Raw genomic sequence first — 384,794 nt, forward strand, 5'->3', positions numbered from 1 at the left:
CGATGTCGTGCACGTCCCCGCGCACCGTCGCCAGCACGATGGTGCCCTTGCCGGCCTCGTCGGTCTTCTCCATGTGCGGCTCCAGATAGGCCACCGCGTTCTTCATCACCTCGGCCGACTGCAGCACAAACGGCAACTGCATCTGCCCCGAACCGAACAACTCACCCACGGTCTTCATACCGTCCAGCAACGTCTCGTTCACGATGTCCAGAGCAGGCTTGAGCTGCAACGCCTCATCCAGATCCGCCTGAAGACCGTTCTTCTCGCCGTCGATGATGCGGGCCTTGAGCCGGTCGTCGAGAGGGAGCGCCGCCAATTCCTCGGCCTTTGAGGCGCGCAGGGATTTGGCGGTGGCGCCCTCGAAGAGTTCGAGGAGCTTTTGCAGGGGGTCGTAGCCCTCGCGGCGGCGGTCGTAGATCAGGTCGAGGGCGGTGGTGACCTGCTCCTCGTCCAGCCGGGCGATCGGGAGGATCTTCGCCGCGTGCACGATCGCCGAGTCCAGGCCCGCCTTCACGCACTCGTCGAGGAACACCGAGTTCAGCACGATGCGGGCGGCCGGGTTCAGGCCGAAGGAGATGTTCGACAGGCCCAGGGTCGTCTGCACGTCGGGATGGCGGCGCTTGAGTTCACGGATCGCCTCGATCGTGGCGATACCGTCCTTGCGCGACTCCTCCTGCCCCGTACAAATGGTGAAGGTCAGACAGTCGATCAGGATGTCGGACTCCTTCACCCCCCAGTTCCCCGTCAGATCCTCGATCAGCCGCTCGGCGATGGCCACCTTGTGCTCGGGCGTACGCGCCTGGCCCTGCTCGTCGATCGTCAGCGCGATCAGCGCCGCCCCGTGCTCGACCGCCAGCCCCGTGATCTTCTGGAACCGCGACTCCGGCCCGTCACCGTCCTCGTAGTTCACCGAGTTCAGGACGGCCCGGCCACCGAGCTTCTCCAACCCCGCCCGCAGGACCGCCGGCTCCGTGGAGTCCAGCACGATCGGCAGCGTCGAGGCGGTAGCGAAACGACCGGCCAGCTCCTCCATGTCCGCGACACCGTCACGGCCCACGTAATCCACACACAGGTCGAGCATGTGCGCGCCCTCACGGATCTGCTCCCGCGCCAGCTCCACACAGTCGTCCCAGCGCGCCTCCAGCATCGCCTCACGGAACTTCTTCGACCCGTTCGCATTCGTCCGCTCACCGATCGCCAGATACGACACATCCTGCCGGAACGGCACATGCTGATACAGCGAAGCCGCACCCGCCTCCGGACGAGGTTCGCGCTCCGTGGGTGTCAGGTTGCGGACCCGCTCGACGACCTTGCGGAGATGGGCGGGCGTAGTTCCGCAGCAGCCACCGACCAGGTTCACGCCGTAGTCGCGGACGAACGCCTCCTGCGCGTCGGCGAACTCCTGCGGACCGAGGGGGAAGTGCGCGCCGTCCTTCGTCAGCACCGGCAGGCCGGCGTTCGGCATGCACGTCAGCGAAGTGGCCGAGTGGCGGGCCAGATACCGCAGGTGCTCGCTCATCTCCGCCGGGCCGGTGGAACAGTTCAGCCCGATCAGATCGATGCCCAGCGGCTCGAGGGCGGTCAGCGCGGCCCCGATCTCCGAACCCAGCAGCATCGTGCCGGTCGTCTCGAACGCCAGCGAGCAGATCAGCGGCACGTCCGAACCCAGCGCCTCCATCGCACGACGCGCGCCCAGAAGCGCCGACTTCGTCTGCAGCAGGTCCTGCGTCGTCTCGACGATCAGCGCGTCCGCGCCGCCCTCCAACAGACCCTCCGCGTTCTGCTGGAAACCGTCGCGGATCACCCCGTACGAGATGTGGCCGAGCGTCGGCAGCTTCGTCCCGGGCCCCATCGACCCGAGCACCCACCGCTGCCGCCCGTCACCAGCCGTCCACGCATCCGCCGCCTCCCGCGCGATCCGGGCACCGGCCGCCGACAGCTCGTGGATGCGGTCGGCGATCTCGTACTCGCCCATCGCGGAGAAGTTCGCCCCAAAGGTGTTCGTCTCCACGCAGTCGACACCCGCGGCGAAGTACTCGTCGTGCACCGAGCGCACGATGTCCGGCCGCGTCACGTTCAGGACCTCGTTGCAGCCCTCGAGCTGCTCGAAGTCCTCCAGCGTCGGGTCCTGCGCCTGAAGCATGGTGCCCATCGCACCGTCCGCGACCACCACCCGGGTGGCCAGGGCGTCCCGCAGGCCGCCCGGGCCGGTCCCGGTCACGGCAGGACCGCCAGGTACGGGGCCAGCGTGTCCGCGGTGTCGTCGCCGTACGCCGTGCGGATGCGGGCCAGCAGGGGCTCGCGCTGCAGGGTGTACGTCTGGGTGCCGGTGGACTCCAGCACCGTCGCGGCCAGGGCGCAGCCCAGCGGTGCGGCGGCCGCGTCGGGCAGGCCCCAGGCCCGGCCGGCGAGGTATCCGGCGCGGAAGGCGTCGCCGGCGCCGGTCGGCTCGAGGGTGCCCGACACCTCGATCGCGGGGAGGTCCAGGTCGGTGCGGCCGGCCTGCCGGATCCGTACGCCGTCCGCGCCGCGGGTGGTGATCCAGGTGCCGACCCGGCCGAGGAGCTGCTGTTCGGTCCAGCCGGAGCGTTCCTGGATGAGCACGGACTCGTACTCGTTGGTGAAGAGCAGCCGCGGTCCGTTCAGCAGGGCGCGCAGGGCGGCGCGGTCCAGGGTGGCCAGCTGCTGGGAGGGGTCGGCGGCGACGTCGATGCCGAGCCGGCGGCATTCGTGGGTGTGCCGCACCATGGCCTCGGGGTCGTTGGGCGAGACCACGACGAGGTCCAGGCCGCCGGTGCGGTCGGCGACCTCGCGGATGCTGATGTCGCGGGCCTCGCTCATCGCGCCGGGGTAGAAGGAGCCGATCTGGTTCTGCTCCGCGTCGGTGACGCACACGAACCGGGCGGTGTGCCGGGTGGCTGAGATGCGTACCGAGTCGGTGTCGACGCCGTGCTCCTTCAGCCAGATCTGGTAGTCGGCGAAGTCGGCGCCGGCGGCGCCGACGAGCACCGGTGCCAGACCCAGCCGGCCCAGTCCGAAGGCGATGTTGGCGGCCACCCCGCCGTTACGCACTTCCAGGTCGTCGACGAGGAAGGAGAGGGAGACCTTGTCGAGGCGGTCGGCGATGAGCTGCTCGCCGAACAGACCGGGGAAGGTCATCAGGTGGTCGGTCGCGATGGAGCCGGTTACGGAGATACGCACGGCATGAGCTCCTTGGTTCGGCGGGGTCGGTCGCCTCAGCGGGACTGCGCGGCCTGGCGCAGCTTCTCCGCCCGGTCGGTCGTCTCCCAGGTGAGGCCGGGCAGTTCGCGGCCGAAGTGGCCGTACGCGGCGGTCTGGGCGTAGATGGGCCGCAGCAGGTCCAGATCGCGGATGATGGCGGCGGGGCGCAGGTCGAAGACCTCGGTCACGGCGTCCTGGATGGCCTGGACGGGCACCGTCTCGGTGCCGAAGGCCTCGACGAAGAGCCCGACGGGCTCCGCCTTGCCGATGGCGTACGCGACCTGCACCTCGCACCGGCGGGCCAGGCCCGCGGCGACGACGTTCTTGGCGACCCAGCGCATCGCGTACGCGGCGGAACGGTCCACCTTGGAGGGGTCCTTGCCGGAGAAGGCGCCGCCGCCGTGGCGGGCCATGCCGCCGTAGGTGTCGATGATGATCTTGCGGCCGGTGAGTCCGGCGTCGCCCATCGGGCCGCCGACCTCGAAGCGGCCGGTGGGGTTCACCAGCAGCCGGTAGCCGTCGGTGTCCAGGCCGCTGCCGCGCGCGGCGAGCTCCTGGAGCACCGGGTCGATGACGCAGTCGCGGATGTCCGGGACGAGCAGGGAGTTCAGGTCGATGTCGGGGGCGTGCTGGCTGGAGAGGACCACGGTGTCCAGCCGTACCGGGCGGTCCCCGTCGTACTCGACGGTGACCTGGGTCTTGCCGTCGGGGCGCAGGTACGGGACGGTGCCGTCCTTGCGTACGGCGGCGAGGCGTTCGGCGAGGCGGTGGGCGAGGCTGATCGGCAGCGGCATCAGCTCGGGGGTCTCGTCGCAGGCGTAGCCGAACATCAGGCCCTGGTCGCCGGCGCCCTGGCGTTCCAGGCTGTCCTCGTCGCCGTCGACGCGGGCCTCGTAGGCGAGGTCGACGCCCTGGGCGATGTCGGGCGACTGGGAGCCGATGGACACCGAGACGCCGCAGGAGGCGCCGTCGAAGCCCTTGGCGGAGGAGTCGTAGCCGATGCGCAGCACCGTTTCGCGGACGATGTCGGGGATCTCGGCGTAGGCGTTGGTGGTGACCTCGCCGGCCACATGGACCTGGCCGGTGGTGATGAGGGTCTCCACGGCGACCCGGGACTTGGGGTCCTGGGCGAGCAGGGTGTCGAGTACGGCGTCGCTGATCTGGTCGGCGATCTTGTCGGGGTGGCCCTCGGTCACGGATTCCGAGGTGAAGAGGCGGGCAGACACAGGTCCTCCAGCGGGGAAGCGGGGTGCGGTCAGATCCGGCTGCGGGCGCCGAACCACTCGATCCAGTTCATGGCGAAGACGACGTCGCCGGAGATCTTCAGCCGGCCGCCGAGGAAGGCGTCGGTGCCCTTGAGGCCGCCGACGGACAGGGCGACGAGGTCCGCGAGGTCGACGGCGATGACGGCGTTGGGCGCGGGGGCGACGTCGGAGGCGGTGCAGTGGCCGTCGGCCACGGACACGCAGCGGTAGCGCACACCGGCGGGGGTGTCGATCTCGAACTGGAAGACGCCGCTGCGGCCGTGGGTGCGGTCGGCCCTGAACGAGGCGCGGAACAGGGAGAAGACCAGGTCGAGACGTTCGTCGACGTCGTCCGAGGAGAGCAGTTCGGCGCGTACCGCGGCGATCGGGCCCGCGACGTCGGCGCGATCGTGGGTCGTCATGAACGGGCTCCGTTCCCGCCGGTCGCCCCGGCTATGTGTTCGATCAGCACCGCGGCGTCCCGGTCCCCGTCGCCGGCGGCGTTCACCGCGGCGAACGCCCGGCGCACCTGGTCCAGTACGGGCATCTCCACGCGGGCGTCCGCGGCGGCCTCCAGGGCCAGGCGCAGGTCCTTCTCCATCAGCGTGGAGCGGAAGAAGGCGGGTACGTAGGTGCGGGTGCGCATGAGCTCGGCGCGGAAGCGCATCACCAGGGAGCTGAAGCCGCTCTTCGCCACGGCGGTGAGCAGTCCGTCGCGGTCCAGACCGGCCGCGGTGCCGTACGCCACGGCTTCGGCGAGGGAGGCGACCTGGGCGCCCAGCAGCAGGTTGAACAGCAGCTTGATGGTGGCGGCGGTGCCGGGTCCGCCGAGGTGCACGACCTCGGAGCCGATGGTCTCCAGGACGTCGCGGACCTCCTCGACGTCCGCCGCCTCGCCGGCCGCGTACACCCGCAGCTCGCCTCGGCGCGCCTGGAGGGGGTTGCCGATGACGCAGGCCTCGACGCGGCGCAGGCCCTTCTCGGCGAGGCGCGCCGCGGCACGCGCCGCGTAGGCCGGGGAGACGGTGGAGGTGTCGACGACGACGGTGCCGGGGGCCAGTACGGGGACCACGCGGCGGAAGAGGGTGTCCTCCACGGCGGCTTCGTCGGCCAGGCTCAGCATCACCACGCGCGCGCCCGCGGCGGCCTCCTCGGGGGAGGCGGCGGCGGTGGCGCCGGCCGCGACGAGCGGTTCGGCCTTGGCGGCGGTGCGGTTGTGGACGGTGAGGCGGCGGCCGGAGCCGATCAGGCGGGCGGCCATGCCGCCGCCCATGTTGCCCAGGCCCAGGAAGGCGATGTCGTCCGTGGGGTGGGCCTGGACCGGCGGTGGCGCCGGGGGTTCGGCGGGGACTTCCCGTACGACCTGCGTCACCCACATGTCGCCGGCGCCGCGGAAGGGCGCGAGCCGGCGACGGTTCTCCACGTGGGCGTCGCTGACCTCGAAGGCGCGGAAGGACGCCTCGTCGGCCCAGTCGGTGAACACGAAGTGGATCCGCGGGTCCTCCACGGACCGCACCAGGGTCTGGCCCAGATTGGCGGGTTGACGCGCGATGCCCGCGGCCACCTCCCGCCACGTCTTCTCGAAGTCCCCTTCCGTGCCGGGAAGGATCTCCATCCGCAGAATCACGCGGAAGGGAGGGGTGTCTGCCGTCACGGCCGCCTCCTCGGGCTCGTCGTCGCTCGGACGCCGCCGTCACGTTGGGCGCGGGCGCTCGACAACCGATCGAGGCTCGGTCTCGTCCGCCGGGCCCCCGTCCCGTACGGCCGTCTCAAGCCGGGCGCGATTCCTGCACTAGGGCCCTGGGAGACCTTCGCTGCATGACGGACCCGGCTTTTTGTGCCGGGAACGCCCAGTTGTCACCGGACGAAGGAGCAGGAAGCCATGCGCGTGCTGTTCACCACCTGGGCATGGCCGTCCCATCTGTACGCCCTGGTGCCGCTGGCCTGGGCGATGCGCTCGGCCGGGCACGAGGTGCTCGTCACGAGCCAGCCCGAGCTGACCGGGGAGATGCGCCGCACCGGCCTGCCGTTCCGGGCGGCCGGCCGTGACGTCGATGCCGCGGAGCTGGTACGCGGCTACGTACTGCCGTCGTCGGACGGTCCCGACCTCGGCGAGCGCGCCCCGGCCGGTGCCACGCCGAACGGGCGCGGGCCGCGCGCGCTGCAGATGTTCCACGCGCACGCGGACGCGATGACCGACGACCTGGTGGACCTGGCCCGCGAGTGGCGCCCCGACCTGATCGTGTACGAACCCACCACCCTGGCCGGCCCGCTGGCCGCCGCCGCGGTGGGCGTCCCGGCGGTGCGGGTGCTGTTCGGCACCGACCTGATGGTGCGCGCGGCGCCCATGCTGCCGCAGGTCCTGGCGCCCGTCGCCCGGCGGCACGGCATCGCGGACTTCGACCCCCTGGGCGCCGTCACCGTCGACCCCTGTCCGCCCGGCTTCCAGGTCCCGGACGACCACCCGCGCCGCACCGTGCGCTACGTCCCGTACAACGGGGCGGGCGCCGCACACGCCGCGCCTGCGGCGCCGGCCGGGACCCGGCGCGTCGTCGTGACCTGGGGTCACACCATGGCGAAGCTGCACCCCGGGCTGTTCCTGGCCGGACGGGCGGCCGCCGCGGTGCACGACGCGGACACCGAGGTCGTGCTGGCCGTGTCCGCCGCCCAGCTGCCGCTGCTCGACGGCCTGCCCGCCGGCGTACGGGTCGTCACCGACACCCCGCTGCATCAGCTGGTGCCCGGCGCGGACCTGGTCGTCGCGCACGGCGGCGCCGGCACCGTGCTCACCGCGCTGGACGCGGGGGTGCCCCTGCTGCTCGTACCGCAGCTGCCCGACCACTCGCGGCACACCGGGCGCGTCGTCGCCACCGGGGCCGGTGAGTCCCTCAAGCGCGACGAGGCGAGCCCGCACCGGCTGCGGGAACTCGCGCACACGCTGCTCGCGCCGGGCGCCCCGCAGCGGGCCGCCGCCCGGCGGCTGCGGGAGCTGATCCACGCCCAGCCCACGCCGTCCGACATCGTCCGCGACCTCGAGAAGGTCCCGGTGTAGCGAGCCGATGTCCACCCGCCCGCACAGTCCGAGGATGGAGATGTCCATGCGCACGTCGACTCAGATCCTGGTCATTGGCGGCGGCCCCGCGGGCTCCACCGCGGCCGGCCTGCTCGCCAAGGAGGGCTTCCAGGTCACCCTGTTCGAACGCGAGCACTTCCCCCGCTATCACATCGGCGAGTCGATCCTGCCGTCCTGCCGGCCGATCCTCCAGCTGCTCGGCGTGTGGGACAAGGTGAACGCGTTCGGCTTCCAGCCCAAGGGCGGCGCCTTCTTCTTCTGGGGCGACGAGGAGTGGGAGGTCAACTTCCAGGGCATGGGCGACGGCACCAACGCCTGGCAGGTCACCCGCGCCGACTTCGACGAGCTGCTGCTGAACCACGCGCGGCAGCTGGGCGTCGAGGTCCACGAGGGCATCACCGTACGGGAGCTGGAGTTCGAGGGTGACCGCCCGGTGGCGGCCCTGTGGAGCGAGGGCAAGGGCGGCGGGAGCGGCCGCGTCACCTTCGACTACGTCATCGACGCCTCCGGCCGCGGCGGCGTGCTGGCCGCCAAGCAGCTGAAGAACCGCCAGTTCCACGACGTGTTCAAGAACGTCGCCGCCTGGACGTACTGGAAGGGCGCCAAGGCGATGCCCAAGGGCCCCGACGGCGCGATCGGCGTGGCCTCCATGCCGGACGGCTGGTTCTGGATCATCCCGCTCGCCGACGGCACGACCAGCGTCGGCCTGGTCACCGGGCGCGACAACTTCAACAACAAGCGCGCCGAACTGGGCGGTGTGAAGGAGCTGTACGAGCAGGCCGTGGCGAGCTGCGCGGTGGTCAAGGAGCTGGTGGACGGGGCCGAGCAGGTCGCCGACTTCAAGGTCGAGCAGGACTACTCGTACGCCGCCGACTCCTTCACCGGCCCCGGCTATCTGCTCAGCGGCGACGCCGCCTGCTTCCTCGACCCGCTGCTGTCCACGGGCGTGCACCTGGCCACGTACAGCGCGATGCTCGCCGCCGCGTCGATCGGCAGCGTGCTGCGCGGCGAGGCCACCGAGGACGAGGCGTGGGAGTTCTACCAGACGGTGTACCGGCACGCGTACGAACGGCTGCTGGTGCTGGTCTCGGTGTTCTACGAGAGCTACCGGGGCAAGGACTACCACTTCTACAACGCCCAGAAGCTCACCCAGCAGCACCGCGACTCCCTCTCCCTGCAGGACGCCTTCGACCGGATCATCACCGGCATCGCGGACCTCGAGGACGCGCAGGACATCTACGCCGCGGTGCACGGGCACCTCAACGGCGCCGAGAGCGGTGACCCCAACCCGCTGAACAACCTCAACAAGGTGCACGAGGCCAAGCAGGCCCCGATGAGCGCGGCGAACGCGGTGGGCGGGCTGTACCTGGCCTTCGCGCCGAAGCTCGGACTGCGCCGCGCCGGCGAGTGAGGAGACAGCCGTGGAGATCGGGGTGGGGCTGCCCACGACCGTACCGGGCCTCACCGGGCCCAAGCTGCTCACCTGGGCGCGTCAGGCCGAGGAGCACGGCTTCGCCAGCCTCGGGGTGCTGGACCGGCTGGTGTACGACAACTACGAGTCCCTGGTCGCGCTGGCCGCGGCCGGGGCGGTGACCTCGCGCATCCGGCTGGCGGCGACGATCCTCATCGCCCCGTACCGGGACAGCGCCGCGCTGCTCGCCAAGCAGGCGGCCACGGTGGACGCGGTCAGCGGCGGGCGCCTGGTCCTGGGGCTCGCGGCCGGCGGGCGGCCCGACGACTACGAGACGTCGGGCGCCGACTACGCGGGCCGGGGCCGGCGGCTGGACGCGATCGTCGGCGAGCTGCGGTCCGTATGGGCCGAGGGCTCGCCCGTCGGACCGCGCCCGGTCTCGCCCGGCGGCCCGCGGCTGCTGTTCGGCGGCCACTCCCCCGTGGCGATGCGGCGTGCCGCGCGGTACGGGGAGGGGTGGATCGCGGGCGGCAGCTCCGTCGCCGGCTTCGCGGCGCTGGGCGCGCAGGCCCGGGAGATCTGGGCGGCCCAGGGGCGGGAGGGCAGGCCGCGGCTGCTGTCGCTGGCGTACGTGTCCCTCGGGCCGGAGGGGCGGGAGCAGGCGGAGCGGTATCTGCGCTCGTACTACGCGTTCATCGGCCCGAAGGCCGAGCGCGCGGCGGCCGGTGTGCTCACCACGCCCGAGGCCGTGCGGGCGACGATCCGCGACTACGCGGCGGCCGGCTGCGACGAGCTGATCCTGCTGCCGTGCTCGCCGGACGACAAGCAGCTTCGGCTGATCGCCGAGGCCGCGCTCTGAGACCGTCACCGCCCGCTCCCGGCACACCGGGGGCGGGCGGTTTCGGGCGCTCCGGTACGGTCCGGGGCCGCTCACCGGCAGGGGCCCGGCCCCCGTACGGGGCCGGGCCTCGGTCGTGCGGGAGCTCACGCGGTGGTGAACTCCCCCTTGTTACGGGCGAGCCAGGCGTCGAAGGTGCAGGCGGGGCGGACGATGAGCCGCTCGAGGTCCGGCAGCACCGTGCCGCCGCGCAGCGGCTCCGGGTCGCCGTTCGCGGCCAGCAGGCCCGCCGCGTACGGCTCCGGCAGGCCGGCGCCCACCATCGCCTTCAGCGCGAACTCCGCGGGGGCCTCGACGTACTTCAGGGGCCGGCCCAGCAGCGCGGCGACCGCGGCCACCTGCTGCGGGGTGGTGAGGGCCTGCGGTCCGGTCAGCTGGAACACCTCGCCGCCCAGGTCGTCCCGGAGCAGGCACGCGACCGCGGCGTCCGAGACGTCGCCCGGGGCGACCAGGGCGCGCGGCAGCTCGCCGAACGGCTGGTACACGGTGTCCTCGGCGGCGATGGAGCGGCGCCACTGCAGGACGTTCGACATGAACCCCGCGCCGCGCAGCGCCGTCCAGTCGGCGCCCGACCCGGCGAACGCCTGCTCGGCCGCCGCGTGGTCGTCGCCGTAGCCGGGTGTGACCGGGGGGACGGCGGCGACGGAGGACAGCTTGACCACCCGCCGCACACCGAGGCGGCGTACGGCGTCGGCGACGGCCAGTTCGTGGCGCAGGGCGTCGGGGCCGGCGGACAGCACGAACACGCCGTCCACCCCGTCGAGCGCCTTCCGTACGGTGTCGGGCCGGCCGAGGTCGCCCACGGCCACCTCGACACCCGGACCGAAGTCCGCGCGGGCGGGGTCGCGGGTGAAGGCCCGGACCCGCCGGCCCGCGGCGCTCAGCCCGGCCACGACCCGCCGCCCCACCGTGCCGGTGGAGCCGATCACCAGGATCATCGTTCGACACCTCTCGTCTGCGTCTGCGTGGAGTGCCTCAGCGGGCGACGGTCACCCGCTCCGGGATCGCCGGCGGGGTCCAGTCCCCGATGCCCACGACGCCCTCGCGGGCCGGCCGGGACGAGGCCAGCCGCAGCCGGACGTCGCGCCGCAGCCGCTCCCAGCGCCGCTCGGTGAGCTTGAACTCGCCCATCCGGTGCGAGGCCGCGGCGATCAGCTGCGACCGCTCGCGGCGCTGTTCGTCGTAGCGGGTCAGGGCCCGGTCCACGTCGTCGCCCGCCAGCTCCGCGCAGAGCACCGCGGCGTCCTCGAGCGCCTGGCAGGCGCCCTGGCCGAGGTCGGAGGTCATCAGATGGGCGGCGTCGCCCAGCAGGACGACGCGCCCGGCCGTGTAGCAGGGCAGCGGCTTGGGCAGCTCGAAGACGTCGTGCCGCAGCACCTTCGCCGGCGGGGTGGCGGCGATCAGGGCCGGGATCGGGTCGTGCCAGGTCCCGAAGCGGCGGGTCACCTCCGCGTACTCGTCGGAGTAACGCGTGCCCTCGGGTGTGTTGGCGACGGCGAACCAGTAGATCCGCCCGCCGGTCAGCGGCATCCGCCCGAACTCGGCGCCCGGGCCCCAGGTGCTGCCGCCGGGCTCGGCGTCGCCGTCGACGCCCTCGGCGATGCCCCGCCAGACGCTGTGTCCGCTGTACACGGGGCCGGGCAGCCTCGGCCACAGGGCCGCACGGATCCGGCTGTACGCGCCGTCGGCGGCCACCACCACGTCGCCGCTCAGCGTCCGCTCGCCGCAGGCGGTGCGGTACGTCACCGTGGCGCCGTCGCGGGTGGATTCGGCCCCCAGCACCTCGCAGCCGGTGCGCACCGAGCGGCGGGGCAGGGCGAAGCGCAGCGCGCCGTGCAGGTCGGGGCGGGTCAGCACGGCGATGTCCAGGCCGTGTTCACGCCAGAACGCCGGGTCCGGCGGCGCCTGCAGCCGCCGCCCGGAGCGGGTGCGCAGCCCGTCGCCGCCGGGCGCCATGCTCGCGGCGCAGGCCCGTACCGTGTCGCCGACGCCCAGCCGGTCCAGCGCGCGCTGGGCGTTGGTGAGGAGCGAGAGCCCGGCGCCCGCCTCCCGTGCGGCGGGCGCCTGTTCGAGTACGGTCACCTGCCAGCCGGCCCGGTCGAGCCCGACCGCGGCGGCCAGCCCGCCGATGCCGGCGCCGACGACCACCGCGTGCCGCCGGTCCGGGTCGAAGCCGTCGCGTGCCCCCGCTCCGTCAGACACCGGAGACCTCGGCGGGCGTCTGCTCCTCGGCCAGGTCGATCTGAATGGACCATTTGGCGATCTTCAGCGACATCTGGATGGCCGCGGTCGAGTACGCCACCATCCGCTCCTGGTAGCCGGCGACCGCCTGGGCCAGGGACACCTCGCCGCGGTCCACCCGGACCAGCGCGGCCGTCAGTCCCGCCGCGTCGCGCAGGGCGGTGTTGGCGCCCACGCCGCCGGTGGGCGGCATCGTGTGCACGGCGTCGCCGAGCGGCACCACCGGGCCGGTGTCCCAGGCGGTCACGGGCAGCGTGGCGCGCAGGGAGACGGGATGCGTCTCCTCCGGTTCGGCGTGCGCGAAGACACCCTTCAGGTCGGGGTGCCAGGCGGCGGTGCGCTCGAGCGCGAAGTCGCGCAGCTCCTCGCCGGTCATGGCGAAGAAGATGTCGTCGGGCAGGCCGAGGTTCTCGCGGTGCACGCTGAAGACGGACATGTAGTAGTCGCCGGGGTCGTGGAGCTCCAGTCCGGGCGACAGCTGGGCGGCGGCCTCGGAGGGCTGCTCGCGGAACACCATGGGCATCAGGCCCAGGTGGCAGCCGTCGCCGCCGATGACGTAGACGAACCGGTCGCGCATGAACTCCGGCAGCCCGGCGGCGATCGCCTTGTCCCGCGGGGTGCGGGAGAGGATGCCGCGCACGCCGAGGTCCGTGGCCGCGTCGTCGGGGCGCACCTGGGCGCGCACCGTGGAGTTGACGCCGTCGGCGGCGACCAGGACGTCGCCGGTGTCGGTCGTGCCGTCCGTGAAGTACGCGGTGACCCGGCCGTCGTCGTGCCGCTCCAGCCGGGTGAAGGTCCTGCCGAAGCGCACCACGCCGCCGAGCCCGGCGAGGAGGATGCCGCGCAGCGTGCCCCGGTCGACGGCGTCGACCTTGTCCGCGCGGCCGTCGCGCGGGTCGGTGAACGACGGCGCCCACAGCTGCTCGAGCTGATCGTCGTAGGCGTCGAGACCGCCTTCGGTGCGGTCGTCGGAGGTCGCGGTCAGCAGGTCCTGGAGGTGCTGGGGCAGTACGTCGCGCAGAGCCTGTTCGCCCTCGGGGCTGACGCGGAGCCGGTAGCCCTGCATCCGGCCGCCCTCGGCGCCGGACCGTTCGTACACGGCGATGTCGGTGAGGCCGGCCTGCCTGAGGCCCTGGGCGAGGGCCAGACCGCCGATGCCGCCGCCGATGACGATGACGCGCATCAGAACACCACATCCGCGATCAGGTCGAGGTGGTCGGGGTCGGCCGTCACCGAGAGCAGGAACAGCTCGTCGCAGCCGTTCTCGGCGTACGTGTCGACGACCTTGCGCAGGAAGCCGGGGTCGGTCACGGCGCCCTTGGCGAGGTGTTCGGCCATCTTGCCCATGTAGGCGTAGTACTCGGTCATGTGGCGGACGGCGAGCTCGGCGCCGTCCGGGCCGAGGGAGACGTAGCAGTTGGCGCCCATCCGGGGGGTGCCGGTGCGGCCCTCCTCGTCCCACAGGGCGCGGAAGTTCGCGACGGTCTCGGCGAACTTGTGCGGCGGTCCGCCGGGCGAGATCCAGCCGATGGCGCTGCGGGCGGCGCGGCGCAGTCCGGCGGGCGAGTGGCCGCCGCCCCAGACGGGGATGTCGCCGTTGACGGGACGCGGGCCGACGCCGGGCACGGGGCCCTTGCCGGCCCAGATCTCCTTGAGCTCGTCGAGCAGCGCGTCCAGCCGGCGGCCCCGGGTGTGGAAGTCGGTGCCGGTGGCCCGGTAGTCGTCCTCCCGCATCCCGGAGGAGACGCCGAGCACCAGCCGGCCGTTCGAGATCCGGTCGACGGACGCGAGCTGCTTGGCGAGCTCGACGGCGCTCGGCCGGGCCGAGGCCAGCAGGATCGCCGTCACCAGCTTGATCCGCTCGGTGACCCCGGCGGCGGCCGCCAGGGCGACGATGCTGTCGTAGTTGTCGTACACCACCCGGTCGGTCACCGTCAGGCTGTGGAACCCGAGGCGTTCGGCGCGGCGTGCGAACTCGGTCAACTGGTCGCCCTCTGCACCGTGTACGCCGGTCGGCAGGCAAACCCCGATATCCATTGCGTTCCTCCTGAAAGGATCCGGTAAGGATCAGTGCTCCCAGCTCACCGGGAGCTCGTGCACGCCGTAGAACACCTTGTCGGTTCCGGTGGCCACCCGGTCCGCGGGAACGGCCAGGCGCAGCTTCGGCAGCCGGCGCAGCAGCGCACCGAAGGCGATCTTCATCTCGATACGGGCCAGCTGGGCGCCCAGACACTGGTGCACCCCGTGGCCGAAGGCCATGTGCGGCGCCGTGGACTGGTCCCGGGCCAGGTCCAGATGGTTCGGGTCGTCGTAGACGGCCGGGTCGCGGTTGGCGGCGGCCAGCGAGGCGACGATGATCTCGCCCTCGGTGATCCGCCGGCCCGCGACCTCGCAGTCCTCGCGGGCGGTGCGGGTCAGACCGAACTGCACGATGGTCAGATACCGCAGCAGCTCCTCGATCGCGCTGTCGAAGAGGCTCTCGTCGGCGCGCAGCCGCGCCAGCTGCCCGGGGTGCTCGAGCAGGGCGAAGGCGCCCAGGCCCAGCATGTTGGCGGTGGTCTCCAGGCCGGCGATCAGCAGCAGGATGCTGATGTTGACGACCTCGGCGTGGGTCAGCGGACTCTCGCCGACGGAGCCGTGCAGGAGTTCGCTGACGATGTCGTCGCCCGGGTGGCTCTTCTTGTGCCGGACCAGCTCGCCGAGGCCCTCGTACAGGCCGTCCTTGGCCTCGCGCAGGGCGTCGAGCGAGGTGTCCAGGGAGAGCGAGGCCAGCACCCAGCGCTGGTAGTCGGGCTGGTCCGCGGCCGGGATGCCGAGCATGCCGGTGACCACCCGGGCGGGGATGGGCTGGGCGAACCAGGCGTTCAGATCACCCGGCTGCCCGGCCTCGATCATCCCGGTGAGCTGCTCGTCGGTGATCCGCTCGATCAGCGGCTGCAGCTCGCGGGTCCGCTTGCGGGTGAAGTACCGGCTCACCAGCCGCCGGTAGCGGCTCTGCTCGGGCGGGTCGAGGGCCGAGAACAGCCCGTCGGGCACCGGCAGTTCCTCCTCCGGCAGCGGGAGCTCGGCGTTGGGCGTCACCTGGACCATCGGCGGGGTGAAGCGCCGGTCGGCCAGCAGCGCGCGTACGTCGTCGTACCGGGTGATGAGCCAGCCCGTCCGGCCGCCCGGCAGCCGCAGCCGGCTCCACGGCCGCTCGGTCTGCAGCACGGTGTACTCCGCGGGCGGCGAGAAGGGGCAGCCGCGCTCGGTGGGCAGCCGCATCGGATCGGGCAACACGGTCGTCACTGCTACGCCTCTCTCAGACGGGCCGGTACTCCAGCAGCGCGATGTCACCGGGGACGGGGTCGCCGGCCAGGGTGAAGCCGGCGTCGCCGGCGACGCGGTTCCACTCCCCGAGGCTGCGCTCGCGACCGCCGAGCACGGCGAGGGACTCGATGTCGATCAGCTTGCCGATGTCCCACTCGCCGGGACCGCGCAGCAGGTTCTCGACGATCAGCAGCCGGGCGTCCGGGTTGTCGCCGATCGCCTTGCGGATGGTGCGCAGGATGCGGGTGGCGTGCGCGTTGTCCCAGTTGTGCAGCGTGTGCTTGATGAAGTACGCGTCGCAGCCGGCCGGCACCTCGACGAAGAAGTCGCAGCCCACGACGGTGACCCGGTCCTCGAGGCCCTCGAAGACCTCCTTGGACTCCGCCACGGTGTGCGGCTGGTCGGCCAGCACGCCGGTGACCCGGGGGTTGTCGCGCAGCACCTCGGCGAGGAAGTGGCCGCGGCCGCCGCCGACGTCGGCGATGGTGGCGAAGCGGCCGAAGTCGAAGCCCGCGAAGACGCGCTCCACGCCGGGGTACTTGTTCTGCAGCATCGCCTTGTCGAGTACGGCCGCCTTCTCCGGGTGGGCCTTGGTGTACTCGTAGAAGGGCGCGCCGAAGCTGGCGACGAACGCCGGCTCGCCCGTGCGCACGGTGTGCGCGAGATTCTCGTACGGGCGCCACAGCATCGGGTCCGAGGCGAAGAGGAACATCTCGCGGATGCCCCCCTCGGCCCCCGAGACCAGGCCGGCGCCGAGCGGGGCCACGGAGAAGCGGCCCTCGTCGTCCTCGTGCAGGACACCGGCGGCGGCGACCGCGCGCAGCACCCGGTACAGGTTGTCGGCGTCCGCGCCGGTGGCTGCGGCGAGTTCGGCCACCGTCCGGGCGCGCTGGGCCAGCAGGTCGGGCACCCTCAGTTCGACCACCGCGCGCAGGGCGCCGATGGCCCACTTGGCGTAGAGGAAGCCGAGCACCTGCTGCTGCTCGGGCAGGCCGGGGTCGAACCACCCGGTCACACCCTGCGGTGCGGCGCCGGTGTCGGGCGCGGTGGTGGGCTGCGGGTTCATCGTGTCCGCCTCTCGTCCGGGCTCCTTCCCGCGCAGGTTCCCGGGCCCGGCTAGAGAGGCGATGGGGGTGCGGTCGAGCAGGCGGCGGCGCCGGTCGAGCGGTCTTCCAGGCCGCTTCGAAGGCGTCGCCGGATGCTGTCGCCCCGGCGGCCCCGGGGCCGCCCGGGGCGCAGCCGCGTCCTGCGGGGCCCCCGCCGGGCCGCGGTATCCGGAACCGACCGAGGAGACAGCGATGTGCGGAATCGCCGGCTGGGTGGACTTCCGGTCCGACCTCTCTGGGGAGGAGCGGACGATGCGGACGATGACCGCCGCGCTCGCCCCCCGGGGGGTGGACGACCAGGGCCTGTGGCTGAGCCCGCACGCTGCGCTCGGTCACACCAGGACCGCGATCATCGACGTCGTCGACGGTGTGCAGCCGTTCGTCGCCGAGGAGGACGGCCGGGCCGTCGCGGTCATCGTCTACAACGGCGAGGTCTACAACTTCAAGCAGCTGCGCACCGAACTCACCGGCCGCGGCCACCGCTTCCGTACCCGCAGCGACACCGAGGTGGTCCTGCACGCGTATCTGGAGTGGGGCGCGGACTGCGCCGAGCGGCTCGAGGGCATCTTCGCCTTCGGCGTGTGGGACCTGCGCCGCCGGGAGCTGGTGCTGGTCCGCGACCGCCTCGGCGTCAAGCCGCTGTTCTACCACCGCACCCCGCACGGCGTGGTGTTCGCCTCCGAGCCCAAGGCGCTGCTGGCCGGCGGCCTGGTGCGGCCCGTGGTGGACACCGACGGGCTGCGCGAGATGTTCGCGGTGGCCAAGAAGCCGGGCCAGGCCGTCTTCCGTGACATGCGGGAGCTGCTGCCCGGCCACACGCTGACGATCGGCGACTCCGGCGCCGCCGACCGTACGTACTGGCGGCTCGAGGCCCGCCCGCACGAGGACGACCTGCCGCAGACGATCCGGCACACCCGGGGGCTGCTGGAGGACATCGTGCTGCGCGAGCTGGAGGCGGACGTGCCGCTGTGCACGGCGCTGTCCGGCGGGGTGGACTCCAGCTCCGTCACCGCGATCGCCGCCATGTGGCGGTGGAAGCTCGCGGGCGAGCGGGTACGGACGTTCGTCACCACGTTCGACGAGTACGCGGAGAACTTCCGCCCGGACGACGTGCGCTTCTCCCCCGACGAGCCGTACGCCGTGGAGGTCGCGGAGCATCTGCGCTCCGACCACGTCAACATCCGGCTCAGCCCGCAGGACCTGATGGACCCGGTGACCCGCCGCGCGGTGCTGGCGGCGCAGGACGCGCCCACCACCCTCGGCGACATGGACACCTCCAACTATCTGACGGCGCGGGAGATCAAGACCCACTCCACGGTGGCGCTGGTCGGCGAGGTCGCCGACGAGATCTTCGGCGGCTACAACTGGATGTTCAACCCGGACACCGTGCGCGCCGAGGCCTTCCCGTGGGTCGCCCACGAGGCGCTGCAGCCGAGCTCGCTGCGCGGGCAGGGCCGCGGTCTGTTCGACCAGGGTCTGCTCGACAAGATCGACATGCACGGCTACTACCACGACGCCTACCACGAGGCCGCCGCGCTGGCCCCCCACCAGGAGGGCGAGGACGACACCGAGCGGCGGATGCGCACCATCGGCTATCTGACCCTCACGCACTGGCTGCCCATGCTGCTCGACCGCGGCGACCGGCTGTCGATGGCGCACGGCCTGGAGCTGCGCGTCCCGTACAGCGACCACCGGCTGGTGGAGTACCTGTACAACACCCCGTGGAGCTTCAAGACGTTCGACGGCCGGGAGAAGGCCGTCCTGCGCCACGCCGTCGACGACCTGGTCCCGCGCTCGGTGCTGGAGCGCAAGAAGAGCCCGTGGCCGGTGACCCAGGACCCGGCGTACCTGCGGATGCTGCACCGGGAGCTGGCGGCCCTGGCGGCCGACCCGCAGGCGCCGATCCGTCCGTACCTCGACCCGAAGGCCTGCGAGGAGATGCTCGCCGACCCCGGGGCGGCCAACGACTGGCCGCGGCGCATGCACATCGAGACGGCCCTGCAGTTCAACTCCTGGCTGTCGCTGTACGGCATCGAACTGGCCGTCTGAGACCCGGCGCGTCGAGCACCGCTCGACCGGGTCACGAGCACGGACGGATCAACTGGAATGTCGGCCCGCCGGCGGCCGGCCCTTGTGATCCCACGAACATCCCGATCGAGGTGGAATCGGTGACGCTGACGATTGAATCCCGGGGTCTGGTCAAACGCTTCGGCGCGAAGACCGCTCTCGACGGCCTCGATCTGCAGGTGGAGCCCGGCCAGGTGGTCGCGGTGCTCGGCCCCAACGGGGCCGGGAAGACGACCTTCGTCCGCTCGGTGGCCACCCTGCTGCTGCCCGACGAGGGCACCCTGCGGGTGAACGGCCACGACACACGCGACGAGGCGGCGCAGGTCCGGCGCACCATCGGGCTCGCCGGCCAGTTCGCGGCCGTCGAACAGGCCCTGACGGGCCGGGAGAACCTGGAGATGGTGGCCCGTCTGCACGGCCGCTCCAAGCGGCAGGCCCGGGCGGACACCGCGGAGATCCTGGAGCTCTTCGACCTGACAGCGGACGGCGACCGGCTGGTGCGCGGCTACTCCGGCGGTATGAAGCGCAAGCTCGACCTGGGCGCGTCCCTGGTGAGCGCGCCGCGGCTGCTGCTCCTGGACGAGCCGACCACGGGTCTGGACCCGCGCAGCCGGCTCGATCTGTGGGACGCCATCGACGCGCTCGTGGAACGCGGTACGGACGTGCTGCTGACCACCCAGTACCTCGACGAGGCCGACCGGCTGGCGCACCGGATCGTGATCATCGACCAGGGCGTGGCGGTCGCCTCCGGCACCCCCGACGAGCTCAAGCGCCGGGTCGGCGGCAAGGTCCTCGAGGTGCATGTGCGCGAGCGCGCCGACGTGCACACCATCGCCGCCCTGCTGGGCCGGGCCGGCGGGGTGGAGCCGCATGTCGACGAGGCGACCCGGTGCGTGAGCGTCGGCGCCGCCGGCGACGAGGACGCCGTGCACTGGCTGATCGCCGGGATGCGGGCGATCGAGGGCTCCGGCGTGGAGCTCGCCGACATCGGGCTGCGCGAACCCAGCCTGGACGAGGTGTTCCTGGCCCTGACCGCCCGGCGCGGCACGGAGCCCGGGGTCACCGCCGCGCCGGAACTCGCCGAGACCGGCGCCGAGACGGCCTGAGCCCAGGGAGGAACCGACCCATGACCGCCACCGCCACCACTCCCGTGACCACCGCGTCCGTACCCGCCCCGACGGGGACCGGTCTGCTCGCCGGCACCGGTCTGCTCGCCGTGCGGGCCGTGAAGATCTTCCTGCGCCGGCCCGAGCTGGTCGTGCTGAGCGTCGTCCAGATGTCCGCGATCATGCTGACGTTCCGCTACATCTTCGGCGGCGCGATCGGCACCAGCCAGGGTCTGCACTACGTCGACTACTCGGTGCCCGGGTTCATCACCGCCGGAGTGCTCTTCCAGACCCTGGGCACCGCCATGGGCATCGCCGAGGACCTGGAGGGCGGCTTCATCGACCGGCTGCGCTCCATGCCCTTCCCGTCCGCCGCGGTCCTCACCGGCCGGGTGCTCGCGGACACCGGGATCCTGGCCTTCATCCTCGCGATCACCACCGGTGTGGGCTTCGCGGTCGGCTTCCGGCTGCACGCCTCGGTGCTCGGCGGGCTGGCCGCGTTCGGGCTCTGTCTGGTCTTCGGGCTGGCGTTCAGCTGGGTGTTCATCACCGTGGGGCTGTACGCGCAGAACGTGAAGGTCGTGCAGAGCGTGTCGATGATCGTGTTCGTCGTCACCTTCGCCTCCAGCGCCTACGTCCCGGCCGAGTCCATGCCCGGCTGGCTGCGCGCCTTCGCCGAGCACCAGCCGGTCACGGCCATGGCGGACTCCGTGCGGGCGCTGACCCTGGGCGACCGGTCGCGGGCGCTGCTCGGCCACGACCCCTCGTACTTCGTCGGCCGGTCGCTCATCTGGACCGCGGCCATCCTCCTCGTCTTCGCCGCCCTGGGCACGGCCCGCTTCCGGCGGCGGAGCTGAATCGCGGGGCCGTGCCGCCCCCTCGAGAACGGAGCGCCACATGGCGAGCATCCCTTCGCAGCCCGAACTCACCGAGCCCCTCGACCCCCGGATCGTCCACTCCCAGGCCGTGTACACGCGGAGCAAGCTGGCGATCTACGACAAGTGGGTGCTGGGCGTCTTCTGCCCGCTGGTGTGGCGCTGCCCGCCGCGGGTGATGCGCCGGCTGTACGACGAGCACGCCGGGAAGGTCCATCTGGACATCGGACCCGGCACCGGCTACTTCGTCGACCGCTGCCGCTTCCCCACGGCGACGCCGCGGATCACGCTGCTCGACCTCAGCCGTGAGTGCCTGGACATGTCCGCGGCCGTGCTGGCGCGGTACGCGCCGGAGACCTGCCAGGCCAATCTGATGCACCCGCTGCCGCTGCCGGCGAAGCACTTCGACTCCGCGGCCATGAACCTGGTGTTCCACACCATCCCGGGCGGCTGGGACGGCAAGGGGATCATCCTCAAGCATGTGGCCGAGACGCTGAAGCCGGGCGGGACGCTGTTTGGTACGACGGTCCTCGCGGAGGGCGTGCCGATGAACCGGCTGACCCGCAAGATGGTGCTGGAGCAGCACCGCCGGGGCAACTTCCAGAACCAGGGCGACGACCCGCAGGGCCTCGAGCGGCAGCTGGCCCGGTACTTCGACGACTTCGAGGTCCGCGTCCACGGCGCGGTGGCGGTGTTCCGGGCCACCGCCCGCTGACGTCGGCATACGTGAGGGGGGCGCCGGGATCCGGCGCCCCCCTCACGTATGCCGTCCGCGGACCCCTCCGGCCGGGCGGGGCAGAGGGTCCGCGGACGGGGCTCTGCGGCCCTCAGTCCTCGCGGTCGTGGCCGCGGTAGCGGCGGTGGTTGTCCGCCATCCTCCGCTTTACCGGCGGCAGATGGTTCACCAGCCGCATCCCCGTCCGCATGGCGCCCAGCAGGGCCCGGCCGACGACCGGCTGGTCGGGGCCCGTGCCGCCGCCGGACTGCAGGGACTTGCGGACCGCGTCGAAGCCGTAGTCGATCATCCGGGTCTCGTACGCGCGCACCGCCTCCAGCAGCGGCAGCTCGCCGTCGCGTACGGCCGTCAGCTTCCGGCACAGCAGCCGCGCGTCGCGCAGCGCGGTGTTCGCGCCGACGCCCCGTCCGGGGGTCATGGTGTGGATGGCGTCCCCGAGCAGGGTCACCGAGGTGGTCTCCCACTGCGGAATCGGCACGGAGGTGCGGATGTTGATCGGGAAGCAGCTGTTGCGGTCGGCCAGGGCGAAGAGCTCGCGCAGGTCCGGGTGCCAGTTCGTGGTCCGCTCCCCCACCAGCCGGTACAGGTCGGGGCTCTTCCAGTCCATGATGTCCGGCGGCAGCCGGCGCGAGCCGACGACCAGGCCCCAGTCGATGTAGTCGCGCGAGTTGTCGAAGGTCAGCCCGGGCCAGCGGGACAGCAGTTCCGAGTCGGCGGAGCCGATGCCCTCCTTGGGCGCGCCCGCGGCGTCCCAGGGGAACTCCATCACGTGGTAGATGCAGAAGTGCCCCTTGGGGGCGAAGATCATCGAAATGCCCTGCCGCATCTTCGGCGTCAGCAGCGCCCCGGTCTGCGCGGTGAGCGCCACCTTGCCGGTAATGCCGATGGGACCGGCCGGCTCCATCCGGGCGTGCGGCAGATACTGCCTGCGCACCCGGGAGTTGCTGCCGTCCGCGGCGACCAGCAGGGTGCCGGTGGCCGAGGTGCCGTCCTCAAAGTACGCCGTGACGGTGCCGTCCGCCCCCGTCTCGTACCGCTCGAAGGTCTTGCCGAAGTGCACCACGTCCTCGACGCCCGTCAGCAGCACCTGGCGCAGCGTCATCCGGGACACGGACTTCTCGCTGTTGACCGGGTCCGGGTCGGCGGTGGTGAAGCCGTCGAGGGAGAGGAGCTCCTTGCGCTTCTCGGTCAGGAAGTTGACGTACTCGGGCGCCTGGGCGCAGGTCGCCACGAAGGTGTCGTACAGCTCGGGCGGCAGGCAGTCGCGCAGGGCCCGGCTGCCGTCGGGGTCGATGCCGACCCGGTAGCCGTGCAGTCCGTCGGCGCGGGTGTGGTCGCGTTCGTAGACGGAGACGCGGATGCCCGCGCGCTTGAGGCCGTGTGCCAGGCACAGGCCGCCCGTTCCGGCACCGATGACGAGGACGTGCAGATCCGATGGGGACACCGGCATGGTCTTCGCTCCTGGTCGTGTGGCGGGGACGGCACGGCCCCCGGGCGGGCTACGTCAGCTCCTCCAGCGCCGTGTGCACCATCCGCGCGGCCTGTCGGGAGCCCTCGTCCGTGAGGTGCAGGTGGTCGTTGAAGGCGAATCCGCGGAAGCGGTCGGCGGAGATGTCGGTGAACGGCACGCCGAGCTTGCGGCAGCCCGCTTCGACGAGCCGCCCGTACGCGCCCCAGTGGGTCTCGAAGACGCTGTTCTCGGGGCGGCCGAAGACCGGCTCGCGGAAGTCGAAGTTGGCCTGCTCCTCGGGGGTGATGTCCCGGGTGCTGGGCGCCGCGAACGGCTGCAGGCAGAACAGCAGCCGGATCCGGTCGTCGGTGAGCGCGGACAGATGCTCCAGATTCGCCAGCTGCCGGTTCGCGGCCGCCTCGATCCGCTCCGTCGCGTCGGCGAAGTCGGGCGGCGGGGGCACCTCGCCCTCCACCACGGGCGGCAGCGGCGGCGTGTCACCGGCGACGGTGGCGGCCAGGTCGAACATGGGGGTGCGGATCAGCGAGGCCATGGTGCCCTCGAAGAACACCGGTCCGAAGACGCTGTCGGGGGTGCGCGAGGCGAGCATCGACCAGTAGTCGTTCGCCCCGCTGAAGACCACGATGGTCCGCGCGGCCCGGACGAACGGCAGCGCGGCCACCAGCTCCTGCAGCGAGTTGCCCCCGACGACGGCCGCGTTCAGTTCCCGCCGCCCGCTGATCCGGGCCAGCTGGGAGGGCAGCGTCGCGTCGTCGCTGCCGGAGGCCATGCCGAACGCCGTGGAGTTGCCGACCACCAGTCCGCCGCCGCCGGCGTCGAGCCAGGACCTGCTGTCCACGGTGCCGAACCGCGACGTGGAGTGCCTGAAGCCCTCAGCATCCGTGTTGATCATGTCCGAACGGTGGTTGCGGGCCAGGGAGAACCCCACATAGGGGTGCAGGTGGAGGTCGATGCCGTAGCGCTCGAGCAGCACGCCGCCCCGGTGCCGCAGCGCGAGGGACTCGTGGTCGGACTGGGCGATGGCCGTCATACTGCCGCTCCTGTCGGTGCTCCGGGCCAGTGGCCGGCGCCGCGGCGAATCCCCTGCGTACGGCGGGGTTCCGACGGCGGGCGCGCGGTCAGCACAGGGTCCCACCGGGACGTCGGCGGCGGCTCGAGAACCACTCGAGGATCGCTCGGGCACCGCTCGGACAAGGGCCGTCCGATGTCGAGTTCCGCCCCAGAGGGGCTCGAGACGGCGCCGTTACGGTCACCGGACCGGGCCCGCCGCGCACCGCGGGCCCCGCCGCGCAGGGAGGGACCGACCGATGCTGCACGACGAACTCGCCGAGCTGAGCGAGCCCGTACGGCGCAAGGTGCTGGCACACCCCTTCTGGGAGGGGCTGCGCGCCGGCACGCTCGATCCCGCGGCGCTGGGCCGCTTCGTCGAGCAGGACACCGGCCATCTGCTGCCGTCGTACGCCCGGGCGCTGGCCCGCTGCGCCGCCGCCGCGCCGGACCTCCCCGAGGTGCACCTGTACGGGCAGTCGGTGGTCGGCACCCTGGAGGCCCGCGACGGGCTGCGCGCCGCCTACACCGCGCTCGCCGCGGACCTGGGGCTGCCCCCGCTGCGGGAGGGGACACCGGCACATCCGTCGGTGCTGGCCCACGCCTCGTTCTTCACGGCGGCGACCGCCGCCTCCTTCCACGCCGGGGTGGGCGCGCTGCTGCCCATGGTCTGGTTCAACGCCACGGTCAGTGACCATCTGCGCGACCACGTGGAGCCGGGCTCGCACTACGCGCGCTGGATCGAGGCGTACCACCCGGGCGACGACTACCACTACGCCGTACAGGCCTTCCTCGACACCGCCGACCGGGCCGCGGAAGGCGCATCGGCGGCCGAACACCGGCGGCTCGTCGACCAGTTCACGCTCGGGGTCCGCCACGAATGGGAGTTCGCCGAGAGCTGCCTCACGGCCGGCTGACCCCGCACCGCACCGCCCGGAGTACCGCAGCCGAGGAGAGGACGCACGACGATGGCCACCCGGGAACTCGACCTGATGGACCCCACGGTGTTCCGCCGGGGGGTACCGCACTCCTACTTCCGTGAGCTGCGGCAGTCCCCCGGACTCACCCCGGGGCACGACACCGACGGCGAGAAGTTCTGGCACGTGGTGCGCCACCGGGAGGTGAGCGGGATCTCCCGGGACACGAAGCTGTGGTCGTCCAGCCCCACCACCATGACCTCCGTACGCAAGATCGACCCGAGCCCGCCGATCATCACCTTCCTCGACAGCCCCGACCACACGCGGCTGCGCAAGCTGACCTTCAAGGCGTTCACCCCGGCGCGGCTGGCCGCCCTGGAGGCGCGGCTGCGGCAGATCATCGCCGAACTGCTGGCCGGGGCCCGGGAGCAGGGCGAGTTCGACCTGGCCGACGAGGTCGCGCTGCGGCTGCCCTTCGAGGCCCTGTTCGCGCTGCTGGACATCCCGGAGTCCGACCGCCCGATGCTGCTGCGCTGGGGCAAGCAGACGGTGAACCTGGGCGACCCCGAGTACGACGAGAGCGCCGCGCCCGCCCAGCCGGCCGACAACGAGAACTACTTCGAGAAGATCTACGAGTATCTGCTGGACTTCGCCCGCCACCGGGCCGCACACCCCGCCGACGACTGCTTCTCGCTGCTGCTGGAGGCGCGGCTGACGGGCTCCCGGCTGAACCTCCCCGACCGGCTGACCGCCGACGAGGTGGGGCTGTTCGCCTCCACCCTGGTCACCGCCGGCAGCGAGACCACGTACGCGGCCATCACCGGCGGCGTGCCCGCCTTCCTCGAGTTCCCCGACCAGGCGCGCGCGCTGCGGGCGGACCGGAGCCTGGTGCCGATGGCGGCCGACGAGGTGCTGCGCTGGGTCACCCCGGTCACGCACTTCACCCGCCGGGCCGTCGCCGGCACCGAGGTCGCGGGGCAGCCGGTCGCCGCCGGGGAACGGGTGGTGCTCTGGTACAGCTCCGCCAACCGCGACGAGGACGTGTTCGCCGACCCCGCTGCCTTCGACATCACCCGCCGCCCCAACCCGCACGTCAGCTTCGGCGGCGGCGGCCCGCACGTGTGCATCGGCAACAACCTGGCGACGATGGAGCTGCGGCTCTTCCTCGAGGGCGTGATCGATGTGCTGCCCGAGCTGGAACCGGCCGGGACGCCGCTGCGCCCGACGACGAACTTCATGAACGGCTACAAGTACCTGCCGCTGCGCTTTCGCTGACTTCCGCTTCGACCCCCGGGCAGGATCCCATGACGGAGCACGACGCCCCCCGTACCGCGCTGGTCACCGGAGCCAACCGGGGCATCGGCCTCGCCGTCGCCGCGGAACTCGCCGCCCACGGGCTGACGGTGGTGGTCACCGCCCGGCGGGCGGCGGACGCCCGCGCGGCGGCGGCGGAGATCGGCCCGGGGGCGCGCGCCCTGGAGCTGGACGTCACCGACGACGCCGGCGTCCGGCGGGCGGCAGAGCGGGCCGGGGACGTCGACGTGCTGGTGTGCAACGCGGGCGTGCTGCTGGACGGCGGCACCGATCCGCTGTCGGCGCCCCCGGACGCGGTCGAGGAGACGCTGCGGGTGAACGTCGTGGGCACCTGGCGGGTGCTCGAGGCGTTCGTCCCGCCGATGGTGCGCCGGGGCCGGGGCAGCGTCGTGATCGTCTCGAGCGGTACGACCCCCGAGTTCGGCGGCCGGCTGTTCGCCGGGGCCCCCGGCTACTCGCTCTCCAAGAGCGCCCTCAACAACCTCACCACGCTGGTCGCGGACCACACCCGGGGCTCGGGCGTCACGGTCAACGCCGTGAACCCCGGCCGGGTACGCACCCGGATGATGCCGCACATGCAGCGGTCCCCGAAGGACGCCGCCCGGTTCGTCGCCGAGACGGCCCTGCGGCCGCCGGACGGGGTGACCGGCGGATTCCTCACCGAGAACCGCGGACCGGGCTGAGCGGCCCGGCCGGGACAGGAGCTTGCGATGCGATTCGACTTGTCCGGAAAGAAGGCCGTGGTCAGCGGGGCCGGCAGCGGCATCGGCCTGGCCTGCGTCCGGGCCCTCGCCGAGGCCGGCGCGGACGTCCTCGGCGGGTCCCGTACGGTCTCCGCCGACCTCAAGGAGGCGACCGCGCACGTCCTGGAGGTCGATCTGCTGACCCCCGGCGGCCCGCGGGAGCTGATCGGTCACGCACGGGAGACCCTGGGCGGGGTGGACGTGCTCGTCAACACCGTGGGCGGCGGCGTGAAGCTCGCGAAGGGCTTCGCCGACATCGGGGACGAGGTGTGGCGCGAGGCCTTCGAGCTGAACGTCCTCACCACCGTACGCACCACTCGGGCGGCCCTGGACAGCCTGGTCGAGCGGCGGGGCGCGGTGATCAACATCAGCTCGATGAACGCCCATTACGCCGACCCCACCCTCGCCCACTACGCGGCCGCGAAGTCCGCCCTCGCCAGCGTGACGGAGTCCCTCGCGCTCGAGTTCACCTCCCGCGGGGTGCGGGTCAACAGCATCTCCCCCGGCCCGGTGAAGACCCGGGTGTGGACGAACCCGGTGATCGCCGAGCACCTGGGCATCACCCCGGAGGAGTTCCTGGCGCGGATCCCGGCGATGACGGGCCTGGCCACGGGCGCCATGATCGAGCCCGAGGAGATCGCGGCGCTGGTCGTGCTGCTGGCCTCCGGCCGGGTCCGCAGCATCACCGGGACGGACATCGCGATCGACGCGGGGATGGCCCCGCCCAAGGCGTTCTGAGCGTACGGGAACGGGCCCGCCCCTCGGCAGGGGCGGGCCCGTCCGCTGTGACCGTCAGACTCCGTGCGCCTTGACCTCCGGCAGCACCTTGGCCAGCGGCGCGGGCAGCCACCAGGCCGAACGCCCCATCAGCTGCATCACGGCCGGCACCATCAGACAGCGGATCACCAGCGCGTCCAGCAGGATGGCCACCGCCAGTCCGAGGCCGAACTGCTGCATCATCCGGGCGGGGCTGAGCACGAATCCGCCGAAGACCACGATCATCACGGCGGCCGCCGCGGTGATCACCCGGCCGGTCCGGGCGAGTCCCTCGCGCACCGCGACCGCGGCGTCGTGGGTCCGCTCCCACTCCTCGCGGATCCGGGTGACGAGGAAGACCTCGTAGTCCATGGAGAGCCCGAAGACGATCGCGAAGATCATCACGGGGTTGAACGCCTCCACGGGGCCGGGCTCCACGCCCAGCCAGCCCTTCTGGAAGACCAGGGTGACGACGCCGAGCGCCGCGGAGATGGACAGCAGGTTCAGCACGGCCGCCTTCAGCGGTACGAGGACCGAGCGGAACACCGCCACCAGCAGCAGCGTGGACAGGCCGACCACGATCAGCACGAACAGCGGCAGCCGTCCGGAGACCGTGTCGGAGAAGTCCTGCGCGGCCGCGGTGGAGCCGCCGACCAGGAACCGGGCCCCCGTCTCGCGTTCCACGGGCGGCAGTACGTCGTCGCGCAGCCGGTGCACCAGCGCGGTGGTGTCCTCGTCCTGCGGCGAGGAGTCGGGGTAGGCGATGACCGTGGCCAGCTTGCCGTCCTCGGAGGGAAGCGGGGGTGTGGCCGCGGCCACGCCCTCGGCGCCGTCCAGGGTGGAGCTCAGGGCCTGACCGGCGTTGTTCCCGCCGTCGGCGACGATCACCAGCGGCCCGTTGAAGCCGGGGCCGAAGCCGTCGGCCAGCAGGTCGTAGGCCTTGCGGCTGGTCGACCCGGCGGGGTCGGAGGCGGCGTCGGCGAAGCCCAGGCGCATGTCCAGCGCCGGGAGCGAGAGCGCCAGCATCGCCACCAGGGCCGCGGCCAGCGCCGCCAGCGGACGCCGCTGGACACCGGAGGCGAGCCTGCGCCAGCCGGCGCCCTCGGTGCGGCCCTTGCTCCGGGCCTTCGCGGACCGCTTCTCCACGGTGCGCTGCAGCCGCCGGCCGAACAGCGCCAGCAGCGCAGGCAGCAGCACCAGCGCCGCCGCCATGGTGGCCAGTACGGTCAGTGCCACCGCCAGGGCCACGCCCTGCAGGGAGCCGATGCCGAGCGTGACCAGGCCAAGCAGCCCGATGATCACCGTGCAGCCGGCGAAGAACACCGTGCGGCCCGCCGCGTCCAGGGCGACCCGTCCGGCCGTGGCCGGATCGGCGCCGTCGATCAGCTCGGTGCGGAACCGGTAGAACACGAGCAGCGCGTAGTCGACGCCGACGCCGAGTCCCACCAGCGTCATCATCGGCGGGGTGAAGTCGGCGACCGTGGCGACGTGCGAGGCCAGCGCGATCAGTCCGGTCGCGCCACCGACCGCGAAGATGGTGGTGATCAGCGGCAGCGCGGCCGCGACGAGGGAGCCGAAGAGCAGCACCAGCAGGACGAGCGCCACGAACATGCCGACGAACTCGGCCCCGCCGCCCGCCTCTTCCTGCGCGGCCCGGATCGCCTCACCCCCGAGCTCGACCCGGAGGCCCTGACCGGCCCCGGCCCGCGCGGTGTCGATGATCCTCTCGATGTCCTCCGGCGGAATCGCCTCCGCCTTGTCCTTCAGAGTCACCGTGGCGTACCCGACGGTGCCGTCCTCGGAGACGGCGACGGTGTCCTCGTACGGACTGCGCACCTGGGCGACGGACGGGAGCTTCCCGACCTTCTCCAAAAGCCCCTCGACGCGCTGCCGTTCGCCGGCCAGTCCGGCGGAGTCGGAGAGCACGATCTGGACGGTGTCGCCGGCCTCGAGCGAACCGTGTTCCTTCAGTACGTCGGTGGCGGCCTGGGTCTCGGTTCCGGGGAGGGAGAAATCGTTGCGGTAGGCGTCGCCTGCGCCCTGGGCGGCCGCCGAGATGACGACGAGCGCCACGATCCACAGCACGAGCGCGCCCCAACGGTGCCGCTGCGCCCATCCCGCCAGCCGGGAGAACGCTCCGCCCGGGGCGCCGGGGTCCGCCGTGGACGTCCGGGTTCGGGTGTCGGTACTCATGATCAACTTTCCTTCGGTGGGGGTGAGAGGTGTCTTGCGGTGGGGGTTCGTGGTGTGCCGGTGGTGCGGGGACGGGGCGCGGCGCTCAGGCCGCGTGCTCCGTCCACTCCGCGAGCCGCAGGGCCGACTCGGCGAAGGCCAGTTCGTACGCGGCGCCGAGCCGGAAGCTGTCGGTCAGCGCCTCGGCCTCCCGGTCGGAGCAGCGCGCGAGGAACACGTCGACGAGGGCGAGATAGGCGGCCACGTAGTCGTGGTAGCCGTCCTCGGGTATGTAGCGGCGCACCCATCTCTCGTACCGGGAACCCGGCTTGGTGCGTTGGCGCAGGTCGAGGGAGACCTGCTGGTGGAACCACGTCATGGGGAGCAGCCCGCCGAGGCCGGCCGCGAACGACGCCGTGGCGGCCGCCGTCATGAAGGAGGTGTGGGCGTGGGTGACCGGGCCGACCGGCACCGGTTCCACCGTGCGGCCCAGCTCCCCCGCCAGCTCGCCGAGTTCGCCGTCCATCCGCAGCGTCGCCTCGAACGTGGCGGCCGAGGCCCCGGCCAGCAGCGCGCCGTCCTCGTCGCGCTCCGCGGCCGCGGCGACGCGGGCCAGCGCCCGGGCGTAGGCCGGGACGGCGTAACGGGCGTCCTGGCAGGCGAAGTACCACAGCGCCCCGGCGGGCAGCGAGCCGTCACGCACGCCCCGCCAGAAGGGATGCTCACGGACCTCCTCGGCCAGCGGCTTCGCGATCCGCCTCAGCTCCGCCCGCATCACAGCCCGCCGGCCGTGTGGATGACCTGCCCGTTGATGTTCCCGTTCGCCTCCGAGGCGAGGAAGACGATCAGCCGCGCGACCTCCTCGGCGGTCGTCAGCCGGCCGCTGGGAGTCTTGCGCACGGCCGCGGCCAGCACGTCCGGGTCCACGGCCTCCAGCTGCTCGGACACGGTGCCGCCGGGCGCCACCACATTGGCCAGCACACCGTCGCCGGTCCACATCAGACCGCGGACGAAGCCGTGCAGGGCTCCCTTGGCGGCGCTGTACAGCTCCGAGCCGGGGTTGCCGTGGGTCGCGGTGATGGAGGACAGCAGCACGATCCGGCCCCAGCGGCGCTCGCGCATCCCGGCCAGCGCCTGGCGGACCGTCCACAGATGGCCCTCGACGTTCTCCCGGTAGCGCGCGAGCCAGTGGCCCATCGGCATGTCGTGGTACGGCGGCAGCTCGTCGGGGTTGACCCACACCCAGGTCTGGGCGTTGCCGACCACGACGTCCACCCCGCCCCAGAAGTCCTCGACGGAGCGGACCGCCTGGGCGATGGACACCGGGTCGGCCAGGTCGCACTGCAGCGCGCGGGCGCGGGTGGGGCCGCCGAACTCCTCCACCAGCTCCTCGGCCGCGTCCTTCGAGCTGTGGTAGGTGATCGCGACGCGCGCCCGCTCCTCGGCGAACACGCGCGCCGTCGCCCGGCCGATGCCCCGGGTGGCGCCGGTGACCAGTACCCGCTTGTCCTTCAGACCCAGATCCATGTCGCGTCCCTACGCCGCAGCTGCACGGTCCTCGATGTGAACGGGCTCCACATTGTCCGTCCCGGGCCTCGAGCCGGAGTCGAGCCGCGAGGCCCGGGACGGGGCGTCAGGCCTTCGCGGGCCGGGGGTCGCGGGCGGGGTCGTCGATCGTGGGGTAACGGCCCTCCCGGCGGGCCTGCTTCAGGTCCCGCAGATACTCGCGCGTCAGCATCGCGGACAGGGCCGCGACGCCGCCGCGGTTGATCCGGACCTCGCTGCGTGCGGCCGTCCCGGTGATCGTGATCCGGAGACCGGGCTCACCGGTCGGGCCGGCGGCGTCCTTCACCCGGCCGCTGCCCTCCCAGGCCAGGTCCCAGTGGTCGATCTCGGCGCCCTCGGGGACCAGCAGCTTGACCGTGCTGCGGTAGACGCCGAGCTCGACGCTCACCTCGGCCGGCAGGCCGGCGGAGCGCAGGTCCAGCACGACGTTCCCGCGGCGGGCGCGGACCTCGAAGCGGCCGGCGGTGGTCCAGTTGCCCAGGTGCCGCACGACGGCGCCGTCGGCCTGGACCCGCTCGGTGGTGATGTCGGTGTTCGTCATGTCCCGGTCCTCCCGGTGCGGCGGGCCGGACCTCGTGTCCCGCCCTCACACTCATATAGTTGCACTGAAACTAGTCTCACGTCAACTAGTATCGGTGAGGGTATTATTCGGTGCATGAGCACACCCACGCGCAGCTCCCCCCTCGCCCTGACCGTGCTGGCCCTGCTGCACTTCAAGCCGCTGCATCCGTACGGGATCCAGCGGCTGATCAAGCAGTGGGGGAAGGACCAGGTCGTCAACGTCGGGCAGCGGGCGAGCCTGTACCGCACCATCGACCGGCTGCTCGCGGCCGGGCTGATCGCGGTCCGCGAGACGGGCCGGGACCAGCAGTACCCGGAGCGCACGGTGTACGAGGTCACGGACGCGGGGCGGGCCACGGCGCGCGAGTGGCTGGCGCAGATGCTGGCCGAACCCAAGCAGGAGTTCCCGGAGTTCCCGGCCGCCCTGTCACATCTGCTGATGCTCACGCCCGAGGAGCTGCTGGGCGTCCTGGGGCAGCGGGTCAAGGCGCTGGAGGAGACCGTCGCGGAGCTCGGGGCGAGCCTCGCCGAGGAGGAGCGGCACGGGCTGCCGCGGGTGACCATGCTCGAGACGGAGTATCTGAAGGTCGTCACCACGGCCGAGCTGAACTGGCTGCGCTCGGTGACGGAGGACCTGCGGGCCGGACGGCTGGAGTGGACGTACGACTCGCTGGTGTCGTTCGTCCGGGAGTGAACGCGCACGGCACACGGCCGCCCGCGAACCCCGGTTCGCGGGCGGCGTCGTACCTGCGTCACCGGCCGGACCCCGGTGCGGTCCGTGGGTCAGGGCGAGAGGTCGGCCCCGATGTTGCGCGGCAGCGGCATGGGCTGCCCCCAGTAGTCGTACGGGCCCTCGCCGGTCACCTCGACGCCGGCGCCGATCGCGGGCGAGCCGTCGGCCAGCTTGATGCCGTCGGCCGAGTCGAGCGCCGGGTTCACGAACCGGGGGTCGGCCAGTACGGCGTTCGTCCCCGTCGGCGCGCCGGCGGCCACATGGTGGAAGAGGTTGTACCGGTAGGTGCTGTACGGGTCGTCCACCAGCGAACCGCTGCTGCTCCCGGAGAAGATGTTGTTGGTGTACCGCAGCGCGGTGGTGCCGGACGCGTAGGTGAAGGCGCGGGCGTTCGGCGAGTAGACGGAGTTGTTGTAGATCTCGATGCCCGACATGTTGACGCAGGTGGTCACGACGACGGCGAAGCCCTCGCCGCCGTCGTTGCGGCTGACGTTGTAGCTGATCGTCGCCCCCGAGGTGGTGCTGCCCTCCTCGGCCGAGTTGGCGCCGCAGATGTAGAGCATCCCGAACGGGTTGTCGTGGGTGTAGTTGAAACGGACGTAGGCGTCGGTGGATCCGCCTTCGACGCCGAGCGCCAGGGACGGCAGCCGGCCGTGGGCGATCTCGTTGCGCTCGATGTGGGTGCGGTCGGAGTTCCAGCCGTGGATGCCCAGCGTGTAGTCCGCCGTCCGCATGCCGAAGCCGTCGATCAGGTTCTCGTAGACCCAGGCGTCCTGGCCGTTGAAGACCACGATGCCGTCGCCGCCGATGTCACGCAGCTGGTTCTGCCCGATCATCAGGCCGGTGATCGGGACGTAGGTGCCGGTGCCCCCGGGGACCTGGGCACGCCGCTGCCAGGAGGAGAAGGCGGCGATCCCGGTACGGTCGACCGACTGCAGGACGTTTCCGGTGATGCTGACCTGGGAGAACCCGGTCGCCTTGGTCGTCCCGGCCGCTTCGAACACGATGCCGCCGTTGGGGTTCGGGAACCGGACGTCCTCTCCGTCGACGTCGTGGATGTTCAGGCCGCTCACCTGGTAGCCGTGGCCGGTGCCGTAGTCGGTCAGCTTGGCGTAGAGCCCAAAGCGCTGGCCGGGGGTGGCCGCGGTGTTGGTGAGTTCCAGGTCGTGGACCCGGTAGTACTGGACGTTGGCCAGATAGACCGCGGCCAGCGCTCCGTTCGCGTCGATACGCCCCTTTCCGTTGCCGTACGAGCCGATGGTGATCGGGTAGTTGGAGGTGCCGCTGCCCCTCGGCTGCAGCATGCCGGTACAGGCCGTGCCCCCCTTGATCAGCAGGGACTCGCCGTACCCCAGGGTCTGCGTGTTGGCCTTCGCCAGGGTCTTCCACGCGGTGGCGGCGCTGGTGCCGGCCGCCGAGTCGTTCCCCTGGGCGCAGTCGACGTAGTACGTCACGGCGTCCAGGGGTTTGGGCTTGGTCTCGACGGCTGTCGCCGGACCCGTGCTCAGCAGGGCCGCGACCGCGGCAAGAGACGCGGCAGCCGTCCATCGGCCGCCGCGTCTTCCTCTGCTCCGGTGCTCGAACATCGTGCTCCTCCGGTCTCGCGTACTTCGCGGTGGCCGGATGTTTGTCCTGGTTCCTCGGCGGTGGCTGGAGTCCGCGTCGAGCGGGCCTCGCGGGGCTGGTCGGGGCCGTGGGCGCCGGCGGTCAGCGCGGGCCGGGGCCGCGGCCGACCGGGACGCTCCGCTTCACGTCGGCCGCGGCCGTCCCGACCTGCGGCGCCGGTTCGCCGAACGCGCCGAGGGCCGCGAGGCCGCCGCCGCGCCGGCGCAGTACGTACAGCAGCGGGCCGGCCATGGCGGTGGTCACCAGCGCCATGATCACCATCAGCGAGTACATCCCGGTGTCGATGACGGCCAGTTGCAGCCCCACCGTGAGGATGACGATTTCGGTCAGCCCGCGGGTGTTCATCAGCACCGCGAGCACCCCGCTCTGCGTCCGGGGCACCCGGTTGGCCCGCGCGCCCGCGTAGGCGCCCGCGAACTTGCCCGTGACGGCGACCAGCAGGATGAGCGACAGCTCGCCCAGCCCCCGCAGACCGGTGCCGGACAGGTCCACCTTCATCCCCGCGACGATGAAGAAGGCGGGGAGGAGGAGAAGCCGGCTCAGGTACTCCACCCGCTCGGTGATCTGGCGGTGGGCACGCTCGGAGATCTGACGCGGCATCACCACGCCGAACAGGAAGGCGCCGAAAATAAAGTGCAGGCCGAGCCATTCGGTCGCCCAGCAGGAGAGCATCAGCCCGCCGAGCACCACGATCAGCTGGTCGGCGCCAATACCGCGGCCGTCGCCCCGGTCACGCAGCAGCCGGGCCAGCAGCGGGCGGACAGCCGCGTACATGACAGCCAAATAGACGGGGGCCAGCAGCATCCGCCACTGTCCGCCGCCGCCCGCCACCCCGGCCACCACCGCCAGCAGCGACCAGGCGACGATGTCGTCCACGGCCGCGCTGGCCAGCGCCACCCCGCCCACCCGGGTGGGCCGCAGCCCGCTGTCGGCCAGGATCCGGGCGAGCACGGGGAAGGCCGTCACGGACATGGCGGAGCCCAGGAAGAGCACGAACCCCAGCTCGCTGCCGGGCGCGTGCCGGCCGGCCAGCCACAGCCCGAGCAGCGCGCCGAGGCCGAAGGGCAGCACCACCGAGCAGAGCGAGATGCTCGCGGCGACCTTCTCGTGGCCGCGCAGCAGCTTCAGGTCCAGCTCGTGGCCGATGACGAACATGAAGAACACCAGCCCGAGATTCGCCAGTGCCCCCAGCATCGGCCGGATGTCCCCGGGAAAGAGGTGGTCGGCGATCACCCCGTCCAGGAGTGTCGGGCCCACCAGGATGCCCGCCGTGATCTCGCCCACCACCGGCGGCTGGCCGATCCACCGGGCGGCCGTGCCCAGCACCCGGGCGAGGACGAGGACGGCCGCGAGGGCGAGGAAGAGGGACTGGAGTTGTTCGGCTGTCATGGCGGTGACCTTTCGCGTCGAGAGCAGACGCCGCCCGGGAGGGGGATCGCCTCGGGGGTTGGAAGGCGGGGGGCGGCGTCTGCCGCGACGAGGCTAGGTACGCCCCCTCAAGCCGCCGCATGGTCCGTCTCGGGAACCGCTCGCGGGCATCGGCGCAGGTCGAAGGCCCGTACAACGCGATGTGCCGCACCCGGGGACCCGGGCACGGCACAGGGACGAAGATCGCGTCAGACGGCCGGGGCACTCTCCCCGGTGGTCAGGCCGGACGCGCGGGCGATCACGTCGCCGAGCACCGCCTTCGGGTCGTCGACGGGACCGACGGCACGCCAGGACACGAACGCGTCCGGCCGCACCAGGACCGCGCCGCCGGGCCCGACCCCGTAGACCTCGGCCCAGTCGCGGTCGACCGGCGACAACTCCTCGCCGGGGCCCACGGCATAGGTGCGCAGCGGAACGCCGAGCCGGTCCGCGGCCTCCTTCGCCGCCTCGGCCCACGGGCCCCCGTCCGGGCCGGTGAGCAGTACGAAGTCGTCCCAGAACAGGTCGATCGACGAGATCGTCCCGTCCCCGCGGCTCAGCCACACGTGCGGGGCACGGGTGCCCGCCTCGCCGTTCAGCACCAGGTCGGGCGTGAGCACCCGGGTGTCCTCGGGGTTCACGATCGAGCTGGACCGGTAGCGGTAGCCGAGGGTGATGATGACGTCGTCGACGAAGTCCTTCTTGTCCTGGTCGGTGGCGTAGCCGTGACGGATCCGGTTGCGCACCAGCGCCTGCTCCGACATCGCCGTACCGACCCGGCGCCGCTCCGCGTCGTAGGTGTCCAGCAGGGCGTCGGTGCCCCAGCCGTCCTGCACGGCGGCCAGCTTCCACGCCAGGTTGTGCGCGTCGTGGATACCGGTGTTGGCGCCGAAGCCGCCGGCCGGCGGGTGCACGTGCGCGGCGTCGCCCGCCAGGAATACCCGGCCGGCCCGGAAGGTCTCGGAGACCAGCTGGGCGCCCTGCCACGGCACCTTGGCGAAGATCTCGACGTCGATGTCCTTGCCGGCGGCGCGGCGCACGATGTCCACGCACCGCTCGTCGGTGTAGTCCTCGGGCTTCTCGCCCTTCTCCGGGTAGTAGATGGGCGCGGCCAGCCACGGGTCGCGGCCGTGCAGCCGGGACAGGCCCATCAGCGAACCGCCGGCGGAGGCGTAGCAGAGGATGAACTTCTTGTCCTTCAGCAGCCCCTCCAGCTCGGGCGCGCGGAAGTAGATGCTCAGGGCGTTGAACACCGTGCCGCGGCCGGTGCGTTCCACGCCGAGCGCGGTGCGGACGCCGCTGCCGGCGCCGTCCGCCCCGACCAGGTAGTCGGCGCGGATGGTGAAGCGCTCGCCGGTACGGGTCTCCTCCGCGATCGCGGTGACTCCCTCGTCGTCCTGCTCGAAGGAGATCAGCCTGGTGGTGAAGCGGACCGTGGCCCCGAACTCCTCGGCCTTGGCCACCAGCACCTTCTCGTAGCGGTCCTGCCCGCAGCCCATGACCCGCTCGGGGCTGACGGTCTCGCCGTCCAGGGTCGGCGACTCGAGCAGCTCCGCATTGTCGATGTCCGCGAAGGTGTCGACCTTGATGATGCCGCCCTCGAAGTACTCGTGGGAGTTGCCCTGTTCGAGCGCCCGGATCTCCTTGCCGATGCCGGCGGCGCGGAACAGCTCCATCGTCCGGGCCTGCAGGCCCGGGGCGCGGGGAAGCATCGAGGTGGCGTCCCGCTTCTCCAGCACCATGGTCCGTACTCCTCGCCTACCACAGAAGAGCGCGGTGGCCAGACCTACGGGGCCTCCCCCGATGATCAGTATCGGGATCCTCACGTCAGTCATGCACATCCCCTTCGGATGACGGTTCTGCGGCCGGGCGTCCACGGCGCCCCCCTTTGCTAACCAGTCGGGCTAGAGGCGCGGTGGAGCACCGCTGTCCGCCGGCTCTCCCCAGCCCGCTTCGAGGCGGCTTCCAGCGGTGGCGGGGACTCTCGGGCAAACGGCCCGGCGCCCGGCACGGGCCGTATCCGGAAGGAGTTCCGCGCATGTCGCACACCGGCCTGGATGTCAGCACGTCCGCCGGGATCATCCGGCTGAGCAACGCGTTCTGCGACGCGAAGGCCCTGATGACCGCCGTCGAACTCGGGCTCTTCACCAAGCTGCGCGAGACCGGACCCGCCACCGAGGAGGAGATCCGCCAGGCCCACGGGCTGCACGGACGCGGGCTGTCCGACTGGCTGAACCTGCTCACGGCGCTCGGTCTGCTGGAGCGCAGGGGCGGCAGGTACGGCAACGCCAAGGGCGCCGACTCCTTCCTCGTCCAGGGGGAGAAGGAGTACGTCGGCGGGTTCGTCGAGCGCTCCAACCGCAACCTCTACCCCGCCTGGGGCAAGCTCACCGACGCGCTGCGCACCGGCGAGCAGCAGTCCGGCAGCCACTTCGACGTCGTCATCCAGAACCCGCAGATCCTGCGGCAGTTCACCGGGATGATGGACGCCCTCACCAACGTCGTCGGCCCCGAGCTGGTGGAGGCCTTCGACTGGGGCCCGTACGGCTCGGTGCTGGACATCGGCGGCTGCCGCGGCAACCTGTGCTCCATCATCGTCGGCTCCCGGCCCCATCTGACAGGTCACGTCTTCGACCTCCCGCAGATGGAGCCGCTGTTCGACGAGAAGATCGCCGAGCGCGGTCTCACGGGCAAGATGAACTTCCACGGCGGCAGCTTCTTCACCGACGACATCCCCGTCACCGCCGACGTGGTCACCCTGGGCCACGTCCTGCACGACTGGGACGCGGAGCAGCGCGAGAAGATCGTCGCCAAGGCCTTCGGGGCCGTGAACCCCGGCGGCGCGCTGCTGGTGTACGACCGGATGCTCGAGGACGGTCCGGCGTACGTCGAGAACCTGGTGATCAGCCTCGACATGCTGCTGGTCACCGACGGCGGCTCGGAATACCCGGCCGCCGAGGTCGTCTCGCACGCGCACAAGGCCGGCTTCGCATCGGTCGAGGCCTCCCCGCTCAGCGACTACGACACGCTGCTGGTGTGCCGCAAGGCCGGCTGACCCGCGTACGGCGAGCACGGTTGCGGCTGCCCGTCCGGGACCTCCCGGGCGGGCAGCCGCACGAGGGGCGCACGACGAAGGGGGCGGGCCCGCGGCCCGCCCCCTTCCTGTCGTCCTACCGCGGCCTCACAGGCCCGAGGCCGCCAGGAACGAGGTGTCGTGCTTGCCCTCGCGGAAGACCTCGTGGGCCACCACCTTGCGCAGCAGCGGGATCGTGGTGCGCACCCCCGGGCCGGCGATCCGGAACTCCGCCAGCGCCCGGTCCATCCGGTCCAGCGCCGTCAGCCGGTCCGGGCCCCAGGCGATGACCTTCGCCAGCAGCGAGTCGTACTGCGGCGGGATCCGCCAGCCGGGATAGCCGTGGGTGTCGACGCGGACGAAGGGGCCGCCCGGCGGCACGTACTCCTCCAGCAGCCCCGGGCTGGGCGCGAAGTCCCGGTCGGGGTCCTCGGCGTTGACCCGGCACTCCACGGCCGTACCGCGCGGCACCAGGTCCTCCTGGCTGTGCCGCAGCCGCTCCCCCGCGGCGACCAGGATCTGCTCGCGCACCAGGTCGACGCCGTACACGGCCTCGGTGACGGGGTGTTCGACCTGGATCCGGCAGTTCATCTCCATGAAGGAGAAGCCCTCGTCGTGCACCAGGAACTCGAAGGTGCCGACGCCGGTGTAGTCCACCGAGCGGGCCCCGCGCACCGCGGCGCGGGCCATGGCCCGGGTCAGCTCGCGGTGCAGCCCGGGGCCCGGGCTCTCCTCGATGAGCTTCTGGTGCCGGCGCTGCACGGAGCAGTCGCGCTCGCCCAGATGCAGCACCTGGCCGTGGTTGTCGGCGAGGACCTGCACCTCGACATGGCGGGCGCTGTCGCAGTAGCGCTCCAGATAAACCCGGTTGTCCCCGAAGACGGCCTGCGCGGTCGCCCGGGTCTGCCGGTACGCCGGCAGCAGGTCGCCGGGCCGGCGCACCACGGTCATGCCGCGGCCGCCGCCGCCCGCCGCCGCCTTGATGATCAGCGGGAAGCCGATCCGCGCGGCCAGGTCGGAGACCTCCGCCGCGCTGTCGACCGTGCCGGGGCTGCCGGGCAGCACCGGCAGCCCGGCCTCCGTCATCAGGGCCCGGGCCACGGCCTTGTCGCCGAGCCTGGACAGCACATCGGGGCGGGGGCCGATGAAGGCCAGGCCGTTCTCCGCGCAGATCTCGGCGAAGTCCGGGTCCTCGGAGAGGAATCCGTACCCGGGATGGACGGCGTCGGCGCCGGTGCGCAGCGCCGCCTCGATGACGGCGGGGGCGCACAGATAGCTCTTGCGGGGCGCGCCGGGACCGATCTGCACCGCGGTGTCCGCCGCGCGGACGTGGGCGCAGTCGCGGTCGGCGGTGGAGTACACGGCCACCGTGCGGATGCCCAGTTCGCGGCAGCTGCGGATGACGCGCAGGGCGATCTCGCCGCGGTTCGCGATCAGGATGGTGTCGAATGCCATGGGCCGCGGTCCTCCTCAGCCGTGCTCGTCGGTGGCGAGCAGCACCAGGGGCTGGCCGTACTCGACCGGCTCCCCGTCGGCGACGAGCACCTCCACCACCCGCCCGGAGCGGGTGGCCTCCACCGGGTTCATCAGCTTCATCGCCTCGATGATGCCGAGCTGCTGTCCCTTCTCCACCTGGTCGCCGACCTGGACGAAGGGCGGGGCGGTGGGCGCGGGCGCCACGTAGAAGGTGCCGACCAGCGGGGCGCACTCGCGGTGGCCCTGCGGGATGTCCTCGTCGGCCGGCAGTGACGATCCGCCGTCGGCGCCGTCCGGGTTCTCGTCCCATTCCACCTCGACGCTGGCCGCGCCGAGCGCGACGCGCACCCGGCGGGGGTGGCTGGGTCCGACCCGGACCACCTCCGCGATGCTCCGGCAGATGTCGGTGAGGGCCAGACCACTGTTGTCGTACTCCAGACCGACGGTGTCCGTTGTCCGGGACCGCGGGCTGTCCTTGGTGAGCTCGCTCATGAATACATCTCCGTCATACCTGCCGTAGCGGTTGTTTTGATTCATGTACGAAGTTCCTGGCCCGTCGTCAGGCCGAACCGCCGGAAACGGGCCCGCCGGGTGACCGGGCCGCCGTCGGCGGCCCGTACCTCCCGCAGGGCCGCCACGACGGCGCGCCGGACGGAGTCGCTCAGCGCGGCGGTGTCGGTGTGACCGCCCCCGGGCGGTTCGGGGACGACCCCGTCGACGATGCCCAGCCGCAGCAGCGACGCGGCGTCCAGGCCGAGTTCGTCGGCGGCCACGGCGGCCTCCGCCGCGTTCTTCCACAGGATCGCCGCACAGCCCTCCGGACTGATCACCGAATAGGTGGCGTTGGCGCACATCAGCACCCGGTCGGCGACGCCCAGGGCCAGCGCCCCGCCGCTGCCGCCCTCGCCGGTCACCACCGCCACCACCGGGACCGGCAGCGACCCCATCAGCTTGAGGTTCTCCGCGATGGCCACGGACTGCCCGCGCTCCTCCGCGGTGAGCCCCGGATAGGCGCCCGGGGTATCGATCAGCGTCACGACCGGCAGCCCCAGCTTCGCGGCCAGCCGCATCAGCCGGGCGGACTTGCGGTAGCCGGCGGGCGAGGGCATCCCGAAGTTGCGGTCGACGAGTTCGGCGGTGGTGTGACCCTTCTGGTGGCCGATCACCATCACCGCCAGCCCGTCGAGCATCCCCACGCCCCCGACGACGGACCGGCACTCCTCGCCGGCCCGGTCGCCGTGCAGCTCCACGAAGCCGTCCAGCCAGGAGCCGATGTGCTCCAGCGCGGTGGGCCGGCCGGCCTCGCGGGCCAGCTGGACGCAGTCCCAGGCGGGCAGCTGGTCCAGCAGCTGGCTGTCGGTGACCGTGGGGTCGTCCTCGCCCTCGCCCCAGGACGCGGGCGGCTCGCCGGCGACGGCCAGCAGCCGGCTGAGCCGGGCGCGCAGTTCGGTGCGCGGCCACACGTCGTCGACCAGCCCGTGCTCGAGCAGGAACTCGGCGGTCTGGAAGCCGTCGGGCACCTTCTGGCGGATGGTCTGCTCGATCACCCGCGGGCCCGCGAAGCCCATCCGGGCCCGGGGCTCGGCGACCACCACGTCGGTGAGGGTGGCGAAGGACGCGGCCACTCCGCCGTACGTGGGGTCCGTGACCAGGGTGACGGTGAGCAGCCCCGCCTCGTCGAGCTCGGCCAGCGCGTTCGAGGTCTTGGCCATCTGCATCAGGGACAGGGCGCCCTCCTGCATCCGCGCCCCGCCCGACGCGGTCACGATGAGCAGCGGCAGCCGCTCGGCCAGCGCGGTCTCGGCGGCGGTGGTGACCGCCTCGCCGGCGGCGACGCCGAGGCTGCCGCCGAAGAAGCGGAAGTCCATCACCGCGGCGATCAGGGCCGTACCCCCGATCCGGCCGTGCACCACCAGCACGGAGTCCTGCTGCCCGGTCTTCTGCCGGGCCTGCTGCAGGCGTTCGGTGTACGGGCGCTGGTCGACGAAGTCCAGCGGGTTGAACTGGGTGGCCGGGACCGGCACCGGCCGGACGCTGCCGGGGTCGAAGAGCTGGGCGATCCGGCTGGGTGCGTCCAGCCGGTCGTGCGCGCCGCACTCCGGGCAGACCCGCAGCAGCCGGGCGTAGCGTCTGCCGTAGACCAGCGAGCGGCAGCCCGGGCAGGAGATCCACGACGCCTGCTCGCTCTCGGTCCCACGCCCCGTCCGTACGGTGGTGGTCATCCCCACGCTCCTCGTTCGTCTCTCCTGCGGCACGGCCGGGGCCGGCGTCTAGTACGCCGCCTCCACCTCGTAGATCCCGAAGGGGACCGGGTGCCGGGTGTCCCGGTACGGGCGCAGCGGCGCCGTGTCGTTGCGGTGTCCGTCGCCCTGCTCCCAGCGCAGGAAGGCATCCAGGTCGCGCCAGCGGCTGACCACGACCAGGGCGGTGGGATCGGCCGGGGAGCGCAGGAGTTCGTTCCCGAGCATCCCCGCCACCCCGGCCAGCCGTTTGCTGACCAGGTGGTACGCGGCGCGCACCGCCTCCAGCTGTTCCTCGTCGTGGGCCGCCTGGTAGACCAGGACCCGGACCTCAGACCCCGGCATCCGCGTGCGCCTTGCCCTCGATCCGGGCCTTGACGTGCATGGTGTTGTACGAGCCCTGCGAGCGGTACGGGTGCAGCCGCTCGCGGTGCGCCAGATGGGCGTCGCTGGACTCGAAGGCGCGGAAGCCCGGCTCGTCCACCCAGTCGCTGACGATGTAGTAGATGTGGTCCTCGTCGGTGGACTTCGACAGGCTCTGGCCCAGACAGGCCGGGTGGCCGGTGACGGCCTCGGTGCTGCCGGTCCACGCCTTCTCGAAATCCTCCTCGAGACCCGCGTTGATCACCATGCGGAGGATGACCCGGTACGGTCCCTCGGGCTTCGCCGTGCTCATCAGGAGATGCCTCCGTCCACGCAGATGGTCGCCCCGGTGACGTACCGGGACAGGTCGCTCGACAGCCACAGCACGGCGCCGGCGACCTCGTCGGGGGTGCCGAGCCGGTGCAGCGCGGTCTTGGCGCTGTACCGCTCGACGAGCTGGGCCTTCATCTCGTCGGGCATCTTGTGCAGGTTCTCCGTCTCGATCACGCCGAGCGCGACGATGTTGAACCGGATGCCCCGGTCGCCGAACTCCTTGGCCAGCGAGCGGTTGAAGCCCACCAGCGCCGCCTTGGTGGCGGTGTAGTGCGACCGCAGCGGGATGCCCGCCTCCACGGCCTTGGAGCCGATGCTGATCACCGAGGAGCCGGCGCCGAGCAGCGGCAGGGCGCCCTGGATCACCAGATGCACGCCGGTGAGGTTGGTGTCCACGACCCGCCGCCACTCCTCGAGCGGCAGCTCGGCGTACGGGATGTGGCTGATGGCACCGGCGTTGTTGACGACCACGTCGAGATGCCCGTAGCGCTCGCCGGCCTCGGCCAGCAGATCGGTCACGTTGCCGGGGTCGGAGACGTCCGCGCGCACGACGTGGTGGTCGCCGTCGGTCTCCTTCAGCTCGTTGCGCAGCGAGACGACGGCCTCGCTCTCCTGCTGGTAGCAGGTGAGCACGTCGGCGCCGGCCTGGGCCAGCGCCCGGACGATGCCCCGGCCGACGCCCCGACTGCCGCCGGTGACCAGGGCCTTCTTTCCTTTCAGCCCGAGATCCATGGTTGTTCCTCCGGGAGTTGGTGTGGTCAGAGCAGGAGCGCGACGCCCGCGCAGTTCAGCAGCAGCGTGAGTACGGTGATCGCGCCGCGCCGCTGGTTCCACGCGCCCCAGCGCCAACGGGGGTCGACGGCGGCGAAGTTCTCGGGCAGGTTGTCCGGGTCCAGGGTCTGCACCCACTTGTTGACCGGGACGTTCTGGGTGAGCGAGATGGTGACGGTGACCGCCGCCAGCACCGCTCCGGCCCAGAACAGGGTCCGGGCCGCCGGGTCGTCCGCGAGCAGGCCGAGCCAGACGTCGCCGGCCAGGGTGGCGAGCAGACACAGCGGCATGGCCGGGTCGTAGCGGGTGGCGAAGAACGCGTGGGCGTGGACGTAGCGGTCGTCGGGCAGCGAGGCGAGCAGCGGGAAGCCGCCGAGCAGGGTGCCCAGCAGCACCCCGGCCGCCAGCCCGTTGACCAGCAGTACGACGGGGGCGACGACCTCGATCACGGCCGGCTCCGCCGGGCCGCGGCCGCTTCGACCTTCTCCTTGATGAGCTTCATCTGGACGGCCGTGTTGCGGTTGAGGTGCTCGGTCATCCCGGCGTCGTCGACGGGGGCGGCGGGCTTCATGTGGAAGTCCTGGACCCAGCGCATCGTGACGCCGCCGGACGCGGCGTCGGTGTACTCCCAGTGGATGTTCATGAACTCGAACGGCCCGGTCTCCACCCGGTGGGCGTCGACGGTGCGGGTCACCGGGTCGGGGACGCGCTTGGAGACCCAGCTCCACACGGTGCCGTCCTCGTCGGGGTGCATGGTCAGCCGGAAGGTGATCTCCCGGCCGTCCTCCTCGATGACGTCGACCGAGGCGTACTCGCTGAAGAGCTGGGGCCAGGACTTGAGGTCGTTGGTCAGCTCCCAGACCAGGTCCATCGGTGCGTCGATCACGATGCTGTTGTCGGTGTGGCCCGCCATGGCGTTCCTCCGGGTCCTCTCTTGATCCAGGGTGTGGTCGGTCAGGCGCGGCCGAGGACGACCGCCGCGTTGAAGCCGCCGTGGCCGCGGGCCACGACGAGGGCGGTGTCCAGCCGCTGGTGCCGGGGCTCGCCGAGCACCAGGTCGATCGCGTAGCCGGGGGCGGGCTCCGTGGGGCCCACGGTGTGCGGGATCACCTGGTCGCGCAGGGCGAGCAGGGCGGTGGCCGTGTCCAGGGCGGCGCCGCCGCCGTAGAGCCGGCCGGTCAGGGTCTTGGGCGCGGTGACCGGCACGCCGCCGGGGCCGAAGATCTCCGCCAGCGCCCCGGCCTCCGCCCGGTCGGCCTCGGGTACGCCCGCCGCGTCGGCGAACACCACGTCCACGGCGGCGGGTTCGAGCTCCGCGTCGGTGAGGGCGGCGGTGATCGTACGGGCCAGGGCGGGGCCGCGGTCGGAGCCGGGCGGGGGGTCAAAGCCGGCCGCGTAGCCGAGGATCCGGCCGTAGATCCGCTCGGCGCCCCGGGCCCGCGCCGCCGCCTCGTCCTCGAGGACCAGCAGCGCGCCGCCCTCGCCGGGGAGGTAACCGCGGGCCTCGGCGTCGAAGGGGACGTAGGCGCGGGCCGCGTCCTTGCCGGTGGCGAGGTTGCCGTTGGTGAGCTGGGCGGTCAGCCCGTACGGGCACAGGGACGCGTCGGTGCCGCCGGACATCACCAGCCGCGATCCGCTGCGGATCAGCCGCCGGGCCTGGCCCACGGCGTCCAGCCCGCCGGCCTGTTCGCAGCAGATGACGCCGCAGGGGCCGCGCATGCCGTGCCGGATGGAGATCTGGCCCGTCGTCGCGGCGTAGAACCAGGCGATCGACTGGTACGCGCCGACCCACTCGGGGTCGTGCTGGTACAGGTTCTCCATCTCGTGCTGGCCGAACTCGGTGCCGCCCGAGGAGGCGGCGGTCACCACCGCCATCTCGTACTCGGGGAGTTCCGCCGGCGTCACCCCGGCGTCCGCCAGCGCGGCGTCGGCGGCGGCCAGGCCCAGATGGGTCCAGCGGTCGGTCTGCGCGACCAGCCGGCTGGGCACCCGCGCCTTCGTGTCGAAGTCCCGTACCTCGCCGGCGAGGCGCACCGGGTAGCCGGAGGCGTCGAAGCGGCTGATCGGACGGATCGCCGAGGCGCCCTCCAGGACCGCGTTCCAGTGGCTCTCGATGCCGATGCCGGTGGGGGCGACGATCCCCAGTCCGGTGACCACGGCGGTACCGCTCACGATCCGCTCCCCTCGTACTCGACGGCTCCCGGCCGGGCCAGCAGCACGGCGCTCTGGAACCCGCCGAAGCCGCTGCCGACGCTCAGCGCCACGTCCATCCGGTGCTCGCGGGCGGTCAGCGGCACGTAGTCCAGATCGCACTCGGGGTCGGGGTGGTGCAGATTCGCCGTGGGCGGCACCACCTGGCGTTCGAGGGCCAGCGCGCACGCGGCGACCTCGATGGAGCCGATGGCCCCCAGGGAGTGGCCGACCATGGACTTGATGGAGCTGACCGGGACCCGGTACGCGTGTTCGCCCAGGCTGCGCTTGAACGCGGCCGTCTCGTGGCGGTCGTTCTGCTTGGTGCCCGAGCCGTGGGCGTTGATGTAGTCGACGGCGGTGGGGTCCAGCTTCGCCCGGTCCAGCGCGACCTTGATCGCCTCGGCCATCTCCCGGCCGTTGGCCTTCAGCCCGGTCATGTGGAAGGCGTTGCTGCGGCCGGCGAAGCCGACGACCTCGCCGTAGATCCGGGCGCCGCGCGCCTCGGCCGCCGCCTTCTCCTCCAGCACCAGGACGGCCGAGCCTTCCCCGAGGACGAACCCGTCGCGCTCGGCGTCGAAGGGGCGCGAGGCGTGCTCGGGGTCGTCGTTGTTGGGCGAGGTGGCCTTGATGGCGTCGAAGCAGGCCGCGGTGATGGGTGACAGCGGGGCGTCGGTGGCCCCGGCCAGGACGACGTCGGCGGAGCCCTCCTCGATCAGCTGGATGCCGTGGCCCACGGCGTCCAGGCCGGAGGTGCAGCCGGTGGAGATCAGCGCCACCGGCCCCTCCGCCCGGGCCTCCCAGGCGACCTCGACGGCCAGGGTGCTGGGCACCATGTAGCCGTACAGGTGCGGCACTCCGTAGGTGTGGTCGACGAGCCAGTGCTTGCCGGCGTCGCTGAGCAGGACGTACTCCTCCTCCAGGCCCATGGTGCAGCCCACGGCGCTGCCGATGCTGACGCCGATCCGCTCGGGGGCCAGGCCCGCGCGGTCCAGTCCGCTGTCCTCGAGCGCCTCGCGGGCGCTGACGACGGCGAACTGCGCGGCCCGGTCCATCCGGCGGATCTGCCGGGGGGCGAGGCCCGCGGCCACCGGGTCGAAGTCCGCCTCGGCGGCGGTCTGCGAGCGGAAGGGCGCGGGGTCGAAGAGCGTGATGCGGCGGGTGGCGGTGCGGCCGTCGGCCAGCAGCTTCCAGAAGGCCTCCCGTCCGACTCCGCCGGGGGCCACGACGCCCACTCCGGTGATGACCGCTCGTCGGCTCACTTCAGGCCACCCACCTGCGGGTGCGGCTGCTGGGGCTGCAGCGGCTCCTCGGTGTCGACGTGGCCGAGCTCCGGGCGCGGGGCGAGCGGCGACAGATGGAACGCCGCCCGGGCCTCCTCGGTGCCGGTGTTGACCAGCCGGTGCACCACACCGATCGGCACCAGCAGGGAGTCCCCGGGACCGAGCGGCACGGCGGTGCCGTCCATCGTCATCTCCAGCTCGCCGGCGAAGACGTGCAGGAACTCCTCGGAGTACGGGTGGTAGTGCGCGGTGACGAAGTCGCCCGGCGCCAGGGTGAGCACCCCGCCGAACCCGGAGGTGCAGCCGGTGGTGCGGGGGCTGAGGGTGGTCCTGATGTCGCCTCCGCGGCGGGTGTTGGGCTGAACATCGTCCGCGTTGATCCGGACGGTTCGGGTGATCTGGTTGGTCACTGGGCCCGCCTCCTTGTGCGGCCTGGACTTACAGCGGCGCGGGAACCGTCGCAGCGGACGCTAGGGGCGGGCTCGAATCGGCGTGGACACCCCGGGCGGCGGGCCGGGGCGGGCTGTGGCGGCCCTCGAGCGGGAGGCGACCGGGCTTTGGCGCCATGGCAGACAGGACCCGTGTGTCCGCCGCCCGTTCGTACCCGTCCGCGAGGATGCGAGGAGCTGCCATGCCGTTCGCCGCGATCACCTACGACATCAAGCCCGGTTTCGAGAAGGAGATCACCGAGATCTTCACCGGCTTCCGCCGCGTGGGCTCCCCCGTGGTCAGGGACGCGACCGGCGCGCAGTCGGCGCGGATCCTGTCGACCGCCGTGTTCATCCGGGACGCCACGATGGTCCGGGTCATCGAGTACGAGGGCGAGCTGGCGGACATCGCCCGCCACATGGCGGTCCAGCCGGGCGTGCGGGAGGTCGAGGAGAAGCTGGCCCCGTATCTGTCGCGGCCTCGCGCCACGGACACCGTCGAGGGGTTCGTGGCCACGTTCGAGCGGAGCCTGCTGACCTGCATGGCGCAGATGTCGGTACGGGACCACGCGCCGGCCTGAGACGGCGCGGGAAGCCGCCGGCGGGCGGGGGACCGGCCGGTCCCCCGCCCGCCGGCGGTCCGTCAGAGTGCGGTGACCCCGGCCGCGTTCACGACGAGCGCCGCGATCGCCAGCCCGGTGCGGAGCAGATGCCAGCGGCGCCACAGCGGCCGCGGGTCGCTCCAGTCGGCCGGCAGCGTGTCGGGGTCGGTGACCGCCTTCACCCGCCGGTTGATGGGCACGTTGCACAGATGGGACACCGCGGAGACGCCCAGCAGCAGCGCCGCGGCGGCGGCGAACAGCGCGCGCGCGGCGCCGCCGGCGACCACGGCGAGCGCGGTGCTCAGGGCGCAGGACCCGAGCACCACCGCCGGCATCGTCGGGTCCCAGTTGCGGCCGAGCAGCTTGTGCGCGTACACGTAGGTGCCGGCGGGCATGGCGAACAGAGCCGGCAGCACGCTCAGCGCCACCGCGAACAGCACCCCGGCGGTCACTCCGCTCCCCAGGAGCGCCGCCACCCCCAGCGCGTCGGTCATGGTCACGTCCCGCCTACGCGCCGGCGGGGTGGGTGTCCACCGTCAGCTGGGCGACGGAGCGCATCGTGGCGTCGCGGAAGTACGCGGCGAAGCCCTCCGGCGTGGTGGTGTCGCGCTCCTCGGCCAGATACCGCTGCAGCTTGCCCTCGAGGATGTGCACGCCCTTCTGCCGGGCCATGTGCCGGCCCACCGCGGCGAAGTCGCCCTCGTAGTGGATGACCCGCACCATCACGTCGTCCTTGATGAACACGCCGGTGCCCAGCAGCCGGCCCGCCGCGTCCCCGTCCTCGTCGGTGAAGTCGGGGGTGTCGACGCGCTTGAACGCGGCGAAAATCTCGGCGATCTCGTCCTCGTGGCCGGGCTTGACCCGGTAGGTGATCGCTGCGTACGGCATGGTCAGATTCCTCCATCGACGGTGAGCGTGTGGCCGGTGACGTACCGGGAGGTGTCGCCGGCGAGGTAGAGCACGGCGCCCGCGACGTCCTCGGGGCGGCCGAGCCGGCCCAGCGCCGTCATCGCCGTCAGCCGGGTCACCAGCTGCGGCGGCAGCCCGGCGCCCGGTTCGGTCTCGGTGACGCCGGGGGCCACGGTGTTCACCCGGATCCCGCGCGGGCCGAGTTCCCTGGCCAGGGCGCGGCCGAAGCCGACGAGCGCCGCCTTCGAGGCCGAGTAGTGGGTGCCGAAGGCCCGGCCGCGCAGCGCGACCGAGGCACCCACGTTGACGACCGACGCGCTGTCGGTCAGCAGGTCCAGCACCGCCTGCGTGACCAGATACGCGGACGTCACGTTGTGGCTGAAGAGCCGCTGCCACTCCGGCTGTTCGAGCTCGGCGAACGCGCGGTGTCCGTCCACGCCGACGTTGTTGACCAGCACGTCGAGCGCGCCCAGCTGGGACCGGCAGGCCTCGGCGACCGACGCGGCGCCCTCTGCGGTGGTGACGTCGGCGGTGACCGTCAGATGCGCCGGGTCCAGCTTCGCCAGCTCCCGGCGCAGCGCCTCGGCGGCCTCGCCGTCCGTCCGGTGCACCGCGATCACCTGGGCCCCGGCCGCGGCGAAGGCCCGGACGACCGCGAGGCCGATGCCGCGCGTCCCGCCGGTGACGAGAACGCGCTTGCCCGCCAGTCCCATGTCCATACGCGTCACGCCTGTCCGGGAAGGTTCGAGTTGATCAGCTTCAGCAGGATGCGGGGCGTCTCGGCCTCCACGACGGCGTCGTCGGAGAGCCGGATCCCGTGCTCGCGCTTGAGCACCCCCGTCACCTGGAGCAGGGCCAGCGAGTCGTAGCCGAGCTCGAGGAACGGCACGTCGAGGGAGCGCTCGTCCTCGAGCGGGATGCCCTCCGACTCACCGGCGCAGATCCGCAGCTGCTCGGCCAGCTCCTGCAGCGAGAACTCCGTCACAGCAGTCGGCCCCCGTCCTTGGTCCAGACGTAGAAGGGGTTGGCCATCGCGTCCTTCGGCTCCTTCCAGTTCGGGTCGTACGGCGAGACGCACTCGGCGAGCCGGGTGTTGATGTCGTCGTACAGCGGGTGGCTGCGGGCCTGGTACAGGTTCGGGGTGATGTCCTCGTCCGCCTCGACCAGATGGAAGTACAGGTCGTGGAAGGTGAAGAGAGTCCGCCGGGACACACCCACCAGGTGGGGCAGCTCGGAGGAGTCCGACTCCTCGAAGATCTTCGCGATGGGGCCGGCCATTCCCGGCTCCATCCGGGCCACTATCAGCGTTCGGTGTGCCACCGTCAGCCTCCTTGCGGGGAAGTACCGCGCGCCGCGACGGGCGGCGGGCGCCCCCGGCAGATCCGTCAGCAGGGGGCCTCACCCTGACGCACGGCTCTACAGCCCTGCTCAAACCGCCCTGCACCGCCGATCGTTCAGCGCAGTGGGCCGGTGATCACCGAGCGGCGCAGCGCGGCCTCCGCCGAGAGGAGCAGCGGCCGGCCGATGAGCCGCCCGTCGCGCCGGACACCGGAGGCGTGCACGCCGTAGCCGCCCATCGGCTGGTTCCCGTCGTCGAGGTCGAGGGCGGTGGAGTTGCGCACGAGCACCGCGGTGCCCAGGGTCTCGCCGGTCAGCCGGGGCTCGCCCAGCACCGACACGTACATGCCCCGGGCCAGCTCCACGGGGTCGCGCGCCCACTCCCGCAGGCTCTGCGGATCGTGGTACGGCACCACGCAGAACAGCGGCGCCAGCAGCTCCGGCGGGTGGAAGCCGGCGTCCTCGGGCAGGACGAGCAACGCGGCCTCGACGGTGCGGCGCTGACGGTCGGCGGCTCCTCCGATCACCAGATGGTCCGCGTACTCCTCGACGAACCCGGCGGCGCGCTCCACCCCGTCGGCCGTGGTCAGCGGCGCCAGCACGGTGTCCGGCCAGCTGCGGGCGCCGACGGTGAGCACGGAGAGCTCGGCGCGCAGCCGGTCCACGACGGCGTCCAGCCGCAGCCGGTGGACGAAGATCACGTCCGGGCAGAGCCCGTCCTGGCCGGAATTGTGCAGCCGGGTGCGCAGCGCGGTGCGGCAGGCCGCCGCCGGGTCCGTCCTGGGGCCGATCACCAGGGGGTTGGGCCCGGTCCCGCGGAGCAGGAAGAGCGTACGCGTGTCCAGCTCGGCCATCAGCTGCCGCCCGGCGTCCGGATCGCCGGACCAGAACACGGCGTTGGCGTTCGCGCACTCGCGCCGGAAGGTCTCCGCCCGGCCGTCGGTCAGCCGCAGCCGGCCGGCCAGGGCGGGCGGGAGCAGCCGGGAGACCACCCGGTGCAGCAGGGCGGTGGACTCCTCGAACCCCTCCGGCGCGTGCACCACCACCTCGTCGGTGTACAGCGCCGGGACGACCGCGCTCAGCGTGTACGCCCACAGCGTGCCGTACGCGGGCAGCCGGACGCACAGCTTGCCCAGCCGCGGCGGGCAGGTGCGGGCCAGCTCGCGCGGGGCGCCGCAGAGCACGCCGGCGGACCGCATCAGCTCGTCGCGGGCGCTGCTGCAGGTGGCCGTGCGCGTCAGCACGGCGAGCACCTGGTCGCAGCCGCGCAGCAGCGCGGTCGCCGCCGACAGGGCCGTGGTGTGGGCGGCCTCGAGGTCGAGCCAGGTACGGGTGAAGGACTCCAGGACTGGCATGGATCGCCGGCTCATCACGCTCTCCAGTGATTCTTGAGACGGCCCGGTTACCGTCTCCCGCACCTCTGGTTCGCCTCTCCGGAGCGGCTCGCCGGCCCCGCCAGGCCACCGCCAACTCGCACAATAAGGCGGTAACTCATATGTGTCCAGACATCACACGAAATCTCCAGCAGACTGGACAGCTCTCCCGGGCCTGGTTCCACGCAGCGGACCGGCCCGCCCCCGCGGACCTGCGCACGCTGGACCAGCACGGCATCACGGCCGCGCTGCACCGCGCGCTGCGCGGGCCGGGCATCTCGCTGCGCAGTCCGCTGCCCGCCGGCCCCCTGGTCCTCCCCCGCTCCTCGTACGACGAACTCTTCGATCTCACCAGGGCGATGCTCGGCCTGTGCCGGCGCGCCGTGCTGGCGCTCGCCCCCACCTGGCCCGCGCGGCTGGAGGCCCTGGGGGCGCAGCCGGAGGACCATCCGCTGCTGTCCGCCCTGGACACCACGGAGACCGAGTACTGCACGCTGATGGCCTCCGCCGACTTCACCGTCGGCCCGCAGGGGGCGCCCCAGCTGCTCCGGATGCATGCCGCCGGGGACATCCGGGGGGTGGCCGAGACGGCCGCCTTCACCGGGGTCTGGCAGCGGGCCCACCGGCCCGGCGCCTTCTTCGGCCACGACCCCGTCGGCCGCCGGGCCCGGTCCGTCGGCGAGGTGTGCGCCGCCCGGGGGCTGGCCCGTTCGGCCGCCTTCCTGGGCGGTCCGCGCTCCGGCGCCCGGCCCGACGCGCCGTACGGCGAGGCCGACGCCGAGCGGATGCGCGGCTGCGGCTTCACCACGGACTTCGTCGAACCGGCGGAGCTGCCGGACGCCCTGGGCCCGCCCGGTGCACCGCGGTACTCCGTCGTCCTCGACAACGGCGCGGCGACCCCCGCCGCCCTGCGGCGCGGGCTGCTGCTGCCCCCGGCCGGCAGCGCGCTGCTCGCGGATCCGCGCACCCTGGCGCTCGTCTCCGCGGGGCTGCCCTGGCTGACCCGCCGGGAGGAGCGCCTCGTCCGGCGGCATCTGCCGTGGACCCGGATGACGCTGCCGGGGCGTACCCGGTGGCGCGACGAGGAGTGCGAGCTGCCGGACGTACTGCTGCGCCACCAGCAGCAGTTCGTGCTGCGGCCCGGTCATCCGGCCGGCAGCCGGACCCTGGTCGGGTGCCACACCGCCGCCGGCGTGTGGGCCCGCGCGGTCGACGAGGCCTTCACCCACGGCTCGGGGGTCGTCCAGGAGTACGTGGAGCCCGCGGCCGTCACCGTGGAACTGACCGACGGGGAGGTCTTGTACCCCGCGTCCGTCGCCCCGGTGCTGACGGCGATGCTCTTCGCCGGCCGGCCCGGCGGCTGCTGGGCGCGGTTCACCGTGGCGGACCGGGGTCGGGCCGAGAACGCGGTTCTGGCCTGGGAATGACGTCCCGCGGCGGGCCGGCCCGCGGTTACCCGGCCGCGGGCACGTGCCGGGAAACGCCGGGACCCGGGGCTTCCCGCCCCGGGCCCCTCCCCGCGCACCCGGCTCGGCCGGGTGGCTCAGGCGCCCGTGACCCGGCTTCCCGTGGGGCCGCCGACGGTCACCGGCACGTCCAGTTCGGGCGCGGAGTCCAGCACCGCCCGCTGCAGCCGGTGCAGATGGGGCGAGGGGTCCAGGCCCAGCTCGACCGCCAGCACACTGCGCAGCCGCTGGTAGACCTCGAGCGCCTTCATCCTGCGTCCGGAGCGGTACAGCGCGAGCATCAGCTTGGCGTGGATGCCCTCGTCCATCGGATGCTGCGCCGCCAGTCCCGCCAGCTCGCCCACGAGTTCGTGGTGCCGGCCCAGGTTGAGGTCGGCCTGGATCCGCTGGTTGAGGATGCTGAGGCGGGACTCCTCCAGCCGCGTCGCCTCGATCTCCAGCAGGCTGCCGCACTGCACGTCGACCAGCGCCGGTCCGCGCCACATCTCCAGCGCGGTGCGGAACCGCTCCGACGCGGCGGCGAAGTCCCCCGCCTCCAGCGCCCGGTGCCCGGTCGCCGCGGCCCGTTCGAACTCCGTCATGTCGACGAGGCCGCCCTGCGCGTCCAGCAGATAGCCGCCGGACTCCGTCACCAGCACACTCTTCGCGCCGTTCGGCAGATCGGCGTGCTGGCCGTCGCCCAGCGCGAGGGCGATCAGATTGCGCAGCTGCAGCACATAGGTCTGCAGGGTCGTCTGGACACTGCGCGGCGGCGACTGGCCCCACAGCTCCTCCACCAGGGCGCCCACCGAGACCACATGGTCGCTGTTGAGCGCCAGCAGCGCGAGCACCTTGCGCGGTTTCACCGCGGTCGGCACGATCGAGACCCCCGACTGGACCACCCTGCACGGTCCGAGAACACTGATGTCCATCGCTCGTCACCCCCCGTGTCCGGCCGCAGTGGTATGCGGACGTCTGTCGAGCAGCCCCGCGAGCATGCGGGGCAGCGTCTCGTCCCGTACGAAATAGTGGCCGCCCGCGACCTCGCGGGCCTCGAAGGATCCCGTGGTGTAGCGCCGCCATTCGGCCACCGCGGCGGCCGTGGCAACGGTGTCATCGACGCCGGAGAACGCCACCACGGGACAGGACAGGGGCCGGCCGGCCCCGGTCCGCAGATCCCTGGCGAGGGCCAGATCGTCCCTGGTGAGCGAGAGCACGCTGCTCAGCCACCGGGGTCTGTCGTAGAGGTAGGACGGCAGCGTGCCGTACCGCGAGAGGACGGCGAGCAGCCGTTCGTCGGAGACCGTGGGGGGTTCCTCGAGCGCGGGGGTCGGCAGATGCGGTGCGGCGCAGGCGCCCAGCGCCACCAGTTCGGGGCCGGGCGCGCCGCGCTGTTGGCGGTGCTCGGCCAGCCGGTAGGCGACCAGCGCCCCGAGGCTGTGCCCGTAGAACGCGTACGGCGCCTCGAGCAGCGGGCCGAGCTCCCGGTCGAGTTCGCCGATCAGCCGGCGGGCGTCGGTGATGCGGGGTTCACGGATCCGGGTCTCGCGGCCCGGCAGGCGTACGGGCAGGACGGATACCCCGTCGGGAAACCTCGTCGGCCAGCGCGCGAACGACAGTGCGCCGGAGCCCGCGTGGTGGAAGCAGAACAGATTGAGCGCGGTGTCGGGCCGGCCGCCGGCCGCCAAATAGTCGCTCACGCCTCCCCCTCGGTGGCTGTGGAGGCCCCGATACTCACGATCGGCGCTGGAATCACACTCGACACGGAGTGGAAGAGTGCACGGGGGCTCCGGTTAACCTTGGAATCCTGTCAACTCGCAGGGTGTCATCCGGCACGGGAATCGCCCAGTGCGCGGATCACCGGCCTGCCGTGAAGATCCCCCTCCACCACCCGTGAATTATTCATATGCCAAAAGGTGCGGGGCTCACTGTACGATCCGGCTGTTATCGCTCAGAGTCTTCTCGCATACGGCTCAATCCTGAACCGTCCGCCGTTCCAAACGAATTGACGAGGAGCGTCAGATCCGTGTGTGATACCGCATTGTCACAGGGCACTGAAGACCTCCGGAACACGGCAGCCATCGAGGACGACTGGCGATTCGCCGAACTCGTCGTCCGCAGCATCCTCGACCCGGAGCTCGCCGGCCGCTACTCGGCCGACCCGCGGTCGGTCCTGGCCGAGTTCGGCCTGCGCACCGACCACCGCACCCAGACTCCGGCCATACCGACGGGCCTGTCCGCCGGCATCCGGATCGTCCCGCTGGACCGTTCGCCCGTCACCCTGGCCGGTACCGGCTGCGGCGTGTGCCGGTCCGACGACGACGATGACGCGCCGGACACCGTCCGGACCCCCGAGAGCTCGCTGGCACCGGCCCGCGGGTGACCCGTCGTGACCGTCACGCACCCCCGGCTGGGCCTGGGCAGACATCTGACCCAGGCCGTCGTCCCGGGCGACGCAGCGTACTTCGTCTCCGAACGAGGTGTGACCGGGATCGACGGCAGGGCCGTTGAGGCGCTGCTGCCACTGCTCGACGGCACGCGGAGCCTGTCGGCCCTGGTCCGGGAGACCCAGGGGGTGCTCAGCCCCGCCGAGGTGGGCCTGGTGATCGCACGGCTCACCGAGGCGGGGCTGCTCCGCGAGTTCTCCGGTCCGCCGGAGAGCCCGCAGAGCGCGGGGGAGCCGGCGCGGGCCTTCTGGGAGGCCGCGGAGCTGGAGGCGGAGCCCGCCCAGCGCGCGGTCGCCGCGGCCCGGGTCCGGCTCACCGCCCTGGACGGCTGCCCGCAGGCGGGCGTCCTGGCGGCCTTCGCCGCGGCGGGGCTCGAGGTCACCGCGGACCGCGACGCGGATCTGCACGTCGTGGTCTGCACCCACTATCTGGACCCCGCGCTCGGGGACGTCGACAAGCAGCGGCGGTCCGACGGCGTGCCCTGGCTCATCGCCAAGCCCACCGGCGTACTGCCGTGGGTCGGGCCGGTGTTCCGGCCCGGCGGCGACGGTCCCTGCTGGCACTGTCTGGCGCACCGGGTGCGGCTGCACCGGCTGACCGAGCAGTACATCGGACGGGCCCTGGACCTCGCGTCCCCGGTCGGCCCGCCGCCGACCGCGACCCGCGCGAGCCGTTCCCTGGCGCTGCAGATGATCGCCTCGGAGTCCGCGAAGTGGCTCGCCGGCTACCGCAGCGACAGCCAGGACGCCATCTGGACGCTGGACCTGCTGGGGCTCGAGTCCGACCAGCACCCCGTGCGCCGCCGTCCGCAGTGCGCGCACTGCGGTGACCCGCGGCTGGTGACCGGCCTCGTCGAACGCCCGGTACGGCTGACGGCCCGGCCCAAGAGCAGCCTGACCGGCGGCGGTCACCGCTCCCTGACGCCCGGTCAGATGATGGAGCGGTACGGCCATCTGGTGGGCAAGGTGACGGGCGTCGTCACCGACATCCAGCCGATGCCCGGCTGTTCCCCTCCGCTGTACTCCTACCGTTCGGGCCCGAACCTCGCACTGTCCCGCCGGGGGCTGTCCGGCATGGTCTCGGGGCTGCGGCAGCAGAGCATGGGCAAGGGCGTCACCGAGCTCGAGGCGAGGGTCGGCGCCCTGTGCGAGGCCCTGGAGCGCTACTCGGGCGCCCGGCACGGGGACGAGCCCCGGGTCCGCGGCAGCCTGCGCCGGCTCGGCGACGAGGCGATCCACCCCAACGCCGTCCAGCTGTACGACGAGCGGCAGTACCGGCACCGGCTGGAGTGGAACGCCGCGCACCCGCCCTTCCAGTACATCAGCGAGCCCTTCGACCCGGACGCCGTGACCGACTGGACCCCGGTCTGGTCACTCACCGGCGGGCGACGCCGGCTGCTGCCGACGTCCCTGCTCTACTACGGGGCCGCCGCCGCGTCCGGCAGCGGCTTCGCCCGGGCCGACTCCAACGGCTGCGCCGCGGGCAGCAGCCTCGAGGACGCCGTCCTGCAGGGGTTCTACGAGCTGGTGGAGCGCGACGCGGTCGCCCTGTGGTGGTACAACCGCACCCGGCAGCCGGCCGTCGACCTGTCCGCCTTCGACAGCGGCTTCCTGACCGCGATGCGCCGGCGCTACGCGGAGCTGGAGCGCGAACTGTGGGTCCTGGACATCACGTCCGACCTGGGCGTCCCGGCCATGGCCGCGGTCTCCCGGAGCACCGCCGGCGCGGCCGAGCGCCTGATGTTCGGGCTGGGCTGCCACAGCGATCCGCACGTCGCCCTGCGGCGCGCCCTGACGGAGATGAACCAGCTGCTCCCGATGGCCCTCGACGCGCCGGCGACCCAGGCCGCCGTGGCGACGGACCCGCAGCTGCACGACTGGCTCAACCACCGCACGCTCGCCGACCAGCCGTACCTCGCGCCCGACCCCGCCGCGACGCCGCGCGACGCCGCGTCCTACGGGTACACGCCGCGGGACGATCTGCGCGACGACGTCCTGGCGGCGGTGGAGCTGACGCGCCGGCACGGTCTGGAGTTCCTGGTCCTCGACCAGACCCGGCCCGACATCGGCCTGCCGGTGGTCCGGGTGCTCGTCCCGGGGCTCAGGCACTTCTGGGCGCGCTTCGCGCCGGGCAGACTGTACGACGTCCCCGTCCGGCTCGGCCGGCGCCCCGCGCCGGCCCGGTACGAGGACCTGAACCCCATCCCGTTCTTCCTCTGAGGGCTGGGAGGCCGGCCATGACAGTCGAATCCGCGCAGCGGACGGCAACGCTCCTGCTCACCGTCCTGCTGTCCAGCGTGATGTTCACCGCGATCCTGCACCTCGTGTACGAGAGCGAGCAGGTGTGGCAGATCGGGTTCGGCTGTCTGGCCATGGCCGGCATCTACGTGTGCCAGCTGTACACCACGCGCAATCTCGCGCGGATCCGGCTGAACGGCCGGACCAGGGCCTGGCTGATCGCCGGCCAGGCCGTGCTCACGTACGTGCCCATCTACTACCTCTCCGACCACTGGGTGGGCCTGTCCGGCATGCTGGCCGCGACGGTCCTGCTCACGATGCGCGGGTCGTGGGCGTGGCTGCTGGCGTTCGTCTCGTGGAGCAGCGTCATGGTGTCGGGGCGGCTGGCCGGCTACGGCTGGAACGACGTCGCGTGGACGGGGTCCGCCACGCTCACCATCGCCTGCATGGTCTATGCGGTGTCGCTGCTCGCCGACCTGGTGGTGCGGCTGCGCGCCGCCCAGGACGAGCTCGCCCATATGGCCGTCGAGCAGGAGCGGCTGCGGTTCTCCCGGGATCTGCACGATCTGCTGGGCATCAGCCTGTCGGCCATCACGCTGCGCAGCGAGCTGAGCAAGCGGCTCGTGGACGTGTCGCCGGGCCGGGCCAAGGAGGAGCTCACCGCCGTGCTGGAGACGTCCCGGCAGGCGCTGGCCGATCTGCGGGCCGTCTCGCGCAAGTACCGGGAGCTGTCGTTCGCGGCGGAGCTCAAGTCGGTGGTCGCGCTGCTGGACACCGCGGGAGTCAGGGTCACCTGCGACACGCGGCTGGACGATCTGGAGACCGACACCGAGACGGTGCTCGCCACCGTGCTGCGCGAGGCCGTGTCCAACGTGCTGCGCCACTCCAGCGTCCGCGTCTGCCGGATCGAGGCCGGGCAGTCGGACGGCACGGTCCGGCTGTCCGTCGTCAACGACGGTCTGGACCCGGCCGGTCCGACGCCGCAGCACGACAGCAGCGGGCTGCAGAACCTCTCCCAGCGCGTCCACGCCATCGGCGGCACCCTCGAGGCCGAGGTGCGGCCCGACGGCTGCTTCGGGCTGACGGCCCGGGTCCCGGTCTCGGTGGCCGCCGGTTCCGGCGGCCCTCAAGCGCCGCTCCACCAGGACTGCTGAATCTCGGGTCTCCCCCGGCCTCGACGGTGGCCGGGCCCAGACCCGGGAGGACGCATGACGTCGTCGGTCAGCACACCCGCACACGACGCCGCGGGCGGCGCGAGGCCGGAGGAGCCCACGTTCCTGGGCCGGCCACGCTGGTTCGTGGCGCTGTTCGGCACGGACATGTGGGAGCGGTTCAGCTTCTACGGGATGACGGCGATCCTCTTCCTGTACGCCTCGGAGGAGAAGAGCGGCGGCGGCCTGGGGCTCAGCGACGCGGAGTCCGCGCGCCTCTTCGGCCTCTACATGGCCGCCATCTTCATCGCCAGCGTGCCGGGCGGCTGGCTCGGCGACCGGGTGCTGGGTCCGTACCGCAGCATCCTGTACGGCGGTGTGCTCATCCTGTGCGGCCATGTCTCGCTGGCCGTGCCGAGCAACGCGACCTTCGCCCTGGGGCTGCTGCTGGTCGCGGCCGGTACCGGGCTCATCAAGCCCAACCAGGCGAGCATGCTGGCGGCGTTCTACCGCAGCGAACAGCGTGCCGAGCGGGACGCCGGGTTCGCGATCTTCTATATGAGCGTGCAGGTGAGCGCGCTGATCGCGCCGATCGTCGTGGGCGGGCTCGGGGAATCGGTGGGCTGGCACTACGGGTTCGGCGCGGCGGCCGTGGGCATGGCGCTGGGGCTCGTCCAGTACGTGCGCGGCTCGGTGTACTTCGGTCCGGTCGGCCGGGAGCCGGAGCGCCGGGCACAGCGCGCGCAGTTGCTGCGGGTGCGGCGCGGGGCGGTGGCCGTCGTGGCGGTGCTCACCGTGGGGTACGGCGCCGACGTGCTGGCCGGGACCTTCCGGGTCGAGCACGCGCTGGGGCTGGTGGGGCTGCTCTCGCTGGGGCTGCCGGTGTACTTCTTCCGCAGGCTGCTGCGCGATCCGGCGGTCGGTGAGCGCGACCGGGGGCGGGTGCGCGCGTACATCTGGTTCTTCCTGGCCGGCGCGCTGTTCTGGGCGCTGTTCATCCAGGCGGGGGCCGTCTTCTCGCAGTTCGCCAAGAAGTCCACGGACCGGACGTTCGGCGATCTGACCGTTCCGGCCAGCTGGTTCCAGTCGGGGATCCCGCTGTTCGTGCTGCTGGCCGCGCCGCTCTTCGCGTGGATCTGGGTGCGGGCGGGCGACGCGCTGCCGACCGCCGCGAAGTTCGCGATCGGGATGGGGATGATGAGCGGCGCCTATCTGCTGGCGGCGATCGCGGCCTCGTTCGCCTCGGACGGGCAGCGGGTGTCGCCGCTGTGGCTGATCGCCGTGTTCGCGATGATGGCGTGCAGCGAACTGTCCTTCGCCCCGGTCGGGATGAGTGCCACCACGGAGATCGCACCGCCCACGTTCGTCAGCCAGATGGTCGGGCTGTTCTGGCTCGCGGGCGCGCTCGGCGGCGGTATCGGCGGGGCACTGCTCTCGCCTCCGGCGGATCAGGTGCCCGGCTCCGGGTGGTTCCTGGGCGTCGGGTCGGCCGCGCTGGCCGCCGGGATCGCGCTGGCGCTGTTCCGGCGGTCGCTCACCCGCCGGCTGGGGGTCTGAGGTCCGCGGCTCTACAGCCAGCCCTGTTCCTGGGCCAGGCGGATGGCGTCGACGCGGTTGCGGGCGCCGAGTTTGGAGACGATCGCGGTCAGGTAGTTGCGTACCGTACCGACCGACAGATAGAGCTTCGGCGCGATCTCCCGGGAGTCCGCCCCCTGCGCGGCGAGGCGTAACACCTCCACCTCGCGGGGGGTGAGCGGGTTGGTCCGGGCCGACCAGGCGTCCATCGCCAGCTGGGGGTCGATGACCACCTCGCCGCGGGCGACGGCCCGGATCGCGTCGGCGAGTTCGCTGGGCGGGGAGTGCTTCATCAGAAAGCCCGAGACGCGGCTCTCCAGCGCCCGGCGGAGATTTCCCGGCTGGCCGAAGGTCGTCACGATGAGGGTGCCGCAGCTCGGGAACTGCTCGTGGATCCCGGCCGCGGCGGTCAGCCCGTCGATGCCGGGCATGTCGATGTCGATCACAGCCACGTCCGGCCGGTGTTCGGCCACCGCGGGGATGATGTCCTCGCCCCGGTCCACGTCGGCGACCACATGGATGTCGCCTTCGAGGGTGAGCAGGGCGATCAGCGCACCGCGAACCATATGCATGTCCTCGGCCAGCACAATCCTGATCATGGCGTCCCCTTCAGCTGTGGACCAGCCGGCGCCTTGTGCGGGATCGGGGCCGAGACCGAGCGCCCCATGGGCAGATTACCTGATTGATAAGAATCGTAGGTGCATTCGAGCTTGGTGCGACCCATGGAAACGATGGTTCGTGCATGGAGTCTGCCACGGGCCCTCTTCATTATCCGCCGTCACGCCGCGATGCGGTACAACTACCGGATATTTATGCGAAGTTACGGGTCGATGCTCCCGTAACCGATGTCGTGATGCCCAGCGGTGATCACGCCTATCTGGTGAGCCGCTACGAGGACGTGCGCGCCGTACTCGGCGACGCCCGGTGCAGCCGCGCCGCGACCGTGCTGCCCGAGGCGCCGAAGCTGACGGCAGTGCCCTTCGACGCGGGCGGGCTGTTCACCATGGACCCGCCGGAGCACACCCGGCTGCGCTCCCTCGTCTCGCGGGCGTTCACGCCGCGCCGGGTGGCGGAGCTGCGACCGCGGGTCGAGGAGCTGTGCGACGGGCTGCTGGACCGGCTGCCCGCGGACGGCGGGGTGGTCGACCTGATGAGCGCCTTCGCGTTCCCGCTGCCGGTCACGGTCATCTGCGAGCTGCTCGGGGTGCCCTTCGCGGACCGGGAGCGGTTCCGTGCCTGGTCCGACGCGATCGTGTCGCTGACGGCGCACACGCCGGCCGAGATGCGGGCCAACAGGCTGGAGCTGGTGGGTTATCTGCGCGAGCTGCTCGCCGAGAAGCGCCGGGCGCCGCGGGAGGATCTGCTGAGCGCCCTGGTGCAGGTGCACGACGGCTCCGACGCGCTGAGCGAGCACGAGCTCGTGACGATGGCGCTGACCCTGCTGGTCGCCGGGTACGAGACGACCGGATCGGTGCTCGGCAACGCCGTCTTCACCCTGCTGCGGCATCCCGGCGGCCTGGGGCTCGTACCGGACGACGACGGGGCACTGGGCGCGCTGGTGGAGGAGCTGCTGCGGATCAACCCCATCGGTGACGGGGGGCCGCTGCGGGTGACGACCGCGCCCGTGGAGGTGGCGGGGACGCGGATCCCGGCCGGCAGCGCGGTGATCGGGGCGATCTGTTCGGCGAACCGGGACGAGACCGTCTTCCCCGACCCCGCCGTCTTTAGGCCGGACCGCTCGGACGCGGCGCATCTGGCGTTCGGGCACGGGCCGCACTTCTGTCTGGGCGCCCCGCTGGCCCGCGCCGAGCTGCGGATCGCGCTGTCCGCCCTGGCCCGGCGGTTCCCGTCGCTGCGGCTGGCCGTGCCGGCCGGGGAGATCCGCATGCACGCGGGGCTGCTGGTGAACCGGCTCGAGGAGCTGCCCGTCGTGTGCGGCTGACGCTCGCCGCCCGCTACCGCCGTGTTCCGTCGGCGTTGCGCGGGCCGTAGCCGAAGGCGCGGTCCACCGCGATGTGGGCCAGCCAGCCCAGCCCCGCCACCGTCACCCGGCGGCTGCCGGTCGCGCCGGCCAGGGTGAGCAGCGCCGCCGGTACGGCCGGGGAGTGCAGCACGTTGTACGGGCGGACCGCGTACACCGGCAGCGTCTCGAACGTGGGGGCGCCCGCGATCCCGTACAGCAGCGCCACGTCCGGCAGCACCGCCGTCGTCCACAGCACCCGGCTCCGCCGCCCGCCGACCGCCACCCCCGCCGCCAGCGCCGCCGCGCCCACGAGCCCGCTCAGCGCCCGCCCCGCCGGCGCCCGGTACGTCCAGCCGCTCACCGCGTCACCCCGTCCCGTACCCGCCGCACCCGGGGCCGGGCCAGCCCCGCGAGGGCACCGGCCACCACCCGCGGCGCGCCGCCGACGCCCAGCGCCCGCAGCGCCGAGCGCAGCAGCACGGCGCGGGTGTACCCGAGATGGGCGGGCGCCCCGTGCTCGTCGTCCACGGTGATCACCTCGGCCCCGGGCCCCAGCACCCGGGCCTCGTCCGGCGGCACGATGTCGTCGCGGGCCGCCGCCACATACGTCACGGGGACGCGCGGCGCGTCCTCCAGCGCCCAGCCGCGCAGCGCCCCCAGCACCTCACCGGGCGGATGCCCCGTGAGCCGGGCGAGCGTGAGCACCGTGGTGGCCGGCACCCGCGACTGCCACTCCCCGTCGAGGAAGAATCCCCGCAGCGGCGCCCCCACCGTGGCCACCCCGCAAATCCGCGGGTCGTCCGCGGCGGCCCGCAGCGCCAGATGACCGCCGAAGCTCAGGCACAGCGCATGGGCACGCGTCACGTCCGCCCGCCCGGCGAGACCGTCGAGCAGCGCGGGAAGCATCCGGTGGGACCCCTCGTCGTACCGCAGGGTGTTCTCCCCCACGCCCGGCATCTCGGTGACCGCCATCGCCACGCCCAGCGCCCCGGCCCGGGCCAGCACCGGCGCCCACTGCTCCTTCGGGCTGACGATGCCGCCCATCACCACGACCAGCGGTCGCCGCCCGCCGGGGGACAGTCCGGCGGTCCAGGCCGTGAACGTGCCCCGGCCCGGCAGTTCGGCCTCGTGCCGTCCGATACCGGCCCGCCGGCCGGGGCCCGTGGTGCGCCAGGCGTCGAAGGAGCGCACCGACAGCTCGTGCGCCCGGCGGCCGAACTCCCCCGCCGGGTACGGGAAGCGGGCGAGCCCGTACCGGCGGCCGGCGGCCAGCTGCCGGCCGCGCCGGGCCAGCTCGTCCCCGGCGCGGGTCCACTGCGCGGCCCAGCCGTCGGGCGCGTCGCCGTCGGCGGTGCGCACCCGGCCCAGGACCCGTGCGCACTCGGCCGCCGGCACCCGCTGGGCCCGGGCGTGGAGCAGCGCCAGGCGGCGCAGCTCCGTCAGGTCGGGGAGGTCGGTCACGACGCGCTCCGTACGAGGTCACGCGGGGCGTCCGCCGGCACGGGCCGCTCCCCGGGGAAGTACACGGGGGCGAACACCCGCCGCCGCAGGGCCGGCAGGGCGTTCAGCGTCCGGTAGACCGTGCGCCGCAGCGTGGGGCCCGGGGGCACGGCGAGGGTGAACAGGCGTTCCTGGCGCAGCTGCAGGGCGCGGGAGCGGGTGACCGGTGCGCGGCGGGAGCACTCGAAGGCCCGCGGCGCCGCGTCCGAGGCCGGGTCGGGCGCCAGCAGTCCGGCCAGCGCGACGGCGTCGGCGAGCGCGTGGTTGATGCCCTGGCCGAGGACGGGGGTGAGGGTATGCGCGGCGTCGCCCAGCAGGACGGCGCCGGGGACGGACCAGCGGGCGACCTCGGTGGTGAAGATGTCCAGCAGCACGGTGTCCGACCAGGACCGGATGTGTTCCTCGGCGGCCGGGTGCAGTTCGGGGGCGAGGGCGGCGAGCTGGGCGCGCAGCCGGCCCACCCCGTCCGCCCGCAGCTGCCGCAGGCCGCCCTTGGGGATGTTGAGGCCGACGCGGACCCGCCCGTCGGTGCCGGGCAGGAACAGGGCGTGCGAGGCGCCGGCGATGCGGATCCGGTACGCGCGCCGGTCCCAGCCAGCCGGGAAGGGCAGCTTGAGCCAGATGACGTCCCGCTCCAGCGGGGTGCGCCGGGCGCCGTCCTCCAGCCCGGCCATCCGCCGCACCTGGCTGAAGCGCCCGTCGGCGCCGACGGTGACGGCGGCCCGGATCTCGAGCTCCCCCTCGGGGGTCCGCGCCCGCACGCCGGCCACCCGCCCGCGCTCCTCGATCAGGCCCACGGCGGCGGCCGGTTCGAGCACCCGGCAGGCGCCGAGCGCGGCGGCCGAGAGCTCCGCCAGCAGGGCGGGCTGGGCGAGTTCGACGGGATGCCGCCAGGTGTACGGGAAGTCCGCGAACCGTACGTCCAGCACCCGGCGGCCGCCGTCGGCGATCTCGAGCCGGTCCACCCGGTGGGCCCGGCCGGCGAGTTCGTCCCACACCCCGAGGGAGTCGAGGATCCGTACGCCCTGGGGCGACACGGACTCGCCGTAGAAGGAGCGGGCCGCGCCGTGGCGCTGCTCCAGCAGCACGCTCTCGCGGCCCAGCCGGGCCAGCGCCAGGGCCAGCGCCCGCCCGCCGGGCCCGCCGCCGACCACGCACACGTCCGTACGGATCACGGTCATCGCACTCCTCCCGCACTGTCGGCGAACTCCCCGTCCACCAGCGCGTCGATCAGCCCGAGGTCGAGCATCGTCGCGGCGGCGGTGTCGCTGGTGTCCCCGAAGCCCGCGTCGAACAGGGCGGCGCTCACGGTGTACTTGCCGTCCACCCGGAAGGTGTGGAAGGTCCACTCGTCGCCGGTGCCCGGCGAGCCGTCGGGCCGCAGCACCTGCACCGGCCGGTCCTGGGGTCCGAAGCCGAACTCGGTGAACCGGAAGCGCATGCCCTGCCCGATCGCCTTGCTGTACGCCTCCTTGAGCGTCCACAGCCGCACCAGCGCGCTGTTGCGGCGCTCCTCGGGCACCTCGGCCAGCAGCCGGTGCTCGTGCGGGGTGCACACCTGGTTCTCGGTGCCGAGCCCCAGCATGGGCCGGTCGGTGAGCTCGGCGTCGACGCCGATCCAGCCGCGCCGGGTCAGCCCGACGAGCAGCAGGGTGTCGGTGTGGCTGAGGGAGATGTCGATCTGGTCCAGCCCCCGGGCGTACGGCCGGCCGCCCGGCTTGTACGCCAGCTCCACGGTCTCCGGCGCCGCCTCGACGATCGCGCACGCCACATGCTTCAGCAGCAGCCGGGAGGCCACGAACCGGGCCCGGACCGCGTGGTGGGCCATCTTCTCGAACCGGGCGTAGTCGTGCCCCAGCAGCGGCCGCAGCCGCGGCGAGTCGAGGTCCGCGGGCAGCCAGTCGTCCAGCTGTCCGTGGACGACGACGCTGCCGCTGTGGGCCACCGCGTCACGCACCCGGTGCCACGGCCCCTCGGGTCCGGTCACCCGCACGGGCCGGGGCAGCGCCCCCGCCGCCGTCCGCGGACCCGGGGGTCCCAGGGGAAAGCTCATGCCAGTCCTCCAGCCGCGTCACCACTGAGTCGAGTACGTCCGCCGCCGCGGCCCCGTCGAGCACGCGGTGGTCGAAGGTCAGGCCGAGCCGCATCACCGGTGCCACCGTGATCCGTCCGTCGCGGACCAGGGGCCGGTCGGCGACCCGTGTGACGCAGAACGTGACGGCGGTGCCGCCGTAGCCGTGGAAGTCGTCCACCGCCCGGTGTCCGAGCGAGCTCACCGCGAAGCTGCCGAGCAGCCGCAGCCGGTCGGCCGGACGCCGGACGCCCAGCCGGAACGCCAGCCGGCCCAGCAGCGGCGGCAGCGCGTCCAGCCGCCGCAGGCCGCGGGCGCCGGGCAGCTCGTCCGGGGCGGCGGTGCGGCACCGGTCGACGAAGTCCTGGACGTCGTCCAGCTCCAGCCGGTCGATGTCCGGCAGCACGGCGGTGAGCACCACGCGTTCGCCGCCGGCGGTGGTGCGGTCCAGGGCCAGCTTGGCCGCGGTCCCCGGCAGCGCGGCGGTCCGCGGGCGCAGCCGCCCGCCTTGCGCGACGGCGCCGGCCCGCGGGTGGGCGGGCAGGACGCGCCCGGCCGCGTACAGCAGGTAGCTGACGTACGAGTAGCGCCGCCCGGCCTGTTCGCGGTGCCGGCGGATCCGGGTGACGTCGACGTCCGCCGCCAGGTACACGGGGGACGCGGCGCGCGCCCACTCCAGGAAGTAGCGGGTGTGCCGGCGGGCGCGGTCGCCGGCGCTCATGATTCCATCGCCGCCGCCCAGATGGCGCGCAGACTGCGGGCGCCGATGATGTCGTGGACGGGCAGCACCCGGTCGAGCTCGTGCTCGAGGAGGGCCACCAGGCGCAGCAGGTGGACGGAGTCCCATTCGGCCAGGTCCGCGAGGTCCACGTCCGCGTCCGCGGGCTGCAGGCCGATGCCGAACTCCTCGTTGACCCGGGCGATCAGCACGTCGACGCTGAGCATCCGGTCCCCCCTTCCGGGTCCAGGGTGAGGCGCAGGTCCACGTGTGCGGGCACCTCGGGGAGGTCGTGCAGCGGATGCCGGTAGCGGTCGCGGCCGGCGGCGGCGAAGCCGAGGCCCGCCAGCCAGCCGGGCAGTGCCGCGTTGTACCGGGTGGGACGCCAGTGCACGGTCACCGCGGGGTGGCCGGCGTCGCGGGCGGCGTGAAGCAGACCGGCGAGTACGGCCTCCTCGATGCCGCGGCCCAGGACCCGGCAGCTCATCAGGACGTTGTCCAGCCGCAGACCGTCGCCGCCGGCCCGGCCGAACACGGCGCCGATCAGGCCGTCGTCGCCGAACCGGTCGGCGGCGCGGACGGCGAGCGCCAGCGCCCCGGGCGCGGCGGCGTGCTTCAGCACCTGGCCGGTGGTGAGACGTGCGCCGGTGAGGTTGAAGCGGTTGGTGCGCTGGCTGAGCTGGGCGAGGCGGGCCGCCTCCGGCTCCCGTACGGGGCGGACCTCGGCGCGCACCCCGAGGCCCCGCAGGAAGGCCGCGTAGTCGGCGGTCCGGGCGCGGGAGGACTCGCGCTCGCCGCGTTCGCGGTAACGGGCGGGGCGGGCCGCGTCCTCCTCGGTGACCGAGGGCAGGTCGAACCAGCCTCCGGCCAGCAGTCGTTCCGGGTGCAGGGCGGGGTCGGCGTCCAGGGGGATCACCGCGGCACCCGGCACCCCGGCCCGTACGACCTCGCGCTCGAAGGGCGTGTCGTCGGCGAAGACGACGGACGACGGGGAGATCCCGAGGTCCGCGGCGATCTTCTGGATGCCCTCGGCCTTGGAGCCCCAGCCGGCGGACACGGCGACGAAGTCGTCCGCTCCCAGGGGGAATTCGGGGTGGGCGGTCAGCGCGGCCTCGACCTCGCCGGGGTCGTTCTTGGAGCAGACGGCCAGCAGCACGCCCTGCGACGCGAGCTGCTTCACCGTGCGCTGGAAGGCGCCGAACGCCTCCGCGCGGGCGGAGCCGGATGCGCTGACGCCGGTGGGGCCGTCCTCCGCGAGGGTGCCGTCCCAGAGGGTGCCGTCGAGGTCGAGGACCAGGCACTTGCGGACGCCGCCGCGCAGGGAGGCGATGAGCCGCGCGGCCTCGCGGGCGTACGCGGCCAGGAACGCGGGGCTGGCGTGGGCCTGGGCGTACGCGCCGAGGCGGGGGTCGTCGGCGCGGATGCCGGAGGCGAGGACCGGCTCGAGGTCCAGCACGGCCAGGCCGGCGGCCGGGTCGGCGAGGTAGAGCAGCTGGGCGCCGGCCTCGCGCCAGATGCCGCCCAGTTCGGCGCGCCGGTCCAGGCCGGTGAGCTGGTGGGCGAACCGGCGCAGCAGCGGCACCGTGTTGAACACCAGCGTCGAGCCGTCGGGGGCGCGCCGGGCGTGGGTGGCGGCGGCCTCGGTGAGGCGCTGGCGTTCGCGCTCGAGGGCCAGCGCCACGTCGTACGGCTGCCAGGGCGGGGTGATCTGGTCCCAGACCGTCACCGGGTCCAGTACGCACAGGGTGACGTCGGGGCGGTGGGCGTAGAGCACGGAGCCGGGGTCGGTCAGGTCGCGGTAGTGGCCGGCGCCGGAGACGAACGGCTCCAGCAGCAGGCCGTGCCGGGCGAGGTGGGCGGTGAGCGGGGGCAGCAGTTCGGCCAGGGTGCAGCGGCCGGTGATCGCCACGCGTACGGTCTCGATCCCCGGATGAGCGGCCCGTACCTCGGCGGGCGAGAGCCGGGCCAGCAGCCGGCCGGCCAGCACCAGGGCGTCGTCGTCGAGCCGCTCGAGGAGGGGGCGTACCCGCGGATACCGCTCGGCGAGGGTGCCGGCGCGGGCGCAGGCCCGCAGTTCGCCGAGGCCGCTCAGCGCGCCAGCGTCCGTTCCGGTGCCCGCAAAGGTGTCAACGGCCACGCTCGTCACTCCCCACCAGCGCGAATCCCGAGGTGATCCACTTGCTCGACTCGACGGCGACGCCGACTGCCCGCTCCCCCGCGCCCAGCCGGTCCAGCAATTGCTCGAGCTGCAGCAGGACCAGGGCGTTCCCGTTGTTCCCGGTGTCCGCCACGCAGTTGACCGCGGCGCAGCCGAGGCCCTGGGTGAGCTCCTCGGTGATCCGCGCGGTCATCCGGCCGCCGAGCTGGGGCGGCAGCAGGTAGTCCAGGTCCCCGCGGTCCCAGCCCAGGGTGGTGAGGGTCTCCTCCAGTGCCGCGCGGGCCAGCTCCGGGACCCGTTCCTGGACCGCCTTGTAGTCCTCGGCGACGGCCGGTGTGCCGTCGTCGCGGTCGGCGGCGCCGAACCACTCCAGCCGCTGCCCGGGCTCCCGGGCGAGGCCCTCGAAGCGGTGCCAGGCCGCGGTGAGCACCGCGCGTCCCGGTCCGCCGCGGCCCAGCACGGCGGCGCCCGCGCCGTCGCCGAAGAGCACGTAGTTGACCAGCTCGCCCGGCGGCAGCGCGGTGAAGTCCCGGTCCACGTCGAGGTGTTTGGTGCACACGTCGCCGCCCACCACCAGCCCCAGCGGCCGCCGCCCGGCCGCCGGGGCGGCGGCGAGCAGCGCCGTGGCCAGGGTGAGGGCCTGGACGGCCCCGGAGCAGCCGGACTGGATCTGGTACGCGGGGATGCGGTCGGCGCCGAGCCGGTCGGCGACCTCCGCGGCGGTGGTCGGCATCAGGGCGTCCGGGGTGGCCGTCGCCAGGACCAGGAACGTCAGTTCGTCGGCGGTGACGCCGGCGTCGGCGAGCGCGCGTTCCGCGGCCCGCGCGCACAGGTCGGCGAGCCGCATCCGGATCCGGCCGCCGTCCAGGTCGCGGCAGAAGTGGCGGGTGCGGGTGCCGATGAAGTGGTCGATCCATGCCGCGCTCACCCCGAGCCGCGCGGACAGGGCCGCGTTGTCCACCGGCGGGCCGGGCAGGGCGGTGCCGATCCCGGCCAGGTGCGCGGTGAGGGCGCCCGGGGCCCGCATCAGGCCCGCACCGCCGTCAGCAGTCCGCCGATGTAGTCCACGAGGGTGCCGACGCTGACCAGGCTGGCCAGCATCTCCGGCATCTCGAGCCCGCCGGGGACCGGGAAGCGGGCCTCGAGGCGGTACTTGAGCTCCATCAGCATGACCGAGTCGAAGCCCAGGTCGTCGTAGAACCGCAGCTCGTCGCGCAGGTCCTGGGGCTCTCCGCCCAGCACGGCCGCGACCACGCCGACCACACCGGCCCTGGGGTCCGTGCCGTCCGCCGGGTCGTCGTCCGGGTCGTCGCACGGCACCGGGTCGGGGAGGCGGGGGGCCGGTTCCTGGGGCACGGACAGCCACGAGCGCCACGCGCCGGCGAACTGGTGCGGCACCGGCGGCGCCACCCGGCGGTCGGCGGGCCGGTACAGGGCGTCCCAGCTGGGGTCGAGCCCGTCCTCGTACAGCCGGGCCAGCAGCCCCGCCACCTCGGGCAGCGCGGACGAGGGGCCGCGGACCGCGCCCAGCGCGGGGATGCCGTTCGCGGCGGGGATCCGGCGCAGCAGGTTGGCCAGGACGGGCTTGGGGCCGATCTCCACCACGTGGGTGGGCGGGTCGGCGCACAGGGACGCGGCCGCGTCGGCGAAGCGGACGGTGGCCGCGATGTGCCGGGTCCAGTAGGCCCCGTCCAGCGCCTCGCCGGGGCGCAGTTCGCGGCCCAGGACCGTCGAGTGGAAGAGCAGCTCCGGGGTGCCGGCGGGCACCCGGCGGGCGACCCGCTCGAAGCGGCCGAGCATCGGCTCCATCAGCGGGGAGTGGAAGGCGTGGCTGACCTCGAGGGGGGTGGCGGCGACGCCGCGGGCGACGAGCTCGCTGCGGATCTCGAAGAGGTCGTCCTGCCCGCCGGACAGCACACAGGCCTCGGGCCCGTTGACGGCGGCCACGCCGACGCCGGGCCGGTGGCGGACCAGGGAGTCGGCCTCGGCGGCCGGGCAGCGTACGGCGAGCATCCCGCCGCCGGTGGGCAGCCGCTGCATGAACGCGCCGCGCACGGCGACCAGTTTGGCGGCGTCCGGCAGGGTCAGGGCCCCGGAGATCACGGCGGCGGCGAACTCGCCGATGCTGTGCCCGAGCACGGCGACGGGTGTGACGCCCAGCTCGGTCAGGGTGCGGGCCAGCGCGTACTCGACGGCGAACAGCGCGGGCTGGGTGGTGCCGGTGCGGTGCACGGCGGTGTCGCCGCGCAGCAGGATGTCCCGGACGGCCTCCACCGTGTACGGCTGCAGGGCGTCGGAGGCGTCGTCCAGATGCCGCCGGTAGACCTCGAGGTCCCGGTACAGCCCGGCGGTCATCGCGGGGTACTGCGAGCCCTGGCCGGTGAACGCGAACGCCACGCGCGGCTCCCGGACGGGTCCCGGCGGGCCGTCGCGTTCCGCCGCCTCCCGCAGCGCCGCGGTCAGTTCGTCCGGGTCGGACGCGACGGCCGCGAAGCGTACGGGCAGTGCCGAGCGGGAGCGGTTGCTGGTCCAGCAGCGGCTCACCAGCGCCCCGCCGGCCGGGCGGTCGGCCTGGACGCGCAGATTGCGGCGCAGGGCCTGCGGTGTGTCGGCGGACAGCGTGAACACCCCGGCCGCGCCGTCGTCCGTGTCGGGTACGGGGACGGCCGGGGCCGAGGCGAGGACCGCGTGGACGTTGGTGCCGCCCATCCCGAAGCTCGACACCCCGCACACCACGTCCCGTCCGGGCAGCTCCACCGGCTCGGTGACGACGCGCATCCCGCGCCGGGCGAGGCCCAGCCGCTCGTTCTCGCCGCCGGGCAGGGCCTGGCCGGGCAGCACCCCGTGGTGCAGGGCGAGGGCCGCCTTGATCAGCGCGGCGATGCCGGCCGCGCCCTCGGTGTGCCCGACGACTCCCTTGACGGAGCCCAGCTCCAGCGGCTCCGGCCGCTCCCCGCCGCCGAACACGTCGCCCAGCGCCAGCACCTCGATGAGGTCGCCCAGCGGCGTGCCGGTGCCGTGCGCCTCGACGAACCGCACCTGGCCGGGCCGCACCCCGGCGCGCCGGTGCGCGGCGCCCACCACGTCCCGCTGGGCGGCCCGGTGCGGGGCGGTGATCCCGTTGCTGCGCCCGTCCTGGCCCACGGCGCTGCCCAGCAGCACCGCGTACACCCGGTCGCCGTCGCGCAGGGCGTCCTCGAGCCGGCGCAGGACGACCACGCCGGCGCCCTCGCCGCGGCCGATGCCGTCGGCGGTGGCGGCGAAGGGCTTGCAGCGGCCGTCCGGGGCGGCGAGCGAGGCCTGCGCGTAGACCTGGTCCAGGGCCGGGTCCAGCACCAGGTTCACCCCGCCGGCCACCGCGAGGTCGCATTCGCCGCCGAGCAGGGCGGTGGCGGCCAGATGCACCGCCACCAGGGAGGACGAGCAGGCGGTGTCGACGGTGAGGCTGGGGCCGCGCAGGTCCAGCTGGTACGAGAGCCGGTTGGCGAGCATGGAGCGGCCCGCCCCGACCGCCGTGCGGGGGGTGATCTCGTGCGGGGAGGCGAGGGAGAGCCGGGTGAAGTCGTCGGACATGGAGCCGACGTAGACGCCGGTGGCGCTGCCCGCCCGGGCGCGCGGGGAGCGGCCGCTGTCCTCCAGGGCCCGCCACGCGCACTGCAGCAGCAGCCGCTGCTGGGGGTCCATCGCGGCGGCGTCGGCCCCGGAGATGCCGAAGAAGTCCGGGTCGAAGACGTCGGCGTCGGCGAGGAAGCCGCCGTCCGGTCCGGCCGGTCCCCGCGACGGCGGCCGGGTGCCGACGGCGTCGGCCCCGCCCAGCAGCAGGTCCCAGTACGCGGCCGGGTCGGCGGCGCCGGGGAACCGGCAGTCCAGTCCCACGATCGCGACGCCCCGGGCCCGCTCGGCTTCCTCTCTCATGCCCCCGCTCCTTCGCCCGTGCCGAGTTCCCTGGCCGCCTCCTGCGCGAGGTAGTGCGCGAGGGCGCGGACCGTGGGGTGGTCCCAGGCGACGGTCGGTTCGAGGAAGAGCTCGTACTCCTCCTCGATGTCGCCGAAGAGACTCAGCGCCGCGACCGAGTCCATGCCGTACTCCGCGAACGGCACGTCCGCCTCGATGGTGTGCGCGGGCCGCTGTAGGAACTCGGCCAGCCGCCGGGTGATCCAGTCCCGGAACTCCCGCTCGCTCGGTACGGTGACGGTCCTGCCCGTCTGCGACTCCATCCCGCTCCTCCTTGGTCGCCGCTGCCGTGTCAGCCCGCGATGGGTGTGTCGTAGAGGTCGTAGCTGCGCGGACCGTGGTAGCGGTCCAGCACCTCGTCCAGCAGCCGGTCCTCCCAGCCGTCCGGCAGCGCGGGCAGCGGCCTGCCCAGCCGGCGCACCAGGCGGGCGGCGGCGGCCGCGACCCAGCCGGGTTCGGTGAGGAAGCCGCCCTCGTCGCCGCGGTGGCTGCGCCAGACGCCCAGGCACGCGGCGCCGGCCAGCAGCAGCGCGTACCGGTCGGCCAGCGCGTAGCTGCGGGGGCTGGCCAGCACCGTGCGGTCCTTGGGCGCCATCGCCAGGCATTCCGCGCGCAGCGTGGCCAGTTCCGCCTCGAGCTGCCCGGCCAGCGCGCCGAGCGCGTCGGCGTACTCGGGCGCCCGCTCGCGCGCCAGTTCCCGTACCGTCTCGCCGGCCCCGACCAGGGAGTCGGCCAGCGCGTCGCCGTCGGAGGCCAGCACGAGGAGTTCGGGCCGCAGCGCCGGCAGCGGGTCGCGGGTGCGGAACAGCGCGTACGGGGCGCCGGCGCCGCCCGACCAGGCGCGCCGGGCCAGCCGCGGCAGCTGCGGGATGATCGTCGCCTGGCAGGCCGCGGTGCCGGCGTGGCCGAGGCTGATCATGGGCAGGTCGCGGACGTGCTTCTGGAAGGCGCCGTAGTCGCCGCCGCGTACGTAGAAGTTGGCGCCGAGCACGATCGACAGGTCGTAGGTGGCCTCCGTCAGCAGCTTCGGCAGCAGGTACTTCACCGCCGCCGCGTAGACGCTGGTCTGCCCGGGCAGCAGATGCACCGCCCGGGTCGCGGCGAGCGCCAGGCAGTCGCTGATCAGCAGGTCGGTGAACGCGCCCACCAGGGTGGCGCGGACATGCGGGATCTCCAGCACCGCGCGGTTGTACAGCCGCCGGTCCAGGGCGAAGCCCACCGCCGTGCGCAGCGCCGTGTCGCCGCCGCCCAGGACCATGGAGGGCACCACGCTGCGGGTGATCTGGAACGAGCGCAGCGCCAGCTCCACCCCGCCCCCGACCTCGCCTACCAGCGCACTCTGCGGCACCGGGCAGTCGGTGAACTCCACACCGCCCAGCCGGCAGCCGCGCACGCCGACGCTGGCGTAGCGGGGCAGATAGCCGATGCTGTCGGGCGGCAGCGCGGACTTGTCGACCAGGAGCACCGAGTGGCTGCGGCTGCCGGCCTCCTGGCCGGTGCGGCTGAAGAGCACCAGCGCCTCGGCCCGTTCCACATTGTTGATCACCTGTTTCGTGCCGGAGAGGACGAACCCGCTGCCCGCGGGCCGGGCCCGGAATTCGTTGCGCACGAAGTCGTTGCCGTGCGCGAGTTCGTGGTACGCGACGGCCAGCCGCCCGCCGTCCAGCAGCAGGTCCGCCGTCCAGCGCCGCTGCGCCGCGGTCCCGGCGGCCCAGACGGTGACGGCGGCCAGGAACGAGGTGGCGCCGTAGCCCAGGCCCAGGCTCGCGTCGCGGCGGAACACGCCGCGCAGCACCCGGCCGAGGGTGTCGACGCGGTCGAGCCGGCCACCGAGGTCACGGGGGACGAACTCGGCGTTGAGGCCGAACTCGTCCAGCAGCCGTTCCGCCTCGGGCAGCAGCTCGCCGCGTTCGTCGGCCGCGAGCAGGGCGCGGGCGCCGGCGGGGTTCGCGGGATCCGCGGGGTCGCCCAGCAGCTGCTCGAGGCGGGCGATCCGCTCCTGGACGCCGAGCTCTTCCTGGACGGCGGTGGTCAGCATGGGGGTCCTTCGGCTACGGGGCAGTCCAGCAGGGAGAACAGGCGCCCCGCGGTGTACTGCCCGAAGAGGTGGTCGGCCAGCCGCTCGCGCGCCCCGTCGCAGGTGCCCGCGGCGAGGCCGCGGTGCGGCAGCGGCCCGGTGAGGCCCGGCAGTACGTGCTCCAGCCGGGTCACGAGCCGGGCCAGGGTGTTCTCCAGCCACAGCCCGCCTTCCCACAGCGCGGCCGAGCCGTCCGGCCGCGGGAGTTCCTCGTTGTGCAGCCACAGCCCGGCGCAGCAGGCGGCGGCGAAGCAGATGCTGTACGCCCGGGCCTGGTCGAACCCGGCGACGGGCGCGCCGGCCGGCGCCAGACGTATCCGGCTCATCCGGGTGTGCAGGTCCCGCGCGGCGTCGGCCAGCACCCGGGCCAGGAAGGCGGCGCGAGTCAGCTCGGGCCGGGTGCGGGCCGCGGCGGCGAGCGCGTGCGCCGAGGCGGGCAGCGAGCCGGTCACCGACGAGCCCCAGCGGGACATGAGGCTGAGCCGGTCGAGTTCGGCGTCGGGCAGCGGGCGGTGCAGCGCGAAGGTGTCGGCGGCGCCGCGGTCGGTGGGCCACTGGGTGGGGTGGTTACGGGCCAGGGTGCGGAACTGGCTGGTCAGCCCGTACAGATTGACCATGGTGTTGCCGTCGAAGATCCCCACGATGCGGTGGTCGCGCTCCAGTTTCTGGAACCGGCCGTGCTCGTGGACGTCGAGGAGGAAGGAGCGCGCGCCCAGTACCCCGCGCAGCGCGTTGATCACGTCGTCCGTCACGGTCGGCACCAGATACTTGGCGACCGAGGAGGTGACGCTGAGCTCGCCGGGCAGGGTGTGCACGGAGCGGGCCGCGACGAGGGAGAGGGCCTCCGTCGCCAGGTTGTCCGCGTAGGCGTCGGACAGTGTCCGGCGGACCATCGGCAGCTCGGCCATCCGCCGCCCGTACAGCTCCCGTTCGCGGGCGAAGGACACCGCGAGGCGCAGCGCGTGGTCGGCGGCGCCCAGCGACAGCGCGGTGCACAGACAGCGGGTGACCTGGAGCGCCTTGAGGACCGTCTCGGGGCCCTCGCCCTCGCCGCCGACCAGGCTGTCGCGGCCGACGGGCGCGCCGTCCAGGGCGATGCCGCTGATGTCGGCGCCGCGGATGCCGAGGGTGCTGACCTTCGGCAGGGTGCGCAGGGTGCGGGCGGGGAGGTCGTTCTTGTCGATCATCAGCAGGCTGAACCCTCGCGGTCCGCCCTGGGCTCCGGTGCGGCCCAGCAGACAGATGAAGCGGCCCCGGGTGGCGTTGTTGATCAGCCATTTCTCGCCGGTGACGAGATAGCCGCCGGGCATCGGTTCGGCGACGACCTCGCCGGCCATCAGATCGCTGCCGTGGGTGCGTTCGGTCAGCCCCAGGGAGACGGGCTCGCCGGCCCGGATCAGCTTGGCCAGCCGCAGCGCCTCGGGGGTCTCGCCGGCCAGCCACACGCACACGGCGCCGAGGAAGGTCTTGCCGTGGGCGACGGCCGTGGTCAGATCGCGGCGCGCGACGGTCCGTACGATCTCCAGCAGTTGCGGATAGGCCGCGAGGGAGCCGCCGAACGCGGTCGGTACGTAGAAGTCCTGGACCCCGATGCCGTCCAGTACGAGGCACGCCTCCTCGGGGAACGCCTCGGCGGCGTCCTCGGCGGCGACGGTGGCGTAGGACAGGGCGCCGTCGGCGGTGGGGTCGCCCAGCGACTTCTCCAGCCAGTCCGCGAGGGGCCAGTGGGTGCCGTCGGGGCGGGCACCGGGCTGCCCGGTCCGCCGCAGTTCCTCGGTCACCTCCCACATCAGCTCTGCACCGCCCGCCGCACCCCGCCGACCAGCTCCCGCAGTTCGGGGGACATCACCTCGTGCAGGGGCTGCAGTTCGCCGCGCAGGAACAGCTCGCGCATGGTGACGCGCCGGAGTTTTCCGCTGGTGGTACGGCGTACGGTGCCGGGGCGCACCAGCAGGACGTTCTCCACCGCGACCTCGAACTCGCGGGCTATGCACTGCTGGACGCCGGCCGACAGGGAGGCGAACTCGGCGGGATGTTCGCGGCTGGCCCGAACCTCCTGGACCACCACGACGTGGTCGCGGTCGCCCTCCACGGCGAAGGCGGCGCTGGTGCCGAGCAGGGCGCTGACGCGCTGGAGGCTGCGCTCGATGTCCTGCGGGTACAGATTGCGGCCGGCGACGAACATGATGTCCTTGAGCCGTCCGGTGATGAACAGTTCGCCGTCGGACATCGATCCGAGGTCGCCGGTGCGCAGATAGCCGCCGTCGCCGTCGGTGGTCTCGGCGCGGAAGGCGTGGGCGTTCTCCAGCGGCCGGTTCCAGTAGCCGCCGGAGACGCTCTCACCCCGCACCCACACCTCCCCGACCTCGCCGTCGGACAGCGGGCCGCGGGTGTCCGGATCGACGATCCGCACGGTGCAGCCCAGCGGCCGGCCGGAGCTGGTCAGGGTGCGTGGCCGGTGACCGGCCGCCGCGGGCCGGATCCGGTGCTGTTCGAGGGCGGCGGCGTCGACCACGCGCTGTTCGGCGCGCCGGTCCGGGGTGCCGCCGGAGACCAGCAGCGTGGCCTCGGCCAGCCCGTAGCACGGGTAAAACGATTCGGCGCGGAAACCGGCGGGCGCGAACCGGCGGGAGAACGCCTCCATGGTCTCGGCCCGCACCGGCTCCGCCCCGTTGACGGCGACGCGCCAGCGGGACAGGTCCAGGGCCCCGATCTCCTCGTCCTTCACCCGGCGCACGCACAGGTCGTACGCGAGGTTGGGGCCGCCGCCGATCGTGATCCCGTACCGGTCGATCATCTGCAGCCAGCGCAGCGGACGCTTGACGAACGTCATCGGCGGCATCAGCACGCCCGTGCCGCCGAGCCACAGGGGCTGCAGCAGATGGCCGACCAGCCCCATGTCGTGGTGGAACGGCAGCCAGCCGCCCACCCGGGAGTCGGGGGTACTGTCCGTGGCCCGGTGGATGGTGAGTTCGTTGGCGAGCAGTCCGCGGTGGCTGACCATCACGCCCTTGGGCTCGCTCACCGAGCCGGAGGTGTACTGGAGGAAGGCGATGTCGTCGGGCCCGGCGGCCGGCGGCACCCAGTCGGCGTCGCTGTCCAGCCGCATCCGGTCGGTCGCCAGGCAGTCGACCTCGATGTGGCCGATGTTGGCGAGCAGATGGGAGACGGCGGACGCGGACGCGGCGTCGGTGAGGACACAGCACACGGCGGCGTCCCGGACGATGTTGGCGACGCGCTCCACACTGTGCCGCGAGCCGATCGGCGGCGGGGCGGGGACGGGCACGGCGCCGGCGAAGAGGCAGGCGAGGAAGCTGGTGATGAACAGGCGGCCGTTGCCCTGGAGGATCAGGACGCGTCCGCCGGAGGCTCCGCGCTGCTGCAGCCGGGAGGCCAGTCTCCGTGCCGTCAGGCCGAGTTCGGCGTAACTGACGGAGTCGTGGACCAGGCGGCCGTCACGGTCCGCCGTCACGAAGAGATAGGCCTCCCGGCCGCCGAGCTCGAAGGTCCTGCGCAGGGCCAGTTCGGTGAAGGTCCGCGGCGGTTCCATCTCTCCCCCTAGCCGAGTGGAGAAGGTCCGCCGATCCGGCGGGCCAGCCTCGCGGGATGCAGGGCATCCATGGTCAGAGGGTGTTCCGATGGGCTCGAAGGCAGCTACACCGAAGCTCGATTTGCCCGGACTCGTGAATTAATCACGTGTGGACGCGCTCACGGACCTCCGGGTGCTCGCGGACACCCCCCGGCGGGGGTGCCTGCGCCTGCAGGGTCTGCGGAACGACCCACAGGTTCCCGTACGCCACGAGCGACCGCCAGGCGGGCTTCAGCAGCCAGCGTGTCAGGAACCGTCGTACCTGGGGCATCTGATCAACTCCTCTGCGATATGCCGGAACAGCGGCCACAGAGTGAGTGGGGGAACTCGACGATCGCTCCAGCGGGACGACGCCGGCGCCCGAGGCGCGCGGCGGCCGCTCAGGACAGGCGCAGCGCCGTGTCGATCAGCGGTACGTGGCTGAAGGCCTGCGGGAAGTTGCCGACCTGGCGGGCGTTGACCGGATCCCATTCCTCGGCCAGCAGCCCCAGGTCGTTGCGCAGCGACAGCAGCCGCTCGAACAGCTCCTTGGCCTCCCCGGTCCGCCCGATCAGCGCCAGGTCGTGCGCCAGCCAGAACGAGCAGGCGAGGAACGCCCCCTCGGACCCGGGCAGCCCGTCGCCGCCGACGGTGCCCTCGTCCGCCGGTACGGGGTAGCGGCGGACGAGGCCGTCCTCGCACAGCTCGCGGCGGACCGCCTCGACGGTGCCGGCCACCCGCGGGTCGTCCGGGGGCAGGAAGCCCACCTGCGGGATGAGCAGCAGCGAGGCATCCAGGTCCCGGGAGCCGTAGGACTGGGTGAAGGTGTTGCGTACGGGGTCGTAGCCCTTGGCGCACACCTCCCGGTGGATCTCGTCGCGCAGCGCGATCCAGCGCCGTACCGGGCCGTCGGCGCCCAGGTCCCGCAGCCGGCGCACCGTGCGGTCCGCCGCCACCCACGACATCACCTTGGAGTGGGTGAAGTGGCGGCGCGGGCCGCGTACCTCCCAGATGCCCTCGTCGGGCTCGCGCCAGGCGGTCTCCAGATAGTTCATCAGCTTCATCTGCAGCAGATGGCTGCCGTCGTCCTGCTCCAGACCCGAACGCTGCGCCAGGCACAGGGCGTCTACGACCTCGCCGTACACGTCCAGCTGCAGCTGCTCGGCCGCCGCGTTGCCGATGCGCACGGGCGTGGAGCGGGCGTAGCCGGGCAGCCAGGGCAGTTCGGCCTCGGGCAGTTCGCGTTCGCCGGCCACGCCGTACATGATCTGCAGGTTCTGCGCGTCGCCGGCGGCGGCGCGCAGCAGCCAGTCGCGCCAGCGGCGGGCCTCCTGTCGGTAGCCGGTGCGCAGCAGCGCGGTGAGCGTCATGGACGCGTCGCGCAGCCAGGTGTAGCGGTAGTCCCAGTTGCGTACGCCGCCCAGCACCTCCGGCAGCGACGTCGTGGGCGCGGCGACGATACCGCCGGTGGGCGCGTACGTCAGCGCCTTGAGCACCAGCAGCGAGCGGATCACGGCCTCCCGCCAGGGGCCCTGATAGGTGCAGGCGGCGGACCAGGCGGACCAGAACCGCTCCGCCCGCTCCAGCAGCCGCGCGGCGTCGGGGCGCGGCGGGGCGGGCAGATGCGAGGGCTGCCAGCTGAGGGTGAACGCCACCTGCTCGCCGGCCTCCACGGTGAAGTCGGCCCGGGTGCTGAGATCCCCGCCGTACGTGGCGGCGTCGCCGTCCAGCCACAGGGCGTCGGGTCCGGCGACGGCCGCCACCCGCCCGTGCGTCCCGCCGGCGTGGCGCTGCACCCACGGCACGACCCGCCCGTAGCTGAACCGGGCCCGCAGCACGGACGTCATGGGCACCCGGCCGCTCAGCCCCCGCACGATGCGCACCAGACAGGGCGCGGTGTCCTCGGACCGGTCGGTGACCGAGTCCCGGGGCACCATGAAGTCGACGACCCGGACACTGCCCTCGGGCAGGTCCCACTCGCTCTCCAGGACCAGCGTGTCGCCCCGGTAGCGCCGCCGGGTCGCCGGCCGGCCCGGGGCGCCGGCCGGTCCCATGGTCCACGAGCCGTGCTCGTCGGTGCCGAGGAGGGCCGCGAACGCGGCGGGCGAGTCGAAGCGGGGCAGGCAGAGCCAGTCCACCGCGCCGTCGCGGCCGACCAGTGCGGCCGTCCGCATATCACCGATCAGCCCGTAGTCCTCGATGAGCACGCTCACACGTCTCCCCCGCTGGCACCTGCCGGGTCCTGGCGGGAGCCTACGGGCCCCGACTCGAGGGTCGCTGGTGACGGGCCCGGGGGCGGTGAGCCGCCGTCACGTGTCCAGGAACGCCACCGGCGCCTCGTTGACCTCGGCGGCGTGGGTCCGGGCCGGGCCGTGGGGCGCGCCCTCGCCGGCCGGGGGCGTGACCTTCGCCGCCGCAGGGCCGATACTGCCGTCAGCGGGCCCCGATCACCCGCCCGCGGTGACCGACGTTTCGCCGATCAGCCAGGAGGTAGCCCGTGCGGATGCTCATCAACGTCCCCGAGAGCGTGGTCTCCGACGCCCTGCGCGGTGTCGCCGCCGCGCATCCGGATCTCACGGTCGACGTGGAGAACCGGGTGGTGGTGCGGCGGGACGCGCCAGTGGCGGACAAGGTGGGGCTGGTGTCCGGCGGCGGGTCGGGGCACGAGCCGCTGCACGGGGGGTTCGTGGGGCTCGGCATGCTCGACGCCGCGTGTCCGGGCGAGGTGTTCACCTCGCCGGTGCCCGACCAGATGGCGCGGGCCGCGGCGGCGGTGGACAGCGGCAACGGGGTGCTGTTCGTGGTGAAGAACTACACCGGGGACGTACTGAACTTCGACATGGCCGCCGAGCTCGCCGAGGACGAGGGCATCCGGATCGCGAAGGTCCTGGTCAACGACGACGTGGCCGTCACCGACAGCCTCTACACCGCGGGCCGGCGCGGCACCGGCGCCACCCTCTTCGTCGAGAAGCTCGCCGGGGCGGTGGCGCAGGAGGGCGCGCCGCTGGAGCGGGTCGAGGCCGTGGCCCGGCAGGTCAACGAGTCCTCGCGGAGCTTCGGCGTCGCCCTGTCCGCGTGCACGACCCCGGCCAAGGGCGGCCCGACGTTCGATCTCCCGCCCGGCGAGCTGGAGCTGGGCATCGGCATCCACGGCGAGCCGGGACGCGAGCGCCGGCCGATGATGACGTCCGCCGAGATCGCGGACTTCGCGGTGCACGCCGTACTGGACGACCTGAATCCGACCGCACCGGTGCTGGCGCTGGTCAACGGCATGGGCGCGACACCGCTGCTGGAGCTGTACGGTTTCGCCGCCGAGGTGCACCGGGTGCTGCGCGAGCGGCGGGTGCCGGTGGCCCGTACGCTGGTCGGCAACTATGTGACGTCGCTGGACATGGCCGGCTGCTCGGTGACCCTGTGTCAGGCGGACGAGGATCTGCTGCGGCTGTGGGACGCGCCGGTGCGCACCCCGGCGCTGCGGTGGGGGATCTGACGAGAGGAACGTGCTGTGCGCGACGCGGACTTCTTCTGCCGCTGGCTGCTGGCCGCCGCCGCCTCCATCGAACGTGAGGCCGACCGGCTGACGGAGCTCGACTCGGCGATCGGGGACGCCGACCACGGCGTCAACATGCGGCGTGGTTTCGCCGCCGTCGCCGAGGCACTCCGGTCCGGGCCGCCGGACACCCCCGGCGCGGTGCTCGTGCTGGCCGGGCGGCAGCTGATCTCCAGGGTCGGCGGGGCGTCGGGGCCGCTGTACGGGACGCTGCTGCGCGCCGCCGGCAAGGCGCTGGGCGAGGCGGCGGAGGTGAGCGACGAGGCGGTGCGCGAGGCCCTCGCCGCCGGGGTGGCGGCCGTGGGCAGGCTCGGCGGCGCGGTCCCGGGGGACAAGACGATGCTCGACGCGCTGACGCCTGCGGTGGCGGCGCTGGGCGAGGGGTACGGGGCGGCCCGCGCGGCGGCCCAGGAGGGTGCGCTGGCCACGGTGCCGCTGCGGGCACGCAAGGGGCGCGCGAGCTACCTCGGCGCCCGCAGCGTGGGGCACCGGGACCCGGGGGCCACGTCCTCGGCGCTGCTGGTGGCGGCGCTGGCGGAGGTGGCCGGTGCCTGCGTTTCCCCGGGGGATGACCCCCGGACCCCCAGCCCGGACAAACAGGTCGCCCGGGGTGACCGTACCGACATCGCGGAGTGAACGTGAGTGACACGGTCGGGGTGGTGCTGGTGTCGCACAGCGCCGAGGTCGCCGAGTCGGTGGCGCGGATGGCGGTGTCCCTGGCGGGCGGCGGCTTCACCCGGATCGCCGCCGCCGGGGGTACGGCGGACGGGGGCTTCGGGACGGACGCGGACCGGATCGCCGCCGCCGCGCGGGCGGTCGACGGCGGGGCGGGGGTGGCGGTGCTGGCGGATCTGGGCAGCGCCGTGCTGACCGTACGGGCCCTGCTGGCGGACGGGGACGAACTCCCCCCGCACACCCGGCTGCTGGACGCGCCCCTGGTCGAGGGCGCGGTGGCGGCGGTCGTGACGGCGTCGGCGGGCGGCGGCCTGGCGGCCGTGGAGGCGGCGGCCGCCGACGCGTACACGTACCGGAAGACCTAACCCAGGGCCGGCACCCGCTCACCCTCGGGTACGGGGCCGGGCGCGGTGCCGTCGCCGAACGGGCGGCCGCCGAGGGCCTCGCGTCCGTGCGGGGTGAGCCAGCCGCGGGGGTCGGGGCCGCTGGGGACGATCCCGGTCGGGTTGATCATGCGGTGCACGCCGTAGTAGTGCGTCTTGGTCTGCTCGAAGTCGATGGTGTCGCCGAAGCCGGGGGTCTGGAACAGGTCCCGCGCGTACGCCCACAGCGCCGGCATCTCGGCGAGTTTCTGCCGGTTGCACTTGAAGTGGCCGTGGTAGACCGCGTCGAAGCGGACCAGCGTCGGCCACAGCCGGACGTCGGCCTCGGTGATCGTGTCGCCGACCAGATAGCGCTGGGTGCGCAGCCGCTCCTCCAGCCAGTCCAGCCGCTCCCACAGCGCCCGGTACGCGCCCTCGTAGGCGTCCTGCGAGCGGGCGAAACCGCATTTGTAGACGCCGTTGTTGACGTCGTGGAAGACCTTCAGGGCGACGTCGTCGATCTCGTCGCGCAGCTTGTCGGGGTAGAGGTCGGGGGCGCCGTCGCGCTGGTGGGCGGCCCATTCCCGGCCGAGGTCGAGCGTCATCCGCGGGAAGTCGTTGGTGACGACCTGCCCGGTGGGGATGTCGACGATCGCCGGCACGGTGATACCCCGCGGGTACTCGGGGTCGCGCCGGAAGAACGCCTCCTGCAGCCGCTCGATGCCCAGGACGGGGTCGCGGCCGTCGGGGTCCAGGTCGAACGACCAGCTCCGCTCGTCGTGCAGCGGACCGGCGACGCCCATCGACAGCACGTCCTCCAGGCCCATCAGGCGGCGGACGATCGCCGCCCGGTTCGCCCACGGGCACGCGCGGGCGATCACCAGCCGGTAGCGCCCGGGCTCCACCGGCCAGCCGTCCCGGCCGTCGGCGGTGATCCGCGTCGTGATGTACCTGAGGTCCCTCTTGAACTCCCCGTCAGCAGCCATGCACCGAGCCTAACGGGTGCCCGCAACCGCGCCCGGGGGATCACGCCACGGGATCAGGCCGTCAGCCGCCGGGAACCGTCCGCCCCGCGGGCCGCGGCGTCCAGCGTCTCGAGGGACAGCCCGAGCGCGGCGGCCAGCGCCGTCACGGTGAAGAACGCCGGGGTCGGCGCCCGGCCCGTCTCGATCTTCCGCAGGGTCTCGGCCGACACGCCGGCCGCGGCGGCGACCTCCACCATGCTGCGCTCGCCGCGGGCGGCACGCAGCAGCGCGCCCAGCCGCTCGCCGCGGGCGCGTTCCTCGGGGGTCAGCGGGGTCCTCACCATGCCGCGATTCTAATACCGGTATAAGAATCGGTCCAGGAGATGTCCCCCGATGACCGCCGGGCTCCCGGCTCTGGCGGAGGTCCGGCTTCCGGCGTAAGACGAAAGGGTGCGGGAGGGGGAGCCTCGGACTGACTCCCCCTCCCCGGCGGCCGCCCGGCTCCCAAGTATTTCGGGCGGCCGCCCGCTTTCAGGGGCGGCGCGGGCGGAAGGTCATCCCGCAGCGCAGCCGCCGGTCGTGCCCCACCACGCGCTCCTCGCCGGTGAGCGTGACCCGCACCCGGTGACGGGTCTCCAGACTGGAGGACGACAGCCGCAGCTCCAGCTCCCCGGGCTCGACGATCCGGCGTCCGTCGGGACCGGTGTACGCGGCGAGGTCCGCCGGGAAGGTGACCCGGACGTCCGCGGAGGCGCCGGGGTCCAGGGGGACGCGCAGATAGCCGACCAGCCGGGCCTCGGGCAGGGCGACCCTCCCGACCGGGTCGTGCAGATACACCTGGACGACCTCGGTGCCGGGCCGCGCCCCGGTGTTGCGCACGGTGACGTCGAGCGACACCTCCCCGTCGACCGTCGTCTCGGCCGCGGCGGCCGACGGCGCGTCCCAGGCGAACTCCGTGTACGCCAGGCCGTGTCCGAAGGGGAACAGCGGCCGCGGGTCGAGGCTGCTGGCGTCGTTGTGCCAGCCCAGCGGGGGCGCCAGATAGTTCCACGGCTGGCCCCCGGGCTCGCGGGGCACGCTCACCGGCAGCCGGCCGGAGGGTTCGACCCGCCCGGCGAGCACCCCGGCGACCGCCGGGCCGCCCTCCTGGCCGGGGAAGAAGGCCTGCACGATCGCCGCCGCCCGGTCCGCCCAGGCCCCCAGCGCGTACGGCCGGCCGCTGAGCAGCACCAGCACCACCGGCGTACCGGAGTCCAGCGCCGCCTCGACCACCTCGCCCTGGCCGAACGGCAGCAGCAGGTCCGGGGCGTCGCAGCCCTCGCCGGAGGTGCCCCGGCCGAAGAGGCCCGAGCGGTCGCCGACGGCGACCACGCACACGTCGGCCCGCGCCGGGTCGTCGACGAAGCCGGCGCCGGGAAGTTCGGCGCGCAGGGCCTCCGCGAGGGTGGGGACCTTGATGCCCATGGGCAGTTCGGGGTGTTCGACGCCGACGTGGCGGGGGAAGCTGTAGCAGCCGAGCATGGCGGCCGGTTCGTCGGCCAGCGGCCCCAGCACGGCGATCCGTGCCTCGGCCGGCAGCGGCAGGGCGCCGCCGTCGTTGGCGACGAGGACCACGGACTCCTCCGCGAGCCGGGCCGCGAGATCGCGCAGCCGCGGGGGGTTGAGGTCGGCGGTCTCCGGGACGGCGGGCTCCCAGCCGGGGTCGAGCATGCCGAGGGCGCACTTCTGCGTGAGGACACGCAGCGCCGCCCGGTCCAGCAGCTCGCGCGGCGGGCTCGCCGCGGGGAAGCAGCGGCCGGCGGGCAGCTCCACGTCCACGCCGGCGGCCAGGGCCAGCTCCGCGGCCTCGGCGTCGGTCGCGGCGACCCGGTGCGCGGAGCGCAGGAAGGTCACGGCGAAGTAGTCGGAGACGACGGTCCCGGTGAAGCCCCACGCCTCGCGCAGCAGCCGGGTGAGCAGCTCCGGGTCCGCGTGCGCGGGCAGCCCGTCGATGTCGTTGTACGCGGGCATCACCGACCGGGCGCCCCCGTCCCGCAGCGCCATCTCGAAGGGAGGCAGGATGACGTCGGCCAGCTCGCGCGGGCCGAGCGGGGCGGGGGCGTGATTGCGGCCGGCCCTGGAGGCGGAGTAGGCGGCGAAGTGCTTGAGGGTGGCGACGATCCCGGCGGACTCCAGGCCCCGGACGTACGCGGTGCCGATGGTCGCCACCAGGTACGGGTCCTCGCCGATGGCCTCCTCCGTACGCCCCCAGCGCGGGTCGCGGACGACGTCCAGCACGGGTGAGAGGCCCTGGTGGACGCCGACGGACGCCATCGTCGCGCCGATGGCCGCGGCGGCCTCGCCGACCAGGCCGGGGTCGAAGGAGGCGCCCCAGGCCAGGGGGGTGGGGAAGGCGGTGGCCTGCCAGGTGGTGAATCCCGTCAGGCATTCCTCGTGGGCGATGGCCGGGATGCCGAAGCGGTTGCCGGCGCGGATCCGGCGCTGCAGCGCGGCGAGTTCGGCGGCGCCCTCCACGGGGGCCACGGGGGCGGTGCCGAACGGGCGGGTGAGGTGGCCCAGTCCGTACGGCAGCAGTTCCTCCAGCCCGACCGGCTCGCCGAGCGCGTGCTGCAGCGGCGCCACGTCCGCGCCGTCGTCGTCATCGTCCGCACCGAGCCAGACGCTCACCAGCTGGGCGGCCTTCTCCTCGTCCGTCATCCGGGCGAGCAGATCGGCCGCCCGCCGTTCGTCGGGCAGTTCGGTGTCCTGCCAGGGCTGGACCATGGGACTCCTCGGATACGTGGGCGGGTCGGAGCGCGGGGGTCAGCCCTTGGTGGCGCCGAGCGTGATGCCGCCGATGAGCTGGCGCTCGGCGACGGCGTAGAAGGCGAGCGCGGGCGCCATGGCCAGGACCAGATAGGCGAAGATGCGGGCGGTGTCGGCGGAGCGTTCGCCCTGGTACTGCTGGATGCCCAGCGGGATGGTCCACCAGGTCTGGTCGCTGAACACCAGCAGCGGCAGCAGGAAGTTGTTCCAGCTGCCCACCACCGCCAGCACGGACACGGTGCCCAGCACCGGGCGCGCCATCGGCAGCAGGATCCGCCAGAAGAAGCCGAGCGGCCCGCAGCCGTCGAGGGTGGCCGCCTCCTCGAGGTCACCGGGGATGGCGCGGAAGAACCCGCGCAGGATGACGATCGTCACCGGCAGCCCGAACGCGGCCTGCGGCAGGATCACCCCCCACGGGTTGTCCAGCAGCCCCATGGTGCGCAGCATCACGAACAGCGGCACGATCGCCGCCGCGAAGGGGAACATCAGCCCCACCGCGAACAGCGTGAAGAGCACCTCGCGGCCCCGGAAGGCGAACCGGGCCAGCGCGAACGCCGCCAGCGCCGCCGCTCCGACGGTCAGCACGGTCGTACCCAGGGCGATGACGACCGAGGAGCCGAAGGACCGCCAGAAGCCGGACGAGCCGAGGATGTCGCCGTAGTTCTCCCACACCCAGGGCGAGGGCAGCCCGAAGGTGTTGGTGGAGAGCTGGTCGGTGGACTTGAACCCGGAGATCAGCGCGTACAGCAGCGGTGTGACCATGAGCGCGCCGACGACCAGCACGATCACGTACAGCGGTACGGAACGGATCCGGCGCCGGCGCACGGCGCGGGCCCGGGCCAGGTCCTGCGCCGCCGTCGCCCCGCCCGCGGCCGTCATCGGTTGGCTCGCATGTTGGTGAGGGCTCCTTCGGTGTCGCGGCGCATCACGAACCGCTGGTAGGCCAGCGCGAAGACCAGGCTGATCAGGAACAGCGCGATGCTCAGCGCGCTGGCGTAGCCGACCTCGAAACGCTTGAAGCCGTACTGGAAGAGGGTGACCGCCATGGTCTCGGAGGCGTGGTCGGGGCCGCCGGCGGTCGTCACCCAGACCAGGTCGAAGAGCTGGATGGCGCCGATGACGGAGAGGAAGACGCTGATCCGGACGGTCGGGCCGAGCAGCGGCAGCGTGATGTGGCGGAAACGCTGCCAGGAGCCGGCGCCGTCGATCCGGGCGGCCTCGTGGAGTTCGGCGGGGATGTTCTGCAGTCCGGCCAGGTAGAGCATCATGTGGAAGCCGAAGTACTTCCAGGTCATGACGAGGAACAGGGTGGCCAGCACGCTGTCCTGGTCGGCGAGCCACAGCCCGCCGAGCCCGTCCAGTCCCACGGCGCCGAAGCTCTTGTCGGCGAGGCCGACATCGGGGGCGAAGATCATGCCGAAGAGCACGCCGGTGATCACTTCGGAGAGCACGTACGGCGCGAAGAACAGCATCCGGTAGATCGCCCGCCCGCGCAGCTTCTGCGTCAGCAGCACCGCCATGGCCAGGGCGAACGGCAGCTGCAGGGCGACGGAGAAGAGGACCAGCAGCAGCCCGCGCCACAGGTCGCCGAGGAAGACCGGGTCGTCCAGCAGCCGGCTGTAGTTGCCGGTGCCGGTGAAGTCCTCGGGCGAGCCGAAGCCGCCCCAGTCGAAGAAGCTGACGTACGCGGCGTACATGATCGGCGCCAGGACGAGCAGGCCGAACAGTACGAGCGCGGGCACCGTGAAGGCGACCGCGGTGAACCACTCACGGATACGCCGGGACGCCGGGCGCCCGCCGGCCCGGCCCCGGGAGGAGACCGGGGCCGGGGACGGCGGGGCGGGGGGCGTACCGTCGGCGACGGTCGATGTCCCCTTCATCTACTGGCTCTTGAAGACCTGGGTGATGGACTTGGCCACGTCGGCGGGTGACTTGGAGCCGGCGATGAGCGCGCCGGTGCTGTCGTTGATCTCCTGGCCGACCGCCGGCGGGTAGTCCTGGTCGAGGTAGAGCTGGAAGCCGGTGGAGCCGTTCAGCGCGTCCGACACCTGCTTGAGGTTGGGGTCGCTGAGGGCGTCCGCGGCGGCGGTGACCACGGGGATGAGGCCGGTCTCCTTGACGAGCTTGCGGTCGAACTCCGCGGCGGCGAAGAACTTCACGAACTCCAGGGCCTCCTTCGGGGCTCCCTTGCGCAGCGCGTGGCCGCCGCCCCCGCCGAACACCTCGGTGAGCGCGCCCTTGCCGCCGTCGACCGCGGGGAACTGGAAGAACCCGAGGTCCTCGCCGATGCCCTTGCCCTGGTCGCTCTCCACGGTGGGCGCCCACTGGCCCATGAGCTCCATGGCGGCCTTGGCGTTGCCGACGGTGGCCGCCTGGCCGGTCGGGGTGGAGTACGCGGCGCCGAGGAAGCCCTTCTGGAAGGGCTTGAGGTCCACGAGCTCCTTCAGGTGCTCACCGGCCTTGACGAAGTCGTCGCCGGTGAAGTCCTTGGACTCGGCGGCCTGGCGCATCTGGTCCAGTCCGGCGATCCGCATCGCCAGATAGGACCAGTAGTACATCCCCGTCCACTTCTCCTTGCCGGCCAGGGCGATGGGGGTGATGTCCGCGTCCTTCAGCGCCCGGACGGCGTCCAGATACGCGGCCCAGGTGGTCGGCGGGGCGTCGATACCGGCCTGCGCGAAGAGCTTCTTGTTGTACCAGAAGCCGACGGCGCCGATGTCGAACGGGACGGCGTAGGTCCTGCCGTCGAGCTCGTAGGGCTTTTTGGCCGCCGCCATCATGCCGCCGGTCACGTCGGCGGCGGACTCGGTGAGGTCCTCCACGAGGCCGGCCTCGACCTGCTGGCCGAGGACGCCGCCGCCCCAGGTGTGGAAGATGTCCGGAAGTTTTCCGGAGCTGATCAGGGCGGTCATCTTCGTCTTGTACGCGTCGTTCTCCAGCACCACCGGCTTGATCCGCACATGGGGGTTCTGCTTCTCGAACTCCTTGGCGCGGGCCGCCCAGATGCTTTTGCCGGGATCGCCGGTGGTGATGTTCCACCATTCGACGACGGTTCTGCCGGAACTGTCCTTGCCACCGGAGTCGTCACTGCCGCAGGCGGTGAGCGCGGCCGCGCCCAGACCGGCCGCGGAGGTGGCTGCCAGGAACCCCCGGCGGGAGAGCCCGTGGCGGGCGGTGGAAGCGGATCGGGGCGTCGGCTCTAAGGATCGCATCGCACACCTTCCGGAAAGGTTCCGAAAACTCTCGGTCGATGCGCACGGAAATTACGGGCGTGACACGCCGGTGTCAACGCCCGTAACGGAAAACGCTGTTGGGTTGTGACCCGGGACAGCTCAGCCGCGGGGGCCCGTACTCGAACGGACGACCAGTTCGGTGGCCAGTTCCACGCGCGCGGAGGCCGGTTCGATCCCCTGGGCCAGGCCCAGCACGGTGCGCGCCGCCAGCTTGCCCATGTCGGACAGGGGCTGGCGGACGGTGGTCAGCGGGGGCGCCGACCAGCGCACTTCGGGCAGGTCGTCGAAGCCGACGACGCTCATGTCCTCCGGTACGCGCAGCCCGCGGCGGCGCAGCGCCTCGATGGCGCCGAGGGCCATCTGGTCACTGGAGGCGAACAGGGCGGTGGGCGGCCGCTCGAGGGCGAGCAGGTCGTTGCAGCCGGCGAAGCCGGACTCGGGGTAGAAGTCGCCCTGCACGATCAGGGTGTCGTCGACGGGCACCCCGGCGCCGTCCAGCGCCGCCCGGTAGCCGTCGAGCCGGGCGCGCGAGCACAGCAGCCGGGCGGGGCCGGCGACGAATCCGATCCGGGTGTGCCCGAGCCCCAGCAGATGCTCGGTGGCGGCCATGCCGCCGGCCCAGTTCGTGGCGCCCACGGTGGGCGCGTCCAGGGCGAACGCGCCGGCCGGGTCGACGACCACGAGCGGCACGCCGAGCCGCCGGAGCTCCTCGTGCATGAGGGGCTCGAGCGCCGACGTCACCAGGATCACGCCGTCCGTGGCGCGGGCGCGCAGATTGGTCATCCACTGCCTCGCGGAGCCGGCGCGGTCGTGGATCGCGGAGACGACGGTGCCGACGCCGGCGGCGTGGGCGACGTCCTCGACGCCGCGGATGATCTCGACGGACCAGGGGCTGTCCAGATCGTTGAAGACCAGGTCGAGCAGCGCGGCGCGGTCGCCGGGGGCCGAGCGGCGCTGATACCCGTGCCGGCGGAGGAGGTCCTCCACCCGGGCCCGGGTGGCCGGCGAGACGTCGGAGCGGCCGTTGACGACGCGCGAGACCGTGGGCACCGAGACACCGGCCTCCCGGGCGATGTCCGTGATCGTCACCTTGGGCGCATCGCCCGCGGCCTCCCTGCCCTTGACGCCGTCCCTCGACACCATCCCACCTTCCGTCGACGAGCGGGGCTCCGGCTCCGCGAACGCTCCGGATCCCAAGGCCCGTACCCCGAGGCGGTCTTGACCGTCCGGGGCGATCAGTCCCCGAGGAGCGTCAACACTACCGGAAGCCTCCCGGAAACTATCGAGCGATCTTGCCCGGGGAAGAAATTTTCTTCACGACGCCGTTATAAGGCTCACACAAATAGCGCGCGTGTGCAATCATTAATCCGTACCGGCAACGCGTTCACCAGGAGCCCGCGATGACGTCCCTCTTCACCCCGTACACCCTGCGGTCGCTGACCGTCCCCAACCGGATCTGGATGGCACCGATGTGCCAGTACAGCGCCGTCCCCGAGGGCGCGGCGGCCGGGGTGCCGACGGACTGGCATCTGGCGCATCTCGGCGCGCGGGCGGCGGGCGGGACCGGACTGATCCTCACCGAGGCGACCGCGATCAGCCCCGAGGGCCGGATCAGCCCGTACGACCTGGGCATCTGGAACAACACCCAGACCGAGGCGTTCCGCCGGATCACCGCGCTGCTGAAGTCCCAGCACACCGTGCCCGGCATCCAGCTCGCGCACGCCGGACGCAAGGCGTCGACCGAGCGCACCTGGGCCGGCGGCGGCCCCCTCGCGCCGGACGAGCCGTACGGCTGGACGCCGCTGGGCCCGAGCCCGCTGGCGTTCGGCGAAGCGCACACGGCGCCCGAGGAGCTCACCGTGGCGCAGATCGACGCGATCGTACGGGAGTTCGCCGACGCGGCGCGGCGCGCGCTCGCGGCCGGCTTCGAGGTGGCCGAGGTGCACGGCGCCCACGGCTATCTGATCCACCAGTTCCTCTCCCCCGCCAGCAACCACCGCACCGACGGCTACGGGGGCACGTTCGAGGGCCGCACCCGGTTCGCGCTCGAGGTGACCGACGCCGTCCGCGCCGTCTGGCCCGACGAACTCCCGCTGTTCTTCCGGGTGTCCGCCACCGACTGGATCGGGGCGGACGACGACCGCGAGGGCTGGACGGCGGACGACACCGTCCGGCTGGCCAAGGAGCTCCAGGCCCGCGGCGTCGACCTGCTGGACGTCTCCACCGGCGGGAACGTCACGGGCGTACGGATCGAGTCGGGCCCCGGCTACCAGGTCCCCTTCGCCGCCCGGGTCCGCGCCGAGTCGGGCCTGCCCACCGCCGCCGTCGGCCTGATCACCGAGCCCGCCCAGGCCCAGGAGATCCTCGCCGCCGGCCGGGCGGACGCCGTCCTCCTGGGCCGTGAGCTGCTGCGCGACCCGTACTGGGCGCAGCGCGCCGCCCGCGAGCTCGGCGCCGAGGCGCACCGCCCGCACCAGTACCACCGGGCGGCCTGACACCCCGCCGGAGGTCCGCCCCGCTCAGGGGCGGGCCGACGGCGCGGGGCCGAGAGTCGTGGTGCCGGGCGAGGCGCGGTGGCCCAGGCCCGTACGGTACGTCTCCAGCGCGGCCTCGGTCCGGCCCGCACGCCGCAGCAGGTCCCCCAGCAGCCGGCACAGGTCCGCCAGGTCACCGGCCGCGCCCGCCGTCTCCAGCAGGGCCAGCGCGTTGACGTAGTGCTCCTCCGCGCGGTCGTCGTCCCCGGCGGCCTCGGCGATCAGCCCCAGCAGCCGGTGGGCGCCGGCGGCGTGCACCGTACCGAACCCGGGGCGGGCGGGGTCGAGGAGAAGCTGCAGCAGCTGGGCCGCCTCGGACGTGCTGCCCCGCCGGCGCAGCACGTCCGCCAGCTCCACCTCCACCTGCGCGGTGAACAGCACGGCCCGCTTGGCGAGAAGCATGTCGCGGGCCGTACGCAACTCGTGCTCGGCCGACTCCAGTTCGCCGCGCTGGGCCAGCACATAGCCGCGCATCCAGTGGCAGTGGGCCAGCTCGGTGCGGATCTGCAGCCGCTCGAACAGCTCGGTCGCCCTGGCCAGCGACGCGTCCGCCTCCGCGGTACGGCCCTCGGCGAGGAACGTCCGGGCCACAGAACGGTGCATCGACGCCACCGCCGCCGGGTCGTCGACCCGCGGCTCCAGGGCCAGCGCCTGCTCCGCTGCCTGCGCGGCGCGGGCGTGGGCGCCCATGTCCATGTACGGGGGGATGGCCGCCGTACACAGGATGAGCACGGCGGTGGGGTCGGCCGCGCCGGTGGCGGCCAGGCGCTGCAGCTCGGCCTCGATGAGATAGCAGGAGTAGCGCAGTTCGCCGGAGAGCAGATGGGCCACCGCCCGGCCGCGCACCGCCCGCGCCCGCTGCGCCGGCTCGTCACCGGCGATCAGCCGCTCCGCGGCCTCGAAGTGGTCGCGGGCCTTCTCCAGCTCCCCGTTCTCCAGCCCGCAGTGGCCGAGGCCCAGCAGCGCCTGCGCCTCCTCCCGCACCAGCCCCCGGGCGCGGGCCTCGCCGAGCAGCACACCGTACTGCCCGGCCGCCACCCGCGGGTCCCCGGTGGCCAGCGCCCGGCGGGCGGCGTCGAACCGGGCGCGCAGCCCGGCCGCGGCGTCCCCGGCGACGGTCCGCTGTATACGGCGCCCGGTGTCGGACTGCTCGTCGGCCTGCATGTCGGATCGGCTCCCCTCCGGCGCCGGGTCGGGGGACGCAGCGTCCCACGACGTCGACACGCCCACCCGACAACCCCGGTTTTCCTGCGTTGTCACCTGATTCAGCGATCTGCTTACCACGCAGGGGGCCCGCACCGCCAGAGCGGGAGGTCCGACGCCCGCCGCCGGCTCAGCGGCCCGGCGACGTACGGCGGCGCTGCGGGGCTCCGGAGGTCTTGCGGGCGGAGGACTGCGCCGTCTTGCGCGCGGGGTTCTGCCCGGTCTTGCCCGCCGGGTTGCGGTCGGTCTTCTTCCGCCCGGCGGCCTGCGCGGTCTTCTGCCCGGAGCCGGCGGTCTTCCCGCCGCCCCCGCCCGTCCGCTTCGCGGGCGCCGCGCCCGTCCCGGCCGCCGCCGGCCGCCGGCGGGAGCGGGACGCCGGACGGGCCTTCGGCCGGGCGGCGGGCTGCTGCGGCACCTCGATGACGACGGCCGTGCCGGACGGCTCACGGGCGCCGGTCAGCCGGGCCAGCTCCTCGTCCGTGGACTTCACCTGCAGCGCCCGGGGCCGGATGCCGGCGTCCGCCATCAGCTTGCCGACCTCGCGCTTCTCCTCGGGCAGGACGAGGGTCACCACGCTGCCGGACTCGCCGGCGCGCGCGGTGCGGCCGCCGCGGTGCAGATAGTCCTTGTGGTCCATCGGCGGATCGACGTTCACGACCAGGTCGAGGTCGTCGATGTGGATGCCGCGGGCGGCGACGTTGGTGGCGACGAGCGCGCTGACCTGGCCGGTCTTGAACTGGTCCAGGGTCCGGTTGCGCTGCGGCTGGGACCGGCCGCCGTGCAGTCCGGACGCCCGTACGCCGCTGGCCAGCAGCCGCTTGGTGAACCGGTCCACGGCCCGCTTGGTGTGCAGGAAGAGGATCACCCGGCCGTCGCGGGCCGCGATCCGGGTGGCCACCGCCCGCTTCTCCGTCGCGTCGGCCACGTACAGCACGTGGTGCTCCATGGTCGTCACGGCACCGGCCGACGGGTCCACGGAGTGCGCGACCGGGTCGGTGAGGAACTGGGTGACCAGCCGGTCGACGTTACGGTCCAGTGTCGCGGAGAACAGCAGCCGCTGGCCGTCCGGGCGCACCTGCTTCAGCAGCCGGGTGACCTGCGGCAGGAAGCCCATGTCGGCCATCTGGTCGGCCTCGTCCAGCACCGTGACGCCGACCTGGGCGAGGTCGCAGTCGCCGCGCTCGATGAGGTCCGCCAGCCGGCCGGGCGTGGCCACCAGCACCTCCGCGCCGCGCCGGAGCGCCGCGGCCTGCCGGGTGATCGACATACCGCCCACCACGGTGGCCAGCCGCAGGCTCACGGACTGCGCGTACGGGGTGAGGGCGTCGGTGACCTGCTGGGCGAGCTCGCGCGTGGGCACCAGCACCAGCGCCAGCGGCGCCCTGGGCTCGGCCCGCTGTCCGGCGAGGCGGGCCAGGACGGCGAGGCCGAACGCCAGCGTCTTGCCGGAGCCGGTACGGCCCCGGCCCAGCACGTCGCGGCCGGCGAGGGCGTTGGGCAGGGTGGCGGCCTGGATCGGGAAGGGCTCGGTGACGCCCTGCTCGCCGAGGGTGGCGAGGAGTCCGCCGGGCAGCTCGAGGTCCGCGAACGCGGCGACGGGAGGCAGCGCGGGCACCCGCGGCTCGGGGACGGCGAAGTCCCCGCCGGTCGCGGGGGCCGGCCGCTTGGCCGCGGCGGTCCGCTTCCCGGTCGTGGGGCGTCGGGGCGCGCGCCGGCGGCGCGGGGTTTCGGTCATGGTGCTGGGTGCCTTCCTTGGCCCTGGTGGAGAGCACAAGCGAAGGCCGGGAAGCCGGGCCCCGGATACGGGCCCGCTCATGCTGTGGGGAGGCGAGACCCATATCCGCGTCGACACGGCATAGACGCTGCCTGATCACATTGTAGGCGGTGCTCCCGCGACCCCGGGGCCGCAGGTCCCGCGCGCACACGGGCGCCGCCGCCGGCACGGAGCTGCCGGCGGCGGCGCGGGCCCTGCGGGGGGCTCAGTGGAAGGTGAGCGAGGCGGAGCCGGCGGGGGCCGATATCGAGCCCGGGCACAGGAAGCTGCCGCCGCTCTTGCGCGCGGTGAACGCCTGGTTCGTGTACGCGCGGGTGGTGCCGCTGCGGGTCCAGCCGGCGTTCGTGGCCCGGTAGCTGCACGAGAGGAAGCTCTGGCGCACCGTGATGTCGATGAGGTCGGACGTCGCGGTGCCGGCCGCGTCGTCGAAAACCAGCGTCGGGCTGTTGTTGAGGGTGGCACTGGCACCGCCCGTACAACTGACGCTGCTGTTGACGGAGGCCGCGGCGATCGTCAGGGTGGCCGGCGGGTCCGCGGTGGCGGTGGCGTTCGTCCAGCTGCAGGTGCTGCCCGCGGCCGTGATCGAGCCGTCGACCAGCAGCGCCTGGGCACCGGCACTCGCCGCGGTGGACGCGCCGGCGGTGACCGCGACGACCAGGGCCGTGACGCAGGACAGTTTGGTGGTGAGCCTCATGTCACTCCTTCATGCCGCTCTTGTGGGGGCAGAGCCGTACCCGGGTCCGCTGTGGGTGGTGCGGACCGGGCCTGTCATGGACCATCCCACGAACGAGACTTACTGTCAGGTACGCGTCAAGAAATTGGCCGGATGCGGTCCCCTCGGATCCGTGGACGGACGGGCCGTGCGCGGGGAGTCGCGTACGACCGTCGCGCCACGGCCCGGACATCCTCAGGACGCCGTGCGGTACACCCAGTCGTTCATGGAGACGACGTAGTCGTTCCGGTTCTCCCGGTACTCCATGCAGTACGTGGTCGGATACCAGCCCGCGATCCGCCAGGCACGCGGCTGCCTGAACGGCACGCAGCGGTCGGCGACGGCGCCCGTGCGCAGGTCCTCGAACCACTTGGTGGTGATCATCGCCTCGTAGAAGGAGACCTCGCCGTCGTAGGCGCCGTAGATCCAGGTGTGGGTGAAGGGCACGCCGTGGAACTCGGGCGCGGTGTCGTCGATGAGGTGGTTGCCCATGGCGGGCTCGACCGCGTCGAGGTCCTTGAAGACGGGGTCGACGTAGCGCCCGGGCACCGGGATCTTGGCGCGCGCGTAGTCGTCGCAGTCGGTCACGACCGGGCAGGGGCCGGTCCGAATGGCGTTACGGCCGGCAAGGGACTGGATATAGAAGTGGACGTCGAAGTGCGGGACGTCGTAGACCCCGGGCGGGATGTGCCCCATGGGGTTGTAGTTGGTCAGCGACCAGTTGAACGGGGTGTCCACGTTCTCCAGGAACGCCTCGGGCATGTCGAGGACGCCCTCGTGCCCGACGGCGCACTCCGTGTGGAGGTCGAGCCGGCCGTCGCCGTCCTTGTCGAAGCAGTACGTGCCGTCGCTGACCGCGGTCGGCAGATTCCGCAGGGTGGCGGGCGTGAAGGTGACGCCCATCGCCACCGGGCGGTGACCGGACCGCTGGGTGTAGCCCCGGAGGAAGCCGTCGCCGCGCGGGATCGCGGTGCCGTACTCCGCGCACGGCCCCCGGTAGGAGCGGGTGGTGCGCAGCAGCCGGCCGGCGGTCTGCTCCGGGACGTGTACGGTGCGCTCCCGGCCGTGGGTGTCGCGCGGCGCCTGACACAGGGTGGTGAGCCCGGCGTCGGTGCCGGTCGCGGCGCCCGAGCCCGCGGCGAGGAAGCCGAGGGACAGGACCGCGGCGAGCAGGGCGCGGCGTAAGCGTTTCTCGGGGCGTGACTGGACCATCCCGGCCTCCTGGACGAGCGAAAGGGCACTTTCGCCAGAAATTACCAGGGGGGGCAATCGCCCTGACTTATCTGCGGAAACAGATGTCGGGGTTCCGGGTACGCCCGGTCAGTGGGCCGTCCAGCCCCCGTCCATGACCAGCGACGTTCCGGTGACGAACGACGTCCGCGGGCCGCAGAGGTAGGCCACGGCGTCGGCCACCTCGACGGGCTCGATGAGCCGTTTGACGGCGGTGTCGGCCAGCAGCACCTCGGCGACGACCCGTTCGGCGGGGATGCCGTGCGCGGCGGCCTGGCCCTCGATCTGCCGCTCGACCAGCGGGGTGCGGACGTATCCGGGGCAGACGCAGTTGGACGTCACCCCGTGGGCCGCCCCCTCCAGCGCGGTGACCTTGGACAGTCCCTCCAGACCGTGCTTGGCGGCGACGTAGGCGGACTTGTACGCGGAGGCGCGCAGCCCGTGCACGGAGGAGATGTTGACGACGCGCCCCCACCCCTGCCCGTACATGTGCGGCAGGGCGCCGCGGATCAGCCGGAACGGGGCCTCGAGCATCACCGTGAGGATCCGCGCGAAGGTCTGCGGCGGGAACTGCTCGAGGGGGCTGACCAGTTGCAGGCCGGCGTTGTTCACCAGGATGTCGGTGCCGGCCGCGGCCTGTTCGGCGGCGTCGAGGTCGGTGAGGTCCAGGGGCTGCGCCACGACGGCGCCGGGCAGGCCGGCGGCGGCGGACGTGAGGGCGTCGAGGCCGTCCGCGTCCAGATCCACGGCGCGGACCTTCGCGCCGGCGGCGGCCAGCCGCAGCGCGCAGGCCCGGCCGATGCCGCCGGCCGCGCCGGTGACGAGGGCGGTGCGGCCCGTGAGGTCGGTGGGTTCGGGGGCGGAGGGTGGGGTGTGCGCCATGACGGCAGGCTAGGCAGCGCGCCCCCCGCGGGCCGATGTGCACCGGCCACACAATCCCCCGGGGCGCGGTGGAGTGTCCCCCCATGCGCCCGGGGGCCGCCCCGTCAGAACTCCCCGGCCGGCTCGAACCAGGCGGGGCCCTCGGCCTGCGCGTGCTTGATCCGTACCAGGGAGAAGTCCTCGAGCTCCGGCAGCTCGTCCAGCGGGAACCAGCCGACCTCGAGGGACTCGTCGTCGTTCACCCGCGCCTCGCCGCCGACCGGGCGGCAGCGGAAGGTGATGTCCATGAACTGGCACCGGTCGCCGTTGGGGTACGTGACGGGCTGCAGCCCCTGGACCAGCACCACCCGCTCCGGGATGACACGGACCCCGGTCTCCTCCAGCACCTCGCGGGCGGCGGTCAGCGCCGGCTGCTCCCCCGGCTCGGCGATCCCGCCGAGCACCGACCAGCGGCCGGTGTCCACCCGGCGGTTGAGCAGCACGCGGCCGTCGTCGTCGAGGACCACGGCGGAGATGCCGGGCAGGAAGAGCAGCTGCTTGCCCACGCCGGCGCGCAGCTCACGGATGAAGTCGGGAGTCGCCATACGGCCACCCTACGGCGGCGGGGCGGACGGCTCCTCAGGTCTCCGCGGGGGTCTCGGGCCGCATCCGCATCCGGTCGCGGATCACCCGCACCGCGTCCTGGGCGTCGTCCACGGTGACCGTGAACACGTGATCGCCCACCAGCCGCAGCCGGAACCCCTCGCCGCGGCGCACCACCACACAGGTGCCCTTGTCGGGCCGCCAGCGGTAGCCCCAGCCGCCCCAGTGCCGGGGTGTGATCACCGTGACGAACTCGGCGCCCAGCACCTGGTCGAGGGGGATCCGGCGGCGCGGCACCCCGAGGTGGCCGCAGCGCACCTCCAGATGCCGGTCGTCGACCTTCACCGCCACATGGACGAACGCGAGGGTGCCGAACAGGACCAGTACGCCGGCGGCGATACAGCCGACGATGGACATCACCAGCGGGGCGAGGCCGGAGGTGAAGGGCGATTCGACGGCCAGCTCGATACCGAGCGCCATACAGGCCGCGCCCACGGCCGCCAGCGGCCACTGGACACGGTTTCTCGCCCTGCCGGTCCAGACGGCCGCCGGGGCGGAAAGGGGGATGGGGGTGTCGCCGGGGGGTTGCGCCCTCATGGCGCCAGCCTACGCCCGTCGGCTCACCCCGGCAGGTACGCGGCGGAGAGCAGCCGGCCCTCCGCGTAGGCGAGCGCCTGGGCGGGCAGCTCGGCGCGGCGGCCGCTGTGGATCACCGTGAGCCGGCCGTACGGACCGGCCTGCGTCTGCGTCTGTGTCTGTGTCTGCGGGAGGGGCGCGCTGCCGATGCGGCGCAGGGCCTGCGCGGCGACGGCGTCGGCGGAGCCGTGGAAGGCGACGGGGAGGCCGTCGGGGAGCTGGACGGCGGTGCGGATCTGTTCGGCGACGAGCTCGTAGTGCGTGCAGCCGAGGACCAGGGCGCGCAGCCCGCGCGGGGTCTGTCCGGCGGCGGCGGCCACCGCGGCGGCCACGGCGTTCTCGTCGGCCTGCTCGACGGCCTCCGCCAGGCCCGGGCAGGGCACCTCCGTCACGTCGGTGCCGCCCGCGAAGGCGGTGATCAGGCCGCGCTGGTAGGCGCTGCCGGTGGTGGCGGGGGTGGCCCAGACAGCGACGGGGCCGCCGGCGGCCGCGGCGGGCTTGATCGCGGGGACGGTGCCGATCACCGGGATCCGGGGCTCGAACTCCGCCCGGGTCGCCTCCAGGGCGTGCACGGTGGCGGTGTTGCAGGCGATGATCAGGGCGTCCGGCTCGTAGGCGGCCGCGGCGCGGGCGCACGCGAGGGCGTGACCGCTGAGGTCCTCGGGGGTCCGCGGGCCCCACGGCATGCCGTCGGGGTCACCCGAAAGAATGAGGTGCGCGTCGGGGCGCAGCCGGCGCACGGCCGCGGCCGCCGCGAGCAGCCCGATGCCTGAGTCGACCAGGGCGATCACGGGCGCGGTGTTGTTCGGCACGGAATCACTTTAAATGATCGAGGCCACCGGCCCCGAAACTGCGGCACACTGCGGCCGTGACCTCCAACGACTGGCTCACCTGGACCGCCGTCGCCTCGCTCGCCGGCTGGCTGTGGCTGCTGCTCGGCCAGGGCGGCTTCTGGCGCACCGACGTACGGCTGCCGCGACACACCCCGCCCGCCGACTGGCCGGCGGTGGCCGTCGTCGTACCGGCCCGCGACGAGGCGGCCGTCCTGCCGGACAGTCTGCCGTCGCTGCTCGCCCAGGACTATCCGGGTCCGGTACGGATCTTCCTGATCGACGACGGCAGCACGGACGGCACCGGGGAGCTGGCGGCGCGGCTGGCCGCCGAGCACGGCGGGCCGGGGCTGACGGTGGACTCGCCGGGTGAGCCGGCGGAGGGCTGGACGGGCAAGCTGTGGGCGGTGCGGCACGGGATCGCCCTGGCCCGCGAGCGGACGGACGCCGAGTACCTGCTGCTGACGGACGCCGACATCGCGCACCGCCCGGACAGTCTGCGCGAGCTGGTGAGCGCCGCCCGCTTTGGCGGGTACGACATGGTGTCGCAGATGGCGCGGCTGCGGGTGGCCACCGGCTGGGAGCGGCTGATCGTGCCGGCGTTCGTGTACTTCTTCGGCCAGCTCTATCCGTTCCGCTGGGTGAACAACCCCGGCGCCCGCACCGCCGCGGCGGCCGGGGGCTGCGTCCTGCTGCGTACGGACGCGGCCGTACGGTCCCGGGTCCCGGAGTCGATCCGCCGCGCGGTGATCGACGACGTGTCCCTCGCCCGGGCGGTCAAGCGCGACGGCGGGCGGATCTGGCTGGGGCTGGCGGACCACGTCGACAGCGTGCGCCCGTATCCCCGGCTCGCGGAGCTGTGGCGGATGGTGTCGCGCAGCGCGTACGCCCAGCTGCTGCACAGCCCGCTGCTGCTCGCGGGGACGGTGCTGGGGCTCCTGGTGATCTACGTGGTGCCGCCGCTGGCGGTCGTGGCCGGGCTGCTGGGCGGGCCCGGGGCGGCGCTCGCGGCGGGCGGTGCGGCGTGGGCGCTGATGGCGGCCAGCTTCTGGCCGATGCTGCGGTACTACGGGCTGCGGCCGTGGGACGCGCCGCTGCTGCCGTTCACGGCGGTGCTGTATCTGCTGATGACGGTGGACTCCGCCGTGCGGCACTACCGCGGGCGCGGTGCGGCCTGGAAGGGCCGCACCTACGCCTGACGGCCCCCGGTCACTTGCGGCCGGGGGTCCACTGCATGCCCCAGCCGTACGCCTGGTCGATGGTGCGCTGCGGGCTCATCCCGCGGGGCACCACGAGATAGCGGGCCTCGCGCTGGACCAGCAGATCCCCGCCGTTGTTGGTGATCAGCGCGAGCGCGCAGACGGTGGACGGGACGGTGCACTCGTCGAGGGAGAAGTCGATGGGCGCGCCGTGCTGCGGCTGCAGGGTGACCGTGGCGTTGAGGCCGGAGAAGCTGCGGGCGCCCTCGTAGATCGTGACGAAGATCAGGATGCGCCGGAAGGCCTGGGTGGCGTCGAGGTTGATGGTGAGGTTCTCGCCGGTGGCCACGGCGCCGGTGCGGTCGTCGCCGTCGAGGTGGATGAACGGCGGCATCTGCAGCGAGCCGAAGGCGTTGCCGAGGGCCTGGACGACGCCCTTGGAGCCGTCGACGAGCTCGAACAGCGCGCACAGGTCGAGGTCGAGGTCGTTGTGCATGGCGACGGCGCGGCCGCGTTTGGAGCCCCAGCCCTTGAACTGCTTGCGCACCTCCCAGTTGAGGTTCACCCGCATCACGCCGGTCGTGCCGCCCTGCTTGGACAGCGAGACGGCGGGCGCGGCCTTGGTGAGCGTGACCCGGGTCGGCGCGGGCGGCGACGGGGGCGCGGGCGGCGGGGTGTGCGGCACGGGCGCCGGGGGCGGAGTCGGTGCCACGTACGGGGACGGCGGCGGGGCCGGCGTCGCGATCGTCGGCGTCGGAGTCCGCACGGGCGCGGGCGGGGGCGTGCGCTGCGGCGGGGGCGCCGGGGCGTGCTGCGGTTCGTCGACGCTGATGCCGAAGTCCGTAGCCAGGCCCTCCAGTCCGCTGTTGTAGCCCTGGCCGACGGCCCGGAACTTCCACGAGCCCTGGCGCCGGTACAGCTCCCCCAGGATGAACGCGGTCTCCGCGCGGGCGTCCGTCACCTCGTAGCTCATCAGCTCCGCGCCACCGGCGGCGTTCAGGACCCGCACCCGCAGTCCGGGCACCTGCCCGAAGTTCCCGCCGTCCGCGGACGCGCACAGCACGATGCGCTCGACCGCGGGCTCGACCCGGCCGAGGTCGACGCCGATCAGATCGAGGCTCTGCGCGCCGCCGGTCCGCTTCCCCTCGTGCCGGACGGCGCCCGAGGAGTGGGCCGGCTGGTTGTAGAAGACGAAGTCGGCGTCGCTGCGGACCCGGCCGCTGCTCAGCAGCAGCAGCGCGGACGCGTCCACGTCCGGCACCCCGGGTCCCGGCCGCCAGCCGAGCTCCACCCGCACCGACGGCACGGCGACCGCCGCGTTCTCTCCCTTGCGCAACGACATCCCCACGCCCTCTCACCCACGGAAGAACCCCAGGACCACACGGTATTGCCAAAGGACCGCGACGAGCCCCCGATCGGGCGTTTCACAAGGTACCCGGACCAGCCCTTAACAGGATCTCAACACCGCGGAAGGTCCGATTTCCCCAAGTTCATTCGGATTGGTGACATGCGGTCACTCCGAACACGTAAAACAACCCTCTTATCGGTCTCCCCAACGAGTACATGGTGGGCTTAACTTATGGGTCATGACCTCCCCCCGCACGTATGGCGGCGGCTACTACGCGCCTCCCTCCTTCCCGGACACCCCGATCTACGACTCCCTGGTCGCCGAGCGGGGTACCCCTCAGATCGCCCCGATCCGGGTCTCCTCGTACGACACGGGCAGTTCGCTGCCCGCGCTGCCCCCCGCGCGCCCGGCCCTGCCCGCCGCTCCCGCGCCCCAGCAGCCGTCCTACCCGCAGCAGGCGTACCCGCAGCAGCAGGCGTATCCGCAGCCGGCCCAGCAGACGCCGCCGCGCGGCTTCCCGGGGGCCCCGCAGCCGCCGGCGCCGCAGCCGTTCGTCCCGCAGCAGGCGCAGCACCCGCGCTACGCCCCGCAGCAGCAGCCGCAGGCCCGCCCGGCGCTGGGCCCGGGCACCGGCGCGCAGAGCACGGTCTCCACGGGGTACGAGGCGATGCGCCCGGTGCAGCCGCGCCCCGCGCCCGCGCCGCAGGCCCCGCAGCCGTCGTACACCGACCCCTACGGCCGGCCTTACCAGCAACAGCCCTACGGGGGGCGCGGGTACTGAAGCGTCACGGCCGGCCCCCACCGCAGGCGCTACGGTGGACCACCGACCGCCGAACGCAAGGCAGTAACGCACGCAGTGGGGGCAGAGCGCGACCATGGCACAGGGCTCCGTTCAGGTGACGCATTCCGGCAATTCGCGGTGGCGCCGCCGCACCGGGGAGTACGGCTCGCTCACCGAGGCGCTCCAGGCCGCCGGGGACGGTGACGTGCTGGCCATCGCGCCGGGCACCTACCGGGAGAACGTGGTCGTGCAGCGCCGGGTCGTGCTGCGCGGGCCCGCCACGGCGCCGGGTTCGGTACGGATCGCGCCCGCCGACGGCGTGGCGCTCACGGTGCGCGGACCGGCGGTGATCGAGGGGCTGCAGGTCGAGGGGCAGGACGCGTCCGCGCCGGCGCTGCTGGTGGAGGAGGGGTCGCCGGAGCTGTCGGACGTACGGGTGGTCACGCGCTCCGCGGCGGGGATCGAGGTCCGCTCCGGCGCCCGCCCGGTGCTCCGCCGCTGCACGGTGGACAACCCGGGCGGGACGGGGCTGAGTTTCAGCGGCGGCGCCGGGGGGCTGGCCGAGGAGTGCGAGGTGCTGGCGGCCGGGCAGAGCGGGATCGCCGTCCGCGGCGGCGCGCAGCCGAGGCTGGAGCGCTGCCGGGTGCATCACGCGACGGGCGCCGGGCTGGCCGTCACCGGGGAGGCGAGCGCCGCCGAGGCCACCGGCTGCGAGCTGTACGAGATCAAGGGCACCGGGGTGCACGTCACGTCCCGGGCGACGGCCTCCCTCACCGACTGCACGGTGCACCGCACCTCGGCGGACGGCGTCACCCTGGACACCGACGCGGTGCTCACCCTCGACGGCTGCGAGATCCACGACATCCCGGAGAACGCCGTCGACCTGCGCTCCCGTTCGCAGCTGACCCTGACCCGCAGCAAGGTCCGCCGCTTCGGCCGCAACGGCCTGTCCGTCTGGGATCCCGGCACCCGGGTGGTCGCCGAGCAGAGCGAGCTGCACGACAGCACCGGTGACTACCCGGCGGTGTGGGTGAGCGACGGCGCGGAGGTCCGCCTCGACGCCTGCCGGCTGCACGACGTGCCGGACGCCCTCTTCATCCTCGACCGGGGCTCGCGGGCGGAGGTCACCGGCAGCGACATCGGCCAGGTGCGCAACACGGCGGTGTCGGTGAGCGACGGCGGCACGGTGGAGCTGGCCGACTGCCGGATCCGCGACGCCGCGACGGGCGCCTGGTTCCGCGACCACGGCAGCGGCGGCCGGCTGGACGACTGCACGATGGACGCCGTGCAGACCGGCGTCATCGTCACCAAGGGCGCCGACCCCACGGTCGCCGGCTGCACGGTCACCGGCCCGGCGGAGGCCGGGGTGTACGTGTCGGCGGAGGGCCGGGGCACGTTCCAGAACACCCGGGTGACCGGCAGCGCCGGCTACGGCTTCCACGTCATCGACGGCTGCCGTACGACGCTGACCCGCTGCCGTACCGAGCGGTGCGCGCGCGGCGGGTTCGAGTTCGACGGGGCGGTCGGCGGCGACGGTCCGACGGCCACGGACTGCACCAGCGACGAGAGCGCGGAGGCCCGCCCCCGGGAGCCGGCCGCGCGGGTGCAGACGGCGCAGGCGCAGGTCCCGGCGCAGCACACGCCCGCGCCGGCCGCCGCGCCCGTACCAAAGGCCCGTCCGTCGCAGGACGTGCTGAAGGAACTCGACACCCTCGTCGGGCTGGACAGCGTCAAGCGCGAGGTGCGCACCCTCACCGACATGATCCAGGTCGGCCGGCGCCGGGAGCAGGCGGGCCTGAAGGCCGCCTCGGTGCGCCGCCATCTGGTCTTCACCGGCTCCCCCGGCACGGGCAAGACGACGGTGGCGCGGCTCTACGGCGAGATCCTCGCCGCGCTCGGGGTGCTGGAGCGCGGGCATCTGGTGGAGGTGTCCCGGGTCGATCTGGTCGGCGAGCACATCGGCTCCACGGCGATCCGTACCCAGGAGGCGTTCGACAAGGCGCGCGGCGGCGTGCTGTTCATCGACGAGGCGTACGCGCTGGCCCCGGAGGACGGCGGGCGGGACTTCGGCAAGGAGGCCATCGACACGCTGGTGAAGCTGATGGAGGACCACCGCGAGGCGGTCGTGGTGATCGTCGCCGGCTACACGGCGGAGATGGCGCGGTTCCTGTCCACCAACCCGGGGGTGGCGTCGCGGTTCTCGCGCACCATCACGTTCGGCGACTACTCCCCCGAGGAGCTGCTGCGGATCGTGGAGCAGCAGGCCGCCGAGCACGAGTACACGCTCGGCAAGGGCGCCCGCAAGGCGCTGCTGAAGCATTTCACGGCGCTGCCGAAGGGGCCCGCGTTCGGCAACGGGCGCACCGCCCGGCAGACGTTCGAGTCGATGGTCGAACGGCATGCCGGGCGGGTCGCGCAGCTGGCGGAGCCCAGTACGGAGGAGCTCACCCTGCTGCATCCGGAGGATCTGCCGGCGGTCGGCTGACCGCCGCGCCGCGCTGCACCGGTACGGACGCCAGCCGCCCCAGTAATTCCCGCCGTTCGGCGTCGAACACCGGGTCGGCCTGGTAGTCGGAGTGCCCGAGGATCGGCGACGGCAGCGGGCGCTCGGCGGTACGCCCGTAGCACAGGGGGTCCTTGAGCGGCCCCCGGTCCACCTCGGAGCCGTGGCCGTCCGGCAGCCCGACGGGGCCGCCGATGGGGTCGGTCTGGCGCCACAGGTTGGTCCAGGTGTCCACGTCGCCGTGCAGGGCGGCGAGCCGTCCGGGACCGAAGTAGCCGGGGAACCAGCGCCCGTACAGCCGGTGCAGCGGCGACCCGTACGTCAGCAGCGCCACCCGGCCGCGGTCCCCCGGGGCGAGCTGCCACACCGCGGCGGCGGCCAGGACGCTGCCCTGCGAGTGGCCGGAGACGACCAGGCGTCCGCCGGGGTGGGCCTCGGTCCACTTGGTGATCCGCCAGGTGAGGTCGGGCACCGCCCGTTCCGCGTAGCAGGGCGGGGCGAAGGGGTGGGCGGCGCGCGGCCAGAAGGTGCCGACGTCCCACAGGATGCCGATGCTGCGCCGGGCGGAGGCGTCCTTGTACGCGCGCCGGCCCATCGTGAGCAGCAGGACGAAGCCGGCGCCCATCAGCCAGGAGCCGAGCGCCTGTCCGGTCTGCGCGAGGGCCGGCAGCGGGCCGGGCCCGCCCCGGGCGGCCGCTCCGGGGACCTCGCCGGTGATCCACGCGCCGGCGACGGCGCCGCCGCCGAGGAGCAGCACGATCAGCGCGGCGGTGCCCAGCACCGTGGGGCCGAAGTCGGTGAGCTGGGCGCGGGAGACGGCGCCCGCGATGCTGAGCGTGCGGGGCTTGTTGGGGTGCTCCAGGGGGCTGGGGTCCTCGTCGGCGTACATGCCCGGCACCTCGGTCACGATCTGCTTCCGCAGCCGCCAGGACCGGGCGGCGGCCAGCAGGGCGAGGGCGAGCACGGTGAGCAGCACCAGCGGTATCACGGTGGCCTGCCAGCTGAGTTCGACGGGCGGTCCGGCAAGGGCGCCCTCGCCGGGGGTGGCGCCGCGGTCCAGCCAGTCCGCCAGCCGCTGCGCGAGCCCGCCGGAGAACACCCCGGCCACCGCGCACGCGAGCATCGCCACGACGGGACCGGCCAGCCCCTTCAGCACCGGGGGCGCCTCGCCCCCGGCCGTGCGCTGCAGCCGCCAGGCGGTGACGGCCAGCGCGGCGATGAGCACGCCCTGCGCCGCGGCCAGCACCCCGAACAGCCCGGTGCCGGGCAGATGTCCGTCGCCGGTCCACCCCGGGCGGGACCAGGCGGTGTGTACGGCGGTGAGCAGCAGGACGCCCAGCGCGAAGGCCGGCAGGGTCCGCACCGCCCAGCGGTCGTCGCCCCGGTCGAGCTCCGCCTCGCAGCGGCCCCGGCGGCACACCACGTACACCACGGCCGCCCAGCCGGCGAGCAGCGGCACCGCGAGCACCCGGCCGAGGGCGGCGAGGGTGCCGCCGGAGTCCGCCGCCGCCGCTGCCGCCCACAGGGCGCTCGCCGGGGTCAGCAGACCGGCCGCGGTGTGCGCGGCGCGCAGCCGGGCGACGAGGCGGCGCCCGTACCAGAAGCCGGGCAGCGACAGCACCGGGCGCTCGGCGCCGGACGCCGCGCCGTCGCCGGTGCCCGCGCCGGGCGGCGGGGACGCGGACTCGTACGCGCTCCAGGTGCGGTGCGACAGCCACCACAGCAGCCCGGTGAGCAGCGCCGGCACCGTGGCGCCGACGACCAGCCGGCGGCCGGGGGCCGCCCACCAGCCGCCGTCCGACATGAAGGCCAGCCACGACTTGTTCGCCGTGCAGTGGGTGTCGCCGGCGCACTGCCAGGCGATGAGGTCCATCGTCACCTCGGCGGCGGCGCCCACCAGCAGCACCGTCAGGCTGAGGGCCAGCAGCCGCACCAGCACGTCGTACACGTGCTGGCCGCGGTGGCCGGCGGGGGCCGAGGGGCGGGCCCAGTGGGCCAGGTTGGCCACCATGAACGGCAGGAGCAGCAGCCACAGCGCGCGGGAGCCGTTGCCGGAGGTCAGATTGGACCAGCAGTACGCCTCCGGCACCGGCTCCGCGATGGACGATCTTCGTTCGCCCCGCTCGTCGTCGCGCCGGCGGTAGATGCCCGCCGTACGGTCCCCGGTGACCAGGACGGTGCGCGGATCACCGAGCATCCGCTCCGGTGTGGTCCCGCCGACGCCGTGCACCAGCAGTTCGAGCGCGGGTCCCGGACGCTTCCTGTCCGGCCGCCCGGTCGTGGTCGTCTTCTCGTCGATCGGCATACGCGTCCCCCGTAGTCCAGTCCTCCAGGATTCCGCGCCGGCCCGGCGGACGCAGCGGCGCGCGCGGGAGACGATTCACAATCGTGACAACCGGTTGTCCGCAGGAACGTTTCCGCACGTCACCGGAGTGCCATTCACCCCACGCGGTGTCGTACACACGTGGGAAGATGGGCACATACGGGCGAATGGAGCGCGGAGGATGGGACGGGCGCCGTTGAGCGACAACAACCAGAACCTGCTGGCGGAGCAGCGCCGCGCGATGATCCTCGACGAGGTCAGACGCCGGGGCGGGGTGCGGGTCAACGAGCTCACGCGCAGGCTGAAGGTCTCCGACATGACCGTCCGCCGGGATCTGGACGCCCTGGCCCGGCAGGGCATGGTCGAGAAGGTGCACGGCGGCGCCGTGCCGGTGGTCGAGGCCAGCACCCATGAGCCCGGCTTCGAGGCCAAGTCGGCGCTGGAGACCTCCGCCAAGGAGGAGATAGCCCGCGCGGCGGCCCGCCTCGTCGTCCCGGGCGCGGCGATCGCCCTGTCCGGCGGTACGACGACCTACGCGCTGGCCCGGCAGCTGCTCGAGGTGCCGGGGCTGACCGTGGTGACGAACTCGGTGCAGGTCGCGGACGTCTTCCACACGGCGCAGGACATGGGCACCACGGTCGTGCTGACCGGCGGTGTGCGCACGCCGTCGGACGCGCTGGTGGGCCCCGTCGCGGATCAGGCGATCCGTACGCTCCACTTCGACCTGCTGTTCCTCGGCGTGCACGGCGTGTCCGTCGCGGCCGGTCTGTCGACGCCGAACCTGGCGGAGGCGGAGACGAACCGGCAGCTGATGCGGGCGGCGCGGCAGGTCGTGGTGGTCGCCGACCACACCAAGTGGGGCACGGTGGGGCTCAGTTCGTTCGCCCCGCTGACGGCGGTGGACGTGTGGGTCACCGACTCCGGCATGGGTCCCGAGGACCGGACCCGGATCCCGGAGCTGCTGCCCCGGCTGGTGATCGCCGGGGAGACGGAGGCCACCGCGGCGGACGGCTGAGGCGGGCTACCCGGCGTGGTCCGGCCACTCCCCCGTGGCCAGGAACGCGTCGATGGCCGCCGCGTAGGGCCGGATGTCCAGGCCCTGTCCGGCCAGCCAGTCGTCCGAGTAGTACTTGTCCAGATACCGGTCCCCCGGATCGCAGATCAGCGTCACCACGCTGCCCGAGCGGCCCAGGGTGAGCATCTCCGCCACGATCTTCAGCGAGCTCCACAGCCCGGTGCCCGTGGACCCCCCGGCCCGGCGGCCGATCGCCCCCTCGAGCGCGCGGACGGCGGCCACACTCGCCGCGTCGGGGACCTTCATCATCCGGTCGACCGCGTTCGGTACGAAGCTGGGCTCCATCCGCGGCCGGCCGATGCCCTCGATCCGCGACGGGGAGTCGCACGAGACGTCGTTCGAACCGGTCACCCAGCCGTCGAAGAAGCAGGAGTTCTCCGGGTCGGCGACACACACCCGGGTGTCGTACTGGCTGTAGTGGATGTAGCGCGCGATCGTCGCGGACGTACCGCCGGTGCCCGCGGTGGCCACGATCCAGGCGGGCTCCGGAAAGCGCTCGAGCCGCAGCTGTTCGAACACCGACTCGGCGATGTTGTTGTTGCCGCGCCAGTCCGTCGCCCGTTCGGCGTACGTGAACTGGTCCATGTAATGTCCGCCGGACTCCGCGGCGAGACGGGCCGACACCTCGTACACCGTCCGCGGGTCGTCCACCAGATGGCACCGGCCGCCGTGGAACTCGATCAGCCGGGTCTTGGCGCTGCTGGTCGTGCGCGGCATCACCGCGATGAAGGGCACCCCGATCAGCTTCGCGAAGTAGGCCTCCGACACGGCCGTCGAGCCGCTGGACGCCTCGATCACCGGTTTGCCCGGCCGGATCCAGCCGTTGCACAGCCCGTACAGGAAGAGCGAGCGGGCGAGCCGGTGCTTCAGACTGCCGGTGGGGTGCGTCGACTCGTCCTTCAGATACAGGTCGATGCCCCAGCTCTCGGGGAGGGGGAAGCGCAGCAGATGGGTGTCGGCGGAGCGGTTGGCGTCCGCCTGGACCTTGCGGACCGACTCCTTGAGCCAGGCCCGGTAGGCCGGGTCGCTGCGGTCCACGTCGATCGTCGGGGCCGGACAGACCGGGTGGACGGGGCTCGTGACCCGTGCGTCCCCCGTTCGCGTGTGCTGCACACCGCTCCTTCGGGCTGATGCGTGCGCCCCGGTCGGGGCCGTCCCGATCATAAACGGGCACTGGTGTGCGGGCCCGCCGGCGGGCAGACTCCGGGGGTACGGGCTCCTGGGGACGTCAGGTGGGGGGCCGGGCTTTCGAGGAGGGGTGTCGTGGCGGAGACCGAGTTCGCCGCGCGCGGGGTGCGGATCGGGCGGTGGCTGCGTTCGATGACGCGTGCCGGGCAGGTACGGATCCGGGACGGGCGGCTCGAGCTGCTGACCAGTCTGGGCCAGGAGATCGACAGCGCCCCGGTGCAGAACGTACGGGCCGGCCGGCCGTGGTTCCTGCGCCCCGGCCGGGCCCTCGCGAGTGTCAACGGGACCCACTATCTGCTCACCCTGGGCGGCGGCGGCAGTCCGCACTTCCTGGAGGCGGTACGAACCGCCCGGACCCGCGCGGCGAAGGCGCGGGACTGGGGCTGAGCCCCGCCGGCGGCCGCGACGGGCCCGGACGGTGTGACCGTCCGGGCCCGCGGCGTCATTCGGCGGCGATCGCCCGCAGCACGTCCAGCCGCGCCGCCCGCCGGGCCGGGCGCCAGCCGGCCAGCGCACCGGCCAGGACACCGACGAGGGCGACGACCGTGAGCTGTACGGGCGGTACGGCGAACGCGCTGTCGGTGCCGCCGGCCGTGGCCTCGACCATCGCCCAGCCGAGGAACGCGCCCAGGACCAGCCCGCCGGCCGTGCCGAACGCGGCCACCAGCACCGACTCCCAGCGCACCATGGCCCGCAGCTGGGCCCGGGTCTGTCCGACGGCGCGGAGCAGGCCGAGCTCCCGGGTGCGTTCGTGCACGGCGAGGGTGAGGGTGTTGGCGATGCCGAGCAGGGCGATGAGCACCGCGAGGGCCAGCAGCGCGTAGACCAGGGTCAGCATGATGTCGAGGCCGGCCGCGGAGCTGTCCGCGTACTCCTGGCGGGTCTGCACCTCGGGGTTGCCGTAGCGTGCCGCGACCCGCTCCACCGCCGCCTTCCCGGCGTCCCGGCCGGTGCCGGGGGCGAACGACACGGCGATCACCCGGTCCGTGTCACGCAGCCGGTGGGGCTCCCAGGCGGTGCGGGACAGGACGTAGTCGCCGGTGATCCCGTCCTCCTCGTAGACGGCGGCCACGGTGAACGGCCGGGTCGTGCCGTCGGTGAAGGTGAACCGTGCGGTGGAGCCGACCGCCCAGCCGCGCTTGTCCGCCTCGTCCCGCGAGACGGCGACGGCGTCGTCGGCCAGGGTGTCGATGCGGCCGTCGACCGTGCCCAGGTCCAGCACCCGCCCCAGGGCCGCCGGGTCGGCGACGGTGAGCGCCCGGCCGCTGCCGTCCACCCGTGCGACGCCCTGGCCCAGGCCCAGCGCGGTGTCCACCTCGGGCAGCGCGGCGAGCGCGGGCGCCAGCTTCGGGCTCAGGCCGTTCGGGCCCGCCCCGAACCCGGAGGCCTGGACCGCCACGTCGCCGGCGAAGGCCCGCGACACGCTCTGGTCCATCGTCGCCTTCAGGGAGGAGGCGAACACGGTGAACAGGGACACCACCGCGACCCCGATCATCAGCGCGGTGGCCGTGGCGGCCGTCCGCCGGGGGCTGCGCAGGGCGTTGCGCCGGGCGAGCCGCCCGCTGATCCGCCGCAGGGGCGCGCCCAGCACCCGTACCGCCCCCGTGACGGCCACCGGGCCCAGCACCACGAACCCGGCGAGGACGGCGACCGCCCCCAGCCCCGTGAGCGCCGTGGACGGTCCGGCCAGCACCCCGGCGACGGTGACCGCGACACCGGCGAGCGCGACAAGGGCGCCGGCGACGGCCCGTACCCGCGAGGCGGCCGAGACGTCGACCGCCGTCTCGCGCAGGGCCGCGAGCGGCGCCGTCCGCCCGGCCAGGACCGCCGGGTGCAGCGCGGAGCCGACACAGACGGCCAGGCCCACGACCAGCGGCAGCACCAGCGACAGGGCCCTGACGACCAGATCGCCGTCCGGGAACGGGAAGCCGACCGCCGGGAACAGCGCCTGCAGCCCGGCGGCGATGCCGATCCCGCCCGCGAGTCCGGCGACGGAGGCCAGGGCGCCGACGGCGACCGCCTCGGCCAGGGTCTGGCCCAGCACCTGGCGCCGGGTGGCGCCCAGCGCCCGCAGCAGCGCGTTCTCGCGGGTGCGCTGGGCGACGACGATCGCGAACGTGTTGTGGATGGAGAACGTCGCCACCAGCAGCGCGATACCCGCGAACACCAGCAGCATCAGGGTGAACACGGACAGGAACGCACCGGAGATCTCGTCCGTGTTCTCCTCGGTGATCTCCTGCCCGGTGACGGCCTCGACGCCCTCGGGCAGCGCCGGCCGCAGGGTCCGTACGAGCTCGTCCTGCGAGGTGCCGGAGTCGGCCCGGACCCGGATGGAGGCGGCCTGGCCGGGCTCCGGGACCAGATGGCGGGCGGCGTCGGTCTCGGTCAGCCCGGTGAAGGTGACCTGGCCCATGCCGTCCTCGCCGCCGAACGTGGAGATGCCCACGACGGTGATCCTGACCGGGTCCGGGGTGCGCAGCACCGTCGTGTCGCCGATCTCGAGCCCGCCGGCCTTCGCGGCGCCGCGGTTGATCACGGCCTCGCCGGACCGGCGGGGCACCCGGCCCTCGGCGAGCTGGTACGAGTTCAGGTCAGGGTCCGCGATCCAGTTGCCGGCCAGCGTCGGCGGGCCCTGGCCGCCGATCGGTTCGCCGTCGGCGCCGAGCAGCTGGCCGCGGCCCTCGATGCCGGGCACGGCCGCCGCGACGCCGGGCAGGCCGGCGATCGTCCGGGCGAGCGCGGCGTCGACCGGCTCGCGGGTGCCGAAGGCGTCGTCCGGGGTGGTGATCGCGTCGGCGCTGCGCACCACCGCGTCGGTGCCCGAGGTGGCGCGGCCGAACATGGAGTCGAAGGCGGACTTCAGGGTGTCGCCCATCACCAGGGTGCCGGCGAGGAAGGACACCCCGAGGAGCACCACGAGGAACGTACCGAAGTAGCGCCTCTTGTGGGCCCGCAGGGAGGCGGCGCTCAGCCGCAGGGTGGCGTTCACGGCCGGTGGCCTCCTCCCGGGTCCAGGTCCTTCATCCGGTCCAGGACGCGCTCGGCGCTGGGGGCGGTCATCCGGTCGACGAGGCGGCCGTCCGCCAGGAAAACCACCTCGTCGGCGTGCGCGGCCGCGACGGGGTCGTGGGTGACCATGACGACGGTACGGCCGGTCTCGCGGACGGTACGGCCGAGCAGGCCGAGGACCTCCTGCCCGGAGCGGGAGTCGAGGTTGCCGGTGGGCTCGTCGGCGAACACGACGTCGGGGCTGCCGGCGAAGGCGCGGGCCACGGCGACACGTTGCTGCTGGCCCCCGGAGAGCTCGCTGGGCCGGTGGTGCAGCCGGTCGCGCAGGCCGACGACGTCGATCAGGGCGTCGATCCACTCGGGGTCGCCGCGCTCCCCCGCCAGGTCCAGGGGGAGGGTGATGTTCTCCGCGACGGTCAGTGTCGGCAGCAGATTGAACGCCTGGAAGACGAAGCCGACGCGGTCGCGGCGCAGCAGGGTGAGCCTGCGGTCGTCGAGCGCGCCGAGTTCGGTGTCGCCGATGTACGCGGCGCCGGAGGTCAGGGTGTCCAGACCGGCCGCGCAGTGCATGAGGGTGGACTTGCCGGAGCCGGAGGGGCCCATGATCGCGGTGAACCGGGCCGCCGGGAACCCGACGGTGATCCCGTCGAGCGCCCGGACCTCGGTGTCGCCGGACCCGTAGACCTTGACGGCGTCGGTGACGCGCGCCGCGGCCGAGGTCAGGACGGGGGCCGAGGTGGTCATGCCGCACCGTCCTTGGGCCCGGTGCCGAACTCCTCGTTCAGCACGGACAGCCGGCGCCAGTACTCGTCCTCGTCGATCTCGCCGGCGGCGAAGCGGCGGCCGAGCACGGCGACCGGGGAGTGCTCGCCGTAACGGGCGCGGGTGCGCTGCCACGGCGGGCGGCCGCGCCATACGGTGCGGCGCAGCAGCAGGAAGAACCCGGCGACGACCAGCGCCCAGATCAGCGGGAAAAGCAGGATCCACGGACCGGGACCGCCGTCGTGCCAGGTGTTCGCCAGGACGTTCATGTCGTTCAGCTCCTCGAGAGCGGTCGGTGTGTGCCTTCGCTCTCGAGGCTCGTCCTTCTGGCGCCGGAAAGCGTCGTACGGCCAGCGGCACCCGGTCTGCTCCCCAGGGAGTACACGGGGACGGCGGGACTGCTTCCCTCTCTGTACCTACTGGTATGTACACTGCTGCCATGAGCACCGCGGACCGGTTGATCGACGCCACTTCGGAGCTCCTGTGGGAGCGCGGGTACACGGGTACGAGCCCCAAGGCCATCCAGCGGCTGGCCGGGGCGGGGCAGGGCAGCATGTACCACCACTTCGCCGGGAAGCAGGACCTGGCGCTGGCGGCGATCCGGCGGACGGCCGAGCAAATGCGGTCGGCCGCGGAGGCCGATCTGGCGGGACCCGGTACGGCCGTCGAGCGGATCGAGCGGTATCTGCTGCGGGAGCGGGACGCGTTGCGCGGCTGTCCGGTGGGGCGGCTGACGCAGGACCCGGACATCGTGGCGAGCGCGGAGCTGCGGGCGCCGGTGGACGAGCTCTTCGACTGGCTGCGGGCCCGGCTGACGTCGGTGGTCGAACAGGGGCGGGCAGCGGGCGAGTTCGAGGCGTCGCTCGATCCGGCGGCGGTCGGCGCGGCCGTCGCGGCGGCCGTGCAGGGCGGTTACGTGCTGGCGCGGGCGGCGGGTTCGGCGGAGCCGTTCGAGCAGGCGGTGCGGGGTGCGGTAAGTCTGATCAGGGCGGCACGGAGTTAGGGGAGACATGCACGCGATGCGGTACGGGATCACGCTGCCGGCGGATTACGACATGGGGATCATCCGGGCGCGGGTGGCGGCCAAGGGGCATCTCACGGACGCGTTCCCGGGGCTGGGGCTGAAGGCGTTCGCCGTCCGGGAGCGGGGCGTGGACGGGTCGCCGGTGAATCAGTACGCGCCGTTCTATCTGTGGCGGACGCCGGAGGGGATGAACGGCTTCCTGTGGGGCGACGGATTCCGGGGGATCGTACGGGACTTCGGGCGGCCGGTGGTGGAGCACTGGGTGGGCGCGGGGTTCGTGCGCGGGGCGGCGTACGGGGCGCGGGGGGACGTCGCGGTGCGGCGGACGCGGGCCGTACTCCCGGGGGAGGACGCGGCGTCGGTGGTGGAGGAGGAGCGGGCGGCGCTGGGGAAGCTGGCGGGGGCGGAGGGGCTGCGGTGCGCGGCGGTGGGGGTGGATCCGCGGACCTGGGAGGTGGTGGCGTTCTCGCTGTGGGCGGGCGGGGCGGCTCCGGGCGGGGGCGAGCGGTATGAGGTGCTGCATGTGTCGGCGCCGGAGGTCGACGGGCTGTGAGGGCCGGCCTGCGGGCTAGAACAGCCCCTCCGGCGCGGCCTGTTCGCGGGCGACGGGGGCTGTCGGCGGGAAGTGGCTGTGGGGGCCGGGGCGGGTGAGGGGCCAGGCGTTCGCCAGGCGGGAGTCCAGCAGCAGCTCCCCCTCGGGGGTGGCCAGATAGAGGTCGCCGCCCGCCACCGCGCGCAGCTCGCCGGTCACCGCGCACCCCGGCGTGAGCGCCGTGATCCTCGCGCCGGGGCGCGGGGCGGTCGGCTCGAGGCCGAACACGGCGGCGTGGTCGACCGGTTCGAACGGGGCGGGGGTCAGCGTGTCGCGCCAGCCCCGGACTCCGGCGGCCGCGTCGTACACGGCGCGCAGCTCGCGCAGCCGGTCGGCCTTTCCCGGGAGGCTCGAGCGGGCGGCACGCTTGCGGCCGGAGAGCACGCGGTCGGGGATGCCGAGCCCGGCCCCGAGCGCGGCCTCGGCACGGCGGGCGGACATCAGGGGCCCGTGGCCGAGGAACGTGAAGCAGACGGCGGCCTGCTCCAGCAGCCGCCGGCGGCCGCGCTCGGCGGCTGTGATGCCGACCTTCGTCAGCCCCGGGGCGAACCAGGCCAGATAGACGGCGTAGGGCCGCGGATCGTCGGGCACGGTGTCGGCGGCGACGGACTGCGAGCGGTCGAGCGCGGCGCACGCCTCGCACTGGTCGCGGCGTGCCTCGGGCGGGATCACGACCTCACCGGGACACGGCATCCGCCGCCCGGACCGGCTGACGCCGGCGCAGCCCCGTACGGCACCCTGGGGCACGGCGAGGGCCACGGTGTCCCCGAGGGCGAGCCGCCCGCCCTTGCGCTCACCACCACGGGGATGCCACCAGCGCCACCGGGGCGCCTCCTGCGACCAGCGGAGGCCGCCACAGCGCCAGAGATCGTCCATGGTCGAGGATGGTAGGCGGTGCCACTGACAGCGGGGTGACCGGACGGAGTCCCGTCGCCCTCCGGGCGGGGGTGCCGTTCGGCCTGCGGCCGCGCCGGCTGACGCGCATCCGGCCTTCGGCCGGAGGCCTCAAACGCCGGCTGGGCTGAATCGGACTCCCGTCCAGCCCCATCCGGCCCCCGGCCGGGCGTGGATCAGGCTCCCGTCCAACCCTCGACCGGGCTGAATCGGACTCTCGTCCAGCTCCATCCGGCCCTCAGCGGGGCTGTGGATCAGGCTTCCGTTCAGCTTCATCCGGCCCCCGGCCGGGCTGTGGATCAGGCTCCCGTCCCGCTTCATCCGGCCCCCGGCCGGGCTGGATCGGGCTCCCGTCCCGCTTCAGTGGGCCGGCTTCCCGTCCGGGTCGGGGAAGTCGCACCGCCGGATCACCATGGCGCCGTCCTCGCGCCGCCGTTGTCCGCGCAGCCCCCGGCCGCCACACTGGCCGGGTGACCCTCACCACCGCCGAAGCGCAGAAGATCCTCGCCGACAACTTCGCCCCCTGGGTGCTGGACCTCGGGCTGACCGTCGAGCGGGCCGACGGCGACCTCACCGTGCTGCGGCTGCCCTGGTCCGACCGGCTGGCGCGGGAGGGCGGGGCGCTCAGCGGGCAGGCGATGATGGCGGCCGCCGACACCGCCACCGTCGTCGCGGTGTCCGCCGCCCGCGGGGCCTACGGGCCCATGACGACCGTCCAGCAGTCGACGTCCTTCCTCCGCCCCGTCATGGGCACCGACGTCCTGATCGAGGTGCGCCTCCCGAAGCTCGGCCGCCGCATGGCCTTCGCCGAGATCACCCTGACCCCCGACGGCGCCACGGACCCCGCCGCCCGCGCCTCGACGGTGTACGCGCTGCTGGGCTGACCGGGGTCACGCCACCGCCGTCGCCAGCCCGTACGCCCAGGCCACCAGGGCCTCGTCCCGCCCCGGCCCGGCGACCGCCTGCAGCCCCAGCGGCAGACCGCCCTCCGCGAACCCGGCGGGGACCGTCAGCGCCGGCAGGCCCGTGTCGCTCCACGGGAGGCACATGACCGAGTTGCCGGTCGTGGCGAGCCCGCGCGGCGCGGGCCCGGGCGCCGGCGGGGCGATCCACACGTCGACGCCGGCGGAGTCCATGACGTCGAGCAGCCGCCGGCGGGTCGCCGCCCGGCGCTGCTGCGCGGCGGCGTACTCGTCCGCGGTGATCCGCTGCCCCTCGCGGATCGCGCCCACCGTCTCCGGGCGGTAGAGGTCGCCGTACCGGGGGAACCAGTCGGCGTGCGACCGTACGAGCTCGTACCGGTTCACGAGGAGCAGATCGCGCCGCATGTCCTCGAAGTCCGTCAGCGCGGGCACCCGGCGGACGTCGTACCCGGCGTCACGCAGCAGCCCTGCGTGGCGCTCGTACGCGGCCAGCGAAGCCGGCTCGGCGTGCCCCAGATACGGCCCCTCCGGCACCCCGAGCACCGGCGTACCCCAAGCTCCGGGCTCCCATCCGTCGCACACGGCCGCCGCGAGCAGGTCCACGCCCGCCACGTCCCGCGCGAACACCCCGAGCGTGTCGAAGCTCGCCGCGTTGGGGATCACGCCGTCGACCGGGATCCGCCCGAACGTCGGCTTGAACCCCACCACCCCGCAGAACGCGGCGGGCCGGATCACCGACCCGACGGTCTGCGTCCCGACGGCGTACGGCACCATCCCGGCCGCGACGGCCGCCGCCGAGCCACTGCTCGAACCGCCCGGCGTATGGGCGAGGTTGTGGGGGTTACGGGTCTTCCCCGGCGCCAGCACGGCGAACTCGGCGGTCACCGTCTTGCCCGCGACGAGGGCGCCCGCGGCCCGCAGCCGGTCGACGACCACGGCCTGCGGACCGTCGAACACCTCGGCGGGGAGGGCCGATCCGCCGCGGGTCTTCGTGCCGTCGGCGCGGATGATGTCCTTCACGCCGACCGCCGCCCCGTACAGCGGCGGCCGCTCCCCGCTCCATCGCGCGGCGTTCGCCGCCGCCTCCTTCGCCAGCCGCCCCCGGCGGTCGGCCTCGCCGACGAAGGCGTGGATGTCGCGGTCGAGGCGGTCGATACGGTCGCAGAGCGCGGCGATGTCCATACGGGCGATGCTAACCGGCACCCCGGGAGGAAGATCGGCCGGCAACCGGCTGCCCCGGGAAGGCCGTTCAGGCCCCGCCGGCCAACCGCAGAGGATCGTCCAGCACCGGCTGCCACGCCAGCTCCGCCGCCCCCACCAGACTGTCGTGGTCCAGCGAGCACTCCGCGATCGGCACCTCACCGCCGCGTCCCCACAGACTGCGCTCCGCGACCACCGCGGCCAGCCGCTCGGGGTCGGCGGCCAGCAGATCCCGGTGCAGACCGCCCAGGATGATGCGATCGGGGTTGAGGATGTTCACCAGCCCCGCGAGCCCCTGCCCCAGCCGGTCGGTCAGGATCCCCACCGCCGCCCGCACCGCCGGATCGCCGGGCTCGTCACGCAGCAGGTCCCGCGACTGCTGCAGCAGCGACACCTCCGGACCGGGCACCCGCCCCGCCGTCGTCAGGAAGGCGAGCGGATCCGTCTCCACGTCCAGGCACCCGCGGCTGCCGCAGTGGCACAGCCGCCCCCCGTCCGGGTTGACGGTGAGATGCCCGACCTCCAGCGCCAGCCCCGAACTCCCCGTGTGCAGCCGCCCGTCGATCACCAGCGCGCCGCCCACGCCCCGGTGGCCGGTGGCGACGCACAGCAGATGCCGGGCGCCGCGCCCCGCGCCGTGCCGGTGCTCGGCCAGGGCCGCCAGGTTGACGTCGTTGCCGATCCGCCCGAACGCCTCGGTGTCACCGGTGAGTCCGGCCGCCGTGAGGGCCCGGGTGAACGCCCCGCGTACGTGCGTGCCCCTGGGCCACTCCAGGTGCAGCGGGTTGAGGGCCACCGTGCCTTCCGGCTCCGCGACCGCCGAGGGGACCGCCAGCCCCGCGCCCACGCAGCGCCGCCCCGTCTCGCGCAGCAGCCGGGCGCCGGCCTCGACGACGGCGCCCAGCACGTGGGCCGGGTCGGCGGGCACCGCCATGCTGCCCGGCACCGTCGCCACGATCCGCCCGCCGAGGCCCACCAGCGCCGCCCGGAAGCCGTCGGCGTGCACCTGGCCCGCCAGCACGACGGGGCCGTCGGGGTCGACCGCCAGCCGGTGCGAGGGCCGGCCCTGGTGGCCGGCGCCGGCGCCGGGCCGGGAGTCGACCTGGATCAGGCCCAGCGCCTCCAGCTCCGCGGCGACCGCCCCCGCGGTGGCCCGGGTCACGCCGAGCTCCGAGGTCAGGACGGCGCGGGTGGGGGCGCGGCCGGTGTGCACGAGTTCCAGAGCGGGGCCGAGCGCACCGCGTCCTCGGTCAAGCCTTGTACGAGTCGGGGTCACGTCCCTATTCTGTCTTTGTGCCGACACTGAACAAAATACGGGCCGCAATGACGCGTCCCCACCGCTCCCCGGTCGCGTCCCGCGAGCTCTCCCGGCTGCGTGCCGCGCTGACCGTGTTCTTCGCCCTGGACGGCTTCGTCTTCGCCGGCTGGGTGGTCCGTATCCCGGCCATCAAGGACCAGACCGGCGCCTCCCCGGCGTCGCTGGGCCTGGCGCTGCTCGGCGTGTCGGCCGGGGCCGTGCTGACGATGACGCTCACCGGCCGGCTGTGCGAACGCTTCGGCCCGACGCGGCTGACGATCGCCATGGCGCTGCTGATGTCCGCCGCCGTGGCGCTGCCCCCGCTCACACACTCCGCGCTCGCGCTGGGCCTCGTACTCGTCCTCCTCGGCGCGGCGTACGGCTCGATGAGCGTCGCCCTGAACAGTGCCGCCGTCGACCTCATCGCCGTCCTGCGGCGCCCCGTCATGCCCGCGCTGCACGCGGTCTACAGCCTCGGCGGCGTGCTCGGCGCGGGGCTCGGCGCCCTGGTCGCGGGGCGGCTGACGCCCACCTGGCACCTGCTGCTCGTCGCCGTGACCGGCCTCGCCGTCACCGCGCTCACGGGACGGGCGCTGCTGGCCCACCCGCTCCCCCGGGCCGCCCCGGAGCCGGTGACCGGACCGAGGCGCCGCGGTAACGCCCCGCGGGTGCTCGTGGCCGTGTTCGGCCTCATCGCCCTGTGCACCGCGTACGGCGAGGGGGCGATGGCGGAGTGGGGCGCGCTGCATCTGCGGGAGTCCCTGGGGGCCGGGGCGGGGCTGGCGGCGGCGGGGTACTCGGTGTTCGCGGCGACCATGACGATCGGGCGGCTGTCCGGCACCGTGCTGCTCCTGCGGCTCGGGGAGACCCGGGCCGTCGCCCTGGGCGGGGTGACGGCGGCCGTCGGCATGCTCGCCGGCTCGCAGGCGCCCACCGTCTGGCTCGCGCTGGCCGGTTACGCCGTCACGGGGCTGGGGCTGGCGAACATCTTCCCGATCGCCATCGCCCGCGCGGGCGCGCTCGGCGGACCCGGCGGGGTGGCCGCGGCGTCCACCCTCGGCTACGGCGGGATGCTCGTCGGGCCGCCGGCGATCGGGTTCCTCGCCGAGTGGTTCTCGCTGTCCACCGCCCTCGCCACGGTGGCGCTGCTGGCGGCCGTCGCGGCCGTGATCGCGGTCACGACCGGACGCGCGGCGGCCGGAAACGCACGGCGTGTGACGGGCCGATAACCCTCCGAACCAGGCCAAAGAAGGTCAGCGTATCGGCGGAATCATTTAATGCACACGCATGTACTGTTCTCGTCCATGAGTGCCCCCCACCCGTCGCCGGCCGCCGCGCAGACCCTGACCCCACGACTGTGGGGCGTCCTGGCCGTGCTGAGCACCGCGCAGTTCCTCGACGCCGTCAACCTCGCCATGGTCGGCGTCGCCCTGCCCTCCATCGGCACCGACCTGCACCTGTCGACCGAGGCGATGCAGTGGGTCCTCACCGGCTACACCCTCGCCTACGGCGGTCTGCTGCTCCTCGGCGGACGCACCGCCGACCTGCTGGGACGCCGCCGGATCTTCCTGATCGCGCTCGGCGTCTCCGCCGCCGCGTCGCTGGTCGCCGGGATCGCGGGCTCCGGCGATCTGCTGATCGCGGCCCGGTTCGTCAAGGGCGTGAGCGCCGCGTTCCTCGGACCCGCGGGCATGGCCCTCGTGACGACCACGTTCGCCGAGGGGCCGGTGCGCAACCGGGCCATGTCGGTGTACACCAGCGTCGGCGCCCTGGGGTTCTCGGTGGGCCTGGTCCTCTCCGGTGTGCTCACCGACACCAGTTGGCGGCTGACGATGCTGCTGCCCGCGCCGATCGCCGTGGCGGGCCTGATCGTGGGCCTGCGGCTCATTCCGGGGGACAGCGGCGTACGGGGACCCCGCCGCTACGACCTGCCGGGCGCCGTGACCGCCACCGCGGCGATGATGGCGATCGTCTACACCATCGTCAAAGGTCCGGAGTGGGGCTGGGGTTCGGGCCGTACGCTGTCGGGCTTCGGGCTGACCGTACTGCTGATCGCAGTCTTCGCCGGTCTGGAGCTGCGCGCCGAACAACCGCTGGTTCGGCTCGGGCTGCTGCGTTCGAGCAGCCAGCTGCAGGTCAATGTGGGCACCGCCACCTTCATGGGCGCGTTCACCGGCTTCCAGTTCATCGTGACCCTGTATCTCCAGCGGCTGCTCGGCTGGTCGGCGCTGGAGACGGCGCTGGCGATCCTGCCCTCCGGCGTGCTGATGGTGCTGGCGGCGCCCTGGATCGGCGCGGTGATCGGCCGGTACGGCACCGCGCGGATGACCGTCCTGGGCTTCGCCTTCACCGCCGCCGGGTACGCGCTGTTCCTGGGGGCGGATCTGCACCCGTCGTACGTCACGGCGATCCTGCCGTCGATGCTGCTGGTGGGCGCCGGCATCACGCTGGCCTTCCCGTCCATGAACATCCAGGTCACCAGCGGGATCAGGGCGGACGAACAGGGCATGGTCAGCGGGCTGTACAAGACCTCGACGCAGGTGGGCGGCGGGGTGTTCACGGCAGTCGTCACGGCGGTGGTCACCGCGAGCGCGGCCGGCGCGGACAGCACTCCGCGGCAGGTGCTCGACAGCTACCGCGCGGGTCTGTACGTCATCACGGTCATCGCCCTGCTGGGCCTGGCCGTCACGGCCCTCGGCCTGCGCGGCGCCCGCCGCGGCCCGGCCGGCCCGATCCCGGCGCCGCGGCCCGGGGTGGAGCTGGGCAAGGAGCGGGTGGGACCGGGGAAGGAATCCGCACCCGTACGGGACTGAATGTCCCGTTCCGAGGCACCATGGGCGGATGAGGGGACCCCGGACGCAGGCGCAGCGCGACGCGACGACGGTCGAGTCGGTGTACGTCGCCCTGACCGCGGTGGTCCTGGCGGGCGCCGTCTTCGCCGTGATCGCCGGCCCGGCCCTGTACTTCGACTGGGTCACCGGCGGGGCGCGGACACCGCTGCTCCGGGCGGCGGCGGCCACCGGGCTGGTGGCCTTCGCGGTCAGGCTGGTCGTCGGCCTGCGGCGGTGGTGAGCCCGTCAGCCCAGCCAGCCCGGGCGGACCAGGCCCGACTCGTAGGCCAGGACGACCAGCTGGGCGCGGTCGCGGGCGCCGAGCTTCACCATCGTGCGGCTCACGTGCGTCTTGGCGGTGAGCGGGCTGACGACCAGCCGGCGGGCGATCTCGTCGTTGGACAGGCCCATGCCGACCAGCGCCATCACCTCGCGCTCCCGCTCCGTGAGATGTTCCAGCCCGGCGTCGGTGTCCGGCTTCTTGGACCGGGCGGCGAACTCGGCGATGAGCCGGCGGGTCACCCCCGGCGACAGCAGGGCGTCGCCCGAGACGACGGCCCGTACCGCGCGCAGGAGTTCCGCCGGCTCGGTGTCCTTGACGAGGAACCCGGACGCGCCGGAGCGGATCGCCTCGAAGACGTACTCGTCGAGCTCGAACGTCGTCAGCATGACGACCCGGACGTCCGCCAGAGCGGGATCCCCGGTGATCTCCCGGGTCGCGGCGAGCCCGTCCAGCTCCGGCATCCGGATGTCCATCAGCACCACATCGGGCCGCACCTGGCGGACCAGCCGTACGGCCTCCGACCCGTCGGCGGCCTCGCCGGCGACCTCGATGTCCGGCTGGGCGTCGAGCAGCGCGCTGAACCCGGCCCGGACCAGCACCTGGTCGTCGGCGAGCAGTACGCGGATCACGGTGCCTCCTCCTCGGCCGTCCCCGGGGCCACCGTAGCGGCCCGGCCCAGCGGAATCACGGCGCGCACGCGGAATCCCCCGTCCTCCCGGGGCCCCGCCTCGACCCGCCCGCCGAGCCCCGCGGCGCGCTCGCGCATCCCGACCAGGCCGTTGCCGCCGCCGCTCGTCCCGCCGGGCGCCGCGGGACCGTCGTCGTCGATCTGCAGCCGCAGCTCACCGGGTTCGCGGCCGACGACCACGCGGGCACTACGGGACGCGGAGTGCCGTACGACGTTGGTGAGCGCCTCCTGCACGATCCGGAACGCGGCGAGGTCCGTCGCCGGCGGCAGCGGCCGGACATCGCCCTCGGCGCGGACGGCAACGGTCAGGCCCGCGCCGGCGAAGTGCTCGGTGAGCTCGCCCAGCCGGTCCAGCCCGGGGGCCGGGGCGCGGGGCGCGGTGCCGCCGGAGGCGCGCAGCGCGTCGAGGACCTGGCGGACCTCGCCGAGGGCCTCCTTGCTGGCGTCCTTGATCGTGGTGAGCGCCTCGCGGGCCTTGTCCGGGTGCTGGTCGAGGAGCGCGAGGCCGACCCCGGCCTGCACGTTGATCACGGAGATGCTGTGCGCGAGGACGTCGTGCAGCTCCCGCGCGATCCGCAGCCGCTCCTCGTCCGCCCGGCGCCGCCGCGTCTCCCGCAGCTCGGCCGCCGCCCGCGCCCACTGTTCCCGGCGGGTACGGGCCAGCTCCCCGCCGGCCACCACGGCGGTGATCCACGCGGCGGCGAAAAGCGCCTGCCCCCAGTTCGCGGGCCCGTCCCCGGCGGGCGGCAGCCACCGGTACAGCCAGTGCCCCATCAGCAGATGCCCGCCCATCAGCACGCCCAGGGTCCACCAGACGACGCGCCGCTCCCCGACCGAGACGGCGGCGAACGCGGCCACCGCGACGGACGCGAAGACGGGCCCGTACGCGTAACCCAGCGCCAGATACAGGAGCATGGCGGCGCTGGTGCCGGCGACCACCAGCCGCGGCCGGCGGTAGCGCAGCAGCAGCAGGGCGACCGCGCCGAGGGCGAGGACGTACGTCAGCCAGCCGGCGGGCTCGCGTATCCCGTGCTGGTTGGCGGACGCGCCCCAGGTGCCGACGGCGGTGATCACGGCGAGCAGCAGGGTGGACGGCCACGGGATCCGGCCGGCGGGCCCCTGCAGCCAGCGCACCGCCGGCCACGGCAGGGAGCCGGTCCCGTACTCGTCCGCCGGCCGGGGGGGACTTGGACTCCTCATGCCTGCCACGCTAGTCCGCGCCGGCGCCGGGCGCGTCAGCCCGCCGCCGTCATCCCGGCTACTTCCCGGGGAGTAGCCGCGGCCCCGGTCAGTACGCCGCGAGTCCGACCGACCGGCCGAGCCCGGCGACCGCCCGGTCGAAGAACGCGTCCCGCGCCTCGACCACGCCGGTGAACTGCCCGAACACCTCGAAGCTCACCAGACCGTGGAGCTGCGCCCAGGCGACGATCACCGCCGCCCCGGACGCGGGCGGCAGGTCCATGCCGATCTGCTCGCCGATCCGCGCGGCGTCGGCCAGCGCGCCGGGCGGCCAGGCGTCCCCCTGGTCCTCGAGCCCGCCCTCGCGGTGCGCGTCCACGACGACGCCGAAGAGGCACAGGCCCACCCGGGAGGCGGGGGCGAGGGTGGTCTCCGGCGCCTCGTAGCCGGGGACGGGCGAGCCGTGGATCAGGGCGTACTCGTGCGGATGCGCCAGGGCCCAGGTCCGTACGGCCCGGCAGACCGCGGCCCAGCGGGCGGGCGGGTCCGCGGGGGCGGCCCGCAGCGCCGCCTCCGCCGCCGCGCCGACGCCGTCGTAGGCGTCGACGATGAGGGCGGTGAGGAGGTCGTCGCGGCTCGGGTAGTAGCGGTACAGGGCCGACGACACCATGCCCAGCTCGCGGGCCACCGCGCGCAGGGACAGCTTGGCCGCCCCGTCCTCGGCGAGACGGCGCCGGGCCTCGTCCCTGATCGCCGCGGTGATCTCCGCCCGGGCACGCTCGCGGGCTCCTCTGATCGCTGCCATGGGGTTCAGTATGCCATCGGAACGGAGCACCGACCAACAACGAGAGCGCTCGAACAAAAAGAGAGCACTGCTCTTGCGCAAGACGCGCCGACCGTGCCAGACTGCTCCACATCGAGAGCACTGCTCACACTTCGGAGGTCCGCATGAACGCCGTCCAGCCCCACGTCCGCAAGCCCGGCTGGTTCACCGTCAACGTCATGAACCGCTTCGTCGCCTGGCTCACCCGCCGGGGCCTGAGCGTATGGGGCTCGCGCGTGCTGGCCGTCCGCGGCCGCAAGTCCGGCGAGTGGCGGACCACCCCGGTCAACGTGCTGACGTACGAGGGCGAGCGCTATCTCGTCGCCCCCCGCGGCCACGTGCAGTGGACGTACAACATGCGCGCGGCCGGCGGCGGGGAGCTGCGGCTGGGCCAGGCGACCGAGACGTTCACCGCCGCCGAGGTGTCCGACGACGACAAGCCGGCCGTGCTGCGCGGCTACCTCAAGCGGTGGAAGGCCGAGGTCGGCGTCTTCTTCGACGGCGTCGGCCCCGACTCCACGGACGAGGAGCTGCGGGCCATCGCGCCCAGGCACCCCGTCTTCCGGATCACGACGGCGGCGAAGTGACCCGGGGCCGCGCTCACTTCGACGAGCCGGCCAGCGACAGCACCCGGTGGGCCAGGGGATGGGTACGGACGATCGTCGCCAGCGTCGTGGTGCCCCGCGTGAATCTCGTGAACGCCAGCCACGCGGGGCGGAAGCCCGTCACGGCGCCGTGGAAGAGCGCCGGGCGCCGCTCGAAGACGGCCAGCAGCCGCCGGCCCACGGCCATCTCCACGCCGAGCCCCGCCTTGATGGCGAACGCGTAGTTCAGCGCCTGGCGCCGCGCGTCCACCGCGTCCGTCGCCTCGGCGACCCGCACCGCCCACTCCCCCGCGGTGCGCCCGGAGCGCAGCGCGTACGAGATGCCCTCGCGGGTCCACGGCTCCAGCAGCCCGGCGGCGTCCCCGCAGACGAGGACCCGGCCGCGGGACAGCGGCGAGTTGTGCGTACGGCAGCGGGTCAGATGCCCGGAGGAGACGGCCGGCTCGAACCCGGCGAGGCCGAGGCGGGCGATGAAGTCCGCCAGATAGCCCTTGGTCGCCGCGCCGTCGCCGCGCGCGGAGATCACCCCGACGGTGAGCGTGTCGCCCTTGGGGAACACCCAGCCGTAACTCCCCGGCAGCGGCCCCCAGTCGATGAGCACCCGCCCCCGCCAGTCCTCCGCCACCGGCTCCGGCACCGGGATCTCGGCCTCCAGCCCCAGGTCGACCTGGTCCAGCGTCACCCCGACGTGCTTGCCGATCCGGCCGGCGCTGCCGTCGGCGCCGACCACCGCCCGGGCCAGCAGCGTCTCGCCGTCCGCGAGCACCACGGCCACGCTCCGCCGGTCGGGGACGGCCGCCCCGTGCTGCTCCACCCGGGCGACGGCGGCCCCCGTACGCAGCTCCGCGCCGGCCTTCTGCGCGGCCTCGACGAGCCGCTGGTCGAACTCGGCCCGGTTCACCAGCCCGAAGAGCGTCTGACGGGAGCGGCGCGTGCGCCCCAGCCTGCCCCGGTAGGTGAACGTCACCGCCGTCACCCGGTCCTTCAGCGGCAGCTCGAAGCCGGCCGGGAGGGCGTCCCGCGACGGTCCGATGATGCCGCCGCCGCACGTCTTGTACCGGGGCAGCTCCGCCTTCTCCAGCAGCAGGACCCGCCGGCCGAGGTCCGCCGCCGCACGGGCCGCCGACGCTCCCGCCGGTCCCGCGCCGACCACGATGACGTCCCAGATCCCGCCCGGTGCGTTGTCGCCGCTCACGTCTGCCATGCTCCCAGTTCACCAGTACCGGGGGGATCACCACCGCTCCGGGGGCCCCTCGGACCCCTGTGAAATGATCGGCGGCATCCCCGTTCGTTCCACGAACACAACGGCGTGACCACCAGGAGCGTTCCCCATGAACCACGAACAGCTGGCGCACACCGTCGCCGAGCTGCAGCCCCGGGCTCTGACCGAGCTCGCGGAGCTCGTCCGGTTCCGTTCCGTCGCGGACTTCCAGCAGTTCCCCCGCAGCGAGTCGGAGGGCGCGGCGGCCTGGGTCGCCGCCGCCCTGCGCGCGGAGGGTTTCGGCGAGGTCGCCGTGCTGGACACCCCCGACGGCACCCAGTCCGTCTTCGGCCATCTGCCCGGCCCCGAGGGCGCGCCGACGGTGCTGCTGTACGCGCACTACGACGTGCAGCCGCCGCTCGACGAGGCCGCGTGGACGTCGCCGCCGTTCGAGCTGACCGAGCGCGACGGCCGCTGGTACGGGCGCGGAGCCGCCGACTGCAAGGGCGGCGTCGTCATGCATCTGGCGGCACTGCGGGCGCTGAAGGCGACCGGCGGGATCCCGGTGGGCGTGAAGGTCATCGTCGAGGGCTCGGAGGAGATGGGCACCGGCGGGCTGGAGCGCTACGCCGAGGACCACCCGGAGCTGCTGGCCGCGGACGCGATCGTCATCGGCGACTCGGGCAACTTCCGGGCCGGGCTGCCGACGGTCACGGCGACGCTGCGCGGCATGGCGATGCTGTCGGTGCGGGTGGACACCCTCGCGGGGAATCTGCACTCGGGCCAGTTCGGCGGCGCCGCCCCGGACGCGCTGGCCGCGCTGATCCGTACGCTCGACTCGCTGCGCGCCGAGGACGGTTCGACGACCGTCGACGGGCTCGCGGCGGGCGCGGAGTGGGACGGCATCGCGTACGACGAGGACGCCTTCCGCGCGGACGCCAAGGTCCTGGACGGCGTGGAGCTGACCGGCTCGGGCGGGATCTCGGGGCGGGTGTGGTCCAGGCCGTCCGTGACGGTGCTGGGCATCGACTGCCCGCCGGTGGTGGGCGCCACGCCGTCGGTCCAGGCGAGCGCGCGGGCGCTGGTGTCGCTGCGGGTGCCGCCGGGCGGTGACGCCGCCGAGGCGGGGAAGCTGCTGGCGGCGCATCTCGAGGCGCACACCCCGTGGGGTGCGCGGACGACCGTCGAACACATGGGGCAGGGGCAGCCGTTCAGCGCCGATCTTTCCAGTCCGGCGTACGGGGCGATGGCGCGGGCCATGGCCGTCGGCTACCCGGGCGAGGAGATGCAGGCGGCCGGTATGGGCGGCTCGATCCCGCTGTGCGGGACGCTGGGGGCGCTCTACCCGGACGCGGAGATCCTCCTGATCGGGCTCAGCGAGCCGCAGGCGCAGATCCACGCGGTGGACGAGAGCGTGTCGCCGCAGGAGCTGGAGCGGCTGACGCTGACGGAGGCCGCGTTCCTGCGGGAGTACGCGACGTCCCGGGCCTGATCCGGACTACGACACCGACGTGAGGCGGGCGAAGACGACGATGTTCCCGTCGTAGCCCCGTCCCTCGCGGTATGTGCCGCCGCAGGTGAGCAGCCGCAGCTCGGCGTGCCGGGTGTGGCGGTAGACGCCCTCGCTGGGGAAGGTCCGGGTGTCGAAGAGCTGCACCCGGTAGACGGTGAACACCACCGTGCTCCCGTCGGCGCGGGCGACCTCGATCCGGTCGCCCTTGGACAGCTCGCCCGCGTGGTAGAAGACGGCGGGGCCCACCGCGCTGTCGACGTGCCCGACGAGTACGGCGGTTCCCCGCGCCCCGGGGGTGACCGACCCCTCGTACCAGCCGGCGGTGCCGGTGTCCTCCGCGGGCGGGGCCGCGACCCAGCCGTCGGCGTCGAGGCCGGTGCGTACCAGCGGCGCCGCGATGTCGGCGGCGGGGATCCGCAGCGACACCGGCTCGGACGCGGACAGCGGGGCGTGGCCCGGCGGGGCGCCGTCGAGGAGGGCGTCGGCGGGGTCGGGAGTCGGCGGGCCGAAGCCGCGCAGTCCGATGACGATCATGGTGATGCCGGCGGCGAAGGCGAGGACGATGGCCGCGGTACTGAGCCGGGATCCGGTCTTACGGGCGGACGTGCCCGCGTCGGTGTCGGTCATGTGGGGTCACCAGCCAGGGATGGTCGGGGGCGGTGCGGCGCCCCGGGGCTGTCCCGGGGCGCCGCACCGCGGTGGGGCTAGTCCGCCGCCCGCCTGCGGCGCAGGAAGAACGCGCCGCCCAGGACGGCCGCGGAGCTCACCGCCGTACCGGAGGCCAGCAGCACGGGATCGTCGTGCTGCGAGCCGCCGAGACCGCCGCGCGCCGGACGGACCGGCGTGACGGTAGTGGTCGGCGCGGCGGTGGGCGTGGCCGTCGCCCGGGGCGAGGCCGGCCGGGGGGCGGCCGGTGTCGCGTCCTTCACCATGGGCGAGGCCGGGGTCGCCGCCGGTGTCGTGGGCCTCTCCTTGGGGGTCCCCGGTGTGGCGGCCCTCCCCGTCGGCGAGGCCGTACCGGTCGGCTTCGCGGTCGTGCCCGAGGGGCTCGGCCGGGGCCGCGACGTGCTGGACGTGTCGGCGATCCGCATCGTCGTACGCCCCGTCTCCGGCCCGCAGGTGAACGTGACCGTGTACTCGGCACCGGGACGGGCGTCCCAGTCCACGGTCACCGACGCGCTCTGCATCGGATCGCCCTCCATGCCCAGGGGCACGGAGTCGAACACCCCGGACGAGGCTCTCGCCTGGTGCTCGCAGTCCGTGGCGGTCAAGTTCACCTGGCCTCCCGGCCGTACGGTCTTGGGTGAGACCGTGAAGCCGAACGAGGTGATGTCGGTGCCCTGGGCGAACGCCGCGGGGGCGGCGAGGCCGGCGGTCAGGACACCGAGCACGGACGCGGCGGAAACCATGGATATCGTGCGCATCGGGGACTCCTCGGAAATCGGGACACGACGGGATCCCGCCGCTGCATGTCCCCGACGCTATGCACCCCGGGCCACCGGCACGCTGTCTGACTGTGCTGAATGGGGCACGGCATGTGCTGAACGGCTGACGCCTCCTGACAGCCCCTCAGCCCACCGGGACGCCCGCCTCGAGGTTGAACGCCGTCTCCCGTTCCCGGGCGCGCAGCGCCCACCGCAGGCGGGTGAAGCGCAGTGGCGGCAGCAGTTCGCCGGCCTCGTCCTCGGTCACGAACTTCCAGTCCCGCAGCTCCGGTCCGGGCAGCAGGACCCGGCGCCGCTGGTCGGGGTCGAGCTGCCCGCCGTCGAAGAGCAGCCGCAGTCCGCCGTGTCCGGGCGGGGCCGGCGGTTCCCAGTCCACGACGAGGAGCCGCGGCTGGACCTCCAGCCGCAGCCCCAGTTCCTCGGCGACCTCCCGCACCCCGGCACGGGCGGGCGGCTCGCCCCGTTCGACCACACCGCCGGGGAACTCCCAGCCCGGCTTGTACGTCGGGTCGACGAGCAGCACCCGGTCGCGTTCGTCGAAGAGCAGCACGCCGGCCGCCAGGGTCTCGGCGGTCGGCTCGGGCGTCTGGACGATGTCGCACACGCCCACCCCGTCGCGCAGCGCCTCGGCCACCTCCCGGGCGACCTCCTCGGGCGGACGTCCCGCGCTCCGGACGGGATGCGCCTCGGCCTCGAGCCAGGCGGGCACCTCCCCCCGCAGGATCGTTTCCCCGGACGTGAGCACCAGATGCCGTACGGATATCCGCCGAGCCGCCAGCCCGCCGAATATCTCGTCCCGGTGCTGCTGGCTGTAGAGGGTCAGGGGGACGACGAGCGGACCGTCGACCTCGCCCCGCAGCGCCGCGGCCGTGTCGACGACCAGCCGCCGCCAGGCCGGCAGCTCCCGCCAGTCGTCGATGTCGTCGGTGCGTTTACGCGGGAGCAGCGCGCGCAGCCCGTCGGCGACGACCTCCGGCTCGTACAGCAGGCTCCCGGGGAGCTGGTCGACCAGGGCCCGCCCCACGGCGGTCTTCGCTGCGCCCGGCACACCGTTCAGCCATACGATCACGTGTTCCCCCTCTGCGGTCGCCCCCAAAGAGTTGCCCGCAAGACAGCACCCGGAAAACCCTCGGAACGCCCGCCCGGAACACCCCCGCCGGAACCGGGAAACCGCACGTGCCCCGGGCATGGGCGATCCGCATGCGCCGCCTCACCCCCCGACCGCCCACAACCCCCGCGCCCCCGCCGCCGCGGCAGCCGCCCCGATCAGCCCCGCGTCCGCCCCGAGCCGCGCCGGAGCCACCGCCACATCCCTGGCGAACGACAGCGCCGCATACGTCTTGAGGTGCCGCCGCAGCGGCGCGAGGAGCAGCTCCCCCGCCCCCGCGACCCCGCCGCCTATCACCGCGATGTCGATCTCGACCAGGGACGCCGTCGCCGCGATGCCCGCCGCGAGGGCCTGCCCCGCGCGGTCGAAGGACGCCACCGCGATCGGGTCCCCCGCCCGCGCGGACCCGGCGACCGCCGCGGCCGAGGTGTCGCCGTCCGGTCCCGGCCGCCATCCCGCCGCCAGGGCGCGGGCGGCGATGTGGGGACCGGAGGCGATCCGCTCCACGCACCCCCGCCCGCCGCACGGACACGGGTCGCCGTCGAGGTCGACGCTGAGGTGGCCGATGTGCCCGGCGTTGCCCGTCGGCCCCGGATGCAGCCGCCCGCCCAGCACCAGCCCCCCGCCGACGCCCGTGGACACCACCATGCACAGCGCGTCGCGGTGCCCCCGCGCCGCGCCCTGCCAGTGCTCGGCCGCCGTCATCGCCACCCCGTCCCCGACGAGGACGACCGGCAGCCCGCCGACGACCGCACGGACCTGGTCCACCAGCGGAAAGTCCCGCCACCCGGGGATGTTGACCGGGCTGACGGTGCCCGCCGAGGCGTCCACCGGCCCCGCGCTGCCGATCCCGACCGCGGCGACCCGCGCCCACCCCCGGGCCGCCGTCAGCTCCCGCAGCACCTCGGCCACCGCGCCCATCACCGCCGCCCCGTCCCGTCCCGCGGGCGTGGCCCGCCTGGCCCGTACGAGCAACCGCCCGGAGGAGTCCACCAGCGCGCCGGCGATCTTGGTACCGCCGATGTCGAGGGCGGCGGCGAGGTCATGACACATCGTGGCGGCTCCTGGGTGCGGGCGGGCGAGTACGGAGAGTCAGTCTCCCCTGCCCTTGACAACGTTGTCCAGCCCCTATGATCGACCGCACGTGTCCCGCGAACAGGAAGACGGACGTGAGCGATCAGTCCCGCCGCCCGTACGGAAACCGGCCCACGATGAAGGACGTCGCCGCCCGCGCCGGCGTCGGTCTCAAGACCGTGTCCCGCGTCGTGAACGGCGAGCCCGGTGTCACCCCCGACACCGAGCGCCGCGTCCGTGAGTCGATCACGGCGCTGGGCTTCAGGCGCAACGACAGCGCGCGCATCCTGCGCAAGGGCCGTACCTCGAGCATCGGCCTGGTGCTCGAGGACCTCGCGGACCCGTTCTACGCGCCGCTCAGCCGCGCCGTGGAGGAGGTCGCGCGCGCCCACGAGACGCTGCTGATCAACGGCTCCAGCGCGGAGGACCCCGAGCGCGAGGAGGAACTGGTGCTGGCGCTGTGCGCGCGCCGGGTCGACGGCCTCGTGATCATCCCGGCGAGCGACGACCACCGTTATCTGGAGCCGGAGATGGCCGCCGGGATAGCCACGGTGTTCGTGGACCGGCCGGCGGGGCAGATCGACGCGGACGCGGTGCTCTCCGACAACTACGGCGGCGCCCGCGCGGCCGTCGCGCATCTGGTCGCCCACGGCCACCGGCGGATCGGGTTCATCGGCGACCAGGCCCGGATCCACACCGCGGCGGAGCGGCTGCGCGGGTACCGGGACGCGATGGCGGAGGCGGGGCTGGCGGTGCATCCGTCGTGGACGGCGATGGGCAGCACCGACCCCGGGCGCGTCGGGGCGGCACTGGGGGCGATGCGCGGGGGGCCGGAGCCGGTGACGGCGCTGTTCGCGGGGAACAACCGGGTGACGGTCACCGTCGTGCGCCGGGCGGCCGCCGACGGCCGGCCGTTCGCCCTGATCGGCTTCGACGACTTCGAGCTGGCGGATCTGCTGAGCCCGGGGATCACGGTGATCGCGCAGGATCCGGCGGCCCTGGGCCGTACGGCGGCGCAGACCCTCTTCCGCCGGCTAGCCGGACAGCACGAGGTACCCAAGCGGGTGGAGCTGACGACCCGGCTGATCCCCCGGGGCTCGGGCGAACTCCCGCCGGAATGACGGGGTGGCGGGGGCGCCCCGCGAAGGACGCCCCCGCCGGTGATCACGGCGTCGGGCTCGCCGGGGTCACCCTGACCATCGCCCACTGGTTCGTGAACGGCGCCGTCGTACCCAGCTCCAGCTTCACGCCCAGCGCGGCGCCGTCGCCCGCCGGGTCACCGCTGCCGAGCGGCTGGCCCAGACCGAGGTCGGTGCCGTACCAGTCGGGCAGCGGCCGGCCCGCGGCGTCGGTCACCCGCACCGAGTACGGCCGGTTGCCGTCCGAGGGCACGACCACGGAGGCGTCGGAGTCCTTGTAGTAGAACTCCGGCGCGTCGGCCGTCCCGCGCACCTCGATGCCCGGGTACCAGCCCTTGGCGTCGGTGAAGCCGGGCACGGCCCGCAGCGACGCGAACCGCGTGCAGTACTCGCTGAACGGCTCGCCGGGCGCCTCCAGGCACTCGGTGAACGCGGGCGTCCTGCCCCTGGTGAACGCGGCGTTGGCGGAGTTCGGCCGCGACGGCAGGTTCTTCAGCGCCGTCGGGTCCTTGTCCGCCGCCGCGCCCGTGCGCCGCAGCGGGTCGAAGTGCGAGTCCGCCAGCAGCAGTCCGCCCTTCGTGCCGTGGCTGGGCAGCCCGCCGAGGTTGTTCAGCGTGTGGTTGGTGAAGTTGAGCCCCTCCCCGTAGGTGAAGTCCCGGTACCAGACGAGCATGCCGGGCGCGTTGTACGGGGCCCGCTCCACCTTCCAGGCGCCGTCGCGCTGGTAGGTGGTGTCGTACGCGTAGGCGAGGCCCCGGTCGAAGCCGTCGAGGTTGCGCCACTCGGCCAGGTAGTAGTTCTCGGCGTGCTGGACGCCGTCGGTGATCCCCCACCCGCTGCCGGTGGTGTCGGTGAACGACCCGGTGGCCGCCGTCCAGCCGCCGTCGCCGGACTCGGCGCCGTCGCTCCAGACGGTGTCACCGCCGCTGGTGACCGAGAAGTCGTCGGCGAACCAGCCGCCCGCCTCGAACGCGGCGTCGGTGGCGGAGCGCAGCCGCAGCTGTACGGTCTGCCCGGCGTACGGGGTGAGGTCGACGTAGTCGTGCCGCCACTGCCCTCCGGTGTCGCCGGTGAGGCCGTACTTCTTCCCGCCGAAATCGTTCATCCGGCCGTTGGGATCCGCGTAGCCGTCGTCGGTGGAGACGAGGTCACCGCCCTCGTCGTAGACCTTCAGCTCCTCGAACGTGGCGCCGCCGTCGGTGGACACCTCGACGAAGCCGTAGTCCCAGTCCGCCTCGATGGAGTAGTTGTCCCACGACCAGAAACGCACGTCGGAGCCGGCCGGCACATCGATCGGCCGGGTCAGCCGGACGTCCGCCCACGACTGGTCGTTGCCCGACCACCACACATTGCTCCCGCCGTGCGGGGTGACCAGGTTCACCACCTTGTCGGGGAGTCTGACCAGGGCGCCGTCCTCGGTGCCCTTCGGGGTGCGCGAGGACTGGCCGAGCTTGACCTGCTCCGGCCGGTCACCGACGTCGAACACCTTCGGCTCGGCCCAGCCCATCACGAACTTCTCCCAGATGCCCATGTGCGCGGGCTGGCTCTGGAAGATCGGACCGGCGTGCGAGCCGGAGGCCATCAGATCCCAGAAGTCGACGTCGGAGTCGCCGCCGGAGGCGGTGTCGTAGACGTCGGGCAGACCGAGGTCGTGGCCGTACTCGTGGGCGAAGACGCCGACGCCGGAGTCCTCGGGCTGCACGATGTAGTTGCTGACCGCCAGATCGGTGCCCGGCACGGTGAAGCCCGGGACGACCGCGGAGGAGTGCGCCCAGATCGAGTACGGGCCCTGCGCCCCGCCGCCGCCGGACTTGTCCTCGCCGGCGTGCACCAGCACCAGATGGTCGACGATTCCGTCGGGCTCGCCGAATCCGCCGTCGGGGGCCGACGGGTTCTCGACGTCGTACTCCTCCCACGGGAAGTCGGGCTGCGCGGCGGCGAGCGCCCTGACCGCGTCGACCGCCAGCTGCCCGGGGCCGGACGGGTTGTCCGGGTGGCCGTTCATGCTGCTCTCGACGCCGGCCTGCCAGACACCGGGCTCGACCTCGGTGCAGGTGTTGGCGCCGTACCAGGCCTCGGAGTGCGGCACGGTGATCCACGGCGTGGCCTCACCGGTGACGGTGTAGCGGCCCTTGGACATCTCGCTGTACATGTTGCGCATGGTGTTGCCGGAGATGTCGATGCCCCGGCGGCCGTCCGGGCCCTTCAGATCGGGGCGGACGCGCTTGGTGTAGCCACGCTTGGTGTAGAGGATGTCGTTGTAGAAATCGGGCGAGAAGTCGTCGATCCACAGGGAGTTGTTGTCCTTGTGGCTCGCCTCGGCCGGGTTCGGGATGTTGTTGTGCACCGGGCCGTTCTGGATCACCGGGAAGTCGGGGTTGTCCTCGGCGGGCACGCAGTCGCGCTCGTTCTGATCGGGTGTCAGATCGTCGTCGAACGTGGCGCGCGGCACCATGGTGCCGGTGAAGTCGTCGTTCGCGTTCTCGTCGAACTCGACGAGGATCGTCAGCAGTTTGGCTTCCTGCGTCTCGCGGGAGTTCTTGAAGCGCTGCTCGAAGGGCGTGCGGCCCGAGCGCCCGAACTCCTTCTCCTGCTGGGCGAGCACCCGCCCCGGACGCGGGTTGCCGCCGGCGTACTTGTCGAGGTGCGCGCCCAGGGGGCTGGGCCTCGTGGAGTAGATCGGGCTGCCGTCGGGCGCGGTGCCGACCTTGACCTCACGCTCGGTCTTGTACTGGTCGTTCCTGGGATCGACGTAGTTGATGTACGCGTCGGACGCCGACGGTGCGTAGCGCGTGACGTCCGCGCCGGACGCGGCGCCGGACGCCGCCGTGAGGCCGCCGGCAAGCAGTGCGGTGACGGCTAACGCGGCGGTGAGTCTCCACGGTGTGGAACTGGGTATCGCCCCGGACAAGGTCTCCTCCTCGGTCATGGAAGGACGTGCGCGTGCGGTGGCTCCCGCGGGCACCGGCCCGTGACGCGCGCACGCACGGACGGACTATCTCAGGCTCCGGGGCCGCAACGGGAGGGGGCGGAGTGCGTCAATCACACTCCTGAGCGGCTTTACGCACTTTCGGACTGCTTTACCAGGACGTTCCGGGCGTCGTGAGGTCCGCCGCGATGCCGTAGTGGTCGGAGAGGAAGGCCGGGCGTCCGTCCGCCAGCCGGACGTCGTCCTGGAACACCAGCCGGGTGCGGGCGGTCAGACCCCGGGTCAGGACATGGTCGAGGGCCGGCGGCGCGGGCCAGGACGGTGTGGGGCGGTAGGTGGGTCCGCTCTCGCCGGCGCGGGTGTCGGTGAGGCCGGACGCCGCCAGGAATCCGCGGAACAGCGCGGAGTCCGGGGGGAGGTTGAGGTCACCGACGACCGCCAGGGGGCCGGCGGTGGCGGTGATGATCCCGGTGAGCCGGTCGAGCTCCGCGCGCTGGACGCCGGTCCAGCGGTTGCCGTCCGACCAGTCGTCGTCGCGGTTCGCGGAGAGGTGGGTGTTGACGACGGTGAGCTCGCCGTCGGGCGTGTGCACCACGGCGGTCTGCGCGCCCTTGCGCATCAGCCATTCGGTACGGGCCGGACGGACGTACGGGAAGCGGTGGAAGGCGAGCGGCCCGACGGGCCACCGCGACAGCACCACCAGCCCGCCCCTGACCAGCGGCCGCCCGTGACAGCCGCCGTGCGCGAACGCGCCGGTGACCAGGGGGACGTTGCGGCGGAGCATCAGCTCCTGCAGACACACCACGTCGTACCGGCCGAGCAGCCGGGACAGGGCCCGCAGCCGGGGACGTACGTCGCCCTTGAACAGCACGTTGAAGGTGAGCAGCCGGACGGTCACCGCGCCAGGGTATGCCCCCTTGCCGCGCGGGACGTTGGTCCATACATTTCCAGGACCCCCCACGACGTAGCCCCCACATGGAGGAAGACGTGCGGCAGAGATTCCTGCTCGTCCTCGGGCTGCTCATCGGCCTGATCGTGCCTCTCAACGCGACCGCCCCGGCGGCCGCGGCGACCCCCCTGCAGATCTACGGCGCCTGGCACTGCGGTGACGACTACTGCACCTGGACCACCCAGCGGTCCGTCACCGAGTTCGACTCCAAGAACCACTGGCTGATCGACCGCGGCGACGGCCGCCCGTCGGTGAACCTCGTCGTGCTGAGCTTCGTGGAGCCGCTGAAGCTGCTCCACCGGACGAACGACGCGGGCACCGTCGACGGCGTGCCGCGCGGTATGACCCCCGAGATCGTGAACTACTTCACCTCCCGCGGCATCCGCGTCCAGCTCTCGATCGGCGGCATCACCTACACCGACGCCTGGGACGACGCGCTCGCCGAGGACGCCCGGCAACTCGGCCTGAACGCGGCCGAGGCGGCGACCCGGCTCGGCGTCGGCATCGAGATCGACTACGAGCAGAACACCGATCCGAACCTCACCGGGCTGCAGACGTTCATCGACGCCTACCGCTCGGTGCACCCGTACGACGCCTCGGGCGCCCGGCCCGGGTCCCGGCTGACGATCGACACCGCGGCCGGCGACCGCTGGCTGATCGACATCAACCGCAAGGCCACGCAGGACTGGCTGCGCACGGACACGCCGGTACTGGACTACGCCAACGCGATGGTGCCGGCCAGGCAGCCCTCGCCGAGCACGGCGATCTCCAACTGGCAGGAGCACGTGGACGGCAAAGCGCAGTTCTCGCCGCCCGTCTTGCCGCTGGCGCCCGCCAAGTTCACGGGTGCCGCGTACATCGGCTACGGCAACCGGACCATGCCGGAGTGCACGGACTTCCTCACGTCCCTGCAGTATCTGACGGGGGATTTCGTGCAGAACGTGGCCCCGAACGGCGCCGGGACGACGAGCGGCATGCTCGGCTACATGTTCTGGGCGGCCGAGAAGCCGTCCACCCGGGGGCTGGGCACCCAGCCGCCCAACACCTGTGAGGACGGCGTGGGAGAGGGCGCCACGCACTACGGGATCCCGGTCCCGATGCCGCCGCTGCGGCAGAGCTAGCGGAGTCGGGGAGCCGGGGGCCGGCACGGTCCCCGGCTTCAGCCCCGGCGTCCCGCGAGCCTGTCGAGGGCGGTGCGGTCCAAGCCGGTGAGCGCGGTGACCTCGGCGGGGTCGACGGCGCCGCAGTCCAGGCCGCGCAGCAGATAGCCGGACAGGGCGCGGGCGGTGGCGGGCTCGTCGAGCACGGCGCCGCCGGCCCGGGCGACGTACGCGGCCAGCCGGTCGGCGGCCTGCTCCAGGCCCTCGCGGTAGAAGGCGTAGACGGCGGCGTAGCGGGTCGGGAGATGGCCGGGGTCCATGTCCCAGCCCTGGTAGTAGGCGCGGGCCAGCGACCGGCGCACCAGCCGGTGATGGAGCCGCCAGGCATCGTGCACCTGCCGCGTACCGCCGACGGGCAGCACATTGGTCGAGCCGTCCGACAACCGCACGCCCGTACCGGCGGCGGCGAGCTGCATCACGGCCTTCGCGTGGTCGGCGACGGGATGGTCCATCGACTGGTACGCGGCGCTGACCCCGCAGGCGGCGGAGTAGTCGAACGTGCCGTAGTGCAGCCCGGTCGCGCGCCCCTCGGCGGCGTCGATCATGCGGGCGACGGTGGCCCGGCCGTCGGGGCCGAGGATGGCCTGCGTGGTCTCGATCTGGATCTCGAACCCGAGCCGGCCGAACGTGAGCCCGTGGACCCGCTCGAACTCCGCCAGCAGCCCCGCCATCGCGGCGACCTGTTCGGCGTACGTGACCTTGGGCAGCGTCAGGACGAGGCCGTCGGGCAGTCCGCCGGCGTTCATCAGGCCGGTCAGGAAGATGTCGAGGGTACGGATGCCCCGGTCGCGGACGGCGGCCTCCAGGCACTTCGCCCGGATCCCGGTGTACGGGGCCCCGGCACCGGCCGCGACCAGCGCGGCGGCCCGGACGGCGGTCTCGTCCTCCTCGGCGTCGGAGCGCGGACCGTACCCGTCCTCGAAGTCGATCCGCAGATCCTCCACGGGCTCCCGTACGAGCTTGGCGCGGACCCGCTCGTACACGGGCCCGGCGAGCTCGTCCGCGAGCCCCAGCACGGCGGCCAGGGCCCCGGCGTCGGGCGCGTGCTCGTCGAGCAGCGCGAGGGCCCGGTCGCCCCAGTCGCGTACGGTGCCGGCGTGGTACGTGTCGGCGGGGACGTACACGGTGTGCACGGGCTGGCGGGTGCCGGGGTCGCCCGGATAGCGGCGGGCCAGCTCGGCGTCGACGGCGGCCAGGCCGGCGCCGATCCGCTCGCGTACCGAGGCCCCGAGGGATGTCGCCACCGTGTCGTCGGCCACCGGTACGCCCTTCTGTCGCACGTCAACAAACTGTTGAAGCGAACGTAACGGGTGGTGCGGGGGTCGTCAACGACAGCGGGCCCCTCCCGTCCTGACGACTGGGAAAGGCCCGCTCGGGTTCCTGGGAGGTCAGCCCTTGCGGGCGGTGATCTCCTCGGTCAGCTGGGGGACGACCTGGAAGAGGTCGCCGACCACGCCGTAGTCGACCAGGTCGAAGATCGGGGCTTCGGGGTCCTTGTTGATCGCGACGATCGTCTTGGACGTCTGCATGCCGGCCCGGTGCTGGATGGCGCCGGAGATGCCCGCCGCGATGTACAGCTGCGGGGACACGCTCTTGCCGGTCTGGCCGACCTGGTTGGTGTGCGGGTACCAGCCCGCGTCCACCGCCGCACGCGAGGCACCGACGGCCGCGCCCAGGGAATCGGCCAGGGCCTCGATCAGCGGGAAGTTCTCCGCGCCGTTGACGCCACGGCCACCGGACACCACGATCGCGGCCTCGGTCAGCTCCGGGCGCCCGGTCGACTCGCGGGCGGTGCGGGCGGTGACCTTCGTGCCGGTCGCGGCCTCCGAGAACGACACCGCCAGGGCCTCCACCACGCCGGCCGCCGCAGCGGCCTCCACGGGGGCGGAGTTCGGCTTGACCGTAATCACCGGGGTGCCGCGGGTGACACGGGACTTCGTCGTGAACGCGGCCGCGAACGCCGACTGGGTCGCGATCGGGCCCTCGTCACCGGCCTCCAGGTCGATCGCGTCGGTGATCAGACCCGAGCCGATCCGTACCGCGAGGCGCGCGGCGATCTCCTTGCCCTCCGCGGAGGACGGGATCAGGACGGCGGCCGGAGAGACAGCCTTGCAGGCGGCCTGGAGGGCATCCACCTTCGGCACCACGAGATAGTCCGCGAACTCGGACGCGTCAGCGGTCAGGACGCGGGTCGCGCCGTGCTCGGCCAGGGTCGCAGCGGTGGCCTCCGCGCCCGCGCCCAGCGCGACGGCGACGGGCTCGCCGAGGCGGCGGGCCAGGGTCAGCAGCTCCAGAGTGGGCTTGCGGACCGCACCGTCCACATGATCGACGTAAACCAGAACTTCAGCCATGATGCACAACTCCTGCAGAACGAGAGGAAGAGGGAAGGGACCGGACTCAGATGAACTTCTGGCCCGCGAGGAACTCGGCGAGCTGCTTGCCGCCCTCGCCCTCGTCCTTGACGATCGTGCCCGCCGACCGCGCCGGACGCGCCGCAGCCTCGTCCACCGCCGTCCACGCACCCGCCAGACCGACCTGCTCACCGTCCAGGTCCAGGTCCTCCAGGTCCCACGACTCCACCGGCTTCTTCTTCGCCGCGATGATCCCCTTGAACGACGGATAGCGGGCCTCACCCGACTGATCCGTCACCGAGACCACCGCCGGGAGGGAAGCCTCCAGCTGCTCGGAAGCGGTGTCACCGTCACGACGGCCCGTCACCGTGCCGCCCTCGACCGCGACCTCCGACAGCAGCGTCACCTGCGGCACCCCCAGCCGCTCGGCGAGCAGCGCCGGCAGCACACCCATCGTGCCGTCCGTCGACGCCATCCCGCACACCACCAGGTCGAACCCGGCCTTCTCCACCGCCGCCGCCAGCACCAGCGACGTCCCCAGCGCGTCCGTCCCGTGCAGGTCGTCGTCCTCCACGTGCACGGCCTTGTCCGCCCCCATCGACAACGCCTTGCGCAACGCGTCCCGGGCATCCTCCGGACCCACCGTCAGCACCGTGACCTCGGCATCGTCGGCCGCCTCCGAGATCTGCAGCGCCTGCTCCACCGCATACTCGTCCAGCTCCGACAGCAGACCGTCCACCGCCTCACGGTCCGTGGTCAGATCCTCGGCGAAGTGCCGATCACCCGTGGCGTCGGGCACAAACTTCACAGGGACAACGATCCTCAGAGTCACGCCGGCTCTCCTACCGCCTCGTCGTGGAAACTGCCGTACCGGCAGCATATGCGCCCTGACGTGCCCCCACCGGTCGGCCCGTCACTGGACGCCGAGCACAATATTACTCGTCAGTAAATCCAGCGTCCGCCCGCCCCGCAAGACCGCCGCACTGTGACCTCCCCTACGAGGCCGCCGCGCCCGCCTCCGTGGCCGACACCGCCTCGCCGAGCGCCGCGATCACGTCGGCCCTGCGCGGCTGCCCGGCCGCCCGGCGCACCACCGAGCCGGCCGCGTCGAGCACCAGGACCGTCGGGGTGGCGAGCACGTCCATCCGGCGTACGAGCTCCAGCCGCGCCTCGGCGTCGATCTCGACGTGCGCCACGCCCGGCACCATCGCGGCGACGTCGGCCAGCACCCGGCGGGTGGCCGCGCAGGGGCGGCAGAACGCGGTGGAGAACTGCACCAGGGTCGCCCGCTCCCCCAGCGCCGGGGCACCGAGTTCGCGCGCTGTCAGCCGTATCGCCATGCCCTCCAGGATGCAGTACCGCAGGGTGGTGACGAAGGTCTCCCCGCCGGGCGTGCCGCACGGCTTGGCCCCGGGCGTGGAGTGAGCAAAGATCGGGTAAACGAAACCTACGCTCGCGTAACTTCCTCCAGGAGCCCCTGATCTCCGGGACGGAGAAGGGACTCCCTGGACATGGCAGAGCTTGTGTACCCACCGGTGATCGGTGCGGCACTGGGCCTCTTCAAGGCGCTCGACCTGAAGATCGACCTGAAGGGCACCGAGCACATCCCGGAGCGGGGCGGCGCGGTGCTCGCCAGCAACCACATCAGCTATCTGGACTTCATCTTCTGCGGCTACGCCGCGCGGCCGGCCAAGCGGCTGGTGCGGTTCATGGCGAAGGAGTCGGTGTTCCGGCACAAGGTGTCGGGGCCGCTGATGCGGGCGATGAAGCACATCCCGGTGGACCGCTCGCAGGGGGCGCAGGCGTACGACCACGCGCTGCGGGCGCTGCGCTCGGGCGAGGTCGTCGGGGTGTTCCCGGAGGCGACGATCTCCGAGTCGTTCACCCTGAAGGGTTTCAAGAACGGTGCGGCGCGGCTGGCGCAGGAGGCCGGTGTGCCGCTGCTGCCGATGGCCGTGTGGGGGACGCAGCGGGTGTGGACCAAGGGGCGGGCCCGGGACTTCGGCCGCAACCACTTCCCCGTCACGCTGCGGGTGGGCGAGGCCGTGGACGCGCCGAAGGGGACGGACGCGGACGCGCTGACCGTACGGCTCAAGGAGCGGATCCAGGACCTGCTGGAGGCCGCCCAGCGGGCGTACCCGGACAAGCCGAAGGGGCCGGAGGACAGCTGGTGGCTGCCGCGCCACCTCGGCGGGACGGCCCCGGCGCCGGCCTGAGCGCGGCTCGTGAAGCAGCCGGGCCGGCCCCCGCGCACGGGGGCCGGCCCGCAGGGCTTTCAGGCCCGGCTCATCTCCTCGGCCACGGCCTCGACGAACGCGTCGACGTCGTCGGGGGTCGTGTCGTACGAGCACATCCAGCGCACGACGCCGTCGCTCTCGTCCCAGAAGTAGAAGCGGAACTGCTTCTGCAGCCGTACGGAGACGTCGTGCGGCAGCCGGGCGAAGACGCCGTTGGCCTGCACCGGGTGGAGGATGTCGACCCCGTCGACCGCCCGGACGCCGGCGGCGAGCCGGGCGGCCATGGCGTTGGAGTGGCGGGCGTTGCGCAGCCACAGGTCCTTGGCGAGCAGCGCCTCGAACTGCACCGAGACGAAGCGCATCTTGGAGGCGAGCTGCATCGACAGCTTGCGCAGATGCTTCATGGCCCGCACCGCGTCGGGGTCGAGCACGACGACGGCCTCGCCGAACATCATCCCGTTCTTGGTGCCGCCGTAGGACAGCACGTCGACCCCCGCCACATTCGTGAACGCCCGCATGGGGACGTCGAGATGCGCGGCGGCGTTGGCTATCCGGGCACCGTCGAGATGGACCTTCATGCCCCGCTCGTGGGCGAAGGCGACGATGTCCTTGATCTCGTCGGGCGTGTAGACCGTGCCGAGTTCGGTGGCCTGGGTGATCGAGACGACCTGCGGCATCGCCCGGTGCTCGTCCTCCCAGCCCCAGGCCTCGCGCTCGATCAGCTCCGGGGTGAGCTTGCCGTCCTCGGTGGGGACCGCGAGGAGCTTCAGCCCGCCCATGCGTTCGGGGGCGCCGCCCTCGTCGACGTTGATGTGCGCGCTCCGGGCGCAGATCACCGCGCCCCAGCGGTCGGTGAGGGCCTGCAGGGCGACGACGTTGGCCCCCGTGCCGTTGAACACGGGGAAGGCCTGGGCACAGCCGCCGAAGTGGCTGCGGAACACCTGCTGGATGTGGTCGGTGTACTCGTCCTCGCCGTAGGAGACCTGGTGGCCGCCGTTGGCGAGGGCGAGCGCGGCGAGTATCTCCGGGTGCACGCCGGCGTAGTTGTCGCTGGCGAAGCCGCGGACCCCGGTGTCGTGACGCCGCTTGGCGTCGGTCTTCACCCGGGTCGTCAATGCTGGGGCGTGAGCCACTGGCGGGTTCCGTTCAGTTCCTGGGCGGGACGGTCCCAGACCCCGGTGATGGCCTCGGCGAGTTCCTTCACGTCCGTGAACCCGGGGAAGAGGCTGTCCGGCTTCTCGGCACGCATCTGGTCGTGCACGAGGGCCTTGACGACCAGGATCACGGCGGCGGCCTGCGGGCCCTGTTCGCCGCCGGCCTTGCTGAAGGCGTTGCCCAGGGCGATCGTCCAGGCCTCGGCGGCGGCCTTGGCCGCGCCGTAGGCGGCGTTGCCGCCGGTCGGCCTGACCGAGCCGGCCGCGCTGACCAGGACGAAGCGCCCCTTGCCGGAGCTGCGCTCCAGCGCGCTCTCGAACGCGAGCGAGGTGTGCTGCACGGTACGGATCAGCAGATCGTGCAGCAGGTCCCAGTCGCCCAGGTCGGTGTCGGAGAAGCTCTTCGCCCCGCGCCAGCCGCCGACCAGATGCACCAGTCCGTCGATCCTGCCGTGCTCACGCTCGATGCGGTCGGCCCAGGCGCGGGTGGCGTCCAGGTCGAGCAGATCGATGATCTCGCCGGTGACGGGCGCGCCGCCGTGCGCGAAACGGGCGGCGTCGACCGTCTTGGCCAGCCGGGCCGGGTCGTGGTCGCAGCCGATCACGGTGGCGCCGGCGGCGGCCAGGGCGAGCAGCGCGGCACCGCCGGCCGGTCCACCCGCTCCCGCGACCGCCACCACAGCGCCCTCCAGCGGACCGCCGCTGCCATTCGTCGTGGCCCCCATGCCCATCGCCTCCTCGGCGCCGCCTTCTCTCACGCGGCGATCTTCTCCTCTTCGGTCGCGGTGATACCCCGGGTCGAGGCGATTACACCGCGTAGCTTCTTAGCCAGGGCCTCATAGAACATGCTGAGCGGAAACTCGTCCGGAAGCACCTCGTCGACGAGCTTACGCGGGGGCTGCGACAGATCCAGCGCGTCGGGACCCTTGGCCCACACGGATCCCGGGTGCGGCGAGAGGTACCGGGAGACCAGCTCGTGCGCCTTGAACCAGTGCACCAGCTTGGGGCGGTCGATGCCGTCCCGGTAGAGGGTCTCGATCTCCTGCCGGAGCTTGCCGGTGACCTCGCGGGCGCGGTCCCAGTCGATGCTCAGCCGGTTGTCCGTCCAGCGCAGGGCGTCGTGCCGGTGCAGGTACGCAAAGAGCAGCTGGCCACCGAGGCCGTCGTAGTTGCGGGTGCGGTCGCCGGTGACCGGGAAGCGGAACATGCGGTCCATCAGCACCGCGTACTGCACGTCGCGGCCGCGGGTCTCGCCCTCGTCGACGAGCTTGCCGGCCTCGTGGAAGGCGGTGAGGTCGCAGCGCAGCTCCTCCAGCCCGTACATCCAGAACGGCTGGCGCTGCTTGATCATGAAGGGGTCGAACGGCAGGTCGCCGTGGCTGTGCGCCCGGTCGTGGACCATGTCCCAGAGCACGAACGTCTTCTCGGCGCGCTCCTGGTCGGTGAGCAGGCCGTCGGCGTCCTCGGGCAGCCGCAGTCCGGTGAGCTCGACGGTCTCCCCGATGACCCGGCGGAAGCGGGCGGCCTCGCGGTCGCAGAAGATGGCGCCCCAGCTGAACCGCTCCGGCGCCTCGCGCACGGCGACGGTCTCGGGGAACAGGACGGCGGAGTTCGTGTCGTACCCGGGAGTGAAGTCCTCGAAGCGGATGCCCAGGAACAGGGGGTTGTCGTAACGGGTGGCCTCGAGCTCGGCCAGCCAGTCGGGCCATACGACGCGGAAGACGACGGCCTCGAGGTTGCGGTCCGGGTTGCCGTTCTGCGTGTACATCGGGAAGACGACCAGGTGCTGTATGCCGTCGGCGCGGTGCTGGGCCGGCTGGAAGGCCATCAGGGAGTCCAGGAAGTCCGGCACGCCGAAGCCGCCCTCGGCCCACGCGCTCAGGTCCGCGGCCAGCGCCTCGAAGTAGGCGGCGTCGTGCGGCAGCAGCGGGGCCAGCTCCCGGACCGCCGTGATCACGCGCAGCACCGCGTCCTCGACGACGGCGCGCTCCGGGGAGGCCTCGGCGGCGAGATCGATCGAGCCGTCCTTGGACTGCCAGGGGCGGATCTCCTCGACGGCGGCCTTCAGGCGGGGCCAGGCGGGATGGTCGACGACCCGACCGGCAGGCGAAACGCCGCCCTCCACACGCTCAGGGGCAAGGATTTCCGTCATCACCGACTCCTCCAAGGAGAACTTCTTGTGCGAACACCGTACCCACGCACGACGATCACACTCAAGCGGAGGCGGTGAAAATTTTGCTGCGATCAGGTCACATCAACGCCAATCTTCCTGTCAATACCGCGTCGGACAGCCACTTCGGCCAGTAACCGCAGGGGTTCCGGCCGTCCGTCGCCCATCCGGGACGCGCCCACCTTCGGGTGACGCGACGGGACCGCGACAGCACGCAAAGCGACGGCCGGCGGGGCCAAGAACCGCCATCAGGCCCGTGCAGGGCCGGAGACGATCCCCGGGTATTGGCCTAGGCTCGGTGCCGTTCCGCGAGCTGAGCCGCCACCGCCGACGGAAGCGAGACAACTGTGTCATTTCTGACCATCGGGCACCGCGGGTTGATGGGGATCGAGCCGGAGAACACGGTGCGCTCCTTCGTCCGGGCCGACCGCGAGCCCATGGACATGATCGAACTCGATCTGCACCTCAGCAAGGACGGCCACCTGGTGGTCATGCACGACGCGGACGTCGACCGCACGACGGACGGCAGCGGGCCCATCGCCGACTTCACCCTCGAGGAGCTGCGCCGGCTGGACGCCGGGCTCGGCGAGCGGGTGCCCGTCTTCGAGGAGGTCGTGGAGGCGGTGAAGGCGCCGCTGCAGGCGGAGATCAAGGACGTGGCGGCCGCCCGCAGGCTCGCCGAGGTGATCACCGGCCGGGACCTGCTCGGCCGGGTCGACGTCATCTCCTTCCACGACGAGGCCCTCGCCGAGATCCGCCGGCTGCTGCCGGCGGCACGCACGGCGCTGGTCGCCGAGCACTACGACCTCGGGGTAATCGAACGGGCCCTGGCCGTGGGCGCGTTCATGCTCTCGCTCGACATCCGCCGGCTGACGCTGGAGCTGGTGGAGAAGGCGCACGCCAACGGACTCCAGGTGATCGCCTGGACGGTCAACACCGTGGAGGAGCTGAAGATCTCGCGCGGTCTGGGCCTGGAGGGCGTCGTCACCGACGTACCGGAGATCAAGCGGTCGGCGCGCTACACCGCCTGAGCGCGGTCAGCCGAGAGACTTCACCAGGAGCTCGAACTCCAGGTCCGGGCGGCGCGGCACGCCGAAGCGCTCGTCGCCGTACGGGAAGGGGCTCATGACCCCCGTACGCCGGTAGCCGCGCCGCTCGTACCAGGCGATCAGGTCCTCCCGTACCGAGATCACCGTCATGTGCAGCTCGCGCGCGCCCCAGTGCGCCGCCGCGAAGCGCTCGGCCCCCGCCAGCACGGTCCTGCCGAGGCCGGCGCCCTGCAGCGGGGGGCTGACCGCGAACATCCCGAAGTAGGCGTGCTCGCCGCGCCGTTCCAGCTGGCAGCACGCGACCGTCCGGCCGCCTTGCTCCAGCAGCAGCATCCGGCTGTCCGGGTCCGTCACGACGGCGAGGACCGCCTCGTCGTCCGTGCGCCGCCCATCGAGGATGTCGGCCTCGGTGGTCCAGCCGGCCCGGCTGTCGTCGCCGCGGTAGGCGGACTGGATCAGGGCGACGAGCCCGGAGACGTCGTCGGGGCCCGCGGTGCGCAGGGCGGCTTCTGCTGTGGTCACGGGGCAGAGGCTAGCAAGCGCCCCCCGCTGCACCCATGCGCCCCCGTACGGGGGAAAATGTCGGGAAGTGTCCCTGTCGGGGGGCTTCACGTCAGGGGGGCGTTCATGCACGGATCACCGCTGACCGGCTGGCTGCTGGTCGTGCTGTGCGCGGCCGTCGGCGCGTACTGTCTGCGGCGGACGGCGTGCGCGCCGCCCGGGCGGCGGCGGGCGGCCGGCCAGGACGCGCTGATGGGGATCGGGATGGCCGCCATGGCGGTCCCCGGGTCCGCCCTCGCGCCCCGGCCGTGGACGACCGCCGTGTTCGTGGTGGTGTTCGTCCTCGCCGCCGTCCGCGCGGTCTTCCCCCTGCGGCACGCCGGCACGCATCCGCATCATGTGGTGGGGGCGCTGGCGATGGTCTACATGGCGCTCGCGATGCAGGCGGCCGGTCCGCACGGCGGGCACACGGGGGCGGGGCTGCCGCTGGTGACGGGCGGGCTGCTCGCGTACTTCCTGGTGTACTCGCTGCGCTCCGGCGTCCGGCTGGTGGCCACCGGCGCCGGGACGGCCGTCGCCGGGGGCGGGGAGGGCGGCCGGGGGGAGCTGGTCGCGGGGTGCCGGGTGGCGATGGGGATAGGGATGTTCGCCATGCTGCTCGGCATGTGAGTCCTGCGTCACTTCGCCCTCGTGCCCGTGTCCGCGGGCCGGGCGGTTCCTTAGGCTGATCACATGCTGATTCCGTTCGCGTTGCTGGTGCTGGCCGGTGCCGCGGCGGCCCTCGGTCCCCGGCTGCTGCGCCGCGCCGCGTGGCCCGACCGCGAGCCGGTGGTCGCGCTGTGGGTGTGGCAGTGCGTGGTCGCGGCGGTGCTGCTGAGCTGTGTGCTGGCCATGACGCTGAGCGCGGCGACCGCCTGGCACGACGTCCACCGGTCGGTCTTCGCCTCCGCGCCCGGCGACGTGATCGCGGTCTACGCGTACGGCAGCGGCGGACGCTGGGCGGGGCTGCTGGCGGCGGCACTCGCCCTGGGCGGCGCCTGGACGGGGGTCATGTTCGGCCGGGAGCTGTTCACCGCCCGCCGGCAGCGCCGCCGGCAGCGCGCCGAACTGCGGGTGCGCGCCCCGCGGCTGCCCGGCGAGGAGCCGGACGACGGTCCGCTGGTGGTCCTGGAGGGCGAACGTCCCTCGGCGTCGTGGCTGCCCGGCGGGCACACACCGCGGCTGGTCATCACCACCGGTGCGCTGCGCCGGCTGAAGAAGCGCCAGCTGGACGCCGTACTGGCGCACGAGCAGGGGCACTCCCGGGCGCGTCACCACTGGCTGGTGTACTGCGCCGGGGCGCTGGCCTCGGGCTTCCCGGGCGTGCCGGTGTTCGCGGGGTTCCGCGACGAGGTGCACCGGCTGTGCGAGCTGGCCGCGGACGACGTCGCGTCGCGGCGGTTCGGACGGCTGACGATCGCCACCGCGCTGGTCGAGCTGAACGAGGAGCGCGGGGTCTTCGGCCCGCACCAGCCGCCGCTCGCCGAGGTGCCGGCGCGTGTCGACCGGCTGCTCGCCCAGCAGCCGCGGCTGCCGTGGCAGCGCCGGCTGCGGGTGACGGCGTACGCGGCGCTGGTGCCGGTGGTGCCGCTGCTGGTGACGTTCGTGCCGGGGCTGAGCGCGCTGGCGTAGCGCCCCGGGGCCGGTGTGGGCCAGGATCGGCCCATGCGCACACCGACGACCCTGAACTCCCCCGCCACCGCCCCCGTACGGCAGAACCGGCTGCTGCTCGCCGTGCTCTTCTGCTGCTTCGTGCTGCTGCTGGCGCTGGTGGCGCTGGACTGGGGGCCGCTGGACTCCGCCGACGCCTCCGTCGACGACGCGCTGCACGAGTCGGCGGTGTCCTCCCCGGGCGCGACGCACACAATGCGGGTGCTCACCGACTGGGTGTGGGACCCGTGGACCATGCGCGCCGTCCTTTTCGTCGCCGCCGGGTGGCTGGTGTGGCGGGGCGAGCGGCCGGCAGCACTGTGGGTGGCGGCGACCGGGCTGGCCGGGGTCGGGCTGCAGCAGGGCGTGAAGGCGGCTGTCGGGCGGGAGCGGCCCGTGTGGCCGGATCCGGTCGACCATGCCTCGTACGCCGCGTTCCCGTCGGGGCACGCGATGAGCACGGCCGTGACGTGCGGGCTGGTGCTCTGGCTGCTGCGGCGGTCCGGGGCGGGGCCGCTGACGTGGCGGATCGCGGTGGGGGTGGCGGTGGTGTCCGTGGTGGGGGTGGGGTTCACGCGGGTGTATCTGGGGGTGCACTGGCCGAGCGACGTGGTGGGCGGCTGGCTGCTGGGGGCGGTGCTCGTGGGCGGGTCCGTCGTGGCGTTCGATTCGTACGAGGGCTCCTTGCGGGGCCGGGAGAGCCGCGCCTAAGGTCGCGATCATGGCGATCAACGGTGTGCTCTTCGACGCGTCCGGGACCCTGCTGCGGGTCGAACCCGCCCGTGCCCGGCTGCGCGCGGTGCTCGACGAGCGCGGGATCGCCGCCTCCGACGAGGAGGTACGGGTCTGGGGCGACCGGCTGGACGCCGCCGGGGCCGTGCCCGGGGGTACGCCGCCGCGGGAGGTGCCGGAGCGGCTGACGCCCGTGTGGCGGGCCAGGGACGACAGCGAGGCGGGGCACCGGGCGGCGTTCACCGCGCTGGCGCGGGAGGTGGACCTGCCGTGGCCGGGGCTGTACGACGCCCTGTACGACCGGACGTTCCGCCCCGCGGCCTGGCGGCTCTACCCGGACGCGCTGGAGGTGCTCGCGGCGCTGCGTGACCGCGGGGTGCGCACGGCGGTCGTGAGCAACGTCGGCTGGGACTGGCGCCCGGTGTTCACGGGGCTGGGGCTGGATCCGTACCTCGACGCGCACGTCTTCTCGTACGAGGTGGGGCTGGTGAAGCCCGATCCGCGGATCTTCCGGCTGGCCTGCGAGAGGCTGGGGCTGGCGCCCGGGGAGGTGCTGATGGTCGGCGACGAGCGGGCCAGGGACGGCGGGGCCGTCGCGGTGGGCTGCCGGTATCTGCCTGTCGACCATCTGCCGGTGACGGAGCGCCCGGACGCGCTGCGGGCGGTGCTGCCGCTCGTGGCGGCGGTCTAGCCGGCGAGGACCTTCGGGGTCGTTTCGCGGATGAACGTACGGGCCAGCCCGGCCCGGCGCAGGCGCCATACGGGGCCGCCGCGCGGCGCGGGTTCGCCGTAGCGGCGGGCGCGGATGTCCTCGACCAGCGCCGGGGGCGCGCCCAGCTTCGTCAGGACGGTGAGCGCGGCGCCCTTGGTGATCAGGCGGCCGTCCGTGAGCGTGACGGAGGCGCGGGCGAGGACGAGCGGGCCGTAGTCGATCCACATGTCCCGCAGCCAGGGCCGCCACTTGGCCGCGACAGGCAGCAGGAAGTCCCGCAGATCCGCCCGGATGTAGTCGGCGAGGGCGGCGTCGCTCACCTCCGGCACGATGCCGTCCGGGCCCGGGCCGGACAGCGCGCGCCCGCCGGCCAGCAGCTCGCGCCGCCAGACGAGGCTCATCGCCTTGGGCCGCAGACCGTCGTACGACCAGTTGAGATGCTCGCGGGAGACGTCCTCCCAGGCGTCGCGCACCACGTAGTTGCAGTGCAGCTGCCGCGCCAGCGGAATCTCCCGCTGCAGCCCGCGGTGCAGGGCGGTCACGGCGTCCCGCTGCTGCCGCGACAGCGGCTCGCGCAGGACGGCGACGGCGTCGATGTCGCTGACGCCCTCCCGGTAGTCCCCGAGGGCGAGCGAGCCGTGCAGCCAGAGCGCGTCGACGGCGACGATGCCCGTCAGGTCCGAGAGGAAGCGCTCCAGCAAGACATCTGTATCACCCATGGACGCACATTAACCCGCCCCCGGCCGCACGGGCGAGGTCTGGCAAGGCCCCGCGACGGGGGAACACGGGGCCTCGTCCTGTCGAACGTGTGGGCCAGGGACGTTGTTCCCGGGACCCGCGGGAACAACGGGGTGGAACCGGCGGGGTCCGGGCGGTCCCCCGCGCCGCCCGGACCCCGCCGAGTACTGGGGGAACCGGACGGCACTCCGGTCCCCGCAAGGCTCGAAAGTATACTGGCCGTGAGCCAGTCGTAACGGCATTTCCGACCTGCTGCAATGCGACTACCAGCGATTTCTTCGGCGCATCAGGCCGGTTCAGGCCACTTTTCCCCCGATCCGCCCCGCATACGCTCCCACAGGAACGCCGTTGGGAGCACTCGGGGCACCCCTGGCTCAAGATCAATCTTTTCGCTAGCATCCGTTCGTTCCCCATTCACCTGCGGCACGCGGCCGTTGCTTTCGCCTGCCGCCGTGGTGACACCGCCGACCGGAGGACTACACCAGGATGAAGAAGCACTCCAAGCTCATGGGCGCCGCCGCCGCAGGCATGCTGGCGGTCCTCGCGGTGGCCTCCCCCGCCTCCGCCTCCACGTACACCGTCACCTACACCGGTCAGCACGCCGGCGACCTGTGCACCGATGAGCCGAACTACTGCGACGGGTCGGCGTCGTTCGTCCATGACGGCGACCATCTGCTCGTCTGGGACAACAACGAGGACGGCAAGTCGGCGATGGTCATGTACTACCGGTCCGACAACAGCGGAGAACTGGTCATGGACTGGAACCACTACGGAGTGGGAACCAGGCTCGACATCAACATGAACCTTCCGGAGTCGGGCTGGGTCGAATACCGGGTCTGCCTCGGTGATTACGGCCCCAGAACGTACAACATGAACGGGTGTTCGGGTTGGCTCCACGAGAGCGCCGCCTGACCCGTCCGCCCGCCGGCCACGGCGAGCACCGGCTGCCGGCCCCCGGGACCGGCAGCCGGTCGCGGCCGGGCTCCCGCCACCGGGAGTCGATCTGCGCCGGATCAGAAATCGAGGCAGGTCATACCCGGCGTCCACCGACAGGTGCGATACTGGCCGCCAGCCAGTCAACGCAGGAGACAAACATGTCCCCCCGCAGCCCCTCGGTCAACGAAGAGTTGCGACGCCGTTCCCGGGAGCGACTGCTCCAGGCCACCGTCGAGCTCGTGGCCGAGCATGGGTACGAAGCGACGACCCTGGGCGACATCGCCGACCGTGCCGGTTCCGCGCGCGGGCTGATCTCGTACTACTTCCCCGGGAAACGCCAGCTGGTCCAGTCGGCCGTGCACCGGCTGATGCACCGCAGTCTGGCCGCCGCCATGGAGCGCGAGCCGCGGGCCGCCGACGGCGGGGAGGTGCTGGCCCGGGCCATCGACGCGATCCTGGGACTGGCGCTCGACCAGCGGATGCTGATGCGCCAGCACATGGCGGGGATTCTGCAGTCCGACGGATTCATCCGGTGCGAGGAACAGCAGGTGCTCGAGCGGCTGCTGCGCGCCGCCGTCGTGGCCCACGGCTCACCCGACCCGGACGCCGACTACCCCATGCTGCGGGCCCAGCTGATGGGCGCCGTGTTCGCCCTGCTGCTGCCCGGCGCCCCGATGCCGTACGCCCGGCTGCGCGCGGAGCTCTTCGACCGCTACGGGCTGGACCGGGAAAGCGGTTCCCCGCCCCCGGGCGGGGCCGGGGACGGGGAACCGGTGGTGCGGGGCGATCAGCGGTAGTCGGGCTGCGTCTGGGTGTTGAGCTCGTCCAGATGCACGGACTTCGCGCTGTTCGTACGCGAGTCGTTGAGCTTCAGTACGTCGAAGCCCTTCGCGATGTCGTTCGAGTAGATGTAGCCGTTGTAGTAGTACGCGCTCCACGAACCGCCGATGACCAGCTCGGTGTCCGACAGCGGACCGCGCTCGAAGAAGGCGATCTCCTCGGGGTGGGCCGAGTCGGTGAAGTCCCAGACGGACACACCGCCCTGGTACCAGGCCTGGACCATGATGTCGCGGCCGTCGGCCACCGGGATCAGCGAGCCGTTGTGGGCCACGCAGTTCTCGGTGTCGGCCTGGTAGCGGTCGATCTTGTAGTAGCTCCTGAAGACCAGCTTGCGGTCCTTGCCCTTGCCCGTGAGGTCGTAGATGCCGTCGGCACCGCGGGTCGAGCCGGTCTCCGCGTTGCAGGTCGCGGCGCCGCCGCCGCCGAGCTCGTCGGTGAAGACGACCTTGGTGCCGCGCTCGTTGAACGTCGCCGAGTGCCAGAACGCGAAGTTCACGTTGTCCTGGACGCGGTCGATCACCGTGGGCTGCCCGGGGTCGCTGATGTCCATCAGGATGCCGTCACCCATGCACGCGCCAGCGGCGAGGTCGAGCTTCTGGAACACGGTGATGTCGTGGCAGCCGGTCGTCTGCGAGACACCGCCGCCGCCCGCGTTGCCGCCGTCGGGGAAGAGCACGGGGAAGTTCACCACGGCCGCGGTCTCGGGCGCGTCGCGCGGCACCTTGATGACGGAGATCCCGTCGTGCGGCGGCTGGCAGTCCGGGAACGTCGCCCGCGGGGAGTAGGAGGAGACGTAGATGAAGACGTCGTCGCGCTCGGGCACCAGCGTGTGGGTGTGCGAGCCGCAGGCGGTCTCGACGGCCGCCACGTAGCGCGGCATCGTCTTGTCGCTGATGTCGAAGATCTTCATGCCCTCCCAGGCGTCCTTCTCCGTGGCGGGCAGCGTCGTGCTGCTGCACGAGTCGTCGCTGCGCGAGGAGTCGGTCGACAGGAACAGGAGGTCACCGGAGACGGTGATGTCGTTCTGCGAGCCGGAGCAGAGCACCTCCGACACGATCCTCGGCTTCGCCGGCTTGCTGATGTCGTAGACCGTGAAGCCCTCGTAGTTGCCCGCGAAGGCGTAGTCGCCCTGGAAGGCGAGGTCGGAGTTGATGCCGACGATGTTCTTCTGCGGGATGTGCGCGACGTGCTCGATGTTGGCACTGTGCGCGATCTCGTCGACGCCGGGGATCGCGCCCGCCGTGATCGCGGCCTTCGCTTCGGCCTGCTCGGACGTGCTCGGCTGATCGGCCTTCGGCGCCCCCGGGTCCGGGACGGCTGCCGCGGGGCCGGCGACGAACAGTGAGGCGACCAGTCCGATCGCCCCGGCTGCCGCGCCGAGGTATCTGCGCCGCACGTGGGGTATGTGCAACGACGTCACGTTGTCCTCCCTTGTCTCCAGCTGCAGTTGAGCGGAGTAGCTCTTGAAGTATTTCGTCTTTCAAGCACAACTCAAGGGGTAGAACGCCTCGTTGATGAAAGATCGCGATCGATTCAGGCCAGTTTCGTGCTACGAACGTCATATCTGATCAGCTCTCCTCGGGAGGATCCTGTGTCGTACCTCCGTCCGCTCGCCGCCCTCGCGGCGGTGGTCGCCCTCGCCCTGACCGGATGCACGGGCGGCTCCGGTGACTCCGGTGGCTCCGGTGACGGCAAGGCGGACGGGCCCGCCGTGCTCCAGCCGGGCAGGCCCGGCGAGGACAACAAGTCCCTGACGCCCGAGGAGGCCAGGGCGGCCCAGCACAACGACACGCCCAACGCGGCCGATTACCTGTACGTGCGGATGATGATCCAGCACCACCGGCAGGCGCTGGTGATGACGGACCTCGCCGCCGAGCACACCCCCGGCGACAAGGTCGGCACGCTCGCCTCGCGGATCGCCGCCGCGCAGAAGCCGGAGATCCGGGCCATGGAGGACTGGCTGAAGCAGAACGACGGCGAGCACCACGGCGGCGGGCACAGCGGGCACGGCGCGATGCCCGGGATGGCCACGGCCGCCCAGCTGGACGAGCTGCGCGGCGCGCGGGGGGAGGCGTTCGACGACCTCTTCCTGAAGCTGATGATCAGGCATCACGAGGGGGCGATCACCATGGCCACCGACGTGCTGAGCGAGGGCAACAACGTGCTGGTCGGGGAGATGGCCAACGACGTGGTGGCGACCCAGACCGTGGAGATCTCGCGCATGCGCACCTTGCGGTGACACCACCGGGCCGCGCGGGGTGACCTGGGGTTTTGTCCCGCCTCGGGAGCGATGTCAGTGGCCGGGTGCAGGATGTCGGACACGTGGACGACGACGTCTCGGAGGTGGATCACCATGTCTGACGTGCTGCTCGCGGCAGGCACACGCAAGGGGCTGTTCCTCGGCCGGCGCAAGGGCGGCGGCTGGGAGTTCGACGGCCCGCACTTCAACGCGCAGGCGGTGTACTCCGTCGCCATCGACACCCGCGGCGGCTCGCCGCGGCTGCTGGTCGGCGGCGACAGCTCGCACTGGGGGCCGTCGGTGTTCTGGTCCGACGACCTGGGGGCGAGCTGGCAGGAGCCGGCCGAGCCCGCGGTCAAGTACCCGCAGGACACGGGCACCTCGCTGGAGCGGGTCTGGCAGCTGCATCCGGCGGGCCCGGCCGCCCCGGGGGTGGTGTACGCCGGTACGGAGCCGGGCGGGCTGTTCCGGTCCGAGGACCGCGGGGAGAGCTTCGAGCTCGTCCGGCCGCTGTGGGAGCACCCCACGCGGGAGCAGTGGGTGCCCGGCGGCGGCGGGCTCGCCGTGCACACCGTGGTGACGCATCCGCGCGACGCCGCGGCGGTCACCGTCGCCGTGTCGACGGCCGGGGTGTTCCGCACGCTGGACGGCGGGGAGAGCTGGGCGCCGTCCAACTCCGGGGTGCAGGCGGTGTTCCTGCCGGAGGGCAGCCAGTACCCGGAGTTCGGCCAGTGCGTGCACAAGGTGTCGCAGGACGCGGCGAACCCGGACCGGCTCTATCTGCAGAACCACTGGGGGGTGTACCGCAGCGACGACGCCGGGGCCAAGTGGACCGACATCGGCGCCGGGCTGCCGTCGACCTTCGGCTTCGCGGTGGCCGCGCACCCCCATCGGGGGGACAGCGCCTACGTGTTCCCCATCGAGGCCGACTCCGACCGGGTGCCCGCCGGACGGCGCTGCCGGGTCTACCGGACGGCGGACGCGGGGGGCTCTTGGGAGGCGCTGAGCGCGGGGCTGCCGGCGGAGGACCACTACGGCACGGTGCTGCGTGACGCGCTGTGCGTGGACGACGCGGACCCGGCGGGGGTGTACTTCGGCAACCGCAACGGGGAGTTGTTCGCCAGCGCCGACGACGGCGACAGCTGGCGGCAGCTGGCCGCGCATCTGCCGGACGTGCTGTGCGTACGGGCCGCCGTGATCTGATCTGTCGGTGGGAGCCGTTAGGGTCTCGGGCATGTCAAGACCACTGCATGAAATCGTCGAGCCGGGCTGGGCCAAGGCTCTCGAGCCCGTCGCGGGACGCATCGCGGCCATGGGCGACTTCCTCCGCGCGGAGATCGCCGCGGGTCGTACGTATCTGCCGGCGGGCCCCCACGTGCTGCGCGCGTTCCAGCAGCCCTTCGACGACGTACGGGTCCTGATCGTGGGCCAGGACCCGTACCACACCCCCGGGATGCCCATCGGTCTCAGCTTCGCCGTCGCGCCGGACGTGCGCCGGCTCCCCCCGAGCCTGGAGAACATCTTCCGGGAGCTGAACACCGACCTGGGGCTGCCGCGGCCGTCCAACGGCGACCTCACGCCGTGGACGGAGCAGGGGGTGCTGCTGCTCAACAGGGCGCTCACCGTGCAGCCGGGCAAGGCCAACGCGCATCAGGGCAAGGGCTGGGAGGAGGTCACCGACCAGGCGATCAAGGCCCTGGCCGCGCGGGGCAAGCCGCTGGTGTCCATCCTCTGGGGGCGCAACGCCCGTAATCTGCGGCCGCTGCTGGGGGCGCTGCCGGCGATCGAGTCGCCGCACCCGTCGCCGTTCTCGGCGGACAGCGGGTTCTTCGGCTCGCGCCCGTTCAGCCGCGCCAACGCGCTGCTGGCGGAGCAGGGGGTCGGGGAGGTGGACTGGCGGCTGCCGTAGCGGCGGCTCCCGGGCGGGATCTTCGCGGGCGATAGCCTCGGCGCATGACTGATGATCGCGGGCGGTTCGTGCTCGGTGTCGATTCGGGCGGGTCCGGGGTACGGGTGGCCGTCGCCGCGGTGGACGGCGACGCGCCGCTCGCCACGCTGGCGGTGGCCGACCCCGCCGTCACGGGGGCTCGCGGCATCGACGCCGCGAGCCTGCTCGAGCGGATCGTCCCCGCCGCCGGGAAGCTCCTCGGGGAGGCCGGCGCCGACCGGGTGGACACCGCGTGCGTCGGCGCCGCCGGGATGGCGACCCTCGGCGGCGAGCTGCGCGAGCGGCTCCCCGCCGCCCTCGCCGGCGCCTTCGGCGTGACCCGGCTGGCGCTGGCCGCCGACGCCGTCACCGCGTACGCCGGGGCCCTGGGCCAGCGCCGCGGCGCCGTGGTCGCGGCCGGCACCGGCATGATCGCCCTGGGCACCGCCCTGGACGCCCACGGCTGGCGCCGCGCGGACGGCTGGGGCCACCTGCTGGGCGACTGCGGCGGCGGGGCGTGGATCGGCCGTGCGGGCCTGGAGGCCGCCCTGCGGTGCCACGACGGCCGGGACGGCGGCTCCGCCCCCCTCCTGGCCCGGCTGGAGGCCGTCCTCGGCCCCGCCGCGGAGCTCCCCGGCAGGCTGTACCCGCGCGCCGACCGGCCCGCCGTCCTCGCCTCCTTCGCCCCCGAGGTCGCCGCCTGCGCCGCCGCGGACCCGGTGGCCGCAGGAATCCTGCGGGACGCGGCCGGGGAGATCGTCACGGCCGCGGCGGCCGTCTGCCCCGAGGACGGCACCATGTCCTTCACCGGCGGCCTGCTGAACATGGGCGCGCCCCTCCTCGGCCCCCTGGACGACGCCCTGCGCGCACGCCTCCCCCACGTGACGCGCCGCGACCCCGACGGCGACCCCCTCCTGGGCGCCGTCCGGATCGCCCGCGCGCTGGCCGGGGACGCCCTCCGGCTGCCGGTGCAGATGCACGGGCTCCTGCACATCGCGTAACGATCAAGAACGGAACGCAGTCGACCGGGGCAGGGAGAAACCGGGTCGGATCCGTTCGAGTTACCCCCGGCCATACAGTCTGTCCGCCGGACCCGTTAGCATGCGGCGCCATGAGCTCTGCCACTGGCCCCGCACACGGGCTGCCCCAACGAATGCCCCGTCCCCGGCAGCCGGGACGTCACCGCAAGCCGGAGCAGCTGGTCGCCCCCGAGGGGGCGCCGGCGCTCGTTCTCGCCGTCCCGGGCACTCCCGACGCCTCCGTGCGCGGCATCGCGGAGGAGGTCCTCAGCATCGCCCGCTCGGAGCTGCCCGGGCTGAACGCCTGGATCGGCTACGTGGACGCGGAGGCCGGACAGAGCGAGGAGTTCCCCTCGCTGGCCCAGGTGCTCGCCCAGGTCGCCGCCGACCGTGCCGCCCGCGCCGGCGGCGAGCAGCCCGACGGCCCCTCCGGGGTCGTGGTGCCGCTGCTCGCCGGTCCCGACGCGGCCGTGACCCGGCGGATCACCCAGGCCATCGCCGCCAGCAAGGCGGCCGTCGAGCTGACCGACGTGCTCGGCCCGCACCCGCTGCTGGCGGAGGGTGTGCACGTACGGCTGTCGGAGGCCGGTCTGTCGCGCGCCGACCGCGCCCGGCTGTTCACCGTGGCGACGGCCGCGGACGGCATCATCCTGGCCACCTCCGGCGGGGACGAGGCCGTGCAGTCGGCCGGTATCTCCGGCATGCTGCTCTCGGCCCGCCTCGCGGTGCCCGTGATGGCCGCCGCGCTGGACACCGTGGGGTCCGTGGCCCGCGTCGCGGAGCAGCTGCGGGGCGCGGGCGCGACCCAGCTGGCCCTGGCGCCGTATGTGGTCGGACCCGAGCTGCCCGAGGGCCTGCTGGCCGCCGCGGAGCGGGAGGCCGCCTGTACGGCCGCCCAGCCGCTCGGCGCGTATCCGGCGGTGGGCCGGCTGGTCCTGTCGCAGTACGCGGCCGTGCTGGGCATCCAGAGCCCGCAGCTGGCCCTGCAGACGCAGGCTCCGGTCCGGTGACCGGAGGCTTAGGCGGATACGGACAGGGCCCGCGGCGGTAGTCGCGGCGGGCCCTGTCGGCGTGCTCCGGATCAGGCGAAGACCACGCAGGACGCCGCCGGGACCGGGAGGGCGCCCGTCCTGAGCGGGACGCCCGTCGCCTCGTCGAGGGCGAAGCAGGTGACGTCGCCGGAGCGCTCGTTCGCCACGTACAGATGTGTCCCCTGCGGGTGGAGGGCCAGGTCGCGGGGCCAGTCGCCGCCGCACGGCACATTGGCCTCCAGGGTGAGCGCGCTCCCGGTGTCGTCCAGGGCCAGCACGCTGACGCTGTCGTGGCCGCGCAGCGCGGTGTACAGGAAGCGGCCGTCGGCGGCGGCCACGATCCCCGAGGCGTACGCGGGGCCCTCCGCGTCCTCGGGCAGCGCCCGGACCTCGTCCAGCGGCGTCAGTTCGCCGCGGTCCGCGTCCCAGGCGAGGACGGTGACCGTGGGGGCGAGCTCGTTGACCACGTACGCCCGGTGGCCGCGCGGGTGGAACGCCAGATGCCGCGGCCCCGAGCCCGCCCGCAGCGGGGTCTCCCCGTGGACGGCGGCCCCGTCGCCGGTGACGCGGCAGACCCGCACGGAGTCCGTGCCGAGGTCCACGCTCAGCAGCCATCTGCCCGTCGGGTCCGCGCCCACCCAGTGCGCGTGCGGGCCCTCCTGCCGGCCGGCGTCCGGCCCGCTCCCCTCGTGCCGCAGTACGGCGACGTCACCGGTGGGCAGGCCGTCGGCACCCAGGGACAGCGTGCTGACGCTGCCGGAGCCGTAGTTGGCGGTGACCAGGTGCCCGGCCGCCAGCGCGAGGTGGGTGGGATGCACGCCCGCCACGGGGACGGCCGGGCCCGCGGGCTCGACGCCCTCGTCCGTGAGCCGGAAGGCGGCCGCGGCGCCGGGGTCGGTCTCGGACACCGCGTAGAGCAGCCCGCGCACCGGGTCCACCGTGAGGAACGAGGGGTCGGCGACCGCGTCGGTGGCCTGCAGCGCGGTCAGCGCCCCCGTGCCGGGCCCGACGGCGGCGGTGACGACGCCCCGCCCGCCGGCGGAGGTGAAGGAGCCTATGTGGGCCCGCAGTCCGTGCATGTGGCAACAGTCCCTTCGCACCGTGGTGCGGCGACCCTACCGGAACCGATCACTCGCACCGACGATACGTCACCTGCCGGACACCCGCGCGGGCTCGCACGGGGCACCCCTCAGGCGTAGAAGTTCCGCTCCCACCGGTGCTTCGCCAGCGTCGCCAGCCGGCCGGCGTCCGGGAGCCGCCCGTCGCTCACGGCCGTGTTGCGCTCCACGTTGCGCACGGTGCGCATCCCGGGGATCACCGTGGAGACGGCGGGCGCGGCGAGGACGAAGCGCAGGGCCTCCTCCGCCAGCTCGTCCGGCGTGATGCCCAGATCGGCGGTGAGGGCGTCGACGTGCTCGACGACCTGCGCCCTGCGGTCCCCGCGGAAGTAACGGTTACGGAAGTCGCCCTCGGGGAACGTCGAGTCGGCGGTGATCCGCCCGGTGAGCCCGCCCTCGTCCAGCGCCACCCGGACGATGACGCCGACGCCGTGCTCCAGGCAGGCGGGGAACAGGGCGTCGGCCGGGGACTGGTCGAAGATGTTGTAGATCACCTGCACGGTGTCCACGGCACCGCTGCGCACCAGGGCGAGGGCGTTGGCGGGCTCGTGGTCGTTGATCGACACCCCGAACAGTCCGATCTTCCCCTCCTGCTTGAGGTCGGCGATCGTCTCCAGCCAGTCGCCGCGCCCCACGAACTCGTCGCTCCAGACGTGGAACTGCACGACGTCGAAGTGGTCCAGGCCGCTCGCCGCGAGGCTGGTCTCCAGGCTCTCGCGGATGTGCGAGCCGGGGAAGGCGTCCATCGGGTCGACCCCGGCCGGCATCGGCCACATCCGGTTCCTCGGCGGCACCTTGGTCGCCACCCGGATCCCGTCGCCGGCGCGCTCGCGGACGACGCGGCCGACGATCCGCTCGCTCTCGCCGTAACCGCGGGCGGTGTCGATGAAGTTCACCCCGAGGTCGACGGCGCGGTGCAGGGCGCGTACCGACTCGTCCTCCGAGGCGCCCACCCACATGCTCTCGCCGATGCCCCAGGCCCCGTAGCCGATCTCGGACACGGACATCCCGCTGCGTCCCAGTTCGCGGTAGCGCACGATCAGCCTCCAGTTCGCGTCGCCCCCGGCCGGTGCCGGGAGACACCCCCGACGATACGGCCCGGAAGATCACCCCAGGAAGCCCGGCCGTACCGGCAGTCGACATCCGTGGGATAAACGCCGCGGGGGCCAATAACACCGCATCGAGGTAACTACCCAGGTTTTACGGGGTGAGCCGGGCGCACCGGACGCTACGGTCCCCGAAGATCCGCTCGCCGTCGCGGGTCCGCCCCGTCCGCGTACGCCCGCCGCCATCCCACGAAGGAGTGCCCGTCCGATGACCACCGAGACCAGTCCGCAGCCGGACGCCACCGCGCCGTCCAGCCTGAGCACGGACGCCGCCCGCAATCTGGCCACCACGACCAAGACCGTCCCGCAGATGCAGGGGATCACCTCCCGCTGGCTGCTGCGCACGCTCCCGTGGGTCGAGGTCAAGGGCGGCACGTACCGGGTGAACCGCCGGCTGACCCATACCGTCGGCGACGGCCGGATCGAGTTCGTGCAGGACGGCGCCACCGTCCGGGTCGTCCCCCGCGAGCTGGGCGAACTGGCCCTGCTGCGCGGCTTCGACGATCTCGACGTGCTGACCGCGCTGGCCGACCGGTGCGTGCAGCGCGACTTCCGCGCCGGAGAGGTGCTGGCCGAGCGCGGCACCCCGGCCGGGCAGATCCATCTGATCGCGCACGGCCGGATCCACCGGACCACGGTCGGCAAGTACGACGACGAGGTGCGCGTCTCGGTCCTCGCCGACGGCGACCGCTTCGGTGAGGCGGCCCTGCTGGACGACGGCGCCGTCTGGGACCACACGGTCACCGCCGAGACGGCCGGCACCCTGCTGGTGCTGTCCCGGGCCGACTTCGCCGCCGTACTCGACGGGGCGCCGGACCTGCGGGCGCACGTCGAGCGGTTCCGGGCGCTCCCCGCCCAGCGGCAGAACAAGCACGGCGAGGCCGAGATCGCACTGTCGTCGGGGCACACCGGCGAGGTGGGGCTGGCGACGACCTTCGTCGACTACGCGCTCGCGCCGCGGGAGTACGAGCTCTCCGTCGCCCAGACCGTGCTGCGGGTCCACACCAGGGTCGCCGACCTCTACAACGGCCCGATGAACCAGACCGAGGAACAGCTCAGGCTCACCGTCGAGGCGCTTCGCGAGCGCCAGGAGCACGAGATGATCAACAACCGGGAGTTCGGGCTGCTCCACAACGTGGACTTCAAGCAGCGCCTCCAGCCCCACTCCGGTGCGCCCACCCCCGACGACCTCGACGAGCTGCTCTGCCGCCGCCGCGGGACCCGGGTCTTCCTCGCCCATCCCCGCACGATCGCGGCGATCGGCCGCGGGTTCAACGCGGCCGGGCTCTACCCCACCCACGTCGATCTCGGCGGACAGCAGGTGCCGGCCTGGCGCGGGGTGCCGATCCTGCCGTGCAACAAGATCCCGATCAGCCCGGAGGGGACCAGCTCGATCCTGGCGATGCGCACCGGCGAGGAGAACCAGGGCGTGGTCGGGCTGCGTCAGACCGGGCTGCCGGAGGAGTACGAGCCGGGGCTGTCGGTGCGGTTCATGGGCATCGACGAGCAGGCGATCATCTCGTACCTCGTCAGCACGTACTACTCCGCCGCCGTCCTGGTGCCCGACGCGCTCGGCGTGCTGGAGAACGTGCAGATCACCCGCCGCCGCGACTAGAACCCACCGCCCCTCCCCCAGGACCAAGGAGTCACGGATGGTCTCCCGACCGCTGCCGGGCCCGCCCGCGGTGCCACGCCCCCCGTCCGCCCCCGACCCCGTCCCCGACGCCGCCGTGCCCGCCCCCGCCCCGTCCCTGGAGCGCATCCTGTACGGCCCCAGCGGCCTCGGTACGGCGGCGCTCCAGCTGATCCCCCGCATCCCCGGCGCCGAGCCGGAGGCACCGGAGCCGGGCGGGAAGCCCGCGCCCGGTGATCCGGTGCCGGGGCTCTACTTCCACCCCGTACCCGAGCCCGACCCGGTGCGGGTGGAGGAGGTGGGCCGGCGGATCCGGGAGTGGGCGGTGGACGAGGTGCGGGCGGTCCCGCCGGAGTGGGAGGACCAGTTCGACGGCTTCTCCGTCGGCCGGTACATGGTCGCCTGCCATCCGGACGCCCCCACGATCGACCATCTGATGGTCGCCACCCGGCTGATGGTCGCGGAGAACACGGTCGACGACTGCTACTGCGAGGACCACGGCGGCTCCCCGGTCGGTCTGGGCAGCCGGCTGCTGCTGGCCCACACGGCGCTCGACCATGTGCACACGACGAAGGAGTACCAGCCGGCGTGGTGCGACTCGCTCGCCTCGGACGCGCCGCGGCGCGCCTACGCCTCGGCGATGGACTACTTCGTCCGGCAGGCCACTCCCTCGCAGGCCGACCGGTTCCGGCACGACATGGCCCGGCTGCACATGGGGTACCTCGCGGAGGCCGCCTGGGCGGAGGCGGAGCACATCCCCGAGGTGTGGGAGTACCTGGCGATGCGCCAGTTCAACAACTTCCGCCCCTGTCCCACGATCACCGACACCGTCGGCGGCTACGAACTGCCAGCGGACCTGCACGCCCAGCCGGCCGTGCAACGGGTCATCGCCCTGGCCGGCAACGCGACCACCGTGGTCAACGACCTCTACTCGTACACCAAGGAGCTCAAGAGCCCCGGCGTCCACCTCAATCTGCCCGTGGTGATCGCCCGGCGCGAGGGGCTGGGCGAACGGGACGCCTATCTGAAGGCGATCGACGTCCACAACGACCTGATGCACACCTTTGAGACCGAGGCCGCCGAGCTGGCCGCCGCCTCTCCCCTGCCGAGCGTGCTGCGCTTCCTGCGGGGGGTGGCCGTCTGGGTCGACGGAAACCACTACTGGCACCAGACCAACACCTATCGCTACACCCTGCCCGATTTCTGGTAAGAACCCTTCCGGCAAGAAACGGATACCCGCGTGACCAGCACCGAGCACACCACCGTCCCCGCCACCGCGTTCGTCCCGGCCCCGGCGTCGCCCTACCAGGGGGACATCGCCCGCTACTGGGACCACGAGGCCAGGCCCGTGAACCTGCGCCTCGGCGACGTCGACGGGCTCTACCACCACCACTACGGGATCGGTGACGTCGACCACGCAGCCCTCGGGGACTCGGGGGACAGCGCGTACGAGAAGAGGCTGATCGCCGAGTTGCACAGGCTGGAGTCCGCGCAGGCCGACGTCCTCATCGACCATCTGGGCAGTCCCGGGAGCGACACCACGCTCGTGGACGCCGGATGCGGGCGGGGCGGTTCGATGGTGATGGCCCACCAGCGGTTCGGCTGCCGGGTGGAGGGCGTCACCCTGTCGTCCAAACAGGCCGACTTCGCCAACCGGCGGGCCCGTGAGCTGCGGATCGAGGACCGGGTACGGGCCCGGGTCTGCAACATGCTCGACATGCCCTTCGACACGGGGCAGGCGTCGGCCTCGTGGAACAACGAATCGTCCATGTACGTGGATCTGCAGGACCTGTTCGCCGAGCACGCCCGGATCCTGGGGACGGGCGGCCGCTATGTGACGATCACGGGCTGCTGGAACCCGCGCTACGGGCAGCCGTCGAAGTGGGTGTCGCAGATCAACGCGCACTTCGAGTGCAACATCCACTCGCGCCGCGAGTATCTGCGCGCGATGGCCGACAACCGGCTGGTGCCGCAGTCGGTCGTCGACCTGACGGCCGCGACCCTCCCGTACTGGGAGCTGCGTGCCACGTCCTCGCTGGTCACGGGCATCGAGGAGGCGTTCATCAACTCGTACCGGGACGGTTCGTTCCAGTATCTGCTGATCGCGGCCGACCGGGTCTGACCCGGCCGGACCGCGAGCGCCGGGCCCGTCCCCCGACGGGCCCGGCGCCGTCTCAGCCGGCGCCGCCCACGGGCAGGGGCAGCGCCTCCGACGCCGTGCCGGCTATCCGCGCGAACACGGTGCCCATGACCCGCAGGCTGTTCTCGTGCAGGTCGGGGAAGTAGCCGGCCACCGCGTCGCGGACCACCACGGCCCGGTAGTCGCGGAAGAAGGCGTCGCGCACGGTGGACTCCACGCAGAAGTCCGTCCGCACCCCCGCGACCACCAGGGTGTCGGCGCCCAGCTCGGTCAGCGTCGCCTCCAGACCGGTGCGGTGGAAGGAGCTGAACCGGGTCTTGCGCACGAACCGGTCGGCCGGCCGTACGTCGAGCCCGTCGACCGGCTCGCAGCCCCAGGTGCCGGCCCGCAGCCCCGCGGTGGCGAGGAACGGGCTGCGGCTCGCGAGGAGGCCGACCTCCGCGTCGTCGGCCCACTCCATCGTGACCCACACCACCGGCACGTCCTGTTCGCGGGCGCGGGCGACGAGGGTGTTGATGTTCGCCACGAGCCCGTCGAGATCGTCGACGACCAGGCCCGCCCCGGCGAACACCCCCCGCGGGTGACAGAAGTCGTTCTGTACGTCGATGACGACGACCGCGGGCGTCATTCCGCCTCCCCGTCGGGCGTCATGAGCGCGAAGTGGGCGGCGATCGCGCGGGTCAGCCGGGCCTCGTCGCGGCCGGCGATCGCGTCGACGAGCTGCTTGTGGATCAGCGCTCCCGTGTGGGTGTCCAGCGGCCGCTCCCCCACGGCGGCCACCCGCTGCAGCCGGCTCTCGACGAACTCGAGCATCGACTGGTACGTGTGCCGCAGCACCTGGTTGGGGACGATCGCCGCGATGTCGCGGTGCAGCTTCCAGTTGGCCCGCATGTACGCGTCGGCGGCGAGGTCGGGCTGCAGCATCTCGTCCACCGTCGCCCGCAGCCGCTCGATGTCCGCCGCGTTGGCGAACCGCGCCGCCTCCCGTACCACGCGCGGTTCCAGCGTGTCGCGCACGACCAGGCAGTCGGCGACCGACACCGCGTCGCCGCTCAGCTCGAGCATCTTGCGGCCCAGCCGGACCAGCGCCGGCGGGGTGGCCACGAAGATGCCGCCCTTGACACCGGGCCGCACGGTGATCAGGCCCCGGTCGCTGAGCAGCCGCAGGGCCTCGTTCAGCGTCGCCGGGGCCACGTCGTACTGGGTGCGCAGCGACTGCTTGGTGCCCAGCCGGTGCCCGGCGCTGAGGCCCTCGTCGAGGATGCGTCGCTCGATGTTCTGCGCGACGCCCACGGCGCGGGACCCGGTATGGGAGTCCGAAAGGAACTCCTTGTTGGTCATGTACGGCCCTCTCGGTGAGGGTGGGGACGGCCCGGGGCCGCCCCGACGGTGGACAGGTCGGTCGGGGTGATACCCGGCAACAATGCCATCGCATTGCCGCCGAGGATCGCTTTGTGCTGATCGGGGGGCAGTCCGAGGGCGCTCACGGTACCGACCGGATCCCGGTCCTCGAGGTCGAACGGGAAGTCCGTACCGAGCAGGATGTTCCCGGCGGAGAAGTCCTCGACCAGGCGGCCCAGGCCCACACCGCTGAAGACGGCGGTGTCGAACAGGAACCGGCTCAGATAGGACGCGGGCGGCTGCTCGCTGACCCGGGCGACCGGCTTGCGCTCCCAGCCGAGGTCCAGCCGCGACGACACGCCGGGGGCGCAGCCGCCCCCGTGTGCCAGGCACATGACCAGTTCGTGCCGGTCCAGCACACCCCCCATGACCAGCCGGGCGACCGCCAGCGCGGTCTCGGCCGGATAGCCCAGCAGCTGCGCGAGGTGGTAGTCCCGCAGCCGCTCGCCGGAGGACACCCGGCTCGGGTGCAGCAGGACGAAGCACCGGCGCCGGGCCAGCGCACCCCACAGCTCCTCGTTGACCGGCGCGTCCAGCTCCGCGCCGCCGCCGTAGGTGCCGGCGGTGGCGCCGGCGAAGCCGAGGCCGGTCAGACAGCGGTCCAGCTCCTCGGCGGCGCCGGGCAGCCCCACCGGGACGGTGGCCAGGCCGACCATCCGGGTGGGGGCCGCCGCGACGAACTCGGCGATCGCGTCGTTGGAGCGCCGTACGACGTCCATCGCCAGCCGGTCGTCCCCGCAGCACGAGGCGAACAGGAACGGCGGGGCCGACACCGCCTGGACGTCGATTCCGGCGGCGTCCATCCGCTCGAGCCGGCTGTCGAGGTCGTACTGGGTCACCGGGTACGGGATGGGGGCGCCCGGCGCCAGTCCGCTGACCGCCGCGTCGAGGTGGACCACACCCGCCGGGAGCGGGCCGAGATCGGCCAGCCCCCGGGCCTGGAGGTCCCGCAGCAGCGGCAGCGGCATGGCGTGGGCGTGGATGTCCGTCGTGGGCACCGGCCCGTCCCCCGTGACGTCGTGCCGGTCAGACACCGCGGCTCGCCATGTAGCCGTCGTACTCGTCGCCCAGCAGCGACCGCAGCAGCGCCGTCGTCGCGTCCGAGGACCCCGTCTTCTCGCCGGTGCCGTGGATCAGCCGGGCCAGCTGCGAGAGCAGGTACGGGTGCACGCCGAGGTTGTGCAGCGCCAGGAAGTCCCGCGCGCGCAGGGCGGTGCGCTCCTCGTCGGTCAGCGGATACTCGGCGAGCACCTGTTCCTGTGACTCCGCGAAGCGCCGGCGCAGCTGTGCGTCCCACTTCAGGTCCTGCACCAGGTCGTTGGTCCGCAGCAGCGGATTGAACCGGTCGAGTGCCATCATCGTCTCCCTAGTGGTCCGGTGCTCACAGCTGCCAGCGCACGGCGCCGACGCCGCAGCGCCACTCGTCGAACGCCACATAGCCCAGCGAGGTGCAGGGCCGCGGTCCGACGGCGCCCATCACGACGCTCCACGACAGCAGCTCGGCCGTACCGCCGGAGCCGGCCTGCTCCATCCGGTCGAAGGTGGCCTCCGCGAGGATGCGCTCGTGGTCGCCCTCGACGAGCAGGTCCATCCACCACCGGTCGAACTTCTCGTCGATCTCCAGATAGCGGCGGCCGCCCGGCTCGTGGCTGAGCCCGCCCGAGCCCAGCAGCCCCACCCGCAGGTCCGCGGGGAGCTCGGTGCGGATCGCCTCGGCCAGCTGCTCGCCGAAGCGGTAGCACGCCTTCTCGTCCGGCAGCGGCGGGACCGTGCAGTTCTGCAGGAGCGGCAGGACGGCGACGCCCGTGTCGGCGATACGGCTCATCGTCACCGGGACGGAGACGTTGTCGTCGTAGCGGAGGCCGTCGGTGCGGCCCCGCAGGTCCAGTCCGCTGTCCCGCAGCGCCTCGAACAGGCGGGTGCCGGCCTCCGGCGCGCCGGGCAGGTCGTAGTCCGCCACGCGCAGCCACGGCTTGAACCACTCGTCCGGGCCCTGGATCCGGTCGGAGAGCGCGAAGGTGAAGTCGGGCAGGTCGCCGACGCGGGCGTTGGCCACGTGGTCGTTGCCGACGATGATCAGCAACTGGGTACCGCTCGCCACGATCTCGTCGTGGATGGCGTCGTAGGCCGCGCGCACGATGCGCCGGTCGGCCTCCGGTGCCTTGTCGAACCATCCGGTGAGGCCGGGAGCATGACTCGCCGCCATCGCGAGACTGATCACTGCCATGTGCTGTTCTCCTTGTACGTACGGCGTGCCCGGCCGGTGGCCGGGGGGACGGTCACGGGACGCCGCCCGTGACCGCCGCCGTTGGTGCCGGGTGTCACTTGTCTTCGAGGACCAGACCGAACTGGGCGTCGAGGTCGGGGTCCTTCTTCAGCAGGCCGTACTCCTTGGACAGATCGGCGAGGGACTGCACGCTCTCCCGGGAGAAGGAGGTGGTCATGTCCGGCAGCGCCATCTTGGCGGCGACCTCGGGAGAGATCTTGGCGACGGAGACGCCGGCGTCGCGGATGCGCTGCTCGTCCTCGTTGAGGTAGTCGATGGCGCGGTCCATGGCCTGCTTGAACTTCTTGATCGTCTCGGGGTTCTTGTCCGCGAACTGCTTGGTCACGAAGGACACCCCGAGCGGCAGCCGCAGCGCGGCCTCCTCGAAGTTGTACGAGATCGGCTTGAGGCCGGCCTTCTTCCCGGCCATCACGAACGGCTCGACCTCCCAGATCGCGTCGACCCGCTTGGCGTCGATGGCGGTGAGCATGTCGGGGAAGGTCAGCTCGGTGAACTTCAGGCTGTCCACGTCCACGCCCTGCTTGACCAGGGATGCCTTGATCGTGGCGTCGCCCAGGCCGTTGAGGGCGTTCACCGCGATGGTCTTGCCCTCGAGGTCCTTCGGCGACTTGATGCCGCTGTCGGGGCGGACCATCACCGCGGAGGTCTTGTGTCCGATGTCGTCGAGCGACGGGGCGGCCTCGTTGGTGGTGGCGATCGAGGTCAGCTGGATGCCCTGCTCGGCGGCCTGCATGACGGTGATCAGGTTGCCGGAGCCGACCTGGATGGTGCCGCTGACCAGCGGCGGGACGCCCTCGGCGGCGCCGGCGGCGCTGACCAGTTTCACGTTCAGGCCCGCGTCCTTGAAGTAGCCCTTCTCCTGGGCCACGTAGTACGGCGCGCTGGCGGCCAGGTTCATGACCGCGACCTTGAGGTCCTTCACGTTCGACTCGGACGACGCGCTGCTGCTGCCGCAGCCCGTGGTGAGTCCGAGAGTGGCGACAAGCGCGGCGCCCAGGGCACCGGCCCTGACGACCGTACGGCGACGGTTCGTTCTTTCCTGCACAGTCATGTGCCTTCGTCCTTTCGGGATGACCGCGGCCGGGCCGGGGTCAGGCGATCCACTCGTAGATGGCGGAGGGTTCGTCGTGGCGCCGGGCGCTGCCGACGGTCACGAGGTTGTCGAGCTGGGCGCCGACCGAGCGGACGACGTTGGGTCCCATCCGGTAGCGCGGCCATGCCTCGAGCACGGCCGCGACGGCCTCCGGCCGGGTGAGCCGGCCGGCCTCGCGCAGCCGCGCGGCGAGGAAGTCCTGCACCCCGGCGAGGTGGATCCGCGAGTCGGCGATGATCTGCGCGCCGCGGTGGGCGGTGCAGACGTTGGCGTGCGCCGTGCCGACGATCTCGGCGCCGCACGCGGCGAAGTAGTCCAGCGACCGCTCGTAGTCGGTCACCGAGCTGTAGTTCGGGTAGAAGTCCGGGCGGCGCAGCAGCGGTGTGCCGTGCCCCTGGAGGGCGTCGCCGGTGAAGAGCACCTTGCCGCGCTCGTGGAAGAAGGCGACGTGCCCGTCGGTGTGCCCGGGGATGTGCTCGACGTGCAGCCGGTGGCCCCGGCCCAGGTCGATCGTCTGCCCGTGCTCGAGCACCTCGTCCACGGCGACGGTGTCCCCGCACAGCCGGCGGATGCGGTCGGTGTGCGCCGCCGGGGGCGTCCAGTACGGGGCCAGCGGGCCCAGGGACTCCGCGAGGTAGCGGTCGACGTCCTGGATCCACGCGGCGTCGTGGGCGTGGGCCAGCACCCTCAGGTTCGGGTTGTGGGCCTTCATGACGCCGTTGCCGCCGAAGTGGTCGTGGTGCCCGTGGGTGACGAGGACCGTGTCCACCTGGGCCAGCGACAGGCCCAGTTCCTTGAGCCCGGCGGCCAGCTGGTGCTCCGGGGTGGTGACGACCCCGGGGTCGATGACCGCGACGGAGTCACCGACGATGACGTACACCTGCATCGGTACGTCCTCGAACTGTGCCTCGATGGCGTAGACGCCGTCGGCGAGTTGTTCCGGCATGATTCCTCTCTCCATGGCGGTGGATGGCGGTGGGCGGCGGTCTCAGGCTTTTGCGAGCGCGCCGGCCGTGACGTCCTCGTCGCGGCGGATGGCGCGGTGGACCGCGGTGCGCAGTTCGATGAACTCGGGCAGGCTCTTGGTCCCGAGCTGGTCGCGCTCGCGGGGCAGGTTCACCGGGAAGACCTTCGCCACCGTGGTGGGCGGCTGGCTGAGCACGATGACCCGGTCGCTGAGGTAGATGGACTCCTCGATGTCGTGCGTGACGAAGACGATCGTCATGTCGTACCGGGACCGGATGTCGAGCATCAGGTCCTCGAGGTCCTCCCGGGTCTGCGCGTCGACCGAGGCGAACGGCTCGTCCATCAGCAGGATGCGCGGCCGGTACGCGATCGCCCGGGCGATGGCCACCCGCTGCTGCATACCGCCGGAGAGCTGCCAGGGGTGGCGGTCGTTCATCCCCTGCAGGCCGACGTCCGTGAGGGCCCGGTCGCAGCGCTCGCGGATCTCGGAGCGGGACACGCCCGCGGCCTCCAGGGGCAGCCGCATGTTCTGCTCGACGGTCAGCCAGGGGTACAGCGAGCGGCCGTACTCCTGGAACACCAGGGCCATGCTGGCGACCGGTTCGATCACCCGGGCCCCGTCGACCCGGACCTCGCCGGTGGTGGGGCTGTCGAGCCCGGACAGACAGCGCAGCAGGGTGGTCTTGCCGCAGCCGGACGGGCCGACCAGGGCCACGAACTCGCCCTCGGTGACCGAGCAGGAGATGTCCCGGATCGCCTCGTGGGGCGTGCTGCCGAGGTACGTCTTGCCGAGGGATTGCACTTCTAGCATCGGGTGGCCTCCTGACCAGTGATGGCGCTCATGAGCGGGTGGTCCCGCGGGGGCCGTGGGAGCGCAGCAGACCGCGCTGTACGGCGACGAACAGGGCGTTGATCGCGAAGCCGATCAGGCCGATCAGCAGCACCCCGGACCACATGTCCGCGAGGGCGAAGGTCCGCTGGGCCTGGATGACGAAGTGCCCGATGCCCTCGGTGCTGCCGACCATCTCGGTCACCACGACCATGATCAGCGCGACGGCCAGGGCGGCCCGGGCGCCGGCCAGGATCTGCGGCAGCGCCCCGGGCAGCTGCACCCGGCGCAGATAGCGCCAGCCGCTGATGCGGTACGCCTTGGCGGTCTGCGACCAGATGACGTCCAGATTGGCCACGGCGGTGACCGTGTTGAGCAGCACCGGCCACACGCACGCCAGGGCGATGAGGCCGACCTTGCCGCTGGAGCCGATGCCGATGACGACGATGGCGGTGGGGATCAGCGCGGTGGGCGGCAGCGACCGCATGAAGTCGATGACGGGGGTCACCGCGCGGCGCAGCCTGGGGCGTACGCCGATCAGCATGCCCAGACCGGCGCCGGCCGCGACGCCGATCAGATAGCCGACGGCCAGCCGCCACATGCTGGGGACCAGGTCACCGGGCACCCGCTCGAAGAGCCAGTTGTCCCGGAAGTGCTGGGTGATGACCTCGAGCGGCGGATAGAACGGGTTGAGCGAGTTCTGCGAACCCAGCCACCAGGCCGCGACCAGCACGGCGAAGACGAGCAGGCCCAGGAGTCGGTGGGCGACCGAGGTGAGACGGCGCATCAGTGGGCCTTCCGGAATTCGGGCCGCCACGACATGAGCCGCTTCTCGACGGCGGCGATGCCGGTGGTGAAGGCGTAGCCGACAATCCCGGTGACCAGGATGTAGGCGTACATCGAGTCGAAGGAGCCGGCGTTGGCGGCCAGCGTGATCTCGTTGCCGAGGCCGGGGGTACGGATCACGATCCCGGCGGTGACCACGATGATCAGGTCGATGGACGAGGCGATCCGGCAGCCCGTCAGCAGATAGGGCGAGGCCGAGGGGACGGTGATCCGGCGGAAGCGCTGCCAGGCGCTCAGGCGGAAGGAGACGGCGGTCTCCCAGCCGACCCGGTCCACGGCCTGGGCGCCGTAGGACGCCTGGACGAGCTGCGGCCACACGCAGGCGAAGACGACCAGCATGAGCGTGGCCTGGTAGCCCGCGCCGAGCACGAGGACCACCAGCGGGATCAGCGCGACCGACGGGATCGGCCGCAGGAACTCGATCACCACGGAGGTCGCCCGGTGCAGCAGCCGGCTGCTGCCGATCAGCAGGCCCAGGGGCACGCCGATCGCGGTGGCGATCACGAATCCCAGCGCCCAGCTGTAGACCGTGGCGCCGAACGAGGACCAGAAGGTCCCGGTGGTCAGCAGGTCGGCCAGCTCCGGCACGATCACGGTGACCGGGGGGATGTACCGCGAGGGCAGTACATCGGTACGGGTGAGGATCTCCCACAGCACGGCCAGACCCAGCACCACCAGCAGGGGTTCGGTCCGGTGCCGCACGGCGGCGGCGCGCCGCCCCGCCGGTCGGGTCACCGCCGGCAGGCGCGCCTCGGCGGTAGCGTCAGCAGCCATCGCCGGCCCCGTCGGGGGTGCGCGGGGGCGTCGTTCGACGTATCACTCGGGCCCTCCATCTGAATTGAGGTGAATCAATTGCTATTGAGTTGCTGTTACGGTCGGCGCGTCACTTGCGCCCGAGCCGGGGCAGGGACGCCGTGGCGAGCCCGGCGACGCGGCGGTCCAGCCAGGCGCCGTCCCGGTCCTGCTTGGCGGCCGCGTCGGTGCGGTCCAGCGCCCCGCTGATGACCCCGCCGAACATCGAGCGCACCGGCTCCGGCGGGAACGTCCGCCGCCGGGTGGCGTTGTAGAGCCGGCCGAGCTCCGCCCACCGGTCGTCGCGTCCCAGCACGGCCGACGTGAGGATGTGCCCCGCGTCGCAGGTGGAGGTGACGCCGTGGCCGGTGAACCCGATCGCGTAGTGCACGCGGTCGTCCGCGCGCAGCCGGCCGAAGTACGGCTGGCCGCTCTCCGCCCGGTCCACGGGACCGCTCCAGGCGTGGGTGACGGGGATGTCCCGCAGCTCGGGGTACAGGTAGCGGAAGTCCGCCTCGACCTTCACGAGGTCCGCGGCCGCGTAGTCGTAGAGGTCGGTGATGTGGTTGCGGTAGGCCAGCGTGTGGCCGGAGCCGCCGACCTGCACCCGGCCGTCCAGGGTCAGACCGCCGGTGTTGACGCGTACGGCGGTGTTGAAGCCGCCCGGCCGCTGGGTCAGGCCGCGCTTCTCGAGGAGCTCGGGGATGGGGTCGGTGGCGACGATGTTCGACGTCACCACCATGACGTCGTTGCGGAACTCGGGCAGGAACGCCATCCAGGCGTTGGCCGCCAGGACGACCTGGCCGGCCCGCACCGAGCCGTTCTCCGTGCGTACGATCACGCCGCTTTCGGCACCGTCGATCGAGGTGACCGCCGTGTGCTCGTGGACGGAGGCGCCGAGCGACAGCACGGCGCGCCGCAGACCGCGGGCGAGCTTGGCCGGCTGGATGCGCAGGGACTCGTCCCGCTGCAGCGCCCCGGCGTAGTAGGGGCCGGCGCCGTACTGCTCGCGCAGCTCCTCGGGGGTCAGCTCGAGGTACGGCGCCTCGACGCCGAGGCGTTCGGCCAGCCGTACCACGCCCCGCCACGCGGGCGCGGCGGCGCGGGTCGTCGCCACCCAGCCCGAGGGGCGCTGGTGCAGTTCGCAGTCGATGCCGTACGTCTCCACCGCGGCCTTGATGTCCTCCGCGGCGCGCAGGTTCTCCCGCACCATCCGCAGCGCGTCGTCCGCGCCCAGCCGGTTCACCAGCAGGGGCAGCGACCGCCACAGGTTGCCGACGCCGCCGTTGTTGCGGCCGCTGGCGCCCGACCCGCACAGGTCGGCCTCCAGCACGGTGACCCGGAGGGTGGGCTCCGCCTCGAGCAGGCGCAGTGCCGTCCACAGGCCGGTGTAGCCGCCGCCGACGACGCAGACGTCGGCGGTCGCGTCGCCGCCGAGCGGGTTCGGCTCCGCGTCGGGCTCGGCGGCCAGGGCCCCGGTGAACCACAGGGACTGGTGCCGGGGCCGGCCCACCGGGCGCTGCCAGCCGCGCAGTTGCACCGATGCCCGGTGGCCCTTTCCACGTACCGCGACCGCCATCAACGCTCCCTCGCGTCATACGAACACAATTGATTGTGCTCATTTGTAGGCGGAGATGAACGGGAGGACAAGGGGTCATGGCGAGATTTATTCGATCGCCGTCGGGAGAGACGCCCAAAGCGGTACGAAACGATCGATCGACCGGCTCGCGTGGCCGGAAACGCGCGACGATCCCGGCCCGCATCCCCGAGGCCGTCTTGTTATGAACGCGTCAATGAATGAGGATCACGTCATCCGGCAGCCCACCCCGTACAGGAGGGACCCACCCGCGATGGCACTGACAGACAGAACCCGGTGGCGGGTCACCGCCGCCTTATCCGCGGCGGCCACCGCCGTCGCCCTCGCCCTGACGGCCGCCGCACCCGGGCAGGCCGCACCGGCCGAGGGCCGGATCATCGGCGCGGGGAACGGCGCGGACGCGGTGCAGGACAGCTACATCGTCGTCCTGAACGAACACTCCGGCCTCACGGCCGCCTCGGCGGCGGGCCACGGCCTCGTCGCCCGCTACGGCGGCGAGATCACCCGCACCTACCGCGCCGCCCTCAACGGCTACGCCGCGCACCTGACCGGGACCGAGGCCCGCCGGCTCGCCGCCGACCCGGCCGTCGCCCGCGTCTTCCAGGACACCACCGTCCACGCGCAGGCCACCCAGCTGAACCCTCCGTGGAACCTGGACCGCATCGACCAGGCGAACCCGCCGCTGGACGGCGCCTACACCTACCCCGACAGCGCCGGGCGGGGCGTCCACGCGTACATCATCGACACCGGAGTGCGCGTCACCCACCAGGACTTCGACGGCCGCGCCTCCTACGGCTACGACGCCGTCGACGGGGACACCTCCGCCGCGGACGGCAACGGCCACGGCACCCATGTCGCGGGCATCGTCGCCGGGAAGGTGCACGGGGTCGCCAAGAAGGCGGAGATCGTGTCCGTCCGCGTGCTGGACGACAGCGGCGCCGGCAGCACCGCCGGGGTGCTGGAGGGCATCGACTGGGTCACCGCGAACGCCGTGAAACCCGCCGTGGCCAACCTCAGCCTGGGCGCCGGCGCCTCCGCCGTCCTCGACGACGCCGTCCGCGCGTCGATCGCCTCCGGCATCACCTACGCGGTCGCCGCGGGCGGTTCCAACGCCGACGCCTCCGCGTTCTCACCCGCCCGGGTCACCGAGGCGCTCACGGTCGGCGCCACCGACACCGCCGACCGCCGCGCCTCCTCCTCCAACTACGGCCCCGTCCTGGACCTGTTCGCCCCCGGCGTGAACATCACGTCCACCTGGAACACGTCCAACACCGCCACCGCCACCCTCTCCGGCACCTCGGTGTCGTCCCCGCACGTCGCCGGCGCGGCGGCCGTCTACCTCGGCGAACACCCCGCGTCCGCACCGCCCGACGTGGCCGCCGCCCTGATCGCGGCGGCGTCCCCGGTGGTCCAGAACCCCGGCCCCGGCTCCCCCGACCTGCTGCTGAGGGTCACCTGGTAGCACCGGCCGGACCTGCGGCGTGGGGGCCGGGGCCAGGTCACCGGCCCCCACGCCCCGGGTCTGCGGTCACAAGCCTCAGCCGGTTGCGGAGGTGACGGCGCTCGGCCTCCGTGGGCGCGAGTTCGAGGGCTTCGCGGTAGCTGTCGCGGGCCTTCGCCGGGTGGCCGGCGCGGCGCAGCAGTTCGGCGCGCGTCGCGTGCAGCAGGTAGTAGCCGTCCAGCTGTCCGGTCCCGGCGATCGCGTCGACCAGGGGCAACGCGGCCTCCGGTCCTTCCGCCATGCCGATCGCGACGGCGTGGTTCAGATCGACGACCGCGCTCGGTGCCACGAGGGCGAGGCGCGCGTACAAGCCGGCGATCTGCCGCCAGTCGGTCTCCGCCGCCACCGGCGCGGTGACATGGCACGCCGCGACGGCCGCCTGGAGCTGGAACGGTCCCGCCGCGCGCCGGCGCAGCGCTCGGTCGAGGATCTCGAGGCCCTCACCGATCAGAGCCTCGTCCCACAGCGAGCGGTCCTGCTCCTCGAGGGTGACCAGATCACCGTTCGCGTCGATACGTCCCGGCCGCCGCGCTTCATGGAGCAGCATCAGCGCGAGCATGCCCTGCGCCTCGGGTTCGTCCGGCATCAGCACCGTGAGCACGCGGGCGAGACGGATGGCCTCCCTCGACAGCCGCGTCTTCCCCGGGTCTCCGTATCCTTCGTTGAACAGCAGATACAGCACGTGGAGTACGGCGGGAAGGCGCTCGGGCAGCAGATGTGCGGGGGGCACCCGAAACGGGATGGCCGCGTGGGCGATCTTCTGTTTGGCCCGGAAGAGCCGTTGGCCCATGGTGCGTTCCGGCACCAGGAAGGCACGCGCGATCTCGGCGGTGCTCATACCCGTCAGGCTCCGCAGGGTGAGCGCCACCTGGGCGTGGAGATTCAGCGCCGGATGGCAGCAGGTGAACATCAACTCGAGGCGCTCGTCCGGGATGTCGCTGTCGCCCGTGTCCGGCGGGGCCTGCTCCGGTTCCGTCGCGGCCACCTCCCGCAGCTTCGCCGCCTCGGTCGACGCACGGCGCATCCGGTCGACCGCGCGGTTGCGCGCGGCGGTGGTGAGCCAGGCCAGCGGCCGGCGCGGGATGCCCGACGTCGGCCAGGTGCGGAGCGCCTGCGCGAACGCGTCCTGGGCGCACTCCTCGGCCAGGTCCCAGTTGCCTCCGGTGAACCGGATCATGGTGGCCACGATCCGGCTCCACCCGTCGGCGTAGATCCCGGCGACGCACTCCTTCACCCGGGATTCCACCCCGAACTCACCTGCCTTCTCCGTCGGTCGCGGTCACTCGTCCTCGTCGGGCCAGAACGGCCGCAACTCGATCATCCCGCCCCACGCCATCGGGTGCTTGGACGCGACCTCGATGGCCTCGTCCAGGTCGGCGCACTCGAGGATGTCGAAGCCGGCCATCAGGTCCTTGGTCTCCGCGTACGGTCCGTCGGTCAGCAGAACCTCACGGTCACGGACGCGCACCGTGGTGGCGTCGCTCGCCGGCCGCGTCCGGCTGCCCGTCAGCCGGATTCCCCTGCCGTCCATCTCCTTGACCCAGTCCTCGATGTCCGGGGCGCCGTCGTCCTGCCCGGGGGTGTGGTCGGGGTCGGTGCACACCAGCATCAGATACTTCATCGCTTCGGTCCATTCGTGGTTTCGGCGGCGCTCATCGCGCCGATCGTGGTGGTCATGTTCCGGCACAGCGTGACGAGGCGGCGACCGAGCGCCTGCGGATCTGCCTCGGCCGCCTCCCGGGCGCCGGTGTTTCCGGGGCCGTGCGTGAACGACTGGAAGACCTCGGTGCTTCCCGCCTCGATGCCCTCGCGCAGCTCGTACCGCCAGGCCGAGCCGACCAGGCCGGCGGCGTCGAGCACCGTCCAGGCGAAGGTGCGCGCTCGCTCGGCCTCGGTGACCACACAGGTCACCGTGCCGACGGAACCGTCGGCAAAGCGGTTGCGGGCGGTGAACCGCGCGCCCGCGGCCGGGCCGGGGGTTTCGCCGGCCCAGGTGCCTCCGATCGTCTCCGGGCTCCACTCACCAATCCGGTCCACCGCGGTGATCAGCTCCCACAGCTGCTCGCGCGGCATCCGGACCGTCAGCGCGATCGCCACCTGTGCACCAGTGACCACGTCCATGGGCGGTCTCCTTTCCCGTTCGTCATGGGGATGACGAACGGGCGTACCGCTCCACTACAGGCTCCCGCGAAGAATTTTCCGGGCCGCGGGCTTCCCCGGCCGGCCGGGGAAGCCCGGCCGTGCCCACCCCGCCGTGCATCGCGGCATCGAACGGTGGTTGGCTGTCCGGGTACCGTCAGTCGGTCCAACCACGGGAAGGCCCCAGCCATGAGCAACCCCACCGCACTCGAGTACAAGGTCGTCACCTTCCGCGAGTCGCTGATCGGCGACGCGCTGGACAGCGGCAAGCTGGAGAAAGTCCTGAACAAGCACGCCGAGGACGGCTGGGCCCTCAAGGCGATCACGTCGGCCGACGTCAAGGGCCGTATAGGGCCCGGTGCGGTCGAGGGCCTGCTGCTCACTCTGGAGCGTCCGCGCCGCTGAAATACCCCGAAAAAATAGGCTGGGCCCCGTATTTCACGGGGCCCAGCCTGTTGAATGCGCCTCAGTGTCAGGCGGGGGTGATGTTCTCCGCCTGCGGGCCCTTCTGGCCCTGCGTGACGTCGAAGTTCACCTTCTGGCCTTCCTGGAGCTCACGGAAGCCCTGGGCCACGATGTTCGAGTAGTGGGCGAAGACGTCCGGGCCGCCCCCGTCCTGCTCGATGAAGCCGAAGCCCTTTTCCGCGTTGAACCACTTCACGGTACCGGTAGCCATGTCACATCTCCTTGGGGTCAGCGCCCGCGGGTCCACACCGTGTGAACCCCTGCGTTGCCACAATGAACCCCGTCCGGAAAGCACCGGAAAAACGAAAAAGCCCGACGGCATACAGCCGCCTGGGCCTTTGAAGTTTCGGGAACCACAACTGCAACTGATGACAAGCCTAGCACGGTGCACGCCATCGACACGAGTTTCCCCCGTCCCGTACCGCAAGACCCCGGACTCCCGAGAAATCGCCCGGCAGGCCCCGGAGCCGAGTCCAACGTTTCGGCCACACCTGCCCCCGCGGGGCGGACCCGCGCGGTTCGTGGGCGCATACTGGGGGCGATGACAAAGCCTCCTGCACCCAAGCGCCATCTGCCCACCAGCCCCTTCGCGGCCCCGGTCACGCCCACGCCCAAGCACTTCGCCGTGGGTGACCAGGTCACCCACGACATGTACGGCCTCGGCCGAGTGATCGGCGTCGAGGACGGAATCGCGGCCTTCGTGGACTTCGGCTCGGCCCAGATGCGGATCCTGAGCCCGTACTCCAAGATGACCAAGCTGTAGTCACCGCACGCGAAACCGCCTCGGAGCTACCCGAGGAACGACAGCCGCACCCGGCGTTCGGCGTTGTCCCGGTTCGTGTCCACCAGGCACACCGACTGCCACGTCCCCAGCGCCAACCTGCCGTCCGTCACGGGCAGGGTGGCGTGCGGCGGGACGAGGGCCGGGAGGACGTGGTCGCGGCCGTGGCCGGGGCTGCCGTGGCGGTGGCGCCAGCGGTCGTCGGCCGGGAGGAGGTCGTGCAGGGCGGCCAGGAGGTCGTCGTCGGAGCCGGCGCCCGTCTCGATGACCGCGATGCCGGCGGTAGCGTGCGGGACGAAGACGTTGAGCAGTCCGTCGCGGCCCGCCGCGGCGCGGCCGAGGAAGGCGTCGATCTCGGCGGTCAGGTCGACGACGCGCTCGCCGGAGCCCGTGGTCAGGGTCAGGACGTGGGTCTGGAATCGATCGGTCATGGCCCCATCGTCGTACGGGCGCGGGCCGGCCGGCGGCACCGGGCGGGAAGATTCGTCCGCCCCCGGCCGTTGGTAGAAACATGAACTACTTGTCCGGGCCCCGCGAGGTCGACAGCGTCGTCATCGGTTCCGGTCAGGCCGGACTCTCCGCGGCGTACTTCCTGCGCAGGGCGGGCCTGGACTTCGTGGTGCTGGACCACTCCCCCGGCCCCGGCGGCGCCTGGCAGTTCCGCTGGCCCACGCTCACCTACGGCAAGGCGCACGGCGTGCACGACCTCCCCGGCATGGCGCTGACCGGCGCGCCGGAGGGGCGGCCGGCGTCGGACGTGGTCGGGGAGTACTTCGGCGCGTACGAGCGGGCCTTCGACCTGCCGGTGCTGCGTCCCGTGGAGGTGACCGCCGTCCGCGAGGGCACGGACGGGCGGCTGCTGGTGGAGAGCTCCGCCGGCGTGTGGAGCACCCGTACCGTCGTCAACGCCACCGGCACCTGGGACCGGCCGTTCTGGCCGCGCTACCCGGGCCAGGAGACGTTCCGGGGGCGGCAGCTGCACACCGCGCAGTTCCGCGGCCCGGACGACTTCGCCGGGGAGCGCGTCATCGTCGTCGGGGGCGGGGCCTCCGGCACCCAGCATCTGCTGGAGATCGCCCCCGTGGCCGCCGCGACACACTGGGTGACCCGCCGCCCGCCGGTGTGGCACGAGGGGCCCGTCGGCGAGAACTGGGGCCGGGAGGCCGTTGCCCGGGTCGAGGAGCGGGTGAGCCGGGGGCTGCCGCCGACGAGCGTCGTCGGGGCCACGGGACTCCTCGTCACCGATGCGGTGCGGGCGGCGCGCGAGCGGGGGGTCTTCGACCGGCTGCCGATGTTCGCGCGCATCACGCCGACGGGCGCGGTGTGGGCGGACGGCTCCACGGTGGACGCGGACACCATCCTGTGGGCCACCGGGTTCCGTGCGGCCATCGACCATCTGGCGCCGCTGAGGCTGCGCGAGCCGGGCGGCGGGATCCGTGTCGAGGACACCCACGCGGCCCGCGACCCGCGCGTCCAGCTGGTCGGCTACGGGCCGTCCGCCAGCACCGTCGGCGCCAACCGCGCCGGCCGCACGGCGGTACGGAACATCCGCCGGCTGCTCGCGGCGGACCGCGCACCGGCGACGGTCTGAAGCCTCAGCCCCCCGCCAGCGACGACCGGCGCACCACCAGCTCCGGCTGCAGCACCACCGTCCGGTGCTCGTGCCCGGCGGCGTCCCCGGACGTCTCCTCCATCAAGAGCTCCGCCGCCAGCCGCCCCATCCGCCGGGCCGGCTGGCGCACCGAGGTGAGCGGGACCACCGCCGCGGCGGCGAACTCGATGTCGTCGTAGCCGACCAGGGCCAGGTCACCCGGCACGGACACCCCCGCCGCGTACAGCGTCTGCAGCACCCCCAGGGCGAGCAGGTCGTTGGCGCAGAAGACGGCCGTCGGCCGCGGTGACATCCCCAGCAGCCGGGCGCCCGCGTCCCGGCCGGCGGAGACGTCCAGCCGTTCGGCCTCGATCCGCAGCAGCGCCCCGGCCGGCAGTCCCGCCTCCGCCAGGGCGGCGAGCGCTCCCGTCCGGCGGTCCCTGACCTGCGGCAGCTGCAGGGGGCCGCTGACGTAGACGACCTCCCGGTGCCCCGCGTCCAGCAGATGCCGGACGGCCAGGGTGCCGCCGCGGACGTCGTCGACGGACACCGAGCAGGCGTCGGCTCCGGCGGCGGTACGGTCCACGAAGACGTACGGGATGCCGTGCCGGGCGAAGGACCGTACGGTGGCGCCGGTGGCGTCGGCGGGGGTGACGAGCACGCCGCGGACCCGCTGTTCGGCGAAGAGCCCCAGGTAGGCGGCTTCTTCCTCGGGGCTCTGGGCGCTGTTGCACACCATGACGCCCAGGCCCGCCTCGCGGGCGGCGCGTTCGGCGCCGGCGGCGACGTCGACGAAGAACGGGTTGGTCATGTCGAGGACGAGCAGCGCCATGATCCGGCTGCGGCCGGCCCGCAGCTGGCGGGCGGACTCGCTGCGGACGTAGCCGAGGCGTTCGATGGCCGCCTGCACCCGTTCGCGGGTGGCGGCGGCCACCGTGTCGGGCCGGTTGATCACGTTGGAGACCGTCCCGACGGACACTCCGGCATCCCGGGCCACGTCCTTGATGCCCACCATGCGCCCCACGGCACGGTTCCTTCCTCGTCGGGCCGGCCGACCTCTCGCACGCGCCGGGGTCTCATCCTAGGCCGGGGCCGTGCGGCACCTCCGTGAGCCCGATCCCCGCCAGATCCGCGACGGCGCGCAACTCGGGGAGGATGTCGCCGGTGGCGAGCGCCCAGTGGTGGGCGACGCCGCTCGCGCTCCAGTCGTCGCACCACTCGCCGGGGTCGCGGCCGAAGTCGACGCGCGAGGTGGTGTTGCCGATCCGCAGCAGCGGCCCCGGCACCACGGTCCCCCGGGAGGCGATCAGCCGGTAGCGCCCGTCGCGGCTCTGCCCGAGGCCGACCGCCGTCACGGGCCCGCGCCGGACGTCGAACTCGACGGACACCCCCCAGCCGCGTTTGCCGTGGTAGACGCCGAGGCCGCGCAGCAGCGGGCGCCGTTCGCTGATCGCGAGGTGGCCCGGCCCGTCGTGGCCCATCTCCACCACGCCGTCGCGGAAGTTGAGCGCCTGCAGCTCGGTGAACGAGCCGCCCGCGCCCAGCCGGCCGGCGATCAGCATGGCCAGCGAGGTGCGCAGCTCGTACTCCCCGGCGGCCGGGATCCCGCGGGCGGTCAGCAGCGAGGAGCCGAGGATCATGCCCGCGCCGAGGCGCTCGTGCGTCTCGCCGTCCAGACCGCGGTGGTAGTACGCCAGGGAGTCGAGGTCGAAGTCCTCCACCAGCCGGTCCAGGCCCACCGACACCCGGGCCGCCCACGCCAGATCGGCCGGGTCGACGGACTCGTCCAGGTCGAAGACCTCGCGGGCCTGCGCGAGCTTCGCCTCCACGTCGGCATCGGTGACCTGCTCGGTCCGTACCCGCAGATCGTCGAACTCCAGCACCTCGACGTGCCCGCCGAGGTTGGCCGGGACCATGGTGAGGTCGGTGGACACGTCGTACATGCCCGGGTAGAGGTGGCCCATCAGCCCGTGCCGCCCGTTGCGCAGCACGGACGTCACGCCCGCCGCCCTGATCCACCGGCCGATGCGCTCCCAGGCCCGCTCGTCCTCCAGATGGCCGGAGACGGAGCGGAAGGCGACGCCGAGGCGTTCGAAGGTGTTGGCCATCTCCGGCAGCGGGCAGGCGCCGCAGTACGCGAGCCACTGGCCGGTGTCGAAGGTGGCGTGGTCCATCGCCTCGGTGGGCTGGAGGTTGATCAGCAGCACCGGCGCCCCGCTGCGCTGCGCGACGGGGGCGAGCATGGTGGCCGTCATATAGGTGGTGAGGAAGCCGACGATCAGGTCGCAGCCGGCGACGCGCAGCTTCTCCGCGGCGACGGCGCCCTCCTCGGCGTCGGAGACGAAGCCGGCGTCCACCACCTCGGCGTCGAACCCGGTCATCCGCTCGGCGACCCGGGCGGCCGACCGCCGCAGCTGGGGCAGCAGGCCGGGGAACTGCGGCCAGTAGGCGCCGAGTCCGCCGGCCACGAGCCCGACGCGGGGTCGGCGGGCGACGGCGGGGACGCGTGCGGTCATGACGTGGTCCTCCGGTTCAGTCAAGGTGGAACACCTCCTGCAGCGGCCGCACCGCCTCGTCGGGCTTCGCCCCGTCCAGGGACTCGAAGAACGGCGCCATCCGCGTCTGCCAGCGGGTGTTGACGTCGGTGGCGGCCATGGCGGCCTGCGCGGCGGCGAAGTCCTCGGTCTCGAGGTAGCCGACGAGCAGGCCGTCGTCGCGGACGAAGAGCGAGTAGTTGTGCCAGCCGGCGGCGGACAGCGCCTCGAGCATGTCCGCCCACACGGCCGTATGGCACTCGCGGTACTCCGCGAGGCGCTCTTGGCGCACCTTCAGCAGAAAGCAGACCCGTCGCATCGCCGGGGCCTCAGAAGTCGTACTCGTCGATGTTGTCCTTGTCGAACACGGTGGGCGGGCCGAGGATGACCTCGCCGTCGGCGCCGACGGTGTACTCCCCCAGCTTCCCCGCCTTGAACTTCTCGCCCTCGGCCCCGGTGATCTGCCCGGAGGCCAGCGCGGCGGCCGCGTAGGCACCGAGGTAGCCGAGGTCCTTGGGGTCCCACAGGGCGAACTGCTCGACGGTGCCGTCCTTGACGAACGCGCGCATCTGGTTGGGGGTGCCGAGGCCGTTCAGGACGACCTTGCCCTTGTACGAGGAGGAGCTGATGTACCGGGCGGCCGCGGCGATGCCCACGGTGGTCGGCGAGATGATCCCCTTGAGCCTCGGGTACGCCTTGAGCAGGCCCTGGGTCTCCTGGAAGGACTTCTGGTCGTCGTCGTCCCCGTAGGCGACCTTCACCAGCTTCAGGTCCTTGTACTTGGGGTCCTTCAGCTCGTCCTTCATGAAGTCGATCCAGGTGTTCTGGTTCGTCGCGTTCTGGGTGGCGGACAGGATCGCGATCTCGCCCTTGTAGCCGAGCTGTTCGGCGATGTGCCGGATCTGGCTGCGGCCGATCTCCTCGGAGCTGGCCTGGTTGATGAACAGCTGCCGGCAGTCCTTGGCGGTGTCCGAGTCGTACGCCACCACGTTGATGTCCTGCTCCATCGCCCTCTTCAGCGGCCCGCAGACGGCGTTCGGGTCGTTGGCGGCGATGAGAATGGCGTCCTGCTTCTGCTGGATCAGGGTGTTGATGTACGAGACCTGGGAGGAGGCCTTGGCGTCGGAGGGGCCGACCTCCTTGGCGTCGGCGCCGAACTCGCCGGCGGCGGCGATGCCGGCGTCGTCGACGATCTTCTCGTACGGGTTGTTGATCTGCTTGGGCAGGAAGGCGAGCTTCAGGCCCTTCGCCAGCGGGGCGTCGGGGTCGGCGGTAGCACCTGACTTCTGCCCGGCCCTGTCGTCCTTGGCGTCGTCCTTGGTGGTGCCGCCGCAGCCCGCGGCGGTGACGGCGAGGAGGCAGGCCGCGGCGGTCGCGGCGAGGGTGCGGCTCATGGCGTACATGGCGGGGTGCCTTTCGCTCGGGGGCTTGAGGGGGAGTCAGGAGGAGGCGGTGGCGCCGAGGCGCCGGTGGCGGCGTTCGGTGAGGACCGCGACGACGCGGGGGGTGAGGACGGAGGCGACCAGGAGGAGTCCGGTGACGATCACCTGGATCTCGTTGGACACGTCGTTGAGGGTGAGGAGGTTGTTCAGCAGACCGATCAGCAGCACCCCGGCGACCGCGCCGCCCAGGGTGCCCCTGCCGCCGTCGAAGTCGACGCCGCCCAGCAGGACGGAGGCGATGACGACGAGTTCGAGGCCGGCCCCGTTGTCGGCGCGGGCGCTGCCGTAGCGCAGGGTGTAGACGATCCCGGCGAACGAGGCGACCAGCCCGGACACCACGAACAGCGCCAGCTTGAGCCGTTTGACGCGGATCCCGGCGAACCGGGCCGCCTCCTCCTGCGCCCCGACCGCGTACAGCGACCGTCCGGTGCCGGTGCCGTGCAGCACCACCGCGGCGATCACGGCGAGGACCGCGAACAGGGCGACGGGGTACGGGACGAAGGTGCCCGGGACCGTCTCGGTGGCCGACGCCCACCGGGCGTAGCTGTCGGGGAACCCGGCGACGGCCTTGTCCCCGAGGACGACGGAGGCCAGCCCCCGGTACAGGGTGAGCGTGCCGATGGTGACGGCGAGCGGCGGCAGCCCCAGCCGGGTGACCAGCAGCCCGTTGAGGAGTCCGCCGAGGACGCCGGCCAGCAGGCAGACGGGCACGATCAGCTCGAAGGCCCAGCCCGCGTCCCACAGGGAGCCGGCCAGCGCGCTGGACAGGCCCAGCATGGAGGCCACGGACAGGTCGACCTGGCCCGCGACGACGAGCAGTGTCATGGGCAGCGCGATGAGGGCGATCTCGGCGGTGTCGCCCAGCGCCGAGGAGAGATTGCCGGTGTCGGCGAAGCCCTCGGTGCTGCCGGCGCCCGCCAGGAAGACGGCGACCAGCAGGATCCCGACGACGGTGTCCCAGCGCAGCAGGCGCCCGGCCTTGGGTGCGGTCACTGCCGGCTCCTCTTCCTCAGGGCACGAGTGGTGCGCAGCTGCAGCACCCGGTCGGTGGCGATGGCCGCGAGCAGCAGCACACCGGTGATCGCCTGCTGCCAGAAGGAGTCGACCTTCAGCACGACCAGGGCGCTGCCGATCGTGGTGAGCAGCAGCGCGCCCAGCGCCGCGCCCCACACCGAGCCGGTGCCGCCGGTGATCGCGACGCCGCCGACCACGACGGCGCTGACGACGGTGAGTTCCCAGCCGTTGGCGGCGTCCGCGACGACGGTGCCGAAGCGGGCCAGCCACAGCGCCCCGGCGAACCCGGCGACCGCCCCGGAGAAGAGGTACGCGCCGAGCACCCGGCGCCGGATCGGGATACCGGCGAGCCGCGCGGCCTGCGGGCTGGAGCCGATGGCGTACAGCTCGCGCCCGCCGCGGTAGGCGCGCAGATAGTAGGCGGTGCCGGCCAGCACCACGGCGGAGATCAGCGGCAGATACGGGACGCCCAGCACGCTGCCGGTGCCCAGGCCCAGGACGTCGTCGGGGATGTCGGCGGCGTTGACCTGTTCGCCGTGCGCCCACCAGTAGTCCAGGCCCTGGATGACGTAGAGCATGCCGAGCGTGACCACGAGCGCCGGCACCCGGCCGAAGCTGACGAGGAGTCCGCTGACCAGTCCGCAGCAGGCGCCGATCGCGATGCCGAGCAGGCTGACGACGACCGGGCCGTGCCCGGAGTCGCGGACGAAGTCCCCGCAGGCGAAGGCCGTCAGCCCGACGACGGATCCGACCGACAGGTCGATGTTGCGGGTGAGGACGACGACGGACTGGCCGACGGCGAGCAGCACCAGGATCGAGGAGTTGAGCAGCAGGTCCTTGACGCCCTGGTCGTCGAGGAAGGCGTGGTTGGACAGCCAGGTCCCGAGGATGAGCAGCACGAGGGCGCCGCCGACGGCGATCTCGCGGGCCCGGAAGACGGTGTCGGCCAGGGAACGGGCGAAGTGGTCGGCCTCGGGAACGGGCGGGGGTGCGGTGGTGGTACGGGTCTCGCTCACGCCGCCTCCCTGCCGGTCCGGCCGGTGGCCGCGGTCATCACGGACTCCTCGGTGGCGTCGGCGCGGGGGATCTCGGCGGCCAGCCGGCCCTCGTGCATCACCAGGACCCGGTCCGCCGTGCCCAGCACCTCGGGCAGGTCGGAGGAGACCATGAGCACCGCGAGACCGTCGGCGGCCAGCGCCGACAGCAGCCTGTGCACCTCGGCCTTGGTGCCGACGTCGATGCCCCGGGTCGGTTCGTCCACGATCAGCACCGAGGGTTCGGTGGCCAGCCATTTGGCCAGGACAACCTTCTGCTGGTTGCCGCCCGAGAGCACCTCGGCGGGGTCGCTCAGCCGGCCGTACTTCAGCCGCAGCCGCGCCGCCCAGTCGGCGGCCCGGCCGTGTTCCAGGGCCCGGCGCACCAGTCCGTACCGGCCGAGGCGGCCCAGCCCGGTGAGGCCGATGTTGCGTTCGATCGACATCTCCATCACCAGTCCGCGCTGCCGCCGGTCCTCCGGCACCAGCGCCACCCCGGCGGCCATCGCCGCCGCCGGCGACCCCGGCCGCAGCGGCCGGCCGCCCACCCGCACCTCGCCGGCGTCCGCCCGGTCGACGCCGAAGACCGCCTGGACGACCTCGCTGCGGCCGGCGCCGACCAGGCCGGCCAGGGCGACGATCTCGCCGCGGCGGACGTCGAAGGAGATGTCGCGGAACACGCCCTCGCGGGTGAGCCGGCGCACGGACAGCGCCACCGCACCGGGTTCGGTGGGCTGCTTGGGGTAGAGCTCGTCGAGGTCGCGGCCGACCATCCGGCGTACCAGGGCGTCCTCGTCGAGGTCGGCGGTCCGGTCGGTGGCGATCCAGCGGCCGTCGCGCAGGGTCGTCACCCGGGCGCACAGCCGGAAGATCTCCTCCAGCCGGTGCGAGACGAACAGCACGGCGGCGCCCTCCGCGCGCAGCGCCTCGACCACGCCGAAGAGCCGGGCCGTCTCGCTGCCGGTGAGGGCGGCGGTGGGCTCGTCCATGATCAGCACGCGGGCGTCGGAGGACAGCGCCTTGGCGATCTCCACGAGCTGCTGGTCGGCGATCGACAGCCCGCGCGCCGGCCGGTCCGGGTCCAGCGCCACCCCGAGCCGGCGCATCAGCGCCGCGGTCGCCGCGTACTCGGCGGACCGGTCGACGCGGCGCAGGGAACGCAGGGGCCGGCGGCCCATGCAGATGTTCTCGGCGACGGACAGGTCGGGGAAGAGCGTGGGTTCCTGGTAGATCACCGCGATCCCGGCGTCGCGGGCGTCGGCCGGGCCGTGGAAGTCCACCGCGACGCCGTCCAGCAGGACCTCGCCGGTGTCGGGACGGTGCACGCCGGTGAGGGTCTTGATCAGGGTGGACTTACCGGCGCCGTTCTCGCCGGCGAGGGCGTGCGCCTCTCCCGCGTACAGCCGCAGCGAGACGTCCGACAGCGCGCGGACGGCGCCGAACGATTTGCCGAGGCCCCGCACCGCCAGGACGGGTTGCTCGTTCATGGACACCCCGATCTCGGGACAGCGTCGATCGACTGGTGAAAGGTTTCAATGTGTTGGCAGGGAAGCTAGACCCGGCCCAACTGGGGCGTCAACCGTCCGTACTTGGAAATCTCGCTGCGTGCCAAAGCCCGTCCGTGCACCCTTGACGCTTCCCGGGAATGCGCCTAGCTTCCGTCCGTGAAACGATTCATGAACGCGGGCCCCGGGTAGCCGGACGGGCTCCGGTGCCCGTCGATCTCCCAGCTGGCACTCGCGAAAGGCCGCGCAATGACCGCCGGTTCCACCGTGGAAGCCGTGAAGACGGCACTGAAGACCCAGGCCGTCGAGACACCGTCGTGGGCGTACGGCAACTCCGGTACGCGCTTCAAGGTCTTCGCCCAGCCCGGCGTGCCGCGTACGCCGCGGGAGAAGCTCGACGACGCCGCCCGGGTGCACGAGCACACCGGCGTGGCGCCGAGCGTGGCGCTGCACATCCCCTGGGACCGGGTGGACGACTACGCCGCGCTGGCCGCGTACGCGAAGGAGCGCGGGCTGCGGCTCGGCGCGATCAACTCCAACGTCTTCCAGGACGACGACTACAAGCTGGGCTCGGTCACCAACCCCGATCCGGCGGTGCGCCGCAAGGCCCTGGCCCATCTGCTGGAGTGCGTCGACATCATGGACGCCACCGGCTCCCGGGACCTCAAGCTGTGGTTCTCCGACGGCACCAACTACCCCGGCCAGGACGACATCCGCGACCGCCAGGACCGGCTCGCGGAAGCCCTGAGCGCGGTGTACGAACGGCTCGGTGACGGGCAGCGGATGCTGCTGGAGTACAAGCTCTTCGAGCCCGCCTTCTACACGATGGACGTCCCCGACTGGGGCACGGCGTACGCGCACTGCCTGCGGCTGGGCGAGAAGGCGCAGGTCGTCGTGGACACGGGCCATCACGCGCCGGGCACGAACATCGAGTTCATCGTCGCGTTCCTGCTGCGCGAGGGGAAGCTCGGCGGCTTCGACTTCAACTCCCGCTTCTACGCGGACGACGATCTGATGGTCGGCTCCGCGGACCCCTTCCAGCTGTTCCGGATCATGTACGAGGTCGTACGCGGCGGCGGCTACTCCCCCGACGTGGCGTTCATGCTCGACCAGTGCCACAACCTGGAGCCGAAGATCCCGGCGATCATCCGCTCGGTGATGAACGTCCAGGAGGCCACCGCCAAGGCGCTCCTCGTGGACCGCCCGTCGCTGGCCGCCGCCCAGTCGGCTGGGGACGTCCTCGGGGCGAACGCGGTGCTGATGGACGCGTACAACACCGATGTACGGCCGCTGCTGGCCGAGGTGCGCACCGAGATGGGCGTGGCGGCGGATCCGATGGCCGCCTACCGGGAGTCCGGCTGGGCGCAGCGGATCGTCGACGAGCGGGTCGGCGGCGAGCAGGCCGGCTGGGGGGCCTGACATGGACGTCGTCACGGAACTGCTGGCGCGTTCCCACCGGTTGGGCGCCGACCCCCGCAACACCAATTACGCCGGCGGCAACACCTCCGCCAAGGGCACCGCGACCGACCCGGTGACCGGGCGGGACGTCGAGCTTCTGTGGGTGAAGGGGTCGGGCGGCGATCTGGGCACGCTGACGGCACCCGGGCTGGCGGCGCTGCGGCTGGACCGGCTGCGGGCGCTGACGGCCGTCTATCCGGGGGTGGAGCGCGAGGACGAGATGGTTGCCGCGTTCGACTACTGCCTGCACGGCCGGGGCGGCGCGGCGCCGTCCATCGACACGGCGATGCACGGGCTGGTCGGCGCCGCCCACGTCGACCATCTGCACCCGGACTCGGGCATCGCGCTGGCCTGCGCGGCGGACGGAGAGGCGCTGACGAAGGAGTGCTTCGGCAGCGCCGTGGTGTGGGTGCCGTGGCGCCGGCCGGGGTTCCAGCTGGGGCTGGACATCGCCGCCGTACGCGAGGCGCACCCGGAGGCGGTCGGCTGCGTCCTGGGCGGGCACGGGATCACGGCGTGGGGGGCGACGAGCGAGGAGTGCGAGCGCAACTCGCTGCACATCATCCGCACCGCCGAACGTTTCCTGACCGAGCGGGGGAAGCCGGACCCGTTCGGCCCCGTCCTCGAGGGGTACGAGCCGCTGCCCGCCGCCGAACGCCGGGCGCGCGCCGCGGCGCTGGCCCCCGTCGTCCGGGGGCTGGCGTCCACCGACCGGGCGCAGGTCGGCCACTTCACGGACGCCCCGGAGGTGCTGGACTTCCTCGCGCGGGCGGAGCATCCGCGGCTGGCGGCGCTGGGCACCTCGTGCCCGGACCACTTCCTGCGCACGAAGGTCCGGCCGCTGGTCCTCGACCTGCCGCCCGGGGTTCCCCTCGAGGAGGCCGCCGCCCGGCTGCGGGAGCTGCACGCCGCGTACCGGACGGAGTACGCCGCCTACTACGAGCGGCACGCCGTGGCCGGGTCGCCGGCCATGCGCGGCGCCGATCCGGCGGTCGTGCTGGTGCCGGGGGTGGGGATGTTCGGCTTCGGCCGGGACAAGCAGACGGCGCGGGTGGCCGGGGAGTTCTACGTCAACGCGATCAACGTGATGCGCGGGGCGGAGGCGGTGTCCTCGTACGCGCCGATCGAGGAGTCGGAGAAGTTCCGGATCGAGTACTGGGAGCTGGAGGAGGCCAAGCTGCGCCGGATGCCGGCGCCCAGGCCCCTCGCCGCCCGGGTGGCGCTGGTGACGGGCGCCGGGTCGGGGATCGGGAGGGCGATCGCCCGGCGGCTGGCCGCCGAGGGGGCGTGCGTGGCCGTCGCGGACGTCGACGGCGGGAGCGCGGAGAGGGTCGCGGCCGAGCTGGGCGGGCCGGACCGGGCCGTCGCGGTCACCGTGGACGTGACGAGCGAGGAGCAGATCGCGGCGGCGTTCGCGGCGGCGGTGCTGGCGTTCGGCGGGGTGGACCTGGTGGTGAACAACGCCGGGATCTCCATCTCGAAGCCGCTGCTGGAGACGACGGCCCAGGACTGGGACCGCCAGCACGCGATCATGGCGCGCGGCTCGTTCCTGGTCTCGCGGGAGGCCGCGCGGGTGATGACGGAGCAGCGGATGGGCGGCGACATCGTCTACATCGCGTCCAAGAACGGCGTCTTCGCCGGCCCGAACAACATCGCGTACGGCGCCACCAAGGCCGACCAGGCCCACCAGGTCCGGCTGCTGGCCGCCGAGCTCGGCGAACACGGCATCCGCGTCAACGGCGTCAACCCCGACGGCGTGGTGCGCGGCTCCGGCATCTTCGCCGGCGGCTGGGGGGCGCGGCGGGCAGCGGTGTACGGGGTGGAGGAGTCGGAGCTGGGCGCGTACTACGCGCGCCGGACACTGCTCAAGCGCGAGGTGCTCCCGGAGCATGTGGCGAACGCCGTCTTCGCCCTCACCGGCGGCGACCTCAGTCATACGACGGGGCTGCACATCCCCGTCGACGCGGGCGTCGCGGCGGCGTTCCTCCGGTGACGGTGACCGTGACGGGGGTCTTCGCCGCCGTGGACCTCGGCGCGGCCTCCGGCCGGGTGATCCTCGGGCGCGTCGGCCCGGACAGCCTGGAGCTGGCAGAGGTGCACCGTTTCCCCAACCGCCCGGTGCGGGTGGGCGGCACCCTGTACTGGGACGTCCTGGCCCTGTACCGCGGCGTCCTGGACGGGCTGCGAGCGGCCGGGGCGCGCACCGGGGGGCGGCTGGACGGGGTGGGGATCGACTCCTGGGCGGTGGACTACGGGCTGCTCGACGCCTCCGGGGCGCTCATCGGCAACCCGGTGCACTACCGGGACGCCCGGACCGACGGGGTGGCGGACCAGACGGCGGAGCTCCTCGACCCGGCCGCCCTGTACGCCGCCACCGGGATCCAGCGGCTGCCGTTCAACACCGTCTTCCAGCTCGCCGCCGCCCGCGGCACCCCCGCGCTGGACGCGGCGCGGCGGCTGCTGCTGATCCCCGACCTGATCGCGTACTGGCTCACCGGAGTGGCCGGCACCGAGCTGACCAACGCCTCCACGACGGGCCTGCTCGACGCCCGCACCCGCGACTGGTCCCGCCCCGTGGCCGACGCCCTCGGCATCGACACCGGACTCTTCCCCCCGCTGCGGGCCCCCGGCGACCCGGCGGGCGAACTGCTGCCGGACGTGCTGGCGGAGACGGGGCTCACCGGGCCCGTCCCGGTGACGGCCGTCGGGTCGCACGACACGGCCTCCGCCGTCGCCGCCGTACCCGCGGCGACGGCGGACTTCGCGTATGTGTGCACCGGCACCTGGTCCCTGGCCGGCATGGAGCTGACCGCGCCCGTGCTGACGGAGGACAGCCGGCGCGCCAACTTCACCAACGAGCTGGGCGTGGACGGCACGGTGCGGTATCTGCGCAACGTCATGGGCCTGTGGCTGCTCCAGGAGTGCCTGCGGGAATGGGGTGAGCCGAAGCTCGGGCCCCTCCTCGAACAGGCCGCGCGGGCCGAGCCGTTGCGGTCCGTGGTGGACGCCGGCGATCCGGCGTTCATCCCGCCGGGGCGGATGCCGGAGCGGATCGCGGACGCCTGCCGGCGGGCCGGGCGGCCGGAGCCCCGGAACCGGGTGGAGACCGTGCGGTGCGTGCTGGACTCCCTCGCCCTCGCGCACCTGTCGGCGATCGCCGACGCCGGGCGGCTGTCGGGCCGTACCCCGTCCGTGGTCCATGTCGTCGGCGGCGGCGCCCGCAACGAGCTGCTGTGCCGGCTGACGGCCGACGCCTGCGGGCTGCCGGTGGCCGCCGGGCCGGCGGAGGCGGCGGCGCTCGGCAACGTCCTGGTCCAGGCGCGGGCCCGCGGCGCCGTCCACGGAACCCTGACAGACCTCCGATCTATGCTTCACCGGACGCGATCCGTACGGCAGTATGAGCCGCGCGGGGACCAGACCCTCTGGGAGGAGGCCGGGTGCGCGTCGCGCTCTTCGTGACCTGCGTCAACGACACGCTCTATCCGAGGACCGGGCAGGCGGTGGTGACCCTGCTCGAACGGCTGGGGGTGGGCGTGGACTTCCCGCTCGCCCAGTCCTGCTGCGGACAGCCCCAGTTCAACACCGGCTACCGGCGCGAGACAGTGCCCCTCGCGCGGCGCTACGCCGAGGTGTTCGAGGAGTACGAGTACATCGTCACGCCCTCCGGCTCCTGCGCGGCGATGGTCCGGGACAACCACCCGAAGCTGGGCGCAAAGGGCGCCGCGGCCCGGACGTACGAACTCACCGAGTTCCTGACCGACGTGCTGGAGGTGACGGACGTCGGCGCGTACTACCCGCACACGGTCACCTATCATCCGACGTGTCACGGTCTGCGCATGCTGAAGCTGGGCGACCGGCCGCGGCGGCTGCTCCAGGCGGTGCAGGGCCTCGAACTGCGGGAGCTCGAGGGCGCGGAGGAGTGCTGCGGCTTTGGCGGCACGTTCGCCGTGAAGAACCCCGACGTGTCCGCCGCGATGGGCGCCGACAAGGCCCGCCACATCGAGGACACCGGCGCCTCGGCCGTCTGCACGGTCGACAACTCCTGCCTGATGCACATCGGCGGCACCCTCTCGCGCCGTGACTCGGGCGTGCGCCCGGTGCATCTCGCGGAGATCCTGGCCAGCACGGAAGGAGACGTCTGGTGAGCACCTATCTCGGCATGCCCGCGTTCCCGGAGGCGGCGGCGGTCTCCACGCGCGACACCCGGCTGCGCGGCAACCTCCGCCACGCCACCCACACCATCCGCGCCAAGCGGGCGGCGGCGGTGGCGGAGATGGCCGACTGGCAGCAGCTGCGCGCCGCCGGGGCCGCGGCGAAGGACGACACGCTGCGCCATCTGGACACGTATCTCGAGCAGCTGGAGACCGCGGTCACCACGGCGGGCGGCACCGTGCACTGGGCGGCCGACGCCGAGGAGGCGAACCGGATCGTCGCCGGCCTGGTCCGGGCCACCGGCGAGACGGAGGTCGTCAAGGTCAAGTCCATGGCCACCCAGGAGATCGGCCTCAACGAGGCGCTGGAGGCCGAGGGGATCCGGGCGTACGAGACGGACCTGGCGGAGCTCATCGTGCAGCTCGGCGACGATCTGCCGTCACACATCCTGGTCCCGGCCATCCACCGCAACCGCGGCGAGATCCGCGACATCTTCACCGGGGAGATGGCCGCGTGGGGCCGTCCCGCGCCCGAGGGCCTGTCCGACCGGCCGGCGGAGCTCGCGGAGGCCGCCAGGCTGCATCTGCGGGAGAAGTTCCTGCGGGCGAAGGTGGGGATCTCCGGGGCGAACTTCATGGTCGCCGAGACGGGCACGCTGGTGGTGCTGGAGTCCGAGGGCAACGGGCGGATGTGCCTCACCCTGCCGGAGACGCTGATCTCCGTCGTGGGGATCGAGAAGGTCGTGCCGACGTGGCGCGATCTGGAGGTCTTCATGCAGCTGCTGCCGCGCAGTTCCACCGCGGAGCGGATGAACCCGTACACGACGATGTGGACCGGCACGACCGACGGCGACGGACCGCGCGACTTCCATCTCGTGCTGCTCGACAACGGCCGCACCGACACGCTGGCCGACCAGGTCGGCCGCCAGGCGCTGCGCTGCATCCGCTGCTCGGCGTGTCTCAACGTCTGCCCCGTGTACGAGCGGGCCGGCGGACACGCCTACGGCTCGCCCTACCCCGGGCCCATCGGAGCGATCCTCACCCCGCAGCTGCGCGGCACGGCGAGCGCGCTGGACGCCTCGCTGCCGTACGCGTCGTCGCTGTGCGGGGCGTGCTACGAGGTGTGCCCGGTGGCCATCGACATCCCCGAGGTGCTGGTGCACCTGCGGCAGCGGGTCGTCGAGGGCGGCACGTACACGGTGCGCGGTACGCGGACGGTCATCAGGCCCGCCAAGGGGCACGCGGCGGAACGGGCGGCGATGCGGGCGGCGCGGTGGACGTTCCAGCGGCCGCGGGCGCTGGGGGCGGTGCAGCGGCTCGCGACGCGCACGAGGCGGATCCAGCCGCGGCGGCTGCCCGTCGGGCCGGGGAAGGCGTGGGGGCTGACGCGGGATCTGCCGGCGGTGCCGGAGAAGTCGTTCCGGGAATGGTGGCAGGAGCGCGGGAAGGGAGCGGGCGAGTGAGCCGGGAACTGATCCTGGGCCGGATCCGGGCGGCCAACGCCGGTGCGCGTGCGGCGGGTCCGGTGCGGCGGGACTATCTGCGGGCGCACGCGGACCGAACCCCGGACGAGAGCGTCGGTCTGCTGGCGGAGAACCTCGCCGACTACCGGGCGCTGGTGCACCGCACGGACGCCGCCGGGGTGGCGGGCGTCGTCGCGCGGCTGCTCGCGGAGCGCGGGTCGCGGACAGTCCTCGTACCGGACGGGCTGCCGGCCGAGTGGCTCGCCGCCACCGGCGTCCAACAGCTCGAGGACCGTGCGGAGTCGACGGCCCGGGAACTCGACGCCGTCGGCAGCGTGGTCACCGGCTGCGCCCTGGCGATCGCCGAGACCGGCACCATCGTGCTGGACGGCGGTACGGCGCAGGGACGGCGGCGGATCACGCTGATCCCCGACCACCACATCTGCGTGATCCGCGTACCGGAGCAGGTCGTCTCCTCCGTGCCCGAGGCCCTGGAGCGCCTCGACGCCGCACGCCCGCTCACCTGGATCTCCGGCCCGTCCGCCACCAGCGACATCGAACTCGACCGGGTGGAGGGCGTGCACGGCCCGCGGACACTGGACGTGGTGCTCGTCGGCGAGTGACCCTTCCGGGAGCCGGGGCGCCGTTAAGATCACCGCATGCCCGCACGTTTCAGGGACCTCGCATTCGACGCCCGGGACCACCAGATGCTCGCCGACTGGTGGTGCCGGGCGATGGGCTACGTCCGTGACACCGACGGAATAGAGGACGAGCCGCCCCATATGCCGGTGCTGATCGTCGACCCGGCGGACCGCGGGCCGCGGATCTGGGTCAACCCGGTGCCGGAGCCCAAGACGGTGAAGAACCGGATGCACATCGACGTCAACGGCGACACGGAGGAACTGGTCGCCCTCGGCGCCACCGTGGTGCGCCGGCAGGACGACGAGATCGAGTGGGACATCCTCGTCGACCCCGAGGGCAACGAGTTCTGCGTCTTCGCCCCGCGGCGGTGACCGTGGGCAGGCTCATCGACACCGTGGCCTGGGTCCATCTCGACGACGGGCTGGTGCTGGGCGCCCGCTCCCGCGGCGAGGAGCTGTTCTACATCCCCGGCGGCAAACGCCACCCCGGGGAGAGCGACGAACAGACGCTGCTGCGGGAGATCGAGGAGGAGCTGACGGTACGGCTGCTCCCGGAGACCGTGCGCCATCTGCGGACGTACGAGGCGCCGCTGCACCGCCCGGGGCCCCAGGCCGTGGTGCGGATGGCCTGCTACACCGCCGATTACGCGGGCACCCTGGCGCCGAGCAGCGAGATCGAGGAGCTGGCCTGGCTGTCGTACGCCGACCGCGGGCGCACCCCGCCGGTGGATCGGCTGGCGTTCGACGATCTGCTGGCGGCGGGGCTGCTGCGCTGATCGGGCCGGGCGCCCCTGACCTGCTGGGTACAGTGGACCGGGACGTCAGGGAGGACCGGATGGGGCGAGCGGGCACGGACGGGCGGGTCGAGCGGGGCAACGCCACCCGGCGGCTGGTGCTGGGCCGCACCATGGAGATCGCCTCCGTCGAGGGCCTGGAGGGGCTGTCGCTCGGGCGGATCGCCACGGAGCTGGGGCTCAGCAAGAGCGGGGTCTTCGCGCTGTTCGGCTCCAAGGAGGAGCTCCAGCTGTCCACCGTGCGGGCCGCGGGCGCGGTGTTCGCGGCGGAGGTCGTGGCGCCGCTCACGGACGTGGCGCCGGGTGCGCGGCGGGTGCTGGCGCTGACGCGGAGCTGGCTGGCGTACTCCCGGGGCCGGACGTTCCCCGGCGGCTGCTTCTTCGCGGCGGTGACGGCGGAGTTCGACGCGCGCAGCGGTCCGGTGCACGACGCGATCGCCAAGGCGCACCTGGACTGGACGGCGTACGTCGAGCAGACCGTGCGGGAGGCGACGGCGGTCGGTGAGCTGGGCGCGGACACGGACGCGGCGCAGCTGGCGTTCGAGCTGATCGCGCTGATGGAGATGGCCAACCTGCAGTCGGTGATGCACGGTGACGCCTCGGCGTACGACAGGGCCGGGACAGGGATCCTGTCCCGGCTGCGGTGGGCGGCGGCCGGCCCGGGCGTACTCGACGGGTGAGGCCTTATCCGCGTACCGGCGCCCGACTCGTGACGTGTGCCAGCGCGCGGGCCACGACGTCCGGGTCGCTGAGGACGCGGATGTGGCCGAGGCCCGTGGTGGTGTGCAGCTCCGCCTGGTCGCCGTAGGCGGCGGCCGTGCGGCGGGACTGGTCGGGGCGGACGTAGCGGTCGCGTTCGTCGTGCAGCAGCAGGATCCGGGCGGTGATCTCGTGCGGCCGGTCGGTGGCGTCGAAGCGGCGCCACAGCTCCGGCTCCTCGGGGAACATGACGTCCTCGATCCGGCGGCGCAGCTCGGTGCGCAGCCGGGGCCGCAGCCCCAGGTCGTCGCAGAAGTAGTCCACGACGTAGTCGAAGTCGCTGATCCCGCTGATCCCGACCAGCCGGCCGGTGTCCGCGGCGCCGCCGCGCAGCGCGAGGAAGGCGGCCGCGACGCCCAGGGAATGGCCGATGATCGCGTCGAAGGTCCCGTACTCCGCGGACAACTGCCGGATGATGTGGCGGTATTCGAGGATCGTCGTGGCGCGGCCGCCGGAGGCGCCGTGTCCCGGGGCGTCGAAGCTCACCGGCGTGTAGCCCCGCTCGCGCAGTCCGCCGATCAGCGCGCCGAGGTGTGAGGCCCGGGACTGCCAGCCGTGCAGCAGCAGGACGGGCCGCTCGCCGTCGCCCCAGGCGTAGGTGACGACGTGTTTGCCGGCCACGGTCGTGCTGCCCTGGCAGGCGGCGTCGAGCAGGCGCTGCTCGGCGGGGCTCGCCTTCATCCGGGCGAGCGGGTGGCGGAACAGCCACAGGGTCGCGCGGCCGGCGAGGCTTGGGGCGACGGTGGACAGGCCGTTGAGCGTGGTCCGGACGAGGGTTCGGGTGCTCTTCATGGCGAGATAGTAGCACGATCGTTCGCTTAGTTTTCTGGTGCGGGAAACGCCGGTACGACGCTGATCGCCGTACCGGCGTGGGGAGTTGCGGCCCCCGCTGCCCGGGCGTTACCCGGCCCGGCGGCCGTAGCGCCGCTCGAAGGCCTCGACGCGGCCCGCGGTGTCCATGATCCGGGCCGTGCCCGTGTAGAACGGGTGGCTGGCGGACGAGGTCTCGACCTCGACCAGCGGGTAGGTGTTGCCGTCCTCCCAGACGACGGTCCGCGCGGAGGTCGCGGTGGACGGGATCAGGAAGTCGGCGCCGGCCGCGCGGTCACGGAAGACGACGGGACGGGTCTCGGGGTGGATGCCGTGCCTCATGGGAAGTCCTTTCGTTTCTCTCGCTGTCCGGTGGGCCGCCCGCGCGGTCACCGCTCCTCGCGGAACGGGACGTGCGCCTGGGCCACCGGGTCGTACTTCCGCAGAACCAGCCGGTCGGGGGTGGTACGGCGGTTCTTGCGCGTCACATACGTGACACCTGTCCCGGCGGTCGACTTCAGCCGGACGACGGGGCGCGCGGTACTGCGTGCCATGAGGTCCTCCCTTCGCCCGCGTCGATAGTGATTGACTCGGGCATGTCAGTTACATACGGCTCAACACGGCCGGGCGCCGATCCATTCCCGTGGCACCCGATGCCGCACAGGCCCTATTGACCGAGGCCAGACAAGCGCTAAGGTCTAGACCTAGCAGGACCAGGTCTAGACCTACGGCGCATGCAGCACCACGCACGGTGAGCGGTACGGGCGGGCGCACCAGGCCTCCCGTACCGCTGCTCCGGCATCCGCGCCGTAACCGCACCTCCAGAAACACCCGGGACCGCCCGATCCGCACCGGCCGGCAGACGCCGGTGCGGCGCCCCCACGGCCGGCGGCCCGTGAACGAAGGAGACGAGATGAGAACTAGACGCACGCTCGCCGCTCTGGTCGGAACGGCGATCGCCCCCGTACTCGCCGCGACGCTGCCGGCCGGCACGGCCAGTGCGCACGGCTGGGTCACCAACCCCGCGAGCCGGCAGGCGCAGTGCGCCTCCGGCGTCGTCGCCTGCGGATCGATCAAGTACGAGCCGCAGAGCGTCGAGGGGCCGAAGGGGCTGCGCAGCTGCAGCGGCGGCAACGCGGGCTTCGCGGAGCTGGACAACGACGCCAAGGGCTGGCGGGTGACCGGGGTCAGCAGCACCACGACCTTCACCTGGAAGAACACCGCCCGGCACTCCACCAGCAACTGGCAGTACTTCATCGGCGGCACGAAGATCGCCGAGATCAGCGGCAACAACCAGCAGCCGCCGGAGACCGTGAGCCACACGGTGAACTTCGGCAGCTTCAGCGGCAAGCAGAAGGTGCTGGCCGTCTGGAACATCGCCGACACCGGTAACGCGTTCTACGCGTGTGTCGACGTGAACATCGGCGGCGGCAGCACCGAGCCCCCGCCCACCGAGCCGCCGCCGTCGTCGTCCTGCGCCGCGGCGTGGGTCGCGACCCAGGCGTACACGGGCGGCGCGCAGGTGACGCACAACGGTCATCTGTGGCGGGCCAAGTGGTGGACGCAGGGCGAGGAGCCCGGCACCACCGGTCAGTGGGGCGTCTGGGAGGACAAGGGCGCCTGCTCCTAGCGGTCCCCCCGAGCGGCCGGGCCTGATGTGAGGGCCGGTACCGGAGCCTCTTCGGAGGTTCTGGTACCGGCCCTTCCGCCTGCCGGGAACGCGCCCCCAACCCGGCCCGGAACAGGGCCGCGTGCCGCTGCGGCCGTGACCGATGAGGCACCTGTACGGAGTTGTGGCCGCCGCCGCCCGGAAATTTCCTCGATCCGCACCCCTTGACCGTGGCTTGTCAGCCACTAAGGTCTAGACCTAATGCACGCAGGTCTAGACCTGCTGGGCAGTGTTCCCCCACACCAGCGAGGCCCTTGACCACGGCGCCGGCCCCCCGGCCGGCGGTGTGACCGTGTCCTGAAACGGCGGCCTCGACAGCAAAGGAGCAGCATGAACTCGAAGAGAAGACTGGCCGCCCTGGTCGGTACGGCGGTCGCCCCCGTGCTGGCGGTCACCATCCCGGCCGGTACGGCCGAGGCCCACGGGTACGTGACGGGTCCGGCCAGCCGCCAGGCCCAGTGCGCCGCCGGCACCGTCAGCTGCGGCCAGATCAAGTACGAGCCGCAGAGCGTCGAGGGTCCCAAGGGCCTGAAGAGCTGCAGCGCCGGCCACGCGGAGTACGCGGAGCTCGACGACGACAGCAAGGGCTGGAAGGTCACCGGAGTGGGCAGCTCCACGACCTTCACCTGGAAGAACACCGCCCGGCACTCCACCAGCAACTGGCAGTACTTCATCGGCGGCACGAAGATCGCCGAGGTCGCCGGGAACAACCAGCAGCCGGCCGAGACCGTGAGCCACACGGTGAACTTCAACGGCTTCACCGGCAAGCAGAAGGTGCTGGCGGTCTGGAACATCTCCGACACCGCCAACGCGTTCTACTCCTGCATCGACGTCAACATCGGCGGCGGTGACAGCGGCGGCACCCCCGGCACGCCGGGCGGCGGCACCCCCGGCACGTCCTGCGCCGTCGCGTGGGACGCGGCCACGGCGTACACCGGCGGCAGCCAGGTGACGTACGGCGGCCACACCTGGCGCGCGAAGTGGTGGACCCAGGGCGAGCAGCCCGGCTCCACGGGCCAGTGGGGCGTCTGGGAGGACCTGGGCGCCTGCGCCTGATCCCGTGAACTGGGGGGCCGGTGCCGGGTTCGGGCGCCGGCCCCCCGCCCTTGTCTCAGGTGAGGTTGAGCCCGCCGTCGAGCACGATGACCTCGCCGGTGAGATAGCTCCCGGCGACCAGGGACGCCACCAGGCCGGCCACATCCGCGGGTTGTGCGGGGCGGTGCATGGGCGCGCGTTCGCGCCACAGCTCGTGGGCCTCGGCCCAGTCCTTCGTCATCGGGGTGTCCACCAGCCCCGGCGCCACCGCGTTGACCCGTACCTCGGGTCCGAGGGCCGCCGCGAGCAGCCGGGTGACGTGGTTGAGGGCGGCCTTGCTCGCCGCGTACGGGACCGAGGAGCCCTTGGGGCGGACGCCGGCGTGGCTGGTGATGTTGACGATGGAGCCGCCGCCGGGGGCGCGGCGCAGGGCCGGGAGGGCCGCCGTGCACAGGATCCAGGGCGCGATCAGATTGACCTCCAGCAGCCGGCGCCAGTCGGCGGGGGTGGCCGCGGCCAGGTCGGCGTGGGGGATGGGCCGGCTGATGCCGGCGTTGTTGACCAGGACGTCCAGCCGCCCGCAGCGCTCGAGCGCCGTCCCGGCCAGCCCCCGGGCCTCGTCCTCCGACTCCAGGTCGGCCCGTACGTAGAGCCCGCCGAGCTCCGCCGCCAGCGCCTCCCCCGCCGCGGTGCTGCGCCGGGAGTGCACGACGACGCGCATGCCGTCCTGTGCCAGCCGGCGCGCGACGGCCTCGCCGATGCCGGACGTGGACCCGGTGACCAGGGCGACGGGCCGGTCCGCCTCTTCGGTTGTCATGGGGCGGATCCTACGAGGGGGGCGCGCTGCCGGCCGCGGAGGGATGGAGGTGGGCAGCGCGCAGCAGCTTCGCGGCACCCCGGACCGCCGCGGTGTGCGGGGCTCCGACGACGCGCGGCGGTGCGTGGAGCAGGGCGCCGACGCGGTGCGCGAACCGCGGGTCCAGGGCGCCGCCGCCGGCCAGCAGGGCGCCGCGCCGCAGGGCGGTCGCGGTGAGCGGGGTGCGGTCCTGGCGGAGCATCGCGGTGACCATCGACGCCACCGCCTCGGCGAGGGGCTCGGCCGGGGACTCCAGGTCGGCGGTGCCCACCGCGGTGCGGCGCGCGTCGGTGACGGCGCCGTCGCACAGCAGCACCACCTCGGTGAACTGCGCCCCGGCGTCCACCACCAGCAGCGGGCCGGCCGGCTCCGCCTCCGCGGCCACCGCGATCCCCCGGGCGCGGGGCACCGTCAGCACGCTGTGCGGCCGCAGGGCGGCGAGCGCCGTACGGGCCGCGGCGCGGTAGGCGATGCCGTCCAGGACGGGGGCCGTGACGATGGCCAGGGGGCGGGCGGCACCGGTGAGGCGGTCCCCCAGCAGGCGCCGGAGCAGGCGCGCGCAGCCCGCGGGGTCGACGATCGCCCCGCGCCGGACGGGGCGGGCGGCGCCGTCGGCCGTGGGTACGTCGACGATCAGGTCCGGGTCCGAGAGCCAGGCGCGGGTACGGACGCTGCCCAGGTCCAGGGCGAGGCCGCGGCAGTGCGGGCACCGGGGCCAGGGACGGTGGTTCACCGCGTCACCTCTTCGGCCGGTCAGGCGGAGCGGTGGCGGCAGGTGACGCAGAAGCGCGCGTACGGCAGGATCTCCAGGCGCTCCGCGGGGACGGGCTTCTCGCAGCCCAGGCAGGTCCCGTACGTACCGCGGTCGATCCGGGCGACGGCCTCGTCGATCTCCTCGAGCACCTGCAGCATCGCGGCCCGCTGGACGGCGCTGAGATGACCCTCCGCGCTCTGGCCGGTCTCGGTGAGGGCCTTCAGCTGGGCGAGCCGGGAGTCGCGGGCGTGCTCGAGCCGCCGGCGGGCCTCCGCCGGCTGCGTGGCGTCGCGGGTCATGGTCGTCCGTGCCTTTCTCCTGGCGTCTCGTGCCTGTCCCACCCTGGCCGGGGCGGCGGCGGATACCCATCGGGCGCGTGACCCATTTACGGCGGGGTCATGGGTGGCGCGCCCCCGCCGTAAATGGGTCACGGGTCCCATCGACCGCGCGCGGGTGGCAGGGCAGGCTGGCCCGGGCACCCCCGGGGCACCGGCCGGGCGGGCGATGACGGACAGTGGAGGCGGACCGACGGCGTGGCGAAGGAGGGTGTGACGACCGTGTCCCTGTTCTGGCGGATCTTCGCGCTGAACGCCGTCGTGCTCGGCACGGCCACGGCGCTGCTGCTGTGGGCGCCGGTGACGGTCTCGGTGCCGGTCGTGCTCACCGAGGCGGTGATCCTGCTCGGCGGGCTGGCCGTCATGCTGGTCGCCAACGCCGCGCTGCTGCGCCTGGGCCTCGCGCCGCTGGAGCGCCTCACGCGGCTGATGACCACCGTGGACCTGCTGCGCCCCGGCCAGCGGCTGCCGGCCCGGGGCGGCGGGGAGGTCGAGGAGCTGATCCGTACCTTCAACGCCATGCTCGAGCGGCTGGAGCAGGAGCGCGCCGCCAGCAGCGCCCGGATCCTCCTCGCGCAGGAGGCCGAGCGCCGCCGGATCGCGCAGGAGCTGCACGACGAGGTGGGCCAGTCCATGACCGCCGTCCTGCTGGCGCTCAAACGGGCCGCGGACCAGGCCGGCGACCCGCTGGCCGGGGAGCTGCGGCAGGCCCAGGAGATCACCCGGGAGAGCCTGGACGAGGTACGCCGCCTCGTCCGCCGGCTGCGGCCCGACGTCCTGGACGACCTGGGCCTGGTCAGCGCCCTGACGTCGCTCACCCACACCTTCGCCACCCACACCGGGCTGCGCATCACCCGCCGCTTCGCCGACGACCTGCCCGCCCTGGCCCCGGAGACGGAGCTGGTCCTCTACCGCGTCGCCCAGGAGTCCCTGACGAACGCCGCCCGGCACGCCGGCGCCGAGCGGATCACGGTGGCCCTGGACCGCGGCGGCGACAGCGTGGTGCTGGCCGTCACCGACGACGGGAGCGGCATGCCGGCGCCGTGCGAGGGCGCCGGCATCCGCGGTATGCGCGAACGGGCGCTGCTCATCGGCGGCACCCTCGACATCTCCCCCGCGCCGTCCGCCGGCGTCCGCGTCCGGCTCACCGCGCCCGTCACCAGGAAGCAGCACTGAGCACATGTCCGACACGCCCCCGATCCGCATCCTGCTCGCCGACGACCACGCCCTGGTCCGCCGCGGCGTGCGGCTCATCCTCGACCAGGAGCCGGACCTCGAGGTGGTGGCCGAGGCCGGGGACGGCGCGGAGGCCGTGGCGGCGGCCCGTACCCACGACATCGACCTGGCGGTGCTGGACATCGCCATGCCGCGGCTCACCGGGCTGCAGGCCGCCCGGGAGCTGGCGGCGCTTCGGCCGGGGCTGCGGATCCTGATGCTCACCATGCACGACAACGAGCAGTACTTCTTCCGGGCGCTGAAGGACGGGGCCTGCGGATACGTGCTGAAGTCCGTCGCCGACCGCGATCTGGTCGCCGCGTGCCGGGCGGCGATGCGCGACGAGCCGTTCCTCTACCCCGGCGCGGTCACCGCGCTGATCCGCAACTACCTCGACCGGGTCCGCCACGGCGAGGAGCCGGGGGACCGGATCCTCACGCCGCGCGAGGAGGAGGTCCTGAAGCTGGTCGCGGAGGGCCACTCGTCGAAGGAGATCGCCGGGCTGCTGTTCATCAGCGTCAAGACCGTCCAGCGGCACCGGGCGAACCTGCTGCACAAGCTCGGTCTGCGCGACCGCCTCGAGCTCACCCGGTACGCCATCCGCGCGGGCCTGATCGAGCCCTGACCCCGCACGCCGCCGGACCGCAGGAAGGGAGACGGCGCATGCACCGCACCGCCCCCCGCCGGACGCCGGTGGTGGCCGCCGTCCTGCTGGCGCTGCTGACGGCGCTGGGCGTCACCGCCGGGCCGTCCGCCCCCGGCCGGGCGGCGGGGTCCGGGCAGCACCAGGTCCGCGCCCCGTACGCCGACGACGGCTGCGACAGCCTCCGCCCGGCCCGCCCCGCGGCCCAGAGCCGGCAGCACGGCGAGCAGCCCGCCCCGCGCGGTCACACCGCCGCCGTCTGCCCGTACGACCGGATCGTCCTGGCCCACCGGTCCGTACGGACCACCGCACCGTACGAGGACCTCCCGCGCCCGCAGCCGTACGGGCGTCACCACCGCGGACGGGCACCCCCGGCGCCGGCCGGCAGCTGACAGCCCGAGTCCGTCCACATCCCGCACGCCCCCGCGGCGGCCCCGCGCCGGCCGCCGGTCCGGCGTGCCCGCCGGGAGGCCCCCGTGAACCGTTCCACACGCCTGCGCGCGCTCGTCGCGCTGGCCGTGATCGCCGTATCCCTGTACATCGCCGTCACCGTCCCCGTCCGCCTCGGCCTCGATCTGCGCGGCGGCACACAGATCGTGCTCGAGACCCGCTCCACGCCAACGACCGACGCCGACGGCGAGGTGACCGACCGGACGCTGGAAGTGCTGCGCGGCCGGATCGACGGGCTCGGGGTCTCCGAGCCCACCCTCGTGCGCTCCGGCGAGCGGCGGATCATCGTCGAACTGCCCGGCGTCCAGGACCCGAAGCGGGCCGCCGGCGTCCTGGGCCGCACCGCGCAGCTCACCTTCCATCCGGTGCTCGCCGAGGGCGACGGCCGCGTCCTGCCCGACGAGTCCGGCGCTCCGGTACGGCTCGGACGCGCCGCCCTCACGGGGCAGCACGTCGAGGAGGCCACCGCCTCGTTCGACGGACAGGGCGGCGCCGGCTGGCACGTCAACGTCGGGTTCAAGGGCGCCGGGACGCAGGACTGGACGCGGCTGACCGGGGAGGCGGCGTGCCGGCCGCCGGGGGATCCGGCGCGCCGGGTCGCCATCGTGCTGGACGACAAGGTGATCTCCTCGCCGCAGGTCGACCCGTCGGTCGCCTGCGGGACCGGCATCCCCGACGGCGGCACCCGGATCACCGGGTCGTTCGGCGCCGCGGAGGCCCGCGAGCTTTCCCTGCTGATCAACGGCGGCGCCCTGCCCGTCCCCGTCGAGACCGTCGAACAGCGCACCGTCGGCCCCACACTGGGCGCCGAAGCCATCACCGCGAGCGCCTGGGCGGCCGGGATCGGCGGGGTGCTGACGGCGCTGTTCGTCGTCGTGGTCTACCGGCTGCTGGGCGCGCTGGCCGCCGTCGCGCTCGCCTGTTACGGGCTCGTCTCGTACGCCGCGCTGGCCGCGCTCGGCGCCACGCTCACGCTGCCGGGCCTGGCGGGTTTCGTCCTGGCGATCGGCATGGCGGTGGACGCCAACGTGCTGGTCTTCGAACGCGCCCGCGAGGAGTACGCGGCCCGCGTCCGCCCCAGCGCGCGCTCGGCGCTGGCCGCCGGGTTCCGCAACGCCCTGAGCGCGATCGCCGACTCCAACATCACCACGCTCATCGCGGCCGCCCTGCTGTTCTTCCTCGCCTCCGGCCCGGTACGGGGCTTCGGCGTCACCCTCGGCATCGGCGTCCTCGCGTCCATGGTCAGCGCGCTGCTGATCGCCCGGGTGCTCGCGGAGTACGCGGTCACCCGCCCCGCGGTGCACCGCCGCCCCCGGCTCACCGGCATCTCCACCACCGGCCCGGTGCGCGACCGGCTGCTGCGGCGCGACCCGCAGCTGATGCGCCGCCCGCGCCGCTGGCTGGCCGTGTCCGCCGTCCTGATCCTGGTGGCCTGTTCGGGGCTGGCGGTGCGGGGGCTGGAGCTCGGCATCGAGTTCACCGGGGGACGGCTCGTGCAGTACGAGGCGACCCGCCCGGTCGACGTCGACCGCGCCCGCGACGCCCTCGCCGACGCGGGCTTCCCCCGGGCCGTCGTCCACTCCTCCGGCGACAGCGGGCTGACCGTCCGTACCGGAAACCTGACCGACTCCGAGGCGTCGGCCGTCACCCGTACCGTCGGGGCGCTCGGCGGCGACACCGAGGCCGTGCGCGACGAGCGGATCGGGCCCAGCATGGGCGAGGAGCTGCGCCGCAACGCGCTGATCGCGCTGGCCGTGGCGCTGGGCGCCCAGCTGCTGTATCTCGCGGTGCGCTTCAACCGGCTGTTCGGCACGGCGGCGGTCACGGCGCTGGTCCACGACGTGCTCATCCTGCTGGGCGTGTTCGCCTGGCTCGGCAAGCCCGTCGACGGGGTGTTCCTGGCGGCGCTGCTCACCGTCATCGGGTATTCGGTGAACGACTCCGTGGTCGTCTTCGACCGCATCCGGGAGCTGCGCCGGCGCGACCGGAAGGCGCCGCTGGACCGGATCACGAACCGGGCGATCCTGCAGACCCTGCCCCGCACGGTCAACACGGGCCTGGGCGCGGCGATCGTCCTCACCGCCCTGGCGGCGCTGGGCGGCGACTCGCTCACCGACTTCGCCCTGGCGCTGCTGATCGGGCTGGTGGTGGGCACGTACTCGTCGGTCTTCACGGCCGCGCCGGTCGCGCTCGAGCTGGAGGGGCGCGGTCGGCGGTGACTCCGCGGCCCGGTCCGTCCGCCGGACCGGGCCGCTTTCTGTCAGTGGCGGCTGACACCATCGGACACATGACGGAGATCTCGGCGTTCGACTGGCGTTCCTTCCTGCTGACATGGAGCGAGGAGTGGGCGGACTGCGTGCCGGACGAGGGCAAGCGGACCGAGGACGAGCCCCTGCGGCAGGCCCGCTGGCTCGGCTTCCCGCCGGCGTCCGAGGAGCGGATAGCGGCCATGGAGGAGCGGCTCGGGCGCCGGATGCCTCCGTCGTACCTGGACTTCCTGCGGGTCAGTGACGGCTGGCAGCACGCGGGCGGGTTCATCTGGCTGCTGGCCGGGACGAAGGAGGCGCGCTGGCACGAGGACGAGTCGGGGCTCGCGGAGATCTTCGAGGAGTACCTGGACGAGGACGCCACGCCCGGGGAACGGGTGGAGGCGGACATCTGGCGGCGCGGACTGCAGCTCGACGTGGAGTCCGACATCACCCATGTGCTCCTGGACCCCGAGGACATCGACGAGGACGGCGAGTGGGCCGTGTACACGTGGGCGAGCTGGCGGGCCGCACCGCCCGAGCGGCACGCGGACTTCCTCGCGTTCATGCGGGCGATGTACGCGGAGTTCCACAGCCTGGAGGCACCTCGGCGGGACGGGAGGCCGGTGTTCGCCAACGACACCACCCGAAGGCTGGACGAGCAGCGGGATCAGGCCCGCCTTGACGCCCTTCGCGGCGACTGGGAGCGGGCGCTGAAAGCCCTGGACGAGGCCAGGGAGTTCGGACGACCGCGGGCCCACGGGCTGGGCGACCAGATACGCCGGCTGCTCGGGCAGGTCTCCATGGTGTACTTCGAGGATCTGGTGACGGATCCGCGGTACGCGCCCGATCTGCTGCCGGCGCTGGTCGCCGAGCACGCGGCGAACTCGTACCGGGGCGACGACGTCCTGAGGTTCCAGCTGCGGGGCGCCGACGACGGCCTGGTCGCACGGGCCTACGCCACGCTGGAGCAGATACGCGACGGCACGTACCGGTACGCGCCCGCCGGCCCGTTCGGCGAGGCGGCCTCGCGGGCGCGGGAGCAGGCCCGGCACGGTGACGCCGACGGGGCGTGGCGGACGCTGCTCGACGCGCTGCCCGGGTGGGAGCCGCTGGGGCCCGACCATCTGGCGCCGCTCGGGTGGGTGGCCGACCCCGTACTGGGGCCGCTGCTGACGCCGGAGCGCGGTCGCGAGCTGCTGTCCGCGCCGAGGGGCCGCCGTCAGCCGATCCAGAGCTCGAACGCCCGGTAGGCCCGGTCGTCGAAGAGCACGAACCGGACCTCGTCGAAGTCCGCCTTGTTCACCGCCCGCTGCACGGCGCCGACCGCGATCCGGGCCGCGTCCTCGACCGGCCAGCGGAAGACACCCGTGGAGATCGCGGGGAACGCGACGGTGCGCGCGCCCAGCCCCTGGGCGACGGCGAGGGACTCGCGGTGACAGGAGGCGAGCAGCTCGGAGCGGTCCTCCTCGGCGGACCAGACGGGGCCCACCGTATGAATGACCCAGCGGGCGGGGAGCAGGCCCGCCGTCGTGGCGACCGCCTGTCCGGCGGGCAGGCCGCCGCCGTAGTGGGAGGCGCGCAGGGCGCGGCACTCCTCGAGGATGCGTTTGCCGCCGCGGCGGTGGATCGCGCCGTCCACTCCCCCGCCGCCGAGGAGGGAGGAGTTCGCGGCGTTCACCACCGCGTCGACGTGCTGGTCGGTGATGTCGCCCCGGGTCAGCGTGATGACGGCCATGGGGACACCGTAGAGGCGGCCCGCCGCCCGTACATCCGGATAACGCGGCGCGTCACACCGTGACGTCCGCGGTCCCCCGGGTGCGGGCGTCGCGGCGGACCAGCGCGGCGTAGCGGCCGCCGGCGGCGAGGAGTTCGTCGTGGGTGCCGAGTTCGGCGACGCGGCCGCCGTCGAGTACGGCGATCTGGTCGGCGTCGCGGATCGTGGAGAGCCGGTGGGCGATGGTGATCGTCGTACGGCCCGCGGACAGCGTGTCCATGGCCTGCTGCACGGCGTGCTCGGTGCGGGTGTCCAGGGCGCTGGTGGCCTCGTCGAGGATCAGCACCGGCGGGTCGCGCAGGATCGTCCGGGCGATGGCCAGGCGCTGCTTCTCGCCGCCGGAGAAGCGGTAGCCGCGCTCGCCGACGAGGGTGTCGTAGCCGTCGGGCAGGGACGCGATGTGGTCGTGGATCTGCGCGGCCCGGGCCGCCTCCTCGAGCTCGGCGTCGGTGGCGCCGGGCTTGGCGAAGCGCAGGTTGTCGGCCACGGAGGCGTGGAAGAGGTACGTCTCCTGGGAGACCACGCCGACCGTCCGCGCGAGGGTGTCGAAGTCGAGGTCGCGGACGTCGGCGCCGTCGATGGTGACGCGTCCGGCGGTCACGTCGTACAGCCGCGGCACCAGATAGCTCAGCGTGGTCTTGCCGGAGCCGGTGGGGCCGACGACGGCGAGGCTGGAGCCGGCCGGGACGGTGAGGTCGATGCCGGAGAGGGTGTCGGCGCCGGCATCGGCGTCGTAACGGAAGCCGACCCCGGACAGCGCGACGTCGCCGCGGACCTTGTCGAGCCGTACCGGATGCTCGGGCTCGTCGATGTCGACGGGCAGGTCCAGGTACTCGAAGATCCGCTGGAAGAGCGCGAGGGACGTCTGCACCTGCACGCCGGTGGACAGCAGACCGATCGTCGGACGGAACAGGCCCTGCTGGAGGGAGACGAACGCGACCACGGTGCCCAGCGAGATGTCGGGTCCGCCGCCGGCCATCGCCAGTCCCGCGGCCCAGTAGATGACGGCCGGCATGGCGGCCATCACCACGCCGATCGTGGCCATCCGCCAGCGTCCGGCCATGTTGGAGCGCACCTCGAGGCCGACGAGGCGCTCGGACTCGGTGGCGAAGTCCGCGGTCAGCGAGTCGGAGCGGCCCATCGTCCGGCCCAGCAGGATGCCGCTGACGCTCAGCGACTCGGTGACCTGGGCGGCCAGCTGGGCCATCTGCTTCTGGCGCTGCGAGGCTATGCGCTTGCGTTCGCGGCCGACCTTGCGGCTGACGCCGACGAACAGCGGGAGGAGCAGCAGGGAGACGAGGGTGAGCCGCCAGTCGAGGGCGAGCATCGCGACGACGGTGGCGACGACGCTGGTCGCGTTGGACACGATGGACGTCGCGGTGGAGGTGACGGTGGCCTGCATACCGCCGATGTCGTTGGCGATGCGGGACTGCACCTCGCCGGTGCGGGTGCGGGTGAAGAACGCCAGCGGCATGCGCTGCAGCCGGGCGTAGACACCGGTGCGCAGATCGTGCATGACGCGCTGGCCGACGGTGGTGGAGATGAGGGTCTGCAGGACGCCGAAGACGCCGCTGAGCACGGCGACGGCCAGCATGCCGAGCGCGAGCAGGGTCAGCAGGCCCGTACGGCCCTGCGGGATCGCGGTGTCCAGGGCCTCGCGGAGCAGGAACGGCGAGGCGACGGAGACCAGGGACGAGGCGGCCACCAGCAGGCCGACGATCGCCAGCCGTCCGCGATACGGGCGGAACAGGCGCAGGATGCGGCGGACCTGGGCGGGCTTCTCGGGGTCGGGGGGCGGGGGCGTCCATTCGGGAAGGTCACGGGGGTGCGGCATGGGCCTCCTACGGGCGGGGTCGGATACAAAGAGCCTAGCTCACTGTTACCTATACTCACAATGAGCATGATCCTGATATGCTCAACGCATGTCCAGGCCCGTTTCTTCCGAGCCCGCCGAGTCCTCCGACCGGCTCGCCGAGCAGCTGCTGCGGCTGACCCGCCGGCTGCATCACGCGCAGAAGGCCGCCTTCCGGCCGCTGGGCCTGACCCCGGCCCAGTCCCGGCTGCTGCGTACCGTCGGCGCGCACGGCCGGCACGGGGAGGCGCCGCGGATGGCCGACCTGGCGCGGCAGCTGGAGGTCGTGCCGCGCGCGGTGACCACGCTGGTCGACGCGCTGGAGGAGCGCGGCGCCGTCCGCCGGGCGCAGGACCCGGACAACCGCCGGGTGGTGCTGATCGAGCTCACCGACGAGGGGCACGCGATTCTGGGCAGACTCCGACAAGCCCGGCAGTCGGCGGCCGAGGGAATCCTCGAGGGCCTGACGCAGGAGCAGCGCGTCCAGCTGGGGGGACTACTCTCCACCTTGGTCGACGAACCGGAGAACGGCTCCTAGCCCCTCCGTACGCCGGCCCCGCACGACCGCACCGACGCGCCGTGCCGGCGTACCAGCTGAGGAGGCCCCGCCCCATGCCGCTTCTCGAGCCCGCACCCGGCGCACTCCGCCCCGCCGCCGTCGCGAGCCCGGCGCCCGACCGGGTGGCCGACTCCCTGGCGGACGGCACCCCGGAGCCGCTGCGGTCGGAGCTCGTCGCCCTGCTGGGCGAGGACAAGGTGCTGTGGCGGATCTCGGACCTCGTCCGGTACGCCTCGGACGCCAGCCCGTACCGCTTCCTGCCGCGCGCGGTGGTGCTGGCCGAGGACCGCGGCGACATCGCGAAGATCTTCCGCTACGCCCACCGCAACAACCGCAAGCTGGTCTTCCGCTCCGCCGGCACCTCGCTGAACGGCCAGGCGCAGGGCGAGGACATCCTGGTCGACGTCAAGCGGCACTGGGCGGGCATCGAGGTCCTGGACGACGGCGCCCGGGCCCGTATCCGGCCCGGTACGACGGTCATGCGGGCGAACGTCACCCTCGCCCGGTACGGCCGCGTCCTGGGCCCCGACCCGGCCAGCGCCATCGCCTGCACCCTGGGCGGGGTGGTCGCCAACAACGCCTCGGGGATGACGGCCGGCACCACCCGCAACTCGTACCGCACCCTCGCCTCGCTCACGCTCGTCCTGCCGTCCGGCACCGTCGTGGACACCGCCGCCCCCGACGCGGACGAACGCCTCGCGGCCGCCGAGCCGCAGCTGTGCGCGGGGCTGCTCGCGCTGAAGGCCGAGATCGAGGCGGACGCGGAGCTCACGGCCCGGATCCGCGCCAAGTACGAGATCAAGAACACCAACGGCTACCGCCTCGACGCCTTCCTGGACGCCGCGACCCCCGTCGGCATCCTGCGCGGACTGATGGTGGGCTCCGAGGGGACCCTCGGCTTCATCGCCGAGACGGTCTTCGACACCCTCCCCCTGCTGCGGGCGACGTCCACCGCGCTGCTGTTCTTCCCCACGCTGAGCGCCGCCGCTGCCGCCGTACCGCTGTTCAACGACAGCGGCGCGACCGCGGTGGAGCTGATGGACGGCAACACGCTGCGCGCCTCCGTCAGCGTCTCGGGCGTGCCGGCGGACTGGGCGCGGCTGCCGAAGGAGACCACCGCGCTGCTGGTGGAGTACCGGGCGCCGGACGAGGCCACGCTCCAGGGGTACGAGAAGACCGCCGGGGAGCTCCTCGCCGGCCTCGACCTCGTCGCCCCCGTCGAGTCCGTCACCAACGCCTTCACCCGGGACGCCGGGCGGATCGGCTCGTACTGGAAGGCCCGCAAGGCCTTCGTCACCGCCGTCGGCGGCTCCCGCCCGGCCGGTACGACCCTCATCACGGAGGACTTCGCCGTACCGCCCCCGCGGCTCGCGGAAGCCTGCACGGAGCTGCTGGAGCTGCAGGCCAGACATGGTTTCGACGCGGCGGTCGCCGGGCACGCGGCGCACGGCAACCTGCACTTCCTGCTCGCCTTCGACGCAGGCAAGGCGGCGGACGTCGAGCGGTACGCGGCGTTCATGGACGACTTCTGCGCGCTCACCGTGGAGCGCTTCGACGGCTCGCTGAAGGCGGAGCACGCCACCGGACGCAACATCGCGCCGTTCCTGGAGCTGGAGTGGGGCGAGCGGGCCACCGAGCTGATGTGGCGGATCAAGGAGCTCGTCGACCCGCACGGCGTCCTCGCCCCGCGGGTACTGCTCGACCGGGATCCGCAGGCCCATCTGCGGGGGCTGAAGACGATCCCGAAGGTGGAGCTGATCGCCGACCCGTGCATCGAGTGCGGCTTCTGCGAACCCACCTGCCCCAGCGGTGATCTGACCACCACCCCCCGCCAGCGCATCGTGCTGCGCCGGGAGATGATGCGCCAGGACCCCGACTCGGCGGTGAACGACGGGCTGCTGGAGTCCTTCGGCTACGACGCGGTCGACACCTGCGCCGGCGACTCGACGTGCAAGCTGGCCTGCCCGGTGGGCATCGACACCGGACAGCTGATGAAGGACTTCCGCCACCAGCGGCACTCCCCGCGCGAGGAGCGCGTCGCACGGGCCACCGCCCGGCACTTCAAGGCCACCGAACGCGCCACCCGGCTGGCGGTCGCCGCCGCCGACAGGATCGGCGACCGGCTGCTGACCTCCGCGACGGGCCTGGCCCGCAAGGCCGTACGCCCCGACCTGGTCCCGCAGTGGCTCCCGGAGATCCCCGGCGCCGCCGCCCGCACCCTCCCCCGCACCCGCCGCACGGACGCGGCCGCCGTGTACTACCCGGCGTGCGTCAACCGCATCTTCGGCGAGCCCGGGGGTCATACGGGCCCCAGCCTCCCGCAGGCCGTCGTCGCCGTGTCGGCGCGCGCCGGGAAGCCGGTGTGGATCCCCGACGACGTCGCCGGCACCTGCTGTTCGACCATCTGGCACTCCAAGGGCTACGAGGACGGCACCCGGCTGATGGCCAACCGGATCGTCGAGGCCGCCTGGGGCTGGACCGCCGGGGGACGCCTGCCGCTGGTCGTGGACGCCTCCTCGTGCACCCTGGGCATCGCCCACGAGGTCGTGCCGTACCTCACCGACGACAACCGCGAGCTGCACGCCGAGCTCACCGTGGTGGACTCGATCGTCTGGGCCGCCGACGAGCTGCTGCCGCATCTGGAGATCCTGCGCACCGCCGGCTCCGCCGTCGTCCATCCGACCTGCTCCATGCGGCATCTGGGCGACGAGGGTCATCTCACGGCGCTGGCGCGGGCGGTGGCCGACGAGGTGGTGGTGCCGGACGACGCCGGCTGCTGCGCCTTCGCCGGGGACCGCGGCATGCTGCACGAGGAGCTCACGGCGTCCGCGACGGCCCGGGAGGCGGCCGAGGTCACGGCCCGGGAGTTCGACGCGCATCTGTCGGCGAACCGGATGTGCGAGATCGGCATGGACCGGGCGACGGGGCGCAGTTACCACTCGGCGCTGCTCGAGCTGGAGCGGGCGACCCGTCCCTGATCAGCCCTTCGCCAGCGTCGCCCGGTCGCCCATCACGATCACCGGGTGCCTGGCGGGGTCGAGGGTGCGCAGCAGGGTGCGCATCGCGGTCTTCGGCAGGCTGACGCAGCCGGAGGTGCCGCTGCCGTGGTCGAGGTGCAGCCAGATGCCGCCGCCCCTGGCCCGGCCCAGCGGGCGGGTCGGGTCCAGGGGGGAGGTGCCCTTGACGCGGTTGTAGTCGATGGCGATGACCAGGTCGAAATCGTGCTGGTACGCCGGTTTCCACCAGCTCGGGGCCCTGAAGAGCGTGGAGCGGGTGTAGGGCAGCCTGACGCCGGGGGAAGAGAGGACGCCGCCGGCGTCGGAGAGCGTGAACACGCCTACGGGGCTGCGTTTGTCGCCCTCGTGGTGGTCGGGAGTCCAGCCCCTGCGGCCGTTGTGGGCGGGCCAGGTGGCGGTGCGGTGCCATGCGGTGCCGCTGCGGGTGTAGAGGGCCACGGTGGCGTCCGGGGCGCTGCGGGAGGTTCCGTAGACGGTGACGACCTGGGTGCTGTGGGCGGGGATCTTCCGCTGCAGGGCGCCGAGGCCGGGGATGCGGGTGGGGTCGGGCTTCTTCGAGGCGCCGGGGGCGGCGTGGGGCTCCTGCGGCCCGTTCGGCCCGCTCGGCCCGCTCTCGCCGGCCGAGCAGCCGGCGAGCAGGGCGGCGGCGAGGACGGCTCCGGCAGCACGACGTGGTATCCGCATGCCGTCCATGGTGACAGCCCGTCCGCGCCCGGCGTCGGCGCGATCCTCGCGAACGGCGGGAAAAGCAGTTGTCCGGGGCGGACGAATTCGGTCAGTGTTGCTCGGTTGCCTTCCCCCCCGCGAGCCCAAGGGACGCCATGCGACTACGCGATCTTCCGTATCCGGATCCCGGCGATCCCGATGTCCGGTCCGGACTCCGGTTCCTGGTCTGGCTGGGGCGCCGGCAGGTGGGCGGACAAGTCGCCTCGCTGCTGTGGGGTCTGGTGTGGATGCTGCCGATCGGCGCCCTGCCGGTGCCGCTCGGGATGGCCGTCCAGGCCGTCGTGGACCGCGACGGCGGGGCGCTGGTCTTCGCCGGGCTGCTGCTGCTCGGGCTCGGTGTGCTGCTCGCGCTGGGCGACAGCATGATCCACCGGGCGGCCGTCACCAACTGGATCACCAACGCCGCCCGGGTGCAGCAGCTTCTCGCCCGCAAGGCCGCGGAGCTCGGCTCGGTGCTCACCCGGCGGGTGGCGGCCGGCGAGGTCGTGGCCGTGTCGACCGGTGACGTGGAGAAGATCGGCTGGTTCGTCGAGGCGTTCTCACGCTGTACGGCGGCGTTCGTGACCGCCTTCGTGGTGGTGGGCGGCGTGGTGGTGTACTCCCCCGAGCTGGGTCTGATCGTCGCCGTCGCGCTGCCGCTGGTGGCGCTCGCGCCGCTGCCGCTGCTGCCGCGGGCGACCCGGCGGGCCGACGAGCAGCGCACCCGGGCCGGCAAGGCGACCGAGCTGGCCTCCGACACCGTGGCGGGCCTGCGGGTGCTGCGCGGCATCGGCGGCGAGGAGCTGTTCCTGGCGCGCTACCAGGCCTCCTCCCAGGAGGTGCGCCGGGCCGCGGTGCGCAGCGCCCGGATGTGGGCGCTGATCTCCGCGGTGCAGGTGGTGCTGCCGGGACTGATGCTGATCGGCGTGGTGTGGCACGGCGTCGGACTGGCCCGCGACGGCGCGATCGGGGTGGGCGAACTGGTCACCGTGTACGGCGCGGTGAGCTTCCTGCTCTTCCCGCTGCGGCACTTCGAGGAGATCGCGATGGCGTACTCCTTCTCCAAGCCGTCCGCCGAGCGGGCGGCACGGGTACTGCGGCTGTCGCGTACGACGTCGGGCAGCGCGGACGCCCCGGCCGGCGGGGACCTCACCGATCCGGCGACCGGGCTGCTGGCGCCCGCCGGGATGCTGACCGCCGTGGTGTGCGGCGACCCGGACGAGGCGGGCAGGCTGGCCGACCGGCTGGGCGGACACCCGCCGGATCCGGACGGCTCGCCCTCGGCCCGGCTCGCCGGGGTGGCGCTGGACGAGCTGGCGCTGGGCGACGCGCGGCGGCTGGTGCTGGTCCAGGACAAGGACCCGGTGCTGCTCTCCGGCACGCTGGCGGAGCTGCTCGACGTGCCGTCGTCCGGGGCCGTCGGGCCGAAGGAGGCGCTGGAGGCGGCGCAGTGCGGTGACGTGCTGGAGTCGCTGGCGCAGGCGTCGGTGGACGAGTCCGGGGACCCGATGCGTACGCCCGTCACCGAACGCGGCCGGTCGCTCTCCGGCGGCCAGCGGCAGCGGCTGGCGCTGGCCCGGTCGCTGGTCGCGGACCCGCCGGTGCTGGTGCTGGACGAGCCGACGAGCGCCGTCGACTCGCACACCGAGGCCCGGATCGCCGCCGGCCTCGGGCGGATCCGCGCCGGGCGCACCACCGTGGTACTCAGCTCCAGTCCGCTGCTGCTGGACCGCGCCGAACGGGTGGTGTTCCTGTCCGGCGGCACGGTGGCCGCGGTCGGTGTGCACCGTGAACTGCTGCACACCGTCCCGGAGTACCGCGCCACGGTGACCCGGGAATCCGGGGAGGACACCGCCGTCCGGCCGGCGGCGGTGCGGCTCGAGACCGTCGAGGAGTCCGCATGATCGGCGTGGCCGAACCCGAGTACGACCCGGCGGCGCCCCGGACCGCCACCACCCTCCCGGTCGCGTCGGGCACCACCGTGCGCGCCTACGTCAGGGGGATGCTGCGCCGGCACCGGCGGGCGTTCGCGCTGCTGGTGCTGGTCAACGCGATCGCCGTGACCTCGGCGATGGCCGGCCCGTATCTGCTGGGCGGGCTGGTCGAGGATCTGGCCGACGGGGCGGCCGACATCCATCTGGGGCGCGTCATGGCCCTGTTCGGGGTGGCGCTGGCCGTGCAGGGGGTGTTCCACCGGCTGGTGCGGCTGCGCGGGGCGATGCTGGGCGAGGAGATGCTGGCGGATCTGCGCGAGGACTTCCTGGTGCGGTCCGTGGGGCTGCCGCCGGGCGTGCTGGAGCGGGCCGGGACGGGGGATCTGCTGTCGCGGATCACGACCGACATCGACCGGCTGGCCAACGCGATGCGCGAGGCGGTGCCGCAGCTGTCGATCGCCGTGGTGTGGGTCGGGCTGCTGCTCGGCGCGATCACGGTGACCGCGCCGCCGCTGGCCCTGGCGATCCTGCCGGCGGTACCGCTGCTGCTCGCGGGCTGCCGCTGGTACTTCCGGCGGGCGCCGCGCGCGTACCGCTCGGAGGCCGCCGGCTACGCGGCCGTCGCGGCGGCCCTCACCGAGACGGTGGACGCCGGGCGGACCGTGGAGGCGCACCGGCTCGGCGAGGAGCGGATCCGCCTCTCGGACATCCGGGTCGGGCAGTGGGTGGCGTGGGAGCGGCGCACGCTCTATCTGCGCTGCATGTTCTTCCCCGTCTTCAACGCCACCCACATCGTGATCCTCGGCGGGGTGCTGATGCTCGGCGGCTGGTTCGTGTTCGAGGACTGGATCACCGTCGGGCAGCTGACCACCGGCGCGCTGCTGTCGATGATGCTCACCGACCCGGTCGGCATGATCCTGCGGTGGTACGACGAGCTGCAGGTCGCCCAGGTGTCCCTGGCGCGGCTGGTCGGGGTGCGCGAGATCGAGGAGGACGGCGGCGACGGATCGGTGGCGCCGGACGGCCGGACCGTGCACGCGGACACGGTGCGCTTCGGCTACCGCGTGGACGCCGACGTGCTGCACGGGGTGTCGCTGACCGTACGCCCCGGGACCCGGCTGGCGCTGGTCGGACCGTCCGGCGCCGGGAAGTCGACGCTGGGGCGGCTGCTCGCCGGGATCTACGCCCCGCGCACCGGGGAGATCACGCTGGGCGGCGCCGAGCTGGCCCGGATGCCGGCGGAACAGGTGCGCGCGCATGTGGCGCTGGTCAACCAGGAGCACCACGTCTTCGTCGGCACCCTGCGCGACAATCTGCTCCTCGCCCGCGCCGGCGCCTCGGACGCGGAGCTGTGGGCGGCGCTGGGCGCGGTCGACGCGGCCGACTGGGCCCGGGCCCTGGACGACGCCCTCGACACGGAGGTCGGCTCCGGCGGCACGGCACTCTCACCGGCGCAGGCGCAGCAGATCGCGCTGGCCCGCCTGGTGCTGGCCGACCCGCACACGCTGGTGCTCGACGAGGCCACGTCGCTGCTGGACCCCCGGGCGGCGCGGCATCTGGAGCGCTCGCTGGCGCGGGTGCTGGACGGGCGCACGGTGGTCGCGATCGCGCACCGGCTGCACACCGCGCACGACGCGGACGTGATCGCGGTGGTGGAGGACGGCCGGATCTCGGAGATCGGCAGCCACACCGAGCTGGTCGCGGCCGACGGCCCGTACGCGGCGCTGTGGCGCTCCTGGCACGACGGCGGATCGTCCCGGCCGGACCCGGCGGACCGCTCCGACCGGGACGACCGCTGAGGCCTTACCCGGCCGCCGGCCTCACCCGATGACGCCCATCGCGGTGAGGCCGCCGGCCGCGCCCAGCACCATGAACACCGGCATCAGCACCTTCAGCTCCACCCAGCTGCCGGCCCGGAACCGCATCCCCTTCGGCGGCCCCAGCGGATACCACCGCTTGCGCCCCAGCGGTATCGGCCACAGGATCGGGCACCCGGACACGGTGAGCGCGTCACCGACACAGTGCACGAGCGACCCGAGCACGATGGGCAGCCCCAGCCACAGATACTCCTGACCGGGATCGGTGAACAGCCAGTCCGACCCGTTGCCCGGCTTGTCCAGCACCCCCGCCAGAATCCACGCGCTGGTGGCCCCCAGCAGCCACACCAACACGTCACTGGACATCCGTGCCGCCCGCCACAGCAGGCCCTCGATGGCCAGCACCATATGGACGAAGAGGATCCCGACGACCGCCCAGCGCCCGCCCAGCACGGCCAGCGCGGAGAACCCGCCGCCCACCAGCACCGCCCAGATCCAGGTGTGCGTGAGCGTCCGGTGCCCGCCGGAGCGCCGCGGGTCCCCGGGCTTACGGGTGTTCTTGTAGGCGGCGTACGACAGCTTGTCGATGATCTCGCACAGCCATCCCGAGACCGGACCGAAGGCCCGCGAGATCGTCGCCGACTTGTGGTCGAGGTCCGGCGCCAGGGCGGCCCCGGCGCAGATCAGCGCGCCGACCGCGAGCACCGGCCAGGGCATGCCGTGCCCCGCGGCCTCGGCCGCGGCACCCACCCCCAGCCAGGCCGCCGCCCCCGACAGCGAGTGCGCTGGACCCATCATGCGACTTCCCCCAACCCCTTGTGGTTCGTGTCCCGTCCGCCGTGCGGCGGCGGCACACCCTACCGCGGATGATCTTCGCACCGGCGGCCGGTTCCCCGATCTCATCCGAAGAAGGGCAAGATGGGGGGCGTGACCCTCATCGATCAGCTGCCTGACACCGCCGACCCCGACGCCCTTTTCGAAGCCTTCTCGGGCTGGGCCGAGGAGCGCGGCATCAATCTCTACCCCGCGCAGGAGGAGGCGCTGATCGAGGTGGTCTCCGGGGCGAACGTCATCGTGTCCACGCCCACCGGCTCCGGCAAGAGCCTGGTGGCGGCGGGCGCGCACTTCACCGCCCTGGCCAACGACCAGGTCACCTTCTACACCGCCCCGATCAAGGCGCTCGTGTCGGAGAAGTTCTTCGACCTGTGCAAGCTCTTCGGCACCGAGAACGTCGGCATGCTCACCGGCGACGCGTCCGTCAACGCCGACGCGCCCGTGATCTGCTGCACCGCCGAGGTGCTGGCGTCCATCGCGCTGCGCGACGGCAAGGACGCCGACATCGGCCAGGTCGTGATGGACGAGTTCCACTTCTACGCCGAGCCGGACCGGGGCTGGGCCTGGCAGATCCCGCTGCTGGAACTGCCGCAGGCGCAGTTCGTCCTGATGTCCGCCACCCTCGGCGACGTCTCCCGCTTCGAGGAGGATCTGACCCGGCGCACCGGCCGCCCCACCGCGGTCGTCCGCTCGGCGACCCGCCCGGTGCCGCTGTCGTACGAGTACAAGCGGACCGCCCTGACCGAGACGCTCACCGAGCTGCTCGAGACCCGCCAGGCCCCGGTATACATCGTCCACTTCACCCAGGCGCAGGCCGTTGAGCGGGCCCAGGCGCTGATGAGCATCAACATGTGCACCAAGGAGGAGAAGGCGCAGATCGCCGATCTGATCGGCAACTTCCGCTTCACCACCGGCTTCGGCCGCAACCTCTCCCGCTATGTCCGGCACGGCATCGGCGTCCATCACGCGGGCATGCTGCCGAAGTACCGCCGGCTCGTGGAGAAGCTTGCGCAGGCGGGTCTGCTGAAGGTCATCTGCGGCACCGACACCCTCGGCGTCGGCGTCAACGTCCCCATCCGCACCGTGCTGTTCACCGCGCTGACGAAGTTCGACGGCAACCGGGTCCGTACGCTGCGCGCCCGCGAGTTCCACCAGATCGCCGGCCGGGCCGGCCGGGCCGGTTTCGACACCGCCGGGCTGGTCGTGGCCCAGGCGCCCGAGCACGTCATCGAGAACGACAAGGCCCTGGCGAAGGCGGGCGACGACCCGAAGAAGCGCCGCAAGGTGGTCCGCAAGAAGGCACCCGAGGGCTTCGTCAGCTGGAGCGAGGAGACCTTCGAGAAGCTCATCGCCTCCGAACCGGAGCCGCTGACCTCCCGCTTCCGCGTCACCCACGCGATGCTGCTGGCGATCATCGCCCGGCCCGGCAATGCCTTCGAGGCGATGCGCCGGCTGCTGGAGGACAACCACGAGCCGCGCCGCAACCAGCTGCGCCACATCCGACGCGCCATCGCCATCTACCGCTCGCTGCTCGACGGCGGCGTGGTGGAACGGCTCGAGGAGCCCGACGCACAGGGCCGGATCGTCCGGCTGACCGTGGACCTCCAGCAGAACTTCGCCCTGAACCAGCCGCTGTCCACCTTCGCCCTGGCCGCCTTCGACCTCCTGGACCCCGAGTCCCCGTCGTACGCACTGGATATGGTGTCGGTCCTCGAGTCCACCCTCGACGACCCGCGCCAGATCCTCCACGCCCAGCAGAACAAGGCCAAGGGCGAGGCCGTCGCGCAGATGAAGGCCGACGGGATCGAGTACGAGGAGCGGATGGAACGGCTGATGGACATCAGCTATCCCAAGCCCCTGGAGGAGCTCCTCTCCCACGCCTACAACACCTACCGCACGTCCCATCCCTGGGTCGGCGACCATCCGCTCTCCCCCAAGTCGGTCATCCGCGACATGTTCGAGCGGGCGATGACCTTCAGCGAGTTCGTCTCCTTCTACGAGCTCGCCCGCACCGAGGGCATCGTGCTGCGCTATGTGGCGAGCGCGTACAAGGCGCTGCAGCACACCGTCCCGGACGACCTGAAGTCCGAGGACTTCCAGGACATCGTGGAATGGCTGGGCGAGATGGTCCGCCAGGTCGACTCCAGCCTGCTGGACGAGTGGGAGAAGCTCGCCAACCCGGAGGAGGAGTCCGCCGGGCAGGCGATGGAGCACGCCGACGAGGTCAAGCCCGTCACCACCAACGCCCGGGCGTTCCGGGTGCTGGTGCGCAACGCGATGTTCCGCCGGGTCGAGCTGGCCGCGCTGGACAACGCGACTGAACTGGGCGCGCTGGACGAGGAGTCCGGCTGGGACGCCGAGCGGTGGGGCGAGGCCCTGGACGCGTACTGGGACGAGTACGAGGACCTGGGCACCGGACCGGACGCCCGCGGGCCCAAGCTGCTGGCCATCGAGCAGGACGAGGCACACTCCCTGTGGCGCGTCCGGCAGACGTTCGACGACCCGAAGGGCGACCATGACTTCGGCATCAGCGCCGAGGTCGATCTGACGGCCTCGGACGCCGAGGGCCGGGCGGTGATCCGGGTGACCGACGTCGGCCAGCTCTGACCCCCGCCCGCCCGACCCCCGGGAGCACCCGTGACCGACAACCCCGCCGACCGGCTCGTCGGCCTGCTCGACCTGGAGCGGATCGAGGAGAACATCTTCCGCGGCCGCAGCCCGCAGGAGTCCCTGCAACGGGTGTTCGGCGGGCAGGTCGCCGGGCAGGCGCTCGTCGCGGCCGGCCGCACGACGGACGGCGAACGCCCGGTGCACTCGCTGCACGCCTACTTCCTGCGCCCGGGCATCCCGGGGGTGCCGATCGTGTACCAGGTCGAGCGGGTGCGCGACGGCCGGTCCTTCACCACCCGCCGGGTCGTGGCCGTGCAGCAGGGCCGCACGATCTTCAACCTCACCGCCTCGTTCCACCGCCCCGAGCCGGGCTTCGAGCATCAGACACCGATGCCGGAGGTCCCGGAGCCGGAGTCGCTGCCGCGCCTGGCGGACGAGATGCGTACCCAGCTGGGTGAACTCCCGCAGGCCATGCAGCGGATGGAGCGCCGGCAGGCGTTCGACATCCGCTACGTCGAGCGGCTGCGCTGGACGCCGGAGGAGCTCAAGGACGCCGAGCCGCGCAGCGCCGTGTGGATGCGGGCGACGGGCCCGCTGGGCGACGACCCGCTGGTGCACACCTGCGCACTCACCTACGCCAGCGACATGACGCTGCTGGACGCGGTCCGGATCCCGGTCGAGCCGCTGTGGGGCCCGCGCGGCTTCGACATGGCGTCGCTGGACCACGCGATGTGGTTCCACCGGCCGTTCCGCGCGGACGAGTGGTTCCTCTACCAGCAGGAGTCCCCGATCGCCACGGGCGGGCGCGGCCTGGCCCGGGGCCTGATCTTCGATCGCGCGGGGCGGCTGCTGGTCTCGGTCGTGCAGGAGGGGCTGTTCCGCCCGCACCCGACACCGCCGGCCTGAACCCACCCGGCGCCGCCGGCCCGCCGCGCTCAGCACGCGCCCTCTCCCGACCTGCGGCCGAACCAGCTGAGCATGCGGGGCCGCTCCCGGATCTGCTCCATCGGGACGGGCAGCGGCAGCGGGGCCGGCGAGGCCGCCGCGGTCGCGTCCGCGTCCGGCCCCGGAAGCCGGACCGGCACAGGGACCGGAGCCGGTACTCGGGCCGGCACCCGAGCGGGCAGTGGCGGCGGCACCGCGGCGGGCAGCCCCGCCCGCTCGTCCGCCCGGGCCTCCTCCAGCGCGAGGCTCAGCCCCAGCCGGCACCGGAGCACCTCGTCCGGATGGTCCGCCGCGAGCACCCCCGCCGTCACCGCCCGGGCCGCCTCCGAGCTCCCCTTCGCCGTCAGCTCCGCCGGCCGCAGGGCCTCGAGCCGGGCCCGCTCGCCCGGGTCCGGCACCGCCTCCGCCAGCTCCTCCCCCGTCAGCACCGCCGCCCTGACGGCGGCCCGGGCCCACGGATCGTCGAGGCCCGCCAGCACCTCCTGGACCCTGCGCTCCCGCCACAGCCGCGGGCGCCAGTCCGCCGCCTGCTCCGTCAGCGCCCGCACACCCGGCGGCGTCCGTCCCTGCAGCAGCTCGGGCTCCCGGGCCGCGAACTCCTCCAGTTCCTCCGCCCGGTACAGCCACACCACCGCCCGGTACCGGTTCACGTGGAAGCGCACCGGGACGAAGCACCCCGCCCGCGCCAGCCGCGCGAACCGGGCGGCGCCGACGCCGAGCAGGCGGGCGCCCTCCAGCGTGCCGACCACCCGCACCCGGGCCAGCAGCACCTCCGGATGACCGGCGCCGGACCGCACCCGCCGGATCTCCGCGGCCGGCACCCGCCGCCGCCCCTGCGGACCGGACACCGTCCGCACCGCACCGAGCCCGACGGCGATCTCCAGCTCCCGCGGCCTCAGCCCCAGCTCGACCGCCGCCCGGGCCAACGGCACCAGCTCCCCCGGCCGGGCCCCGTCACCCGAGGGCCTCGGCCTCCGCACCCCCGGACCGGACGGCCACGGCGCCGTCCGCGCCCGGGCGGCCCGACTCGTCCGCGCCCGGGATCCCGCTCGCTCGTAGACCGCCTGCTCGTAGACCGCCTGCTCGTAAACCGTCTGCTCATAACCTGCCTGCTCAGCCATCGCCTGCCCCCGTTCGTCCCGCACCCGCACGCCGCACTGCCGCATGCCGGATGACCGCAACGACGACCACGCTGTGTAGCCGCGACTACGTTGCGCTACGAAGCTAGCGAGTCCGCGATGGCCTTCGCATCCCCCTGTGGATAACTTGGGATCATGGGAAAGCAGATGAGCACCGTCGAATGGCACACCTTCGTCTCCGCGGGCACCCGAACCGGCAAGCTCTCCACGGTCCGGGCCGACGGCAGTCCGCACGTCGCACCGGTCTGGTTCCTCCTCGACGGCGACGACATCGTCTTCAACACCGGCGCCCGCACGGTCAAGGGCCGCAACCTCGCCCGGGACGGCCGCGCCGCGCTGTGCGTGGACGACGACCGGCCCCCGTTCGCGTACGTCGTCGTCCACGGGCGGGCCGAGCTGATCGAGGACCTCGGCCAGGTGAAGCACTGGGCGACCCGGATCGCCGCCCGCTACATGGGCGAGGAGCAGGCCGAGCGGTACGGCGAGCGCAACGGCGTCCCGGGCGAACTCCTGGTGCGGCTCCGGCCGTACAAGGTGGTCGCCGAGTCGGCCGTGGCCGACTGACCGGTCCCGGTGGGCCGGCCCCCGCCCCTACCCCACCGGGTCCGGTTCCGCCGGGTCGAGCAGCCGGGCGGAGTGCATCCGGCCCGCGTACTCGACGAGCCGGATGAGCACCTCCTTGCCCGAGTCCTTGTCCCGGGCGTCGCAGAGCACCACCGGCGTGCCCCCGTCCAGGTCCAGCGCCCGGGCGACCTCGTGGGGGCCGTACGAGCGCGAGCCGGGGAAGCAGTTGACGGCGACCAGGAACGGGATGCTGCGGTGCTCGAAGTAGTCGACGGCCGGGAAGCAGTCCTGCAGCCGCCGGGTGTCGGCCAGCACCACGGCGCCGAGCGCACCGGTGGCCAGCTCGTCCCACAGGAACCAGAACCGGTCCTGGCCCGGGGTGCCGAACAGGTACACCGCGAGGCCCGACCGGATCGTGATCCGTCCGAAGTCCATGGCGACGGTGGTCGTGGTCTTCTTCTCCACCCCGTCGATGTCGTCGACCAGTTGTCCGGCCTCGCTGAGCTGCTCCTCCGTGCGCAGCGGGCGGATCTCGCTGACGGAGCCGACCAGGGTAGTCTTGCCCACCCCGAAGCCCCCGGCGACCAGGATCTTGAGTGCCAGGGCGGTGCCGTCAACGGAGCGGTCAGAGCGCACGGAGTCCATCGATCACTTCTCTCAGGATCTTCTCGTCGGGCAGCTGTGCGGGTGGAACGGGGCGGCTGACCCTGATGACATTCATTTCCAGCAGATCGCCGAGCAGAACCCGCACGACACCGACCGGCAGGTCGGCGTCGGCGGCGAGTTCGGCGACGGTCTGGGTCTCCACCCGGCACATGTCGATCAGCTGGCGGTGTTCGTATCCGAGGGCGGCATCGTCCGCCTGGGCCAGGGCGTCCTCCTCGACGTCGATCAGGGCGATCAGATCGAAGGCGACGCTGGTCGGCCCCGGCCTGGTGCGGCCACCGGTCATCGCGTACGGACGGACCAGCGGTCCGGCCTCCGCGTCGTACCAGTGGCCGCTGCCCGGCGGCGTGTCGCTGGTTGGCTCCAAAGTCATCTCAATCCCCCACCTGTCACCCACCGGTCGGCGGTTCGCTGGACATCACCCGGGGCGGGGTGTGCAGATGCTCGCCGACACGCTTGACCAGGCGGGCCATCTCGTAGGCGATCAGGCCCATGTCCGCGTGCGCGGAGCTCAGTACGGCAAGGCAGGAGCCGTTGCCGGCGGCCGCGACGAACAGGAAGCCCTCGTCCATCTCGACCATGGTCTGGCGTACGTCCCCCGCGCGGAAGTGGCGGCCCGCCCCCTTGGCCAGGCTGTGGAACCCGGAGGCGACGGCCGCCAGATGCTCCGCGTCCTCGCGGGAGAGCGATCCCGACGCACCCACCGCCAGGCCGTCGTTGGACAGCACCACGGCGTGCTGTGCCTCCGCGACGCGCGCCACCATGTCGTCCAGGAGCCAGTCCAGCTCACCCGAACGGTGTGCGTGGTTGATCGTGCCCGGCTCGATCATTCCTGGTCTCCTTCACGCTTACCGCTGCTGTCGTTCTTTCTACCCGCGGGCCTCGCCGCCTTCTTGGGCCGCCCCGCGGTCATTCCACCACCGCGGACCCAGCCGCTGCGGTACGCGGCCATCCGGGCCCGGGCCTCCTCCGGCGTCCGGTCGCGCGGCGGTCTCTCCGCGGCGTCGGGACGGCCGTCCGGCGCGGACTCGCGGCGCCCGCCGACGTCCCTCAGCTGGGGGGCGAGGCTGGCCTGCCGTACCCGTCGCGGCAGATCGCCCTCGTCCCGCGTCCCCGGTCCGTCCTGCGGTACGGGAGCGGTGTCCCCGGCGGCGGGCCCCTTGACGGGGACCGCCTGGGCCGTGAGCGGGCGTCTGGCCTTGCGCTGGGGGAGCTCCAGTACGTCGTCGCGGCCGGCGGACGGCTGGGGTGTCAGCGCCGGGCCGGCGTGCACCGGCTGCGGGACGCGCTCCATCATCCGCTCGCGCAGGGGGGAGGGCGCCTCGGTGCCGTCGCCGGGGGCGGCGGGCTTGCGGTCGAGTTCCACGGGGGCCTGGAGCAGCGCCCTGGGGAGCAGGACGACGACGGTGGTGCCGCCGTACGGCGAGTCCCGCAGGGACACCTTGATGTCGTGCCGGGCGGCGAGCCGGCTGACGACGAACAGGCCGAGCCGGTCGCTGTCGAAGAGGTCGAGTGTCTCGGCCTGTTCGATGCGCCGGTTCGCGGCGTCGAGGGTCTCCTTGCCCATGCCGAGGCCGCGGTCCTCGACCTCGATGGCGTAGCCGTTGCCGACCTGTTCGCCGTAGACACGCACCTTGGTGTGCGGCGGCGAGAACTGGGTGGCGTTCTCGACCAGTTCGGCGAGCAGATGGGTGAGGTCGGCGACCGCCGCGCCGGCCACGGACTGCTCGGGCAGTGTCCGGACCTCGATCCGGGCGTAGTCCTCGACCTCGGAGACGGCAGCCCGTACGACGTTCTGCAGTGGTACGGGCATCCGCCAGGCGCGGCCGGGGGCCGAGCCGGAGAGGATGATCAGGCTCTCCGCGTGCCGGCGCATCCGGGTGGTGAGGTGGTCGAGGCGGAACAGGTCCTCGAGTTCGCCGGGGTCGTCGGCGCGCCGCTCCATGCTGTCCAGCAGCGCGAGCTGGCGGTGGACGAGGACCTGGCTGCGGCGGGCGAGGTTGACGAACACCCCGGAGATGCCGCTGGCCAGTTCGGCGCGTTCCACGGCGGCGTGCAGGGCGGCCCGGTGGACGGTGTTGAGGGCCTCGGCGACCTGGGCGATCTCGTCGTCGCCGGGCCGGCCCGCCGGGGCCTCCTTGTCGATGTCCAGGGTCTCGCCGCCGCGCAGCCGGCGCATGGCCGCGGGCAGGGTGCTGCGGGCGAGAGCGAGAGCGCTGTTGCGCAGGGTGATCAGTTCGACGACGAGTCCGCGGCCGACGCGGACGGAGATGACGAGGGCGGCGGCGACGGCGACGAGGCCGAGCAGCACGGCGGCGCCCGCCGCGCTGAGCACCCCTTCGGTCAGGGGATCGGAGCGGTTGGCGGCGGCCCGGGCGGCGTCCGCGGAGACGGTCTCGAACCCGGCGAGCACCTCGCCGGAGGCGCGGTCCCAGTCGCCGGCCGGCACGGCGGTGCCGGCGGCCTTGCCGGGCGCGGCGGCGGTGACCTTCGCCTCGAGGGCGAGGACGTCGCGGTAGGCGCTGCCGGCGGTGAGGTCCTGCCAGGTCAGCCGCTGCCTGCGCGCGAGGTCGCCGGCGGCGGCCGATTCGAGTACGGCGCGGGTGGCGGCCGCCCCGATGAACGCCCGGTGCTCGCGTCCGTCGAGGGAGCCCTTCGACTGCCCCCAGGCGAGCAGCGCGGTCTCCCGGGACAGCATTTCACCGGCGCGGGCGAACTCGAGCAGGACGCGGGCGTCCGAGGCGTCCCCGGTGTCCTGGATGGCGCTGAGCGAGCCGCCGACGGCGAACGCCTTGTCGATGGCGGCGCTGTACCGCCCGTACGCCTCGTACCAGTCCGTGCGTCCGTCCTGTACGGCGGTGCGCAGGTCGCCGAGCCGTTTCGTGTCGTCGACCAGCGCGCGCATCCGGCGCACGGCCTCGGCGGGGAGTTCCTTGCCGTCGGCCACCGTCCGGGTGCCGTCCAGCCGCAGGGCGCCCACGGCGGTGTCGGTCGCGGCGGCCTGGGTGGCGACGGCGCTCCAGCGGGTGTTGCCGGGGGCGGCGAGGTAACGGGCCACCGCCAGGCGCTCGTTCTGCAGTTCGGCGACGGTACGCGAGAGGGGGGCGCGTACCTGGGTGTCGACCTGCTCGAGCTGGCGCAGCCTGGCCACGTCCTGGGCGGTGGTGACCGTCGCGTATCCCCACAGGGCGATCAGGGAGACCACGGGGACCATCAGAACGGAGATGACCCGCGCGCGGACGGTACGCGGGGCCGGCCACCGGCGCCGGTCCCCGGAGGCGGCGTCCCGCGGCGCCGGACGAGTGGCGTCCGGGGCGGGTATCTCCCCGCTCTCGTCGGCCGGGGGACCGGCGTGCCGGCGGCGTCCGGACCGCTGCGGCGCCGGTGGGGTCCCGGTGCGCGGCGCCCGTTTGTCCGGGCCCTGCGGCCGGGGGCCGTGGGAGCCGTTCGCCGGAGTTCTGCCGGGTGTTCGCATGTGCGACCTCGCGTAAGGAAGACGCCCCCGTGAGAGGCAGATGTGCGTGCGTGCTGTCGTCGTACGGGCGTCAGGGGGCGGCGCCTTCCGGTAGTCGCTGGGCCGACGCGGAGGCGGCGTGTTCCTGCGCGGTCGGCGACAGCGCGACGAACGCCGAGGTGAGGAAGAGGTAGGAGCCGAGGCCGACGGCGAGGGGGAAGATGAACTGCATCGCCGTGGCCCCGGCCGGGCTGCCCGCAAAGGGGTCCGGGGTGACGGAGACGGCCGCCATCCCCGTGTAGTGCATGCTGCTGACCGCCGCGCCCATCACCAGGGAGGCGAACCCCATGGCGACGGGCGTGTGGATGTTGAGCGCCGCCCACAGGGCCGCCGTGGCGGCCACCACCGCGATGACGACGGACAGGCCGACGAGCATCGGGTCGTACGCGATCGAGCCCTTGACGCGGACGGCGGACATGCCGATGTAGTGCATGCTGGCCACGCCGAGTCCGGTGGTGAGTCCGCCGAGCGCGAGGGCCCGGCCGCGTCCCTGCCCGTAACCGACGGCGAACACGCCGCCGCCGACGACCGCCATCGCGACGATCAGACTCAGCACGGTCAGCGGCACGTTGTAGCGCAGCGCGCTGCCCTTGACGCTGAAGCCGAGCATGGCGACGAAGTGCATCGTCCAGATCCCCGTCCCCAGCGCCGAGGCCGCGGTGAGGAGCCAGTTGCGCCGGGAGCTGCCGGAGGCGGCCAGGGCGCGCAGCGTGCAACGCAGTGCGAGCGCCGCGCCGATGCAGGCCATGACGTACGACAGTAGCGGTGTCAGCCAGCCGAAGGTGGCATGGTCCAGGTGTCCCATATCCCCTGGACGCTAGTCCGCTCGGGGGCGCACGCCGGGGGCGCTGTCCGAAAGCTGACCGGATTTGACAGATTTCTTTGCTGATTTGAATCAAACTCGATCGACCGTGCCAAGGGATGCAATTTTCCCGTGTCATATGCATCGGCCTCACGCCGTCAACTGCCGTCCGATCGGAGGATGTTCACACCATCGGGGGGTTTCAGCGCTCCAGTTGCTTGCGGGTGACCCGGCGCAGCCGCTTGCGCTGCGAGGGGTCGAGCACCAGATAGCCGACGGCCGGCACACCCACCAGAACGAGCAGGGTGATCCACAGCGACCCGGTGATCAGCAGGAGCAGCGTCGCCGCGGCCACGCCGCCGACGACGAGCTTGGTCTTGTTGGACATCTTCGAGCCCTCCTCGGCGGCTCCCGGGGCCGCCCTCCCGGACGGAGAACGGACGGGCGATCCGCCCGGTTCCTTTATCCCACGCGGGAGACGGACCGGCCCTCCTGCGGAGGGAGGAGCACCGCCCCGGTATTTTCCGGGTGCCCGTGTCGGGGGTGATGTACACTCGGCCGCTCGCGAGTAGTCAAATTTGAGGAGTGCGTCGGTACGTGACCGCCCCCGTGATGACCGCCCTGTCCCGTCTCCCTGTCGTCTTCCTGCCCGCCGACCCGCCGCGCTGCGGACGGATCGCCTTCTGGAGTCCGGCGGACGAACCACCCGCGTACGAGGGCGGCGTCGCCGGCGGCCTCACCGTCGCCGTACCCGAACCCACCGGCGTCCGGGCGCTCCGGCTGTCCCTCGAGGACGCGCTGCCGGTACTGACCCGCGCCCGTGCGCTGCCGGACGCCGACCCCTCGGCGGCCTTCTGGGGCACCGCCGCGACGGAAGCCCTGCGGCTCGCCGCGCACGGCCGGCTGCTGCCCGGGCTGACCGCCGGCGACCACGACGCCTGGCGCGTCGGGCCGCTCGGGCAGCGGGACCTCGAGCGGATCCGCGCCCTGGCCGCCGCGATGCCGCCCGAGGCGCGCGCCGTCCCGCTGCCCGGCGCCGGCCCCGCCCGGCTGCCCGCGGCCGAGCCGCTGCTGCGCTCCTTCCTGGACGCGGTGGCCGACTGTCTGCCGCGTACGCCCGCCGCGGTGCTCGCGGCCGGCGGCCCCGCCCACGCGCTCGCCGGAGCACCGCCCCGGCCGCTGCCGGAGCTGCGCACCTGGGCGGCCCAGGTCGCCGCCGGGCACGACGCCGGCGTCCGGGTCTCCCTGCGCGTCGACATGGACGACACCGGCGCCCGGCCGTCGTTCCGCGCGGTGGCGCAGCTGCACAGCCTGAGCGACCCGGCGCTGGTGGCCGACGCCGCCGAGGTGTGGGCCGGGGAGACACCCGCGGCCCGGGCCTTCGGACCGCGGGCGCGGCCGGACACCCTGCTCGCCCTGCGCCGCGCCGCCGGGGCGTGGCCGGCGATCGGGCCGCTGCTGTCCGCCGCCGTGCCCGACGCGATCGAGCTCGCCGACGAGGAGATCGCCGAGCTCCTCGGCCCCGCGGTACGGGAACTGGCCGCCGCGGGGATCGAGGTGCACTGGCCGCGGGATCTCGCCAGGGCGCTGACCGGCCGGGTGGTGATCGGTCCGCGGGACGGCGCCACGGGATCCGGCCCGCCGTCGTTGCTGTCGGCGGGGGCCCTGGTCCGGTTCAGCTGGCGGTTCGCGGTCGGCGACACGGAGCTCACGCGGCAGGAGCTCGACCGGCTGGCGGAGGCCGGCCGGCCGGTGGTGCGGCTGCGTGACCGGTGGGTGCTGGTCGACCCGGGCTCCGTACGGCGGGCGCTGGAGCGCCGGGACGACGCGCTGACGCCGGCGGCGGCCCTCGGGGCGGCGCTCACGGGCTCGGTGGAGGTCGGCGGCGAGCAGGTGGAGGCGGCCGCCTCCGGCTGGCTGGACGCCCTGCGCGAGCGGATCACCCGGCCGCAGGACGAGGAGCCGGTGAAGCAGCCCGCCGCCCTCGCCGCGACGCTGCGCGACTACCAGCTGCGCGGCCTGTCCTGGCTGCACCGGATGACGTCGCTCGGCCTCGGCGGATGCCTCGCGGACGACATGGGGCTGGGCAAGACCATCACGCTCATCGCGCTCCATGTGCTGCGCCAGGAGGATCCGGGGACGGCCGGCCCCACGCTGGTCGTCTGTCCGGCGTCGCTGCTGGGCAACTGGCAGCGCGAGATCGAATCGTTCGCCCCCGGCACCGCGGTCCGTCGTTTCCACGGCTCCGACCGCGACCTCGACGAGCTGGCGCCGGACACGTTCGTGCTGACGACGTACGGGACGATGCGGCTGGACGCCGAGCGGCTCGGAGAGGCGGACTGGGGCATGGTCGTCGCCGACGAGGCCCAGCACGTGAAGAACCCGTTCTCCGGCACCGCCCGGCAGCTGCGCACCATCCCGGCGAAGGCGAGGGTCGCGCTGACCGGCACCCCGGTGGAGAACAACCTCTCCGAACTGTGGGCGATCCTCGACTGGACGACCCCCGGACTGCTCGGCCCGCTCGCCCGGTTCCGCGCCCTGCACGCCGACGCGGCGGAGAGCGGCACCGACCCGGCCGCCGCCGAACGGCTCGCGAAACTGGTCCGCCCGTTCCTCCTGCGCCGGCGGAAGTCCGATCCGGACATCGTGCCCGAGCTGCCGCCCAAGACGGAGACGGACCGGACGGTGGCGCTGACCGCCGAGCAGGCCGGACTGTACGAGGCGACGGTACGCGAGACGCTCGCCGCGATCGCGGGGGCGGACGGGATGGCCCGCCGCGGTCTGGTCATGAAGCTGATGACGGGCCTGAAGCAGATCTGCAACCACCCCGCCCAGTTCCTCGGGGAGGACAGGCCGCGTATCGCCGGCCGTTCGGGGAAGCTGGAGCTGCTCGACGAACTGCTCGACACCATCCTGGCGGAGGGCGCCTCGGTGCTGGTCTTCACCCAGTACGTCCGGATGGCGCGCCTGCTCGAACGTCATCTGGCGGACCGCGGGGTGCGCACCGGATTTCTGCACGGGGGCACGCCGGTGCCCGAGCGGGAGCGGATGGTCGATCGTTTCCAGCGGGGGGAGGTGCCCGTCTTCCTGCTGTCCCTCAAGGCCGCCGGCACCGGGCTCAACCTCACCCGCGCCGAACACGTCGTCCACTACGACCGCTGGTGGAACCCCGCCGTCGAGGCCCAGGCCACCGACCGGGCGTACCGGATCGGTCAGACGCGGCCGGTGCAGGTGCACCGGCTGTGCGCGGAGGGGACCATCGAGGACCGGATCGCACAGATGCTGACACGCAAACAGGGGCTGGCGGACGCCGTGCTCGGCTCCGGCGAGGCGGCCTTCACCGAGCTGACGGACGGCGAGCTGGCCGATCTGGTCGCGCTGCGAGGGGGCGGACGATGACCGAACTGACCTTTGCTCCCCTGCCGCCCGCGGGGGGCCGCGGTTTCGCCGTCACCTGGTGGGGACAGGCCTGGCTCCGGGCGCTCGAGGATTCCGTGCTGGAGCAGTGGTCGCTGGCCCGGGGGCGCAAGCAGGCCCGGGCCGGCGCGGTGGGCGCCGTCTCGGTCCGGCCGGGGCGGATCACCGCCATGGTCACCGGGCGGGACCGGGTCGTGCAGCGTACGGACGTGCTGCTGCCGGTGCTGTCCGAGGACGACTGGGAGCGGCTGCTCGACGTGGTCGCGGACCGGTCGGGGCATGTCGCGGCGCTGCTCGACCGGGACATGCCCGCGCAGTTGGCCGAGGACGCGTCGGCGGCCGGGGTGGAGTTGCTGCCCGGCATCGGGGATCTGCAGGCGGAGTGCGGCTGCGAGGAGTGGGATCACTGCGAGCACAGTGCCGCCCTGTGCTACCAGATGGGGCGGCTGCTGGACGCCGATCCGTTCGTCCTGCTGCTCGTACGCGGGCGCGGTGAGCGGGAGTTGCTGGCGGAGCTCCAGGAACGCGGCACCGCCGCGGCCCGCGCGGCGTCGACCGCCGGGAGCGGCGAGGAAGGGGCCGACGCCGACGAGGGGGTGCCGGCGGACGCCGTGTTCGCGGCGCCACGGGTGCCGTTGCCCGCGCCGCCGGAACCGGTGGCACACGCCGGTACGGCTCCCGTGCTGGGCGCGGGAACGGCGGCGCCCGCGGAAGTGGACGAGGCGGCGCTGGAGTTCCTCGTCGGGGCCACCGCCCGGCTGGCGCGCCTGATGCTCGCCGAGGCGCTCGCCCCCGGGCACCCCGGGGAGCCTTCCCCCGGCATGTCCCCCGACGTGTCCGCCGACGCGGCACGGCTGGCGGCCGGCGATCCGCCGCCGCGGGTCGCGGTACGGCTCGCCGCGGGCTCGGGACGGGACCGTGCGGCGCTGGCGCGGGCGGCCGCCGCCTGGCGGTACGGCGGTGCGGGCGCGCTGGAGGTGCTGGAGGGCGGCTGGACGCCGGACGCGGCCGCGCTCGTCCGGGCACGGGCACAGCTGGACGAGGCGTGGGCCGGTGACGAGGCCCCGGCGCTGCGCCGCTCCGGCGGGCGCTGGACGGTCGTCGGGGGCGCCGGGCAGTTGCGGCTGGGGCGGGACGGCCGGTGGTGGCCGTACCGCAAGGGTCCCCGCGGCGTGTGGGAGCCCGCCGGCCCGGCGGAGCACGACCCGGCGACGGCGCTGGCGGCGCTCGGCGAGCCGGCGGCCGGCTGAGCGCGGGGGTCCGGACACGGCTGTGCGCCGTGTCCGGACCCCCGCGTCAGGGCAGCGGCTGCGGGGCCGGCGGCCCCGCGTACCGTGCCGCGGGGCGGATGATCTTCGGGTCCTCGGCCTGCTCCAGGATGTTGGCGCTCCAGCCGACGACACGGGCCGCGGCGAACGTGGGCGTGAACATGTCCCGCGGCAGCCCGCACAGCTCCATCACCACACCGGCGTAGAACTCGACGTTGGTGTGCAGCTCTCGGCCGGGCTTGAGTTCGGCCAGGATCTCGACGACCTTGCGCTCCACCTCCACGGCGAAGTCGACGAGCGCTCCGCCGAACTCCCGGGCGATGCCCTTGAGCATCCGCGAACGGGGGTCCTCCGTCCGGTAGACGGGGTGCCCGAAGCCCATGATGCGGTCGCCGGCCAGTACCCGCTCGCGGATCCACGGGTCGATGCGGTCCGGGGTGCCGATCGCGTCCAGGGTGTCCAGGGCGCGGCTCGGGGCACCGCCGTGCAGTGGCCCGGAGAGCGCGCCGATCGCCCCGACGAGGCACGCCCCGAGGTCGGCGCCGGTGGAGGCGATGGTGCGGGCCGTGAACGTCGACGCGTTGAAGCCGTGGTCGACCGTGGAGATCAGATAGGCCTCGATCGCCCGCGTCCGGGCCGCATCCGGCTCCTCGCCGGTCAGCATGTAGAGGTAGTTGGCGGCGTACGGCAGGTCCGCCCGCGGCTCCACCGGCGCCAGTCCCCGGCCGATGCGCTGCAGCGCGGTGAGGATCACCGGCACCTTCGCGCACGCCGCCAGCGCGTCCTCGGTCCGCTGCCGGGGGCCGATGTCGTACAGCGGGCGGAAGCCCGCCGACGCGGCGGTCTGCGACAGGGCCGTGCGCAGTCCGGCGAGCGGACCCGACAGCGCGCAGGACCGGGCGATCGCGGGCAGGGCGTCGCGGATGTCCGCGGGCAGCGGGCGCAACGCGGCGGTGCGCGCCAGGAATTCGCCCCGCTGCTCCTCGTCCGGCAGCTCGCCGTGGAACATCAGGTACCAGACGTCCTCGAAGGTGCGGTGGCGTGCCAGCTCCACCGCCGAGTACTGCCGGTAGTGGTAGAAGCCCTCGCGCCCGCGGACGTCGCCGAGCCGGGTCTCCGTCACGATCACACCGCTGAGCCCTCGTGGGGCCTCCATGGGGGCGTCGACCGGAAGCGTTGTCATGGCTGTTCCTCCTTGTACTTGACCAACACCATCCATCCTTGACTGAAATTCTGTCAATGTTGACTGAATCAATGTTCTAGAGTGGATTTCCTCATGAACAGTCACGAGGACCGGTTGAGCACCCGGCAGACGGCCGAGCGGCTCGGGGTGAAGCCGGAGACCGTCTACGCGTACGTCAGCCGCGGACTGCTGACCAGCCACAAGTCACCCGGCAGCCGGGGCAGCACGTTCGACGCGAAGGAGGTCGACGCACTCGCCCGGCGGCACAGCCGCCCGGTGGCCACGGGCGCCGGGACGGACGGCGTCGCGCCCGGTACGACGACGATCCGCACCGGCATCACATTGATCGACCGTGACCGCTACTTCTTCCGCGGGGTGGACGCGACCGCCCTGGCGACGGCGTATCCGTACGAGGAGGCGGCCGACTGGCTGTGGACGGGACGCATCACCCCGGGCCTGCGGTTCACCGCCCCGGAGGAGCTGCTGTCCGCGACGACCGCCGCCGTCGCCGCGCTCCCCGCGCACGCCGGCCCCGTCGACCGGCTGCGCGCCGCGGCCGTCGCCGCCGCCGCGGCCGACCCGCTGCGCTTTGATCTGTCCGCGGAGTCCGTGCACGCCGCGGCGCGCGGGCTGATCGCGGCGTTCGCCGGCTCCCCGCCGGTGATCGGACGCACCCACCGGGCGGACGCCCCGATCGCCCGCCGGCTGTGGGCCCGGCTCAGCCCCGCCCGGCCCGAGCCCGCGGCGCTGCGCGTGCTGGACACCGCCCTGGTGCTGCTGATCGACCACGATCTCGCCGCCTCCACGCTCGCCGCCCGCGTCGCGGCCTCGGCCCGCGCCAATCCGTACGCCGTCGTGTCGACCGGCCTGTCCGCGCTGGACGGCCCCCTGCACGGCGCCGCGAGCGGGCTGGCGCACCGGATGCTCCTCGACGTCCTGGAGCGCGGCGCGGCGCCGGTGGTCTCGGAGCACTTCCGGGCCGGTCACCGGGTCCCGGGCCTCGGCCACCGGCTGTATCCCGGCGAGGACCCGCGCGCCCAGGTGCTGTTCGCGCTGCTGGACGAGGTGCCGGGAGCGCGCGGGGCGCTGGACGCGGCGCAGGACGTCGTCGAGATCTCCGCGCGCCACACCCCGCTGCACGCCAACGTCGACCTCGCGCTCGCCGTGCTGTCCGTCACCGCGGGCATGCCGGCGGAGGCGGGGGAGACGGTCTTCGCGGTGGCGCGGACGGCGGGCTGGATCGCGCACGCGCTGGAGGAGTACGAGGAGCGCCCGCTGCGGATGCGCCCCAGCGGGAGTTACGCGGGCCCCCGCCCGCCGCAGCCGCTGCCGTGACCGGCGGGACGGCGGCGCGTCACACCGCGGACGGACCGGCCCCCACCAGTGCCGTGACCGCCGTCCGCGCCACCCGTTCGACGAGCGCTATGCCGTCCTCGCGGGTGCGCTGATCCGCCGACAGTACGCTCACCAACAGCTCGTGCCCCTCGTACGCGACCACGCCGATGCTGTTGACGTCCCACAGTTTCGTCCGGGTACGCGGCAGCCAGCCGTTCTTCAGGATCCGGTCGGCGCCCGGATCGGAGGCGGCGGTGACCCCCCAGTCCTGGCCCGGGACGATCGAGCCCATGAGGGAGCGTATGTAGTCCCGTGCCGCCGCGGTGAGCGGCGAGTCGTCGCCGAACACGGCCTGGAGCAGGGTGATCTGGTCCGCGGCGGTGGTCTGGGTGAGTCCCCAGGTGCCCCAGTCGCCGGCCGTGGTGTGGCCGAGACCGAGGGTGTCGTTGGCGGCGTCGAGGGCGCGCGGGCCGCCGAGGTCGCTCCACAGGACGTCCGTCGCGTCGTTGTCGCTCTGCCGGATCATCTTCTCGGCGAGCTGCCGCTGCCCCGGGGTGAGCGCGATGCCGCCGTGGCCGCGCAGGAGCAGCGCCGCCAGGATGTCCACCTTGACGATGCTCGCGGTGTCGTAGGTACCGGTCCGCTCGCCGTACCGGGCCCGTACGCCGGTCCCCAGGTCCTCGACGGCCAGCGTGTAGCGGCCGGTGTGCGGACCGAGCGCGTCGAGGGCCTCGCGGACCGCGGTCACCGGATCGACGGCCGGCCGCGCGGTGGTGGGCGCGGGCGTCGGCGAGGGGGACGGGGTCCGCGAGGCGGCGATCCACGGGAACGACTGCGCCGGGGACGGCACATGGGACGCCGCCTGCGTCCGGGTCCCGGCGTTCACGCTGTCCGAGGGACGCCCGGCGTCACCGCCCGAGGCCGGTGATCCCCCGGCACCGAGGGCGGCGGTCACGGCGATCAGCGCGGCGGCGGCCGCCGGACGCCGTACCCTCCACGTCCCCGGAAGCTCCATCCCGGCGTCCCCTCCCCTGCGGCGGGCGACGCCCCGAACACCGCGTGAACAGGTACAACGCCCGTGGCGGCAACGCTATCCCGCAGGTCACCGCAGGTGAACCCGTGTTCGACGGCGCTGTTATGCCATTGAGACGCGCGAGGGCACGGTTCGGTGCCGCGCGTGTCCGGCGCCGCACGATCCGTCACGAGGTCCGGCGGGTACGCCGGCTCACTGGTCGGTGAACAGGTCGGACGGCAGGCTCGGGAAGTCGGAGGGCAGATCGGTCGGGAAGCCGGACGGCAGGTCCGACGGCAGGCTCGGGAAGTCGCTGGGCAGCCCGCTGGGCATGGTCGGCAGCTGCACGGACGGATTCGAGCCCCCGTCCTTGTCGCCCCCGCCGTCGCCGTCGTCCCCGCCGGACAGCGCGAACGCGACGACACCCCCCAGCACCAGCACACCGGCGACCGCGGCGGCGATGACCGGGCCACGCCGCGGCCCGCCGCCCGACGACGGGGGAGGCGGCGGACCCGGCGGCGGACCGCCGAACCCCTCGGGCGGACCGCCGAAGCCGCCACCGGGCGGGCCGAGTCCGCCGTCGGAAGGCGGACCCCCGTAACCGCCGCCGGGCGGACCGCCCGGCGGCGGCGGAGGCGTGGGCGGGGAACCGGGCGGCGGAAAGCTCATGCGACCAGCATGGGCGGTTACGCCCGGAAATCACACCACCGTGACCGACCCGCGACATTCCCCGCGCCTGAACCACACATTCCGGCCGAAGGGCCAAAAGCCGGACGCGTCAGGCGCCCAGCAGGTGCTCCATAGCCAGCTGGTCGAGCTGCTCGAAGGCCATCCCGCGCTTCGCGGCCGCCTCCACGTCGAACTCCTCGAACGCGCTCTTGTCGGCGAGCAGACCGGCCAGGCCCGCCTCGTCCGCCGTGGGCTGCGCCAGCTGGTCGAGCCGGCTGTCGAGCAGCGCCTGCTGAACCTTGGGGTCGGCGCGGAAGGCGGCGGAGCGCTCCTTGAGGATCAGGTAGTTGCGCATGCAGCCGGCCGCCGACGCCCAGACGCCGCCGAAGTCCTCAGTCCGCGGGGGCTTGAAGTCGAAGTGGCGCATGCCGGCGTAGCCGGCGCTCTCGAGCAGGTCGACGAGCCAGAACGCGGAGCGCAGGTCACCGGCGCCGAAGCGCAGGTCCTGGTCGTACTTGATGCCGCTCTGCCCGTTGAGGTCGATGTGGAAGAGCTTGTCCGCCCACAGCGCCTGCGCGATGCCGTGCGGGAAGTTCAGACCGGCCATCTGCTCGTGGCCGACCTCGGGGTTCACACCGAACAGCTCGGAGCGCTCGAGGCGCTCGATGAACGCCAGCGCATGGCCGACGGTGGGCAGCAGGATGTCGCCGCGCGGCTCGTTGGGCTTGGGCTCGATCGCGAAGCGCAGGTCGTAGCCCTGCTCGGTGACGTACTCGGCGAGGAGGTCGAAGGCCTCCTTCATCCGGTCCAGGGCGCCGCGGACGTCCTTGGCGGCGCCCGACTCGGCGCCCTCCCGGCCGCCCCAGGCGACGTAGGTGGTGGCGCCCAGCTCGACGGCCAGGTCGATGTTGCGGATCGTCTTGCGCAGCGCGTAGCGGCGGACGTCGCGGTCGTTGGCGGTGAAGGCGCCGTCCTTGAAGACGGGGTGGGTGAAGAGGTTCGTGGTGGCCATCGGGACCTTCATGCCCGTGGACTCCAGCGCCTGGCGGAAGCGCTTGACGACGGCCTCGCGCTCGGCGTCCGAGGAGCCGAAGGGGATCAGGTCGTCGTCGTGGAAGGTGACGCCGTACGCGCCGAGCTCCGCCAGCTTCTCGACGGTCTCGACCGGGTCGAGCGCCGGGCGGGTGGCCTCGCCGAACGGGTCGCGGCCCTGCCAGCCGACGGTCCACAGACCGAACGTGAACTTGTCCTGGGGGGTGGGGGTGTACGTCATGGCGCCCTCCGTGGCTCCGGGACGCCGGCCGAGCGGGCGGCGGTCGCCGCCGGTCAGTCGTCATCCATCTGTCATCGCTCCGACCATTTCGTTAGAGCGTTTTACAAATTAGTATGCCCGTCGAGTCAAGGGAAGAGCGCACGGCACGGAGGTTTGCAATGGGGCCGCTCGTCGTAGGGGTGGACAGCTCCACCCAGTCCACCAAGGTGCTGGTCGTGGAGGCGGACACCGGCCGTGTCGTCGCCCGGTCGCAGGCGCCGCACACCGTGACCGGGGCCGGCGGGGCGCGGGAGAGTGACCCGCGCGGCTGGTGGGACGCGCTCGCCACGGCCCTGGCCGGCTGCGGCGACGTGGTCCGGGAGGCGGCCGCCGTGTCGATCGGCGGTCAGCAGCACGGTCTGGTCACCCTGGACGCCGCCGGCGAGCCGGTCCGCCCGGCGATGCTGTGGAACGACGTCCGCTCCGCCCCGCAGCGCGACCGGCTGGTCGCGGAGCTCGGCGGCGCGAAGGAGTGGGCCGAGCGCACGGGCAGCGTCCCGGCGCCGTCCTTCACGGTGACCAAGTGGGCGTGGCTGCGGGACAACGAGCCGGAGGCGGCCGCCGCCACCGCGGCCGTGCGGCTCCCCCACGACTATCTGACGGAGCGCCTCACCGGCACGGGCACGACCGACCGCGGTGACGCCTCGGGCACCGGCTGGTGGGACTCCCGCTCCGGGGCGTACGACTCCCGGACGCTGGAGCACGTCGGCCTGGACGCCGCCCTGCTGCCCCGCGTCGTGGCGCCGGGCGAGGCCGCGGGCACGGTACGGGCGGGTCTCCCGCTGCCGGAGGGCATCCTCGTCGCCCCCGGCACCGGCGACAACATGGCGGCGGCGCTGGGGCTGGGGCTGCGCCCCGGTCAGCCGGTGCTGAGCCTGGGCACCTCCGGCACGGTGTACGCGGTGACCGGCGAGCGGCCGGTGGACCCCACCGGGACGGTCGCCGGTTTCGCGGACGCGGGCGGCGGCTGGCTGCCGCTGGCGGCCACCCTCAACTGCACGCAGGCGGTGGACCGGTTCGCGGCGCTGCTGAGCCTGGCCCGGGAGGACGTCGAGGCGGGGTCCGGGGCCGTGGTGCTGCCCTTCCTCGACGGCGAGCGGACGCCCGACCTGCCGCACGCCTCCGGGCTGCTGTACGGGCTGCGGCACGACACGACGCCCGGTCAGCTGCTGCAGTCCGCGTACGACGGCGCGGTGTACGCGCTGCTGACGGCGCTCGACCGGGTGACCGGGCCGGAGGCGGCCGACGACGAACCGATCCTGCTGATCGGCGGCGGCGCGCAGGGCGTCGCATGGCGCGACACCGTACGCCGGCTCAGCGGCCGCGCCGTCCGGGTGCCGCAGGTGCGTGAGGCGGTGGCCCTGGGGGCGGCCGCTCAGGCGGCGGGGCTGCTCCTCGGCGAGGACCCGGCCGCCGTGGCGCGCCGCTGGGGGACGGCCGAGGGGCCCTCGTACGGGGCGGTGCCGAGGGACGACGAAACGCTGCAGCGCATCGCCTCGGTCCTCGAGGACGGCGATGCGCTGCTGCGGCGGCCCGGCGCGTGAACGCCGGGGACGGGGGGTCAGAGGTGAACCGACGGTCCCCCGTTCCCGTTCTCGCCGCCCTTGGTGAACACCGCCACGCCCGCGGCGAGGACGGCGACCACCCCGGCGCAGGTGAGCGCGAGGCCCATACCGGAGATGAAGGAGCCGTGGACCACGTCGGTGATCCGCTCCACGACCCCGGCGGGCGTGCCCTTCGGCTGCGGCGGCACGTAGCCGACCTCGGCGGCGCTCGTCAGCCCCGCCTCCGCCTTGGCGTCCAGCGGGGGCAGGCCGGCCCGCTGCCAGCGCTCGGGCAGCGTGGTGCCCACCCGGGAGGCCATCACGGCGCCGAGGACGGCGGTGCCCAGGCTGCCGCCGACCTGCATCGCCGCCTGCTGGAGTCCGCCGGCGACCCCGGCGTGCTCCAGCGGGGCGTTGCCGACGATGACCTCCGTCGCGCCGACCATCACGGGCGCGAGGCCGAGGCCGAGCAGGGCGAACCACAGGGCCGTCACGGCCGTACCGGTGTCCGCGTCCAGGGTGGACATGCCGAACATGGCGATCGCGGTGAGCACCATGGCGCCGACGAGCGGGACCCGCGGGCCCACCTTCGTGATGAGCGCGCCGGCCAGCGGGGACGCGACGATCATGCCGCCGGTGAGCGGCAGCAGTCGGAGCCCGCTGTCCACGGGGCTGAGCCCGTGCACGTTCTGCAGGAAGAACGTGACGAAGAAAAGTCCGCCCATGAATCCGAACGCCATCAGCACCATGAGCACGGTGCCGGCGGACAGGGCGGCGGACCGGAACATGGACAGCGGCAGCAGCGGCTCGCGGGCCCTGGTCTCCCAGAGGACGAACAGCAGGAAGCCCACCACCGCGGCGCCCAGGAAGCCCAGCGTGCTCCCGTCCGACCAGCCCCAGAGGGGAGCCTTGATCAGCGACCAGATGAGGCTGAACATCGAGACGGACAGCAGCACGATGCCCGGCAGGTCGAAGGAGCGCGGGGCGTGCTCGGCGCGGTGGTCCAGCAGGATCACCAGGCCCAGCAGCAGCGCGACGACGCCGACGGGGACGTTGACGAAGAACACCGACTCCCAGCTGACGTGCTCCACGAGCAGCCCGCCGACGATCGGGCCGGCGGCCGTGGACGCGCCGATGACGGCGCCCCAGATGCCGATGGCGGCGTTCAGCTTCTCGGCCGGGAAGGAGGCCCGCAGCAGTCCGAGGGCCGCGGGCATCAGCAGGGCGCCGAACAGGCCCTGGAAGACGCGGAAGACGATGACCGCCGTCACGCTGCCGGACAGCCCGATGGCCCCCGAGGCGGCGGCGAAGCCGACGATGCCGACGAGGAACGTCTGCCGGTGGCCGAAGCGGTCACCGAGCTTGCCGGCGGTGATGAGGGAGACCGCCAGGGCGAGCAGATAGGCGTTGGTGATCCACTGGACGTCCGCCAGGGAGGCGCCGAGGTCCTGCTGGATGGCGGGGTTCGCGATCGCGACGATGGTGCCGTCGAGGGCGACCATCATCACGCCGATGGCGACGGCGAAGAGCGTGAGCCAGGGATGGCCGCGGAACCCGGTCCGCCGCGGCGCGGCCGGCTCCGCGGGCTCTTTGGAGAGGGTCAAGGTGGACTTACTGGTCATCTGATCGACAGTAGTGTCAGTGACTGACATTTGCCAAACGCGTCGGCCGCGACGACGCGAAGACGAGGTGAACGCGGCGGAAGACGGTGCTCGCGCCGCCGGTAAGCTGTGCCGCGACCAGCGGAAAGGCGGCGGGGAATTGACCGGTCTGCGGGAGCGGAAGAAGCAGCGCACGCGTGAGGCGCTGATCCGGTCCGCCGTCGAGCTGTTCGTGGAGCGGGGCTTCGACCGGACGACGGTCGACGAGATCGCGGCGGCCGTCGGTGTGTCGCAGCGCACCTTCTTCCGTTACTTCGCGACGAAGGAGGAGGCCGCCTTCGCGATCCAGGACATGGTCGAGTCGGCCTACTACGCGGAGGTCTGCCGCCGTCCCGCCGCCGAGCCCCCGGCCACCGTGCTGCGGGCGTCGATCGAGCGGGTGTGGGACGGCATGGCGCAGACCGTGGCGGAGACCGTTTCGGTGACGCTGTACACCCGTATGTGGCACGTCATCGAATCGACGCCCGCCCTCGTCGCGGAGGCGCTGCGCCGTTCCACCGTCATGTCCGAGCAGCTGGCCGAGGAGATCGCCCGCCGGGAGGGCGTGGACCTCGACACGGACCCCCGCCCCCGCGTCCTGGTGGCCGCCTTCAGCGCCGTCACCCAGGCCGCCGCACGCCGGTGGGGGACGGGCGACGACATGACACTGGCGTCCGCCCGCGCCACGACCATGGCCTACCTCGACCAGCTGCAGCCCTCGCTGGGGAGCACCTGGCACCGCGGGACGTCCGCGTGAGCGCTCCCGCGCCCGGCACGCAGCAGGCGATGCGCCGGCGCAACCTCTCCCTCGTCCTGCACGCGCTGGCCGCCGAGGACTCCCTGTCCCGGGCCGCCGTCGCCACCCGGATCGGGCTGACCCGCGCCGGGGTCTCCGCCCTCGTCGACGAGCTGCTGCGCGGCGGGCTGATCGTCGAGCTGGGCCCGGGCCGGCCGGGCACCGTGGGCCGCCCCGGCAGCGCGCTGGCGCTCAACGACCAGGGCCCGTGCGGGATAGGCGCGGAGATCGGCGTCGATCATCTGGCCGTCTGCGTGGTCGACCTGCGCGGCGCCGTCCGCGCCCGGATCGCGGTAGACGCCGCCAACCGCGGCCGTGCGCCCGGACCCGTACTGGCCGAGCTGGACGGACTGCTGCGCAAGATCACCGCCCGGGCCCGCCGCGAGGGCCTGACGCCCGCCGGGCTGGGCGTGGCGGTGCCGGGGCTGGTGGACCGCGACCAGTGCGTCGTACGGGCGCCGAACCTCGGCTGGCGGGCCGTGGACGTCCGGCAACTGCTGGCCACCTCGCTGCCCGTCACGGTCGACAACGAGGCCAACGTCGGCGCGCTGACGGAGCTGCGCGAGACGCAGTGGCGGGACTTCGTCCACGTGTCCGCGGAGATCGGGATCGGCGCCGCCGTGGTGGTGGACGGTGAACTGCTGCGCGGCACGCACGGGTTCGCCGGCGAGCTGGGCCACGTACCGGTGCACCCGGACGGGCCGGACTGCGCCTGCGGCGGGCGGGGCTGCCTGGAGCAGTACGCCGGCGAGGAGGCGGTGCTGCGGGCCTGCGGGATACCGCCGGAGCGGGCCGCGCGCGAGCATCCGGGACCGGGCGGGCGGATCGCGCTTCTGGCGCGGCGGGCGCAGGACGGGGACGCGGCGGTCGTGACGGCGCTGGACGGGGCCGGCACGGCGCTCGGCATCGCGCTGTCCGGTGTGGTGAACCTCCTGGACCCGCAGGCGGTGGTCCTCGGCGGCGCCCTGGCGGGGCTCGCGCCCTGGGTGCTGCCCGCCGTGGAGCGTGAGCTGGGCACCCGCCTCGCGGACCGGGCCCGCACCGTACGGCTGGCGGTGTCGCGCACCGCCGGCGAGGGCCCGCTGCTGGGGGCCGCGCACCGGGTGGTGCAGTCGGTCCTGGACGATCCGGCGGCCGTCGCCCGCCTCTGAACCGGGACAGACGTACAACTACCGCCATTGGCCTGCCCATTGGCATGTCCCAGCCCATCTTGGCAGGGGCGGTCCCGCCACTCATCATGAGTCACGCACCGTGCGTTCACGCCATGTATCCGCAGCACTCCCCCCACACCACCGGAGTCTGAATGGACCGCACCATGCCCTCGCGCAGACGTTTACTGCAGGGCGCCGCAGCGGGCGCGGCAGCCGCCGCCCTCGGACCGCTCACCGCCTCCCCCGCACGGGCGGCGGGCTATCCGGTCACCCACTGGATCCCGGCCAGCACCTCCAACTACACGGTCTCCAACCGGCCGGCGTCGTATCCGATCGACTACGTCGTCATCCATGTCACGCAGGAGACGTTCCAGGACGCCATGCGGATCTTCCAGAACCCGAGCCGCAAGGTCTCGTCCCACTTCATGGTCGCCTCCGGCGACGGCTACATCGGCCAGTTCGTCCGGCAGAAGGACATCGCCTGGCACGCCGGCAACTGGGACTACAACACCCGCAGCATCGGCATCGAGCACGAGGGCTGGGTCGACGACCCGTCCTGGTTCACGGACGTCATGTACCGGGAGTCCGCGCAGCTGACGGCCGCCGTGTGCGACGCGTTCGGCATTCCGAAGGACCGCCAGCACATCATCGGGCACAGCCAGGTGCCCGGCGCCACCCACACCGATCCGGGTCCGAACTGGAACTGGACGAAGTACATGAACTACGTCAGAGCAGCAGTCTGAGATCCGCGGGGGCGCCGGCGAAGGCGCCCCCGCCCTCCCGAGGGGGCCCCTTGCACCGTCGTACGACGACCCGCTCCGTCCTGGCCGCGCTCGGCGCGTTCGGGTTCTTCGCCACCGCCGCTCCCGCACAGGCCGCCGACGACCCGGACCTGCGCCTGTCCGCCGGCACCGAGACGGCACCCGGCATCGACTACCGCTCCTTCACCGTCGCCGCCTCGCACGGCAGCGTGACGGGCCACCTCGTCACCGTCGACCTGACCGACCCGCACGTCACCACCGACCTGCTGTACCCCGGCGCCGTGGCGGCGCGCGACGAGGTGACGGACATGGCCGACGCCGCCGGCGCGGTGGCGGCGGTGAACGGTGACTTCTTCAACATCGACGAGGCCCAGCACCCCGGCGTTCAGCCGACGGGCGCCTCCGTCGGCCCGGCGATCGCGGACGGCCGCGAGCTGAAGGGCGCCGTGCCGAACGGACAGCGGTTCGGTCCCGCACTGCCGCCCGGCACCTCTACCCGCGACGTCATCGGGGTCGGCGTGGACCGCCGGGCCCGGCTCGACAGCCTGGAGCTGACGGGCACCCTGCTGACGCCGAACGAATCGCTGCCCCTCGACGCGCTCAACCAGTACGCGATCCCGGTGAACGGGACGGGCGCGTTCACCGCCGACTGGGGAACACCGTCGCGGCTGCGCGCCACCTGCGGAACGGACACCCGCCGGGCCGCGCCGTGCAGCACCGACGTGTACGAAGTCGTCGTCCGCCACGGCCGCGTGGAGTCCGCCTCCGCCGGCATCGGCGGAGGGCCGATCGCGCGGGACACCACCGTCCTGGTCGGGCGCGAGGCCGGCGCGCAACGACTGCGCGAACTGAGCGTGGGCGAACCCGTACAGGTGCTGCACCGGCTGGACGCGCGGGGCGTCGTCCCGCTGAAGTTCGCGGTGGGCGGTTACCCGATCGCGCGCGGCGGACAGCCGCTCGCCGGCCTCGACAACGTGACGGCGGCCGGACGTTCGGCGGCCGGCACGGGGGACGACGGCAAACGGCTGTTCCTCCTCTCCCTCGACGGCAACGCGGAGACCAGCGCGGGGCTGACCATCGGCGAACTGGCGGCCCTCCTGCTCGACGTGGGGGCGGACGACGCCGTCAACCTCGACGGCGGCGGCTCCGCCACGCTGGCCGTCCGTACGCCCGGGGCGACCGCCACGACAGCCGTCAACCGCCCGCTGGGCAGCGCCGAGCGGCCGGTGCCGAACGCGATCGGGGTGTTCAGCAGGCCGTAGCACCGCCGAAAAGGTGGACACGGGTGCCGTCCGTGCGGTCGACTGCTCCTGCGCGGGCCGCCCGTCCGCCCGCGCCCCTCGAACGCGGCCGTCGCCGTCGAGGGTTCGGCGCACGGCTGCGGGAGCCCGGCGCCCCCGGTACCGCACCCCGGGGTGCCGCCGGGCTCGTCAGCGGCCGGCCGGCACAAGCTCCACCGACGTCACGGACCGCCGGCGCCGGGCGAAGCCCGCCGAGAGGAGCAGCGGTACGGCGGCCAGGGCGAAGCACACCGCGACGGGCACCTGTCCCGCCAGCCGTCCGGCGCCGGCGGAGCCCAGCGAACTGCCGAGGTTGAAGGCGGTGTTCACCCAGGTGCCGACCCGGGTCCGGTGCTCCTCCGCCGCCGTCTCGTCCGCCAGCAGATACGCGGTGGTCAGCGCCGGCGACACCAGCAGCCCCGCCACCGCCAGCACGCCGCCCAGCACCCACAGCCCGGGCGCCAGCCCCGCGACGGCGAGCACGAGGGCCAGGCCGGTCGTCAGCACCGGCAGCCGTACCCGCGCGGGCCGGCGCCAGGTACGGGTGCCGTACAGCAGCCCGCCGAGCGCGCTCCCCACCGCCAGCGCCGCCTCCAGCCAGGCGACGGCCGCGATCCGCCCCCGCCCGTCGGCGTACACCACGAGCAGCAGCGTCAGCGCCCCGAGCACGACCCCCAGCCCGGCCGCCGCGACGACCGGCTGGACGGGCAGCGCACCCCCGCCGCCGGACCGCCGCGCGGACCGCGGCCGGACGGCGGCGGACCGCAGCGGCGGCGCCGCGGTGAACGCGAGGGTCCCGGCCAGCACCAGCACGGCGCTGACGGCGACACCGAGGGCGGGCCGGGCGACGGCCGCCAGCAGCCCGGCGAGCAGCGGACCGGTGACGAGCAGCACCTCCTCGCACACCGTGTCGAGGCTGAACGCCCGCTGGCGCAGGGCGGGATCGGGCACGATGTCGCTCCACACGGCACGCATCGCCGGCCCGATCGGCGGCGCGCACAGCCCCGCGAAGCCGCCGAGCACGACGAGCAGCCACACCGGCGCGGCCCCCGGCCGCCAGGTGGCGACGGCCAGCGCCGTGAGGGCGACGGCGTAGACGCCGGCCATGGGCACCAGGGCCCGGCGGGCGCCGATGCGGTCGATGAGCCCGCCGCGCACCGGCGCGAGGAGCGAACCCGTCAGGCCGAAGAGCGCGATGACGCCGCCGGCGACGGCGTACGAGCCGGTGCTCGCGGTGAGGGCGAGCATGAGGGAGAGGAAGACCGTGCCGTAGGAGAGACGGCCGGCCAGCGAGGACAGGAAGGTACGGGCGGCGTACGGGACGCGCAGGACGGCGGCGTACGACGGCGCCCGTTCGGGCGTGGACATGTAAGTGGTTCCTCAACAGCCGTGCGGACAGGGACGCGTGTGGGCGACGCGTCGTCTACGCACGGGAAAGGAACATGGAGGAAAACCTACACCAGGGATCCACGGGCCGGCCAGGGCACGAATCCCCGGCCGGCCGGGACGTCGTCAGGCGGTCGTGGCCAGGATCTCCCGGGTCATCTCGTGCCGCAGCGGCTCGCCGGCCAGGAAGCGGCCGATCTCGTCCACCACGATCCGCCCCTGCCTGCGCCGCACCTGCACCGCGCCGGCGGCCTCGTGCGGCGTGAGCAGGACGTTGGGCAGACCGCGCAGGGGGCTCGACACGGGCAGCGGTTCCTCGTCGTACACGTCGAGCGCCCCGTCGAGCCGTCCCTCGCGCAGCTCCTCCAGCAGCGCGTCGGAGTCCACCAGCCACGACCGGGCGGTGTTGACGAGCCCGGCGCCGTCGGCCATCAGGCCGAGCTCGCGGCGGCCGATCAGCCGGCGGGTCTCGGGTATCGCCGGCGCGTGCAGGGCGACGATCCGGGACCGCTCCAGGAGTTCGTCGAGGGGGACGAGTTCGGCGCCCAGCGCGGCGGCCTGCCCGGCGGTGACCATCGGGTCGGCGAGCAGCAGGACGCCGCCGAGCGCCCGTACGAGCTCCATGTACGCCCGTCCGGTCCGGGACGCGCCGACCACTCCGATCACCGAGCCGCGCAGCTCACTGGCCTCCAGCGTGCCGTACTTGGTACGGGTCCACCCGGCGCCGGAGTGCAGGGCGTGGTCGAAGCGGTGGATCCGGTGCAGCAGCGTCAGGGTGAACGCCAGCGACACCTCCGCCACGGCCGGCGCCATCGCCTCCCCGGCCTGCGACACCCGGATCCCCCGGGCGAACACCTCGTCGCCGACGAGGAACCGCAGCGCCGCGCCCGTGTGGGCGACGAGCTTCAGCCGGGGCGCCGCCGCGAGCAGCTCGCCCTCGAGCCGCGGCGTGTTCCATCCGGTCACCACCACCTCGGCGTCGGCGAGCTCCTTGGCCAGCCGCTCCGGATCGATGCCGCAGATCCGCAGCTCCCCCGCCTCCTCGAGCTCCCTCCACTGCTCCGCGGTGAAGAACAGCCGGCGCAGGCCCTCCTCCAGAGCGACGGCGATGGTGGGGCGCATAGGGACCTCCTGGGCTCGGGGGACGGACACTGATCCGGTCCAGTCCCGAACCATAGATGCTGTGTTCGGTCGGCCGCAGCGCCTCGCGTGCGACCGGTCCGCCGGCCGTCCGACATTCCCGTGACCCCATCATTCAATGCCCGTTTTGCCGGAAATGTATAGTTTTGCCAGGCGGGCTCACCGCCGCTGCCCAGCGCAAGGGTCCCGGCGGCGGCGGGCCCGCCGCCATGGGCGAGGATGGCGGCATGACGGAGATCAAGGTCCTCGGAATGCTCAGCGGCACCTCCTACGACGGTGTGGACGCCGCGGTGGCCGGCTTCTCGGTGGAGGGCGACGAACTCGTCCTGCGCCCGCTGGGACTGCACAGCGCGGACTTCCCCCGGGTCCTGCGCGAGAACATCGCCCGCGCGCTGCCGCCGGCCCGTACGACGCTCGAGGACGTCTGCCGGCTGGACACCGAACTCGGGCAGTTCTTCGGCCGCGTGGCCGCCGACGCCTGCGCCGCCGTCTCCCCCGCGGACCTGATCGTCTCCCACGGCCAGACCGTCTTCCACTGGGTGGACGGCACCACCGCGCTGGGCACCCTGCAGCTCGGCGCGGCGGCCTGGATCGCCGAAGCCACCGGGCTGCCGGTGCTCTCGGACGTACGGACCCGCGACATCGCGGCGGGCGGCCAGGGGGCGCCGCTGGTGTCCACCATGGACGCCCTCCTGCTGCCCGCCGACGGCACCCGCCGGGGCGCGCTGAACCTGGGCGGCATCGCCAACATCACCGTGCGGGACGCGGACGGCACCGTCGTCGCGTACGACCTGGGTCCCGCCAACGCCCTGATCGACGCGGCCGTCACGGAGCTGACAAACGGCGCCGAGACGATGGACGCCGGTGGCGCCCGCGCGGCGCGCGGCACCGTGTCGGGGCCGCTGCTGGACCACCTCCTGACCGAGCCGTACTACCGCCTGCCGGCGCCCAAGTCGACGGGCAAGGAGGTCTTCCACGCCGCGTATCTGCGGGAGCACGCGGAGCCGTACGGCGTCGGGGGCGACGATCTGGTCGCGACGGTCACCGAGCTGACGGCCGAGCTGGTCGCCGCCGCCTGCCGGACGCACCAGCTCGCCGAGCTGGTGATCGCGGGCGGCGGGGTGCGCAACCCGGCGCTGATGGCGCGGATCCGGGCGCTCGCCCCGTCGGTGCGGGTCGGGGAGTCGGGCGAGCACGGGCTGCCGGCGCAGGCCAAGGAGGCGTATCTCTTCGCCCTGCTGGGCTGGCTCAGCTGGCACGGGCTGCCGGGCACGGTGCCGTCGGCGACGGGCGCGCGCACCCCGTCCGTGCTGGGCTCGCTCACGCCGGGGGCGGGGCCGCTGCGGCTGCCGGAACCGCTGCGGGAGCTGCCGCGCAGGCTGCGGATCGCGTAGCGCCCGGCTCAGAAGCGGTCCGGGTCGGCGTCCGCCCAGTCGTCGGCCCACTCGCGGGGCGGGCCGGCGAGCAGTTCGCCGGGCTCCAGCCAGTCGTAGAGGTCGGTGTACGGACGTACCGTCACCGGATCGGTGCGGCGCACCAGCTGGCGCGGCCGCAGGCCCGACGGGTCGGCCACGCCCATCGCCGCCATGATCTCCAGCGCGCTGGAGACGGTGGAGTGCTGGTAGCGGCGCACCCGTTCGGCCTTGTCCGGTACGTCGATGGCGCGGGTCAGGCGCGCGTCCTGGGTGGTGACGCCGACGGGGCAGGTGTTGGTGTGGCAGCGCTGGGCCTGGATGCAGCCGACGGCGAACATCATCGCCCGCGCGGCGTTGGTGTAGTCGGCGCCCTGCAGCAGCCGTTTGACGATGTCGCTGCCGGTGGCGACCTTCCCGCTGGCCCCGATCCGCACCCGGTCGCGCAGCCCGGCGCCGACCAGCGCGTTGTGCACCATGATCAGGCCCTCGGTGAGCGGGGTGCCGAGGTTGTCGGCGAACTCCAGCGGCGCCGCGCCGGTGCCGCCCTCGGCGCCGTCGACGACGATGAAGTCCGGCCCCGTCCCCTCGTCGGCCATCGCCTTGCACACGGCGAGGAACTGCCGCCGCGACCCCGGGCAGAGCTTGAACCCGGCGGGCTTGCCCCCGGCCAGCTCCCGCATCCGGGCCATGAAGCGCACCAGCTCCCGCGGCGTGCCGAAGACCTGGTGGTACGGCGGGGACACCACCGTCCGCCCCTCGGGCACCCCCCGGGTCCGGGCGATCACGGCGTCGACCTTGGCCCCGGGCAGCAGCCCCCCGATGCCGGGCTTGGCGCCCTGCGACAGCTTCAGGGACACGCACTTGACCTCGTCGAGGCCGGCGGCCTTGTCCGCGAACGCCCCCGCGTCGAAGGCGCCGTCGGCGGTGCGGCAGCCGAAGTACCCGGTGCCGATCTCCCAGACGAGGTCCCCGCCCATCCGGTGGTGCTCGCTCAGCCCGCCCTCGCCGGTGTCGTGGGCGAAGCCGCCGCGGGCGGCGCCGGAGTTGAGCGCCCGGACGGCCTGCGCGGAGAGCGAGCCGAAGCTCATCGCGGAGACGTTGAACAGCGACATCTCGTACGGCCGGGCGCAGTCGGGTCCGCCGATCAGCACCCGGGGCGGCTCCTTCGCCACGGGCAGCGGCGCCATGGACGGCAGCAGGTACTCGTATCCGTCCTCGTAGACGTCGCGTTCGGTGCCGAACGCCTCCTGTCCGGCGATGCCCTTGGCCCGCTCGTAGACGCTGGTACGGACCTCACGGTCGTACGGGCGGCCGTCGTAGTTGCGTTCGATGAAGTACTGCTGGAGCTCCGGCCGGATCTTCTCCATCGCGTACCGCAGCCGCCCGACCAGGGGATAGTTGCGCAGCAGCGAACGGCGGCGCTGCGCGAGGTCGTACCCGGCCAGCGCGGCGAGCGCCAGCAGCGGCCCCGCGGCGATCCACCACCACACCGAGTGTCCGAGGGCCAGCGCGGTGGCGGCCACGGCCAGCGTCCAGACGACGGCGAGCACGACGCTTCGAATCATGTCCGCATTGAAGCGTATGCGGTGGTTCATCCCCTTGTCCCGTCGCGGCGCGGCGTGCCGGGGCCTCGCTCGTGCGTTCGCACCTGGGCGTATCGGTGCCACACTGGAAGTCAGTACGACTCACGGGGTCTGTTGCCTGATCAACCACCCCTAGGAGGTCACGATGGATGTCCTCGTACTGATCGGGCGGATTCTCTTCGTCGCCCTCTTCCTGAGCTCCGGCGTCGCCCATCTGTCCCAGACCAAGCAGATGGGCGCGTACGCGGCGTCCAAGGGCGTACCGGCCCCGGTGCCGGCGACGGCGCTCTCCGGCGTCGTGATGCTGCTGGGCGGGCTGAGCGTCGTGCTGGGCGTCTGGGCGGATCTCGGGGCGCTGCTGCTGGCGGTGTTCCTGTTCGTCACGGCGGTGATGATGCATCCGTTCTGGAAGGAGACGGACGCGGAGGCCAAGCAGATGGAGATGATCCAGTTCCTGAAGGACCTGTCGCTGTGCGGCGCGGCGCTGATGCTGCTGGCGCTGTTCTCGTTCGCGGGTCACGACCTGGGTCTGACGCTGACGGGTCCGCTGTTCGATATCGGCTGAGCAGGCGGGGGCGCGTCGCGGACGAACGACGCGCCCCCGGCCTCACGCCTTGCGGAGCCAGTCCAGCACCACCGGGTCGATCCGGCCCGGCACCAGGCGCTCCTCGAGGTTCTCGACGCCCGCCCACGACGCGAGCGCCGCGTCCGGCTCGCCGTGGTGGCCGAGCGCCGCGAGCCGGGCCGTGACCTCCGCCGCGAGTTCGCCGCCGAGGTCCAGCAGGGTCGCCGGGTCGGGGCGGGTGAAGTACAGCTCGTGCAGGCCCAGCAGCCGCTCGAGCACCTGGACCGGCGCCGCGTCGTCGTCGGCCCGCAGATCCACCTCGACGTCGCTCGCGCCCCCGTAGCCCCCGCCCCGGCGGGCCACCAGCAGCGCGGCGCTCTGCCGCCCGCGCCGGTCGCCGCCGGCCGCGTCCCCGGCCGTGAGCGCGGCGAGCAGCCGCCGGGCGAGGCTCTGCCCGGGGTCACCGGCCAGCCAGGCCGCCCGCATGGCCTCGACGACCTGGGGTCCGGCGAGGATGTTGCCCTGGATCGCGTAGCCGTCACCGGCCACCCCGCCGGCCCAGTCCATGCAGCCGCCGCCGGTGTACGTCGCGCCGTCCCCCGCCGCGCCCACCACGCCGACCTGGCGGACGTCGCGGTCGGCGTCGTCCCCCGTCAGTCGCGCCACGACCGCCGCCGCGTCCGCGCCGCCCTGCAGGAGGGCCAGCCCGTCCGGCCGGTACGCCAGATTCGCGTGGGCCTGCGTGGCGACCGCGCCGACGTCGGCGAGGACTGCCGGGACGGCGGCGCCGACCGCCAGGAACTTGCTGGCCACGGCCACGCCGAGGGACTCGCCGTCGGCTGATCGCGCAACGATGGAAAAGGTCACGGCACTCCTTGGGCCTCGGGATCGCCGCATCGTAGCCCCCGCCGCGCGGCCCCGGCCAGAACTACGCGATCAGCCCCCGTACATCCCCCACACCGCCCGTCACCCCGCCCTCCGCGACGAAGCGGGCCGCCGACACCAGCCGGGTCGCCGCCTCCGCCGCCAGCGCGCCGTCCACCGTGAACGGCACCCGGACGAAGCCCTCGAAGGCCCCGTCCACCCCGAACCGCGGCCCCGACGGGATCCGCACGCCGAAGCGCTCCCCCGCCTCCGCGATCCGCGAGCCGGAGAAACCGCCCGTCCTGACCCACAGCGTGAGCCCGCCGCGCGGCAGCTCGAACCGCCACTGCGGCAGCTCGGACCGCAGCGCCGCCGCGATCGCGTCCCGGTTGCCCCGCGCCTGCTCCCGGCGCAGCGCCACGGCCTCGTCCCAGCCCCCGGTCCCCATCAGCCAGCTCACCGCCAGCTGCTCCAGCACCGGCGTGCCGAGGTCGGCGTACGCGCGCGCCGAGACGAGCGAGCGGATGATCTCCGGGGTGGCCCGCACCCAGCCGATGCGCAGCCCCGCCCAGAACGCCTTGCTGGCCGAGCCGACCGTCACCACCGTCGAACCGGCCGGGTCGAACGAGCACATCGCCGGCGGCAGCTCCCCCGGACCGTCGTCGAGGCTGATCTCCAGCATCGTCTCGTCCGCGATCAGCGCCGTCCCCGCCGACCGCGCCGCCTCCACCAGCGCCCGCCGCTGCTCGGCCGTCGCCAGCGCCCCGGTCGGGTTGTGGAAGTCGGCGATCACATACGCCAGCCGCGGCGCCGCGTCCCGCAGGATCCGCCGCCACATGGGCAGGTCCCACCCCGTGAGCCCCTCCCCCATCGCCACCGGTACGAGCCGCGCGCCCTCCTCGCGCATCAGCTGCAGGATGTTCGCGTACGACGGGGAGTCCACCGCGATCCGGTCGCCGCCGCCGGTGAACAGGCGGATCAGCGCCGCCATCGCGCCCATCGCGCCGGTGGTGATCATGATCTGCTCGGGCATGGTGGGCACGCCGCGGGCGGTGTAGCGCGCCGCGACGGCCTCGCGCAGGACGGGCAGACCGGCCGGATAGTCGCCGTGGGTGTGGGCGTACAGGGGCAGCTCCTCCAGCGCGCCCCGCATCGACCGGGTCAGCCACGGCTCGGGGGCGGGCAGCGCCGCGCAGCCGAGGTCGATCATCGAGCCGATCATGTCGGGCGGCAGCGGCTCCAGCCCCCGGGCGGGCAGCGGATGCCCGGTCGGCAGGGACGTCCAGCTGCCGGCACCGCGCCGGGACTCCAGGAAGCCGGCCGACCGCAGATGCTCGTACGCGGCGGCGATCGTCGTCCGGCTCACCGCCATGGCCAGCGCCAGCTCCCGCTCGGCGGGCAGCCGGGTGGCCACCGGGAGTCGGCCCTCCAGGACGAGCAGCCGCACCCCGTCCGCGAGCGCCCGGTACGCGGGGACCTTGCGGCCCCCGGCGGGCGGCGGCTGCTGCGAACGCAGCAGCCGGGCCAGCTGAACCGCTCCGGTGGCAGAAGTCCACTGGGTCATCGTGTGCAGTCCACCTCTTCCCGATTGGCCATGGAGGGCCGATTCTTCCGGGCCACAGAGTGGCACGCATCGGTCCACCAATGCCAGAGGGGGAAGTGCTTTGTCCGCTGTACGGGATTCCGCCGGGAAATCCATCGAGGGATCCGTCCGCGGACCGCGCCTGGGGGCCCGGCTCGTCCGGCTCTACGCCGGTCTGGCGCTGTACGGGGCGAGCTGCGGCATGACGGTCGACGCGGGGCTCGGCGTCGACCCCTGGGACGTCTTCCACCAGGGCGTCGCCGAACGGACCGGACTGTCGATCGGCACCGTCTCGATCGCCGTCGGCGCGCTGGTGCTGCTGCTGTGGATACCCCTGCGCCAGCGCCCGGGCCTGGGCACGGTGTCGAACGTGCTGGTCATCGGGCTCACGATGGACGCCACGATGGCACTCGTCCCCGACGCGCACGCCCTCGGCTACCAGATCCCCCTCATGCTGTCCGGCGTCCTGCTCAACGGCGTGGCCACCGGCCTCTACATCACGGCCCGCTTCGGCCCCGGCCCGCGCGACGGGCTGATGACCGGTCTGCACGCCCGTACCGGACGCTCGATCCGCGCCATGCGGACCGTGATAGAAGTCACTGTCCTGGCCACCGGCTGGCTGCTGGGCGGCACGGTCGGCGCCGGCACCGTGGTCTACGCCGTCGCGATCGGCCCCCTCGCCCAGTACTTCCTGCGGGTATTCGCCCCCGAAAAGCCTGATGAGACCCCTGCCGCGGCCGTCCCCGCGCCCCGTACGGCGGACCCGGCGGACGGCCCCGCCGAGGCCGTGTCGATTTAGCGACCACGGACGCGGACCGGTAAGGTACCGCGTTGGCCCGCCGGTAAAACCGTGACCGCATGCTGCGAGACGACTTCAGAGGGTGACATCTCCTGTCAGATGTGACAAACCGGGCGGCGGTGGGTACAAGCAATGGGGCGGCACGACCGGCGACGCATGTCCCGATACGGGAATCTTCATCGCCGACCGGACGTTGACCCGGATGACGACGACAGCGACACCTGTCCTGTGGGCGACAAGCCCGGGAGGCACGATTCATGAGTGAGCGAGCTCTTCGCGGCACGCGCCTCGTGGTGACCAGCTACGAGACCGACCGCGGCATCGACCTGGCCCCGCGCCAGGCCGTGGAGTACGCATGCCAGAACGGACATCGATTCGAGATGCCGTTCTCGGTGGAGGCGGAGATCCCGCCGGAGTGGGAATGCAAGACATGCGGCGCCCAGGCGCTCCTGGTGGACGGCGACGGCCCCGAGGAGAAGAAGACCAAGCCGGCGCGTACGCACTGGGACATGCTCATGGAGCGGCGTACGCGTGACGAGCTGGAGGAAGTGCTGGCGGAGCGGCTGGCGGTACTGCGATCCGGCGCGATGAACCTGGCGGTTCATCCTCGCGACACGCGCAAGTCCGCCTGACGGCGGCATAGGCGTCCGGGGCCCGACTCCCTCGTGGAGGGTGCGGGCCCCTCGGCGCGCCCGGGGAGGGTCAGCTCCCCCGCGGCGGTTCGTCGTCGCGGACGACCTCGCCCCGGACGATCTTCCCGTCCGGGCGGTGAATCCTGGCCTGTGTGAACGCGCTGTTCAGATCACCGAGCCCGCCGGACGCCACCGGGCGCTCCAGCGCCCGCTCCATCCGCCGGCCCACCAGCGACCGCACGGGCGGCAGCAGCAGGATCAGCCCGAGGACGTCCGAGGCGAAGCCGGGGAACATCAGCAGCAGTCCGCCGAGCATCGTGACCGCGTTGCCGGACCCGTCCGTCTGCTCCGCCGGCGCCGCGGACGGCTGCAGGGACGCGGCCAGCCCGCGCCAGGCCCGGCGGCCGGCGCGCTTGACGACCGCGCCGCCCACGATCGCGCCCAGGACCAGCAGCCCGAACACCCCGAGGGCGCCGACCCAGTGGCCGACCTGGATCAGCAGCCAGATCTCCAGCACCGCCCACGCCGCCACCACGAGCGGCAGATAGCGGGCCCGGCCGCGCCGGCGCCGCGCGCCGGGGCCGGAGGGGGAGGACGGGGCGCCGGGGCCCTGGTGCGGGCCGCTCTCGCCCCCGTAAGGCTGCGGGGTGGTCATGACTCAAGTGTGCCTGCGTCCGAGAAGCTGGCGCGCGCGGGTGCCCACGCCCCAGGCCGTGATGCGCCACAGCGCCTCGACGACGATGTCCCGGTTCATCTTGGAGTCGCCGCGCTCCCGCTCCACGAAGGTGATCGGCACCTCCACCACATGGAACCCGCGATGGGCGGCGCGCCGGGCCAGGTCGACCTGGAAGCAGTAACCCTGCGAGGCCACCTCGCCGAGCCCGAGCCCCTCCAGCGTCTCCCGCCGGAACGCCCGGTAGCCGCCGGTGACGTCCCGTATCGGGACGTCCAGCATCAGCCGCGAGTACGTGCTGCCGCCGCGGGAGAGGAACTGCCGGGACCTCGGCCAGTTCACCACCCGCCCGCCGGGCACCCAGCGCGAGCCGAGCACCAGGTCGGCGCCCTTCAGCGCGGTGAGCAGCCGCGGCAGCTCCTCCGGCTGGTGGGAGCCGTCGGCGTCCATCTCGACCAGAACGCCGTACCCCTCCGCCATGCCCCACGCGAAGCCCGCGAGATACGCGGCCCCCAGACCCTCCTTGCCGGCCCGGTGCAGCACGTGCACGTGGTCGTCCTCGGCCGCGAGCTCGTCGGCGAGCTTGCCCGTCCCGTCGGGGCTGTTGTCGTCGGCGACCAGGACGTGCGCCTCGGGCACGGACGCCCGGACCCGCTCCACGATGGGCCCGATGTTCTGCGCCTCGTCGTAGGTCGGGATGATCACGAGTACGCGGCCCAGCGGTCCGTACTGCCGCTGCCCACCGTGCTTCACAGATTGGCCTTTCCTTGCTTGCGGGCGCGCCGGCCGAGTGCGTACGCGGCCGCGCAGGAGATCAGGCCCACGATAGCGAGGACCCACTCGGGAGCGGGGCCGAGCCGGTCGGAGACCGTCGTGCCGTCCCGCAGCGGGAGGCTGGTCGTCAGCACGTCCTGGGTGAATTCCGCCGTCTGCTGCTCGATGGTCCCGTCGGGCCGGACGATCGCGCTGATGCCGCTGGTGGCGGCGGTGACGATGGCCCGGCCGTGCTCGACGGCGCGCAGTTTCGACATGGCCAGCTGCTGTTCGGGCTGGCCGGTGTTGCCGTAGGTGGCGTTGTTGGTCTGGATGACCAGGGCGCGGGCCCCGGCGTTGACGGTGTCGCGGACGATCTCGTCGTACGCCACCTCAAAGCAGATCACGTCGCCGAGCCGCGCCGGGCCGGTCTGCAGGACGCCGGTGTGGTCGCCCGGGTAGAAGTCGCGCGGGACGCGCTGCAGCCGGGTGATGACCTTGCTGAGCTGCTCGCGGAACGGCACGTACTCGCCGAAGGGCACCGGGTGCTGCTTGGTGTACGACTTCCCGGGACCGGTGCCCGGGTCCCAGACGATGCCCTGATTCTCGACGTACCCCTCCTTGGTGGGGTGGTCGACGAGGGCGCCGACGAGGACGGGGACGCCGATGTCACGTACCGCGCCGTCGATGGCGGCGTAGGCCTCGGCCGAGGTGAACGGGTCGAGGTCGGAGGCGTTCTCCGGCCAGATCACCAGGTCCGGCTGCGAGGTGCGCCCGGCGCGGACGTCGGCGGCCAGCTTCTCGGTGGCCTCGACGTGGTTGTTGAGGATCTTCATGGGGCGGCCCAGGAAGTCCATGCCGGGCTGCTGGACATTGCCCTGGACGACGGCGATACGGACGGTGTCGTCGGCCCCGGTCGGCACCGGGACGGCGTAGCCGGCGGCCACGGCGGCCAGTGCCAGGGCGGCGGGGACGGCGACGGAGCGCAGGGACGCGACGGTACGGAGCCGGCCGCGCGCGTGCCACCCGGCGAGGACGGCCGCCGCGAGCAGCGAACCGGCCAGGGCCACGCCGAACGTGACGAGCGGCGCCCCGCCGAGGGCGGCGAGGGGGGTGAACGGGGAGCCGGTGTTGGCGAACGCCAGCCGGCCCCAGGGGAAGCCGCCGAACGGAAGCCGGTCACGGGCCCATTCCTGCGCCACCCACAGGCAGGCGCCCCACAGCGGCCAGGCGGGCAGCCGGGAGGTCGCGGCGAGCGCGGGGCCGAGGGCGAGGAAGAACGCGGCCTCGGCCACCGAGAGGCCGATCGCGGCGTCCCAGCCGATGACGTGCAGCCACTTCAGCAGGAAGACGAAGAAGGGGAGGGCGAAAGCGAACCCGAGCCAGCACGCCTGGCGGGCGGTACGGCCGCGCACCAGCAGGGCGAGCGCCGCCACGGACAGGAGCGACAGCGGCCAGATCCCGTACGGCGGGAAGGCGAAGGCCAGCGCCAGCCCGGCGGCCACGGCGATCCCGGTGGCCGCAAGGACACGGCGGACGGCGGCGCGGATACGGGCCATGCGGCCGGGGCGGGGGGCCTGGGGCGTCTCGGCCTCCCGGGGCTCCGGCCTCCCCGATCCGGGCTCCCCCGGCTCGGGCACGGCAGGTTCGGGTGCCGCGTCGGCGGTCGTGGCGTCCGGCGCCGGAGCGGCGGCGGAGGCGGTGTCTGGGCCCGGGTGCACGGTCGCTGGCCTTCCTGCAGGTCGTGCGGTGCTGGAGTGACCGTATAACGGGAAGGGGTGTTCGGTCATCGCAGGTCCCGGACAGGGGCCGCCGCACGGGCTCACGCGCGGCCGGTGCACGCGGTTCGGGGCCCGGCGCCCTTCGGTCCGACCTGGGACCCGCCGGCTGCGGATCGACCGAGGGCCGTTGTCTACTGAGCATCCGGGCCCCACCCGGGTCGCACCTGCCGGCCGGCGGGAATCGACCCTCGCCCCCATGCCGAAGACGCTGGACCTGGCTCCCTGTGACGGGCAGCCGGTGCGGCGGCCCGTCCAGACCCGAAGGGGCCCAGCGGCCTTGCGACGACAGGCGAAGATTCCGCGGCCGGACGTCCGGTGGTGGACTCGGCTGAAACTACCGGCCGCCGCCCGTACGGTGTCAACAGCTACGCCGCCTGGGGTGTCTTCCGGAATCACCAGGTCAGCGCCATGATCAAAGACCGGCCCCAGGAAGCCCCGGGGATCTGTTCCGGCCCATTGAAGATCGCCAATCACCCGTTCGGCCCACGCCTGTTCAAGCCTCAACTCCGAAACGGGCGGAAGAAAGCGCCTAACCGGAGTCCGGCGAACAGAAACCGATCACAAACGAAAGTCAACCGCCGTCGACCGAACATCGAACGGACACGGGAGTTTCACCCCCGTACGGACCCCGCCGATTCACCCCGCCGGGTACGAAGCGGAATCACGCCGCGCGGTACACCTCGCGGCCGCCCACGACCGTCCGCAGACACCGCGGCAGCTCGCCGCCGGGCGTGAGGTCCGGCAGCCCCGGGGTGCCCGAGCGCGGGTCGGTGGACCAGTTGGCGACCCGCTCGTCGGGGATCTGCACGACGAGCTCCCCCGCCGTCCACACCGCGTAGTCCGCGGGCGCGCCCGGCACCAGGGTGCCCGCGTCGTCCCGGCCCATCGCCCGCCAGCCGCCCCGGGTGTGGGCGGTGAAGGCCGCGCGCACCGACACCCGGTGCTCCGGGGTGCGGTGGAACGCCGCGGCCCGTACGCCCGCCCACGGGCCGAGCGGGGTCACGGGGGCGTCGGAGCCCAGCGCGAGCGGCACCCCGGCACGCAGCAGGGCGGCGTACGGGTTCAGCCCGGCCGCCCGTTCGGCGCCCAGCCGCTCGGCGTACATGCCCTCCGGACCGCCCCAGAAGGCGTCGAAGGCGGGCTGGACGGACGCGGTGAGCGCGAACTGCGCGAACCCGGCGATCGTCCCGGGGCTCAGCATCTCCGCGTGCTCCACCCGGTGCCGCACGGCCCGTACCCGCTCCAGCCCCAGCCGCTCGGCGGCGAACCGCGCGCCCGCGACCACGGCGTCGTTGGCGGCGTCCCCGATGGCGTGGAAGCCGCCCTGGATCCCGGCCTCCGTGCAGGCCGCGAGGTGGGTCGCGATCGCCTCGGCGTCGAGGTAGCCGTTGCCGGTGTGCGCGGCGTCCGCGTACGGGTCGCACAGGTGCGCCGTGTGCGAGCCGACGGAGCCGTCCGCGCACAGGTCGCCGGCGGCGCCGTGGGCGCCCAGGTCGTGCCGGATCGCAGCCGCCTCCTCCGCGGTGCGCACCGCCTGGCCCCAGTAGCCGACGACCCGCGGCCCGGCGAACTCGCGCGCGACCTCCAGCAGCCCCAGGAAGTCCGCCTCGCCGTTGATGTCCGGTCCCGCGCACTCGTGCACCGAGCCGATGCCCAGCGCCGCCGCCCGGGCCAGCGACGCCCGCTGGGCCTCCTCGCGCTGCGCGGGGCTCAGCGTGCTGTACGCGGCGGTGCGCACGGCGTGGTGGGCGTCGCGGGCGACGGGGAGCGCGGGGTGGTACCCGGCGAGGCCCGGCAGGCCGGGGACGGTGGCCGCGAGGGCCGTGGAGACGGCGGCGGAGTGGACGTCCACCCGGGAGAGGTACAGCGGGCGGTCGCCCACCGCCTCGTCCAGCTCGGTGCGCGTCGGGGGGCGCTGCTCGGGCCAGCGGGTGTCGTCCCAGCCGTGGCCGAGGAGCACCCGGTCGCCGGGGCGGGCGGCGGCGTGGGCGCGGATCCGGGACAGGGCGTCGGCGAGACTCTGCGCGTCGGCCAGGTCGAGGCCGGTGAGGGCGAGGCCGTTGGCGGTGGTGTGCACGTGGGCGTCCGTGAAGGCGGGCGTCACCAGGGCGCCCTCCAGCCGTACGACCTCGTCCACGCCGTCCGCGAAGCCGTCGGCGGCCCCCTCGGACCCCACCCAGGCGATGCTGTCGCCCTCCACCACCATCGCCGTGGCGAAGGGGTCGGCGGGGGTGTGGATCTCTCCGCCGCGGAGCAGCACGGTACGGGCGGTCTCGGTCACGTCAGCAGCCTCGGATCGGTGGTCAGACGCGCGGGGGGCGCGATTCGTACGGGGTGGACAGCACCACGGTGGTCCGGGTCGAGACGCCGGCCAGCGAGCGGATCCGGGCGAGCAGCTCCTCCAGCTCCGCCGGTGCGGCGACGCGGACCTTGAGGATGTAGTTCTCGTCGCCGGCGACGCTGTGGCAGGCCTCGATCTCCGGGACCTCCCGCAGGCGGTCCGAGATGTCGTCGGGGGCGCTCGGGTCGAACGGCTTGACCGAGATGAACGCGGTCATGGGCAGGCCGACGGCCTCCGCGTCGACGATCGCGGCGTAGCCGCGGATGACGCCGCGCTGCTCCAGGCGTCTGACGCGCTGGTGGACCGCGGACGTGGACAGGCCGGTGGCCTTGCCCAGGTCGGTGTAGCTCATGCGGCCGTCGGCGACGAGTAGTTCCACGATGCGTCTGTCCAGCTCCTCCACGGTGGATCAACTTACCGGGTCCTGTTTCGCCGCGCTGCGGGGGCTTCGCCCCCGGGCCCCCTTGTCGGGGCTGCGCCCCTCCGCCGGCGCTTCGCGCCTTGTCCTCAAACGCCGGACGGGCTGGAATGGACCGCTTCACGCCTTCGGCCGGCGGCCGGGCCGGGAGGGGGCCCTTGTGCCCTCCACCGGGAGAAGAACTTCTGGGACACCGCTTCCGCATGCGTCTCCTGAGGTGCGCGTACAACGCTTTTGCCCGGCGCATGTGACGAACGCCACATGTGTACCCGCAGGTCGGATCAGGTGGTGGGGTTAGGAGATTCGGGGGGTGGGAAATGCTGTGGTTGGTCGAGACCACTTCTCAACTGGTCGGCCTACCCGAGGGGGAATACATGGCGAAGCTGAAGCGCCTTGGGTCCGCACAGCAGGCCGGCGTGCCTGACGTCTGGGACGACAGCGGTGACGAACCGCTCGAAACATACGAGATGTTCCGCGTGGTCTGCCCGGACTGCGCCCAGTCGATCGCGCTGCTCGAGGGCGAGGAGCAACTGCCCGAGCATGCCCGGCTGGTGACTCCGTGGAACCCGTTCGGGCTGGCCGTCTGCGACGGCTCCGGGCGGGGCGTGGGCGAGACCGCGGCGGACGGGGACGCGGTGGAGGCGCCGGAGCAGGAGGCGGCCGCGATGCTGCTCACCCTGCCGGAGGGGCTGGACTGGCGCCGTCAGCCGTTCTCCCACGTCGGCGGGCCCGGTTCGAAGCCCGTACGGTTCCGCGTCCCGGGGATGCGGCGCGCCGCCTAGCCGTCACGGTCCGGTGAGCCGGGACCGATCCTGAGCTCGAAGTCCCCGTCGTATCTCTTCTCACCGGCGATCACGGCATCCGAGACAACCTCCCGGCCCGCCTCACCGCGGACGATGACCGGGTCCTCGTGCAGATCGCGCATCAGCGCCACGCACATGCCGATCATCACGAGGACGAACGGCGCCGCCACCAGGATCGTCAGGTTCTGCAGGCCCGCGAGCGCGTCGCCCTGTCCGTCGCCGATCAGCAGCATGATCGCGGCGACGGCGCCGGTCACCACACCCCAGAACACCACGACCGGGCGGGCGGGTTCATGGGCGCCGCGCTGGGACAGCGTGCCCATCACGATGGACGCGGCGTCCGCGCCGGACACGAAGAAGATCCCGACGAGGATCATCACGAGCAGGCTCATGGCGCCCGCGACCGGGAACTCGTTCAGCACGCCGAAGAGCTGTCCCTCCGGCGTGCTCTTCTCCGCCAGCCGGCCCTGTTCGGCCAGCCTCATCGCCGTACCGCCGAAGACGGCGAACCAGATGAGGCTGACCGTGCTGGGCACCAGGATGACGCCGCCGATGAACTGGCGGATGGTGCGGCCCCGGCTGATCCGGGCGATGAACATGCCGACGAACGGCGTCCAGGAGATCCACCAGGCCCAGTAGAAGACCGTCCAGCTGCCCAGCCAGTCGTGGATGTTCTTGCCGCTGGTCGCCTCCGTGCGCCCCGCCAGCTGCGGCAGCTCGCCGAAGTAGGAGGCGACGGAGGTGGGCAGCAGGTCCAGCACGATGATGGTCGGGCCCGCGACGAAGACGAACACGGCCAGGATCGCCGCCAGCACCATGTTGATGTTGGACAGCCACTGGATGCCCCGCTCCACGCCGGACACCGCGGACAGCACGAAGGCCACGGTCAGCACGGCGATGATGACGACGAGCAGCCCCGTGCCCGTCTTCTCCATCCAGCCCAGCTCCTCGAAGCCGCTGCCGATCTGGAGCGCGCCGAGGCCGAGCGAGGCGGCGGAGCCGAAGAGGGTCGCGAAGATGGCCAGGATGTCGATGATCCGGCCGGGTGTGCCGTACGCGGCCTTCTCGCCGATCAGGGGGACGAACACGGCGCTGATGGTCTGGCGCCGGCCGCGCCGGAAGGCGGAGTAGGCGATGGCGAGGCCGACCACGGCGTAGATCGCCCACGGGTGGAGCGTCCAGTGGAAGAGGGTGGTGGCCATCGCGGTCGTCATCCGCTCGGCCGGGTCGGCCGGGTGGGTGCCGGGCGGCGGGGTGGTGAAGTGGGCGAGCGGCTCGCTCACCCCGTAGAACATCAGTCCGATGCCCATGCCGGCGCTGAACATCATGGCGACCCACGACACGGTACGGAACTCGGGCTCCTCGCCCTCCGCGCCGAGGGTGATCCGCCCGTACCGGCTGACGGCGAGCCACAGGGCGAAGACGACGAAGCCGGAGGCGGCCAGCACGAACGCCCAGCCGCCGTCGCGGATCAGACCGTCGAGCAGGGAGCTGGACACGGACTCCAGGCTGTCGGTGCCCGTGGCCCCCCAGACGACGAAGGCCAGGGTGAGCGCGGCGGTGACGCCGAAGACGACCCGGTCGGTGCGGGCGAGGTGGCTGTGGTCCATGCGGCGCTCGAGATCCGCCGCCTCGGCCATCCCCTTGCGGCGGCGCCGGCCGGCGCCCGGCCGGGGACCCTTCGGTTCCACCTCATCGTGCGGCAACGACGCCACCTCTCATGGCATTACTGGAGAATTGTCACGTTATCTCCGGTCAGCCGATGGCGCGGCCGGGGCGATCCACTCGGACGAACCGCCCCGCGACGGCTCAGCCCTTCGACTCGGGCCCCGCCAGATGCCGGGCGATGACCACCCGCTGGATCTGGTTCGTCCCCTCGACGATCTGCAGCACCTTGGCCTCGCGCATGAACCGCTCCGCCGGAAAGTCCCCCGTGTAGCCGTATCCGCCCATGAGCTGCACCGCGTCCGTGGTGACCCGCATCGCCGTATCGGTGCAGAACAGCTTGGCCATCGCCGCCTGGCGGGAGTACGGCAGCCCCGCGTCCCGCAGCCGCGCCGCCGACAGGTACAGCGCGCGTCCCGCCTCGATGCCGGTGGCCATGTCGGCGAGCATGAACCGCAGCCCCTGGAAGTCCGCCAGCGGCCGGCCGAACTGCCGCCGCCCGGCGGTGAAGGCCAGCGCCTCGTCGAGCGCAGCCTGGGCGACGCCGATCGCGCACGCGGCGATCCCCAGCCGTCCGCCGTCCAGCGCGGCCAGGGCGATCGGGAAGCCCTGCCCCTCCTCGCCCAGACGCCGCGCGTCGGGCACCCGCGCGTCGTCGAAGTGGATCTGGGCGGTCGGCGAGCCCTTCATGCCCATCTTGCGCTCCGGCGCCGAGGCCGAGAGCCCGGGGGTGTCCGCGGGCACGAGGAAGGCGCTGATGCCCCGGGCGCCCGCCGCGCCGGTGCGGGCGAGCACGGTGTAGAAGTCGGCGACACCGCCGTGCGTGATCCAGGCCTTGGTGCCGTTGATCACCCAGTCGTCGCCGTCGCGCACGGCCCGGGTCGTCATCGCGGCGGCGTCGGAGCCGGAGGCGGGCTCGGAGAGGCAGTACGCGCCGAGCAGTCCGCCGCCGAGCATCGCCGGGAGGTGCTCGGCCCGCTGCTCCTTGGTGCCGAACTCGGCGAGCGCGTGGCAGGACAGCGAGTGCACGGAGACGCCGAGGCCGACGGTGAGCCGGGCGGCGGCGAGCTCCTCGAGGATCTGCAGATAGACCTCGTACGGCTGGCCGCCCCCGCCGAACTCCCCGTCGTAGGGCAGACCCAGCAGACCGGACTCGGAGAGCAGCCGGAACAGGTCCCGCGGGAAGCGGCCCGCCTCTTCCCCGGCGGCGGCCTCGGGCTCGATCTCACGCCTGATCAGCTCGCGGACCAGACCCAGCAGCTCCCGGGCCTCCTCGGTGGGCATCTGGCGTACGACCGGCTGGGGACCGTGGTCGGACATGGCGGCGCTCTCCTCCCTGTTCGGGCGCGTCGGTGGGCGGCCGGACCGGGATGAGGGCCGTGCCGCCGGATGGGTGCTGTCCCTGCCGATGCTCGTCCTCCGGATCACGGATGGCTCGGCGAATCGGCGTGGGACGCAAGGAGTATGCCCGATCGGAGGCGTGTCGTCACCGGCGCGTGGCCCGCATCACGCCACGGACGGGCCCCTCCCGGCGCACCCGCCGGGAGGGGCCCTCGGTCCGGGGTTCAGACGATGCCGACGGACGCCAGCGCGGCGCGCTGGGCGTCGGTGATCTCCGAGCCCCACAGGACGTAGCAGACGCCGCCGGTGCCGGAGGCGACGCTTCCCTTGTCGGTGTAGCGCTTGGTGCGCAGCCAGATGTTCTCGAACTCGCGCCGCCGGTAGACCTTGCGCACGGCGCTGTCCGTGGGCGAGTTCGCGGGGTCGTTGGCTATGACGTCGCCCTCGGCGGTGAAGCCGATGACGGTCATCAGATGGCCGGACGTGCCGTAGCCGGCGCCCGTCAGCTCCGCCTCGGTGAAGGACTGGGAGGTGATGAGGGGGATGCCCGCGGCGATCAGGGTCTCGGCGTCGGTGAGACTGCCGAGGCGGGTGACGACGCCGTTCATGGCGCTGTACGTGGCGGCGTAGGCGGTGTTGAAGGGCCAGTTGCCGCAGCCCTCGTACTGGCTGTCGTAGGTGAAGCGGGCCGCGTGGTCGACCTGGGGGTCCTGGTGCCTCTTCTTGCGCTGCAGATCGACCCAGGCCAGGTCGTCCGCGGTGGGGCGGCGGCCCCAGTACTCGACGATCATCTCGGTCGAGGTGGGGCTGCACCAGGCCTCGCCGCCGCCGTCGTACTCCTTGTAGTCGCCCTGGTGGATGGTCTGGGAGTACCGGGGCACCGTCAGTTCGCGGGCGACGGACCCGGTGGTGGCGGGGACCTCGAAGCGGTCCGGTACGTCCGAGGCCATCGCGCCGACCCGCCACACGGTGGGCGTGGCGCCGGTGCCGGCCGCGCGGTAGAGGGTGACGCGCAGCCGGTACGAGGCGAGGCGCAGCCCGGTCGAGGCGTCGTCGACGGCGAAGGTGTCCGTCCAGATGCTCGAGCGGCCGTCGCCCTGGCCGTCCACGCTGGTGCGCCGGAAGTCCGTGTCGCCGGCGGCCCAGCGGCCCATCACGAACCACCCGGTGTCCGTGCCGTCGTTGTACGTGCCGCCCAGCTCGACCTGGATCCAGGTGCCGGCGGGCGTGGCGGCGTTCCACGAGGCGACGGCCTCGGTGGCCGGCGCGGCCGGGGTGTGCGCCGGGGAGGTCCAGACGGCGTAGTCGTACGCGGTGGTGGTGCCGGTGTGCGGGTCGGTGTAGTCGGTGCGGCCGGCGGGCGTGCCGATCGCGATGCCGGGGCGGTCGCCGCCGGCGGGCGCCGCGCCCTCGGCGGCGCCGGCGCTCCAGTCGGCGGCGGTGGACCAGCCGCGGTAGTCGGCGTGCGGGCCCTGGACCGCGGCGGTGTGCGCGCCGGCGGCCGGGGTGGCGCCGGACGCGGTGGCCGGGGCGGACGCGGCGTTCGCCGCGGATACGAGGGCCGGGGCGGCGGTCGCGCCGGCGGCGGCCAGGGCGGCGGCGGTGAGCACGGTGCGCCGGGAGGCGGCGTGGGTCATGCGGACACTCCAGTCAGCGGGGACGGCGGGGGGTGACGCAACTATTCACCTTCGGCGCGCGTTTCGGCAGGGGCCCCGGGCGGTGACTATTGGCGTGGACCAGTGGTGCGGGCCGGGGCGCGTCGTACGCTGACCAGGATGAACCCGATCGAAACGCTCGCCGCCGAGCTGCGCGCCCTCCCCCCGTCCTGCGGCCCCGTACGGCTGGTGGGCGTGGACGGCCACGCCGGCTCCGGCAAGAGCACGTTCGCCGCCCGGCTGGCCGCGGCGCTGGGCGGCGCCCCGGTCGTCCACCTCGACGACCTGGCTACGCACGACGCGTACTTCGGCTGGCCCGAGCGGCTGCGCGCCCAGGTACTGGAGCCGCTGTCGGCGGGGCGCGACGCGGCGTACGAGGTATACGACTGGCGGCGGCGCGAGTTCACCGGGACGCGCCCGGTGCCGGCGGCCCCGGTGGTGATCGTCGAGGGGGTCGGCGCCGGGCGGCGGGCGCTACGGCCCGTGTTGGCGCGGCTGCTGTGGCTGGAGGTGCCGCCCGAGGTGTCCTGGGCGCGCGGACTGCGCCGGGACGGGCCGGAGCTGGCCGGTTTCTGGGCGGACTGGACCCGCGGTGAGCGACGCCACTTCGCGGCCGATCCGTCGCGCCCGTTCGCCGACTCGCTGATTCTTCTGGGGAAATCGGGGTACGAGGTACGTCCGGGACCTGCCGGGACGGCCGGAAATCGCTTTCTCGTCACGGGGAGTGAACAGTCAGAGACTGACCGGTAGGTCAGTAGCGAACCGGCCGCCGGGAGTCCGCCAAGTCGGCTTGACCCGGGAGCCGTACAGGTCTTACGTTCTCAATGTGCGGGTCGTCGACGACCGGCACCACGAAGCGCGAAGCCCCCGGTTGTTCCCCCGTGACCGGGGGCTTCGTCTTGCCCGCCCCGCCCGGACATCACTCACAGTGACCGCGGCCGGGGTCGTCGCGGGCCGTGCACGGGGCCTTGGACCCGGCCCGTACCCAGGTACCATGCAGGGGTCGGCATCTCAGTAACTCCCCTTCGTACACGGCACGTTGATCGGCCGCACGGCAATCCTCGGGGGAACGGTTGGTGGGGACGTGATGGATCGCGGCACAGAGGACTCGCACGCCCCGGCGGATCTCGCCTGGCTGCGTGCGGTCGACGCCTACACCATGGGGGCCTACAGCCGCGCCGAGGAGGAGTTCCGCACCGCGGTGCGCCTCGATCCCGCGATGGCCGACGCCTGGCTGGGGCTGCACGCGCTGCGCGCCGACACCACGGCCTCCCTGCTGCGGATGTTCCGCCACCGCGACCGCTTCGGCGAGCAGCGCGAGCGTCACGGCCGGCCGCTGAACTCCTGGTACTGGCTGGGCTGGTGGGTGCAGCCGGTCCTCGACTCCGACCGCGACCTGCTGCTGGCGCACGCCTCGCACTGGCTGGACGGCCGCCATGTCGCCGACCTGGACCGGGCGCTGGCCGAGTGCCCGCCGGTGGACACCGACCCGCAGGTGCGGTTCCTGCACGCCTGCCGCGCGTATCTGGTGAAGGACTGGGAGCAGCTCGTCCGGCACACGGGCCCGCTGCTCGACGACCCCCAGCTGGGCATCGAGGCCAGCCTGTTCGCCGGCATGGCGCGGGTGCGGCTGGAGATGTTCGGCCAGGCCGCGCCGCTGCTCTCGCGGGCGCTGATGCGCTGCCGCAGCGAGCAGCCGCAGCGCAAGGAGCTGCGCTACTGGCTGGCCCGGGCGCTGGAGGGCACCGGCCGCAGCCCGGCCGCGCTGCCGCTGTACCGGGCGGTGCACCGCGTCGACCCCACGTTCATGGACACCGCCTCGCGGATCACCGCGATCGCCGAGGGCGACGGCATCGACGCCGTCGCGGGACTGACCGCCGCCTCGCCCGCGCTGGACGCGGTGCTGGGCCGGGACGCCGAGGGCGGGCCGGAGTCCGGCGACGGCCCCGACGCGCTCCTCGCCCTCGACGACGACCCCGACCTGGGCACGGCGGCCCCCGTGGACGGCGACGCGGTGCGCGAGCGCGGACGCTTCGGCCCGCGCGGACCGGAGCCGGCGCTGCCGCCCGGTCCGACGGATCCGGCGCTGCTGGCGCGGGCGCTGGCGGAGCTGGACGCGATGGTGGGTCTGGAGCCGGTGAAGCGCCAGGTGCGGGCGCTGTCGGCGCAGCTCAACATGGCGCGGCTGCGGGTCGGTCAGGGACTGCCCGTACAGCCGCCGAAGCGGCACTTCGTCTTCTCCGGCCCCTCGGGGACGGGCAAGACCACCGTGGCCCGCATCCTGGGCCGGGTCTTCTACGCGCTGGGGCTGCTGGGCAGCGACCGGCTGGTGGAGGCCGGACGGGCGGATCTGGTGGGCGAGTTCCTGGGCCAGACCGCGGTGAAGGCCAACGAGCTGATCGACTCCGCGCTCGGCGGGGTGCTCTTCATCGACGAGGCGTACAGCCTGGCCGGCGTGGGATACAGCAAGGGCGACGCGTACGGCGACGAGGCGCTGCAGGTGCTGCTCAAGCGCGCGGAGGACAACCGCGACCGCCTGGTCGTCATCCTGGCCGGCTATCCGGAGGGCATGGACCGGCTGCTGGCCGCCAACCCCGGACTGGGCTCGCGGTTCACCACCCGCGTCGACTTCCCCTCGTACCGGCCGCTGGAGCTCACGGCGATCGGCGAGACCCTCGCCTCGCAGCACGGCGACGTGTGGGACGAGGAGTCGGTGGAGGAGCTGCGCAGCATCTGCGGCCATGTGGTGGACCAGGGCTGGATCGACGAGCTGGGCAACGGCCGGTTCCTGCGCACGCTGTACGAGAAGACCTGCGCGTACCGGGACCTGCGGCTGTCGGGGTACGCGGTGGTGCCCACCCGGGAGGATCTGTCGACGCTGCGGCTCGCGGACCTGATGCAGGCGTACGGGGAGATCCTCTCCGGCCGCGGACCGGACGACGAGCCGCTCTAGGGCCTGTCCGGAGTTCCCCGTCTGCGCCCCGACGCCCGGCACGCACTCTCGGCGTGCGGTGGACCAGGACAGGTGGCTCCGCCACATGACCTGGTCCACCGCACGCCGAGAGCACGCACCGAACGCCGCGACGCCGCGCTCCGCGCGAACGACGGGGAACTCCGGACAGGCCCTAGCCCCGGCCCCCCGCCGGACGCCACATGGTGTGCAGCACCGGCGCCCCGCGCCCCGGCCGTATCTCGCCCGTCACCCGGAAGCCGAAGCCCTCGTAGTACGGCACGTTCACCGGGTTGCTGGACTCCAGGTACGCCGGCAGCCCCGCCGCGTCCACCGCCGCCAGCCGTGAGGCCAGCAGCGCCGCCCCGTGCCCGCTCCCCCGTACGCCGGGGTCGGTGCCGATGAGCGCCAGATACCAGTGCGGCTCGGCCGGATGCACCTTCTCCATCGCGCGTACGACGGAGAAGCCCACCGCCAGCCGCCGCCCCGCCGCACGCACCGCGGCCGGCAGGGACACCAGGTCGTCCCGCAGCGACGTCCGCCACGTACCGGGCGGATTCCACAGCGCGCCGGCGACGGTCCGCCCGCCGTCGTCCGCCGTGTAGTCGCAGGCACCGTGGCGCAGATGGAAGTAGCGCAGCTGGGCGGAGAAGACGCGCGGCAGGATCCGGGCGAGGCGGGCGTCCGGGTCGGGGAAGACGTACGACCAGACCGGATCGTCCGCGAAGGCCCGCGCCAGCGTCTGGGCCAGCCCCGTCACCTGGGCGCGGCCCGCGGGCCGGATCTCGAGAGGCATGCCGGCGATCGTAGGGGACGCCGGCCGCCCCCGTCAGGGAATCACAACCCCGCCCGCACCGGCTGCGGCGCGCCCTCCCCGCTCCCGGCGGCGGGCACCCGCGGCCGCGGCGCCGTACGGTGCGCGGGGTCCTTGACCTCGCCCACGAGCATCTCCAGCACGTCCTCCAGCGCCACCAGCCCGCACACCCGGCCCCCGGGCCCCGCCACGGCGGCCAGATGGGTCCCGGAGCGGCGCATCGAGGTGAGCGCGTCGTCCAGCGGCAGCTCGGCGGCCAGCACGGTCATCGGACGCCATATCCGCTGCGGCACCGGACCCTCCTGGTCCTCCACGTCCAGCACGTCCTTGACGTGCAGATAGCCCATGAAGACGCCGCCCTCCCCGACGACGGGGAAGCGCGAGTACCCGGTGCGCACCGTCAGCTCCTCGAGCTCGCGGGGCGTGACCGACGGCGGGACCGTGACCAGCGACGACGGATCGAGGGCGACGTCCGTCACCGGGCGGCTGCCGAGCTCGAGGGCGTCCTCCAGCCGCTCCTGCTCCTCCTCGTCGAGCAGGCCCGCCTGCCGGGAGTCGTCGACCAGGTCGGTGAGCTGCTCGCTGGTGTACACGGCCTCGACCTCGTCGCGGGCCTCCACCTTGACCAGCCGCAGCAGCAGCTTGGCGCAGGCCGCGAGGAACGCGGTCACCGGCCGGGTGACGCGGGCGAAGGCGACCAGGCCCGGCGAGAACCACAGCGCGGTCTTCTCGGGGGCGGCCATCGCCAGGTTCTTCGGCACCATCTCGCCGATCACCAGATGCAGGCAGACGACGGCGATCAGCGCGATGAGGAAACTCAGCGGATGGATCAGCCCGTGCGGCAGCCGCACCGCCTCGAAGACGGGCTCCAGCAGCCGGGCGACGGTCGGTTCGGCGACGGCGCCCAGCGTCAGCGAGCAGACGGTGATGCCGAACTGCGCGGCGGCCATCATCTCGGGGAGGTGTTCCAGTCCGTGCAGCACCCGCCGGGCCCGGGCGGAGCCGGCGGCGGCGCGCGGTTCGATCTGGCTGCGGCGCACCGAGACGAGCGCGAACTCGGCGCCGACGAAGAACCCGTTGGCGAGCACCAGGAGCAGCGCGAAGAGCAGCTGGAGCAGACTCATGGGAGGGGCCCTCCGGTGGTGACCACGGCGCCCTTGGTACGGACGATACGGACGAGTTCCGCGCGGTGATGTCCCACCCGCCGTACCGACAGCCGCCAGCCGGGCGCGCCGGGCACGGCCGTGGAGTCGCCCGGCACGGGGATTCTGCCCAGCAGACCGGCGACCAGACCCGCGACCGTCTCGTACGGGCCGTCGGGGACGACCAGACCGATTGCGGCCAGCAGGTCGAGCCGGCAGCCGCCGTCGGCGTCCCAGGCGCTCGCGCCGTCGTCGCCCCCGGGCACCGGGCGCAGGTCGGGCACGCCGTCGGCCGGGCGGTCGTGCTCGTCGCGGACCTCGCCGACGAGCTCCTCGACGATGTCCTCGAGCGTGACGACGCCCGCCGTGCCGCCGTACTCGTCGACCACCACGGCTATCGGCTGTTCGCTGCGCAGCCGCTCGAGCAGCGGCTGGACGGGCAGGGTCTCCGGCACCAGCAGCGCCGGCTGCGCGAACCGGGCGACGGGGACGCGCAGCCGGTCGTGCGCGGGAACGCCGAGGGCGTCCTTCAGATGCACCATCCCGACGACCTCGTCCAGCCGCTCCCGGTAGACGGGGAAGCGCGAGAGCCCGGTCGCCCGGGTCAGGTTCAGCACGTCCGCGGCCGTGGCGTCCGTCTGCAGCGCGCTGACCCGCACCCGCGGGGTCATCACGTGCTGCGCGGTGAGGTCGGCGAGCGCCAGCGTGCGGACGAACAGGTCCGCGGTGTCGGCCTCGATGGCCCCGGCGAGCGCCGAGTGCCGGGCGAGCGAGACGAGCTCGGCGGGCGTACGGGCGGACGCGAGCTCGTCCGCGGGCTCCACGCCGAGCAGCCGTACGACGCGGTTGGCGACGTCGTTCAGCAGGGCGATCAGCGGGCGGAAGAAGCGGGCGAAGGCGTGCTGCGGGCCGGCCACGAACCGCGCGACCTGCAGCGGCCGGGAGACCGCCCAGTTCTTCGGGACGAGCTCGCCGACGACCATCTGCACGGCCGAGGCGATCAGCACGCCCAGCACGACGGCGACCCCCGGCACCGCGCCGGCGGGCAGGGCCAGCGCCGTCAGCGGGCCGTGCAGCAGACCGGCCATCGCGGGCTCGGCCAGCATGCCGACCACCAGCGAGGTGATCGTGATGCCCAGCTGGGTGCCGGAGAGCTGGAACGAGAGCTCGTGCAGGGCCTCGACGACCGTACGGGCGCGCTTGTCGCCCTCGGCGGCCGCGCGTTCGGCCTGCGGCCGCTCCACGGTGACCAGCCCGAATTCGGCCGCCACGAAGAACCCGTTCGCCAGAATGAGGGCGAAGGCCGCCGCGAGCAGCAGCAACGATGTGATCATGTCGCCGCCCCGGGATGCGGGGCGGCGCTGGTACTACCGGACGAACCGTCCATCGGCTTGCGGAGTCACTCCCCGGGTCGCAGGTGACAACAGGTGCCTCGGCGTGTGGGGACGCCGTCGCACTACAGGGTAATCAAGGAAACGGCACAACGGGCAGGGGCGTGCCCCCGGACCGTGCGTCCGGGTGCCTCAGCCGTCCGCCCGGCCGCTCCCCCGGGACGCGACGAGGGCGTGCAGGGCGCGGGCGTCGCGCAGGGCCGCCTCCCGCGCGATGCCGGGCTGAATGCCCATCGCGGCCATGCTGGTGCCGTCCGCCAGATCGAGCGTGACCCACGGGTCACCGGTGCGCAGATGGACGCCGAGGATCTCCGCCCAGGCGAGCCGGCGGCGGCGGGTGAGGTTGGTCACCGTGACGCCGTCCTCGTCGGCCGAGACGTGCGGGCGGCTGAGGAGCGCCAGGACGCCCAGGATCAGCAGTCCGGTGAAGACGAAGCTCGCCCGCTGCCCCGGCGCCAGCGGCAGCAGGAAGCTGACCCCGCTGATCATCAGGCAGCAGGCCGTTCCCGCGGTGAGCAGGACGGCCCGGGTGCGCGACGGCCGGAAGGTGACGGGGAGGGCGGGCGGTTCGGTGTCCATCGTTTCTCGCGGTGCGGGGTCTCGGGGGTCAGAGCCGGCAGGCGTGGATGTTCGTGGTGAGGATCGCCCGGGCGCCGAGGTCGTACAGCTGGTCCATGATCTTCTGCGCGCTCACGGCCGGGACCATGGAGCGTACGGCGACCCAGCCCTCGTGGTGCAGCGGGGAGATCGTCGGGGACTCGAGGCCCGGGGTGAGGGCGACGGCCTTCTCCAGCTGCTCGGCGCGGATGTCGTAGTCCATCATCACGTACCGGCGGGCCACCAGGACGCCCTGCATGCGGCGCAGGAACTGCGCGACCTTCGGCTCGCCGGTGTCGGCCTCGCGGCGCCGGATGACGACGGCCTCGGAGGTCAGGATCGGCTCGCTGATGATCTCCAGGCCGGCCTGGCGGAGCGTCGTGCCGGTCTCCACCACGTCGGCGATGACCTGGGCGACGCCCAGCTGGATCGCGGTCTCGACGGCCCCGTCGAGGTGGACGACGGAGGCCTCGACGCCGTGCTCGGCGAGATGCCGGGAGACCAGCCCCGAGAACGAGGTGGCCACCGTCATCCCGCCGAACTCCTTGACGTCGGAGGCCGTCCCGGGCCGGGTGGCGTAGCGGAACGTGGAGCCGCCGAAGCCGAGCTGCATGATCTCCTCGGCGTTCGCGCCGGAGTCGAGCAGCAGGTCCCGGCCGGTGATGCCGATGTCGAGCTTGCCGGAGCCGACGTAGACCGCGATGTCCCGCGGGCGCAGGAAGAAGAACTCCACCTCGTTCTCGGAGTCGACGAGGACCAGCTCGCGCCGGTCCTTGCGCTGGCGGTAGCCGGCCTCATGGAGCATCGCCGACGCAGGCTCGGAGAGAGCACCCTTGTTCGGGACGGCGATGCGCAGCATGGTGGCGGCTTCCTTCTCTTCTTCTGGATGCGGGGCTTGCGGTCTGCGGGGCGGAGGTACGGCGCCGGTCAGAGATGGGCGTAGACGTCGTCCAGGGTGATGCCCCGGGCGACCATCATCACCTGCAGGTGGTAGAGGAGCTGGGAGATCTCCTCGGCCGTGCGGTCGGTGCCCTCGTGCTCGGCCGCCATCCACACCTCGGCCGCCTCCTCGACGACCTTCTTGCCGATGGAGTGCACTCCCTGCGCCACCAGCTGGGCGGTGCGGGAGGTCGCCGGGTCGCCGGAGGCGGCCTTCTTCTCGAGCTCCGCGAAGAGCTCCTCGAACGTCTTGTTGGCCATGGTGGGGTCAGCTTACGGGGTACGGGGGTGTGCTCATCGCCATGGTTCGGATACTGAACGCAGGACGGTCGCGGTGGCCACGGCGGCGGTCACGGCCTCGTGTCCCTTGTCCTCCGTGGAGCCCTCGAGTCCCGCGCGGGCCAGGGCCTGTTCCTCGGTGTCGCAGGTCAGTACGCCGAACCCCACGGGAACGCCGGTCTCCACCGAGACCTGGGTGAGGCCGTTGGTCACGCCCTGGCACACGTACTCAAAGTGCGGGGTGCCGCCCCGGATGACGACGCCCAGGGCCACCACGGCGTCGTAGCCGCGGCCGGCGAGGACCTTGGCGACCACCGGCAGCTCGAAGCTGCCGGGCACGCGCAGCAGGGTCGGCTCGTCGATGCCCAGATCGCCGAGCGCCCGCAGCGCGCCGTTGACCAGGCCGTCCATCACCTGCTCGTGCCACTGGGCGGCGATCACGGCGACCCGCAGGTCCTGGCAGTTCTTCACGGTCAGTTCGGGGGCACCCTTGCCGCTCACGGCTCTCCTCGGTTCGCGCTGGTCGTTCGGTTGTCTCGGTGGTTACGGGGTCACTGGTTGCCGCAGGCCGACAGCGGCTCCGCGTCCAGCCACGGAAGATCATGACCCATCCGGTCCCGCTTGGTGCGCAGGTAGCGCAGGTTGTGCTCGCCGACGCCCACGGGCACCCGCTCGCGGGAGACGACCGTGATGCCGCCGCGCTGCAGGGCCTCGGCCTTCTGCGGGTTGTTGGTCATGAGCCGCACGCCGCGCACGCCGAGGTCCGCGAGCATCGCGGTGCCGGCCGCGTAGTCGCGGGAGTCGGCGGGCAGGCCCAGCTCCAGATTGGCGTCCAGGGTGTCGCGGCCGCGCTCCTGCAGTTCGTAGGCGCGGAGCTTGGACAGCAGCCCGATGCCCCGGCCCTCGTGGCCGCGGAGGTAGATCACCACGCCCCGGCCGGCCTCGGCGACCTGGCGCAGCGATTCGCGCAGCTGGGGGCCGCAGTCGCAGCGCAGGGAGCCGAAGACGTCGCCGGTGAGGCACTCGGAGTGCATCCGGACCAGGACGTCCTCGCCGCCCTCGACGTCGCCGGCGACGAGCGCGATGTGCTCGACGCCGTCGGCGGCGCGGTAGCCGTAGGCGCGGAAGTCGCCGTGGGCGGTGGGCAGCCGGGTCACGGCCTCGCGCCGCACGGCGGGCTCGGCCGGCGCGGGGGTCTGGGCCGGGGCCGGGGCGGCCGGGACGGGGACGGTCTCCGCGGCCCGGCGGTAGTCGATGAGGTCGGCGATGCTGATGATCGCCAGGTCGTTGCGGCGGGCGAACGCGACGAGCTCCGGGAGCCGCAGCATCTCGCCCTTCTCGCCGGCGATCTCCACGATGGCGGCGGCGGGCGCCAGGCCGGCGAGCCGGGCCAGGTCCACGCCGGCCTCGGTGTGGCCGGGGCGGGTGAGCACGCCGCCCTCGCGGGCGCGCAGCGGGAAGATGTGTCCGGGTCGCACGAAGTCGCCGGGCTCGGCGGTGGGGTCGGCGAGCAGGCCCAGCGTGGTCGCCCGGTCGCTCGCGGAGATGCCGGTGGTCACGCCGTGCCGGGGCGCGGCGTCGACGGTGACGGTGAAGGCGGTGCGCATCGACTCGGTGTTGTCGGCCACCATCTGCGGCAGGGCCAGCCGGTCCAGGACGGCGCCGTCCATGGGGGCGCAGATCATGCCGGAGCACTCGCGCATCATGAACGCCACGATCTCGGGCGTGATCAGCTCGGCGGCGGCGATCAGGTCGCCCTCGTTCTCCCGGTTCTCGTCGTCGACCACGACGACGGCCCGGCCGGCGGCGATCTCCGCGATCGCGCGCTCGATGGTGTCGAGGGTCAGGTCGTGCTCGTACTGCACGGCGGTGCTCATGCGGTGGCTCCTTCCAGAGCTGCGCCGCCCGGGGCGGGGCGGGCGGGTCGGCTCTCGATCCACCAGGCCCGAAGGCCCAGGAGGACGAGCGCGCCGTACACGATGTAGACGACGGCGGAGAAGGCCAGTCCGCTGTCGAAGGCCAGGGGGACGCCGACGACGTCCACGGCCAGCCAGGCGAACCAGAACTCCACCAGTCCGCGCGCCATCGCCACCATGGCGACGACGCTGCCGACGAATATGTAGGCGTCGGGCCAGGCGTTCCACGACAGGCTCGGGTACGCCTTGAAGAGCAGGCCGACGGCGAGCGTCCCGGCCGCGGCGGCGCCCACCAGCCAGGCGCGTTCGGTCCAGGTCGCGAAGCGGACCCTGACCTCGCCGGACTCGCGGCGGCCGCGCTGCCACTGCAGCCAGCCCCACACGGCGACGGCGACCACCAGGACCTGCTTGCCGACGCCGCCGGTGAGGTTGGCGTGCCAGTAGGCGGTGACCAGGATCAGACCGGAGAGCAGCTGGGCGGGCCAGGCGAGGACCGAGCGGCGCCAGCCGAAGGCCAGGGCGCCCAGGCCCAGGACGTTGCCCAGCAGGTCCGACCAGATGATCTTCTGGTCGAAGAGGGTGACGGCCGTGGTGTCCAGCCAGTCCAGGGCACTCATCGGGCGTCCCGGGCGGGCGCCGCGGCGGTGCCGGTCGCGCCGAGCATCCGCTCGACGTACTTGGCGATCACGTCGATCTCCAGGTTGACCCGGTCCCCGGGCTGTTTGAAGCCGAGGGTGGTCAGGTCGAGGGTGGTGGGGATGAGGCTGACGGTGAAGTGGTCGTCGTCGGCGCCGACGACGGTGAGGCTGACGCCGTCGACGGTGATGGAGCCCTTCTCCACCACATAGCGGGCGAGCTCCGGGGGCAGCGAGACGGTGACGACCGTCCAGTTGTCGGAGGGCTCCCGGGAGACGACCGTGCCGGTGGCGTCGACGTGGCCCTGCACCAGATGGCCGCCGAGCCGGCCGCCGAGCTGCGTGGGGCGCTCGAGGTTGACGCGGGCGCCGGGCGCGAGGTCGCCGAGGCTGGAGCGCTTCAGGGTCTCCGCCATGACGTCGGCGGTGAACCAGTCGGCCTCGGTGTCGACGACCGTCAGGCAGACGCCGTTGACCGCGATGGAGTCGCCGTGGCCGGCGCCGTCGGTGACGACGGGGCCGCGGAGGGTGAAGCGGGAGGAGTCGCCGAGGTCCGCTACGGCGACGACCTCGCCCAGTTCTTCGACGATGCCGGTGAACACGTCAGTTCTCCTCAGGGGCGGTGGTGACGGGGGTCAGGGGGACGGCCGTGATCCGCAGATCGGGGCCGAGGCGGGTGACGTCGGTGAGGTCCAGGCGGACGGCGTCGCCGATGGTGGCGACGCCGGCGCCGGCGAGGGCGGCGGGGCCGGCGCCGAGGAGGGCGGGGGCGAGATAGCCGACGACCTCGTCGACGAGGCCTGCGGCGAGGAACGCCCCGGCGAGGGTGGGCCCGCCCTCCAGCAGTACGGAGCGCACACCCCGCTCGTAGAGCTCGGCGAGCAGGGCGGTGAGGTCCAGTCCGGGTCCGTGGGCGGCGCGGGGCAGGCGCAGTACGGCGGGCAGGTGCCCGGCGTCGGCGTCCGGCGCGACGGCGATCAGCGTGGGGGCGGTGTCGTCCAGCACCCGGGCGCCGGGCTTGACCGCGGTGGCGTTGGTGTCTACGACCACCCGCAGCGGCTGCGTGACGGGGCCGTCGACGCCGCGTACGGCGAGCTGGGGGTCGTCGGCGCGGGCGGTGCCGGCGCCCGCGACCACGGCGTCGGCCTCGGCGCGCAGGCGGTGGACGTCGGCGCGGGACTCGGCGGAGGTGATCCAGCGGCTGGTGCCGTCGGCGGCGGCGCTGCGTCCGTCCAGGGTCGCGGCGTACTTCCACCGGACGTACGGGCGGTGTGCGGCGACGGCGGTGAGCCAGGCCCGGTTGCCGGCGGCGGCCTCTTCGGCGAGCACCCCGCCCTCGACGGCAACCCCGGCGGCGGCGAGGGTGTGGGCGCCGCCGCCGGCGACGGGGTTCGGGTCGGCGACGGCGTACACGACGCGGGCGATCCCGGCGTCGATCAGCGCCCGGGCGCAGGGGCCGGTGCGGCCGGTGTGGTTGCAGGGCTCGAGGGTGACGATCGCGGTGCCGCCGCGGGCCCGGGCGCCGGCCGCCCCGAGGGCGTGGATCTCGGCGTGCGGTCCGCCCGCGCGGCGGTGGTGGCCCTCACCGGCGACCTGTCCGGCGGCGTCGAGGACGACGCAGCCGACGACGGGGTTGGGGCTGGTGTGGCCGAGGCCTTCGGCGGCGAGGGAAATCGCGCGGGCCATCGCCTGGCGGATCGCGCTCTCGCTGATGGGGGCCACCGGGTCCTCCTGCCGCTTCGGGCAAGGACTCCGGGGCTGTCGGGAAACCGACGGTGAAGCAGAACGCCGGGAAGCGACCGGGGCACGGCCCGACGGGCCGGCGCGCGGCGCACCCGTGCATCCCGCCGCGCACTGCCTCCCATCCGGACTTTAACCGTCGGTCCAGGAATTTCACCTGGTCAACCGGCCGCTGGCGGCGGACGGGTCGCGGACTGTAACCGCCGGTTCGGAATTGCACCGACCCCGGAGTGCGCTTGCGTTGTCACTGGTACGGATCCAGTCTGCCACGGCCCGAGGGGGACGAATCCCCGGTGTGGGAAGTATCACGCCGGATCACGTGTGCTCGCATCCGGTCAGAACACGGCTCGCCCCGGATCCATTCCCGGCCCCGCGTATTCACGCCCAGGGGTGATGACCCGGGGCCGCGCCGGCTGTCATCGTGGCGGTCATGACGTCAGGGGAGCTCGCCGCGTCGGTGGCGGCGCGGTTGCGCGGGATCGGCGACGCGCTGCCGCCGGGGGACGGCGCCGGGGTGTTCAACGGCGTGTATCTGCGGGTCGTCCAGGAGGCGGGCGGGGCGTATCCGGCGCTGCTGGGGGCGGCCGCGGAGCGCTGGCTGGGGGCGGTCGGGGACGCCGCGGCCGGCCGCCGTCCGCCGGCCTGCTGGCGGCCGCTGCTGGAGGCCCGCCGGCACGGCGGCGTGCGTGCGCCGCAGTTCGCGCTGGCCGGGCTCAACGCCCACGTCGGCCACGACCTGCCGCTGGCGGTGATCGCGGACTGCGCCGCCCGGGAGCGCGAACCGGAAGCGGCGCGCGGGGACTTCGAGCGGGCGTGCGCCGTCCTGGAGCGGCTGGAGGAGCGTATCCGCGACGAGCTGACGCCGGGCCCGGAGCTGCTGGACGTGACGGACCCGCTGACGCATCTGCTCGGCGCCTGGAGCCTGGACCGGGCCCGCGAGAGCGCCTGGGCGACGGTCGCGGCCCTGTGGCCGCTGCGCGAACTGCCCGGGGTGTACGAGGAGTTCGCGCGGCGGCTCGACCAGAACACCGGCCTGGTGAGCCGGTGCCTGCTGACCCCGCTGCTGGTACCCCGTTAGGGCCTGTGTGGAGTTCCCCGTCGTTCGCGCGGAGCGCGGCGTTCGGTGCGTGCTCTCGGCGTGCGCCGTCCCAGGTCATGTGGCGGAGCCACCTGTCCTGGGACGGCGTGCGGCGAGATGGGGGTACCCCCTGCTCGAGCGAAGCCGAGAGCTTGGGGGAGTGCCGGGCGCCGGGGCGCAGACGGGGAACTCCACACAGGCCCTAGTCCTCCGGCAGCTCCACCGGCGCGATCTCGTCGTACACGTCGCCCGGTCCGGGGTTGGCCGGGTCCGTGCCGCCGCCGAGGTGGTGCATGACGCCCCAGACGGCGTTGAGCGCGGTCTGGACGGCGCCCTCGGCCCAGCCCGCCGTCCACGAGATGTCGTCGCCGGCCAGGAACAGCCCCCGCTTGCCGGCGGGCAGCCGGTCCTGCATGAAGTGCGTGAACAGCCGCCGCTGATAGCGGTAGTGGCCGGGCAGGTTGGCCTTGAACGCGCCCATGAAGTACGGCTCGTTCTCCCACGACACCGTCACCGGGTCGCCGATGATGTGCCGCCGGATGTCGACCTTGGGGTAGATCTCCCGCAGCGACTTCAGCATGACCTCGAGCCGCTCCCCCGCGGACAGCGGCAGCCACTTCAGGCTGTCGTCGCACCAGGTGTACGACAGGCAGATCACCGCGGACCGGTCCGGCCCGTCGTCCAGCAGATACGTACCGCGGGTCATCCGGTCGGTGAGCGTCATCGACATCACGTCCCGCCCGGTCTCCTCGTCCTTGTCCAGCCAGAACGGCCGGTCGACGGGCACGAACAGCTTGGACGACTCCATGTAGTGGGTGCGCTCGACGGCCGTCCAGTGGTCGATGGGGAGCAGCTCGTCGTCGCAGTCGATCTTCGACAGGAGCATCCAGGACTGGGCGGTGAACACGGCCGCCCGGTACGTGCGGACGGCGCCGGTGGCGTCCGTCACGGTGATGCGGTCGCCGGCGGTGCGGTGCAGCCGGGTGACCGCCGGACGCGGCGTGCCGTCCGCGTGCAGCGTGGCGAGGGAGGTGCCGGGCGCCCAGTGCACCAGCTTGCCGGGGGCGCGTTCCCACAGCCGCAGCGGCAGTTGCTGGCTGCCGCCGACGATGCCGCGGTGGTGGTCGTCGGCCTCGGTGTAGACGACGCGCAGGATCTCCAGGATGGAGTTGGGGAAGTCGGTGTCCCAGCCGCCGCTGCCGAAGCCGACCTGGCCGAAGATCTCGCGGTGCCGGAAGGACTTGAAGGCCTCGGAGTCACAGAGGAAGCCGTAGAAGGTCTGGTTGTCGAACTTCTCGACGAGCCGGCCCCAGATCTCGCGGATGCGCCCGGCGTCGCGCTCGCGGATGGCCTGGTTCATGTCGGAGAAGTCGGCGCCCTCCTCCAGACAGGCGTTCCACGCCGCGGCCACGTCGCGGTAGACCTGCGGGAGGTCGTCGATGGTCTCGGCGTAGTGCGACTCGCCCTTGAGGTCCACGACGGTGGAGGGGGTGTCGGGAGCGAGGGGGTTGGGGAAGGGCCTGGTCTCGAGGCCGGCCAGGTCGATGTAGTGCTGCAGCGCCGTGGAGGACGGCGGGAAGCGCATCGCGCCCATCTCGGCGGTCAGCCCGTCACCGACCCCGTCGAAGCCCACCGTGCGCAGCCGTCCGCCGATCTTGTCGGCCTCGTAGACGACGGGCTTGAGGCCCATCTTCATCAGCTCGTACGCGGCCACGATCCCGGAGAGTCCGCCGCCGATGACGGCGATCTCGGTGCCGTGTTCGGTGGCCGGTATCCGGCCGAGTCCGGCGGGGTGGGCGAGGTGCTCGTCGTAGGCGAAGGGGAAGTCGGGACCGAACATCGTGACCGGCCGCGCCGGGGTCTCCGCGGCCGGTTCGTCGGTGGCGTGGACGGCCGTGGGCACCGTGGACGTCATCGGCGGGTTCTCCTCTTGCGCAAGGGGTGGCGCCCCCGCGGTCGGCGGGGGAACGGTGACGAGGGGCGGGGGTGTCAGCCCCGGGGGTGGTAGAGCTCGGGGCGCCGGTCGGCGAGGTACGGGTTCTGCGCGCGGGAGGCGGCGAGCAGTCCTGGATCGACGTCGGCGAGGATCAGGTCGTCGCCGAGGCCGGCGCGGGCGCGTACGGTGCCGTCGGGGGCGGCCAGGCAGCTGAGTCCGGCGAAGTGGAAGCCGCCCTCGGGGCCGGCGCGGTTGGCGTAGGCGACGTAGAGCTGGTTCTCCCAGGCGCGCGCCGGGATCAGGGTGTTGGGGACGATCTCGTACGGGCGCATCAGCGCGGTGGGCGCCAGCAGCAGCTCGGTGCCGGCCAGCGCGTGGGCGCGGACGGTCTCCGGGAACTCGACGTCGTAGCAGATCAGCAGGCCGATCCGGAGTCCCGCGAAGACGGTCTGCGCGACGAGGGTGTCCCCCGGGGTGAAGTGCTCGGTCTCGAAGTCGCCGAAGAGGTGGGTCTTGCGGTAGCCGGCGAGGGCGCGGCCGTGCGGGTCGATCAGCTGGACGGAGTTGTAGACCGCGTCGCCGGCCCGCTCGGGGTAGCCGTACGCGATGGCCAGGCCGTGTTCGGCGGCGATGGCGGCGACGGCGCGGGCGCCGGGGCCGTTCGCCGTCTCGGCGCGGGCGGCGACGTCGTCGCCCAGGGCGTAGCCGGTGAGCCACAGCTCGGGGGTGAGCAGCAGCCGTGCGCCGCCCGCGGCCGCGGTGCGGGCGGTGGCGTCGAGGGCGCGCAGGTTCGCGCGGGTGTCGCGGGGGACAGCGCCGGCGCTCTGGTGGAGCGCGATGCGCACGGGCGCCATGGAACCTCGCAGGTGGAGCGTCGGGGGGACGTGATCGACCGTACGTCCGACGCCGGGCGGCGGCCAAGGCCGCTCCCTTGCGTTTCAACCCTCGATCCGTTGCGTCTTTCCGGCCGTCCGCGGCGATTCGTTGCGCGGGGCTGCGTGCTCAGGTGGGTGAGCCCGCGCTGTAGCGCCTGAGCAGCGGGGACAGCACCAGCACCGACTTCGTCCGCTCGACGAACGACTCCCCCGCGATCTTCTCCAGCACCCGCTCGAAGTGCCGCACGTCGGAGGCGAAGACCTGCACCACGGCGTCGGCCTCACCGGTGACCGTGGACGCGGAGGCCACCTCCGGGAAGCGCACCAGCGCGTCGTGGATGTCCTCCGGGGACGTCCGGCCCCGGCAGTAGATCTCCACGAACGCCTCCGTGGACCAGCCCAGCGCCGCCGGATCGACCTGCACCGTGAAGCCGGTGATGGCGCCGGAGTCGCGCAACCGGTCCACCCGCCGCTTCACCGCGGGCGCCGACAGACCGACCTCGGCGCCGATGTCGGCGTAGGAGCGCCGGGCGTCCTCGGCGAGGGCGCGTACGATCCGCTCATCGAGATCGTCGAGTCTCATACGTGGAAGTAGAACACGGTTCGAGGAGGACGTCCGAAGATGGGCATCTACGACATTGAGCTGCACACCCTGGCCGGCGGGCCCGCGTCGCTGGCCGACTACCGGGGCACGGCGGTGCTGGCGGTCAACGTCGCGTCGAAGTGCGGTCTGACACCGCAGTACGCGGGGCTGGAGCGGCTCCAGGAGAAGTACGCCGGGCGCGGCTTCACGGTGGCGGGCTTCCCCTGCAACCAGTTCGGCGGACAGGAGCCGGGCACGGCCGAGGAGATCGCGACGTTCTGCTCCGCGACGTACGGCGTGGCCTTCCCGATGTTCGAGAAGCTGGAGGTCAACGGCCCGGGCCGGCATGCGCTGTACGAGACGCTGACGGCGGTCCCGGACGCGGACGGGGAGGCCGGGGACATCCAGTGGAACTTCGAGAAGTTCCTGATCGCCCCGACGGGCGAGGTCGTCGGCCGCTTCCGCCCGCGCACCGAGCCGGAGGACCCGGCGCTGGTGGCGGCGCTGGAGGCCGTACTGCCGCGCTGACGCGTTTTCCGGGGGCCGGCGGCCGTGTGCCGCCGGCCCCGCGTCCGTCGTCTGTCAGCTGTCCTGGCGGACGAACGACGGACCGTAGGTCTTGACCACGACCTTGAAGAGGGTGACCTGGGACGGGTCGCCGCCCAGCCCCTTGGCCTGGCAGTGGAATTCGGTCTCGTCCCCGTCCTTGACGGTCTGCGCCTCGGGCATCTCGTCGCAGGACAGCTCGTCGGCCGTCTTGCCGAAGGTGTTCCAGAACTCGTTCTGTACCCGCTTGGCTATCAGAAGCACGCCCTGCGGCTCCGCCCGGTAGGGCGTGATGAAGCTGCCCTCCTTGTAGTTCGCGCCGATGGTGACGGTGTACGGGATCTTCGCCGCGCCGTAGGTGACGGTGCACTTGCTGACGGCGTTGGCCTGCTGCGTGATCCCGTCCGGGCAGTCGGCGCTGGTCTCGGCCTCCACCAGGGCCTTGTGCAGGGCGTCCGTGCGCAGGGCGTACCTGATCTGGGTGGCGAAGTCGGCGCCGGAGGGGGGCTTCCCGGACGGGTCGGCCATGTCGGAGGTGCTCTTCGCCACTCCGTCCTGGGGACCGGTGACGGGTACGGCCAGTGCCTCGGCCGGCGCGGCCGCGGACTCCCCGGCCGCCGGGGTGGCCGGGGCGCTCGCGCTGTCGGTGGACTCGGTGTCGGCCTGCTCCGGGTTGCACCCCGTGGCCAGCGCGGCAACGGCGGCCACGCCCACAAGAATTCGTGCTGTTCGCATGCCCGTGAGGCTATGGGGAAACAGGCGGCACATCATCCGATCTTGGCCTGATCCGGTCAATCGTCGCCCAACGGTCGACGGTTCGTTACGCCCCCTGAACAACTGACGTCACATCAGCCCCAGCAGCACCGATGCGGGCGATTCCCGCGCCGATTACCGGTGCTGCCGGGGGATTGCTTCACGCCACGCTCGGCGCGGTCTACTGCCACGACGCGTGCAGCGGCTTGCCCTCCGCGTAGCCCGCGGCCGACTGGATGCCGACGACGGCCTTCTCGTGGAACTCCTCGAGCGTGGACGCGCCGGCGTACGTGCAGGAGCTGCGCACCCCCGCGATGATCGAGTCGATCAGGTCCTCGACCCCGGGCCGCGCCGGGTCCAGGAACATCCGCGAGGTGGAGATGCCCTCCTCGAAGAGCGCCTTGCGGGCCCGGTCGTACGCCGACTCCTCCGACGTCCGGTTGCGCACGGCGCGCGCCGAGGCCATGCCGAAGGACTCCTTGTAGAGCCGCCCGTCGGCCGTCTGCTGCATGTCGCCCGGCGACTCGTACGTCCCGGCGAACCACGAGCCGATCATGACGTTCGACGCACCCGCCGCCAGCGCCATCGCGACGTCGCGCGGATGGCGCACCCCGCCGTCGGCCCACACGTGCTTGCCAAACTTCCGGGCCTCCGCCGCGCATTCCAGCACCGCGGAGAACTGCGGGCGGCCGACGCCGGTCATCATCCGGGTCGTGCACATCGCGCCGGGGCCCACGCCGACCTTGATGATGTCGGCACCGGCCTCGACCAGGTCCCGTACGCCCTCGGCGGCGACGATGTTGCCCGCGACCACGGGCACCCGCGGGTTCAGGGCGCGTACCGCCTTCAGCGCGGAGAGCATCGACTCCTGGTGGCCGTGCGCGGTGTCCACGACGAGCACGTCGACGCCGGCGTCGAGGAGCTGCTCGGCCCGGGCGGCGACGTCGCCGTTGATGCCGACCGCCGCGGCGATCCGCAGGTGTCCGCCGGCGTCGGTGGCCGGGGTGTAAAGGGTGGCCCGCAGGGCGCCCCTGCGGGAGAGGATGCCGACCAGCATCCCGTCGGCGTCGACCGCGGGCGCGAGTCGCCGGTGCGCGCCGTCGAGCCGGTTGAACGCCTCGCGCGGATCGATGTCCGCGTCCACCAGCAGCAGATCGCGGGACATGATCTCGGAGAGCTGGGTGAAGCGGTCCACCCCGGTCAGGTCGCTCTCGGTGACGATGCCCAGCGGCCGTCCGCCGTCGACCACGACGCCCGCGCGGTGGGCCCGCTTGGGCAGCAGCGACAGGGCGTCGGCGACGGTGGAGTGCGGGTGGAGCACGATGGGGGTGTCCAGCACCAGATGCCGCCGCTTGACCCAGGACACCACCTCGGCGACGACATCGATCGGGATGTCCTGCGGGATGACCGTGAGCCCGCCGCGCCGGGCGACGGTCTCGGCCATCCGGCGGCCGGCGATGGCGGTCATATTGGCGACGACCAGCGGAATCGTCGTCCCGCTGCCGTCGGCGGACGAGAGGTCCACGTCCTGCCGGGAGCCCACCGCGGAGCGGCGCGGCACCATGAAGACGTCGTCGTACGTGAGGTCGTACGAGGGCTGCAGATCGTTGAGGAAACGCACGTGCTGGGCATCCAGTCAGCTCGGGACGGCCCCCGGGCGGTCCGGCCCGGGGGGAAAAGCACGTACTTCATTGTCCCACGGGTACGGAACATCGCAGGCCGGACGAATCCTCCAGGGTCCGGACGGGACGTTCGTGTGATCGACTGAGAGCGGATACCGGCCGGTACTCCGAAGACGCGGGCGGGAAGCGCGATCATGACGGGATGCAGACCGACTACGTGAGCATCGCCGGGCTGACCCGGGCCCCGTCCGCCGTCGTCGTCATCGACGTCATGCGCGCCTTCACCACCACCGCCTGGGCCTTCGCCCGGGGCGCGAGACGGGTGGTGCTGGCCGAGGACCTGGACCAGGCCCGTACGCTCAAGGGCCGCAACCCGGACTGGATCACGCTCACCGACGGCGAGCCGGTCCCCGGTATCGACACCGTGAACTCGCCGGGAGAGCTGCGCACCCTCGATCTGGCGGAGCGGACGCTGGTCCAGAAGACCCGCAACGGCACCACCGGCGCCCAGGCGGCGCGGCACGCCCCGCTGCTGCTGTGCGCCGGGTTCACCGTCGCCGCCGCGACCGCGCGCCTGCTGCTCGCCCGCCGGACCGGCGCCGTCACCTTCGTGGTCACCGGCGGCGACGGGCGGGCGGAGGAGGACCTGGCGTGCGCCGAGTACATCGCCGCGCTCCTCGCGGATCCGGCCGCCGACCCCGCCCCGTACCTGCGGCGGGCGGGCGCCTCCAAGGACGCGGCGCGGCTCGCGGAGGGCGCCCGCAGCGGGCTCCCGGGGATTCACGCGGACGACCTCGAGCTGTGCCTGGAGGCCGACCGGTTCCCCTTCGCCATGGCCGCCGCGCCGGAGGACGGGCTGATGACGCTGCGGCCCCTGGCCCTCACTCCGTGAGCCAGTCCCGCGTGCTCCGGTGCCGCAGCAGCCCCAGGCGTCGAACAGCTCGCCGGTGAGGGGCACGAGGGCCGGCCCCTGGCCCAGCCGCACGGCGCGGGCGTACGGGACGTCCCGTACGGCCGCGGCGAGCAGCTCGTGTCCGGCGATGACGGCGTTCAGTACGTACGCCATGCTCTTCCCTCCCTCCGGCGTCCGCGCGTCTCCCGTTCCGCCTGCGCGTGCCACCACCGCGGCGGGAACGGGCCCCGGACCCGGGACGTGGGCTGGTCGGGATGGAGGCCGAGGGGGCGCAGGGCGGCGGCGGGGACGCGGACGGTGATCCAGCCGTGCCGGCGGCCGTCGTCACCGGGTCCGCAGGCGAGGTCGACCCGTACGCCGGCGTCGTCGAGCACCGGCCAGTCGATGCCCCGGTCGCGCAGTCAACCGCGCAGGGCGGCGAGCGGCGGCGGGCAGCCGCGGACGTTCTCGTACGTGGCGACGGTGACCCATTCCCCGGACATGGGGCCATCCTCCGCCGTCCGGCGGGGCCGTGTCGAGCGGGTTGCGGCCACCTGCCGTCAGACGTCGTCCGGGTCCGCCCGCTCCAGGGCCGGGCGGACCGGGGGGCGGGACTCGTGCAGCAGGTAGTCCGCGGCGGCCGTGTCCGTGACGAGGCTGGTGACCAGGCCCGAGCGCAGCACCGCGCCGATCGCCGCCGCCTTGCGCAGTCCGCCGGCGATGGCGACGACCTCCGGGATGCGGCGCAGCCGGTCCGCCTCGACGGTGATGCACCGCTCCCCCAGATCGCGGCCGATGCGGCGGCCCGCGTCGTCGAAGAGGTGCGCGGACATCTCGGCGGCGGCGCCCAGGGAGGCGTAGTGCTCGCGCTCACCGGCGGTCAGCATGTCGTGCACCGTGGAGATACCGGCCTCCCAGGAGCCGATGGACACGGCGGCGACGGTGACCTTGTCGAAGTACTCGAACGCCCGGGCCACCCCGGTCTGGCTGCGCAGCGCGTTCGCCGTGGCGACGTCCGGCAGCAGCATCGGGGCGTAGATCGGGTGGGCCTCGCCGCCCGCGACCTCCGCGGCCCGGCGGACGGCCTCGACGGAGCCGCGCTCGGCGGTGCCCGCGTCGTACACGCCGGTGAGCTGGACGACCGTGCAGGGCGGGAGATGGCGCAGGGCGGCGGCCATGTTGATGGTGGACCGGCCCCAGGCCAGGCCCAGCACGTCGCCCTCGTCGACCAGCTCGCCGAGCAGGTCGGCGGCCACCTCGCCGAGGTTCTCCGGGTCGGGGTGCTCCTCCACGGCCGGGGAGTCGGGCGGGGACTCGACGACGACCGCGTGCCGCAGGCCGTACCGGGCCCGCAGGGCGTCGGAGCGCTCCGCGTCCAGCTCGGCGGGCACCCGGATCTCGATCCGGACGAGGTCGCGTTCGAGCGCCGTCTCCAGCACCCGCGCCACCTTGAAGCGGCTGACGCCGAACTCCTCGGCGATCTGGATCTTCGATTTGCCCTCGAGGTAGAAGCGGCGCGCCATCGCCGCCGCCTGCACCAGCTCCGCCGGCCCCATCCGCATAGCTGTCCGGCCCGTAGACACCGCGGTCTCCTTACCTATGCCGAGCGCCTCGCGTCGAGGCGCGGCGCATGCTGTTCATCCTGTCAGAACCCGGCCCGGTCGTTCAGCCCCCGGCCGCGGACCCCGTGTGAAGAGCGGGCGAACTGTCCGCGAAGGTCCGCCCGTCGGCGCCCCTCAGTGCCCGTGGCACGTCAGGGATCCGGCGGCCGACCGGGTGGCGGCCGCCGCCTTCTCCCGCAGGCCGCGCACGGCGGCTGCCGGGTCCGCGGCGCCGTAGACCGCGGAGCCCGCCACGAAGACGTCGGCCCCGGCCTCGGCGCACCGTTCGATCGTGGCGTCCGAGACGCCGCCGTCCACCTGGAGCCACAGCTCCAGTCCGTGCTTGTCGATCAGCTCCCGGGTGCGGCGGATCTTGGGCAGCATGACGTCCAGGAACGCCTGTCCGCCGAACCCGGGCTCCACGGTCATCACCAGGAGCATGTCGAGCTCGGGCAGCAGGTCCTCGTACGGCTCGATCGGGGTGGCCGGCCTCAGCGCCATCGAGGCGCGGGCGCCCTTGGCCCGGATCTCGCGGGCCAGCCGGACGGGGGCGGCGGCGGCCTCCACGTGGAAGGTCACCGAACCGGCGCCGGCCTCGACGTAGGCGGGGGCCCAGCGGTCGGGGTCCTCGATCATCAGATGGCAGTCGAGGGGGGTGTCCGTGGCCCTGCCCAGCGCCTCGACCACCGGGACTCCGAGGGTGAGGTTCGGTACGAAGTGGTTGTCCATGACGTCGACGTGGAGCCAGTCGGCGCCCTCGACCGCCTTCGCCTCCTCGGCGAGGCGGGCGAAGTCCGCGGACAGGATGCTGGGGTTGATCTGCGGCATGGCGGGGAGACCTTGATCGCTCAGGCGGGACGGCTGGGTCCGAGCCTACAGCTCAGATGAGCGCGATGCGGCGCGGGTGCCCAGCGATGTCCACTATGCGGACACACGTTCGGTACACCTCTGCGGCGCGCGCCGCCCCCACCCGTTGACCTGCGAGTTTTTCCACCATTTTACGTGCATACGCCAACCGGTGAGTTACTCGCTGCGGATTGTCAGTGCCGCGTGCCATGCTGACGGGCGTTGTCAGTCCACGACAGGCCGAGGGGGCGCCATGTCGGACGTACAGGACACATCAGGGGATCAGGACAGCACGGGGAAGAGGAGCGGCGCGGAGGCCGGGCGCGGCGTCGCGTGGCTCGTCTGCGGCCGCCGGACCAAGTGGGTCGTGGTGGTGCTGTGGCTCGGGATTCTCCTGGGCCTCGGCGGATTCGCGCAGAAGCTCACCGACGCCCAGGACAATCAGACCGTCAACTGGCTGCCCAAGTCCGCCGAGTCGACGCAGGTGCTGCGCGAGTCGGAGGACTTCCGCCCCGAGCAGATGCCGACGGTGATCGTCTACGCCCGGGAGTCCGGGCTCACCGACGGGGACCGGGCCCGGATCGACGAGGACCTGGCGCAGATCCGGGCGCTGAAGGGGCACGGGCTGCGCGCCGCCGAGACCCCGGACCCGCAGTTCGAGAAGGGCGACGCCCCGCGCGCCGCCCAGATATTCGTGCCGCTGACGGTGGGGACGGACGCCTGGCAGCGCATCGTCCCCGCGGTCGACGACATCCGCGGGGCCGTCGGAAGGAGCGCGGACGGTCTGAGCGTCCACATCACCGGACCCGGCGGTTCCAGCGCCGACTTCGCCGAGGGCTTCGAGGGCATCGACTCGACGCTGCTGATCGCCGCGATGTCGGTCGTGGTCGTCATGCTGCTGCTGACGTACCGCAGTCCGACGCTGCTCTTCGTCCCGGTGATATCCGTGGTCGCGGCGCTGCTCACGGCGCAGGCGCTGGTCTATCTGCTGGCCGAGCACGCGGGCCTGACGGTGAACGGCCAGAGCGCCGGCATCCTCACGGTGCTGGTGTTCGGCGCGGGGACGGACTACGCGCTGCTGCTCGTCGCCCGGTACCGGGAGGAGCTGCGCCGGCACGCGGACCGGCACGAGGCGATGGCGCTCGCGCTGCACCGCGCCGGTCCCGCCGTGCTGGCCAGCGGGGCGACGGTGATCATCGCGATGCTGGTGCTGATGTTCGCGGAGCTCAACTCCACCGCGGGTCTCGGCCCGGTGCTGGCGATCGGTGTGGCGGTGGCCCTGCTGGCGCTGCTCACGCTGTTCCCGGCGCTGCTGGTGATCATGGGCCGGTGGATCTTCTGGCCGGTGCGGCCCGCCTTCGGCTCCGCCGAGCCGACGGAGAGCGGCGTGTGGGCGCGCACGGGGCTGCGGATCGCCCGCCGGCCGCGCCGGGTGTGGGCCGTCGGCATGCTGGTCCTCGCGGGGCTGTCGGTGGGGCTGATGCAGCTCAAGGCGTCCGGCCTGAGTTACGAGGACTCCTTCACCGGGCGGCCGGACTCGATCGTCGGCAGCGAGGTGCAGGCGCGGTACTTCCCGGCCGGCGGCGGCGATCCGCTGGTCATCCTGGCGAACGCCGACCAGGCCGACCGGGTCGGGGAGACCGTGGCCGCCGTGGACGGCGTGGCGGACATACCGATCGCCACGCCGCGGGGAGTGGCCGCGGAGCGTTCGGGCCGGGTCTATCTGGAGGCCGTCCTGGACGACAACCCGAGCAGCGGCGCGGCCAAGGACACCGTCCGGATGGTGCGCGACGCCCTCGGGGCCCGGGCACCGGACGCGGAGGCGATCGTCGGCGGCACGACGGCCGCGGTCGTCGACATGGACGCGGCCGTCGAGCGGGACGACAAGCTGATCATCCCGCTCGTGCTGCTGGCCGTGTTCGTCGTCCTGGTGCTCCTGCTGCGGGCGCTGCTGGCGCCGGTACTGCTGATGGCGACGGTGGTGCTGTCGTTCGCGGCGGCGCTGGGCATCAGCGCGCTGTTCTTCCGGCACGTCTTCGACTTCGCCGGCGAGGACACCTCGTTCCCGCTGCTGGTGTTCGTGTTCCTGGTGGCGCTGGGCATCGACTACAACATCTTCCTGGCCACCCGGATCAAGGAGGAGGCGCAGCGGCGCGGCACCCGGCAGGGCGCGGTCACGGCGCTGGCGGCCACCGGCGGGGTGATCACGTCGGCGGGTCTGGTCCTGGCCGGCACGTTCGCGGTGTTCGGGACGCTGCCGATGGTGTCGTTCGCCGAGATCGGGTTCGCGGTCGCCGTGGGCGTGCTGATCGACACGTTCATCGTGCGGTCGATGCTGGTGACGGCGCTGTTCCTGGACATCGGGCGCCGCGTCTGGTGGCCCAACGCCCTGATGCGGCACCGGGACGAGCCGGTGACGACGCCGGCCGAGGTGCCGTCCCGGCAGGCGGAGGGAGCCGAGACGCACTGAGCTCGCCGGGGGGTTGTGCGGCGCACAGCCCCCCGGGGTCCGGGCTCAGGCCGAGCGGCGGATCAGCGCCAGGTACATCGCGTCGGTGCCGTGGACGTGGGGCCACAGCTGTACGTCCGGCCCCTCCCCCAGCCCGGGCACCCCGGGCATCAGCTCCCGCGCGTCCAGCAGCTCGCCCCGGACGTCCCTGAGCACGTCGTCCACCACGGCCCGGGTCTCCGCCGGATGCGGCGAGCACGTCGCGTATCCCACGACACCGCCCACCCGCACGGCGTCCAGGGCGGACCGCAGCAGCGCCCGCTGCAGCGGCGCGAAGCCCTCGAGGTCCTCGGGCCGCCGCCGCCAGCGCGCCTCGGGCCGGCGCCGCAGCGCGCCCAGCCCGGTGCACGGCACATCGACGAGCACCCGGTCGAACGCCCCCGGCCGCCACGCCGGACGCGTGCCGTCCGCGGTGATCACCTGGTACGGCCCGGGGTTGCCGTCCAGCGACCGCGCCACCAGCCGCGCCCGGTGCGGCTGCTTCTCCGACGCCACCAGCGCCGCGCCCCGCCCGGCGGCCAGCGCCCCGAGCAGCGCCGCCTTCCCGCCCGGCCCGGCGCACCCGTCCAGCCACAGCCGGTCGGAGCCCTCCACCGGCGCGTTGGCCAGCGCGACGGCGACCAGCTGGCTGCCCTCGTCCTGCACCCCGGCCCGCCCCTCGGCCACCGCCGGCACGGCCCCGGGCTCGCCGCCCTCGGTCATCCGCACTGCGTACGGCGACCAGCGCCCCGGCAGCGTGTCCGGCGACGACAGCTCCTCGGTCGTCGACCGCCCCGGCCGCGCCACCAGCGTCACCTCGGGCCGCTCGTTGTCGGCCTCCAGCAGATCCTCGATCCCCGCCCGGCCACCGCCCAGCGCGTCCCACAGCGCCGAGACGATCCACCGCGGATGCGCGTGCACGACGGCCAGATGATCCTCGGGGTCCTCGTCGTACGGCGGCGCCACGACCTCCAGCCACGCCGGCAGATCACGCGCCGCGATCTTCCGCAGCACGGCGTTGACGAACTTCGCCCGCCCGTCGCCCAGCACCACCCGCGCCAGCTCCACCGTCGCCGAAACGGCGGCGTGCGTGGGGATCCGCGTCCCCAGCAGCTGGTGCGCGCCCAGGCTCAGCACGTCCAGCACCGGCGGGTCGACCTCCCGCAGCGGCCGGTCGACGCACTCCGCGATGATCCGGTCGTACGTCCCCTGCCGGCGCAGCGTCCCGTACACCAGCTCGGTGGCCAGCGCCGCGTCCCGCGCGTCGAAGGACCCGCCCTCGCGCGCCTTGCGCAGCAGCGGCGGCAGGACGAGGTTCGCGTAGGCGTCCCGCTCGTCCACGGCGCGCAGCGCGTCGAAGGCGAGGATCCGTACGGGGTCCTTCTGCGGTCTGCGGTAGGGCTTGGCGGGACGACGGCGGGGTTCACTCACGGGAAAGGTGCTCCGGGGGTACGTGGAAGAGACTGCCTTCAGCGTACGTCGTGGCGCCGCGGCACACGCCCCCGGCCGCTCCTCACGCCCCCAGGCGCTCGCCGGCGGCGATCCGGGCGCCGCGCGCCCAGTCGGCGGCGTTCATCGGCTTCTTGCCCTGCGCCTGCACCCACAGAAGCTCCACGGCGTGCGACCCGGTGCCCGCGTGCACCGCGTTCTTGGACACCGCGAGGTCACCGGGCGCCAGGTCCCCGCGGTCGGGCGCCATCCCCACCGACATGACCTTCAGCCGCTCGCCGCGGAACACCGTCCAGGCGCCGGGGGCCGGCGCGCAGCCCCGGACCACCCGGTCGATCCGCATCGCCGGGTCGGTCCAGTGCAGTTCGCCGTCCTCGACGCTGATCTTCGGGGCGAGGGAGACGCCGTCGGCCGGCTGCGGCCGCGGGTCCAGCGAGCCGTCCTCGATGCCGTCCATCGTCGCCAGCAGCAGCCCCGCGCCGGCGAACGCCAGCCGGGTGAACAGGTCCCCGCTGGTGTCCGTGGGCCGCACGGCCTCGGTGACGACCCCGAACACCGGGCCGGAGTCCAGCCCCTCGTCGATCCGGAAGGTCGTCGCGCCGGTCATCTCGTCGCCCGCGAGGATGGTGTGCTGCACCGGCGCCGCGCCGCGCCACGCGGGCAGCAGCGAGAAGTGCAGGTTCACCCATCCGTGGGCGGGAATGTCCAGCGCGGACTTGGGCAGCAGCGCGCCGTACGCCACCACGGGGCAGCAGTCGGGGGCGATCTCGGTCAGCCGCGCCCGGAAGTCCGCGTCCCGCGGGTGCGCGGGCTTCAGCACCTCGATCCCGGCCTCCTCGGCCCGCTGCGCCACCGGGCTCGCGACCAGCCGCCGGCCACGCCCCGCGGGAGCGTCCGGCCTGGTGACGACGGCCACGACCGCATGCCGCTCCGAGGCGATCAGGGCGTCCAGGGACGGAACGGCGACCTCGGGCGTACCGGCGAAGACGAGCCTCATGACTGGCTGCTGACCTCTCGTGGGCAGTGTGTGAACGGGTTCAGTCTAGGGGGGTGAACGGGGGCGTACGCAGGAGGGAGCGCGCTGCGGACATCCGGCCGCACGCCCCCGTAGCGTGACCGTGTGAAGACTGTGGCGTTGCTCAGTGAGATTGACGGAAAACGGGCCGCCCCTGTCGCCGGACGCTGACACCGGCGAGAGGGCGGGCCCGCAACTTGACGCCGTTCGAGAGGCTCTTTCATGGCCGACCACGCAACTCACGACGCCCAGGCACGGGCCAGCCTGCAGGTCCTGGTGCGGGACATCGAGCGGGTCCGCCGGCAGGTGGATGCGCTGCGCACCCTGACCGCCCAGCTCGGCAACGTCTACCGCCCCCGGCGGACGGGACCGTCCGCGGGCTTCGTCGTCTACGGACGCGCGCCCGCGCCCACGGTCCGGCTCGCCCAGGAGCTGCGGGACAGCGTGGAGACGCTGGTCACGGCAGCGGTGGACTTCGACCGTTCGCTGGGTTTCTCCTGGGACGCGGTGGGCTCCGCCCTCGGTGTGACGAAGCAGGCGGTGCACCGCCGGTACGGCGCCCGGCGCCCGGCCGCGCCGCCCCCGGCCGAGGCGTCCCGGAGCCTGCCGGTGGTGCCCGCGGCCCGTCCCGCGCCGGGCACGGTGGGCCTGTCGGCGGGCCTGGCGCCCGTGGTGCCGCGCGAGGAGCCGGAGCCCGCCGCCGTACGGCCCGATCCGGGCGACCCCCTGCTCGCGGAGCCCGGCGGCATCCGGACGGACGCGCTGTCGGCGCACTCGTAGGCCCGCCCGGGGTGGCCCGGGGCCGGACCCCGGGCTACCCGATGTCCGAAGGATCGATCCGCACCCGGACCGGCGCCGTCTCCCGCCGCACCATCCGGGCCGCCTGAGCCGCCTTGAGCGCCGCCGCCAGCGCCGCCCCCGTCCCGCGCGGGACCCGCAGCAGCACGCGCTCCCACGGCTCGTCGCCGGCCGGGGCCGGCGCCGGATCCCCGGGGCGGCGCGGACGCCCGGCGGGCCCCGGGGCCGGCACGGGGACGGGCCCCAGGACGTCGGTGTCCGCCGGCAGCCCGGCGCCGAGCAGGAACTCCGTCACCGCCGACCCCGGCCCCGCGACGGACGCCATCCGCGACACCGGCGGGAAGCCGAGCTCCGCCCGGTCCGCCAGCTCCCGCGCGGCGAATCCCGCGGGGTCCCACCGCACCAGCGCCTGCACGGGCCGCTGCGCCGGATCGGCGACGACCACGACGGTGCCGCCCGCCGACTGCGGCCGCACCAGCGACGCGGCGCCCAGCCAGCGCCGCAGCGCCTCCTCCCCCGCGTGCAGGTCGGGCCGGCCCAGCAGCGCCCAGCCGTCGAGCAGCAGCGCCGCGGCGTAGCCGCCGTCGGCGACGGGCTCCGCGCCGGGCGTGCAGACGACGAGCGCGGGCAGGTCCGGCACCCGGTCCAGCACGTGATCGCGCCCCGACGTGCGCACCTGGACGGCCGGGAAGGCGCGGCCCAGCTCCTCCGCCGTGCGCCGGGCGCCGATGACCTGGGCGCGCAGCCGGCTCGCGCCGCACTCGGGGCAGTGCCAGTCTGCCTCCTCCCGCGCGCACCACGCGCAGTGCGGCGGCTGCTCCGGCCCCCGGCTCTCCAGCGGTCCCGAGCAGGTCCCGCAGCGCGCGGGCGCACGGCAGCGCTCGCAGGCCAGCCGGGGCGCGTACCCCCGCCGGGGCACCTGGACGAGCACGGGGCCGGACCTCAGCCCGTCGCGTACGGCCTGCCAGGCGAGCGACGGCAGCCGCGCGGCACGGGCGGCGGCATCGCGGGCCTCCTCCGTCTCCCCGACCGTCCGGATCAGGGGCGCCGCCGCCCGCACCTGCTCGCGCGAGGCGGTGAGCGGCCGGGCCCAGCCGGTCTGCAGCAGCTGGGCGGCGTCGACGGTCACGCTGTGGCCGCCGATCAGGAACCCCGTCCGCTCGTGCGCCGCGCGCAGCAGCAGCACCTCGCGGGCGTGCGGCTGGGGCGCGTGCTGCTCGCTGTGGCTGCTGTCGCCGTCGTCCCACAGGGCGACCAGTCCGAGGTCCTGGACGGGGGCGAACACGGCCGCCCGGGTGCCGACCACGGCCCGCACCGAGCCGCGGCTGACGGCCAGCCAGCGGCGGTAGCGCTCCTCGGGGCCGGTCTCCGCCGCGAGCAGGACGTGCCGGCCGGCGCCGATCAGCGCCGTGAGCGCCTCGTCCACCCGCGCCGCCGCCCGCCCGTCCGGGACGACGATCAGGGCGCCGCGGCCGGAGGAGAGGGCGGCCGCGGCGGCGTACGCCAGCTCCTGCGGCCAGGACGGTCCCGGCAGGGCCGTCCACACGGCGCGGGGGCTGTCGCGGCGGGCCAGCGCGTGCAGGAAGCCCGGCCCCGTCTCGTACCGCCCCCAGGGCCCCGGGCCGGTCAGCGGGAGCGGCGGGGCGAAGGGGCGGGCGGGGGGCTGCTGCTCGACGCGGGCCCGGCGGGGCGGCACGGCGAGCTGGACGACGTCGGCGAGGGAGCCGGCGTAGCGGTCGGCGACGGCCCGGCACAGGTCGAGCAGCCGGGGCGTGAGCACCCGCTCCGTGGACAGCACCTGGGCGAGGGGCGCCAGCGGTCCGGCGTAGTCGCTGGCCTCGGCGCGCTCCACGATGAACCCGTCGTGCAGCTCCCCGCCCTCGCGCCGCCCCTTGACGACGCGCGCCCCGAAGCGCACCCGGACGCGGACGCCGGGCTGGGCCTCCTCGTCCATGGCGGCGGGCACGGCGTAGTCGAAGTACCGGTCGAGATGGCTGAGGCCCTTGTCGACGAGCACCCGGGCGACGGGCAGCCGCTCGGCCCGCGGCGCCCCGCGCCAGGTCCGCGGCTTGGCCCGGGGCTTCTTCGCCTCGCGCACCGTCTCGCGGATGAGGGCAAGCTGCTCACCCCCCGCGGGGGAGGCGTCGGGCTTGTCGTCGTCGCGGCTCACGTATCCGTTGTACCGGACAGGGGTGACAGACCGCGGCCCGGGCGTCCGAGATCAACAACGGTGGCGGTACGGGTGCCATCTGCGTCTGCCAGTTTCGCCACGACCGGCCCCCGGGGGGACCGACGGCGGGACTCGAACCCGCAAGAACTTTTCTGTTCGGAAGGAAGTAACCGTCACCTTCGCACCGGACGCCCCGGCGCCCCCACAGAGTAGGGGCGCCGGGGCGTCCGGTGCAGCCGTATTACCGGGGGACCTACAGCCCCGTCGCCTTGCGCAGCGCCTCGACGCGGTCCGTGCGCTCCCAGGTGAAGTCGGGGAGCTCGCGGCCGAAGTGCCCGTAGGCGGCCGTCTCGGAGTAGATCGGGCGCAGCAGGTCCAGGTCCCGGATGATCGCGGCCGGACGCAGGTCGAAGACCTGGCCGATGGCCTGCTCGATCTTCTCGGTGTCGATCGTGGCCGTGCCGAAGGTCTCGACGAACAGACCCACCGGCTCCGCCTTGCCGATCGCGTACGCGACCTGCACCTCGCAGCGCGCCGCCAGGCCCGCCGCGACGACGTTCTTGGCGACCCAGCGCATCGCGTACGCGGCCGAGCGGTCGACCTTCGACGGGTCCTTGCCGGAGAAGGCGCCGCCGCCGTGCCGGGCCATGCCGCCGTAGGTGTCGATGATGATCTTGCGGCCGGTCAGCCCGGCGTCGCCCATGGGGCCGCCGATCTCGAACCGTCCGGTGGGGTTGACCAGCAGCCGGTAGCCCTCGGTGTCGAGCTTGATGCCGTCCTCGAGGAGGCTCGCCAGCACCGGCTCCACGACGAACTCGCGGATGTCGGGGGCGAGCAGCGAGTCCAGGTCGATGTCGGAGGCGTGCTGCGAGGAGACGACCACCGTGTCCAGACGGACGGCCTTGTCGCCGTTGTACTCGATGGTGACCTGCGTCTTGCCGTCGGGGCGCAGGTAGGGGATGGTGCCGTTCTTGCGGACCTCGGTCAGCCGCTTGGACAGCCGGTGCGCCAGATGGATCGGCAGCGGCATCAGCTCGGGCGTCTCGTCGCAGGCGTAGCCGAACATCAGGCCCTGGTCGCCGGCGCCCTGCCTGTCGAGCTCGTCCTCGTCGCCCTCGACCCGGTTCTCGTACGCGGCGTCGACGCCCTGCGCGATGTCCGGGGACTGCGAGCCGATGGACACCGAGACACCGCAGGAGGCGCCGTCGAAGCCCTTCTTCGAGGAGTCGTAGCCGATCTCGAGGATCTTGTTGCGCACGAGGGTGGCGATGTCCGCGTACCCCGAGGTCGTCACCTCACCGGCGACATGCACCTGGCCGGTGGTGATGAGCGTCTCGACGGCCACCCGGGAGGTGGGGTCGTCCTTGAGAAGCGCATCGAGGATCGCGTCGCTGATCTGGTCAGCGATCTTGTCGGGGTGACCTTCGGTCACGGACTCCGAGGTGAAAAGACGACGGGACACATCGCTCCCTGGGTTGCAGCGGCTGCTGGCTCATACAAGTCGGACGGCGGTCCCGGCGCCGGCGGGGCGGGCGCTGGTCGGTCCGGCCTGAAGTTTATCGGGCGGGTTCGGGGTGCGGGCAACCCGTCTCGCTCTTTGGGCTGTCTTCGACCGGGGAAGCCGGTGATCCACCGGTTTCGTACGGTATCGACCTCACGGAGTGTCGCACATTCCCGGCCACCGGCGAAGCCGCCGCGAGGTTCAGGTCAGCCGCTCGGCGACGAGGTCCCAGACGGTGTCGGCGAGGGCTTCCTTCGGCCCGTACGGCACGGGGTGCTCGGAGCCGTCGGCGGACAGCACCACGGCCTCGTTCTCCTCGGAGCCGAAGGCCTTGGTGTCCCCCACCTCGTTGACGACGAGCAGGTCACAGCCCTTGCGGGCGAGCTTCTTGCGGCCGTTGGCCAGCACGTCGTCGGTCTCGGCGGCGAAGCCCACGACGAGCTGTCCGGCCTTCGGACGGGTGGCGGAGAGCTCGGCGAGGATGTCCGGGTTACGGACCAGGGCGACCGGCTCCGGGTCCCGGCCGTCCACCTTCTTGATCTTGCCGGAGGCGTAGACGGCAGGCCGGAAATCGGCCACGGCGGCGGCCATCACGACGGCGTCCGCGTCCGCGGCGGCCGCCAGAACGGCCTCCCGGAGCTGGACGGCGGTCTGTACGTGGACCATGTCGGCCCCCGCGACGTCGGGCAGCCCGGCGTTGGCGGCGATCAGCGTGACCCGCGCGCCGCGCGCGACGGCGGTCCGGGCGAGGGCGTAGCCCTGCTTGCCGGAGGAGCGGTTGCCCAGATAGCGCACGGGGTCCAGCGGCTCGCGCGTACCCCCGGCGCTGACGACCAGCCGGAGCCCGGCGAGGTCGGGCCCGACCCCGGCCACGCCGCGGGCGAGGACCCGGCGGCAGATCTCGAAGATCTCCCCGGGGTCGGGCAGCCGGCCCTTGCCGGTGTCGACGCCGGTGAGGCGGCCGACGGCCGGCTCGATCACGACGGCGCCGCGTTCGCGCAGCGTGGCCACGTTGGCCCGGGTCGCCGGGTTCTCCCACATCTCGGTGTGCATCGCCGGGGCGAAGACGACGGGGCAGCGGGCGGTGAGGAGGGTGTTGGTCAGCAGGTCGTCCGCGAGGCCGTGGGCGGCGCGGGCGAGGGTGTCGGCGGTCGCCGGGGCGACGACGACGAGGTCGGCCTCCTGGCCGATGCGTACGTGGGGCACCTCGTGGACGTCCGACCAGACGTCGGTCGCGGCGGGCCGGCCGGAGAGCGCGGACCAGGTGGCCTCGCCGACGAAGTTCAGCGCGGAGGCGGTGGGGACGACGCGGACACGGTGCCCGGACTCCGTGAAGCGCCTCAGCAGCTCGCAGGCCTTGTACGCCGCGATACCGCCGCTGACGCCCAGCACGATCCTCGGTCCCGTCATCGGGTGCCTCCCCGTTCGCTCGCCGTCACTCCCCCATCTCACACCACCGGGTCCGGGGACGCTCCCGCGGGGTACACGAAAGCGCCGGTCCCGGGGCTGCCGCGGAACGGGATCGTCTCCCGTCCGCGACCGCCCGGAACCGGCGCCGGTGCGGTGCTCAGGCCGCCGGGGTGTCCGTGGACTCCGAGGTCAGCAGGCCCGCGTTGATCTCACGCAGGGCGATCGACAGCGGCTTCTCGTGGACGTGCGTGTCGACGAGCGGGCCCACGTACTCCAGCAGGCCCTCGCCCAGCTGCGAGTAGTACGCGTTGATCTGCCGCGCGCGCTTGGCCGCGTAGATCACCAGGCTGTACTTCGAGTCCGTGGCCTCGAGCAGCTCGTCGATCGGCGGGTTGATGATGCCCTCGGGCGCGGTCATGGGAGAGGACAACTCTCAGGCCTTCCGCTCAAAAGAAAGAAAACGATCTATGAAACCTTCATCAAGGCTAGCAGCTCGCGCGCCACATCCTCGACGGAGGTATTGACAAGCGTCGTATCGAACTCCGACTCGGCGGCCAGCTCGACCCGCGCGGCCGCCAGCCGCCGCTCGATCACGTCCGCCGCCTCGGTGCCCCGCCCGGTCAGCCGCCGGACGAGTTCGTCCCAGCTCGGCGGGGCGAGGAAGACCAGCTGGGCGTCCGCCATGGACTCGCGGACCAGCCGCGCGCCCTGCAGATCGATCTCCAGCAGCACCGGCTCCCCGGCCTCCAGCCGCTCCTGCACGGCCCCGCGCGGGGTGCCGTAGCGGTTGCCGGCGAATTCGGCCCACTCGAGCAGCTCACCGTTGGCGATGAGTTTGTCGAATTCGTCGTCGGAGACGAAGAAGTAGTGGACCCCGTCGCGTTCCCCGGGCCGCGGCCTGCGGGTGGTGGCCGAGACGGAGAGCCATACCTCGGGGTGGACGGTGCGCATATGGGCGACGACCGTGCTCTTGCCGACCCCGGAGGGGCCGGAGAGCACGGTCAGCCGCGGACGTTCTGTCATGCAGCGATTATCCAGGTTCCCGGGAGTGCCGGGAACGTCAGGAGGTGGCGCCGCCGAACTCGCGCTCCAGCGATGCGATCTGGTTGGAGCCCAGACCGCGCACGCGACGGCTCTCGGAGATACCGAGCCGCTCCATGATCTGCTTGGCGCGGACCTTGCCCACGCCGGGGAGGGACTCGAGCAGGGCCGAGACCTTCATCTTGCCGATGACATCGTTCTCCTGGCCCTGCTTGATGACCTCGTGCAGGGAAGCGCCGGAGTGCTTGAGCCGATTCTTGACCTCGGCGCGCTCCCGGCGAGCCGCTGCGGCCTTCTCGAGCGCGGCTGCGCGCTGTTCAGGGGTAAGGGGCGGAAGAGCCACGCCTACGTCACCTCGGATGTTGAACTTGTCGGATATGGGCTGGTGGTGCATGTCGTGCCCGGCTCCCTCGCACCTGCGGGGGAACCGATAACGCGCAGGTACACGCGCTATGCCAGTGGAGACTAGCGGCCGAGTTCCCCTCAGTCAGCGAGAACAGTCGAAAAGTCCTGGTCAGACTGAACTTGCTCGAGAATTCATACGGTTATCAACCATTTTGTCCGATTACGATGCGTACATCATCGGCCAGCTGTACGGCCGCGTTCCGTAGCGCCGCGACGTCCGGACCGTGCTTCAGCACACTCCGGCTGGCGCTCGGGACCACGTTGCCCAGCGCCGCGCCGAAGACCGCCGGGAGATCGGCCGGGGTCGCCCCCTGGGCGCCGATACCGGGGGCGAGGAGGGGTCCGCCCACCGCCAGATCCGCGCCGGCGTCCGTGAGGGTGGCGCCGACGACCGCGCCGACGGAACCCAGCGGCTCGGCGCCCCGGTTCTCGGCGGCGATGTGCTCCAGCATCGCCTGGCCCACCGTCCGCCCGTCCGCGACGGCGGCGCGCTGCACCTCGACGCCCTCCGGGTTGGAGGTCAGGGTGACGACGAAGACGCCCGTACCGCTCACGTGGGCGGCGTCCAGCGCCGGGCGCAGGGACTCGAAGCCGAGGTAGGGGGTGACGGTCAGGGCGTCGGAGAACAGCGGGGAGTCCTTGTCGAGGAACGCCGAGGCGTAGCCCGCCATCGTGGAGCCGATGTCGCCGCGCTTGGCGTCCATCAGCACCAGCGCGCCCGCCTCCCGGGCGGCCTGGACGGTCTTCTCCAGCACGGCGACGCCGCGCGACCCGAAGCGCTCGAAGAACGCCGACTGGGGCTTGAGCACAGCCACCCGGTCGGCGAGCGCCTCGACGACCGTCAGCGCGAACCGCTCCAGGCCCGGGACGTCGTCGTTCAGGCCCCAGGAGGCGAGCAGCGAGGCATGCGGATCGATGCCCACGCACAGCGGGCCGCGGGTGTCCATGGCGGCCCTGAGCCGCGTTCCGAAGGTCTCCGTCATGAGGTGTGTGCCTTCCTGGTGTCGGCGCCGACGGCGTCGGCGAGCGTGGCGTACGGGGAGGCGGCCAGCAGCCGGTCCAGCCCGTGGTGGATCCTGCGGGGCCACAGCGGGCCCTCGTAGACGAACGCGCTGTAGCCCTGGACGAGGGTGGCGCCGGCCAGAACGCGCTCCCAGGCGTCCTCGGCGGTCTCGATGCCGCCGACGCCGACCAGGGTGATCCGGTCGCCGACGCGGGCGTACAGCCGCCGCAGGACTTGGAGCGAGCGTTCCTTCAGGGGCGCGCCGGACAGTCCGCCGGCGCCCAGGGAGGCGACGTGCGCGGGGTCGGTGCGCAGGCCGTCGCGGGAGACGGTGGTGTTGGTGGCGATGACGCCGTCGAGGCCGAGCTCGAGGGCCAGGTCGGCGACGGCGTCGATGTCCTCGTCGGCGAGGTCGGGGGCGATCTTCACGAGCAGCGGTACCCGGGCGGTCGTCGTACGGTCGGCGGCCTCGCGTACGGCGGTCAGCAGCGGCCGCAGCACCTCGACCGCCTGGAGGTTGCGCAGGCCGGGGGTGTTCGGGGAGGAGACGTTGACGACGAGGTAGTCCGCGTACGCGGCGAGGCGTTCGGTGGACGTCACGTAGTCGGCGGTGGCCTCCGCCTCGGGGACGGTCTTCGTCTTGCCGATGTTGACGCCGACCACGGTGTCCGGGCGGTACGGGCGGCGCTGTCCGTGGCGGCGGCGGGCGAGGCGGGCGGCGACGGCCGCGGAGCCGTCGTTGTTGAAGCCCATGCGGTTGACGAGCGCGCGGTCCCCGGTGAGCCGGAAGAGGCGGGTCTTCTCGTTGCCGGGCTGGGCCCGAGCGGTGACGGTGCCGATCTCGACGAAGTCGAACCCGAGCATCGCCAGGCCGTCGATGCCGACGGCGTTCTTGTCGAAGCCGGCCGCGAGGCCGAAGGGGCCGGGCAGGTCCAGGCCGAGGGCCCTGACCCGCAGCCGCGGGTACGCGGGGGCCGCGACGGCCCGTACGCCGCCGCGGGCGCCGGGGACGGCGGCGGCGGCGCGGATGGTGTCGAAGGCGAGGTGGTGGGCCCTCTCGGGGTCCATCCGCCGGAAGACGGTCTTGAAGAGCAGGGGATACATGGGAGGGGCCTTTGCTGGTGGGCCCGCCGGTCCCCGGGGGGCCTCCTGTGACGAGCCCCGCCGGTCGGGGTGACCGGCGGGGCTCCGATTCGCTGTTACCGGCCGGCTCGGCCGGCGATCAGATGCTCCGCGTGTTCCTGGAGGGACCGCACGCCCACGTCGCCGCGGGACACCGCCTCGATGCCCTGGACGGCCGCGGCCAGCGCCTGGACCGTCGTCAGACAGGGGATGCCGCGGGCGACGGCCGCCGTGCGGATCTCGTAGCCGTCGAGCCGGCCGCCGGTGCCGTACGGGGTGTTGACGATCAGGTCGACCTCGCCGTCGTGGATCAGCTGGACGATGGTCTTCTCGCCGCCGGGGCCCTCGCCCTCGGACTGCTTGCGGACCACGGTCGCGTTGATGCCGTTGCGCTTGAGGACCTCGGCGGTGCCGGAGGTGGCCAGCAGCTCGAAGCCGTGCTGGACCAGCTCGCGGGCCGGGAAGATCATCGAGCGCTTGTCGCGGTTGGCGACGGAGACGAACGCCCGTCCCTTCACCGGCAGCGCGCCGTACGCGCCGGCCTGCGACTTGGCGTACGCCGTGCCGAAGACCGAGTCGATGCCCATGACCTCGCCGGTGGAGCGCATCTCCGGGCCCAGCACGGTGTCCACGCCGCGGCCGTGGATGTCGCGGAACCGCGACCACGGCATCACGGCCTCCTTCACGGAGATCGGCGCGTCCATCGGCAGCGTGCCGCCGTCGCCGGTGGCGGGCAGCATGCCCTCCGCGCGCAGCTCGGCAACGGTGGCGCCCAGCGAGATGCGGGCGGCGGCCTTGGCCAGGGGGACGGCCGTCGCCTTGGAGGTGAAGGGGACGGTACGGGAGGCCCGCGGGTTGGCCTCGAGGACGTACAGGATGTCCCCGGCCAGCGCGAACTGGATGTTGATCAGCCCGCGCACGCCCACCCCCCGCGCGATGGCCTCCGTGGAGGCGCGCAGCCGCTTGATGTCGTGGCCGCCGAGGGTGATCGGCGGCAGCGCGCAGGCGGAGTCGCCGGAGTGGATGCCGGCCTCCTCGATGTGCTCCATCACGCCGCCGAGGTAGAGCTCCTCGCCGTCGTACAGGGCGTCGACGTCGATCTCTATGGCGTCGTCGAGGAACCGGTCGATGAGCACCGGGTGGTCGGAGATCAGCCCGGCGTGCTTCTCCAGGTACTCCGCCAGGGACGGCTCGTCGTACACGATCTGCATGCCGCGCCCGCCCAGCACGTACGACGGGCGCACCATGACCGGGTACCCGATGCCGCCGGCGATCCTCGCGGCCTCGTCGAAGGAGAACGCGGTGCCGTACTTCGGCGCGGGCAGCCCGGCCTCGGTCAGCACCCGGCCGAAGGCGCCGCGGTCCTCGGCGGCGTGGATGGCCTCCGGGGAGGTGCCGACGACGGGCACGCCGTTGTCCTTCAGCGCCTGCGCCAGGCCCAGGGGGGTCTGGCCGCCGAGCTGGACGATGACGCCGGCGACCGGGCCGGCCAGGGTCTCGGCGTGGACGATCTCCAGCACGTCCTCCAGGGTGAGCGGCTCGAAGTAGAGCCGGTCGGAGGTGTCGTAGTCGGTGGAGACGGTCTCCGGGTTGCAGTTGACCATCACGGTCTCGTAGCCCGCAGCGCTGAGGGCGAAGGAGGCGTGGACGCAGGAGTAGTCGAACTCGATGCCCTGGCCGATGCGGTTGGGGCCGGAGCCCAGGATGATGACGGCGGGCTTCTCGCGCGGGGCGACCTCGTTCTCCTCGTCGTACGAGGAGTAGAAGTACGGGGTCCGCGCGGCGAACTCGGCGGCGCAGGTGTCGACGGTCTTGTACACCGGGCGGATGCCCAGGGCGTGGCGCACCTCGCGGACGACGTCCTCGCGCAGCCCGCGGATCTCGCTGATCTGCTGGTCGGAGAAGCCGTGGCGCTTGGCGTGGCCGAGCAGCTCCGGGGTGAGCTCAAAGGCGGCGGCGAGCTCCTGGGCGACCTCGTGGATCAGGAAGAGCTGGTCGACGAACCAGGGGTCGATCCGCGTGGCCTCGAACACCTCCTCCTGGGTGGCGCCGGCCCGGATCGCCTGCATGACGGTCTGCAGCCGGCCGTCGGTGGGCATCCGGGAGGCGTCGAGAAGCTCGTCCTTGTCGCCGGGATCTCCGGTGAAGGCGAACTGGGCGTCCTTCTTCTCGATGGAGCGCAGCGCCTTGTTCAGCGCCTCGGTGAAGTTGCGGCCCAGCGCCATGGCCTCGCCGACGGACTTCATGGTGGTCGTCAGCGACGGGTCGGCGGAGGGGAACTTCTCGAAGGCGAAGCGGGGGACCTTCACCACGACGTAGTCGAGGGTCGGCTCGAAGGAGGCCGGGGTCTCCTCGGTGATGTCGTTGGGGATCTCGTCCAGCGTGTAGCCGACGGCCAGCTTGGCGGCGATCTTGGCGATCGGGAAGCCGGTGGCCTTGGAGGCGAGGGCGGAGGAGCGCGAGACGCGCGGGTTCATCTCGATGACGATGACCCGGCCGTCGTCGGGGTTGACGGCGAACTGGATGTTGCAGCCGCCGGTGTCGACGCCGACCTCACGGATCACGGCGATGCCGATGTCGCGCAGGATCTGGTACTCGCGGTCGGTGAGCGTCATCGCCGGGGCGACGGTGATCGAGTCGCCGGTGTGCACGCCCATGGGGTCGAAGTTCTCGATGGAGCAGACGACCACGACGTTGTCGTGCTTGTCGCGCATCAGCTCCAGCTCGTACTCCTTCCAGCCGAGGATGGACTCCTCCAGGAGCACCTCGGTGGTCGGCGAGAGGGTCAGGCCCTGGCCGGCGATACGGCGCAGCTCGTCCTCGTCGTGCGCGAAGCCGGAGCCGGCCCCGCCCATGGTGAAGGACGGGCGGACGACGACCGGGTAGCCGCCGAGGGTGTCGACGCCCGCCAGGACGTCGTCCATCGAGTGGCAGATCACCGAGCGGGCGGACTCGCCGTGGCCGGTCTTGGCCCGGACGGCCGCGACGACGTCCTTGAACAGGTCGCGGTCCTCGCCCTTGTTGATCGCCTCGACGTTGGCGCCGATCAGCTCCACGCCGTACTTCTCCAGCGTGCCGGCCTCGTGCAGCGAGATCGCGGTGTTGAGCGCGGTCTGGCCGCCGAGGGTGGGGAGCAGGGCGTCCGGGCGTTCCTTGGCGATGATCTTCTCGACGAACTCCGGGGTGATCGGCTCGACGTAGGTGGCGTCGGCGATCTCCGGGTCGGTCATGATCGTGGCCGGGTTGGAGTTGACCAGGATGACCCGCAGGCCCTCGGCGCGCAGGACGCGGCAGGCCTGGGTACCGGAGTAGTCGAACTCCGCGGCCTGGCCGATGACGATCGGGCCGGAGCCGATGACCAGGACGGACTGGATATCGGTGCGCTTAGGCACGCTGGCCCTCCATGAGCGAGACGAAGCGGTCGAACAGGTACGCGGCGTCGTGGGGACCCGCGGCCGCCTCCGGGTGGTACTGGACGCTGAACGCCGGGCGGTCGAGCAGCCGCAGGCCCTCGACGACGTCGTCGTTCAGGCAGACGTGGGTGACCTCGGCACGCCCGTACGGGGTGTCGACGGGGCCGTCCAGCGGGGCGTCGACGGCGAAGCCGTGGTTGTGGGCGGTGACCTCGACCTTGCCCGTGGTGCGGTCCTGGACCGGCTGGTTGATGCCGCGGTGGCCGTACTTCAGCTTGTACGTGCCGAAGCCCAGCGCCCGCCCGAAGAGCTGGTTGCCGAAGCAGATGCCGAACAGCGGCGTGCCGCGCTCCAACACTCCCCTGATCACCGTGAGGTCGGCGGTGGCGGGGTCGCCGGGGCCGTTGGAGAGGAACACGCCGTCGGGGTCGACGGCGTACACCTGCTCGAGCGTGGCGTCGGCGGGCAGGACGTGCACCTCGATGCCGCGCTCGGCCATCCGGTGCGGGGTCATGCCCTTGATGCCGAGGTCGAGGGCGGCGACGGTGAAGCGCGCTGTGCCGATGGGGACGGCTTCGCCGTCGGGCCCGATCGCGGGGACGACGTACGGCTCGGTGGTGGCGACCTCGGCGGACAGGTCGGCGCCGGTCATCTCGGGGGCCCGCAGCACCCGGGCCAGCAGTGTCGCCTCCTCGGCCAGGGCCTCGCCGGAGAAGATGCCGACGCGCATCGCGCCGCGCTCGCGCAGATGGCGGGTGAGCGCCCGGGTGTCGATGCCGGAGATCCCGACGACGCCCTGGGTGCGCAGCTCCTCGTCCAGCGAGCGGCGGGCGCGCCAGTTGGAGGGGATCCGGGCGGGGTCGCGGACGACGTAGCCGGCCACCCAGATGCGCTTCGACTCGGGGTCCTCGTCGTTGACGCCGGTGTTGCCGATGTGGGGGGCCGTCATCACGACGACCTGGCGGTGGTACGACGGGTCGGTCAGGGTCTCCTGGTAGCCGGTCATGCCGGTGTTGAAGACCGCCTCGCCGAAGGTCTCCCCCTCGGCCCCGTAGGCACGGCCGCGGAACGTGCGGCCGTCCTCCAGGACGAGGACTGCCGGGGCCTTGCTGGTGGTCATCGTGTGCCTTCCGTCGTCTTGTGCCGGTCGTTCAGGGCGGCGACCCAGTCGCCGTGCTCCGCCGCGTGGTCGGAGCGGAAGCCGGAGTCGTACTCCTTGCCGCCGTGCTCCCAGGTGATCACCAGCAGGCCGCCCTCGGTCAGGACCTTGCCGGCGATGCCCTTGTCGAGGCGGGCGCCGCGGATCTTCGAGGCGGGGACGAAGAAGTCCGTGGCCCCGGGGCGGACGACCGCCACGCCCTGCGCGGTGAGGGTCAGCTCCACGCGGGAGCGGGTGCCCAGGCCGTGGGCGACGACCCGGTCCAGCCAGTGGCCGGCGGTCGTGGTGCCGTGGTAGCGGCCGCTCATCGTGAGCAGCGGCTCCCCCGCAGCGGCGGGGATCTCGCGCAGCTCCGGCATCGCGGACTGCAGGGTGCCGCGCCACTTCCAGCCCTGGCGCATCAGCCAGTAGCACAGGGCCACGAACAGCAGGAGCCCGACGACCCAGCCGATCCGCTCGCCCAGATGCGTCACCGGCTGCGACTCGCGCGCCTCGGCCAGCAGCAGATAGGGGTACGTCACGGTCGTCACGCCAGCTCACCGTCCACGACCGTCGCCCGGCCCCGCAGGAACGTGTGGGTGACCCGGCCCGGCAGCTCCCGGCCCCGGTAGGGGCTGTTGCGGCTGCGGGACGCGAAGTCCGCGGGGTCGACCGGGGCGCGGTGGGCGGGGTCGAGCAGCGTGAGGTTCGCGGGCTCACCGGCGGCGATCGGACGGCCGTGGCCGCCGAGCCGGCCGATGACCGCGGGGCGCCAGGACATCCGGTCGGCGACGCCGGCCCAGTCGAGCAGCCCGGTGTCGACCATCGTGTGCTGGACGACGGACAGCGCGGTCTCCAGGCCGACCATGCCCATGGCGGCGGCGGCCCACTCGCAGTCCTTGTCCTCGTGCGGGTGCGGTGCGTGGTCGGTGGCCACACAGTCGATGGTGCCGTCCGCGAGGGCCTCGCGCAGCGCCAGCACGTCCGTCTCGGTGCGCAGCGGCGGGTTCACCTTGTAGACCGGGTCGTAGCTGCGTACGAGCTCGTCGGTGAGCAGCAGATGGTGCGGGGTGACCTCGGCCGTGACGTTCCAGCCCTTGGACTTCGCCCAGCGGACGATCTCCACCGAGCCGGCGGTCGACAGATGGCAGATGTGCACCCGGGAGCCGACGTGCGCGGCGAGCAGCACGTCGCGGGCGATGACCGACTCCTCGGCGACGGCGGGCCAGCCGCCCAGGCCCAGCTCGGCGGAGACGACGCCCTCGTTCATCTGGGCGCCCTCGGTCAGCCGGGGCTCCTGGGCGTGCTGGGCGATGACGCCGTCAAAGGCCTTCACGTACTCCAGCGCCCGGCGCATCATCACCGCGTCGTCGACGCAGATGCCGTCGTCGGAGAAGACCATCACCCCGGCGGCCGACTCGTGCATGGCGCCGAGCTCGGCGAGCTGCTTGCCCTCCAGCCCGACGGTGACCGCGCCGACGGGCTGCACGTCGCAGTAGCCGGACTCCCGGCCCAGCCGCCAGACCTGCTCGACGACACCGGCGGTGTCGGCGACGGGAAAGGTGTTGGCCATGGCGTGCACGGCGGTGTAGCCGCCCCGGGCGGCGGCACGGGTGCCGGTCAGCACCGTCTCGGAGTCCTCGCGCCCGGGCTCGCGCAGATGGGTGTGCAGGTCGACGAGCCCGGGCAGCAGGATCAGCCCCGCGGCCTCCACGACGGCCGCGCCGTCCGGCACCGGCAGGTCCGCGCCCACGGCCTCCACGTACTCGCCGTCGACCAGCACGTCCTGCGGCTCACCGCCCAGCACCTGCGCGCCTCTGATCAGGATCTTGCTCATCACTACTTGCTCTCCTCGGAGGCGTTGCGGATCGGGGCGTCGGTGTCTGGCAGCACTGCACCACCCAGGAGCAGATACATCACGGCCATCCGGACGGACACGCCGTTGGCGACCTGCTCGACGATGGTGGAACGGTGGGAGTCGGCGACGTCGGCGGAGATCTCCATCCCGCGGTTCATCGGCCCGGGGTGCATGACGATGGCGTGCTCCGGCATCCGCGCCATCCGCAGCCCGTCCAGCCCGTAGCGGCGGGAGTACTCGCGCTCGGTGGGAAAGAACGCGGCGTTCATCCGCTCGCGCTGCACCCGCAGCATCATCACCGCGTCGGACTTGGGGATGACGGCGTCCAGATCGTACGACACCTCGCACGGCCAGGACCCGACGCCGATGGGCAGCAGGGTCGGCGGGGCGACGAGGGTGACCTGGGCGCCGAGGGTGTGCAGCAGCTGGACGTTGGAGCGGGCGACGCGGCTGTGCAGGACGTCGCCGACGATCGTGATCCGCCGCCCGTCCAGGTCGCGGCCGGTGCCGTCGCCGGGGCCCCGGTGGTGGACGGGGCCGCCGTCCGCCGCGCCGGCCAGATGGCGGCGCATGGTGAACGCGTCGAGCAGCGCCTGCGTGGGGTGCTCGTGGGTGCCGTCGCCGGCGTTGATCACGCTGCCGTTGAGCCAGCCGGAGGTGGCCAGCCGGTGCGGGGCGCCGGAGGCGTGGTGGCGGACGACGACCGCGTCGGCGCCCATGGCCTGCAGGGTGAGCGCGGTGTCCTTCAGCGACTCGCCCTTGGAGACGGACGAGCCCTTGGCGGAGAAGTTGATGACGTCGGCGGAGAGGCGCTTGGCGGCGGCCTCGAAGGAGATGCGGGTGCGGGTGGAGTCCTCGAAGAAGAGGTTCACCACGGTGCGCCCGCGCAGGGTCGGCAGCTTCTTGATGGGCCGGTCGGCGACCCGGGCCATCTCCTCGGCGGTGTCGAGGATGAGGATGGCGTCGTCCCGGCTGAGGTCGGCGGTCGAGATGAGGTGGCGCTTCATCTGCGTGCGTACTCCAGTTTCGCGGCTTATGACTGTTTACGGGCGGGCATGCCGGGGCGCCGGACTCCCGACGGGGGGATCCGGCGCAGGGGCTACTGCTCGCCTGCCGGGGTGGTCGCCTTGTCGCCGAGCAGCACGGCGTCGCGGCCGTCCTCCTCGGTGAGCTGGACCTTGACCGTCTCCCGCAGGGAGGTGGGCAGGTTCTTGCCGACGTAGTCGGCGCGGATCGGCAGTTCGCGGTGGCCGCGGTCGACGAGGACGGCGAGCTGGACGGCGCGCGGCCGGCCGATGTCGTTCAGCGCGTCGAGGGCGGCGCGGATCGTCCGGCCGGAGAAGAGCACGTCGTCGACCAGGACGACGAGGCGGCCGTCGATGCCGTCCGCGGGGATGTCCGTGGGGCCCAGCGCGCGGGCGGGGCCCATGCGCAGGTCGTCGCGGTACATCGTGATGTCGAGGGAGCCGACGGGCTGCTTGCGGCCGGTGATGTCCCGGAGCTTGCCGGACAGCCGCCGGGCGAGGTGGACGCCGCGGGTCGGGATGCCGAGGAGCACCACGTCGTCGGCGCCCCTGGCGCGTTCGACGATCTCGTGGGCGATGCGGGTGAGCACCCGCTGGATGTCGGGCGCCTCCAGGACGGGCCTGGGGGCGGAGCCGGCGGTGTTACTGGTGTCCATACGTCAAGGACCTCCTTCCCAGCCTCACGGGACTGGTGTTAAAGGACGTCTGGGTCCCTCATACGGTAGCAGCGCCCCCGACCGCCCCGCGAACCGGCCCCCCGCAGGTCAGCGCGCCGGTGGCGGTGCACGAGTGGCGGCAGGAGACAATCTTCCGCTTGACGGCGGGACATTACGCTGCGTAACCTCACAGTGAGTTACTGAGTCACGCGCGGCTCATCCGCCGCCAGGTTGATACAGCGTCCGGGGAGTTTTATGTCCAGCGAATACGCTAAACAGCTCGGGGCCAAGCTCCGGGCGATCCGCACGCAGCAGGGTCTCTCCCTCCACGGCGTGGAGGAGAAGTCGCAGGGCCGCTGGAAGGCGGTCGTGGTCGGTTCGTACGAGCGTGGGGACCGCGCGGTGACCGTGCAGCGGCTGGCCGAGCTCGCGGACTTCTACGGTGTCCCGGTGCAGGAGCTGCTGCCGGGGACCCAGCCCGGCGGTGCGGCCGAGCCGCCGCCGAAGCTGGTCCTGGACCTCGAGCGCCTCGCGCACATTCCGGCGGAGAAGGCGGGGCCGCTGCAGCGGTACGCCGCGACGATCCAGTCCCAGCGCGGGGACTACAACGGCAAGGTGCTGTCGATCCGCCAGGACGACCTGCGCACCCTCGCCGTCATCTACGACCAGTCGCCCTCGGTCCTCACCGAGCAGCTGATCGGCTGGGGCGTCCTGGACGCCGACGCGCGGCGCGCGGTGCACACCGAGGACGTGTAGCGCCGGTCCGCAGAAACGTCACGGCGGTTGCCGTACGGCGAACGGGCGGTGCCGCCCCCGACTCGGGTCGGGGGCGGCACCGCCCGTTCGTGTTCCGGGATCCTCCGGCCGGTTACTCGCCCTCGCGGCGGAGCTGGGGTTTGAGGTCCTTGAGCCTGCCGAGCAGGCCGTTGACGAAGGCCGGCGAGTCGTCCGTGGAGAACTCCTTCGCCAGCTGGACGGCCTCGTCGATCACGACCGCGTCCGGCGTCTCGTCCTCCCAGAGGAGTTCGTACGCGCCCAGGCGCAGGATGTTGCGGTCGACGACCGGCATCCGGTCCAGCGTCCACCCGACGGCGTACTGCCCGATGAGCTCGTCGATCCGGCGGGCGCGCGGGCTGTAGCCCTCGACCAGCAGCATCGTGTACTCGCTCACCGGCGGCTGCCGGGTGTCGCTGTGGGAGTGCCGGATCCAGTCCGCAAGCACCGTCTCCACGGACGCACCTCGCTGGTCCGCCTCGAAGAGGATCTGGAAGGCGCGCTTGCGGGCCTTGTTGCGGGCAGCCACGGTTAGCTGTTCACCCGGCCGAGGTAGTCACCGGAACGGGTGTCGACCTTGATCTTCTCGCCGGTCGTGATGAAGAGCGGCACCTGGATCTGGTAGCCGGTCTCCAGCGTGGCCGGCTTGGTGCCGCCGGTGGAGCGGTCGCCCTGCAGACCGGGCTCGGTCTCGGCGATCACCAGCTCGACGGCGGCCGGGAGCTCGACGTAGAGCGGGTTTCCCTCGTGCATGGCGACGACGGTGTCGAAGCCCTCGAGGAGGTAGTTGGCGGTATCGCCCACGGTCTCGGGGGAGATGTAGATCTGGTCGTACGTCTCCATGTCCATGAAGACGTAGGACTCGCCGTCCTTGTACGAGAACTGCATGCCCCGCTTGTCGACATTGGCCGTCTCGACCTTGGTGCCGGCGTTGAACGTCTTGTCGACGGTCTTGCCGGAGAGCACGTTCTTCAGCTTCGTACGGACAAAGGCGGGGCCTTTGCCGGGCTTGACGTGCTGGAACTCGACTACGGACCAGAGCTGGCCCCCGTCGAGCTTGAGCACCATGCCGTTCTTGAGGTCGTTCGTGGTGGCCACGGTCGCGGAATCTCCTGGACTGCCTTCGGACGACCGAGGAGCGGACGGGCCCGTCAGAGCGCGAGCAGTTCCTTGGTCGTGATGGTGAGTAGCTCTGGACCGCCGTCCGCCGCGGGGCGGACGACGAGCGTGTCATCGATCCGGACTCCGCCCCGGCCCGGGAGATGGACCCCCGGTTCGACGGTGACCGGCACACAAGCGTCCAGTTTACCCATGGAGGCCGGTGCCAGTTTCGGGTCCTCGTCGATTTCGAGGCCCACGCCGTGTCCCGTCCACGGCCCGAGGCCCTCGCCGTGGCCCGCCGCGTCCAGCACCTGGCGGGCGGCGCGGTCGACGTCGCGGTACTCGGCGCCGGGCACCAGCGCCTCGCGGCCGGCCCGCTGGGCGGCGAAGACCAGGTCGTACAGCTCGATCTGCCAGGTCTCGGGGGCGGAGCCGATGACGAAGGTGCGGCCGATCTCGCAGCGGTAGCCGTGGTAGCGGGCGCCCAGGCCCACGCTGAGGAAGTCGCCCTCCTCGACACGCCGGTCGGTCGGGACGTGGCCGGCCCTCCCGGAGTGCGGGCCGGTGCCGACGGAGGTGGCGAACGCGGGGCCCTCGGCGCCGTGGTCGACGAGGCGGCGTTCGAGCTCGAGGGCGAGATGGCGTTCGGTGCGGCCGACGAGGATGGACTCCAGGAGTTCGCCCAGGGCCTGGTCGGCGATCTCGGCGGCGACGCGCAGGGACGCGATCTCGTCGTCGTCCTTGATCAGGCGCTGCTGTTCCACGGCGCGGCCCAGGTCCGTCAGCCGCAGGCCGGGGGCGACGGAGTACAGCGCGCGGTGGCGGGCGACGGTCAGGTGGTGCTCCTCGACGGCCAGCGCGCCCGCGCCGGCCTCCCGGGCCAGGTCGGCGGCGGCGACGGCGGGATCGCCGTCCGGGGCGCCGAGGGCGTGCACGCGGACGCCGTCGATCTGCGGGGCCTGGTCGTCCGCCGGGGGGAGGTCGCCGGGGCGGATGAGGAGGTCGTCGGCGGGGCCCAGGAGGAGGACGGCGCCGGTGGGGGCGCAGCCGGTGAGGTAGTGGATGTTCGCGGGCCGCGAGACGAGGGCGGCGTCGCTTCCGGCCCCCGCGCAGTGGGCCCGCAGGCGGGTGCGGCGGTCTGCGTGGTCGGGCATATGGGGAGCGTATGCCCGGCTTGTGGGGGTTCGCTTCCTGGGGGCGTCTGTCCGGGGGTGCGGTTTGCGCCGGCTGGCGCGCATCGGGCTTCGCCCTCTGTCCTCAAACGCCGGACGGGCTGTAAACCCTGTCGGCACGGGAGCCGGCGCCGCGGGGGGCTACCAGGACGGAGGATGGGTCAGGGCCCTGGTGACCACGTCGTCCAGCATGCGGGCCGTCGTCGCCACGTCGTAGTGCGTGTTGTCCAGGATCGGGAGGCCCGAGCTGTACCAGCCCGCCATCCGGCCGTGGATGCGGGCCACCTCCTCGTCCGCCAGGCGGCGGGTGCCGTGGCGCATGGCGTTGCGGGCCAGGACCGCCTCCAGGCCCGGGAGGAGGATCACCGGGAGCAGGCCGGGGCCCACGTGGCGTTTCCAGCCGCCCAGGCCCACCACCGGGCGGTCGGGGAAGACCGCGTCGTCGAGGATGCAGGAGATGCCGTTCGCCAGATAGTTGCGGGCGGCGAAGCCGCAGGTGCGGCGGGCCAGGCGGTACTGGGCCTCCGACTGGTCGGTCCAGCCGGCCCGGGGGTCGGCGAATCCGGCGCGGACGAATTCGCGTACATCGTCCAGGGAGATATGGGCGGTCGGCCCCCGGCGGGTGTCCGCCCAGTAGCGGGCGACGCTCGTCTTGCCGGCCCCCGCGGGGCCGATGAGCAGCACCGCGACCGTCGGCGGGGGCGCGCCGTGCGGCGGGGGCATCGGCGGCGGCGCGGGAAGCGGCACCAGCCCGCCGGCGGGCAGCCGCAGCGCGCCCGTCGTCTCGGCGGCGCTCTCCGGCGCCAGGTGCGTCCCACGGGGCGGTGTCGGAGCCCCCACTGCGTGCTGCATCCGGTGTAACTCCGTCTCGTGCCTTCACTCGGGTTCGCGCTGCGGTGCTCTGTAGGACGCCCCCAGGGGGTCATCCGCCTGGCACCGTACCCGTACTCACCGTCGGATGGGGAACGAACCACCGTGGCCGACGGTGCCCCCGGGTGGTCGTGCGCCGTGTCACCCGGGCACGGGCCCGCGGAAGGTACGGCGGTACGCGGCCGGTGTGGTGTGCATCGCGCGGTGGAAGTGGCGGCGCAGATTGAGCGCCGAGTGCAGTCCGACGCGGGCGGCGACGGCCTCGACGGGGAGGTCGGTCTCCTCCAGCAGCGCCCGGGCGGCCGCCACCCGCCGGTCGAGCAGCCAGCGGCCGGGGCTGAGGCCGAGCTGCTCGGTGAACCGGCGGGCGAGGGTACGGGGCGACAGCCCGGCGCGGGCGGCGAGTTCCTCCACGGACAGGGGCTCGGCGAGGCGTTCCGCCGCCCAGTCCAGCAGCGGCGCCAGCGAATCCGACGGGCCGGTGGGCGCGGGCTCCGGCTCCGCGTACTGCAGCTGGCAGCCCTCCCGGTGCGGCGGCATCACCAGGGCCCGGGCCACGCGGGCGGCGTAGGCGGCGCCCCGGTCGGCCCGTACCAGATGGAGGCACAGGTCCAGGCCCGCACCCGCGCCCGCGCTGGTGGCCACGTCGCCGTGGTCGATGTACAGCCGCCCCGCGTCCACCGTGACGCGCGGCGCGTACGCGGCGAGCCGGGACGCCAGCCGCCAGTGCGTCGTCGCGGCGCGCCCGTCGAGCAGCCCGGCCTCGGCGAGGAGGAAGGCGCCGGAGCAGATGGCGGCGATCCGGGCGCCCCGCGCGTGCGCCGCCCGCAGCGCGTCCAGGACGGCCGGCGACGTGGCCTCCTCGGTCAGCGGTTTGCCCGGTACGACGACGGTGTCGGCGCCGCGCAGGGCCGCGAGGCCGTGGCGCACCCGCATCTCGTAGCCGGCGTCGGTGGCCACCGCGCCGCGGCGCTCCGCGCAGACGGTGAAGTCGTACGCGTCCCGGTCGCCGAAGACCCGGGCCGCGCAGCCCAGTTCGAAGGGGGACTGCGGCGGCAGGGAGAGGGCGACGACACGGTGGACGGCGGTCATGGCAGGAAAGTACCCGTGGGAGTCTTTCTTGTCACTGGGCAGCCGCGCACCGCCCGCGCAGGCTGGGGAACATGACAGAGAACAGCACGCAGCCCGACGTCCAGTACGTCAACATCCACGACCTGCCGCACGTCCGCCACGAGAAGGAGTCCGGCATCCGCATGGCGGCGCTGCCGGTGACCGACCGCGCCCGCGGCTGGATCCTCGACTTCTTCCCCGGCACCCGGTGGCCGGAGGTGGACCACCACGCGGAGGAGGAGCACTTCTATGTGCTGAGCGGCGAACTCATCGACGGCGACCGGGTGCACCGGGCGGGCGACTACGTGGTGATGGCGGCGGGGACCAGCCACCAGCCGCACACCGAGTCGGGCGCGTCGCTGCTGGTCCTCGCCATCGGCGCGCCCACGGCCTGACGCCCTAGTCCCCCAGCTCCTCCGCCAGCGCCCGCAGCGCCAGCCGGTACGACCCGATCCCGAACCCGGCGACGGTCCCCGACGCCACCCCCGCGATCACCGACGTGTGCCGGAAGGTCTCCCGGGCGTACGGGTTGGAGATGTGCACCTCGATCAGCGGCGCCGTCCGCTGGGCGGCCGCGTCCCGCATCCCGTACGAGTAGTGCGTGAACGCCCCGGGGTTGATCACGACCGGGACGCGGCCGTCCGCGGCCTCGTGCAGCCAGCGGATCAGCTCGCCCTCGTCGTTGGTCTCGCGCACCTCGACCTCGAACCCGAGCTCCTTGCCGAGCGCGGTGCACTGCTCCACCAGCCCGGCGTACGAGACGGACCCGTACACGTCGGGCTCGCGCGAGCCCAGCCGGCCCAGGTTCGGCCCGTTCAGCACCAGGACCCTCATGACGCGATCTCCGCGTGCGCGGCGAGCAGCATCGCCGGGTCGGGGGCCTCCAGCACGGTGGGCTTGGCCAGCCCGTCGAGGACGATGAAGCGCAGCCGGTCGCCGCGGGACTTCTTGTCCACCTTCATGGTCTCCAGCAGCATCGGCCACTGGTCTCCCCGGTACGTGACGGGCAGCCCGACGGACTCCAGCACCGCCCGGTGCCGGTCCGCCGTCGCGTCGTCGAGGCGGCCCGCGATCCGGCCCAGCTCGGCGGCGAACACCATGCCGACGGAGACGGCGGCACCGTGGCGCCAGTTGTAGCGCTCGTTCTTCTCGATCGCGTGCGCGAGGGTGTGACCGTAGTTGAGGATCTCGCGCAGACCCGACTCCTTCAGGTCGGCGGACACCACGTCCGCCTTGACCCGGATGGAGCGCTCGATCAGCTCCGCGGTGTGCGGGCCGTCGGGACTGCGGGCGCCCTCGGGGTCGGCCTCGATCAGGTCGAGGATGGCGGGGTCGGCGATGAAGCCGGCCTTGATGATCTCCGCGAGGCCGGAGACGTAGTCGTGGACCCCGAGCGAGCCGAGCGCCGACAGGTCGCACAGCACGCCGGCCGGCGGGTGGAAGGCGCCCACCAGGTTCTTGCCCTCGGCGGTGTTGATGCCCGTCTTGCCGCCCACGGCGGCGTCCACCATGGCCAGCACGGTCGTCGGCACGGCGACCCAGCGCACGCCGCGCAGCCAGGTCGCGGCGACGAAGCCGGCCAGGTCGGTGGTGGCCCCGCCGCCCACGCCGACGATCACGTCGGTGCGGGTGAAGCCGGACTGCCCGAGGGCCTTCCAGCAGTACGCGGCGACCTCGGCGGTCTTCGCCTCCTCGGCGTTGGGCACCTGGATGGCGACGGCCTCGTACCCCTCGGCGGCCAGGTCCGCGCGCAGCACCTCGCCGGTCTCGGCGAGCGCCTCGGGGTGGATGACGGCGACGCGCTGCGCCTTCTTCCCGATGAGGGAGGGCAGTTCGCCGAGCAGCTGGTGGCCGATCAGCACGTCGTACGCCTCGGTGCCGGCGGTTGCCCCGACGGTGACGCGGGTGACTTCGGCGGTCATACGGGCTTGAGCTCCAATGCGTCGACGATGGCGTCCGCGACCTCGTCCGGGGTGCGCCCGGCCGTGGTCACGGTGACCCGGGCGACCTCGGTGTACAGGGGGCGGCGCTGGTCCATGAGGGTGCGCCACTGCTGCCGCGGGTTGACGACGAGCAGGGGGCGGGGGGCGTCCAGGCCCACCCGCCGGACGGCGTCGGCGAGCTCGACGTCGAGGAAGACGACCGGCAGGCCCGTGAGCAGCTCGCGGGTGCCGGGGTCCATGACGGCGCCGCCGCCGAGGGAGACGATGCCGTCGTGGCCGGTGACGGCGGCCCGTACGGCCTCGCGCTCCAGGGCGCGGAAGTGCGGCTCGCCGTCCTCGAAGAAGATGTCCGGGATCGGCTTGCCCGCGGTCTTCTCGATGTCGGCGTCGGTGTCGCGCAGGGACACCCCGGTCCGGGCGGCGAGCAGCGCGCCCACCGTGGACTTGCCCGCGCCGGGCGGGCCGACCAGGACGACCGTGGGGGTCACCGGATCGCCAGGTTCTCGAGGTAGGTACGGGCGTTGCGGGCGGTCTCGGTGACGGAGTCGCCGCCGAACTTCTCGCACACCGCGTCCGCCAGGACCAGGGCCACCATGGCCTCGGCGACAATGCCCGCGGCGGGGACGGCGCACACGTCGGAGCGCTGGTGGTGCGCGACGGCGGCCTCGCCGGTGGCCACGTCGACGGTGGCCAGGGCGCGGGGCACGGTGGCGATGGGCTTCATCGCGGCCCGTACGCGCAGCAGTTCGCCGGTGGTCAGCCCGCCCTCCGTACCGCCGGAGCGGCCGGAGGAGCGGCGGATGCCGTCGGGGGTGGGGACGATCTCGTCGTGCGCCTGGGAGCCGGGGATCCGGGCGAGGCCGAAGCCGTCGCCGACCTCGACGCCCTTGATCGCCTGGATGCCCATCAGCGCGCCGGCCAGGCGGGCGTCCAGGCGCCGGTCCCAGTGCACGTGGGAGCCGAGGCCCACGGGCACCCCGTACGCCACGACCTCGACCACGCCGCCGAGGGTGTCGCCGTCCTTGTGGGCCTGGTCGATCTCCGCGACCATCGCCTTCGAGGCGTCCGCGTCCAGACAGCGCACGGGGTCGGCGTCCAGCCGCTCGACGTCCCCGGGCTCGGGGACCAGCCCGTACGGGGCCTTCGCGGCGCCGAGCTCCACGACGTGGGAGACGATCTCGATGCCGACGGCCGCCTCGAGGAAGGACCGGGCGACCGCACCGAGCGCCACGCGGGCGGCGGTCTCGCGGGCGGAGGCGCGCTCCAGGATGGGCCGGGCCTCGTCGAAACCGTACTTCTGCATCCCGGCGAGGTCGGCGTGTCCGGGGCGGGGGCGGGTCAGCGGGGCGTTACGGGCCAGCTCGGCCAGCTCAGCGGGGTCCACGGGGTCGGCCGACATGACCTTCTCCCACTTGGGCCACTCGGTGTTGCCCACCATGACGGCGACGGGCGAGCCGAGGGAGAGCCCGTGGCGGACGCCGCCGAGGAAGGTGACCTCGTCCCGCTCGAACTTCATCCGGGCGCCGCGGCCGTAGCCGAGCCGCCGCCGGGCCAGATGATCGGCGACGAGCTCCGTGGTGACCGGCACACCGGCCGGCAGCCCCTCGAGCGTCGCGACGAGCGCGGGTCCGTGCGATTCACCGGCGGTGAGCCAGCGCAGCCTGGTCAACGGTGCTCCCTTGTGCGGTATGCGATGCCTGGGCCGATCCTCCCATGCCGCGGGCCCGCGACCTCGCCCCGGTCCACTATTCGGGCCGCGGCGCTCACACCCCGGACGCGCCCAGCGCCGCCTCGCCGGCCGCGCGCATCGCCGCCAGCGGGGCGCGGGGGACGCCGGTCATCTGCTCGACCTGGAGCACGGCCTGGTGGACGAGGAGGTCCAGCCCGCCGAGCACCGGGCCGGTCCAGGCGGCGGCCAGGGGGGTCGGCCACGGGTGGTACAGCACGTCGAACAGCGCGCCTGCCTCCTCGGGCACCTCCGCCGCGAGGGCGTCCGCCGCCCCGGCCGGGGTGGTGGCGACGACCAGGGGCGCCGTCAGCGCGCCGGCCGCGTCGGCCCAGTCGGCGGTGCGCACGGCGACGCCCAGCCGCTCGCCCCAGTGGCGCATCTCCCGCGCGCGGGCCTCGCTGCGGACGTACGCCGTGACCTCGCCGTCGCAGATCCGGGCGAGCGCGGCCAGGGCGGACGACGCGGTGGCGCCGGCGCCGAGGATCGCGGCCCCGCCGACCTTCTCGATGCCCCGCTCGCGCAGCGCCTCGATCATCCCGGGGATGTCGGTGTTGTCACCGGTGCGCCGGCCGTCGTCGGTGAAGACCACCGTGTTGACGGCCTCCACGGAGGCGGCCGTGTCGGTGATCCCGTCGAGCAGCGGGATGACGGCCCGCTTGAGCGGCATCGTGAGCGACAGGCCCGCCCACTCCGCCGCGTCGAGACCGGCGAGGAAGCCCGGCAGGGCCGCCTCGTCGACCTCGAACCGCTCGTACGTCCAGCCCTCCAGCCCCAGCCCCGCGTACGCGGCGCGGTGCAGGACCGGCGACAGGGAGTGGGCGATGGGCGATCCGAGGACCGCCGCCCGGTGCCGTTCGGTCACCCCTCGCTTGCCCTCTCCTCGTTGTACAGCTCGACGTTCTTCTGGTGCTCGGCGTTGGTGACGGCGAAGAGGGTCTTGTCCTTGAGGGAGACAAAGTAGTTCCAGTCACCCTTGGCCGGGCTGTGGGTAGCCTCGATCGCGACGACACCCGGGTTGTTGATGGGCCCGGCGGGCAGACCTCGGACGTAGTACGTGTTGTACGGGTCCGCCAGCTCACGCATCTTGGACGCGGACGGGACGTCGAGCGTGCTCTGCTGCTTGATGTAGTTGTACGTCGAGTCGAAGTCGAGCCGGCCGACGGTCTCCGGGTTCGACGGCACCATCCGGTTGAGGACAACCCGCGTGATCTTCTTGAAGTCCTCTTCGTTGTTGCCCTCGGCCTCGACGAGGCTGGCCACGGTCAGGACCTGCCACGGGTCCTTCAGCCCGAGCTTGGCGGCGTTGCCCACCACGTCGGCCTTGGTGAACTCGGCGTTGGCGCGGGCGACCATCTGCTTGAGCAGGGCCTCGGGCTTGGTGCCCTTGCCCGCGTTGTACTGCGCGGGGAAGAGGAAGCCCTCCAGCGGGTCCTTGATGTCGCCGCCGGACTTGGCCCACTTCGGCAGGCCCAGCTCCTTGTAGTGCTTCTTGCCCGCGGCCTTCGACGTACCGTCCTTCAGCCCCAGCTTGTCGTCGATCATCGCGTAGATCTCGTAGTTCGACGTGCCCTCGGGGATCGTCAGCGCGTTGCGTTCCTTCGGGTCGAGGAGCGCCTTGATCGCGTTGGACGCGGACATCTCCTTCTCCAGCGTGTACGTGCCCGGCTGGATCCCGGCCGACTTCTCGTTGTCGGAGGCGGCCTGGGTGAAGGCGTCGACGCTCTGGACGACGCCCTTGTCCTTGAGGATGTTGCCGATCGCGCCGATGGTCGAACCCGGCGGGATCTCGAACGTCACGGGCGTGCCGTTGCCGTCGCCCTCGAAGTCGGGCGCCGAGGCCAGGAAGGTGTCGTGGATGTAGTTGTAGCCGTAGTACGCCACCGCGCCACCGCCGCCGACCAGCACCAGGGCCACCACGAGACACGCGCAGCCGTTGCGCCGCTTCGGCTCGTCGTCGCCGCCGCGCCGCTCGCGCTCGCCCCGGCGGCCGCGTCCGGCGCGGTCCGGACCCCGTCCGCCGCGGCCGCGTTCGGCGGCCCGGCCGCCGCGGCGGGGGACGATCTCCTCCGGTTCGTCGTCGTCGGAGAAGAAGGCGTGGTCGCGCTCCGGCGGCAGCCCCTCGTCCCAGGCCCCCGGCGGCTGCTCCCGGCGCGGTCCGCCGGGGCCGCGCCGCGGCGGCGCGGGGGGCGGGTACGCCTCGGGGGTGCCGTAGTAGTCCGGCGCCGGGGCGGCGGGCTGCTGGGGCTGGCCGTAGGGGTCCACGGCGGGCATGTTGCCGGTGGGGTAGCCGCCGCCCGGGTACTGCGGCTGCGGGCCGGTATGGCCGCCGCCGGGGTACTGGGGTTGCTGGCCCGTATGCCATCCGCCCTGGCCGCCGCCCTGTTGGGGATACGGCTGCTGGCCGCCTCCGTAGGAGGCCTGGGCGCCCCAGGCGCCGTGCTGGCCGGTGTTGCCGGCGAGCGGGTCACCCGGGTACCACGGTTCGGAGCCTGGGCCCCGGCCATACTCAGTCATCGATCCCCTAGAGCCTGTTGGCTGTCGGTTTACCTGCTGGCTGTCGGTGCGTTTATATGACAGCTGCCATGTCCGCGCGGAACGTTACCGTATCGCGATCAGATAATCGGTTCGACGCTCTCCCCGGGAGCTTTACCAGTGGCCCGTTCGGAGTCAAGCGCACCCTGCAGGATGACTACGGCGGCCGCCTGATCGACCACGGAGCGTCCCTTCTTCACCGACACACCCGAGGCTCGCAGCCCGTGCGCGGCGGTCACCGTGGTCATCCGCTCGTCGACCAGACGCACCGCCACTGGCCGGACGGTGTCCGCGAGCGTCTGCGCGAACGCCCGGACCTTGGCGGCGGCCGGGCCCTCCTTGCCGCTCAGCGAGCGCGGCAGGCCGACGACGACCTCCAGCGGCTCGTACTCCGCGACGATCGCCGCGAGTCTGCGGTGCGCGGCCGGCAGGTCCCGGCCCGGTACGGTCTCCACGGGCGTGGCGAGTACCCCGTCGGGGTCGCACGAAGCGACCCCGATCCGGGCGTCCCCGACATCGACGGCGAGCCGTCGTCCCCGGCGCATCAGACGGCTCTCACACGTTGCGGTCGGCTCACGCGCTCTCGGCCACCAGTCGCTCGACGGCGCCGATCGCCTCGTCCACGGCGTCCGGGTTCTGCCCGCCGCCCTGGGCGATGTCCGGCTTGCCGCCGCCCCCGCCGCCGAGGGTCTTGGCCGCGGCGCGGACCAGGTCGCCGGCCTTCAGACCGCGCTCACGGGCGGCGTCGTTGACGGCGATCACCGTCAGCGGACGGCCGTTCGCCACGGTGAACAGCGCCACGACCGCAGCCCGGCCGCCCTGGATCCGGCCGCGCACGTCGAGGACGAGCTTGCGCAGATCGTCGGCGGAGGTGCCGTCGGGCACCTGGGCGGCGACGAACGCCAGGCCCCGGATGTCCTTGGCGCTGTCGACGAGCCCGCCGGCGGCCTGCAGCACCTTCTCCGCGCGGAACCGCTCGATCTCCTTCTCGGCCTCCTTGAGCTTGCCGAGCATGCCGGAGACCCGGTCCGGGAGCTCCTCGGGCCGGCCCTTGAGCAGCTCGGTGAGCTGGGCGACGACCGTGTGCTCCCTGGCGAGGAAGTTGTACGCGTCCACGCCGACGAGCGCCTCGATGCGCCGTACGCCGGAGCCGATGGACGATTCGCCGAGCAGCTTGACCAGCCCGAGCTGGGCGGTGTTGTGCACGTGCGTGCCGCCGCAGAGCTCCTTGGAGAAGTCGCCGATGGTGACGACCCGGACCCGCTCGCCGTACTTCTCGCCGAACTCGGCGATGGCGCCCTGCTTCTTCGCCTCGTCCATCGACATGACCTCGGCGTGGACGTCAAGTTCGCGGGTGAGGACCTCGTTGATCTTCTGCTCGACGTCGGTGAGCACACCGCCCGGCACGGCGGCCGGGGAGCCGAAGTCGAAGCGGAAGCGGCCCGGGGAGTTCTCCGAACCGGCCTGGGCGGCCGTCGGGCCGAGCGCGTCGCGCAGCGCCTGGTGCGTCAGGTGCGTGGCGCTGTGGGCGCGGGCGATGGCGCGGCGCCGGCGGATGTCGATCGCGGCGTACGCGGAGGCGCCGACGGTGATCTCGCCGACCTGGACGACCCCCTTGTGCACGCTGACGCCCGGGACGGGCTGCTGGACGTCGCGGACCTCGACAACGGCGCCGGAGTCGAGCCGGATACGGCCCTGGTCGGCGAGCTGGCCGCCGCCCTCGGCGTAGAAGGGGGTGCGGTCCAGGACGACCTCGACGTCGTCGCCCTCGGTGGCGGCCGGGGAGGGCACGCCGTCGACGAGCAGGCCGAGGACGGTCGCCTCGTTCTCCTGGAGGGTGTAGCCGGTGAACTCGGTGGTGCCCGCGGTGTCGGCGAGCGAGCGGTAGGCGGAGAGGTCGGCGTGGCCGGTCTTCTTGGCCTTGGCGTCGGCCTTCGCCCGCTCGCGCTGCTCCTTCATCAGCCGGCGGAAGCCGTCCTCGTCCACCGTCAGGCCCTGCTCGGAGGCCATCTCCAGGGTGAGGTCGATGGGGAAGCCCCAGGTGTCGTGGAGCAGGAACGCCTTGTCGCCGGAGAGGACCGCGGAGCCGGCGGCCTTGGCCTCGGTCACGGCCGTGTCCAGGATGTTCGTCCCGGACTTCAAGGTCTTGAGGAAGGCGGCCTCCTCGGCGAGCGCGACGGTCTCGATGCGCTTGCGGTCCGTCTGCAGCTCGGGGTACTGCTCGCCCATGGTCTGGATGACCGTGTCGACCAGCGCGCCGGCGACCGGGCCGGTGGCGCCGAGCAGGCGCATGTTGCGGATGGCGCGGCGCATGATGCGGCGCAGGACGTAGCCGCGGCCCTCGTTGCCCGGGGTGACGCCGTCGCCGATCATCATCACGGAGGCGCGGACGTGGTCGGAGACCACGCGCAGGGACACGTCGGAGCGGCCGGCCGCGCCGTAGGCGACGCCGGTGAGCTCGGTGGCCCTGTCGATCACGGCGCGCGAAGTGTCGATCTCGTACATGTTCCGCACGTCCTGCAGGATCATCGCCAGGCGCTCGAGGCCGAGACCGGTGTCGATGTTCTTGGACGGCAGCTCGCCGAGGATCGGGAAGTCCTCCTTGCCGTCGCCGGCGCCGCGCTCGTACTGCATGAAGACCAGGTTCCAGATCTCCACGTAGCGCTCGTCGTTGACGGCGGGGCCGCCCTCCTCGCCGAACTCCGGGCCCCGGTCGTAGTTGATCTCGGAGCAGGGGCCGCAGGGGCCGGGCACGCCCATGGACCAGAAGTTGTCCTTCATGCCCAGACGCTGGATGCGCTCGGCGGGAACGCCGATGACGTCGCGCCAGATCTGCTCGGCCTCGTCGTCGTCCTTGTAGACCGTGATCCACAGGCGCTCGGGGTCCAGCCCGTAGCCGCCGGCGCCCACGGGCGTCGTCAGCAGCTCCCAGGCGAGCTTGATGGCGCCTTCCTTGAAGTAGTCGCCGAAGGAGAAGTTGCCGCACATCTGGAAGAAGGTGCCGTGCCGGGTGGTCTTGCCGACCTCTTCGATGTCGGGCGTGCGGATGCACTTCTGCACGGAGGTGGCCCGCGGGTACGGCGCCTTGACCTCGCCGAGGAAGTACGGCTTGAACGGCACCATGCCGGCCGGGACCAGCAGCAGGGTCGGGTCGTCCGCGATCAGCGACGCCGACGGCACGACGGTGTGCCCGCGCTCCTCGAAGAAGCGCAACCAGCGACGGCGGATTTCAGCCGACTCCATCAGAGGTCCTCTTTCCGGTTGTACGTGGTGTACGGGTGCTTCGGGCGCCCCGGCAGTGCCTTGAGGCGCGGGCCGGGGAGTTCGGCGGGCCGGGAACCCCGGTCCAGCCCGAGCGCGTCGTTGAGCTGGGTCTCACGCTCCGCCATCGCGGAGCGTACGTCCTCGGCGAAGAGCTTCGCGCGCCTGCCCGCGTCGACGGCCCGGTTGACGGCGGTCGCCGCGAGGCTCTCGGGGGTGAGGCCGCGCACGAGGCGCTGCGCCTTGGTGGTGGCCCAGACGCCGGTGACGGCTCCGGCCGTGAACCAGAAGGTACGGCGGAACAATGCTACTCAGCCCTTCCTGCGTCGTGTGCCCAGCCTGCCGCGGCGGGCGACCGGACGACCGGGGATCACCTCGGCGTCCCCGGGGGTCCGCGGACGGCCCAGGGCCCGGCGGACGCCGTAGCCGAACGCGGCGACCTTGACGAGCGGGCCGCCGAAGGCGGTGGAGACCGTCGTGGAGAGCGCGGAGGCGTTCGCCGTGACCTCCTGGACGTCGGCCGCGATGGCGTCGACCCGGGCCAGCTGGGTGTGGGCGCTGCGCACGGTCGCCGAGGCGTCGGCGAGCAGCGGCACGGCCTGCTCGGTGATCCGCTCCACCAGCGCGCTCGCGGAGCGCAGCACCTGCGCCAGCCGGATCAGCGCGAGGGCGAGGAACGAGACGAGGATCGCCCAGAAGACGGCCACGAGGATGCCGGCCACCTCACCACCGGACACGATGCGCGCCCCCTTCCGGACCGGCCGCGGGGACCGGGGCGGCCCCGCCGCGTTGTGTGACATCGGGTAACTGTGACGGGTCCAAACCCTATCGCGCCGCGGTGACACTCCCGTCCAGCCCGCCTCGGCGCATCCGGCGGGCGGGCGGGCAGATTGTACGTTCCGCTTATCACCGAGTACGCTCCGTGTTCCATGCGATCCTCCTCGCGCCCCCGCGGCACATCCGCGCGGTGGCCCGCACCGGGCAATCTCCCGGCGGAACTCAACCGGTTCGTCGGCCGCGCGCCCGAACTGGCCGAGCTCGGCCGGCTGCTGTCCGACGCCCGTCTCGTCACCGTCACCGGCGCCGCGGGCGTGGGCAAGTCACGTCTCGCGCTGCACGCCGCGAACGCTGTGCAGAAACGCTTCGGCAACGGTGTGTGGCTGGTCGACCTGTCCGCGCTGCGCGACGAGGAGCTGCTGCCGCACGCGGTGCTCGACGCGCTCGGCCGTACCGACGCGCCGGGTGTACGCGGCCCCGTCGAGCGGCTGCTGGCCCGGCTGGCCGGACGCCGGCTGCTGCTGGTGCTGGACGGCTGCGAGCATCTGGCCGCCCCCTGCGCCCGGCTGGTCGCCGAGCTGCTGCGCCACTCCCCCGGGCTGACGGTGCTGGCGACCAGCCGGCGCACCCTGGACGCCGAGGGCGAGCGGCTGCTGCCGCTGCTCCCCCTGCCGGTGGACACCCCGCAGGCCGCCGAGCTCTTCGACGACCGGGCGGCGGCCGTCCTGCCCGGCTACGACGCCGGCGCCCACCGCGAGGACGTCCTGGAGCTGTGCCGCCGGCTGGACGGCATCCCCCTCGCGCTGGAGCTGGCCGCCGGGCGGCTGCGCGCCCTGTCGGTGGGCCAGATCCTGCAGCGGCTGGACGACCGGTTCCGGCTCCTGGCCGGCGCGGGTCACGGCGCGCCGCCCCGGCACCGGACGCTGCGTACCGCCGTCGGCTGGAGCCACGAGCTGTGCCTGCCGGCGGAGCGGCTGCTGTGGGCGCGGCTGTCGGTCTTCGCCGGGGACTTCGACCTCGACGCGGTGGAGTACCTGTGCGCGGACGACGACCCGGTGGCCGAGGACGTCCTCGGGGCGCTGGAGGAGCTGGTCGCGCAGTCGGTGGTGATCCGCGAGGAGTCGCACGGCCGCACCCGTTACCGGATGCTTCCCACCCTGCGCGAGTACGGGGCGTGCTGGCTGGAGCGCCTGGAGCCGGCCCCGGCGCGGCTGCGGCGGCGGCACCGCGACTGGTATCTGGGCCTGGCGACGTGGTGCGAGCTGGACTGGTTCGGCCCGCGCCAGACGGAGGTCGTGGGCCGGGTGGAGGAGGAGCTGCCGAACATCCGCCTCGCCCTGGAGTTCTGTCTGGAGACGCCCGAGGAGGCGCACGTCGGGCAGTATCTGGCGGCCACGCTGTGGTTCTACTGGGTGGCCTGCGGCCGGCTCGCCGAAGGGCGGCACTGGCTGGAGCGCACGCTGGAGGTGCCCGGCGCGCTGCCGGAGCCGCACGCCAAGGCGCTGTGGGTGGCCGGCTATCTGGCCACGCAGTGCGGGGAGACGGTCGCGGCGCTCACCGCGCTGGAGCAGTGCCGGCGGCTCGCGGCGGCGGTCGGCGACGAGCGGGCGGACGCGTACGCCGTACAGATGCTGGGGGTGGCGGCGGCGATGAGCGACGACATGCCGCGCGCGGTGACGCTGCTGCGCCGCGCGCTGGAACGGTTCCGCGCGATCGGCGAGTTCGGCCCGCTGGTGCTGCTGGCCCAGGTGCAGCTGGCGACGGCGGTGTCCTTCGGCGACGTGGACGAGGCCGTGCTGCTGCACCGCGAGGCCCGGGACATCGCGCGTGAGTCGGGCGAGCGGTGGGCACAGGCGTACGCGCTGAACGGGCTGGCGCACGCGCTGTGGCGGCGGGGCGGCGCGGGGGACGCCGAGGGGGCGCACCGGTATGTGCGCGAGGGGCTGGCGCTGCACGCCTCGTTCCACGACGTGCTGGGCATGGCGTACGCCGTGGATCTCCTGGCCGTACAGCTGGCCGGCGAGGACGCGGCGCTCGCCGCGCGGCTGCAAGGGGCGGCTGCCGGGGCCCGGCGCAGCCTCGGGCCGGAGCGCTTCGGCGCCTGGCACTTCACCGAGAACCGGCGCGGCGCCGAGCAGCGGGCGCGCGAGGCCCTGGGCGACGTCCGGTACGAGGAGGAGTCGGCGCTCGGCCGCGAGCGCGGGCTGCCGGCGCTGGTGTACGAGGTGCTCGACACCCCGTGCCCGGCGGACCGGGCCTGCTGCCCGCCGGCGTCCGGGGCGGGCGCGGGGCCCGGGGCCGTACCGTCGGCTCCCGCGCCCCGGCTGCCGGGTCAGCGGGCGTAGAACTCCACGACGAGCTGCTCGTCGCAGATCACCGGGATCTCCTTGCGGTTGGGGTCCCGGTCGAGACGGAAGGCCAGCGCCTGCAGATTGACCTCGAGGTAGCGGGGGGTCTCGCCCTCGCCCGCGTAGCCGCCCTCGCGGGCGACCTGGAACGGGTACTTGTCGCGGCTGCGCTCGCGGACCATCACGACGTCGTCGGGGCGGACCCGGAAGGACGGCTTGTCGACCTTGCGGCCGTTGACCTCGATGTGGCCGTGCACGACCATCTGCCGGGCCTGGTAGATCGTCCGGGCCAGACCGGAGCGCAGGACCAGCGCGTCCAGACGCCGCTCCAGCTCGACGATCAGTGCCTCGCCGGTCTTGCCCTGCACCTTGGAGGCGCGCTCGTAGGCGCGGACCAGCTGGCGCTCGCTGATGTCGTACTGGGCCCGCAGCCGCTGCTTCTCCAGCAGCCGCACCTTGTAGTCACTGGTGGACTTGCGGCCCCGGCCGTGCATGCCCGGCGGGTAGGGACGGGCCTCGAAGTACTTGACGGCCTTGGGGGTCAGCGGGATGCCGAGCGCCCGCGACTTGCGGACCTTGGGGCGCGACTGGTTCACGGTGTGCGGTTCCTCCGGTGACGATGCACTTCAGGCATGGCAGATCGACTGCATTGCAGATTAGGTATGCCTTACCTTACGCGACGGATCGCGGGGAAGGCCACCCAAGGTGAACGACCTCACGGACCCGGACATTCCCGGCCGGGCCTATTCCTCGCCGGCGAGCCGCCGCCGCACCCGCTCCACCACGTCCGCGTACCGCGCCTCCGCGCCGTACCGGGTCGGCGCGTAGTACCGGGTGCCGCGCAGGACGTCCGGCGCGTACTGCTGGGCCGCGATCCCGCCCGGCACGTCGTGCGGGTAGACGTAGCTCTCCCCGTGCCCGAGCTTCTTGGCGCCCTTGTAGTGCGAGTCCCGCAGATGCGGCGGTACGGGCCCGGCCCTGCCGTCCCGCACATCCTGCAGCGCCGCGCCGATCGCCGTCGTGACGGCGTTGGACTTGGGCGCCAGGGCCAGCGCGATCGTGGCGTGCGCGAGGGTGAGGGACGCCTCGGGGAAGCCGATCAGGGCGACCGCCTGGGCGGCGGCCACGGCGGTCTGCAGCGCCGTGGAGTCGGCGAGCCCGATGTCCTCGCTGGCGGAGATCATCAGCCGCCGGGCGATGAACCGCGGGTCCTCGCCCGCCTCGATCATGCGGGCCAGATAGTGCAGCGCGGCGTCGACGTCGGAGCCGCGGATGGACTTGATGAGACCGCTGGCGACGTCGTAGTGCTGATCGCCGTCGCGGTCGTACTTCACCGCCGCCTTGTCGACGGCCTCCTCCATCGTCAGCAGCGTGATCTCCGGCTCACCCTTGGCGATGGCCGAGCCGGCGCCGGCCTCCAGCGCGGTGAGCGCGCGGCGGGCGTCGCCGCCGGCGATCCGCACCAGATGGTCCTCGGACTCCGCCGGCAGCGTGACCGCCCCGCCGAGCCCCCGCTCGTCCGACAGCGCGCGGCGCAGCAGGCCGCGGATGTCGTCGTCGGTGAGGGACTCCAGGGTGAGCAGCAGGGAGCGGGACAGCAGCGGCGGGATGATCGAGAAGTACGGGTTCTCGGTGGTCGCCGCGATCAGCGTCACCCAGCGGTTCTCCACCGCCGGGAGGAGGGAGTCCTGCTGGGCCTTGCTGAAGCGGTGGATCTCGTCCAGGAACAGGACGGTCTCCTTGCCGTACCCCCCGGAGGCCCGCCGGGCGCCCTCGATGACGGCGCGGACCTCCTTGACCCCGGCGGTGATCGCGGACAGCTCCACGAAGCGCTTGTTGGTCGCCTTGCTGACGACGTACGCGAGGGTCGTCTTCCCGGTGCCGGGCGGGCCCCAGAGCAGCACCGACGAGGGTCCCGCCGGGCCTCCCGCCCCGTCTCCCACCAGCCGGCGCAACGGGGCCCCGGGCTTCAGCAGATGCTGCTGTCCCACCACCTCGTCCAGGGTGCGCGGCCGCATGCGTACGGCGAGGGGACTGGCCGTCGGGTCGCTCTCCTGGCGCTCCTCGGCCGCGGCGGTGAAAAGATCGGGCTCCACGCCCCCGACCCTATGTCACCGGTCCGACAAGCCTCACGCGAAGAGGTCGTTGCCCCACTTCAGATAGATCAGCATCGCGATCACGCCGTACCAGAGCACGGGCACGACCCAGTGGAACTCCAGCACGTTGGACCGCAGGCGCTCGGGAACGCGGAAGACGCCGGTACGGATGTTCTGCACCGTGACGTACCAGAACGACAGGATCGTCGCCGCCCAGGCGATCATGCACCACAGGCAGAGCCGGCTGATCACGTACAGCGAGGAGTACTGCAGGAAGAACACGAAGGCGATGCCGCCCAGGCAGCCCAGCCACAGGCCCACCCACCACCAGCGGCGGAAGGAGCCGCCGGCCAGCAGCGAGAAGCCGATGACGATCATCATCGAGAAGGCGACGAAGCCGATCCAGGGGTTGTCGAACCCGAAGATGTGCGCCTGCGAGCTCTCCATCACGCTCTTGCAGGAGAAGATCGGGTTCAGACTGCAGGCCGGCGTGTAGTCCGGGTTCTTCAGGATCTCGAGCTTGTCGTGCGTGATGACCGCGGAGGCCGCGAGCCCGAACACGCCGCAGATGATCAGCAGCCAGGCGAAGCCGCGGCCGGCGCCGATGAGGCCGCTCTTCTCCTCGTCCGTACCGCCCCCCGTACCGGAGCGGTTGAGTTCCGCAGTGGTCATCGCTCGGTACATCCCATCGTCGTGGTGGCCGCCGGGCCGGCAGCGCCCATTGTGCCGCACGGGAGCCGTGCCCGGACACCGCCCGTCCCGGTTCGTACCGGTCGGGCAGGGTGCGGTGCCATCCTGCCCGACCGGCCGTTCGGTTGGCGTAAGGAGACGCCCGGAACGCGGTCCTGATTCAGCCGAGCCGGCGCCCCAGCTCCGCCACGACGGCGTCCAGGGCCACCGGCGACTGCTCGCCGGACTCCAGGTCCTTGAGCTGGACGACTCCCCCGGCCAGGTCCCGCTCGCCCGCGACGAGCGCGAAGCGGGCACCGGAGCGGTTGGCCGACTTCATGGCGTTCTTCAGGCCCTTGCCGCCGAACGCGAAGTCCGCTGCCACCCCCTCCCGGCGCAACTCGGTGACCAGCGAGAACAGCGTCCTGCGGGCCTCCTCGCCGAGCGGCACGGCATACACCTGGGTGGCCGCCGGCAGCTCCAGCTCCACGCCCTCCGCCTCCAGCGCCAGCACCGTGCGGTCGACGCCGAGCGCCCAGCCGACGGACGGCAGCGCCGGGCCGCCGATCATCTCGGAGAGCCCGTCGTACCGGCCGCCGCCGCCCACCGCGGACTGCGAGCCGAGACCGTCGTGGACGAACTCGAAGGTGGTGCGGGTGTAGTAGTCCAGCCCGCGCACCAGCTTGTCGTCGTCCTCGAAGGCCACACCCGCCGCGGTCAGCAGCTCGCGCACCTGCTCGTGGTACGCCTTGCACGCCTCGCACAGGTGGTCGCGCATCAGCGGGGCGCCGGTGAGCTGCTTCTGCACCTCGGCGCGCTTGTCGTCCAGGACGCGCAGCGGGTTGATCTCGATCCGGCGGCGGGTCTCGTCGTCCAGGTCGAGGGCGCGCAGGAAGTCCTGCAGCGCGGCCCGGTAGGCCGGGCGGCACTCCTTGTCGCCGAGGGAGTTCAGCAGCAGCCGGAAGTTCCGCAGGCCCAGCGACTTGTACGCGTCCACCGCCAGGATGATCAGCTCGGCGTCCAGCGCCGGGTCCTCCGCGCCGATGGCCTCGGCGCCGACCTGCGAGAAGTGCCGGTAACGGCCCTTCTGCGGGCGCTCGTAGCGGTAGTACGAGCCGGAGTACCAGAGCTTCACCGGCAGATTGCCCAGCTTGTGCAGGCTGTTCTCCAGCGCCGAGCGCAGCACGGACGCGGTGCCCTCGGGGCGCAGCGCCAGTTCGGTGCCGCCCTTGGTGGTGAGGGTGAACATCTCCTTGGTCACGATGTCGGTGGACTCGCCGACACCGCGCGCGAACAGTTCGGTGTGCTCGAATCCCGGGGTCTCCACATAGCCGTAACCGGCGCGGCGCAGCGGCGCGGCCAGCGCCTCCCGGACGGCCAGATAGGTCGCGGAGGCCGGGGGGATGAGGTCGTAGGTGCCCTTGGGGGCCTGGAAGGTACTCACGGAAAGACTCGTCACATTCCTCGTCGGGGAGCGGCTGACGTGCCGCCCGGGCCGGCGGCGGCCACGTCCCGCAGGAAGGGGTTGGTGGCGCGCTCGCGGGCGATGGTCGTCTGGGGGCCGTGGCCGGACAGGACCACGGTCGAGTCGTCGAGGGGCAGACACACGCGGGCCAGCGACTCGGCCATCTCGTCCGGGTCACCGCCGGGCAGGTCGGTGCGTCCGACGGAGCCGGCGAACAACAGGTCGCCCGAGAAGAACACCTGCGGAACGTCGTCCGCCTCGGGCATCCGGAAGGTCACCGACCCCTTGGTATGGCCGGGCGCGTGCGCGACGGTGAGCGTGAGCCCCGCGAGTGTCAGCTCCGCCCCGTCCGTGAGCTCCTTCACGTCGTCCGGCTCGCCCACGGTCAGCTCGCCCATCAGCTGGGCGCCGATGGAGGCGCCCAGGGCGCGCTCCGGGTCGCTCATCATGTAGCGGTCGGACGGGTGGATCCACGCGGGGACGCCGTGCGCGCCGCAGACCGGGACGACGGACGCGACATGGTCGATGTGGCCGTGGGTGAGCAGCACGGCGACCGGCTTCAGCCGGTGCCTGGCGACCGCCTCGGCGACGCCGTCCGCGGCACGGTGGCCCGGATCGATGATCACACACTCCTCGCCGGCGGCGGGGGCGACCAGATAGCAGTTGGTCCCCCAGGCCCCGGCGGGGAACCCGGCAATGAGCACGATCATCCTTCGAATCGTCAACAGGGGAGGGCGGCCTGTGACGTCTTGGTCACGGGCCGACGTCCACAGCGTACCGGCGCTGCTCATCGGGGGGCGAAGCGATATACCGTACGCCTCACACACATCCGTTTTTTCGATATGCCTGGCTGGCAGGCGTCCGAGGCAAGGGAGAGGTACGCGGTGGTCACCAAGGACCAGCGGCGGCGGCAGCTCGCCCGGGAGAAGTTCGAGCGGCAGCAGCAGCGTCGGGTACAGGCGCGGTCACGCGCGCGGCAGCGCAACATCGTGATCGCGTCCGCACTCGCCGTGATCCTGGCGGGCGGCGGCATCGTCTGGGCCGCGGCCCCGTGGGAGAAGGACGACACCAAGGACAACGCCTCCGCGGACGCCTCCCCGAGCGCGGCCCCCACGTCGAAGGCCCCGGACCCGTGCGAGAAGCCGGCCGAGGGCGCGGTCAAGACGGCCACGTACAAGAAGGAACCGGCCCTCGCCATCGACGAGTCGGCCGACTACACGATGAAGCTCGAGACCACCTGCGGCGACATCGGCATCGACCTGAAGGCGAAGGCCGCGCCGCACACGGTGAACTCCTTCGACTTCCTGGTCGGCAAGGGCTACTTGGACCACACCAAGTGCCACCGGCTCACCGACCAGGGCATCTTCGTGCTCCAGTGCGGTGACCCGAAGGGCGACGGCACCGGCGGCCCCGGTTACACCATCCCGGACGAGAACCTGAAGGACCCGGTCCTGAAGGGCGACGTGTACCCGGCGGGCACGGTGGCCATGGCCAACCAGTACAACGCCCAGGCCAAGCAGGGCCGCGACACCGGCGGCAGCCAGTTCTTCCTGGTCTACCAGGACAGCCCGCTGCCGCCCGACTACACACCGTTCGGCACGATCGACGAGGCCGGCATGAAGACCCTGAAGAAGATCGCCGACGCGGGCGTCGGTCCGATGGAGCCGTCGCAGAACACCCCGCCGAACGCGACCGTGGTGATCAACAAGGCGACCGTCACCAAGAAGTGAGCCGGCGGCGCGTACCCGGGCCCGGGCGCCCGGGTACGCGCTTACCGGGCGGCCGGGTGTGATTGGTCTCGCGCGGGATGCGGACAGCCGGGCCACCGGTCGCCTATGTTGGCGTTGTGTAAGGCGCCCGAGCCGGCAACCGTCGGCCGGGTGGAGAACCGGCCGGAGCCGAACGGACGCTGTCCGGCCGAAGACAACTGTGGACGATACCGGCGGGTCGACCCGCTTTGGTGTCATATGAGGAGGCGCTGTGAGCAGCGACCCGTGGGGCCGTGTCGATGAGTCGGGAACGGTGTATGTGCGTACGGCCGACGGTGAGCGCGCCGTAGGTTCGTGGCAGGCCGGTTCGCCGGACGAGGCCCTCGCCTACTTCAAGCGCAAGTACGACGGTCTGGTCGTGGAGATCGGCCTCCTCGAGCGCCGCGTGCGGACCACCGACCTGTCCGCCAAGGACGCGACCACCGCGATCGAGCATCTGCGCGCGCAGGTCGTCGAGGCGCACGCCGTGGGCGATCTCCAGTCCCTCGCCGAGCGGCTGGACAAGCTGGTGGCCTCCGTCGAGGAGCGCCGCGAGGAGCGCAAGGCCGCCAAGGCCAAGCAGTCGGAGGAGGCGCGTTCGGCCAAGGAGACGCTCGTCGCCGAGGCCGAGGAGCTGGCGAACTCCGAGCAGTGGCGGGCGGCCGGCGAGCGGCTGCGCGCGCTGGTCGACACCTGGAAGGGCCTGCCGCGGCTGGACCGCAAGAGCGACGACGAGCTGTGGCACCGTTTCAGCCACGCCCGTTCGGCGTTCTCCAAGCGGCGCAAGGCGCACTTCGCGGCGCTCGACGCGCAGCGCGAGGACGCCCGCCGGCGCAAGGAGAAGCTGGTCCAGGAGGCCGAGGCGCTGTCCTCGTCGCGCGAGTGGGGGCCGACGGCCGCCCGCTACCGCGAGCTGATGGCCGAGTGGAAGGCCGCCGGCCGGGCGCAGCGGGAGTCCGAGGACGATCTGTGGAACCGCTTCCGCGGCGCGCAGGACGTGTTCTTCCAGGCCCGCGGCGAGGTCTTCGCGGAGCGGGACACCGAGCAGCGGGAGAACCTGACGCGCAAGGAGGAGCTCGCGGCCGAGGCGGAGAAGCTGCTGCCGATCGCGGATCTGAAGGGCGCGCGTGCGGCGTTCCGGGCGATCAACGAGCGCTGGGAGGCCATCGGCCATGTGCCGCGGGACGCCCGGCCGAAGATCGAGGGGCGGATGCACGCCGTGGAGCGGGCGCTGCAGGAGGCCGAGGAGGCCGAGTGGCGCCGTACCAACCCGGAGGCCCGGGCGCGTGCGGCGGGCCTGACCGGTCAGCTCCAGGACGCGGTCGACAAGCTGCGGGGCCAGATCGACACCGCCCGGGCGCAGGGCAACGACGCGCGGGCGGAGAAGCTCTCCCGGGAGCTGGAGGGCCGCCAGGCGCTGCTGGACCAGGCGCTGAAGGGGCTGCAGGAGTTCGGGGGCTGACCCCGCGCGCAGGCTGACGGCGCAGGGCCCCGGTTCGCTGCGAACCGGGGCCCTGCGCCGTACGTACCGTCAGTTGTTACGGGCCGACGTCACCCGGTACACGTCGTACACGCCCTCGACCTTCCGTACCGCCTTCAGGACGTGCCCGAGGTGCTTGGGGTCGCCCATCTCGAAGGTGAACCGCGAGGTGGCCACCCGGTCGCGGGAGGTCTGCACGGCCGCCGAGAGGATGTTGACGTGCTGGTCCGACAGGACCCGGGTGACGTCCGACAGCAGCCGCGAGCGGTCCAGGGCCTCGACCTGGATCGCCACCAGGAAGACGGACGACTGGGTGGGCGCCCACTCGACCTCGAGGATGCGCTCGGGCTGCTGCGACAGCGAGTCGACGTTCACGCAGTCCGCCCGGTGCACCGACACGCCGTTGCCCCGGGTGACGAAGCCGATGATGGGGTCGCCCGGCACCGGGGTGCAGCAGCGGGAGAGCTTGACCCACACGTCGTCGACGCCCTTGACGATCACGCCGGGGTCGTTGGCGGAGCGGCGCTTCTTGCCGCGGCCGCGCAGCGGGGGCGCCGTCTCCTCGATGTCCTCGCTGGCCGCCTCCTCGCCGCCGAGCGCCTGGACGAGCTTCTGCACCACGTTCGGCGCGGAGACGTGCCCCTCGCCGATCGCCGCGTACAGCGAGGAGATGTCGGGGTAGCGCATCTCGTGCGCGATGGTGACGAGCGAGTCGCCGGTGAGGATGCGCTGGATCGGCAGGTTCTGCTTGCGCATGGCGCGGGCGATGGAGTCCTTGCCCTGCTCGATCGCCTCGTCGCGGCGCTCCTTGGAGAACCAGGCGCGGATCTTGTTGCGCGCGCGCGGCGACTTGACGAAGTTCAGCCAGTCCTGCGAGGGACCGGCGCCCTGCGCCTTGGAGGTGAAGACCTCCACCGTGTCGCCGTTGTCGAGCGTCGACTCCAGTGGTACGAGGCGTCCGTTGACCCGGGCTCCGACGGTCCGGTGGCCGACCTCGGTGTGCACGTTGTACGCGAAGTCGACGGGCGTGGCGCCGGCCGGCAGCGCTATCACGTCCCCCTTCGGGGTGAACACGAAGACCTCGTTGCGCGACAGGTCGAAGCGCAGCGCGTCGAGGAACTCGCCCGGGTCCTCGGTCTCCTTCTGCCAGTCCAGCAACTGGCGCAGCCACGCCATGTCGTTGACGGTCTCCTCGCCCTTGCCGGAGCGGCGGGGGGTGTCCGTGCGGACCTTGGACTGGCCGGCGACGGCCTCCTGCTTGTACTTCCAGTGCGCGGCGATGCCGTACTCCGCGCGCCGGTGCATGTCGAAGGTGCGGATCTGCAGTTCAACGGGCTTGCCGCCGGGGCCGATGACCGTCGTGTGCAGCGACTGGTACATGTTGAACTTGGGCATCGCGATGTAGTCCTTGAACCGTCCGGGGACGGGGTTCCACCGCGCGTGGATGGTGCCGAGGGCCGCGTAGCAGTCGCGGACGGTGTCGACGAGGACCCGGATGCCGACCAGGTCGTAGATCTCCGCGAAGTCCCGGCCGCGGACGATCATCTTCTGGTAGACGCTGTAGTAGTGCTTGGGGCGGCCGGTGACGGTCGCCTTGATCCGGGCGCTGCGCAGATCGCCCTGGACCTCGTCGGTGACGACGGCCAGATACTCGTCCCGCTTGGGGGCGCGCTCGGCGACCAGCCGGACGATCTCGTCGTACATCTTGGGGTAGAGGATCGCGAAGGCGAGGTCCTCCAGCTCCCACTTGATGGTGTTCATGCCGAGCCGGTGGGCCAGCGGCGCGTAGATCTCGAGGGTCTCGCGGGCCTTCTGCTCCTGCTTCTCGCGGCGCAGGTAGCGCATGGTGCGCATGTTGTGCAGCCGGTCGGCGAGCTTGATCACCAGGACGCGGGGGTCCTTGGCCATGGCGACGACCATCTTGCGGACCGTCTCGGCCTGCGCGGCCTCGCCGAACTTGACCTTGTCCAGCTTGGTGACGCCGTCGACGAGGAGGGCCACCTGGTCGCCGAAGTCCAGCCGCAGGGTCTCCAGGCCGTACTCGGTGTCCTCGACCGTGTCGTGCAGCAGTCCGGCCATCAGGGTCGCCGGGTCCATGCCGAGCTCGGCGAGGATCGTCGTCACGGCGAGCGGATGGGTGATGTACGGGTCGCCGCTCTTGCGCTTCTGGCCCCGGTGCCAGCGCTCGGCGACCTGGTAGGCGCGCTCGATCTGGCGCAGCGTGGAGGTCTCGGCCTTCGGGTCGTTGCCGCGCACGATCCGCAGCAGCGGCTCCAGCACCGGGTTGTACGGGCTCTGCCGCTGGACGCCGAGGCGGGCGAGGCGGGCCCGTACGCGGTTGGGCGAGCCGGAGCGGGCGGGCGCGCCCGGCGTGGGACGGGCAGCCTTGGCCGGGGCCGGGCCGGGGCGCGCGGCGGAGCGGTCCCGCTCGGGACCGGCCGGCGGGCGCGAGCCGTTCGGCTCGGCGGGCGCGTCGGCAGCCGTCTCGTCGGGCTGCGCGGCGGCGTGGGGCTGGGCCTCGTCCTGCAAGTGCACTCCCTCTGGCAGTCCGGACCTCCTTCGGGCGAACACCGCACGAAGGAGCCGGGTAGCCATGGTAACGGGCCGAAGCCGCGCCCCACGCGCCGGTCCGCCCCCTCAGACGGTGACCAGGGCCTCCAGCGGCGCCCCGCTCAGGGCGGCCTCGGCCTTGGCGCGGCCGTCCAGGAAACCCAGCTCCATCAGCACGGCCAGCCCGGTGACCTGTGCGCCCGCCCGGCGGATCAGCTCCAGGGATGCCTCGGCGGTGCCGCCGGTGGCGAGCACGTCGTCGATCATGAGCACCCGGTCGTCCGCCGTCAGGGCGTTCGCCTGGATCTCGACCTCGGCGCGACCGTACTCCAGTGCGTACGTCTGTCCGAGGGTGGCGCCGGGCAGCTTGCCGGCCTTGCGCACGGGGACGAAGCCCACGCCGGCCCGCACGGCCACGGGGGCGGCCAGGATGAAGCCGCGGGCCTCCAGGCCGACGACCTTGGTGGCGCCCTGGCGCAGACAGATCTCGGCGAAGGCGTCGGTGAGCGCGGTGAACGCGGCGGAGTCGGCCAGCAGCGGGGTGATGTCCTTGAAGACGATGCCCGGCTTGGGGTAGTCGGGTACGTCCTTGATCCGGCTCAGCAAGAGCTCCTGCAAGCTGGTCATCAACCGCCTCATCCGTGAGAAAAGTCCGCCGTGCCGGTACGGCCCGTGCAGCCTGAACGGTAGCAGTGCGCCGGGGGCGGACACGGCGAAGGGGCGCCGGATCGGATCCGGCGCCCCTTCGGCTCGTGCGTATGCCGCTCAGCGGCGCTTGCCCGAGGGACGGCCGCGGCCGCGGCCCCGCGAGGACGGCTGACGGCGCTGGCCGCCCACCACCCCGGGACCGCCGTGCGCGGCACCCGCCGGCTCGGCGTCGACGGGCTCGTCGTCGGCGTCCGCGGACTCCTCGGCGGCCTTCTCCTCCCGCGCGCTGCGGGCGTCGGAGGCCCGCCGGGCGGCGACCCGCTTGGTGTGCGCCCGGATCTCCGGGTCGCGCTCCTTGAGGTCCACCACCAGCGGTGTGGCGATGAAGATCGACGAGTACGCACCGGCGGCCAGACCCACGAAGAGCGACAGCGCGATGTCGTTCAGCATGCCGCCGCCGAGCACGCCGCCGCCGATGAACAGCAGACCGGCGACCGGCAGCAGCGCCACCACGGAGGTGTTGATCGACCGGACCAGCGTGCCGTTGAGCGAGCGGTTGGCCAGCTCGCGGTAGGTGAACCGGGTCTGCTTGGTGAAGTCCTTGCTGGACTCCTTCAGACCGTCGAACACCACGACCGTGTCGTACAGCGAATAACCGAGGATCGTCAGCAGACCGATCACCGTACCCGGTGTGACCTCGAAGCCCACCAGGGCGTACACACCCACGGTGATGGTGAGGTCGTGGATCAGGGCGATCAGCGCCGCGACGGCCATGCGCCACTCGAAGGCGATCGCGAGATAGATCACCACCAGGACCATGAAGATCCACAGACCCTGCCAGGCCTTGCTGGCGATCTGCTCGCCCCAGCTGGGACCGACGAGCTGGGCGTCGATCTTGCCGGCGTCCGCGATCCCGAAGTCCTCGGCCAGCGCGCTGCGGACCTTGTCCGACTCGCTGGTCTCGATGCCCGCGACCTGGATGCGCAGCTTGTCGCCGCCGAGCTGCTGGACGATCGCCTGGTGGCCGGAGGCCTTCTCCGCGGCCTCCTGGGCGTGGGCGACCGAGACCTGGGTGTTCTGCGGCGTGGTGAAGACCGCGCCGCCCTGGAACTCAATGCCCATGTTCAGACCGCGGACCAGGAAGCCGGCGAGCGCCACGACGGTGATCAGGATGGAGATGCCGTACCAGATGAACCGCTTGGCGACGAAGTCGTAGCCGACCTCACCGCGGTAGAGCTTGGCGCCAATATCGCCGAGTCGCGACATCTCACGCCTCCTTCGTCAGGTCGAGCGGGGCGGCGGTGCGGCGACCGCGGCGGATGGGGGGCTGCACCCCGAGCCGGCGCGGGTCGAGACCCGACCAGGGATGCCCGCCGGAGAAGAACTTGGTCCGCGCCAGCAGGGTCACCACCGGCTTGGTGAAGAGGAAGACCACGACCACGTCGAGCACGGTGGTCAGGCCCAGGGTGAAGGCGAAGCCCTGCACCTTGCCGACGGTCACCGCGAAGAGCACCGCGGCGGCCAGGAAGGACACGAAGTCGGAGACCAGGATCGTGCGCCGCGCACGCGGCCAGGCACGCTCCACGGCCGGGCGCAGCGAGCGCCCGTGCCGGATCTCGTCCCTTATACGTTCGAAGTACACGATGAACGAGTCGGCCGTGATACCGATCGCCACGATGGCACCGCAGACGGCCGGCAGGTTCAGCGCGAAGCCGATGGTCGGGCCGAGGAGCGCCATGATCGTGTACGTCAGGGCGGCCGAGACCAGGAGGCTGGCGATCGCGATGAGGGACAGCCCGCGGTAGTAGAAGACCAGGTAGATCACGACCAGGGCGAGACCGATGGCACCGGCGATCAGACCGGCCTGCAGCTGCTCGGAGCCGAGCGCCGCGGACACCGTGTCGACGGAGGCCTCCTCGAAGGACAGCGGCAGCGCGCCGTACGACAGCACGTTGGCCAGCGACTCCGCGGACGCCTGGGTGAAGCTGCCCTCGATGAAGGCCGAACCGCCGGCGATCGACTCGCTGACGCTGGGCGCGGAGACGACCTGGCCGTCGAGCTCGATCGCGAAGCGGTTCTGCGGCGGGGCCTTCTGCGAGATCTCACCGGTGACGGAGGCGAACTTCTTGCCGCCGGAGCCGGTGAAGTCCATGTTGACGATCCAGCCGCGGCCCTGCTGCGTGTCGTACGAGGCCTGGGCCTTGTCGACGTCCGTGCCGAGCACCGCGGCCGCGCCGAGCGCGTACTTCTCGGCGCCGTCCTCGGAGCAGGCGACGATCGTGGCCTTCTCGGTGGCCTTGGCGGCCGTCTCGGCGGCCGCCGCGCGCTTCTCGGCGGTGGAGCAGTCGAGCTTGTCCAGGGCCGCCTGGGTCTTGGCGTCCACACCGGGGGCGGCGGGCGCCTGCTCGGCGGGGGCCGGGGAGCCGGTGGCCGCGGGAGAGGCGTCGGCCTTCGGGGACTCGTCCGCCTTCGGGGAGCCGGAGGCGGCGGGGCTCTCGTCCTGCTGCTTCAGGCCCTGGGTGAGCGCACGGCCCTGGGTGGTGGAACTGGCCGACGGGGAGGCCGAGGCGTCACCCTTGTCGGATTTGTCACTCTTGGCCTTATCGGTCTTCGCCGTGTCGCTGGGGCTCGGCGTGGGGCTGGCCGGCTGCTGCGCGGTGGGGGAACCCGCAGCAGAGGTCAGGACGGGGCGGAAGTACAGCTTGGCCGTGGTGCCGACCTGCTCGCGCGCCGTCTTCTGGTCCGTGCCCTTGGGGATGTTGACGATGATGTGCCGGTCGCCCTGGGTCTGGACCTCGGCCTCGGAGACACCCAGGCCGTTGACGCGGCGCTCGATGATGCCGACCGCCGTGTCCATGTTCTGCGGGTTGATCGCGCCCTGCTTGCCGGGCTGCTCCTTGGCCTCGAGCGTGATGCTCGTGCCACCGGCGAGGTCGATGCCCAGCCGGGGCTTCGTGTGGCCGGAGATGAACATCCCTCCGGTGAGCGCGACGAGGGCGATCAGGATCACCAGCAGCGGGCGCCCAGGCCGGCTCTGCGATCCCTGGGCCCCGCGGCCCCTGTTCGGTGCTGCCACCTTGTCGTTTCTCCTGTCCAGCCACCGCACCCGCGACCTGGTCGGATCACGGGCCGGCGAAGTCTTGTGAAGACACCCCTGCGGCCCTCGGCCGCCGCGCGGACGGCCGGGAACGGCCTACTTCGTGGCGGTGCCGTCCTGGTCGTCGCCGTCCGCCGAACCCTTGGCCTTGCCCAGGTCGACCTCCGTGGCGTCGTCGTCCGGGGCACCGGTGAGGGACGAGACGTCCTCGGGGGCCTCCGGCAGGTCGTCGTCCTTCTCCGGCTCGACGCCGTGCACGATGCGGTTGTACTCCTCGTCGTCGAGGACGACGCCGATCGCGTTCTTGGCGTAGTACGCGTGCACGCCGGGCGCGACCTCGAGCAGGACCGAGTCGTCCTGGACCTCCTTGACCACGGCGTACATCCCGCCGATGGTCCGCACGCCGGAGCCCGGCTGCATGGTGTCCCGCATCTGCGCCGCAGCGCGCTGCTTGTTCTTCGCCGACCGGGTCATGAGGAGCATGGCCCCGATCAGAATGATGAACGGCAGTAGAAGTCCGATATCCACGGTGTCTTGATTTTCCTTTAATGGCCGCATTGGCGGCCTCGAATTCGGGGGTGGGGCGTCGTCCGCCGGACGGATGACGTCGGCGGAGTCTAAGCCAGTCTCCACCTGATGAACAACGCCCAGCATGGCACCGCGGTTCCTGGCCTGGCCAATCCCCCCGCCGCCGTACGGGTCACATATCCGGCAGCGGGGTTTGACGGACGCTCCCGGGCGACCCCTGCGGCGGCACGAGGCCCAGGTGGGCCCACGCCGCGGGGGTGGCGATCCGGCCGCGCGGGGTGCGGGCGAGCAGTCCCTCGCGTACCAGGAAGGGCTCGGCGACCTCCTCGACCGTCTCCCGCTCCTCCCCCACCGCGACGGAGAGCGTCGACAGACCGACCGGGCCGCCGCCGAACAGCTTGAGCAGCGCCAGCAGCACCGCCCGGTCCAGCCGGTCCAGGCCGCGGCCGTCGACCTCGTAGACCTCCAGCGCCCGCGCCGCGAGCTCCTTGGTGACCTCGCCGTCCGCCTTGACCTGCGCGTAGTCCCGCACCCGGCGCAGCAGCCGGTTCGCGATACGGGGCGTGCCGCGGGAGCGGCCGGCGATCTCGGCGGCGCCGGCCGGGTCGATCGTCACGTCCAGCAGCCCGGCGGAGCGGTGGATCACCCGCTCCAGCTCGCGCGGGGCGTAGAACTCCATGTGGCCCGTGAACCCGAAGCGGTCGCGCAGCGGGGGCGGCAGCAGACCGGCCCGTGTCGTGGCCCCGACCAGGGTGAACGGCGGCAGCTCCAGCGGGATCGCGGTGGCGCCGGGGCCCTTGCCGACGATCACGTCGACGCGGAAGTCCTCCATCGCCATGTACAGCATCTCCTCGGCCGGCCGGGACATCCGGTGGATCTCGTCGAGGAAGAGGACCTCGCCCTCCTGGAGGGAGGAGAGGATCGCGGCCAGATCCCCGGCGTGCTGGATCGCGGGGCCGGAGGTGACCCGGATCGGGGCGCCCATCTCCGCGGCGACGATCATGGCCAGGGTCGTCTTGCCGAGGCCGGGGGCGCCGGAGAGCAGGACGTGGTCGGCGGTCGCCCGGCGCCCGCGGGCGGCCCGCAGGACGAGGTCCAGCTGCTCGCGGACCCGCTCCTGGCCGATGAACTCGGCCAGGTCCTTCGGGCGCAGGGCGGCCTCGACGGCCGCGTCCTCGATGTCGGCCGCCGCCGCGACGAGGCGGCCGTCGGCCGGCTCCTCGCCGTGCGGTGCGTCCCATGTCACGTCAGGTCACCTCGGGTGCGATGGTCGGTCGTCGGTCCGTACGGTCATCGGGCGCGGTTCAGCGTCTGCAGCGCCGCGCGCAGCAGCCGGCCCACGTCCGCGGTCCCCGCGGCCTCCGCCTGGGGCGCCACGGCCGCCACGGCGTCCTCCGCCTCCCGGGGGGCGTAGCCGAGGCCGGTGAGCGCGGTGTGCAGCTGGTCGCGCCAGGGGGTGGGGCCGGTGGCGGTGCCGCGGGCGCCCGGGACCGCGGAGCCCACCGGCTCGCCGAGGCGGTCCTTCAGCTCCAGCAGCAGCTTCTGGGCGCCCTTCTTCCCGATGCCCGGGACCGCCGTGAGGGCCTTCTCGTCGCCGGTGGCCACCGCGATCCGCAGGGCGTCCGGGGAGTGCACGGCGAGCATCGCCTGGGCCAGCCTCGGGCCCACGCCGGAGGCGGTCTGCAGCAGCTCAAACACCTGCCGCTCGTCGTCGTCCGCGAAGCCGTACAGGGTGAGCGAGTCCTCCCGGACGACCAGGCTGGTCGCCAGCCTGGCCTCCGCGCCGATCCTGAGGCCCGCCAGGGTGCCGGGCGTGCACTGCACGGACATGCCGACGCCGCCGACCTGGAGGACGGCGGAGTCCGGCGCGAGGGCGGCCACCGGGCCGCTGACGAAGGCGATCACGGGCGCCCCTTCGGTTGCTGGGCGGCCGCTGCCGCCTGGGCTTCGCGCAGGCGCTGCTGCGCGCGGGTCTCGGTCGTACGGGTCGGGGCCTCGAGGAGGCGCTCCTGCGCGGGCGTGAGGCCGGCCCGCGCGCGGCGGAGGCGGTCCTGGGCGGGGGCGCGCCAGATGTGGCAGATGGCCAGCGCGAGGGCGTCGGCCGCGTCCGCGGGCCTGGGGGGCGCGTCCAGCCGCAGCAGGCGGGTCACCATGGCGCCGACCTGGGCCTTGTCCGCGCGGCCGGAGCCGGTCACGGCGGCCTTGACCTCGCTGGGGGTGTGCAGGGCGACCGGGAGGCCGCGGCGGGCGGCGCAGAGCATCGCGGCCGCGCTGGCCTGGGCGGTGCCCATCACCGTGCGGACGTTGTGCTGGCTGAAGACGCGTTCGATGGCCACGAGGTCGGGGGTGTGGGCGTCGAGCCAGGTCTCGAGGCCGCGCTCGATCTCCAGCAGGCGTTCGTGGACGGGGGCGTCCGGGGGTGTGCGGATCACGCCTACGGCCTTCATGTGGAGGGGGCGGCCGGGAGTGCCGTCCACCACGCCCACGCCGCAGCGGGTCAGGCCTGGGTCCACGCCCAGTACGCGCACGTCGGTGCCCCCTTCTTGTCGCCGGTAACGGCAGGTTAGTCGGTGGCACCGACAACGCCTCGGCGCTGGTCGCGGTTGCGCTGCGGGGGCTTCGCCCCCGGACCCCCTTTTCGGCGCTGGCGCGCCTCGTCCTCAAGCGCCGGACGGGCTGGAAGGGGTGCCGTTGCGCTCTCGGCCGCCGGACAAGCGGAAAACACCCCCGACACGCCGCGGTGCGGCACCCCCGTCGGGGATGCCGCACCACTGCGGGTGTCACCGCTTACGCGTCGACCTTCTCCATGATCTCGTCCGACACGTCGAAGTTCGCGAAGACGTTCTGCACGTCGTCGCTGTCCTCCAGCGCGTCGATCAGGCGGAAGATCTTGCGCGCGCCCTCCTCGTCCAGCTCCACCTGCATGGTGGGGACGAAGTTGGCCTCCGCCGAGTCGTAGTCGACGCCCGCGTCCTGCAGCGCCGTGCGGACGGCGACCAGGTCCGTGGCCTCCGAGATCACCTCGAAGGACTCGCCGAGGTCGTTGACCTCCTCCGCGCCCGCGTCCAGGACCGCGCCGAGGACGTCGTCCTCCGACAGCTCGCCCTTGGGGACGATGACGACGCCCTTGCGGTTGAAGAGGTACGACACCGAGCCGGGGTCGGCCATCGAGCCGCCGTTACGGGTCATCGCGACGCGGACGTCGGAGGCCGCGCGGTTGCGGTTGTCGGTGAGGCACTCGATGAGGACCGCGACGCCGTTCGGGCCGTAGCCCTCGTACATGATCGTCTCGTAGTCGGCGCCGCCGGCCTCGAGGCCCGCCCCGCGCTTGACGGCCGAGTCGATGTTCTTGTTGGGGACCGACTGCTTCTTGGCCTTCTGCACCGCGTCGTAGAGCGTGGGGTTGCCCTCGAGGTCGGCGCCGCCCATCCGGGCCGCGACCTCGACGTTTTTGATCAGCTTCGCGAAGAGCTTGCCTCGCTTGGCGTCGATCACGGCCTTCTTGTGCTTGGTGGTTGCCCACTTAGAGTGGCCGGACACGGTGTGGCTCCATTCAACGACACTACGGAGAAACGAACGACTGGATCCTACCGGGACAGCGTCACCCCGCGGCGCGCACCATCGCCGCGAACAGCCGGTGCACCCGGTGGTCCCCGGTCAGCTCGGGATGGAAGGACGTCGCGAGCAGGTTCCCCTGCCGTACGGCGACCGCGTGCTCGCCGTGGCGGGCGAGGACGTCCGCCCGCGCGCCGACCGACTCGACCCACGGCGCCCGGATGAAGACGCCCTCCACCGGACCGCCCTCGATGCCGGCGACGTCGACGGCCGCCTCGAAGGACTCGTTCTGCCGGCCGAAGGCGTTGCGGCGGACGATCATGTCGATCCCGCCGATGGTCTCCTGGCCGGACCGGGGGTCGAGGATCTTGTCGGCCAGCATGATCATGCCGGCGCACGAACCGTACGCGGGCATCCCGGCGCGCACCCGCTCGCGCAGCGGCTCCATCAGCCCGAAGGCGATGGCCAGCTTGGAGATCGTGGTGGACTCGCCGCCCGGCAGGACCAGCCCGTCGACCGCGGCCAGCTCCTCGGGGCGCCGTACGGTCGTGCCGGTCGCGCCGGCGCTCTCCAGGGCCGCGAGGTGCTCGCGGACGTCGCCCTGCAGGGCCAGGACACCTATCACGGGGGACACGGGACACAACCTCTTTCGTACGGAACGACGGCGGACGGCCCGGCCCCGCGGGGTGCCGGGTCCGGACCGTCCTGGGTACTGATGCGGGCGATTACCAGCCGCGGTTGGCGTAGCGCTCGGACTCGGGCAGCGTGTCGCAGTTGATGCCGACCATGGCCTCGCCCAGGTTCCGCGACGCGTCCGCGATGATCTTCGGGTCGTCGAAGAACGTGGTGGCCTTGACGATCGCGGCGGCGCGCTTGGCCGGGTCGCCGGACTTGAAGATGCCGGAGCCGACGAACACGCCCTCGGCGCCGAGCTGGCGCATCAGCGCGGCGTCCGCGGGGGTGGCGACACCACCGGCGGAGAAGAGCACGACCGGGAGCTTCCCGAGCTTCGCGACCTCGGCCACGATCTCGTACGGGGCGCGCAGCTCCTTGGCGGCGGCGTACAGCTCGTGGTTGTCCAGGCCGCGCAGCTGGGCGATCTCGTTCTTGATCTGGCGCAGGTGGCGGACGGCCTCGACGACGTTGCCGGTGCCGGCCTCGCCCTTGGAGCGGATCATGGCCGCGCCCTCGGCGATCCGGCGCAGGGCCTCGCCCAGGTTGGTGGCGCCGCAGACGAAGGGGGTGGTGAAGGACCACTTGTCGGAGTGGTTGACCTCGTCGGCCGGGGTCAGGACCTCGGACTCGTCGATGTAGTCGACGCCGAGGGACTGCAGCACCTGGGCCTCGACGAAGTGCCCGATGCGGGACTTGGCCATGACGGGGATGGAGACGGCCTCGATGATGCCCTCGATCATGTCCGGGTCGGACATCCGGGCCACACCGCCGTCCTTGCGGATGTCGGCCGGCACCCGCTCCAGCGCCATGACCGCGACGGCGCCGGCGTCCTCGGCGATCTTCGCCTGCTCCGGCGTGACGACGTCCATGATCACGCCGCCCTTGAGCTGCTCGGCCATCCCGCGCTTCACGCGGGCGGTGCCGGTCTCGGGGGCCTGGGAGGGGTTGCTGGACACGGTTGACCTCACTCGTGTGACGAATGGTGCGATGTATCTATCGTAGGCGCGTTCGGGGGCAAGTCCGACCACGGGCCGGCTGACCCTCGGGCCAGGAAACCGCAGGCAGCGCGCGCGGGGAAAGAGCCAATCGCAGGGCCGTGGCCATCTGGCCCGGCGGTGTCAGCGGGCGACGCGTTCGGTCAGGGCCGTGGGCGGCTCGTCGTCCATCTCGAAGGCCAGCGGGAACGGGGCGTGTCCCGCCAGCCGGAACAGCCGCACCTTGCGGTGCCGGCGCAGCGCCCGCGCGGCCCGGACGGCGTCGTTGTGGAAGCGGCGGGCCATCGGGACCCGCCGGGCGGCCTCCGCCAGCTCCCCGACGGATTCGTCGCCGCCGGGCGCCCGGCGCAGGGCCTCGATCTGCTCGGGCTCCTCGAAGACCGCCCGCAGGGCCTGGCTGAGCTCGCTCTCGGCGACCTCCCGCTGGTCCTCCTCCGCCTGCCGGGCGGCGTGCGCGGCCTGGTGCAGGACCATGGCCGCGGCGGGATCCAGCAGCCCGCTGACGGCCAGTTCCTGGGTGACGGAGGCCCGGCGCAGCAGCTGGGCGTCCAGCGCGGCCCGGGAGGCGTCGATCCGGGTGTGCAGCCGGTCCAGCCGGCCGGCCGTCCAGCTCAGATAGACCCCGATCAGGAACAGGGCGACGGCGATCCAGACCAGTGACAGAGGGAAGTCCACGAGCGACGAGGCTAGCCCCTGCGTGAGGGGGCCCCGTACACGGGACTAGTCCCGCGCCAGCCCCAGCCGGCTCCACAGGCCCGCGCGCTCGTCCTCCGCGACGGACGCGGCGCCCTGGGTGACCGTCTCGTACACGGACAGGATGTCCGCCCCGACCGTCGACCAGTCGAAGCGCTGTACGTGCCGTCGCGCCCGGTCCCGCAGCTCCGCGCGCCGTGCGGGGTCGCGCAGCAGGTCCACCGCCTTGGCGGCGAGGTCGTCCGCGTCCTCGCTCGTGAACAGCTGCCCCGCCTCTCCCCCGTCGAGCACCTGCGCGAACGCGTCCAGATCGCTGGCCAGTACGGGCGCGCCCGCCGACATCGCCTCGACCAGGATGATCCCGAAGGACTCGCCGCCGGTGTTCGGCGCCACGTACACGTCGACGCTGCTCAGCAGCTCGGCCTTGGCCTCGTCGGTGACCATGCCGAGGAACTCGACCCGCTCGCGCATCTCCTTCGGCAGCCCCGCCACGGCCTCCTTCTCGTCCCCGCGCCCGGCGACGAGCAGCCGGGTGTCCGGGAGCTCCCGCAGGATCTTCGGGAGGGCGGCAATCAGTACGGGCAGGCCCTTGCGCGGTTCGTCGATCCGCCCGATGAAGCCGAGGGTGCCGCCCTGCCACTCGGCCCGGGGCCGCGCGCGTTCGAAGAAGCCGACGTCGACGCCGTTGGGGATGACGACCGCGTCACCGCCCAGATGTTCCACGAGGGTGCGCCGGGCGTACTCGCTGACCGCGATCCGCGCGCTGATCTTCTCCAGCGCGGACTGCAGGATCGGGTACGCGGCGATCATGCCGCGCGAGCGCGGGTTGGACGTGTGGAAGGTGCCGACGATCGGCCCCTGCGCCGCCCAGCAGGCGAGCAGCGCCAGCGACGGCGACGCGGGTTCGTGGATGTGCAGGACGTCGAAGTCGCCGTCGTGCACCCAGCGCCGGACCCGGGCGGCGGACAGGAAGCCGAAGTTGATCCGGGCCACCGAGCCGTTGTACGGCACGGGCACCGCACGGCCCGCGGAGACCACGTACGGCGGCAGCTCGGTGTCCTCGTCGGCGGGCGCCAGCACGGACACCTCGTGGCCGCGGCCGATGAGGTGCTGGGCGAGATCCCGGACGTGGAACTGGACGCCGCCCGGCACGTCCCAGGAGTACGGGCAGACGATGCCGATCCTCACCGGGGCTCCAGGTCGTCGAGCCAGAAGCGCTGCAGCATGTGCCAGTCCTCCGGGTGATCGGCGATCGCCGCGGCGAACACGTCGGCCACCCGCTGCGTCATGACGGCCGTCTTCTCCGCCCGGGTGCCCTCGGCGGGCACCTCGACCGGGGGGTGCACACGGCCCTGGAGTATCGACGAGTCGTCGTACCAGAGCGTCACGGGCAGCAGCAGCGCCCCCGTCTGCTGGGCGAGCATCGCCGGACCGGCCGGCATCTTGGCCCGGCCGTCGAAGAAGTCGACCTCGACGCCCGACGCCGACAGATCCCGGTCGGCGACCAGGCACACCAGGCCCCCGGCGCGCAGCCGCCGCGCCAGTACGCCGAAGGCGCCGGCGCCCTCGTGGGCCAGCACCTCCATGCCGAGGCTCTCGCGGTACGCCACGAACCGGTCGTACAGGCTCTCGGGCTTCAGCCGCTCGGCGACGGTGGTGAACGGCACCTCCAGCTTGCTGGTCACCCAGGCGCCGGCCATGTCCCAGTTCCCCATGTGCGGCAGCGCGAGGATCACCCCGCCGCCGGCCGCCAGCCCGTCTTCCAGCCAGTGCGCGTCCTTCGGGTCGAACCCGTCGCGCATCCGCTGCTTGCTGTACGCGGGCAGCCGGAAGGCCTCCATCCAGTACCGCAGGTACGAACGCATCCCCGCCCGCGTCAGCTCCGCCAGCTCCGCCGCGGACGCCTCGGGGCGCACCCGCGCCAGGTTCGACCGCAGCCGCCGTACGCCCTTGCCGCCGCGCCGCCAGGCGGTGTCCGCGATCCGGTTGCCCAGCGCCCGGGCGGCCGGTTCGGGCAGGAGCTTGACCGCGGACCAGCCGGCGCCGTACGCCGCGTCCGTCAGCCGGTCCTTGATCACGCGCTCTCCCCCCGCCCCGCGCCGGCCGCCGCCTCCTCGGCCGCCGCCGCGTCCGCCTCGGCCGACTCCCGCCGGACGGTGACCACGCGCTGCCCCAGGGTGATGAGGCTGCCGACGGCGACCACCCACAGCGCGATCGGGAGGAGCACGTCGATGTGCGGGACGCCGAACTTGTGCAGCCCGGAGAACCCGGCCAGCGTCAGCGAGATCACCAGCCGCTCGGCGCGCTCGACGAGCCCGTTGACGTTCACGGGCAGGCCGATGCTCTCGCCGCGGGCCTTGGTGTACGACACGACCTGCCCGCTGGCCAGGCAGAAGATCGCCACCGCGCAGAGCGTGATGCTGTCGCCCTCGCCCGCGTACCAGAGCGCGAAGCCGCCGAAGATCGCGGCGTCCGCGACCCGGTCCAGGGTGGAGTCCAGGAAGGCACCCCAGCGCGAGGACACCCCGGCCTGACGGGCCATGTTGCCGTCGACCAGGTCGGAGAAGACGAACAGGGTGATGATCACCGTGCCCCAGAAGAACTCGCCCCGCGGGTAGAAGGCCAGGGCTCCGGCCATCACTCCGGCGGTCCCGATCAGGGTCACCGCGTCGGGGCTGACCCCGCGGCGCAGGAGAAAAGCGGCGAACGGCGTGAGAACACGCGTGAAGAACGCACGCGCGTACTTGTTCAGCATGGCCTTCCCGATGGTTGCTGGACCTGGGGCCCACGTCGTCAGAGAAAAACGCAGCCGGGGCCGATGGGCCCGCCCATCGTAGCCACGGCGCCACGGGCGCGTGCCGGTGGACCCCGGCGCATCGTCCCTTGTGTGACGTATGGACGCATCGTGACCACGGTGGAAAGCTCGATGCACCGAAGGTTTCGAGCCTCGGAAGGCGGGACTACACATGGGTGACAAATCGAGTGCACACCCCGGAGCCGCCGGCAGGGCAGCCACGGCCGCCCAGCCCTCCTCCATCCGGAACGTGGTGCTGGTCGGCCATAGCGGATCCGGGAAGACCACGCTGGTGGAAGCGCTGGCGCTGGCGTCGGGAGCCGTGACCCGGGCCGGCCGGGTGGAAGACGGCGGCTGCCTCTCCGACTACGACGAGATCGAACACCGGCAGCAGCGTTCCGTACAGCTGTCCCTCGTGCCGGTGGAGTTCAACGGCATCAAGATCAACGTACTGGACACCCCCGGCTACGCCGACTTCGTGGGCGAGCTCAGAGCCGGTCTGCGCGCGGCGGACGCGGCCCTCTTCGTCGTCTCGGCGGCGGACGGCGTGGACGGCGCCACCCGGATGGTGTGGGAGGAGTGCGCGGCGGTCGGCATGCCGCGCGCCATCGTCGTCACGCATCTGGACGCGGCGCGGGCGGACTTCGACGAGATGACGGCGGTGTGCCGGCGGGTCTTCGGCGGCGACGACCCCGACGCCGTGCTCCCGCTGTACCTGCCCCTGCACGGCGAGGAGGGGCCGGACGGACAGGCCCCGGTCGCCGGACTGATCGGGCTGCTGTCCCGGCAGATCCACGACTACACCTCCGGCGTGCGGGTGGAGCGGCCGCCGGACGCCGCACATCTGCCGCTGATCCAGCGGGCCCGGGACCGGCTGATCGAGGGGATCATCGCCGAGAGCGAGGACGAGACCCTCATGGACCGCTATCTCGGCGGCGAGGAGATCGACGTCAAGACGCTGGTGGAGGATCTGGAGACGGCCGTGGCCCGCGGCTCCTTCCACCCGGTGCTGGCCGCCGCGGCGGCGCCCGAGGGCGGCACGCAGGGCCTGGGGACGATCGAGCTGCTGGAGCTGATCACCGGCGGCTTCCCGACGCCCGCGGAGCGGGAGGTCCCGGCGGTGACGACGCCGCACGGCGACCCGCGCCCGCCGCTGGCCTGCGATCCGGAGGGCCCGCTGGCCGCCGAGGTCGTCAAGACGTCCTCCGACGCGTACGTCGGCCGGCTGTCGCTGGTACGGGTCTTCTCCGGCACCCTGCGCACCGACGCCACCGTGCACGTCTCCGGCCACGGCATGGAGGACCGGGGACACGAGGACCACGACGTCGACGAGCGGATCGGCGCCCTCTCCTCGCCGTTCGGCAAACAGCAGCGCCCGCTCACCCGGGCCGTCGCCGGTGACATCGCCTGCGTGGCGAAGCTGACCCGCGCGGAGACCGGCGACACCATCTCGGCGAAGGACGAGCCGCTGCTGATGGAGCCGTGGGTGATGCCGGACCCGCTGCTGCCGGTGGCCATCCAGGCGCACAGCAAACAGGACGAGGACAAGCTCTCCCAGGGCCTGTCCCGGCTGGTCGCCGAGGACCCGACGATGCGGCTGGAGCAGAATCAGGACACCGGCCAGGTGGTGCTGTGGTGTCTGGGCGAGGCGCACGTGGACGTGGCGCTGGAGCGGCTGCGCGCCCGCTACGGCGTCGCGGTGGACGCGGTGGCGCACAAGGTGTCCCTGCGCGAGACGTTCGGGGCCAGGGCCTCGGCCCGCGGCCGGCACGTCAAGCAGTCCGGCGGACACGGGCAGTACGCCATCTGTGAGATCGAGGTGGAGCCGCTGCCGGGCGGGTCGGGCATCGAGTTCGTCGACAAGGTGGTCGGCGGTTCGGTCCCGCGCCAGTTCATCCCCTCGGTGGAGAAGGGCGCCCGCGCCCAGGCGGCCCGGGGAGTGGCCACCGGCTACCCGCTGGTCGACGTGCGGATCACCCTCACCGACGGCAAGGCGCACTCCGTCGACTCCTCCGACGCCGCGTTCCAGACGGCGGGCGCGCTCGCCGTGCGGGAGGCCGCCGCCCAGGTGAGGATCCATCTCCTGGAACCGGTCGCCGAGCTGCGGGTCCTGGTGGGCGACGAGTACGTCGGCCCCGTGATGAGCGATCTGTCCGGCCGCCGCGGCCGGGTGGTGGGCACGGAGCAGGCGGCCGGCGCCCGCACTCTCGTACGGGCCGAGGTGCCGGAGATCGAGATCGGCCGGTACGCGGTGGACCTGCGCTCGCTGTCCCACGGCACCGGACGCTTCAGCCGTTCGTACGTACGACACGAGCCGATGCCCCCACAGGTCGCGGCCAAGATCCGGGAACAGCAGGAAGAGGGCGGCTGACCGGCGCTAACCTGGGCGACAGGTGTGCGGGGGGCCGTAGTTGGGAATGGCCGCACCAACGTTTCTTTCGCGTGTGGGGGTCAGTGTGGCGAGGTCGAGGGATCCCTTCCAGCAGGAGGGCGGGCTGGATCTGCGGCCCGGGGCGGAGATTCCGGTCGCCGGCGGCGCCGGACAGACCGCCGCCACCAACGCGCTCGCCTCCGCCGCCTACCGCGACGGCAACCGCGGCGAGGACGACAAGATCGGCGACTGCAATGTGGCCAAGATCCTCGAGGCCGACAACGAGTGGCACAAGTCCACGGTCAAACCGGGGAAGCTCAAGCTCTTCGAGGTGAACCTCGGCGAGGCGTTCGCGCGCGCCGTCCAGCTGCGGATGCTGGGCGGCAAGCGCAAACAGCTCGTCCAGTCCTTCGGGATGGAGCCGCAGACGGTCGTCGAGCACTGTCTGTCGGCGTCCGGTATCCGCCGTGCCCGCGACAACCAGCTCACCGTGATCATGCTGGTGTTCGGCCTGGCGTTCCTGCCCGGCCTGCTGCTCTGGCTCGGCGCATTCTGGCTGCGCCGGATCTTCGCCGGCGCGCAGGACAAGAAGGTCAACGCGTACGGCATGGCGGCGCTCGCGGCGATCGGCATCCTGGCGCTGCTGGTCTTCATCAGGATGCCGCTGAACGGGCTGGCGGGCGTCTACGCCCGCGCGATGGTCATCGCACCGGTGGTGGGCTGGCTGTGGGCCAAGCAGATCTGTGAGCGGACCGCGAAGGACCTGCGGTCGCGCTGGGCCGGTCTGCTCAGCGGCGGCGGCGTCGCCGCGAAGGTGCCGGAGGCGGTGCCGCGCACGCCCGGGGAGACGGCCGCGGAGGCGCTGCGGATGAGCCTGGCGAAGCTGTCCGCGGAGCAGCAGAGCAACGTCGTCTTCTACGCGGGCCCCAAGGGGATACTGGGCATGGGCACCCGCTGGGGCAGCTGGCAGCTCGCCGAGGACCTCGTCCCGCTGGAGGCGGGGACGGACATCAACCCGTTCCGCAGCTGGGACGTCATCCGGGCGATCCACGACCAGCTCCGCCTCCTGGAGCGCAAGCCCGTCCACACCGGGGGCTTCCCCGCGCCGTCGATACGCCACTGGGTGGTGTCCCCGGTGGGCGAGAAGGCCGGGGAGGTCTCGCGGCCGTCCGGCACGGAGACGGACGGGTTCAGCATCAAGGACTTCGAGGTCCAGCGGATCTGCAACGACCAGCAGTTCGGCAGCGGCAACCGGCACTATCTCGGGGTGCAGTTCGTCCTGTGGGACGGGCAGCTGATCATCACGCTGCTGGTGACGGTGACGGTGCTGCACCAGACGCTGCGGATCGAGGTCACGGGGCACGCGCTGGGGCCGGTGCATCCGCTGTTCACCTCGAAGCCGTCGGCGCCGTCCAAGGACGTCCCCAAGAGCTTCAAGTTCTGGGAGACCAAGTCGGTGCCGCTGCCGGTCGTCCCGGCCCGGGAGGTCGTGCGGCTGGCGGTACGGGCGCCGTTCCACCGGCTGCCGGGGTTCCTGGAGTGGGCGGGCGGGAAGCTGTCCCTGCCCGAGCCGTTCGGGCTGCGGCATGTGTGGGCGGATCCGCCGTGGCGTCACCGGTTCATGGCCGATGACGCCTTGCGGGCGGCTACGCCGGTGCTTCGGGTGGTTCATACGGCGGCGTTGCGGGTGCTGGCCGAGCACGGCGTCGACACCTCCGCCTTCGGCGACAGGTCCCGGTTCCTCAGCGGGGCGGTCCAGGGCGCGGAGCCGCGCAAGGCGGACGTCTACGACGCGTGACCCCTGCGGGGGGCTCCGCGGTGTCCGTCTCGCCCTCGGCGGCGGCTCGCCTCCGGCGGGGCGGGCGTTGTGCTCTTGGTGGGCCGGGGGCCGTCGGCCTGCCGCGCCTCCGGCGCGGGGAATGTCCCACCCGCAAAGCCACCCGTGACCGGACAGCAGGGTGACCCCAGGCCGACTACGGAGAAACCGCCGGCCGCCGACGCGGGCAAGGGGACGTCCGACACGCCTGCGCGCGTACGGGAAACGCACCCAACCCGACCACGACGCGGCAGTACGCGCGCAGGTGTGTCGGGCGGCCCCGACCCACCGTGACGGCGGCGCACCCCCCGCCCAGCGGCGACCCGACGACGCGAACAAGACCCCTATCCAGCCCGCCCGGCGTTTGAGGGCAAGGCGCGCAGCGCCGAAAAGCCCGGCCGAGCCTCCGCGGCCAAGGCGCGCAGCGCCGTCAAAGCCCGGCCGCAGGCCGAGAGCGCGAAACAGCCGAATCCAGCCCCGCCGGCGCCGGAGGCAAAGGGCTCCCGGCGCCGGCCCGAAGGGCCGGGGGGCACCGCCCCCCGGAGGAGACGCGTCAGGCCCGGGGATCTCCCCAGATCCCCGGGCCACGCGTCCGTCCGCCGCACCCCCGTCCCCACGGGGCTGAGCCGGCTGTCCCCGACCCGGGCCGCTCTCCCGGATCATCAAGACAGGCACTCCGAGCTACACGCTCAAAGCCCCATCATCCCGGCCACGGACGACGCATTGAGGGCGACCGCCTCCCACCCGCCGAAGGCGACGGTGAGGAGGGCCGCGAGAGGAAGGACCATGGCGAGCGCCACCACCGGATGCCGCCGCCCGGGCGCCGTACCGCGTCCGAAGATCTGCGCCGGCATGGTCCGTCCTCCTGATGTCTTGGGGCGGCGGGCGTTTGACCTCGGGGGACGAGTGCTGCGCCCGCCGCTTGACTTCAAATCTAGGCGCGGGAGGCCCGCGGGTCGTCATGCCCGCGTACCGCTTCCCGGGCCTCCCCGAGGATGACGCGGCGTCACCTCGGCTACTCCCCAGGGTGGAGAGGGGGTCCTAGGTCCCCGGGTCTTCCCCCAGGGGACGCTCCGACTCGTCGGTACGCGGCACCGGATGCTCCACCAGCGCGAGCACCCGCGCCGCCATGAACCGGGCCGTGCGGACCACGGTCCCGTTGCGCGTGACCTCGCTCACCTCCACCACGCCACGTTTGACGGACGTCTCGACGCGGCGGCCCGCCCGGGAGGCCACGACGAGGTACGTGCGGGTGGAGTCACCCGCGTCCACGACTATCTCGACACGATCGCCTTTCACAGCGGCAATCCCCCTGTCCGAGACGGCGGTTCACCGGACCCCACCGGCCCACCGACCACCGTCTTCCCGTACCTCCATGGTCCCACCCGGCACCGACAATCCGGCGCTCGGAGGACCCGAACGGGCGTGGGAGCCACCGGTGTTTCGCGCCCAGGCTCTAAGCTGTCCGGGACAGGCCGCACGGCACCGCGCGAGCACGGGCGGCACGGCATCGGGCAGCACACACACCGCAGCGGGGATGATCGATGGCGATGATGCGGCTCCGGCGCGAGGATCCGCGGGTCGTCGGCTCGTTCCGCATTCACCGGCGGCTCGGCGCGGGCGGCATGGGCGTGGTGTATCTGGGTTCGGACCGCCGCGGCCAGCGGGTGGCGCTGAAGGTCATCCGCCCGGATCTGGCGGAGGACCAGGAGTTCCGTTCCCGCTTCGCCCGCGAGGTGTCCGCCGCGCGGCGGATCCGCGGCGGTTGTACGGCGCGGCTGGTGGCGGCCGATCTCGACAACGAGCGGCCGTGGTTCGCCACGCAGTACGTCCCCGGGCCCTCGCTGCACGACAAGGTGGGCGAGGACGGCCCGCTGCCGGCGGCCCGGGTGGCGGCGATCGGCGCCGCGCTGGCGGAGGGGCTGGTCGCGGTGCACGAGGCCGGTGTGGTGCACCGGGACCTGAAGCCGTCGAACATCCTGCTGTCCCCCAAGGGCCCCCGGATCATCGACTTCGGCATCGCCTGGGCGACGGGGGCGAGCACGCTCACGCACGTCGGTACGGCGGTGGGTTCGCCCGGGTTCCTCGCGCCCGAGCAGGTGCGCGGGGTGGCGGTGACCCCGGCGAGCGACGTGTTCTCGCTGGGGGCGACGCTGGCGTACGCGGCGACGGGTGACTCCCCCTTCGGGCAGGGCAGTTCCGAGGTCATGCTGTACCGGGTGGTGCACGAGGACCCGCAGCTGCGTGGTACGCCGGACGCGCTGGCGCCGCTGATCCAGGCCTGCCTCGCCAAGTCCCCCGCGGACCGGCCGACGACCCTGCAGCTGTCGCTGCGCCTGAAGGAGATCGCGGTCCGCGAGGCCCGCGGCGCCACGGCCCCCACCGCGCCCGCGCCCCGCACGGCCGAGCCCCGCACGGAGTCGATGCCCCCGCCGGCCGGCACCGGACACGAACGGACGGGCCCGGACCCGGCGTCCGGCGCGCAGAAAGCCCAGGGAGCCCAGGGAGCCCAGAGGCCCCACGGAGCCCAGAAGGCCCAGGGCGCCAAGAGCCCCGGCGCGACGGCCCGCCCCCAGCGCGCCCCCAAACGCCCCGCCCCCGCGTCCCGCCCGACGGGCGGCCGCACCCCCGCCCCCCGCCGGCCCGGCGGCCGCCGTCCGGCCCCCCGGCGCCCGGCACGCGACCGGATGCTCCGCCAGCGCCTGATCGTCTTCGTGATCGTCACCCTCCTGGTGGCCCTGGGCATCGCCGCGGCGCAGGGCTGCCAGGGCCCCCTGTGACGGCCTGGGGCGCACGTACCATCGAGGCGTGCAGCCCAGCCTCAGCCAGCGCCTCGCGGACCTGCGACCCGGTCACCCCCACCGGGTGCTCGCCGACCGTCCCGACGCCACGGTGATCGCCGGCGGCGGCGTGGTCCTCAAGGCGCACGCCCCGCGGACCGATCCCGCCGAGCTGGCCGTACGGCTGCGGATCGCCGCCCACCCCGCGCTCGCCGGCATCCTCCTGGCCCCCCTTCCCGGCCCCCGCACCGCCCTGGACGACCGCCCGGTGACCCGCTGGCCCGAGGGCGGCCCTGTGTCACCGGTCCCCGACGACGCCCCCTGGGCGGCGGCCGGCCGGCTGCTGGCCCGCCTCCACCGGGTCCCCCTCGACACCCTCCCGGGCCCCGTCCCGGCGATGCGCGGCCCCGCCAAGGCCGCGCGGGCCGTCGGCCGGCTGCGCGCCCTCGGGACGTACGAGGACAAGGCGGACGGGAACGAGGCGGACGCCGTGCTGCGCGCCTGGGCGCCGCTGCCGGCCTGGACGCGCGGGGAGGCGCCGTACACCGGGCCGGGCGCCCTGTGCCACGGGGACCTGCATCTGGGCCAGCTCGTCCGGCATCCGCTGCCCGGCGGGCCGTGGCTGCTGATCGACATAGACGACCTCGGCGCCGGCGACCCGGCCTGGGACCTGGCCCGCCCCGCCGCCTGCTACGCCACCGGCCTGCTGCTGCCCGAGGAGTGGGCCACCCTGCTGACCGCCTACCGCGACGCCGGCGGACCGGCTGCCGGTACCCCCGCCGACGGTCTGTGGCCCGCCCGGCTGGACGTCCCCGCCCGCGCGCTGACGGTCCAGCTGGCCGCCCTGTCCCTCGTCCGCGCGCACGAGGAGGGACGTCCCCCCGACGACGTGGACCTCGGGCTGGTGGAGGCGTGCGCGCGGATGGTTTGCGCCCCGGCCCCTCCGGGCGGGGACGAGTAGACGTACGCTGGGGCGGTCAACCACGGCCGTCCGAGGAGTTGAGACGACCCATGCAGTGTCCCAAGTGCGGTGCGCCCATGCAGACGTACAACCGCAGTGGCGTACAGATCGAGCAGTGCAGCGGCTGCCGGGGAATCTTCCTCGACTACGGCGAGCTGGAGTCGATCACGCGGATGGAATCCCAGTGGCAGCAGGCGCCGCCGCCGGCCCCGCCGGCGCAGCCCTACCCGCCGCAGGCGCCCGCCTGGGGCGGCCAGCACGGCGGCCACTACGGCTACGGGCACCGCAACAAGGGCTTCGCCCGGATGCTGTTCTCGTCCTGAGCGGTCCCGGGTACGCGCGAGGGCCGGCACTCCGATCGGAGTGCCGGCCCTCGGCTCGATGTGGACGATACTGGGATTGAACCAGTGACCTCTTCCGTGTCAGGGAAGCGCTCTCCCGCTGAGCTAATCGTCCGTGCGGAAACGCGGTGACGCGTGCGCGATACTGGGATTGAACCAGTGACCTCTTCCGTGTCAGGGAAGCGCTCTCCCGCTGAGCTAATCGCGCGGGGGCCCGAAGGCCCGGTGGACGATACTGGGATTGAACCAGTGACCTCTTCCGTGTCAGGGAAGCGCTCTCCCGCTGAGCTAATCGTCCGAGGTGGAGACGGGATTTGAACCCGTGTAGACGGCTTTGCAGGCCGTTGCCTCGCCTCTCGGCCACTCCACCAGGCAGGGGGCAGGGAACTCCCCCATCGAGCGGACGACGAGATTCGAACTCGCGACCCTCACCTTGGCAAGGTGATGCTCTACCAACTGAGCTACGTCCGCCTGTCATGGTCCGGTCCGCCTCGCGGCGTCCCGGTGACGTCATGAACTGTAGCGGATTCCGGGGCCAGCTCAAATTCCGTATCCCCGCCCCGCCCGGCGGGTCGCCGCTGGCCAGCACCTTCCGCACCCGGCGGGGGGCGGTCCTACACTCGGGGCGTGCCCGCCCTCGCCCCTCTCGCCCCACTCGCCCGTTTCGGCCGGACGACCGCCACGGATCTGCGGGACGTCACCACCGACCCCGCCGCCCTGGAGTCCGCCGGGTGGTGGGCCGTCGTCGCCGACTTCGAGGGCAGGGTGCTGTGCGCGCGCTTCGGCGACGTACGCGAGAGCCCCGCGAAGGAGCGGCCCGCCGGACGCTGGCGCGGGCCCGCGCCCGGGGACTGGACGTCGTCCCTGGACCACGCGGCGTACACGGCGGGGGTGCGGCGGATACGCGAGCACATAGCCGCCGGCGAGGTCTACCAGGCGAACCTGTGCCGGGTCCTGACCGCTCCGCTGCCCGACCCCGCCGCGAGCGACGTGGACGCCCTCGGCGCGCTCCTCGCCCGCGGCAACCCCGCCCCGTACGGGGGCATCGTCCGGCTCCCCGCGCACGGCGCCGAGGTGGCGAGCGCCTCGCCGGAGCTGTTCCTGCGGCGCACCGGGCGGACCGTGGAGTCCGGCCCGATCAAGGGCACCGGGCGTACGCCCGGGGATCTGCTGGAGAAGGACCACGCCGAGAACGTGATGATCGTCGACCTGGTCCGCAACGACCTCGGCCGCGTCTGCGCCACCGGCTCCGTGACCGTCCCGGAGCTGTGCGCGCTGGAGCACCACCCCGGGCTGGTGCATCTCGTCTCGACGGTACGCGGCGAACTCGCGCCCGGGGCCGGCTGGCCGGAGCTGTTCGGCGCCGCCTTCCCGCCCGGCTCCGTCACCGGCGCCCCCAAGAGCAGCGCGCTGCGCATCATCGACGCCCTGGAGACCGCCCCCCGCGGCCCGTACTGCGGCGGCGTCGGCTGGGTGGACGCCGACCGCGGCACCGGTGAACTCGCCGTCGGCATCCGTACGTTCTGGATCGACCGCCTCTCCCCCGGCGGACCGGTGCTGCGCTTCGGCACGGGGGCGGGTATCACCTGGGGGTCGGACCCGGAGCGCGAGTGGGCGGAAACCGAGCTGAAGGCCTCCCGGCTGCTCGCGGTAGCGTCGCGGACGGAACACGCACCGATCCAAGGAGCACGCACGTGAAGATCTGGCTCGACGGGGCACTGCGGGACGCGGGCGACGCCCGGGTGTCCGTCTTCGACCACGGACTGACGGTCGGCGACGGCGTCTTCGAGACGGTGAAGGCGACGGACGGGCAGCCGTTCGCGCTGACGCGCCATCTGCGGCGGCTGGCCCGCTCCGCGGCGGGTCTGGGCCTGCCCGAGCCGGACCTGGACGAGGTCCGCCGGGCGTGCGCGCAGGTGCTCGCCGCCAACCCCGTACCGCTGGGGCGGCTGCGGATCACGTACACCGGCGGCGTCTCCCCGCTGGCCTCGGACCGCGGCCAGGTCGGGCCGACGCTGGTCGTCGCCCTCGGCGAGGCGCGGCGCCGCCCGGACACCACGGCGGCCGTCACCGTGGAGTGGACGCGCAACGAGCGCAGCGCCGTCGCGGGCCTGAAGACCACCTCGTACGCGGAGAACGTCGTCGGCCTGGCCCGCGCCCGCGCCGCCGGGGCCTCCGAGGCCCTCTTCGCCAACACCCGCGGCCGGCTCTGCGAGGGCACGGGGTCCAACGTCTTCGTCGTCCTGGACGGCGAGCTGCACACGCCGCCGGTCGGCTCGGGCTGTCTGGCGGGCATCACCCGCCAGGTGATCGTCGAGTGGACGGGGGCGCGGGAGACGGATCTGCCGTTCGACGTGCTCGACCGGGCGGAGGAGATCTTCCTGACCTCGTCCCTGCGGGACGTGCAGGCCGTCCACACCCTCGACGGCCGCGCGCTGGCGGGGACCCCGGGGCCGGTCACCTCGAAGGCGATGCGGGTCTTCGAGGAGCGGTCCGCCGCGGACATCGACCCGTAGACGCCGATACGAGGGGGCCGAATCCGGATGACGACGACACTGCGGCCGACGGGACCCGAGCGGGCCGAGGCGGACGGCGGACGCGCCCGCGACTACGACGTGTGCGTCAACGGCCGCCCGGTCGGCCGGGTGAGCCTGGGCACGGACGAGCGCGGCGGGCCCGGGGCGGGCCGGATCCGGGCGCTGCGCATCGACGAGGCGGACCGGCACCGGGGCCGCGCCACCGTGGCCGCCCTGGCCGCGGAGGAGGTGCTGCGGGGCTGGGGCTGCCGCTCGGTCGGCGTCACCGTCCCCGCGGCCGCCGCCGCGGCGCTGGGCCTGGCGACGGCGCTCGGGTACACGGAGGCGGGCCGCGCCATGTCCAAGGCGCTGACCGATCCCCCGGAGCTGGCCCCGGAGTACGCGGTACGGCCGATCACCGGCGCCGGGTACGCGGCGTGGCTGGCGGAGTCCGTCGCCTCCTCCGTCGCGCAGCGCACGGCCGCCGGCACCCCCCTGGACGCGGCGCGGCGGGCGGTGGACCGGTCCGTCCGCGTACAGCTGCCCCAGGGCGCCGCCACGCCCGGCACGGCGCTGCGCACGCTGGACCACGCCGGGGTGCCCGTGGGCAGCCTCTGGGTGGCCCTGCGGCGGCCCCACGAGCCCGGCGGCTGGGTGTTCGACGTCGTCGTCCACCCGCCGTACCGGGGCCGGGGCCACGGGCGGGCGCTGCTGCTGCTCGCCGAGCGCGAGTGCCTGGCGGCCGGGCTGGACCGCCTCGGGCTGCACGTCGTCGCCGGGAACACCCCGGCGCTGCGGCTCTACGAATCCCTGGGCTACACGCCCACCGAGTTCCGCCTCGCCAAGCCCCTGCTCTGAGGCACGCCGGCCGCCTGGGAGACTTGTCCCATGACTGACGCATCCCCCGCCCCCGTACTCGACGTCTGGTGCGAGCTGCAGTGCCCCGACTGCCGGACCGCGCTCGACGACATCCGCGCGCTGCGGGAGCGCTACGGGGACCGGCTGGAGATCCGGCTGCGGCACTTCCCCCTCGACAAGCACAAGCACGCCCTGGCGGCCGCCCAGGCGGCGGAGGAGGCCGCGGAGCAGGGCCGGGGCTGGCCGTACACCGAGGCGGTGCTGGCCCGGGTCGCCGAGTTCGACGCGCGGGGCGAGCGGCTGCTCACCGACGTGGCCCGTGAGCTGGGACTGGACGCCGGCGAGCTGGAGACGGCGCTGGTCGACGGCCGCCACTTCCTGGCCGTCGACGCGGATGTGGCGGAGGGCAAGGCGATCGGCGTCACGGGCACGCCGACGTACGAGATCGCCGGCACGCGGCTGGACGGCGGGAAGAGCCAGGAGGGTCTGCGGGAGCGGATCGAGGAGATCGTGGACGGGCTGCTCGCCTGACCCCGGTGCTCAGATGCCGTGCTTCTTGAGGATGGCCTCGATGTCGCTGAAGTCCTCGCCCGCCGGCTCCGCCCGGCGCGCCGGGGCGCGGGTCGGCTCCAGGGCGGGCGCGGCGGCCTTGGGACCCGGCTGCGCGGCGCGCCGGGCGGCCTTGCGCCCGGCCCGGTCGGGAGCCCTGCCGGCGCCGATCCTCGAGGCCAGATAGAGGACCACCGACAGGGCGAGCACGGCGAAGCCCGCCCAGACGGTGGGCTTGAGGACGAGGTCGGCGGCCCATTCGCCGACCGCCGTCCCGACCTTGCGGCCCATCGTCACCAGCCCGGCCATGGCCAGACCGACGGGCAGCAGCGACACGGCGGCGATCTTCGTGGCCCGCCGGAAGCGGCGCCGGTACGCCGTGAGCAGCGCGACGGCCAGACCGGCCGCGGACAGAGCGGCACAGACGGTGGTGGTGAACATGCCTCCATCGTGCACCGCCGGACCCCCGCTCGGCCATGCCCGGCGGCCGTACTCAGGGAGATGTCGGGGACGCGCTCCTCCGCAGGGACCATCCGCGCCGGTACCGGGTCACCACGGGATGAGGTCGTGCGCCCCGGTGAGCGCGATGAGCCCGCCCACCACCGTGAGGAACAGCATCAGCGGGGGCTGGGAGAGGGCGAAGAGGCAGCCGCGGGCCTCGGAGGGCGCGGCAGGCGTGTCTGGGGGCGGGACGGAGTCCTCGGTGATGTGCGCCATGGCGGCACCGATGATGACGCACGGCCCTGCGCCGCGGGGGCAACACGCGAGGATTCAAGGGGCTGTTCATCCATCGGCACCTGGCGCGAAGGGGTGGCGAATCCGCGCGGCTCAGTCCGCGTTGACGCCGGCCTCGCGCCGCCGGGCCCGGTACGCGGCGACGTGCAGCCGGTTGCCGCACGTACGGCTGGAGCAGTAGCGGCGCGAACGGTTGCGGGACAGGTCGACGAAGGCCCGCCCGCAGTCCGGCGCCTCGCACCTGCGCAGCCGCTCCTGCTCCCCCGCGACGACCAGGAAGGCCAGCGCCATCCCGCAGTCGGCGGCCAGATGGCGGCCCAGGGAGGCGCCGGGGGCGAAGTAGTGGATGTGCCAGTCGTAGCCGTCGTGGTCGGTCAGCCGGGGCGTGGTCCCCGCGCCCGCCACGAGGTCGTTCAGCAGCCGGGCGGCGGACCGGGCGTCGGGGGCCGCGAAGACCCGCGCGAACCGGTCCCGCACCGCGTGCACCTCGGCGACGTCGCCCTCGCCGAGCGCGCCGACACCGCTGATGCCGTGCGCGGTGACGAACCGCCGCAGCGCGGCGGCGTCGGGCAGCCCCTCGTCCCCCGCCCCGGTGCCCGCGGTGTTCAGCAGTCCCACGACGGCGTCGAGCGCGCACCGGGTGTCGTGATTGATCAGCACGGGATTCCCCACGTCGAAAACCTGACCGGGGAGTCGACTGTACCCAGGTTCCCGGCGGGGTGTCCGGGCCGGGTTCCGGGTCCGTACGGGCCGGCGCGCCGCACGGGGAACGCGGCACGGCACCGCCGTCGCGGTGTCCCGCGGCCACGGTGCCGTGCTCGTATCCGGTTGTGTGGTCAGTTGTACGTTCCGTCCCGCGCCGTCTCCCCGAGTCGGACGGCGTCGGGCGTCTCGTCAGCTCTCCGCGAGGATGTGGGAGAGCTCTGTGTCGAGGTCGAAGTGACGGTGTTCGGTGCCGGGCGGGACGGCGGCGTCGGTCCGTTTCAGGAACGACTCCAGCGCCCGCGCGGGCGCCTCCAGCAGGGCCTCGCCCTCCGGAGAGCTCAGGGCGATGCACACCACGCCCTGACCGTGGCTGCGGGACGGCCAGACTCGGACGTCGCCGGTGCCGGTGGGCCGGTGCAGGCCCTCGGCGAGGAGGTCGCGGGCGAACACCCATTCGACCGTTTCCTCGGCTCCGGTGTGGAAGGTGGCGTGTACGGCGTAGGGATCCGCCGTGTCGTACCGCAGGCCCGCCGGGACGGGCAAAGAGGACTCGCTCGACACAACGAGGCGCAGGTGCAGCTCGCAGCTGACCGTGGTGTTCATAAGCGCCAGGGCCTTTCGCTCAGTGTGCGCTCGGGGATTCGCACGTCGGCGAAGTCGACATGCCACCTACCGGGGCGTTGTAAACCCCTCTGACCGTTTTGTGATGATTTAGGTACTTCGTATGGCCTAGTGGTGATACTGCGAACTCGGCCATTCCGGTGAAGTCCCGGGCTCAGGTAGTTTGGGCTGCATGAATGCGGAGAGTAACGGAGGGGGCCGTTCCGTCCCGGTAGGCGCGACGGACGGCGCGGGAGATGACCCGGTCGAGGGAACGGACCGCGTCCTCAAGGAGCCGGCACCCGGCATATCCAAGGCGCCCCAGTTCATCCAGGCCCGGCGCACACTCCACCTGAGCTGGCAGGTCGGCGTCTTCGTCGTCGGCCTCGCCATCGTCGGCCTTGGCATCGTCATGCTGCCGCTGCCCGGCCCCGGCTGGGTGGTCATCTTCCTCGGCATGGCCGTCTGGGCCACCGAATTCGTCTGGGCACAAGTCGTGCTCCACTGGACCAAACGCAAGGTCACCGAAGCCGCCCAGCGCGCCCTCGACCCCAAGGTCCGCAAACGCAACATCACCCTGACCGTCATCGGCTGCGCCATCGCCGGCGCACTCCTCGCCGCCTACATCGCCCGCTACGGCATGGAAATGCCCTGGAAGACCGACCACTGACCGCCGCCCCCGCGCTCCCCCGCCCGCAGCGTCACGACCACCGCCTGACATGCGGTAACGTTGACCCCGCACCCGGGCGATTAGCTCAGTGGGAGAGCGCTTCGTTCACACCGAAGAGGTCACTGGTTCGAACCCAGTATCGCCCACTCGGGAGAGGGAGAACCGTGTCTGCGGACTGCGCAGACCGGGGCTCCCTCGTTTGTTTTTTGCGCACGGCTTCGCCGGCGCGGGTGGGGGGCTGCGCCCCACCCACACCCCCCGCGTCGCGGTCGGCGGGGTGACCCCCTCAGTTCGTGCGGCGGGGTGTGTCCTTGGGGTTCCTTCGTGTTTCTCTTCTTCTGGATTCTCCTGTGGTGGTTTTTGGGCAGAATTGGGGGGTGAGCTGGAGTCGTTACCGGTTTCGTAGTGTGTGGGTTTTCGAGGCCTCGCCGGAGGCTGTGTTCGATGTGCTTGCCGATGTGGAGGGGTATCCCTCGTGGTGGCCTCAGGTTCGGGGGGTGCGGCAGGTCGACGGGGAGTCCGGGGAGTTGAGGTTCCGGTCCTTTCTGCCGTATTCGCTTCGGGTGGTGGGGCGGGAGGTTCGGCGGGACCCGGCCGACGGGGTGCTCGAGCTGGGGATGCGGGGGGATCTTGTGGGGTTCGCCCGGTTCACCGTGGTGGGGGACGGGGGGCGGGCCCGTGCTCTGTTCGAGCAGGAGGTCGAGGTCACCGTGCCGTTCATGCGGGTGTTCGGGGTAGTGGGGCGGCCGTTCTTCCGGGCCAATCACGCGTGGATGATGCGGGGCGGACGGCGGGGGCTGCGGCAGGCGCTCCGGGAACGGGTTTGAACAGCGGGGGGCGGGCCCTGTAATGTTCTGCGCAGCGGGCGATTAGCTCAGCGGGAGAGCACTTCGTTCACACCGAAGGGGTCACTGGTTCGATCCCAGTATCGCCCACCCGTGATCAGCGGCCCGAGTCCTCGGACTCGGGCCGCTGTCGTGCGTTCAGGCCGCCGTGCGCAGGTCCGGGCGCAGCGGCCAGGCCGGGTCCACCGTCTCGTCCGAGCCGTTCTTCGCGAACCACGTCTGCAGGCCCCGCGCCTGCGCCGCGTGCCAGACCGTCTGGCGGGCGTGCAGCTCCGCCGGGCGGTGCGCGCCTATGCGTTCCGTGAAGCGGGCGCCTATCCGGCGGACCACCGTCAGCGCGGCGATCGCGTCCGCCGCCGCGTCGTGCGCCTCGCTCAGCTCCACCTCGTACGTCTCGCACAGGTCCGTCAGCGTGCGGCGGCCCTTGCGGTAGCGGTCCAGATGCTTGTCCAGGACCCGGGGGTCCAGGACCGTCAGGGGGCCCGCGCCCAGATACGCCTGCAGGGAACTGTTGCGGTGCCGGCGCAACTCGCGGTCCAGCAGCGTCAGATCGAACGGCGCGTTCATCACGACCAGCGGCACACCCGCCGCGGACTGCGCCGCCAGGGCCCGGCCGATCTCCTCCATCACCGGCGACGGCCAGCGGCCGAAACGCTGCAGATGGTCGTCCGTCAGCCCGTGGATCCGGCTCGCCTCCGCCGGCACCGCCACGCCCGGCGACACCAGCCAGCGGGTGATACGCGGGGGTGACGTCGGCTGATGCTGGATCACCAGCGCCGCCGAGACGATGCGGTCGTGCTCCACGTCGACGCCCGTCGTCTCCGTGTCGAACGCCGCCAGTGGTCCCTCGTACCAGAGTGTGGTCGACTCCAAGACCCCAACTCCTCGCTCTAGCCCGGCCGGTGGTGCATCGGTCCCCGCCCGACCTGGTCATACCCGCATCCGCAAGGAGTCGAACAGGGTTCGTTTCGCCGTTACTCGCGGTGGCGACAACCATAGAAGGAACAGAACGGCTCATTCCCGGAAGGCAGTTGGGGTCATGGCGTTCGCGCAGCCCGAACCCGGTGGGCTGATGGCGCCGCAGCGCGGCGGGCTCGCCGTCACCGCCTGTATGGAAACCCTCCAGGTCGGCTATCTGCACGCCGTCGCGGCCGCCGCCGGGTGCTCCCTCGCCCAGCCCTTTCCGGACAACGGGATCGACTGGCACGTCAGCCACAGCGCCCCCGGGCACGCCGTCGACGACGAGGTCACCATCAAGGTGCAGCTGAAGGCCACCTACCAGGTGCCCCCGCGGCCCACGGGGCCGGCGTTCTCGTTCACCCTGGACAACGCGCATCTGGCGAAACTCGCCCGCACGCCGGTGTCGGTGCACAAGATCCTCGTCGTGATGCTCGTGCCCCGTACCCGGGACGAGTGGCTGCGCGCCGGACACGACCGGCTGGAGCTGCGGCACTGCTGTTACTGGATCAGCCTGGCCGGGCATCCGGTCACCGGGCGGACGAGGACCGTCGTCCGGATCCCGACCGCGCGCGTCTTCGACGACCGGGCGCTGTGCGAGATCATGACCCGGGTCGGCAGGGGAGGACGGCCATGAACGGTTACGGACCCGACGCGCCGGCGGTGGACCCCGCCGTCCTCACCGCCCTGCTCGACCGCCACGGCTGGCGCCGCCACGGGGCCGCCGCCGCCCGCTACGCGCGCTGGACCCCGCCGGGCGACGGACCCGGCGGGACCAGCCTCCTCGTGCCCCGCGACCGCTCCTACCCCGACAGCGGCGATCTGCTCGCCGAGGCGGTCGAAGCCCTCGGGCACAGCGCCTGCCCCTCCGCCCGCGACATCCTCGTCGGCCTCGCCGTGCCCAGCGACGAGGTCCGCTGGGAGCAGGACCTCCCCGCCGGCGGTGACGGTACGCCCGTGTGGACCGCGGCCGAGCAGCTGCGGGGCGCGGCCCGGGCCATGCTCCTCGCCGGGGTGCTGGCCGTACGGGAGCGGGCCGGGTACCACGGCGCGCGGCACCGGCGGCAGGCCGAGGCCGAGCTGGAGCGCGTCCTCGTCGGGCCCGGGTCCGGCGCCGGGCGGCTGACGGCGTTCGTGCCCGTACCGGCGGGGCGGGCCGCGGTGGCCGTGCTGCACGGGGCGCTGCAGGCCGTACGGGACGCCGTGGACTACGCGCGGGCCACCGGCGGCATGGAGGCGTTCGACGCCGCCGTGGAGCTCGGCGTCTGCACCGAGCTGACGGCCGCCCTCACCGCCCTCGTCCGCGGCACCCACGGCGTCGGCGTCACCCTCGCCTGGGCCCCCGCCACCGGCGGCCCCCTCGGCGTCTCCCCCCGCCCCGAGCCGGTCCGCTTCACCCCCGGCGACCTGCCCGCCCTGCGGCACGCCGGACGCCGCTACCGGCGCGACGAACCCTCCCTCCCCGTCCGGCTCACCGGCACCGTGGTCCGGATGCGCCGCGACGGACCCCACGGCCCCGGCCGCGTCCGGCTGCGGGTCCTCGCCGGGGCCGAGGTCACCGCCGTCCGGGCCGCCCTGGACGAGGAGGACTACCGGATCGCCGGACAGGCGCATCTGGTCGGCATGCCGATCCGGCTCGACGGACGCCTCGAGAGCCGCGGCGGCTTCCGCCGGGTGACGGGCGTGTCCGGCGTCACGCCCGTACCGCTGGAGGAGGCCGAGCGGGACCGGATGCTGAAGTCGCTCCACGAGAACCTCGACTTCTTCGAGGACGCCTGCGGCGGCTGAGCCCGCGGCACGGGGCCCGCGTTTTCGTTCACGGCACCCCGGCTCGGTACGATTCAGGCCGCACCCCGCATCGGCGGTGCCCGAACCGAGTCCCCGAGGAGTTTCCGGTGTCCGACGTCAGTGTGATCATCAAACGCGCATCCGCCGAGCCGGAAGAGCGTGTGGTCACGACGGGGACGACGGCCGCCGCGCTCTTCGAGGGCGAACGTACCGTCGTCGCCGCCCGGGTCGCCGGGCAGCTGAAGGACCTCGCGTACGAACTCGCCCCCGGCGACGAGGTCGAGCCCGTCGAGATCAGCTCCGAGGACGGGCTGAACATCCTGCGCCACTCCACCGCGCACGTCATGGCGCAGGCCGTGCAGGAGCTCTTCCCCGAGGCGAAGCTGGGCATCGGCCCGCCCATCAAGGACGGCTTCTACTACGACTTCGACGTCGAGATCCCCTTCACGCCGGAGGATCTCAAGGCGATCGAGAAGAAGATGCAGGAGATCCAGAAGCGCGGCCAGCGCTTCTCCCGCCGGGTGACCAACGACGAGGACGCCCGCGTGGAGCTGGCGGACGAGCCGTACAAGCTGGAGCTCATCGGGCTGAAGGGCTCCGCGGCCGAGGCCGCCGAGGGTGCCTCGGCCGAGGTCGGCGCGGGTGAGCTGACGATCTACGACAACCTGGACGCCAAGACCGGCGAGCTGTGCTGGCGCGACCTGTGCCGCGGCCCGCACCTGCCGACGACGCGGAACATCCCGGCGTTCAAGCTGATGCGGTCGGCCGCCGCGTACTGGCGGGGCAGCGAGAAGAACAAGCAGCTCCAGCGGATCTACGGCACCGCGTGGCCGACGAAGGACCAGCTGAAGGCGCATCTGGACTTCCTCGCCGAGGCGGAGAAGCGCGACCACCGCAAGCTCGGCAGCGAGCTCGACCTGTTCTCCATCCCGGAGGAGATCGGCTCCGGTCTGGCCGTCTTCCACCCCCGCGGCGGCATCATCCGCCGGACCATGGAGGACTACTCGCGGCGGCGGCACGAGGAGGCGGGCTACGAGTTCGTCTACACGCCGCACGCGACGAAGGGGCGCCTTTTCGAGAAGTCCGGGCACCTGGACTGGTACGCCGACGGCATGTACCCGCCCATGCAGCTGGACGAGGGCACGGACTACTACCTCAAGCCCATGAACTGCCCCATGCACAACCTGATCTTCGACGCGCGGGGGCGGTCCTACCGTGAGCTGCCCCTGCGGCTGTTCGAGTTCGGAACCGTGTACCGGTACGAGAAGTCCGGCGTCGTGCACGGGCTGACCCGGGCCCGGGGGTTCACCCAGGACGACGCGCACATCTACTGCACCAAGGAGCAGATGGCGGGCGAGCTGGACTCGCTGCTGACCTTCGTGCTGAACCTGCTGCGGGACTACGGTCTGGACGACTTCTACCTCGAGCTGTCGACCCGGGACCCGGAGAAGTCCATCGGCTCCGACGAGGTCTGGGAAGAGGCCACGGAGACGCTGCGGCAGGCCGCCGAGAAGCAGGGCCTGGAGCTCGTGATGGACCCGGGCGGGGCGGCGTTCTACGGGCCGAAGATCTCGGTCCAGGCGAAAGATGCCATCGGGCGGACGTGGCAGATGTCGACGATCCAGGTCGACTTCAACCTGCCGGAGCGTTTCGAGCTCGAGTACACCTCCCCGGACGGGACGAAGCAGCGGCCGGTCATGATCCACCGGGCGCTGTTCGGGAGCATCGAGCGGTTCTTCGCGGTGCTGCTCGAGCACTACGCCGGTGCGTTCCCGGCATGGCTGGCGCCGGTGCAGGCCGTGGGGATCCCGGTCGGTGAGGGGCACGTGCAGTATCTGGAGGAGTTCGCCACCGAGGCCCGGCGGAAGGGGCTTCGGGTGGAGGTCGACTCGTCGTCGGACCGGATGCAGAAGAAGATCAGGAACCATCAGAAGGGCAAGGTCCCCTTCATGATCATCGTCGGTGACGACGACATGACTGGCGGAACGGTGTCGTTCCGGTACCGGGACGGGTCGCAGAAGAACGGGATCCCCCGTGACGAGGCGCTGGCCGAGCTCGTTGATGTCGTGGAGCGACGGGTTCAGAACTGACCGTTCCCGTCCGTACAGGGCGGATCCGTCCAGGGGCGGTCCTTCTCCGGAAGGGCCGCCCCTCGCGCTCTCGCGGCGCCGCCGCCCGCATATGCTTGCCCGCATGACGAACGAGCCGGAGCTGCAGATCGGGGTGGGTTCGCCGGATGGGTTCCAGCGGCTGTGGACCCCCCATCGCATGGCGTACATCCAGGGGGAGAACAAGCCGACGGGACCCGGGTCGGACGACGGCTGCCCCTTCTGCACGGTGCCCGGCAAGTCCGACGAGGACGGCCTCGTCCTGGCGCGCGGCACGCATGTGTACGCGGTGCTCAATCTGTACCCGTACAACGGCGGGCATCTGATGACCGTCCCGTTCCGGCACGTCGCCGACTACACGGACCTCACCGCCGAGGAGACCGTGGAGCTCGCGGAGTTCACCAAGCAGGCGATGCGGGCACTGCGCGCCGCGTCCGGCGCCCACGGGTTCAACATCGGGCTGAACCAGGGGCCCGTCGCCGGCGCGGGCATCGCGGCGCATCTGCACCAGCACGTCGTGCCGCGGTGGGGCGGGGACACGAACTTCATGCCGGTCATCGGGCACACCAAGGTCCTCCCGCAGCTGCTCGCCGACACCCGGCGGATACTGGCGGAGGCCTGGGAGACGGCGTAGCCGCCTACCGTGCCGGGCGGGCCGCGTAGAACGCGACGGCGGCCGCCGCTCCGACGTTGAGGGAGTCGACGTCGTGGGCCATGGGGATACGGATCAGCCGGTCGGCCGCCGCCATCGCGCGGCGGGTGAGGCCGGCGCCCTCGGCGCCCACCAGCAGCGCCGCCTTGTCCCGGGTGTGCAGGGCCGCCTCGTCGATGGAGATCGCCCCCTGTGCCGGGGTCAGGGCGTAGACCGTGAAGCCTGCCTCGCGGACCGTGGTGAGGTCGCTCGGCCAGTGGTCGAGGCGGGCGTACGGGACGGTGAAGACGGCGCCCATGGAGACCTTCACCGAGCGGCGGTACAGGGGGTCGGCGCAGTCCGGGGAGAGCAGGACGGCGTCCATGCCGAGGGCGGCGGCGCTGCGGAAGATGGCGCCGATGTTCGTGTGGTCGTTGACCGCTTCCATGATCGCGACGCGGTGGGCGGACGCGAGGAGGTCCGCGGGCGGCGGGAGGGGTTTGCGCCGCATGGAGGCCAGTGCGCCGCGGTGGACGTGGTAGCCGGTGATCTGTTCGGCCTGCTCGGCCGTGACCAGGTAGGCCGGGGCGGGGGCGGCGTCGATGACGTCGTGCATCTGGTCGAGCCACTTGGGCTCGAGGAGCATCGAGCGCATCGTGTAACCGGCGGCCAGGGCGCGGCGGATGACCTTCTCGCCCTCGGCAATGAACAGGCCCTCGGCGGGTTCGCGGCGGCGGCGCAGTTCCACGTCCGTCAGGCCGGTGTAGTCGTGGAGCCTGGCGTCGGCGGGGTCGTCGATCGTGATGAGTCCGTGCATGGGGTGCTCTCTAGCGTCCGGAACGCTTCACGACGTCGCCGATGACGATGACCGCGGGCGGGCGGATGTCCTCGGCGGCGATGACGGCGGCCAGCTCCGACAGGGGGGCGTCGACGCGGCGCTGGGCGGCGGTGGTGCCCTCCTGGATCGCGGCGGCGGGGGTGTCGGCGGGGCGGCCGTGGGCGATGAGGGCGTCGGCGATGGCGGCGGCGCGTTCGACGCCCATGAGGACGACGAGGGTGCCGCGGGTCTGCGCGAGGGCGGGCCAGTTGGTGAGGGAGCGTTCGTCGTCGGGGGCCACGTGGCCGCTGACCACGGTGAACTCGTGGGCGACGCCGCGGTGGGTGACGGGGATGCCGACGGCGCCGGGCACGCTGATGGCGCTGGTCACGCCGGGGACGACGGTGCAGGTAAGGCCGGCCGCCGCGAGGGCTTCGACCTCCTCCGTGCCGCGGCCGAAGACGAAGGGGTCGCCGCCCTTGAGGCGGACGACGGCCTTGCCGGCCTTCGCGTGTTCGATGAGGGCGTTGTTGATGGCCTCCTGGGCCATGTAGCGCCCGTACGGGATCTTGGCGGCGTCGATGACCTCGACGTGGGGCGGGAGTTCGTCGAGGAGGTCGCGCGGGCCCAGCCGGTCCGCGATGACCACGTCCGCCTCGGCGAGCAGCCGGCGGCCGCGGACGGTGATCAGGTCGGGGTCGCCGGGGCCGCCGCCGACGAGGGCGACGCCCGGGGCGCGGTCGCGGTGGCGGGGGGCGGCGAGGGTGCCGGTGTGCAGGCCCTCGACGACGGCGTCCCGGACGGCGGCGGAGCGGCGGGGGTCGCGGCCGGTGAGGACGGCGACCGTGACGCCGTCGCTGCGGCCGGTGGCGGGGGTCCAGGCGGTGGCGGCGCCCGCGTCGTCGCTGCGTACGCACCAGACGCGGTGGGCCTCGGCCTCGGCGGAGGCGCGGGCGTTGGCGTCGGGGTCGCTGGTGGTGACCAGGGCGTACCAGGCGTCGGCGAGGTCGCCGTCGCGGTACGGGCGGCGTTCCCAGCGGATCTCCCCGCCGGTGGCCATGGCCTCGACGGAGGGGGTGGCGTCCGGTGAGACGAGGAGGACGTCGGCACCGGCGGCGATCAGCGCGGGAAGGCGGCGCTGGGCGACCTGTCCCCCGCCGAGTACGACGACCTTCTTGCCCTCGAGGCGGAGTCCAACGGGATAGGTCACTGCTCTGATCTCCTCATGTCGCGCTGACCTGACGATACCGTCCCGTCAGTCGGGGGTGTCCGTGCGGCCTTGTCCCCCGGCCGGGGGTCCGGGGGTTGCCCCCGGGAAACACAGCCCGACGGCGCGGGCGGGGGCGGCCGAGGTCTGAGGGGTGGACAGGGTCATGCGGCGCCGAGCCGGTTGATGTCCCGGGTGCGCAGGACCGTGGGGCCCTCGCCCGCCAGGGCCGTGACGGCGATCATCGCGCGGCCGACCGTGTCGGTGGTGGTGACGTGGTTCGGGACCAGCCGGCGCAGCAGGGGGTAGAGCCAGGACAGGCCCCGGTAGAGAACCCGGTAGAGAGGGGTCCTGGAGACCACGCCGTCGACGGGCTGGATGTAGCCGGGGCGGAACATGTACGCGTGGCAGGGCATCGCGAGGAGTTCGTTCTCGGTACGGCCCTTCACCCGGGCCCACATGACGCGGCCCTTCTCGCTGCTGTCGGTGCCCTCGCCGGAGACGTAGACGAAGGTCATGGCGGGGTTGCCGGTCAGGGCGCGGGCGGCGGCGAGGGTGTAGTCGTGGGTGATCCGGGTGTACTCGGCCTCCTTGCGTCCGACGGAGGTGACGCCGAGGCAGAAGAAGACGGCGTCCGGTTCGCCGAGGCCGTCGCGGATCGCGGAGTAGTCGGTGAAGTCCGAGTGGGTGATCTCGCGCAGACGGGCGTGTGACACGCCCAGGGGGCGGCGGACGACCGCGAGGACCTCGCCGATCCGTTCGTCGCGCAGACAGGCGCGCAGGACGCCCTGGCCGACCATGCCGGACGCACCGAAGATCACTACACGCATGGCCGCTCCAGAACGAGTGAGGGGGAGCTCGGTCAGGACACCGTAGAGGCCCCGGCCCGCTCCCCCGTCCCGGACTACTTCTCGGTGACGCCCGCGGCGTCGAACGTCGCGACCTCGTGCATCGCCCGGGCCGCGGACTGGACGAGGGGCAGCGCCAGCAGCGCGCCGGTGCCCTCGCCGAGGCGCAGGTCCAGGTCGATGAGGGGGCGCAGGCCGAGCTTGGTGAGCGCCGCGGTGTGGCCCGGCTCGGCGGAGCGGTGTCCGGCCACGCAGGCGGCCAGGGCCTCGGGGGCGATGGCGCGGGCGACGAGGGCCGCGGCGCCGGCCGAGACGCCGTCGAGGATCACCGGAGTGCGCAGGGAGGCGCCGCCGAGGATGAAGCCGACGAGCGCGGCGTGTTCGAGGCCGCCGACGGCCGCGAGGACGCCCACCGGGTCGGCGGGGTCGGGGCGGTGGAGCTCCAGGGCGTGGCGGACGACCTCGACCTTGCGGGCGTGGGTCTCGTCGTTGATGCCCGTGCCCCGGCCCGTGACGTCGAGGGGGTCGGTGTCGGTGAACACGGAGATCAGCGCCGCCGACGCGGTGGTATTGGCGATGCCCATCTCGCCGGTGAGGAGCGCCTTGTTGCCGGCGGCCACCAGATCGCGGGCGGTCTCGATGCCCGCCTCGATGGCCTTGAGGGCCTCCTCGCGGGTCATCGCGGGCCCGGCGGTGAAGTCGGCCGTCCCGGCGCGGACCTTGCGCGGCAGCAGGCCCGGCGCGGCGGGGAGGTCGGCCGCGACGCCGACGTCGACGACGCAGACCTCGGCGCCGACCTGGGCGGCGAAGGCGTTGCACACGGCGCCGCCGGCCAGGAAGTTGGCGACCATCTGCCCGGTGACCTCCTGGGGCCACGGGGTCACGCCCTGGCCGTGCACCCCGTGGTCGCCGGCGAAGATCGCCACGGCGGCCGGTTCCGGCACGGGGGGCGGGCACTTACGGGACAGTCCGCACAGCTGGGCGGAGATGATCTCCAGCATGCCGAGCGAGCCGGCCGGCTTGGTCATCCGCTTCTGCCGCTCCCACGCCTCGCCGAGCGCCTTGGCGTCCAGCGGGCGGATCGCGTCCAGAGTCTCCAGCAGCAGGTCGTGCGGGTCCTCGCCGGGCAGGGCGCGGCGGCCGTACGACTCCTCGTGCACCACCCACGACAGCGGGCGCCGCTGCGACCAGCCGGACTCGACCAGCTCGGGCTCCGCCGGGAACTCGTCGACGTAACCGACGCAGAGATAGGCGACGATGTCGAGGTGCTCGGGCAGCTCGAGCTCGCGGCACAGCTCGCGCTCGTCGAAGAAGCTGACCCAGCCGACGCCCAGGCCCTCGGCGCGGGCGGCGAGCCAGAGGTTCTCGACCGCGAGCGCGGAGGAGTACGGGGCCATCTGGGGCTGCGTGTGCCGGCCCAGGGTGTGCCGGCCGCCGCGGGTGGGGTCGGCGGTGACCACGATGTTCACCGGGGTGTCGAGGATGGCCTCGACCTTCAGCTCCTTGAACTGCTTGGCGCGGGCCTTGGGCAGGGACTGCGCGTACGCCTCGCGCTGCCGGCCGGCCAGTTCGTGCATCCGGCGGCGGGTGTCCTCGGAGCGGATGACGACGAAGTCCCAGGGCTGGGAGTGGCCGACGCTGGGCGCGGTGTGGGCGGCCTCCAGGACGCGCAGCAGGACCTCGTGCGGAACGGGGTCGGGGCGGAAGCCGTTGCGGATGTCGCGCCGTTCGCGCATCACGCGGTGGACGGCCTCGCGGGCGTCGTCGTCGAAGGGGGCGGCGGGCGGGGCTTCGGGGGCCGGCTCCTGGGCCTCGGCTCCGGGGGCGGGCTCGGGCTCCTGCGCGGGCTGCGGCTGCGGCTCGGGGGCGGGCGCCGCGGCCTCGGCCGGCGCCGGCTCCTGCGCGGGCTGGGGGACAGCGACCGGCTCTGGCTCCGGGGGGACGGCCGCTTCCGCGGCGGCCGGTGCGGCGTGGTCCTCCGGCGTCGGCTCGGCGGGCGGGACGGCCTGCGTCGCGGGCCGGGCGACGGCGGGTTCGGCCTCCGGGACGGGGGCGGGCGCCGGGGTCCAGGGCTGCGGCTGCGGCGGGATGTGGCCCAGCTGGGGGCCGGGGAGTTCGCCGCCCGGGCCCGTCACGTCGAGGTACTCCGCGACGGCAACCGGCTGCGGCTGTACGGCGATCGGGGGCGCCTCGGCGACGGGGGCCTCCGCCACGGGGGCGGGCTCCGCGACCGGCACGGCGGCGGCCGGCGGCGGCGCGGCCTGCTCCGCCGGCGGTTCGACGACCGCGACGGGCTCCACCGGCACGACGGCGACCGGGACCGGGGCGGGCGCGGGGGCCTGAGCGGGTACGGGCGCCGCGACCGGCTCGGGCGTGGCGGCGGATACGGCGACCGGCTGGGGCTCCATGGCCGGCGCGGGTACGGCGACGGGGGCCTGGAAGGGCGCGGGCTGCGCCGCGGCGGCCGGTGCCGGCACCGGAGCCGGGCCGCGGTCCGCCAGGGACCGGACGACGCCGCCGGTCTGCCCCGGCACCGCCGGGCCGCGGTGCAGCGGGCGCCCCGGCCGCCGATCATCTGCTGTGCGCGGCGTCCGACGACCCGCTGATCGTCGCGGAGGCCCATATGACCTTCTATCACCTGCTGTGGGAGCTGACGCAGGTGTTCCTCGAGCAGT

Annotated in this window: 361 protein-coding genes, 7 tRNA genes, 1 pseudogene and 1 riboswitch; of the genes and pseudogenes, 124 read left to right on the forward strand and 245 right to left on the reverse strand. The window is 73.1% G+C overall.

Features of this window, described 5'->3' with window-relative positions:
• From SRB5_RS08620 to SRB5_RS08640, 5 genes are all read right to left on the reverse strand, one after another.
• Nucleotides 1-2,152, reverse strand: a 2,152-nt coding sequence (locus SRB5_RS08620) for a homocysteine S-methyltransferase family protein (RefSeq protein ID WP_194292889.1), incomplete at its 3' end; no start/stop codon positions are given.
• 65 nt (nucleotides 2,153-2,217) lie between these two features.
• Nucleotides 2,218-3,201, reverse strand: a complete 984-nt coding sequence (locus tag SRB5_RS08625; RefSeq protein WP_323377306.1) for a carbohydrate kinase family protein — start codon at nucleotides 3,199-3,201, stop codon at nucleotides 2,218-2,220.
• A 35-nt stretch (nucleotides 3,202-3,236) separates the two neighbouring features.
• Entirely contained in the window at nucleotides 3,237-4,448 is a 1,212-nt protein-coding gene (gene metK / locus SRB5_RS08630; RefSeq protein WP_323377308.1) for a methionine adenosyltransferase, read from the reverse strand.
• 29 nt (nucleotides 4,449-4,477) lie between these two features.
• Nucleotides 4,478-4,888: an SCP2 sterol-binding domain-containing protein gene (locus SRB5_RS08635; RefSeq protein WP_153450910.1), complete on the reverse strand. Its 411-nt coding sequence runs from the start codon at nucleotides 4,886-4,888 to the stop codon at nucleotides 4,478-4,480.
• Entirely contained in the window at nucleotides 4,885-6,120 is a 1,236-nt protein-coding gene (locus SRB5_RS08640) for an NAD(P)-binding domain-containing protein (RefSeq protein ID WP_323377310.1), read from the reverse strand. The genes SRB5_RS08635 and SRB5_RS08640 overlap by 4 nt, the downstream gene beginning before the upstream one ends.
• A gap of 228 nt (nucleotides 6,121-6,348) precedes the next feature.
• On the opposite strand from SRB5_RS08640, the gene SRB5_RS08645 reads away from it, so the two are divergent.
• From SRB5_RS08645 to SRB5_RS08655, 3 genes are read left to right on the forward strand one after another with little or no spacing between them, the layout of a single operon-like run.
• On the forward strand, nucleotides 6,349-7,518 hold the full coding sequence (locus SRB5_RS08645; RefSeq protein WP_153450911.1) for a nucleotide disphospho-sugar-binding domain-containing protein: 1,170 nt from the start codon (nucleotides 6,349-6,351) through the stop codon (nucleotides 7,516-7,518).
• A gap of 46 nt (nucleotides 7,519-7,564) precedes the next feature.
• Complete coding sequence (locus SRB5_RS08650; protein WP_153450912.1) at nucleotides 7,565-8,950, forward strand: NAD(P)/FAD-dependent oxidoreductase; 1,386 nt, start codon at nucleotides 7,565-7,567, stop codon at nucleotides 8,948-8,950.
• 10 nt (nucleotides 8,951-8,960) lie between these two features.
• Nucleotides 8,961-9,809: an LLM class flavin-dependent oxidoreductase gene (locus SRB5_RS08655; protein WP_323377312.1), complete on the forward strand. Its 849-nt coding sequence runs from the start codon at nucleotides 8,961-8,963 to the stop codon at nucleotides 9,807-9,809.
• 125 nt (nucleotides 9,810-9,934) lie between these two features.
• Here SRB5_RS08655 and SRB5_RS08660 read toward each other — a convergent pair whose 3' ends face one another.
• Genes SRB5_RS08660 through SRB5_RS08685 form a run of 6 tightly spaced genes read right to left on the reverse strand, consistent with a single transcriptional unit; the run spans nucleotide 9,935 to nucleotide 16,464 of the window.
• On the reverse strand, nucleotides 9,935-10,786 hold the full coding sequence (locus tag SRB5_RS08660) for an NAD(P)H-binding protein (RefSeq protein ID WP_153450913.1): 852 nt from the start codon (nucleotides 10,784-10,786) through the stop codon (nucleotides 9,935-9,937).
• 37 nt (nucleotides 10,787-10,823) lie between these two features.
• On the reverse strand, nucleotides 10,824-12,050 hold the full coding sequence (locus SRB5_RS37455) for an FAD-dependent monooxygenase (protein WP_323377313.1): 1,227 nt from the start codon (nucleotides 12,048-12,050) through the stop codon (nucleotides 10,824-10,826).
• Nucleotides 12,043-13,272 (reverse strand): FAD-dependent oxidoreductase, encoded by a 1,230-nt coding sequence (locus SRB5_RS08670; RefSeq protein ID WP_153450914.1) that lies wholly within the window; start codon nucleotides 13,270-13,272, stop codon nucleotides 12,043-12,045. The genes SRB5_RS37455 and SRB5_RS08670 overlap by 8 nt, the downstream gene beginning before the upstream one ends.
• Nucleotides 13,272-14,126: an LLM class flavin-dependent oxidoreductase gene (locus tag SRB5_RS08675; RefSeq protein ID WP_153450915.1), complete on the reverse strand. Its 855-nt coding sequence runs from the start codon at nucleotides 14,124-14,126 to the stop codon at nucleotides 13,272-13,274. The genes SRB5_RS08670 and SRB5_RS08675 overlap by 1 nt, the downstream gene beginning before the upstream one ends.
• 30 nt (nucleotides 14,127-14,156) lie before the next feature.
• Entirely contained in the window at nucleotides 14,157-15,377 is a 1,221-nt protein-coding gene (locus SRB5_RS08680) for a cytochrome P450 (RefSeq protein WP_323377315.1), read from the reverse strand.
• A 13-nt stretch (nucleotides 15,378-15,390) separates the two neighbouring features.
• Nucleotides 15,391-16,464, reverse strand: a complete 1,074-nt coding sequence (locus SRB5_RS08685; protein WP_153450916.1) for a methyltransferase — start codon at nucleotides 16,462-16,464, stop codon at nucleotides 15,391-15,393.
• Between the two features lie 232 nt (nucleotides 16,465-16,696).
• On the opposite strand from SRB5_RS08685, the gene asnB reads away from it, so the two are divergent.
• The 4 genes from asnB (at nucleotide 16,697) to SRB5_RS08705 (ending at nucleotide 21,267) form a co-directional block, all read left to right on the forward strand.
• Entirely contained in the window at nucleotides 16,697-18,553 is a 1,857-nt protein-coding gene (asnB, locus tag SRB5_RS08690) for an asparagine synthase (glutamine-hydrolyzing) (protein ID WP_153450917.1), read from the forward strand.
• Between the two features lie 119 nt (nucleotides 18,554-18,672).
• Nucleotides 18,673-19,677 carry an ATP-binding cassette domain-containing protein gene (locus SRB5_RS08695; protein WP_323377317.1) on the forward strand — a complete coding sequence of 335 codons (1,005 nt, stop codon included), beginning with the start codon at nucleotides 18,673-18,675 and terminating at the stop codon, nucleotides 19,675-19,677.
• A 20-nt stretch (nucleotides 19,678-19,697) separates the two neighbouring features.
• Entirely contained in the window at nucleotides 19,698-20,534 is an 837-nt protein-coding gene (locus tag SRB5_RS08700) for an ABC transporter permease (RefSeq protein ID WP_153450918.1), read from the forward strand.
• A 40-nt stretch (nucleotides 20,535-20,574) separates the two neighbouring features.
• Complete coding sequence (locus SRB5_RS08705) at nucleotides 20,575-21,267, forward strand: class I SAM-dependent methyltransferase (RefSeq protein ID WP_153450919.1); 693 nt, start codon at nucleotides 20,575-20,577, stop codon at nucleotides 21,265-21,267.
• A 112-nt stretch (nucleotides 21,268-21,379) separates the two neighbouring features.
• Here the strand turns inward: SRB5_RS08705 and SRB5_RS08710 are convergent, their stop codons facing one another.
• Nucleotides 21,380-22,738 carry an FAD-dependent oxidoreductase gene (locus SRB5_RS08710; RefSeq protein ID WP_153450920.1) on the reverse strand — a complete coding sequence of 453 codons (1,359 nt, stop codon included), beginning with the start codon at nucleotides 22,736-22,738 and terminating at the stop codon, nucleotides 21,380-21,382.
• A 49-nt stretch (nucleotides 22,739-22,787) separates the two neighbouring features.
• Entirely contained in the window at nucleotides 22,788-23,789 is a 1,002-nt protein-coding gene (locus SRB5_RS08715; RefSeq protein WP_153450921.1) for an SGNH/GDSL hydrolase family protein, read from the reverse strand.
• A 277-nt stretch (nucleotides 23,790-24,066) separates the two neighbouring features.
• Here SRB5_RS08715 and SRB5_RS08720 point away from each other — a divergent pair, with 277 nt between their 5' ends.
• Genes SRB5_RS08720 through SRB5_RS08735 form a run of 4 tightly spaced genes read left to right on the forward strand, consistent with a single transcriptional unit; the run spans nucleotide 24,067 to nucleotide 27,518 of the window.
• A complete protein-coding gene (locus SRB5_RS08720; protein ID WP_153450922.1) occupies nucleotides 24,067-24,723 on the forward strand; it encodes a TenA family protein in 657 nt (218 codons plus the stop codon).
• A gap of 51 nt (nucleotides 24,724-24,774) precedes the next feature.
• On the forward strand, nucleotides 24,775-25,998 hold the full coding sequence (locus tag SRB5_RS08725; protein WP_153450923.1) for a cytochrome P450: 1,224 nt from the start codon (nucleotides 24,775-24,777) through the stop codon (nucleotides 25,996-25,998).
• Between the two features lie 29 nt (nucleotides 25,999-26,027).
• Nucleotides 26,028-26,720 carry an SDR family NAD(P)-dependent oxidoreductase gene (locus SRB5_RS08730; RefSeq protein ID WP_153450924.1) on the forward strand — a complete coding sequence of 231 codons (693 nt, stop codon included), beginning with the start codon at nucleotides 26,028-26,030 and terminating at the stop codon, nucleotides 26,718-26,720.
• Nucleotides 26,721-26,747: 27 nt separating this feature from the next.
• Nucleotides 26,748-27,518: an SDR family NAD(P)-dependent oxidoreductase gene (locus SRB5_RS08735; protein WP_153450925.1), complete on the forward strand. Its 771-nt coding sequence runs from the start codon at nucleotides 26,748-26,750 to the stop codon at nucleotides 27,516-27,518.
• 54 nt (nucleotides 27,519-27,572) lie between these two features.
• Here the strand turns inward: SRB5_RS08735 and SRB5_RS08740 are convergent, their stop codons facing one another.
• The 4 genes from SRB5_RS08740 to SRB5_RS08755 form a co-directional block, all read right to left on the reverse strand.
• Nucleotides 27,573-29,729 carry an MMPL family transporter gene (locus tag SRB5_RS08740; protein WP_153450926.1) on the reverse strand — a complete coding sequence of 719 codons (2,157 nt, stop codon included), beginning with the start codon at nucleotides 29,727-29,729 and terminating at the stop codon, nucleotides 27,573-27,575.
• 85 nt (nucleotides 29,730-29,814) lie between these two features.
• Nucleotides 29,815-30,483 carry a TenA family protein gene (locus SRB5_RS08745; protein ID WP_153450927.1) on the reverse strand — a complete coding sequence of 223 codons (669 nt, stop codon included), beginning with the start codon at nucleotides 30,481-30,483 and terminating at the stop codon, nucleotides 29,815-29,817.
• Nucleotides 30,483-31,235 carry an SDR family NAD(P)-dependent oxidoreductase gene (locus tag SRB5_RS08750; protein ID WP_153450928.1) on the reverse strand — a complete coding sequence of 251 codons (753 nt, stop codon included), beginning with the start codon at nucleotides 31,233-31,235 and terminating at the stop codon, nucleotides 30,483-30,485. Before SRB5_RS08750 ends, SRB5_RS08745 begins: the two co-directional genes overlap by 1 nt.
• Before the next feature lie 106 nt (nucleotides 31,236-31,341).
• The gene (locus SRB5_RS08755; RefSeq protein ID WP_153450929.1) at nucleotides 31,342-31,815 is read right to left on the reverse strand and encodes a hypothetical protein; all 474 of its coding nucleotides are present in this window, start codon (nucleotides 31,813-31,815) and stop codon (nucleotides 31,342-31,344) included.
• 114 nt (nucleotides 31,816-31,929) lie between these two features.
• Between SRB5_RS08755 and SRB5_RS08760 the strand changes: the two genes are divergently transcribed.
• Complete coding sequence (locus SRB5_RS08760) at nucleotides 31,930-32,529, forward strand: PadR family transcriptional regulator (RefSeq protein WP_153450930.1); 600 nt, start codon at nucleotides 31,930-31,932, stop codon at nucleotides 32,527-32,529.
• Nucleotides 32,530-32,618: 89 nt separating this feature from the next.
• Here SRB5_RS08760 and SRB5_RS08765 read toward each other — a convergent pair whose 3' ends face one another.
• From SRB5_RS08765 to SRB5_RS08775, 3 genes are all read right to left on the reverse strand, one after another.
• Nucleotides 32,619-34,154 carry a right-handed parallel beta-helix repeat-containing protein gene (locus SRB5_RS08765; protein ID WP_153450931.1) on the reverse strand — a complete coding sequence of 512 codons (1,536 nt, stop codon included), beginning with the start codon at nucleotides 34,152-34,154 and terminating at the stop codon, nucleotides 32,619-32,621.
• A 121-nt stretch (nucleotides 34,155-34,275) separates the two neighbouring features.
• The gene (locus SRB5_RS08770) at nucleotides 34,276-35,583 is read right to left on the reverse strand and encodes a cation:proton antiporter (protein ID WP_153450932.1); all 1,308 of its coding nucleotides are present in this window, start codon (nucleotides 35,581-35,583) and stop codon (nucleotides 34,276-34,278) included.
• Nucleotides 35,584-35,810: 227 nt separating this feature from the next.
• Nucleotides 35,811-37,436, reverse strand: coding sequence for an FAD-dependent oxidoreductase (locus SRB5_RS08775; RefSeq protein ID WP_153450933.1), 1,626 nt, complete (start codon nucleotides 37,434-37,436; stop codon nucleotides 35,811-35,813).
• Nucleotides 37,437-37,639: 203 nt separating this feature from the next.
• Between SRB5_RS08775 and SRB5_RS08780 the strand changes: the two genes are divergently transcribed.
• The gene (locus tag SRB5_RS08780; protein ID WP_153450934.1) at nucleotides 37,640-38,656 is read left to right on the forward strand and encodes a methyltransferase; all 1,017 of its coding nucleotides are present in this window, start codon (nucleotides 37,640-37,642) and stop codon (nucleotides 38,654-38,656) included.
• Nucleotides 38,657-38,782: 126 nt separating this feature from the next.
• Here the strand turns inward: SRB5_RS08780 and accC are convergent, their stop codons facing one another.
• Genes accC through SRB5_RS08835 form a run of 11 tightly spaced genes read right to left on the reverse strand, consistent with a single transcriptional unit; the run spans nucleotide 38,783 to nucleotide 47,740 of the window.
• On the reverse strand, nucleotides 38,783-40,129 hold the full coding sequence (gene accC, locus SRB5_RS08785) for an acetyl-CoA carboxylase biotin carboxylase subunit (RefSeq protein ID WP_153450935.1): 1,347 nt from the start codon (nucleotides 40,127-40,129) through the stop codon (nucleotides 38,783-38,785).
• Nucleotides 40,130-40,144: 15 nt separating this feature from the next.
• Nucleotides 40,145-40,642 (reverse strand): acetyl-CoA carboxylase biotin carboxyl carrier protein, encoded by a 498-nt coding sequence (locus tag SRB5_RS08790; RefSeq protein ID WP_153450936.1) that lies wholly within the window; start codon nucleotides 40,640-40,642, stop codon nucleotides 40,145-40,147.
• Between the two features lie 41 nt (nucleotides 40,643-40,683).
• On the reverse strand, nucleotides 40,684-42,372 hold the full coding sequence (accD, locus tag SRB5_RS08795; protein WP_153450937.1) for an acetyl-CoA carboxylase, carboxyltransferase subunit beta: 1,689 nt from the start codon (nucleotides 42,370-42,372) through the stop codon (nucleotides 40,684-40,686).
• Between the two features lie 48 nt (nucleotides 42,373-42,420).
• The gene (locus SRB5_RS08800; RefSeq protein ID WP_153450938.1) at nucleotides 42,421-42,735 is read right to left on the reverse strand and encodes an antibiotic biosynthesis monooxygenase family protein; all 315 of its coding nucleotides are present in this window, start codon (nucleotides 42,733-42,735) and stop codon (nucleotides 42,421-42,423) included.
• On the reverse strand, nucleotides 42,722-43,066 hold the full coding sequence (locus SRB5_RS08805) for an antibiotic biosynthesis monooxygenase family protein (protein ID WP_153450939.1): 345 nt from the start codon (nucleotides 43,064-43,066) through the stop codon (nucleotides 42,722-42,724). The genes SRB5_RS08800 and SRB5_RS08805 overlap by 14 nt, the downstream gene beginning before the upstream one ends.
• Nucleotides 43,066-43,818, reverse strand: coding sequence for an SDR family NAD(P)-dependent oxidoreductase (locus SRB5_RS08810; RefSeq protein ID WP_153450940.1), 753 nt, complete (start codon nucleotides 43,816-43,818; stop codon nucleotides 43,066-43,068). The genes SRB5_RS08805 and SRB5_RS08810 overlap by 1 nt, the downstream gene beginning before the upstream one ends.
• A 26-nt stretch (nucleotides 43,819-43,844) precedes the next feature.
• The gene (locus tag SRB5_RS08815) at nucleotides 43,845-44,306 is read right to left on the reverse strand and encodes a DUF1772 domain-containing protein (protein WP_323377320.1); all 462 of its coding nucleotides are present in this window, start codon (nucleotides 44,304-44,306) and stop codon (nucleotides 43,845-43,847) included.
• A complete protein-coding gene (locus SRB5_RS08820) occupies nucleotides 44,303-44,770 on the reverse strand; it encodes an SRPBCC family protein (RefSeq protein ID WP_153450941.1) in 468 nt (155 codons plus the stop codon). Before SRB5_RS08820 ends, SRB5_RS08815 begins: the two co-directional genes overlap by 4 nt.
• Before the next feature lie 41 nt (nucleotides 44,771-44,811).
• The gene (locus SRB5_RS08825; protein ID WP_323377323.1) at nucleotides 44,812-46,029 is read right to left on the reverse strand and encodes a ketosynthase chain-length factor; all 1,218 of its coding nucleotides are present in this window, start codon (nucleotides 46,027-46,029) and stop codon (nucleotides 44,812-44,814) included.
• Nucleotides 46,026-47,309: a beta-ketoacyl-[acyl-carrier-protein] synthase family protein gene (locus tag SRB5_RS08830; protein WP_323377325.1), complete on the reverse strand. Its 1,284-nt coding sequence runs from the start codon at nucleotides 47,307-47,309 to the stop codon at nucleotides 46,026-46,028. The genes SRB5_RS08825 and SRB5_RS08830 overlap by 4 nt, the downstream gene beginning before the upstream one ends.
• Nucleotides 47,306-47,740 (reverse strand): cupin domain-containing protein, encoded by a 435-nt coding sequence (locus tag SRB5_RS08835; protein ID WP_323377327.1) that lies wholly within the window; start codon nucleotides 47,738-47,740, stop codon nucleotides 47,306-47,308. The genes SRB5_RS08830 and SRB5_RS08835 overlap by 4 nt, the downstream gene beginning before the upstream one ends.
• A gap of 221 nt (nucleotides 47,741-47,961) precedes the next feature.
• Between SRB5_RS08835 and SRB5_RS08840 the strand changes: the two genes are divergently transcribed.
• Complete coding sequence (locus SRB5_RS08840; protein WP_153450943.1) at nucleotides 47,962-48,339, forward strand: SchA/CurD-like domain-containing protein; 378 nt, start codon at nucleotides 47,962-47,964, stop codon at nucleotides 48,337-48,339.
• Between the two features lie 62 nt (nucleotides 48,340-48,401).
• Here the strand turns inward: SRB5_RS08840 and SRB5_RS08845 are convergent, their stop codons facing one another.
• The 6 genes from SRB5_RS08845 to SRB5_RS08870 all read right to left on the reverse strand — a co-directional run bounded on the left by SRB5_RS08845 (nucleotide 48,402) and on the right by SRB5_RS08870 (nucleotide 51,977).
• Complete coding sequence (locus SRB5_RS08845; protein ID WP_153450944.1) at nucleotides 48,402-48,854, reverse strand: anthrone oxygenase family protein; 453 nt, start codon at nucleotides 48,852-48,854, stop codon at nucleotides 48,402-48,404.
• Between the two features lie 13 nt (nucleotides 48,855-48,867).
• Complete coding sequence (locus SRB5_RS08850; RefSeq protein WP_153450945.1) at nucleotides 48,868-49,248, reverse strand: SchA/CurD-like domain-containing protein; 381 nt, start codon at nucleotides 49,246-49,248, stop codon at nucleotides 48,868-48,870.
• 2 nt (nucleotides 49,249-49,250) lie between these two features.
• Nucleotides 49,251-49,988: an SDR family NAD(P)-dependent oxidoreductase gene (locus tag SRB5_RS08855; protein ID WP_153450946.1), complete on the reverse strand. Its 738-nt coding sequence runs from the start codon at nucleotides 49,986-49,988 to the stop codon at nucleotides 49,251-49,253.
• A gap of 5 nt (nucleotides 49,989-49,993) precedes the next feature.
• Nucleotides 49,994-50,254, reverse strand: coding sequence for an acyl carrier protein (locus tag SRB5_RS08860; protein WP_323377329.1), 261 nt, complete (start codon nucleotides 50,252-50,254; stop codon nucleotides 49,994-49,996).
• On the reverse strand, nucleotides 50,251-50,589 hold the full coding sequence (locus SRB5_RS08865; RefSeq protein ID WP_323377330.1) for a TcmI family type II polyketide cyclase: 339 nt from the start codon (nucleotides 50,587-50,589) through the stop codon (nucleotides 50,251-50,253). The genes SRB5_RS08860 and SRB5_RS08865 overlap by 4 nt, the downstream gene beginning before the upstream one ends.
• A gap of 134 nt (nucleotides 50,590-50,723) precedes the next feature.
• Nucleotides 50,724-51,977 carry an aldehyde dehydrogenase family protein gene (locus SRB5_RS08870; RefSeq protein ID WP_153450947.1) on the reverse strand — a complete coding sequence of 418 codons (1,254 nt, stop codon included), beginning with the start codon at nucleotides 51,975-51,977 and terminating at the stop codon, nucleotides 50,724-50,726.
• Nucleotides 51,978-52,102: 125 nt separating this feature from the next.
• Between SRB5_RS08870 and SRB5_RS08875 the strand changes: the two genes are divergently transcribed.
• Nucleotides 52,103-53,407 carry a hypothetical protein gene (locus SRB5_RS08875; protein ID WP_153450948.1) on the forward strand — a complete coding sequence of 435 codons (1,305 nt, stop codon included), beginning with the start codon at nucleotides 52,103-52,105 and terminating at the stop codon, nucleotides 53,405-53,407.
• A gap of 116 nt (nucleotides 53,408-53,523) precedes the next feature.
• Here the strand turns inward: SRB5_RS08875 and SRB5_RS08880 are convergent, their stop codons facing one another.
• On the reverse strand, nucleotides 53,524-54,357 hold the full coding sequence (locus tag SRB5_RS08880; RefSeq protein ID WP_153450949.1) for an AfsR/SARP family transcriptional regulator: 834 nt from the start codon (nucleotides 54,355-54,357) through the stop codon (nucleotides 53,524-53,526).
• Between the two features lie 6 nt (nucleotides 54,358-54,363).
• Nucleotides 54,364-55,125 carry a thioesterase II family protein gene (locus SRB5_RS08885; RefSeq protein ID WP_323377331.1) on the reverse strand — a complete coding sequence of 254 codons (762 nt, stop codon included), beginning with the start codon at nucleotides 55,123-55,125 and terminating at the stop codon, nucleotides 54,364-54,366.
• A 341-nt stretch (nucleotides 55,126-55,466) separates the two neighbouring features.
• Here SRB5_RS08885 and SRB5_RS08890 point away from each other — a divergent pair, with 341 nt between their 5' ends.
• Genes SRB5_RS08890 through SRB5_RS08905 form a run of 4 tightly spaced genes read left to right on the forward strand, consistent with a single transcriptional unit; the run spans nucleotide 55,467 to nucleotide 60,817 of the window.
• On the forward strand, nucleotides 55,467-55,808 hold the full coding sequence (locus tag SRB5_RS08890; protein WP_153450950.1) for a hypothetical protein: 342 nt from the start codon (nucleotides 55,467-55,469) through the stop codon (nucleotides 55,806-55,808).
• Nucleotides 55,809-55,814: 6 nt separating this feature from the next.
• Nucleotides 55,815-58,091, forward strand: a complete 2,277-nt coding sequence (locus SRB5_RS08895) for a TOMM precursor leader peptide-binding protein (RefSeq protein WP_323377333.1) — start codon at nucleotides 55,815-55,817, stop codon at nucleotides 58,089-58,091.
• A gap of 17 nt (nucleotides 58,092-58,108) precedes the next feature.
• Complete coding sequence (locus tag SRB5_RS08900) at nucleotides 58,109-59,263, forward strand: sensor histidine kinase (protein WP_153450951.1); 1,155 nt, start codon at nucleotides 58,109-58,111, stop codon at nucleotides 59,261-59,263.
• Nucleotides 59,264-59,317: 54 nt separating this feature from the next.
• Complete coding sequence (locus SRB5_RS08905) at nucleotides 59,318-60,817, forward strand: peptide MFS transporter (RefSeq protein WP_153450952.1); 1,500 nt, start codon at nucleotides 59,318-59,320, stop codon at nucleotides 60,815-60,817.
• 11 nt (nucleotides 60,818-60,828) lie between these two features.
• Here SRB5_RS08905 and SRB5_RS08910 read toward each other — a convergent pair whose 3' ends face one another.
• Nucleotides 60,829-61,434 carry a response regulator transcription factor gene (locus SRB5_RS08910; RefSeq protein ID WP_153450953.1) on the reverse strand — a complete coding sequence of 202 codons (606 nt, stop codon included), beginning with the start codon at nucleotides 61,432-61,434 and terminating at the stop codon, nucleotides 60,829-60,831.
• A 254-nt stretch (nucleotides 61,435-61,688) separates the two neighbouring features.
• Between SRB5_RS08910 and SRB5_RS08915 the strand changes: the two genes are divergently transcribed.
• Entirely contained in the window at nucleotides 61,689-62,777 is a 1,089-nt protein-coding gene (locus SRB5_RS08915; protein WP_228389920.1) for a cytochrome P450, read from the forward strand.
• A 13-nt stretch (nucleotides 62,778-62,790) separates the two neighbouring features.
• On the opposite strand, the gene SRB5_RS08920 is transcribed toward SRB5_RS08915, so the two are convergent.
• The 15 genes from SRB5_RS08920 to SRB5_RS08990 form a co-directional block, all read right to left on the reverse strand.
• A complete protein-coding gene (locus SRB5_RS08920) occupies nucleotides 62,791-63,159 on the reverse strand; it encodes a DUF4260 family protein (protein WP_323377335.1) in 369 nt (122 codons plus the stop codon).
• A complete protein-coding gene (locus SRB5_RS08925) occupies nucleotides 63,156-64,259 on the reverse strand; it encodes an alpha/beta fold hydrolase (RefSeq protein WP_323377337.1) in 1,104 nt (367 codons plus the stop codon). Before SRB5_RS08925 ends, SRB5_RS08920 begins: the two co-directional genes overlap by 4 nt.
• Entirely contained in the window at nucleotides 64,256-65,479 is a 1,224-nt protein-coding gene (locus SRB5_RS08930) for an FAD-dependent monooxygenase (RefSeq protein ID WP_153450955.1), read from the reverse strand. The genes SRB5_RS08925 and SRB5_RS08930 overlap by 4 nt, the downstream gene beginning before the upstream one ends.
• Nucleotides 65,476-66,351, reverse strand: a complete 876-nt coding sequence (locus tag SRB5_RS08935; RefSeq protein WP_153450956.1) for a 4'-phosphopantetheinyl transferase family protein — start codon at nucleotides 66,349-66,351, stop codon at nucleotides 65,476-65,478. The genes SRB5_RS08930 and SRB5_RS08935 overlap by 4 nt, the downstream gene beginning before the upstream one ends.
• Nucleotides 66,248-67,090 (reverse strand): 2-oxo acid dehydrogenase subunit E2, encoded by an 843-nt coding sequence (locus tag SRB5_RS08940; protein WP_153450957.1) that lies wholly within the window; start codon nucleotides 67,088-67,090, stop codon nucleotides 66,248-66,250. Before SRB5_RS08940 ends, SRB5_RS08935 begins: the two co-directional genes overlap by 104 nt.
• Nucleotides 67,087-67,314 carry a phosphopantetheine-binding protein gene (locus SRB5_RS08945; protein ID WP_153450958.1) on the reverse strand — a complete coding sequence of 76 codons (228 nt, stop codon included), beginning with the start codon at nucleotides 67,312-67,314 and terminating at the stop codon, nucleotides 67,087-67,089. Before SRB5_RS08945 ends, SRB5_RS08940 begins: the two co-directional genes overlap by 4 nt.
• Nucleotides 67,293-69,224, reverse strand: coding sequence for an HAD-IIIC family phosphatase (locus tag SRB5_RS08950; protein ID WP_323377340.1), 1,932 nt, complete (start codon nucleotides 69,222-69,224; stop codon nucleotides 67,293-67,295). The genes SRB5_RS08945 and SRB5_RS08950 overlap by 22 nt, the downstream gene beginning before the upstream one ends.
• The gene (locus tag SRB5_RS08955) at nucleotides 69,214-70,272 is read right to left on the reverse strand and encodes a 3-oxoacyl-ACP synthase III family protein (protein WP_153450959.1); all 1,059 of its coding nucleotides are present in this window, start codon (nucleotides 70,270-70,272) and stop codon (nucleotides 69,214-69,216) included. The genes SRB5_RS08950 and SRB5_RS08955 overlap by 11 nt, the downstream gene beginning before the upstream one ends.
• Nucleotides 70,272-73,160, reverse strand: a complete 2,889-nt coding sequence (locus SRB5_RS08960; protein WP_153450960.1) for a type I polyketide synthase — start codon at nucleotides 73,158-73,160, stop codon at nucleotides 70,272-70,274. Before SRB5_RS08960 ends, SRB5_RS08955 begins: the two co-directional genes overlap by 1 nt.
• Complete coding sequence (locus tag SRB5_RS08965; RefSeq protein WP_153450961.1) at nucleotides 73,157-73,462, reverse strand: acyl carrier protein; 306 nt, start codon at nucleotides 73,460-73,462, stop codon at nucleotides 73,157-73,159. Before SRB5_RS08965 ends, SRB5_RS08960 begins: the two co-directional genes overlap by 4 nt.
• Nucleotides 73,463-73,491: 29 nt before the next feature.
• Nucleotides 73,492-75,237 carry an acyl-CoA dehydrogenase gene (locus tag SRB5_RS08970; RefSeq protein ID WP_153450962.1) on the reverse strand — a complete coding sequence of 582 codons (1,746 nt, stop codon included), beginning with the start codon at nucleotides 75,235-75,237 and terminating at the stop codon, nucleotides 73,492-73,494.
• Nucleotides 75,231-77,066 (reverse strand): acyl-CoA dehydrogenase, encoded by a 1,836-nt coding sequence (locus SRB5_RS08975; protein WP_153450963.1) that lies wholly within the window; start codon nucleotides 77,064-77,066, stop codon nucleotides 75,231-75,233. The genes SRB5_RS08970 and SRB5_RS08975 overlap by 7 nt, the downstream gene beginning before the upstream one ends.
• On the reverse strand, nucleotides 77,066-78,826 hold the full coding sequence (locus SRB5_RS08980; RefSeq protein ID WP_153450964.1) for a fatty acyl-AMP ligase: 1,761 nt from the start codon (nucleotides 78,824-78,826) through the stop codon (nucleotides 77,066-77,068). Before SRB5_RS08980 ends, SRB5_RS08975 begins: the two co-directional genes overlap by 1 nt.
• Nucleotides 78,827-78,968: 142 nt before the next feature.
• A complete protein-coding gene (locus tag SRB5_RS08985; RefSeq protein ID WP_153450965.1) occupies nucleotides 78,969-79,136 on the reverse strand; it encodes a hypothetical protein in 168 nt (55 codons plus the stop codon).
• Between the two features lie 109 nt (nucleotides 79,137-79,245).
• Nucleotides 79,246-81,057, reverse strand: coding sequence for a glycoside hydrolase family 15 protein (locus tag SRB5_RS08990; protein ID WP_323377342.1), 1,812 nt, complete (start codon nucleotides 81,055-81,057; stop codon nucleotides 79,246-79,248).
• 284 nt (nucleotides 81,058-81,341) lie between these two features.
• Here SRB5_RS08990 and dhaK point away from each other — a divergent pair, with 284 nt between their 5' ends.
• Genes dhaK through SRB5_RS09005 form a run of 3 tightly spaced genes read left to right on the forward strand, consistent with a single transcriptional unit; the run spans nucleotide 81,342 to nucleotide 83,434 of the window.
• Nucleotides 81,342-82,334 carry a dihydroxyacetone kinase subunit DhaK gene (gene dhaK / locus SRB5_RS08995; RefSeq protein ID WP_323377344.1) on the forward strand — a complete coding sequence of 331 codons (993 nt, stop codon included), beginning with the start codon at nucleotides 81,342-81,344 and terminating at the stop codon, nucleotides 82,332-82,334.
• A gap of 15 nt (nucleotides 82,335-82,349) precedes the next feature.
• A complete protein-coding gene (dhaL, locus tag SRB5_RS09000; RefSeq protein ID WP_323377345.1) occupies nucleotides 82,350-83,030 on the forward strand; it encodes a dihydroxyacetone kinase subunit DhaL in 681 nt (226 codons plus the stop codon).
• A gap of 2 nt (nucleotides 83,031-83,032) precedes the next feature.
• A complete protein-coding gene (locus SRB5_RS09005; RefSeq protein ID WP_323377347.1) occupies nucleotides 83,033-83,434 on the forward strand; it encodes a PTS sugar transporter subunit IIA domain-containing protein in 402 nt (133 codons plus the stop codon).
• Here SRB5_RS09005 and SRB5_RS09010 read toward each other — a convergent pair.
• The 7 genes from SRB5_RS09010 to SRB5_RS09040 all read right to left on the reverse strand — a co-directional run bounded on the left by SRB5_RS09010 (nucleotide 83,431) and on the right by SRB5_RS09040 (nucleotide 91,577).
• Nucleotides 83,431-84,417 (reverse strand): glutathione S-transferase family protein, encoded by a 987-nt coding sequence (locus SRB5_RS09010; protein WP_153450966.1) that lies wholly within the window; start codon nucleotides 84,415-84,417, stop codon nucleotides 83,431-83,433. The two genes, SRB5_RS09005 and SRB5_RS09010, sit on opposite strands and share 4 nt — an antisense overlap.
• 53 nt (nucleotides 84,418-84,470) lie before the next feature.
• Nucleotides 84,471-84,740 carry a helix-turn-helix domain-containing protein gene (locus SRB5_RS09015; RefSeq protein ID WP_153450967.1) on the reverse strand — a complete coding sequence of 90 codons (270 nt, stop codon included), beginning with the start codon at nucleotides 84,738-84,740 and terminating at the stop codon, nucleotides 84,471-84,473.
• A 187-nt stretch (nucleotides 84,741-84,927) separates the two neighbouring features.
• A complete protein-coding gene (locus SRB5_RS09020) occupies nucleotides 84,928-87,159 on the reverse strand; it encodes a beta-xylosidase/alpha-l-arabinosidase (RefSeq protein WP_153450968.1) in 2,232 nt (743 codons plus the stop codon).
• Nucleotides 87,160-87,198: 39 nt separating this feature from the next.
• Nucleotides 87,199-87,963 carry a carbohydrate ABC transporter permease gene (locus tag SRB5_RS09025; protein ID WP_228389935.1) on the reverse strand — a complete coding sequence of 255 codons (765 nt, stop codon included), beginning with the start codon at nucleotides 87,961-87,963 and terminating at the stop codon, nucleotides 87,199-87,201.
• A gap of 113 nt (nucleotides 87,964-88,076) precedes the next feature.
• A complete protein-coding gene (locus SRB5_RS09030; protein WP_153450970.1) occupies nucleotides 88,077-89,081 on the reverse strand; it encodes a carbohydrate ABC transporter permease in 1,005 nt (334 codons plus the stop codon).
• Nucleotides 89,082-90,413 carry an extracellular solute-binding protein gene (locus tag SRB5_RS09035; RefSeq protein WP_153450971.1) on the reverse strand — a complete coding sequence of 444 codons (1,332 nt, stop codon included), beginning with the start codon at nucleotides 90,411-90,413 and terminating at the stop codon, nucleotides 89,082-89,084. It lies immediately after the preceding gene.
• A gap of 120 nt (nucleotides 90,414-90,533) precedes the next feature.
• Nucleotides 90,534-91,577 carry a LacI family DNA-binding transcriptional regulator gene (locus SRB5_RS09040; RefSeq protein ID WP_153450972.1) on the reverse strand — a complete coding sequence of 348 codons (1,044 nt, stop codon included), beginning with the start codon at nucleotides 91,575-91,577 and terminating at the stop codon, nucleotides 90,534-90,536.
• Nucleotides 91,578-91,834: 257 nt separating this feature from the next.
• Here SRB5_RS09040 and SRB5_RS09045 point away from each other — a divergent pair, with 257 nt between their 5' ends.
• The gene (locus SRB5_RS09045; RefSeq protein WP_153450973.1) at nucleotides 91,835-92,929 is read left to right on the forward strand and encodes an NADH:flavin oxidoreductase/NADH oxidase; all 1,095 of its coding nucleotides are present in this window, start codon (nucleotides 91,835-91,837) and stop codon (nucleotides 92,927-92,929) included.
• A gap of 24 nt (nucleotides 92,930-92,953) precedes the next feature.
• Here the strand turns inward: SRB5_RS09045 and SRB5_RS09050 are convergent, their stop codons facing one another.
• From SRB5_RS09050 to SRB5_RS09085, 8 genes are all read right to left on the reverse strand, one after another.
• Nucleotides 92,954-94,132, reverse strand: coding sequence for a tetratricopeptide repeat protein (locus SRB5_RS09050; protein ID WP_194292882.1), 1,179 nt, complete (start codon nucleotides 94,130-94,132; stop codon nucleotides 92,954-92,956).
• A gap of 169 nt (nucleotides 94,133-94,301) precedes the next feature.
• The gene (locus SRB5_RS09055) at nucleotides 94,302-95,987 is read right to left on the reverse strand and encodes a DEAD/DEAH box helicase (protein WP_456114907.1); all 1,686 of its coding nucleotides are present in this window, start codon (nucleotides 95,985-95,987) and stop codon (nucleotides 94,302-94,304) included.
• Between the two features lie 163 nt (nucleotides 95,988-96,150).
• On the reverse strand, nucleotides 96,151-96,639 hold the full coding sequence (locus tag SRB5_RS09060) for a hypothetical protein (protein ID WP_153450975.1): 489 nt from the start codon (nucleotides 96,637-96,639) through the stop codon (nucleotides 96,151-96,153).
• Between the two features lie 213 nt (nucleotides 96,640-96,852).
• A complete protein-coding gene (locus SRB5_RS09065) occupies nucleotides 96,853-97,869 on the reverse strand; it encodes a hypothetical protein (RefSeq protein WP_153450976.1) in 1,017 nt (338 codons plus the stop codon).
• Nucleotides 97,870-97,977: 108 nt separating this feature from the next.
• Nucleotides 97,978-98,769, reverse strand: coding sequence for a 3-hydroxybutyrate dehydrogenase (locus tag SRB5_RS09070; RefSeq protein ID WP_153450977.1), 792 nt, complete (start codon nucleotides 98,767-98,769; stop codon nucleotides 97,978-97,980).
• Between the two features lie 104 nt (nucleotides 98,770-98,873).
• On the reverse strand, nucleotides 98,874-99,353 hold the full coding sequence (locus SRB5_RS09075; RefSeq protein WP_153450978.1) for an NUDIX hydrolase: 480 nt from the start codon (nucleotides 99,351-99,353) through the stop codon (nucleotides 98,874-98,876).
• A 34-nt stretch (nucleotides 99,354-99,387) separates the two neighbouring features.
• Complete coding sequence (locus SRB5_RS09080; RefSeq protein ID WP_153450979.1) at nucleotides 99,388-99,948, reverse strand: hypothetical protein; 561 nt, start codon at nucleotides 99,946-99,948, stop codon at nucleotides 99,388-99,390.
• 23 nt (nucleotides 99,949-99,971) lie between these two features.
• Nucleotides 99,972-100,799 (reverse strand): glutamate racemase, encoded by an 828-nt coding sequence (locus SRB5_RS09085; RefSeq protein WP_323377350.1) that lies wholly within the window; start codon nucleotides 100,797-100,799, stop codon nucleotides 99,972-99,974.
• Nucleotides 100,800-100,855: 56 nt separating this feature from the next.
• Here SRB5_RS09085 and SRB5_RS09090 point away from each other — a divergent pair, with 56 nt between their 5' ends.
• Entirely contained in the window at nucleotides 100,856-102,016 is a 1,161-nt protein-coding gene (locus SRB5_RS09090; RefSeq protein ID WP_323377352.1) for a glycosyltransferase, read from the forward strand.
• A gap of 10 nt (nucleotides 102,017-102,026) precedes the next feature.
• Here the strand turns inward: SRB5_RS09090 and SRB5_RS09095 are convergent, their stop codons facing one another.
• Nucleotides 102,027-103,358, reverse strand: coding sequence for a TerD family protein (locus SRB5_RS09095; RefSeq protein WP_153450981.1), 1,332 nt, complete (start codon nucleotides 103,356-103,358; stop codon nucleotides 102,027-102,029).
• Nucleotides 103,359-103,602: 244 nt separating this feature from the next.
• Here SRB5_RS09095 and SRB5_RS09100 point away from each other — a divergent pair, with 244 nt between their 5' ends.
• Nucleotides 103,603-104,145 carry a DUF6643 family protein gene (locus tag SRB5_RS09100; protein ID WP_153450982.1) on the forward strand — a complete coding sequence of 181 codons (543 nt, stop codon included), beginning with the start codon at nucleotides 103,603-103,605 and terminating at the stop codon, nucleotides 104,143-104,145.
• A 94-nt stretch (nucleotides 104,146-104,239) separates the two neighbouring features.
• A complete protein-coding gene (locus SRB5_RS09105; protein WP_153450983.1) occupies nucleotides 104,240-106,630 on the forward strand; it encodes a right-handed parallel beta-helix repeat-containing protein in 2,391 nt (796 codons plus the stop codon).
• Here SRB5_RS09105 and SRB5_RS09110 read toward each other — a convergent pair.
• The gene (locus tag SRB5_RS09110) at nucleotides 106,590-108,953 is read right to left on the reverse strand and encodes a hypothetical protein (protein ID WP_153450984.1); all 2,364 of its coding nucleotides are present in this window, start codon (nucleotides 108,951-108,953) and stop codon (nucleotides 106,590-106,592) included. The genes SRB5_RS09105 and SRB5_RS09110 overlap by 41 nt on opposite strands.
• Nucleotides 108,954-109,152: 199 nt before the next feature.
• Between SRB5_RS09110 and SRB5_RS09115 the strand changes: the two genes are divergently transcribed.
• Nucleotides 109,153-109,986: a DeoR/GlpR family DNA-binding transcription regulator gene (locus SRB5_RS09115; protein ID WP_194292883.1), complete on the forward strand. Its 834-nt coding sequence runs from the start codon at nucleotides 109,153-109,155 to the stop codon at nucleotides 109,984-109,986.
• 6 nt (nucleotides 109,987-109,992) lie between these two features.
• On the opposite strand, the gene SRB5_RS09120 is transcribed toward SRB5_RS09115, so the two are convergent.
• Nucleotides 109,993-111,210, reverse strand: a complete 1,218-nt coding sequence (locus SRB5_RS09120) for a PLP-dependent cysteine synthase family protein (protein ID WP_153450986.1) — start codon at nucleotides 111,208-111,210, stop codon at nucleotides 109,993-109,995.
• Nucleotides 111,211-111,309: 99 nt separating this feature from the next.
• On the opposite strand from SRB5_RS09120, the gene SRB5_RS09125 reads away from it, so the two are divergent.
• A complete protein-coding gene (locus SRB5_RS09125; protein WP_323377354.1) occupies nucleotides 111,310-111,621 on the forward strand; it encodes a hypothetical protein in 312 nt (103 codons plus the stop codon).
• A 55-nt stretch (nucleotides 111,622-111,676) separates the two neighbouring features.
• On the opposite strand, the gene SRB5_RS09130 is transcribed toward SRB5_RS09125, so the two are convergent.
• The 3 genes from SRB5_RS09130 to SRB5_RS09140 are packed head-to-tail and all read right to left on the reverse strand — an operon-like array spanning nucleotide 111,677 to nucleotide 115,274.
• Nucleotides 111,677-114,223: an ABC transporter permease gene (locus SRB5_RS09130; RefSeq protein WP_323377356.1), complete on the reverse strand. Its 2,547-nt coding sequence runs from the start codon at nucleotides 114,221-114,223 to the stop codon at nucleotides 111,677-111,679.
• On the reverse strand, nucleotides 114,220-114,987 hold the full coding sequence (locus tag SRB5_RS09135; protein ID WP_153450987.1) for an ABC transporter ATP-binding protein: 768 nt from the start codon (nucleotides 114,985-114,987) through the stop codon (nucleotides 114,220-114,222). Before SRB5_RS09135 ends, SRB5_RS09130 begins: the two co-directional genes overlap by 4 nt.
• Nucleotides 114,984-115,274 (reverse strand): SHOCT domain-containing protein, encoded by a 291-nt coding sequence (locus SRB5_RS09140; RefSeq protein ID WP_153450988.1) that lies wholly within the window; start codon nucleotides 115,272-115,274, stop codon nucleotides 114,984-114,986. The genes SRB5_RS09135 and SRB5_RS09140 overlap by 4 nt, the downstream gene beginning before the upstream one ends.
• Nucleotides 115,275-115,444: 170 nt before the next feature.
• Between SRB5_RS09140 and SRB5_RS09145 the strand changes: the two genes are divergently transcribed.
• The gene (locus tag SRB5_RS09145) at nucleotides 115,445-116,008 is read left to right on the forward strand and encodes a TetR/AcrR family transcriptional regulator (protein ID WP_228389921.1); all 564 of its coding nucleotides are present in this window, start codon (nucleotides 115,445-115,447) and stop codon (nucleotides 116,006-116,008) included.
• 7 nt (nucleotides 116,009-116,015) lie between these two features.
• A complete protein-coding gene (locus SRB5_RS09150) occupies nucleotides 116,016-116,582 on the forward strand; it encodes a DUF4865 family protein (RefSeq protein WP_153450990.1) in 567 nt (188 codons plus the stop codon).
• A 15-nt stretch (nucleotides 116,583-116,597) separates the two neighbouring features.
• Here the strand turns inward: SRB5_RS09150 and SRB5_RS09155 are convergent, their stop codons facing one another.
• Entirely contained in the window at nucleotides 116,598-117,497 is a 900-nt protein-coding gene (locus SRB5_RS09155; RefSeq protein WP_153450991.1) for a DUF2797 domain-containing protein, read from the reverse strand.
• Between the two features lie 488 nt (nucleotides 117,498-117,985).
• Here SRB5_RS09155 and SRB5_RS09160 point away from each other — a divergent pair, with 488 nt between their 5' ends.
• Nucleotides 117,986-118,399: a PaaI family thioesterase gene (locus SRB5_RS09160; protein ID WP_323377358.1), complete on the forward strand. Its 414-nt coding sequence runs from the start codon at nucleotides 117,986-117,988 to the stop codon at nucleotides 118,397-118,399.
• A 6-nt stretch (nucleotides 118,400-118,405) separates the two neighbouring features.
• Here SRB5_RS09160 and SRB5_RS09165 read toward each other — a convergent pair whose 3' ends face one another.
• Entirely contained in the window at nucleotides 118,406-119,620 is a 1,215-nt protein-coding gene (locus SRB5_RS09165) for an amidase (RefSeq protein WP_153450992.1), read from the reverse strand.
• A gap of 67 nt (nucleotides 119,621-119,687) precedes the next feature.
• Complete coding sequence (locus SRB5_RS09170) at nucleotides 119,688-120,914, reverse strand: ROK family protein (protein WP_323377360.1); 1,227 nt, start codon at nucleotides 120,912-120,914, stop codon at nucleotides 119,688-119,690.
• A gap of 47 nt (nucleotides 120,915-120,961) precedes the next feature.
• On the opposite strand from SRB5_RS09170, the gene SRB5_RS09175 reads away from it, so the two are divergent.
• The 3 genes from SRB5_RS09175 to SRB5_RS09185 all read left to right on the forward strand — a co-directional run bounded on the left by SRB5_RS09175 (nucleotide 120,962) and on the right by SRB5_RS09185 (nucleotide 124,007).
• Nucleotides 120,962-122,164, forward strand: coding sequence for an MFS transporter (locus SRB5_RS09175; RefSeq protein ID WP_153450994.1), 1,203 nt, complete (start codon nucleotides 120,962-120,964; stop codon nucleotides 122,162-122,164).
• 75 nt (nucleotides 122,165-122,239) lie between these two features.
• Nucleotides 122,240-123,748 (forward strand): MFS transporter, encoded by a 1,509-nt coding sequence (locus SRB5_RS09180; protein WP_153450995.1) that lies wholly within the window; start codon nucleotides 122,240-122,242, stop codon nucleotides 123,746-123,748.
• 28 nt (nucleotides 123,749-123,776) lie between these two features.
• Nucleotides 123,777-124,007 carry a DUF6332 family protein gene (locus SRB5_RS09185; protein WP_153450996.1) on the forward strand — a complete coding sequence of 77 codons (231 nt, stop codon included), beginning with the start codon at nucleotides 123,777-123,779 and terminating at the stop codon, nucleotides 124,005-124,007.
• Between the two features lie 5 nt (nucleotides 124,008-124,012).
• On the opposite strand, the gene SRB5_RS09190 is transcribed toward SRB5_RS09185, so the two are convergent.
• The 3 genes from SRB5_RS09190 to SRB5_RS09200 all read right to left on the reverse strand — a co-directional run bounded on the left by SRB5_RS09190 (nucleotide 124,013) and on the right by SRB5_RS09200 (nucleotide 126,721).
• Nucleotides 124,013-124,678 (reverse strand): response regulator transcription factor, encoded by a 666-nt coding sequence (locus SRB5_RS09190; protein ID WP_323377362.1) that lies wholly within the window; start codon nucleotides 124,676-124,678, stop codon nucleotides 124,013-124,015.
• Nucleotides 124,675-125,937: a sensor histidine kinase gene (locus tag SRB5_RS09195; protein WP_153450997.1), complete on the reverse strand. Its 1,263-nt coding sequence runs from the start codon at nucleotides 125,935-125,937 to the stop codon at nucleotides 124,675-124,677. The genes SRB5_RS09190 and SRB5_RS09195 overlap by 4 nt, the downstream gene beginning before the upstream one ends.
• An 88-nt stretch (nucleotides 125,938-126,025) precedes the next feature.
• Nucleotides 126,026-126,721 carry a TetR/AcrR family transcriptional regulator gene (locus SRB5_RS09200; RefSeq protein WP_153450998.1) on the reverse strand — a complete coding sequence of 232 codons (696 nt, stop codon included), beginning with the start codon at nucleotides 126,719-126,721 and terminating at the stop codon, nucleotides 126,026-126,028.
• A gap of 143 nt (nucleotides 126,722-126,864) precedes the next feature.
• Between SRB5_RS09200 and SRB5_RS09205 the strand changes: the two genes are divergently transcribed.
• Nucleotides 126,865-127,326: a nitroreductase family deazaflavin-dependent oxidoreductase gene (locus tag SRB5_RS09205; RefSeq protein WP_153450999.1), complete on the forward strand. Its 462-nt coding sequence runs from the start codon at nucleotides 126,865-126,867 to the stop codon at nucleotides 127,324-127,326.
• Nucleotides 127,327-127,339: 13 nt separating this feature from the next.
• Here the strand turns inward: SRB5_RS09205 and SRB5_RS09210 are convergent, their stop codons facing one another.
• The gene (locus tag SRB5_RS09210; protein WP_153451000.1) at nucleotides 127,340-128,548 is read right to left on the reverse strand and encodes a geranylgeranyl reductase family protein; all 1,209 of its coding nucleotides are present in this window, start codon (nucleotides 128,546-128,548) and stop codon (nucleotides 127,340-127,342) included.
• Between the two features lie 127 nt (nucleotides 128,549-128,675).
• Here SRB5_RS09210 and SRB5_RS09215 point away from each other — a divergent pair, with 127 nt between their 5' ends.
• Nucleotides 128,676-130,037 (forward strand): dipeptidase, encoded by a 1,362-nt coding sequence (locus tag SRB5_RS09215; RefSeq protein WP_153451001.1) that lies wholly within the window; start codon nucleotides 128,676-128,678, stop codon nucleotides 130,035-130,037.
• A 6-nt stretch (nucleotides 130,038-130,043) separates the two neighbouring features.
• Here SRB5_RS09215 and SRB5_RS09220 read toward each other — a convergent pair whose 3' ends face one another.
• The 4 genes from SRB5_RS09220 to SRB5_RS09235 all read right to left on the reverse strand — a co-directional run bounded on the left by SRB5_RS09220 (nucleotide 130,044) and on the right by SRB5_RS09235 (nucleotide 133,664).
• Complete coding sequence (locus SRB5_RS09220) at nucleotides 130,044-130,685, reverse strand: class F sortase (protein WP_153451002.1); 642 nt, start codon at nucleotides 130,683-130,685, stop codon at nucleotides 130,044-130,046.
• Between the two features lie 77 nt (nucleotides 130,686-130,762).
• A complete protein-coding gene (locus SRB5_RS09225; RefSeq protein ID WP_153451003.1) occupies nucleotides 130,763-131,482 on the reverse strand; it encodes a hypothetical protein in 720 nt (239 codons plus the stop codon).
• Nucleotides 131,483-131,627: 145 nt separating this feature from the next.
• Entirely contained in the window at nucleotides 131,628-132,572 is a 945-nt protein-coding gene (locus tag SRB5_RS09230) for an NUDIX hydrolase (RefSeq protein WP_323377364.1), read from the reverse strand.
• Nucleotides 132,573-132,713: 141 nt separating this feature from the next.
• Nucleotides 132,714-133,664: an ROK family protein gene (locus SRB5_RS09235; protein WP_153451005.1), complete on the reverse strand. Its 951-nt coding sequence runs from the start codon at nucleotides 133,662-133,664 to the stop codon at nucleotides 132,714-132,716.
• Between the two features lie 77 nt (nucleotides 133,665-133,741).
• Between SRB5_RS09235 and SRB5_RS09240 the strand changes: the two genes are divergently transcribed.
• Nucleotides 133,742-134,806, forward strand: coding sequence for a LacI family DNA-binding transcriptional regulator (locus SRB5_RS09240; RefSeq protein WP_153451006.1), 1,065 nt, complete (start codon nucleotides 133,742-133,744; stop codon nucleotides 134,804-134,806).
• 43 nt (nucleotides 134,807-134,849) lie between these two features.
• Here the strand turns inward: SRB5_RS09240 and SRB5_RS09245 are convergent, their stop codons facing one another.
• Both SRB5_RS09245 and SRB5_RS09250 read right to left on the reverse strand, forming a co-directional pair.
• Nucleotides 134,850-137,735 (reverse strand): immune inhibitor A domain-containing protein, encoded by a 2,886-nt coding sequence (locus tag SRB5_RS09245; RefSeq protein WP_228389923.1) that lies wholly within the window; start codon nucleotides 137,733-137,735, stop codon nucleotides 134,850-134,852.
• A 169-nt stretch (nucleotides 137,736-137,904) separates the two neighbouring features.
• Nucleotides 137,905-138,651 carry an endonuclease/exonuclease/phosphatase family protein gene (locus SRB5_RS09250; RefSeq protein ID WP_153451008.1) on the reverse strand — a complete coding sequence of 249 codons (747 nt, stop codon included), beginning with the start codon at nucleotides 138,649-138,651 and terminating at the stop codon, nucleotides 137,905-137,907.
• 89 nt (nucleotides 138,652-138,740) lie between these two features.
• On the opposite strand from SRB5_RS09250, the gene SRB5_RS09255 reads away from it, so the two are divergent.
• Nucleotides 138,741-139,823, forward strand: coding sequence for a hypothetical protein (locus tag SRB5_RS09255; RefSeq protein ID WP_323377366.1), 1,083 nt, complete (start codon nucleotides 138,741-138,743; stop codon nucleotides 139,821-139,823).
• A gap of 38 nt (nucleotides 139,824-139,861) precedes the next feature.
• Here SRB5_RS09255 and SRB5_RS09260 read toward each other — a convergent pair whose 3' ends face one another.
• From SRB5_RS09260 to SRB5_RS09275, 4 genes are all read right to left on the reverse strand, one after another.
• Nucleotides 139,862-141,142 (reverse strand): DUF6986 family protein, encoded by a 1,281-nt coding sequence (locus SRB5_RS09260; protein WP_323377368.1) that lies wholly within the window; start codon nucleotides 141,140-141,142, stop codon nucleotides 139,862-139,864.
• A 108-nt stretch (nucleotides 141,143-141,250) separates the two neighbouring features.
• Nucleotides 141,251-142,213, reverse strand: a complete 963-nt coding sequence (locus SRB5_RS09265; protein ID WP_153451010.1) for an electron transfer flavoprotein subunit alpha/FixB family protein — start codon at nucleotides 142,211-142,213, stop codon at nucleotides 141,251-141,253.
• 46 nt (nucleotides 142,214-142,259) lie between these two features.
• Nucleotides 142,260-143,045 carry an electron transfer flavoprotein subunit beta/FixA family protein gene (locus tag SRB5_RS09270; protein WP_323377370.1) on the reverse strand — a complete coding sequence of 262 codons (786 nt, stop codon included), beginning with the start codon at nucleotides 143,043-143,045 and terminating at the stop codon, nucleotides 142,260-142,262.
• 163 nt (nucleotides 143,046-143,208) lie between these two features.
• Complete coding sequence (locus SRB5_RS09275; RefSeq protein ID WP_153451012.1) at nucleotides 143,209-143,553, reverse strand: TlpA family protein disulfide reductase; 345 nt, start codon at nucleotides 143,551-143,553, stop codon at nucleotides 143,209-143,211.
• 171 nt (nucleotides 143,554-143,724) lie between these two features.
• Between SRB5_RS09275 and SRB5_RS09280 the strand changes: the two genes are divergently transcribed.
• The gene (locus tag SRB5_RS09280; RefSeq protein WP_153451013.1) at nucleotides 143,725-144,429 is read left to right on the forward strand and encodes a lysophospholipid acyltransferase family protein; all 705 of its coding nucleotides are present in this window, start codon (nucleotides 143,725-143,727) and stop codon (nucleotides 144,427-144,429) included.
• 59 nt (nucleotides 144,430-144,488) lie between these two features.
• Here SRB5_RS09280 and SRB5_RS09285 read toward each other — a convergent pair whose 3' ends face one another.
• The 3 genes from SRB5_RS09285 to SRB5_RS09295 are packed head-to-tail and all read right to left on the reverse strand — an operon-like array spanning nucleotide 144,489 to nucleotide 147,756.
• Nucleotides 144,489-145,553 carry a threonine aldolase family protein gene (locus SRB5_RS09285; RefSeq protein ID WP_323377662.1) on the reverse strand — a complete coding sequence of 355 codons (1,065 nt, stop codon included), beginning with the start codon at nucleotides 145,551-145,553 and terminating at the stop codon, nucleotides 144,489-144,491.
• Nucleotides 145,554-145,561: 8 nt separating this feature from the next.
• On the reverse strand, nucleotides 145,562-146,335 hold the full coding sequence (locus tag SRB5_RS09290) for an SDR family NAD(P)-dependent oxidoreductase (RefSeq protein ID WP_153451217.1): 774 nt from the start codon (nucleotides 146,333-146,335) through the stop codon (nucleotides 145,562-145,564).
• 23 nt (nucleotides 146,336-146,358) lie between these two features.
• Entirely contained in the window at nucleotides 146,359-147,756 is a 1,398-nt protein-coding gene (locus SRB5_RS09295; protein ID WP_153451015.1) for a DUF6421 family protein, read from the reverse strand.
• Between the two features lie 365 nt (nucleotides 147,757-148,121).
• Here SRB5_RS09295 and SRB5_RS09300 point away from each other — a divergent pair, with 365 nt between their 5' ends.
• Complete coding sequence (locus tag SRB5_RS09300) at nucleotides 148,122-148,805, forward strand: glycerophosphodiester phosphodiesterase (protein WP_323377374.1); 684 nt, start codon at nucleotides 148,122-148,124, stop codon at nucleotides 148,803-148,805.
• Nucleotides 148,806-148,811: 6 nt separating this feature from the next.
• Here the strand turns inward: SRB5_RS09300 and SRB5_RS09305 are convergent, their stop codons facing one another.
• Nucleotides 148,812-149,345 carry a GNAT family N-acetyltransferase gene (locus tag SRB5_RS09305; RefSeq protein ID WP_323377376.1) on the reverse strand — a complete coding sequence of 178 codons (534 nt, stop codon included), beginning with the start codon at nucleotides 149,343-149,345 and terminating at the stop codon, nucleotides 148,812-148,814.
• A gap of 105 nt (nucleotides 149,346-149,450) precedes the next feature.
• Between SRB5_RS09305 and SRB5_RS09310 the strand changes: the two genes are divergently transcribed.
• The 4 genes from SRB5_RS09310 to SRB5_RS09325 all read left to right on the forward strand — a co-directional run bounded on the left by SRB5_RS09310 (nucleotide 149,451) and on the right by SRB5_RS09325 (nucleotide 152,436).
• Nucleotides 149,451-149,993, forward strand: a complete 543-nt coding sequence (locus tag SRB5_RS09310; RefSeq protein WP_153451017.1) for a DUF5134 domain-containing protein — start codon at nucleotides 149,451-149,453, stop codon at nucleotides 149,991-149,993.
• 63 nt (nucleotides 149,994-150,056) lie between these two features.
• Nucleotides 150,057-150,995 (forward strand): M56 family metallopeptidase, encoded by a 939-nt coding sequence (locus tag SRB5_RS09315; RefSeq protein ID WP_153451018.1) that lies wholly within the window; start codon nucleotides 150,057-150,059, stop codon nucleotides 150,993-150,995.
• A gap of 33 nt (nucleotides 150,996-151,028) precedes the next feature.
• Nucleotides 151,029-151,724 carry a phosphatase PAP2 family protein gene (locus tag SRB5_RS09320; protein WP_153451019.1) on the forward strand — a complete coding sequence of 232 codons (696 nt, stop codon included), beginning with the start codon at nucleotides 151,029-151,031 and terminating at the stop codon, nucleotides 151,722-151,724.
• A 10-nt stretch (nucleotides 151,725-151,734) separates the two neighbouring features.
• Nucleotides 151,735-152,436, forward strand: a complete 702-nt coding sequence (locus SRB5_RS09325; protein WP_153451020.1) for an HAD family hydrolase — start codon at nucleotides 151,735-151,737, stop codon at nucleotides 152,434-152,436.
• Here the strand turns inward: SRB5_RS09325 and SRB5_RS09330 are convergent.
• On the reverse strand, nucleotides 152,433-153,176 hold the full coding sequence (locus SRB5_RS09330; RefSeq protein ID WP_153451021.1) for a nucleotidyltransferase domain-containing protein: 744 nt from the start codon (nucleotides 153,174-153,176) through the stop codon (nucleotides 152,433-152,435). The genes SRB5_RS09325 and SRB5_RS09330 overlap by 4 nt on opposite strands.
• Nucleotides 153,177-153,681: 505 nt before the next feature.
• On the opposite strand from SRB5_RS09330, the gene SRB5_RS09335 reads away from it, so the two are divergent.
• The gene (locus SRB5_RS09335; protein WP_153451022.1) at nucleotides 153,682-154,107 is read left to right on the forward strand and encodes a hypothetical protein; all 426 of its coding nucleotides are present in this window, start codon (nucleotides 153,682-153,684) and stop codon (nucleotides 154,105-154,107) included.
• Between the two features lie 182 nt (nucleotides 154,108-154,289).
• The gene (locus SRB5_RS09340; RefSeq protein ID WP_153451023.1) at nucleotides 154,290-154,928 is read left to right on the forward strand and encodes a TetR/AcrR family transcriptional regulator; all 639 of its coding nucleotides are present in this window, start codon (nucleotides 154,290-154,292) and stop codon (nucleotides 154,926-154,928) included.
• Here SRB5_RS09340 and SRB5_RS09345 read toward each other — a convergent pair.
• On the reverse strand, nucleotides 154,919-156,391 hold the full coding sequence (locus tag SRB5_RS09345; protein ID WP_323377379.1) for an LVIVD repeat-containing protein: 1,473 nt from the start codon (nucleotides 156,389-156,391) through the stop codon (nucleotides 154,919-154,921). The two genes, SRB5_RS09340 and SRB5_RS09345, sit on opposite strands and share 10 nt — an antisense overlap.
• 171 nt (nucleotides 156,392-156,562) lie before the next feature.
• Between SRB5_RS09345 and SRB5_RS09350 the strand changes: the two genes are divergently transcribed.
• From SRB5_RS09350 to SRB5_RS09370, 5 genes are all read left to right on the forward strand, one after another.
• Entirely contained in the window at nucleotides 156,563-157,210 is a 648-nt protein-coding gene (locus tag SRB5_RS09350; RefSeq protein ID WP_323377381.1) for a DUF305 domain-containing protein, read from the forward strand.
• A gap of 114 nt (nucleotides 157,211-157,324) precedes the next feature.
• Nucleotides 157,325-158,413: a WD40/YVTN/BNR-like repeat-containing protein gene (locus SRB5_RS09355; protein WP_153451024.1), complete on the forward strand. Its 1,089-nt coding sequence runs from the start codon at nucleotides 157,325-157,327 to the stop codon at nucleotides 158,411-158,413.
• Nucleotides 158,414-158,444: 31 nt separating this feature from the next.
• Complete coding sequence (locus tag SRB5_RS09360; protein WP_153451025.1) at nucleotides 158,445-159,119, forward strand: uracil-DNA glycosylase; 675 nt, start codon at nucleotides 158,445-158,447, stop codon at nucleotides 159,117-159,119.
• A 44-nt stretch (nucleotides 159,120-159,163) separates the two neighbouring features.
• The gene (locus tag SRB5_RS09365; protein ID WP_153451026.1) at nucleotides 159,164-160,138 is read left to right on the forward strand and encodes an N-acetylglucosamine kinase; all 975 of its coding nucleotides are present in this window, start codon (nucleotides 159,164-159,166) and stop codon (nucleotides 160,136-160,138) included.
• Nucleotides 160,139-160,248: 110 nt separating this feature from the next.
• On the forward strand, nucleotides 160,249-161,166 hold the full coding sequence (locus tag SRB5_RS09370; RefSeq protein ID WP_153451027.1) for a sirohydrochlorin chelatase: 918 nt from the start codon (nucleotides 160,249-160,251) through the stop codon (nucleotides 161,164-161,166).
• A 71-nt stretch (nucleotides 161,167-161,237) separates the two neighbouring features.
• Here the strand turns inward: SRB5_RS09370 and SRB5_RS09375 are convergent, their stop codons facing one another.
• Both SRB5_RS09375 and SRB5_RS09380 read right to left on the reverse strand, forming a co-directional pair.
• Nucleotides 161,238-162,266 (reverse strand): lactonase family protein, encoded by a 1,029-nt coding sequence (locus SRB5_RS09375; protein WP_153451028.1) that lies wholly within the window; start codon nucleotides 162,264-162,266, stop codon nucleotides 161,238-161,240.
• Nucleotides 162,267-162,376: 110 nt separating this feature from the next.
• Nucleotides 162,377-163,342, reverse strand: a complete 966-nt coding sequence (locus tag SRB5_RS09380; protein WP_323377382.1) for an aldo/keto reductase — start codon at nucleotides 163,340-163,342, stop codon at nucleotides 162,377-162,379.
• Nucleotides 163,343-163,619: 277 nt separating this feature from the next.
• Between SRB5_RS09380 and SRB5_RS09385 the strand changes: the two genes are divergently transcribed.
• Genes SRB5_RS09385 through SRB5_RS09395 form a run of 3 tightly spaced genes read left to right on the forward strand, consistent with a single transcriptional unit; the run spans nucleotide 163,620 to nucleotide 167,166 of the window.
• A complete protein-coding gene (locus SRB5_RS09385) occupies nucleotides 163,620-165,026 on the forward strand; it encodes a family 2B encapsulin nanocompartment shell protein (RefSeq protein ID WP_153451029.1) in 1,407 nt (468 codons plus the stop codon).
• Nucleotides 165,027-165,063: 37 nt separating this feature from the next.
• Nucleotides 165,064-166,254: a family 2 encapsulin nanocompartment cargo protein terpene cyclase gene (locus SRB5_RS09390; RefSeq protein ID WP_228389924.1), complete on the forward strand. Its 1,191-nt coding sequence runs from the start codon at nucleotides 165,064-165,066 to the stop codon at nucleotides 166,252-166,254.
• 30 nt (nucleotides 166,255-166,284) lie between these two features.
• Nucleotides 166,285-167,166 (forward strand): geranyl diphosphate 2-C-methyltransferase, encoded by an 882-nt coding sequence (locus SRB5_RS09395; protein ID WP_323377384.1) that lies wholly within the window; start codon nucleotides 166,285-166,287, stop codon nucleotides 167,164-167,166.
• A gap of 52 nt (nucleotides 167,167-167,218) precedes the next feature.
• Here SRB5_RS09395 and SRB5_RS09400 read toward each other — a convergent pair whose 3' ends face one another.
• The 11 genes from SRB5_RS09400 to SRB5_RS09450 all read right to left on the reverse strand — a co-directional run bounded on the left by SRB5_RS09400 (nucleotide 167,219) and on the right by SRB5_RS09450 (nucleotide 176,977).
• Entirely contained in the window at nucleotides 167,219-167,812 is a 594-nt protein-coding gene (locus SRB5_RS09400) for a cysteine hydrolase family protein (RefSeq protein WP_153451030.1), read from the reverse strand.
• Entirely contained in the window at nucleotides 167,809-168,525 is a 717-nt protein-coding gene (locus SRB5_RS09405) for a FadR/GntR family transcriptional regulator (RefSeq protein WP_153451031.1), read from the reverse strand. The genes SRB5_RS09400 and SRB5_RS09405 overlap by 4 nt, the downstream gene beginning before the upstream one ends.
• A complete protein-coding gene (locus SRB5_RS09410) occupies nucleotides 168,522-169,619 on the reverse strand; it encodes an amidohydrolase family protein (protein WP_323377387.1) in 1,098 nt (365 codons plus the stop codon). Before SRB5_RS09410 ends, SRB5_RS09405 begins: the two co-directional genes overlap by 4 nt.
• Nucleotides 169,612-169,941, reverse strand: a complete 330-nt coding sequence (locus SRB5_RS09415; RefSeq protein WP_153451032.1) for an extradiol ring-cleavage dioxygenase — start codon at nucleotides 169,939-169,941, stop codon at nucleotides 169,612-169,614. The genes SRB5_RS09410 and SRB5_RS09415 overlap by 8 nt, the downstream gene beginning before the upstream one ends.
• A 25-nt stretch (nucleotides 169,942-169,966) precedes the next feature.
• Nucleotides 169,967-170,812, reverse strand: a complete 846-nt coding sequence (locus tag SRB5_RS09420) for a DODA-type extradiol aromatic ring-opening family dioxygenase (RefSeq protein WP_153451033.1) — start codon at nucleotides 170,810-170,812, stop codon at nucleotides 169,967-169,969.
• A gap of 94 nt (nucleotides 170,813-170,906) precedes the next feature.
• Nucleotides 170,907-171,923 carry an ABC transporter substrate-binding protein gene (locus SRB5_RS09425; RefSeq protein ID WP_153451034.1) on the reverse strand — a complete coding sequence of 339 codons (1,017 nt, stop codon included), beginning with the start codon at nucleotides 171,921-171,923 and terminating at the stop codon, nucleotides 170,907-170,909.
• A 40-nt stretch (nucleotides 171,924-171,963) separates the two neighbouring features.
• Nucleotides 171,964-172,911 carry an MBL fold metallo-hydrolase gene (locus SRB5_RS09430; RefSeq protein WP_194292884.1) on the reverse strand — a complete coding sequence of 316 codons (948 nt, stop codon included), beginning with the start codon at nucleotides 172,909-172,911 and terminating at the stop codon, nucleotides 171,964-171,966.
• A 42-nt stretch (nucleotides 172,912-172,953) separates the two neighbouring features.
• Nucleotides 172,954-173,742, reverse strand: a complete 789-nt coding sequence (locus SRB5_RS09435) for an ABC transporter ATP-binding protein (protein WP_153451036.1) — start codon at nucleotides 173,740-173,742, stop codon at nucleotides 172,954-172,956.
• A 28-nt stretch (nucleotides 173,743-173,770) separates the two neighbouring features.
• Entirely contained in the window at nucleotides 173,771-174,547 is a 777-nt protein-coding gene (locus tag SRB5_RS09440) for an ABC transporter permease (protein WP_153451037.1), read from the reverse strand.
• Nucleotides 174,547-175,380 (reverse strand): ABC transporter permease, encoded by an 834-nt coding sequence (locus SRB5_RS09445; protein WP_153451038.1) that lies wholly within the window; start codon nucleotides 175,378-175,380, stop codon nucleotides 174,547-174,549. The genes SRB5_RS09440 and SRB5_RS09445 overlap by 1 nt, the downstream gene beginning before the upstream one ends.
• Before the next feature lie 109 nt (nucleotides 175,381-175,489).
• The gene (locus SRB5_RS09450) at nucleotides 175,490-176,977 is read right to left on the reverse strand and encodes an NAD(P)/FAD-dependent oxidoreductase (RefSeq protein WP_153451039.1); all 1,488 of its coding nucleotides are present in this window, start codon (nucleotides 176,975-176,977) and stop codon (nucleotides 175,490-175,492) included.
• Between the two features lie 271 nt (nucleotides 176,978-177,248).
• Here SRB5_RS09450 and SRB5_RS09455 point away from each other — a divergent pair, with 271 nt between their 5' ends.
• Nucleotides 177,249-178,457: a S8 family peptidase gene (locus tag SRB5_RS09455; protein WP_153451040.1), complete on the forward strand. Its 1,209-nt coding sequence runs from the start codon at nucleotides 177,249-177,251 to the stop codon at nucleotides 178,455-178,457.
• Between the two features lie 37 nt (nucleotides 178,458-178,494).
• On the opposite strand, the gene SRB5_RS09460 is transcribed toward SRB5_RS09455, so the two are convergent.
• The 3 genes from SRB5_RS09460 to SRB5_RS09470 all read right to left on the reverse strand — a co-directional run bounded on the left by SRB5_RS09460 (nucleotide 178,495) and on the right by SRB5_RS09470 (nucleotide 180,617).
• Entirely contained in the window at nucleotides 178,495-179,673 is a 1,179-nt protein-coding gene (locus tag SRB5_RS09460) for an RNA polymerase sigma factor (RefSeq protein WP_153451227.1), read from the reverse strand.
• Nucleotides 179,674-179,775: 102 nt separating this feature from the next.
• Nucleotides 179,776-180,117, reverse strand: a complete 342-nt coding sequence (locus SRB5_RS09465) for a YciI family protein (protein WP_153451041.1) — start codon at nucleotides 180,115-180,117, stop codon at nucleotides 179,776-179,778.
• Nucleotides 180,114-180,617 (reverse strand): SRPBCC family protein, encoded by a 504-nt coding sequence (locus tag SRB5_RS09470; RefSeq protein WP_153451042.1) that lies wholly within the window; start codon nucleotides 180,615-180,617, stop codon nucleotides 180,114-180,116. The genes SRB5_RS09465 and SRB5_RS09470 overlap by 4 nt, the downstream gene beginning before the upstream one ends.
• 207 nt (nucleotides 180,618-180,824) lie before the next feature.
• On the opposite strand from SRB5_RS09470, the gene SRB5_RS09475 reads away from it, so the two are divergent.
• On the forward strand, nucleotides 180,825-181,040 hold the full coding sequence (locus SRB5_RS09475; protein ID WP_153451043.1) for a DUF4177 domain-containing protein: 216 nt from the start codon (nucleotides 180,825-180,827) through the stop codon (nucleotides 181,038-181,040).
• 67 nt (nucleotides 181,041-181,107) lie between these two features.
• Here the strand turns inward: SRB5_RS09475 and SRB5_RS09480 are convergent, their stop codons facing one another.
• On the reverse strand, nucleotides 181,108-181,311 hold the full coding sequence (locus tag SRB5_RS09480; RefSeq protein ID WP_153451044.1) for a cold-shock protein: 204 nt from the start codon (nucleotides 181,309-181,311) through the stop codon (nucleotides 181,108-181,110).
• A gap of 330 nt (nucleotides 181,312-181,641) precedes the next feature.
• On the opposite strand from SRB5_RS09480, the gene SRB5_RS09485 reads away from it, so the two are divergent.
• Nucleotides 181,642-181,863 carry a hypothetical protein gene (locus tag SRB5_RS09485; RefSeq protein ID WP_153451045.1) on the forward strand — a complete coding sequence of 74 codons (222 nt, stop codon included), beginning with the start codon at nucleotides 181,642-181,644 and terminating at the stop codon, nucleotides 181,861-181,863.
• A gap of 26 nt (nucleotides 181,864-181,889) precedes the next feature.
• On the opposite strand, the gene SRB5_RS09490 is transcribed toward SRB5_RS09485, so the two are convergent.
• Nucleotides 181,890-182,312, reverse strand: a complete 423-nt coding sequence (locus tag SRB5_RS09490) for a secondary thiamine-phosphate synthase enzyme YjbQ (RefSeq protein WP_153451046.1) — start codon at nucleotides 182,310-182,312, stop codon at nucleotides 181,890-181,892.
• 80 nt (nucleotides 182,313-182,392) lie between these two features.
• Here SRB5_RS09490 and SRB5_RS09495 point away from each other — a divergent pair, with 80 nt between their 5' ends.
• The gene (locus SRB5_RS09495; RefSeq protein WP_153451047.1) at nucleotides 182,393-183,472 is read left to right on the forward strand and encodes an NAD(P)-binding domain-containing protein; all 1,080 of its coding nucleotides are present in this window, start codon (nucleotides 182,393-182,395) and stop codon (nucleotides 183,470-183,472) included.
• A 4-nt stretch (nucleotides 183,473-183,476) separates the two neighbouring features.
• Here SRB5_RS09495 and SRB5_RS09500 read toward each other — a convergent pair whose 3' ends face one another.
• Genes SRB5_RS09500 through SRB5_RS09530 form a run of 7 tightly spaced genes read right to left on the reverse strand, consistent with a single transcriptional unit; the run spans nucleotide 183,477 to nucleotide 190,983 of the window.
• Nucleotides 183,477-184,496, reverse strand: a complete 1,020-nt coding sequence (locus tag SRB5_RS09500) for a LacI family DNA-binding transcriptional regulator (protein WP_323377394.1) — start codon at nucleotides 184,494-184,496, stop codon at nucleotides 183,477-183,479.
• A 52-nt stretch (nucleotides 184,497-184,548) separates the two neighbouring features.
• On the reverse strand, nucleotides 184,549-185,988 hold the full coding sequence (locus SRB5_RS09505) for an L-fucose/L-arabinose isomerase family protein (protein ID WP_153451048.1): 1,440 nt from the start codon (nucleotides 185,986-185,988) through the stop codon (nucleotides 184,549-184,551).
• Between the two features lie 16 nt (nucleotides 185,989-186,004).
• Complete coding sequence (locus tag SRB5_RS09510; RefSeq protein ID WP_153451049.1) at nucleotides 186,005-186,325, reverse strand: L-rhamnose mutarotase; 321 nt, start codon at nucleotides 186,323-186,325, stop codon at nucleotides 186,005-186,007.
• A gap of 10 nt (nucleotides 186,326-186,335) precedes the next feature.
• Nucleotides 186,336-187,400, reverse strand: a complete 1,065-nt coding sequence (rhaS, locus tag SRB5_RS09515; protein ID WP_407703894.1) for a rhamnose ABC transporter substrate-binding protein — start codon at nucleotides 187,398-187,400, stop codon at nucleotides 186,336-186,338.
• A 45-nt stretch (nucleotides 187,401-187,445) separates the two neighbouring features.
• Nucleotides 187,446-188,441 (reverse strand): ABC transporter permease, encoded by a 996-nt coding sequence (locus tag SRB5_RS09520; RefSeq protein WP_323377396.1) that lies wholly within the window; start codon nucleotides 188,439-188,441, stop codon nucleotides 187,446-187,448.
• Nucleotides 188,438-189,478 carry an ABC transporter permease gene (locus SRB5_RS09525; protein ID WP_323377397.1) on the reverse strand — a complete coding sequence of 347 codons (1,041 nt, stop codon included), beginning with the start codon at nucleotides 189,476-189,478 and terminating at the stop codon, nucleotides 188,438-188,440. Before SRB5_RS09525 ends, SRB5_RS09520 begins: the two co-directional genes overlap by 4 nt.
• Nucleotides 189,475-190,983, reverse strand: coding sequence for a sugar ABC transporter ATP-binding protein (locus SRB5_RS09530; protein WP_153451051.1), 1,509 nt, complete (start codon nucleotides 190,981-190,983; stop codon nucleotides 189,475-189,477). The genes SRB5_RS09525 and SRB5_RS09530 overlap by 4 nt, the downstream gene beginning before the upstream one ends.
• Nucleotides 190,984-191,250: 267 nt before the next feature.
• Here SRB5_RS09530 and rhaI point away from each other — a divergent pair, with 267 nt between their 5' ends.
• Genes rhaI through SRB5_RS09575 form a run of 9 tightly spaced genes read left to right on the forward strand, consistent with a single transcriptional unit; the run spans nucleotide 191,251 to nucleotide 200,188 of the window.
• Nucleotides 191,251-192,420 (forward strand): L-rhamnose isomerase, encoded by a 1,170-nt coding sequence (rhaI, locus tag SRB5_RS09535; RefSeq protein ID WP_153451052.1) that lies wholly within the window; start codon nucleotides 191,251-191,253, stop codon nucleotides 192,418-192,420.
• 1 nt (nucleotide 192,421) lies between these two features.
• The gene (locus tag SRB5_RS09540; protein WP_153451053.1) at nucleotides 192,422-194,452 is read left to right on the forward strand and encodes a bifunctional aldolase/short-chain dehydrogenase; all 2,031 of its coding nucleotides are present in this window, start codon (nucleotides 192,422-192,424) and stop codon (nucleotides 194,450-194,452) included.
• Nucleotides 194,449-195,918: a rhamnulokinase gene (locus tag SRB5_RS09545; protein WP_323377399.1), complete on the forward strand. Its 1,470-nt coding sequence runs from the start codon at nucleotides 194,449-194,451 to the stop codon at nucleotides 195,916-195,918. Before SRB5_RS09540 ends, SRB5_RS09545 begins: the two co-directional genes overlap by 4 nt.
• On the forward strand, nucleotides 195,897-196,604 hold the full coding sequence (locus tag SRB5_RS09550) for a (Fe-S)-binding protein (RefSeq protein WP_323377400.1): 708 nt from the start codon (nucleotides 195,897-195,899) through the stop codon (nucleotides 196,602-196,604). The genes SRB5_RS09545 and SRB5_RS09550 overlap by 22 nt, the downstream gene beginning before the upstream one ends.
• Nucleotides 196,605-196,618: 14 nt before the next feature.
• Nucleotides 196,619-198,073 (forward strand): lactate utilization protein B, encoded by a 1,455-nt coding sequence (locus tag SRB5_RS09555; protein WP_194292891.1) that lies wholly within the window; start codon nucleotides 196,619-196,621, stop codon nucleotides 198,071-198,073.
• Nucleotides 198,037-198,696, forward strand: a complete 660-nt coding sequence (locus SRB5_RS09560) for a LutC/YkgG family protein (RefSeq protein ID WP_153451056.1) — start codon at nucleotides 198,037-198,039, stop codon at nucleotides 198,694-198,696. The genes SRB5_RS09555 and SRB5_RS09560 overlap by 37 nt, the downstream gene beginning before the upstream one ends.
• A gap of 36 nt (nucleotides 198,697-198,732) precedes the next feature.
• The gene (locus SRB5_RS09565) at nucleotides 198,733-199,086 is read left to right on the forward strand and encodes a VOC family protein (protein ID WP_153451057.1); all 354 of its coding nucleotides are present in this window, start codon (nucleotides 198,733-198,735) and stop codon (nucleotides 199,084-199,086) included.
• Nucleotides 199,087-199,088: 2 nt separating this feature from the next.
• Nucleotides 199,089-199,490, forward strand: a complete 402-nt coding sequence (locus tag SRB5_RS09570; RefSeq protein WP_323377663.1) for an NUDIX hydrolase — start codon at nucleotides 199,089-199,091, stop codon at nucleotides 199,488-199,490.
• Between the two features lie 59 nt (nucleotides 199,491-199,549).
• Nucleotides 199,550-200,188, forward strand: coding sequence for a TetR/AcrR family transcriptional regulator (locus tag SRB5_RS09575; RefSeq protein WP_153451058.1), 639 nt, complete (start codon nucleotides 199,550-199,552; stop codon nucleotides 200,186-200,188).
• A gap of 4 nt (nucleotides 200,189-200,192) precedes the next feature.
• Here the strand turns inward: SRB5_RS09575 and SRB5_RS09580 are convergent, their stop codons facing one another.
• From SRB5_RS09580 to rpmG, 3 genes are all read right to left on the reverse strand, one after another.
• Nucleotides 200,193-201,059, reverse strand: a complete 867-nt coding sequence (locus tag SRB5_RS09580; protein WP_153451059.1) for an alpha/beta hydrolase — start codon at nucleotides 201,057-201,059, stop codon at nucleotides 200,193-200,195.
• Nucleotides 201,060-201,167: 108 nt separating this feature from the next.
• Nucleotides 201,168-201,419 (reverse strand): type B 50S ribosomal protein L31, encoded by a 252-nt coding sequence (locus tag SRB5_RS09585; protein ID WP_153451060.1) that lies wholly within the window; start codon nucleotides 201,417-201,419, stop codon nucleotides 201,168-201,170.
• A 47-nt stretch (nucleotides 201,420-201,466) separates the two neighbouring features.
• Entirely contained in the window at nucleotides 201,467-201,631 is a 165-nt protein-coding gene (gene rpmG, locus SRB5_RS09590; protein ID WP_153451061.1) for a 50S ribosomal protein L33, read from the reverse strand.
• A 359-nt stretch (nucleotides 201,632-201,990) separates the two neighbouring features.
• On the opposite strand from rpmG, the gene SRB5_RS09595 reads away from it, so the two are divergent.
• The gene (locus SRB5_RS09595; protein WP_153451062.1) at nucleotides 201,991-202,707 is read left to right on the forward strand and encodes a lytic polysaccharide monooxygenase; all 717 of its coding nucleotides are present in this window, start codon (nucleotides 201,991-201,993) and stop codon (nucleotides 202,705-202,707) included.
• A gap of 369 nt (nucleotides 202,708-203,076) precedes the next feature.
• On the forward strand, nucleotides 203,077-203,802 hold the full coding sequence (locus SRB5_RS09600; RefSeq protein ID WP_153451063.1) for a lytic polysaccharide monooxygenase: 726 nt from the start codon (nucleotides 203,077-203,079) through the stop codon (nucleotides 203,800-203,802).
• 55 nt (nucleotides 203,803-203,857) lie between these two features.
• On the opposite strand, the gene SRB5_RS09605 is transcribed toward SRB5_RS09600, so the two are convergent.
• From SRB5_RS09605 to SRB5_RS09615, 3 genes are read right to left on the reverse strand one after another with little or no spacing between them, the layout of a single operon-like run.
• The gene (locus SRB5_RS09605) at nucleotides 203,858-204,598 is read right to left on the reverse strand and encodes an SDR family NAD(P)-dependent oxidoreductase (protein WP_153451064.1); all 741 of its coding nucleotides are present in this window, start codon (nucleotides 204,596-204,598) and stop codon (nucleotides 203,858-203,860) included.
• A gap of 10 nt (nucleotides 204,599-204,608) precedes the next feature.
• Entirely contained in the window at nucleotides 204,609-205,370 is a 762-nt protein-coding gene (locus SRB5_RS09610) for a hypothetical protein (protein ID WP_323377402.1), read from the reverse strand.
• Between the two features lie 20 nt (nucleotides 205,371-205,390).
• The gene (locus tag SRB5_RS09615) at nucleotides 205,391-205,690 is read right to left on the reverse strand and encodes a TraR/DksA C4-type zinc finger protein (RefSeq protein WP_153451065.1); all 300 of its coding nucleotides are present in this window, start codon (nucleotides 205,688-205,690) and stop codon (nucleotides 205,391-205,393) included.
• 258 nt (nucleotides 205,691-205,948) lie between these two features.
• On the opposite strand from SRB5_RS09615, the gene SRB5_RS09620 reads away from it, so the two are divergent.
• The 5 genes and pseudogenes from SRB5_RS09620 to SRB5_RS09640 all read left to right on the forward strand — a co-directional run.
• Nucleotides 205,949-206,902 (forward strand): HAMP domain-containing sensor histidine kinase, encoded by a 954-nt coding sequence (locus tag SRB5_RS09620; protein WP_323377664.1) that lies wholly within the window; start codon nucleotides 205,949-205,951, stop codon nucleotides 206,900-206,902.
• 4 nt (nucleotides 206,903-206,906) lie between these two features.
• The gene (locus tag SRB5_RS09625; protein WP_153451067.1) at nucleotides 206,907-207,566 is read left to right on the forward strand and encodes a response regulator; all 660 of its coding nucleotides are present in this window, start codon (nucleotides 206,907-206,909) and stop codon (nucleotides 207,564-207,566) included.
• A gap of 38 nt (nucleotides 207,567-207,604) precedes the next feature.
• Nucleotides 207,605-207,976, forward strand: a complete 372-nt coding sequence (locus tag SRB5_RS09630) for a hypothetical protein (protein WP_153451068.1) — start codon at nucleotides 207,605-207,607, stop codon at nucleotides 207,974-207,976.
• A gap of 84 nt (nucleotides 207,977-208,060) precedes the next feature.
• Nucleotides 208,061-210,253, forward strand: a complete 2,193-nt coding sequence (secD, locus tag SRB5_RS09635) for a protein translocase subunit SecD (RefSeq protein ID WP_323377404.1) — start codon at nucleotides 208,061-208,063, stop codon at nucleotides 210,251-210,253.
• Nucleotides 210,254-210,321: 68 nt separating this feature from the next.
• A pseudogene (locus SRB5_RS09640) lies at nucleotides 210,322-211,497 on the forward strand (SMI1/KNR4 family protein); the annotation flags it as partial.
• Between the two features lie 5 nt (nucleotides 211,498-211,502).
• On the opposite strand, the gene SRB5_RS09645 reads toward SRB5_RS09640, so the two are convergent.
• Complete coding sequence (locus tag SRB5_RS09645; protein WP_153451069.1) at nucleotides 211,503-212,018, reverse strand: O-acetyl-ADP-ribose deacetylase; 516 nt, start codon at nucleotides 212,016-212,018, stop codon at nucleotides 211,503-211,505.
• A 52-nt stretch (nucleotides 212,019-212,070) separates the two neighbouring features.
• The gene (locus tag SRB5_RS09650; protein ID WP_153451070.1) at nucleotides 212,071-213,891 is read right to left on the reverse strand and encodes an ABC transporter ATP-binding protein; all 1,821 of its coding nucleotides are present in this window, start codon (nucleotides 213,889-213,891) and stop codon (nucleotides 212,071-212,073) included.
• An 88-nt stretch (nucleotides 213,892-213,979) separates the two neighbouring features.
• On the opposite strand from SRB5_RS09650, the gene SRB5_RS09655 reads away from it, so the two are divergent.
• Both SRB5_RS09655 and SRB5_RS09660 read left to right on the forward strand, forming a co-directional pair.
• A complete protein-coding gene (locus SRB5_RS09655; protein ID WP_153451071.1) occupies nucleotides 213,980-214,447 on the forward strand; it encodes a MarR family winged helix-turn-helix transcriptional regulator in 468 nt (155 codons plus the stop codon).
• A gap of 74 nt (nucleotides 214,448-214,521) precedes the next feature.
• Nucleotides 214,522-217,446: an FAD-binding and (Fe-S)-binding domain-containing protein gene (locus tag SRB5_RS09660; RefSeq protein WP_153451072.1), complete on the forward strand. Its 2,925-nt coding sequence runs from the start codon at nucleotides 214,522-214,524 to the stop codon at nucleotides 217,444-217,446.
• Here the strand turns inward: SRB5_RS09660 and SRB5_RS09665 are convergent, their stop codons facing one another.
• Complete coding sequence (locus tag SRB5_RS09665; protein WP_153451073.1) at nucleotides 217,447-218,169, reverse strand: L,D-transpeptidase family protein; 723 nt, start codon at nucleotides 218,167-218,169, stop codon at nucleotides 217,447-217,449.
• A gap of 137 nt (nucleotides 218,170-218,306) precedes the next feature.
• Between SRB5_RS09665 and SRB5_RS09670 the strand changes: the two genes are divergently transcribed.
• Both SRB5_RS09670 and SRB5_RS09675 read left to right on the forward strand, forming a co-directional pair.
• Entirely contained in the window at nucleotides 218,307-220,094 is a 1,788-nt protein-coding gene (locus SRB5_RS09670) for an ABC transporter transmembrane domain-containing protein (protein ID WP_153451074.1), read from the forward strand.
• Nucleotides 220,091-221,923: an ABC transporter ATP-binding protein gene (locus SRB5_RS09675; RefSeq protein WP_153451075.1), complete on the forward strand. Its 1,833-nt coding sequence runs from the start codon at nucleotides 220,091-220,093 to the stop codon at nucleotides 221,921-221,923. Before SRB5_RS09670 ends, SRB5_RS09675 begins: the two co-directional genes overlap by 4 nt.
• Before the next feature lie 21 nt (nucleotides 221,924-221,944).
• Here the strand turns inward: SRB5_RS09675 and SRB5_RS09680 are convergent, their stop codons facing one another.
• Nucleotides 221,945-222,739, reverse strand: a complete 795-nt coding sequence (locus tag SRB5_RS09680) for a metal-dependent hydrolase (protein ID WP_153451076.1) — start codon at nucleotides 222,737-222,739, stop codon at nucleotides 221,945-221,947.
• A gap of 129 nt (nucleotides 222,740-222,868) precedes the next feature.
• On the opposite strand from SRB5_RS09680, the gene SRB5_RS09685 reads away from it, so the two are divergent.
• Both SRB5_RS09685 and tesB read left to right on the forward strand, forming a co-directional pair.
• On the forward strand, nucleotides 222,869-225,382 hold the full coding sequence (locus SRB5_RS09685; RefSeq protein WP_323377406.1) for a DEAD/DEAH box helicase: 2,514 nt from the start codon (nucleotides 222,869-222,871) through the stop codon (nucleotides 225,380-225,382).
• A gap of 30 nt (nucleotides 225,383-225,412) precedes the next feature.
• Nucleotides 225,413-226,291 carry an acyl-CoA thioesterase II gene (gene tesB, locus SRB5_RS09690; protein ID WP_323377408.1) on the forward strand — a complete coding sequence of 293 codons (879 nt, stop codon included), beginning with the start codon at nucleotides 225,413-225,415 and terminating at the stop codon, nucleotides 226,289-226,291.
• 29 nt (nucleotides 226,292-226,320) lie between these two features.
• Here the strand turns inward: tesB and SRB5_RS09695 are convergent, their stop codons facing one another.
• Entirely contained in the window at nucleotides 226,321-227,451 is a 1,131-nt protein-coding gene (locus tag SRB5_RS09695) for a DUF6397 family protein (protein ID WP_153451078.1), read from the reverse strand.
• Nucleotides 227,452-227,604: 153 nt separating this feature from the next.
• Between SRB5_RS09695 and SRB5_RS09700 the strand changes: the two genes are divergently transcribed.
• Nucleotides 227,605-228,033, forward strand: coding sequence for a PPOX class F420-dependent oxidoreductase (locus SRB5_RS09700; protein ID WP_153451079.1), 429 nt, complete (start codon nucleotides 227,605-227,607; stop codon nucleotides 228,031-228,033).
• Nucleotides 228,034-228,060: 27 nt separating this feature from the next.
• Here the strand turns inward: SRB5_RS09700 and SRB5_RS09705 are convergent, their stop codons facing one another.
• From SRB5_RS09705 to SRB5_RS09730, 6 genes are all read right to left on the reverse strand, one after another.
• Nucleotides 228,061-228,678 (reverse strand): GTP-binding protein, encoded by a 618-nt coding sequence (locus SRB5_RS09705; protein WP_153451080.1) that lies wholly within the window; start codon nucleotides 228,676-228,678, stop codon nucleotides 228,061-228,063.
• A complete protein-coding gene (locus SRB5_RS09710) occupies nucleotides 228,659-229,072 on the reverse strand; it encodes a DUF742 domain-containing protein (RefSeq protein ID WP_153451081.1) in 414 nt (137 codons plus the stop codon). Before SRB5_RS09710 ends, SRB5_RS09705 begins: the two co-directional genes overlap by 20 nt.
• Nucleotides 229,073-229,088: 16 nt before the next feature.
• Nucleotides 229,089-229,529 (reverse strand): roadblock/LC7 domain-containing protein, encoded by a 441-nt coding sequence (locus tag SRB5_RS09715; protein WP_153451082.1) that lies wholly within the window; start codon nucleotides 229,527-229,529, stop codon nucleotides 229,089-229,091.
• Entirely contained in the window at nucleotides 229,526-232,174 is a 2,649-nt protein-coding gene (locus SRB5_RS09720; protein ID WP_153451083.1) for a sensor histidine kinase, read from the reverse strand. Before SRB5_RS09720 ends, SRB5_RS09715 begins: the two co-directional genes overlap by 4 nt.
• A 70-nt stretch (nucleotides 232,175-232,244) precedes the next feature.
• Nucleotides 232,245-233,018, reverse strand: a complete 774-nt coding sequence (locus SRB5_RS09725) for an MHYT domain-containing protein (RefSeq protein WP_153451084.1) — start codon at nucleotides 233,016-233,018, stop codon at nucleotides 232,245-232,247.
• 199 nt (nucleotides 233,019-233,217) lie between these two features.
• Nucleotides 233,218-233,403: a hypothetical protein gene (locus tag SRB5_RS09730; RefSeq protein WP_153451085.1), complete on the reverse strand. Its 186-nt coding sequence runs from the start codon at nucleotides 233,401-233,403 to the stop codon at nucleotides 233,218-233,220.
• Nucleotides 233,404-233,627: 224 nt separating this feature from the next.
• On the opposite strand from SRB5_RS09730, the gene SRB5_RS09735 reads away from it, so the two are divergent.
• Both SRB5_RS09735 and SRB5_RS09740 read left to right on the forward strand, forming a co-directional pair.
• Entirely contained in the window at nucleotides 233,628-236,414 is a 2,787-nt protein-coding gene (locus SRB5_RS09735; protein WP_153451242.1) for an SNF2-related protein, read from the forward strand.
• Nucleotides 236,411-237,682: an SWF or SNF family helicase gene (locus SRB5_RS09740; RefSeq protein ID WP_153451086.1), complete on the forward strand. Its 1,272-nt coding sequence runs from the start codon at nucleotides 236,411-236,413 to the stop codon at nucleotides 237,680-237,682. Before SRB5_RS09735 ends, SRB5_RS09740 begins: the two co-directional genes overlap by 4 nt.
• 46 nt (nucleotides 237,683-237,728) lie before the next feature.
• On the opposite strand, the gene SRB5_RS09745 is transcribed toward SRB5_RS09740, so the two are convergent.
• The gene (locus tag SRB5_RS09745) at nucleotides 237,729-238,883 is read right to left on the reverse strand and encodes a citrate synthase (protein WP_153451087.1); all 1,155 of its coding nucleotides are present in this window, start codon (nucleotides 238,881-238,883) and stop codon (nucleotides 237,729-237,731) included.
• A 93-nt stretch (nucleotides 238,884-238,976) separates the two neighbouring features.
• Between SRB5_RS09745 and SRB5_RS09750 the strand changes: the two genes are divergently transcribed.
• Nucleotides 238,977-240,218: a citrate/2-methylcitrate synthase gene (locus tag SRB5_RS09750; protein WP_153451088.1), complete on the forward strand. Its 1,242-nt coding sequence runs from the start codon at nucleotides 238,977-238,979 to the stop codon at nucleotides 240,216-240,218.
• A 19-nt stretch (nucleotides 240,219-240,237) separates the two neighbouring features.
• On the opposite strand, the gene SRB5_RS09755 is transcribed toward SRB5_RS09750, so the two are convergent.
• From SRB5_RS09755 to xylA, 3 genes are all read right to left on the reverse strand, one after another.
• Nucleotides 240,238-241,233: a serine hydrolase gene (locus SRB5_RS09755; RefSeq protein ID WP_153451089.1), complete on the reverse strand. Its 996-nt coding sequence runs from the start codon at nucleotides 241,231-241,233 to the stop codon at nucleotides 240,238-240,240.
• Between the two features lie 210 nt (nucleotides 241,234-241,443).
• Nucleotides 241,444-241,899: a hypothetical protein gene (locus tag SRB5_RS09760; RefSeq protein WP_153451090.1), complete on the reverse strand. Its 456-nt coding sequence runs from the start codon at nucleotides 241,897-241,899 to the stop codon at nucleotides 241,444-241,446.
• Nucleotides 241,900-242,008: 109 nt separating this feature from the next.
• Nucleotides 242,009-243,172, reverse strand: a complete 1,164-nt coding sequence (xylA, locus tag SRB5_RS09765) for a xylose isomerase (protein ID WP_153451091.1) — start codon at nucleotides 243,170-243,172, stop codon at nucleotides 242,009-242,011.
• A 158-nt stretch (nucleotides 243,173-243,330) separates the two neighbouring features.
• Between xylA and xylB the strand changes: the two genes are divergently transcribed.
• Nucleotides 243,331-244,755 carry a xylulokinase gene (xylB, locus tag SRB5_RS09770; RefSeq protein ID WP_153451092.1) on the forward strand — a complete coding sequence of 475 codons (1,425 nt, stop codon included), beginning with the start codon at nucleotides 243,331-243,333 and terminating at the stop codon, nucleotides 244,753-244,755.
• 17 nt (nucleotides 244,756-244,772) lie between these two features.
• Here xylB and SRB5_RS09775 read toward each other — a convergent pair whose 3' ends face one another.
• Nucleotides 244,773-246,377, reverse strand: coding sequence for an MFS transporter (locus tag SRB5_RS09775; protein WP_153451093.1), 1,605 nt, complete (start codon nucleotides 246,375-246,377; stop codon nucleotides 244,773-244,775).
• Between the two features lie 139 nt (nucleotides 246,378-246,516).
• On the opposite strand from SRB5_RS09775, the gene SRB5_RS09780 reads away from it, so the two are divergent.
• The 4 genes from SRB5_RS09780 (at nucleotide 246,517) to SRB5_RS09795 (ending at nucleotide 250,365) form a co-directional block, all read left to right on the forward strand.
• Nucleotides 246,517-247,152: a TetR family transcriptional regulator gene (locus SRB5_RS09780; protein WP_153451094.1), complete on the forward strand. Its 636-nt coding sequence runs from the start codon at nucleotides 246,517-246,519 to the stop codon at nucleotides 247,150-247,152.
• A complete protein-coding gene (locus tag SRB5_RS09785) occupies nucleotides 247,149-248,342 on the forward strand; it encodes an ROK family transcriptional regulator (protein WP_323377411.1) in 1,194 nt (397 codons plus the stop codon). Before SRB5_RS09780 ends, SRB5_RS09785 begins: the two co-directional genes overlap by 4 nt.
• A gap of 152 nt (nucleotides 248,343-248,494) precedes the next feature.
• Nucleotides 248,495-249,085, forward strand: coding sequence for an N-acetylmuramoyl-L-alanine amidase (locus SRB5_RS09790; protein ID WP_153451095.1), 591 nt, complete (start codon nucleotides 248,495-248,497; stop codon nucleotides 249,083-249,085).
• 50 nt (nucleotides 249,086-249,135) lie between these two features.
• Complete coding sequence (locus SRB5_RS09795) at nucleotides 249,136-250,365, forward strand: phosphodiester glycosidase family protein (protein ID WP_194292885.1); 1,230 nt, start codon at nucleotides 249,136-249,138, stop codon at nucleotides 250,363-250,365.
• 168 nt (nucleotides 250,366-250,533) lie between these two features.
• On the opposite strand, the gene SRB5_RS09800 is transcribed toward SRB5_RS09795, so the two are convergent.
• Together SRB5_RS09800 and SRB5_RS09805 are read right to left on the reverse strand one after the other, a co-directional pair.
• The gene (locus SRB5_RS09800) at nucleotides 250,534-251,751 is read right to left on the reverse strand and encodes an MFS transporter (RefSeq protein ID WP_153451096.1); all 1,218 of its coding nucleotides are present in this window, start codon (nucleotides 251,749-251,751) and stop codon (nucleotides 250,534-250,536) included.
• A gap of 144 nt (nucleotides 251,752-251,895) precedes the next feature.
• Entirely contained in the window at nucleotides 251,896-252,891 is a 996-nt protein-coding gene (locus SRB5_RS09805; RefSeq protein ID WP_153451097.1) for a hydroxyacid dehydrogenase, read from the reverse strand.
• Between the two features lie 245 nt (nucleotides 252,892-253,136).
• Between SRB5_RS09805 and SRB5_RS09810 the strand changes: the two genes are divergently transcribed.
• The gene (locus tag SRB5_RS09810; RefSeq protein WP_228389925.1) at nucleotides 253,137-254,303 is read left to right on the forward strand and encodes an anhydro-N-acetylmuramic acid kinase; all 1,167 of its coding nucleotides are present in this window, start codon (nucleotides 253,137-253,139) and stop codon (nucleotides 254,301-254,303) included.
• 8 nt (nucleotides 254,304-254,311) lie between these two features.
• Here the strand turns inward: SRB5_RS09810 and SRB5_RS09815 are convergent, their stop codons facing one another.
• Entirely contained in the window at nucleotides 254,312-255,889 is a 1,578-nt protein-coding gene (locus SRB5_RS09815; RefSeq protein ID WP_153451098.1) for an FMN-binding glutamate synthase family protein, read from the reverse strand.
• A 163-nt stretch (nucleotides 255,890-256,052) separates the two neighbouring features.
• Between SRB5_RS09815 and SRB5_RS09820 the strand changes: the two genes are divergently transcribed.
• On the forward strand, nucleotides 256,053-256,472 hold the full coding sequence (locus SRB5_RS09820; RefSeq protein ID WP_153451099.1) for a DoxX family protein: 420 nt from the start codon (nucleotides 256,053-256,055) through the stop codon (nucleotides 256,470-256,472).
• A 42-nt stretch (nucleotides 256,473-256,514) separates the two neighbouring features.
• Here SRB5_RS09820 and SRB5_RS09825 read toward each other — a convergent pair whose 3' ends face one another.
• Nucleotides 256,515-257,339: a DUF1028 domain-containing protein gene (locus SRB5_RS09825; protein ID WP_323377413.1), complete on the reverse strand. Its 825-nt coding sequence runs from the start codon at nucleotides 257,337-257,339 to the stop codon at nucleotides 256,515-256,517.
• Nucleotides 257,340-257,400: 61 nt separating this feature from the next.
• Nucleotides 257,401-258,900, reverse strand: coding sequence for an SCO1417 family PLP biosynthesis transcription factor (locus SRB5_RS09830; RefSeq protein WP_153451101.1), 1,500 nt, complete (start codon nucleotides 258,898-258,900; stop codon nucleotides 257,401-257,403).
• Nucleotides 258,901-259,000: 100 nt separating this feature from the next.
• Here SRB5_RS09830 and yczE point away from each other — a divergent pair, with 100 nt between their 5' ends.
• Together yczE and SRB5_RS09840 are read left to right on the forward strand one after the other, a co-directional pair.
• Entirely contained in the window at nucleotides 259,001-259,717 is a 717-nt protein-coding gene (gene yczE / locus SRB5_RS09835; protein WP_228389926.1) for a membrane protein YczE, read from the forward strand.
• Nucleotides 259,718-259,974: 257 nt separating this feature from the next.
• Entirely contained in the window at nucleotides 259,975-260,349 is a 375-nt protein-coding gene (locus SRB5_RS09840; protein WP_153451102.1) for an RNA polymerase-binding protein RbpA, read from the forward strand.
• Nucleotides 260,350-260,419: 70 nt separating this feature from the next.
• Here the strand turns inward: SRB5_RS09840 and fxsA are convergent, their stop codons facing one another.
• The 5 genes from fxsA to SRB5_RS09865 form a co-directional block, all read right to left on the reverse strand.
• Nucleotides 260,420-261,004, reverse strand: coding sequence for an FxsA family membrane protein (fxsA, locus tag SRB5_RS09845; RefSeq protein WP_153451103.1), 585 nt, complete (start codon nucleotides 261,002-261,004; stop codon nucleotides 260,420-260,422).
• Between the two features lie 3 nt (nucleotides 261,005-261,007).
• Nucleotides 261,008-261,775, reverse strand: a complete 768-nt coding sequence (locus SRB5_RS09850; RefSeq protein WP_323377415.1) for a polyprenol monophosphomannose synthase — start codon at nucleotides 261,773-261,775, stop codon at nucleotides 261,008-261,010.
• Nucleotides 261,772-263,496, reverse strand: a complete 1,725-nt coding sequence (lnt, locus tag SRB5_RS09855; RefSeq protein ID WP_407703895.1) for an apolipoprotein N-acyltransferase — start codon at nucleotides 263,494-263,496, stop codon at nucleotides 261,772-261,774. The genes SRB5_RS09850 and lnt overlap by 4 nt, the downstream gene beginning before the upstream one ends.
• 721 nt (nucleotides 263,497-264,217) lie before the next feature.
• Complete coding sequence (locus tag SRB5_RS09860) at nucleotides 264,218-265,837, reverse strand: amidohydrolase (protein WP_323377417.1); 1,620 nt, start codon at nucleotides 265,835-265,837, stop codon at nucleotides 264,218-264,220.
• Between the two features lie 22 nt (nucleotides 265,838-265,859).
• Nucleotides 265,860-266,300 carry an Lrp/AsnC family transcriptional regulator gene (locus SRB5_RS09865; RefSeq protein WP_323377420.1) on the reverse strand — a complete coding sequence of 147 codons (441 nt, stop codon included), beginning with the start codon at nucleotides 266,298-266,300 and terminating at the stop codon, nucleotides 265,860-265,862.
• Nucleotides 266,301-266,689: 389 nt separating this feature from the next.
• On the opposite strand from SRB5_RS09865, the gene SRB5_RS09870 reads away from it, so the two are divergent.
• Nucleotides 266,690-267,097 carry a hypothetical protein gene (locus tag SRB5_RS09870; RefSeq protein ID WP_153451104.1) on the forward strand — a complete coding sequence of 136 codons (408 nt, stop codon included), beginning with the start codon at nucleotides 266,690-266,692 and terminating at the stop codon, nucleotides 267,095-267,097.
• On the opposite strand, the gene SRB5_RS09875 is transcribed toward SRB5_RS09870, so the two are convergent.
• The 3 genes from SRB5_RS09875 to SRB5_RS09885 form a co-directional block, all read right to left on the reverse strand.
• Nucleotides 267,094-268,758, reverse strand: coding sequence for a BCCT family transporter (locus tag SRB5_RS09875; protein ID WP_153451255.1), 1,665 nt, complete (start codon nucleotides 268,756-268,758; stop codon nucleotides 267,094-267,096). The genes SRB5_RS09870 and SRB5_RS09875 overlap by 4 nt on opposite strands.
• 169 nt (nucleotides 268,759-268,927) lie before the next feature.
• On the reverse strand, nucleotides 268,928-270,103 hold the full coding sequence (locus SRB5_RS09880; protein ID WP_153451105.1) for an acyl-CoA dehydrogenase family protein: 1,176 nt from the start codon (nucleotides 270,101-270,103) through the stop codon (nucleotides 268,928-268,930).
• 245 nt (nucleotides 270,104-270,348) lie between these two features.
• The gene (locus SRB5_RS09885) at nucleotides 270,349-271,761 is read right to left on the reverse strand and encodes a peptidase C39 family protein (protein WP_153451106.1); all 1,413 of its coding nucleotides are present in this window, start codon (nucleotides 271,759-271,761) and stop codon (nucleotides 270,349-270,351) included.
• 138 nt (nucleotides 271,762-271,899) lie between these two features.
• Here SRB5_RS09885 and SRB5_RS09890 point away from each other — a divergent pair, with 138 nt between their 5' ends.
• Both SRB5_RS09890 and SRB5_RS09895 read left to right on the forward strand, forming a co-directional pair.
• Nucleotides 271,900-272,529 (forward strand): uridine kinase family protein, encoded by a 630-nt coding sequence (locus tag SRB5_RS09890; RefSeq protein WP_153451107.1) that lies wholly within the window; start codon nucleotides 271,900-271,902, stop codon nucleotides 272,527-272,529.
• 337 nt (nucleotides 272,530-272,866) lie between these two features.
• A complete protein-coding gene (locus SRB5_RS09895; RefSeq protein WP_153451108.1) occupies nucleotides 272,867-274,732 on the forward strand; it encodes an AAA family ATPase in 1,866 nt (621 codons plus the stop codon).
• 172 nt (nucleotides 274,733-274,904) lie between these two features.
• Here SRB5_RS09895 and SRB5_RS09900 read toward each other — a convergent pair whose 3' ends face one another.
• The 11 genes from SRB5_RS09900 to ribD form a co-directional block, all read right to left on the reverse strand.
• Nucleotides 274,905-275,525 (reverse strand): GNAT family N-acetyltransferase, encoded by a 621-nt coding sequence (locus SRB5_RS09900; protein ID WP_153451109.1) that lies wholly within the window; start codon nucleotides 275,523-275,525, stop codon nucleotides 274,905-274,907.
• Nucleotides 275,526-275,566: 41 nt separating this feature from the next.
• Nucleotides 275,567-276,667, reverse strand: a complete 1,101-nt coding sequence (locus SRB5_RS09905; RefSeq protein ID WP_153451110.1) for a hemolysin family protein — start codon at nucleotides 276,665-276,667, stop codon at nucleotides 275,567-275,569.
• Entirely contained in the window at nucleotides 276,664-278,019 is a 1,356-nt protein-coding gene (locus SRB5_RS09910) for a hemolysin family protein (protein ID WP_153451111.1), read from the reverse strand. The genes SRB5_RS09905 and SRB5_RS09910 overlap by 4 nt, the downstream gene beginning before the upstream one ends.
• 189 nt (nucleotides 278,020-278,208) lie before the next feature.
• The gene (locus SRB5_RS09915; RefSeq protein ID WP_153451112.1) at nucleotides 278,209-278,655 is read right to left on the reverse strand and encodes a PH domain-containing protein; all 447 of its coding nucleotides are present in this window, start codon (nucleotides 278,653-278,655) and stop codon (nucleotides 278,209-278,211) included.
• A 28-nt stretch (nucleotides 278,656-278,683) separates the two neighbouring features.
• Nucleotides 278,684-279,532, reverse strand: coding sequence for an ATP phosphoribosyltransferase (gene hisG, locus SRB5_RS09920; protein ID WP_153451113.1), 849 nt, complete (start codon nucleotides 279,530-279,532; stop codon nucleotides 278,684-278,686).
• Nucleotides 279,533-279,600: 68 nt separating this feature from the next.
• The gene (locus SRB5_RS09925) at nucleotides 279,601-279,873 is read right to left on the reverse strand and encodes a phosphoribosyl-ATP diphosphatase (protein WP_153451114.1); all 273 of its coding nucleotides are present in this window, start codon (nucleotides 279,871-279,873) and stop codon (nucleotides 279,601-279,603) included.
• Between the two features lie 33 nt (nucleotides 279,874-279,906).
• A complete protein-coding gene (gene ribH / locus SRB5_RS09930; protein ID WP_323377423.1) occupies nucleotides 279,907-280,392 on the reverse strand; it encodes a 6,7-dimethyl-8-ribityllumazine synthase in 486 nt (161 codons plus the stop codon).
• 50 nt (nucleotides 280,393-280,442) lie between these two features.
• Nucleotides 280,443-281,768, reverse strand: coding sequence for a bifunctional 3,4-dihydroxy-2-butanone-4-phosphate synthase/GTP cyclohydrolase II (locus SRB5_RS09935; protein WP_153451115.1), 1,326 nt, complete (start codon nucleotides 281,766-281,768; stop codon nucleotides 280,443-280,445).
• Complete coding sequence (locus SRB5_RS09940; protein WP_153451116.1) at nucleotides 281,765-282,424, reverse strand: nicotinamide mononucleotide transporter family protein; 660 nt, start codon at nucleotides 282,422-282,424, stop codon at nucleotides 281,765-281,767. The genes SRB5_RS09935 and SRB5_RS09940 overlap by 4 nt, the downstream gene beginning before the upstream one ends.
• The gene (locus tag SRB5_RS09945; protein WP_323377425.1) at nucleotides 282,421-283,044 is read right to left on the reverse strand and encodes a riboflavin synthase; all 624 of its coding nucleotides are present in this window, start codon (nucleotides 283,042-283,044) and stop codon (nucleotides 282,421-282,423) included. The genes SRB5_RS09940 and SRB5_RS09945 overlap by 4 nt, the downstream gene beginning before the upstream one ends.
• Nucleotide 283,045: 1 nt before the next feature.
• Nucleotides 283,046-284,128, reverse strand: coding sequence for a bifunctional diaminohydroxyphosphoribosylaminopyrimidine deaminase/5-amino-6-(5-phosphoribosylamino)uracil reductase RibD (ribD, locus tag SRB5_RS09950; protein WP_153451259.1), 1,083 nt, complete (start codon nucleotides 284,126-284,128; stop codon nucleotides 283,046-283,048).
• A 161-nt stretch (nucleotides 284,129-284,289) separates the two neighbouring features.
• A riboswitch (FMN riboswitch) is annotated at nucleotides 284,290-284,420 on the reverse strand.
• Between the two features lie 192 nt (nucleotides 284,421-284,612).
• Between ribD and SRB5_RS09955 the strand changes: the two genes are divergently transcribed.
• Entirely contained in the window at nucleotides 284,613-285,260 is a 648-nt protein-coding gene (locus tag SRB5_RS09955) for a DUF5995 family protein (protein ID WP_153451118.1), read from the forward strand.
• A gap of 202 nt (nucleotides 285,261-285,462) precedes the next feature.
• On the opposite strand, the gene SRB5_RS09960 is transcribed toward SRB5_RS09955, so the two are convergent.
• The 3 genes from SRB5_RS09960 to SRB5_RS09970 form a co-directional block, all read right to left on the reverse strand.
• Nucleotides 285,463-287,175, reverse strand: a complete 1,713-nt coding sequence (locus SRB5_RS09960; RefSeq protein ID WP_153451119.1) for a flavin monoamine oxidase family protein — start codon at nucleotides 287,173-287,175, stop codon at nucleotides 285,463-285,465.
• Nucleotides 287,176-287,249: 74 nt separating this feature from the next.
• The gene (locus tag SRB5_RS09965; protein WP_153451120.1) at nucleotides 287,250-288,050 is read right to left on the reverse strand and encodes a carbon-nitrogen hydrolase family protein; all 801 of its coding nucleotides are present in this window, start codon (nucleotides 288,048-288,050) and stop codon (nucleotides 287,250-287,252) included.
• Nucleotides 288,051-288,198: 148 nt separating this feature from the next.
• Nucleotides 288,199-288,654, reverse strand: coding sequence for an Lrp/AsnC family transcriptional regulator (locus SRB5_RS09970; protein WP_153451121.1), 456 nt, complete (start codon nucleotides 288,652-288,654; stop codon nucleotides 288,199-288,201).
• A gap of 39 nt (nucleotides 288,655-288,693) precedes the next feature.
• Here SRB5_RS09970 and SRB5_RS09975 point away from each other — a divergent pair, with 39 nt between their 5' ends.
• Nucleotides 288,694-289,182: a glutathione peroxidase gene (locus SRB5_RS09975; RefSeq protein ID WP_153451122.1), complete on the forward strand. Its 489-nt coding sequence runs from the start codon at nucleotides 288,694-288,696 to the stop codon at nucleotides 289,180-289,182.
• Between the two features lie 54 nt (nucleotides 289,183-289,236).
• Here the strand turns inward: SRB5_RS09975 and SRB5_RS09980 are convergent, their stop codons facing one another.
• Both SRB5_RS09980 and SRB5_RS09985 read right to left on the reverse strand, forming a co-directional pair.
• The gene (locus SRB5_RS09980) at nucleotides 289,237-289,935 is read right to left on the reverse strand and encodes a hypothetical protein (protein WP_153451123.1); all 699 of its coding nucleotides are present in this window, start codon (nucleotides 289,933-289,935) and stop codon (nucleotides 289,237-289,239) included.
• 199 nt (nucleotides 289,936-290,134) lie between these two features.
• Nucleotides 290,135-291,574, reverse strand: coding sequence for a GuaB1 family IMP dehydrogenase-related protein (locus SRB5_RS09985; protein ID WP_323377427.1), 1,440 nt, complete (start codon nucleotides 291,572-291,574; stop codon nucleotides 290,135-290,137).
• 203 nt (nucleotides 291,575-291,777) lie between these two features.
• Here SRB5_RS09985 and SRB5_RS09990 point away from each other — a divergent pair, with 203 nt between their 5' ends.
• On the forward strand, nucleotides 291,778-292,467 hold the full coding sequence (locus SRB5_RS09990) for a 2-phosphosulfolactate phosphatase (protein WP_153451125.1): 690 nt from the start codon (nucleotides 291,778-291,780) through the stop codon (nucleotides 292,465-292,467).
• Nucleotides 292,468-292,625: 158 nt separating this feature from the next.
• On the opposite strand, the gene SRB5_RS09995 is transcribed toward SRB5_RS09990, so the two are convergent.
• From SRB5_RS09995 to rpe, 3 genes are all read right to left on the reverse strand, one after another.
• Complete coding sequence (locus SRB5_RS09995) at nucleotides 292,626-292,862, reverse strand: hypothetical protein (RefSeq protein ID WP_323377428.1); 237 nt, start codon at nucleotides 292,860-292,862, stop codon at nucleotides 292,626-292,628.
• Nucleotides 292,863-293,027: 165 nt separating this feature from the next.
• Nucleotides 293,028-294,050, reverse strand: a complete 1,023-nt coding sequence (locus tag SRB5_RS10000) for a sugar-binding transcriptional regulator (RefSeq protein ID WP_323377430.1) — start codon at nucleotides 294,048-294,050, stop codon at nucleotides 293,028-293,030.
• Between the two features lie 153 nt (nucleotides 294,051-294,203).
• Nucleotides 294,204-294,896: a ribulose-phosphate 3-epimerase gene (gene rpe / locus SRB5_RS10005; RefSeq protein WP_153451127.1), complete on the reverse strand. Its 693-nt coding sequence runs from the start codon at nucleotides 294,894-294,896 to the stop codon at nucleotides 294,204-294,206.
• 271 nt (nucleotides 294,897-295,167) lie between these two features.
• Between rpe and SRB5_RS10010 the strand changes: the two genes are divergently transcribed.
• Complete coding sequence (locus SRB5_RS10010; protein ID WP_153451128.1) at nucleotides 295,168-297,384, forward strand: MMPL family transporter; 2,217 nt, start codon at nucleotides 295,168-295,170, stop codon at nucleotides 297,382-297,384.
• Nucleotides 297,385-297,429: 45 nt separating this feature from the next.
• Here the strand turns inward: SRB5_RS10010 and SRB5_RS10015 are convergent, their stop codons facing one another.
• Both SRB5_RS10015 and fmt read right to left on the reverse strand, forming a co-directional pair.
• Entirely contained in the window at nucleotides 297,430-298,833 is a 1,404-nt protein-coding gene (locus SRB5_RS10015; protein ID WP_323377432.1) for an RsmB/NOP family class I SAM-dependent RNA methyltransferase, read from the reverse strand.
• Nucleotides 298,834-298,915: 82 nt separating this feature from the next.
• Nucleotides 298,916-299,848 (reverse strand): methionyl-tRNA formyltransferase, encoded by a 933-nt coding sequence (gene fmt / locus SRB5_RS10020; RefSeq protein ID WP_153451130.1) that lies wholly within the window; start codon nucleotides 299,846-299,848, stop codon nucleotides 298,916-298,918.
• Between the two features lie 240 nt (nucleotides 299,849-300,088).
• Here fmt and SRB5_RS36385 point away from each other — a divergent pair, with 240 nt between their 5' ends.
• The gene (locus tag SRB5_RS36385) at nucleotides 300,089-300,646 is read left to right on the forward strand and encodes a hypothetical protein (RefSeq protein ID WP_228389927.1); all 558 of its coding nucleotides are present in this window, start codon (nucleotides 300,089-300,091) and stop codon (nucleotides 300,644-300,646) included.
• 34 nt (nucleotides 300,647-300,680) lie between these two features.
• Here SRB5_RS36385 and SRB5_RS10030 read toward each other — a convergent pair whose 3' ends face one another.
• From SRB5_RS10030 to pyrR, 14 genes are all read right to left on the reverse strand, one after another.
• Nucleotides 300,681-302,834: a primosomal protein N' gene (locus tag SRB5_RS10030; RefSeq protein ID WP_323377434.1), complete on the reverse strand. Its 2,154-nt coding sequence runs from the start codon at nucleotides 302,832-302,834 to the stop codon at nucleotides 300,681-300,683.
• Nucleotides 302,835-303,087: 253 nt separating this feature from the next.
• Nucleotides 303,088-304,296, reverse strand: a complete 1,209-nt coding sequence (gene metK / locus SRB5_RS10035) for a methionine adenosyltransferase (protein ID WP_323377436.1) — start codon at nucleotides 304,294-304,296, stop codon at nucleotides 303,088-303,090.
• 240 nt (nucleotides 304,297-304,536) lie between these two features.
• A complete protein-coding gene (gene coaBC, locus SRB5_RS10040; RefSeq protein WP_153451131.1) occupies nucleotides 304,537-305,745 on the reverse strand; it encodes a bifunctional phosphopantothenoylcysteine decarboxylase/phosphopantothenate--cysteine ligase CoaBC in 1,209 nt (402 codons plus the stop codon).
• 157 nt (nucleotides 305,746-305,902) lie between these two features.
• Nucleotides 305,903-306,175, reverse strand: a complete 273-nt coding sequence (rpoZ, locus tag SRB5_RS10045) for a DNA-directed RNA polymerase subunit omega (protein WP_153451132.1) — start codon at nucleotides 306,173-306,175, stop codon at nucleotides 305,903-305,905.
• Nucleotides 306,176-306,210: 35 nt separating this feature from the next.
• A complete protein-coding gene (gene gmk, locus SRB5_RS10050) occupies nucleotides 306,211-306,768 on the reverse strand; it encodes a guanylate kinase (protein ID WP_153451133.1) in 558 nt (185 codons plus the stop codon).
• Nucleotides 306,769-306,805: 37 nt separating this feature from the next.
• The gene (locus SRB5_RS10055; protein ID WP_059125536.1) at nucleotides 306,806-307,129 is read right to left on the reverse strand and encodes an integration host factor; all 324 of its coding nucleotides are present in this window, start codon (nucleotides 307,127-307,129) and stop codon (nucleotides 306,806-306,808) included.
• Between the two features lie 205 nt (nucleotides 307,130-307,334).
• A complete protein-coding gene (pyrF, locus tag SRB5_RS10060; protein ID WP_153451135.1) occupies nucleotides 307,335-308,174 on the reverse strand; it encodes an orotidine-5'-phosphate decarboxylase in 840 nt (279 codons plus the stop codon).
• Nucleotides 308,171-309,298 carry a quinone-dependent dihydroorotate dehydrogenase gene (locus SRB5_RS10065; protein WP_153451136.1) on the reverse strand — a complete coding sequence of 376 codons (1,128 nt, stop codon included), beginning with the start codon at nucleotides 309,296-309,298 and terminating at the stop codon, nucleotides 308,171-308,173. The genes pyrF and SRB5_RS10065 overlap by 4 nt, the downstream gene beginning before the upstream one ends.
• Before the next feature lie 95 nt (nucleotides 309,299-309,393).
• On the reverse strand, nucleotides 309,394-312,708 hold the full coding sequence (gene carB / locus SRB5_RS10070) for a carbamoyl-phosphate synthase large subunit (RefSeq protein WP_323377438.1): 3,315 nt from the start codon (nucleotides 312,706-312,708) through the stop codon (nucleotides 309,394-309,396).
• Complete coding sequence (gene carA, locus SRB5_RS10075; RefSeq protein ID WP_153451137.1) at nucleotides 312,701-313,849, reverse strand: glutamine-hydrolyzing carbamoyl-phosphate synthase small subunit; 1,149 nt, start codon at nucleotides 313,847-313,849, stop codon at nucleotides 312,701-312,703. Before carA ends, carB begins: the two co-directional genes overlap by 8 nt.
• A complete protein-coding gene (locus tag SRB5_RS10080; RefSeq protein WP_323377665.1) occupies nucleotides 313,846-314,409 on the reverse strand; it encodes a PH-like domain-containing protein in 564 nt (187 codons plus the stop codon). Before SRB5_RS10080 ends, carA begins: the two co-directional genes overlap by 4 nt.
• Nucleotides 314,410-314,414: 5 nt before the next feature.
• On the reverse strand, nucleotides 314,415-315,704 hold the full coding sequence (locus SRB5_RS10085) for a dihydroorotase (RefSeq protein ID WP_153451138.1): 1,290 nt from the start codon (nucleotides 315,702-315,704) through the stop codon (nucleotides 314,415-314,417).
• Between the two features lie 2 nt (nucleotides 315,705-315,706).
• Nucleotides 315,707-316,732: an aspartate carbamoyltransferase catalytic subunit gene (locus tag SRB5_RS10090; protein WP_153451139.1), complete on the reverse strand. Its 1,026-nt coding sequence runs from the start codon at nucleotides 316,730-316,732 to the stop codon at nucleotides 315,707-315,709.
• Nucleotides 316,733-316,824: 92 nt separating this feature from the next.
• Entirely contained in the window at nucleotides 316,825-317,406 is a 582-nt protein-coding gene (pyrR, locus tag SRB5_RS10095; protein ID WP_153451140.1) for a bifunctional pyr operon transcriptional regulator/uracil phosphoribosyltransferase PyrR, read from the reverse strand.
• A 255-nt stretch (nucleotides 317,407-317,661) separates the two neighbouring features.
• On the opposite strand from pyrR, the gene bldD reads away from it, so the two are divergent.
• Nucleotides 317,662-318,162 carry a transcriptional regulator BldD gene (bldD, locus tag SRB5_RS10100; RefSeq protein ID WP_153451141.1) on the forward strand — a complete coding sequence of 167 codons (501 nt, stop codon included), beginning with the start codon at nucleotides 317,662-317,664 and terminating at the stop codon, nucleotides 318,160-318,162.
• 112 nt (nucleotides 318,163-318,274) lie between these two features.
• Here bldD and nusB read toward each other — a convergent pair whose 3' ends face one another.
• The 5 genes from nusB to SRB5_RS10125 all read right to left on the reverse strand — a co-directional run bounded on the left by nusB (nucleotide 318,275) and on the right by SRB5_RS10125 (nucleotide 322,415).
• Nucleotides 318,275-318,709 (reverse strand): transcription antitermination factor NusB, encoded by a 435-nt coding sequence (nusB, locus tag SRB5_RS10105; RefSeq protein ID WP_323377441.1) that lies wholly within the window; start codon nucleotides 318,707-318,709, stop codon nucleotides 318,275-318,277.
• 2 nt (nucleotides 318,710-318,711) lie between these two features.
• Entirely contained in the window at nucleotides 318,712-319,278 is a 567-nt protein-coding gene (efp, locus tag SRB5_RS10110; RefSeq protein ID WP_323377443.1) for an elongation factor P, read from the reverse strand.
• A 53-nt stretch (nucleotides 319,279-319,331) separates the two neighbouring features.
• Nucleotides 319,332-320,435 carry an aminopeptidase P family protein gene (locus SRB5_RS10115; protein ID WP_153451142.1) on the reverse strand — a complete coding sequence of 368 codons (1,104 nt, stop codon included), beginning with the start codon at nucleotides 320,433-320,435 and terminating at the stop codon, nucleotides 319,332-319,334.
• A gap of 159 nt (nucleotides 320,436-320,594) precedes the next feature.
• The gene (locus SRB5_RS10120; protein WP_153451143.1) at nucleotides 320,595-321,305 is read right to left on the reverse strand and encodes an AAA family ATPase; all 711 of its coding nucleotides are present in this window, start codon (nucleotides 321,303-321,305) and stop codon (nucleotides 320,595-320,597) included.
• 159 nt (nucleotides 321,306-321,464) lie between these two features.
• Nucleotides 321,465-322,415, reverse strand: coding sequence for a GlxA family transcriptional regulator (locus SRB5_RS10125; protein WP_153451144.1), 951 nt, complete (start codon nucleotides 322,413-322,415; stop codon nucleotides 321,465-321,467).
• A gap of 71 nt (nucleotides 322,416-322,486) precedes the next feature.
• On the opposite strand from SRB5_RS10125, the gene SRB5_RS10130 reads away from it, so the two are divergent.
• Nucleotides 322,487-322,828, forward strand: coding sequence for a cupin domain-containing protein (locus tag SRB5_RS10130; RefSeq protein WP_153451145.1), 342 nt, complete (start codon nucleotides 322,487-322,489; stop codon nucleotides 322,826-322,828).
• A gap of 4 nt (nucleotides 322,829-322,832) precedes the next feature.
• Here SRB5_RS10130 and aroQ read toward each other — a convergent pair whose 3' ends face one another.
• The 10 genes from aroQ to SRB5_RS10180 form a co-directional block, all read right to left on the reverse strand.
• Nucleotides 322,833-323,267, reverse strand: a complete 435-nt coding sequence (aroQ, locus tag SRB5_RS10135; RefSeq protein ID WP_153451146.1) for a type II 3-dehydroquinate dehydratase — start codon at nucleotides 323,265-323,267, stop codon at nucleotides 322,833-322,835.
• The gene (aroB, locus tag SRB5_RS10140; protein WP_153451147.1) at nucleotides 323,264-324,355 is read right to left on the reverse strand and encodes a 3-dehydroquinate synthase; all 1,092 of its coding nucleotides are present in this window, start codon (nucleotides 324,353-324,355) and stop codon (nucleotides 323,264-323,266) included. Before aroB ends, aroQ begins: the two co-directional genes overlap by 4 nt.
• Entirely contained in the window at nucleotides 324,352-324,864 is a 513-nt protein-coding gene (locus SRB5_RS10145; protein ID WP_323377450.1) for a shikimate kinase, read from the reverse strand. The genes aroB and SRB5_RS10145 overlap by 4 nt, the downstream gene beginning before the upstream one ends.
• Nucleotides 324,861-326,045 (reverse strand): chorismate synthase, encoded by a 1,185-nt coding sequence (gene aroC / locus SRB5_RS10150; RefSeq protein ID WP_153451148.1) that lies wholly within the window; start codon nucleotides 326,043-326,045, stop codon nucleotides 324,861-324,863. Before aroC ends, SRB5_RS10145 begins: the two co-directional genes overlap by 4 nt.
• A 94-nt stretch (nucleotides 326,046-326,139) precedes the next feature.
• Nucleotides 326,140-326,967 (reverse strand): shikimate dehydrogenase, encoded by an 828-nt coding sequence (locus SRB5_RS10155; protein WP_323377451.1) that lies wholly within the window; start codon nucleotides 326,965-326,967, stop codon nucleotides 326,140-326,142.
• The gene (gene mltG, locus SRB5_RS10160) at nucleotides 326,964-328,619 is read right to left on the reverse strand and encodes an endolytic transglycosylase MltG (RefSeq protein WP_153451150.1); all 1,656 of its coding nucleotides are present in this window, start codon (nucleotides 328,617-328,619) and stop codon (nucleotides 326,964-326,966) included. The genes SRB5_RS10155 and mltG overlap by 4 nt, the downstream gene beginning before the upstream one ends.
• Nucleotides 328,620-328,717: 98 nt before the next feature.
• On the reverse strand, nucleotides 328,718-329,182 hold the full coding sequence (ruvX, locus tag SRB5_RS10165; RefSeq protein WP_153451151.1) for a Holliday junction resolvase RuvX: 465 nt from the start codon (nucleotides 329,180-329,182) through the stop codon (nucleotides 328,718-328,720).
• 28 nt (nucleotides 329,183-329,210) lie between these two features.
• Nucleotides 329,211-331,880 carry an alanine--tRNA ligase gene (gene alaS / locus SRB5_RS10170; protein WP_153451152.1) on the reverse strand — a complete coding sequence of 890 codons (2,670 nt, stop codon included), beginning with the start codon at nucleotides 331,878-331,880 and terminating at the stop codon, nucleotides 329,211-329,213.
• Nucleotides 331,880-332,203: a DUF6167 family protein gene (locus SRB5_RS10175; protein WP_153451153.1), complete on the reverse strand. Its 324-nt coding sequence runs from the start codon at nucleotides 332,201-332,203 to the stop codon at nucleotides 331,880-331,882. Before SRB5_RS10175 ends, alaS begins: the two co-directional genes overlap by 1 nt.
• Nucleotides 332,204-332,209: 6 nt before the next feature.
• Nucleotides 332,210-332,635 carry a DUF948 domain-containing protein gene (locus tag SRB5_RS10180; protein WP_323377453.1) on the reverse strand — a complete coding sequence of 142 codons (426 nt, stop codon included), beginning with the start codon at nucleotides 332,633-332,635 and terminating at the stop codon, nucleotides 332,210-332,212.
• Nucleotides 332,636-332,827: 192 nt separating this feature from the next.
• On the opposite strand from SRB5_RS10180, the gene SRB5_RS10185 reads away from it, so the two are divergent.
• Nucleotides 332,828-335,020, forward strand: coding sequence for an ATP-binding protein (locus SRB5_RS10185; RefSeq protein ID WP_153451155.1), 2,193 nt, complete (start codon nucleotides 332,828-332,830; stop codon nucleotides 335,018-335,020).
• Here the strand turns inward: SRB5_RS10185 and rpsD are convergent.
• The 5 genes from rpsD to SRB5_RS10210 all read right to left on the reverse strand — a co-directional run bounded on the left by rpsD (nucleotide 335,008) and on the right by SRB5_RS10210 (nucleotide 339,957).
• Complete coding sequence (gene rpsD / locus SRB5_RS10190) at nucleotides 335,008-335,619, reverse strand: 30S ribosomal protein S4 (RefSeq protein WP_323377455.1); 612 nt, start codon at nucleotides 335,617-335,619, stop codon at nucleotides 335,008-335,010. The genes SRB5_RS10185 and rpsD overlap by 13 nt on opposite strands.
• A 147-nt stretch (nucleotides 335,620-335,766) precedes the next feature.
• Nucleotides 335,767-337,119, reverse strand: a complete 1,353-nt coding sequence (locus SRB5_RS10195; RefSeq protein WP_323377457.1) for a replication-associated recombination protein A — start codon at nucleotides 337,117-337,119, stop codon at nucleotides 335,767-335,769.
• A 33-nt stretch (nucleotides 337,120-337,152) separates the two neighbouring features.
• On the reverse strand, nucleotides 337,153-337,791 hold the full coding sequence (locus SRB5_RS10200; protein ID WP_153451156.1) for a vitamin K epoxide reductase family protein: 639 nt from the start codon (nucleotides 337,789-337,791) through the stop codon (nucleotides 337,153-337,155).
• A 178-nt stretch (nucleotides 337,792-337,969) separates the two neighbouring features.
• Nucleotides 337,970-339,232: a histidine--tRNA ligase gene (hisS, locus tag SRB5_RS10205; protein WP_323377462.1), complete on the reverse strand. Its 1,263-nt coding sequence runs from the start codon at nucleotides 339,230-339,232 to the stop codon at nucleotides 337,970-337,972.
• A gap of 11 nt (nucleotides 339,233-339,243) precedes the next feature.
• Nucleotides 339,244-339,957, reverse strand: coding sequence for an MBL fold metallo-hydrolase (locus SRB5_RS10210; RefSeq protein ID WP_323377666.1), 714 nt, complete (start codon nucleotides 339,955-339,957; stop codon nucleotides 339,244-339,246).
• A 180-nt stretch (nucleotides 339,958-340,137) separates the two neighbouring features.
• Here SRB5_RS10210 and SRB5_RS10215 point away from each other — a divergent pair, with 180 nt between their 5' ends.
• Together SRB5_RS10215 and SRB5_RS10220 are read left to right on the forward strand one after the other, a co-directional pair.
• A complete protein-coding gene (locus tag SRB5_RS10215) occupies nucleotides 340,138-340,983 on the forward strand; it encodes a peptidylprolyl isomerase (protein WP_323377464.1) in 846 nt (281 codons plus the stop codon).
• A 250-nt stretch (nucleotides 340,984-341,233) separates the two neighbouring features.
• Nucleotides 341,234-342,463, forward strand: coding sequence for a DUF349 domain-containing protein (locus SRB5_RS10220; RefSeq protein WP_323377466.1), 1,230 nt, complete (start codon nucleotides 341,234-341,236; stop codon nucleotides 342,461-342,463).
• A 69-nt stretch (nucleotides 342,464-342,532) separates the two neighbouring features.
• Here SRB5_RS10220 and SRB5_RS10225 read toward each other — a convergent pair whose 3' ends face one another.
• From SRB5_RS10225 to pgsA, 15 genes are all read right to left on the reverse strand, one after another.
• Complete coding sequence (locus SRB5_RS10225) at nucleotides 342,533-345,010, reverse strand: RelA/SpoT family protein (RefSeq protein WP_153451159.1); 2,478 nt, start codon at nucleotides 345,008-345,010, stop codon at nucleotides 342,533-342,535.
• A gap of 108 nt (nucleotides 345,011-345,118) precedes the next feature.
• A complete protein-coding gene (locus SRB5_RS10230; protein ID WP_153451160.1) occupies nucleotides 345,119-345,658 on the reverse strand; it encodes an adenine phosphoribosyltransferase in 540 nt (179 codons plus the stop codon).
• Between the two features lie 138 nt (nucleotides 345,659-345,796).
• Nucleotides 345,797-346,945, reverse strand: a complete 1,149-nt coding sequence (gene secF, locus SRB5_RS10235) for a protein translocase subunit SecF (protein WP_153451161.1) — start codon at nucleotides 346,943-346,945, stop codon at nucleotides 345,797-345,799.
• Nucleotide 346,946: 1 nt separating this feature from the next.
• Nucleotides 346,947-348,755, reverse strand: a complete 1,809-nt coding sequence (secD, locus tag SRB5_RS10240; protein WP_323377468.1) for a protein translocase subunit SecD — start codon at nucleotides 348,753-348,755, stop codon at nucleotides 346,947-346,949.
• Between the two features lie 117 nt (nucleotides 348,756-348,872).
• Entirely contained in the window at nucleotides 348,873-349,304 is a 432-nt protein-coding gene (gene yajC, locus SRB5_RS10245; protein ID WP_323377470.1) for a preprotein translocase subunit YajC, read from the reverse strand.
• Between the two features lie 172 nt (nucleotides 349,305-349,476).
• The gene (gene ruvB / locus SRB5_RS10250; RefSeq protein ID WP_323377471.1) at nucleotides 349,477-350,550 is read right to left on the reverse strand and encodes a Holliday junction branch migration DNA helicase RuvB; all 1,074 of its coding nucleotides are present in this window, start codon (nucleotides 350,548-350,550) and stop codon (nucleotides 349,477-349,479) included.
• 44 nt (nucleotides 350,551-350,594) lie between these two features.
• A complete protein-coding gene (gene ruvA, locus SRB5_RS10255) occupies nucleotides 350,595-351,209 on the reverse strand; it encodes a Holliday junction branch migration protein RuvA (protein WP_194292892.1) in 615 nt (204 codons plus the stop codon).
• Complete coding sequence (gene ruvC, locus SRB5_RS10260; protein WP_323377472.1) at nucleotides 351,206-351,832, reverse strand: crossover junction endodeoxyribonuclease RuvC; 627 nt, start codon at nucleotides 351,830-351,832, stop codon at nucleotides 351,206-351,208. The genes ruvA and ruvC overlap by 4 nt, the downstream gene beginning before the upstream one ends.
• A 259-nt stretch (nucleotides 351,833-352,091) precedes the next feature.
• A complete protein-coding gene (locus tag SRB5_RS10265) occupies nucleotides 352,092-352,844 on the reverse strand; it encodes a YebC/PmpR family DNA-binding transcriptional regulator (RefSeq protein ID WP_323377474.1) in 753 nt (250 codons plus the stop codon).
• A gap of 61 nt (nucleotides 352,845-352,905) precedes the next feature.
• Complete coding sequence (gene pdxT / locus SRB5_RS10270) at nucleotides 352,906-353,493, reverse strand: pyridoxal 5'-phosphate synthase glutaminase subunit PdxT (RefSeq protein WP_407703896.1); 588 nt, start codon at nucleotides 353,491-353,493, stop codon at nucleotides 352,906-352,908.
• Between the two features lie 91 nt (nucleotides 353,494-353,584).
• On the reverse strand, nucleotides 353,585-354,490 hold the full coding sequence (pdxS, locus tag SRB5_RS10275) for a pyridoxal 5'-phosphate synthase lyase subunit PdxS (protein WP_323377476.1): 906 nt from the start codon (nucleotides 354,488-354,490) through the stop codon (nucleotides 353,585-353,587).
• A gap of 162 nt (nucleotides 354,491-354,652) precedes the next feature.
• The gene (locus SRB5_RS10280; RefSeq protein WP_323377477.1) at nucleotides 354,653-355,204 is read right to left on the reverse strand and encodes a hypothetical protein; all 552 of its coding nucleotides are present in this window, start codon (nucleotides 355,202-355,204) and stop codon (nucleotides 354,653-354,655) included.
• Nucleotides 355,205-355,249: 45 nt separating this feature from the next.
• Nucleotides 355,250-356,410: a glycosyltransferase family 4 protein gene (locus tag SRB5_RS10285; RefSeq protein WP_323377478.1), complete on the reverse strand. Its 1,161-nt coding sequence runs from the start codon at nucleotides 356,408-356,410 to the stop codon at nucleotides 355,250-355,252.
• Complete coding sequence (locus SRB5_RS10290; protein WP_323377667.1) at nucleotides 356,407-357,297, reverse strand: phosphatidylinositol mannoside acyltransferase; 891 nt, start codon at nucleotides 357,295-357,297, stop codon at nucleotides 356,407-356,409. Before SRB5_RS10290 ends, SRB5_RS10285 begins: the two co-directional genes overlap by 4 nt.
• Entirely contained in the window at nucleotides 357,297-357,977 is a 681-nt protein-coding gene (gene pgsA / locus SRB5_RS10295) for a phosphatidylinositol phosphate synthase (RefSeq protein WP_153451164.1), read from the reverse strand. The genes SRB5_RS10290 and pgsA overlap by 1 nt, the downstream gene beginning before the upstream one ends.
• 211 nt (nucleotides 357,978-358,188) lie before the next feature.
• Between pgsA and SRB5_RS10300 the strand changes: the two genes are divergently transcribed.
• Both SRB5_RS10300 and SRB5_RS10305 read left to right on the forward strand, forming a co-directional pair.
• The gene (locus SRB5_RS10300) at nucleotides 358,189-360,387 is read left to right on the forward strand and encodes an elongation factor G-like protein EF-G2 (protein WP_153451165.1); all 2,199 of its coding nucleotides are present in this window, start codon (nucleotides 358,189-358,191) and stop codon (nucleotides 360,385-360,387) included.
• 85 nt (nucleotides 360,388-360,472) lie between these two features.
• The gene (locus tag SRB5_RS10305; protein ID WP_407703897.1) at nucleotides 360,473-362,185 is read left to right on the forward strand and encodes a hypothetical protein; all 1,713 of its coding nucleotides are present in this window, start codon (nucleotides 360,473-360,475) and stop codon (nucleotides 362,183-362,185) included.
• A 707-nt stretch (nucleotides 362,186-362,892) separates the two neighbouring features.
• Here SRB5_RS10305 and SRB5_RS35845 read toward each other — a convergent pair.
• The gene (locus SRB5_RS35845; protein ID WP_194292887.1) at nucleotides 362,893-363,057 is read right to left on the reverse strand and encodes a hypothetical protein; all 165 of its coding nucleotides are present in this window, start codon (nucleotides 363,055-363,057) and stop codon (nucleotides 362,893-362,895) included.
• Between the two features lie 187 nt (nucleotides 363,058-363,244).
• The gene (locus tag SRB5_RS10310) at nucleotides 363,245-363,502 is read right to left on the reverse strand and encodes a hypothetical protein (protein WP_323377480.1); all 258 of its coding nucleotides are present in this window, start codon (nucleotides 363,500-363,502) and stop codon (nucleotides 363,245-363,247) included.
• A 245-nt stretch (nucleotides 363,503-363,747) separates the two neighbouring features.
• Here SRB5_RS10310 and SRB5_RS10315 point away from each other — a divergent pair, with 245 nt between their 5' ends.
• From SRB5_RS10315 to SRB5_RS10325, 3 genes are read left to right on the forward strand one after another with little or no spacing between them, the layout of a single operon-like run.
• Nucleotides 363,748-364,983, forward strand: a complete 1,236-nt coding sequence (locus SRB5_RS10315) for a serine/threonine-protein kinase (protein ID WP_153451166.1) — start codon at nucleotides 363,748-363,750, stop codon at nucleotides 364,981-364,983.
• Nucleotides 364,984-365,011: 28 nt separating this feature from the next.
• Nucleotides 365,012-365,944 carry a phosphotransferase family protein gene (locus tag SRB5_RS10320; protein ID WP_323377482.1) on the forward strand — a complete coding sequence of 311 codons (933 nt, stop codon included), beginning with the start codon at nucleotides 365,012-365,014 and terminating at the stop codon, nucleotides 365,942-365,944.
• A gap of 50 nt (nucleotides 365,945-365,994) precedes the next feature.
• On the forward strand, nucleotides 365,995-366,267 hold the full coding sequence (locus SRB5_RS10325) for a TFIIB-type zinc ribbon-containing protein (RefSeq protein WP_153451168.1): 273 nt from the start codon (nucleotides 365,995-365,997) through the stop codon (nucleotides 366,265-366,267).
• A 61-nt stretch (nucleotides 366,268-366,328) separates the two neighbouring features.
• Here the strand turns inward: SRB5_RS10325 and SRB5_RS10330 are convergent.
• The 5 genes from SRB5_RS10330 to SRB5_RS10350 all read right to left on the reverse strand — a co-directional run bounded on the left by SRB5_RS10330 (nucleotide 366,329) and on the right by SRB5_RS10350 (nucleotide 366,756).
• Nucleotides 366,329-366,400 (reverse strand) — tRNA-Val (locus tag SRB5_RS10330).
• A 21-nt stretch (nucleotides 366,401-366,421) separates the two neighbouring features.
• A tRNA-Val gene (locus SRB5_RS10335) sits at nucleotides 366,422-366,493 on the reverse strand.
• An 18-nt stretch (nucleotides 366,494-366,511) separates the two neighbouring features.
• Nucleotides 366,512-366,583: transfer RNA gene (locus SRB5_RS10340), tRNA-Val, on the reverse strand.
• A 1-nt stretch (nucleotide 366,584) separates the two neighbouring features.
• A tRNA-Cys gene (locus SRB5_RS10345) sits at nucleotides 366,585-366,655 on the reverse strand.
• Between the two features lie 28 nt (nucleotides 366,656-366,683).
• Nucleotides 366,684-366,756, reverse strand: a tRNA-Gly gene (locus SRB5_RS10350).
• Between the two features lie 156 nt (nucleotides 366,757-366,912).
• On the opposite strand from SRB5_RS10350, the gene SRB5_RS10355 reads away from it, so the two are divergent.
• The 4 genes from SRB5_RS10355 to SRB5_RS10370 are packed head-to-tail and all read left to right on the forward strand — an operon-like array spanning nucleotide 366,913 to nucleotide 370,190.
• Nucleotides 366,913-367,983, forward strand: coding sequence for a chorismate-binding protein (locus SRB5_RS10355; protein WP_323377656.1), 1,071 nt, complete (start codon nucleotides 366,913-366,915; stop codon nucleotides 367,981-367,983).
• On the forward strand, nucleotides 367,980-368,801 hold the full coding sequence (locus SRB5_RS10360) for an aminotransferase class IV (RefSeq protein WP_323377657.1): 822 nt from the start codon (nucleotides 367,980-367,982) through the stop codon (nucleotides 368,799-368,801). The genes SRB5_RS10355 and SRB5_RS10360 overlap by 4 nt, the downstream gene beginning before the upstream one ends.
• Before the next feature lie 27 nt (nucleotides 368,802-368,828).
• On the forward strand, nucleotides 368,829-369,659 hold the full coding sequence (locus SRB5_RS10365; protein WP_153451169.1) for a GNAT family N-acetyltransferase: 831 nt from the start codon (nucleotides 368,829-368,831) through the stop codon (nucleotides 369,657-369,659).
• Between the two features lie 30 nt (nucleotides 369,660-369,689).
• The gene (locus SRB5_RS10370; RefSeq protein ID WP_153451170.1) at nucleotides 369,690-370,190 is read left to right on the forward strand and encodes a DsbA family protein; all 501 of its coding nucleotides are present in this window, start codon (nucleotides 369,690-369,692) and stop codon (nucleotides 370,188-370,190) included.
• A 9-nt stretch (nucleotides 370,191-370,199) separates the two neighbouring features.
• On the opposite strand, the gene SRB5_RS10375 is transcribed toward SRB5_RS10370, so the two are convergent.
• The 4 genes from SRB5_RS10375 to SRB5_RS10385 all read right to left on the reverse strand — a co-directional run bounded on the left by SRB5_RS10375 (nucleotide 370,200) and on the right by SRB5_RS10385 (nucleotide 372,251).
• The gene (locus SRB5_RS10375) at nucleotides 370,200-370,649 is read right to left on the reverse strand and encodes a hypothetical protein (RefSeq protein WP_153451171.1); all 450 of its coding nucleotides are present in this window, start codon (nucleotides 370,647-370,649) and stop codon (nucleotides 370,200-370,202) included.
• 108 nt (nucleotides 370,650-370,757) lie between these two features.
• Nucleotides 370,758-370,925, reverse strand: coding sequence for a hypothetical protein (locus tag SRB5_RS35850; protein WP_194292888.1), 168 nt, complete (start codon nucleotides 370,923-370,925; stop codon nucleotides 370,758-370,760).
• Nucleotides 370,926-371,036: 111 nt separating this feature from the next.
• A complete protein-coding gene (locus SRB5_RS10380; protein ID WP_323377658.1) occupies nucleotides 371,037-371,603 on the reverse strand; it encodes a CGNR zinc finger domain-containing protein in 567 nt (188 codons plus the stop codon).
• Nucleotides 371,604-371,837: 234 nt separating this feature from the next.
• Nucleotides 371,838-372,251, reverse strand: coding sequence for an SsgA family sporulation/cell division regulator (locus SRB5_RS10385; RefSeq protein ID WP_003959770.1), 414 nt, complete (start codon nucleotides 372,249-372,251; stop codon nucleotides 371,838-371,840).
• 190 nt (nucleotides 372,252-372,441) lie between these two features.
• Between SRB5_RS10385 and SRB5_RS10390 the strand changes: the two genes are divergently transcribed.
• From SRB5_RS10390 to SRB5_RS10405, 4 genes are all read left to right on the forward strand, one after another.
• Nucleotides 372,442-372,918, forward strand: coding sequence for a TIGR02611 family protein (locus tag SRB5_RS10390; RefSeq protein ID WP_153451172.1), 477 nt, complete (start codon nucleotides 372,442-372,444; stop codon nucleotides 372,916-372,918).
• A 74-nt stretch (nucleotides 372,919-372,992) separates the two neighbouring features.
• A tRNA-Val gene (locus SRB5_RS10395) sits at nucleotides 372,993-373,064 on the forward strand.
• 261 nt (nucleotides 373,065-373,325) lie between these two features.
• On the forward strand, nucleotides 373,326-373,745 hold the full coding sequence (locus SRB5_RS10400; protein ID WP_323377669.1) for an SRPBCC family protein: 420 nt from the start codon (nucleotides 373,326-373,328) through the stop codon (nucleotides 373,743-373,745).
• 36 nt (nucleotides 373,746-373,781) lie between these two features.
• A tRNA-Val gene (locus SRB5_RS10405) sits at nucleotides 373,782-373,853 on the forward strand.
• Between the two features lie 48 nt (nucleotides 373,854-373,901).
• Here the strand turns inward: SRB5_RS10405 and SRB5_RS10410 are convergent.
• Nucleotides 373,902-374,636, reverse strand: coding sequence for an exonuclease domain-containing protein (locus SRB5_RS10410; RefSeq protein WP_153451173.1), 735 nt, complete (start codon nucleotides 374,634-374,636; stop codon nucleotides 373,902-373,904).
• Between the two features lie 166 nt (nucleotides 374,637-374,802).
• On the opposite strand from SRB5_RS10410, the gene SRB5_RS10415 reads away from it, so the two are divergent.
• The 4 genes from SRB5_RS10415 (at nucleotide 374,803) to SRB5_RS10430 (ending at nucleotide 379,250) form a co-directional block, all read left to right on the forward strand.
• A complete protein-coding gene (locus SRB5_RS10415; protein WP_153451174.1) occupies nucleotides 374,803-375,357 on the forward strand; it encodes a DUF4365 domain-containing protein in 555 nt (184 codons plus the stop codon).
• On the forward strand, nucleotides 375,354-376,508 hold the full coding sequence (locus SRB5_RS10420; RefSeq protein ID WP_153451175.1) for a hypothetical protein: 1,155 nt from the start codon (nucleotides 375,354-375,356) through the stop codon (nucleotides 376,506-376,508). The genes SRB5_RS10415 and SRB5_RS10420 overlap by 4 nt, the downstream gene beginning before the upstream one ends.
• 107 nt (nucleotides 376,509-376,615) lie before the next feature.
• Entirely contained in the window at nucleotides 376,616-378,598 is a 1,983-nt protein-coding gene (gene thrS / locus SRB5_RS10425; RefSeq protein ID WP_323377659.1) for a threonine--tRNA ligase, read from the forward strand.
• A gap of 91 nt (nucleotides 378,599-378,689) precedes the next feature.
• Nucleotides 378,690-379,250 carry an HIT family protein gene (locus SRB5_RS10430; protein ID WP_153451176.1) on the forward strand — a complete coding sequence of 187 codons (561 nt, stop codon included), beginning with the start codon at nucleotides 378,690-378,692 and terminating at the stop codon, nucleotides 379,248-379,250.
• A gap of 4 nt (nucleotides 379,251-379,254) precedes the next feature.
• Here SRB5_RS10430 and SRB5_RS10435 read toward each other — a convergent pair whose 3' ends face one another.
• From SRB5_RS10435 to cobT, 4 genes are all read right to left on the reverse strand, one after another.
• A complete protein-coding gene (locus SRB5_RS10435; protein ID WP_153451177.1) occupies nucleotides 379,255-380,064 on the reverse strand; it encodes a TrmH family RNA methyltransferase in 810 nt (269 codons plus the stop codon).
• Nucleotides 380,065-380,074: 10 nt separating this feature from the next.
• Nucleotides 380,075-381,274 carry a uroporphyrinogen-III C-methyltransferase gene (gene cobA / locus SRB5_RS10440; protein ID WP_323377660.1) on the reverse strand — a complete coding sequence of 400 codons (1,200 nt, stop codon included), beginning with the start codon at nucleotides 381,272-381,274 and terminating at the stop codon, nucleotides 380,075-380,077.
• Between the two features lie 161 nt (nucleotides 381,275-381,435).
• Entirely contained in the window at nucleotides 381,436-382,101 is a 666-nt protein-coding gene (locus SRB5_RS10445; RefSeq protein WP_153451178.1) for an NAD-dependent epimerase/dehydratase family protein, read from the reverse strand.
• A 74-nt stretch (nucleotides 382,102-382,175) separates the two neighbouring features.
• Nucleotides 382,176-384,794 (reverse strand): nicotinate-nucleotide--dimethylbenzimidazole phosphoribosyltransferase (gene cobT / locus SRB5_RS10450; protein ID WP_153451179.1); only part of this gene is annotated, 2,619 nt, incomplete at its 5' end.

The sequence above is a fragment of the Streptomyces smaragdinus genome (assembly GCF_009604385.1).
GTDB classification, from domain to species: Bacteria; Actinomycetota; Actinomycetes; order Streptomycetales; family Streptomycetaceae; genus Streptomyces; species Streptomyces smaragdinus.

Bases quoted from the DNA above. Each gene is read 5' to 3' on its own strand.
- SRB5_RS08900 (WP_153450951.1), top strand. From the start codon at position 58,109: ATGACAGTCGAATCCGCGCAGCGGACGGCAACGCTCCTGCTCACCGTC.
- SRB5_RS09840 (WP_153451102.1), top strand. From the start codon at position 259,975: ATGAGTGAGCGAGCTCTTCGCGGCACGCGCCTCGTGGTGACCAGCTAC.
- SRB5_RS09015 (WP_153450967.1), bottom strand. From the start codon at position 84,740: ATGGTGAGGACCCCGCTGACCCCCGAGGAACGCGCCCGCGGCGAGCGG.
- SRB5_RS10445 (WP_153451178.1), bottom strand. From the start codon at position 382,101: ATGCGTGTAGTGATCTTCGGTGCGTCCGGCATGGTCGGCCAGGGCGTC.
- SRB5_RS10090 (WP_153451139.1), bottom strand. From the start codon at position 316,732: ATGAAGCGCCACCTCATCTCGACCGCCGACCTCAGCCGGGACGACGCC.
- aroQ (WP_153451146.1), bottom strand. From the start codon at position 323,267: ATGAGGGTCCTGGTGCTGAACGGGCCGAACCTGGGCCGGCTGGGCTCG.
- SRB5_RS09565 (WP_153451057.1), top strand. From the start codon at position 198,733: ATGCCCGCACGTTTCAGGGACCTCGCATTCGACGCCCGGGACCACCAG.
- SRB5_RS09175 (WP_153450994.1), top strand. From the start codon at position 120,962: ATGACGCGTCCCCACCGCTCCCCGGTCGCGTCCCGCGAGCTCTCCCGG.
- SRB5_RS09450 (WP_153451039.1), bottom strand. From the start codon at position 176,977: ATGGCGGTCGCGGTACGTGGAAAGGGCCACCGGGCATCGGTGCAACTG.
- SRB5_RS08780 (WP_153450934.1), top strand. From the start codon at position 37,640: ATGTCGCACACCGGCCTGGATGTCAGCACGTCCGCCGGGATCATCCGG.
- SRB5_RS08760 (WP_153450930.1), top strand. From the start codon at position 31,930: ATGAGCACACCCACGCGCAGCTCCCCCCTCGCCCTGACCGTGCTGGCC.
- SRB5_RS09145 (WP_228389921.1), top strand. From the start codon at position 115,445: ATGAGCACCGCGGACCGGTTGATCGACGCCACTTCGGAGCTCCTGTGG.
- SRB5_RS09050 (WP_194292882.1), bottom strand. From the start codon at position 94,132: ATGCAGGCCGACGAGCAGTCCGACACCGGGCGCCGTATACAGCGGACC.
- SRB5_RS09655 (WP_153451071.1), top strand. From the start codon at position 213,980: ATGTCCAGGCCCGTTTCTTCCGAGCCCGCCGAGTCCTCCGACCGGCTC.
- SRB5_RS09805 (WP_153451097.1), bottom strand. From the start codon at position 252,891: ATGCGCCCCACCATCGCCGTCGCTCTGGAGGAGGGCCTGCGCCGGCTG.
- SRB5_RS08850 (WP_153450945.1), bottom strand. From the start codon at position 49,248: ATGCCGTACGCAGCGATCACCTACCGGGTCAAGCCCGGCCACGAGGAC.
- SRB5_RS08705 (WP_153450919.1), top strand. From the start codon at position 20,575: ATGGCGAGCATCCCTTCGCAGCCCGAACTCACCGAGCCCCTCGACCCC.
- SRB5_RS09485 (WP_153451045.1), top strand. From the start codon at position 181,642: ATGACAAAGCCTCCTGCACCCAAGCGCCATCTGCCCACCAGCCCCTTC.
- SRB5_RS09135 (WP_153450987.1), bottom strand. From the start codon at position 114,987: ATGACCACCTCGGCCCCCGTCCTGACCTCGGCCGCGGCGCGCGTCACC.
- SRB5_RS09730 (WP_153451085.1), bottom strand. From the start codon at position 233,403: ATGTCCAACAAGACCAAGCTCGTCGTCGGCGGCGTGGCCGCGGCGACG.
- SRB5_RS09275 (WP_153451012.1), bottom strand. From the start codon at position 143,553: ATGGCGATACGGCTGACAGCGCGCGAACTCGGTGCCCCGGCGCTGGGG.
- pyrR (WP_153451140.1), bottom strand. From the start codon at position 317,406: ATGGACACCAGTAACACCGCCGGCTCCGCCCCCAGGCCCGTCCTGGAG.
- SRB5_RS09560 (WP_153451056.1), top strand. From the start codon at position 198,037: ATGGTGGCAGGAGCGCGGGAAGGGAGCGGGCGAGTGAGCCGGGAACTG.
- SRB5_RS09815 (WP_153451098.1), bottom strand. From the start codon at position 255,889: ATGATTCGAAGCGTCGTGCTCGCCGTCGTCTGGACGCTGGCCGTGGCC.
- SRB5_RS08945 (WP_153450958.1), bottom strand. From the start codon at position 67,314: ATGCTCAGCGTCGACGTGCTGATCGCCCGGGTCAACGAGGAGTTCGGC.
- SRB5_RS09415 (WP_153451032.1), bottom strand. From the start codon at position 169,941: ATGGCACTCGACCGGTTCAATCCGCTGCTGCGGACCAACGACCTGGTG.
- ribD (WP_153451259.1), bottom strand. From the start codon at position 284,128: ATGGCCCGCGCGATTTCCCTCGCCGCCGAAGGCCTCGGCCACACCAGC.
- secF (WP_153451161.1), bottom strand. From the start codon at position 346,945: ATGTCGCGACTCGGCGATATTGGCGCCAAGCTCTACCGCGGTGAGGTC.
- SRB5_RS09670 (WP_153451074.1), top strand. From the start codon at position 218,307: ATGCGACTACGCGATCTTCCGTATCCGGATCCCGGCGATCCCGATGTC.
- SRB5_RS09940 (WP_153451116.1), bottom strand. From the start codon at position 282,424: ATGAGTGCCCTGGACTGGCTGGACACCACGGCCGTCACCCTCTTCGAC.
- SRB5_RS09370 (WP_153451027.1), top strand. From the start codon at position 160,249: ATGAGCTCTGCCACTGGCCCCGCACACGGGCTGCCCCAACGAATGCCC.
- SRB5_RS09665 (WP_153451073.1), bottom strand. From the start codon at position 218,169: ATGCGGATACCACGTCGTGCTGCCGGAGCCGTCCTCGCCGCCGCCCTG.
- SRB5_RS09900 (WP_153451109.1), bottom strand. From the start codon at position 275,525: ATGCCTCTCGAGATCCGGCCCGCGGGCCGCGCCCAGGTGACGGGGCTG.
- SRB5_RS08840 (WP_153450943.1), top strand. From the start codon at position 47,962: ATGCCGTTCGCCGCGATCACCTACGACATCAAGCCCGGTTTCGAGAAG.
- SRB5_RS09585 (WP_153451060.1), bottom strand. From the start codon at position 201,419: ATGAGGCACGGCATCCACCCCGAGACCCGTCCCGTCGTCTTCCGTGAC.
- SRB5_RS09695 (WP_153451078.1), bottom strand. From the start codon at position 227,451: ATGGCTGAGCAGGCAGGTTATGAGCAGACGGTTTACGAGCAGGCGGTC.
- SRB5_RS08820 (WP_153450941.1), bottom strand. From the start codon at position 44,770: ATGGCGGGCCACACCGACAACAGCATCGTGATCGACGCACCGATGGAC.
- SRB5_RS09890 (WP_153451107.1), top strand. From the start codon at position 271,900: ATGAACCCGATCGAAACGCTCGCCGCCGAGCTGCGCGCCCTCCCCCCG.
- gmk (WP_153451133.1), bottom strand. From the start codon at position 306,768: ATGACAGAACGTCCGCGGCTGACCGTGCTCTCCGGCCCCTCCGGGGTC.
- SRB5_RS09455 (WP_153451040.1), top strand. From the start codon at position 177,249: ATGGCACTGACAGACAGAACCCGGTGGCGGGTCACCGCCGCCTTATCC.
- SRB5_RS09335 (WP_153451022.1), top strand. From the start codon at position 153,682: ATGAAGAAGCACTCCAAGCTCATGGGCGCCGCCGCCGCAGGCATGCTG.
- SRB5_RS10415 (WP_153451174.1), top strand. From the start codon at position 374,803: ATGGCGTTCGCGCAGCCCGAACCCGGTGGGCTGATGGCGCCGCAGCGC.
- SRB5_RS09100 (WP_153450982.1), top strand. From the start codon at position 103,603: ATGACCTCCCCCCGCACGTATGGCGGCGGCTACTACGCGCCTCCCTCC.
- SRB5_RS09110 (WP_153450984.1), bottom strand. From the start codon at position 108,953: ATGCCGATCGACGAGAAGACGACCACGACCGGGCGGCCGGACAGGAAG.
- SRB5_RS09225 (WP_153451003.1), bottom strand. From the start codon at position 131,482: ATGCGCACGATATCCATGGTTTCCGCCGCGTCCGTGCTCGGTGTCCTG.
- SRB5_RS08875 (WP_153450948.1), top strand. From the start codon at position 52,103: ATGTGTCCAGACATCACACGAAATCTCCAGCAGACTGGACAGCTCTCC.
- SRB5_RS08710 (WP_153450920.1), bottom strand. From the start codon at position 22,738: ATGCCGGTGTCCCCATCGGATCTGCACGTCCTCGTCATCGGTGCCGGA.
- SRB5_RS09475 (WP_153451043.1), top strand. From the start codon at position 180,825: ATGAGCAACCCCACCGCACTCGAGTACAAGGTCGTCACCTTCCGCGAG.
- SRB5_RS08650 (WP_153450912.1), top strand. From the start codon at position 7,565: ATGCGCACGTCGACTCAGATCCTGGTCATTGGCGGCGGCCCCGCGGGC.
- SRB5_RS08970 (WP_153450962.1), bottom strand. From the start codon at position 75,237: ATGCTGACCACCGCCGTCCAGGAAGAGCTCGGCGTCCAGGAGCGGATC.
- SRB5_RS08905 (WP_153450952.1), top strand. From the start codon at position 59,318: ATGACGTCGTCGGTCAGCACACCCGCACACGACGCCGCGGGCGGCGCG.
- SRB5_RS09185 (WP_153450996.1), top strand. From the start codon at position 123,777: ATGAGGGGACCCCGGACGCAGGCGCAGCGCGACGCGACGACGGTCGAG.
- SRB5_RS09420 (WP_153451033.1), bottom strand. From the start codon at position 170,812: ATGGCAGTGATCAGTCTCGCGATGGCGGCGAGTCATGCTCCCGGCCTC.
- SRB5_RS08725 (WP_153450923.1), top strand. From the start codon at position 24,775: ATGGCCACCCGGGAACTCGACCTGATGGACCCCACGGTGTTCCGCCGG.
- SRB5_RS09220 (WP_153451002.1), bottom strand. From the start codon at position 130,685: ATGACCGACACCGACGCGGGCACGTCCGCCCGTAAGACCGGATCCCGG.
- accC (WP_153450935.1), bottom strand. From the start codon at position 40,129: ATGGCATTCGACACCATCCTGATCGCGAACCGCGGCGAGATCGCCCTG.
- SRB5_RS09750 (WP_153451088.1), top strand. From the start codon at position 238,977: ATGAACAGTCACGAGGACCGGTTGAGCACCCGGCAGACGGCCGAGCGG.
- SRB5_RS10085 (WP_153451138.1), bottom strand. From the start codon at position 315,704: ATGAGCAAGATCCTGATCAGAGGCGCGCAGGTGCTGGGCGGTGAGCCG.
- SRB5_RS10420 (WP_153451175.1), top strand. From the start codon at position 375,354: ATGAACGGTTACGGACCCGACGCGCCGGCGGTGGACCCCGCCGTCCTC.
- SRB5_RS09010 (WP_153450966.1), bottom strand. From the start codon at position 84,417: ATGGCTGCTGACGGGGAGTTCAAGAGGGACCTCAGGTACATCACGACG.
- SRB5_RS09555 (WP_194292891.1), top strand. From the start codon at position 196,619: ATGCCCGCGTTCCCGGAGGCGGCGGCGGTCTCCACGCGCGACACCCGG.
- SRB5_RS09120 (WP_153450986.1), bottom strand. From the start codon at position 111,210: ATGATCGGGACGGCCCCGACCGGGGCGCACGCATCAGCCCGAAGGAGC.
- SRB5_RS08735 (WP_153450925.1), top strand. From the start codon at position 26,748: ATGCGATTCGACTTGTCCGGAAAGAAGGCCGTGGTCAGCGGGGCCGGC.
- SRB5_RS09790 (WP_153451095.1), top strand. From the start codon at position 248,495: ATGGACCGCACCATGCCCTCGCGCAGACGTTTACTGCAGGGCGCCGCA.
- SRB5_RS09960 (WP_153451119.1), bottom strand. From the start codon at position 287,175: ATGACGTCCACGGTGCCCACGGCCGTCCACGCCACCGACGAACCGGCC.
- SRB5_RS09385 (WP_153451029.1), top strand. From the start codon at position 163,620: ATGACCACCGAGACCAGTCCGCAGCCGGACGCCACCGCGCCGTCCAGC.
- SRB5_RS09035 (WP_153450971.1), bottom strand. From the start codon at position 90,413: ATGCGATCCTTAGAGCCGACGCCCCGATCCGCTTCCACCGCCCGCCAC.
- SRB5_RS09745 (WP_153451087.1), bottom strand. From the start codon at position 238,883: ATGACAACGCTTCCGGTCGACGCCCCCATGGAGGCCCCACGAGGGCTC.
- fxsA (WP_153451103.1), bottom strand. From the start codon at position 261,004: ATGACCACCCCGCAGCCTTACGGGGGCGAGAGCGGCCCGCACCAGGGC.
- rhaS (WP_407703894.1), bottom strand. From the start codon at position 187,400: ATGAGCCGCACCCTCGCCGCGACCGCCGCGGCCTGCCTCCTCGCCGTC.
- SRB5_RS09340 (WP_153451023.1), top strand. From the start codon at position 154,290: ATGTCCCCCCGCAGCCCCTCGGTCAACGAAGAGTTGCGACGCCGTTCC.
- SRB5_RS08965 (WP_153450961.1), bottom strand. From the start codon at position 73,462: ATGGAGTCGCAGACGGGCAGGACCGTCACCGTACCGAGCGAGCGGGAG.
- SRB5_RS08770 (WP_153450932.1), bottom strand. From the start codon at position 35,583: ATGACAGCCGAACAACTCCAGTCCCTCTTCCTCGCCCTCGCGGCCGTC.
- SRB5_RS09575 (WP_153451058.1), top strand. From the start codon at position 199,550: ATGGGGCGAGCGGGCACGGACGGGCGGGTCGAGCGGGGCAACGCCACC.
- SRB5_RS09740 (WP_153451086.1), top strand. From the start codon at position 236,411: ATGACCGAACTGACCTTTGCTCCCCTGCCGCCCGCGGGGGGCCGCGGT.
- SRB5_RS09055 (WP_456114907.1), bottom strand. From the start codon at position 95,987: ATGAGCGGGCCCGTATCCGGGGCCCGGCTTCCCGGCCTTCGCTTGTGC.
- SRB5_RS09210 (WP_153451000.1), bottom strand. From the start codon at position 128,548: ATGGCAGACGTGAGCGGCGACAACGCACCGGGCGGGATCTGGGACGTC.
- xylA (WP_153451091.1), bottom strand. From the start codon at position 243,172: ATGACGTACACCCCCACCCCCCAGGACAAGTTCACGTTCGGTCTGTGG.
- SRB5_RS10185 (WP_153451155.1), top strand. From the start codon at position 332,828: ATGCGATCCTCCTCGCGCCCCCGCGGCACATCCGCGCGGTGGCCCGCA.
- pyrF (WP_153451135.1), bottom strand. From the start codon at position 308,174: ATGACGGAGACCTTCGGAACGCGGCTCAGGGCCGCCATGGACACCCGC.
- SRB5_RS09105 (WP_153450983.1), top strand. From the start codon at position 104,240: ATGGCACAGGGCTCCGTTCAGGTGACGCATTCCGGCAATTCGCGGTGG.
- SRB5_RS09975 (WP_153451122.1), top strand. From the start codon at position 288,694: ATGGGCATCTACGACATTGAGCTGCACACCCTGGCCGGCGGGCCCGCG.
- SRB5_RS09325 (WP_153451020.1), top strand. From the start codon at position 151,735: ATGGCGATCAACGGTGTGCTCTTCGACGCGTCCGGGACCCTGCTGCGG.
- aroB (WP_153451147.1), bottom strand. From the start codon at position 324,355: ATGACCGCCGAAGTCACCCGCGTCACCGTCGGGGCAACCGCCGGCACC.
- SRB5_RS09075 (WP_153450978.1), bottom strand. From the start codon at position 99,353: ATGGCGACTCCCGACTTCATCCGTGAGCTGCGCGCCGGCGTGGGCAAG.
- SRB5_RS10300 (WP_153451165.1), top strand. From the start codon at position 358,189: ATGGGTGACAAATCGAGTGCACACCCCGGAGCCGCCGGCAGGGCAGCC.
- SRB5_RS09625 (WP_153451067.1), top strand. From the start codon at position 206,907: ATGTCCGACACGCCCCCGATCCGCATCCTGCTCGCCGACGACCACGCC.
- SRB5_RS09390 (WP_228389924.1), top strand. From the start codon at position 165,064: ATGGTCTCCCGACCGCTGCCGGGCCCGCCCGCGGTGCCACGCCCCCCG.
- SRB5_RS09830 (WP_153451101.1), bottom strand. From the start codon at position 258,900: ATGACCCAGTGGACTTCTGCCACCGGAGCGGTTCAGCTGGCCCGGCTG.
- SRB5_RS09965 (WP_153451120.1), bottom strand. From the start codon at position 288,050: ATGGCGCCCGTGCGCATCGCGCTCCACCAGAGCGCCGGCGCTGTCCCC.
- SRB5_RS09700 (WP_153451079.1), top strand. From the start codon at position 227,605: ATGGGAAAGCAGATGAGCACCGTCGAATGGCACACCTTCGTCTCCGCG.
- SRB5_RS10325 (WP_153451168.1), top strand. From the start codon at position 365,995: ATGCAGTGTCCCAAGTGCGGTGCGCCCATGCAGACGTACAACCGCAGT.
- SRB5_RS10390 (WP_153451172.1), top strand. From the start codon at position 372,442: ATGAATGCGGAGAGTAACGGAGGGGGCCGTTCCGTCCCGGTAGGCGCG.
- SRB5_RS09435 (WP_153451036.1), bottom strand. From the start codon at position 173,742: ATGCTAGAAGTGCAATCCCTCGGCAAGACGTACCTCGGCAGCACGCCC.
- SRB5_RS09375 (WP_153451028.1), bottom strand. From the start codon at position 162,266: ATGCACGGACTGCGGGCCCACATAGGCTCCTTCACCTCCGCCGGCGGG.
- SRB5_RS08775 (WP_153450933.1), bottom strand. From the start codon at position 37,436: ATGACTGACGTGAGGATCCCGATACTGATCATCGGGGGAGGCCCCGTA.
- SRB5_RS09315 (WP_153451018.1), top strand. From the start codon at position 150,057: ATGCTGATTCCGTTCGCGTTGCTGGTGCTGGCCGGTGCCGCGGCGGCC.
- SRB5_RS09400 (WP_153451030.1), bottom strand. From the start codon at position 167,812: ATGACGCCCGCGGTCGTCGTCATCGACGTACAGAACGACTTCTGTCAC.
- SRB5_RS08855 (WP_153450946.1), bottom strand. From the start codon at position 49,988: ATGGACATGGGACTGGCGGGCAAGCGCGTTCTCGTCACCGGCGGGACG.
- SRB5_RS08685 (WP_153450916.1), bottom strand. From the start codon at position 16,464: ATGAACCCGCAGCCCACCACCGCGCCCGACACCGGCGCCGCACCGCAG.
- SRB5_RS09320 (WP_153451019.1), top strand. From the start codon at position 151,029: ATGCGCACACCGACGACCCTGAACTCCCCCGCCACCGCCCCCGTACGG.
- SRB5_RS09040 (WP_153450972.1), bottom strand. From the start codon at position 91,577: ATGGTGTCGAGGGACGGCGTCAAGGGCAGGGAGGCCGCGGGCGATGCG.
- SRB5_RS09735 (WP_153451242.1), top strand. From the start codon at position 233,628: ATGACCGCCCTGTCCCGTCTCCCTGTCGTCTTCCTGCCCGCCGACCCG.
- SRB5_RS10435 (WP_153451177.1), bottom strand. From the start codon at position 380,064: ATGCACGGACTCATCACGATCGACGACCCCGCCGACGCCAGGCTCCAC.
- SRB5_RS09760 (WP_153451090.1), bottom strand. From the start codon at position 241,899: ATGAGCTTTCCGCCGCCCGGTTCCCCGCCCACGCCTCCGCCGCCGCCG.
- coaBC (WP_153451131.1), bottom strand. From the start codon at position 305,745: ATGACGGGACCGAGGATCGTGCTGGGCGTCAGCGGCGGTATCGCGGCG.
- SRB5_RS09935 (WP_153451115.1), bottom strand. From the start codon at position 281,768: ATGAGCACCGCCGTGCAGTACGAGCACGACCTGACCCTCGACACCATC.
- SRB5_RS09990 (WP_153451125.1), top strand. From the start codon at position 291,778: ATGCAGACCGACTACGTGAGCATCGCCGGGCTGACCCGGGCCCCGTCC.
- SRB5_RS09080 (WP_153450979.1), bottom strand. From the start codon at position 99,948: ATGAGGGCGCAACCCCCCGGCGACACCCCCATCCCCCTTTCCGCCCCG.
- SRB5_RS10115 (WP_153451142.1), bottom strand. From the start codon at position 320,435: ATGCCCGACCACGCAGACCGCCGCACCCGCCTGCGGGCCCACTGCGCG.
- SRB5_RS09705 (WP_153451080.1), bottom strand. From the start codon at position 228,678: ATGGACTCCGTGCGCTCTGACCGCTCCGTTGACGGCACCGCCCTGGCA.
- SRB5_RS10370 (WP_153451170.1), top strand. From the start codon at position 369,690: ATGACTGACGCATCCCCCGCCCCCGTACTCGACGTCTGGTGCGAGCTG.
- SRB5_RS10365 (WP_153451169.1), top strand. From the start codon at position 368,829: ATGACGACGACACTGCGGCCGACGGGACCCGAGCGGGCCGAGGCGGAC.
- SRB5_RS09775 (WP_153451093.1), bottom strand. From the start codon at position 246,377: ATGACCAGTAAGTCCACCTTGACCCTCTCCAAAGAGCCCGCGGAGCCG.
- SRB5_RS08790 (WP_153450936.1), bottom strand. From the start codon at position 40,642: ATGAGCGAGCTCACCAAGGACAGCCCGCGGTCCCGGACAACGGACACC.
- SRB5_RS35845 (WP_194292887.1), bottom strand. From the start codon at position 363,057: ATGCCGGCGCAGATCTTCGGACGCGGTACGGCGCCCGGGCGGCGGCAT.
- SRB5_RS09650 (WP_153451070.1), bottom strand. From the start codon at position 213,891: ATGCCGCACCCCCGTGACCTTCCCGAATGGACGCCCCCGCCCCCCGAC.
- SRB5_RS09955 (WP_153451118.1), top strand. From the start codon at position 284,613: ATGACGTCAGGGGAGCTCGCCGCGTCGGTGGCGGCGCGGTTGCGCGGG.
- SRB5_RS09155 (WP_153450991.1), bottom strand. From the start codon at position 117,497: ATGGACGATCTCTGGCGCTGTGGCGGCCTCCGCTGGTCGCAGGAGGCG.
- SRB5_RS08955 (WP_153450959.1), bottom strand. From the start codon at position 70,272: ATGCGGGCCCCGGGCGCCCTCACCGCGCACCTGGCCGGGATCGGCACC.
- SRB5_RS10385 (WP_003959770.1), bottom strand. From the start codon at position 372,251: ATGAACACCACGGTCAGCTGCGAGCTGCACCTGCGCCTCGTTGTGTCG.
- SRB5_RS09140 (WP_153450988.1), bottom strand. From the start codon at position 115,274: ATGAACGTCCTGGCGAACACCTGGCACGACGGCGGTCCCGGTCCGTGG.
- SRB5_RS09115 (WP_194292883.1), top strand. From the start codon at position 109,153: ATGGGACGGGCGCCGTTGAGCGACAACAACCAGAACCTGCTGGCGGAG.
- SRB5_RS09880 (WP_153451105.1), bottom strand. From the start codon at position 270,103: ATGTCCGACCACGGTCCCCAGCCGGTCGTACGCCAGATGCCCACCGAG.
- SRB5_RS09495 (WP_153451047.1), top strand. From the start codon at position 182,393: ATGAACTACTTGTCCGGGCCCCGCGAGGTCGACAGCGTCGTCATCGGT.
- SRB5_RS09235 (WP_153451005.1), bottom strand. From the start codon at position 133,664: ATGTGTCATGACCTCGCCGCCGCCCTCGACATCGGCGGTACCAAGATC.
- carA (WP_153451137.1), bottom strand. From the start codon at position 313,849: ATGACCACCAGCAAGGCCCCGGCAGTCCTCGTCCTGGAGGACGGCCGC.
- SRB5_RS08960 (WP_153450960.1), bottom strand. From the start codon at position 73,160: ATGAGAGAGGAAGCCGAGCGGGCCCGGGGCGTCGCGATCGTGGGACTG.
- SRB5_RS10315 (WP_153451166.1), top strand. From the start codon at position 363,748: ATGGCGATGATGCGGCTCCGGCGCGAGGATCCGCGGGTCGTCGGCTCG.
- SRB5_RS09205 (WP_153450999.1), top strand. From the start codon at position 126,865: ATGAACGCCGTCCAGCCCCACGTCCGCAAGCCCGGCTGGTTCACCGTC.
- accD (WP_153450937.1), bottom strand. From the start codon at position 42,372: ATGACCACCACCGTACGGACGGGGCGTGGGACCGAGAGCGAGCAGGCG.
- bldD (WP_153451141.1), top strand. From the start codon at position 317,662: ATGTCCAGCGAATACGCTAAACAGCTCGGGGCCAAGCTCCGGGCGATC.
- SRB5_RS09810 (WP_228389925.1), top strand. From the start codon at position 253,137: ATGACGGAGATCAAGGTCCTCGGAATGCTCAGCGGCACCTCCTACGAC.
- SRB5_RS08730 (WP_153450924.1), top strand. From the start codon at position 26,028: ATGACGGAGCACGACGCCCCCCGTACCGCGCTGGTCACCGGAGCCAAC.
- asnB (WP_153450917.1), top strand. From the start codon at position 16,697: ATGTGCGGAATCGCCGGCTGGGTGGACTTCCGGTCCGACCTCTCTGGG.
- SRB5_RS09630 (WP_153451068.1), top strand. From the start codon at position 207,605: ATGCACCGCACCGCCCCCCGCCGGACGCCGGTGGTGGCCGCCGTCCTG.
- SRB5_RS08660 (WP_153450913.1), bottom strand. From the start codon at position 10,786: ATGATCCTGGTGATCGGCTCCACCGGCACGGTGGGGCGGCGGGTCGTG.
- SRB5_RS09600 (WP_153451063.1), top strand. From the start codon at position 203,077: ATGAACTCGAAGAGAAGACTGGCCGCCCTGGTCGGTACGGCGGTCGCC.
- SRB5_RS08870 (WP_153450947.1), bottom strand. From the start codon at position 51,977: ATGAGCCGGCGATCCATGCCAGTCCTGGAGTCCTTCACCCGTACCTGG.
- SRB5_RS09510 (WP_153451049.1), bottom strand. From the start codon at position 186,325: ATGCGACGGGTCTGCTTTCTGCTGAAGGTGCGCCAAGAGCGCCTCGCG.
- mltG (WP_153451150.1), bottom strand. From the start codon at position 328,619: ATGACTGAGTATGGCCGGGGCCCAGGCTCCGAACCGTGGTACCCGGGT.
- SRB5_RS09265 (WP_153451010.1), bottom strand. From the start codon at position 142,213: ATGGCTGAAGTTCTGGTTTACGTCGATCATGTGGACGGTGCGGTCCGC.
- SRB5_RS09595 (WP_153451062.1), top strand. From the start codon at position 201,991: ATGAGAACTAGACGCACGCTCGCCGCTCTGGTCGGAACGGCGATCGCC.
- xylB (WP_153451092.1), top strand. From the start codon at position 243,331: ATGGGGCCGCTCGTCGTAGGGGTGGACAGCTCCACCCAGTCCACCAAG.
- SRB5_RS10375 (WP_153451171.1), bottom strand. From the start codon at position 370,649: ATGTTCACCACCACCGTCTGTGCCGCTCTGTCCGCGGCCGGTCTGGCC.
- SRB5_RS08670 (WP_153450914.1), bottom strand. From the start codon at position 13,272: ATGCGCGTCATCGTCATCGGCGGCGGCATCGGCGGTCTGGCCCTCGCC.
- SRB5_RS09445 (WP_153451038.1), bottom strand. From the start codon at position 175,380: ATGGCTGCTGACGCTACCGCCGAGGCGCGCCTGCCGGCGGTGACCCGA.
- SRB5_RS09365 (WP_153451026.1), top strand. From the start codon at position 159,164: ATGACTGATGATCGCGGGCGGTTCGTGCTCGGTGTCGATTCGGGCGGG.
- SRB5_RS10200 (WP_153451156.1), bottom strand. From the start codon at position 337,791: ATGACCACTGCGGAACTCAACCGCTCCGGTACGGGGGGCGGTACGGAC.
- SRB5_RS09505 (WP_153451048.1), bottom strand. From the start codon at position 185,988: ATGACCGCACGCGTCCCCGCCGTCGCCCGCCGACCCCGCGTCGGGCTC.
- SRB5_RS08910 (WP_153450953.1), bottom strand. From the start codon at position 61,434: ATGATCAGGATTGTGCTGGCCGAGGACATGCATATGGTTCGCGGTGCG.
- rpe (WP_153451127.1), bottom strand. From the start codon at position 294,896: ATGCCGCAGATCAACCCCAGCATCCTGTCCGCGGACTTCGCCCGCCTC.
- SRB5_RS09470 (WP_153451042.1), bottom strand. From the start codon at position 180,617: ATGGACGTGGTCACTGGTGCACAGGTGGCGATCGCGCTGACGGTCCGG.
- rhaI (WP_153451052.1), top strand. From the start codon at position 191,251: ATGACCGCCGGTTCCACCGTGGAAGCCGTGAAGACGGCACTGAAGACC.
- SRB5_RS09615 (WP_153451065.1), bottom strand. From the start codon at position 205,690: ATGACCCGCGACGCCACGCAGCCGGCGGAGGCCCGCCGGCGGCTCGAG.
- SRB5_RS09980 (WP_153451123.1), bottom strand. From the start codon at position 289,935: ATGCGAACAGCACGAATTCTTGTGGGCGTGGCCGCCGTTGCCGCGCTG.
- SRB5_RS36385 (WP_228389927.1), top strand. From the start codon at position 300,089: ATGGCCGACCACGCAACTCACGACGCCCAGGCACGGGCCAGCCTGCAG.
- SRB5_RS09755 (WP_153451089.1), bottom strand. From the start codon at position 241,233: ATGGAGCTTCCGGGGACGTGGAGGGTACGGCGTCCGGCGGCCGCCGCC.
- SRB5_RS09025 (WP_228389935.1), bottom strand. From the start codon at position 87,963: ATGGTCACACCGCTGCTGTACGCGCTGATCTCCGGGTTCAAGTCCACC.
- SRB5_RS09355 (WP_153451024.1), top strand. From the start codon at position 157,325: ATGTCTGACGTGCTGCTCGCGGCAGGCACACGCAAGGGGCTGTTCCTC.
- SRB5_RS10010 (WP_153451128.1), top strand. From the start codon at position 295,168: ATGTCGGACGTACAGGACACATCAGGGGATCAGGACAGCACGGGGAAG.
- SRB5_RS09150 (WP_153450990.1), top strand. From the start codon at position 116,016: ATGCACGCGATGCGGTACGGGATCACGCTGCCGGCGGATTACGACATG.
- SRB5_RS09885 (WP_153451106.1), bottom strand. From the start codon at position 271,761: ATGACCCACGCCGCCTCCCGGCGCACCGTGCTCACCGCCGCCGCCCTG.
- SRB5_RS10430 (WP_153451176.1), top strand. From the start codon at position 378,690: ATGCTTGCCCGCATGACGAACGAGCCGGAGCTGCAGATCGGGGTGGGT.
- SRB5_RS09095 (WP_153450981.1), bottom strand. From the start codon at position 103,358: ATGTCGTTGCGCAAGGGAGAGAACGCGGCGGTCGCCGTGCCGTCGGTG.
- SRB5_RS10130 (WP_153451145.1), top strand. From the start codon at position 322,487: ATGACAGAGAACAGCACGCAGCCCGACGTCCAGTACGTCAACATCCAC.
- SRB5_RS09490 (WP_153451046.1), bottom strand. From the start codon at position 182,312: ATGACCGATCGATTCCAGACCCACGTCCTGACCCTGACCACGGGCTCC.
- SRB5_RS08800 (WP_153450938.1), bottom strand. From the start codon at position 42,735: ATGCCGGGGTCTGAGGTCCGGGTCCTGGTCTACCAGGCGGCCCACGAC.
- SRB5_RS10065 (WP_153451136.1), bottom strand. From the start codon at position 309,298: ATGTATCCCCTGCTCTTCAAGACCGTCTTCCGGCGGATGGACCCCGAG.
- SRB5_RS09440 (WP_153451037.1), bottom strand. From the start codon at position 174,547: ATGCGCCGTCTCACCTCGGTCGCCCACCGACTCCTGGGCCTGCTCGTC.
- SRB5_RS09800 (WP_153451096.1), bottom strand. From the start codon at position 251,751: ATGTCCACGCCCGAACGGGCGCCGTCGTACGCCGCCGTCCTGCGCGTC.
- SRB5_RS09065 (WP_153450976.1), bottom strand. From the start codon at position 97,869: ATGGTCCAGTCACGCCCCGAGAAACGCTTACGCCGCGCCCTGCTCGCC.
- SRB5_RS09020 (WP_153450968.1), bottom strand. From the start codon at position 87,159: ATGGTCCAGCCCTGGCAGGACACCGAACTGCCCGACGAACGGCGGGCG.
- SRB5_RS08980 (WP_153450964.1), bottom strand. From the start codon at position 78,826: ATGGAACCGCCGCGGACCTTCACCGAACTGGCCCTGCGCAGGACCTTC.
- SRB5_RS08645 (WP_153450911.1), top strand. From the start codon at position 6,349: ATGCGCGTGCTGTTCACCACCTGGGCATGGCCGTCCCATCTGTACGCC.
- SRB5_RS09720 (WP_153451083.1), bottom strand. From the start codon at position 232,174: ATGCGAACACCCGGCAGAACTCCGGCGAACGGCTCCCACGGCCCCCGG.
- alaS (WP_153451152.1), bottom strand. From the start codon at position 331,880: ATGGAGTCGGCTGAAATCCGCCGTCGCTGGTTGCGCTTCTTCGAGGAG.
- SRB5_RS09430 (WP_194292884.1), bottom strand. From the start codon at position 172,911: ATGCCGGAACAACTCGCCGACGGCGTCTACGCCATCGAGGCACAGTTC.
- SRB5_RS09045 (WP_153450973.1), top strand. From the start codon at position 91,835: ATGACGTCCCTCTTCACCCCGTACACCCTGCGGTCGCTGACCGTCCCC.
- SRB5_RS08940 (WP_153450957.1), bottom strand. From the start codon at position 67,090: ATGAGCGCCGGCGACCGCGCCCGCCGGCACACCCGCTACTTCCTGGAG.
- SRB5_RS09280 (WP_153451013.1), top strand. From the start codon at position 143,725: ATGGCAGAGCTTGTGTACCCACCGGTGATCGGTGCGGCACTGGGCCTC.
- SRB5_RS08810 (WP_153450940.1), bottom strand. From the start codon at position 43,818: ATGGATCTCGGGCTGAAAGGAAAGAAGGCCCTGGTCACCGGCGGCAGT.
- SRB5_RS08930 (WP_153450955.1), bottom strand. From the start codon at position 65,479: ATGACCGTGATCCGTACGGACGTGTGCGTGGTCGGCGGCGGGCCCGGC.
- SRB5_RS09290 (WP_153451217.1), bottom strand. From the start codon at position 146,335: ATGGGCATGGGGGCCACGACGAATGGCAGCGGCGGTCCGCTGGAGGGC.
- SRB5_RS08935 (WP_153450956.1), bottom strand. From the start codon at position 66,351: ATGAGCTTTCCCCTGGGACCCCCGGGTCCGCGGACGGCGGCGGGGGCG.
- SRB5_RS09360 (WP_153451025.1), top strand. From the start codon at position 158,445: ATGTCAAGACCACTGCATGAAATCGTCGAGCCGGGCTGGGCCAAGGCT.
- SRB5_RS08845 (WP_153450944.1), bottom strand. From the start codon at position 48,854: ATGACCGACGCGCTGGGGGTGGCGGCGCTCCTGGGGAGCGGAGTGACC.
- SRB5_RS08975 (WP_153450963.1), bottom strand. From the start codon at position 77,066: ATGTGGGAGGTGACCGAGGAACTGCGGCGGACCGGGCAGCCCGGTGCC.
- SRB5_RS09725 (WP_153451084.1), bottom strand. From the start codon at position 233,018: ATGGGACACCTGGACCATGCCACCTTCGGCTGGCTGACACCGCTACTG.
- SRB5_RS10125 (WP_153451144.1), bottom strand. From the start codon at position 322,415: ATGACCGCCGTCCACCGTGTCGTCGCCCTCTCCCTGCCGCCGCAGTCC.
- SRB5_RS08915 (WP_228389920.1), top strand. From the start codon at position 61,689: ATGCCCAGCGGTGATCACGCCTATCTGGTGAGCCGCTACGAGGACGTG.
- SRB5_RS08880 (WP_153450949.1), bottom strand. From the start codon at position 54,357: ATGGACATCAGTGTTCTCGGACCGTGCAGGGTGGTCCAGTCGGGGGTC.
- SRB5_RS08985 (WP_153450965.1), bottom strand. From the start codon at position 79,136: ATGCCCCAGGTACGACGGTTCCTGACACGCTGGCTGCTGAAGCCCGCC.
- SRB5_RS08745 (WP_153450927.1), bottom strand. From the start codon at position 30,483: ATGCGGGCGGAGCTGAGGCGGATCGCGAAGCCGCTGGCCGAGGAGGTC.
- SRB5_RS09180 (WP_153450995.1), top strand. From the start codon at position 122,240: ATGAGTGCCCCCCACCCGTCGCCGGCCGCCGCGCAGACCCTGACCCCA.
- SRB5_RS08635 (WP_153450910.1), bottom strand. From the start codon at position 4,888: ATGACGACCCACGATCGCGCCGACGTCGCGGGCCCGATCGCCGCGGTA.
- SRB5_RS09465 (WP_153451041.1), bottom strand. From the start codon at position 180,117: ATGAAGTATCTGATGCTGGTGTGCACCGACCCCGACCACACCCCCGGG.
- SRB5_RS09540 (WP_153451053.1), top strand. From the start codon at position 192,422: ATGGACGTCGTCACGGAACTGCTGGCGCGTTCCCACCGGTTGGGCGCC.
- SRB5_RS08740 (WP_153450926.1), bottom strand. From the start codon at position 29,729: ATGAGTACCGACACCCGAACCCGGACGTCCACGGCGGACCCCGGCGCC.
- SRB5_RS09715 (WP_153451082.1), bottom strand. From the start codon at position 229,529: ATGATCGAGCCGGGCACGATCAACCACGCACACCGTTCGGGTGAGCTG.
- SRB5_RS09310 (WP_153451017.1), top strand. From the start codon at position 149,451: ATGCACGGATCACCGCTGACCGGCTGGCTGCTGGTCGTGCTGTGCGCG.
- fmt (WP_153451130.1), bottom strand. From the start codon at position 299,848: ATGAGGCTCGTCTTCGCCGGTACGCCCGAGGTCGCCGTTCCGTCCCTG.
- SRB5_RS08675 (WP_153450915.1), bottom strand. From the start codon at position 14,126: ATGGATATCGGGGTTTGCCTGCCGACCGGCGTACACGGTGCAGAGGGC.
- SRB5_RS09060 (WP_153450975.1), bottom strand. From the start codon at position 96,639: ATGAGGCTCACCACCAAACTGTCCTGCGTCACGGCCCTGGTCGTCGCG.
- SRB5_RS09070 (WP_153450977.1), bottom strand. From the start codon at position 98,769: ATGGCGCACACCCCACCCTCCGCCCCCGAACCCACCGACCTCACGGGC.
- SRB5_RS10230 (WP_153451160.1), bottom strand. From the start codon at position 345,658: ATGACCAGCTTGCAGGAGCTCTTGCTGAGCCGGATCAAGGACGTACCC.
- SRB5_RS09165 (WP_153450992.1), bottom strand. From the start codon at position 119,620: ATGGACATCGCCGCGCTCTGCGACCGTATCGACCGCCTCGACCGCGAC.
- SRB5_RS09530 (WP_153451051.1), bottom strand. From the start codon at position 190,983: ATGAACGAGCAACCCGTCCTGGCGGTGCGGGGCCTCGGCAAATCGTTC.
- SRB5_RS09030 (WP_153450970.1), bottom strand. From the start codon at position 89,081: ATGAAGGGGACATCGACCGTCGCCGACGGTACGCCCCCCGCCCCGCCG.
- SRB5_RS09905 (WP_153451110.1), bottom strand. From the start codon at position 276,667: ATGAGTCTGCTCCAGCTGCTCTTCGCGCTGCTCCTGGTGCTCGCCAAC.
- SRB5_RS09915 (WP_153451112.1), bottom strand. From the start codon at position 278,655: ATGGACACCGAACCGCCCGCCCTCCCCGTCACCTTCCGGCCGTCGCGC.
- pgsA (WP_153451164.1), bottom strand. From the start codon at position 357,977: ATGCTGAACAAGTACGCGCGTGCGTTCTTCACGCGTGTTCTCACGCCG.
- SRB5_RS08805 (WP_153450939.1), bottom strand. From the start codon at position 43,066: ATGAGCACGGCGAAGCCCGAGGGACCGTACCGGGTCATCCTCCGCATG.
- SRB5_RS10120 (WP_153451143.1), bottom strand. From the start codon at position 321,305: ATGCAGCACGCAGTGGGGGCTCCGACACCGCCCCGTGGGACGCACCTG.
- SRB5_RS09425 (WP_153451034.1), bottom strand. From the start codon at position 171,923: ATGACTGTGCAGGAAAGAACGAACCGTCGCCGTACGGTCGTCAGGGCC.
- SRB5_RS09645 (WP_153451069.1), bottom strand. From the start codon at position 212,018: ATGGCCGTCATCACGCTGACCCGGGGCGACATCACCGACCAGCACGTC.
- SRB5_RS09875 (WP_153451255.1), bottom strand. From the start codon at position 268,758: ATGGCCGAGGCGGCGGATCTCGAGCGCCGCATGGACCACAGCCACCTC.
- SRB5_RS08715 (WP_153450921.1), bottom strand. From the start codon at position 23,789: ATGACGGCCATCGCCCAGTCCGACCACGAGTCCCTCGCGCTGCGGCAC.
- SRB5_RS09660 (WP_153451072.1), top strand. From the start codon at position 214,522: ATGCCGCTTCTCGAGCCCGCACCCGGCGCACTCCGCCCCGCCGCCGTC.
- SRB5_RS09215 (WP_153451001.1), top strand. From the start codon at position 128,676: ATGAACCACGAACAGCTGGCGCACACCGTCGCCGAGCTGCAGCCCCGG.
- SRB5_RS09870 (WP_153451104.1), top strand. From the start codon at position 266,690: ATGGCGAAGCTGAAGCGCCTTGGGTCCGCACAGCAGGCCGGCGTGCCT.
- ruvX (WP_153451151.1), bottom strand. From the start codon at position 329,182: ATGCGCCGGGGACGACGGCTCGCCGTCGATGTCGGGGACGCCCGGATC.
- SRB5_RS09970 (WP_153451121.1), bottom strand. From the start codon at position 288,654: ATGAGACTCGACGATCTCGATGAGCGGATCGTACGCGCCCTCGCCGAG.
- SRB5_RS09200 (WP_153450998.1), bottom strand. From the start codon at position 126,721: ATGGCAGCGATCAGAGGAGCCCGCGAGCGTGCCCGGGCGGAGATCACC.
- rpmG (WP_153451061.1), bottom strand. From the start codon at position 201,631: ATGGCACGCAGTACCGCGCGCCCCGTCGTCCGGCTGAAGTCGACCGCC.
- SRB5_RS09710 (WP_153451081.1), bottom strand. From the start codon at position 229,072: ATGACTTTGGAGCCAACCAGCGACACGCCGCCGGGCAGCGGCCACTGG.
- SRB5_RS08720 (WP_153450922.1), top strand. From the start codon at position 24,067: ATGCTGCACGACGAACTCGCCGAGCTGAGCGAGCCCGTACGGCGCAAG.
- SRB5_RS09405 (WP_153451031.1), bottom strand. From the start codon at position 168,525: ATGACCAACAAGGAGTTCCTTTCGGACTCCCATACCGGGTCCCGCGCC.
- SRB5_RS09580 (WP_153451059.1), bottom strand. From the start codon at position 201,059: ATGAAGAGCACCCGAACCCTCGTCCGGACCACGCTCAACGGCCTGTCC.
- SRB5_RS09925 (WP_153451114.1), bottom strand. From the start codon at position 279,873: ATGGCCAACAAGACGTTCGAGGAGCTCTTCGCGGAGCTCGAGAAGAAG.
- SRB5_RS09295 (WP_153451015.1), bottom strand. From the start codon at position 147,756: ATGACGGAAATCCTTGCCCCTGAGCGTGTGGAGGGCGGCGTTTCGCCT.
- SRB5_RS09895 (WP_153451108.1), top strand. From the start codon at position 272,867: ATGGATCGCGGCACAGAGGACTCGCACGCCCCGGCGGATCTCGCCTGG.
- SRB5_RS09195 (WP_153450997.1), bottom strand. From the start codon at position 125,937: ATGAGGAGTCCAAGTCCCCCCCGGCCGGCGGACGAGTACGGGACCGGC.
- SRB5_RS09480 (WP_153451044.1), bottom strand. From the start codon at position 181,311: ATGGCTACCGGTACCGTGAAGTGGTTCAACGCGGAAAAGGGCTTCGGC.
- SRB5_RS09680 (WP_153451076.1), bottom strand. From the start codon at position 222,739: ATGATGGGTCCAGCGCACTCGCTGTCGGGGGCGGCGGCCTGGCTGGGG.
- SRB5_RS09675 (WP_153451075.1), top strand. From the start codon at position 220,091: ATGATCGGCGTGGCCGAACCCGAGTACGACCCGGCGGCGCCCCGGACC.
- SRB5_RS09240 (WP_153451006.1), top strand. From the start codon at position 133,742: ATGATCGACCGCACGTGTCCCGCGAACAGGAAGACGGACGTGAGCGAT.
- SRB5_RS08755 (WP_153450929.1), bottom strand. From the start codon at position 31,815: ATGACGAACACCGACATCACCACCGAGCGGGTCCAGGCCGACGGCGCC.
- SRB5_RS09330 (WP_153451021.1), bottom strand. From the start codon at position 153,176: ATGGGTGATACAGATGTCTTGCTGGAGCGCTTCCTCTCGGACCTGACG.
- SRB5_RS09460 (WP_153451227.1), bottom strand. From the start codon at position 179,673: ATGATCCGGTTCACCGGAGGCAACTGGGACCTGGCCGAGGAGTGCGCC.
- SRB5_RS08750 (WP_153450928.1), bottom strand. From the start codon at position 31,235: ATGGATCTGGGTCTGAAGGACAAGCGGGTACTGGTCACCGGCGCCACC.
- hisG (WP_153451113.1), bottom strand. From the start codon at position 279,532: ATGCTGCGCATCGCCGTCCCGAACAAGGGTGCTCTCTCCGAGCCTGCG.
- SRB5_RS09820 (WP_153451099.1), top strand. From the start codon at position 256,053: ATGGATGTCCTCGTACTGATCGGGCGGATTCTCTTCGTCGCCCTCTTC.
- SRB5_RS08700 (WP_153450918.1), top strand. From the start codon at position 19,698: ATGACCGCCACCGCCACCACTCCCGTGACCACCGCGTCCGTACCCGCC.
- SRB5_RS09910 (WP_153451111.1), bottom strand. From the start codon at position 278,019: ATGATCACATCGTTGCTGCTGCTCGCGGCGGCCTTCGCCCTCATTCTG.
- SRB5_RS09605 (WP_153451064.1), bottom strand. From the start codon at position 204,598: ATGACAACCGAAGAGGCGGACCGGCCCGTCGCCCTGGTCACCGGGTCC.
- SRB5_RS08765 (WP_153450931.1), bottom strand. From the start codon at position 34,154: ATGTTCGAGCACCGGAGCAGAGGAAGACGCGGCGGCCGATGGACGGCT.
- SRB5_RS35850 (WP_194292888.1), bottom strand. From the start codon at position 370,925: ATGGCGCACATCACCGAGGACTCCGTCCCGCCCCCAGACACGCCTGCC.